The organism is Stappia sp. BW2 (genome assembly GCF_008107695.1).
GTDB lineage: Bacteria > Pseudomonadota > Alphaproteobacteria > Rhizobiales > Stappiaceae > Roseibium.
Genome location: NZ_VIRG01000066.1, coordinates 571,088 through 1,032,460, shown reverse-complemented (window position 1 = coordinate 1,032,460; position 461,373 = coordinate 571,088). Strand labels below are relative to the sequence as shown.

Below are 461,373 nucleotides of genomic sequence, written 5' to 3'. Positions count from 1 at the left end.
AGGCGGTAGAACATGAAACGATCCTTCAGTTGGTCACCCCGGTGCCCCGGCATGGGTCGCACCGTTCATGATTGGGTCAAGACACCCCGTACTATCGGAGTTTCTGGAGCCCTGTAAACCGAGGCGAGGGGCTCTTATGCAAGGAGGTCCATGGTTGTGTAGCGGAAGAACTGCGATATTTCAGTCCGTTTTCCCGATAGGGGACGGCTTTTCAGAGTGCTAATTTCCAGGTCATTGGATCCTCAGGTTCGGGTCGAGCCGATGACGATGGTGGAGGCAAGGTTCCGATGAGCGCTGGATTGGACGAAACGCAGGTTCCCCAAGGGCAGGAAACGCCCAAGGCACCGGCCTGGAACGAGGCGCGTGATGATGATGAGGCGCTCACTTCCCGGACAGTCGAGATCTGTTTTCTGTTGATGCGCAATTTTTCGCTGCTGTCCTTCGCGTCGGCTATCGAGCCCTTGCGCATTGCCAACAAGGTGCTGAAACGGAAAGCTTTCACCTATCGCTGCTGCAGTCTTGATGGCGGCGATGCGGTTGCCAGCAACGGCAGCACCATACGGGCAGATTGTGCCATCGGCGATGTCGAGCGCCCGGATCTTCTTGCGGTCTGCAGCAGCGACGACGTGGAACGCATTTCCCTGTCACTGGCCCAGAAGGTTGCGATCCGGAAACTGGCGAACCGGTCCAGCCGGATCGCGGGTATCTGCACAGGAGCCTACGTGCTGGCCGACTTTGGCCTTCTGGACAACCGGAACTGCACGATCCATTGGGAATATGCCGACTTTTTCAAGGAGCGCTTCCCGCATACGAGGCTGGTGGACAGCCTCATTCAGACGGACGGCAAGTATATGACCTGCGCCGGAGGAACATCCGCGCTCGACCTCATGATCGGCTTTGTTGCCCAGGTTCACGGTGGCGCTGTTGCCGCCGACGTCGCCGAAATCGCCCTTCATCACGACTGGCGCAGCGGCAACGAGCGGCAGCACAAGCATATGCGCGATGATCTGGAATCGGTTTCGCAGCGGGTGCGCAGCTGCATCGCCTTGATGACGGAAAATGTCGTCGAACCTCTTTCCCTGCAGGAAATCGCGCAGATACTGGACGTCAGCCCTCGACAATTGCAGCGGGAATTCCAGAAATACCTGAAGTGCAGTCCGCAGGACTATTACGCCAAGGTTCGTCTGGATATCGCCCGGCAGCTGGTTTGCCGCACCTCCATGCGCATGATCGACATCGCAATGGCCTGCGGCTTTGCCAGCGCATCCCATTTTTCGAAACGCTACCGGTCCGCCCTCGGCACAAGTCCCGCCGCGGACCGTCAGCAGCATGGCCGGGTTTTCGATTTCTAGCGGAAGGGACCATCGGCACCGCCGTTGGATTTGATGGTTATCAAGGGGATGTCGTCGGCAGGGCGACTACTCGGCAGCCGGCTTCAGGTTCGCCATCAGGTGGTGGAATTTCTCGCCCTGAACGGAAACGTGCCGGCGAATGGCCTCAGCCGCCCTTGCGCCGTCGGCTGCCTCTATGGCGGCAACAACGTCTTCATGTTCGGCCATCGACTGGTTCATGCGGCCGCGCACGCGAAGCTGCACCCGGCGGAACGGCTGGAGCCGACGCTGCAGGCGCAGGCATTCCTGCTCCAGAAAACTGTTGCCTGACTGACGGTAGATGATGGCGTGAAACTGCTCGTTTTCCTGGTAATAGCCATCCGTATCCTGCGCTTCAACCGCGTGTTTGCAGCGCTCGTTCGTGGCGTGAAGATCGGCGAGCGCGGTTTCTGAAATGCGCGCCGCAGCCAGGCGGGCGCTGACGGCTTCCAGCTCTGCCATGACTTCGAACATCTCGATCAGTTCCACCGGGCCAGGCTGGCGAACGAAGACGCCGCGGCGGGGGATCTGAACGACAAGTCCCGACTGGGACAGCCTGTGAAGGGCTTCCCTGATCGGTGTTCTGGAAACGGAAAATCGGGTCGCAAGTTGAACTTCGTCCAGCCTGTCGCCATCGGCGAACGTGCCGTCGAAAATCAACCCTTCTAGCGCATCAGCGATGCGGTCCGATCGTTTTCTTTCCATGGATGGCATTTAGCATATGACATTTTTGCGCGCAATATTGTCATTCTTGTATACAAAACACCTTGACAAAAAAACATCACATAGGGGTAAGATCCATCTCCGGTTCCCTTCCGGAACCAACAGGGAGGAAATAATGAACATCAAATTTTCAGCGTCGGTCGCCGCCATGGCGCTTTTCGCCAGCGCGCTCACAGCCAATGCCGAGGAGCTTCGCTTGTCTCACCAGTGGTCGACCGGCGACGTTCGCCACAAGGTCGCCCAGATGGTGGCTGACGACGTGGCCGCGGCCGATGTGGATCTCGACATCAAGATTTTCCCGTCGCAGTCGCTTCTGAAGGCGCGCGAGCAATACAAGCCGCTGACCCGTGGCCTGTTGGACATGACCGTTTTGCCGCTCAGCTATGCGGGTGGCCTGCAGCCTGCCTATAACCTGACCCTGATGCCGGGTCTGGTGAAAAACCATGACCATGCCGCCCGGATGAACGACAGCCCCTTCATGGATGCCATTGAGGAAATCATGGCAGAGGATGACGTGATGGTGCTGGTGCACGGGTATCTGGCCGGTGGCTTTGCAGCCAAGGACAAATGCATCACCAAACCGGATGATATGCCGGGCCTTCAGACGCGCGCGGCTGGCAAGGCCTTTGAGCAGATGCTTGCCGGCGCCGGTGCCTCGATTGCATCCATGGCGTCCTCCGAAGTTTACAACGCCATGCAATCCGGTGTTCTGGACGCGGTCAACACCTCGTCCTCGTCCTTCGTCAGCTACCGCATCTACGAGCAGGTCTCCTGCTACACCCCGGCTGGCGAATATGCGCTCTGGTTCATGTACCAGCCTCTCCTGATGAACAAGTCCAAGTTCGACAGCCTGACGGAAGAGCAGCAGAAGGCCCTTCTGGCGGCATCGGAAAAGGCACAGGCCTTCTATCTGGAGGAAGCCAAGAAGGCAGACGCGGTTTCTGCTGAGGTCTTCCGCGAGAACGGCGTTGAGATTGCGGAAATGAGCGCCGCGGATTTCGATGCCTGGCGCGCCCTTGCCAAGGAAACATCTTACAAGGCTTTTGTAGAGGAGACCCCGAACGGTCAGCACCTTCTCGATCTGGCATTGTCAGTAGAATAAGCGTCTGAACTTGCGGGGTGGGCTGAAACCCACCCCGTTCGCTTTCCAAAGGACCTCATTTCAAGGAGTGACCCATGGCGGGCCACAGTACGGCTGCAGTTGCGCATGCCGGCAGCAATCCCTTCTTGCGCTTTGTCGCCGCGATTTCGACCGTGGCGGGCTGGTGTTCGGCTACGATGATCGTCGTCGCGGTCGTTGTCACCTGCCAGATGATTTTCGTGCGCCTGGTGCTCAATGCCTCCACCGTCTGGCAGACGGAAACGGTCATCTATCTGGTGATCGCCGCAACCCTTGTGGGCCTGCCTTACGTTCAGCGGCTCCGGGGCCACGTCAATGTCGATCTGTTTCCGTTGTGGCTGTCGCTGCGGGCCCGCTTCGTGCTGGCCTGCATCACGTTGTCGGTTTCGATGCTGGTCATGGCGATGATGCTCTTTTATGGCTTCGAATTCTGGCACCTTGCCTGGTCGAGAGGCTGGACCTCCGACACGGTCTGGGGCGTCCGGCTCTGGATCCCCTATCTGTCGATCCCCGTCGGCTTTGGACTGCTGTTGCTGCAACTTGCGGCGGACCTCTACGCGGTTCTCACCGGTGTCGATAAACCCTTCGGTCTGGAGGACAAATAATGGATCCTCTGCTGCTTGGTGTACTGGTGGCCGTCGCCACCATCCTTGTTCTCTTCTCAGGTATTTCCGTGGCCATCGGTCTATTGATCGTCTCCGCAGGGTTCCTGCTGGCGTTCGACGGTATGCGGTCGCTGGAACTGATGCCGGAAATCCTGTTCGGCAAACTTGATAACTTCGCGCTTCTGTCGATCCCCATGTTCATCATCATGGGCGCGTCCATCGCCTCGACGCGGGCAGGGGCGGATCTTTACGAGGCGCTGGAACGCTGGCTGACACGGGTCCCCGGCGGACTGGTGGTCTCCAACCTCGGTGCCTGCGCGCTGTTCGCCGCCATGTCCGGCTCTTCACCGGCCACCTGTGCGGCCATCGGCAAGATGGGCATTCCGGAAATGCGCAAGCGCGGTTATCCGGACGGTGTTGCCGCTGGCTCCATCGCCGCCGGTGGAACGCTCGGCATCCTGATCCCGCCGTCGGTCACCATGATCGTCTACGGCATTTCGACGGAAACCTCGATCGGGCGTCTGTTCCTGGCCGGCGTCATTCCCGGCCTGATGCTGATGGGACTTTTCATGGCCTGGTCGCTCTATTCGACCTGGCGCAGCGGCAATGCCAGCGTGCTCAGCGCCGGCAACTACAGCTGGGCGGAGAAGTTCGAAATCCTACCGCGCGTGCTGCCGTTCATGATCATCATTCTCGGCGTGCTCTATGCCATGTACGGCGGCATCGCGACGCCGTCGGAAACCGCAGCGGTCGGCGCGCTGCTGTGCCTGCTGATCGCGGTTATCGTCTACCGGCTCTGGAGCCCGAAGCTGCTCTGGACCGTGTTGCGAGACAGTACGCGGGAAAGCGTGATGATCCTCTTCATCATCGCCGCAGCCGGTGTCTTCTCCTACATGCTGTCGTCGCTGTTCATCACCCAGGCGATTGCGGAATGGATCGGCACCCTTGCGGTGAACCGCTGGATCCTGATGGCGGCGATCAACATGTTCCTGCTGATTGCCGGCTTCTTCCTGCCGCCCGTTGCCGTGATCCTGATGGCCGCACCAATCCTGCTGCCGATCATCACGACCGCCGGCTTCGATCCGATCTGGTTCGCGGTTGTCCTGACCATCAATATGGAGATCGGTCTGATCTCTCCTCCGGTCGGGTTGAACCTTTACGTGATCAACGGCATTGCCCCTGACATTTCCTTGAAGACGATCCTCACCGGCTCGCTGCCATTCGTGGCCTGCATGTTCCTGGCGATCGTCATTCTCTGTTTGTTTCCGGAACTGGCCACCTGGCTGCCGGATGTAGTGATGGGAGAAGCACGTTGATGTTCCTGGCCGACCTGCTGACGACTGTTTTCGAGCGTAGATACCTTTCGAAAGGGACAGACAAGGCGGATGACCGCCCGCTCGAAGCGCTCGTGACAGATCTGATCGGGGCAACGGGAGAGGTCTCCGGGCAAAAACTTGCCCGGCAGATCCTCGCCCGGTACGGCGGACTGAACGACGAGGACAAGCGCGCTTTCTTCTTGTATCTTGCCGAAGATCTTGCCGTTTCGGTTCCCGCTGTTCGTTTGGCGCTGGAGCATTACGAGACGGGACAATCGAAGGCGAGTTACCGCGAATTCATGGAGGCGGTCGAACCGCCCCGGCAGGAGCTGATCCGGCGGCTCAATCAGGTTCCCGACGCAACCCGGCTTCTGGTCGGCATGCGCGAGGATCTGCTGCGGCTGAGCAAGGGCGACGATTCTCTGCAGGCGCTCGATCTGGATTTCCGGCATCTGTTCGCCAGCTGGTTCAATCGCGGTTTCCTGGTGCTGCGGCCGATCAACTGGGAAAGCCCCGCCCAGCTGCTGGACAAGATCATTGCCTATGAAGCCGTTCATGCGATCGACAGCTGGAGTGATCTTCGTCGCAGGCTGGAGCCCGTCGACAGACGCTGCTTCGCGTTTCTGCATCCGGCGATGCCCGATGAACCGCTGATCTTTGTGGAAGTGGCTCTGACAAAAGGAGTACCGGGTTCGATCCAGGACCTCCTTGCCGAAAACCGGACCCAGATCGAGGCAGACAGGGCAGATACGGCGGTTTTTTATTCGATCTCCAACTGCCAGGCGGGCCTTGCCGGCATTTCCTTCGGCAACTCGCTCATCAAGCAGGTTGCCGCGGATCTGTCGCTGGAACTGCCCAAGCTCAAGACCTTTGTCACCTTGTCGCCGATCCCGGGGCTGGTGCGCTGGCTGGACAGTGAGGGCATTGACCACGCCACCGCCGATGGGGAAAGCCTGCGCAAGCATGCAGCCCGCTATCTGATGACCGCAAAACGCAAGGACGGTCTGCCGCTCGACCCTGTTGCCCGCTTCCATCTTGGCAATGGTGCGCTCGTTCATCAGGTGCACGCCGGGGCGGATCTGTCGGAAAAGGGGCTGAAGCAATCCGCCGGTGTGATGGTCAACTACCTCTACGATCTGGAGAAGGTCATGCAGAACCATGAAAGGTTCGCTTCCTCGCAGACAGTCGCCGCCTCATCTGAAATCAAATCCCTCAGCACCGCTGGAGACAAAGCCCTCGCATTAGAGCTTTCCGCACCCAACTGATGCGGTTAAGTACCTCTAACACTATAGAATCGATCAGCTTTTTGGCCTTGCGAGGTAAGATTGAATGCCTGCTGATCCAGGAGCCCCATAAATGACAAACCCACTTTACGACCAACTTTTCGGAAAGCACGCCGGCAAGAACACTCCCTTTCTGATCTTTCAGGACGGCTCCATCCTGACCCACGCGGCGTTTCTCGAAAGCGCGGCGCAAATTGCTCACGTTCTGACCGGCAACGGCATGGTGGCTGGTGATCGGCTGGCAGCCCAGGTTGAAAAATCCGCGACAGCGCTGGCACTTTATGCGGCCTGTGCGCAGGCGGGTATCGTGTTTTTGCCGCTGAACACGGCCTATACCGTCGATGAACTCAGCTACTTTATAGAAAACAGCGGTGCCAAAACCGTGGTCTGCGACGGCGGCAGCAAGACCTTGCTGGAACCTGTGACCTCCCAGCTCGGCGCCCGTCTCGAAACGCTCAATGCCGATGGGTCCGGTTCGTTGACCGATCAGGCCAAGGCAAAGCCGTCAGAGTTTGAAACGGTAAAACGCACACCCGACGATCTGGCGGCGTTCCTGTACACTTCCGGTACCACCGGACGCTCCAAGGGAGCGATGCTGACACAGGCCAACCTCCTGTCGAATGCCGAGGCTCTGGTAGATCTCTGGCGCTTCACCGACAAAGACGTGCTGTTGCATGCCCTGCCGATTTTCCACACGCATGGTCTCTTTGTTGCGACCAACGTTTCGTTGATGGCCGGTGGTGCAATCCTGTTCCTGCCGAAATTCGATCTTGATGCCATGATCGGCCTGATGCCGAAGGCAACGACGATGATGGGCGTGCCGACCTTCTATACCCGCCTGCTTCAGGACGACCGGTTTACGTCGGAGCTGACCAAGGGCATGCGGCTGTTCATTTCCGGAAGCGCACCGCTTCTTGCCGATACGCACCGTCAGTTTGAGGAGCGGACCGGTCACCGGATACTGGAACGCTATGGCATGACCGAAACCAACATGAACACCTCCAATCCCTATGAGGGCGAACGCCGCGCCGGGACAGTCGGTTTTCCGCTGCCGGGCGTTGAACTGAAGATCACAGATCCGGACTCGGGCAACACGCTGCCGGCCGGAACGGTCGGTCAGATAGAGGTGCGCGGGCCGAACGTTTTCAAGGGCTACTGGCAGATGCCGGACAAGACGGCGGCGGAATTGCGCCAGGACGGTTTCTTCATCACCGGCGATCTCGGGATGATCGACGCCGATGGCTACGTGCATATCGTCGGGCGCAACAAGGACCTGATCATTTCAGGTGGCTACAACATCTACCCGAAGGAGATCGAACTGATCCTGGATGACCAGCCGGGCGTGCGCGAAAGCGCCGTCATAGGCGTGCCGCATTCGGATTTCGGCGAAACGGTGCTGGGCCTTGTGGTGCCCGATGGCGATCAATCGCCGGACCTGGACGCTATCATGGCTGTCACTGGAACGTCGCTGGCCCGTTTCAAGCATCCGAGAAAGCTCGTTCTGATCGACAGCCTGCCCCGTAACACCATGGGCAAGGTCCAGAAAAACATCTTGCGTGAACAGTTCAAGGATACATTCGCCACCGCTTGAGACCACGCACATAACCCGGCACGCTCCAGAAGCTTGCCGGGCTTGTGCTTTGCGGGTGGGCTTTCCGGTTTGGTCTGCCGTTTAAACGCGTGCCGGCTCTGAAGAAGATCATTCGGGGCGATCATCATGGGCGAACCGCAGAACCAAGACCAAAAAGTCCGGCAAGCGCCTCGGTCATCAGGCTGACCCGCTATGCTCAGGTCCTGATCCTGTTGGGGCTCAGCATTGCCATGCCCCGTTTCTCATCACCTTTTTCGTCGATATCCACGACGCGATCCAGAGCTTGGAATGTCTGGACCGGAAGAAGACAACCCTTCTGAACCTCGATCTGCTCGATATGGTCTTCATCGCCAATCTGGCGACCTATGCGGTGACCAACGTCTTCAAGTCGAGTGGCCGATAGGGAAGGAACACGCGGTTTGCTGCGGATGCCCGGACAAGCGGCCCATCCTTCGAGGCGGACCTGATGATCCTCCTCAGGATGAGGTTCGGTGTTTATAGTTGTCTGTAGAAATCTGATCCATGCTCGCCTCCTCACAACCTCATCCTGAGGAAGCGCGAAGCGCTGCCTCGAAGGAGGGGCCGCAAATGAGGACGCCTTTGCAGTCGCAGCCAGGAGAGGGCCGTGGAAAGAAGGCCCAGGGCGGCTGAATCAGTTCCAGCCGCCGGCGTAGGTCTTGTAGAAGATGTGCAAGCCGACCTGGCCGCGTTTGGACATGGATTTCGCCCACCGCGGTTTGACATAGGTCGCGTGATAGTGCGTCGAGGCATCAACCATCTTGGAATAGCGCTTGCCGTCGGTCACTTGCCTGGCCAGCTTCTGCGCCGTTGCCCAGGCAACCGGACTGGAAATGCGGTCCTTGATGCCGTCGCAGGCAAAGGAGAACTGGCAGCGGTTGCGCTTGTGCTGGTTCTGGTAAACGACGCCGCAGATACTGTCTGGATAGGCCGGGTTCTTGACCCGGTTCAGCACGACCTGCGCCACGGCCACCTGGCCGTCTTCGCTTTCGCCGCGCGCTTCAAAGTAGATGGCCTCTGCCAGGCAGCGCTGCTCTTTCTTGCTTCCAACGGAAAGCGGCAGCGGCTTTTGGGCCCACCAATGCGGATTTTCGGGGTCTTCCGGTGGCGGCAGTTCCTGCTCATACATTGCAGCGCCGAACAGGGCATCGAAGGGTTCTTTTGTTTCCTTCACGCTGTCGGGGGCGTAGGCGGAAACGAGCGAGAAGCTGGCAGCCGCCGCATTGCGCGCCATCATCACCTTTTGCAGATCCAGCGGCCCGTCTTCCGGGAAACCATCCTGGCCATGGCCGGCCAGCATGCTGGTTTCTTGAGAGTTGAGCGGCTGTGCCTTCACGAAGGCAACGCGCGGCAGATCCTCATGTTTCTTTTCCGTCGAGATGAGGCTGGACATGGAATAAAGGTTGCCGGAGGCCCTTTCGACCATCTGGCGATCCGGCGCCATCGTGATCAAGCGGTCGCTTTTGGCGGAGCTGTTGGTCAGGATCTTGTCAGGAATTTCGGTCGGACGAGAGCTTAAGGTAACTTCGTCAAGACCGACAATCGGCCGCGCTTCAAAGTCATCGTCTGCGGATGTCAGCGTCAGGACCGGCGATGAGGTGTAGTCCGGCACCGGTGTTGTGCCGAGCGCCAGTTTCGGTGAAATCTTGGTGGTGAAATTCGCAGGCTCAAGATACATCATCCAGCGCGGCGATTCTGCCTTGCGCGTATTGACGAGCGCGAAGATGTCCTGATTTCCAACCGATCCGCCGATACCGAGCCAGATCAGGGGACAGGCTACAAGCACGTATTTGAGCCGGCGCATTCGCGCACGGACCGGGCCGAAATCCTGTGTCACTTTAGAAGAAAACCGCTTTACGTTGCGGGACTTAAGGCCAGACATACGCAGCCAACTCCAACTCGTTACACATCGTCCCGAAACGCCGGACGAACAGCGTGAACGCTGTGTAAACAACGACGCTGGAATTGAAGATGTCCGCTTAACCTTGAAAGAGCGTTAATAAGACTGGAATTCGTGGAAAATCGTGGAAGTTTTCGCACCGGAAGGGTGCGTTATGGTTAATATTACTAAGGAATTAACTTTCGTGACGGCCGGCAATAAAGGGCGGAAAGCCGTCAGCGCCCCCCGACGCGGAGCCCGGGCGCAGGCCGCTCGCTCAAAAGCTGATGACGGAACCGGAAGAGCGCTGCCGGGCGGCCACCAGTCGCGGTCGACGTTGCGCCGGTCGGTTCGACAAGGTCGGCATTTTCCACCAGACGCCGGAAATTCTGCTTGTGCAGATGCCGTCCCGAAATGGCCTCGACCGAAGTTTGAAGTTCGGTCAGGGTGAAGGTTTCAGGCATCAGTTCGAATATCACCGGCCGGTATTTCAGCTTGCCGCGCAGTCGGGAAATGGCCGTTGCCAGCACCCGGCGGTGGTCGAAGCGCATCGACGCGCCAAGGAAGGGCAGGTCGGACCGGCGCAGGGCCGCAGGCCGTCCATCGGTCCGCGCTTCCTCGACAAGGCCAGCTTCATAGAGAAGCTCGAACCGCTCCAGCGCCCGTTCTTCATCCCAGGAGGTTCCGCCCGTGCCAAAGGCAAGCCGCACCCGCTCCTGACGTCCGAGTGGTTTGGGCGGCTCGCCAGAGGGTGGCGGTTCATTGGCCCACAGGTCGAGCGCCGGCAGGATGTCCCGATCCAGGACATCAGGCCGTCCGGTGCGCCAGTCCTCCCAGGGAAAATAGTCGTACCAGGACCGCCATGCCGAATCATGCCGCGACAACATGCTCTCCGAATCCGGGGTCTGGCGGGTCAATGCCAGATATCCCACCGAAACCACGTGCGGGCCCTCGTCGCCGGTAACCCGGTGTCGGCCCCGGTCGCCGAAGGTATAGAGCTGTTCCACATACCCAAGCCTCAGTGCGGTCTGGTTTTCCACCCAGGACCGAAGGCCGATTTCGAAGGTACGGTGACGGATCGGGTCAAACGGTCCAAAGGGCAGGCTGTCGAGCGCTGCTTCTGAAGAGGCATTTGCTCCACTGTCTGCGCCCGTTACCTGGCCAGTCTGCTTTGCGTCGTTCACATGGACGATCTGCGGCAGGCCCCCTGCAACCGATACGATGACGGCATTCAATCCGATTTCAATATTGGCTTGCCGGTGGGGCATTGGGTCTCCGTGGTGGGCCGTCAGTCGATCGGCATGACAAAGGGGGTGCCTTCAAAGGCATTTGCACCGCGGCCGATGCCACGGATGGCGTCGATCATGCGGCCGTCGCGGCCGAGAAGTTTGTCGCCAATGGCAACGATCCGGGCGTTTGGCGTGGCCGAAGGCGAGCGTTGCCTCAGGATTTTCGCTAGATGCTCTTCGTCCGCGTCCGGATTGAGCGAACAGGCAGCCACATAGGCACCGGCCGTGGAGCGGCTGATCCCCGCCCAGCAATGGATGACCAGCGGCGCCTGCCGGTCCCAGGAATTCACGAACGACAGAAACGCCGCCACATGCCGTTCGCTGGCCGGCACCAGCCCCTGCACTGGGCTGACAATGTCGTTGAACGCAAGCGACAGATGTCGCTCCGGCAAGATGCCAGCCGGGGTCGGCACGTTCATTTCCGCGTTGATCAGCGTGATCACGGACTTGGCGCCCGTGTTGGCCACCGTTTCAGGTAATTTCGATAGGGAGCAGACGTGCAGCATGACAGGACCGGTTCTTAGTTTCTGCCACTAAACTAGGGTCATTCGCGGGCAAGGTCACCCGTTTGATTGCTTGCTTTTTGTATTGTTCCCAGCTTCGCGCAGGGCTTCGATCTCGTCGAAGCGCTGCATGAACATTTCCTGGGCAGTTTTCACCGGCAAAGGCTCGAGGCCATAGCGCAACTTGCCGTCGGCATCGAGTGGAAAACCGCGCGGTTTGCCGAAAATCTTCGCCGCTTCGTTTTCCTCGAAACCGGCCAGTTCCACAGCCTCGAAATAGGCACAGATGATGTCCGCGCGCTTGGCGAGCTTCTTCACGGTCATCGGTATGGCTGCAGGAAGGCCGAACCGAACGTGGATGGCCGCCTGCAGACGCGATTCAACTCCCTTGTAGGCTTCGCCGATCACGGATTTGAACGGAGAAATCATGTCGCCGATGACATATTCCGGTGCATCGTGAAGCAGAACGGCCAGTCGCCAGTGCGGTGGCAGGTCGGGTTTCAGCATCAAGGCGATGTCTTCGACGATCAGCGAATGTTCGGCGACCGAGAAGGCGTGATTGCCGTAGGTCTGGCCGTTCCAGCGGGCGACACGGGCAAGGCCATGGGCGATGTCGGAAATCTCGACGTCAAGCGGCGAGGGGTCCAGAAGATTGAGCCGTCTGCCGGACAACATGCGCTGCCAGGCGCGCGGGGGCTGGTCGGTACGGGCAGAGGCCATCGGTTCTCAAGGGGCTCGCGGTTTCAGTCCGCGGTGTTCGGTTCCGGCAAGGAAAAGGAAGCCCAGTCGGGCAGCTTGACCAGAATCTCCGTGTCACCGCATTTCAAAGGAGAGCCGTTGTCCTTGGCTTGGGCAACCTTGTCAAGGCGCAGAAGCGCAAGGCCCACAGCGCCGTCTTCGGTCACGGCACTGGAGCCGAGGACGCCTGCGGATTTGCCATCGGCCGTGATGTCGGTGCCTTTTTCCCCAAGCGCAGCGCTGCTTTCGATCTGAACGAACCGCTTGCGGGCAGTACCCCGGTGATGCACGCGCGAAACGACTTCCTGCCCGACGTAACACCCCTTGGAAAAGGAAACGCCGCCAAGCTGGTCGAGATCGGCGTCATGCGGGAAGATATCCGAATAGTCGAAGTCTTTCAGACCCTCAGGGACACCCATTGAAATGCGGTGACGGTCATAGGCGGCAAGGTCCGCAGCCGTGGCGTGGAGTTTCGGGGCAAGATCTGCGACAGGACCTGCAATGCGCTTGCCGAGTGCCGGCAGGCGCGGGTCGGTGACCTCAGCAAGAGCACCCTCCAAATCACTGTCCGGAACCTCGCCTGCGTTCGCAGTGTCATCCCACAGGGCGATCACGCCAAAGTCCTCCGGCAGCATCTCCAGGTCCACCTTCGCTCGCAACCGGTAGAAAGTCAGCCGTTTCAGAAAATCGGCAGCGGTTGCGGAAGGTACATCCAGCAGATAGCTGCCTTCCTGGCGGTAGATCAGGAAGTCGAACAGGATTTTGCCCTGGGGTGTCAGCAGGGCACAGGCGCTTGCACCGCCTTCCACCATGCTGTCGATGTCAGCCGTGACCAGATTTTGCAGAAAATGCTGTGCGTCTGCACCTCCAACACGGATCAGCGAGCGGTCGGACAGATGGGCGTAGGACAAGGTCGGCACGGCAGGCTCCATGAACGAGATGGCTGATTCAGACACATTGTCTGGCCAGTTTCACTTGAGTGGCACATAAGCGCTTTGCCAACCGTGGGCAAGGTTCTGAATCTGCTGGCCTCTGTCTGGCCCTTTGCCGCCGGGCCGCGTATAAGCCCGATAAACCGACCTGCCGATAGACCCGAATGAATGCGGAGGAGCCACATGAGCGCGACCTATGACCTGATCCTGAAGGGCGGAACCGTTGTCAATCAGGATGGCGCGGGACAGCGTGATGTTGCTGTTCGCGATGGCCGCATTGCGGGCATCGGCTCCTTCGACGCCTCACAGGCCGACGAAACGGTCGATTGCACGGGCCTGCATGTTCTTCCCGGCGTCATGGACACCCAGGTGCATTTCCGCGAGCCAGGTCTCGACCATAAGGAAGACCTGGAGTCCGGCTCTCGTGCTGCCGTCATGGGCGGTGTCACCGCGGTCTTCGAAATGCCGAACACCAATCCGCTGACAACTTCGGAAGCGGCCCTCGCCGACAAGGTGCGTCGCGGTCATCACCGCATGCACTGTGACTTTGCCTTCTGGGTTGGCGGAACGCGGGACAACGCCAAGGATATTCCCGAACTGGAACGTCTGCCGGCTGCTGCGGGTATAAAGGTGTTCATGGGGTCCTCCACCGGTGATCTTCTGGTGGAAGACGACAAGGGCGTGAAGGAAATCCTGTCCGTGACCCGCCGCCGGGCAGCCTTCCACTCCGAAGACGAGTTCCGCCTGCGGGAACGCCAGGGGGAGCGTGTTGAAGGTGACCCGAGTTCCCATCCGATCTGGCGCGACGAGATCGCAGCTCTCCAGTGCACCCAGCGGCTGGTGGGCATCGCGCGCGAAACCGGCGCGAAGATCCACATTCTGCATCTGTCGACGGCGGAAGAGGTCGATTTCCTCATCGACCACAAGGACGTTGCCTCGATTGAGGTCACCCCGCACCATCTGACGCTGACGGACGAAGCCTACCACCGGCTGGGCACGCTGGTTCAGATGAATCCGCCGGTGCGTGCCCCACGTCATTCTGAACGCCTGTGGTGGGCACTGGAGCAGGGCATTCTCGACATTTTCGGCTCAGATCATGCGCCGCATCTGCTGGAAGAAAAACAGAAGCCCTATCCGGCTTCGCCGTCTGGCATGACCGGTGTGCAGACGCTCGTACCGATCATGCTGGATCACATCAATGCAGGCCGTCTCAGCCTTGCACGTTTCGTCGACATGACCAGTGCGGGCCCGGCCCGTCTCTTCCAGACTGCGCGCAAGGGCCGGATCGCCGTCGGCTACGATGCCGACTTCACGGTGGTCGACATGAAGCGCAAGGAAACCATCCGCAACGAGTGGATTGCCTCCAAATGCGGCTGGACGCCCTATGACGGCAAGGAGGTGACCGGCTGGCCGGTTGGCACGGTCGTCCGTGGGCAGCGCGTCATGTGGGATGGTGAACTTGCGGCACCCTCGCGCGGTGAAGCCGTCCGCTTCCTTGACGCACTGAAAGCCTGAAAAAGCCGTTCCTGAAAATCTGTGGCGTGAGGGGCTGTTCTCCCTGTTCAGGCCCAGTTCACGTAGCGTCTGCTAACTTTACAAAATGTGATGTGAATAACAGCGGCGAGATAGCTAGTGTGCGACCTTGCGGCTGAAAGGTGGAAGGAAACCAATAAGTAACCGTGTTTCCTAACCCGATCTACACAGATATTGGGTACAGTTTTAATCGAGCTTTATGGGTTTTTGCGTTGGGGAGCTCAGGGATGTTGTCATTGAAAAAAATTAGCCGGAGCAGGCGCACACGTTCGCTGCTCAGCCTCACCGGTGCCGCAGTTATGTCAGTCGCCGTCATGTCGACGGCCTTTGCGCGCGACGGCGCTCCGGAAGCAGATGCCGCAAGCGAGCCGCCATTGCACATGCTCGTGTCGCTGGACGAACAGAAAATCAAGGTCTACCGCGGCCTGGATCTGATCGAGATTTCGTCGATTTCTTCCGGAAAGCGCGGACACAGCACACCTACTGGCGTGTTTTCCATTCTGGAAAAGAAGCGCAAGCACTTTTCCAATCTCTACAACGATGCGCCGATGCCGTTCATGCAGCGGCTGACATGGTCAGGCATTGCCCTGCATGTCGGCAGGCTGCCCGGCTATCCGGCTTCTCACGGCTGCATTCGTCTGCCCAAAGCCTTTGCGCGGTCGCTTTACAGCATGACCGAGCGCGGCATGCATGTTGTCGTGACCAGGGGAGAGGCAAATCCGCTCGGAGTACATCACGCGGTGCTGCCTCAGCCCTACGTGCCGGAAACCGAGGTCGCGAGCCTGACGGACGAGACCATCGCGTCTGATCCGGCTCTGCGTGGAGCCATTCAGGAAGCGCCTTTGCAGGCCAATCTGCCTGCGGTCCAGCCAGAAAACCCGTATTTCGACTTGCCGCTGCGGATGATCATCACGCCGCAGAAAGCACCGAGCCGTGTGCAGGTGCTGCAGCAACTGCTCAACCAGATGGGCTTCAATGCCGGTCCGGAAGACGGTGTCATGGGCCGCAAGACCCGGGCAGCCATCAGCCTGTATCAGGAAGGCGCCGACTTGCCGGTCACCGGTCATTTGACCGATGCGCTTGAAACCCGCATTCGTGCCGACGCCGGCTACGAAGAACCGCAGAACGCCACGTTGCGGATCCGCCGCAAGTTCCGCGATGTCTATTCCGCACAGGTCACGATCAAGGATATCGATCAGGAAATCGGAACACACGTTTTCACCGCGATGGATTTCAAACCGGGTGACACGTCCGTTGACTGGATCGCGGTTTCCGCGGAAGGGGAACGTGGCGGATCTTCAATGGAGGTTCTCGACCGGATCGAGATGTCCAAGAAGGTGGGACTTGAAGTTTCGAAGATGCTGACTCCGGGCTCGTCCCTGACGGTTACAGACCGCAACTTCACCCGCAACACCGGCCTTGGAACCGACTTTGTGGTGATCACCCGCTAGGTTCAGGTTTCCCAACGTGCTGGACAAGTGTCAGGCCCCCGCTCTTGCGGGGGCCTTTTTCATTCTGCCATTACCGATCAGCAAGCGCAGTATGCTTCAGATTGTGGCAGTAGAAGTTAAAACCTATAGTATTGAAGGCAAATTGATCAATTATGGCGTGTATCGACATTGTTAAAAGTGACAGGCTCACGGAAAATTTACAATAATGCTTCAGAAGTACCCTCAGTTAGTTTCCTCAGAGGTACGTCAGATGAAATACAACAGCATTCCACTGACCTGGAAAATTGCCATTCCGGCAGTGACTGTTTTCGCCTTCACCGTTCTGGTCGCAATTATCAGCCTGAATTCCCTTCACAAAGGAATGCTCGATGAGCGTCTCCTGAGTATCAAGAACATCGACCAGTCTGCGATCGCGATAGCGAAACGGTACAATGATATGGCCGTGGCTGGTACTCTGACCGAAGAGGAAGCCAGACAGCGTGCAGCGGTTGCCATCGGCGGAATGCAGTTCAGCGGTAACGGCTATATTTTCGTCTATGACAAGAAAGGAACGCTGCTGGTCCACCCGCGCTCCGAGATTGTCGGAGATAATCGCTGGGACAATGTCGACCCGGATGGCGTCTATATCACGAGAGAACTGATCAAGGCAGGCGACGCCGGCGGCGCCTATATTCAATATCAGACCAGGAAGAAGACCGGGGACGAGGTCTATCCCAAGCACGCATGGAGCGAGCTTTTCGCTCCCTGGGGCTGGTACGTCGGCAGCGGTGTCTATGTGGATGATCTTGAAGCTGCGTATTGGAGCGCCGCGATTGTAATGATCGCTGTGTCTGCCATCGGCGCGCTCGTCGCGGGTTTCGTCGCCTTTTTCACGATCCGCAGTATCAGCCGCCCGATCAAGGCCCTTACCGACAACATGAACAGTCTTGCGGAAGGCAACAGTTCCATTGAGGTCATGGGAACCGACCGCGGGGACGAAATCGGCCAGATGGCATCCGCCATGGAGGTCTTCGTGCGCAACGAGAACACGCGCAAGCAGCTTGAAGAGGAACAGCTGGCCAACCAGGAACAGGCTGCGCAGCGTGGTGAGGAAATCCAGCGCATGAGTGCCGAGTTCGATCGCCAGATCATGGAGATGATGAACATCATCGAAGGTTCGGTCAGCCGTCTGCAGAGCGCATCGGAGGAAATGACCAACGGCGCGGAACAGACGACGTCCCAGAGCGGCCTCGTTTCAAACGCCTCCTCTCAGGCCGCCCGCAACGTGGAAACGGTTGCCGCTGCTGCGGAAGAGCTTTCGGCATCGGTGAACGAAATCCGGCGTCAGGTACAATCCTCCAGCGAGATCGCCTCCCAGGCAGCTTCCGAAGCCCGTGCCACCAACGAGCGGATGAACGGTCTCTCCGAAGCAGCCGGGCGTATCGGCGAAGTGGTGACCCTGATTCAGGCAATTGCCGAACAGACGAACCTTCTGGCCCTGAACGCAACGATCGAGGCAGCCCGCGCAGGCGAAGCCGGCAAGGGCTTTGCTGTCGTTGCTGCCGAGGTCAAGGAACTTGCCACCCAGACGTCGAAGGCAACCGAGGAAATCTCCAGCCAGATCTCGGCAATTCAGGGCGAAACCCAGTCCGCTGCGAATGCAATCTCGTCCGTGACGCAGATCATCAACAGCATGAACGAAATCGCACAGTCGATTTCTTCGGCGGTTGAAGAACAAGGTGTGGCGACGCAGGAAATCGCTGAGAATGCGACGGAAGCATCTCGGAGCACGGTGGAAGTGACCAACAGCATCGAGAGCGTTTCCCTGGCGGCTGAAAGCACCCGTCACAATGCGGAAACAGTCGATGTCTCTGCACGCCAGCTCGAAGAAAACGCCAAGACCCTGAAGGGTCAGGTTGCAGCGTTCCTGGACGGCGTACGGACACAGTCCGCAGCCTGATCGGCTTTCGGCAACAATGCATCAAGGCCCCCGCACCAGCGGGGGCCTTTTTTGTGTGCTTTCAGGTGTCCGTCCCGACAAGGGTAGCTACACCAGAACCGGATTGGCCAGTGTCCGCCGACCGTTTTATTGTCCGGATGACGGCTCGAATCTCCCCAAACGTCACCAAACTGTCGTGTCCGTCACGTATCGGAAGGCAGTTTATTGGCGCAGGTGACTCGGGAGAAAGACATGGCGCAGAGCACGCTCACCGCATCGAAGAAACGTCTCAAGAATGCGGTTCACCGGTCTGAAGCAACTTCCAGGGACGGCTTTCTGGAGCGCCTGTTTACGTTCGCCTTCAAGGGGCTCGTCTACCCGCAGATCTGGGAAGATCCGGACGTCGACATGAAGGCAATGCGCCTGACGCCGGACTCCAGAATGATCGCCATTGCGTCGGGCGGCTGCAATGTCATGTCCTATCTGACGGCAAACCCGGCCGAAATCACTGCGGTTGATCTTAACCGCGCGCATGTTGCGCTGGGCCGCCTGAAACTGGCCGCCGCCAGGCATCTGCCGAATTACGAGGTCTTCTACAGGTTCTTTGGCGAAGCCGACGAAAAGGCCAATGTGGCTGCCTATCAGCGTTTCCTGAAGGACAAGCTCGATGCTGAAACCGTTGCCTACTGGGAAGGCCGGGACATTGCCAACTGGGGCCGCAAGCGGATCACGCTGTTCTCGCGCGATCTCTATCATCACGGCCTGTTGGGCTATTGCATCGGTGCCGGCCACCTGATCGCGAAGCTCTATGGCATCGACCCGAAGTACATGGTCAAGACCAAGTCCCTGGAGGAGCAGCGCAGCTTCTTCGATACCGCGCTGGCGCCGCTGTTCGACAAACGCCTGGTGCGCTGGGCAACGTCGAAGAAGATGTCTCTCTACGGTCTGGGCATCCCGCCTGCGCAATATGATGCGCTGGTGTCCGCCAGTGCAGAAGGCGATATGTCCGCGGTGCTGCGTCAGCGGCTTGAGAAACTCGCTTGCGACTTTTCCATGCAGGACAACTATTTTGCCTGGCAGGCCTTTGGCCGGGGCTATGCCCCCGGTGGCCAGGACAGCACCGGTCCCGCAGGGCCTCTGCCGCCCTATCTGAAGCGGGAACATTTCGAGGAAATCCGCCAGCGTGCGGGCCGTGTCCGGGTGCTCAACCGCAATTTCACCGAGCATCTCCAGTCGGTTCAGGAAAAGACGCTTGATGCCTATGTGTTGCTCGACGCCCAGGACTGGATGACCGACCATCAGCTCAATGCGCTCTGGACCGAAATCACCCGCACTGCCCGCCCGGGAGCCCGGGTCATCTTCCGCACGGCTGCCGAACCGACATTGCTGCCGGGCCGCGTCGCCGACCAGATCCTGGATCGCTGGACCTATGAGGAAGAGGAAAGCCTGGAACACGGCCGTCAGGACCGGTCTTCCATCTATGGCGGCTTCCATCTTTATGTGTTCAACGGCTAGACTGGCCATTCTCGGTACGGAAAACGAGCATCATGACCCAAGCTGTCGAAACGGCCCGGCTGATGGATGCCGTCTATCGTCATCAGCGCCATTTTTACGACCTGACCCGCAAGTTCTACCTGCTCGGGCGCGACAGGCTGATCCGTGATCTCCAGCCTCCACGTGGCGGCAATGTTCTGGAACTCGGCTGCGGCACGGGCCGGAACCTGATTGCGGCAGCCAAGGCCTATCCGGACGTCCGCTTCTTCGGTGTCGACATTTCCAGGAACATGCTGGAAACCGCGCAAAAGAACATCGACAAGGCAGGCCTGACGGAGCGGATCACGCTTGTGGAAGGTGATGCCGCCAATCCCGCTGTAACGGAAGGCCTAGGCGTGTCGGCATTCGACCGCGTGTTCTATTCCTACACGCTGTCCATGATCCCGATCTGGCGCGAAGCGCTGACCGCAGGTGCCGCCCGGCTGGCGCCGGACGGGCGTATTCACGTGGTCGATTTCGGTCAACAGGAGCGCATGCCGGGCTGGTTCAAACGCCTGCTCTTCGCCTGGCTGAAATCCTTCCACGTGTCTCCGCGCGCAGGGCTGGAAGACGAACTGAAAGACCTGGCTGCCCAAAATGGGGCGGTGCTGTCGTTCCACCGCCCATACGCCGGCTACACGGATTATGCGGTGATCGCCAAGCCGGTGTAAGCGCCGCGCCGAGGGGGGCTGTTCTGCGTCAGAGAAACGGGCGCTGACCTCAGGGACATCCCTGTTCGGCCCAGAGCCGCAAGGCATTCTTGAAGACACCGCCATAGGGGTGTTCCTTTGCCACGGCGCGGGACTTGTCAGCGACATAGGTCTTGGCCTGGTCGCACAGGTTGGCCTGTTCCCAGTGATGGCACGCAGCGCAGGTCTTGTCCTTCCAGACAGCCTCCGGCAGGCCTTCGATCGGCGGGAATTTCGGTGACCCTGTGATCAGCTCCGAAATGCTTCGGCTGGCGATGTCAGGCGTTCCCATAGCAAGCGGCGCATTGAACGCAATCACCGCAGGCGGGCCTTTCTGATCCTTGGTCGTTGCGGGCTGCTGCGTGGCCACAGGCGTGTCTTCGGGCGGTGGCTGAGTGGCAACCGGATCCTTGCTCTGCTCCTTGTTCAGGATCGTCTGCTGTTCCAGACGCGCCAGTTCGGCAAACGCCCCGTTTGGATAGGCGTCAAGATAGGTTTGATAGGCGCTTGCCGTGCCTGCACGACGCGCTGTTTCGATCATCTCGCGTTCGCTCGTCTGGGGGGCAGCCGGCTCGGAGGCCGCTTGCGGCGGAGCTTTAGCCGATGCGACGGGCTGTGCTTCCTTCTCCATCAGGACCGTCAGGAGCTTCCTGGCTTCTCCGGAATAGCGGCTGTCCGGGTGCGCGCGCAGGAACAAGAGCACCTGTAGCGGATCGTTGCTGAGTTTGACCGAGTCCCAGATCTGGCGAAGTTCGACTTCTTCCTGGGTAGGCGCCTTGGCTGGAAGGAACTGGAAATCAACGGTGAGTGACGACGTATCCCACGGTGTCTGCTGGTTGTTCGTATCCTTCAGAACGTCGATCCGAACTTCCCTGAAAAGGGTTTCGACGGACATTCCGGGTGTCTGCATGTGCCGGGCCAGGGCTTCGGTGAAGGGGCTGTTGCCGTCGACACCGTCAAGAGCAACATCGCCCGGGGCTGTCGAGTAGGCCAGGAAGGTGCCCCTGGGGGCCTTCATTTCCGCAAGGCCATTGTCGCGCAGGTCCGGAATCGTAACGAACGGATTGTTCCGACAGGCATCGAGAATGACGATATTGGTCCGATTGCGGGCCGAGAACATCTGCCGCAAGACGGCCTGTGCCGGAACCCCGACCAGGCTGAGGTCTGCAGCATCCTGAAGCTCTATGTCGACAGGAAGCAGAAAGTTCGTGCCGAAGGATTGCACACCGTGCCCGGCATAATAGAAAAGCCCGGTCGCGTCCTCGCCCGCGGTCCGCAAACGGCTGCCAAAGTTGGAGATTGCCGTGATCATCTCGTTCTGGCTGGAGTTGGTCACGAGCGTGACCTCAAAGCCCACCTCGCGCAGCGCGTCGGCCATCAGTTCCGCATCTCTTACCGGATTGTCCAGCGGTGTGACTGTCGAATAGGCGCCATTGCCGACCACCAGAGCCAGCCGCGATGCCGCATGCGCTCTGTTCGTGAGCATTCCGATGGTCAAGGTCAGCGCCATGAGGAATGCGATTGTAATGCGATGCATGGTGGTCCTATTCGACAACGACAAACTCTATCCGCCTGTTGCGTTGTTTTCCTTCCGCCGAGGTGTTCGGGGCAACAGGACGGCTTTCCCCGTAACCGACACTCTTGATCCTGCTTTCGGGAACCTTCTTGGAGACAAGATATTGCTTGACCGCTCCGGCCCTGCGTTCGGACAGAGCCTTGTTTGAGGTGTCGCTCCCATCGCTGTCGGTGTGGCCGCCAACTTCGATGACCAGACCCGGGCATCTCGTGATGATATCGACCAGGCTGTTCAAAAGAGGCTGGCTTCTCGGGTCAAGCTGTGAGCTTCCGCTCGGAAAGTAGATATTGTCGGTGCGGGACAGGATTTCAAAGCGGCCAATGCAGGCTTCGGCGTCCAGATTGCCTTCCGGTTCCAGGGCGGTGCTCGCCGCCGACTGGGCTGCTGCGACCTGCGGGGCCTCATCGGCCGAAACGCTCTGAACCGGTTTACCGGCTTTCCGTGCAAAGACGAAATCGAAGGAAACCGTTGCAGACGGCACGATCACCACGCCGGCGGCTTCCTCGAGTTTCTTGATGCCGCCGCCGAGGTTGAAGTCGGAAGCGGCAACAGAAATCGGCGCAGTGCTCGACACGGCAACCAGATCCTCGCTCAGATAGGTCACGGCAACATTGGACTGGTAGGTTTTGGAAATCCCGTGAAGATCCAGCTTGAAATCAAGCGGTATGATCTTGCGTTTCGCTGTTGGAAGGTCGGCAAGAGCCGATGCATCGATCTGCGTTGTGATCACCGCCTCGGGGAATTCGAACGTCTCGAAGAACAGGAACCGCATGCGCACGTTTCTGAGGTCGATCTTGGTATCGATCGAGTCCAGATAGATGCGAACCTTGGCGCTGCCGGTTTCATCTATGCCGCCTTCAATTTCGGCGAAGGAGCTTGATTCCACGATGGTCAGGTTCTTCACGGACTGGAACCTGAGGGACGAGGCATCCCGCTGCAGCGTCCAGCCACCTTTGAAGAAGGCTTCCGACGCGCTTGCTGGCGACTGAAAAAGGGCAATTGTCACCAGCCCCAGGAAAATCGCTTTCCAGGCAAACCGAACACCATTCATTTTCGTACCCTTTCAGCCCGGTCGGCGTTTATCGCCACTTTTCCGTAACCTAATGAAAGTGTTGCAAAGTCGACGGGGGATTGCAACGTACCCCTATCGGGATTCCACTTACAACGATTTTGCGGCGTGAAAAGTCCGTTTGCCACAAATCCTACCAGCGTGTCACCTGTAGGTGCGGTCCTCGATTGGCGTTTCCCGTATCTTTTCAAGAAGCATGTCGAGAAGGGCCTGCTCGGCACGGTTGAGTTTCGCTTTCGGGTTCCAGACCACGTGCACGTCGATCTCCGGCAGCGCGTCATAGGGCGGCAATTGCCACAACAGCCCCTCGCGGACGTCCCGCTTGGCGACATGGACGGGCAGGGGGCCGATTCCCAGTCCGGCGATGATCATGCGCCGCACTTCTTCGAGATTGGCCGAAGTGCCGACAACCCTGTCTTCCAGATCGGCTTCGGCACGCATCAAGGTGACCGCTCGCAGTGCATCTTCCAGCCGGTCGGTGACGAAACTGACCGAGGACTGGCCCGCAAGGTCGGTCTTTGTCAGGTTTGTCTTGCCGAACAGCGGATGGGGTGGACCACAGAAAAGGCCGAAGAACTCCCGGAAAAGGCGCCGATATTCAAGCTTCGGATTGCGCTCGCGCACCAGGCAGATTGCGAGCGAAGCCCTGCGCGAAGTGACGGCCTCCAGCGCGTCCTTGCTGGCGGATACCTTGATGGTGAGCGTTGCCGCCGGATGTCGTTCATGAAAGGCACGCAAGGTGTCGTCGTAAAGCGGAGAGACCACATGACTGGCCATGGCGATTTCGACATGGCCGCGGATCTCGTCGGTCACGTCGCGCATCAGGGTTCCAAGCCGCAGGATGGAGCCCTGGATCTCGATGGCTTCCTTGAGCAGCAGTTGACCGGCTTCCGTCAGTTCGAACTGGCCCGGCTTGCGGTTGATGAGCTTGCGCTCCAACCGGTCCTCCAGCCGCTTCAGCGCACTGGAAACGGTCGGCTGCTTGAGGCGCAGCCTGTCGGCAGCTTTAGTCACGCTTCCGGACTGGGCCAGTACGACGAAGGTTCGCAGCAGGTTCCAGTCCAGTTCGCGGGCTAGCCGTTCCGCATGGATTGGGCGCAATCGCTCGGTCATTGATCAGATCTATAGTTATAATTTCCACTATCTATTTGATCAATGAACACCCGTCTGCGACGCTGAAGTCAAGCAATTTTGGCAAGGCATTTGGCGGGGTTCGAGCGCATGAGCGTTGAGGCGCGGGAAAAACGGCAGCCATGGATACTCCTTTCGCCTGCGTTGACCGCCGTCGGATTGCTGCTCTTCATTCCGCTCGTTTTCATTGTGGTCTATTCCTTCTGGCTGCGCACAGCCACCGGCGCTGATCAGGCGGGCTTTTATCTGGACAACTGGAATGAGGCGCTGACTGACCCCTTCTATCGGGACATCCTGCTCGGCACGCTGAGGATTGCGGCGATCACGACAATTGCCTGCGCTGTCATGGGCTATCCAGCGGCCTATTTCATCGCCCGCTCGCGCGGCAACAAGGCATTGCTGCTGCTGTTGCTGATGCTGCCGTTCTGGATCAGCTACATCATCCGGACCATGTCCTGGATCAACATTCTGGGTGTGTCCGGCGCGGTCAACTGGGTGCTGCTCAATCTCGGCATCGTCTCCGAACCGGTTCAGATGCTCTATAACGAGCCAACGGTGATCCTCGGCCTCGTGCACTTCCTTCTGCCCTTCATGGTGCTGAACGTCTATGTGGCGCTGGAAGGGATCGATGTCTCGCTGGAAGACGCGGCCTGCTCGCTCGGCTCCACCCGCTGGCAGGCGTTCCGGGAGGTCACCTTGCCGCTGTCCTTGCCGGGGCTGGCCGCAGGCGGCCTGCTCTGTTTCGTGTTGAGCGCGGGCACCTATATCACCCCGCTGGTTTTGGGCGGTCCGACGGACGCCATGTTCGCCAATCTGGTCTTTGAAGCGATCATCACCCAGCTCAACTGGCCGCTCGGCTCGGCGCTGTCGCTCATGCTGCTCGCCGTCCTCGGCGCCCTGGTTTTGATCTACAACCACTATCTCGGCATGGGCCAACTGATGAAGGGGCTTGGCTGATGGGCTGGCAACTGATCCGGGCCTATACGCTGCTCGTCTATCTCTTCCTGTTTCTGCCGGTCGTGGTGGTGGTGCTTCTCAGCTTTAACGCCAGCCAGTTCGGCAGTTTCCCGATGACCGGTTTCTCGTTTCGCTGGTTCGTCGAACTGGCCGGAAACGACGCGATTTTGCGGGCGTTCCAGACTTCGATTGTTCTGGGTGCGCTGACGGCGCTGATCTCCACGACACTTGGCGTTCTGGCAAGCCTTGCCCTGGTGCGGTACGACGTGCCTGGCCGCAACATGATCTCCACCCTCCTGATCGCGCCCATTCTGGTGCCGGAGGTGGTGCTGGCGGTCGCCTTGCTGCTGTTCCTCAATTTCCTGTCGATCAATAAAAGCTTCTTCCTGCTCCTCATGGGGCACGTCATCTTCACGCTGCCCTTTGTCATCCTTGTGGTGCAGGCGCGTCTTGTCGGGATCCGCCGCGACTATGAGGAAGCCGCGCTCAGTCTTGGCGCCAGCCCTGTGCAGGCCTTCTTCCAGATCACGCTGCCCCTGCTGGCTCCGGCGGTGTTTGCCGGCATGCTGTTCGCCTTCACCATCAGCTTTGACGACATCACCGGCACCTTGTTCTGGAAGCCGGGCGGGGTCGAAACCGTGCCCACCCAGATCTTTGCCATGCTGCGCAATTCCATCTCTCCGGAGATCAATGCGCTCGGCACCGTGATGATTTTCCTCACCGTCGGCCTGCCGCTTCTCGGGCTGGCAATCGCCCGGCGGATGGCCATGCAGCGCGGCGGTTAGAACCGCGCGATCAAAGCAAGTAACCGACAAAAGAACCAGAGTGGAAACCAAGATGGACAATACCAAACGCTATGAGCGTCTGCGCGAACGCTATCTCAACGGCGATCTCGACCGCCGCAAGTTTCTCGGGCTGATCGGGGCAGCCGGTCTCGCCTACGGTGTGCAGACACCCTTTGCCCGCCATGCCATGGCCGCGACCGAGGAAGTCCGCTTCGACGGTTGGGGCGGGGTCGTTTCCGAAGCCTTCCGCAAATACGCCTTCGATCCCTATACGAAAAAGACGGGCATCAAGGTTGTCGACGGCACCTTCGGCGGGGGGGATGAATATCTGTCGCGTGTGAAGGCCAGCCAGGAAGGCGAATACAACATCGCGCATCTGTCCGGCGTCTTCGACTATGCGCGCTATGTCAATCTCGGGCTGAACTCGACCCTGAACGAGGACAACATCCCGAACCTGAAATACGTGATCCCGAAGCTGACCGACGTCTTCCGCAGTGTCACCGACGGCAAGCTGTCGTGCGTGCCGTATGACTATGGCACCACGGGCATTGCCTATAACCGGAAATACATCTCCGACGACGAAGCCAAGGAGAAGGGCGCGAAACTCCTGATCGATGCAGCCTACAAGGGCAAGATCGGCGCCTGGTCCGACTGGCGCACCCGCGTCTGGTACGGATCACTGCAGACCGGCCAGGATCCGAACGACGCAACGGATATGGATGCCGTCTGGCAGGCCGTGCGCACCAACCGCGATCTGCTGTTGAAATACTGGCAGTCCGGAGCGGAGTTGATGAGCCTTCTGGCGGAAGAGGAAATCTACGTCACCGAAGGCTGGTCCGGCCGGATCTATGCGCTTCAGGAGCAGGGGCACGACATTGGCTATATCGATCCGCCCAACGGTTTCGGCTGGCAGGAATGCCTGTTCGTGATCAAGGGCTCGCCGATGGAAGCCTGTGAAGAGCTGCTGAACTTCATGCTGGCGCCCGAAACCTCCATCGCGGTCGCCGAAGGCCAGAACTATCCGCCGGCGCTTGACCCGAAAAAGGTAGACCTCGGCAAGAAGATCCCGACCCTGCCGGCCTTCGATCCGACAGGAACGCTCGATGGTCTGACCTTCGCCAATCCGGAATACTGGAACAGCCACGAGCAGGCATGGTCCAAGATGTTCGGACGGATCCAGAAGGGTTACTGAGCCCGGTACGGCCCATCCCTGAACCGATACCTTCCGGCAGTCGCTGCCGGAAGGCCGTTCTCCCCCCAGCATCTGGAGAATTTGCGTGAGCGCGGTTTCCCTCAACAACATCGTCAAGACGTTCGGCAGCTTCACCGCCGTTCATCGGATGAGCATGGACATCCCGGACGGAAGCTTCGTCACGCTGCTCGGTCCCTCAGGATGCGGCAAGACGACGACCCTCAGGATGATTGCCGGTCTCATCGACCCCACCGAAGGCGACATCACCATCAAGGGCCAGCGCATCAACGATGTGCCGATCCACAGGCGGAACCTTGGTCTCGTCTTTCAGAATTATGCGCTGTTCCCGCACAAGACGATTGCAGAAAACGTGGCTTTCGGCCTGAAGTACCGCGATATTTCGAAAACGGATGCCGAAAAGAAAGTGCGCGACGCGCTGGAACTGGTGCAACTGCCCCACGTCAGCGACCGTTATCCCAAACAGCTTTCCGGCGGCCAGCAGCAGCGTATCGCCCTGGCGCGGGCCATCGTCATCGAACCCGATGTTCTGTTGCTGGACGAGCCGCTGTCCGCACTTGATGCCAACCTGCGCGAGGACATGCGCGTGGAGCTGAAGCGCATCCAGCACCGGATCGGTATTACCACCGTCTTCGTCACCCACGACCAGTCCGAAGCGCTTGCCATGTCCGACAGGATCGTCGTGATGTCCAACGGGCGGGTGGAGCAGATCGGCACGCCGCAGGACGTCTACAACACCCCCGCAAGCGAGTTCGTTTCGCGTTTCCTGGGCGTTTCCAACATTCTGCCTGCCACCTGCCAGGCGGTGAACGGGCAGGAGCTGTCTCTCGAACTGCCTCACTTCGGCAAGGTCAACGTGCCGAAGGAAAAAGCGCCCAACCTGTCGCAGCCTGGTCCTGCGCAGCTTGTAATTCGGGCGGAAAAACTTCTACTGACGGAAAAATCCGCTCCGGTGGATGATCGCATCGCGCTCGACGGCAAGGTCGAGGCGGTGGACTACCAGGGTCAGGCGGCGCGATATTTCGTGCGTGTCGGCGACCAGCAGCTTCAGGTGATCAACATGATCGATCAGCATCCTTTTCAGGAAGGTTCGGACGTTTCCGTCCGCTTCCGCCCGCGTGACTGCGCAGCCCTGCCGGGAGCTGCCACATGAGCCGTCCGCAAACCTCTCATCTGTTCTATCAGTCCCGCCAGCGCCGGCCCGTGCTGGATCAGGCGCGCGGCGTCTACATGTGGGATGTCGATGGCAAGCGCTATCTCGATGGCTCCTCCGGGGCGATGGTCTGCAACATTGGCCATTCCAACCCGCGCGTGCTTGAGGCAATGCGCAAGCAGATGGACAAGTCCACCTTCGGTTATCGCCTCCACTTCGAAACCGAACCTGCTGAGCTTCTGGCCGCCAGGACAGCCGAGCTGGCACCTGAGGGGCTGGAGAAGGTGTTCTTTGTTTCCGGTGGTTCGGAAGCGGTGGAAAGCGCCATGAAGCTCGCCCGCCAGAACGCGGTCGCGATTGGCGAGGCGCAGCGCTACAAGATCATCTCGCGCGAGCCGAGTTATCACGGCTGCACACTCGGGGCGCTGGCCCTGACGGGCTACGCGCCGCTCACCGCACCTTTCGATCCGATGATGCGGCCGATGCCGAAGATTCCGGCGCCGCGTGCCTATCTCGACGGACTGGACCCGGACGACGAGGCAACGGGGCAGCATTATGCCGACATGCTGGAGGCAAAGATCCTGTCCGAAGGCCCGGAGACGATCCTCGCCTTCATCGTCGAGCCGATTGGTGGCGCTTCCACCGGCGCGCTCGTACCGCCGAAAGGCTACATGCAGCGCATCCGCGAGATCTGCACGCGCTACGGGGTCCTGCTGATCCATGACGAGGTCATGACCGGAGGCGGGCGCACCGGCAAATTCTTCGCCGGCGAACACTGGAATGTCGAGCCGGATATTCTGGTCATCTCCAAGGGCTTTGCCGCAGGCTATTCACCCCTCGGGGCCATGATCGCGCACAGGGACATTGTCGCCAATGTGCTCGACAATGGCGGTTTCCTACATGGCTTCACCTATGCCGGTAATCCGCTTGCCTGTTCGGCCGGTCTTGCGGTGCTGGAGGAGATCGAGCGGGAAAACCTCTGCCAGAACGCAGCCACGACCGGAGCGCTCCTGAAGAGCGAACTGAAGAAGCTGATGGACCGCTATTCGATCATCGGCGACGTGCGCGGCGAAGGGCTGCTGCTGGCGTTCGAACTGGTCGAGGACAGGGCAAGCCTGAGGCCGCTTGCCAAGGAGTTGAACGCCTTCAACGAGCTGGTCGACATTGCCTATGAAAACGGCCTGATCATCTATTCCCGCAGAACGCGAGGTGGTTACAGCGGCGATCATTTCCTGATCGCGCCGCCCATGATCTCGACCCCGGATCATGTCGCCGAGATCATCGAAGGCCTCGACCTCTCTCTCCGCCAGTTCCTCGACAGGATTTCGCAGCAACAGGCCAGAGCCAGCTAAAATAAAGACATGACAGACAAGATCATCATCACCTGTGCCATCACGGGCTCCATTCACACACCCACAATGTCACCCCATCTGCCTGTGACACCTGCAGAAATCGCGGGCCAGGCCATCGGCGCTGCCGAGGCCGGCGCGGCCATTCTGCACCTGCATGCACGCAACCCCGAAACGGGTCAGCCGTCGGCCCGGGAAGCGGATTTCATGGCCTTCCTGCCGGAGGTCAAGGCAGGTTGCGGCGCGGTGCTCAACCTGTCGACCGGGGGCAGCGCCATCATGAGCCTGGAGGACAGGCTTGCCGGTCCTCTGAATGCCGAGCCGGAAATGTGCTCGCTCAACATGGGCACGATGAACTTCGCGCTCTATCCGCTGGCCGACCGCTACGACACGTGGGTGCACGACTGGGAGCAGCCGTTCCTGCGCGGCACGGACGATCTCGTCTTCAAGAACACGCCGCGCGACATCGAATTCGTGCTGACCCAGATGGGACAGCAGCGCGGTGCCCGCTTCGAGTTCGAGTGCTATGACGTCGGGCATCTCTACATGCTGCGCCACTTCGCAGACCGGGGGCTCGTCAAACCGCCGTTCTTCATCCAGTTCGTCTTCGGTGTTCTGGGCGGCATCGGGGCCGATCCGGAGAACCTGCAGCACATGAAACGGATGGCCGACAAGCTGTTCGGTGACGACTATCTGTTCTCCGTCTTGGCGGCCGGCCGCCAGCAGATCCCCTTTGCGACAATTGCCGCCAGCATGGGCGGTCATGTGCGCGTCGGTCTGGAAGACAATCTGTATATCGCCAGGGGGGCACTTGCCCGCTCCAACGCGGAGCAGGTCACCAAGATCCGCAAGATTGTCGAAGAGCTTGGACGCAAGGTTGCGACGCCTGAGGACGCCAGGCAGATGCTTGGTCTCAAGGGCGCCGGCGGGACGGCCTTTTGATCATGAGCGGCATTACGATCAGACGCGCGGAGCGGGATGATGCCGAAAGGCTTCACGCGGCATTGCTCCGGCTTTCCGCCGATATGGGCGATACCCATGTCGCCGGTCTCGACGACGTCATCCGCCACGGTTTCATGGAGGCGCCAGCCTTTTTTGCGCTGCTGGCGATCCGGAACTCTGACGGCCGAACGCTCGGTGTCCTGCAGGCCTCGCCGATCTTCTCGACGACGCGCGGCGGTTGCGGTCTCTATGTCTCCGATCTATGGGTCGATGGCGACACGCGTGGAGAAGGGCTGGGCCAGCGTCTGCTTGCCGCGAGCCTCGACCTTGCGCCTGAAAGCTGGTCCCCGGTTTTTCTGCGTCTCGCCGTTTATCACGACAATCCGGATGCTCGCCGTTTTTATGAACGGCTCGACTTTACGCCTCGGGAAGGGGAAACCGTCTTCGACCTGCGCGCACCTGCATTCGACAAATTGAGGCACCGCTCATGAAAGCCATTTTCGACGACCGCCAATGGGCGCACGACCCCAAGCATTTCATGGCGAACGGAACCCGGCTGGCCAATCCGGAACAGCCGAAACGCATCGAGGTCCTGACAGCAGGAGCCAAAGCGGCCGGCTGCCGTTTCGAGCAGCCGGAAGATCATGGTCTTGGTCCGATTGCCGCGCTCCACTCGGCGGAATACCTGGTGTTTCTTCAAACGATTCATGAGCGCTGGAGCCGGATCGAGGGAGCCTCTGACGAGGTTATCCCGAACATTCATCCGGACCGACGCACGGCAAGCTATCCGCGCTCGGCAGTCGGTCAGGCCGGTTTCCACCAGGCCGATACCAGTTGCCCCATCGCCGCGGGCACCTGGGAGGCGGCTTATTGGTCTGCCCAAAGCGCAATTCACGGCGCGGACTTGATGGCAGCCGGGGAGCAGGCCGCTTACGTGCTGTCGCGCCCGCCCGGCCACCATGCCTTTGGCGATCTGGCGGGCGGCTTCTGTTTTCTGAACAACTCCGGCATTGCCGCCGAAAGGCTTTTGAAGGCAGGCAAGCGGCCGGCGATCCTCGACATCGATGTCCACCACGGCAACGGCACGCAGGGCATCTTCTATGAGCGCGGTGACGTGCTCACCGTCTCGCTGCATGCCGATCCGGTACGGTTCTATCCGTTCTTCTGGGGGCACGGCCATGAGCGCGGCGAGGGCGCTGGACGAGGCTGTAACCTTAATCTGCCGCTCGTGCGCGGCACGGGCGATGAGGACTATCTGAAAACCCTGGAAACGGCATTCGATCATATCAGGGCATTCGGCACCGACGTTCTTGTTGTTGCCTTGGGGCTTGATGCCTACGAGAACGATCCTCTCAAGGGACTGGCTATCACGACGCCCGGGTTCGGACGGATCGGTGCCGCTATCGCGAAGCTCGGGCTGCCGGTGCTGCTCGTGCAGGAAGGCGGATACTTGTCGGAAGAACTGGGCCAAAACCTCACCAGTTTCCTGACAGGGTTTCAGGACGCATGATCGAAACATCGGATTTTCTGATCATCGGTGGGGGCATCGCCGGAACTGGCGCCGCTGCGCGGCTTGCTCCGGAAGCGAAAGTCACCGTGCTGGAAATGGAAGATGCGCTCGGCCGTCACGCGACCGGCCGCTCGGCTGCCATCTTCATCCGCAACTACGGCAATGCCACCTTGCGGGCATTGAATGCGGCTTCTGAACCGGTTCTGAAGAGCCCGGAAGGAATTTCCGACGACAGCCTGTTGTCGCCCCGCGGGGAAATGCTGATTGCGACCGAGGACGAACTGGACGCCTTCCAGGCATATCTGGATGGTACCGAAGGCATGGAGGTCCTGACGGCGGACGAAGCCGTTGCCCTGTTTCCGTTGCTCCGCAAGGAGTGCATTGCTGCCGCCGCCATCGAGCGGGACGCGCAGGATATCGACGTCGACCGGCTGTTGCAGGGCTTTGCGCGGCTTGCACGCAAGGCCGGGGCACGGTTCGTCATGGAAGCACCGGCACAGCGCATTCTCAGGAGCGGAGACAGGTGGCGTGTCGAAACGCCCAAGGGCGTGTTTGAGGCTCCGGTTCTCATCAATGCCGCCGGAGCCTGGGCGGATCAGATTGCGGGTCTCGCGGGCGCTCGGAAGATAGGGCTCGTGCCCATGCGCCGCTCGGCCGCAATCGTGCCACCTCCGGACGGTGTCGATATTACGAAATGGCCGCTCGTCGCCAGTGCGTCGGAGCAATGGTACGTCAAACCGGACGCAGGAAAGTTCATGGTGTCACCCGCCGATGAAGATCCCGTCGAACCGCATGATGCCTGGGCTGACGACATGGTTCTGGCCGAAGGCCTGCATCGCTTTGAACAGGCCGTGACCATGCCTGTCACCCGCGTGGAGCGGAACTGGGCGGGCTTGCGCAGCTTCGTTGCGGATCGCACACCTGTGGTTGGTTTCGCGCCTGACGCGGAAGGGTTTTTCTGGCTTGCCGGTCAGGGGGGCTACGGCGTACAAACGGCGCCAGCGCTGTCCCGGCTCGTTGCGGATCTTTGTCTCAGGCACCCGAGCGAGCTGCCCGAAAAGGTCGTGACCGCTCTCGATCCCGCCCGCTTGTTCTGAGCGGGCGTCTCTTTCAAGACTAGAAGGAATTCAATCATGTCCGACATCAAACGGCTGGAAGTTGGCCCGCGCATGAGCCAGGCCGTCATCCACGGCGATCTCGTTTATCTCGCCGGCCAGGTCGGCAATCCGGGCGACACTGTCACCAACCAGACCCAGACCATTCTGGACCGCATCGACGCTCTTCTGGCACAGGCCGGAAGCGACAAGAGCCGCATTCTTCAGGCCACCATCTGGCTGGACGACATGAAGGACTTTGCCGAGATGAACAAGATCTGGGACGCCTGGGTTGACCCGGCCAATCCGCCGGCCCGTGCAGCTGGTGAATCCAAGCTGGCAGCGCCGGAATACAAGGTCGAGATCATCGTCATCGCGGCGCTTGCCTAAATCACTTTCGAAATCGAACCCGCCCATCGGCGGGTTCGGTTGAAAGATGCAGGCGCAAACACAGCAGTGCCGCCCTGGCACGCCGCGCCGTTGCATCCGTTTTGGCGACCTGAGGGCACCTCAGGAACGGCCGCCTGCGCTTCCAGCACTCAACGCATTCATCTGCCGTGCCGTTTCCTCGTCTGCCGGAAAGAACGCCTCGATGGCGATCTCAGACAAGGTGACATCCACCGCCGTGCCGAACACCGTCGTGGTGCTCAGGAAGCTCAAGGGCCCATTTGGGCCTTGCAGATAAAGCGGAACGGCAATGCGTCCTTCGGGGAAGGGATTTGGTTTGCGGGATTCGTCTGCCTCATCTGGAACCATTGCGGCAAGCTCGTCCCGAAGGGCGGCCAGTTTCGGGTCAGCCGATTGATCGACCTCATGTGCCAGGCGTGCCAGAACATGGGTCTGCCATTCGCCGAGATTGAGGATACGTGGGGCCAGTCCATCAGGGTGCAGGCTGAGGCGCAGCACGTTTACCGGTGCTTCCAGAAGGTGTGGTGTGATGCCGTCCAACAGAGCAAAGACCGCCTGATTGGCGGCTTGCAGCTCCCAGTATCTGTTCACGGCAAGAGCCGGATGAGGCATATGCCCGTCGAGGATCCGGCGGACAACGGCGGTTGCCGCAGCCAGTTCGGGTTCATCCAGATCATGCTGCGGATACTGCGGAGCATGGCCGGCGGCAACCAGAATGGCGTTGCGCTCGCGCAAGGGAACATCCAGCTGTTCGGCCAGATGCATCACCATGTCCCGGCTTGGACGCGAGCGTCCGGATTCCAGAAAGCTCAAATGCCGCTGCGAGATGTCCGCTTCGCTTGCCAGCGCTAGCTGGCTCAACCGCCGGTGCTGACGCCATTGACGCAGCAGATCGCCCGCCGTCTCATTTGTCCGCTTCATGAGCATTACCCTGCCGTTTCGCTCGCGATAATTCAATTACCTCCAAAGTAATCGACTTCAGAACATCGGTTGGCAATCCTTTCTTCGTCGCCGCCCGCACCGTGCAGGCGTGCCGCGAGGAGTGGAGACCGAAAATGCCCAAATCGAATAAACCTGTTCCGCTACAGATTGTTCTGCGGTTTGACGCGCTCGTCTGCGCAGTGACGGGTATCCTGCTCGTCGGGGCTTCGGGATGGATTGCCGGGTTGACGGCACTTCCCGCCAGCCTTTTGTTCTGGGCAGGCGTGGCGCTGTTTCCCGTGGCGGTGCTCATGGCGGTCTTTGCGGTCGCGGAGCCGGTGCCCACTTGGGCGTCAAGCCTGGTTATCATCGGAAATCTTCTCTGGACCGTGGCCAGCCTGCTGTTGCCGCTGACGGGCCTGGTTTCGCCCAACATGCTCGGCTGGATGTTCCTGCTGGCACAGGCCGTCATCGTTCTCTGCTTCACCTGGCTGGAGTGGAAGGCAGCGCGGGAAGGCTGGAAGGTGGACCGCAAGGCGGCGAATGTCTCGACCTGATTTGGTGCTGCTTTCGTTGCACGACAGAAAAAGGCCGGTCCTGGTGAAGGGAGCGGCCTTTTGATCTCAAGTCTTTTGTCCGCAATTCGCGCTTGAAACGAATGGCACTTATTTCGGGAAGAGAAACGTGACTGCAGCTCGTGCGCCGAAGCCTTCCGGACCGTTGTCCGAACTGACCGCGTAGTAACGAACCCCCGCCTGAAGGCTGATGGGCTGTTTGTCTATCGTCACAAGTTTGGCGACCATGGCATTGACTGGCACCGACCATTCGTTCGACGTCCAGTTATAGGTGCTTTCCGAGTTCAGCGTGAAGGTCCAGGCGTCCTTGGTCGTGTAGGACAGGAACGGCTGCAGGAAGGTCGAGTTGACGTCGCTGCGGTTACCGTCGCCCGCAAAGGACCAGACATGGTTGGCAAGGCCGCCGTAGGTCCAGGGGCCTGACTGACGCAGGACAACGCCTGTCGGTCCCGCGCCCCATTTGCGGGAGCTCAACAGATCATCGGTGCCTGTTGGCAGCAACATCACCGGACCGAGACCCCAGATGATCCCGCCGGACGTCGGTTCCTTGGGTGAAAAGAAGAAGCTCTGCGTGGTATCGCTGAGACCAAACTGCGTGCCTGAATTCCCGGCGATATCGTCCTGCCAGACCACGGGAACGATCGTCCGCGAGATCAGGTTCCAGTGCTCGTTGAGCGTGATGGGCACCACCGGCTGAATATTCAAGGTGACCTTGTTGCCGTCCGACGGACCAAATCCATGATCGTAGTTCCATTGGAATGGAACGCTGATGAGCGATGCCACGGGATTGGAGAGCTTCTTGGCAAGGTCGGCATCTTGGGCGCCTGCCGGCGCCATCTGGCAGAAAAGCGCGAGAGCGCCCAGAACAAACAACTGCTTCATGGTATGTGCCTTCCATGTCCAGGGCCGCTAGCCGTCGTGACGGGTGCCCGATCATCAATGACACCCGGATATGTCTTTCAGGTGTGGCGGATGTATTTCAGGAAAAAGCAATCGGAAGTATATCACGCCTTTTGTGCTCTATTGTTGCGAAAGTTGCTGTTTGTAGGATTTCAGCGTCGGATCGGATGGATTGGCAACCAAAGCCTTTTGCAGACTCAGCTGCGCTCCCGCCATGTCGCCGATGGCCATCTTGATGCGCACTTGCATCACCCAGGCATTGATCATTTGCGGATCCAGCAGGGTGACCTCTTCGAAAGCCGCAATTGCCGCCGGAATGTTACGAAGGACAAGGGCCGTTCCGCCCAGCACGAGCTGGGTCTCCGGAAAATCCGCCTTGTTCGCGAGCGATTGCTGCCATTCGGCTGTGGCGCTGGAGGCTGCATCGGCCATTTTTTCGGGCATGTGGGCGATGGGCGCGCCGATCATGAGGCGTGCTGCCGCAATCCGCACGGATTTGACCGGGTCACTCAAGGCAGGAATGATCCGGGGAAGTCGCTGGGGTGGCGGTACCTGCTGTTGCAGCGCCAGCGCCCCGGCACGGACCATGGGCTCCGGATCTGCGAACAGGTCGGTGACAGCCTCGGCAATCTCCGGTGTCGCAACCGGCAGCAACAGGTCCAGCGCGCTCGCCCGCACGATGCCCGGATAGCTCGCCTGGTGAGCAACCGCCAGAAGGTCCGCGGCGTTGACGCCCGGGTCCTGCCGCGCGGCTGAAAAGATCTCCGCAAAATGCGGGCCGCGGTGGCGGCTGTCCGGAAAGCGCTTTTCAAGTTCCTTTGCTGCCCAGGCGGCGGACTTGTCGGTATGGCAATCGTTGCAGGCATTCGGCGTTCCGAGCTTTTCAGAAAGATCCGGCCTCGGAACACGGAAGGAATGATCCCTCCGGCCATCGATACCCATATAGACGCGCTCGATCATGTGGCACGATTTGCACGTAGCGCCCGGCGTGTCAGGCTGATGGAAATGATGTGAAGGATCGTCATAGAGCCTGGCCGTCAGGGACGGGAAGGCCTTGTTGCCCGCAGGGCTATGACACTGGGTACAAACGGCGTTGCCCTCCGCACGTAATTCTCCGCTGTGTGGCTCATGACAATTGCTGCAGCTTACCCCCTTGGCGTACATCTTCGACTGCAGGAACGAGCCGTAGACATAGACCTCGTCAAGGATCTGCCCATCCGCGTGATAAAGGCCTGCGCGCAGCGGTGACAGTCGATAGGCGTCATGGAACGGAGTACCCGGCACCGGATTGCCGTCGTCAAAGGCTTCGCGGCGTGAATGACAGCCTGCGCATTGCTGGATTTCCGCTTCCGGTTGGCCTTTTGCAAACACCGGCAGAAGACCGGACGGGCCGGTTCCCGGGAAGGGGCTTTCGGCATAGGTCTCCGGGTCTTTCGCCCAGGCCAGATGTGCAGCTCCCGGACCATGGCAGGCTTCACAACCGACCCCGATTTCCGCCTGCCGGCTGGAATAGGTTCTGGTGACGGGGTTATAGTTTTTTTCAAAACCGGTGGAGTGGCACTCGGCGCAGCGGGCGTTCCAGTTCTTGTAAGGACCGGTCCAGTGCAGACCGTCTGCCGGTGGAGGCGCATCGTCGCCGTAAAGGTGGTACCAGCGCTTCTTCTGCTGGTCCCACACCACGTCGAAGGACTGAACCCGCCCAGGTTCCGTTTCAACCAGATACTGCTGCAGCGGCGCAATCCCGTCGACGCCAATCACCTTGAAGGTTTGCGTCTTTCCCGGAACGTCGCTCGTCTCGATGAAATAGTCGCCGTCCCGGGTAAAGAAGCGACTGGTGCGCCCCTTGTGCGTGAACTCGGAATTGTCGAAGTCCGCGTCGACCGTATCCGGTCCGGGCTCCATCCAGGCCCTGGAATGGTGTGAGCTGCGCCAGGCGCTGGCTTCGGCTTCATGGCAGCCGGTACAGGCGGCTGTGCCGGCATAGTCCGGGACAGCGGGAGACAGGTTTTCGGCAGCAATGGCGCTCTGCAGCCAGAGCGTTGCAATGAGCGCGGCGAGCAATCGGGTGAACAGCATTCTGGGCGCTCAAACCTTTCCATCGTATCCGCCGGATAACGCGAGAGGTCTGCGTCTGCCGGCACCAAATCGTGTCTTTCCCGCAGATCTAGTCCGGAAAGATCTGCTTCCAGTCGTCTTTCATGCTGATGATGTGCCACCCTTCTTTCGAAGCGTCGTCAAGGCCCTTGCTCAGCATCCCGAAATGGGTATCGCGATCATAGGCATATTCCCGGACTGCATCGTCGTGATGGACGAACATGCCGAGGCGCTTGCCGGAACCGGCGGTCGTATATTGCAGCATCTGATAGTCGCCGTCGGAGTTGCCGAAGGCTGCCAGCGGGCGCTTGCCGATGTGGGTCAGGATACCCACGGGCTTGCCGGCCTTGTCGTCAACAAAGGCGATCTTGGGGGTTCGCATCAAGGTGGGAACGCCGTCGATGATCTTGTATTCCGTGACGATAGAGGAGCCGACCACCTGCTCGGTCGGAATCCCGTAGACCCTTTCGGTCCACGGACGCATGAATTCGATGCCGCCACCGGAAACGATGAAGGTCTTGAAGTCGTTGGCACGCAGATAGGCGAGAAGTTCCAGCATCGGCTGATAGACAAGGTCGGTATAGAGCTTGTCGAACCTCGGGTGTTTGGCGGTTGCGATCCAGTCGGTGACCGTCTTTTCGAACGCGTCGGTGCTCATGCCGGCATGGGTGGCAGCGATGATTTCCATCAACCCCTTTTCGCCAGCCTTGCCGAGGGCTTCCATGTCGTTTTCCAGAACGGCCTGGAACGGCTGGGTCGTCTTCCATTCCGGGTGGTCCGGCGCCATGGCCTTTACCCGGTCGAGTGCGAAGACAAGCTGGGTATACATGGGATGTTCGACCCACAAGGTGCCATCATTGTCAAAGGTGGCGATCCGGTTTTCCGGTATCACATAGTCCGCCCCGCCTTCCGCCGTGACGGCTTCGACGAACTCCACGATTGCCTGCTTGTTTGCGCCATCGTTCCAGGACGGTAACGGATCGGATTGGGCCAGGGCTCCTGCCGCCGAGACGCTGATTGCCACCAGGCAAAGCACCAACGTTTTGAAGAGTGATCTGGCGTTCATGGCTGAGACCTTCCGATATGGTGATTTCTGGTTGATGTCCGCCCCGTCACTGATCGGGGGCGGACACTGTCGGCGTGTTCAGATCAGTTTCCGGTCGGCAGACCAATTGAGAAGCCGTCCTTGGCAAGAGCCTCCTGAACGTACTTGAAGCGTTGATACTGGGTCAAAGTAATCGGCCCTGTGTAAACTTCACTCTGCAGCTTCCGCGGCGGGTACTTGATGTAGGATTCAACGAGTTTTTTCACTTCCTCATTGATCACCGGCAGGTACCACGTGCGTTCGGTGAAGTTGTTCATGAACATGTCGTAGCGTTCTTGCGGATCGGCAAGCAGATTGAAAATCTGCGGAACAGTTGCAACATAGCTTTCCGCGCCCTTCCATCCTAAGTTGCTGTCGACGGCAAGTCCACCGGTAGATGCGCCATCATCGCCGCGCAGGTTGAACACAGCCTTGTAGTTGCCGACACGGGCAGCGCCCGGCGACAGTTCGTTCTCCGTAAAATAGAACCAGGCTTTGCGGCCGGAATCTCCCGTGCCTTCCCAGACAGGTGTCATGTCGTAGCTGTCGAAGATGATCGGTTTGCCTTCGCGGTCTTCGGTCGGCAAGGTGATGCCCGCGACGGAAGCGAAAGTGGCCATCAGGTCTAGACCTCCGACGACAGCGGCACTCTTGGTGTCCGGCTTGACGTGACCGGGCCAGCGGACGATTGCCGGAACGCGGTTGCCCCCTTCACGCACGGTGCCCTTGGTCCCGCGGAAAGGCGTATAGCCGGCATCCGGATAGACGTCCTGCCAGGCGCCGTTGTCCGTCGTCCAGAAGACAATCGTGTTGTCCGCAAGGTCGAGCTCGTCGAGCTTCTTGACCAGATTGCCGATACGCGCGTCGAGTTCGACGACGGAATCGGCATATTTGGTCTTGGAGATCGACTTCCCTTTGAAATCGGGTGCAGGCATGTTTGGCTGGTGCACCTTCATGAAGTTGACGTTGATGAAGAACGGCGTATCCGGCTTCTTGGCAGCCTCCTCCAGGAATTCGAGCCCCGCTTTTTCGACATAGCCATCAAAGAAGGGGATGCCGACCACGCCCTTGTCCGGCGTGTCCACATACTGGCCGTTGATCTTGAAGTCTTCGGTCGGCTTTTCACCGGCTTTGCCGGACAGCGATCCCTTGGTGACCTTTGCGAACATCTCGCGCAAGTCTTCCGGCATATCCGGGAACCAGGTCGGATCGGCATAGGTGTAGGCGTTGAGGTGATAGAGGCCGACGTGTTTCATCACGTCGTAGCCCTGGGCATTGGGCAGGGCGTAATCATCTTCCCCCAGGTGCCACTTGCCAGTGAAATAGGTGTCATAGCCACCGGTCTTCAGAACCGATGCCAACGTCCACTCGGCAGCCGGAAGTCCGCCGCCCTGGCCCTGAAACGCCACGGTCGTCATGCCGGAGCGGTTGGGAATGCGGCCTGTCTGCATGGCGGCACGCCCTGGCGTACAGCTTGGCTGGGCGTAGAAATGAGTAAACATCATGCCGTCGTCGGCCAGTTGGTCGATGTTCGGCGTCGGCATGCCACGCGCTTCACCGCCCAGATACGGACCCGTGTCGCCGTAGCCGGTGTCGTCCGAAACAATGAAGAGGATGTTGGGTTTCTTCGCGTCCTGGGCGAAGGCCATGCCTGACAGCGCTGTGCAGGCCATGCCTGCGACCGCTAGTCCGGTCACTATTCTGGTCAACATACCTAATGGCTCCCTTTTGGTCCATTTGTTGAGGAGGCCTGAGAAGGCCCGACGTAACGTGTGCTTCCTGCGAGGAAGCTTGAAATTTCCCGTTCGAGCTCTTCGATTACGGCACGGTAGTCCGCCGCTTTGGCCTCATCGTTCCCCCAGCGTGCCAAAGCGCAACATGCGGTTGCGTAGTCCTCGCACAGTGAAAGGAAGGCTGGGTGAGCGCTGCAGAGGCGGCGAAGAGCAAGTTCGTCCACGTTGAAGCGACGCATGATGAGAGCTGCAGCCGGCATGACGACACTGGTCCGTTCTCGAGAGCTCCTGGAAAATTCCACCAGAATTACCCATCGGAAACAGGCCTGTTGCAAGGTATGAACAGGTACGAACAGGAGTCTGGCGAGGCCTGTTTACCGTCTCTGCCGGTTTTGGTGGTTGTTCCGGATGACAAAGTCCACGACATCGGACTATCGTTGTGTGGACATCGTTTTCCGGGAATTTTGGGGTGGAACAATGCTGCCTGGTGGGCAACACATAGTTGCAACGGATAAAGCAGACGAATACGACTGCCCTGCTCGTGTCCGGGAAGAGCTTTCCCGTGTCCTGCAAAGCGATCATTTTCACGCAACTCCCAAACGCCGGGCCATGCTGACGTTCCTCATCGAGGAAGCGTTGGCCGGACGCGCAGATACCCTGAAGGGCTACACCATCGGACTGGCGGTCTTCGGCCGGGACGAGAGCTTCGACCCACAGTCGGACCCGATTGTTCGTCTGGAGGCCCGGCGCCTGCGGCATGATCTGGACAGCTATTACATCGCCGAGGGCGCCCGAAACGCGCTTCGAATTTCCATTCCGAAAGGTCAATACGCTCCGAAGTTTCACGACAACCTGGCAGATGCTCCTGAAAGGGAGAGCCCGGTTGACGCAGGAGAGGACACCGTTCAGCGAAAGCAGCCGAAGGAAGAGGAAGCCCCTGCGCAACCGGCTGTCAGGACATCGAGATTGCCTTGGGCCGTTGCCGCAGCGGCAGTCCTGTTGCTTCTGGCGGCAGTTGCAGCTGCAGCCGTGATGCATTTCCTGCCGGTAGAGGAGGGGCGGCAAGAGGTCTCAAAGCCGTCCGTGATGGTGCTTCCCTTCAAGGTGACATCGACAGATCCGGAACAGCAGATACTGGCCGAGGGAATTGCGGAGCAGATCATGACCGCATTGAGCCGGTTTCCGGACTTTCGCATTTTCTGGCCACCATCCGGCGCCAACGCTGCTACCTCGATCGATCCGGTTGAAATCGGCCTGAAGGAGAATGTCTCCTTCCTGATTATGGGCGCGGTCGGATCGGAAGGCGGGGTGATACGGGTCAGCGCCAAACTGATTCACAGCCCCAGCAGGCGCGTGCTGTGGTCGGGGAGCTATGACCGCATGCGCAGCAGATCGACCCTGCTGGAAATCGAGGAAAGTATCGCGTCGGAAATCGCATCCGTCGCCGGACAACCCTATGGCATCATCAAGACCGAACTGGCAAGCAGTCTGCCGGCCGGGAACGAGCCGAGTAACGACAGTTTCGAATGTGTGCTGCGCGGATACGTCTATCGGAGGAACTTTTCCAGACAACTCCACACAAGGGTCCAGTCGTGCCTCGAGCGCGCGGTCAAACGGGATCCAGATTATGTCGAAGCCTGGGCGATGCTGGGCTGGATTTATCTGGATGCCGCCCGCTTCGGTCTGATTGCAGACGAAAACAAGGAACTTGCCTTCGACCATGCACTGGATGCTGCGTCACACGCCTTGAACCTTGATGGCAACAATATCCTGGCGCTCAAGGCGCTTTCCTCGATCAATCACTACATGGGCAATATCGAGGAAGGCGAAAGGCTGGCCAAGAAGGCACTCGCCCTCAATCCGGACGATCCCGACACCATGGCTCAACTCGGCTGGCGGCTGGCTGTGGTGGGAAAATTCGACGAAGGCATTTCCTACCTGGAAAAGGCGATAGAGCGCACGCGGAACGCCCCCGGCTGGTATTATCACCTGATTGCCGTCGACCACCTGCTGAACGAGCGCTATGCGGAAATGCTGACAGCTGCAAAGAAGGGCGTTCTTGATGGATCAGGGGTGAGCTGGTGTCTCGTCGCCGTTGCGCAATCCAAACTTGGCAATCAGGCAGCAGCCCGTGCGGCGTTGGAGAAGATGGCGGAGATGTCACCCGAATTGGGTCAGGATCCAGGTCGTTACCTGCGTTCGCACCAGGTCGGGGAGCAAATCGTCACCGCCCTTGTGGAAGGCTTGAAATCAGCCGGTTGGAAAAAGCCAGCCGGGGGGTGAGATCGGGAAGGCGTCCCAACAACAGAAGAACTTGCTTTGGGCAAGACTGCCTGGAGACGTTCCGAAACAGCGGTTCTTTTGCCTCAACCGTTCCGGAACGCCAGCTTTGAAAACCTGCAGGGCGTTAACAGCCCGGCGTCATCGAGGTGCCTTCAGACATTGCGCCGGAACACGCGTCAGGATCGCCGTCCGGGCCCTGGTCTACGGACGTCAGGTCGCCAATGGGGGGCGCAGAGCTGCCATCTTCGAGCCCGTCTCCGGACTGGTTGCTGGATTGGCAGCCGCCAAGAGCCAGGATCGAAATCAGAAAGGCAGCGGAGAAAAATCTTACAATCATCTTGGTCACTCGCATGCGCCGCAGATGGCGGGAGTTGGAAGGCGGGGCGCAAGATACGTGCTTATCGGGTAGGCAACGGCTTGCGCTCGCACTGATTGTCACGATTTTTTCAATGGCCGCAATAGTCTCATGGATTGACTATCCGATTTATCGGCCGATTGGAGTGCGGCGGGATTGATTTGCTTAATCGCCCGCCACGAAATAATGCAGCGTTCCGTCCGGACCGATGCCGACTCGGTAAAACGTCCAGGCGCCGAAATCCTGCATTTCGGCAAAATCGCCTGCAGTAACGATCCGGAACATCTCCACTTTCTGATCGGGTGTCAGATCGTGCAGCGGGTAGCGTGCAAAATAGGGCCAGATATACATTTCCTGGGGCGTTCCGGCATCGACATGCAGGAAGCCGGCATCCATGATGTCGGCGAGAATGGCCAGGATCTCGAAGCCTTCACCGTCACCGGAGCTTTCTTTGAGGAAGTCTATCGGGTCGTCGATTTGCCCGAACGAGACGGTGGGCGGAAGTTCGTTGCTTTCGAACACCATGCGCAGACGTTCCATGTTTCCCGAAAGCGCTGCTTCCTTCAACTGGGCCTGCATCCGCTGAACCGGCTTCGGCAGATACGATGTGCTGTAAAGCACCTGGGGCAGATCCGCGCTGTCGCTCGCAGGTGTTTCAGCAGCTTCGGTGCCGGCCGGTTCGACGCCCTCCGATTCACCGGCCTCCGGCGACGTCAGGTCGTCTGCCGGAATTGACGGAGCGTTTCCGGTTTCGGACGGCGCAACCGGAATTGTTTCAACCTGCACCGTCTTGGCGACACCCGGAGCTGCGAATGCTGTGCCTGCCAGAAGACCGGCGACAAGAGCCGCAGCCTGATAAATCCGACTCATGAAAGTTCCTCGTTTATCCGCACCTGTCCATCGCCCTTCATGTCATGGCGGTGAAAGCAGGCATCGCCCCGCGCCATTCCTTAAACAATTCATGCAAGGGTGAAAACACAGGACCTCGAATTTCCTCTTGTCTTGTCACGAGGCCACCGGGCCGCTATCGAGTGGTCCGTTCGCAATAAAAGTAAAATCAAAGGTCTAGAAAAGGACCGCCCGTGTCGTTTTTCGAATATGCGCTGATTGGTTTTTTTGTTGGCATTGTCACAACGGCACCTGTCGGTCCTGTCAATATCATGGCCATTCAACACGCCGTGCACAGCGGGTTTCGTCAGGGTGTCTTTGTGGGGCTGGGCGCGGTCGTCGCCGATACCATTTATGCCGCTGCGGCAATTTTCGGCATCTCGGCGGTTACAAATTTCATCAAGGGCCAGATAGACCTTATCGAGATTATCGGCGGAGCGTTGCTGATCATTTTCGGCATCAAGATCTGGAACACCCATCCGCATCTGAGCCGGAACGGCAAAGAAAAGGAACACGGATTTCTGGCCGACGCGACGGCGGCCTTCTTCATGGCCATTACCAATCCGGGAGCGGTGTTTGCCTTTGTCGCAATATTTGGCGGTCTGGGAGACTATCGCCCCGAGAACGGGGACCATTTCGGCGCATTGGTGATGGTGGCCGGTGTTGCGGCAGGCGCAACAACATGGTGGGTGGTGGTTTCGGCGTCCGTCTCACACTACAAGTCGCGTATCGACGACCTCTGGCTGGATCGCGCCAACCATATTGCCGGATTTCTGCTCGTCCTGTTCGGCGCTCTGATCTATCTCAAGCTGGCGCTGGAAGCGGCGGCGTTGATCTGACCGGCTGGCGCGGAGGCGGAAACAAAAGCCGCATTCATACAGCCAGCACCAACGGACGGGAATCAAAAAGGCCGGATAACCGGCCTTTTCACAACGTGTGACGTGATCGGGTTACTGAAGAACGCGGTTCACGGTGTAGTCGCCTTGCAGGATACGATCCGGCAGGCCTTCGGCCAATTTGGCCACGGCATCTTCACCATAGGCAGCAACCAGATCCGCAAGCGCTGTGAACATCGCCGCATGTGCTACTGCGTCCGCATCCACGCCATTGGCGATGGCTTCGGCCCAAGCGTCGGAAATGAAGCCGAGTGCAGCACGCCTGATGTCTTCGTCTTCAGCAAATTCGGCTTCCATTGCCGCGTCGGCGTAATCATCGTTTATCATTCGCTTCCTTACCGGTCCTTCCCGAACGCATGGGAAACAACCCTTGCGTGTTCCTGCCCCGAATCTTGAGTATTGATCCTAGCACGGCGAACCGCGCTGATAAGTAACCGTGAACGCAAACTTAACGGCCACCCACAAATTTGATTCAAAAGGTTAACCAACTCGTAACGATTTGAATATTTTTGCGTACATTACCGGCCGTAGCGGCTTGTGACGTCGCTGATGATGACCTCACCTTCGCTCAAGTACTGTGCCATTGCGAGACGGGCAGCCTCGGTGCACTCTCTGTAAGCGACTGAGAATCCACGATAACCCTGGTTAAAACGTTCAATGAACCTGCGGCGCCGATTCTCGTCCAGAGTTTCTGCGTCCAGGAAATCCTCCATGCGGTCACGCCAGCTCGGATTATCGCTTTCCTTGCACAACGGACGCAGGAAATGCAGCGCTCCGAATATTTCGGACAGACGCATGAGTTGCTGTTCGTAAGGAGGCGCGTCGACCGCAGTTTGTTGAGCCGATACAACCTGAGCCGGATACACGCTCCCCAAGACCAGAACAACGGCGGTTCGGAAAAAGAAAGCTTGCATACGGCGGTTCATCATGGGCCGATCATGCGGAACCCGGCTCGGCACCGCAAGCACTATGGCAAGTTGATCCCAAGATTAGACGCCCGGTCGTTGACCGAGGGGCGTTGCCATGTGCCGCCGGATGCGCTCAGGGGTGCCGGGTGTGGTCAGCAGACCATCAAGATCTTCTATCTTCACCCAGTCGAGCGCCGCTGCATCGTCCGCAGCAACGGCGTTGCCCGAGATATAGGGGCCGCAAAATACGGTCAGGATAAAATGGGTGGCAACGCGGCCATCTTCGTCACGCTGGATCGAATCGAAGGTCTCCACAGGCTCACCGAGTTTTGCGGTAACGCCGGTTTCCTCAAAGAGTTCGCGCGCGGCAGCTTCCTGGAGGGTTTCGCCGAGCTCGATCACGCCACCAGGCAGGCTCCAGTGATCCTTGAACGGGGGCCTGCCGCGCTTCACCAGCAGGGCGCGGCCGTCGCGGTGGCACAGGACACTGACACTGGCGCGTGGTGTTTCCGGATAATACCTGGACATGGAACCTCGGCGGGCGAAGAAAAGTCTGATTCTGTCCGGCCAGAATAAGCGGCCTTGAGCTATGCGAACAGGGCGTCGATTTCCGCCTGCGCACCTTCACCTTCGTGTTGGGTCGCTTCGGGCTCCACATGGCCGTGGATGACGGCGCCGGCAACGGCGATCAGAGGCTTGATTTCAATCGTCGCCTTGTCGGCGATTTCCGTTGCGATCGTTGCCGCATCCGGGGTGTCCCGCAGCTGGTCCTGGATGCTGATCACGAGCTTGTTGATGCCTGCGACCTGATTTTCCAGGTGCTCGCGCAAGTATGCCGGAGCGGCATGATAGGCTAGAATGGCCAGCTGTTTGTCCTTGAAAGTCGAGTTCTCGAAATGGCCCTCGTAGTCGAGCGGCTCCCATTCCAGAACATCTTCTGCGCAGTCCGGCATATCCGGAAGCATTTCCAGAAGCATCATCACTTCATTGAAATGATTGAGATAATCCGTCGCCAGGCCGGTTTGGGGATTAATGTTTGCCTCTTCCAGCCTTTCGGCTGCCAGCTCCCCGGCGCCCAAAACTGGATGCAAACATTCCATACCGGTCCCCCCTGTTATTGACTTGGAACCTACGGTACTTGTTTTTTATTTCCAATTGCCTAACTCGGCGGAACCCCGTTTGCCCCCGGTTGAGGCTGCCCCCATGGGAGAAAAACGATGTGCGGCCGCCTGGCTCTCACGACACCTCCGGATGCTGTGCGCAGCTTCTTTGATTACGTCGATCAGCCCAATTTTCCGCCGCGATACAACATCGCGCCAACCCAGCCGCTGGCCATCGTGCGTCAATCGCTCGATGGCACGCGCCGCTTTCACCTTGTCCGCTGGGGCCTGATGCCGCCATGGGTCAAGGACCCGGCAAGTTTCACGCTCCTGATCAATGCGCGGGCTGAAACCGCATCGCAAAAGCCGTCGTTCCGAAACGCCATGCGCCATCACAGATGCTTGGTGCCGGCCTCCGGTTTTTACGAGTGGCGGCGCACGCCGGAAGGCAAGCAGCCATTCTGGATTCGCCCGGCGGAAGGCGACATCATGGGCTTTGCCGGCCTTTGGGAAACGTGGTCGGATCCCGATGGCGGCGATATCGATACCGGCGCGATCCTCACCATCCAGTCCAACCGGATGATGTCGGCGATCCATCACCGGATGCCGGTGATCCTGAAACAGGAGCATTTCGGCACGTGGCTGGATGTCGCCAATGTTGACCGGCGAGAGGCGGAAAAACTGCTTCGTCCGGTCGAAGACGATTTTCTGGTGGCAACGCCGGTATCGAACCGGGTGAACAAGGTTGCCAACGACGACGCGGATGTGCAGCGCGAGATTGCGCCCGACGAAATGTCTGTGCCGCTGAAAAAGGTCGCCAGGCCGGCGGCGGAAAAACCCCAGGCCGACAAAAAGCAGCTCGATCTGTTCTGATCCGCACCGGGCCTTCAGAATTGCCGTGCAAAAGCGCGCTCTTGGCTGTAGGGCAGGGGCTCAGCCGCAAGGATAGACCATGAGCAACAACGACACGCCCGAATTCGAGCCAGACGAGATTTTCGACGACGCAACTCCCGAGAACGAAGCGTTGGCGGAAGCCTACAATCGTGGCCTTGACCTGCAGAAATCGGGTGATCTGGAAGGGGCCGCACAAGCCTACCGCGAAGCCTTGGCTCTCGATCCGGACGATCCGGGGGGCGTCAGCATTCGCCTGGCTGCCATTGGCGCAGAAGCCGCGCCGCCGAAAATGCCGGATGCCTATGTAGCGACCCTGTTTGATCAGCATGCCGATGTTTTCGACGACATTCTGGTCGATGAGCTTGGCTATTGCGTGCCGCTGCTGGTTCGCAGCCTTGTTCAGACACTTGAGATCGGTCCTTTCGACCGGTTGCTCGATCTTGGCTGCGGCACGGGTCTCACCGGGATGGCTCTTTCCGACTGCACCGCGCATCGGACCGGTGTCGACCTCTCCGAACGGATCGTCGAGCTTGCCTATGACCGCGACGTCTATGACGACCTTTATGTCGGCGAGGCCGTCGCGTTTCTTGAGGAGTTCGAGGAAGACGACGGCTCACGACCAAGCTGGGACCTGATCGCGGCAACCGACGTGTTTCCCTATCTCGGCGCCGTTGAGCCTTTTCTGGCGGGCGCCGTCGACCGCCTGACCCCGGGTGGCTATCTGGCCTTTTCAACCGAGACCTTGCCGGACGAAATGCTTCAGGGGCGCTCCTATATGGTTGGGCCGAAAAGCCGCTTTGCTCAGGGGGAAGGCTACATTCGCACGTCTCTGGATACCGCCGGTTTCGACATTCTCGCAATGGACCCGATCACCGTGCGTCTGGAAGATGGCTATCCCGTACCCGGACACCTGGTGATCGCACGGCTGCGCTGACGGTCAGCCGCTGAACGTTGCCCTTACTGGCGCAGCGTTCAGCGGCTCAGGATCGTTTCACCTGCCCTTCGGCGCAAGCGATTGAACGGCCGGGAGGTATGGTTCAGGTCAGTCGGTCGTCTGCATGCGCAGATAGGGTTCGCCATCGGACGTCCGTTTGACGGCGACACCGTCGCCGGTGATCACAACCACGACCCTGCTGCGAAAGGCAGAGAAGCTGTCGAAGGTCACCACGTCCACCGGTGTGTCGAACTTGATGGTCACCCGGTAGTGGCCTGTGGTGCCAATCCGGCTCAGCGACAGCACTTCTCCGTCGAAGGGCTGCTTCAAGTAGCTTCCCGAGACACGGCTGCCGACGGCAAACTGCATCTCGTTCGGCCGGGCGGCCGTCGCGGAGGCAGTGTTCCAGTCCTTGAAGCCGTATTGGGCAGACAGAAGTTCAAGCGCCTGGCCGTGAGAGATGTCCTGCCCTTTGGCAGCAAGCGCGGCACGCAGGCGCTTGGCCTGTGCCTTGAGATTGGCAACGCTGGGTAGCGTCATGGGATTACCTTTCCAAGAAAGGCAGGCGGTCAGGTGTTCGCCATGTGGCGGTGACCCGTCATGGGGCCCGCATTGCCATCAGCCTGCACTGTCTCGTGAAGGTCGGTCAAAGCTGCAAGAAGTCTTGCGCAAGGGCATTCACCATGGCCGGAGCCTGCGGGCGGCTGGTTCCCTCAAACCGGGGCAAGGCATACGCCCGGCAGCCAGGCCTGTCAACGCGGCAAAAAAAGAAGCCGCTGACGCGGCTTCAAGGGGTGGGGGGGTAATATAAAAGCACCCGACGGTTCTAGCCGCCTGAGTTGGACCGCGCCCCGGTGGGCGCAGAAGGGTGATTGCCCCGTATAGGGGGAAGGGCAATCGCGGAGGCGGGCGTGCCCGCCACCGCAGGTTTTCCGGGGGGAGGGGTGGTCCCGGAAACAGATCAGGCGTGGATCAGACGTTTCAGAAGTTCCACTTCCTGAGCAAGGGTTTTGTCCTTGGTCACCAACTCGTCAATCTTGCGAACGGCATGCAACACCGTGGTGTGGTCGCGGTTGCCGAAACGCCGACCGATTTCCGGCAGCGATCTTCCGGTCATCACCTTCGCGATATACATCGCGATCTGGCGTGGACGAACCAGTGTGCGGGCCCGGCAAGACGACAACAGGTCGGCCTTGGTAACGCTGAAATGCTTGCAAACCACCTGCTGGATCTCTTCCACCTTGATGGAGCGCGGTTCACCGATCCGCACGAGGTCGTGGAGGGTCTTTTCCGCCAGATCCATCGTTACCGGCTGTTTCGTCAGCTGGTTGTGGGCGAACAGGCGATTGAGAGCACCTTCCAGGTCCCGCGCCGACGCAATCACGTAACGGGCAATGTAATCGGCAACATCTTCGGGAACGGAAAAACCCGGATGCGTGCGGCGTGCTGCGTGGATCCGCTTCTTCAGGATATCCTGGCGCAGCGCATAGTCGGTGGCCTGAATGCCGACGATCTCGCCTTTCTGGATCCGGTAGCGCAGCGTCTCGCCAAGCGTATCGAGATCTTCCGGTGGCCGATCGGCCGCCATGATGATCTGGGTCGGCGATTCCATCAGCAGTTCCAGGGTCTTGCTGAATTCCTCTGCGGCCTGCTTGCCATGCAGGAACTGCAGATCGTCTACCAGCAGCAGGTCGATGGAGCGCATGGCCTGTCGCAGAACGGGAAACGCCGGTGTTCTCAGTGCCGGGACCAGGTGATACATGAAGAATTCGGCTGACAGATACGCAACCTGCCGTCCCGTCTTGCGGGCTTCGGCAGCTGCGGCCTGCAGCAGGTGGGTCTTGCCGATGCCGGTGGCGGAATGGATATAAAGCATATCCAGAGTGCCCTGGTGACCGGCAGCCATCTGGCGCACGGCAGCGCAGGCAAGGCTGTTCGAAGCGCCTTCCGCAAAGGTGTCGAACGTCAGCTTGGGATTGAGGGACGCACCGTTCAGGAACTCGCCGGCGGCATCCTCATTGCTGTCCGCAAGGCAGGGAATGACCGGCACGCTGTGAGAAGAGCCGAACTGAGGCGTGCTGTTGAAAGGACCGGGGCGTCCGCTGATCCGCCGGGCGGAGATCGCATTGGGCGCAAGTCCGGCTGTGAACTGGCGCGGACGCAGGGCGCCGCGAACGGTCAACTCGATACGGTTGATGTCGTCCTGCTCGCGTTTCCAGAGACCGACGAGTTGCTTCTCGTAATTGTTCTGAATCCAGTTTTTCAGGAAGCGGGTGGGGACGGAGAGGCGCACCGCGTCGCCCGTCGTTTCTTCGTGATTTACTCTGCCGAACCAGTTGGAAAATACATCGTCACCGAGCTCGTTTCTCAGTTCCTTTTTCACACGATCCCATTGATCCGAACCGGCTAAGTTCTGAACCTGCATCATTGTGGCCTCCAATGGAGGGACTGTCTGCATGGCATCGATCCCCCCCCGTGCACTGTCTATGGACAACGATTTTCTGCCTCGTTGCCCGTTTCTATCCTTAGGTCTCTTGCCCATTCTGGGTCTTCGGACCGGGTGGCTTATTAACGCCTATGAAACACCATTAACCTTTTGCTTACCATATTTACAAATAGCTTATTTTTATGAGGTCATAGACGTATCATATTGTGATTTTTGTAGATGACGGTCGCTGCGCATGTAAATTTTACATAGCGAATCTTGCTTTTCGTCATCGTCAGGATCTGCCGCAAGTCCCGACGTAGTTGTTCTCCTGTTGCTGTTGATGCTCTGCCTGAGAGCTTGAAGACAATTTTAGGAAAAATTTAACTTTTAAGGAAGTTTTCTGCGAGTTTTCAAACGCCCGGTGTAAAATTAAGAACATCAGCCAATAAAAAAGCCGGGTTTAATCGAAAGGTCATGTCAGTTTTACGGAGGGTGCGTACGCGCCGGTTCGCCTGTGGCATGACCGAATGGCCGCGTGACATTTTTTTGTCGGCTGATCAGAAACGACTCGTTGTGGAAGCTGGGGACAATGTGCTTGTGAAAAGGGTGCGCTGTGAGCGTTCGCGTAACGCGTCCTGGCCGGCTCCAGAGTCTGGAAAGATCAGACAGATCAAGACCCTGGCCGAAGCAATGTATACATTGACAGTGCCGCCGGTGCTCGTGGCTCCTCGCTCCCTTATCCCCAGTCCAGGCGAAATTTCGGCAACCTGCCAATTCTGACAATTGATCGATCAGGGCTGTTGCGGGAGGGCGGCCGCTTTCCGGCAACAGGCGTTTTGGATGGCCGTGACCCGGCACTGCTTAAGTAGAGGTCAGTAAAACATGGTGTCTGACCCACGTTGATACGGAAAAGCCGGCTCTCAACGAGCCGGCTCCACCGCGCGTGAGGTCAAGTCGTCGTCTTGAAAACAGTCGCAACAGTAGAAAACAGGTAGTTTCTATTCACGTGGACATCTATCGGCTTATTGGGACCGTTGTTGTGCCAGATGGGGGCGTTGTTGTTCAGGCCGGGGCCGCGCTCCACTGAAACGAGGCCAAAGCCGTCATTGTCCCAATAGCCGTTAGGGAAACCGGGTGCGGGCGGACCACCCCACCAGGTGTAGATGTTAGGAGCTTCTGGCTGGTTCCACAGTTCATCACAATATTCGAAGTAATAAAGCCCGATACACAGCGGGTGTTCAAAAGCTTGCGGCAGCATTGTCTGAGCAACTTTCGCCGCCTTGCTGCAGGTTTGATCGTCGGCATAGATCGTCCCGGGGTTATTCGGATCCCGATGACTGGTTGCCGGTATGCCCCATTCGGTCAGGAGAACGGGTTTCTTGGCCCGTTGCGGCAAGTTGCCATAATCCCTGAAAATGCTTTCGAAGGTCTGGGTCTGATAGGTATTGACCCCCCAGAAGTCGATGCTGGGGCAGTTCTCCATATAAGAAGACGCTTTCAGGGGAATGTTGGGGTCGTCATGGGTTGCCATGCCGACCAGTTTGCCTGGCGCTTCTTCCTTCACGATGGCGGCCATCGTTTCTACCTGGCCCCACCAGAACTCGGCCCATGCCGGATTGTTGTAGCAAACGTCTGCGCCGTCCTGTTCGTTCTGGATGGTGAATCCCATCACCGCCGGGTGATCTGCAACGGATTTGACGGTCTCACGCAATACGTTGGTCCAGTAATCGATCTCTGCCCGTGTGGCGTTGTCATATTGGGTCTTCCAGAACATCGTGGCGGGCAGGGGAATGCCGATCAGAACGGATCGGTGCATCTTTGCTTCGGCTGGCGCATACTTGTCCCACGCGAGATCCAGAAAATACTGATGCGTGAAATAGTGACCGCTGTCCCAGGGAGCCGGAAAGGTTCCGTTTCCCTCCAGTTGCCGCGACAGCATGCAGTAGACCCGAAGCGAGTTGTTGTGGAGCTGCCTGAAATTGGGAAAGTCGCGTAACAGGAGGGGCGACCAACTGGATATGAACGTGTTTCCTGCTTCAAATTCGTCCCAATACCAGTCTCCCAGGGCGGGCGCATAGGAATTGGAGCCATTGATCGGGGCAGGGGAATAGCAGACCCCTTTCAGTTTGATTTTCTCGGTCTTGGGCGGTTGCCCGTCTTCTGAGAGTTCGCAGTAAAGAGATGCGTTTCCATCGGTGTCGACGGAGCAGGTCCATTTGGTGGTCGTCATGGTGGGGTGCCTGAAATAAGGGTTTCGAATGACGCGCGGCGCTCAGGAAGATTATACTTTATCGTGTATATGTGAAGTATTGCAATCAAAGGGTGATGAATGAAGCTTTAAAGCCACTGCCTGCATTTGGGAGTGGTTTGCCAGGGGGGCTGGCAGGGGGCCGTTTGGGGGCATTACGGGCAGCTCATAAAAATGCCGGCGCTTGTGGCGCCGGCACGGGGTGTCTGTCGAGGTGAGCCGATCTCGGTTTAGAGAACGCGGCCCGGGTTCAGCAGGCCTTTGGGATCGAATGCGGTTTTGATCCGCTGCATGAGATCCAGTTCGATACCCTGCTTGACGTCCTTCAGGAGATCGCGCTTGAGACGGCCTATGCCGTGCTCCGCCGAGATGCTGCCGCCGAATTCGTTGACGATGCCATGTACGATGGCATTCATCTCATCCCACTTTGCCAGGTACTCTTCCTTGTCGGCCCCAACCGGCTGGCTGACATTGAAGTGGATGTTGCCATCACCGATATGGCCGAACGGAACAGGCCGGCATCTCGGTACGAAAGCGTCGACCGCAGCCATCGCCTTGTCCAGAAAATCGGGGATCGACGCAACGGGCACGGAAACGTCATGCTTGATCGAACCGCCTTCAGGCTTCTGCACTTCCGACATGCCGTGGCGGATATGCCAGAAATCCTGAACCTGGGTCAGGTTCTGCGCAAAGGCGGCGTCTTCCACAAGGCCGTTTTCGAATGCCTCACCCAGAATGCTCTCCATCAGGTCCCGGACAGGAAAGGCATCCGAACCGCTGGACAACTCCATCAGGACGTACCAGGCATGTTCGCCTTCAAGCGGGTCGCGAGCCCCTTCTAGATGACGAAGGCAGAACTCGACGCCAACGCGCGGCATGATTTCGAAGCCGGTCAGAACCGGCCCGGCCTGCGCCTTGGCAAGCGTGAACAGCTTGAGGGCGGCCTGAGGATGCGGCAGGCCGACAAAGGCGGCTTCCAGTTTCTTGGGCCTGGGGAAAAGTTTCAGTGCCGCGGCGGTAATGATGCCGAGCGTGCCTTCGCCACCGATAAATAATTGTTTCAAATCATAACCGGTATTGTCCTTGCGAAGGGTTCTGAGGCCGTTCCAGATCTCTCCCGTCGGCAGTACGACTTCGAGGCCGAGAACCAGATCGCGCGTGTTGCCATAGGCCAGGACGGCAGTGCCGCCAGCGTTCGTGGATATGTTGCCGCCGATCTGGCACGAGCCCTGTGCACCGAGCGCGAGCGGGAACAGCCGGTCCACCTTTTCCGCTTCGTTCTGCAGCGTCTCCAGCACCACGCCAGCCTCCGCTGTAATGGTGAAGCCAGCCGGGTCGACCGCACGGACCTTGTTCATCCGAGACAGGGAAAGAACGATTTCGTCGCCGGTTTCCTGCGGAATCTGGCCACCGACGAGGCCGGTATTGCCTCCCTGTGGAACGACCTTGAGATCGTTCTGATAGGCGTAGGTCATGACAGCGCTGACCTCCTCCGTGCTGCCCGGGCGCAGCACCATGGGAGTGACGCCCTGATACAGGTCGCGCCATTCTGTGAGATAGGGAGCCTGGTCGTCCGGATTGGTCAGAACGTTGGCTTCGCCGATCAGTTCGGCAAAGCGGTCGGCATGGGCAGTGCGCTCCATGAGCGAGGTCCTCGTGAAGTTTGACGGTAAAATTCGGGCGCCAACATAGTGTCTGAAAGCGTCTGCGTCGACGGTTCATTCCGTTACCGTGTCTCTTGAAGGAACAGACCCCTTGTGCCATAGGAAGCCAGCCCGCTGGGGCGGAAATGGAATTCTTTCGGAGACGACGATGGCGGAAACGCGCGGACTGATGAATGGCAAACGCGGCCTGATCATGGGTGTGGCAAACAACAAGTCAATTGCCTGGGGCATTGCCAAAGCACTGGCCGACGCGGGAGCAGAACTGGCACTGACCTACCAGGGCGATGCGTTGAAGAAGCGTGTTGAACCGCTGGCAGACCAGCTGGGCGCAATCGTTGTGGGCCATTGCGACGTCACCGATGGCGACTCCATCGATGCAGTCTTCAAGGCGCTGGAAGACAAATGGGGCAAGATCGATTTTCTCGTTCATGCAGTTGCCTTTTCCGACAAATCCGAATTGACCGGCCGTTTCGTCGATACGTCTTCCGACAACTTTGCCCGCACCATGGATATTTCCTGCTACTCGCTGACCGCTGTCACCCAGCGCGCAGAGAAGCTGATGTCCGATGGCGGCTCCATCCTGACACTGACCTATTACGGCGCCGAAAAGGTGATGCCGCATTACAATGTGATGGGCGTTGCCAAGGCTGCGCTGGAAACCAGCGTAAAGTATCTGGCGATGGATCTCGGTCCCCAGAACATTCGCGTGAACGCGATTTCTGCCGGTCCGATCAAGACGCTTGCCGCCTCCGGTATCGGCGACTTCCGCTATATTCTGAAGTGGAACGAATACAACTCACCCCTGCGCCGCACGGTCACGATCGAGGAAGTTGGCGACAGCGCCCTGTTCCTGCTCTCCGACCTTGGCCGTGGTGTGACCGGCGAGATCCAGCACGTCGACTGCGGCTACAACATCGTCGGCATGAAGGCGGTGGACGCCCCGGACATTTCCGTCGTCAAGGATTGATCGTTTCGGATGGCCGGTTTCAAACCGGCCATTTTTCTGTTGAGTAAGCCCTGTTCCTCTGAGCTGACCCCGTTTTCCGGAAACTGACATGACTTCTGTGCTGAGCGCCCTGAAATCCGGCCTGCTGCCCAAGCTGCACGATCCGGAGTTCCTGGTCTTCGTCCGCCATGGACAAACGGACTGGAATTTCGAAGGGCGCATGCAGGGGCAGAAGGATATTCCGCTCAATGAGACCGGACGCGCCCAGGCAAGTGGCAATGGCGAGAGGCTGAAGGCGTTTCTGGAGCGCGAGACAATCGATCCGGCCGGGCTGAATTTTGTTGCCTCACCCCTTTACCGCACACGGTCCACCATGGAGCTGCTGCGCCAGTCGATGGGGTTGCCGGTTGAGGCCTACCGCCTTGAGGACCAGCTCAAGGAAATCACTTTCGGCGACTGGGAAGGCTTCACGCTGGAAGAACTCGCGGATGAGGAACAGGATCTCATTCTGCAGCGCCGTGCCGACAAGTGGGGCTTCGTCCCGCCCGGCGGCGAGAGCTACAAGATGCTGACGGAGCGGATCGCCCGCTGGCTGGTGACCGTCGACCGGCCTTCTGTTGTCGTTTCCCATGGTGGCGTCTTCCGCGTTATGCGCGGTCTGCTGGAAGGTCTGGACACGGATGTGGTGCCCAAGCTGGATGTGCCGCAGGACAAGGTGTTTGTCTGGCGCAACGGCACGTTCGAGGCTGTCTGAAGCTCCAGGCATCGCAGGTGTTCAAGGGTATCTGGCGTCCATATTGAAGCAGGGCACAAAGCTGTTCGGTCTGCTTCAGTCTTTCGACATACATGTTGCCGCTCGCACGGATCACTTTGTTGTAGACAGGCCATGTAGTTTCTCTTGTGATCGTCGACACTGCAAAAGAGTGGCTGATGCCGCAGCGGAAACTTCTGCGCCGGACAGACCCAGCGCGGTGATCGGTCGGGACGACCGCAGCGTAAAAGAAAACAGCTAATGCAAGGGAGCCCGGAGAAAATCTAGGTGAGGTGCCGTGTCCGCCAATGAGTTTTACAGTGAGCTGCCAAGCTTTTCAGATTTCAGCACCGTCGGCGATCTGGCCGATTATCGCCCCGTGCCGGACGACTGGTACGCTCTTGCCACAGATATTGTCCGCTCCAGCGATGCGGTTGCGCAGGGCCGGTACAAGGAAGTCAACATGGTCGGAGCCGCGACGATTGCGGCAGTCCTGAACCGGATCGGCAGTGACCGTGTGCCATTTGTTTTCGGCGGAGACGGCGCGATGCTGCTCGTGCCGAAACACGATGTGAAGGCTGCCTGTGAGGCGCTTGCGGGCGTTGTCGTCTTGGCGCGCCAGGTCATGGAGCTGGAGTTGCGTGCGGCGGCTATCCCGGTCTCCCATCTGAGAGGGCTGGGCGGCGATGTCCGTGTGCGCAAATACCGCCTCAGCCCCGGCAATCACCTTGCCATGATCCTGGGAGACGGGCTGGCGATCGCCGATCACATCCTGAAAGATCAGGAGAAGTCACGGCAATTTGCGGTTTCGATCCCCGATGCCGCTTTGCCACCGCTTGACGGGCTGTCCTGCCGGTGGGAGCCGCTTCCTTCGCAACACGGCCATATCGTGTCTCTCATCGTCAAACCGGTCGGGCGCATTCCGATGCAGGAGATCCTTAAAGGACTTGCCGACAAACTCGGCTACGACCCTTCGACGGATGACAGCCGGACAAGACTTGCGGACAAGACGCGCCTGCGCTTTCGGTTTCCGCCAACCGGAACGGGCCATGAAGTGCGGCTCGGATCTCCGGGCAGGCACTTTCGCGGATGGGCGAAGGCGATGCTGGAATCGGTTGTCTTCATGATCAGCCATCATACCGGCTGGCGTATCGGGCCGTTCGACCCGAAGCGGTACTTTCCGGAGCTAGGCCTCAACACGGACCATCGCAAGGTCGGCGACAGCCTGCAACTCGTTCTGGATCTGACGCCCGAGCAGCTTGGAAATGTCGAAGACTATCTGAAAGCCGGTTATGAGGCCGGTGATCTTGTGTACGGACTTCACGTTTCCGCATCAGCGCTGATGACTTGCTTCGTGGAGGACATCAGCAACAGCCGGCATATTCACTTTGTTGACGGCGCGGACGGCGGATTTTCCTTTGCCGCAGCCGAATTCAAGAAACGGCAGGCGGAAATGACTGCGAAAGCGGCCGGTCAGGCCTGACCGCGCAGCGGGCCTTGCCCCTCGAGAGCGGGCTCCCAGGAAACGAAATCCTGTTTGAGGATCATCGTTGCGAGGTCGGTTTCCGGCATTGCCTGCGATATGAGGAAGCCCTGGATGACATCGCAGCCGTTGCGTTTCAGCCAGTCCCGCTCGCCCTCGGTTTCCACGCCCTCGGCAAGGACGCTGATGTCGAGGCTCTTGGCAAGGTTGATCAATGCGCAGGTGAACTTTTGCAGAGCCGGGTTGGTATCGACACCGGAAATGAAGCTGCGGTCGATCTTGACCCGGTCGACTTTGAGATCGCGCAGACTGGAAATGCTGGAATGGCCCGTTCCAAAATCGTCCAGCTCGATGAAGAAACCCAATTGGGACAGTCGCGCGATGTTCTGCTTGATCGGAGCCGCCGTGACTTCGTCGATCATCACCGCTTCCAGAATTTCAAGGCTGACGTGGGCCGGATTCAGGCCAAGGTTCATCACCTGTTCGTGGAGCACGTCCACGGCTTTGGTGCTTGTCAGGAGGCTGGCGGTGACGTTGAGCCCCAGATGCATGGTGGATCGCGTCTTGCCACTGAGGCTGGCGGCGAAGTTCAGCGCACGGCTACGCACCGCGTCCTCGATATGCTCCATATATCCCGCTTCCATGGCTGTCGGCAGGAAGGCGCCGGGGTAGCGGATCGTGTCGTTGTCTATCCAGCGGGCCAAGGCTTCAGCGCCAACGACTTCGCCCGTGTGTATATTCACCTGAGGCTGGAACCACGCGACAATGTTGCCTTCCTTCAGGGCGTTCTGCAGTTCTGCGGCAATCTGGTCGCTTTCCTCGAAGGCTGTGCGCATCGCTGGTGTGAACCGGCTGAACTTGCCTGGCCCCTTCTGCTTCGCGGCCCTTAGGGCGAGGGCCGCGTCAGTCAGAATATGATCGGAGATCTGATCGCCGGGACAGCTGATGAAAATGCCCGCATTGGCTTCGACCGCAGATCTGTTGTTGCCGATGACCCGGTCCCTTGAAATTTCCTGAAGCAGCGTGAAGGCGAGTTGCTCGAAACGGGCCACCCTTTTGAGCTGTGGGCGCAAAAGCAGAAATTCGGTCCCGCCTGTCCGGCACAGAAAGTCATCCGGCTCGGCGTGCTGGTTCAACTGCTCGGCCACCTGCCGAAGCAGAGAATCGCCGTTGTGGTCGCCAAACCGGTCGTTCACCTTCTTGAACTCTCGCAGATCAATCAGGATGGCGCCGGTTTGCAGGCCGGGTTCCGCCGGGGGCAGGTTTCGAATGGTGTTCAGCAGGGCTCGCCTGTTTGGCAGGCCGGTCAATGGGTCATGAAAGCCGAGGCTTTCAAACTCCTGCTGCGTCTTGTCGGCAAGTGCACGTGACAGGGCGATGGCTATGGCAAAGGCCGCGACGATCACCAGTCCACCGACAAGCCCGGCAAGGGTGACAGCGAAAAGTGTTTCCGACCGCTGCCGCTCCAGGTCTAACAGGAGATAGTCCACCGTGGACTGCCACAAGGCAAAAGCGGCATTCACCAGGGCCGGCTGCATTCTCACCACCGGCTGGGACAAAACATCCTCGCCTCGTTCGGCGACAATCGCCGATGTGAGCAGTTTCGACCCGACGGTCTGGAACGCTATGTTGGTTGCTCGGAAAACCCCGGCCTGCTTTTGCAGCAGTTCGGCTTGCTCGCCGGTCAGGTCGAAAAAATATTCCACCGTATCGTGTGCGGCACCGTCGGCGGCAATCTTGTACTGACCGCCCTGCACGGGGATCGCCATCTTGTCCCAGACATTGATCTCACCCCGGGAGTGGATCTTCTGGGCGTTTTTCGCCAGGATCGCGGACTGAATGACCACCGTCGGCAAGACGTCGGTGATGAACTGCGGAAGCTTCGCGGCTTCGAAGGAAGAGGTCGAACTCAGCCTGGTGATCTGGGAGATCTTCGAGGCAAGGGTTTGCCCCTGACGAAGGGCGAGGGGAACGTCGTTATCTTGCAGGAAAGTATCGAGCGGTTGCATGAGATCTGCGGACCGTTCGCTCTCCTCGAGCTCTTCCAGGTGCTCACGCAGGTTGACCGGCGTGCTGCTGATCTTGCCGGTGAGCGCCTTTTCCTTCAGCAGCGGTCCCAGTGCTTCAATCAGGTGAAGCCCGGCAAGGCTGGTGTCGATCGAATTTACCTTGTCGAACCTGTTATGAAACCAGAGCGAGGCAAACACCAGGCTGGGTGCCAGCAGGAACACGATCAGTCCAGTTAGCCAGCCCCTGATCCGCAACGGTATGCCTCGTGATTATCATTCATCCTCAACGTGTAATAGTGGTAGAGGTTTAAGGATTAGCAAATCCAGGGTCGAATTTTCACGAGCCATTTGCGAACTTTCCAGTGTCGTACAAGCAGAGCACGCAAAACCCTGGTCAATGATCGCAGCATCCAGTCGAAATCTACTTGTTTTCAATTTCAGCAGGACCGGTGAGCGTATGCGCCCACCTAAAAATGCCCTATTCCGGGCTGCGGGCTTGAGCTTGCAGGCGTGATGGCGTATCGCTCGGCGCCTGAAAGTTCATTTGCTAACCTCGGTCCCCGTTCATGTCGCACAACAGCTTTGGTCATCTTTTCCGGGTCACCACCTGGGGCGAAAGCCACGGTCCCGCAATCGGCTGCGTGGTCGACGGTTGCCCGCCGCTCATTCCGCTGACGGAAATCGATATTCAGGGCTTCATGGACAAGCGGAAGCCGGGCCAGTCCCGCTTCACGACGCAGCGGCGCGAGCCGGATGAGGTCAAGATCCTGTCCGGTGTCATGGTCGATGAGGATGGCATTCAGAAAACCACCGGTACGCCGATTTCGCTGTTCGTGGAAAACACCGACCAGCGCTCGAAGGACTATTCCGACATCAAGGATCGCTTCCGTCCCGGTCATGCCGATCTCACCTACAATGCCAAATACGGCATTCGTGACTATCGGGGCGGTGGCCGATCGTCGGCGCGTGAAACGGCCATGCGTGTAGCCGCCGGGGCTGTCGCCCGCAAGGTGCTGCAGGGCGTGAGCATTCGCGGTGCCCTGGTGCAGATCGGACCGCACAAGATCGACCGGAGCAACTGGAACTGGGCGGAAGTCGACAACAACGCCTTCTTCTGCCCCGATGCTGAGGCTGCTACCTTCTGGGCGGACTATCTGGACGGTATCCGCAAGGCTGGATCTTCCGTCGGTGCGGTCATCGAAGTGGTTGCCGAAGGCGTGCCGGCCGGCTGGGGTGCGCCGATCTATGGCAAGCTGGACACGGATCTTGCTGCGGCCATGATGTCGATCAACGCGGTCAAGGGCGTCGAGGTCGGCAATGGGTTCGATGCCGCAAGCCTGACCGGCGAGGACAATGCCGACGAGATCCGCCTGGACGATGTCGGCCGTCCCGTGTTCCTGAGCAACAATTCCGGCGGCATTCTAGGCGGGATTTCCAACGGTGATCCGCTGGTCGTCCGCTTCGCGGTCAAACCGACATCATCGATCCTGACCGAACGCAAGTCGATCACAAGCAAGGGCGAAGAGGTCGATGTCATGACCAAGGGTCGTCACGACCCTTGCGTGGGCATTCGTGCGGTGCCGGTGGGCGAGGCGATGATGGCTTGTGTCCTGGCTGACCATTTCCTGCGTCATCGCGGCCAGATCGGCTGACCAGCAGACACTGCGGGTTACAACTCGTTACAATTCCGGAAGGCAAGGGCCATGGACCTTGCCGGTCATCTCCCTAGTTTTATCTCCAGCATGACGTCTCATGCATTTCAGGGAGTGATGACATGAATGAAATGACGCCGGTGCGCCGTATGACGGCAAAAGACTTTCCCCAGGAACTGCTCGATCTCTATGATTTCTACGCGCATGGAAAGATCACCAAGCGCGAGTTCATGAACGGGGCCGCAAAATTCGCGGTCGGTGGTCTGACGGCTGCCATGCTGCTCGACCAGCTGTCGCCGAACTATGCGCTTGCCCAGCAGGTTGCGCCGGACGATGCCGGTATCGTCACCGAACGCATCACTTACCCGTCTCCGAACGGCCATGGCGAAGTCAAAGGCTATCTGGTGAAGCCCGCAGGCGCCACGGGAAAGCTTCCGGCGGTGCTGGTCATACACGAGAACCGGGGTCTCAACCCTTACATCGAGGATGTCGCTCGCCGTCTCGGCAAGGCCGGGTTCATGGCGCTGGCACCTGACGGCCTGACCTCCGTCGGCGGGTATCCCGGAACGGACGACAAGGGCCGCGAGTTGCAGCGAACGGTCGACGGCACCAAGCTGATGAACGACTTCTTCGCGGGGTTTGAGTATCTGCTCAACAGCGATGACAGCACCGGCAAGGTTGGTGCGGTCGGCTTCTGCTATGGCGGTGGTGTCGTCAACGCCATTGCGGTGGCCTATCCCGAGCTTGCTGCCGGAGTGCCCTTCTATGGCCGTCAGCCGGATGCCGCGGATGTCTCAAAGATCAAAGCGCCCCTGATGTTGCAATATGCCGAGCTGGACGAGCGCATCAATGCGGGCTGGCCGGCCTATGAGGACGCTCTGAAGGCCAACGGCAAAACCTATGTGGCCCATATGTATCCGGGCGTGAACCACGGCTTCCACAATGACACCACGCCGCGTTACGACGAAGCGGCGGCAAAGCTCGCAGAGCAGAGAACGATCGAATTCTTCAAGGAAAACCTGATGTAAGGCTGCAGCGAATTGCCTTTGTGCGGTCATCCCTGTTCCGGTCTTTCCGGACAGGGTGGCCGCGATCAGCCTCTTTACCCACAGCGCTCAGGCAGTTGCCGGGCTGCTGACTGTCAGGCCTGGCCGCGCATCAGGCGAACATGAAGGCCCTGATGCGGCTCAGGATTTCTTCCGGGTCAGCGGCGAGCGTGTGCAGGTTGATTGCGATCAGGTCCTGCCCGTGCTCGCGTCGGGTGCCTTTCCAGTTGCGCATCATGAATTTCTTCCAGACCGGAACGGTCTGTGCCTTCACGACGGCATCCTCCAGTGACCGGGTCAGAAGCACGTCCAGCCGGACCAGTTCGATGGAGCGGACAGACGTTCGCTTGATGTCGGCCGCCCGGATGGCTGCCCAGTCGATGAAGCCGATGCGCTCCACATACAGGCCGTCCTCGTTGGCGCCGAGCTGAGGTATGCCTTTCTCGATCATCGGATAATGCCAATAGGCGATGCCGAGAGGCGTGAGGGCGGCAAGGGCCAGCAGTGGAAGGCTGCCGACGGCTCCGATTACGGCGAACAGAATGCCGAGGACAAGGCTGCCGTAGACGATGCTTTCGCTCTGGCTGCGGTTGAAACCGACGGCGAAAGGCTCCGGGACCGGCTTTGCTTTGTCCTCTTGTTCGATTGCCTCTTTCTTCGCCGCCATGAAAGGCACCTTCCGAAGGATCCTCAGATATCGAGGATCTCTGTTTCGTCAATCTTGATGTCAAACCCTTCCAGACCAACGTAATGGCGCTCACGGGAGGCTAGCAGGCGAATGGAAGTGACGCCCAGGTCCTTCAGGATCTGTGCACCAAGCCCGACCTCACGCCATTGTTCCTGTCTGGCTTGTGCGGAGCTGTGTTCTTCGGTATCGGCGGCCTCAAAGTCGGATCTTGAACGCTTCGACTGACGGGCAACGCCGACCGAGCCTTCCCGCAGATAGACGATGATCCCCCGTCCGCGTTCCGCGAAATGTTTCATGATCGGGTCAAGTGGCCGGCCTTCTCCGAAGACATCGTCGAGCACGGATTCCAGCTGCAGGCGCACCGGCACGTTGCGGCCGTCCAGAATGTCGCCGTAGACGATGGCCAGGTGGTGCATCGGGTCGTACGGAGTGGAATAGGTGGTGGCATAGGCCGGACCGAACACCGTATCAACCGGCTGTTCGTTGACCCGCTCCACCAGCTTCTCGGTGCGCTGGCGCCAGGCGATCAGGTCGGAAACGGAAACCATCTTCAGGTCGTACTCCGCTGCGAACTCGGCCACCTGCTGGCCACGCTTCACGGTGCCGTCGTCATTGACCAGTTCGCTGATGACACCGACCTGTTCCAGGCCCGAGAGACGGCACAGGTCGACAGCAGCTTCCGTATGGCCGGAGCGGATCATGACGCCGCCTTCCTTGGCCACAAGCGGGAAGACGTGTCCGGGACGGACGAAATCGTCAGCGCCGACATTGGGGTTTGCGAGCGCGCGTACGGTGGAGCAGCGTTCCTCGGCTGAAATGCCGGTGGTCAGTCCCTGTCGGTAGTCGACGGAAATGGTGAAGGCCGTTGCCAGCGGAGCGTCGTTTTCGGAGACCATCGGATCGAGCCGCAGGCGGCGGGCGTGAGCAACCGTCATCGGGGCGCAGATGATGCCGGACGTGTGACGCACCATGAAGGCCATCTGTTCCGGCGTGACCTTGGCGGCAGCGACAATCAGATCGCCTTCGTTCTCGCGGTCATCATCGTCAGTCACGACCACCATTTCTCCACGTTCGAATGCGCGGATTGCTTCTGCGACACGGGCCTGGGACACGGGATGCTCCTTGGTTGTAGACAGTCCGAGAAAGTCGTTGGGGGTTACGGCACCATTGGTGGCAATTGCGATCTTGCGAGCCATGTCCCGCGAGACCCAGACATTGGGATCGTTGCAAAGGGCCGTAACGGAGGCAGGCGAAAGGTTGGCGCGGCGCGCAAAGGCGCTGCGGTTTTCCCCGGTCTGCAAGAGCCATAGATCCAATCTCATAATCTCGGATATACGCCCGAATATTTTCAGTCTCAAGGGAAGAGATGTAATTTTTCAGTGATACTGAAAGATCAGTCGCTTTTGATAAACTCCGCGACGCGGGAGACGAAGGCCGGAGTCATCCAGCTTTGTTCTAGCCCTGCCGCCTTCGCGAGCCCCGTCAGGTCTTCGCTGAGATAAGACGTAAAATACGGCTCGTGGAAAAGCTGAGGAAAGACCGACAGGAGACCGTCATATTCCGGCACATCTCCGGTCTGCAGGCTGTCGACAAAAAGAAACGAACCGCCGGGTTTCAGAACGCGGCCCACTTCCGACATGACCTGTCTGCGGATTTTCGGCGGCAGTTCGTGAAACAGGAAGACGCAGGACACGACGTCGAGTGAATTGTCCGCGAACGGTAATGTTTCGGCGAGACCGCAGACATACCCGGCGCGGCGTGACGGCAGGCGTTCCCGGGCAACATTGAGATAGGGTTCCGACAGATCGATGCCCGTGCCCTTGAGGCGCGGAAAAGCGGCCAGGGCGGGCCGCAAGAGACCGCCGGTGCCACAGGCGATGTCCAGGTAGGAAACGCGGCGCTGATCCTTGCGGCGCAAGATTTTTGCAAGCGGAACAAGGGCCCTGCGACGCATCGCGGCGGTGGCGCCTGAAAACAGCACATCCACCTGGAAATCGTAGAGCCGGGCACTTTCCTCCGACAGCCAGCCGTCGGTCTGAAAATGGAAGTTCTGCCGATAATAGCGGGGGAGGGCGGCTGCAAATCCCTCGGTGGAATTCACTTCCTGGTGCGCACCGCTCGCCCGTCGCCGAGCAACCTCCGGCACATCCTTGAAGAAGGCGCGACTGGTCGCAATCAGCTCGCCCGGTGTCATCGTGCCGTCGGACGGGAGTGGATAAAGCCCGTCCTCGACGGCTTTCAGATCGTCCGCGAACAGCTTGACGATGTCCGCCAGCATGCGCCTCTGGCTCGGCACCGGGCCTGTCGGCACCACCTCCGGTGTTTCCGGAAGCTCTTTCTGGAGGTCCCGGTTCATCCGCCGCATGGCTTCGGAATGCAGGGTGTAGAGCGCAACGCGGGAGCCTTGATAAAGCGCATAGCGCGTTCGGCGGGCAAGGCTCAGAAGCGGCGGCAGGCTGCGGGGTCCTCTGACAGGTCCGAATTCCTCATCCGCCGCACTCATGGCTCACTCCCCTATCAAGGTCTGTTCAACACCGCCACCGCTTCAATATGGGGCGAAAAGTGGAACTGGTCCACTGGTGTGACGCTTTGCAGCACATATCCGCCGTCGAGCAGGATTCGCAGATCCCGGGCAAGCGTCGCTGGATTGCATGAGACGGCAACAATCGTCTTGACCGTCGAAAGGGCCAGTTGTTCTGCCTGGGCCTGGCCGCCGGCACGCGGGGGATCGAAAACCGCGGCGTCGTAACGGTCCAGCTCCTCCTTCACCAGGGGTCTGCGAGAAAGGTCCCGCCGTTCGAATGTTATCTTCTTCAGGCCCTGAGGTTTGCGCAGGGCCTTGTCAAAGGCGGCCAGTGCCGCTGCATCGCCTTCCACCGCGTGCACATTGGCCTGCTGGCCGAGCCTGAGCGCGAATGTGCCGACACCGGAAAAGAGATCGGCGATGGCCTTGGCCTTGCCGACGCCTTCAAGAACCAGCTTGGACAACGCATGTTCCGCCGCCAGCGTTGCCTGGGCAAAGCCGCCGGGGGCGGCGACAATGCCGATGCCGCCCATGTCGAGCAGGGGCGGACGCAGCTCCAGGATGACTTCGCCATTGACCGAAAGCCGGGCAAGGTTCTGATCGACGACCTTTTGCGACAGGGCCGGGATCTTGCGTTCATATCCCTTGTCGGCCTTGTCGAGCGCGACATCCAGACCGGTGGTGGTCACCAGCACGGTCATCCGAAGCTCGCCTTTTTTCGGCAGAACTTCCGAGGCAAGCGACTTGAGGCCGGGGAGCGCTTCAACGATGACAGGGTCCAGCACGGGGCATTCGGAAATATCGACCAGCCGGTGGCTGGCCTTTTCATGGTAGCCTAGCAAAGTGTGGCGTCCGGCGCGGGTGGCCGTCAGAACAGCCCGGCGGCGTCCGCCCATTGTCGCTGCAATCGTGCTGGAGACGTCGGTCTCGATACCGCGATCACGCAAGGACTTTTCGACAAGCCCGCGTTTCCAGGCCAGATATGGCTCTTCTGCAAGATGCTGCACGGAGCAGCCGCCACATGCGTGGAAATGCCGACACACCGGTTCGACCCGGTCCGGCGACTTTGCAACGATCACCGGATCTTGCGCGCGTCCGTCCACCACTTTGGCCCGGACGGTTTCGCCCGGCAGGGCTTCGGCCACATAGACCGGCCCGGTCTCCGTCTCGGCAACACCGTCACCACGGTGGCCGAGCGTGGTGATTTCAAATTCTCTCTCGCTCATGGCCGAGCGATAGCGCCAAGAAGGGGAATGAGCAAGCCTTGATCATGAGACGGCCTCACCGCGCTATCCCTGAGGTCAGCGGTTTGCGCTTGGTTGGAATGTAGAAAAGGGAGAAGGGAAGGGGGAGAAGCGATGACCCTCAGCCGGCTTTCCGTCCGTAGAGCAGCCATTCCGCATTGCCATCCCCCCCCTTGACCGGCGAGGGAACGAGGTCGCCTGCCTGCCACTCTGGCATGCTGCTCAGCCACATCTGAAGGGATTTCGCGGTTTCTTCGGCAATTTCCGGATCAACCAGGCCACCTTTGCCGATATTGTCCTTGCCCGCCTCAAATTGCGGTTTCACCAGGAACACACCTTCCGCTCCGGGCGCGGCGAGTGCGAGCGCGGGCGGCAGGGCAAGTTTCAGCGAAATGAAGCTGACGTCGGAGACGAGCAGGCCTGGGGCGTCTCCTCCAAGATCCTGCAAGGTCAGGTCCCGCGCATTGAGACCGTCGCGTGCGATCACCTTTGGATTTGTCTTCAGGCTGTCGTGCAATTGGCCGTGGCCGACGTCGATGGCATGAACTTTTTCAGCGCCGCGTTCCAGAAGGACCTGGGTAAACCCGCCGGTGGAAGCGCCGATGTCGAGGCAAATCCTGCCGTTTGGATCGACACCGAACCGGTCAAGGCCTTCGATCAGCTTCAGCGCGGCCCGGCTGACGTAGCCTGAGGCCGGATCTTCAACGGTGATGCTGGCATCGGCGGAGGTTTTCTGCGCCGGTTTGGTGCAGGGAGCGCCGTCGACGCTGACTGTCCCACGCAGGATGGCGTCCCGTGCCCGCGCGCGGGACGGGAAGACACCCGTATCGACGAGATGCTGGTCGAGGCGTTGTTTGTACATATGAATTTCAGAAGCAGCCGGCGATTGCCGAGATCAGTCGGTCGGCGAAGACCCGCTCACCGGCATAGAGCCACAGAAACGCCGAAAGCGCGACGAGGCCCGTCGCGCCAGCGGTCAGTCCCATGAACAGCGGCATGCGCATCGTGTCCGGCTTGCTCCAGTTTTTGCCTCAGGAAGAGGCCGGCGCGTTGTCGATGAGCCTGCGCAGCTTCTTCATGGCGGTTTCTTCTGCCTCACCATAAGCAATCGTGCCGACGAACTTGTTGTCTGCACTCATGAGATAGATGGCAGCGGAATGGTCCATCGTATAGTCGCCATCGTCAAGAGGCACCTTTTTGGAATAGACCCGGTATGCCTTCAACATGGGATCGATCTGCTCTCGCGTGCCGGTGAGCGGAACAATGCGTTTGTCGAACGCCCACACGTAGTCGCGCATGACTTCTGGTGTGTCGCGCTCCGGATCCACGGTCACGAACGCATAGTTGAGCTTGTCGGCATCCGGTCCGAGTTCTTCCATCCAGCCCTGAAGCTCGGAAAGTGTCGTTGGGCAGACATCCGGGCAGAAGGTGAAGCCGAAAAACAGAACGGTCGGCTTCGTCGAAAAGGTCTTGTCGGTCACCGTTTCGCCGTTGCCGTTGATAAGCTCGAACGGGCCGCCGATGGCCGCAAGCGGCTCGATCAGGCCACCGGTGTTCTTGTTGCCAGCCGTCTGCTGATAGACCAGTACTCCGGAAACGATCGCAAGCACGGCAACAGCCGCCCAGGCCACGTACCGGAAGAGTTTCAAACCAGACATCGGTTTTGTCCTATCCTGATCAGAGCCCCCGGCACCTGTTGCAAGGCAGGAAGGGGCTCTGACACTTTGAAAATGGGTGTGGGCGTTTTATCGAGACCGAAGCAACGCCCACAGACGGGGCTCAGTTCTTGCCGTGATCCATCTTGCTGTGGTCCATGGCGCCATGCTCCGCACCGCCATCGGGAGTTTTGGCACCCATCTTGGAGACAGCCATTTCGACAGCAACATCGCCAGCTTTTTCAAAGGTCAGGACAACCGGAATTTTGGTGCCCTCTTCAAAGGGTTGATTGAGGCCCATGAACATGACGTGGTAGCCGCCCGGCTGAAGCGCAACCGTTTCACCGGCCGGGATTTCGACGCCATCTTCCATCTTGCGCATTTTCATCACGCCGTCGGTCACCGCCATCTCGTGAATTTCCACCTTTGCGGCAACGTCGGAACTCGCACCCACAAGGCGATCTGCCTCGGTGCCGTTGTTGATGATTTCGACAAAGCCGCCGCCAGCCTTTGCTTTCGGCGGCGTTGCGCGGGTCCATGGATGGTTGAGCGTCAGCTCGCCAGCCTTGTAGTCGTGCGCGAGAGCGGACAGGGAGACAAGCGAAAGGGCGGCGGCAGCCGCTACGGTTTTCCAGATTTTCATAATGCTATTCCTTGAGGTCTGAGATGTTGGATGTTTTTCAGACCGAGGAAGGCGGCGCCCTGATGGGGCTGGACCGCTGAGCAGGGGGCAGGACAGATGTCTGCCTTGTCGGCAGGTGCAGGTTTTCGGCGCTTGCGAGCGGTTGATCCACATGCGGCACAGCGCTTGCCAGGCAGGGCGCGATTGCGCAGCCATGGGCGCAGACCGGCCCACATTGACAGGTGAGCGGATTGTGTGGTCCCGGCAGGCTCTGGTCCTGGCCGGAAGGCTGGCAAAGGCTGGTAAGACCTGCAGCAACCGCCGCATCCGGCGACAATGCGCTTGCAAGAACCAGAAGCACAAGACGCATCGCAAAGGCAAAGGCCGCCAGCGCCACCAGGGGGTGACGCTCCTGCCGTAGCTGCTGCAGCTTTGTGACACGCGCTTTCATACAAGCGGCTATAAGCCGGTTGCACAATCATGTCGAGAGGCGAAACCGCGCAGGCAAAGGAGGCGATAGCCGGGCCACATGCAGCGGAAAGACATCAGGTCGTTGGCGGTGTCTTGTCCGCTGCGTCTTCGGTTGCAGTGGTTTCGGCGGAAGCGGCCGCATCCTCGTCGCTCGTATCGCTCTCGGCGGAGGTTTCGAAATTGTAGATGTCGTCTTCGTAAGCCGGGAATTCCTCGGGTGGGATGACAATTTCTTCGGGAGCGGCATCCAGGGCTTCGGCGGTGACAACCGAACCGACCTGCGCGGTGGAGGCGTATTCGAAGTCTGTCTTGTCTTCTCCGGTCGGTGCCACGCGGGTCATCACACGGGCAAGGATGAAGATCACCATCATGATATTGGCCGCGATAATCATGATGTACAGCCCGGACGGGCCGGTGTGGCTCATGATCATGGAGGCTGCCAGCGGTCCGATGATCGAGCCGATACCGAACGACAGCAGCATGCCGGAGGAGGTCGCGACGAAATCTTCGGTCGCCGCGTGGTCGAAGGCGTGCGCAACCGCGATTGCATAAAGCGGCTGCACGACCATGCCCACGGCGACCGCGCACAAAATGGCGACCATGAAGTCCTTCGGCGAGAAGAACACGATTGCCATCGAAACGGCTGCAGTTGCGACACCGAGACCGGCGATCACGAGACGACGATCGATGCGGTCGGAAAGCCGGCCCACTGGCCACTGTGCAATAAGACCGCCGCCGACGATGGCGGCCGCATAAAACGCGGCTTGCTTGGTGGAAAGGCCAATCTGCGACCCGTAAAGGGACGAGAGCGTAAGCAGAGCGCCTTGAGACGCGCCAATGAACAGCACGCCGACAAATGCTGCCGGGGAGTTCTTGTAGAGCTTTTTCGGCTCGAAACGCACCAGCGTGATCGGGGCGGGCTGGGTCGATGTGGTCAGAGATACCGGCATCACGGCAAGGGACACCATCACCGAGGCAATCGCGAAGGGAATGAAATCGGCGATGTTCATTGACGCAATGGAAATCTGCCCCAGCATCAGGGCGCCGAACAGGACGACGATGTAAAACGACATCACCGTGCCACGGTTCTCGTTCGAGGCGCTTTCGTTCAGCCAGCTTTCCACGATCATGTAAAAACCGGCAAGGCTGAAGCCGGAGATCATGCGGATGATCATCCAGGCATAGGGATCGATGAGCACCGGGTGCAGGATGGCGGCGGCGGACATCAACGAGACGAGCGCGGCAAAGGCCCGGATGTGCCCGGCGCGCATGATCACCAGCGGTGCGCCGAGACAGCCGATCACCATGCCGAAGAAATAGGCCGATGAGACCAGACCGATTTCGAAGTCCGTGAAGTAAAACCGTTCCGCGGCCAGTGGCAGCAGTGTCGTCTGTATACCGTGCCCGAATATGAGCAGGGCGACCGACAACAAGAGAGCGGATACGGAAAGAAGGGTCTGAGCCATGGCTGCATCCTGACGATGGACCGCCGCAGCCCGGTCAGGAGCGTTGCGACTGGTATCGTGCCCGAGAAATAAAACAAAAGCGCCGGTTTGAACCGACGCACCTGTTCCTTTCAACCAGCCTTTTCAGGTATGGCGCCCCGTGTCAATCGGGTTTGATTTGAGCTCCCCAGCCGACTTTGACGGCGGGTATCCCGACGTCCTTTGGCAAAGAACGAAACACAAGCCCTCAGGCGCGCTGCGGCGCACTGACAGAGGCTGTTCCGAGTGCTGTGAAGACGGTCTTCAAAATGCCGTCACAGGAGAGCCCTGAGCGTTCATACATCGCTTCCGGCTTGTCGTGATCGAGATAGGCATCCGGCAGAGCGAGTGCACGGACCTTCAATCCGTTGTCCAGAAGGCCTTCCTCGGCAAGCCGGGTCAGCACATGACTGCCGAAGCCGCCGGCTGATCCTTCCTCGATCATGACGAGAACCTCATGCTCGCGGGCAAGACGGCGGATCATGTCCATGTCCAGAGGTTTGGCGAAGCGGGCGTCTGCGACAGTGGTCGAAAGGCCGGCGGCATCCAGTTCGTCCGCAGCCTTGAGGCATTCGCTCATGCGGCCGCCGAAGTTCAGGAGGGCAACCTTGGTGCCTTCCCTGCGGATGACGCCCTTGCCGATTTCAAGCACGCTGCCGCGCTCCGGCATGTCCAGACCGACGCCTTCGCCGCGCGGGTAGCGGAACGAGATCGGGCCTTCGTCATAGGCAACGGCAGTCGCCACCATGTGGCGCAGTTCCACTTCGTCCGAAGCCGCCATGACGACAAAACCGGGAAGGCAGGTCAGGAACGCGGTGTCGAAGGCGCCCGCATGGGTGGGGCCATCGGCACCGACAAGACCGGCCCGGTCAATCGGAAAGCGTACGGGAAGGCCCTGGATCGCCACATCGTGAACAACCTGGTCATAGGCGCGCTGCAGAAAGGTGGAGTAGATCGCGCAAAACGGCTTGAAGCCTTCGGTGGCAAGACCCGCAGCAAAGGTAACCGCATGCTGCTCGGCAATGCCGACGTCGAATGTGCGTTTCGGATAGGCTTCGCCGAACAGATCAAGGCCGGTTCCGTCCGGCATCGCGGCCGTGATGGCGACCACGCGGTCGTCCGTTTCCGCTTCCTTGATCAGCGACGTTGCAAAAACGTTGGTGTAGCTGGGCGCATTGGCCTTTGGCTTGGCCTGCTTGCCGGTAACCACATCAAACTTGGCGACGCCGTGATACTTGTCCTTCGCTCCTTCCGCGGGAGCATAGCCCTTGCCCTTCTGGGTGACCGCATGGATCAGGATCGGGCCGTGGTGAGTGTCACGGACATTCTTCAAGATCGGCAGGAGATGTTCGAGATTATGACCGTCGACCGGGCCGACATAATAGAACCCGAGTTCCTCGAACAACGTTCCTCCGGTCCAGAAGCCCCGGGCATATTCCTCTGCCCGGGCAGCCTTCTCGAACACCGGCTTGGGCAGGTTCTTGACCAGGTTTTTGGCCGCATCGCGGAAGGTCTGGTAGGTCGGGCCCGAAACGAGCTTGGCCAGATAGGCGGACATGGCACCGACCGGCGGTGCGATGGACATGTCATTGTCGTTCAGGATGACGATGAGTCGCGAGCCGAGATGGCCGGCGTTGTTCATCGCTTCATAGGCCATGCCTGCGGACATGGCGCCATCACCGATCACCGCGATGACATTGTTGTCTGCGCCCTTCAGGTCCCTGCCGGTAGCCATGCCGAGACCGGCTGAAATCGACGTGGAAGAATGCGCGGCGCCAAACGGGTCAAAGGCGCTTTCGGCGCGTTTTGTGAAGCCCGACAGACCATTGCCCTGGCGAAGTGTCCGGATTCGGTCGCGGCGCTCCGTCAGGATCTTGTGCGGATAGCACTGGTGGCCGACATCCCAGATGAGCTTGTCTTCGGGCGTGTTGAAGACGTAGTGCAATGCGACCGTCAGCTCGACGACGCCAAGCCCCGCGCCCAGGTGACCGCCTGTCATCGACACGGCGTCGATTGTTTCCGCGCGCAATTCGTCGGCGAGCTGCTTGAGATCATTTTCATCAAGCTGGCGCAGATCGGCCGGGGACTTTACCTGGTCAAGAAGAGGGGTATCGGGCTTGGAAGACACTCTGGAGATAGCTCCACGATTTGAAACATGGCGGGCAGGCATACACCAACCGGATATAGGGCGCAAATCGGGCAGGGGGTATGCGCCATTTTGGCTCCATGAGTCCTGCGATGAAAACGCCGTGCATTTGCCTGAAATGACTTAAGGGGCCTTTTGGCAGAAAACGTGCAGGTTTTGGCGAAAATACGCGCAGTTGTCCCGTCGGGTGATGCGCTTAAAAAGAACGAGGCCGCCCGCCAGTGACACCATTGTCTGGCACACGGTTATTTGATTGACACGAGGGGAAGGAAATCAGCAGCTCGGCTTTCTTCCTGAAAGCCGCGTCACGAGCGGGCGAGCCGGCACACAGTTCAGAACCGGCTCCGGATGCAGGCAGAAGGGCTATTGGTTTCGCGTGGCCGGGTTATTGCGGGTCGAGCGCTTCGGTCCCGCTTGCTTCGCCGTTTTGACCCAACTGGATCTTCTCGACCTTGGCCTCCGCGGATTTCAGGAGCGTGTCGCAATGCTTGCGCAGCGCGTCGCCGCGCTCATACATGTCGATGCTCCGCTCAAGCGGCACGTTGCCTTGCTCGAGTTCCCGCACAATGGTTTCGAGCTGCTTCAGCGCTTCTTCAAAGGAAAGGCCGGCAATGTCGTTGGCAGCATCGGTCATCGGTGGGATCCCGTTTGTCTGAATATCGTCTGGTCTTGAGGGAAACTTGCGGTCTGAAGGCCGAAGGTCAAGGTTTCATTTTGGCCTTTTGCCGGTCATCCCCGTGCTTTTCACACTAACCGGTCATGAGGGTCATCACATGCGCGGCGACCGATCGCGCCAGCCCTTCAAGGTCGTACCCGCCTTCGAGAACGGAGATCAGATGGCCGTTGCTGTGGGTGTCGGCGACGTCCATCAACGCGCGCGTCGCCCAGGCGAAGTCTGCCTCGACAAGGTTGAGCCCGCCCAGCGGGTCGCGCATGTGCGCATCAAATCCTGCGGAAATGATCACCAGTTCCGGTGCGAAGAGATTGAGGCGCGGCAGAAGCAGTATCTCAAAGGCTTCCTTGAAACCGGTTCCATCTTCACCGGGCGCCAGCGGGGCGTTCACGATGTTGTTGGCGTCTCCGGTCTCCGACGCTGCACCGGATCCCGGATAAAGCGGCATCTGGTGGGTGGAGCAATACATAACCGTCGGATCGTCCCAGAAAATATCCTGGGTGCCGTTGCCGTGGTGAACGTCGAAATCGACGATGGCCACCCGTTCCAACCCGAATTTCGCCTGCGCATAGCGCGCGGCGACCGCCGCATTGTTGAAAAAGCAGAAACCCATGGCGCGGTCTTTTTCCGCGTGGTGACCGGGAGGGCGGGACGCGGAGAAGGCGTTGTTGACCCTTTTCGTCAGCACCTCATCGACCGCACGGCAAGCCCCGCCAACGCCGCGCAGCGCTGCTTCCCACGTGCCGGGCGACATGGTGGTGTCAGCGTCTACCCTGGCTGTTCCTTCTTCCGGAGCCAGCCGGTGGATCTGGTCAACGTAGCTCATGGGGTGAGCGCGGGCGATATCCTCAACAGTCCCCATGGGCGCGAGATCGCGTTCCACGGACTGGAATTTTTCGTGCTCCAAGATCCTGTCGATTGCCCGAATGCGGTCCGGTCGCTCCGGATGCCCCACAGGGGTCAGGTGATCGAGATAGGATGAGTGGTGCAAAAGCAGCGTGGACAAGGGGGCGTTTCCGGAAGGTGAATTGTTATCTTTTGTCGGCCCTGCATCAGAGCGGTTGTAGGTCAGGCTGTCAATTCCCGCATTGGACTAGAATGCGGACCTGTGAAGGGAGTTTGAGGCGGATTGCTCCTCCACAGCATTGCGACGGCTCGCACCTCGCCAACTGCGGCACATCAGGTGAGCGGCGGAAACCGGAAAGACGCACCTGGTCACACGCGATTGGAAAAAAGGAACAGGACCGCTGAGCAACAATGTCAGCCTCTAGCCATTGGCCGCATTGCCGCGGCGAGGTACGCCGGCCGGTTGATGGTCCTGAAGAAGCGCAATGGCCGTTCAACCACTACGTGCACATCGTCTCCAGATTGGCTGTCGTGGAACCAATCGCTTCGATTGGCCACGCTGTGGCCTCTGTTGTGGCAGGTCGGGTCAGGAAGGGGGGCAAAAAAACGGGCCGGCTATCTTGCCGGCCCTTACAGAGGTGCGAGCACCGCAGTGCTCGAGGGGAGGTCCGCTGCATCTCAATTCTGATTCTTAAACTAAGCGATTCCAGTAAGGGAATGCGAGCCTTTTACCGTAATCCATCTGCGGCATGGTGTTGATAAGTTTGCAGTAGAAGCTCTTGTTCCGGCAAATATTGTATGAATTGCTTAACCAGAATCGAGATTTGGCGGCGAAGTTTGCTTGTCATCGGGAACGGAAACTTACAGTGTTTGAGATTAAATTAAGGCGATCCCGATTCAGCTTGATTTTCAACGACTACCGCCGAGTTGCTGTTTTTTAAGGCCTTTTGCTTGAGTGCCGAAGAAGGCATCAAACAGCAGCCCAAGCACTTAGCCGGTTCAATCGTATTCAGGAGCAGCGCTGGTGTCAGTCGCGCGGGGCAGCTGCTCGGCGCAGCCGGTCGTTGATCGCCTCGCCCAGTCCAAAGCTGGGGATAAACTGCACCTTGATTGTGCTGACACCCTTTGCATCGAGAAATCGCATGGCGCGAAACAGATTGGCGGCGGCTTCGGCAAGGTCGCCAGTCGCGCTCAGGTTGAATTCCGCCAGGGCAAGTTCAGCGCCCGGCAGCCGGTTGGCACCGAAGGAAAGCAGGCCGTCGCTGGCCGTCACATCGCTTGCATTCAGCTGCATCGCCGCATCGGGCGCATAATGTGACGTCAGCATTCCCGGCGCTGCCGGGGCATCCGGCCGCATTTCCGGGCTGGCGCCTTCAAGAGGCTGCCCCAGCACATGTTCGATATCCTCGCGGGCAAGACCGCCTGGCCGCAGCAGGCGCGGCGTTCCATCAATCAGGCCAACGATGGTGGACTCTATGCCGACGGCACAAGCACCGGCGTCGATGACGAAGCTGAGTGAAGGGCCGAGATCGGCAACAACATCTTCTGCCCGCGTCGGGCTGATCTTGCCCGACCGGTTCGCGCTTGGCGCGGCAAGCGGCCTGCCTGTCTTTTCGGCCAGAAACCGCATGACCGGACCCACAGGAACGCGCAAGGCAACAGTCTGAAGTCCGGCGGTTGCCAGATCGCAAATCGGTGACGTGGAGCGTTTGGGGACGACCAGGGTCAAGGGGCCGGGCCAGAAGGCCTCGGCCAGTGCCAGCGCGCGCTCATCGAAAATGCCATGATCCAGAGCTGCATCCAGTGTCTGGACGTGAGAGATGAGCGGGTTGAACTGCGGTCGGCCCTTGGCCGCGAAAATCTTGGCGCAGGCTGTCCCGTTGGTGGCATCGGCCGCAAGGCCGTAGACGGTTTCGGTCGGCACCGCCACCAGCTCACCTGCCATCAGCGCAGCGCAAACGGCATCTGCTTCAGGCGCTGCCTGCCAGTCGGCTTCCTCAATGTCGAGCGTCCAAGTCCGCATGTGCCTCACTCGCTGGCGCATCAGGCTTTTGCGCGCAGCCTGGATACGCGAAGATTTTCCATTCGGCGACGGTGTCGCAATCCTGTCAGGCAGGAGCCGGGCTGAGCGGACACCTCGGTTCCGCAATAGACCAAAAAGACGATGACCTGCCGCTGCGATACGGGTTGACGTTAACGTCAACGGGTCTATTGTCCTTCCAAACCGCTGTCGATGTTGCCTTTTGCGGAGTAGCCTTGCCGCCGTCAAGCTCGGAACAGCGAAAACCGTCATCTGGCGGAACGAATCGAAAGCCAATTGGTTTTGGGAGGACCTGAATGTATCGCGCACCCGTCGATGAGATTGCCTTCACTCTGAAACATGTCTGCGGTCTGCCCGACCTGCAGAAGAGTGCCCGTCACGCCGAACTCGGCGACGATCTTGTCGATGCAATTCTGACTGAGGCTGGCCGGTTTGCCGCCGAGGAAATCGCCCCCCTGAACGCGGTGGCCGACAAACACGGCACACCGCTTGTCGACGGCAACGTGTCCACGCCTCCGGGGTGGCGCGAGGCCTATCATGCCTGGATCGAGGGCGGCTGGAACAGCCTGACCGCCAATCCGGAATCCGGCGGCCAGGGCCTGCCGGTTATGATGTCGGCGGCTGCGCTGGAAATGTGGAACTCCGGGTCAATGGCATTCGCCATCGGTCCGACCCTGACCATAGGTGCCATCGAGGCAATGGAAAAACACGCCTCGGAAGACCTGAAGGCCAAATACCTGGAGAAGCTGGTCTCCGGCGAGTGGATGGGCACCATGAACCTGACCGAGCCACAGGCCGGTTCGGATCTGAACGCGCTGAAGGCAAAGGCTGAACGCCGCGACGACGGCACCTACCGCATCTTCGGCCAGAAGATCTTCATCACCTATGGCGACCACGACCTCACCGACAACATCGTCCACATGGTGCTGGCGCGCCTGCCGGATGCGCCGGCCGGCACCAAGGGTATTTCGCTGTTTCTGGTGCCGAAGTTTCTGGTCAACGACGACGGCTCCCTGGGCGAGCGCAACGATGTGAAGGTGGCCGGTGTCGAGCACAAGATGGGTATTCACGGCTCGCCCACCTGCACCATGGTCTATGGCGATGAAGGCGGTGCCATCGGCTGGCTGGTTGGCGAGGAAAACCGCGGCCTGGCCTGCATGTTCACCATGATGAACAATGCACGCCTGGCAGTCGGCATTCAGGGGCTCGGCGTTGCGGAGCGCGCCTATCAGCACGCTTTGGCCTATGCGCTGGAGCGCAAGCAGGGCAGGGCACCTGGCGATACCGGTGAAGGCATGAGCCCGATTGCCCGCCATCCGGACATCAAACGCATGCTCCTGGGCATGAAGGCGCGCACGCAGGTCGCCCGGGCCATCTGTTATGCCTGCGCCCATGCCATCGACATGTCGAAGATTGCCGAGGACGAGGCCGGCAAGACCTTCTGGAGCGAACGCGCCAGCCTGCTGACGCCGATTGCCAAGGCCCTGCCCACGGACTTCGGCGTCGAGGTTGCCTCCCTCGGCATTCAAATTCATGGCGGCATGGGCTTCATCGAGGAAACCGGCGCGGCACAGCACCTGCGCGATGCCCGGATTGCCCCGATCTATGAAGGCACCAATGGCATTCAGTCCATCGATCTGGTCATGCGCAAGCTGCCGCTGTCCGGGGGGGAGCAGATCAAGGGCTTCATCGCGGAACTGCAGGCGGTGGCAGACGAGGTTTCGGCCTCCAACCGGCCGGAGTTCGGGGCGACCGCCGACCGGCTCTCGGCCAGCATTCGGGATCTTCAGGAAGCAACCGACTTCATGCTGAGCGCCCAGGCGGATGGCCGAAGCGGTGACGCCCTGGCTGGTGCAACGCCCTATCTGCGGCTTGCCGGCCTGACCCTGGGCGGCGCTTTGCTTGCCAGGGGCGCGCTTGCCTCAGCGGGCGAACCCGCACAGAGGCTGGCCGAGCGCACGCTGCTCGCCCGCAGTTTCTGCGAAACCCTGTTGGGTGAAACTGCCGGTCTGAAGTCGGATATTCTTCTGTCCGCCGAAGCCATCCAGGCGTTCGACGCTGAAGCCCTGGCGTCCTGAATCGCCTGACCGGAGTTGATGATGATCCGCAAGTCCCTTGAAGACGGCGTCCAGACCCTGCGTCTAGACAGGCCGGAAAAGAAAAATGCCCTGACCGGGCAGATGTACAGCGACCTCGCAGAAGCCTTGGAGGCCGGCAATACGGATGCAGCCATCCGCTGTCATCTGATCTGCGGCGTGCCGGAGGTTTTTACCGCTGGCAACGATATTGGCGACTTTCTGCAATATGCCGGCAAGACCGGGCTTGGCGAGACGCCGGTCGTTCGCTTCCTGAGAGCTCTGGTTCGCAACGAGAAGCCTCTGGTCGCTTCCATCGATGGCATCGCCATCGGTGTCGGCACCACTTTGCTGATGCATTGCGACATGGTTTTTGCCAGCCCGCGCGCCCTCATTCGCTCGCCCTTCGTCGATCTCGGCCTCGTTCCTGAGGCGGGGTCCAGCCTGCTCGGACCGCAGATCATGGGTCCGGCCCGGGCTTTCGAACTGCTGTGCCTCGGCAACGCCTTTTCGGCAGAAAAAGCCGAGAAGGCCGGGCTCGTGAATGAAGTGGTCGAAGGGGATGTCGACGCGGCGGCCCTGGCTTGTGCAAAGGAAATCGCCGCAAAGCCGCCTGAAGCCATGGCGCTTTCCAGAAAACTTCTGCGCGGGGATACGGCTCAGCTTTCCGAGCGGGTCGAAGAGGAAATCAGGATCTTTGCCAGCCGGCTGAGCGCCCCGGAAACCATCGCTGCCTTCCAGGCTTTCATGACGAAGAAGAAGGCCTGAGCCCTCTTGGGACGGGACGACGAAACTGGAGACCGCAAGGTCGTCGCCTGAGAGCGACATACGGAGGAAACATCATGTCCCTGAAGGGCAAGACACTTTTCATCACCGGCGCGTCACGCGGCATTGGCAAGGCGATTGCGCTGCGAGCCGCGCGGGACGGAGCCAACATCGCCGTGGCCGCCAAGACGGCGGAACCCCATCCGAAACTGGAAGGCACGATCTATACCGCCGCCGAGGAGATAGAAGCCGCCGGAGGCAAGGCGCTGCCGGTGCTGCTTGATGTACGCGACGACGAAGCGGTCAAGGAGGCCATCGACAAGACGGCAGCGCATTTCGGCGGGCTCGACATTGTGGTGAACAACGCCAGCGCCATCCAGCTGACGCCGGTGCAGCAGACCGACATGAAGCGGTTCGATCTGATGCATCAGATCAACACCCGTGGCACGCTGGCCTGTTCCAAACATGCCATCGACCATCTGAAACAATCCGACAATCCGCATATCCTGATGCTGTCTCCGCCACTGGACATGCAGGAAAAATGGTTCGCGCCGTTCACGCCTTATTCGATTGCGAAATACGGTATGAGCCTGGTGGTGTTGGGGCTGGCTGGCGAGCTCCGCTCAAAAGGCATTGCGGTCAACGCCCTGTGGCCGCGCACGACCATCGCAACAGCGGCGATCAGGAATATCATCGGCGGCGACAAGATGATGCAGCAGAGCCGGACGCCGGACATTCTGGCCGATGCGGCCTATGAGATCTTTACCACGCCGTCGAAGGAGTTCACCGGACAGTTCGTCATCGATGACACTTTCCTGGCCAGCCGCGGCGTGACCGATTTCGACAAATACCGGGTGGACCCAGGCCTGGCATTGGCCCCCGACTTTTTCGTGCCCGACGACAGTCAGGCTCCGTGCGATCTCGGTCCTGTCAAGAAGTAAGGTCGGAACCAGCGCACACAACGAAACGATTGAGGGCCGCCGGATCATGATCCGGCGGCCTTTTCATTCAGGCGCGCATGGGTTTCAGAGCGTTTGCCCACTTGGTGAGCTCGCTCAGCATCAGCGTGGTGCCTTCGTTGATCTTTTCGTTTGGCGTGAAGATGTCTTCGTCGTTGATGAATTCCGGGAAGAAGGGAACCGGAACCACCTGCGGCAGGGCCACGACGTTGACGTTGGCCAGCAGGTCGCGCAGCGTCTGGGACGCACGAAGGCCGCCGGAAATGCCACCGTAGCTGATGATGCCGGCCGGCTTGTAGTTCCACTCCTTGTAAAGCACCTGAATCGCGTTCACCAGCGATGCCGGCGCGAAGGAGTCATATTCCGGGGTCAGGAACACGAAGGCGTCGGCGTCGGCAATGATGCTGCTCCAGCGCTTGGTGTGCTCGTGGGTGTACTGCTGAGCGGCAGGATGCGCCGGCTCGTCTAGAAGCGGCAGGTTGATGTCGGCGAGGTCAACGTATTCCACCTCGAAGCCGCCATGCGCTTCAACGGCACTGGCCGCCCACTTCGCAATGGTAGGGCCGACTCGTCCGGGGCGCGTGGACCCGGAGATGACCTTCAATTTCAGCGACATGTTGAATTCCTTGAGAAATAAGATCTTGGGAGGAGTATCCAGGCGATACCTCAGTATACGTTGGATACTTGCATGAAATGATGTATGCCGCTGTCAGCCGCAAGACGGCACTTTTTGGAAACCGAGGTATCCTTGATGAAACCCCTGGCTAAATCCTTTGACGAACTGCCAGCTGAAGCACGGCCTTCTGAAGTAAAACCACGTGAGCAACTGCCGCACCACGAGGACCCGCGTTGCGCGCCGGTGCGCAGGTTGCTGCAGACGGTTTGCAGCAAATGGTGCAGCCTCGTGGTCGCTCATCTTGAGGCCGAGCCACGGCGGTTTTCCGATCTGAAGCGCTCGATTGGCGGCGTGACCCAGAAATCCCTGACCGCGACCTTGCGGGAACTTGAGAAGGACGGTCTGGTCCACCGTGTTGTGACGCCCACCATTCCACCGCGGGTCGACTATTCCCTGACGCCGCTCGGACGCACGCTTCTGGTGCCGTTGAAGGCGCTTACAAGCTGGGCGATCGAGAATGAAGCCGCTGTTTCCAGTGCGCGCGAAAGGTTCGAACGCGAGCATGGTTCCGATTGAGCCTCGGGGTTGAAATCTGCTCTTCTCAAATGCAATCTGATGCCGTCGATGAGGGCGGCACCCGGATCCGCGGAAAGCGAAAGCACCCTGACATCTGAAGATATTTGCCGGTTTTTCACCTGCGCCCGACACCAGCGGATCGCCCGGGCTTACACTTCAGGAGAAAAGCCATGTCCACAGGACCTGCATCTTCCCTCGATCATTACAGGAAAACCGCGCGCCGTCTGAAGAAGGCGTATTTCAACGGCGAGGCAGAGGCGGTCGCACGGACCGCCGCCCATGTCGATACAGCAAGGCCACTGCGCCATGCGGATTTTCTGCATGTCATTGCCCGCGAAGCCGGCCATGAAAGTTGGCCAAGGCTGAAATTCGCGATCGAAACCGCATCCTTCAGCCGGTCAGAACGGGCGGCGCGTCTGAAGCAGGCACTTTATTTCGGCCAGCATTGGGTTACGGAAAAACTGCTCGCAGATGACCCGACGCTAAAGGATGACAATTTCGGACTTCAGGTCGCGCTCTTCGATCTCGAGACTGTTCGGTCCATCCTGGCAACCGACGCCGGAGCCGCCACGCGCCAGGTCGGCGTGCGTACGCCGATCCTGCATCTGGCGTTTTCGAAGAACATTCACCGGCGGCCGGAACTCGCCCCGCAGATGCTTGCCATTGCCAGGCTGCTGGTGGCCAACGGGGCGGATGTGAATGATGGATATCCAGACCAGCCTGGCGACAAGCATCTGTTGTCCGCACTCTACGGCGCCTTGTGTCATGCGGATAATTACGAGCTTGGCCGCTGGCTGCTCGAACGGGGGGCTGATCCGAACGACGACGAAAGCCTCTATCACGCGACCGAGCTCGGGCATTCCCGCGCGCTTGAGCTGTTGTTGAAACATGGCGGAAGGCCTGACGGGACCAACGCCTTGCCGCGTGCGCTCGATTTCGGCGACGTGACGAAGGTCCGGCAGCTTCTGGACGCTGGGGCTGATCCGAACATTACTGAAGCAGACCACCCGAGCGGCCAGCCGATGGACTCCATTCCAGCGCTTCACCAGGCTGCACGGCGTGGGTGTTCAGAAAAGATCGTCGAACTGTTGCTTGCCCATGGCGCTGATCCGGATGCGGAATGGGAAGGGCACACCGCCCATGCCATGGCAGCGATTTACGGCAACTTGCCGGTTGCCGCTTTTCTGGCCAGGCGGAAACATGCGCGAGAGCTGACCCCCAACGAGAAGGTTCTGGGGGACTGCGCGAAGGGGAAGTCAGACCCGGGCAGGCTGGATATCGCGCGTTTGAGCAGGGAAGACAAAAGCCTGCTGACAAGGCTTGCCATTCTTCCCGGAAAACTGGACCACATGAAGGCGCTGATTGCCGCCGGTCTGGACCCGGACGAAACCGACGAAATGGGGCTGCCGCCGTTGCATGTTGCGGGCTGGAACGGCCTAGCGGACGAGATGGACTATTTCCTCTCGCTTGGGCCGGACCTTACCCGCAAGAACCACTTTGGCGGCGATGCCCTGGACACCGTCGTCCACGGTTCGGAATTTGCTCCAAAGCGACCGGAGGCAGATCACATTTCCTGCGCACGTCTGCTGCTCGAAGCCGGCTGCCCGATAGATCCGCGCTCCATCGCTGGCTGTGGCAACGAGGAAATGGCACAGTTTCTGGAAGATTGGCTTGCCGAGCCGGGAAGCAATCCCGGTTCTCGCGCGTTAGACCGATAAGGGGCGAGCCTTCTCAAGGTAGATTTCTGGCCAGCACCAAAATCTGCTGTTAGTAATTCCACGTAATCAAGTGATCGCATAAGGCCGGAGGGAGTTCATGGAAAGCGCAATCGACCAGGTGAGTGTGTATACGCCACTGATCATAAACGCGGCGAAAGCTGTCATCGTTCTGGTGATCGGCTGGTTTCTGGCAGGCTTCCTGTCGAGCATCGTCAAGAAACGCATCGTCGCCCACCCGCGCATTGACGATACCATCGGCAGCTTCGCAGCATCGATCGTGCGCTGGCTGGTCCTGCTCGTCACCTTTATCGCGGTGCTGCAGCTGTTCGGTATTCAGGCAACCAGCCTGGTGGCGGTTCTCGGTGCCGGTACCCTGGCCATTGGCCTGGCGTTGCAGGGCACGCTGAGCGACATTGCCGCCGGTGTCATGCTGATCATCTTCCGCCCCTACAAGATCGGCCAGTATGTTGATATCGGCGGAACCTCCGGCACGGTGAAGGATCTCAACATCTTCGTCACCGAGCTGGTGACGCCGGACAACGTGCAGATCATCATGCCGAACGGAAAGGCCTGGGGCACGGTCGTGACCAATTTCTCGGCCCATTCCACCCGCCGGCTCGATCTGACCTTCGGCATCGACTACGACGACGACATCGACAAGGCGATACAGATCATCCTCGATGTCGCCAATGCGGACGAGCGCGTTCACAAGGATCCCGAACCCTGGGTCCGGCTGACTAACCTTGGCGACAGCTCGGTCGATCTTGGTGTCAGGCTCTGGTGTGATGCCAGCGACTACTGGGAACTGAAATTCCATATGCTGAAATCGGTGAAGGAAGCCTTCGATGGCGGTGGCATTTCCATTCCTTATCCGCATTCGGTGGAAATTCAGAAAGCGGGTTAACGCGCAAGACATCGCCGCAGCGGTTCGGCACCACTGCGGCGATGTCGTGTAAAATCACACTTCAGGCCGTTTCACTGGCTTTCTTTTCCGGTGCCGTAGCTTCTGACGTGCGAGGTTCCTCGGGCGTCTCTTCGGCGAGAGGGGCTTCAGCCGAGGCAGTGCTGCTGTCTTCGGTCGCTTCTTCCGTCTCTTGCGTGCTCGCGCTTTCACCCTTTTCAGCAGGTGACGTTTCTTCCGCGGTGACGGTCTCCACTGCGTTCAGCTTTTCCGTGAGCGAGGGATCGTTCTGGGCTTCCTCTTCATCGAAGATGACGACCTCGGCTTCAGGCTCATTTGAGCCCGGATCCGGGTTGGCGGTTTCCTGTTCAGGGTCTTCATCGGACTGCGTACTGGTCCTGACCTCCGAGAAAATCGGGAAGACGGGATCTTCCATTTCCGCCTCGCCATCGTCCTTGTTCATCAACTGACGCCGTTTGGTCAGCATCGCGACGTGATTGCGCAGGTCTTCGTTTTCGGCCAGAAGCGCCTTGAAATCCTGCGCTCTGAGGCTGAGCAACTGACAATACCCCAGTGCAACGACATCGGCGCTGCGGCGGCCACCGGTCATCAGCGCGATTTCGCCGAACACATCACCACGCCCAAGGCGGATGGTGTGACTGGGTGCGCGTACTTCCACCGCACCTGAAGCAATGAAATAGGCGGCATCGCCGCGATCACCCTTGCGGATCAGCTTCTCGCCCGGCGTTGCGAATTGCGGGCGCATCATCCGCCGGATAGCCTTTTGCTGCTTGCGGGTGAGGTCTGCGAACAGCGGGTGTGCGCTGACGAGTTCGCGTGTCTTCAGGCCGAGATCGAGCTTCGGCCGTGTGTGACAGGCTTTTCGGGTCCGCTCGACATCGCGCAGGAGTTCGCGATGCAACTCGGTGCCGATCAGCATCTGCTCCTTGGCTTCGTCAAAGGCGGTTTCTTCCAGCCGGACGCCTGCCTTGCGCAGAAACTGCCCTTCGAGGGCGTCGGCATAGTCCGGATACTGCAGGCGCAGGGCATCGATGGCTGCAAGGGTTTCGTCCTGCCGGATCGCCAGGATGTCCTGCAGGATGTCGGCAACACGGTCGCCGAGCAGGGGACGGATCCGCTTGTCGTTGAAGTCGACCAGTTCGTCGGCAAGGATCCTGTAGACGAGCAGGAATTCGAACCGGTCGGCAAGGCGGATGGCCAGTGGCCGGGCAATCCGGAGCCGCCGCTGCAAAGCTTGCGCCAGGCGGAAACCAAGGCCGAATTTGAGCGGCTGCCGCGCAGCCTGATTATAGCCGGAGCGGCCTTCGGTTCGCGTCAGGTCTCCTGTGCGTCCCGTCATGGCGAGGAAGCGCGACACGGACCGGCCGGCGATGGTCTTGTCGTGGAAATGCTCCAGCACGAGCTGCTGTTCCCGGTCGGCCAGGGCGATCAGGCCGATGCGGACACGGTCCCAGTCCTTGAGTTCTTCCAGCTTGTTGGTTTCCGCCGCAGCTGCCGCCGCACGGGTTTCGTAATCCTTCAGAACATCGTCCGTGACGCGCGGTGCGATGTGATAGTTGCGGGCGGCGGTTTCCACTTCCTGCCGCACGTCTGACAGGGCAAGTGCGAGGAACTGGGTGCGCAAGGCCTCGTCGCGGGCGTTCAGCTTGTCGAGGCCGAGCAGCCGGATCAGCGGCTTCAGGCTGGTGCCATAGACAAGCAGTGTGAACAGAACGAAGCCCGTCGCCAACTTGGTGACGAAGACCGACACTTCGTCCGACAGCAACGCGTGCTCGGACACGCTGAGCGCCAGCGTCAGTGTGACGGCGCCGCGCATGCCGCCCCACAGGATCACCGTCTTGTAGCGGTCATTGACCGCTTGCCCCATTCGGAAAACGCTGAGGAGCGGCAATAACCCGAAGATGACGACCGCACGTGCGGCCAGCGCCGCGACGATGACGACAAACAGCAACAGGATGTCGATGGGTGTGAAGCCTTCGACGAAACGCGGGATCAGGATGGCGGACAGAAGGAAGATGAGCGACGCTGCCCAGAAGGAGATCTGCTCCCACACTGAGTGCAGAAATTGCCAGTTTGCGGGTTGAATACGGGCCGGGCCGTAAAGGTTGAACACCGTTCCGGCGCAAACCACCGCAACGACGGCGGAAACATCAACGAACTGATCGCTGAGCACATAGGTGCCATAGGGCAGGGCCAGGCTCAACGTCACCTGTGCCAGGGGAATATCGCGCATGATCGGCAGCAGCGAAACCGCGATCCGGCCAAGCAGCGCACCGACAATGATGCCACCGGCAAACGAGCGGCAAAAGGCGAGGGCGGCTTCTCCGACCGTCATCGTTTCGTGACCCGTCAGCATATGCAGCAGAATGACGAAGATCACGATGGCGGCCGCGTCGTTCAGCAGGCTTTCGCCTTCCACGATACGGCCGAGGCGCGCGGGCGCACCGATGTCCCGGAAGATGGCGACGACGGCCACTGGATCCGTGGTCGCGACGATCGAGCCGAGAAGAAGGCAGGCGATCAGTGTGATGTCCGTGAGCGAAAAAAGTGTCGCCAGCGGATAGAGGGCAAAACCGATAAAGGCCGTTGCAACAAAAACGGCGATGACCGCCATCAGCAGGATGGGAGCGATATCCTCGACGATCCGCCGGACGTCCAGTGTGAGCGCGGTTTGAAACAGCAGGATTGGCAGGAAAATATAGAGGATCATCTCCGAATCCAGCGGGGGATTTATGAAGACGTCCGCAATCGAATTAAAGACATTGGTTTTGGCCGTGTAGCGCAGATAGATGGCCAGAATGCCGATCATCGTGCCGACAGTTGCCAGCAAAACACTCGGCGCCAGCCCAAGCCGCCGGGCAAGGGGCTGCAGCAGGGAAATCGTCAGCAGGAGCAGCGCGAAAGCGCCTGTAATTAATGGAGTTTCCATGCCGATATGGTGCACCGCGATTGCGGCAATTTCAAACTAGTGTTTCAAATATTCTTGCAGCCCCCGGCAATAGCCACAGGATTGGGCGGAAATGACCATGACGCCAAACCCTATCGGCCAAAAACTTTGCGGAAGGGCCACGTCAGGAACCTCACCCAGTCGGCGACGACAAGCCAGAATATTGCCGGCACCACCATGACAAACGCAAACGGCAGGAAGAGCACGATCTTCGTGAGTTTGATCGGAAGAGACGTCGCCTGGGCAGCTGCACGGTTTTTCAGAACGTAGCGCCAGAGCCGGTTCCACCAGCGCCAGAGATACCAGCCCAGAAACAAGGTGACGGCGGACAGGAGAGCGAAGAGAAACAGGTTGAAGTTGGAGACCCAGGGTATCCAGCGGCTCTCGACTTCGTCCGTGTGCGCGGGATCTTCGTTGTTGCTGTGAATGCTCCGGACACCCGTCCGCAGGCTTCCATCCAGAAGCCAGCCGGCAAGCGTGTAGTCGTCCCCGGCCGACGAAGACACTTGCGGGCTGGCAGCCGCAGGTTTCGCTTTCGGGTCGAAACGTGTTGCCGTCACAAGCCGGAAGTTTCTCTCGTCTGCGGCGTTGATCACGGTTGTGCTGTTGGGTGGCGACAGAGCCTTCAAAAGGTCGGCCTGGGTCATTGCCGATTGGGCTGCTGCAAAGCGTTTTTCAAGCGCGGTCTTTGAAAACCAGCTTTTGCCCGGTTGAACCAGCGAAGAACTCTCGACGAGCATCAGGTTGACGCGCTGACTCTCGGCTGCTGCCTGGAAGATGTCGAGGTCGATTTCCCGAACGGACTTGCCATCGCGCACACTCAATTGCGGACGTCCGGTCTGCGGGTGCGGCGTAATGCGGCCACTGACGACCAGTGTCCTGTTTTTGTATTTCGCCAGGCTCGACGCCAGAATATCGGCATCGAGATTGGCAATAACGTCGCCCGGCGCCGCCGCCTTCGCCGCCCCGGCCTTGTCGAACCGGGCCATCTTGAGGTCCGCCTGTTTGACCGGCCGGGTGAGGAACTTCATGTTGCCGTCGAGTGCTCTGGCTGTAGCCGGATCGATCAGGACATCGGGCGAAAGCGCGACCGCAAGCCGTGTGCCGCCTGAATGGCGAACCGGCTTCAGGTCATATGCCTTGCCATTTGGCATCACCATCACCGGCCGGGTCTTGGGCGGCAGGCTGTCCAGTTGGTCCCGAAGCTTGAAGAAGTCAGCTTCCCGGACAGCTAGCTGAAGCGAGCCGGGGGCTTTGGTCTTGCCTGGAAGATCACCCGCCAGTGGCCGATGCGCCTGCCTTGCGGCATCATCCAAGGCATCGGGCAGATCGTGAAGGGAGGACAGATGCAGGCTTTTGCCTTCGGCGTTGACAAGTTGCCAGGCGTTTCCCGGGGCCGGCACCAGCGCAATGGATGCGGCACCGGAGATCTTGGGCAGCCGTTTTGCAATCGAGGCGCCTTCGTCGAGAAGATGCTTGGGCGTGTGGACATGTTTTCCTGCGGAACCGGCGGCGTCTCCGGCTTCCCGCGCAAGCCGCGACAACAATCCGGCTTCGGCGGTTGAGGCAAGACACAAGGTGATTGCCGCCAGCAGAAGCCCGCGAAGGGTAACTTTGAAATTGTAGAACACGTCTGAAATCCAGGTCAGATAGAAAAGGTTATTTCAAAAGCTCGAAAGGTCAGGCATTTCGCCGGTTCGCTTAACCTGCCTTGCGCTCCGATAGCCATATGCCACCGATAACCAGCGCCAGAGCGCTGCCGTGGTACCACTTGAACGGTTCTCCAAGGATGGAAACCGCAAGAATGGCCGCGAAGATCGGCACGAGATTAATGAAGATCCCCGCGCGGGCCGGTCCGATCAGTTCGACACCGCGCATGAAGAAGATCTGCGCGATGCAGGACGGAAAGAGCGCGATATAGAGGACCACCAGCCAGCCCTGGAGCGACGGCCACTGAACGGTGCCGGCAGCGATGTCATAGGCAAGACCGGGCAGGGATGTGAGTGCGGCAATGCCGGAGAGAACCGCAAAGAACGCAAGCGGCGAAACCCGCGGCCGGTCGCGCAGCGCAAGCGTATATCCGGAATAGAGCACACAGGCGATCAGCATCACGCCATCGCCCGGATTGACGGCAAGCGCCAGCAGCACGTCCAGGCTGCCCTGGGCGGCAATCAGCGTCACCCCGACAAGCGTCATCAGAATGCCGAGCACCTGTAGGGCCCGGATCCTGGTGCCGAAGGCAATCAGGGAACCGATCAGAACAAGGATCGGGACCGACCCCTGGATAATGCCCAGGTTGACGGCCGTGGTTTTTGTCGCGGCGATGTAGAACAGGGTGTTGAACCCGATGAACCCGAAGACGGCCATCAGCACCATGCGCAAGGAATAGGGCCGCATGAGAGGCCATTCCGCACATATGTGCCGCCATTGCAGCGGCACCAGGATGCCGGCAACGATTACCCAGCGCAGGAACACCACCACCATGGGGGACACTTCGCCCACCGCAAGGCGGCCGGCAACGGTGTTGCCGCCCCAGAACAGTGAAGTCAGGGTCAGCATCAGCAGGGCATTGCCGTAGGACAGGTCGCCTACACGTTTAACCAGCGAGAACATGGAAACCGTTGCGTGGAAGATGGAATGAAGGTCCATCGGTAACGGATTGGCGCGCGGAGGCAAAGAGCAATCTTTTTGTATACCGTCTTATACTGTTGGAGATAATGATCTGGATCTTTTCCAAAATGGAAAAAGTCATCCAATAGGTCCGGCAATTGACGATTGCGTGCTTAGACCCCAAAACACGGGCTAATATCAGATTTTCAAGTTCGTTTAGGGAGCTGACAGATGACAGGCCGCGTCGATGCCCATGGATTGCAAGTAGCCAGGGTTCTTTATGACTTCATCAATGAAAAAGCTCTTCCGGATACCGGTGTCGAGCAGGAGCATTTCTGGAAAAGCCTGTCGAGCCTGATTCACGATCTGGCACCCAAGAACCGAGAACTTCTGGCCAAGCGTGACAGTCTGCAGCAGAAGATCGACATCTGGCACAAGGCCAACCCGGGCACTCCGGACATGGACGGTTACAAGACTTTCCTGACGGAGGTCGGGTATTTGGTGCCGGAGGGACCGGACTTTTCCGTCGGGACCGCCAACATTGATCCGGAAATCGGTACCGTTGCCGGTCCGCAGCTTGTCGTTCCGGTGATGAACGCCCGCTACGCGCTCAACGCCGCCAATGCACGCTGGGGCTCTCTCTATGATGCGCTCTACGGCACCGATGCAATGGGCTCTCTGCCGGCCGGAAAGGGGTTTGATCCGGCGCGCGGCGCAGAGGTGATTGCCTATGCGCGCAAGGTTCTCGATGAAGCCGCCCCGCTGGCAGACGGAAGCTGGTCCGATGTAACCGGGTTCGCCGTGGAAGCCGAAGCCCTGGTCATTTCGACGAAGACCGGAAGCACAAGCCTTGCCGACGCCTCGCAGTTTGCCGGTTACTCCGGAGACAACGAGGCTCCCTACAAGGTGCTGCTCGTCAAGAACGGCCTGCATCTGGAAATCAACATCGATGCGCAACATCCGATCGGCAAGACCGATGACGCCCACATCGCCGATGTCATTCTGGAATCGGCCATGTCGACGATCATGGATTGCGAGGATTCCGTCGCTGCGGTGGACGCAGAAGACAAGGTCGTCATCTACACCAACTGGCTTGGCCTGATGAAGGGCGACCTGGAAGAAACATTCCAGAAGGGTGGAGAGACCGTCACCCGCCGGATGAATGCCGACCGCAATTACACGGCACCTGACGGGTCCGCGCTGTCACTGCACGGACGCTCGCTGCTGCTGGTGCGCAACGTCGGTCACCTGATGACCAACGATGCCGTGCTCGACAAGGACGGCAACGAGGTGCCGGAAGGTCTTCTCGACGGCATGATCACCTCGCTGATCGCGCTGCACGACATCGGTCCGAACGGCCGTGAACTGAACAGCCGCGCCGGCTCGGTCTATATCGTCAAGCCGAAGATGCACGGTCCGGAAGAAGTGGCCTTTGCCTGCGAGATCTTCAACCGGGTGGAAGATGCCCTCGGCCTTGCGCGCAACACGCTCAAGATGGGCATCATGGACGAGGAACGCCGCACCACGGTGAATCTGAAAGAGTGTATCCGCCAGGCAAAGGACAGGGTGTTCTTCATCAACACCGGCTTCCTCGACCGCACCGGCGACGAAATGCACACCTCCATGGAAGCTGGTCCGATGATCCGCAAGGGCGACATGAAGGCTTCCACCTGGATCAGTGCCTACGAGAACAACAACGTTGATGTGGGTCTTGCCTGCGGGCTGCCGGGGCATGCCCAGATCGGCAAGGGCATGTGGGCCATGCCCGACCTGATGAACGCCATGCTGGAGCAGAAGATCGGCCACCCCATGTCCGGGGCGAACACTGCCTGGGTTCCGTCCCCGACAGCTGCGACGCTCCATGCGCTGCACTACCACAAGGTGGCGGTAACTGAGCGCCAGAAGGAGCTGAAGAGCCGCAACGCGGCGAAGCTGGAAGACATTCTTTCCATTCCCGTTGCCGAGCGCCCCAACTGGGCACCTGAAGACATTCAGGCCGAGCTTGATAACAATGCCCAGGGCATTCTGGGGTACGTCGTGCGCTGGGTGGAACAGGGTGTCGGCTGCTCCAAGGTGCCGGACATCAACGATGTCGGCCTGATGGAAGACCGCGCAACCCTGCGTATTTCCTCTCAGCATATCGCCAACTGGCTGCACCATGGCGTTGTCGGCCGGGAGCAGGTTCTGGAAACCATGAAGCGCATGGCGGCAGTGGTCGATGGTCAGAATGAGGGCGATCCGCTCTACCGGCCGATGGCGGCGGATTTCGAAGGCTCGGTCGCCTTCCAGGCAGCCTGCGAACTGGTGTTCGAAGGCACCAGCCAGCCAAACGGTTACACCGAGCCGGTGCTGCATCGCCGCCGGATCGAGTTCAAGGCCAAGACAGCGGCCTGAGCTTGAGAAAAGAATGCTGATGTTTCGGCCGCAGGGGGCTCTCTCTGCGGCCGAACTGTTCCTTAGAGTGGCAAGGCCGGGCTTTCCTGTAGTCCCAGATGCAGTTCGTTGCCGGTGTAGGGGTGCGCCCGGGCAACATCCTCGTTGAGATCGTGACCAAGGCCCGGCTCGTCTGATGGGATGACGTAGCCGTCTTCCCAGCGGATCGGGGTCTTCAACAGGTCGGCATAGAAACCGTCGAAAGTGCGGATGGATTCCAGCACCAGAAAATTCGGGCTGCAAGCTGCAAGCTGAATATTGGCGAGCGCTACCAGCGGACCGCAGTAAAGATGCGGGGCGATCTGCGCTGATCGGCATTCCGCCATGGCGGCGATCTTCTTGGCTTCCAGCAGACCGCCGACGCGTCCGAGGTTCATCTGCAGGATGCTGGCCGCACCAAGTTCCAGCACCCGGGCAAATTCATATTTGGTGCAGAGCCGTTCACCGGTGGCAACCGGGATGGACGTGAACCGCGCCACTTCGGCCATGTCTTCCGGCTTCTCCGGTGGGATCGGTTCTTCGAACCAGAGCGGGTCATAGGCCTCGATCCGGCGCGCAAGGCGCTTGGCGCCCGACACGGTGAACTGTCCATGGGTGCCGAAAAGAAGGTCGGCCCTGGTGCCGACCGCATTGCGGATCTGCCGACAGAAGGCTTCAGAGCGTTCCAGATCGTCAAGGCTCGGCTGGTGACCGTCGTAGATGGTGTAGGCACCGGCCGGGTCGAACTTCACTGCCGTGAAGCCCTGTTCCACCGCCTTGACCGCCGCTTCCGCCGCCATGTCCGGGTCGTTGTAGACGTTGGGTTTCGACGGATCCGGATAGACGTCGCCATCGGAAGGATAAAGGTAGGTGTAGGAGCGAAGGCGCTCCTGCACCTTGCCGCCCAGAAGCTGATAGGCCGGCTTGCCGGCAGCCTTGCCGATGATGTCCCAGCAGGCCATTTCCAGTCCAGACAAGACACCCATGACGGTGACATCCGGACGCAGCGTGTAGCCGGCACCATAGGTCTTGTGCCAGAGCTTCTCGATATGGTGCGGATCTTCGCCTTCGAACTGGCGCTGGAACACGTCCTTCGCCATGTCGGCAACCAGATGCGGGCCGAAAGTCGCGTTGTAGATCTCGCCGTAGCCGGTGATCCCGCATGCCGTTACCAGCTTGACGAAGATGAAGTAGCGCCCGCCATGGCGCGGTGGGGCGTTTTCGACGACGAAGGTCTCGATTTGGTCGAGTTTCATATTGGTCCACTTAGCTCGCGTTGCTGATCGTGATGGACTTTACCTTGGTATAGGCGTCGAGCCCTTCCCAGCCTTTTTCACGGCCATAGCCCGACTTCTTGTTGCCGCCGAACGGCAGTTCATTTCCGCCAGCCCAATAATCGTTGACCGACACTTGCCCGCAATCCATGGCGCCCGAAACGCGCATGGCCCTGCCAATGTCCCTTGTATAGACACTTGCGATCAGGCCGAAGTCGGTGCCGTTGGCCAGCGCGATGGCGTCTTCTTCGCTTTCAAACATCTGAACCGACAGAACGGGGCCGAAGATTTCTTCCTGGACCGCGGGATCATCCGGCACGAGGTCGGCGATCACCGTTGGCTGGAAGAACCAGCCTTTGCCGGTGTCCGCGTCGGTGGTGACGTCACCGCCGGTCAGGATATTGGCGCCGCGCGCCTTTGCGGCATCCACATGGGCCTTGATACGGGACAGATGCAGTTCGGAATTGATGGCGCCCATGTCCGGGGCGGTCAGACCGTGACCGGGTCTGATCTTGGCCGCGCGATCGACAAGAATGGCAAGCACCTCGTCGCGGATCGACTTGTGCAGGATCAGCCGCGATCCAGCGGAACAGATCTGGCCGGAGTTCGAGAAGATCGCCCAATAGGCTCCATCGGCGACCTTCTCCGGATCGGCATCGGCAAAGGCGATCAGCGGAGACTTGCCTCCGAGTTCCAGTGTCAGCCGGGTCACATTCGGCGCGGCCATCTGGGCCACATTGATGCCGGTGGTGACCGAGCCGGTGAAGGTCAGCTGCTTGATGCGCGGGTCGCGCGCCATCTGTGCACCGATATCGCTGCCAAGCCCGGTGACAACATTCACCAGTCCTTCCGGCACTCCGGCTTCACACAGAAGTTCCGCCATCACAAGTGCGGTGAAGGGGGTGGTTTCGGCCGGCTTGGCGACAACGGAACAGCCCGCGGCAAGGGCAGGTGCGACACCGCGCGCGAAGGTCGAGGTGGGATAGTTCCAGGGAATGATATGCCCTGTAACTCCGACCGGTTCGCGCGCGGTGAAGGCGGTGTAGGCAGGGCCAAGGTTGACCGACCGTCCGTCCAGCTTGTCGGCGGCGCCTGCGTAATACTCGAAGAGGCGCGCGGAGGACTGCACGTCGCCCTGGGCCTCTGCCAGTGTCTTGCCGCTGTCGACCACTTCGATCACGGCCAGCCGATCGGCGTTGTCGCGGAACACCCGGGCGGCATTGTTCAAAATGCGGCAGCGCTCTGCCGGTGTAACCTGCCGCCAATGTGCGGCAGCTTTCTCGGCAGCATCGATTGCCCTGTCCATATCGTTGTCGGATCCGAGAGAAAACTCGGCGAAAGCTTCCGCCCGGCCCGGGTCGAAGCTTTCCATCTTGCGGTTCGAGGCAGGAGTGCGCTTGCCGGCTATGAAATGCCCATCGGGCAGAGCGTCGAGCCTGCCGTTGGCCAGATAGTCTTGGGCGATATCCTGAACGGTCATGAGTGGGCTCGCTTCTGGTCTTCCAGGATGAGATCGGCCCCCTTGAGGGCCAGCATCATGGTCGGGGCGTTGGTGTTGCCGGAGGTGATGTTCGGAAAGGCAGACGCATCGGCAACGCGCAAACCTTCAACCCCATGCACCTGCAGGCGGCTGTTGACGACGGCGGTCTCGCGGTTTTCCCCCATCCGGCAAGTCGAAACCGGGTGGAACACGGTGCTGGCGCGGCTTCGGAAGTCCGACAGAATGCCGTCACCGTCAAGGTCACCAAGGTTGGGAGCGACAGGCTGTTCGACAAGGGCGCTCAAGGCGCGGCTTGCCATCAGTCTCTGGCAAAGTTTTCCGCCGTTGATCACGGTTTGCCGGTCTTCCTCTGTTGCAAGAGAGTTGGGCTGGATCGAGGGCGCGGCACGGGCATCGGCGCTAATGATGTCGATACGGCCCCGGCTGGTGGGGCGAGCCGGCTGAGCACAGATGATGAAGCCGTTGAACGGATCGATGGTCAGCCGGGTCTTGTCCCCTTGGGGCCGCAGGCGATAGCTGATCGGATTGAAATAAAGCTGCTGGTCCGGCCGGCTCAGATCCGGCTGAGAACGCAGGAAGCCGCCGCACTGGTTGACGGAAAGAGCCAGGGGACCCTTGCGCGTTGCCGCATATCGCATGGCGGAAAGGGCCTTGCCGAGCAGAGGACGCAGGATCGCATTGAGCGTCGGTTCCTTGGCGCGGAAGGTGAAACTCGCTGCCAGATGATCCTGTAGATTGCCGCCGACATTGTAGTTTGCGTGGAGGACTGGAATGCCGAGCGCACTCAGCAGATTGCCCGGACCGATGCCGGAAACCTGAAGCAGTTGCGGTGAGCCGATGGCGCCAGCCGCCAGGATGACTTCCCGGCTGGCCAGCAGGGTCTCACCGCTCAGGAGTTCCACGCCTGTCGCGGTTTTGCCGTCGAACAGAATGCGGGCGACCTGGGCCTGCGTCCGAACAGTCAGGTTCTTGCGGACAAGGGCAGGGCGCAGATAGGCGCGCGCGGAAGAACACCGGCGGCCGTCCCGGGTGTTGATCTGGTATATGCCGCCGCCTTCCGGAGCATCGCCGTTGAAATCGTCGCTCCAAGGCAGCCCCACTTCGCGGATCGCGGCGAAGAAATGCCGGTTCACCTTGTGGACCTGATCGGACACGTTCTGGATATGGATCGGTCCATCGCCCTGTTTGACGCCGTCACAGTTCACCCGCGTTTCAAGGCGCTCGAAAGTCGACTTGACGTTCGCCCAGCCCCAGCCTTTTGCGCCGGAGGCCTCCCAGTCTTCGAAGTCTCCGGGCAGGCCGCGGCAATAGACCATTGCATTGATTGAACCCGATCCCCCCAGTAAACGTCCGCGTGGCCAATAGACACTGCGGCCTCCCAGGCCTTCGTCAGGGTCGGTCATGAAGCGCCAGGTGCGTTTGGGATCGGAATTCAGCTTGCCATAGCCGAGCGGCAGGGACACCCAGGGCGAGGCATCGGACCCACCAGCCTCCAGCAGAAGAACACGCGTTTGCGGATCGACGCTCAGGCGCTCCGCCAGAATGCACCCGGCCGAGCCTGCCCCCACGATGATGTAGTCGACCTTGTTCATGTTGCGCTGCCGGGTGCCTTGACTGCTGTTCAGCCAAAGTGTCGTTGAGGAATGAAAAATCCTGAAGCGAAAAAATATTTGGTATAGGTTCGAAAAAATTTGAAGGAAGACCTTGTTCGCACAGATGCGAATTCGTTTCGGTGCGAGAAAGCAGACGCCCCCGGTTTGAGGAAAGGACGGCAGAATGGCCTATAGCCTGCCACCGCTTACATGGCTGCGCGCATTCGAGGCGGCTGCCCGACTCGGGAACTTCACGCGGGCAGCGGAGGAATTGCTGATCACACCGGCTGCTGTCAGCTATCAGGTGCGCCAACTGGAAGAGTTGCTGGGCTATCCGCTGTTCGATCGCGTTCACCGCGAACTGGTTTTGACCCGTCCCGGGCAGACCTACCTGCCAACGGTCGAAAAGGCGTTTTCCGACCTGTCCATCGCGACTGTTTCCGTGTTTGGCGAACGTGACCGGCAGCCGGTCCGGTTCCGCTGTCTCAACAGCTTCGGTCAACTCTGGATGATCCCGCGTCTGCGCGCGTTTCAGGAGGCGCACCCCGGCGTCGACCTGCAGATGATCTCGGCCTCCTGGGCGGAAAAGCTCAGTCCGGAACTGTTCGACATCGATATCCGGTTTGGCGACGGTAGCTGGACCGACGGGGTGGTGTCGTTTCTGCTGAACGACCCGATCATTCCGGTCTGCCATCCGGACCTGGCGCTCGACACGGGCAAGCGCGAACTGGAGGCGCTGGCGGGCGCGCCGCGCCTCGACATCATGGGAGTGATCGATACCTGGGAGAGTTTTTTCCACAGCCATGGCCGTGTGGTGCCCAAGCGAAATGGCCTGCAGGTCGACCAGACCCTGTCGGTCCTGGAACTGGCCGCTCTCGGCCATGGCCACGCTCTGGTCCTGGAAACGCTCGCCCAGCCCTATCTGGATAGCGGCCGGTTGATCCGGTCTTCAGACAAGAAGATCAAGAGCCGGCACAGCTACTATCTCGTCACCAACGGTCCACGCCAGGCACTCAGCCCCCACGCCCAGATCTTCTGTGACTGGATGATACGGGAACTTGGCGGTGTGACAGGCTGAGAAAGTTGTTCAAGGATATGAATAGTTTGTGCCTGCTTGATCGCAACAAACTCCGGCTTATCCTGGACCTCTGGCCCGAAAGTGGTGTCCGGGGCGACTGCTTCACCGCATTTGTCATTCCCGCGAAAGCGGGAAACCAGTACTCCGTGAGGTAAGAATTTGGTTTATAAACAAATTCATGGGGTTACTGGATCCCCGCTTTTGCGGGGATGACAACTAAGAAGGGTGAAATGTCGAGACGGGATCCACGACAAATGCGTCCTTTGACATTGTGGCCTCAGACCCTCGGGAAGCGGGGAAATTTGCAAGATCACCCGCTCAAGCTGCAAGTCTAATCCAGTGAGAAGTTGAACTCGAACAGGCGGTCTATCGTGTCGAGGGGTTTCGGGTCCCGGTACCGATTGAGGTCGAGCAAGCCCGCCTGAAGTTCATTCTGCTCTCTCAAGGCGGTCTGGATCCGGTCGAACTCGGTCCAGAACGCCGGATCCGTTCTGCGGATACCGTAACGCGCCACGAGCTTGAGATAGTCGTCCTGAGACCGGATTGCCCGAATCATCTGCACGAAGTCGGGCAGCTGGGCCTGTTTCACCTTGAACATGAAATTCGGATAGCTGCTGAACTGCCCGGGAACGACTGTCACTCCGTCGTTCTCGGGTTCGCGGCGCAGGTCCTCGTTGAAGATGAAGGCAACATTGCTGTGGGCCATGTCGTGCACCAGGGTGAACACCTGTGTGTCACGCTCCGTTTCCACAAGAAGGACCGAGATATCGGCCAGGAACTTTGCATAGGGAGCAGGCTTCTGGACAAGCGGGCGCAACTGACCTGCCGGGGTGTCGTCGGCAGCGCAGGTGCTTCCGCTGCAGCGGTTGATGGGGTCGTGCGCGGCCCACAGGCCCGCTGGTCTGCGTAGCAGAGAGGTGAGGAACTCCGACTTGGCGTAGCTGGTGGTGAAATGGATGCCCGTTGGAGACGTGTTGTCCAGCGCACTTTCCTTCCAGAGATCGACAAGATTGACGAGCGGTCCCTGATACCAGCTATCGTGCATCGGTTTGCGAAGCTGAGGTGGCAGGAACGACAGGAACGTTCGCTCCCCCTCACGGCGCAGACTGTCCATGTAAAGACGCGTCGTCAGCTGGTGCTCCACATTGCCGAAGACATCGAACCCGGCGACGAGATTGTAATAGATCCGCTCGAACAGCGGGAAGTCGATGACCCAGGCTGTTTCCGGCACAGCTCCGACAAAACCGGTCACCACAGACGCTGAGGAGAAATTGCGGTAGACGGTCAGGCGGGCATCGACCTCGGTCCCGTCGCCGTCCCAGATGTCGCCATAGTCCGGGCCGCCATCAACCTTGTACTTGCTCTCGTAACGTCCCTTGCGAAACTCCTGATACTTGACCGGTCCGAGCGACAGGAATGCTTCCAGCCGCTTGGACAATTTGCCATCGAACTGCGCAACCGGCAGTTCCAGGATCGGGATCGCGTTTTCCAGAAAGCTCGGGTCCGTCACGGACAGGTCGGCTTCCGGGCTCAGGAAGGAGACCCAGAAGCGGTCCTCGATCACGTTGACCGCAACCTGCCCGTAGCAGACAGGGCCACGGATGAAAGACCGGACAAAATACAGCGCATCGTCCAGCAGGAACTGGTAGCGGCTGCGGGCAGGGATCGCCTGGAATGTCGACAGAGGGTTGCCGCCCGCGGCCGTTGAATAGGACGGCAGGCTCTCAATCTCCCAGTCGGTTTTCAGAAACAGGTCAGCGTAGCGGTTGAGGCGCTCGGGACCGATCTCATAGACCATGTGCTCCTTGTGAAGGATGGTGCCGTCAATCGGGACAAGCCTGTAGTGAAAGGGGCCACCCGGGTCGTCAAAAGGCCGGCGCGTGGGAATTTCATCAGGGGGGGAACCGGCCGGGGTTCTGGAGCGGATCACCCGAAAGAAGCGGGTTTTCTCATCGCCCTCCAGATGCAGATGGGCCAGGAACAGGTGCTCGTAGATATAGCGCGCGACAAGCTTCGATCGTTTGTCGCCGCGATTGAAGAAAGTTTCGACGGCATGCACCGACTGTTTGACGCTGTTGGGCAGACGCTTGTCCGCATCCGAGGCAGGCGCGCCATCCCTGGCCCAGGCCAGCAAGGTTGCGTACTCACCGTCGGCGAGCGGTGCCATGGCAAAGGGCATGCCGCCCTGCGGATGCTCTTCAAGATAGTCCTTCACCTTGCCGGGCATGGCGCAGCTATTGGACCGCAGCGTCGAAATGTCGATGTCGTCGGGAAGAGGTGCTCCGAGCTTGAAGGACGTTCTCCGCCCTGCCTGAAGCAACTGCTCCAGAACCGATGGGCCGTCCTTTGCACCCGCAACGTCGAAGAACCCCTTGGCGCGCCAGCCCGGCACGGTTTTCGCGTCGATTCCAAGGCGCGTCAACGGAGCATCCTCCAACCGGGAGGAATCATAGACTTTCTGCTTGCTCGCGCCCCGCAACCAGCCTGCGGCCGACGACAGTTTCAGCTGACAGGGCGCGTCGTAACAGCCGTGGCAGACCACGCAGCGCTTGTTGAGAACGTCAACGGGAGCACCGGCTTCCTGCGCCGTCGTCGCGCCGGCCCAGCAAATCATCAGCAGCTGAAAGGCGCGTTTCGGGAACCGGAAAAACGGCCTTTTCATGCGCCCGGCTGCAGTCCAGTCAGAGGGCTCACCCCTCATCGTCTTCCATCCGCTCACGGGTCACCCGGCTCGGATCATCAGGCCCCTTATAGTGGAACAGGTAGGCCCATCCCGCATAGGCTGTGATTGCAGTCATGATATAGACCCAGGTGGTGGTGCCGTAAGCAAATTCCACGCCGGTCCAGCCGGCGCAAAAAGCGACCAGCACAATTCTGCGCCACAGCGGATCGAACCAGGGGTGTTCTACTGGACCAAACACAGTTTTGCCTTCCTTATGCGTCATCGGAGCCTTCTGATCGGACATCCTGACGTTGCGGGATCTTCAAGAGCTTACAAAATCAGACAAAACCTGCCTGCTGCCGACTGATTACACCTTGAATCCGACTGCTGAACAAGGGAATGTGGGTTGCACTCCCCGCCACCGAAATTCATGTTGATAAGAGGGCCTGGCTTCCGACATGCTGACTTCGCTTGATCTCCTGACAGCTAATGACACGCCAGGTCAACACCCTCCTTCCTATTATGCTGCGACTGCCAACAGGCAAACAGCGCACCCGGCTCTGGACGGCTCTCAAACCTGTACGGCCTGTGTCATCGGTGGCGGATACACGGGGTTGTCAGCCGCATTGCATCTGGCCGAACGCGGTGTCGATGTCATCCTGCTGGAAGCCAACCGGATCGGATGGGGCGCCTCGGGCCGCAACGGTGGCCAGGTCGGGTCGGGTCAGCGCGAGGAACAGACTGTTCTGGAGCAACGCCACGGCAAGTCTCACGCCAGATTGCTGTGGGATCTTGCCGAGGACTCCAAGGCGCTCGTCAAGCACCTGATCGTGAAGCACCAGATCGCCTGCGATTACACGCCGGGGATACTGCATGCCGATCACCGCAAGAGTTTCATCGAGGATACTCGTGATTATGTCGAGCATCTCAGGCTCGTCTACGGCTATGAGGACATCCGCTTCGTCGGTCCGGACGAAATCGGCGAACAGGTTGGCAGTCCGCGCTATTACGGCGGTTCTCTGGATATGGGGGCAGGCCACCTTCATCCGCTCAATTTCGCACTGGGGCTCGGCCAGGCTGCCGCTGCCGCGGGGGCCAGGATTTTCGAAGAAACCAAGGTCACCGGTATCGAGGGTCAGGGCACGGAGCGGATCACCGTGCGGACCGGGCAGGGCGATGTTCGCGCTGACCATCTGATTCTGGCCTGCAACGGCTATCTTGGTCGTCTCGAGCGGCAGACCGCCGCGCATGTCATGCCGATCAACAATTTCATCGTGGCAACCGAACCCTTTTCGGAAGACGAGGCACGCAAGATCATCCGCAACAACGTCGCGGTGGCCGACAGCAAGTTCGTGATCAACTACTTCCGCATGTCCGCGGACCGCCGGCTGTTGTTCGGTGGCGGCGAGAACTACGGCTATCGCTTCCCTGAAGACATCAAGGCCTTCGTGCGTGAACCGATGCTGGAAATCTTCCCGCAGCTCAGCGATGTGGCCATCGATTACGGCTGGGGCGGCACGCTGGCGATCACGCCAAAGCGCATGCCCTATTTTGCGCGTCTGGCCCCCAACATGCTGACCGCCAGTGGCTATTCCGGCCACGGCGTTGCCATGGCTACCCTTGGAGGACAGATTCTGGCCGAAGCCGTGACGGGAACCGCAGGGCGGTTCGACGTCTTTGAAAAACTGGACATACCATCCTTCCCCGGCGGTGACCGGCTGCGCTTCCCGCTTCTGGTGCTGGCCATGACATGGTTCTCCCTGCGGGACAGGCTCGGATTTTGAGATGCCGTTAAACCGCACGGAAACCCGCCAGACCATTGGCAGTTACTGGGAAGCCAGCGTTCCGCAGGCCAGACTGGACCGGCAGCTTATCGGAAATGCGGTGTTCGACGTCGCGGTGATCGGCGCGGGTTTTGCCGGGCTGAGCGCTGCGCTGCGGCTCGCGCAGGCCGGTGTCTCCGTGTGTGTTCTGGAGGCGGAACACGTCGGCTACGGCGCTTCGGGCCGCAACGGCGGATTTTGCTGTCTTGGCGGAACCAAGCTGGACGAGCACAGCCTGATCAGGAAATTCGGTCTGGAGGAAGCGCGCCGCTTCGTTGCCTATCAGGTTGCCGGCGTCAACCTTGTTGCCCAGCGGCTGGATAGCTGGGGTGTCCACGCCGATCGCCATTCAAAGGGGGAGATCTATCTGGCCCACCGGCCGAAAGACTTCGCCGGATTTCAGGCAGAAGCCGCTTTCCTGAAGGAGAACTTCGGCATCAAGGCGCGGGTTCTCTCCAAGGCGGATCTGGATGCTGAAGGCTATGGCGGGCCGACCTTCCATGGCGGCATGCACCTTCCGTATGGCTTTGCGCTCAATCCGATGGCTTACGTTCAGACCCTGGCGGATCAGGTTCGCCGTGCCGGCGGCAGGATCTTCGCAAAAACACCGGTGACCGGGATCTCCCGGGACAGTGACCGCTGGCATCTTGAAACCCCGCACGGTCTGGTTCGGACCAAAAAGGTTCTCTTGGCGGGCAATGGCTACGCGCGTGAAGATGCCCCCAGGTGGCTGCACGGGCGCACGCTGCCGGTCATGTCGTCCATTCTGGTCACCCGGCCCTTGAGCGACGACGAACTGTCGGCGCAGGGCTGGACCTCCGATACGATGGCCGCGGACACCCGCAACCTGCTGCATTATTTCCGCCTTTTGCCGGACCGGCGGTTCCTGTTCGGCACGCGCGGCGGCATTTTCGAAAACGCCCAGTCCCTGGCGGCCATGTATGATCGTGCCAGGGTGGATTTCGACGATATGTTTCCGGCCTGGGCGGGCGTCGAAGCAGAACATAGCTGGTATGGCCACGTGTGCCTGGCGCGCAACCTCACCCCCTTTGTCGGCGAAGTGCCCGGCCTTGGCGGCATTTATGCCGCGATGGGGTGGCACGGCAGCGGTATCGCCATGGCTTCCATATCGGGAGACAAGGTCGCCGGGCTGATGCTGGGCAAGCTCCAGCCGGACGACCTGCCGGTTCCCTTGCGGCGGCCATTCGCCAAGTTTCCGCTGCCGTCCTTGCGCAAGCTCTATCTTCAGGGTGCCTACTGGTGGTACGGCTGGCAGGACAGGTGAAACGCGCACGGGGCGTGGCACATCAGGCTATCTGATCCCGCATGATGCGGTCACGGGAGAACAGAATGCCGGCAACATCCAAAACAGAACTACTTGCCGCAAGCGAGCGCGAGTTTTCAAAGCTACAAACGCTTCTCGATGACCTGCCCGCGATGCTGCGCCTTGAAAAGGATGCGGACGGCATTTCGCCGAAGGACATCGTCGGCCACAGGGCGCACTGGATCGACCTGTTTCTGGCCTGGTATCGGGATGGACAGGCTGGCAGGCCCGTCTGGTTTCCGGCAAAAGGGTACAAGTGGAACGAGACGACCAGATACAATGCCGATCTTCGGCAGAAGCAATCCGGTCTGTCGTGGCAGTCAGTGCGCTCGCTTCTGGACAGCAATCACGTTGAACTGCTTGCCCTGATCGAAAACCTGGACGAGGAAGAGCTTTACGGCGGGCCGATGAAAGGCTCCAACAACAAATGGACGACGGGCCGCTGGGCGGAAGCCGCCGGACCCAGCCATTACCGGTCGGCTTCAAAATACCTGCGCCAGCGTCGTGCCCGGTTTCAGGAAGACAGAGACCGGCGCAGCCCTCCTGCGGCGGATCAGGCTGGATCGGCCTGAGCCTTGCGCTTGACCACGGCTACATTGACCTCTCGCCGGATCTCGAAACCAAGCTTCCGGTAGAGTGCGATCGCTCCGTGATTGTCCGCATAGGCATGGAGGAACGGGGTGTCGCCCCGGCTCCTGATGACGTTTGCCACATGAAGAGACAACTCGGACGCCAGCCCCCTTCCGCGGAAGTCCGGATGTGTGCAGATTCCGCTGACTTCCGTATAGCCGTCGAGATTGATCCTGCTGCCAGCCATCGCCGCCAGGCGGCCGTCCTGTCTGATCCCGAAGAAGGTCCCCAGCTCCGGTGTTCGCGCGGTGAACGGCCCCGGTTTCGTCAGCGTTGCAAGCTCGACCATTTCCGGCACATCGGCTTCGCCAAGGCCCACGATAGGGGTTGAGGCAGATGGCCCGGCTGACGGCGAAACTTCCACCATGAGAACACCTGCCGCAGTAACCTCCGCTTCAAGGTTAGGGGGCAGGGCGATGTCGTCTGCCTGCAGAAGATAGACCCGGTCGTCACCCGCTTGGATCAGCTCCGCCAGGGCAGCCAATGCTTCAGGCGAGTTGTCCGCTGCTGCGGCAAAGGGAGAGATGGCCGGATCGAAACGACGGGCAAGGTTGCCACCCTGGCTGAATTGCGCCTGCCGGCTGGTCAGCGCTGACCACACAACCCGGTTCAGGCGGCTGTCCCGCCCCGTTTCATTGATAACTGCGTGCATCTTGATGCTCATTGTGCTGTGAAACCAGATCCCGTCGTTTCAGGACCGTCCGGGCGGTCTGGGGACGGTAACCACATGCGTAATCCGGCGACCGAGGCGCGGTGAATGATATTGTCTGCCGAGTGGAAACACATGGTGGTGATGAGTTCCGTCCAACCTTGCCAGACGTGCCTGATCATGATGCGCCCTCCGGGTGGGATTGCAGGCTGCTCCAGGCCTGCAAAGGCTTGTCCTTGCAGCGGCTGGAAAGCGGCCGCATGGCCAGGGCGTCCTCCAGAGCAGCAAGCTGATCAAGCAGAGGGCCTTCCAGGCCGTCGCAGGCATCGGCAACAGCCAGAGTGATGGCAGGCCAAAGCGTCTCTTGTAGGTGGGCAACCAGGGCTTCGCCCTTGTCGGTCAGCTCGATTGTCGTCACGCGCCGGTCCTTATGGGAGGCGGAAGCCTCAACCAGTCCGTCCGATTTCATCTTGTTGATCATTCGGGTCACGCCCGGCTGGCTCTGGCCGATCGCCTTGGCCAAATCACCGATACTCAATGGCCCTTGCCGATCAAGTGCGGCGAGTACGGGATTGTGCGGCGTCGGCAGGTCCGTGCCGGCAAGCTCGGCGGCAACGGTCTGTGTCTGTGCCTGCAGAATTTCTCCGATCCGCTTCAGCCGGCTGCCCAGTGTGGCGTAACCAAGGGCGCGCAGGACATCTTCGCTCATGGGTCCCTCCAATTGTATAACTGGATATATAACTAGTTATATATTTGCAAGGTCTGACCGTGAAGGAGAAAGAAAAAACGGGTGAAGTGATTGGGTCCGAACAAAATCGCCCCGCCAGTGATCACTGACGGGGCGAAAGGAAACGTCACCGCGTTGAGGAGGACGCGACCTAGTCGAATTCCGGACCGCGTGCGCGGTAGGGAGTGATTTCCTTCCAGGCCCGCATGAGCGTGTCCAGCTCGTCATCGCTATGCGGCGGCATCACGATCTGCAGTTTCACCAGAAGGTCGCCATGGCCACCGTTTTTGGTCGGCAGCCCCTTGCCCTTCAGCCGCATGGTCTTGCCGCTTGAGGCATTGGCCGGAATGGTCAGGTTGACTGCTCCGGACAGGGTCGGAGTGCGCACTTTCGCCCCCAGAACAGCCTCATAAAGCGTCAGCGGTAGATCGAGATGAAGGTCGGAGTCCTTCACGTCGAAAAGCTTGTGCGGCTTGAAGCGGATCTCGACCAAGGCATCGCCTGCGGGGCCACCGTTTTCACCCGGATGCCCCTGGCCCTTGAGCCGGATCTTTTCGCCCTCGACCACGCCCTTGGGCAGGGTGACGTTCACCGCCTTGCCGCTTGGGAGCGTGACCTGGGTCTTGCCGGAGTTGACGATGTCTTCCAGCGAAGCCCGCGCGACGAGTTCCGCATTGGCACCCTTCGTCTTGGGCGGTGCCTTGGCACGGGCTCCCGCGCCGAAACCGCCGCCGGGGCCGGCTCCCGCTCCGGCACGCCCACGGCCACCGCCGAAGCTGCCGAAAATGTCGTTCAAAATGTCGTCGAAACTGCCGCCGCCGGCCTGGGACGTCTTGTGGGTACGGGCGCCGCCGAAGTCTTCATAACCGGAAAAGCCCTCAAAACCGTGCGACTGATAGCGCTGCTTGCCTTCCGCGTCGATTTCGCCACGGTCGAACTTGGCACGCTTTTCCTTGTCGCCGACAATTTCGTAAGCCTGATTTGCTTCGGAAAAATGCTGCGCCGCCTTCGGATCATCCTTGTTCTGATCCGGATGGTACTTTTTGGCCAGCTTCCGAAAGGCCTTCTTGATTTCGCTCTCGCTGGCAGATTTTGCCACCCCGAGAACGCTGTAGGGATCACGCATTCGTCTCACCAGGTTCCTAAGATTTTCCGGCAGTCTGACCCGCGCACTGCTGTGTTCGGCAAGCCGAACGAAGCGTGCAAGTGAAGCAGGTCATGATTGACCGGACTTGTCCTCTATATCGGGATGGATAGGAAAAAATTCCAGACCCTGACCTTGGACTTGAGAACCTTCCGGTTTTAGCTGGTTTTCGTCAGGGTTCAAGCGTCGGCGACGTTAAGGCTGGTGACAGCGAATTTCTGCGTCACGTCCCGGCAGGCCGTTCCGCTGTAAAGCTTGATGCCGACAATGGTATTCGCGGTTGTCTTGAAGCCAAGGCAGCCGGTCTCGCTGAAGCTGGACGCGTTGATGCTCGACAAGGTGCCCGAATTTCCGCTGATCGAATTGAGCCACGTCAGCGAAAGGGAATCTATCGGCTTTCCGGCGGCAAGGTCCGGGCTGATGGTGTCGAGGTTCTCGGCGATGACCGACCGGTCGTCGTCGTTGATATCAGCGTAGGCGACATCCGACACGGACGGAATGGAGCCGGTCAGGAGAGTGGGAGAATCGATGTTGTTGCTGCCCACCGGTACGGATATCTGGCTGCATCCGCCAAGTGCGGTTGCAATTGCCAGGCAAAGTGCCGCAAAGGGTTGGATCTTTATGTGCTCGGCAGTATATGAACGCATACGATACATTTTTTAAGGCAGCCCCCCGGTCCGGCTTTTTGCGCCGCTCTCAAGGCTGTCGTTTCCTTCGACAGGTTACCGATGACAGACCTTAAAGATCCCCCTGAAGAGTTAACAAAAGGTGACTTTACAGAGGTAGCGAAACCATTTGAGCTTTTTGCAGAATGGCTTGAGGACGCAAAAGCTTCGGAGCCCAACGATCCCAACGCCCTGGCGCTGTCGACCGTCGATGAAGATGGCCTGCCAAATGTGCGTATGGTTCTCCTGAAGGATTTCGACGAACGCGGCTTCGTGTTCTACACAAATTTCGAAAGCGCCAAGGGGCAGGAGCTGCTCTCGGCCGGCAAGGCCGCCATGTGTTTTCACTGGAAGTCACTGCGTCGCCAGGTGCGCATCCGGGGTCTCGTCGAACAGGTCTCGAACGAGGAAGCGGACGAATATTACCGCTCCCGGGCCCGAGGCAGCCGGATCGGCGCCTGGGCATCCAGGCAGTCCCGGCCTCTGGAAAGCCGTTTCGCACTGGAAAAGGAAGTGGCGAAATACACCGCCAAGTTCGGTATCGGCGATATTCCGCGCCCGGACCATTGGTCTGGCATGCGCCTGATGCCAGTTTCCATCGAGTTCTGGCACGACAGGCCGTTCCGGCTGCATGACCGGGTGCAATTCACCCGCGCATCCGCCGATCAGCCCTGGAGCAAGGCGCGCCTTTATCCGTAAGGCGTCTGCAAAGGCAAGTCAGAGAACTGGGCAGAGCCGGACGGTTCGGCGGATCAAAGCAGGCGCTTCCAGCGGAAGAAGATGTAGGTCAACGCCACGGACGTCACCATCAGTCCCAGTGAGAAAAGAAACCCGAGTTGCCAATTCAATTCGGGCATGTTGGCAAAGTTCATGCCGTAGATCGACGCGATCAGCGTGGGCGGCAGGAAGATCACGCTGACGACGGTAAAGATCTTTGAAATCTGGTTCTGTTCCAGCGAGACGAGACCGACCGTCGCGTCCAGCAGGAAAGACAGCTTGTTGTCCAGCGCATCGCCATGTTCCTTGATGGAATGGATGTCTCTGCCGAACATCTTGCAGTCGGCTTCCTGCTCCTCGTTCAGGTTCAGCCGTTTGGCATGTGTGCTGAGATAAAGCAGCATCCGCGACAGGCTGGTGCAGACATCGTGCATCTTGGACACATGCAAGCCGATCTGCCCCAGTTGCTTGATGGCGATCTGATAGCTTGCGGTCTTGCGCATGTTGAGGCCGTCGCCGAAAACCTGCACCGCCAGCGTGTCATACCGGGCCGAGGCGCTTTCCATTTCGTCGGCGCAGCGGTCGACGATGATGTCGAGCATCGCGAACAGAACAGCCGTTCCCTTGTGGGCGATGCCGGAATCGGCCTGAACCCTGCGCGACAGAAGGGCGATGGATTTCGGTTCGCCATAACGGACCGTGACGAGCCGCTTGGCATTGATGACGAAGGTGACGGACGAAAGTGCCGGGTCGATCATCTGGGTGGCAATGGGGAGCTGCGCGGTCATCACCACGGCGCCCGGTTCCAGATAAAGCCTTTCGGATGTTTCGATGGAAGCGATCTCGTCCCGGGTCGGGATTTCCGCGCCCATCAGCTTTTCCGCTGCCTTTTGCTCTTCCTGTGTCGGGGCGATCAGGTCAATCCACACGGACGTTGACGGCAAGGGTGCACCAGAGGAAAGCTCGATACGCTCCAGCCCTTTCACCGTTGGGCAATAGGCAATGATCATTCAGGGAATCTCCGCCGGGGGACGCGGACCGCGCCCTTTTCGGCGGCAGTTTGCCCAACAGATGGAGAGACGGCAACCACCTGAAAGATGTGATTTTTCGGGTGCCCATGAGGCACAGCCGCTTCCTGACGGCGGACATTCAATCGTGGCCGATTGCATGTCCAAGCACTATCCTTGACCGGTCATGCCGGCCGTGACCAAGCGTCTTTCAACGCCGCGGCGGGCTGACTTCAAGGAAGCCAGCAGCGGTTCCGGGCGCAGGACGCATCGGGAGCGGCTGCTCAGTTTTTCTTCTTCGCTGCCGTGCCTGAATTCTTGCAAAGGGCAGCTGCATTGAGGGCTGCGATGCCGACGGGCTTGTAGAGGTTGACAAGCTTCGCGTCAGCGTTTTGCTTCGGGGCAGGGCGGCTTGCAGATTGCTCAGACATTTGTCTCGTCCGTTGTCTCTTCCAGTGCCCGCTCTCTGGGTTAAAGTTTACTTGGCTCGCGGGCGGAGTGCGTTTGTTATCCAATTGCGGCAAACGGAAGGCGTAAAACACGCCTTTCAGCCGATATCCGCAGCGGATGTTAAAAATCATGCGCTCATTGGCGGAAATCAGCCAGTCAAAAACAATAACAAGATGTAACGAATCCGGGATGGATTTGAAGTATTACGGTAATTATTTCTTTACGAATTAGGCGTGGCTGCGAACTCGGCAAGTATATGACTGGTGGTTCATATGAAATAGCTTTGGTGATTGCGCAGCGGAAAACCGCGCAGAGCCCTGTAGAAACCATGCAGTGACCGGGCAAAAATGAGCAGCACCGTCGCGGTGCAAAGGACCAGTCCGACGAGCATCAGTACCGAGGAAATCGCCGCTCCAAGCAGGATCATCAGACCGCCTGCGCTCAGGCCGATGACCAGAAGTGCAATCGTCGTGCGCAGATAATGATAGTGCGTCTGCTGCCAGTGGCCACCAGTCTCGGCATAGAGGAACGCAAACACGAGAGCGATGGGCGACAGCAGCAGCGTCAGCACCAGCAAGTGACACAGGCAGATATTGGCTGAGCCCGGCCGGAACAGGCCAAAAGGTGAAAACGCTTTTTGTTTTGCGTCACCGGTTGCGCTGTGCTCCGGTTCATTCGCCGTACGGCGGGACCGCAATCCGGTCATGCCTTGCCCCGATTTGAAACTGTCATTCCGGCGTGTCTTGCTTGCACGTTTATCGTTTACACAGAAGGAATGTATGATGTGTTCACCGTCGAAGTGAAGTTCATTTTTGACAATTTGGCTGTAAACGAAGAAACAATCAGGTGGAAAGCCTTCCGCGTCGATGCGGCAGGCCAGGTGAGATAGGGTCTGATGAAGCGCTACGCCGTTTACAAAACAGCTTCAGCACCGGCAAGCCGTACGGCTGGCTCCGTGGCGCTGGCGCTTGCGGCAATTGCTTTTCTGGCAAAACGGTTCGGTCTCATCGAGGCGGATGTCTTCGTTCTGTCGCTCATTGCGGCGGCAACGATTGCGCTCGGCGCCATTCTGCTTGCGCTGTTCAGCTTTCACCGGATCTGGACCTATGGCGGACCTGGTGTGCCGGCAGCGCTTACCGGGCTGTTCCTGGGGGCACTGGCGCTTGCGACGCCTGCACTGGTTGTCGGCATGCTGGTGATGCATGCAGGCGCGAGCGACCTGGCCACCAATCGTACCGATCCCCCCAGCCTGGAAACGACGGTCATTTCCGACAATCAGCCATTTCTCGACTGGTTGAACACCATGCTTGTGGAAGACGTCTTGCCGAGTATGGCAGCCTATTCGGGCGCCGGGTCGGAACTGAGCGAAGCGGGCTCTTCGGCGGAAGACCGCCTGTATCCCGACATCGTTCCCCGCCGGTACCGTATTTCCACAGCCCAGTTGCATGCGGCCGCTGCCAAGGCGCTTGAAGCGCTGAACTGGCAGGTGGTTGGCGAATTGCCGCCCGACCTCCTCGACGCTCCGACCTTTCTCCAGGCAGAGGGCACCTCGCAGATCCTGGGATTGAAACACGACATCGTCCTGCGCATTCGCCCGGATTCGGTTGGGGCGCTGCTTGATGTGCGTTCACGCTCACGCACACCGCTGAAGGACCTGACCGACAATGCGGATCGCATCCGTCTGGTCTTCAGCGAAATCGACCGGGTGCTGCTGGAGACCTATGGCGATCTGGCAAGACTGTCCGTCGATGAGACAGAGGTGGAAGAGGATCTGCCGGTCGAACCGGTTGAGGATCTGCGCGAGACAATTCCACTACCGAGCTTCAAACCGTATTACGAGGATGAGGACGCGCCGGTTGCCGAAGGTCTTGATGCGGTCGATCTTGAAGGCTGACCGTTCGCAGGCTCAACCGGCAAGACGGTAGCGGGCGGTGAGAGACACCTCCGGGCTGGCCTCGACGCGGCCACGGTCCGCAAGGTCTTCCAGATGTGCGAATACCGACAGACGAGCTGCGGGATGCAGCGCCGGATCGACGGCGGCATAAAGCACCGAAACGATTTCCGGGATCGATGTTTCACCTTTCTCCAGTTCCCGCAGGATAGAGGCCTCGCGATTGAGCCTGTGTCCTTTTAGCGCGCGGACATAGTTGATCGCGTTTTGGACCATGCCGCCATGCCCGGGCAGATAGATGTCTTCGGTGCGGTCCAGCAGTTTGTCGATGGAGGCCATGTAGTCCCGCATGCTGCCGTCTGGCGGGGCGACCACCGATGTCGACCAGCCCATGACATGGTCCGCAGACAGTAGAACCGGCTCGCCAGTGAGGGCAAAGCACAGGTGATTGGACGTGTGGCCGGGGGTGGCAACGGTTTCCAGCGAGATGCCGGCAGCCTCGAATATCTCGCCGTCTTCCAGCAATCGGTCTGGCGCGTAGTCCTTGTCACCGCTGGCGTCGAGCGGATTGACCTCGTTTTCCAGAAGCTCGCGTGCCGGCCGGTGCGGCCCGCATCCGATGATCTGCGCACCGGTCCTTTCTTTCAAAAGCCGCGCGCCCGGTGAATGATCCACATGCGTGTGCGTGACCAGGATCGCCTCGATGGGGGCGCCTTGTGCGGCTTTCAGAATGGTCTCCACCTGGCCTTCCAGGGCAGGTCCGGGATCGACGCAGATCAGCCGGCTGGTTCCCAGAAGGTAGCTGTTGGTGCCATGAAAGGTGAAAGGTCCCGGATTGTTTACTGTCAGCCGGCGCACGCCCGGCATCACTTCGACGGCGGTTCCATAGTGCGGATCGAACGCGCGATCATGCTTCATGTTGTCTCCGGTTCGTTTGTGCCTGCGGGCAAGTGTTTCGGCGGTATCCGGGTGGATCTGCACGTCATGTATCTGACGTTTGAATCGGCTAGGGAAGCGCTACTTTGCCAAGCCGGGCCCAAATGTGAAACAGTGCGTTTGGGGTTGGGAAGAACGAATTTGACGGAAAAAAATGACACATGACACCGAGTGCCGGGTCGAAGGCATGTTGAATCTCCCACGGGCTCAGGCGTTTTCGCTGTTTGTCGACCGGCTCGACCTGTGGTGGACCTCTCCGTTCAAGGATGCGGGCGAAGGCAAGGCACAGGCAGGGATCGATCCTCACGCCGGCGGGAGCTGCTATGAGATCGACGCCAATGGACAGCACAGGATCTGGGGAACGGTCCTGTCTCTCGAGCCGCCGCTTTACATCCGGCTTGCCTGGCAGGTCAGCCGCGATGGCGAGGAAGTCGCGGATCCCGCAACAGCAAGCCGTGTCATGGTCAACTTCCGTGACGCGGGAGACAGCACGCGCCTGGAAATCGTCCATAGCGAGTTTCTGAGGCATGGCGAAGCCGGGACGGATTATCTGGAACGCATGTGCCGGGCTGACGGCTGGCCGCGCATTCTGAATAATCTGAAGGCAGCCGCCAGACACCCCCTGCCGCAAACCCGCTGACCGGCAGGCCTCCTTTTCAGCCCTGCAAGCGGACATCGCTCGCCATCTTCAAGCGCCCTAGAGCGCTCTTGCCCGAAAGTCTCTCTTTGTCGCCGGGATGACATGCTTCCCATGTTAGGGGAGTGTTTCCATGCTGTCCCGATCTCCCTATTCCGGCCTTGCGCATTTACTGAGACGTCGAAATAGTGTGTGCACTCGGGAGACCAAATCGCTGAAAAGAATTCGCTCGACTGTCTATGACCCTACCGCCTTCGCCTATCGAAGAGCCCGCTGAAGATCGGCAGGCTGTATCGCCCCTGACCAGACTCCGCGAAGCTCGCTGGGTGCTGCTGTTCGCGCTTGCCGCGATCACCGGTGCGGTCATCCTGCACGAAGTGCCGCTGACGACGGGGCTGCTGGTCATGGCGGCAATGGTTGTCGTCGCCTGTTTCGTTCCCGGCAAGTCGTCGAGCCGCAGGGTCAAGCTGAATGCTCAGCGGGAAATCCGCAGGATGTGGCCGGGGACCGGCATGAAGGTCACCGTCGATGCGCTTCCGACACCCTGTTTCGTTGCCGACGGGCGCGGCATCACGCGTTATGTCAACAAGCGAGCCCTGTCGATCTATGAAGGCGTGAAGCCAGGAGATCCTCTGTCCTTCTCGCTCCGCGCGCCTTCGCTGCTGGAAGCCTTCGACCGTGTCTGCGCCACTGGTGAGGCGGAGAAGATAAGCTGGATCGAGAAGGTGCCGACCGAAACCTGGTACGAGGCCCATATCTCGCCGATCTACATGCCCGGCAGCGGTGGGCAGGAAAAAGTTTCCAAGCTACCGGACTTCATTCTTGTGGTGATCCAGGACCTGACCGAGAACCGCCGGTTGGAACGCATGCGCACCGACTTTGTGGCAAATGCCAGCCACGAACTGCGCACACCCCTGGCCTCGCTGACAGGCTTCATCGAAACCTTGCAGGGCCCAGCCCGCAACGACCCGGATGCGCGGGACAGGTTTCTGTCGATAATGCTGGACCAGGCTGGCCGGATGCGCAGGCTGATCGATGACATCCTGTCCCTCTCGCGGATTGAGCTGAAGGCCCATGTCCGTCCCGCGAACGACGTCGACCTGTCGGAGATCGTGCGGCATACGAGCGATGCGCTGTCGCCACTTGCGTCCGACATGGGGGTCGAGATCCGGCTTCAGCTTCCCGATACCCCTGTGAAGATCAAGGGCGACCGGGACGAGCTGATCCAGGTGACGGAAAACCTGATAGAGAACGCGTTGAAATACGGGCACGACGGCAAGTTCGTTGACGTTGGTCTCGCGAAATCGCCTGCGCCCCAGGAGGCTTCGTTCTGGCAACTGTCAGTGCGCGATTACGGCGAGGGCATTCCGCGGGAACATCTGCCCCGCCTGACGGAGCGGTTTTACCGGGTCGATGTAGAATCGAGCCGCGCGATGAAAGGCACCGGACTTGGGCTTGCGATCGTGAAGCACATCCTGACGCGCCACCGCGCCCGACTGGACGTGGAAAGCGAGCAGGGGCAGGGGGCGACCTTCACGGTCAGTTTGCCCGCCACCGAGGACGCGGCAGGTCTACCAGAGAAGATCTCTGCGTGAGACCGCACAGGCAAGTCTCGATTTCCTGAGGCGGGAAGCCTCCAGCAGATTGCCCGGCAAGATCGGAACAGCCTTTTGTAACTGGCCAGGCGACCCGCCGGCAGGAAGACCTGGCGTTCCGGATCACGCCCACTTTTTCTACGCCCGGAAGGAACATGTCTGCTTTCACCAGAGACGATGCCCGGAACGATGACGGACATCTCGCGACCAGGGGACTGATTCCCTTGTCCGCCGAAAAATGCAGGCAGGAAGCTGCAGAGACACTGGCACAACAGGCATTGCATCCATGGTCAGGCCAACACAGGCCGCACACACCCCTCCCAGCCGCCGCGTCAGGTGCCCAAGAGGCTGCCTGGTTGGCCTTGCGAGCGGTGCGGCTGGCTAAAAAGGTTCATTGGCAACTTTGCTGAGGTCGATAAGAGGTGCACCTTGTGCGCTCTGACGCCTCTTTTTATGACCGTTTGCGACACAAAACCGTCAATCAGAGGGTTTTATTGATAAATTTCAACGACTTAAATTGTCACAAAACTGAAAAAGAACTGTCATAGAACTCTCATCCGTGGAGCCTAGGTTCCCCGCATCGCTCGTGCAGATCCAAGCGCGGTGATCATCTAGAAACCTTGACATTCAAAGGGAGTGGTCAAGTGAAATTTACGACCCTCGTTAGCGCAACTGCTCTTGCCGTTGCTTCCACTGCATTCGCTGGTTCGGCTCAGGCTCGCGACCAGGTGCAGATTGCCGGTTCCTCCACGGTTCTTCCGTATGCTTCCATCGTTGCTGAAGCATTTGGCGAAAACACCGACTTCCCGACCCCGGTCGTTGAATCCGGCGGCTCCTCTGCTGGTCTGAAGAAGTTCTGCACCGGCGTTGGCGAGAACACCATCGACATTGCAAACGCTTCCCGCAAGATCCGCGAGAAGGAAATCAAGGCTTGTGCCGAAGCTGGCGTGAAGGACATCATCGAAGTCCGCATCGGCTACGACGGCATCGTTTTCGCTTCCCAGAAAAACGGCCCGGCATTCAACGAATTCACCCAGGTTCAGTGGTTCAACGCTCTGGCGCCGAAAGTCCTGAAGGACGGTCAGATCGTCGACAACCCGTACACCAAGTGGTCCGAAGTTGACGCATCTCTGCCGGACGCAGAAATCGCTGCTTTCATCCCGGGCACCAAGCACGGCACCCGTGAAGTGTTCGAAGAAAAAGTTCTGGCTGTCGGTTGTGAAGAATCCGGCGCTCTGAAGGCCATGATCGACAGCGGCATGTCCGAAGACGACGCTGAAGACGCCTGCATCGCAGTTCGCACCGACGGCAAGTCTGTGGACATCGACGGCGACTACACCGAGACCCTGGCCCGCATCGACTCCAACCCGAACGGCGTTGGCGTTTTCGGCCTGGCTTTCTACGAGAACAACACCGACAAGCTCAAAGTGGCGACGATGGACGGTATTGCTCCTTCCACCGAAACCATCGCATCGGGTGAGTATCCGGTTTCCCGTCCGCTGTTCTTCTACGTCAAGAAGGCGCACATCGGCGTGATCCCGGGCCTGAAAGAATACGCTCAGTTCTTCGTTTCTGACGAAATCGCTGGCCCGGATGGCCCGCTGGCCCAGTATGGCTTGGTTTCCGATCCGGAGCTTGCCGCTACGCAGGCTTCCGTTGAAGCCGAAGAAACGATGGGCAACTAAGCACATCTTTCCGAAAGGGCGGCTTCGGCCGCCCTTTCTTTCTTCTTTGCCGGTTGGGTCGCCCTATGTCACTTCCCTATATTCTTATTGCGCTGCTGGTTCTGGCTGCCGCCGGATACATAGTCGGCCGCGGAAAAGCGTTAAGTTCTGCCGGAGGGGATTCGCGAGAGCTTCATTCCCTGCCTGGCTACTACGGCTGGAATGTCGTCGTTTCCATACTTGTGCCGGCCCTCCTGCTGCTCATTGCCTGGCTGATCATCCAGCCGATCGTTCTGGACAGTCAGGTATCCTCCAAGATTTCCGAAGAGACCATTGCCGCAAGCTCGCTCGACCTTGTCATGAGCGACGTCGTTCGTGTTGCCGAGGGGCTCGACCTTGCCGTGTCTAAAGGCGCTATGTCGGCTGACACGGCGTCATCCATACGTATCGAGCTGACCGACGTGCGCAGCCGTCTCGGCGAGATCGGTGTCGCACTCGGTTCTGAGGTGACCGCCGAAACGCTGCGGGCGGCACAGACCTACCGCAGCATCTCCGGCACCGGCCTGCTGCTGCGGTCCATCGTCGTTCTGGCGGCCGGTCTGATCGGTTTCGCCGTCGCAGTCCTGCGTACCAACAAGGATTTCCGTGCCCGCAATGTGGTGGAAACGGTTGTCCGCTACATCCTCATCGCGGCCGCTTCCATTGCTATCCTGACGACCGTTGGCATCGTGCTGTCGCTGATCTTCAACACGGTGGAGTTCTTCCGGCTTTATCCGGCCGCGGATTTCTTCTTTGGCCTGACCTGGTCGCCGAGCTTCGGCGGCGGATCGGAGCTGGGTATCGTGCCGCTGATCTGGGCGACCATGTATATTTCTCTGATCGCACTCGCTGTTGCCGTGCCGATCGGCCTGTTCGCCGCAATTTATCTGTCGGAATATGCAACGCCGCACGTGCGTGCCGTTGCCAAGCCTTTGCTCGAGATCCTGGCCGGTATTCCGACCATCGTGTACGGTCTCTTCGCGCTGCTGACGGTCGGCCCGCTCCTGATGAACCTGTTCGGCTCCGGCGGTGCGCTCGGCGTTAGCTGGATGTCAGGCGCTTCCTCGGTATTCACCGCAGGCGCGGTCATGGGCATCATGCTGATCCCCTTCGTCAGCTCCCTCTCCGACGACATCATCAACGCCGTGCCCCAGGCCATGCGCGACGGCTCCCTCGGCCTTGGGGCCACCCATTCCGAAACGGTGAAGCAGGTCATTCTGCCGGCGGCCCTGCCGGGTATCGTCGGTGCCATCCTGCTGGCGGCTTCTCGCGCCATCGGCGAAACCATGATCGTGGTACTGGGGGCCGGGGCCGCTGCCCGCCTCAGCATGAACCCTCTCGAAGCGATGACCACCGTGACCGCGAAGATCGTCAGCCAGCTCACCGGCGACAACGACTTTGCCTCCCCGGAAGCGCTGGTCGCCTTCGCGCTCGGTATGACCCTGTTTGTCGTGACTCTGGGGCTCAACATCTTCGCGCTCTACATCGTGCGCAAATATCGGGAGCAGTACGACTAATGACCGACACGACCCTTACGCCTCCGTCGGGCAAGACCAGTGCTCCGGCCCCGAACAGGATCACCTCGATCCTCGAACTCGATCCGCTGACCAGGAAGCGCAACGCCGCCGAAGCCCGCTTCAAGCTCTATGGCATCATTGCCATCGGCATTGGCCTGTTCTTCCTTATCGCGCTCTTGTGGGCGATCCTCTCCAACGGTCTCGGCGCCTTCAGCCAGACCTTCATCAAGGTGGATGTGCCGCTCAACCAGGAGCAGATTGCCGCCGCGGAAAAGTCGGTGGTCAAGACGTCCAAATACCGGGCCATCATTGTCGACGCCTTCGCCAGGGAACTCGCCGGTGACAAGATCACCACCGATATGTCGGCCAAGGACATGGAGAAGCTGTTCTCCTCAGGTGCCGCAGCAACGGTCCGCGATTATGTGCTCGCCAATCCGGACAAGATCGGCTCGACCGTCACTTTCGATTTGATCGCCTCGTCCCGCGTTGACGGCTACCTGAAGGGCCGCGTCAAGCGGGAAGATCTTGCCGAAGACAAGAACCTGGACGCTGCGCACCTGGATCTGGCAGACCAGATGCAGTCTGCCGGCCTTCTGGAGAAGCGTTTCAACTGGGCCTTCATCACCGGAACCGATGCGTCCGACAGCCGCCCGGAACAGGCCGGCATCGGGGCCTCCATGATCGGCTCTCTGTTCATGATGCTGGTGGTGCTGTTTCTGTCACTGCCGATTGGTGTCGCCGCTTCCATCTATCTGGAAGAGTTCGCGCCGCAGAACAAGTTTACCGATCTCATCGAGGTGAATATCTCCAACCTGGCCGCGGTACCGTCCATCGTATTCGGTATCCTCGGCCTGGCGGTGTTCATCCAGTTCATGCATCTGCCTCAGTCCGCACCGCTCGTCGGTGGTCTGGTGCTGTCGCTGATGACGCTGCCGACGATCATCATCTCCACCCGCGCCTCGCTGAAGGCGGTTCCGCCGAGCATCCGCGACGCGGCACTCGGGATCGGGGCATCCAAGATGCAGTCGATCTTCCACCATGTGCTGCCGCTGGCCATGCCGGGCATTCTGACGGGTACGATCATCGGTCTGGCGCAGGCCCTTGGTGAAACCGCTCCGCTGCTTCTGATCGGGATGGTCGGCTTCATCGCCTCCAACTTCCCCGATGGTGTGGCAGCCGGTTTCTTCTCTCCGAACTCGGCCATGCCGGCCCAGATCTACGAATGGGCGAAACGCGCCGATCCGGCATTCTATGAGCGCGCATGGGGCGGGATCATTGTTCTGCTGGTGTTCCTCATGACCATGAACATTATCGCTATCATCCTGCGCCGCAGGTTTGAGCGCCGCTGGTAAGGATTGCTCCGATGAACGAGATGCCGAATTTTGAACAGGCGAAAACCATGACCGAAAGCAAAATTTCCGCGAAAAAGGTGCAGGTCTATTATGGCGATACGCACGCCATCAAAGACGTTGACATCGAAATCCAGCCGCGGTCCGTGACGGCCTTCATCGGCCCCTCCGGATGTGGTAAGTCGACCTTCCTGCGCACGCTCAACCGGATGAACGATACCATCGACATCTGCCGTGTCGAAGGCTCGATCAAGATCGACGGCGAGAATATCTACGACCCCAAGGTCGATCCGGTGCAACTGCGCGCGAAGGTCGGCATGGTGTTCCAGAAGCCGAACCCGTTTCCGAAGTCGATCTATGACAACATCGCCTACGGCCCTCGGATCCACGGACTGGCTCGCAGCAAGTCCGAGCTGGATGAAATCGTGGCCTCCAGCCTGCAGAAGGCCGGGCTTTGGGAAGAAGTCAAAAACCGTCTGGACGAGCCGGGTACCGGTATGTCGGGCGGTCAGCAGCAGCGTCTGTGCATCGCCCGTGCGATTGCCGTGAGCCCGGAAGTGATCCTGATGGATGAACCGTGCTCGGCGCTTGACCCCATCGCGACCGCGAAGGTGGAAGAGCTGATCGACGAGCTGCGCGAAAACTTCACCATCGTGATCGTGACCCACTCGATGCAGCAGGCTGCCCGTGTGTCTCAGCGTACCGCGTTTTTCCATCTGGGTATTTTGGTTGAGGAAGGTCTGACGCAGGACATCTTTACCAATCCGAAGGACAAGCGTACGCAGGACTATATTACGGGCCGCTTCGGCTAAGCATTTTTTAGGTTTCTGAAGGGGACACACGATGTCTGAACATACAGTCACGGCTTACGATGACGAACTGACGGCCATGGCCGGCAAGGTCGCCGAAATGGGCGGCATTGCCGAGAAGGCCTTTGCCGATGCGGTCTCTGCACTGGTGTCGCAGGACCTGGAGCTTGCCAAGGCGACGATCAAAGGCGATGTCCGTCTGGACAACCTTTACAACGAACTTGAAGTGAAGCTGATCGAGCTGATTGTTCGCCGTCAGCCGATGGGGCAGGACCTGCGCGAAATCACCGCTGCCACCCGCATTGCCAACGACCTGGAACGTGTCGGCGATCTTGCGAAGAACGTTGCCAAGCGGGTGATCGCCATCGACAGCGGCTTGCAGTCCAAGAAGCTTGCGATCGGCGTCGAGCACATGACCGAGTTGGCTCTGTCCCAGCTCAAGCAGGTGCTGGATGCCTATACCCGGAAGGATCCGGAAGCTGCCCGCAGGGTGCAGGAAGCCGATGCAGAGGTTGATGCGATCTACACATCCATCTTCCGCGAGCTTTTGACCTACATGATGGAAGATCCGCGCGTCATCACCCAATGCGTCCACCTGCTGTTCTGCGCCAAGAACATCGAGCGCATCGGCGACCACGCGACCAACATCGCCGAGAACGTCTACTACATGGTCACTGGCGAGCGTCTGCCGGAAGACCGGGCAAAGGTCGATGAAACGGGCGCAGTCTGAGCGCCGGCTTCTGTCGCATTTGCAAAGGATCTGAACGGCCGGCGCTCTGGCGCCGGTTGCTGTAATTGGAGCGAGATGTATGCCGAAGGTGCTCATCGTTGAAGACGAAGAACCGCTCAGCCTTCTTTTGAGATACAATTTGGAAGCAGAAGGATATTCGGTCGAGTCCTGTGTCCGGGGCGACGAGGCGGAAATCCGCCTGCGGGAAAGCCTGCCAGACCTGTTGCTGCTTGACTGGATGCTGCCGGGACTGTCCGGAATTGAACTGTGCCGCCGCCTGAGAGCGCGCGAGGACACCGAGCGTCTGCCGGTCATCATGCTGACGGCGCGCGGCGAGGAAGCAGAGCGCATCCGCGGCCTGTCGACCGGTGCCGACGACTATGTGGTCAAGCCTTTCTCCGTGCCGGAGCTGATGGCCCGCGTGCGCGCCATCCTGCGGCGGGCAAGCCCGGAAGTGGTATCTTCCATGCTGCGGTCCGGCGATATCGAACTGGATCGCGAAACACACCGTGTCCGCCGCAATGCCAAGGAAATTCATCTGGGGCCGACGGAGTTCCGTCTCCTGGAATTTCTGATGACGTCGCCTGGCCGGGTCTTCTCCCGCGAGCAGCTTCTCGACGGCGTCTGGGGCCATGATGTCTATGTGGACGAACGCACGGTCGACGTCCACGTCGGCCGATTGCGCAAGGCGCTGAACAAGGGCAAGGCAAAGGACCCTATCCGCACGGTGCGCGGTTCTGGCTACGCCTTCAACGACCAGTTCACCTCTGCAGCTGTCTGAGAGTAGAGCGCGGAATACGCGATGAAAGCCCGCCCACAAGCGGGCTTTTTTGCATTTCAGGGGCTATGTGACTGTGAGAGTTATCTGCGTCTTCGCTGCCAGGCATTCGATCAGGCTATGGTCAATAGCTGGAGGGTGTCGTCACCTTCTGTTCCCATGAAGGGGCATTTTCGGAGCGAAGCCACTCGGGTTCAGCCGATCGCACACGGCCTTCGTGAGACGCGGCACATAGGAAGCAGCACCTGGCCGTGGGAAAACTCAAACAAAAAAACCCGCCGAAACGGCGGGCTTTTTACGAGCTGGATTTGTCTGGAGGCTATCAGCCTGCCTGAGCCATCGTCTTGCGGTCGCGGCGGCGGTCGGCGACCGGCTGATAGGCGATCTTGCAGTGATGGGCGCAGTAGGGCACTCCGGCATCGGAATGGCGGCCGCAGAAGTAGAAGTCGTCGGTCGCCGGATCGCCGATCGGCCATTTGCAGGTCCGCTCTGTCAGCGTCAGGATGGTCGCACGCTTGGAGATCGGCACCAGGTCGGCAATCGGTTCGACGCGCGGCTTGGCTTCCGCCACAGGTGCAGGCGCCATGTCTGCTTTAAGTGCTGTTGCGCCGATGGACTGCGGCTGAGTGGGGGTTGGTTTCTTCGGCGCGGCGCCCGCTGCGGGGGCAGCCGTACGCGGCCGGCGCGGCTTGGCGCTTGAAGACGTGGACTTGGCGCGGCCGGACAAACCAAGGCGGTGCACCTTGCCGATGACAGCATTCCGTGTAACGCCACCCAGTTCGCCTGCAATCTGGCTTGCGCTCAAGCCGTCGCCCCAAAGCTTTTTGAGAAGCTCAACCCGTTCGTTTGTCCAACTCATCGCCGCACCCTTTAGTTTGACCGTCCTGCGGCCATTAACCCCGTGTTAAGCATGCGTGAGCACGCTTAATGATGGCATATCTAGTGCCTCTTGGTGATTTGCCTCACGAGATCTCGTGTTTGATTGTTCAGAGGTTACAATAACGTTAATTTGTCAGGCAACCGCCGAACCCAAACCAGTTGGGGATGAAACGACTTTTCCCCAATTATGGCGAGGTCATTGAGAATTTTATGAAATCCGCCTTCCCGGACGGGTGAAATGTCCTGTGCGCCATTTCCATTGACAGCGCAGGGTACGGGCAGTGTATAAGAAAGCCGCTACGTGCCGCCTCATCGGGGCGGCACGTTGCGTTTTGACCCTTCGGCAACTGTTTCAGATGTCGGCCTGGCGTCTGGGTGACGCTGGGACAGCAAGGGCGTTTAAAGGAGACAAACGAGGTTATGTCCGCGACTGCACTATTCGGAAATTATGCAAGATCGAAACTGGCTTTCGATCATGGGGAAGGTGTCTGGCTGGTAACGACTGACGGCCGACGATTCCTCGATTGCGGTTCCGGCATCGCGGTCAACGCACTCGGTCATGCTCATCCGCATCTGGTCAAGGCATTGCAGGATCAGGCCGCCAAGCTGTGGCATACGTCCAACCTGCACCAGATGCCCGACGGTGAGCGGCTGGCGCAGCGTTTGTGTGCGGAAACCTTTGCCGACAAGGTGCTCTTCGTGAATTCGGGCGCCGAGGCAATGGAAGCCGCCATCAAATGCGCGCGCCGCTATCATTATGACAATGGCGATCCCGAGCGGTTTCACATCATCACCTTCGAAGGCGCCTTCCACGGCCGGACCATCGCGACCATCGCAGCGGGCGGCCAGGCAAAGTATCTTGAAGGCTTCGGTCCGAAGGCTCCCGGTTTCGACCAGGTGCCGGCCGGAGATCTGGACGCTTTGAAAGCCGCTATCGGTCCGCAGACGGCGGCGATTGCTATCGAGCCGATACAGGGTGAGGGTGGTATCCGCGAGATTCCCGCCGACTTCCTGCGCGCGCTGCGCAAGATCTGCGACGATAACGGCATTCTGCTGATCTTCGACGAAATCCAGACTGGCGTCGGACGGACCGGCAAGCTGTTCGCTCATCAGTGGGCGGGTGTCGAGCCGGACCTGATGGCGATTGCCAAGGGGATCGGCGGCGGTTTCCCGATGGGCGCATGCCTGGCAACCGAGGAAGCGGCTGCAGCCCTTTCGCCAGGAACCCACGGCACCACCTTTGGCGGCAATCCGCTGGCCATGGCGGTGGGCAACGCCGTCCTGGACGTCGTCCTGGATGAAGGCTTTCTGGAAGGTGTTCGCCAGAAAGGCCTCAGCTTCAAGCAGAAGCTGGCCGGGCTGGTGGATGGACATCCGGACGTGCTGGCGGAAGTGCGTGGTACTGGCCTGATACTCGGCCTGAAATGCGTGGTGCCGGTGGCTGATTATGTGCTGGCGGCCCGTGAAGCGGGTCTCCTGGCAGTGCCTGCCGGCGACAATGTGGTGCGCATCATGCCGCCACTGACCATGAGCGAAGAGGAAATTTCCATTGCTGTCGAACGCCTGGAGCAGGCTGCCGTCGCCGTGGAAGCGAAATTGGCGGAAGGAGCGGCCTGATGACCGCAAATGGAACCTACCGGAACTTTCTGGATCTGACGGATTTCGAAGGCGACGAACTGCGCGCCATCCTGGACATCAGCCGGAAGATCAAGTCGAGCCGAAACGGCGTGCATCGCGGCCACGGGCCGCTGGCTGGCAAGGTGCTTGCCATGATCTTCGAACAGCCGTCGACCCGCACGCGCATTTCCTTCGATGTCGGCATGCGCGAGCTTGGCGGCGAGACGCTGATGCTGACCGGCACGGAAATGCAGCTCGGTCGCGGTGAGACCATTGCCGATACGGCACGGGTGCTGTCCCGTTTCGTCGACGCGATCATGATCCGTATCCTCGATCACAACGAACTGCGTGAACTCGCGGAAAATGCGACGGTGCCGGTGATCAATGGCCTGACAAAGATCTCGCATCCTTGCCAGATCATGGCCGACCTGTTGACCTTCGAAGAGCATCGCGGTTCGATCAAGGGCAAGAGTGTTGCCTGGACCGGAGACAGCAACAACGTGCTGGCTTCCTGGATTCACGCCGCACCGCGCTTTGATTTCGAATTGCGCATCGCGACGCCGGGCGAGTTGGCGCCGCCAATGGACCTGATCGAGACCGCCCGCGCCAAGGGTGGTTCCATTCAGGTCACAACGGACCCATATGAGGCAGTCAAGGGGACCGACTGTGTCGTGACCGACTGCTGGGTGTCCATGGGGGATGACGATGCGGAATCGCGTCACAATCTTCTCAGCGCCTATCAGGTCAACAAGCGCCTGATGGCTGAGGCAAACCAGGACGCCCTGTTCATGCATTGCCTGCCGGCTCACCGGGGTGAGGAAGTCACCTCGGACGTCATGGACGGTCCCAACTCCGTTGTGTTTGACGAAGCCGAAAACCGGCTCCATGCCCAAAAGGGCATTTTGGCCTGGTGCTTCGGCGCAGCATAAGGCAAGCCAAGTGGCACTTAATCTTGATGAACTGGGCATTACGCCTGCAGGGCTGGACGCTGTCCGGCCCTTTGCCGTGGAAGGGCTCGATGTGCGCGGCCGTGCGGTCGCGCTTGGTCCTGTCCTGGAAAAAATTCTGGACCGCCATGCCTATCCGGAGCCAGTCTCGCGCCTGCTGGCGGAAGCGATTGTCCTGACCAGCCTTTTGGGCACGTCGCTGAAATTCGACGGCCGTTTCACGCTGCAAACGCAGACGGACGGGCCGGTGTCCATGCTGGTGGTCGACTTCAGGTCTCCTGATGCGATCCGCGCCTGCGCCACCTTCGATACCGGCGACGTTGAGGCCCTGATGGCCGATGGCAAGGCGACGCAGGAAGCGCTGCTGGGACATGGACATCTGGCGATGACCATCGACCAGGGCCCGCACATGCAGCGCTACCAGGGTCTGGTGGAGCTGGGTGGTGTGTCGCTGGAGGAAGTGGCACGGCGCTACTTCGAGCGGTCAGAGCAGATCCCGACCGAAGTTCGTCTTGGGGTCGGTGAACTGTTCACCCGCCAGGAAGGCGAAGGCCATGCGAAAACCTGGACCGCCGGCGGTATCCTGATCCAGTTCCTGCCAGAGGCACCGGAACGGATGCGTCAGGCCGATATAGATCCGGGCGACGCCCCGGAAGGCACGCGTCCGCATGAAATTGACGAGGACGACGCCTGGGTGGAAGCCAAGGTGCTGGTCGAGACGGTCAAGGATGTCGAACTGACCGATCCGGAAGTCAGCGTGGAAATGCTGCTCTTCCGCCTCTTCCACGAACGCGGCGTCCGCCTCTTCGAACCGCAGCCGCTGGCCGACAAGTGCAGCTGCTCGCGCGAGAAGATCGAAAACGTGCTCGCTGGTTTCAGTCAGGAGGATGTCGACCACATGACGGTGGACGGCAAGATCATCGTCACCTGCGAATTCTGCAGCGCCCGCTACGAATTCGACGGCAAGCCGGGTCAGTAACCGGGACGAAGGCACATTGAAGAAAGCCCGGATCGGAAACGGTCCGGGCTTTTGTCTGTTTTTCTGCCAAAACGGCCTCCTCGTGAGGAAGCGCAAAGATCAACTGCGGCAAGCCGTCATGTGAGCAGGCACCGGATCTGCGCTGCGCTTGTCCGGTTTAACTGCCTGGGGTGGGGAGCGTCTCTTGGATGAGACAAAGCGAACTTGTAGCTAATGATGCTCATGTCCTTTGGACGCGTGGTCCCAGGATGACGATCAGCAACAAAATTTGAGCCGTCCCACCCACATCTTCCTCATCCTCAGGAAGCGCTTTAGCGCTGTCTCGGAGGATGGGCCGCTTGCGCAAAAGGTCACCACTCCTGCTTCCGGCAAGGGGGCATGCGGGTAGATAGCAAGGGCTGTGGTGGGCCTTAACGCACCAACCCGTCCGCAAATGCCCTGACAGCCTCTGCGGCCAGCGCGATGTTGCCGTCGAGTGTTGCCGGAGACTTGCCGCGCGGGCCGAAGTCATGGTTGCCGTCTTCCAGATAGGACAGGCTGACATGAGCGGGCAGGGTGACATCGTCAAGCTCAGCCCTGGAGCCGAAAGGATCCCTATCGCCCTGCATCACCAGAACCGGGCGCTTGGCGTCCTGCAGCGGCTGGAGCCGCCACTCTGCGTCGGCCTTGCCAGTGGGATGGAAGGGGTAGCCGAAACAGGCAACACCCTTGACGCGCCCGGGCAGCGAGCCGCCGCCTGCCAGCATCGCGGCAACCCTGCCGCCCATCGATTTGCCGCCGATCAGCAACGGGCCGTCGGTTTCGCTCATGACGGACTGCAGGGCAGTCTGAAACTCGGCAATCAGCTTGTCGGCCCGTGGTGGTGGCTTTTTCGGGCCGCCAGTCCGGCGTCCGGCCATATAGGCAAATTCGAAGCGTGCCGCTGCAATGCCCTCGCGGGCAAGAGCCGCCGACAGCTTGTTCATGAAGGCCGAGTCCATGGCCGCACCGGCACCATGGGCCAGCAGAAGGGTTGCCATTGGGGACGTTTCGGGGCGGGTCCAGAGAAAGTCGGTCATGATGATGTGATCTGTCGCAGCGGCAAGAAATGATATCAGGAGTATTGTTGTACCGCCCTATCGTGCCATCGGGACCGTGGCAAGCTGCATTAGTCAGGACGTTTCAAAAGACCCCATGTTTGACCAGATCGACATCAACCTGCTTCGCATGTCCTGTTTCGGCGGCATCTTTCTGATTATGGCTCTGCTGGAGGCCGGTCTGCCGCGGCGTCGCCTGAAAAGCAGCCGTTTGAAACGCTGGCCGACCAACTGGGCTATTGTCCTGCTTGATGCCCTGCTGGTGCGGCTAATCTTCCCCATGGGCGGCGTTGGCCTGGCACTGCTGGCACAGGAAAAGGGCTGGGGCCTTTTTGCGCTGCCCGGCTGGTCCGGCGTTCTGGCGGGTGTGATCACCTTTCTCGCGCTCGATCTGGCGGTGTGGTTTCAGCATCTGGTATCGCACAAGGTTCCGCTTTTCTGGCGCATTCACCGCACGCATCATGCCGATAGCGAGGTTGATGCAACGACGGCGCTGAGGTTCCACCCGATAGAAATTCTGCTGTCGTTCCTCTGGAAAGGGCTGGTCATCATCGCGCTCGGCGGCCCGGTCGAAGCGGTGTTGATCTTCGAGATCGTCCTCAACGCCTCGGCGGTTTTCAGCCATGCCAATGTCCGCTTGCCGCTTTGGCTGGACCGCCCGTTACGCTTTTTGATCGTCACCCCGGACATGCACCGCATCCATCATTCGGTGCTACCGCATGAGACAGATTCCAACTACGGCTTCTATCTCGCCATCTGGGACCGTCTGTTCGGGACCTATGTTGAAGATCCGGAGCAGGGACACGAGACCATGGAAATCGGGCTCGGTGCCGCGCTCACGCCGCGTGCGCATTCGTTTCCCTTCAGTCTGGCAATCCCGTTCCTGAAAAATCCGGACCGTTCGAAAAAGGCAGATCTGAAGAAGAGCGCTGGCAAAAGCTGACACGCTGCCAGCCTGCCGGAAACAATCAGAAAAAGCTCATCGGGAAATAGCGCAGGTAAAGCTCGCGGTAGATACCCTTCTGATGAAGCTGGCGCAGGGCGTAGGTGAGGGCAGCGGCCCGTTCCGGGTCGTCCTGGCGCGTTGCAATGGCCATGCCCTCATCAAAGTAGCCGGGCTCCAGCCACGGCCCGCCGGCAAAGGCACAGCAGCCGTCTGCGGCTTCGCTCGGCAGCCAGAAGGACAGGTTCAGACCATCGCCGAAAAGGGCGTCGGCCGAGCCACCTTTGACGGCCTCCCGGGTCGCCTCCACCGTCTCCAGACTGATAATCTCTGCCTCGGGAAAGAAGCGCTTAGCAAAGGCTTCGTATCGGGACCCGGCCTCGACGGCGATCCTCTTGCCGGTCAGGGCCTGTTCGTTGAAATCGGACGCGTTATAAGCCCGCACCACAAACCGTGCCGGCAGCTTCAGATAATCCTCGGTGAAGTTGAGGCCGCGCGTGGCGGGCAGGCTGCGCGACAGACCCGAGATGATCGCGTCGCCTTCTTCCTCGTCCAGCGCAGGCAGAAGAACCTCGAAGTCCTTGATGCGCAGAGCGCAGGAGCTGCCCAGTTCCTGGCAAAGCGCCCGGGCGAGATCCACATTGAAGCCGGTCAGCCGGCCATGCTGATCGCGGAAGACAAACGGCGGGTAGCCGTCGGTCGCCAGAAACTGGATCTTGTCCGGAATGGCATTCGGCCGGTCATGGACAGCTTTGGGATCCCAGAAATTGGGAACGCGGACCGAAGGTTCCTGGGCGGAGGCCGACAGGGTGCCAAGCGCCAGAGTGCAGAGCGCCAGAGTGGCGAGTGTCAGGGAGACGAGAGCCAGCAGCACGGCAGCGCGACGGCCAAAAGTCTGAAGAAGTGGTAGTGAACGTGGCACGCGGACGTCTCGTTCCATATCAAGTCATGGTCGGCATACGCGCCGGGAATCGCAACGACAGGATATCGCGAACCTGCACTGCTTGTCAGCCCGCTCTTTGGCGTGCGCGGAGTACTGTCAGATCTGCGGTTCCGGATCATAGGACCGCAGGACGACGATTGTGTCGAAGCCCTTGATTTCGTCTTCATAGAAATGGGCTTCGGTGAAGGTCGCATAGGCTTCCATGGAAGCGCATTGCACCGTCAGCACCAGATCGGCTGGGCCGGTGACGTGATAGATCTTCTGCACTTCCCGAAGCTTCCTCAACTTCTGCAGCAACTTTGCCATGCGCTCGGGCTGTCCGCGCGACAGCGCCAGCATCACAAGCAAGGTGACAGAGGCGCCGGTTGCCTCCGGCGACAAAACGGCTACCTCGCGCTCAATTGCCCCTACTTCCCGAAGGCGCTGAACCCTGCGCAGACAGGCAGCGGAAGACAGGCCGACTTTCTCCGACAGTTCCTTGCCGGTCTGTCGGGCATCGTGGCTGAGCAGACGCAAAAGCTGATGATCGAAATCGTCCAGATCCATGGAAAGGTCCCCTAAGGCATCGTTATGCGACATTTTATCGGAGATTTTTAAATCTTGCGAGTTTGTCGCTTAATGGCGAGACATTTGCGCACCGCTCGCGGCGGCTCTTTCTAAACTTGTTCCTGTCTCGTTGGAAAGGAGCAAACATATGTCCGATCACCATGTATCACTGCACCTGACGCGCGTCCGCAGGACGGGTCTGGGAACCGCCGTCTTTCATTTTTTGCTGAAGCGTCTGCGCCATCGGCGCGATATGGCTCATCTGGCAGATCTGCCTGACTATTTGCTGGAAGACGTCGGACTCAGCCGCTCGGTTGTCCGAAAACAGGCACAGGTACGGGAAACGCTCCGCTGATAGGGGTCGGGCGTTGCTGCAAATTTGGGAGATAGGATGAAGAGGTTTGGAGCGGGTGAGGGGAATCGAACCCCCGTCTTAAGCTTGGGAAGCTTCTGCTCTACCATTGAGCTACACCCGCCGAACCTGATGAGCTTTCTGCGCCGACTTGCCCAGCCTGTCAAGCGGGCTTCTTTGAGGGACATATGCTTTTCCAAAGCGCGGCGATCTTGCGCTGCAGCATTGAAATCGCCATGTTCTGGCCGGTGCAGTGCGACACGCACGAAAAGCCATCAAACCGGGGCACATCAATGCGAAATCAGGTCAGGGCGCTGGTCACCTCACGCAACTGGGAAGCCTGGATCATCGGCGTCATCGTTCTGAATGCGGTAACGCTCGGTCTGGAGACGAGCCACACCGTCACGGCGGAGATCGGCGGTTTCCTGAAGCTGGTCGATCAGGCAATTCTGGGCATATTCGTCATCGAGCTGATATTGCGCCTTTATGCCCATGGCCTGAAATTCTTCAAGGACCCGTGGAGCCTGTTCGATTTCAGCATCGTGGCGATCTCACTGATGCCGGCAACGGGCAACCTCTCTGTGCTCCGGTCGCTGCGGATCCTCAGGGCCTTGCGCCTCATTTCCGTCGTGCCATCCCTGCGCCGCGTTATCGGCGGACTGGTGGCCGCTCTGCCGGGCATGGGCTCGATCGTGGTGCTGATGGCGCTGGTTTTTTATGTCTTCGCCGTCATGGCCACCAAACTTTACGGGGAAGCCTTCCCCGAGTGGTTCGGCACCCTTGGCGCTTCGCTCTACACGCTGTTCCAGGTCATGACGCTGGAAAGCTGGTCCATGGGCATCGTGCGTCCTGTTATGGACGTCTACCCGTATTCCTGGCTGTTCTTCGTGCCCTTCATCCTGTGCACGGCCTTCACGGTGCTGAACCTGTTTATTGGTATCATCGTTTCCGCCATGCAGGAGGAGCACGAGGCCGAGGCCGACGCCAACCGGCAGGCCATCCATGTCGATACAGGTCTTATTCTGGAAGAGGTCAGGGCGCTCCGCAACGAGGTCAGGCAGCTTCAGACGCAGGTAGACGAGTCCCGGAAGTAAGACTGCGCGGCTGTCTGAAGCCGAGGCAACAGCGTATGGACCGAGAGCGATTTACGATCTGATGCGGCGTCCCATGGCTGGACCATGGGACCCATGCCGTTCTGTCTCCCAAGCCACTTTTTTCTGTGTGGCCAAGGTCTCGAGAGGGATTGTCGGATCAAGTCCGGCGATAACGACTGGAGAGGGTCTACACCCTAAAGCTCCGCCAGAACATCTTCCGGCCCCTCGACCGCCAGCGTCACACCGTCTTCGGTGTAATCCCGCGTCATCACCGTCAGACCGAGGGTCTCGATCCGCCGTTCCAGCTCGGAGCTGGAGGCAAAGTCGGCGCTAACCGTTTTTGACAGGATCTTCTGAAATGGCACCAGATCGGCATTGTTGATGGCATCCTGCGTGGCGCCGGAATAGGCGCGCGCAAGGCCGCCGCCACCAAGTTTGGTGCCCCCGAAATAGCGCACGATCAGAACGGCGCAGTTGATCAGTTCAGCCCCTTGCAGCACCCGAAGTGTCGGCATGCCGGAAGTGCCTGCCGGTTCGCCGTCGTCCTTGCCGCTTTCATCAATCCGGTCATCATCCAGCAGTCGACGGTGCGCCGTGACGATGTGGTTGGCTTTCTTGTGTTCCTTGCGCAGCTCTTCCAGCCGCTGGTCGAACATTTCCATCGGCACAAGATGCGCCAGGAAACGGGACTTCCGGTCTTCCAGAAAGCCTTCAAATTCACGTGTGACGGTTTTCAGGGCCATAGGAGGGTCAGGCGGGGGCCCGGAAGTGTTTGGACAGCTTGAGCGCCTGGCCCTGATAGTTGGAACCGATGCCTTCGCCGTAAAGCGTTGCAGGGCGCTCGGCCATGTGTTCATAGACCAGGCGGCCGATGGTCTGGCCGTGTTCCACGATGAAAGGCACGTCGTGCGAGCGGACTTCCAGCACCGCGCGCGAGCCTACACCGCCGGCACCCGCATGGCCAAAGCCCGGGTCGAAGAAACCTGCATAATGGACGCGGAATTCGCCGACGAGCGGATCGAACGGCACCATTTCGGCGGCATAGTCCGGCGGCACATGCACCGCTTCCTGGCTCACCAGAATGTAAAAGGCGTCCGGATCGAGGATCAGTTCCGCCCGTTGGCGGCGATAGATCGGCTCCCAGAAATCCAGGACATCCTGCGCGCCGACGACATCCACATCGATCAGTCCGGAGTGCTGCTTCGCGCGGTAGCCGATCAGGCTGTTCGGGCCGGTCCCCTCAAGATCAATGGAAAGCTGCACACCGTTGCCGATACGCTCGTTGCCACCGCTCATCAAGGTGTGGGCCTTGTGGACTGCTTCCAGTTCAGCATCGGGAATGAGCGACTGGCCGCGCCGGAAGCGGATCTGACTGAGGCGGGACCCGGACCGAACGAGGATCGGGAAGGTCAGCGGCGAGATCTCCGCATAGAGCGGACCGGTATAGCCGGCCGGGATGGTGTCGAAGGCCAACCCGTTGTCGGTGATGACACGGGTGAAGACATCCAGGCGCCCGGTGGAGCTTTTCGGGTTGGCGGTCGCGGAAATATCCGGTGCCAGAGCAAGGCTTTCCTGAAGGGGCACGATGTAGACACAGCCGGTCTCAAGAACCGCGCCTTCGCTCAGGTCAACGGTGTGCAGCTTCATCTGCTCAAGCCGTGCCGCCACCTGGATCTCCGGCCCCGGCAGGAAGCTGGCCCGCACCCGGTAGGCCTCTTTGCCCAGACGCAGGTCAAGGCTGGCAGGCTGGATCTGTCCGGTGACTGGCGGTGCGTCCGCTGAAATCTCTCCGGCGGCGAACATGGCCTGGATTACCCGTTCCGGCAGAATGCCGTTTGCTGTGAGAATTGCGCTTCCGTTCAAGGCCTGACCTGCTGTGACGTTCATGAAGATATTCCGCAGTTTGCTGGTCTATGGTCATTAAAGGATCGGGCCGCCCACGCCAACAGGCATTCTGGCAGAACCGGGCTTTTGGGCTCAAAGGACGCAATACACAATTGACCTGTGTCCGATTATCCCGTAGGACAAGCTCACTTCGTGGTGATTTGGGCCGGCCGGCTTGCAGCCACGTTAAACAAGTTGCTAAAAAGGCCGGAGGTGAGAACCCCGGTCTTTAGGCTGGGGTTTTTTGCGTTTGGAGCGAATGAAAGACATGACTGAGACCACCAAGACCGGAAACAAGAACTGGCGCCCTGCAACCAATCTGGTTCATGGCGGCACCATGCGGTCACCGTTTGGTGAGACCTCGGAGACCATCTATCTGACCCAGGGCTTCACCTACAGCGGTGCGGAAGCTGCGGAGGCCAGGTTCAATGGCGAGGATCCGGGCTATGTCTATTCCCGTTACGCCAATCCGACCGTTACCATGTTCGAAGACCGCATCAAGGGTCTGGAAGGGGCCGAGGCCGCCCGGGCAACCGCCAGCGGCATGGCAGCCGTCAACCTGGCGCTGATGGCCTCGGTCAGGGCCGGCGACCATGTGATTGCCGCCAAGGCGCTGTTCGGCTCCTGCCGCTATATCTGCGAAACCTTGCTGCCGCGCTTTGGTGTTGAAAGCACGCTGGTCGACGGAACGGACATCGAGCAGTGGAAGGCGGCCGTTCGGCCGAACACCAAGGCCCTGTTTCTGGAAAGCCCGACCAATCCGACGCTGGAAGTGATCGATATCGAAGCCGTGGCGCAGATCGCGAAGGAGGCCGGGGCTCGGCTGGTCGTCGACAACGTCTTTGCGACGCCGCTCTACCAATCGCCGCTACAGCTCGGCGCCGATGTGGTCGTCTATTCGGCCACCAAGCACATCGACGGCCAGGGTCGGTGTCTCGGCGGCGTGATCCTGTCGGACGAAGAGTGGATCAACGACGAGGTCATGCCCTTCGTCAAGCACACTGGCCCGCACATGAGCCCCTTCAGTGCATGGGTGCTGTTGAAAGGCCTCGAAACACTGCCGCTGCGCGTTGCGCGCCAGACGGAAACCGCCGGCAAGATCGCCGATTACCTGGCGGGTCAGTCCAAGGTGACGCGGTTGATTTACCCGGGCCGGGACGATCATCCGCAGGCTGATGTTGCCAAGCGCCAGATGCGCGGCGGGTCCACGATGCTGGCGATGGAAATCGAAGGTGGCAAGGAAGCCGCCTTCCGGTTCACCAATGCGCTGGAGATCATCAAGATTTCCAACAATCTGGGCGACGCCAAGAGCCTGATCACCCACCCGGCAACGACCACGCATCAGTCAATCGGCGAGGAAGCCCGCGAAGAACTCGGTATCACCGACGGTATTCTGCGGCTATCCATCGGCCTGGAAGATCCGCAGGACCTGCTGGAAGATGTGGAAAAGGCGCTTCAGGCGATCTAACGGCCTGTCTGCCGCAGGGCCCGGACGCCAATGAGCACCCGGGCCCCGGCGGACAGGAAGCAAACCGCTGCAAAGCCATAGGCGAGCACCGGAAACCAGTCAGGCATCAGGGCCATCAGCAGAAACAGCGCGATGGTTTCGGTGCCCTCGGCAAGGCCACCGATGTAATAGAGCGATTTGGCTCCTTGAGCGTCGGTGGTCAGCTTGTTCTTCTCCGCCATGATGGCAAAAGCCAGAAAGGCGGAGCCGTTGGCGTAGAAGCTGGCAAGAAGCGCCACGGCCGCAAGGGCATTACTGGCCGGATCCTGCAAGGCAAAGGCAAGGGGAATGGCGCTGTAGAAAAAGAAATCCAGCGTGATGTCGAGATAGCCGCCAAGATCCGTTTTGGCAGTGGCGCGGGCCAGCGCACCATCGAGACCGTCGGCAAAACGGTTGACCGCGATCAGGAAAAAACCGACCAGAGTGTACCCGGTCGCGATTGCAACGGCTGCCGCCATGCCGATCGCAAAACCGGCAAGGGTCACGCTGTTGGCCTTGAGCCCCGTGCCGGCAAGGTATTGTCCCAGCCGGTTCAACGGCGGGTCGATCAGCGGGCGCAGGCAGGCATCGAACATGAAAAGGTCACTGTGTTTGGACTGACAGATCGTGTTCTTGCAAAATCCAGCATCAAATCACAAGCAATTCCAGCCTCAGATGCCACAACCCTCTTTCACGCTTGCGTCATTCGCCCTATAAGCGCGTCCTGAATGAGCGGGTGCCCCCCGTGGACGTCGCTTCGGACCGGTCTATTTCAAGGTTCGCAGTTCAGAAATTAAGGAAAAGCCGTGTCTGGCAGTTACACCGCCATCACCCAAGGGATCGAAGTCTCCGTCGAGCCGTTTTACATGGACGATGAATCGCGTCCCGAAGCGAGCGAGTACATCTGGGCGTATATGGTGGAGATCCACAACGGTGGCAGCGAGCCGGTGCAACTGAAAACGCGGTACTGGCAGATCACCGACGCTCTGGGGCGCAAGGAAGAGGTCAGCGGAGAGGGCGTCGTCGGCGAACAGCCGGTGATAGAGCCCGGTGAGACCTACGAATATTCGTCGCACTGCCCGCTTTCGACCGACAGCGGCATTATGGCCGGGTCCTATTCGATGGAACGTCCGGACGGCTCCCTGTTCGATGTCGTCATTCCCGCGTTCTCACTCGACCTGCCGGACGCGATCCACAGCCTTAATTGAGGCCCGTGGGCCCGGTCAGATGCCGGCAAGGCCGCCGCTTCAACGGATAGCCCATTCAGCGGATAACGCACGCTCGTTTGTGCTCCGATTGCCTGATTGCTCATGTTTCGTCTCCGCAATGAGGGGCCGAAAACAACAAGGCTTCAATTCGGACGATCTGGCGAAGTTGAACGGCGATGTGCCGTTGCGGCCTGTTCCTTGATCCAGAGGGTTATTGTATCCAGTGCGCCCGGCGCGTAGGCACGGCGCCCCAGCACCATGAACAAGGCCTTCGCCCAGGAAGGCATTTGCCCCTCGAGCTGGTAGTTGAAGGCTTCCGCCCGCAGCAGCGCATGTGTTGCTTGCGGGACGATCACGAAGCGGTTGGCGGGGTTGCCAGCTTCGAGGGTCTTTCGATAAACGGCGGAATTGAAATCGGGATCGACATTGAGGTCTTCGCCGCCATGCACAGTCAGAACAGGGGCGGATATGTGTGTCAGGCTAGAACTGGAATCGGCCGCCGCATTCCGGTGAGCGAATGCGAAGCGGTCTTCCGGCATCGGAACCTTGTCCAGGCCGCTGTCGAGATAGCCCTGATAGGAAAAATCCCGGTCGAGAAATCTTTGCCCATCCCTCGCGTTCTCGGCGACGGCTTGATCGATCGTCTTGAGATCGGCGCCTGCACGTTCCAGCCTGCGCCGGGTATAATAGCCTGCCTGCCGTAACCAGTTGACCGCGCCGCCGACAATCACGAAGAAATCGGCCTGTGCAGGCTCTTTCGCCAGAATTGGCAACACCCAACCAGCCTGGGAAAAGCCGAGAAATCCGGCGGGAGACATTCGCAATTCAGGCTGTTCTTTTGCTGCAGCAAGGGCCGTTGCTGCGAGGCGAGCCCTGTCAGCCATCGAAAAGGACAGCCAGTTGCCTTCGCTTTCGCCAACCCCCGGTTTGTCCCAGGAATAGACGGCAAACCCGCTGTCCAGGAGGCTACTGACAAGAGGCAGGTAACCACCGCCTGAGTGCCTGTCGGCAGGGCCATCCCCATGAACGAGCAGAACCAGGGGCGGCGGATCAGGCCTCGTGTTTTCGGGGGGCGGCAGATGCAATGTGCCTGAAACGGAATATCCGTCGAAGGAAAAGACAATCGGCCGCGTCTCGTATTCAGAAAGCTCGAAATCCTTCAGGCCCTGGAAAACCAGGAAAACACCCGCCAGGACGGCAATGGATGCCGCCCCGACCCAGGCGAGGGCCTTCGATGCTTTCAAATACCTGCTCCGAGCGGATCAGATGGTCCGGTGACGGGCAATCGCGCCGCGTTCGATGGCAGCCACGGTCAGCTTGTCGAGTTTGAAGCGATCACGCAGAAGCTGCAGGATGCGCAATTCTTCCTTCTCGACGTGGAGATCGGCAGCCGCCACTTCAACCGCCAGGGCATAGGCCGTGTCGTAAAGCTTTGTCGGAAGCACGTCGCCGACCAGTTCCAGCACCAGATGCAGGCCGTTGTCTTCCTGCAGGATGTCACCGCAGCGCTGGGCGGCCGGGATGATCCGGTTGTCGTCGTAGCCACTGAAGACGGGCAGCATCTTAATCATGTCGCCGATGGTGGCCAGTTCGTTGTCGGTCATCTGATTGTCCGACGCCGAGACGATAACCATCACGTAAATGAGGGCTTCCTGTACGCTGATCGGCTCGTTCATAGACACTATTCTTTCTCCCGTAGCACCAAAAGACGGAAACATCTTCTTGATCGTGCGCCCGATGTAGCGGGTTGGGAGACAAGCTTCAAGTCACCGCTGCAAGACAATCTGATGGCCGCCGCAGCCTGCTTTTCCAGCCGGGATAACGTTGGAGACGGAAAGAGTGCTCAAAGGTCCCGGTTACCGTCAACTTAGCTGGGATCATGCGATTGCACACAGAGGCGTGTTGATCTAGTGTCGCGCCGCAGCAACCAGCCGAAAATACCAAAAACCGGCTTGTTGCGTTCCATCCATTCTCTTGAACAGAACGACTATAAAAATGACCGAACAATCCCTGCCTCCGCTTGACCTTTCGCAAGAGTTTGTCGAGGCGGCCACGAAATCGAAAGCGTGGCCGTTTGAAGAAGCGCGAAAACTGGTCAAACGGATCGAGAAAAAGGGATCGGACAAGCCGGTTCTGTTCGAGACGGGTTACGGCCCGTCAGGGCTGCCGCATATCGGCACCTTCGGCGAAGTTCTGCGGACCACCATGGTGCGTACCGCCTTCCGCCTGCTGACCGAAGACAAGATCCCGACCCGGCTGCTGTGCTTCTCCGACGATATGGACGGCATGCGCAAGATCCCGGAAAACGTGCCGGATCGTGCAGCGCTCGAACCTTATCTCCAGATGCCCCTGACGGCGGTGCCGAACCCGTTCGGCGGCGACTTTGACAGTTTTGCAGCCCATAACAACGCCATGCTGCGCCGGTTTCTGGACACCTTCGGCTTCGACTACGAGTTTGCCAGCGCGACGGAATACTACAAGGCGGGCAAGTTCGACGACGTGCTCATCCGCGCCACCGAAAAGTACCAGAAGATCATGGACGTGATGTTGCCGACCCTTGGGGCGGAACGTCAGGCAACCTATTCGCCGTTCCTGCCGATCTCGCCGACGTCGGGCCGTGTGCTCTATGTGCCGATGAAGGACGTCAATCCGAAGGACGGCACCATTACCTTTGCTGATGAGACTGGCGAAGACATCACTCTGCCGGTTACCGGTGGCAAGGTGAAGCTGCAGTGGAAGCCGGACTTCGGCATGCGCTGGGCCGCGCTTGATGTCGACTTCGAGATGTTCGGCAAGGATCACATGACCAATGCGCCGATATACGACAAGATCTGCAACATCCTGGGCGGCTCTGCTCCGGAACACTTCGTCTACGAGTTGTTCCTGGACGAGAAGGGCGAGAAGATCTCCAAGTCCAAGGGCAATGGTCTGACCATCGACGAATGGCTTACCTATGCCGCACCGGAAAGCCTTGCGCTCTACAATTTCCAGAAGCCGAAGACGGCCAAGAAGCTCTATTTCGACGTCATCCCGAAGGCGGTGGACGAATATTACACCTTCGTCCAGAAATACGAGCAGATGCCGGTGGAGCAGAAGCTGCAGAACCCGGCCTGGCACATCCATTCGGGCAATATCCCGAAGATCGACATGCCGGTGCCTTTCGCCATGCTGCTCAACCTCGTGTCCGCCTCCAATGCGGAAAACAAGGACGTGCTGTGGGCGTTCATCTCCCGCTATGCACCGGGCGTCACGGCATCGACCCATCCGGAACTGGATGCGCTTGTCGGCTATGCGATCCGCTACTTCGACGATTTCGTCAAACCGACCAAGTCGTTCAAGGTGCCGGACGATGTCGAGCGCACTGCGCTGGAAAAGCTGGACGAAACCCTGGCAGCCCTGCCGGCCGATGCGGATGGCGCTGCCATCCAGGATGCGGTTCTGGACGTCGCACGATCCATCGAGCGCTATCAGGACCCGTCGAAAAAAGGCCCGGACGGCGGTCCCGGCGTGTCCGTCGTCTGGTTCTCAGCGCTTTATCAGTTGCTGCTGGGTCAGGAAAAGGGGCCTCGTTTCGGATCCTTCGTCGCTCTTTACGGCATTGCCGAAACACGCGAGATGATCCGCAAGGCGCTGGCTGGCGAACTGACGGCCTGATTGAACAACAAAAGCAAAAGCGGTGCAGATGCGCCGCTTTTCGTCTTTATGGTCTATCTTCCGGCAGGCGCTGCGTGGATTAGTCCGAACCGGCTATGGTTCTGACACGCGCGGTACTGGCTTCCAGTCCCCCACCGATCAAATCCGCAACGCCCAGTTCCTTCAGCTTGAGAAGACCGGCAGCCGTCGTTCCTGCGTAGTCGATCATTTCCTGAACATGTTCTGCCGGAGACCTGGCGTCTTCGGCCATGATCTGCCCGGCCGACAGGGTCAATTGTTTTGCGGCGCGTTCGGCAATGTGCCTCTCCACCCCGTTGGCGCGGGCATACTCAACGATACAGTCGGCGAAAAAGGCGGCAAACCCGGGAACTGGTCCGGTTATGGCGGTGAAAACCTCGATCTGCTGTTCGTCAGCGACTTCATCACTCGGACCGCAGGCCGATAGCAGTGCCTGGACGCGCTTTCGGTCCGCTGGTGTGAGCGACGTAGCCGCACACCAGGGCGAGTAGGCCAGCCGCTTGCCAGCCGCCGGGCTCGACATGGCGCGAACGACCCTGTCCGAGCCTGTGATGGCCTTGAGCCGGTCGCGCGAAACGCCCGCCATAACTGAGAGGATCAGTTTATCGGGAGCTGAAATCCGAACCGTATCGACAAGCGCCGGCGGGACGGACAGTAGGATGACGTCACACGCATCGGCCAGAAGCTGGTTGGACGCGGTAAAGGTGATCTCCGGCCAGGCGTCGAACCCGCCTGCCGAACCGGACCGATTGGATATCCAGAGCTGGTCAGCTCCGATACAGCCACTTTCCAGCCACGCAGTTGCGATGGCGCTGCCAAGTTGGCCAGTTCCCCCAATGATGCCGACCTTGATGTCTGCGGTCATGAAAACTCCCAATCCGGTTTCTTCGCCTTGTGAGCCTAATACCAATCAGGATAAACGCGAAACAGGCTTGCTGGCCTAAGTAAACGACCCTTGCCGGTAAACCGGCTATCGTGACGCGAGCGCTTGATCGCCGTTTTGCGAAAGAACAGATCTTTCCAGTCGGGCTTTAGCGTATGGGTGGGTCTGCCTCCGGAAACTCATCGATGGTCAGTTGGTCTTCACCCGGTTGTTCCGGTTCGGACCTCAGGCTCCATTCGACAGTTTCCGGGGCGAGTTCCTCCAGACCCGGCAATGCGGACGGCACTTCGGTTTCGAGCCCGGTCGTCGGCAACTCGTTCAGCCATTCCGATTGCCACTTGCCGATCTTTCTGTCCCTGGCTTTTTCGGCAAGCTCAAAAAGTCCGGTTGGCGCATCCGGCGCCGGATCCGCCCAGCCGTAGCGAACAAGCCGTCTGCTGAGGTCCATGGACCCGCGGCTGCAAGTGGCCAGGATCTGTTGTGGACCGGTTTCCTCGATCTTCTCGCAGGTCACCTTCAACTGCCGCACCAGTCCTCTCAGGAAGGTGCGTGCCCTGGCGCCGCAGGGCCAGGTGCCTCCGAGCCGCGAAATGCAGGTTTCGTCCGGTTTCAGCGGAACAATATGGGCGAGCGTGATCGTCAGCCTCTTCGATTTGATGTGCCCGCCATCCAGAACCTGAACCCGCATGAACTCCAGCGGCCCGTCCGGTATCGGTTCAACCGGTGGGTTCTTCAGTTCCAGATAGCGTTTGGATGGCTCGATCCGCTTCAGGTTGCCGTTGACCTTCGGTGCCGAGACCCCTTCGGGGGAAACGTTGCGAATGTCATCCGGCCGCGGAGCGGTTGTGACGACAACCGGTTCGCTTTGTGTCCGGACAGCTTGCGAAGCGGTTTCGTTCGTCTTCACCGGGGCGCCGGTTTCCTGGCCAGTGGGGGCCGCACTGGTTGCCGCCACGCGTTCGTTCTGCGGCGAGGGCGGGTCGCTCAGCAACAGCCAGGCGAGCAGACCACCTGCGGTGGTCAGCACGATAGCAGGTGTTATGAGAGGCCGAAGCTTCATCAATGTGCGCTCGCAGGTTATTGGCTCGCCCAGATAATACGGGCAGTCCACTCGATTGCCGAGTGCCGAAAGCGCAGGGAGTGAGAATTGTCCCCGATTGTACGGACAGCCAGGTCCTCGCGGCCTGTCTCCTGCAACGTATAAAGCGACAGACGGCCGCTGGTGAGTCTCAGTGCCAAGCGATCACCTGTGCGAAGGGGTACATCCGGTGCGACCACAACGATATCGCCGCTCCGGTAAAGGGGCTGGAAGTCTTCGTTGCTGACCCGCAGGGCAAAAGAAGCCCCTGGCTGCGGAAAGGTGAACCGTTGCCAGGTCGCGCCGGAAGGGCGGCCTGCGCCGTCGAAGGCATCACGGTTTGACGCCGCTTCCAGTCCGGCAAGGGGCACCAGAGCAGGCGCATTGTCGTTTGGCACGTCCAGCGTTTCCACGCGTGCGGCAAAGGTGTTCAGGGCTTCACCGGTCGCCGCCAGCACCTTGGCAAGCGACTCGGTGGAGGGCCAACGCGGACGTCCATCGCCGGCAACGCGTTTCGACGGATTGAACGCGGTCGGATCCAGGCCGGCCCGCCGTGCCAGACCGGACGGCGAAAGCCCGTTCTGCGAGGCGAGGGCATCGATGGCCGCCCAGACTTTTTCGTGTGAGAGCACGGCTGCCGGTTTCTCCATGGTATGCGACAGGAATAAATACCTTTCGCTCATATGGGTTTTCCCTGCCAAAATTCAAAAGAAACGCGCGGGCCTGCCTGTGCGGCTTGTTCGGGGCGGTCCGTATGAGTAGTGTCCCGACCGGCTGAGCATGCGCCGGGCCTTTGCCTGCCATGCCGACGCTGGCACCAGGCAAGGCAGACAGATGACACTGATATTCAAGATCGCTCCAAAATCCCTCTGGCAGGAAGCAATCAGCCTCGGCGTTTTCAACGGCGCACCGGTGGATCTTCAGGACGGCTTCATTCATTTTTCCGCCGAAGATCAGGTTCGGGAAACCGCTGCAAAGCACTTTGCGGGCCAGCAGGAGCTGTTGATCGCCGCCTTCGATGCGGACAGTTTCGGCGACGATCTGAAATGGGAGACGTCGCGGGGTGGAGCCTTGTTCCCCCATCTCTACGCACCGCTGGATCCGATGGCCGCTGTCTGGGTGAAGGACTTGCCGCTTTCGCCGGACGGATCGCATACGTTTCCGGAGCTCGCGCGATGATGCCGCCTTTTCTGGAAAACGTTGCAATGAAGGGCCTTCAATGCCTGGACGCGGAAACCGCGCACCGTGCGACGATCCTTGCCCTGAAGTCCGGACTGATGCTGCCGCGCCGCAGGCGCGACGACCCGCGTCTTGCGGTAAGGCTATGGGATCTGACCTTTCCCAACCCGGTTGGCATGGCAGCTGGTTTCGACAAGAACGGTGAAGTGCCCGATGCCTTGCTGAAGCTTGGCTTCGGATACACCGAAGCGGGATCGGTCACCCCCAGGCCGCAGCCCGGAAATGAACGGCCGCGCGTGTTTCGTCTGCCGGCCGATGAGGGGGTGATCAACCGCTACGGTTTCAACAATGAGGGTCATGCGGCCCTGCGCAAGCGCCTGGAAGCCCGGCGGCAGCACAGTGGGATTGTCGGCATCAATGTTGGTGCCAACAAGGATGCGACTGACCGGATCGCCGATTACGTTGCCGGGATCAACGCCTTCGCCGATGTAGCGTCCTATTTCACAGTCAATATTTCTTCGCCGAATACCCCGGGACTGCGCGACCTGCAGGCCCGGTCTGCACTGGCCGATCTGCTGACCGCCGTGATGACGGCGCGCGACGCCTGCACCCGGAAGTTTGGGCGCAAGGTACCGGTCCTTTTGAAGATCGCGCCGGACGTGGCAGATGAAGACCTGCGGGACATTGTCGAGGAAGTTCTTGCCAAGACTGTCGACGGCCTGATCGTTTCGAACACGACCATCGGGCGCGAAGGCCTCAGCGGTAAGGGGCCAGTGCAGGAAACCGGCGGCCTGTCCGGCAAACCTCTGTTCCGCAAATCGACCATCATGCTGGCACGCGCCCGCAAACTGGCCGGGCCGGACCTGCCGATCATTGGTGTCGGCGGTATCGACAGCGCGGAAACCGCCTGGACGAAGATCACCTCGGGGGCCGATCTGTTGCAGCTCTATTCGTCTCTCGTCTTCAAGGGCGCAGGGCTGATCGACGAGATCCTGAGCGGCCTGTCTGCGAAACTGGATCAGCACGGGATCGCGTCGCTACGCGAGGCTCGCGATGCCAATGTGGACGCCTGGGCGTCGGAAACGGCTTAGTAAGAGCCGCCGTCAGGCGGCGCCGAAGGTTTCCGTCGCCCGCTTCGGGCAGGCCGCCAGCAACGTCAGACCGCGCGTGCCGAAAAACAGCAGGAACGCCAGCCAGAGGCCGTGGTTGCCGAGGACCGGAAACAGCAGGTAATAGGCGGCCAGATAGACGACCAGCGACAGCAGCATCATGTTCCGCATGGTTGACGACCAGGTGGCTCCAATAAAGACGCCATCCATCTGGAAAGCCAGCACCCCGAACAGGGGCATCACAATGGCCCAGCCCAAATAGGCCGCAGCCACCTGGCGGACATCTTCGGCTGTCGTCATGAAATCGATCACATGTTGTCCGAACAACCAGAACAGGGTCGACAGGATCGCGGCCAGCGCGAAGCTCCACAGGGCCGTCAGTTTCAAGGTAAGGTCGAAGGCGGGCCGGTATCTCGCGCCGACGGCCCTTCCGGCAAGCTGTTCCGCCGCGGTGGCAAGGCCATCCAGAAAGAACGCCGTTAGCATGATGAATTTTTCAAGCAGCGCGTTTGCCGCAAGAACGGTATCGCCCTGATCTGCCGAGCGCGCGGTGAAGAACGCGAAGGCGAACAGCAGGGTAAAGGAGCGGATCATGATGTCGCGGTTGACGGCCATCATGCGCACCAGCAGGCGGCGGTCGAAAATGACCTGAGGCGCCGGCCACGGCGCCTTGCCGGTGGTAAAGACGATCAGGCAGACACCCAGGATCGTTGCCGCGATTTCACTCAGGACCGTTGCCAGGGCAACGCCTTCCACGCTCCAGTCGAGGCCGATGACGAACCAGACACTGAGGCCGATGTTGAGCCCGTTCATGACAAGCTGGAGGACAAGTCCGGTTCCCGCGCGTCCGAGACCGATGAACCAGCCGAGTATGGCGTAATTGGCAAGCAGGAAGGGTGCACTGTAGACGCGGATATCGAAGTACCGGCTGGTGGCGGCCTGCACATCGGCGCTGCCTCCAAGGAACCAGAGGCCTGTTTCCCGCAAGGGGATCTGCAACAGGATGACGAGTAGGCCGCCGATGGCCGCGATCAGGAAGGCGCGCAGCAGTGTCGCCCTGACTTCTTCCTCGTTCTGCGCACCATAAGCCTGTGCCGTCAGCCCTGTTGTTCCGGACCGCAGGAAATTGAAAGTCGTGAACACCAGGTCGAAGATGATGCCGCCGATCGCGATGCCGCCAAGAAGGGCCGGATCTCCCAGTCGGCCGATCACCGCCATGTCGACAATGCCGAGCAGCGGTGTCGACAGATAGGCGAGCGTCATCGGAATGGCGATAGCCAGAACGGAGCGGTGTGTAACCGCAAAGGCCAGTCCTGGCCGCTCGCCGGTTTCTGAAAGGTGGGACATCGATGGCTCGCTTCAAAGGGAAGACCTTCTTGTCCGCCCGGTCTCCGCGCGTCAATTCTTTTCCGCACATACCGGGTATACATTGCCGCCTTTGACCGGGCTGCTGGGAAGGGTGCTGACACTAAGGATGGGCGCGGGCCGGAAGGGGCCAGTTAATGCTCCTTATGGGGGTGCCCGTGACGCTGCAGGCGCCTTATATTGCGCACAGATGACCCTGCCGATCGTACACCACCCGGCCTATTGCGCCGATCTTCCCGCCAATCACCGGTTCCCGATGGACAAGTTCCGTGCCGTCGCCGCGCTGATACGTGAGGAAGGTCTGCTCGGAGACAGTGCCTTTTTCAGGCCCCGTCCGGCCCCGTTCGAATGGGTCGCGCTGGCACACGATCCTGCTTATGTGGACCAGGTGTTCAATGCCCGTGTGCCGGACAAGATCGCGCGGGAAATCGGGTTTCCGATGCGCGAGGACATCGCCCTTCGTGCACGCTGCGCCACCGGCGGAACGGTGCTGACGGGATATCTTGCGCTGGAACATGGCATTGCCTGCAACACCGCCGGTGGCAGCCATCATGCACGGCGTGCGCATGGTGCCGGGTTCTGCGTTTTCAACGATGTCGCCGTTGCCATCAAGGTGCTGCAGGCGGACGGAGCGATCCGAAAGGCGCTGGTGATTGACCTGGATGTGCATCAGGGAGACGGTACAGCGGATGTTTTTCAAGGAGATCCGGATGTCTTCACGTTCTCGCTCCATTCGGAAAAGAACTACCCGGTTCGCAAGGTGCCCTCTCATCTCGACATAGGCCTTGCCGATGGAACGGGAGACGAAGTCTATCTTGCTGTTCTGGAGGAGGTGCTGCCGGATCTGCTGAGGCAGGGGCCCTGGGACATCGTTTTCTTCAACGCCGGTGTCGATCCCTTTTCCGGCGACCGGCTCGGCAGACTGGCCTTGTCACGCGACGGGCTCTGCCGTCGTGACCGCTATGTCATCGAGACGGTGCGAAAGGCCGGCGTCCCTCTGGCGGGCGTTCTGGGCGGGGGCTATTCAACGGACATCGACGAACTGGCGGACCGTCACGTCACGCTGCACCGGACGGCGAGGGCGGTGCTGTTGGAGGAAGCGTTGTCTGCGACGGATCAACAAGTGTCCCTTCGCTAGGGAAACTGGGTCAAACCACGATATCCGACACCTGCACGGAAACATTTGCGGAAACGCTTGCCACTGAAACAGCGTCCGTGCTGCCGGTGGCAACGGTCGAAGGGGCTTCCGGTTGTGCACCGAAGTCTGTGTCCCGCAGTGCCTTGAGCCCGTCATTCAGGTCGTCGCGGACATCTTTCAGCTCTTTCTTGGACTCGCGGTCATCACGCTTGAGCAGACGTTCGATCTGTGAGGCAAGCGACTTGATGTCTGCTGCAATCTTGGCAAGGGCTTCCTTGTCGCCCTGGAGCCTGGACTTGCGGCCTGCGGTATGGGCTCTGTCCGTTTCCTGCTGCCGTTCCGTGTAGCTGAGAATGGCTGCCTTGAGGTCTTCCTGCCAGCTCTCGGGCTCTTGGCCCTCAGGGGAGAAACCATCCTGTTCCTCATCATTCTGGCTTTGGCCTGCCTGGTTTTGATTTGTTTGACTGGAGTCTGAGGCCTGGTTTCCTGAAGCCTCAGACGCTGTCTCTGCTTCTGGTGCGAGCGCTGTCGCACGTGCCTGGGAAACGCCTGCAGTTGCAGCCGTATCCGTGACCGGTGCCTGTGTCTCGACAACTTGAAGTCCCGCGCCTGCGGTGGCCGCTGCGGTGCCGGTGACGTTCGACAGACCTGCGAGAGCGCCTGGCCCCGATACGCCGCCGCTCAGGCTTTGTCCTGCCGATTTCAGGCTCTGTGCAGCAGACTTGAACTCCTGAGAGATCTGTTTCAGCTCCTTGAGCAGCCGTTTGGCCTGCTCTGGCGTTGCGAACCGAAGCATTTCCTTGAGTTGTTCAATGCGCTCCTTGGCTTTGTTGATCTTCTGGCTGCGCAGCGCATCCTTGTTGGCTTCCACCGACCGGGAAAGACTGTCGTTGAGTTCAACAGAGTCCTTGTATGTCTCGAACAGGGACTTTGCCTTGTCCTCGTCCTCCGCCGAGCCGCTTGCACCGATAAACGTGGTGAGCGTCTGAACGGCGCCGAGTGAAGAAGCGCGATTGCCTGCCTGGGCGCCCGTACGCGCGTAGGATTGAAAGGAGGCGGCAAATTTGGACGTTGCAATGGCGGACATGAAAAGGCCCTTTCAGGCTTCGGTAGGCCACGCCAGTGTCGGTTAATAATGATTAAGAAAAGGTTAATTTTCTCGCAGAAGTTGCGTTCCGGGGGCGTCAGGAATGCAAGCTGCTCCTGATCCTAGCGGTTGCGGCCCATGGCCAGAATGCGCATGACCAGCCAGATGGGCACGACCACCATTGCACCGATGACCAGATATTTGCCCAGCCGTCCGAGGGCGTTGAAACCCATGTTCCACAGCCGTTCGACAAAATCGAACGACATGGTGATCAGGTCGAGCGGGTCGAGGTTCAGCGCAGACAGGATTATGCCGACAACGAAGGACAGGAACACAAGCCGCAAAAGCACCTGGGCTGGCGAGCCTCCCAGAAAACGGCTCAAGCCGGTGTCGGACATAGGTGTCTCCTGCATGACGTTGGTGTCTATCCTGGCAGGTAGTTAGGAACATTCGTTGCCGATTACAATGAGGTTGCTCGAACACTGCGAGAACTTGCGGTGTTGGCGAAGGCAGATCGTAAATTTTCTTATTAATTAAATAAACTTGGTGTCGTAATTCGTATAGTTCTGTACGCTTCCTGCCAAAGACACGGATGAGTGCTTGGCGTATTAAACTTTCAGGAATGCGAATCTAGATCGTTTGCGGCTACCCACATCCGCAGCGGTCTGCCTTCCTCTACCTGCGGTGAAAGACAGCCGCTGGGCCGGGATTAACCCCGGACCGGCAAAAAAGGCGAACATATCGCAGGATGGGCCAGCCGCCATCGACCCCACCTGTTCTTCATCCGATCGGATGAACAGCCGGTTGCGGTAAGGCGTTTTCATGGAACCCCTCCATGAAGCCGCCGGCATTCGGGATGATCTTGGGCACGGTGGCGACTAGCCCGCCGCCGCCGTGCCACAATTCTCGACGAATGACAGATCTCCGGCGTGAAAACCTTCAGCGAACGGATCTTACTTTACGGCGGCTGACTGCCGGGACGTGGAGCGGGCAGCCGTTGCCACGTTGGACCGTTTGACCGGTTGCTTATGCCCTGGAGCGGTCGTGCTCATCGCATGAGGTCTGGAGCGAGGCGCATCCCGAACCTTTTTGGGAGAGACGCCGAACCACGTCTTTACGGCCCGTGAGAAGGTGCTCAGCTCCGAAAAGCCCAGAAGATACGCAATCTCTTTCATCGGAAGATCTGTTCCGAGCAGATAGCGTTCGGCGGCGGAGCGCCGGACTTCCTCACTGAGTTGGCGGAAACTCGTGCCTTCCTTTTCAAGAAGCCGCTGGACCGCCCGCTGCGACATGCCGAGTTTGGAAGAGATGAGCGGCAGGGTGCTGGCACCGGACGACAGATTGCTCGCGAGTTCGTTGGCGATGCGCGACAGCGGGGATTCAAGTTCACCGAAGCTTTTCACTTCCGAGGTCGCGGATTTCAGAATGATATCATATAGATGGGCGTCATGGCGCCGCAGGGGGCGGGAGAGCAGGGCCTTCGGAAACGAAATTCTGTTCCGCGTCGCCCCGAATTTGATACGGCCCTGATATTTTTTCAGAAAACTGGAAGTGCAGAGGGGGCGGGCGGTCGCAAGCTCGATGAGGATCGGAGGCACATTCATATCGAGCGCATGTTCAATCTGCTGGGTTGCCCAGCCGACGCGTGCGAAGACGTTCTGCCGCCATTCGCCACGTCCCTCGAGAATGGGCCACTCAACGTAGCCACCGGTTTCGTCCTCATCGTATTTCAGGCGATAGGCGTTGGTTCTGATCGGCGTGAACCTGGCCCAGGCCAGGCAAGCGGCCCGCAGCGACGGAGCGCAGGCAAACAGATAGTCGTAGATGGAAAAACGACCGGTCTCGATGCTGTTGAAGAGGTCGAACATGGCGGCGTCATCGTTCATGACAGCGGCGATATGCTCAAATACGGCATGCCAGGCCGTTATTGGCACGACGCCTTGCGGATCGTCCAGGCTGGCAAGATCGAATTGATAAAGCTTGGCCATCTGAGGCCAGTCCAGATTGGCATCCGAACAGATGTCACGCAGAACGCGAAAGACATCGGAGCGCGCCCATTCGCCCTCAAGTGGCATACGTTCCTCCAACAAGCCAATGTCTTGTTCCCGCCGGAACTGTGCATGACAAGTTAGTCTGGATCAAGTTTTGTCGTAATTTGCCAACAATTTTGAGGCGAGCATTGGCTGAGTGCCGCTCCCCAAGGGGAGCGGCACAGGTTCCAGATCAGGCGGCGTCCTTGACCTTGGCTTCCGCTTTTGGCGGAAATTTGCCGTAGAAGGTCTCGTTTTCCTTGGCCATGTCCTTGAGCAGCTTGTTGGGCTTGAAGCGCGGGCCCCATTTGCGGGTGTACTTCTTGCACAAGTCGACAAAGGCGGGGGTGCCCATCATGTCGATGTAGCTCAGCGTGCCGCCGGTGTAAGGGGCAAAGCCGAAGCCGAGGATAGAGCCGACATCGGCTTCACGTACATCCGTCAGGCACTTTTCTTCAAAGATGCGGGCCGTTTCGAGTGCCTGCATCACCAGAAGCCGTTGCTTGAGCTCTTCGATGTTGAAGCTCTCGGCAGGCTTCGGCTGGCCGGTGACCTCCGGAATGCCCGGCCACAGGCTCTTGTCCTTGCCCTTGTAGTCGTAGAAGCCCTTGCCATTCTTGCGGCCGAAGCGCTCCTGCTTGACGACCATCTCCTCAAGGATGTTGTCGAGCGGGCCCTCGACGTATTTGACACCAAGGTCCTTGCGCGTTGCGGACACGATCTTCCACGCAAGATCCAGCGCCACTTCATCGCCAAGCGACAGCGGGCCAACCGGCATGCCGGCCATCTTGCCGGCATTTTCGATCATGGCCGCCGGAACACCATCCGCCAGCATCATAAGGCCTTCGCGGATATAGGTCATGACAACGCGTGAGGTGTAGAAGCCACGGCTGTCGTTGACGACAATCGGGGTCTTCTTGATGGCCTTGATGTAATCAAGCGCCATGGCGAGCGCGCGGTCGGAAGTGCGTTTGCCGAGGATCACTTCCACCAGCATCATCTTGTCGACGGGCGAGAAAAAGTGAATGCCGATGAAGTTCTTCGGCCGCTTGGACGCCTGCGCCAGAGAGGTGATCGGCAGCGTCGAGGTGTTGGAAGCGTAGATGGCACGGGACTTCATCACCGCCTCGGCCTTTTCCGTCACCGCTTTCTTGATGTCACGATCCTCGAATACCGCCTCGATCACCAGGTCGCAGTCGGCGAGCGCTTCGTAGTCGACCGTGGCGGTGATCTTCGACAGCAGCTTTTCCTTCTGCTCTTCGGTTGCCCGGCCACGCTTGATCGCCTTGCTGATCAGCTCGTCGGAATGGGCCTTGCCCTTGTCGGCGGCCTCCTGATCACGGTCGATCAGGACGACGTCGATGCCTGCCTGTGCGGTGACATAGGCAATGCCCGCGCCCATGAAACCGGCGCCCAGAATACCGATCTTGCGGATCTTGTTCGGCCGCTGGTCCACCGGGCGGCGGGCCAGCTTGTTCAGCTCCTGCATGGAGACGAACAGCGAGCGGATCATGTTGGCAGCTTCCGGCGTCTGCAACACCTTGGCGAAATAGCGGCTTTCCACCTGAAGCGCGAGGTCCATCGGCAACTGAAGACCTTCGACAACCGAGCGCAGCAGGTAGCGGGCGCCGGGGTAATTGTCATGGGTCTCGCGGCGATAGATCGCGTTGGCAGCCGGCCAGAACTGGAAGCCCGCCGGGGAATACACCTTGCTGTTTGGCAGCTTGTAGCCCTTCTTGTCCCACTCCTTGACCGGGTCGAGACCAGCCTTCAGCATCTTCTTGGCGGCGGCGACCAGTTTCCTGGTCGGGGCAACTTCGTCCACCAGTTTCATCTGCCTGGCCTGCGGGGCGCGCAAGGTGCGGCCCTGGAGCAGAAACTGCATGCCCTGCTGGGCATCGGTCATCCGCATCACGCGCTGGGTTCCGCCGGCGCCGGGGAAGAGACCGACCTTCACTTCCGGAAGACCCATTTTCAGGCCTTCGTCGACAACGCGGCCATGGCAGGCAAGTGCCAGCTCGGTGCCGCCGCCCATGCAGGTGCCGGCAACGGCGGCCACGAAGGGTTTGCCGCTTGTTTCCAGCTTGCGGTAGACCTGAGACAGCTTGCGCGATCCGTCGAAGAGCACCTTGGCAGCCGCTTCCGCATCGTTGCCACGCTTGATGTGGAAGTCCTTCAGGAGGCCTTCCAGCATGGTCAGATCAGCCCCACCGGAAAAGGTGGATTTGCCGGACGCAATGACTGCGCCCTTGATGGCCTCGTCCCCGGCTACCTGGTCGACAATCGCCTCCAGTTCATCCATGACCGACATATCGATGACATTCATCGATTTTTCCGCCATGTCCCAGGTGATCAGGGCGAAACCGTCCTCATCGGTTTCAACGGTGAAATTCTTGTAGCTCATTTGATTGTCCTCCTCCGGTCAGGCGCCAGTCGACTGCAGGTGGGCGCGCTGTTGCGCAGCCGTCTTCGTCCCGTCAACGACGACGTCGCCGGTGTGTTTGGTCTCTGCGGGTTCGAACAGCATCACCCAGCATTCGTCTTCGGCGAGCGGATTGTGCTCGACCCCCTTGGGCACGACATGCATGTCGCCAGCGTTCAGCACGACGTCATCCCGGTCGCGGTAGCGGATGGTGAGGCTGCCCTTGACGATGAAGAACAGTTCGTCCTCGTCCTGGTGGTCGTGCCAGACGAACTCGCCTTTCAGCTTCGCAAGCTTGACGCTCTGTTGGTTGACATCGGCCACCACACGCGGAGACCAGTAGTCGGTGATCTGGGCGAATTCTCTGTCGATGTTGCTGATCATGGTCAAACCCGCTCGATGATGGTCGCTGTGCCCATGCCTGCGCCAATGCAAAGTGTGACGAGGGCGGTGTTGAGGTCGCGGCGTTCCAGTTCATCGAGGACGGTGCCGAGGATCATGGCGCCGGTGGCACCAAGCGGATGGCCCATGGCAATCGCGCCGCCATTGACGTTGACCGTTGCCGGATCGAGGTCGAAGGCCTGCTGGTAACGCAACACGACGGATGCGAAGGCTTCGTTGATCTCGATGAGATCGATGTCCTTGATGTCCATCTTGGCGTTTTTCAGCAGCTTTTCTGTGACATCCACCGGACCTGTGAGCATCAATGCTGGTTCGGAACCGATGTTGGCGAAGGCCTTGATGCGCGCGCGCGGTTTCAGGCCGCAGGAACGACCTGCAGTGCTGGAGCCGATCAGCACGGCGGCTGCCCCGTCGACGATGCCGGAAGAGTTGCCGGCGTGGTGGACGTGCTTGATCCGTTCGATTTCCGGATGGGCCTGAATCCCGACCGCATCGAAACCGCCCATGTTGCCCATCATCTCGAAGGAGGGATTGAGCGAGGCGAGCGACTGCATGTCGGTTTCCGGCCGCATGTGCTCGTCCCGGTCCAGAATGGTGATGCCGTTGACGTCCTTCACCGGCACCACTGATTTGGAAAACCGGCCTTCGTCCCAGGACTTGCCGGCGCGCTTCTGACTTTCCACCGCATAGGCGTCGCAGTCATCGCGGGAAAAGCCGTATTTGGTGGCAATCAGGTCTGCCGAAACGCCCTGAGGCATGAAATAGGAGGGGATGGCGACCTGCGGTTCGATCGGCCAGGAGCCGCCGGAGGCGCCAAGACCGACACGGCTCATGCTCTCCACGCCGCCCGCGATCACCAGCTTGTGCTGGCCTGCCATAACCTGGGCCGACGCCATGTTGACCGCATCGAGACCGGACGCACAGAAGCGGTTGATCTGCATGCCCGGTACCGATTTGTCGTAACCGGCCGCAAACACCGCCGCACGGGCAATGTCGCCACCGGCTTCCCCGACCGGGTCGACACAGCCCAGGACGACATCGTCCACCCGGGTCGTATCGAGGCCGTTCCGGTCACGGATCGCTTCCAGCGCAGTGGCAGCCAGACGGACAGTCGGCACTTCGTGCAGCGAACCGTCCTTCTTGCCGCGTCCGCGCGGGGTGCGAACGTGGTCGTATATATAGGCTTCGGGCATCAGATCCTCCTCTGGAGCGGATTGGCCTCAGGTCTTGTCCGGCAAGGGATGACCGGGCATGAGGTCGTAAGGATGTTTCCAGCCGGGCAGCGCCTTGATCCGCCCCAGCCATTTGGTGACATTCGGATAAGCCTCGAGATCGATCCCGAGCTCACCTTCGTAAAAGAGATAGCTGCACAGCGAGAAGTCGGCGCTGGTCGGCTTCTTGCCGATGGCGAAATCGTTCTTCTCAAAATGCTTGTCCAGGATGGCGAGCGCGGATTTGCAACGTCCGTCGAGCCATTTGACGACATCCGTTTCCCCGGTCTTCATCAGAGTGCGCATGAACCGCAGCGGGCCAAGCATGCCGGAAATCTTCTGATTGTCGAAAATCGTCCAGCGCAGGATTTCCCGGCGTTCTTCTTCATTTTCAAAGCCGAACGCGCCAAATCTCTCGGACAGCACGTCCATGATCACGGCGGACTGCGTCAGAATGCTGTCCCCGTGCACAAGCACAGGCACTTCACCCATCTCGTTCAGCGTTTCCCGGAACTCCTCCGTGCGGGTGGCTCCGTTGAAGAAGTCCACCCATTCGGGTTTCCAGTCTGCGCTGCACAATTCCAGCATCAGGGCCACCTTGTAGGAGTGTCCCGACTGGGCCATGCAGTGAAGAACGTATTCAGCCATAACTTGAATTTCCCCTCGCAAATCAATCTGGAACACGACTATAGCGGCCGGTTTCGGTTTGCGGGCTCAAATTTATGCCATCGGCCAGCCGGTCTCCGGACGCCCTTAAAAGGCGTCTGCGGCAACCGACATCATGGTTTCGGAGCCGGACGAGATCCGGGCGAGGTGGGCGGCTGTTTCCGGCAGGCTGCGCTCCATGAAGTAACGGCCGAAGGTCAGCTTGGTTTCCAGCCAGTCGGACTTGTCGCCTGCACCTTCCGCGGTCTTTTCCTGGATTGCCTTGGCGATCTTTGCCCACATGTAGCCAAGGGCAACGAGCCCGAAGAGGTGCATGTAGTCGACCGAGCCGGCACCGGCATTGTCCGGGTTCTTCATGGCGTTGTTCATGAACCACATGGTCGCTGCCTGAAGATCGTCCATGCCCTTCTTCAAGGGACCGGTGAAGGCGGCAAGGGCTTCGTTGTCCTTGTTCTCCTTCAGGAAGGTATTGACCTCGTTGAAGAAGCTCATGACCGCGCGGCCGCCGTTAGCCGGCAGCTTGCGGCCGACAAGATCAAGCGCCTGAATGCCGTTGGCGCCTTCGTAGATCATGGCGATACGGGCATCGCGGACGAATTGTTCCATGCCCCATTCGCCGATGTACCCATGTCCGCCGTAAACCTGCTGCGCATTGACCGTGTTGGCAAAACCCGTGTCGGTCAGGACGCCTTTCAGCACCGGCGTCATCAGACCCATCATGTCGTCGGAAAACTGCCTGGACTTTTCGTCGTCGGAGCGGTGCGAGATATCGCCGTGAAGCGCGGTCCACATGATCAGCGCCCGGGCGGCTTCATTGAAAGACCGGATCTGCATCAAGGTGCGGCGGATGTCCGGATGCACGATGATCGGGTCGGCGGGCTTGTCTGGAGCCTTCGGTCCGGTGAGGGCTCGTCCCTGGATACGGTCCTTGGCGTAGGTAACTGCGTTCTGATAGGCGACTTCCGATTGGGAAAGCCCCTGAACGGCAACGCCGAGACGGGCTTCGTTCATCATGGTGAACATGGCGCGCAGGCCCTTGTTCTCTTCACCAACCAGCCAGCCGGTGGCATCGTCGTAGTTCATCACGCAGGTTGCGTTGCCGTGAATGCCCATCTTGTGCTCGATCGAGCCACAGGAAACGCCGTTGTTGTCTCCGACCGAGCCGTCGTCGCCAATCGCATTGCGCGGCACGACGAACAGCGAAATGCCCTTGGTGCCTTCCGGCGCGCCTTCGATACGGGCCAGCACCAGATGGATGATGTTTTCCGCCAAGTCGTGCTGACCGGCGGAGATGAAGATCTTGGTACCGGTAATCTTGTAGGACCCGTCTGCCTGCTGCACGGCCTTGGTGCGGATGAGGCCGAGATCCGTTCCGCAATGGGGCTCTGTCAGATTCATGGTACCGGTCCACGTGCCGGCAATCATGTTGGGAAGGTAGGCCTGTTTCTGCGCGTCGGTGCCATGGATGCTCAAGGCCGCCACGGCACCTGCGGTCAGACCCGGATACATGGAAAAGGCCATGTTTGCCGAAGAGGCGTATTCGTTGAAAATGGTGGTCAGCGTATGCGGCAAACCCTGGCCGCCATAGGCCGGATCAGCAGACAGTGTGCCCCAGCCGTTTTCGCAAAAGGCTTTGTAGGCTTTGAGAAACCCTTCTGGCGTCGTGACAGTGCCGTCTTCGTTGCGGGTGCAGCCTTCGCTGTCACCGGTCTGGTTCAACGGCTGAAGAACTTCCTCCGCAAACTTGCCGCCCTCACGCAGAATCGCTTCCACCAGATCGAGAGGAGCATCGGCAAAGCCTGGAAGGTTGGTATAACGATCGTAGCCGAACACGTCCTTCAACAGGAAAAGCGTGTCATCGACGGGAGCGGAATAGCTCGGCATGGATATCCTCCCAGAATTGCCGTTTTTGTTGACCTTACGTTTCCGTAAACGTCACCTTTGCGCTCTATATACGCGTCCTGTTTTTGTCCGGCAAGTGGTGTCCCAACGGAAGGGATGACAAAAAAATACGCCTAAAACATGCTGATGGGAATGATTTCCGTGTGTCCGGCATACGAATTCGTGTTGAGACGGCGGAATTTTGAATGAATTTTGCCGGTTTGAGGAGAGGGCGTTGATTCGCGCAAAGCGGGTAAAAGCCAAGTCTACAAACGAAAACCGCCGGAGTTGCCGCCGGCGGTTTCAAATCTCTGAAGTCGAAAGGGGAGAGGATCAGGCCTCTTCCGCTTCCTTGTGTTTCAGCATTCCGGAAACGATCTCGACGGTGCGCGACAGTTCCTCGATGGCCTGTTCGATGTCCTTGCGCTGATCTTCCAAGACGGCGATCTGTTCGTTGAACTTGGACAGGGCAACGCGCAACTGCGTCACCTGACCGTCGCGCAGGTCGTAAAGGTCAAGCATGTCGCGGATTTCGGACAGGGAAAAGCCGACGCGCTTGCCCATGAGAACCAGTTTCAGACGGGCGCGGTCGCGGCGGTTATACACCCGGTTCAGACCGTCACGCTTCGGGTTGAGCAACCCCTTGTCTTCATAAAAGCGCAGCGTACGCAGGGTGCAGTCAAATTCTTTTGCCAGGTCGCCGATTGTGAACTGGGTTTTCTTCGTGCTGTCGTCGGTTGCGGACACAACGTCCACAAGATCGTCTTCATTGAGGATCGAAAGAGCTTCGCTCATAGCAGTTTGTTCTCGTTTTTCAGCCGTTGTCCGGCTCATCGTTGATGTTATGCAATTTTCGAAACCCGCTCCAAAGACATGGTCTTCGGTGCGTTCGCAGGCGACGCGTTTGTGTGCACAGTGGCTCAGCCGGTTTCTTGCTTACTATTTAGCTTACGTTTGCGTTAACGTCCAGTCACGGAAGGTCTCAGGCGAAAATTTCGTTAATGCAGCGTTTGCCGATTCGCACAGTCCGGTTCTCTTGAAATGCGAATATTCACTCGAAAACGGTCTGTTTTTGCATTTAGCAAAGCCAATTAACGGCCTGTTTACCCTAAATCGACACAGTCTCTCAAAACGCTGCGCCTTTCTCGTCCTCGACGGAATTCTGGTGCAGCCTGTTCCATCAGCGGTCTGAATGACCGTCAGCCCAGGGTCAAGAGATGCCGGCTTGGAAGAAAAACGAGGCAGGACGCCGCGGCCGTGATGCGTATGAAGGCGACGACTTTTACGATTCACCGCGCCGCGAGCCGGCGCGAAACCGTATCGAACGGTTGACGCGCACTGCAACGGCGCTCGGCGGCCAGGACCGTTATACCTCCGAAGAACGCGACGAGGATCTCGATGCCGTGGCGGACGAACTGGACCGCCTGTTGGCCGACCAGTCGGAACCACGTCGGACCGATGCGCACCGGCCTGAAACGCGCCAGACCGCAGCACGCCGGCCTGAACCACGTCAGCCTGCGCCGCGCCCCAGAGCGCAGCACAGGGAGCCGGGTATCGATGAGGTCATGGGCGCGCTGGACCGCTTGGACGAACAGGTGCAGGGGCTGGCAAGACCGGACCCGAGGCACGACTACGGACAGACCCAACGTACCGATTTCGCGGACGAGCCGCTTCGGTCCGCGCCAAATCAGCGTCCGCGGCCAGGCAGCTATGCCATCGACAATTTGCCTGCCGAAGATCCCCGCTATGAACAAGACGATGCTTACGGAACGCACTATGCGCCGCAGCCTTCCCGTCACCGGGAGCGGGACGGGCGCGGCAGAAGTGACGCGTCCATGCACATCTACAAGGACCTTGGCCGCCGCATCGATGCTCTGAGAGCGCCGCAGGAACAGGCTTTCAATCAGGTTCGTGACGAACTCGGCTCGCTGCGCGAGGCGCTTGGTGGCCTGTCCCGTGGCACCAACGAAACCGTGGGCCGGCAGAACGCTGAACTGCGCCGCTTGTCCGACATGGTCGAGCGTTTGCGGGCCGACAAGAAGAACGATCTGCTTGCCCGCGATATCCGCAAGGAAGTTGCGGATCTGAAAGACATGGTCGGCCGCACCAATGTGGAAGGGGCTCTGCAGACCCTCGAGCATGGCTATGCCCACATTCTGCAACGCCTCGACGAATTGTCCCGTGCCTCGGTCGATCCGCGTGTTCTGAACGGCGTGACCGCTCGCCTCAACGAAATCGAGGACGCCTTTGCCGCGTTGCCGCGGTCCGAGCACATGATCGTGCTGGAAGACCGGGTTGTCAGCATTGCCGAGCGTATGGAAGAGCTCCTGCAGCGCAAGGGCCATGCCGAGATCGAACCCCTTCGGGCAGAATTGCGGGAAGTGCGCGGCTTCGTCGAGCAGATCGACATCAAGGGTCTTGTCGAAGGTATCGACGACCGGATGAAGTTTGTCTCAAGCCGGCTGGACGATCTGGAAGTGCTGGCGCGTGAGCAGCGCGGTCTGGACAGCCGGCTGTCCGCCATGGAACAGCGCATGCCGGAGCCGGAAACGATCTCCAGGCTGCAGGGCCGCCTTGAGGACATCGTCGGCATGATGGCCGATGACCGGGCGTCCCCGGTCGACACTCAGCATCTGGGTCAGGTCGACCGGCGTCTTGATGAGATCGTTGACCGCCTGGAGCGGATGGAGCAGGCAGGCCCACTGCCTTCGGCCGATACGGGAGCCTTTGCGGCCCTGGAGCAGCGCCTGGAAACGATTTCCGGAAAGATCGATGCAATCGAAAGGAAGTCGGCCCGGCCCGTGCCCGTGCTGGATGCCGCCGCCATGCGGGCTGGCGGCAATTCGCCGGACAACAAGTTCCTGGCCCAGCTTCAGGACCGGTTGAACGATCTGACCGAGCGTCTGGATCAGCCGAAAGACACCGTTACGACATCCGATCTCGACAAGCTGCGGGCGGAAATCGGGTCGATGCGCGCCAGCGTGTCCGCACCGGCGTCCACCGACGCTCTGGAACAGCGGATTGCCGATTTGGCGCAGGTCGTGTCCAAAGGAGCCGAAGTCACCGACGACGGCCGCTTCGAGCAGCTTGGTGCGAAGGTTGCCGCGCTTGCCGAGCAGATCGAAAGCACGTCCTCGCGCGCCTTCAGCATGGAACAGTTGTCGCCGGTTCTGGAGCGGATCGAGAAGGGCCTGGAGAAAACCCGTTCGGACGTCGTCGGGATTGCCCGCGAAGCTGCCCGGGAAGCCGTCGAAAATGCAGCGACGCCTCCCAACTGCCAGTACGATCAGGCCATTACGGAGCTTCAGTCCGACCTGAGGCGGTTGCTTGATGCCGCCGAAGGAAATGACGAGCGGACACGCAACACCTTCGACGGGGTCAAGTCGGTTCTCGGATCGTTGACCGAACGCCTGGACAATCTGGAACGTGCCGAAGATGTTGGCGACGCAACGGGCTCCAGCTTCTCGCCGGTCATGGTCGACGAGCCTGTGTCGCTCTTCTCCAAGGCAGCCAGAGCCAAGAAGCCGGAAGGCGATCAGCAGCCGGTTGAAGCACCGCGGTCCGACGACCGGACCCGGGACCGCAAGGCCGACTTCATTGCTGCCGCCCGGCGGGCTGCACAGGCAGCGTCTGCCGAAGCCGCGCAACTGGAAAAGCGCGAGCAGACGGCCGAGGAAATGGAAGTTGCCGACGACGAACGCGGCAAGGCCCGCGTCGGTTGGCTGCGCAACGTACTCAAGCGCGACAAGTCTGCCGCGAAGACGGACAAGGCTGAGCCGGTCGAAGATCTGGAACTGAAGTCCGAGGAAATTGCCGATCAGGCGTTCGAAGCCCAGGATGCGACCGTTCTTCCGGGTGACCGTCCGGCACCGGAACTGCAACAAGGCTCCAATGGACGCCGCCGCGCCATCCTTTATACCGCTGCCGCAGTTGTTCTGCTGCTTGGAACGCTGCAAGTGTTCCGTATGGCAACCGGTGGACCGGAAGAGGGTGATCAGGTTGCCGCCAATACGCCGGAAACCGTTGAAGCAACACCTGCGCAGGCCGTGGCTGATGCAACTCCGGCACAGGCAGACACCCAGCCGAAAGCTGACGCGACAAGCGAGGTTGCACTTGCAGAAAGTCGTGGCGCCGAAGCTGCCGCAAGCAATCCTCCCCCTGAGAACACAAGCAAAGCGGTCTCAGCGCAGGCACCGGCTGTTGCTGCCGCAGCGCAAGCGGCTCCGGCCCCCGCAGCGCCCGTCACCGAGAAAAGTACGGTTCAGGCAGCTTCTGCCTCTGGCACACTTTCTCCGGAAACAGAACTGGCCTTTGCCCCGCCTGCCGGCGTTGCCAGCACCTTCGGCGAACCAGGCGAAAGCACGGTCTCAGGCTTCGAACCGGCAAGCACGACCGGTGCACAGGCAAACCTTATTGCCAACCTGCCACCGGAAGGTGTCGGTCCGATGGCGCTGCGCAGCGCCGCGGCCAGCGGCAATGCGGCGGCAGAGTTCCTTGTGGGTGTGAAATACACCGAGGGCAACGGCGTCCCGGCGGATCTGGCCAAGGCGGCAGCCTGGTACCAGAAAGCAGCCGACAAGGGCCTTGCGCCCGCTCAGTACAGACTTGCCAGCCTTTACGAGAAAGGCCGCGGTGTCGAAAAGGACCTGCCGAAGGCGAAAGCCTGGTACCTCAAGGCTGCCGAGGCGGGCAATGCGAAAGCCATGCATAACCTTGCGGTTCTTTACGCGGAAGGTGGCGGGGAACAGCCCGACTATGCCGCTGCAGCGAAGTGGTTCGAGGAAGCCGCCAACTTCGGCGTCAAGGACAGCCTGTTCAACCTGGGCATCCTCTATGCCGGTGGCATCGGTGTCGATAAGGATCTGGTTGCCAGCTACAAATGGTTTGCCATCGCGGCCGATCAGGGCGATCCGGAAGCGGCCAAGCGCCGTGACGACGTCGCCAACATGATGGACCAGGAACAGCTCGCCAATGCCCGGCTTGCCGTCGAGAGCTTCAAACTGAAGACTCCGAACGCGGCAGCCAACAAGGTCACGATGGAGCCGAACTGGGTGGACAGCGCTGCGCTGCCGGCGGAAAAAGTGTCGATCCAGGCTCCCGACAACACAGCCATGGTCAAGGAAGCGCAGGACAAGCTGAATTATCTCGGTTTCGACACCGGAACGCCGGACGGCCAGATGGGACCGCGCACCCGCAGCGCGATCCGCGCCTTCCAGCGCAGCATCGGGATGCCGGAAACCGGCGAAGTTGACGGCCGTCTGCTGGACGAGCTGAAAAGTCAGGCGATCTAGGTGACGCCCTCATAAACGGGTAGCCAAATCAGAAAGACGCCCAGTCAGGCTTGTTGCCCGGCTGGGCGTTTTGGCGTTGGAGGGGCTGTTAAGATCTCATGGCGCTGGACGTGAGAAATGTGTTCGGCAATCGAAGGTGCCGTTGGCTCGGCCAGTTTTTGCTGGGGATAAGAGCCCGTCAAAAATGACGTCGGATTTTTGACAGAAGAAGCAGTGCGGGTCGCAGTGTTGAAAACCGGCCTTTTGCCGAGATATTTTCGCAACGCAACAGGAGAATTCCGCCTGTTATTGTCCTAAAGACGGCGATTGGAACAGAACCGGCCCGCAGGCTGGTTGACAGGCCGGACAGTACGGGTCTTTAACCATTTCATCGTAATCATTACGCAGTCATTTCTGCAATATTTCGGTTGATCCCGTGCAATTATATCTGCCCATAGCCGAGATTCCGGTGAATATCTTCGTGATATTCGGCATGGGTGGTGCCGTGGGGTTCCTGTCGGGGCTGTTCGGTATCGGCGGCGGGTTCTTGCTGACACCGCTGTTGATCTTTTCCGGCATCCCTCCGGCAGTGTCCGTCGCGACGGTCACCACCCAGGTGGTCGCCTCATCGTCGTCGGCTGTCGTCACCTATTGGCGCCGAAAGGCCATCGACCTGAAACTCGGCACGATCCTCCTTTGCGGAGGTGTGTTCGGCTCGCTTATCGGCGTCGTCCTGTTCCAGGTTCTGCAGTCCATCGGTCAGCTCGACGTCGTGATTTCGCTGTCCTATGTCACGTTTCTTGGTGCCATCGGCGGCCTGATGCTGTTCGAATCCATCCGTGCCATCCGGCGGCGCAAATCCGGTGTTGCGCCCAAAGCGCGCAGACCCGGCCAGCATAACTGGATCCACGGCCTGCCGCTGAAGGTGCGGTTCCGCCGCTCCAAGCTCTATGTCAGCGTCATTCCGGTTGTCGGGCTTGGCGCAATCATCGGCTTTCTCGGCACGATCCTGGGCATCGGCGGCGGCTTCATGATGGTGCCGGCGCTGATCTATCTGCTGCGTGTTCCGACCAACATCGTCATCGGCACCTCCCTGTTCCAGATCTTGTTCACGATGGCGGCCGCGACCGTGTTCCATTCCATGGGCACAAAGACGGTCGATATCGTTCTGGCCATGACGTTGATGATCGGTGGTGTTATCGGAGCCCAGTTCGGCGCGCGTATGGGCCAGAACCTGCGCGGCGACCAGCTGCGCATGCTGCTGGCCCTGCTGGTGCTGGCTGTGGGCTTGCGATTTGCGATCGACCTTCTGCTGACACCGGACGACTTCTATTCCATCGCGATCCGGAAGGGGGCAGGGGCATGAGCCGGCTGTTCCTGCTTCTGTCGATGGTCCTGTGTCTGACGACAGGCGCACAAGCGCAGGAGCGGCCCGCTCAGGAGCTGGTGACCTCCCTGTCGTCGGACCTGATTTCCATCCAGTCCAATTTCACGGGCACGGAAATCGTTATTTTCGGCCAGGCGAGCGACATCCAGCGCCAGCCGAACGATCCAAGCAGTTACGAACTCGCCATCGTTGTCGAAGGCCCGCCCCAGGACATAACCACACGACGCAAGGGCCGGTTTCTGGGGGTGTGGGTCAACCGCGAGGCCGAGCGCTTCCAGCACGTCCCGTCCTTTTACGCGGTCGCCAGCACCGTCAATATCGGCAGCATGGCGAACCGCACGGTGCTCGATGATCTTGGCATCGGTCTCAATCACATCAACCTGGCTGTGTCCGGCGTTTCCAATGTGGCACTGTCCGACCGGGATGATTTCCGCCGTGCCTTTATCCGTTTGCGGAAGCAAATGGGCCTGTATTCGGAGCAGGAAGCCTCGATCACTTTTCTGACCGAGACGATGTTCCGCACCAATATTCCGCTGCCGGCCAACATTCCGGTTGGCGACTACAAGGTGAAAAGCTTCCTGTTCCTGCACGGCCATGTGGTGGCCCAGACGGAGCAGACACTGGCCGTTGCGAAAAGCGGGTTTGAACAGGTTACTTTCGAAATGGCTCAGTCCTATCCGTTGTTTTACGGCGTTCTTGCAGTCTCGCTGGCCATTTTCACCGGCTGGCTCGCCGGCGTGATTTTCCGCAAGGACTAGTCAGCCCGTTGTGGGCCCCCGGCACCATTCAACTCGCACGGTTCTGATTGCTTGCCACCTGCGCAACACCTTTGTTTCGCAGCGTCAAATCGCTTTTCTACGCACTTTCCGCTGGCGCTCGCAGCAGCTGTGGCTATTCTCAAGTCTATCGAATTTTCAGACTGTTGGGGCAGGCGGACATGACAGATGAACCCTCATCCAGGCCACGGGTGGAAACAGTCGTGAAACAGGATCCGACGCTGGACGCGAAGGTGATCGATGTTGCCATCCGCCTCGGCGTTCTCGGGCTTTTCGCCTATTTTTCGCTTCAGCTGGTGGCACCGTTCTTTCTGTTTCTGGTGTGGGCCGTGGTGCTGACAGTTGCACTTTATCCGGTCTATGGCTGGCTGACAGCCAGGCTTGGCGGACGCAAGGTTCTGGCTGCTGTCCTGATCACGCTCTGCTGCCTGGCAATTGTCATCGGTCCCGTCGCCGTGCTGATCGTCAGTCTCGTCGACACGCTGCAGGGCTGGTACCACGGCGTTGCCAGCGGCGTGCTCAAGCTGCCGCCGTTGCCCGAGAAACTGGGCACCTTGCCGGTCGTCGGTGAGAAACTTTCCGAAATCTGGCACCTTACCGGCCAGGGTCTGGAACAGGTGTTGGCCAAGGTCGGTCCAACACTGGTGCCCGCTGGTGGCCGCATCCTCGGCGTCCTGGCATCGCTGAGCGGCAGCGTTCTGTTCTTTGTTGTCTCCATCATTCTGTCAGGCTGCCTGTTCGTGCCAGCTCCCTCTCTGGCAAAGGGTGCCAAGCTGTTTGCCGACCGCATCATCGCTCCGCGCGGATCAGAGTTCGTCGATCTGGCTGGGGCCACCATCCGCAACGTCTCGCGTGGGGTCATCGGTGTCGCCGTCGTCCAGGGGCTGCTGACGGGCATCGTGCTGATCGTGTTTTCCGTGCCGCTTGCCGGTGTTCTGACCTTCGTGGCGCTGATCCTGTGCATCGTTCAGATCGGTCCTGCTCTGGTAATCATTCCCACAATCATCTGGGCGTGGAGCTCCTGGGACCTGATGCCAGCGCTCCTGTTCACCGTGCTGATGGTTCCGGTGATGCTGATCGACAATGTCTTGCGACCGATCCTGATGTCCCGGGGCCTGAACGTGCCGATGCTGGTGATCCTGATCGGCGTTCTCGGCGGCACCATAGCCTATGGCCTGATAGGCCTGTTTCTCGGGCCCGTCATTCTGGCGGTGTTTTACGAACTGGTCATTGCATGGGTGAAGGCAGGCGAGAAGAGGCCGGCTGAAGCGACGAGCTTGCCCGATCGCTAGAGCGTCTGGAAATAGCCGCTTGCCGGATCTTCAGCGAGATGGTTGGAAATCGCCGCCCAGGTTCCATCGGCAACCAGTCCGTCGACATGCGCCTTGTGGATTGCTTCGTTTTCCCAGTTTTCGACAAGCGTAAAGTGGCAGGCATCATCCCGGTCTCTCAGAACCTCGACGCCGTGACATCCGGACACGCCTGGAAGTTCGGTCGCGACGGAGCGCATGATGGATTCAAAAGCCTCTTGCTTGTCTTTGAGTGCCTTGAAGTGAACGACAACTTTGATGGCCATGTGGAGTCCCTTCCGCGTTGGCTGTGTGGTGCGGGCATGGGATAAGCTGGCAAGAGAGATAACAACAGACCCGTTCCTGCTAAACGACTGCCCGATCCTGCGAACCTTTCTTCAGCCGTCGTTCTGGCGAGGGCTATGCAGCGTCTCTGTATATTGGCGCGGAGCCAGGCCGAAAGCGGATTTGAAATCGCGCGTGAAATGGGACGTGCTGGCGTAGCCGGCAGCCTCGGCGGCACGGGCGACGCTCGTGTTTGAAGTCAGGAGTTGCTGCCGGGCGCGATCTAGACGTACCTGCTTGCGATATTGAAGCGGCGACTGGCCGAACAGGGCAGTGAAACCATGTGCGAAATGCGAGGGGCTCAAGGCAACCTCGGAGGCGATTTCGGCAACTGTCAGATCCGGTTTTGCAGCATGGGCCTCGATATAGCGCAAGGCCTTGACCAACCTTTCATCCGTTGCACCCACCATGCTCCTCAGCACGCCAAATGCGTTGGACCGCAGGATCCGGTAACAGATCTCCTGCAGGCAGAGGGGCGCCAGGACGTGGCAGTCGGCAGGATCCTGAAAAGCGGTCAAGAGGCGCAGCAGCGAAGCGGCAAGTCCATCGTCAAGTGGCTCGCAGGCGATAAGCGCGCCATTGGCCGGGGAGGACACATCGGCATGGGTTTCGGAAAGGCGGACCAGCGTTTGAGCAATCAGCTCCGGTGGCAGTTGCAGTTTGATGGCGAGGTAAGGCTCTGCCGGAGAGCCCTCCACATAGGCGCTGTAAGCAGTATCACCATGAAACGCGATCACGTGGCCTGTGTCATTGATGATCTGCTTGTCGCACAGGGAAACGCGTTTCAACCCGGATACTGCAACAGCGACTGACAATCCCCTGTTCCGGCCACGATGATAGGGAAGGCATTCCGACAGTCTCAACACCCAGACGGAGGCAAGCGGGGACGGGGTGACACCATCCGTCTGCGCAAACTTCCAGACAGCATCGGCCAGTGCAAACATTGCTGGTGAAGCACTTTCGGGACTGTCGGATTGGCAAGGTTGGGCGGGAGTGGTCGTTAGCATCACTTTGGCTTAGTCAAATGATGCCGCCTGCACAAGCAGCAGGTAAAGTGTCAGTCCCCGACCAGCCGGCTGGCGGTGAAGGGGTAGAGGCGGTCGTTGCCGAGCATGAAGACCGAAAACTGGCGCCGCCGGAACAGCATGCCATAGGCCTCGTCGGTGACGTTGAGGCCACCTGTCAGCGCGCCAAAGGCGGGCAGGACAAGACGGGTGCCGTCGGTGACGAAACAGGCCCGCCGGATCGAACGTCCGAAGCGGCGTACGCGGGCGGCGGGATGCAGATGACCGCAGATTTCCCCGGTGGTCTCGGTTGAGCCGACCTTTTCGACCGGTTCGTGGCGGAAGGTCAGCGGTCCGATGGTGATTTCATCGACCGTGACACCGCACAGGCGGACCGGCGCAACCGGATCGTGGTTTCCGGTGACCCAGATCCATTCGCGGCCGAGCTGCAGTGTTGTCAGCATGGCCCGGTAGGGCGCAGGCAACCGGTCGGAGCCGTCAGGGTCGTGGAAACTGTCGCCGAGGCAAATGACGCAGGCCGGGTCGAAAGCATCGATCACGCCGGCAAGCTTTTCCAGCGTTGCTCCGGTGTCATAAGGCGGCAGCATCACGCCGCGCCGGGCGTAGCTGGAGCCTTTTTCAAGATGGAGATCCGCGACGATCAGGGTGGATTCGTCCGGCCACCACAGGATTCCGCTGTCATGCAGACCGACCAACTGGCCATTGATCTGAATGTCATGACATACCGGCGCAGCAGCATATTTGCGCAGATGGGATGTCAGGGCACTCATTCCATAGCCTCCAGTACGAGTTCTTCGGCGGCGTCGGCCAGCAGCGTATCCATGGCCTCCCCGTAGACCGGTTCTTTCCCTATTTCGAGAAGAATTGGCACGGCAAGGGGCGAAACATGTGGAAGGTCAGTATGCGTGATTCGTCCGCGGATACGGGCAAGAAGTTCCCCCAGACGAGAGATATCCAGAAGTCCTTCGGCAGCATCGTTCCAGGTTGCCTTCAGGAGTATGTGGTCTGGTTCATGGGCGCGCAGCACGTCATAGATCAGGTCGGAGGAAACGGTTACCTGCCGTCCCGACTTCTCCAGCCCCGGATGGCGGCGTTCGATCAGGCCGGCAATGACAGCACAATTGCGAAACGTCCGTTTCATGAGACTGGATTCAGCTAGCCAGGCATCAAGATCGTCTCCGAGAATGTCTTCCTCGAACAATTGATCCAGTGGGATCCTGCTGGAGGAAAACTGCAGGGACAGATCGCCAAGTCCCCAGACCGCAAGCGCATAGTCGTTGGCAACGAAGCCGAGCGGGTTTGCGCCCAGGCGTTCCAGCCGCTTGGTCAGCAGCATCCCGAGCGTCTGGTGCGCAAGGCGCCCTTCGAAGGGATAACAGACCATGTAATGCTTGTTCGCGCGTGGAAATGTCTCCACCAGCAAGCCATCCCTGGAGGGCAATACGGATTTTTCCTGCTGAATGGTCAGCCAGTCGCGCACCTGTTCCGGCAGTGCCTTCCAGGTTTCGGGCGTCGCCAGCATCGTGCGCACGCCTTCGGCGAGATAGGTGGAGAGCGGAAACTTGCCGCCCATATAGGACGGGATCATCGGATTGTCCGATGTCGTGCGCGAGACATAGGCTTCGCTTTCGCGGATGCCCTCAAAACGGACGACCTCGCCGCCGAAGAGGAATGTGTCACCCGGCGTCATCTGCTCCAGAAAATACTCCTCCATCTCGCCCAGCACCCGGCCGCCCCGACCAACGGGCGTCCTGCGCCCGGAAGCCTTGGAGCGGACCAGCCGCACCTTCAGCATCGGCGCTTCAACGATGGTGCCGACGTTCAGCCGATATTGCTGCGCGATCTTCGGGTGGGAGATGCGCCAGAGCCCGTCCTTGCCTTTTCGCAGCTTCGCATATTGATCGTAGCTCTTGAGCGCATAGCCGCCGGTCGCGACAAAATCGAGGACCCGCTCGAAGGTTTCCCAGTCGAGATGTCTATAGGTTTCCGAAGACCGTATCTCGTTGAAGATGTCCACCGCATCCAGCGGGTCGGCGCAGGCCAGACCAAGCAGATGCTGAGCGAGCACGTCCAGCGCGCCCTGGCGCAGCGGCGGCGTATCTTGGTCACCCCGCATGGAAGCGGCAAGAGCCGCCTGGCACTCCAGCACCTCGAAGCGATTGGAGGGGATGAGGATCGCCTTGGACGGTTCGTCCATGCGGTGATTGGCGCGGCCGATCCGCTGGGCAAGACGGCTCGCCCCCTTCGGCGCACCAATATTGACCACCAGATCGATGTCGCCCCAGTCGATGCCCATATCGAGCGAGGAGGTGGCGACCACCGCCTTCAGGGCTCCGGAGGCCATGGCGCTTTCGACCTTCCGCCGCTGGCCAACATCAAGAGAGCCGTGATGAAGCGCAATCGGCAGCGTATCGTCGTTGATGCGCCACAGTTCCTGAAACACCATTTCGGCCTGGCTGCGCGTGTTGACGAACAGCAGCGACACGTTGTGCGCCTTGATCAGCTTGTAGATGTCGGCAATGGCATAACGTGACGAGTGCCCGGACCAGGGCACGCGTTCTTCGCTGTCAAGGATCGAGATATCCGGCCTCGCGCCACCGGCAACCTCGACCACATGAGACAGAGCCCGTCCATCGGGGTCGGGTTGGTCGACAAGATAGGCGCGAAGGTCATCCGGCTCGGCGACGGTCGCTGAAAGGCCAATGGTTCTGAGGTTCGGTGCCAGCCTGCGCAGACGGGCGAGGCCTAGCGCGAGGAGATCGCCCCGTTTGGACGTCACCAGCGCATGCAACTCGTCCAGAATGACGGTGCGAAGAGAGGCGAACATGCGCGCCGAGGCCGGGTCCGACAGCAGCAGGGCGATCTGCTCCGGCGTGGTCAGCAGAATATCCGGCGGATTGAGCTTCTGCCGCTGGCGCTTGTGAGACGGTGTGTCACCGGTACGCGTCTCCAGCCGGACGGCAAGATCCATCTCTGAAACGGGGGCTTCCAGATTGCGGGCAATGTCGACGGCAAGCGCTTTCAACGGAGAAATGTAAAGCGTGTGGATGCCGTTGCCCGCGGACCCGGGTTTCCTTTTTCCGCGCGACTCAAGTTCGACCAGGCTGGGCAGGAACCCTGCCAACGTCTTGCCGGCGCCCGTTGGCGCGATCAGCAGCGTGGAATGACCTTGTTGAAGGTGATCGATCAGTTGAAGCTGATGCGGCCTCGGAGCCCATCCCCGCGAGGCAAACCAGCTTTGGAATCTATTCGGTAGCAACTGCGCGTCCATGGCTTGGTTTTAGGTCAGGGCTGGGCGAAAAGCGAGGGGATGTTCCTAGAATGTTCGTCTTGCCTTCAAGTCCGCTTTGGTCAATCGTGCGGGAAGATGCCTTAGGGGGAGGTTCTGTTGAAAACACTTGCATTTATTGGAATATTGTCGGCCGCTGTTCTGTCTGCAACTGCTGGTGCAAAGGCTTCGGAAAGCCTTAATTACCGTTGCAATCTCGGCAATCAGTTCGCCTTCATTGAAACGATCCCGGAAGAGGGGCGCGCAATTCTTGAGGACATTGACGGCAAGACCATTCTGGTACCGGACGGGCGGGGCGGTTACTTCAACGATGGCGAGGAGATTTCCTTTGACCGGGACAAGCCCGTCCCCGAACTCTGGCTCGGCGATGTGTCGCATCGCTGCGAGATAGCGACACCGGCTTCCAGCAACCAGACACATTCGAACGGCGCTGTTGGCGGGAACGACACGCAATTGAATCTCCAGGGACAATCTCTGGGTGGCAAGCTTCGCGATGGGCCTGGTCTGAATTTCCGGCAGACCGGCAGCCTTCCGGAAGGAACCTGGGTCACGATCCTGAAGAACACGGGTGTGCGAATGGATGGCTACGACTGGTTCGAAGTTGCGGCTGACAGCGGTTTGCGCGGTTACCAGTGGGGCGGGATCATGTGCTCCAACGGCTCGCAGATTGCCGGTGTTTATCAGGCCTGCGGTGCGCAGGCGTCTTCGCAACCGGCTGTGAAGGTGGCTCAGCAGCAAGGCGGCGGCTGGATGGCCTTCGCGCTGGCCCCCGGTGGAGCCTTTGGTCATGGCGCTGCCCCGACCCGGGCAGGTGCGGAGCAGTTCGCCATGCAATATTGTGGCAACAACCAATGCAGGATTGCGGACACGACGCAGGCAAGGTGCCATGCGCTCGCCGTGTCACCCTCCAGTCATGGTATTGGCGCGGGCGATAGCGAACAGGCCGCAATGAATTTCGCCATGGGCTGGTGCTCGAACAGCGGCGCAAGCGGCTGTCGCATCGAATACAGCTATTGCCAATGATCTGAAACAACACCATGCGGCCTTCGGGCCGCATGGCTGTGGCACAAACGCCAAACAGGCCCTATCTAGCGTCTGATGTCCGATCTTCTAACGCTCACGCCCGAAGGCCTGTTCTGCGCTGAAGCAGGTGTTCATATCGATCCGGTCCGCCCGGTTGAAAAGGCTGTCATTACACACGGCCATGCCGATCATGCCCGGTCGGGCCATGGGGCGGTGTTGGCGACCCGCCAGACACTCGACATCATGGCCATCCGCTACGGCGAGAATTTCTGCGGGGCGGCGCAGGCAATCGGTTTTGGCGAGACGCTGAAACTTCAGGGTGTCGAGATCTCGCTTCATCCGGCAGGACACGTGCTCGGCTCTGCCCAGGTGTTGTTGACATCTGCCGGTCAGCGAACCGTCGTCTCCGGCGACTACAAGCGCCAGGCGGATCCGACCTGTGCTCCGTTTGAAGTCGTCCCCTGCGATACCTTCGTGACTGAGGCGACCTTCGGTTTGCCGGTGTTTCGCCATCCCCCGGCGCGAGAGGAAATCGCCAAGCTGCTTTCCTCGCTGGAGTTGTTTCCGGAGCAGACCCATCTGGTCGGGGCCTATGCGCTCGGCAAGGCGCAGCGCGTGATCGCCGAATTGCGGGCGGCCGGTTATGAAAAGACGATCTACATGCACGGCGCGCTGGAAAAGCTGACGGCCTATTACCAGAGCCAGGGGATCGATCTTGGCGATGTCGAAGCCGTTGGCCAGCGCGGCAAGGAGCTTGCCGGTGAAATTGTCCTGTGTCCGCCCGGGCAGCTGTCAGACCGATGGTCCCGCCGCTTCGGCGATCCGGTTGCGGCGATGGCATCGGGCTGGATGCGCGTCAGGGCCCGGGCCCGGCAAAGAGGAGCCGAACTGCCGCTGATCCTGTCCGACCATGCCGACTGGGAAGACCTTTGCCGCACCATTCTGGAAACGGGTGCCGAGCAGATCTGGGTAACCCACGGCGCGGAAGAGGCACTTGTCCACTGGTGCGAATTGAATGGACGAAACGCCCGCCCGCTCAATATGATAGGCTATGACGACGGCGAGGATGCCGACGTTGCGCGGGCCACACATGGCTGATCAGGCCTGCACGGAATTACGGCATATTTTCCTTTTGGGGGAGAGGTAGTCATGGCGGACAACGGTGGATTTGCGGGAGCCGGAAACGGACAGACAAACGGGGCCGGGGCCAGCGCAAATGGCGATGCGGAAGAAGCGATTGCCCAGCTCTTTGACGACTACCAGGCCGGTTTCAACGACTATGACATCGACAGGATCTGCGATTGCTTCGCGCTGCCGACCGTCATCTGGCAGCATGAGAAGGGCCATGTCTTCAACGACGACGAAGAACTGATCGAGAATATCGAGGCACTTCTGCAAGCCCTGGAAAAGGAAGGCGTGTCCCATTCGGATTTCCACGTCGTCTCCAGCCACGTCAGCGGTTCGGCCGCACTGGTGACCCTCGACTGGAGCCAGGAAACGGCTGACGGCGAGGCCGTTTTGGAGTTCACCTGCCACTATCAGCTCATCCAGGACGGAGCGGATTGGGTTATTGCCTGCATCATCAATGAATAAAACGAAGGGCCGGAGGGCAGGTCGTCTTGTCCTGCCGGTCCTTTGCCTGCTGTCGGCCCTGTCTGTACGGGCTGGAGCCGAGACGCCGGCAGCCTATGGTGCGCTGACACCAGCACCGGAAAGCTTGAAAGCCTGCGAGCTTCCGGAGATTGCCCCGGGCAAGGTGTTGCTGGAGACGGATTGCCGCTATTCGGATCCGGTCGTGATTTCCACCGGCAATGTCATTCTGGATTGCCGTGGAGGCACCATATCGGGCATGCACCGGCGCGGCATCACCATCCGGCCCGGTCTGAACAACGTCACCATCCGCGATTGCCGCCTGGATGATACCGGCGGCATCCTGATCGAGGGACAGACACCGGCGGATGATGCGGCGGCACGGGATGAGGCGCGGGCAACATCGTCGCAAGGTGTTGTTCTCGATCATCTGACCATCACCAACTCTTATATGACCGGCGTTTTTGTCGATCACTACGTGGTCGGCGCGACCATCCGCGATTCCATCGTCGCCGATGGTCACCACGTCGGCATCTATCTGGAGCACGGATCGCAGAAGAACGTCGTTTCAGGCAATCTGATCCGCAACAACGGCCTCTTCACCAACAAGGGCATCCGGCGCATCGGCCCGACCCGTCGCGAAGGCCTGTCCGTGGATGGGTCGGCCTACAATCTCATTGAAAACAACGTTTTCGACAGCAATGCCTTCGGCGGCATCTTCCACTACAAGAACTGCTGGGAATTCCACACCACCAACCCCGAAAGCCGCCCGCGCCTGCAAGGATCGGACGGCAATGTCATCCGGGGCAACGTCTTTCGCAACATGGACATCGGCATCTGGGTCGCTTCGCGTCAGGCGCGGGATCTGGTGATGTGGGATTGCGGCGACAAGAGCCCCTACGACAATCCGGTTTCCCTGAACCTGATGATGGGTGAGCGCCCGTGGGGCAAGTCCGACAATTTCCTGGGCTATCGCTTCAATCCGGAGCTGATCGCTGGCTTGGTCGACAAGAATGCCCTTGCCCCCAGGTGGCCGTTTCCGATGGAACTGCACCTTTACGAGGATTTCGCAGAAGACAATACCTACGAGGGCAATTGCTTCGAGAACCTTGTCACCGGCATCCGGATCGAAGACGACGGCAACACCGTCAGGAAAAACCTGTTCCTGGGGGACTTCGAATATCTTTATCTTGGCAGCCCGTTCCGGGCACGGGTGTTGAACCGGCCGATTGAGGGAACCGTTATCGAAGGCAACACAAACGTCTCTCCCTCGGGGCGAAGCTTCCTGCAGAACAGCTTCCTCGCGGAGGGGGAGTACACGGATACCGTTCTCGATCAGCCAGACAAGGCGTCAGTCGGGCCGAAGCCGGAGGTCTGCCAAACGGGGCAGAGCTAGACCAGTCCAAAAGAAAAAAGCCGGTGACGCTGGTCACCGGCCTTTTGTCAGGGCTTGGTTTTCGAAGCCTTGCGCTCGGAGCGCGACGGCTTGTTTTTCTTCCCGGCTTTCTTCTTGACCCCTGCGGCGTTGGCTGCAGGACGGCTGCGCGGTTTGCGGCGTTCGCCGTCAGGTGCATCCGCGGAACGGCTCTTGCGCTTGGGAGCCTGGTCGCCGCTGTCGAGATCCCGGGCCAGTTCCTTGGTGTTCAGAGGCTCATAGGCAGGATGGTTCGGAACGAAATCGTCGTCGCCGGACCGACGGCGTGGTTTCCCGCGAGGGCCGTCAAATTTTCCCTTTGGGCCGTCGAACTTGCCGCGGCCTTCGCGCTTCGGGCGGCCCGCCTTCAGGCTGTCTTCTGCACCGAGGTTTTCATAGTCCGGTGCGTCCGCACCACGCGGGCGGCGTTTGGGCGGACCGGAGCGGTCACGGCGGAAGCCATCATCCTTCGGCGGAGCCGGTATCTTGCCGCCACGCGCGTCGAGCAGTTTGATGGTGGCATTTTCTTCACCCGTGCCCTCACGCTTGACCACGTCGGCAAAGCGCTGGCCATGGCTGCCGGCGATTTCGAAATAGAGCTCGTTCTGGAAGATCTTGATTGCGCCGACTTCCTTCTTGGTCACGTGACCGGCGCGGCAGATCATCGGAAGAATCCACCGCGGTTCAGCGCGCTGGCGGTGGCCAAGCGACAGGGAGAACCAGATGCCGTCTTCGAACTTGCCGGTGATTTCCGCAGTGCGGCCACCGCGTGAACCGGCATCCCGGCCCTTCAGAGACGAGTCATCCAGACCCGATACTTCTTCCGGAGCGGGCAGACGCGACTGACGCAGTTTGACAAAGGCTGCCGCCAACTGTTCCGGGCTGTGCAGCGCAAGCAGTTCGTTGGCAATTGCCAGTTCTTCTTCTTCCAGCTCCACCTTCAGTGCCGGATCGGCCAGAAGCCGTTCCTTGTCCTTGGCACGGATGTCATCCGCAGTCGGCGCACCTTTCCAGGTTGCCGTGATACCGGCGAAATGCAGCACGCGTTCTGCCTGGCGGCGACGCGGGAAGGGGACCATCAGCACGCAGGTGCCCTTGCGCCCGGCGCGGCCCGTACGGCCGGAGCGGTGCAACAGCGCCGCCTTGCCTGTCGGCAGGTCGGCATGGATCACCAGATCGAGGTTCGGCAGGTCGATACCGCGCGCGGCGACGTCTGTCGCGACGCAGACACGGGCGCGGCCATCCTTCATCGCGGCCAGCGCGCTGGAGCGCTGTTCCTGGCTGAGTTCGCCGGAAAGGGAGACGATGGAAAAACCGCGGTTTGCGAGACGGGATGTCAGCCGGCTGACGGCTTCACGGGTCGAGCAGAATACGATTGCCTTTTCCGCTTCGTGCTGGCGCAGCACGTTGATGATGGCGTTTTCGCGCTCGTTCGGCGCAACCGGATGCGCGACATAGTCGATGTCGCCATGCTGTTCGCGCGCATTGATGGTCGACAGGCGAACGGCGTCTTTCTGAAAGCGCTTGGCCAGTTCCGCGATCGGCTTGGGAACCGTTGCGGAGAACATCAGCGTACGTCGTTCCTGCGGCGCGGTATCCAGAATGAACTCCAGATCCTCGCGGAAGCCCATGTCCAGCATTTCGTCGGCTTCATCGAGCACGACGGCCTTGATCTCGGAAAGGTCCAGTGCGCCGCGTTCGATATGATCGCGCAGGCGACCCGGCGTACCGACAACGATGTGAACACCGCGCTCCAGTGTCCGCCGTTCCATGCGCGGGTCCATGCCGCCGACACAGGAGGCCGTCACGGCACCGGCTTCATTGTAGAGCCAGGTCAGTTCTTCCTTCACCTGAAGGGCAAGCTCACGGGTCGGGGCAATGGCCAGCGCCAAAGGCGCGCCTGCTCTGCCGAGGCTGTCCTGTCCGTCCAGCAGGGTAGGGGCGAGTGCGAGGCCGAAGGCAACGGTCTTGCCGGACCCGGTCTGCGCGGACACCAGAAGGTCGGCTTCCGGCGGAGCGTCGCTCAGAATGCTTTCCTGAACGGAGGTGAGGTTTTCATAGCCACGTTTCGCCAGCGCGGCCTTCAGCGCCGGGGCGAGAGAAGTCAAATCGGTCATAGAAATCTTTCAACTGCTCCGGATCTTCTGCATGCCAGTCAGCAGTCTACCGGATAGGGCCATCCAGTTATGGGCCCATGGATGGCCGCGGCTTATACAGGTATTTTCCGTTTCCGTCCATCCCGCATTTCGGGAGACCAGGCTAACCCTGACAAAACCGCCAAGGATTATCAGGGAACGCTCGCATAAATATTGGAAATAATACCATAGGTTTATAGTGCCTAATTTTTCACCTCAAGGTTACTTAAATTATTAACTTGCCCCTGCGTTTGATATTGCATCTTCAGGTTGGGGATGAGACATGTTGAAATCAATTCGAGTTCAGATCGCGCTGCTGGCGATCGTTCCATTGCTTGCTTTCGTCGTGCTTGGGGCAATGACGATAGAAGAGGCTTACCGGGATAGCCGGCATGCGTCTGAAATTCTGCCTATCGCCGACATGGCCAGGAAATCGGAATCCGTTCTGCACGAATTGCAGAAGGAGCGCGGCCGCACGGCAGTGCTGATTGCCTCAGGATATGCCCCCGAACCGCAAGGTCTTCTCCAGAAACAACGCGCCGCGACGGACGAGGCTGTTGAGCAGTTGGTTACGACTGTTGACGGCTTCGCCGTCGACAACACGAAGTTGCTTGCTGCCGCTCGGGAAGCTGCTGCCGGAATGGAACCGATTGCGGCGCTGCGCGCGAGCGTTGACAGCAAGTCCATAGCGACCCCGGAAGTTCTTGCCTTTTACTCCGGCAAGGTGAGGGATCTGATTACGCTCGTTCAGGCGGCCGCCCAGGCAACGGAAGACGGCGCCTATACCGAGCAGATGCACCCATTCGTTCAACTGACCGAAGCAGGCGAGGCTGGCGGGCTGGAGCGCGCCATTGGCGGGCAATTGTTCACCCTCGTTGCTCGCAACGGTGAGGTTCCAACAGACAGGTTTCAGGCCTACTTCGACAGATTGTCGGTTGAACAGGCGTTCTTGAGCAACTTCAAACAGATTGCCACACCGGAACAGCTGGCCGCTTACGAGCAACTGGTTTCCGGTCCGTCGGTCGATCAGGTCATCGAATGGCGCAAGGTGTTGCGCGGGCTGCCCGAAACCAAGGACGGACAGGGCATTGACGGGTCTGTCTGGTTCGGCAAGGCAACGGACCGGTTGCACCTCATCCGGGAAGCGTCGCTTGGCATGCTTGCAGCTGCCCAGGCCCGCGCTGGGCAGCTTTCCGATGAAGCTGCGTCGCGTCTGCGCAATGCCATCATCGCGAAGGTGGCCGTCGTCTTGATCACGATTGCGCTTTGTGTCTGGCAGATCGGCCGTGTGAACGGCATTCTTTCACGGCTGACCACCGAACTCGTTCGCATTTCAAGGGGCGACCTTGATTTCGAGCTGCCCTTCTCCGAGCGGAAGGACGTTGTCGGCGACCTCGCCAGGGCGGGACGCATCTTCCAGGAAAATGCAAGGGTCCGGCAGGCACTCGAAGAGGAAGCTGTAAAGGAGCGCGACCGAGAGCGCCTGCGCCAGAACCATGTCGAGGCCCTTATCGAAAAGTTCCGGTCGCTGATGGTGACCGTGACGGGCAACGTCGATAGCCGGACAGCGTCCATGGCGGATATCGCTGCGCGTGTCCGCAGCATTTCACAGGAAGCCTCGGCTGCGGCTTCAGAAGCGAAAAACGCTTCCACCTCCTCGTCGAACAACGTTCAGACGGTTGCAGCAGCAGCCGAGGAAATGGCGGCGGCGATCCAGGAAATCATGAGCCAGGCCGAGCGGGCGAGTGGTGTTATCGACGAGGCGACGAGCGTGGCACAGCGCACGGATACCAGCGTTTCCAGCCTTGCCCAAGCGGTTGAAAAAATCGACACGGTTGTCGAAATGATCCGTGCCATTGCCGAGCAGACCAACCTGCTTGCCCTGAACGCGACGATCGAAGCGGCGCGTGCAGGCGAGGCGGGACGGGGCTTTGCCGTTGTCGCGGCGGAGGTCAAGGAACTGTCGACCCAGACAGCAAAGGCAACGGAAGAAATTTCGAGTCAGATTTCCTCCGTCCAGGGACTTACCGACGAGGCTGTCGATTCCATTCGCCGGATTTCCGGGTCGATCGAACTGATCCAGGAAGTTACCGGCGCCATCACCGTGGCGGTCGGGGAGCAGAGCGTCGCCACACAGGAAATCTCGCAAAGCATCACCATGGCAGCGAGCGAAACCAGCAATGCCGTCCGGAGTGCAGAGACGGTCGACGAAGCGATCCAGACGACCGCCGGTGAAGCGGAGAGGGTTGATACAATCGCAGGCGAGGTCAAGCAGGTCGCGACCGAGATGGCCGACGGCATTGAAGGCTTCCTGGAAGAGATGACCCGTGACGTCGAAGAGCGTCGCCGGGCAAGCCGCAAGCAGGAAATGGGTCAGCACGTCACGCTTTTGACCCAGGATGGCAAATCGATCGAGACCCGCCTGATGAACAGTTCAGAAGGGGGCATCGGGGTGATGCATTTCGATGGCGCCCGAGCAGGCCAGTTGGTGACCTATGAGGACTTTTCCGGCAAAAAGTTCCCGATGGAAATCAAATGGGTGAGGGACGACATGGTCGGGCTTCAGTATCGAGCGGAAGCTGGCAGCATGGCTGACGCAGCCTGATCGGCTGCAAGCCACCTTGCGCGTCAGCCGTTATAAAACCGTTAGTCTGACCGGATGCCGGGAAGGTGACCGGCCAGACCTTCTAAAGAAAATCTGACAGGGCTTGCAGTCCGGACCCTTTCGCGGTTCGTATAGCGCTCATGCAGGCCTTTTCCCATTTGCTCGACCGGCTTTCCCTGGAACCCAGGCGCCTCGCCAAGGAAGCGCTTTTGATCCGGTATTTTCAGGACGTGGCAGATCCGGACCGGGGTTTCGCGCTGGCTGCGCTGACCGGTGGGTTGCGTTTCAAGAATGCCAAACCAGCCCTCCTGAGAGCTTTGATCGGTGAGCGGACAGACACGGAGCTGTTTGCGCTTTCCTATGATTTCGTCGGCGATCTGTCGGAAACCATTGCCCTGATGTGGCCGCAGGCAACATCCGGGGATGTTGCCGTGCAAGACGCAGCCCCAACTCTGTCTGAAGTGGTCAATCGCCTGGAAAACGCCGGCAAGAGCGAAGTACCCGGTTTGCTGACGGACTGGCTGGACACACTGGATGAAACCGGCAGGTGGGCTCTGTTGAAACTGGTGACGGGCGGTTTGCGCGTCGGGGTTTCTGCAAGACTGGCCAAAACGGCGGTTGCCAGGCTCGGCGGCCTGGATGTCGCCTCGGTGGAGGAAGTCTGGCACGGGCTGGAGCCTCCCTATGAGGCTTTGTTCGCGTGGGCAGAAGGCCGGTCCGGTCCGCCCGATACATCCGATCCCGCTCCATTTCGCCCCGTGATGCTGGCGCACCCTCTGGACGAAACCAAAGATACGGACCTGCTGGACGCACAGGATTTCGCCGTTGAGTGGAAGTGGGACGGAATACGCGTGCAGGCAGCCGCTGGCCAGAGCGACACCGGAGACCGCGTGCGTCGTCTGTTCAGCCGGACCGGCGAAGACATATCGAAGGCCTTTCCCGACATTCTGGAACTCCTGACATTCGATGCCTGCATCGATGGCGAACTGCTGGTGGTCTCGGAGGGCAAGGTCCGTCCCTTTGCGGATCTTCAGAAACGCCTTAACCGCAAGACCGCCGGTCCAAAGCTGATCCGTGAGTATCCGGCTGCGATCCGTGCCTACGATCTGCTGAGTGTCGGCGGCACCGATTTAAGGGAGTTGCCGTTTAAGGAACGGCGCAAGGCGCTTGAAGCATTTATCGCCGATCTGCCCGAGGGAAGCATCGATCTGTCTCCCATGGTGCATGCAACAGGTTGGGAGGAAATCACCGCGGCGCGTGCCGAACCCCATGCCCATCTGCCGGCCGCCGATGCCGAGGCCGTTGAAGGCCTGATGCTGAAACGATGGGATGCGCCCTATGTCACGGGTCGGCCAAAGGGACTTTGGTTCAAATGGAAGCGGGAGCCCTACCTGATCGATGCGGTGCTGATGTATGCACAGCGCGGCCATGGCAAGCGCTCCTCGTTTTATTCCGACTACACCTTCGGTGTCTGGCGCGACGGAGAGACCGGTGCCGAGCTGGTCCCGGTCGGCAAGGCCTATTTCGGATTTACCGACGAGGAGCTGCGTGAAATCGATCGCTACGTGCGAAACAACACTATCAACCGTTTTGGTCCGGTTCGGGAGGTGGTTCACGGCGCCGAAAAGGGGCTTGTTCTGGAAGTCGCCTTTGAAGGCCTCAACCGGTCCACACGGCACAAGTCAGGGGTCGCCATGCGTTTTCCCCGCATTTCCAGACTGCGCTGGGACAAGCCGGCTGCTGAAGCCGACAGACTGGAAACGCTGCAGGCAATGCTGCCGGGTGAGAAAACATAATCCCGGGTTTCGACAACTGGTTTTTGAAAACCCGCCCTTAAGTCGTGCTTTGGCCATGGAAATATGGCACGCATGGACGAAACAATGGCCGACGGTAGCCCTGCTTTCGAAAGGGCTGTTCCCACATGCGGGAAACGCACGGCCGCCAACCGGAGAGGCACTATGACGATCCGCAACACATTTCTGGCTCCCCTGTTCCGCGGACTGGCCGTGGCCGTTCTTCTGGTCCCGGCAGCCATCGCTCAGGAAAAGGTCGCGCCTGAAACGGCAGACGCAGTCACGAAGGGGCAGGCGAACCGCTTTTCACTGGTCAAAGTCGATGAAGATATCCTGAGAGTGGACCGTCAGAACGGCACTGTTTCCATTTGCAAGGAACAGAGCGATGCATGGCGCTGCAATCCGGTGCCGCTGGCCGAAGAGGCCTATCTTGCGGAGATCAACGAACTGGCCGGTGAGGTGGATCGTCTGACGGCCCGCCTGGAAGAACTGGAAGGCAAGGGCGGAAAGTCCGGCAAACAATTGCCGCCCGGTTCCGCGCTCGACCGTCCGGCACCCAAGCCAGGAGAAGGCGGTCGTAGCCCGTCGGCGACCGAGGAAGACGAGGAACTCGAAAAGGTTCTGACCTTCACCGAAAGCGCCATGCGCCGCTTTTTCGGCATGGTCCGCGATCTGCAGAAGGACTTCGAAGGCGACGGCAACTGAGCGCTTTCAGAAGGGCGGTGGAAAGATTGCGTGTCTCTGTTCGGGATACGCGATCTTCAAATGAGCTTTCTGCTGCCGAAAAAATCAGTCGATCAGCATTTTGCTGATGGCCTGATAGGCCTCGTCCGGTAGTTCGACAGAAACCCGCTTCGTCAGGTCCATCGTCAGCGCAACAACATCCAGCACGGCGACCAGACGGTTCGTCCGCGTTTCAAACAGATGATGGCGCATCGAGAATGTCTTGGGACTGACGCCGGTAAAGCCAGAAACGACCAGCATTGCATCGCCGGTCTTCAGAGGCGTTAGCCAGGTCAGTTTCATTTCGACAGCCACCCGGCCGTACCCGTTTTCCGTCAGATAGCTGTGAGTCATGGGCGTGCGTTGCCAGACGTGGGGTACGCCGTCCGTGCAGCAGGACAGGGCAAACCTGTCGTCTGCCTTGCTGTCCGGGCCGATATCGCGCGGGAGCACGGTTCCCCGGTAAACGATCTGCGCCCCCTTGGCCTGAAGGGCGGCAAGCGTCGCGCGCGCATTTGCAGGGGCGGCGGTGATTCCTCTCGGCCCTGCCTCTGCAATCATGGGTGACTGGAAGTCGCGAAAGCGCTGACGCAGAGGTTTGGCCGCGGTGGCGCTAGGCTCATATCCGTCGAGCGCGGTCGCGGTGAGTGTGCCCGTGGCCCCGTCGCGCATCTCGTGGATGACGGTCAGCATATGCGGTCCGTCAAAGGCGATGCTGGAATGAACGGTGATCAGGTCTCCCGTTCGCATTTCCTTGTGGTAGCGCACGTGGCGCACACGACGAGCCCCGACGATGGTTTCGCTTAATCCGCTTAGCAGACGGAACTGGCGGTCTGCTTCTTCGAAACGACTGAAGTAGAACTGGACATTTAAATGATCATTTTCGTCACATTCCCAGCGGTTCACAAATGAAAACAGCGTTGCCTGAATTGTCATATTTGGTTCGTATACTCAGCGATTTCGATTATATGATGTGTATTCGGTGCATCATTTGTTGCTGTATTTGATTTGATTATCAACAAAAAATGCAGACTGTGGAAAATTATCTTGAGCAACGTTGGGGAAGTAAGAAGAAACGCAATTTCAACTACGGGGAATTTTTTTAAACTTCAGGTTGATGATTGCGATTGGTTGTAGCCTTCCTTCTTTCTTACTGGAAGGGGTAGACTGTTTGCCATTCTGGTTGCATCGGGGTTGCGAGCGATTCCACAGGGTTGGTCAAAAGCATGGTTTGACTTGCGCGCAACCCATGTTGCAAACATACTTTAAGATGGCCACAACAACGGGGCTTCGCCGAAAAACCAAGAAGCGAGCGGTGACTGCATGTCAGTCAGCACCGCATGGCTCAGGCGGACCCTGCGGGCCAAACGGACCGTTGAGGGAGGATTAACAACGTGTCGGCGACATCGTATCGGTTCATTATCGCGGACGATCACCCCCTGTTCCGGGGTGCCCTCCGTCAAACGCTCGAAACGCAATATCCGGATGCAGTGATCGAGGAAGCCGGTGCGTTGGAGGACGTTACGGCCAACCTGGAACAGGATGGCGAGGTGGATCTCATTCTGCTGGATCTGTCCATGCCGGGCATGCGCGGCTTTTCCGGGCTTATGTATCTGAGAGCGCAATATTCCGGCGTTCCGGTGGTGGTGGTTTCGGCGAACGAAGATCCGCAAGCCATCCGGCGTGCGGTTGAATTCGGCGCATCCGGCTTCATTCCCAAGTCCCACGGCATCGATGTTATCCGGGAAGCGATTTCCGAAGTCATGTCGGGCAACATGTGGACCCCGCCGGACGTGGATCTTGCCGCCGACGATGGCAGCGGCGATCTGGTACAGCGCCTTGCAACCCTCACACCCCAGCAGGTGCGGGTCCTGATGATGTTGTCCGAAGGCCTTCTGAACAAGCAGATCGCCTACGAACTGTCAGTCTCGGAGGCAACCGTAAAGGCACATGTTTCCGCGATCCTGCAAAAACTCGGCGTGGAAAGCAGGACACAGGCTGTCATCGCGGCGTCCAAGATCGAAGCCGGACAATGGCAGCTTGGTGGAGAAACAACAGAGGCCGCTCAGGCACAATAAAGCGCAGATCCATTTACGTTTCGGCAGGCCGTTGCTGCGTTGAAGGCAGTTTCTTGGCCGGCTGACGTCTGGTCGTTTGTCGTGACCCGAAGCAATCCCTCCGGTTGCGGAATTGCGTGGCAAGTCGGCATTTTTCCAGTCAGAATTGCAAAAACATAGCTGAATCCTGACCTGCATTTTTACCGGAATTTCAGGGTATGGCTGTATCCGTCGTTGTCGCGGGGCGACGCCACGCACAGTGCGAGCAACGACCCGGGGACAAAATGCGGCTCAGCTTCAATTGGCGACTGATCTTCCAACTGATCGGAATGGCCTTTCTGTTGCCCGGTCGTCAGCTGAAAGCGGATTTCCATTCCGATCGCGGCCTGGGGAATGGCCAGCGGGAGGCCAATCCCATCCGGGCGCTCATGCTTGCGTTCGGACATCCGGTCGTTGACGAGCTTCTGGCCCGCAAGGTCCGCGCCGCACAAATTGCAAGTATCGCGCGCCTGACGCCCTTCATCGTACTGGCCAATGTCGTCAACGTGCTCGTCATTGTGCTGACGTTCCGAAGCTTCATGCCAATGAGCTTGATTGCTGTCTGGCTCGTGGCGATTGGCACGTTTTTGTGCCTTACCCTGTTCAAATGGCTGAAGGCCAGAAAATTACCGGTTCAACTTGCGTCGCGGCGGTCTCTGAACAAGGCCGTCATGCATGCGACGATCTTCAGCACCCTTTGGGCAGCCGTTCCGATTGCCGCCTTTGTTTATGGTGACCCGGATGGCATCTGGATCGCCTCCTGCCTGACGACCGGCATGCTTTGTGGTGGCGGGTTTGCGCTGGCAACGGTCCCTCAGGCGGCGTTCCGCTGGGTCGCCATCCTGTTCGTTGCCTCGCTCATGTCCTTCGCAATCGGACGCAGCGCGGAGCTGTGGCCGTTGTTCTTCCTGCTGAGCAGCTACACGCTTGTGGTGATCGGCAGTGTCGCGTCCGCGGCATGGCTGTTTGCTTCGCACTTCCTTGCCGAAGCAGAGCTGGAGCATCGCGGCGAACTGATTGCCCTGCTACTCAACGAGTTTGAGGAAAAGTCGAGCGACTGGCTTTGGAAGACAGACAGCCAAGGCGTTCTGCACTCGATTTCCGATCGGTTTCTGCATGCCAGCGGCCGTGACAGGGCGGAGCTGGAAACCTTGCGCATGGTTGATCTGGCGTATTCCCTGGACGAGAGCGATGCGCGGGCCGCGGTGGCAGCGCTGGAAAACGCCATGACGCGCCAGCAGGCCTTCCGTGAAATCGCCATCGGGGTGGATGTCAAAGGTGAGGAGCGGTGGTGGTCGCTTGCGGCACGTCCGGTCTACGACGACCATGGGTCCTTCACCGGTTATCACGGTGTGGCATCGGACATTACCGACGCCCACAGGGCGAGTTCTCTGGTCTCGCATCTCGCCGAGCACGATTCCCTGACGGGTATCGGCAACCGCAGCTGGTTCCTGAAGCAAGCCGAGGCGCAGCTGGAAGAGCAGAACCAGAATGGTCAGAACACCCTGACACTGTTCCTGATCGATCTCGATAATTTCAAGGTGGTGAACGACACCAGCGGCCATCCGGCCGGCGACGAGCTGCTGCGCCAGGTCGCAAGCCGCTTTACGGCCCTTGGCGAAGGCCACACGATGCTGGCGCGTTTCGGAGGCGACGAATTCGCCGCACTCGGCCGCTTCGTCAGCGATCAGGCGGCCTTGGCATTCGCCGAGGAACTTGTTGCCGCCACCCGCAAGCCTTTCCGCATCGGCCGTCGCGACTTCGCCATTGGTGCCACGGTTGGCTTCACGCGCCTGCACGACAGCAAGGACACGGTCGATGACCTGATGCGTAAGGCCGACATCGCACTCTACAAGGCAAAGGAAGGTGGCCGGGGTCGCTCGCTCGCCTTCGAACAGGACATGGAGCGCGAGGTCCGTGAGCGCCGTGAACTTGAAGCCGACCTGCGCGAGGCTTTTGAATATGGCAAGCTCAACGTCGATTTTCAGCCGATCGTGAATGCCCGGACCGGCGAGGTGGTGTCCAGCGAGGTTCTGGTTCGCTGGCTTCATCCCGTGCGTGGCGAGGTGCCGCCGGATGTGTTCATCCCGATTGCCGAACATGCCGGCCTGATACTGCCGCTTGGAAACTGGGTTCTGAAGAAGGCCTGTGCGGCCGCCGCACAATGTCCGGAGCTAGAGAGTGTCGCGGTTAACCTGTCGCCTGTTCAGTTCATGGATCCGAACATGGTGGAACAGATCCTCGGTGTGCTGCAGGAGACGGGGTTCCCACCGGAGCGGCTCGTCCTGGAAATCACGGAATCGGTGTTCCTGCGCGATTTTGGCACCGCGTCGATCAAGCTGCAGAAGCTGCGTGACCTCGGTATCCGGATCGCGCTGGATGACTTCGGCACCGGCTACTCCTCGCTTTCGTATCTGCGGCACTACAAGTTCGACAAGATCAAGATCGACAAGTCTTTTGTCGACGAGATCGGTGAACGCAGCGATGGCCTTGCCATCATCTCGGCAGTCATTGCACTTGCGCATAACCTCGGCCTCGAGGTGACGGCGGAAGGGGTGGAGCGCCAGTTTCAGGTGGAGGCTTTGCGCACACTCGGTTGCGATACCATGCAAGGTTATTTCTTCGGCAGGCCGGATCCCAATCCGATGCGGGTCGCCCAGATCCGCAAGGAGGACTGGCTGGACCGGTCCCCGAGCACCGCGCCGAAGGATCCCGGAGCACTTCGCTCCGTTTCCTGATGCGTTTGGGTCGGACAGTCTTTTCGACCGAACCCTGCAACCAGCCTATTCGGCGGCCTGGCCTGCCTGGCAGCGCGCCAGATGGGCACGCAGCGCTGCCGGCTTCAAGGGTTTGTTGAAGAAGGCGATGTCCTTTTCCTCCGCCTCGGTGCGCACAGGGCGGCTCCGGTCGGCAGTGATCAGGATCGCCGGTATCTGGCGCCCAAACTTCCACCGCAGTTTCAGGATCGCTTCGATACCGGTTCCATTGTCCAGGTGATAGTCCGCCAGAATGACATCGGGTGTCAGCCCGGCCTTGCTCAACTCATTGGCTGCTTCAACGTCATCTGCGGCCGCGATCACCTTGCAGTTCCAGTTCGTCAACAGATGACGCATCCCGCTCAGGATGTCCGGTTCGTTGTCGATGGCAACCACACACAAGCCGTCGAGTTGTCCAGCGATGGCAGGCGCTTGAGGGATGGCAACCAGATCCGGCATGTCTGCTGACCGCGGCAGTTCAACCGAAAAACACGAGCCCCTGTTGGCTTCCGAGCGCAGCATCACCGGGTGATTCAGAACGTGGCTGATCCGCTCCACAATGGACAGTCCGAGCCCAAGACCTTTTGCAACGCGCATGCCGTCGTCGAGCCGGTGGAACTCCTGGAAAATTGCCTTCTGTTTGCTTTTCGGGATACCCATGCCCGTGTCGTGAACTTCCACGATAACCCGGTTGCCATGCCGCCGGCAGCCGACCAGAACACGGCCCTGCTGCGTGTATTTCAGGGCATTCGATACAAGGTTTTGCAGCAGTCGACGCAGCAGCCGCCGGTCTGTCCGCACCGAAAGGGACGTCGGCACGATCCGCAGTTCCAACCCTTTTTCCTTGGCGACAGGCTGAAAATCGAGTTCGATCCCGCGCAAGAGTTCATCGAGGCGGAATACTGTCGGTTCCGGTTTCAGGGCCCCGGTGTCCAGACGGGAAATGTCCAGGACGGCGCCGAGAATATCCTCAACCGACTCCAGTGCCATTTCCACATTGCGGACCAATGCGCCGTCTTCGCCGTCCTTCACCTTGTCCACAAGCACCGAGGCATAGAGACGAGCGGCGTTGAGCGGCTGAAGGATGTCGTGACCGGCCGCGGCCAGGAATCGGGTCTTGCCGATATTGGCTTCTTCAGCGGCGCGGGTGGCTTCCACCAGGCGCTCGTTGACGTGGGTCAGTTCTTCCGTGCGTTCCCGAACCCGGCGTTCCAGGGTTTCATTGGCACGGGCGAGCGCTTCTTCCGCCAGAACCCGCTCGGTGATGTCGGTGTAGGTGGTCACAATGCCGCCATCGGGCATTGGGCTGATGCGGACTTCGAACACGGTTCCGTCCGACTCCAGTTTCTCCTGAAAGGTTTCCTGGATCAGAACAAGCTTTTCGATCCGGTCGGCGACAATCGCTTCCACTGGCCCAGGGCCATGCACACCCCGCTCGGCGTTGAACCGCAGGATCGCATCCAGTGTCGTGCCGACCTGACCGTATTCGGCCGGCAGTCCAAGCAGATCACGGAATTGCCGGTTCCAGCAGATCAGACGCAAGTCCCGGTCGAACACGCCAATGCCCTGGCGCACCTGATCGAGGGCCGTCTGCAGCAGGTCGCGGTTGTACTGAATGGCAATCGAAGCGTCATCGAGCAGCTTCACCGCGCCCTTTGTCGAGGGGTCGTGCCGCTTGAGCATCAAGGTCAGCACAAGGCGGGAGGAGGCCGCGCCGATGGCGCTTGCCAGAAGCTGCTCGGAGAAGCGCAGCAGGTTGGCATCCGCCAACCTTTTCGGATCAAGTTCGATGCCGCGCTCACTCGTGAAACGGCGGAAGGAACGGGCGGTACGCTCTTCACCGAGATAACGTGCGACGGTCGCCTGCAGGTCTCCTGCGGTCACCGACGTGCGCCAGTACCGCAGGCTGGGCGAGGGCGCGAATTCCGCCGGCACGAAGACATTGGCCTGAAGCGTTTCCGCAGGCAGCGGCTTTCTCAGGAAGGAGCCACCCACAAACAGAATGATGTTGACGATGAGGCTCCACAGCGTGCCGTGGATGAAGGGATCGATGTTGATCCCAAGCAGCGCCTGCGGGTTCAGTTGGGCAATACCGAACGGTCCGGTTTCCAGGAACCCGTCTGAAATCAGGCCGGATTTGGCAAAGGTTGGCAGGAGAAGGGTATAGGCCCAGAACACGAACCCGCCGCTGAGACCGGCGATGGCCCCCAAGGACGTGGCGCGGCGCCAGAACAGGGCGCCGACGAACGCTGGCGCGAACTGGGCGATTGCTGCAAACGACAGGAGGCCGATCGACACAAGGGCAGCGGTGTTGCCGGCCGCCTTGTAATAGGCGTAGGCCAGCAGAAGGATACCGAAGATGGCAAGGCGCCGGATCGTGAGCAACTTGTCGCTCATGTCCTGGCCGCCGGTGTTGACAATGTCGTCCTCGCTGTGCCGGCGCAGCAGCAGCGGCACGACAATGTCGTTGGAAATCATGATGGCCAGCGCAACCGTTGCGACGATGACCATGGCCGTTGCAGCGGACAGACCGCCGATAAAGGCAAAGAGCGCAAGCCAGGGGTGTCCGGCATCAATGGGCAGCGCCAGCACGAATGTGTCCGGATTGATGTCCTGTCCGAAGCGCAGCAGGCCGGCCGCCGCAATCGGCATCACGAACAGGTTGATCAACACCAGATAGAGCGGGAACATCCAGGTTGCACGGCGCAGCTCGGCGTCGGAGTTGTTTTCCGTCACCGTGACGTGGAACTGACGCGGCAGCATGAGAACCGCGAAGGCCGACAGGCACGACATCACGAGCCAGTTGCCGGTATTCAGCGGTTTTTCGAAAATCTGGGAGACTTCAGGTGCTTCCGAGATGGAGCGGATCAGGTCGACCGGGCCATCGAACAGCGAATAGGTCACCCAGAAACCGACTGCAAGAAAGGCAACGAGCTTGACCACCGCCTCGGCGGCGATGGCGAGCATCAACCCTTCCTGGTGCTCTGTCGCGTCTATGTGCCGGGTCCCGAACGCCCAGCTGAAAATGGCCATGCCGAGGGCGATCAGCAGCGTGACGTCGTCGAACACGGGCGTGAAGATGTCGCCTGGCGAGATCAACGGGCCGATCATGGTGGTGATCGACAGCGAGACGGCTTTCAGCTGCAGGGCGATGTAGGGAATGACGCCGATCACCGCGATCAGCGTGGCCAGCGCCGCGACCGACTGGCTCTTGCCGTAGCGCGCGCCGATAAAGTCGGCAATCGACGTGATGCTTTCGGTCTTGGAGATCTGGATGATCCGTTGCAGCAGCGGATAGCCGAGCGCGAAGACAAGCAAGGGGCCGATGTAGATCGTCAGGAATTCAAAGCCGGTCCGGCTGGCGTTGCCAACCGAGCCGTAGAAGGTCCAGGAGGTGCAATAGACCGACAGAGACAGGGCGTAGATGAACGGGCGGCCGCCGGTACGGGACGTATACCGGCGCGGCATACGGTCGCCGAAGCTGGCGATGGCGAACAAGCACAGGATGTAGGCCGTTGCGGCCAGTATCACGAGCCATCCATGCAGCATGATCTGCTAACCGTCCTCCCGAGCGGCGTAGGTTCCGGCCGCCTCTTGCCGGGACAGCTCGGACCTGTTTCACGGCAAAAAGCCAGGTTGCCTATTGCGATCCGACCACAGCCAGGCCGATCTGTCTATTCACCTTGCGACTGACACTCTTTCACAGCTTCGCCCGGATGTTTGAATTGATCACCATCAGTGAAGTCTTCTTCAAATCCTTTCATGAAAGATATATGCGCAAACACGATATGGTTGCGCGACCTGCCAAAGAAGGACTCCCAAAGTGACCAGCCTGATCGAGCGATTGAGCCCGCAAGCCAGAAATGCGCCGGAAAGCGGTATTGTCGAAGTGTTCAATGCCGGTCGGGAGCGGGAAGATCTGATCCCGCTGTGGGCAGGCGAGGGTGATCTGCCGACGCCCGGGTTCATTTGCGAAGCGGCAAAAGCCTCTCTCGACCGGGGCGAAACCTTCTACACCTATCAGCGCGGCATTCCGCCCTTGCGCGAAGCCTTGGCCGCCTATCACCAGGATCTTTACGGCAAGCCGTTCTCCGCGGAGCGATTCTATGTGACCGGATCGGGCATGCAATCCATCCAACTCGCCGTACAGGCCGTCGCCGGGCCGGGGAGCGAGGTGATCGTGCCGACGCCGGCCTGGCCGAACATTTCAGCAGCCATCGATATTCACGGGGCGCGTTCGGTCAGTGTGCCGATGCGCGAGGAGGAAGATGGCTGGAGACTGGCGATAGAAGATGTTGAAGCAGCCATTACGCCGCAGACGACCGCCCTTTTTCTGAATTCCCCCTGCAACCCGACAGGGTGGGTTGCCAATGAAGACGTATTGAAGGCCTTCCTGGAGCTTGCGCGCAGGCGTGACCTCTGGATCATCGCCGATGAGATCTACGCGCTGTTCTATTACGGAGAGGGGCCGCGCGCTCCGTCATTCTATGACATTGCCGAGGACGATGACCGAATCATCTTCGTCAACTCGATGTCCAAGAACTGGGCCATGACCGGATGGCGGGTCGGCTGGATTTCCGCTCCGCCGGAATTGGGCCAGGTGTTTGAAAATCTGATCCAGTATTCAACCTCCGGTGTTCCTGCTTTCTCGCAGTGGGGTGCCGTTGCCGCACTGACTGAGGGGCGCGGCTTCCTGCAAGAACAGGTTGAGCGGGCCCGCAGGGGACGAGAGTGTGTTCTCAATGGTCTGAAGGGGCTGAATCGCGTGAAGGTTTTGCCGCCCGACGGCGCATTTTACCTGTTCTTTTCGGTTGAGGGCGTCACGGATACGCGCAAGTTCGCGTTGGACCTCGTTCGCCAGACAGGCGTGGGTCTGGCACCTGGAACGGCGTTTGGAAAAGGCGGCGAACACTACCTGCGCTTATGCTATGCCCGGCGCGAAGATCACCTAACGGAAGCGGTGCGTCGAATTGGCACTTGGATACCAGAGATTTAGGTTGCAAACGGGTTGCTGGCCTACGGGAAAACCCCTAAACCTAGATAGTACATGGGGGTCATTTGGGTGCAGGGATAGTGCGGGACGGCATTTCAGACAAGGATGATGACAATGCAGCCGTAACGGAAGCGCGTCTTGCGAGTGTTTTCGATACCGCTGCCGACGGTATTATTGTCATCAACGACCGTGCTCAGGTGCTGGCCTTCAACAAGGCCTGCGAACGGTTGTTCGGCTATGAAGCGGCGGATCTTCTGGGACGGAATGTCAATCGGATCATGCCGGATGAATATGCCCACGCGCATGACCACTACGTGAACAACTATCTCACCACCGGTCATAAGAAAATCATCGGAATCGGCCGCGAGGTGCAGGCCTGCCATAAGGACGGCACGGTCTTTCCCATCGAATTATCCGTTGGGGAGGCGTGGACGCCGGCCGGGCGCCAGTTCATCGGCATTCTGCGCGACCTGCGCTCACGCAAACAGATGGAAGACCGGCTGGCCAAAACCCAGGCGCAGCTTCTTCACATGACTCGAATCAGCGCTCTGGACGAGATGGGAGCTGCAATCGCGCATGAGCTCAACCAGCCTCTGACAGCCATTCTGCTGTATCTGCAGTCCGTATCGCGAAAGACCCGGGCCGACAATTCCCTGGATCCCTTCATCATCGAGGTTATCGACAAGGCGGTGCGCGAAGCCGAGCGGGCTGGAGAAATCATCCAGCGCATGCGTCAACTGGTGGAAAAAAAGACGCCCAATCGCGAGGCCATCGAAGTCCGGGACTTTATCGCAAGTTGTCTGGAAATGGCCGAACTCGGCAGTGGTCAGGGCGGGTCGATCATGAAGGCGGAGATCGCGGAGGGGCTGCCGCCGCTGATGGCCGATCCGGTGCAGATCCGGCAGATCCTGATTAATCTTCTGCGCAACGCGCGCGAAGCGGTCAGCGATCAGGCCGACCGCATGGTAGTGCTCTCTGTGTGCTGCAATGGCGATCGACTGGAATTCCGTGTCACGGACAATGGTCCGGGGGTTCCTGAGGAACTGGTCAACAACCTGTTCCGGGCCTTTACAGGAGCCAAACACAAGGGGGTCGGCCTGGGTTTGGCAATATCCCGTTCGATAGCGCAAAATCATGGCGGTGATTTGCGGCTGGAGCAGGCAGCGAATGGACACGGGGCTTCCTTCTTGTTGTCGTTGCCAATAGACCCGCCCGAAGATGATGTTTCAGAAAAAGCCGAATCTCAGGATCCGGCAGAAGATAAGTTGAGGAAGTGATGGACATAAAAGCTGACGCGGAGGCCATTTACATCGTTGATGACGATCCGGCGGTGCGCGACGCGTTGTCGGTGCTTTTCAATATGGAAGGCTATGTGGTCGAAACTTTCTCGGACGGCGACACGTTCATTCAGTCCGCAAGCAAGGCCGTGCCGGCCTGTGTCATGCTGGATGTTCACATGCCGGGCCGGTCGGGCATCGAGATCCTCAAGGCACTGAACGCGGAAAACTACCCGGCGCCGATCTTCATCATCTCCGGGCAGGGCGATATTCCCATGGCAGTCGAAGCCATCCGCAATGGGGCCTTCGACTTTGTCGAGAAGCCGTTTTCCGCCGAGACCGTTCTGGAGCGGGTGAAGGAAAGCATCGCCATCACAAGGCAGCGGCAGGACGACGTTGTGCCGGCGTCTTTCCAGGGGGCAGACCTTCTGACGCGCCGGGAACTTGAGGTCCTCAAGGAAATCACGGACGGAGCTTCCAACAAGGAAGCTGGACGCACTCTTGGCATCAGTCCGAGAACGGTGGAGGTGCACCGGGCGCGGATTATGGAAAAGCTAGGCGCGCGTAATGCGGCCGATCTTGTCCGTATCGTTCTGGGTCACCCGTCAGCCGGATAAGGTCAGGCCGTTCGATTTGCCGGACGGCATTTCGGCATCATGTGAAGGCCGAATCGTATTTCTGCGTACAGCCGGTATGCATTTTATGGCGTATAAGTAGAGACAGACTGCATGTCCGCAGGCTTTGAGGATCTACTTTCGTGGTTGTTCACATTGTTGAAGATGATGAAGCAGTTGCCGATGCGTTGGCGATCGCGCTCGAGGATTTCGATCATCATTCAGTCACTTACAAGGACGCAGAGAGTTTTCTCGCCAGCGCCGCACCCAGTTCAGACGACTGGGTGATTGTCGATATCGGACTTCCGGACAGGTGCGGTACAGAGGTCGTCCGCGAGCTTATGGATCTACCGGCGCCTCCGGGCATCCTTGCCATTTCCGGCAAGTCGAAAGTGAATCTCCTGCAGCAAATTCGGGAGCTTCCGGACCTGACGGTTTTGCGAAAGCCGTTGTCGATTGACATGGTGACTGCGGCCATGGCTCCCAAGGCCATGGTTTGAGGATGCTGTTCGTCCGGAATCCCTTTTGAAATTTCCCGGATTTCAGGTCCGGAGCGCCAAGTTTCATGGCGCGTTTTGGGTGCGCACGCCTGTGCCGCTCGTGCTGACTCTTCAATAACTTAGACCTTCGTCGGCTGCGGCGTTACGGCTCATATGTAGTTTATCTTACGCAGTCGACCGAATTTCATTCCCTGCTATCCGCGTTCTAGAGTGCACCCCGCAAGCTACCAGGTGTCGGACGGGGCATCTGCAATCAGCGGTCGATCTTGCCAGAGGCGCGACAGGAACGCGCCGGGTAAAAGATCAATCGCCAACGTAGCAAATGAAGGCCGTGCTTCAGGCACGAAGGAGGGACATATGGCTTATTTCGACGCGGGTACCCCCGGCCAGGGAGCTGCACCTAGAATGACGGGCGCGCCGGTCTGCACACCCAGAAAAACATCATTTTCAGACTTCGGCGGCAAGTCCGTGCAGTACGACACCCATGCGGTGATCTACTACGAAGGTGATTCCGCCAAGCGGCTGTACGAGCTGGTGAAGGGCTCGGTGATGCTTTACAAGCTGCTGCCGGACGGGCGCCGCCAGGTTGTCGAAGTTCTTCGGCCCGGTGATATTTTTGGTCTCGCCGGCGGCGACGAATACGATTGCACCGCCGAAACACTCACCAATGCCGATATTCAGGAAATCGACCTGAGGCAGGTTGAGCGGTCCGATGCGCTTCAGCGCACGCTCACCAAATGCCTGACCAACCAGATGCACGTGCTTCACGAACATGCCGTTCTGCTCGGCCGCAAGTCTGCCGTCGAGCGGGTCGCGAGCTTCCTGATGCATCTTGTCCCGGAGCGGGGCGGCGTCGGTTGCGTCGGTCCGACCGACGAAAGTGACGACGGCTTCGATTTGCGGTTGCACATGACCCGGCAGGAAATTGCCGATTATCTCGGCCTGACCATCGAGACGGTCAGCCGCGTGGTGTCCGATCTGAAGCGCCGGGACGTTATCCGCGTTGACCGTGCAGACCGGATCCATCTCAACAAGGTCTGCGGCCTCTGTCAGATGACCGGCATGCACTGAACACCGCTTGATCGTCGATTTCAAAGGGCTGCGATTTTCGCAGCCTTTTTTGTGGCTGGTCGTCCCTTCCAGATTGGTGGCGTCTGGTCTGGCATCAGGAACCGACCAGCCCCAAGGTCCAGCCCCAAACTCGTCCAGCTTGGGGCTTCGTTGTTCAAACCGCGGCAGAATGGCGAGCTTTCCCGCTTGCCTGACTTGCCGCCAGATAGGCGTCGAACGCCGCGGCGGCGAGGCGCACATAGGGTCTCCCGGCCTCCGTCACTTCAACCCTGGCGGTTTCAGTGTCCGGATCCAGCCGGACCAAACCATCAGACACCAGATCCTGTAACGCGTCGAAAGCATCTGCAAGGTGGCTGGTAGGCAGGCCGTAGTCCCGGCAGGCGGGCGCAAGATCGCAAGCGTAGTTGGTCATCAGCTCTTCGATAATCCGTCCACGCAGGCGGTCGTCGGCGGAAAGTGCCAATCCTTTCGTGACCGGCAACTCGCCTGACATGATAGCCCGGCGCCAGTTGCCGACATCAGACACATTCTGAACGTAGCCAGCAGACAGCCGTCCGATGGAAGAGACGCCAAATCCGATCAGCTGTTCTCCCTGATCCGTGGTGTATCCCTGGAAATTGCGCTTCAGGGATCCGTCTGAAAGGGAAATAGCCATGCTGTCGTCCGGGCGGGCGAAATGGTCGAGGCCTATGGCGATATACCCGGCCTTCAACAATTCGGCGCGGGCAAGATCCGCAAGAGCCAGCCGCTCTGCGGCGTTCGGCAAGGTGCTTTCGTCGATCAGGCGCTGGTGTTTCCGCATCCAGGGCACATGGGCATAGCCGAACAGGGCAATGCGGCCAGGAGACAGCGAGAGCGTTTTATCCACCGTATCGAGAATCGTCTCCGGCGACTGGCCGGGCAGTCCATACATCAGGTCGAAGTTGAGCGCGGTCACCCCGGCCTCTGTCAGGAAGTCCACAGCCTGCTTGACGACTCTGTAGGGCTGTATGCGGCCGATGGCTTTCTGTACGTCAGGATTGAAATCCTGCACGCCAAGGCTGGCCCGGTTGACGCCGATGATGGCGAGCGTTTCGGCAAGCCGGTCCGTCACCAGCCTCGGATCGAGCTCGATGGCGTGTTCCAGATCCGGCGCAAGATCGAAATTGACACGCATCAGTCCGGTCAGATCGATCAGGCTATCGCGCGGCAGGAGGCTGGGAGTGCCGCCCCCCCAATGAATATGGCGGACAGGACCCGCCTGCTGCATGTGCTCGGCAACCAGGTTCACTTCCTGCCCGAGCATCGCGGCATAGGCCTTGAGCGGCGCGTCCTGGCGCGTTGCCTTGGTATGACAGCCGCAATAATGACAGAGCTCACGGCAATAGGGCACGTGCAGGTAAAGCGAGAGCGAATCCTGCGGCGATAGCGCCTTGAGCCAGTCCGCATAGACACCGGCCGTTACGCCGTCATGAAAATGCGGTGCTGTCGGATAACTGGTGTAGCGCGGTACGTTGCGCATGGCGTAAGAGAGCGGATCTTTCATCATGTGGCGATCTAACCGTCCGGTCCGGGATCGCGCCTTGATATCGCTCAAGTCCCTGGTAGGGATGACGATGAAACCGAAGGAATGATCCGGCGTGACCGACTTGCCACCCCTTGCCGAAGAAAAACGTTTCCCCGATTCTCCTGAGCGATATCGTCTGCACGGCTCTCCGGACAGCGCCAATTTCATCGTCAGGATGGTTCTGGAAGAACTCGGTCTTGTCTATGACTATGCGCCCGTCGACCGGTTGATCTCGCAGCAGAACTCCGATGCCTATCGGCGGCTCAATCCACAGGGCCTGATTCCGGTTCTGGAAGTGCCCGGGCAGGATGGCCCCATGTTCGAAACGGCGGCGATCGTCCTGCATCTGGCGGACACGCACGAAAATTTCGCGCCGGCTATTGCCTCTCCTGACCGCGGACGGTTCCTGAAGTGGCTGTTCTTCCTGTCAAACACGTTGCACTCGGACCTGCGGATTTCCTTCAAGCCCGAAAGATACGTTCCCGAAGCGCAGGTGGCGGCGAGCCTTCATGCCGGTCTGATCCGCCGGATCACCGGCAGTTTCGGGCATCTCGAAGCTGAACTCTCCGCGCAGGGCGGTCCCTTTCTGCTGGGAGGCGCGCTTTCCGTTCTGGACCACTATGTTGCTGCTTGCGCCAGATGGGCGCAGCTTTATCGCAATGAGGGCAAGTGGTCTCTGGAGGCAACGCCGCATTTGCGTGCCCTTCTTGAGAGGCTGGAAACGCGTCCGGCCGTATGCAAGGCCTGTGAACTGGAAGGAATTGAGGGTAAACCTTTCACAGAGCCCCGTCCTGCTCATTTGCCGGGGACAACCGCCTGAAAAGAATCGCCTCGTACATGTTGATCCATGCAATCAACCATGCGCTGGCCGATCAATCCATTTATAGCTCAAGGAGCCTTGCCAAGCTCAATGGGTCCTGATGCCTGACATATCGTTTCAATCTGCCGCAGGAAGACTGGCGGTCACGCTTCTCGTCGCGACTGCCGGGGGAGCGGTGTTCAACCTGCTCGGGCTGCCAGCAGGATGGTTGTCCGGTGCCATGGTCTTTGTCGCAATTGCGACCCTGGCGCGGGTGCCAACGCTTATGCCGGTCCCGCTGCGGGATGCGCTCTTCATCATGATCGGCATTTCCATGGGGGCAGGGGTCCATCCGGATATCGTTGAGCGGGTGGCAGAATGGCCGGTGTCCATGGCCATGCTCCTGGCGGTGATGGTGGCTGTCACGTTTGCCGGTTACGCGGTGCTGCACTACGGCGCGAAATGGTCCAAGGAAACGGCTTTCTTCGGGGCGATCCCGGGGGCTCTCTCCTATGTTATCGCCCTTGCCACGGACAGGGGGGCTGATCTTCCCCGCATTGCCTCCAGCCAGTCGCTGCGTCTGTTCGTTCTGGTGGCGGTTCTGCCGTTTGCCGTCGTCTCCTCTGCGGAACCGACGGGCATCGGCAGCAGCGCGGTCTATGTCTCCGGTCTCTGGGATTTTCTGATCGGCATACCGCTCTGCCTGGCTGCAAGCTGGCTTGCGGTCAAGGCCAGGGTGCCAGGCGGTGGACTGACGGGCGCGTTTTTTATGAGCGCAGGTCTCAATGCGTCGGGTCTGCTGGTGCTCGTTCTACCGACTTACATCGTGCTGCCGTGTTTCGTGATGATGGGCGCCCATATCGGTTGCCGGTTTGGCAATATGACGCTCCGCCAGTTCGTCAGCGTCCTCGGCGCATCCATCGCGGCCTTCGCAGCGGCGTTTATGACGTCGCTTGCCGGGGCCTGGATGGTTGCCGAAATGGTGGATATCCCGTTCGGCCAGGCCTTGCTTGCCTATGCGCCCGGCGGCCTGGAGGTGATGACACTGCTCGCCTTCATGCTGGATCTCGACCCGGCCTTCGTCGCCGCTCACCAGATCGCACGCTTCACCGGAATGGTGCTGCTGCTGCCTTTCATCACCGGGCTTGTGCTGGGGCGGCGAAGCAACTGAGGCTGAGCCGTGACGCGCTGCGTTCAACCATCAACTGCCGCGCTTCAGGTCGGGCGTCGATTTTACGAGCGGATGAAGTGGAGCGTATCGAAACTCTGCCGCCACTTGGAGACGCGTTCGGCCATTGCCTGCGGATCGTTCGAACGCAGGGCCTCGGTTATCAGCCTGGCCAGTTCCGGCATGTCGGCGCTCGTCATGCCCCATCGGACCAGTTCCGGAGTTCCGAATCTGAGCCCGTTCATGTCGCCATCAACGGGCGCAATCGGCAGGCCGATGCCGCATGCCAGAAATCCGGCCTGACGAAGCTTCTTCGAGGCCGCCTGGCCGCCGCCGAAGGCTGCTGCCTCCAGCGCAAACTGGTGGGACGCGGTTGTCCCCTTTGCCGTGGAGAACACAGGCATTCCCTCCGCGGCAAGGGCATCGGCCAGCGTATGCGCGCTTGCCGCCATCTCGGCTGCATATGCCTGGCCGTAGTCGCGCCAGTCCAGCAGAGTGATGGCGAGTGCCGCCGACTTCGCAACGTCGAAATTGGCGGTCAGCCCCGGAAACGCAATTCCGTCGAGCTTTCGGGCGAGATCCTGTTCATTGGTTACGATCAGTCCGCCGGCCGGACCGCCCAGGCTCTTGTAGGTGCTCATGGTCATCAGGTGCGCGCCTTCCGACAGCGGGTCTGAGAACACCCCGCCGGCAATCATGCCGCACTGGTGGGCGGCATCGAACAGCACAAAGGCACCGACTTCATCGGCTATGGCACGAATGTCCTTCACCGGGTGCGGGAACAGGTTGAGGCTCATCCCGATGGTGATCAACCTGGGTCGCACCTGCAGCGCCAGGGCGCGCAGGCCCTCCAGATCGATCGTATAGCCGTCGGCATCGACCGGTGCCTCGTGGATGTCCAGACCATATAGACCGGCGCACCCCGGTGCGTGATGGGTGACATGGCCACCAACGGAAGCCGGAGGGGCGATGATGGCATCGCCCGGTTTGGTCGTTGCCATGAACGCGTAAAGATTTGCCAACGCACCGGAGGCAACCCGGATTTCCGCATGGGCCGACTCGAAGATCTCGCAGGCAAGGTTCGCTGCAATTACCTCGATTTCCTCGATGGCTTCGAGGCCCATTTCATATTTGTCACCCGGATAGCCGAGGGAAGGCCGGGATCCCATGCCACTCGACAGCAAAGCTTCGGCGCGCGGGTTCATCACGTTGGTCGCCGGATTGAGGTTGAAACAGTCCTTCTCGTGAATGGACCTGTTGGTCTTGGCAAGCGCTTCGACGCGCGCGGCAAGCGCTTCGGATCCGAGAGACGCGGTTGCCTGAGTGATCTCGTCGATACGGGTGGCAGCCACAGCGGGCAGCCAGGGGCAATTGTCTTGTGCGCTCATGTCGGAACTCCGGTTCGATTTGAACAAAGTGTCCCTCTGCGCTTGCGTTCGTGCAAATCAGTTTTTAGAAATTCAAGGGCTAGAAAAATTGAGGCTTGAGATGTCTGTATCTCCACCTGTGCCCAGACTGCCGTCGCTGAATGCGCTGAGGGCCTTTGAAGCGTCGGCACGCCTCGGCGGGTTCGCGCAGGCAGCTGCCGAACTGCAGGTTACGCCGGGAGCTGTGGCGGCACAGATCAAGTCATTGGAACAGGAGATCGGCGCAGCCCTTTTCGTGCGCCACGCCAAGGGTGTGCGCCTGACAGCCACGGGTGAGCGGGCGCTGCCGGGTTTTGTCGCGGCTTTCGACCAGATGGGAACAGCCGTGCGCGATCTGAGGCGCGACGCTGCACCCGGCAAGATCCACATTGCCGCCTTGCCGGCACTCGCCCAGCTTTGGCTGGGACCCAGGCTGCCCACGCTACGCAAGAAACTGCCCGGGATCGACATCTCGGTGACGGCTCTGGAAACACCGCCGAACCTGAAACGGGTGCCCTTCGATCTCTGCCTGTTTTATTGCGACACTGTTCCTGAAAACGGGATCGCGTTTTCAGGCGACGCGTTGCTGCCTGTCTGTACCCCGGCACTTGCCAGGAAACTCAGTCAGCCGAGTGATCTGAAAGAGGCGATTTGTCTGACGGATACGGCCTGGGCGGACGATTGGCGGCTTTGGGCTGATCATGTGCTGTCGGGCGCCGGGTTTGCGCCACGCGGCCCTGTCTTCTCGCTGTATGCCCTGGCCGTGGAAGAAGCGCTCAACGGGGCAGGGGTCTTGATGGCCCATCGCGCGCTTGTTGCCGAACAGCTTGCAGCGGGCGCTCTGGTGGCACCCTTTTCAACGGTGGTTCCGCTGCACCGGCAGATTTGCCTGTGGAGCCTTCCATCAAGCCGTGCCAATGGCGCTGCCGGTCAGGTGCTGCAGGCCTTGCGTGAAATCGGATAAGCGTCCGAATGCAGGCTTTGCTTTCAACCGCGCCGGGTCTTTGCTTTGTTGCCACGCCAGAGGATGAACAGTCCCGATCCCACGATGACGGCACATCCGACCAGCATAGGTGCATCGATCCGCTCGTTGAACCAGACGGTCCCCAGCAGGACGCCGAACAGGAGACGCGAATAGCGGAACGGTGTGACGGTGGCGATTTCACCTGTGCGCATGGCCTTCATCAGCGCGCTGTAAGCGAAGACACCGCAAAAGACAGCAGTTCCAAGCGCCGCAGCTGAAGTCATTCCCGGCACCACGAAGGCTGAACGGTCCCAAAGACCGTAGACAAGCCCTGCGATGATGATTGTCAGAAACCCGTAGAACCCCAGAATATTGGTGCTGAGCGTTGCTGGCGCGGCACGGCTGGCCAGGTCACGGCCGGAAAAGCCGAGCATGCCGATGACGGCCAGTAGCGAAAGTGCGGAGAAGCTGTCGCTGGTCGGGCGCAGCACGATCAGCACACCCACAAGACCGATGAAGATCGCTGTCCATCTACGCCACCCGACCTTCTCGCCAAAGAACAGGGAAGCGCCCAACACGACGAATATCGGCGTGGCCTGAAGGATGGCCGTGGTCGAGGAGAGCGGCGTCAGCGCAAGGGCCAGGATATAGAACAGCCTGCCGACCAGCTCGAAGGCGAAACGCACCTGCATGACCCGCGAGAAAACGTCCCGGTTCAGAACCTTTTCTCCCCTGGCGGCCGCAAGGCCAAAAAAGCATAGGGTTCCGCCGACACCGAACAGCACGAGGATTTCCGAAACAGGCAATTGGGTGGCGGCCTGTTTCACAAAGGTATCTTCGAACGCAAAGGCGGCCATTGCGGCCACCATCCACAGACTGCCGATGATGTTGGGGTGAAGGCCTGCGCCTTTGTTGAAAGCTGCGGTCAAAGGGAGAGGTCCGGTATCGAAAAGGAAAGCCAAAGGGGCAGGTGAACGCTCTTTGCAGGCACCTGAACATCACCCTTCAGCGGAAGACGCAGGGCTAACACGTTTCCAGGTGCTTGGCTTTGGAAAACCCGGAGGGGCAGGGGAGTGGACACTGGCACCAGGGCCCCGAGGGCAGTCGGATTGCTGCGACAGGAAACTGAAATCGAACGGATGTCACATCCTTTTTACGGTCGCCCTGCATCGTAGGCGCGACAATTTATCCAATGCAATCTGACGTTTGGGGGCACTTCTGGGATCGTCAATTGCGGGCATGTTGATATGAATCAACGCAGCATTTTTAGAGTCGTGTGCATGGTCGTGCCATCGTTGGCACCTTGTAACGATTTCAAGACTGGGGCGCTAAAATGGCACACAACAAGGCCAAAATGATCTCGCTCGAGGAAGGCGGCTTCGCCATCTTCCTTGTGCTGCTTGCATTTGCCTGCATCATCGTGGCGGGCAAGACATTCGATCAGGTCATGGCATTCCACGCTGGCATAGGCGCATTGTTCGCCGCCGTCAGCGTGTTTCTGATTTTCAAGAATTACTTCGATGACGGCGGGGAAGCGATTCCGGCCGAAATCGACGGCAAACCAAACTACAACATCGGGCCGATCAAGTTCGGTGCGGTCGCGGCGATGTTCTGGGGCCTTGCCGGTTTCACGGTCGGTTTGATCATCGCTCTTCAGCTGGCCTGGCCGGCGCTGAACTTCGATCTGCCGTGGACAAACTTCGGGCGGCTGCGTCCGCTGCACACCTCCGCAGTGATCTTCGCCTTCGGCGGCAACGTGCTTCTGGCAACATCCATGTATGTGGTCCAGCGCACCAGCCGTGTCCGCATGCCTGGCAAGATCCTGCCATGGTTCGTGATCCTGGGCTACAACGCCTTCATCGTGATTGCGGGAACGGGCTATCTGCTTGGAGCGACGCAGAGCAAGGAATATGCAGAGCCGGAATGGTATGCCGATCTGTGGCTGACCATCGTCTGGGTCTTCTACCTGCTGCTGTTCCTGGGCACGCTCTGGAAGCGTAAGGAACCGCATATCTATGTGGCCAACTGGTTCTATCTGGCGTTCATCGTCACGATTGCCATGCTGCACATCACCAACAACCTGACCATTCCGGTCTCGATCTACTCGACCAAGTCCTACATCGTCTGGTCGGGTGTTCAGGACGCAATGGTGCAGTGGTGGTACGGCCATAACGCGGTGGGCTTCTTCCTGACCGCCGGCTTCCTGGCCATCATGTATTACTTCATCCCGAAGCGTGCAGAGCGGCCGGTCTACTCCTACCGTCTGTCCATCGTGCACTTCTGGGCGCTGATCTTCATCTACATCTGGGCAGGTCCGCACCATCTCCACTACACGGCTCTGCCGCAGTGGGCGTCAACGCTGGGTGCAACCTTCTCCATCATCCTGTGGATGCCGTCCTGGGGGGGCATGATCAACGGCCTGATGACGCTTTCGGGCGCCTGGGACAAGCTGCGGACCGATCCGGTCCTGCGTATGATGGTGGTTTCGGTCGCCTTCTACGGCATGTCCACCTTCGAAGGCCCGCTGATGAGCCTGCGTTCGGTCAACTCCCTGTCGCACTACACCGACTGGACCATTGGTCACGTGCACTCCGGTGCTCTGGGCTGGGTTGGCTACATCTCCTTCGGCGCGATCTACTGCCTGATCCCGTGGTTGTGGAACAAGCGTCAGCTTTACTCTCTGAAGCTGGTGAACCTGCACTTCTGGCTGTCGACGATCGGTATCGTTCTCTACATCACCGCGATGTGGGTGTCCGGTATCATGCAGGGCCTGATGTGGCGCGCCTACGATCAGCTCGGCTTCCTGGAATACTCCTTCGTGGAAACCGTCGAGGCGATGCATCCCTTCTACATCATTCGTGCTCTTGGTGGTGGGCTGTTCCTGCTCGGCGCTGTGATCATGGCCTACAATCTCTGGATGACCGTCCGTCACGGCGAGGCTGAAGAAGCCGATGCCACGCCGGCTGGCTCCCTGGCTCCGGCCGAATAAGGGAGGGACAGACAATGTCTGCATGGAAAAAACACGAAGTCTTCGAAAAGAACTCCTTCATCCTCTTGATCGGCATTCTGGTCATGGTCGCCATCGGCGGCCTGGTCGAGATCGCTCCGCTCTTCTATCTGAAAAGCACGATTGAGAAGACCGAAGGCATGCGGCCCTACACGCCGCTCGAACTTGCCGGACGCAACATCTACATCCGCGAGGGGTGCTATCTGTGCCATTCGCAGATGGTGCGTCCGATGCGCGACGAAATGGAACGCTACGGCCATTTCTCACTGGCGGCGGAGTCGATGTACGACCACCCCTTCCAGTGGGGGTCCAAGCGGACCGGCCCGGATCTGGCCCGCGTCGGGGGCAAATACTCCGACGACTGGCATGTGGAGCACCTGAAGGACCCGCGCGCGCTGGTTCCTGCCTCCATCATGCCCGGCTATCCGTTCCTGGCTGAAAACCGCCTGAACACCCGGGACATCGAGGCCCACCTGTCGGTCAACACCATCGTCGGCGTGCCTTACACCGAAGAACAGATCGCAAATGCCGCATCTGACATCATCGGTCAGGCGAAACCGGATACGGAAGCCGCCGACGGCTTCGAGGAACGCTGGCCGAACGCCACGATCCGCGATTTCGACGGCAACTCGAAGGAAGTCACCGAGATGGACGCGCTTGTCGCCTATCTGCAGGTTCTCGGGACCATGGTCGACTTCTCGATTTATGACGACAAGGCAAACGCGAGGTAAGAGCGATGAACGAGACATACTCCGCATTCGCAGGCTTCGCGCAAACCTGGGGCCTACTCTATTTCATGATCCTGTTTGGCGTCGTACTGGCCTACGCACTGTGGCCGAAGAACCGGAAAAAGTTCGACGACGCTTCTCAAATCCCGTTCCGGGAGGACTGATCAATGGCAGACACACATAACAAGGAAGTCGACCAGATCTCCGGGGTCGAAACCACCGGCCACGAGTGGGACGGTCTGAAAGAACTGAACAACCCACTGCCGAAATGGTGGCTGTATCTGTTCTATGCCTGCATCGTCTGGGCCGTGATCTACTGGGTTCTCTACCCGTCCTGGCCGCTGATCTCCAGCTATACCACCGGTATTCTGGGTGCCAACCAGCGGACCGAGGCGATCGCGTCCTATGACAAGGGCATTTCCGAACGGTCAGTCTTTGCCGACAAGATCGTGGCAGCCTCTCTTGAGGATATCGCGACGGATCAGGAACTGCTGCAATTTGCACGGGCCAACGGCCAGGCAGCTTTCGGCGACAACTGTGCACCGTGCCACGGTTCCGGCGGTACGGGCGCGGAAGGCTTTCCGAACCTGCAGGACGACACCTGGATCTGGGGTGGGACGCTGGACGACATCCACACCACCTTGGAATACGGTATCCGGTCCGGCAATGACGATGCACGCATCGGCGAAATGCCTGCCTTCGGGCGCGATGAGTTGCTGAGTCGTGAGGAGATCAATCAGGTCGCCAACTTCGTCGCATCCCGTGCCGGGCTTGAGACCGAACAAGGTGTCGACCTGGCAGCAGGACAGACTGTCTTTGAAGACAACTGTGCGGCTTGCCACGGTGAAGACCTGAAGGGCATTCAGGAGGTCGGTGCGCCGAGCCTGCTGTCCGCCAACTACCTCTATGGCAAGTCTCTGGACGCCATCAAGTCGCAGATCAACAACCCGCGCAACGGCGTGATGCCTGCCTGGGTGGACCGTCTCGACCCGGCGACCATCAAGTCTCTGACGGTCTATGTCCACTCCTTCGGGGGCGGGCAGTAAATCAGCGGATCTGGTGCGACAAATGCGCCAGATAACCTGAACAATTTGATCCGGCGCAAAGTGTGACGCTTTGCGCCGGTTTATTTTGAGCACTCGCTGCTAAGAGTGAGTGGCGAATGATTTTACAAAAGATCCTATTGGGGCAGGATCGCGTTGAAGAGGACGGACGGTATGTCTACGGACACCGAGACGCATGAGGGCGCGCAATCCGAAGAGTGGTTTGCATCGGCCAAAAAGATCTATCCAATGGCGACGCATGGCCTGTTTCGCAGGATCAAGTGGGCGCTGCTGTTCATCACGCTGGGCATTTATTATTTCCTGCCTTTCCTCCGCTATGACCGTGGGCCGGATGCGCCGAGCCAGGCGGTTCTGGTCGATATGGAAGGCCGGCGTGCCTATTTCTTTTTCATCGAAATCTGGCCCCAGGAAGTCTACTACCTCACCGGTCTTCTGATCCTGGCAGCCCTGACGCTGTTCCTCATGAACGCCGTCGCAGGACGTGTCTGGTGCGGCTATCTGTGCCCGCAGACGGTCTGGACAGACCTGTTCCTGTGGGTCGAGCGCAAGGTGGAAGGCGACCGGCGCGAGCGCATTGCGCTCGACAAGGACCCGTGGACTTTCGGCAAGGTCCGCAAGCGTGTGACCAAGCACTTCCTGTGGCTGATGATTGCCTGGTGGACGGGCGGCGCCTGGGTGCTCTATTTCAACGATGCTCCGACCCTCGTCTGGGAACTCCTGACCTTTCAGGCGCCGATGGTTGCCTACGTCTGGATCGCCATTCTGACCACGACAACCTATCTTCTGGCCGGTTTCATGAGGGAACAGGTCTGCATCTACATGTGCCCGTGGCCGCGTATCCAGGCTGCCATGACCGATGAGAAGGCCCTCAACGTCACCTATCGCTGGGACCGTGGAGAGCCGCGCGGATCTCTGAAGCACAACAAGAAGCTTACCGAGCAGGGCTTGCCCGCAGGCGACTGTGTCGACTGCTACCAGTGTTTCCAGGTCTGCCCGACCGGTGTCGATATCCGCAAGGGCATGCAGCTCGATTGTATCCAGTGCGGCCTGTGCATCGATGCCTGTGACAACGTCATGACCAAGATCGGCAAGCCGAAGGGGCTGATCGGATACGACACGGACGAAAACATCCAGCGCCGCCTGGACGGCAAGGATTCGATCTACGAGATCGTCCGCCCGCGCACGGTTCTTTATGTCGGCATCATCGCCGTGGTCTGTGGCATCATGTTGTATGCGATGCTCAACCGCGATTTCGCCGACATCAGCGTTCTGCACGACAGAAACCCGGTTTTCGTCGAACAATCCGACGGATCCGTGCGCAACGGCTATACCGTTCGCCTGTCCAACAAACGCCGCTACGAGCGTCACTTCATGCTGCACGTGGAAGGAATGCCGGCCAACACCAAGGTTGAAGCCGTTGGCACGGAAGACACTTTCGCAGGCCGTCCGATCATCTCCGTTGGCCCGGACACGACGCGTGAAGTTCGTATTCTCGTAACGTCTCCGCCCTGGGCAAAGATGCCGCACTCGACGCCGGTTACCTTCCGGATCACCGAAAGCGTGATGGGCGAAGTCGTGACGGCCGAGGACACGTTCAAGGCACCGAAAAAACCTTGAGGAGCAAGAAATGACAATGGTTCAATCGAACATGAAAGATCCCAAGGCGATTTCCGGAAAGACGGTCCTTGCCTGGCTTCTGGGCTTCTTCGGTGTGGTTTTCGCCGCCAATGCGGTCTTCATCTATCTCGCGCTCGGGTCTTTCCCGGGCGTGGTGGTGGAAAGCTCCTATGAGGCGGGCCAGGTCTACAACGAGGAAATCGCGGCTGCGAAAGCCCAGGCGGAACTGAACTGGCAGGTGTCGAGCGAATTTGTTCGCACCAGCGGTCAGGACGGCAAGCTGGTTGTCTCGGCCATGGACGCGCAAGGCACACCACTCTACGGGGTGGCGCTCAAGGCCCTTTTGCGCAATCCGGTTCATGGCGGTGCCGACGTGAAGGTCGACTTCACGGCCGATGGCGGGGGCCGCTACGTGGGCACGGTCGAAAATCTTGCTGACGGCAACTGGACACTCATTCTGGATATCGAGCAGGGTGGTCAACGGAAATTCCGGTCGGAAAACCGGATTTTCGTCAAGAACTGAGGCACATGCCGTGACGGTCCATCAGCGTGATTGGCAGGCATTCGTGACACCGGGCGATGACGGCGCGGTCCATATGGACCTTGCCGTCGACGGTATCACCTGCGCAGCCTGCATGGGAGAAATCGAACGGGGTCTGAAGCGGCTTCCGGGTATCCGGACCGCCCGTGTCAACCTGACCAGCCAGCGGCTTGCCGTTGACTGGTCGCAGGACCAGACCGGGGCTGATGAGATCGTCGCCGAACTGGCGCGGCTCGGCTACAAGGCCCACCCGTTCGATCCGGCCAGCCAGAAGGAACGTCAGGACAAGACCGGCAAACAATTGCTGCGCTGCCTGGCGGTCGCCGGGTTTGCCGGCATGAACATCATGCTCCTGTCTGTCTCCGTCTGGTCGGGCAATGCCACGGACATCACCCCGGAAACACGGGATTTCTTCCATTGGCTGTCGGCGTTGATCGCCATGCCGACGGTGGCCTATGCCGGGAGACCGTTCTTTCGCAGTGCCTTCAACGCTCTGGCTGCCGGCCGGTTGAACATGGACGTGCCGATCATGATCGGCGTGACGCTGGCCCTTGCGCTGTCTGTTGTCCAGACAATGCAGCACCAGCATCACGCCTATTTCGAATCCGCCGTCATGCTGCTGTTCTTCCTGCTGGTCGGGCGGTATCTCGATCACAACATGCGCGGGCGCACGCGTTCCTTTGCCGAGAATATTGCCGCGCTCAAGGCGGAAGTCGCCGCACGGATCCACCCCGACGGGGCTGTGCGCGAGGTCCCGCTCTCGAAAATTGCCGCAGGTGATCTTGTTCTGGTGTCCGGTGGCGAGCGGGTTCCGGTGGATGGCGTGGTCGAAACCGGTGTCTCGGAGATCGACCAGAGCCTTGTAACCGGCGAAAGCGTGCTGGCGCCTGTCGCTCCGGGGCAGCGCGTCTATGCAGGGACGCTGAACGGGGGAGGGGCGTTGCAGGTCCGGGTCCAGGCGGCCTCCGGTGCAACGCTGCTGGATGAAGTCAATCGCCTGCTGGAAGCCGCATCCCAGGCAAAATCGAAATACGTGCGCATCGCCGACCGCGCGGCTCGGTTGTATGCACCGCTGGTACATGGAGCGGCAGCTTTGACGTTTCTCGGATGGTTGCTCGCCGGGCTCGACTGGCAGCCGGCCCTGATCATTTCGATTTCGGTTCTGATCATCACCTGTCCCTGCGCACTCGGGCTGGCGGTTCCTGCCGTGCAGGTGGTCGCATCCGGTCAGCTTTTCCGCTGCGGCGTTCTGCTGAATTCCGGTGATGCCATCGAACGGCTGTCGGACATCGACACGATCCTGTTCGACAAGACCGGAACCCTGACGCTTACCGAGCCGGACCTGTGCGGCTCCATCGATCCAGATGACGAGACGCTTGCTCTGGCAGGGCGTCTTGCGCTTGCCAGCCGGCATCCCTTGTCGGCCGCTCTGGTCAAGGCAACAGGTGCGCTGCAGCCGCTTCCGAACGTCAGCGAAACCTCCGGTGCCGGTCTTGAAACGACGGTGTTCGGAAAACGTCTGCGTCTTGGCAGTCCGCTCTTCTGCGAGGCGTCGGGAGATCAGGTCGAGGCAGCCCTTGAAGCGAACCCGGGGGCGTCACTGCTTGCCATCCGCTTCGGCACGGAGCCAGTTCGCCTGTTGGCGTTCCGGCAAAGACTGCGGCCGGACGCAAGGGCGGTGATTGACCAGTTGAAGGGGCGCGGCTACGCGCTTGAAATCCTCTCCGGCGATACCAGACCCGCTGTTGCCGATTGCGCGGCGGCCCTGGGTGTCTCGCAGTGGCAGTCTGGCATGAAGCCTGCCCAGAAGATTGCCCGTCTTGAGGAGCTTCAGTCCGGTGGTCGAAAGGTTCTGATGGTCGGGGATGGCCTGAATGACGCCCCGGCGCTCGCCGGTGCACATGTCTCGCTGTCCCCGGTATCGGCCGTTCATCTCAGTCAGGCGGCAGCGGACGCTGTTTTCCTCGGTGACAATTTGCAGCCGGTGGCCGATGCGCTGAGGTTGTCGAAACGGGCAAGGGCGGCGATTGAGCAGAACCTGTGGATCTCGGTCGTCTACAACGTCATTGCCGTGCCCATTGCCGTGGCGGGGTTCGTCACGCCTTTGATGGCGGCCGCAGCAATGTCTGCGTCCTCTCTTGCGGTTACCGCGAATGCGCTCAAACTGCGCTGGGGGACTGGTGGCAGGAATGCGGAAACCGGAGCGCCCGGCATCGCGGAACAGCAGGCAGCGGAATGAGACCAACATGGACGTTCTGATCTATCTGATACCGATCGCACTGCTTCTTGGAGCTCTGGGACTGGGAGCGTTTCTCTGGTCTCTGAAAAGTGGTCAGTATGACGATCTGGAAGGCGCCAAGTGGCGCATCCTTGACGATGATGACCTGCCCGGCAAGTGATTGCCGGCAATCTTGACTTTGGCCCGCTGCGGGCCTAGCCCCATGCACTCCTTGAGATCGTTGGAGCAATGCATGGAAACGTTTCCCGAAGCGCACAAACCTGGCTACGCCGTTTATTCCAGAACGTCGCTTGCCATCTACGATGCACTTGTGCTGGGGCTGTCCAACCGCTGGATCTGGCGTTGCCCGAGTTCCCATCTGGTCGCGCTTTACAATCACCATGTTTCCGCCAATCACCTGGATATCGGCGTGGGGACGGGCTACTTCCTGGACAAGACGCGGTTTCCCGTTGCAGATCCCAAGGTAGCCTTGCTCGATCCCAACAGGGATTGCCTCGGCAAGGCCGCTGCAAGAATTGCCCGCCTGAACCCTGTAACCATTCAAGCTGACGCCCTGGTACCGTGGCCGGGCAATATCGGCACATTCAAGACGATCGGTCTGAACTACGTGCTTCATTGCCTGCCGGGAACCATGGCTGAAAAGGCCGTGATTTTCGATCACGCCATCCCGCATCTCGATGAGGGGGGAACCGTCTTCGGTTCCACCATCCTGCAAGGCGACGCACCACGGTCTGGTGCCGCTCGCAAGCTGATGCGTGTCTATAACCGAAAAGGGGTCTTTTCGAACGAAGCCGATACGCAGGAGAGCCTGCGGACGGAACTCGAAAAGCGATTTGATGACGTGACGGTGGAAAGGATCGGATGCGTGGCACTCTTCAGTGCCAGGGAGCCTCGTTCTGCCTGAAGCTTCTGATCACAGGCCGCAACGAGCTGGCTAGGAAAGAACGTTGGACAGGGCCATTCCGGTGGCAAGCAGGACGAGCCCTATGCCGGCCAGCAGAAGAAGATTGTCTCTCAGTTTTGCGTGCGATGCGAGGTCGGACTGCTCGTTCTCCATGGGGAGCGGGTCGTCTTCCCCGAACGTTTCAGGATCTCGGGACATGGTTCTTACAATCGTTTGCAACAGGCCGCTCATTCAGTTCTATTTCGTGCCTGCAAGATGACGGCGCACAATTGAAAGTCCCGTTAATTTCAGCCCGGCCAAAAGGTTAATTGATCGCAATCTTACCAATGCGTGAAATGCTTTAGTGTATTGCAATCAATTTCTCAGCCTTTGCGTAACTATTCAAAGTCGATCCCGCGCATGCGGATAATTGAGGTGTCGAAAGGCACAGAACTAACTCATTGTTCAGACTTTCATGGCAATGGTAAAGTCAAACAAGGAGGACTAGGTGAGCCTTGATCTTGCCTCTCTGACATTCTTGCTGGTCGAAGACAGTGCTTACATGCGGACCATCCTGCGCACCATGCTTCAGGGGTTCGGAGCGCGTCGCATTGTCGAGGCCGAAGATGGCGCGTCTGGCCTGGAGGCCATGGACCGGGCGAACCCGGATATCCTCATTCTGGATTGGGTCATGCCGATCCTGGACGGGGCGGATATGGTGCGCATGATCCGCAGCCCGAACAATCCCTTCGCCTATATTCCGATCATCATGGTAACGGCGCATACCGAGCGCAGCCGGATTGTCGAAGCCCGGCGTCTTGGCGTGCATGAGTTACTGTCAAAGCCGATCTCGGCAAAGGCTCTTTATCAGCGCGTTTCCAGCGTGATCCTGCACCCGCGCGATTTCATCAAGACGGCGACCTATTTTGGCCCGGCACCCCGTGAAATCCGCAACCGCCAGAAAATCTGGCAAGGCGGCCCCGGCCAGCCGCAGCAGCCGCCGCAAGATGGCGAGGGTGACGCAAAGCTCACCGCGATCGGCTAAGCGACGACAATTTCAGCACAAGATTGTGTGGAGGCGTCAGACGATGATTTCGTCAGGCGGCTGATTGTGCCGCGGCGCGCGTGTTCGTTGCCGGATAAGATGCAGCACCTTGCGAATTGGAGGCTTCTGCTGCCTCGGCAAACTGTGCAAGCACGTCTAGATCAACCGTGTAGTGGTCGAGCAGGAACTGCGAAAGAACATCGATTGGCAGGTGATGATAACCTTCGATGGCAGCCATCAAAGCTTCAAGTGTGTCCAGCCGTTCACGGAGTTTGATCATGATTACCCGATGCGCCGATTTTTTTCTCACACTGGAGTTTTATGGTTAATAAAGCGTAAAGTGAATCGTTGCAAGAACGCGCGCTCGCGGTATCACCTCCCTTAGTACCCGTCCACAATCTTTTGCCGGAAATCTTCGATTTTCTTGGTAAAAGTGACCAGTGCACGGCAAGTTGTCTGTGAAGTTTCAGGGAAAACTCAATGGCAAAAATCATTTATGTTCTGAACGGCCCGAATCTCAATCTTCTCGGCAAGCGGCAACCCGAGATCTATGGGGCTCAGACGCTGGACGACGTTCAGGCCATGTGCGAAGCGGCAGCGAAGCCGGCTGGTCTCCGGATCGTGTTCCGTCAGAGCAATGCAGAGCATGAGTTGATCGACTGGATCCACGAGGCGCGGGAAGCTGCGGCTGGCATCGTCATCAACCCGGCAGCCTATACTCACACGTCGATTGCAATTCTGGATGCGCTCAATGCCTGCAGTTGTCCGGTGATCGAGGTTCATATCTCGAACATCCACAAGCGGGAAAGCTTCCGGCATCATTCATATGTTTCCGCCCGGGCCGACGCGGTCATCGCCGGCTGCGGTGTAGAAGGCTACCTCTTGGCCCTTCAACGGATGGTGACACTGTGCGCCAACGGGTAAGCCGGGGCTGCTGACAGTGGACGAAGACTTTGGGCTTTGCTGAAGCTTGGCGCACACCGAAAATCATGGGTGCCGGGTTCTGGAAAAAGATGTTCGTCAATAATGTAGGGAAGCATGCCGCACAAAGGCAAATGATCGCGACCTGCTTCAGGAACCAGTTGCGCTGAAGAATTCCTTCACGATGGTCGTAGCGAGGATCTTGACGTCCAGGGCGACCGACTGGCGCTCGACATAGGCAAGATCGTAGGCCAGACGCATACGGGCCGCGTAGGGGTCTTTGGTCTCACCGCGAAAGCCATTGACCTGAGCCAGGCCGGTGATGCCCGGCAGAACCGTGTGACGGTCCATGTATCTGGGATGGAAATCTTCATAGGGCTTTCCAGCTGCCAGCATGCCAGGCACATGCGGCCGTGGGCCGACCAGAGACATCTCACCCCGCAACACGTTGATCAATTGCGGCAGCTCGTCGAAATTACTCTTCCGAAGCAAGGAGCCGATCTGCGTCACGCGCGGATCATTGGCAACCGTTTGCGAAATTCCGGTGCTGTCGCACTGATCTTCGTACATCGTGCGGAACTTGAGCACGGCAAATTTCTTGCCGTTCAATCCGTAGCGCCACTGGCGGAAAAACACCGGTCCGCGGCTCGTCAATTTTATTGCAACCGCGCATACAACAAATAGGGGAAAAAGCAGCAAAACGCCGGTTCCAGCCCCTATCAGGTCAATGCATTTCTTCAATACGGTGTGTAGAGCACCACGTGACCTTCGGCTCCGGTTCGGCATGGTGATCCGGTCGGTGGGAAGATAGCCCCAAGGCACCAGGCCGCCAAATTTGAGAGCGTCGCGGCGGTGACCATCTGCGTCGTAAGATACTGTTTCGTCTGCCAAGATATGCCAGCCTCAACCTGATTTACGAGACCACTTAAAGTGCTTCAGCATCCTAACTGGAGGCAGTTGCAATCGCTATTGTATCGTTAATATGTGGTTAATAAGATCAGGAAAATTGTTGTCCATTAAGGGTTTGGTTACCATAGTGACGCGACGTGAGCAACGTGCAAACGTCAAAAATGATATGAAATTAATTTAATTTTTAAAATTTCGAACGCCGGACTGTTGTCAGCCCGGCGTTCTTATCGATTAAAAAATGTCAGTGGTAAAAATACCCGCTTAATAGCTGCGTCCGACGCTGGTGTATTCGAAGCCGCGGGTTTCCATATAATCTGGTTTGTAGATGTTTCTGAGGTCTACCACCTTGGGTGACGCAACCAGAGATTTAACTCGATCTAGGTCAAGCGCCCGGAACTGATCCCACTCCGTGACGATTACAACCACGTCAGCATTTTCGATGGCGTGATAGGGGCCATCACAGAACATGACGCCCGACATAACCTTCTCGGCCTCTTCCATGCTGGCCGGGTCATAGGCCCGTATCTTGGCACCGGCTTCCTGCAGTTTCGCGACGATATCGATGCTCGGGGCTTCACGCATGTCGTCCGTGTTGGGCTTGAAGGCGAGGCCGAGCAGCGCAATGGTCTTGCCGCTGACATCACCGCCCATGAATTCGATGACCTTGTCGGCCATTTTCTTCTTGCGGGCTGCATTCACCTCAATAACGGAATCGACGATCTTCAGATCCGATTGGGCGCCGGCGGCGATCCTGGACAGCGCGAGTGTGTCCTTGGGAAAGCAGGACCCGCCGTAACCAGGACCAGCGTGAAGAAACTTGCCGCCAATGCGGTTATCGAGGCCGATGCCGCGCGACACTTCCTGAACGTTGGCACCAACCTTCTCGCACAGATCCGCAATTTCGTTGATGAAGGTGATCTTGACCGCCAGAAAGGCGTTCGCCGCGTATTTGGTGAGCTCGGACGTGCGGCGGCGGGTCACGATGATCGGCGTTTCATTGAGGTAAAGCGGGCGGTAAAGCTCCTGCATCACTTCAATAGCGCGATCGTCCTCCGTGCCGACAACGACTCGGTCCGGACGTTTGAAGTCGTTGATTGCAGCGCCTTCGCGCAGGAACTCCGGGTTGGAAACGACGGCGAAATCCGCATCTGGATTCGTCTTGCGAATAATCGCTTCCACTTCGTCACCCGTGCCGACCGGAACGGTCGATTTGGTAACGACAACGGTGAAGCCCTCTATAAGACGCGCGATTTCCTCTGACGCTGCATAAACGTACGACAGGTCGGCATGGCCGTCACCGCGCCGGGTAGGCGTTCCAACGGCAATGAAAACAGCATCCGCACCGCGGATCGCCTCTTCCGGATCCGTGGTGAAGAAAAGACGTTCTTCGGCAACGTTCTTGGCGACAAGATCTTGTAGGCCGGGTTCGTAGATCGGGATCTGTCCGTTGTTCAGTGCATCGATCTTGCTTGCATCCTTGTCGATGCAGGTCACGACATGACCGAAATCAGCAAAACAGGTTCCGGACACCAGACCGACATAGCCGGTCCCAATCATTGCAACACGCATATTAAAATATCCTGCTTCTGGGTGGTCTTCAGGCGTTAGTCAATCACCGTAAGCCCGCTAGGTGCTGCTCGAATTACATGGATGGGCAGCAAAAGACCAGATCGTTGAAATCGTGTGGTTTGAAATTTTGAAAATCAGCTCCGTAAACACTTTTAAACAAGACTCGACAAGGCGTCTGCAATTGCCCGATCGTGTCTCAAGCGCGCAGCTTAGTGGAATGAAGCAAAAAACGGGAGCATTTTCTGGCTCAAGGGGTCACGGGGCGCTCAACACAAGATCTCCCTGCGCGATGAGGGGGCAAAAATAGGTACCCCTTCGCCAGTCTACTTTGGTGTGATGCCACACCACGCGGCGGTAAACAGGGCAATCGTCTTGGTGACTCTTTTCAGCGACGGCAGATTGACGCATTCGTCTATGCCGTGAATGTTTTTCGTCAGCGGGCCATAAGTGAGAGCGGGAATGCCGCAATGGTTCATGTAGAGCGCGGCATCCAGATAACAGGCCATGATCGACCGGTCGAGAGCAGTGCCGGATGTGATCCTGTGAGCTTCTGCGAGCGTGTTTTCAGCGTCGCTGCCTTCGGGGAGCAGGTATCCTGCCTGGCAGGTTCCGGTCCATTCCAGCTTCGGGTTGGCTTTTTCAAGCCGGGGGTCCCTCGCACCAAGCGTCTTCAGCATGTCCTCCAGGCTGGCCATCCGGTCTTGTGGGGCATTGCCAGGATAAAATCCGATCCGGCCTTCAAAGGTGCATTCGAACGGGATTGACGACTGCCATTCGCCACCGTTGATGGTGCCGATGTTGAGGCTCGCCGGATTACGCAGACCGTCGAAGCCGGGATGCCCGGTCTTTTCCTCGTTCCAGCGGGCTTCCAGCGCCTTCAGTTCGTTGATGACGAGGAAAGCCGCTTCAATGGCACTGAGGCCGGACTCCGGCTCGCGGGGGTGGGCCGGGACGCCCTGAACAGCAATCCGGAACTTGATCACACCGGAGTTTGCATAGATGACGTCTTCATCCGTCGGCTCGGGAATGAGCACGGCGTCAGCTGTCGCACCGCGCAGGATCGCAGCTGCAGTGCCGTTGCCGGTCACCTCTTCATCGATGACGGACTGGACCTCGAGAGGCCCTTGCAAACTGAAGCCGGCGGCCTCGATGGCATCGGCGGCAAAAAGATTGGCCGCAAGGCCTGCCTTCATGTCACCGGCCCCGCGCCCGAAAAGCCAGTCGCCCTCGCGTACGGCCGCGAAGGGCGGGTGGGTCCAGCAGGCCGGGTTGGCGGTGGGAACGACATCGACATGGGCATTCAGGATCAGTGAACGTCCATTCGCAGCCGGCATCTTGCGGCCGTTGACATTGAACGTGTCCTTGTAATCGATGGTGGCAGGAGAATAGGCCGGATGGGACTGAAGCGAAGCCACGTCGACAGGATAGGTCTCGACTTCATAGTCACGGCTTCGAAGCGCGTCGGCGACGATACTCTGAACACCGGCCTCTTCGCCGCGCAGGGACTGGGCGCGAACAATCTCCTGCAGGAAGGCAATCTCGTTCTCGAAGGCCGTGTCGACAGCAGCTGTGATTGCGGAAACGGCTTCTTTTGAAAGTGGTTGTGACATGACGGTCCGGCTGAGTGAGTGAAGAGGCAGGCAATTTGCCTGCACCCTATCAACTGCGCGCCGCGCGTCAAATCTGCCGTGACCGACGTCGACCAGGTCTCCTATTCGAAGCACACCGGAAAAGCAGCGTGCCAAAGACTGGAAAAAGCAGGGGGGGGAGCGGGCGTGAAAAGCGCACCCGGCTTTATATCGTCAGATACCGCCGGACCTCGCTTTCCGACAGATCCGCCCCGGTGCCGGAAAGCACCACTTCACCCCGATCCATCACGGCATAATCATCCGCCAGATCACGCGCAAACTCGAAGTATTGTTCCACCAGCACAATGGCCATGGTGCCCTGATCGCGCAGCCAGGAAATGGCCCGGCCGATATCCTTGATGATGGAAGGCTGGATGCCTTCCGTCGGCTCGTCCAGGACCAGAAGCTTCGGGCGGGTGACAAGGGCCCGGGCAATGGCAAGCTGTTGCTGCTGCCCGCCGGACAGGTCACCGCCCCGGCGGGACAGCATGTCGTTCAGCACCGGGAAAAGCTCGAAGATCGTGTCGGGAATGAAACGGTCCTTGCGCGGGATCGGCGCGTAGCCGGTCTCAAGGTTTTCCTTCACCGACAGGAGGGGAAAAATCTCGCGTCCCTGCGGCACGATGGCAATGCCCTTCTTTGCGCGGGCGTGGGCGGCTAACGAGGAGATATCCTCGCCGTCCCACAGGATCTTGCCGGCGCTGATGCCGTGTTGCCCGGCAACCGCGCGCAAGGTGGAGGTCTTGCCGACGCCATTGCGTCCCATTAGGCAGGTTACCTTGCCTGTCTCGGCTTTTAGTGAAACCTTCTTCAGCGCCTGGGCGGCGCCATAGTGAAGATCGATGTTTTCAACTTGCAGCATGGGCTGCCTTCCCTTCGCTGATCTCAATACGGCTGGAGCACTTTGCTTCGTTAGCTTCCGTCATCGATGCGGCACCAACCGAAACGACAACGGACAAAGACTAGCCCTCATCGTCCGAGATAAACTTCCACGACACGTTCGTTGGCTGAGACATGGTCGAGGGAACCCTCAGCCAGGACGGAGCCTTCATGCAGAACAGTGACTTTGACGCCCAGGGAGCGCACAAACACCATGTCGTGTTCGACCACGACGACCGAGTGATCATTGGCGATATCCTTCAGGAGTTCAGCGGTTTCAGCGGTTTCTGCATCCGTCATGCCGGCGGCAGGTTCGTCTACGAGAAGGAGCTTCGGGTCCTGTGCCAGCAGCATGCCGATTTCCAGCCATTGCTTCTGGCCGTGGCTCAGGTTGGCTGCAAGCTCGTTCCTCTTGGAACCGAGCCGGATCAGGTCGAGCAGATGGTCGACCTGTTTCTTTTCAGCTCCGGAAATGACGTGGAACAGGGTCGCGAACGGCCCACGCGGCGCTTTCAGTGCCAGTTCCAGGTTGTCCCAGACGGTGTGGCTTTCAAAGACGGTGGGTTTTTGAAATTTACGGCCGATGCCAAGCTCGGCGATCGAGGCTTCATCTTCGCCCGTCAGGTCGACCGTTCCGTTGAAAAACACCTCGCCGCTGTCCGGCCGGGTCTTGCCGGTGATGACGTCCATCATCGTGGTCTTGCCCGCACCATTGGGGCCGATGATGGCCCGCATTTCGCCTGGGGCAATCGTCAACGACAATTCGTTCAGCGCCTTGAAGCCGTCGAAGGAGACCGACACGCCGTCGAGATAAAGAAGACTGGAAGATCGTGCCATTGCTTTACTCCGCAGGTTGGGGCTCGGCATCCGCCGGCAGGGTCGAAGAGGATGTCTTCGGGCTGACATTGGCCGGTGAGGCGGGCGACTGCGGTGCCTGGCTTGGTGGCTCGTCCGACCCTGCCTCGTAATCTTCGGAGATCTTGCGTTGCCGCAAGGCTGTCCAGCCCTGGGAAACGATGCCGACGATGCCTTTCGGCAGGAACAGGGTCACGACCACGAAGAGGCCACCAAGAGCAAACAGCCAGATATCGGGCAGGGCGGCGGTGAACCAGGTTTTGGCGAAGTTGACCAGCACGGCGCCGAGCACGGCGCCAACCAGTGTTCCGCGTCCGCCGACCGCGACCCAGATCACCACCTCGATGGAGTTCGCAGGCGCAAATTCACCCGGGTTGATAATCCCGACCTGCGGTACATAAAGTGCACCGGCAATACCGGCCATCATGGCGGACAGGGTCCAGACGAACAGCTTGTAGTGTTCCACACGATAGCCCAGGAAGCGCGTCCGGCTCTCCGCATCGCGCACGGCCACCAGCACCTTGCCAAGTTTCGATCGGGTGATCGCCCGGCAGATGAGGAAACACAGGACCAGTGCCAGGCCTGAGGCTGCAAACAGGCCGGCACGGGTCGTGTCGGCTTGAATATCGAAGCCGAGAATGTCCTTGAAATCGGTCAGGCCGTTGTTGCCGCCGAAGCCCATGTCATTGCGGAAGAAGGCAAGCAGCAGCGCATAGGTGAGGGCCTGAGTGATGATCGACAGGTAGACGCCGGTCACGCGGGAGCGGAAGGCGAACCAGCCGAAGACGAAGGCCAGCACGCCCGGCACCAGCAGCACCATAAGCGCTGCAAACCAGAACATGTCGAAGCCGTACCAGTACCAGGGCAATTCACCCCAGTTCAGGAACACCATAAAATCCGGCAGGATCGGGTCGCCATAGACGCCGCGGGTGCCGATCTGGCGCATCAGATACATGCCCATGGCATAGCCGCCGAGCGCGAAGAAGGCTGCGTGACCGAGCGAGAGAATGCCGCAATAGCCCCACACCAGATCCACTGCCAACGCCAGCAGGGCGTAGGTCAGATATTTGCCCATCAGCGTGACCGCATAGTTCGGCACGTGAAAGGTAGACCCCTCGGGCAGGAGCAGATTGCAGGCTGGCACCAGGATAATCACGGCTGCCATGATGGCGAGGAAGAGCCCCGCTCGGGCATCCATGGCGCGGAAGAGAAAGGAGGACATCATGCTTCAACTGCCCGGCCCTTGAGGGCGAACAGCCCCCTTGGACGCTTCTGGATAAAGAGAATGATAAAGACGAGCACGAAGATCTTGCCGAGCACGGCTCCTGCATAGGGTTCGAGGAACTTGTTGACCACGCCAAGCGTCATGGCGCCCACCAGCGTACCCCACAGGTTGCCGACACCGCCGAAGACCACGACCATGAAACTGTCGATGATGTAGCCTTGGCCGAGGTTCGGCGAGACATTGTCGATCTGCGACAGCGCGACACCGGCGATCCCGGCAATGCCGGACCCGAGCCCGAAGGTGAGGGCGTCGATCCACGGTGTCCGGATGCCCATGGAGGCCGCCATGCGCCGGTTTTGCGTCACGGCACGGGTATAGAGCCCGAACGGGGTTTTCTTCAGGACCAGCATCAATCCGGCGAAAACCAGCATCGCGAAGACGATGATCCACATGCGGTTATAGGTGATCGTCATCTGGCCGATCTCGAAGGCGCCGGACATCCAGTCCGGATTGCCGACTTCCCGGTTGGTCGGGCCGAAGATCGAGCGCACCGCCTGCTGCAACACCAGCGAGATGCCCCAGGTCGCAAGCAGCGTTTCCAGGGGGCGACCGTACAGCCAGCGGATGACGCCGCGCTCGATGGCAACGCCCACCAGTCCCGAGGTGAGGAAGGCAAGCGGCAGGGCGATGAAAAGAGAATATTCGAACAGGCCGGGCGCCGAGGAGCGAATGAACTCCTGAACCACGAAGGTGACGTAGGCCCCGATCATCACCATCTCGCCATGCGCCATGTTGATGACGCCCATGACACCGAAGGTGATGGCAAGGCCGATGGCGGCGAGCAGGAGAACCGAGCCAAGAGACAGGCCGTACCAGATGTTCTGCGCGGCATCCCAGGCCGCGATGGATTTCTCGATCTTGGTGATTTCCGTCGTCGCCGCTTCGCGCAAGGCGCCTTCGGACGAGGATTGCACGGCTATCAGACGCGACAGTGCATCACGATTGCCCATTGTACCCAGCGTCGAGACCGCCTGAAGTTTTGCTGCCTCGTCCATGTCTGAATTCAGGACCGCCGCAGCCCGGGCTTCTTCCATCTTCTTGCGCACGCCGTCGTCCGCTTCAGCGGCAATGGCGGCATCCAGCGCCTCGATACCGTCCGGGTCTTTCGCCTTGAAAATGGCTTCCGCTGCCGCCATCCGCACCGCCGGATCGGGCGCCATCAGGGTCAGGGACCCGAGAGCGGACCGGATCACCCGGCGCAGGCTGTTGTTGACCTTGATCTTCTTGATCTCGCGCTTGGAAGCTTCACCGGCTGTTTCCATGGTCAGCGGATCAATCAAGGTGTAGGCCTTACCGGCCTTCTTGATGATAAAGACCTCGCCATCGGCCTTGCGCGCGTAAAGGTCGCCGTCACTCAGCGCTTCGAGGGCCGGTGCGACCTGTGGATCGCCGGTCGCGACCAGCGCGCCGATCTGCTTTTCCGTCTCGGAATATTTGCCCTTGGCCAGTTCGTTGATCAGCGGACGGAGCGTCGCAGCATCACTTTGGGCCAAAGCCGGCGTGGCGAGCAGACTGGCAGCGAGGCTGAGGAGCAGTAGGAAGGATCTCATCAAGGACATCGTGTCCACCGGTGTTTTGAGCTTTCACCTGACGACCTCATCCTGAGGAGCCGCAGTGCGGCGTCTCGAAGGATGGGCCACTTGCTTCCGGGTTTGCCGCCCACCTTTCGAGATGGACCTTGTGGTCCTCCGCAGGAGGAGGGGAGAGCTGGGAGCTTGTCTCCAGGCAAACCTTTCCGGTTCGAAAACCGGGGGAAGAAGGGGACGGGTCTCGTAAGACCCGTCCGATTTCCGTGTCCTCCCTTAAGACCCGGAACCGCCGCACTTGCCGGTGACGGTGTTGAAATTGCCGCAGGAAAGCGGTGCGCGCCAATCGGAGATCAGGTCCTTGGAGCCTTCCAGATAGTCGGACCAGGCATCGCCAACGACGAGACCGGAGGTTTCCCAGACGGTTTCGAACTGGCCGTCGTCCTGGATTTCACCGATCAGCACCGGTTTGGTGATGTGGTGGTTCGGCATCATCGCGGAGTAGCCGCCGGTCAGGTTCGGAACGGAAACGCCGACGATTGCATCGATCACTGCGTCAGGATCGGTCGTGCCGGCCTTTTCGACAGCCTCGACCCACATGTTGAAGCCGATGAAATGAGCTTCCATGGGGTCGTTGGTCACGCGATTGTCGTCGCCGATGTAGGCGTGCCATGCGTCGATGAACTCTGCGTTGGCTTCGGTGTCGGCGGACTGGAAGTAGTTCCAGGCGGCAAGGTGGCCGACGAGCGGTGCCGTGTCGAGACCGGCCAGTTCTTCTTCACCCACGGAGAAGGCGACCACAGGAATGTCTTCTGCCTTGATGCCCGCGTTGCCCAGTTCCTTGTAGAAGGGAACGTTGGCATCGCCGTTGATGGTGGAAACAACGGCGGTTTTCTTGCCGGCCGAGCCGAAGGTCTTGATGTCGGACACGATCGTCTGCCAGTCGGAGTGACCGAACGGCGTGTAGTTGATCATGATGTCTTCGTCGGCAACACCCTTGGACTTCAGGTAGGCTTCCAGGATCTTGTTGGTTGTGCGCGGATAGACATAATCGGTGCCTGCCAGAACCCAGCGCTCGACGCCTTCTTCGTTCATCAGGTAATCGACAGCCGGAATGGCCTGCTGGTTCGGTGCAGCGCCCGTGTAGAAGACGTTGCGCTGGGATTCTTCGCCTTCGTACTGAACCGGATAGAATAGCAGCGAGTTGAGTTCTTCAAAGACCGGCAGAACGGACTTGCGCGAAACGGACGTCCAGCAACCGAAGACGGCATCGACGCCGTTCACTTCGATCAGCTCGCGCGCTTTTTCAGCAAACAGCGGCCAGTCGGAAGCCGGGTCGACGACAACAGCTTCGAGTTTCTTGCCCAGGAGGCCGCCCTTCTTGTTCTGCTCTTCGATGAGCATCAGCATGGCGTCCTTGAGGGTCGTTTCGGAGATGGCCATCGTTCCAGACAGCGAGTGCAGGATGCCGACCTTGATGGTGTCATCCTCCGCAAACGCGCCACCTGCAATGGTGGAAGCCATCAGGCCTGCGAGTGCGAGTTTGGCAAATGTCTTTTTCATGTGATTTTCCCCTTGGTCACGGCACCGGTTCCCGGCCGGTGCAAGGCGGGCCCCGGAAGGAGCGGCGCCGTCGGGGATGGATCGTGCGCCGGAAACGACGCACTGCAACATACGTCGTTTGACGTAACTCCCGACCCACAGGGACCTGATCGAGCCTGAGTCGCGTGTATTGGCACGCAGTTCGATTGAGATCTGATTCAGCGGTCCGAACAGGAAACGCCTCCGCCCTGAGCGGTCTTTCGGGACATCACCTCGCTCCGAAACAGCCTGTTCGTTGCAGTAGGCGTGTCAGGGCTGCATCCAGGAGAATTCGTCAGGCACCCGTGGTGAAAATACGTGCAGAGGGGCCTCATGCAGTGCCCTTGTTGAATGAATTCCGGTCAACTTCTTTGGTGTTTGCGCGAACTGGAATCCTTATGTGGTAGTTGCTGGTAAATTCTGATAGGAAATTTGAATGCCTGGTGCGTGCCGGGGTAAGTATATTGTCGAAAAATACATGCGCGTCAGATGAAAATCTTCAATTTAATATTTTTGGGTGACACGAAATGCTTTGGGTAAAGTCACGATTTCAGAAGGTTGTGCTGGGTTTGATTCTTGGAGGGATTCTGGGTTTCGGAACGTTCGGATCGGCTGCCGTCGCACAATCGGTTGATCCTCAATATTACTTTCGCCTCACCACCCAGTTTCGTGGTGACGACATGTGTCTCGATGTCTTCAACGGCGGCGCGAAGAACAACATGACCCACCTTGCCAGGTGTGCCGATCTCTCCGGTCAGTACTGGCGTTTCCAGCCTGCCGGGGACGGATACTACAAGCTGACAACGATGTTCCGGGGGGCAAACATGTGTCTGGACGTTTTCAACGGCGGGGCGCGAAACAATCAGGTGCATCTTACACAATGCGCCGACTACTCCGGCCAGTTTTGGAAAGTAACACGTCAGGGCGGTTGGAGCAGACTGACAACGCAGTTCCGGGGCGCATCCATGTGTCTGGATGTCTTCAATGGCGGTGCCAACAACAACATGCCGCACCTCACCAACTGTGCCAACCTCTCAGGCCAGTATTGGAAGCTGTCCAGAACCGGCAAGCGGATATAGTCGCAGACAAGGCAATTGTTCCCTGGGGCCGGAAATGTGCAGATTGTATTTCCGGCACAATTGTTGCTGTTCTGCAATTGTCGGTTGGAATGCGGTTGAGTTGGGCTTCAGCCTTGTTGCTTTGCGGGTATTGTGCTTGAAAAACGGTCGATTGCTTAATGAAGAGGCAGTGGCATGAGAGCCCGCCAGCGCATCTTGCCTGTTCGTCGTCAGTACAACAAATGGGTCAACAACCAGACGCTTGAGGACTACGCGCTGCGCTTCACCGCAAAGAGCGCGCGCCGTTTCTCCTCTCGGGCAATCTCTCAGACAGCCATCGGCGCGATCTCTTTCCTGGCGCTGGAAGCCATCGGCGGGGCGATCACCTTGTCCCATGGAACGGCCAATGCCTTCCTGGCCATTCTGGTTGGCAGCCTTGTTCTGTTGATCGTTGGCCTGCCGATCAGCCGCTATGCCATGCGCTACGGCGTGGATATCGATCTGCTGACCCGCGGTGCCGGGTTCGGCTACATAGGGTCGACCGTCACGTCGCTGATCTATGCCAGCTTCACCTTCATACTCTTTGCGATTGAAGCTTCCATCATGTCGAGCGCGCTGGAGTTTGCCTTCGGTGTGCCTTTGTGGCTGGGCTATGTCGTCAGCGCTGTTGCGGTCATTCCGCTGGTCACCCACGGCATTACCTGGATCAGCCGCTTTCAGCTCGCGACCCAGCCTTTCTGGATCATCCTGAACATCCTGCCGTTCGTCTTCATCGCCTTCACCGACTGGCAGGCCGTTGGCGAGTGGCTGACTTTTTCCGGCATTGACCCGGTCACGCAGGCCCCGCGCACCACAGTGGGCGGCTGGGACAGTATTAATCTGGTCAGCTTCGGTGCGGCGTCTGCCGTCATCCTGGCCTTGATGGCCCAGATCGGTGAGCAGGTGGATTTTCTCCGGTTTCTGCCGGCGCAGGATTTTGCCCGGCGCAGACACAGGCTTGCCCTGTTTCTGGCTGGGCCTGGTTGGGTCGTTCTCGGCGCTCCCAAGATGATTGCCGGATCGTTTCTGGCGGTGCTTGTGCTGTCCCACGGTGTTCCGGTTCAGCATGCCGACGAACCGTCGCGCATGTACGCCATTGCTTTTGGCTACGTGATCCCGAACGAAACCGTGGTCCTTCTGCTGATGGCAGCTTTCGTAATGGTGGCGCAGCTCAAGATCAACGTGATGAACGCCTATGCCGGGTCGCTCGCCTGGTCGAACTTCTTCTCGCGCCTCACCCATTCCCATCCGGGGCGGGTTGTCTGGCTGGTCTTCAATGTTGGCATCGCCCTGCTGCTGATGGAACTCGGCATCTACCGGCTGCTGGAGGAAACCCTCGGCGTTTTTTCCATCATTGCAATGGCCTGGCTGTCGGCCATTTCGGCGGATCTCTTCATCAACAAGCCGCTGGGGCTGTCGCCTCCGGGCATCGAGTTCAAGCGCGCGCATCTTTATGACATCAACCCCGTCGGCACCGGGGCCATGCTTCTGGCTGCGGGGTTTGCTCTTGCGGCGCACTTTGGCGAGTTCGGCGAGACTGCCGAGGCGATGGCCACCTTCCTCGCCATGGCCATCGCCTTCGTGGCTGCGCCCCTGATCGCCTATGCGACCAGGGGACGGTTCTATCTCGCGCGCAAACCGCGCCAGAGCTGGCAGTCGAAGGAACACATCGCCTGCTCGATCTGCGAAAACCCGTTCGAACCGGAAGACATGGCCTATTGCCCGGCTTATCAGTCTCCAATCTGTTCGCTGTGCTGTTCTCTCGACGCGCGCTGTCACGACAGCTGCAAACCGAAGGCGCGGTTGTCCTATCAGGTCGGCACCGTCGCGGGGCATGTTCTGCCGGAAAAGGCAATGGCGTTCCTGCGATCCCGGCTGGGGCGCTACGCGCTCATCTCCGTCCTGTCGAATGCGGCAATCGGTCTGGTGCTCTGGATCATCTACGCCCAGGCGGAGAACCGTCTGGGAGACCCGACCGGAATTATCGGGCAGACGGTTCTATTGATCTTCTTCGTCTTCGCCATCGTCGTCGGCATTGCCTGCTGGTTTCTGGTGTTGGCCCACGACACGCGCCGGGTCGCTGAGGAAGAATCCATGCGCCAGAACGCGCTGCTCCAAAAGGAAATCGATGCCCACAGTGTCACCGACGCAGCCCTGCAGAAGGCGAAGGAAGATGCCGAGGCGGCCAATCTTGCCAAGAGCCGTTATGTGGTTGGTCTCAGTCATGAACTCAGAACCCCGCTGAACGCGGTCATGGGCTATGCGCAGGTGCTGGAGCACGATGACAGCGTGCCGGAAGCCCGCAAGCCTGCCGTCAGCACGATCCGGCGCAGCGCCGAGCATCTGTCGGGGCTGATCGATGGTCTTCTGGATATCTCGCGCATCGAAGCCGGAAGGTTGCAGATCTATTCCAACGAGATCAACATTCACGAGTTTCTGGATCAGATTGTCGACATGTTCCGCATGCAGGCCTCGGCCAAGGGGCTCGGCTTCAGCTATGCCCGTGCGCCCAACCTGCCGGTCTTTGTGCGAACAGATGAAAAGCGCCTGCGGCAGATCCTGGTCAATCTTCTGTCCAACGCGATCAAGTTCACCACCAAAGGCACCGTTTCGCTTGCCGTCAGCTACCGTTCGCAAGTGGCCTGCTTTGTCGTGTCGGACAGTGGACCGGGTATCGCGCTTGATGAGCAAGTCAAGATTTTCGAACCTTTCGGCCGCAGCAAGGCCGCGGATGGTGCCAAGACGCCGGGACTGGGCCTCGGGCTGACCATCACCAAGCTTCTGACGGAAACCATGGGCGGGGCTATCGCACTGTCCAGCGAACCGGGCGAGGGCGCCTCCTTCGAAGTGCGCCTGATGCTGGCGGCTGTCGACAGACCCGTCGATACGATCCGCCTGGAAAGACAGGTGCGAGGCTATAAGGGCGAGCGGAAAACGGTTGCCGTGATCGACGACAATCCGGATCACCGGTCTCTTGTTTGCGATATCCTGAAACCCATCGGATTCGCCGTTGTCGAAGCGGAGACGGGCCGGGCCTGCCTTGAAACCGTAGAACCGCTTCGGCCGGATCTCTACCTGATCGATATCCTGATGCCGGGAATGAACGGTTGGGAGCTTGCTGAGGAGCTGCGGGACAGAGGCGCGACCGCGCCGATCATCATGCTGTCCGCCAACATCGGTGACAAGGCTCTGCGCCCGGACGGACCGGCGCATCATTCGGCCACGCTTGCCAAGCCGTTCGCCATCGGCCAGCTTTACGACCTGCTGCAAAAACACATGGGGATTGTGTGGACCGAACTGCCGGTCGAACGCACCCGGGAACCTGCCAGAAAGGATCCCCTGAAATCGCCAGGTGCCGATCACGTCGCCGATCTGCTCTCTCTTGCCGAGATCGGTTATGTGGAAGGCATTGAGGCCAAGCTGAACGAGTTGGCGCAAACGCCGGAAAATCTGCCCCTGATCGATGCATTGAATGTCCATCTCGCCCGGTTCGATTTCGATGCTTACAAAAACGTCTTGAGTGAATTGGAAACACATGACGGATGATCGTCGCGATACGGTTCTTGTGGTCGACGACAGCCCGGAAACGCTCGGCTTCGTCACCGAAGCTCTGAAAAAGACTGGGGTGGCCGTTCTGGTGGCGACCAGCGGCGAGACCGCGCTCAATATCTGCAACAAGGTGACGCCGGACACGATCCTGATGGATGCGGTCATGCCGGGTCTCGACGGTTTCGAAACTTGCCGTCAGATCAAGGAAAACCCGGCACTTCAGCATGTGCCGGTTATCTTCATGACCGGGCTGTCCGAGACGGAGCATGTGGTAAAGGCGCTGGAATCGGGCGGCGTCGATTTCCTTACCAAACCGATCGACGTCGATGAGCTCAAGGCGCGGATCAAGGTGCACCTGAAGAATGCCCGTTCGGTTCAAAGCGCCCATGTGGCGCTGGACGCTGCCGGCCGGCATCTGGTGGCGGTATCGCAGGAAGGGACGGTCCTGTGGTCGACACCGCAAATCCACAATCTGCTGGCAAAGACAGGTGCTGCCGAAACCAGTCTTTTTCGTTTGGGTCAGGCGCTGGGGGACTGGCTGGATGGGCAGCAGGCTACAGGAGAGCGGCGCAAGAGTTTCATGCTCGGCTTGTCTGAAAACCTTGCGGTGCAGCTTCACCCGCTTGGCCGCGTCGGTCCGGATGAGAACCTGTTCCGCGTGACTGCGGAAGATGAAGCCGGTCAGGTTCAGGCGCTTCAGGGCAGCTTTGAACTGACACAGCGCGAGGCGGAAGTTCTGATCTGGATCGCCAAGGGCAAGTCCAACAAGGATATAGGCGAAATTTTGGGCCTGTCGCCGCGCACCGTGAACAAGCATCTGGAGCAGATCTTCGTCAAACTTGGCGTCGAGAACCGGGCTTCCGCAGCTGTGCGCGCGGCCGAGGTAATCTACGCGCTTTAGGGCCTTGTAAGCGCGTGCGTTTGGCAGGCTCCTCCGCAATCGCACAAGTCCGACCTTCTTCAAACAATGAGAATGGCAGCTTTCTGCCGTTTGAAACCGTAATGCCGATTGGCTCGACAAGTGCCTAAGCTTGTCTTATGGATGCATTAAGCCGCTTGATAACATGAAGAACGCTACGGCAATGCAAGGAGAAACAGGCATGGTGGAGTCTCGGGAAGTGCGCCGGTCGTCGCTGTTGCCTGACCGCATTGCCGCGGACATCATGGCAAAGATACAAGACGGCGAACTGATGCCCGGCGATCTCTTGCCCACCGAACACGCCCTTGCCGGAACATTTGGTGTCAGCCGCAACGTGGTGCGTGAAGCCATCGCCCGGCTTCGCTCCGATGGTATCATTGAATCGCGCCAGGGCCGTGGAGCCGTGGTCAAGCCCGTTTCGGAACGCGAAACCTTCCGTGTCGACATCAGATCGCTCGAAAAATCGGGCAATCTGGCAGATCTCTTCGAATTGCGCGGGCTTCTGGAAATCGAGGCTGCGGGCCTTGCCGCCTTGCGCCGGAATGCGGAGGATCTTGCGGAGATGCGCGCGGCAGTCGCCGTGCTTGAGGGGCACAAGCAGTTCAACGAACAGCGGCTGGAAGCTGATGCGGTGTTTCACCGGGCAATCGGCAAGGCTGCCGGCAATTCCTATCTCTTTACGATCATCTGCTACATTTCCTCGCGCTTGAAGGAAACCACGCGAGCCACGTCGGAGAGCTACGCCAAGGGCGATCTGGTCGAGATCACCCAGAAAGAGCACAGCAGAGTGCTTGCGGCAATCGAAGCAGGCGACAGGACATCCGCCCGCGAAGCCATGGCAACGCACCTCCAAGGCGCGGCTTCCCGCCTCAATGTCCAGGTCAAGCTGGGGACAAGCGTTTAGGGCCTCGCCCCATGAAGAACGACGGAGTGGCATGAAGCGGGCAGGCGCGCGCGAAGCGGGTTTGCCTTCTTATGGCCAGAGAGCAAGCAGGAGACAGTTCCTGACGGGATGTGGGCCACACGCACAACGGCCCCGTAACGGAAGACCCCGACTCAAGGTTTTCGCAGGTTGCCGCGCAGAACGGGGCCACCACCCAAAGCCTCATTTCCTGCGCTTCCGTGCCTTGAGGAAGACCAATCCGCCTAAACCATTTCGTCTTCATTTATGGTTCCACACCCTAAACGTTTCGGAAAAATCCCCAACACCCTCCAGGGAACAGGTGGAAATCTTTGCCGCTCGCATAAGGGAGCGGCTGTCCGACATAAAAGCCCCGGTCGCCAAATCTTATTTAAGGGCGATTGTTTCTGAGGTCCTGGTCACTAAGGACGAGATAAAGATCTTTGTACTGAAGGAAATCGTTGTCTAATCAGCCGCCGAAGAAACCTGTGATGAAGATGACCCTCATCAAACGCTAGCGGTTCGTCGATATATGGGGAAACGCGGAGAGAGAGGGATGCGAACTTTTTTGACGATCTATTCAAAGAACTTGAGGATCGGGAAGTGGTTTTAAACGCCTTCTCGGATTTGGGTATGGATTATATTCGAGATTAGTTGGAACTATCCGCTTCGGCCATCGACTAGCTACCGTACGTCCAACTGGCAGCTATGAGTCCATTTCTGTCGTCCCATCTGTTCAATGATTGACCAGCTTGCGCAGCGACGTTTCACCAGTCAGAGTGTTTTAATGTTGACGCTTTTTTCCTGCATCGGCACCGCGTCTTTTGCGCCTCAAATGGTGCTGGAAGAAGCCGAACTTATGCACAATATCGTTGAAATCGATATATCCCGAGGCGCGCATCGGTCGCCAGAATATCTGTCCATAAATCCAAGCGGAAAGATTCCGGCGCTAAAGTTGGAGAACGGAACGGTGATGACAGAAGCGTCAGCAATCTGTCTTTTCCTGGCCGATCTGCACCAGCTTTCCGAAATTGCGCCCGGGCCCAGTGATCCTGACCGCCCCCTGTTTCTCAAAACACTGATCTATTTGGCGACATCGGTTCAGGATCAATATAAGCGCTACTACTATCCTGAGCGCTACTCCACAGATGCGAGCAACGCACAAAACATCCGAGACAGAGCAGTCGAATTGTTGGGTGAAGTCTGGGCGCCGCTTGAGGAGCATTTAGACGCAAATGGTCCGTACTGTTTGGGACCACGTCATAGCGTGGCGGATACCTATCTTGTGATGCTTGCATCTTGGTATCCGGACCAAGACGGTTTTAGGCATAGGTTTCCGAGTATCGCCCGATGCTTCGATTTAGTAGCTGAGAGGCCGATCATTAAAGCGGGGCTGGATCGACAGCATGTCATCAGTGTTGGCCGCAAAGATGCTGGAAGCTGACACACACTGAGTGGTGGCAAAGTCCGCAAACCCGCGATTGATGGTGCAATCACTTTGAAACCAGTTCGCCCGAGAACCGCCCGACAGTAAGGTCGACTCAACTTAGGTCAGGCCTGTAAGTACAAGCGCGTTGCTCTGATCCCGCAAGCGGGTTCGCTAACACGTCTGCTTTATGAAAAATGGCGGAGAGAGGGGGATTCGAACCCCCGGAACGCATGCGCGCTCAACGGTTTTCGAGACCGCCCCGTTCAACCACTCCGGCACCTCTCCGCGGCACTTGCGATAAACGGGTCTCAAGTGGCGCGGAACATAGACACACTCTGCGCGCCCTGCAAGCCCGGAAATGAGTTCTTTTTTCAGGTTGTGGATTGGGGGCGTTTTCGCCCGGTTTGTCTGGTTCCGAGGCATGATCTGACCAGCTATGGAAGCGGGTGCGCCCGTTGAAGAGCTGTGTGGAAGAGCTTTCTGGAAAGGGCTGGAGGGAGCATCGTGGAGATTCGGATTGACCTGATGCGAGCCTGCCCCGATAACGGCCGGTGAGGCGGATTAACGTTTTCCCGTTTGCGGCAATCGCGATGAACGCTGAGAGAACCCGCCGCGAATGCGCGGCGCATGGGATTCGAAAAACAAGCGGTTTTGCGGCAAAAAGGCCAGATTTCCGTTTGACAACGAATGCGGGCCGACTATATTGCGCGAGCTCGAAAAGGTTCGCTTTTTCGAGTTCTGTTTGTCGTTCAAGGCCTGCCGGGCTTTCAAAGCTTCACGCTCAACCCGACACAAAGACTTGTCAGCCAGGATTCAAGACCTGGAGGGACAGGCGCCTCGGTTCGACCTGAAAAGCAGCCGGTTCGATGGTGTAACAGCCCGTTCCGGTGTGTCAAAAACGAAAAGAAGGACGTGCGAGACATGTTCGCAGTGATCAAAACGGGTGGCAAGCAGTACACTGTTGCCGCCGATGACCTTCTGAAGGTCGAAAAGCTCGAAGCCGAAGCCGGCAGCACCATCACCTTTGAAGAGGTTCTGATGGTCGGTAATGGCACAGACACCACCGTTGGCGCTCCGCTTGTGGAAGGCGCTTCCGTGGTTGCTGAAGTGGTCGAACAGGGCCGTAACCGCAAGGTTATCATTTTCAAGAAGCGCCGGCGTCAGAATTCCCGCCGCCGCAACGGCCATCGTCAGGCGTTCACCCTCGTCAAGGTGACCGACATCCTGACCGGTGGTGCAAAGCCGGCCAAGAAGGCAGCGCCGAAGAAGGCAGCGCCGAAGGCTGAAGAAACCGCTGAAGCCGCACCGGCTGCAGCAGCAGAAGGCGGCGACGACCTGAAGAAGCTGGACGGCGCTGGTCCGGCTGCTGTGAAGAAACTGAACGAGGCTGGCATCACCACCTTCGCTCAGATCGCAGACATGTCCGCTGACGATGTCGCACGCGTTGAAGAAGAAACTGGCCTGAAGGGCAAGTTCGAACGCGGTAATTGGGTTGAGCAGGCGAAGGAACTGGCTGGCAACTAAGCCGCCGCTCCTAAACCTAACAAGTATTCGAAGAACGAGGAGTTCTAACGATGGCACATAAAAAGGCAGGCGGCTCGTCCCGCAACGGCCGCGACTCAGCTGGCCGCCGTCTCGGCATCAAGAAATTCGGCGGGGAAGCTGTGATTCCCGGCAACATCATCGCGCGTCAGCGCGGCACTACCTGGCACCCGGGCACCGGCGTTGGTATGGGCAAGGACCATACCATCTTCGCGACCGTGGAAGGCAAGGTAGAGTTCCAGGCGAAAGCCAACAAGCGAACCTACATTAACGTGCTCCCGGTAGCGGAAGCAGCGGAGTAAAGCCGACGTGAAGTTTCGAAACGCCGGCGTCCCGTAAGACCCCGGCAATTCGAGACAGGCCAACATCCGGCCAGTCGAAGATCCAAGGGGGAGATGGGGCGCCATCTCTCCCTTGATTTGTTTTGGCTGGAGGAAATGATGGTTGTTGAAAGTGACGGTTTATTAGACGAAAGCAGTCTTGCTGCGGCTCCATTGCCGCAGGAAGCGGTTCGTGTGCGGCTCGACAAACCGCGTATGGACGATTTGGCCGATATGGTATTTCTGGCCAACAACAAGAAAGTGGCGGCAAATCTTTCCACCATGCCGCATCCCTTCACATTGGACGATGCCCGGTCGCTGGTCGCCAAGTCCGCGATCAACCAGCCCCATTCCGCAACCTTTGCCATCCGCCTGAAGGTAACCGGTCGGCTGATCGGCATCACGCGGTATGCCAATGTCGAGTCCGGCGGCCCCGTGCATGTCGGCTATTGGCTGGGTGAGCCCTTCTGGGGGCAGGGGTTGGCAACCGAAGCGGTTCATGCGCTCGTCGACCACGCCTTCACCTATCACGACATTGGCGAATTGCAGGGATCCTGCCGGGTCACCAATCCGGCATCGCGCCGGGTGCTCGTCAAATCCGGATTTCAGTATCGCGACCAGGCCATGATCCGCTCTCTCGGGGCGGGTGGCTCGGTGCCCATCGAGCGCTATACGCTGGAGCGGGCCGTCTGGAAGTCATTGAAAAGATGGGGGCAGGGACGATGAGCATGTTGCCGGAACTGAAAACGAGACGCCTGATCCTGCGACCGGTCGAAATGTCCGATGCGGAAGCCATGGTCGCCCTGGCGGGCAAGGATTTCGAGGTCGCCCGCTGGATGACGTCGTTCACCTGGCCCTATGAGGACGGAACCGCGGAAGCCTATCTGAAGACCGTCGTCGGCAAGGATCCGTTTAAAACCGAAGCGCTGTTCGCCATCACCCTTGGCGGGGTGTTCATCGGCGTGGTCGCCATCGAGCCTCCGGGCGATCTGGACGATCTGCCGAACGTGCCGACACTTGGCTACTGGCTCGGCCGCGCCTTCCAGGGCCATGGCTATGCCAGCGAGGCGGTCGAGGCCGCGCTCGGCTGGGCGTTCGAAGCATATGAGACCGATGCCGTCGCCGCACGCGCCTTCGAGGACAACTTCCGCTCTCGCGGTCTGTTGCGGAAAATGGGTTTCAAGCCCTACGCCATGACGGAACGGTTCTCCAAGGCACTGGATCGCAGGGTTTCCAATGTCATCGTGCGCCTGGTACGGGCCGATTTCGACGCGCGCAAGGAAGCTGCGTGATGTTGCCCGTTCTGAAGACGGAGCGTCTGATCCTTCGAGCCCCGCGTCCGGAGGATCTGGACCGCTGCGCCGAGCTTCTGGGCGACTATGATGTCGCCAAGATGCTGTCGCGGGTCACCTATCCCTACGATCTGGAACAGGGCCGGGCCTATCTGGCACGTTCCGCAGAGCGCTGGTCGAACTGGCGGGAGGCGGAGGAACTCGGATTTCAGATCGATTGCCAGGGCGAGATGATCGGCGGTGTCAGCTTCAAAAAGTTGCGGGAGACCCCGGAGATCGGCTATTGGCTGGGGCGCTTCTATTGGGGCAAGGGATATATGAGTGAAGCAGCGCGGGCGGCGGTCGTCTGGCTGTTCGGCAATACCGATCACCAGTTGGTCGCCTGCGAAGCCATGACGGAAAATCCGGCTTCGCTTGGCATTGCCCGGAAATTGGGCTTCCGCGAAGTAGGGGAAGTGGGCTGTGCCAGTGTGTCACGAGGCTGTACGATGCCGGCCATCCGCACCGAGCTGACACGAACAGACTTTCTGAACGGCCAGTGATCCAACCGGGGTCCGGCCTGAAACAGGACGAAAAGAGAAAAAGAAAATGAAATTCCTAGATCAGGCCAAGGTCTATGTGCGCTCCGGCAACGGCGGTGCGGGCTGTGTGTCGTTCCGACGCGAGAAATATATCGAATACGGCGGTCCCGATGGTGGTGACGGCGGCAAGGGTGGCAACGTCATCATTGAATGCGTCGACGGCCTCAACACGCTGATCGACTATCGCTACAAGCAGCATTTCAAGGCCGAAACCGGCATTCACGGCATGGGCCGCAACCGCACCGGTGCCCATGGCGGCGATGTCGTGCTGAAAGTTCCCGTCGGCACCCAGGTCTTCGAGGAAGACAACGAGACGCTGATCGCCGACCTGACCGAGATCGGCCAGAAGGTGATGCTTCTGAAGGGCGGCAATGGCGGCTTCGGCAATGCCCATTTCAAATCGTCCGTCAACCAGGCTCCGCGCCGGGCCAACCCGGGCCTTGAGGGCGAAGAGAAATGGATCTGGCTGCGGCTCAAGCTCATCGCCGATGCGGGTCTCGTCGGTCTGCCCAATGCGGGCAAGTCCACTTTCCTGGCAACGGTTTCCGCTGCCAAGCCGAAGATCGCCGATTATCCCTTCACGACCATTCACCCCAATCTCGGCATCGTTCAGATCGACGGCCGCAGCTTCGCCATGGCCGACATTCCCGGCCTGATCGAGGGCGCTCATGAGGGAACGGGCCTTGGCGACAGATTCCTTGGCCATGTCGAGCGCACCCGGGTTCTGCTTCATCTGGTGGACGGCTCCGGCCAGGAAGATCCCGGCGAAGCTTACCGGGTGGTGCGCGGCGAGCTGGAAGCCTACGGCGCGGGTCTTATGGAGAAACCGGAAATCGTGGCGCTCAGCAAATGCGACGCGTTGAACGAGGATCTGATTGCCGAAAAGGCGGCCAGCCTTGAAGAGGCCTGCGGCCAGAAACCTCTGATCCTGTCCTCGGCCAGCGGTCTCAATGTCGACCGTGCGCTGCGCATGATCGTGCGCGCCATCGACAAGGACAAGGAAGACGAAGCCAACCAGGTGCCTGCACCCGAGCAAGAGGGCTGGCATCCCTGATGTCTCGCAGTCTGAAAGACTACAGCCGGATCGTCGTCAAGATCGGCTCCGCCCTTCTTGTCGAAAAGGGCGAACTCAAGCGCAACTGGCTGAATGCGCTGGTTGCCGATGTGGTTCGGCTGTCCGATGGCGGAGCGGAGGTGCTGCTCGTTTCCTCCGGCTCGATCGCGCTTGGCCGGGGCATTCTCGGCCTGCCGGGTGGGCCGCTGAAGCTTGAAGAAAGCCAGGCGGCGGCGGCTGCCGGTCAGATCGCGCTGGCGCAGGCCTATGCGGATGCCCTTGGCGCGCACGGCAAGAAGGCCGGTCAGATCCTGCTCACCCTCGGTGACACGGAAGAACGGCGGCGGTATCTCAACGCCCGCGCCACCATCGGTACCCTGTTGAAACTCGGGGCCGTGCCGATCATCAACGAAAATGATTCCGTGGCCACGTCCGAAATCCGCTATGGCGACAACGACCGCCTGGCGGCGCGTGTCGCCACCATGGCCAGCGCCGACTGCCTGGTCCTGCTGTCAGACATTGACGGGCTTTACACCGCACCGCCGCAGCAGGATCCCGATGCGGTGTTTCTGCCCGAAGTGCCGCGCATTACCCCGGAAATCGAGGCCATGGCCGGATCCGCCGGTTCGGAGCTTTCGCGCGGCGGCATGAAGACGAAGATCGATGCCGGCAAGATCGCAACCACTGCCGGAACGTCGATGGTGATTACCTCCGGCAAGGAACTCAATCCGCTTGAGCGGTTGGACCAGGGCGCTCGTGGGACATGGTTTCCCGCGCTCAGCTCTCCCTCCAGTGCGCGCAAGGCCTGGATCGGCGGTCATCTGGAGCCGCGCGGCGAAATCCGGCTGGATGCAGGTGCCGTCCGGGCTATGACCTCCGGCAAGAGCCTGTTGCCAGCTGGGGTCACCTCTGTATCGGGAAGTTTCTCGCGCGGTGACGCGGTGATATTGCTCAACCCGGAAGGCCGGATTATCGGCCGGGGTCTGATTGCCTATGATGCCGATGAAGCGCAACTGATTGCAGGCCGCAACAGCCGGGAAATCGAAGCCATCGTCGGTTATCCGGGCCGAGCGGAAATGATCCACCGGGACGATCTGGTTCTGGAACTGCCTGCGCTCGACGAAGTTTGAGCGATCCGGTGGATGTCTTTTGATCTGGAACGCGTTAAAACGCGTCAGGACTGGCGGTGGTGAACGCCGCGAAACGGGAGCAAGTGAGTATGCTGGAAGTAGTCGAGGCAAAGTCGATCGAGGACTTGATGACAGAGATCGGGCAGCGTGCCCGTGCTGCCAGCCGGATTCTTGCCGTTGCCCCAGCAGACCAGAAGAACGCGGCCTTGCGCGAAATGGCTGCGGCCGTTCGCGCCGCAGCACCGGATATTCTCGCAGGCAACCGGCTCGATATCGAGGCGATGAAGGCAGGCGGGCAGACGGCATCTTTCCTGGATCGCGGCACGCTTACGGATGAGCGGATCGAGGCGATTGCCAAGGCCCTTGAGGATATCGTTGCGCTGGAGGATCCCGTCGGCAGCGTGATCGCCGCCTGGGACCGGCCGAACGGCCTGAAGATTGAGCGCGTGCGCACGCCCCTTGGCGTCATCGGTGTGATTTACGAAAGCCGCCCGAATGTGACTGCGGATGCAGGGGCGCTGTGTCTGAAAGCCGGCAACGCGGTCGTGCTGCGCGGTGGCTCCGATACCATCAATTCCAACCGGGCGATCCATGCGGCCCTGCAGAAAGGTCTTGTTGCGGCCGGTCTGCCGGAAGAGGCGATCCAGATGGTGCCGGTGACTGACCGGGCTGCCGTTGGCGAAATGCTGCGCGGCCTTGGCGGCAATCTTGATGTCATCGTTCCGCGCGGCGGGCGCAGCCTGGTTGAGCGCGTGCAGAGTGAAGCGCGCGTTCCCGTATTCGCCCATCTGGAAGGCCTTGTGCATATCTTCATCGACAAGGCTGCAGATCTGGAGACCTCCGTTGAGGTGGTCGTCAACTCCAAGATGCGCCGGACCGGCGTCTGCGGCGCGCTTGAAACGCTTCTGGTGCATGAAGACGTGGCCCACAGCCATCTGCCGGTGATCGTGAAAGCGCTTCAGGAAAAGGGCTGCGAAATCCGCGGCGGTGCGATTGTGCGCGATATCTGCGAAAACATCGTGCCGGCAAGCGAGGACGACTGGTCGACAGAATATCTGGACAAGATCCTCGCGGTGAAGGTGGTTGCGGATCTCGATGCCGCCATGGACCACATCGCGCGCTATGGCTCCAATCACACAGATTGCATCGTGACCGAGGACCAGGCCGCCGCCGACCGTTTCCAGCGGGAAGTGGATTCGGCCATCGTGCTTCACAACGCTTCGACCCAGTTTGCCGATGGCGGCGAGTTCGGCATGGGGGCGGAGATCGGCATTGCGACCGGGCGTATGCATGCACGCGGGCCCGTGGGCGTCGAGCAGCTGACCAGCTTCAAGTACAAGGTGCATGGCACCGGCCAGATCCGTCCGTGACGGCCATCGTGAGGTCGTCTGTATGAGTGCCTTGAGTCTTGGCGCAGGACTGGATAGCGACTGGATGAAGCTGCCCCATGCCGAGCCGGGCAACCGCATCGGCATTTTCGGCGGCTCTTTCAATCCTCCCCATTCCGGTCACCGGCTTGTGGCGTCGACCGTGCTGAAGCGGCTGGGGCTTGATCAGATCTGGTGGCTGGTAACGCCCGGCAACCCGCTCAAGAGCCATTCTGAGCTGGCACCGCTGGAACGGCGGCTGCGCCTGACGGCTGACCTTGCCGACCATCCGCGCATGAAAGTGACAGCCTTCGAGCAGGTGCTGGGAACGCCCTACACCGCTAGAACGCTCGTCGCTCTGCACCAGATGCGGCCATCTGTCCGATTCGTTTGGGTCATGGGGGCTGACAATCTTGCCGGCTTCCATCGCTGGCAGGATTGGCGCTCGATTGTCGGCTCGGTGCCGATTGCCATTGTGGACCGCCCGGGAGCCTCGCTATCGGTCATGTCCTCCCCCATGGCAAAAGCCTATGAAAAATATAGGCTTCCCGAAGAAGACGCAGCGCTTTTGCCGGAAATGGCGGCGCCTGTCTGGACCTTTTTACACACGCCTTTGGACCGGACATCGTCCACCGATCTGCGTCTGGGGCAAAAGCGGTGACGGGCAGATTTGGCAAGATTTCCCGCTTGTCTTGAAAATGCCAATCGGGAAGCGATATTATAGCGATGGTCGCGATGAGCGCGGCCGAGGTACGGTCAACCGGTCCTGCATCCAAAACGGGTGACGTGCAAAGTCGAACGTTTCAGTTCGTGACGACGTTGGGCGCGGGACGGCATAAACGGCGAAAGGCATAACACCTGACCATGACCTTTGAAAGTGAGCGGGCAGACATGTCCTCTCCTCTGCAGGCTTCCGTAGGTAAAGAACTTGCGGCAGACCTCCTCGATACGGTCCTCACCAGTCTTGACGGCTCCAAAGCTGAGGACGTTGTTACTCTCGATATCGCAGGCAAAAGCTCGCTGGCCGATTACATGATAATCGTGTCTGGCCGCTCCCATCGTCATGTGGGCGCGATTGCCGAGCATTTGGTGAAAGATCTCAAAGCGGCCGGCGCCGGAACGGCAACGGTTGAGGGTCTGAGCATCTGCGATTGGGTGCTGATCGATGCGGGTGATGTGATTGTGCATATCTTCCGTCCGGAGGTTCGCGGTTTCTACAATCTGGAGAAGATGTGGGCACCGGAAGAGGATGCGGCACCGCATTACATCGGCTGAGCCGGCATTGAGGCCCTGAAACGGGCCTCCGTCTGCTGTCGGGCAGATTTTTCACCGGAACGATCTCCGGCAGGGACACATGCGCTTTACGCTCTTCTGCATTGGTAAAATGAAAGCCGGTGCGGACAAGGAAATTTTCGACCGGTATATCGACCGCGCCCGCAAGAGCGGCCGCGGCCTCGGCATTACCGAAGTTGCCCTCACTGAAATGCCTGAAAGCCGTGCACAGCGCGCCGACGACCGCAAGACGGAAGAGGCGCGGGGCATTCTTGCTGCGCTCAATGCAGGTGCGCGGCTTGTGGTGCTGGACGAGAACGGCAAGAATCTCACCAGCCCCGCCTTCAGCCAGAAACTGGAAGCCTGGAAGGACGAAGGCGTTCCCGATGTGGTGTTTGCCATTGGCGGGGCGGACGGTCACGGCCAGGAAGTTCTGGGCAGGGCGGACCTGAAACTGGCGCTCGGCGCCATGACCTGGCCGCATCAGATCGCCCGTATTCTTTTGGCGGAGCAGATTTACCGCGCCATGACGATCCAGTCCGGACACCCTTATCACCGCGTGTGAGACGCCCGAAAGCGCCCCTGAAAACGCCCCCCGAAAACTCTGGGAGAAACCCGGTGATACCCGCACTTGAAACCGAAAGACTGATCTTGCGGCCGATGACCATGTCGGATTGGCCGGCATATGAAGCGCTGATGGCTTCCGAGCACTCCCGATACATGGGCGGCCCGATGTCCCGGTCTGCCGCATGGGGCATGTTCTGCCACGACGTTGCGCAATGGCAGTTGATGGGACACGGCGCACTGATGATGGAAGCGCGTGGCTCGGGCGAGGTTCTCGGCCAGGTCGGCATCAATCACGGGCCTCTTTTTCCCGAGCACGAGCTGGGCTGGTTTGTCTATGAACATGCGCAAGGCATGGGCTACGCGTTTGAAGCGGCCAGGGTTTTTCGTGACTGGGCGCAGCAGGAGCGGCACTTGCCGTCCCTGGTCAGTTACATGGACGCGGACAACAGCCGTTCGGCACGTCTAGCCGAAAGACTGGGAGCTATTCTGGATGCGGATGCGCCGAGACCGGAGCCTGACGATGTTGTCTACAGACATTTTGGATGGTGAGGGCAGGGTCGCCGGGTTAAGCGCCAAAGCCGTTGCCGCTACGGCATTGTGACTAAAAATTAACAATTGAACTGGCGGAAAAAGGCGCGAATGCCTGTATCTCGCCGCATTCGCCACGTAACGGTCATCAATCAGACAGAAGAGGGAATGCGATCCAGGTGGGACTAAAAAGTTAACTGACCGGTCACTAGGGTAAACGGTTCGTTAACGCAGACTGTGTATCGCATTGTAAGACAACCCTTTGGGAGCTTGGGCAGGTTGATAGCGGAACGCATGACAGCGACGCGTTCAGAACTTGAGAGACGGATGATATTCCGCCCTCTCTTGAGTGGACTGACTGCGGTCTTGCTCGTGCTTCCTGTGCCTGCCGGATCGACCGAAACGGCCGACGAAACCACGCCCCAGGAACAGGCGGCTCCTTCTCCCGAGGTGAGCGCCGCTCTGGAACGCAAGAAGCAACGCGAACAGGAACTTGCTGCGCTCTCGCGCGATATCGAGGTCTCGACAGACCGTCAGGCCGCCATCGCCCGTGAGATCCGCGCACTTGATCGCGACAGGGAAACGCTGAATGCAAAGATCATCAGCACTTCCGATACGATCAAGGGTCTGGAAGGAAAGCTGACCGATACCGAGCGCCGGCTGCGTGCGCTTGGGGAGAATGAGGACGCGGTACGCCTGTCGCTGATTTCACGACGCGATGTGCTGTCGGAGGTACTGGCCGCACTACAGCGAATCGGCAGGCGCCCGCCACCGGCACTTGCGGTGCGCCCCAGCGACGCGCTTTCAGCGGTGCGCAGTGCGATTCTCTTGAACGCGGTCATGCCGGAGCTGAAGGTGGAAACCGAGGCCCTTGCGGCGGATCTTGAGGAATTGCACCGTCTGAAGACGGTGATTGCAGAGGAAAAAAACCGCCTGCGCGGCGATGCGATGCGATTGGCTGAGGAAAAGTCCCGGCTTGAGCTTCTTTTGAGCGCAAAAAGGCAGGAACATCAAAGAACGGTACAGGACCTTCAGCAAGAGAAGGAACGTGCGGCGGAACTTGCGGACAAGGCTGGGTCTCTCCAGGAATTGATCGCGACCCTGGAAGCGGAAATCGAAAGTGCGCGGGAGGCGGCGGAAAAGTCGCGCCAGGCAGCACTCAATGCCCGGAAAAACCCGTCGCGCACCTATGATCCCTTTGCGGATCCGGGGCGTTTGGCACCGGCCATTTCGTTCCTGGACGCCAAGGGCAAGCTGCCGCAACCGGTTGCCGGGACGCTTTTGAAGGACTATGGCCAGGAGGACGATTTCGGCGGTGTGACGGAGGGTCAGTCTATCGCCACGCGTCCTGGCTCAAATGTGACTTCACCCGCGGACGGATGGGTGGTCTATTCGGGACCGTTCCGTTCGTTCGGACAACTCTTGATCCTGAATACCGGCGACGGCTACCATGTGCTGCTTGCCGGAATGGACCGGATTGATGCGGAGTTGGGGCAATTTGTTTTGACCGGGGAACCGGTTGGTGTGATGGGCGCAACCCAGTGGGCTAGCGCTTCGACGTTCGGTTTGGGCTCGACCCAGCCGATCCTTTATGTTGAATTCCGGAAAGACGGTCGTGCGATCGATCCCACACCCTGGTGGGCACGCACTGAAGAAGAAAAGGCTCGCGGATGATACGGAAAGCTTCCTTGCTGCTGGTGGGTGCCCTCATGGGAGCAGCGGCAATCACGACACTGTCCCAGATGCCGATCAATGTCTCGGTTGCGGCCAATGCGGCGGCAACGGATACTTACCGGCAGCTCAATCTGTTTGGCGACGTGTTCGAGCGGGTACGCTCCGACTACGTGGAAGTCCCTGATGACGCTCAGCTTATCGAGAGCGCCATCAACGGCATGTTGACCTCACTCGACCCGCACTCCAGCTACATGTCCCCGAAAAGCTTCCGGGACATGCAGGTGCAGACCCGTGGCGAGTTTGGTGGTCTTGGTATTGAAGTCACCATGGAAGAAGGCCTTGTGAAGGTCGTGTCGCCGATCGACGATACGCCAGCCGCCAAGGCCGGTGTTCTTGCGGGCGACTACATTACCTACATCGATGGAGAGCAGGTCCAGGGCCTGACCCTCAATGAGGCGGTCGAAAAGATGCGCGGTCCGGTCAATACGGACATCGTCGTCACCGTGCGCCGCAAGGGCAGTGCAGAACCGTTCGACATCACCATCACCCGCGACATCATCCGCATCCGTTCGGTGCGCTGGCGGGAAGAGGATGACGTCGGATACGTTCGTGTCACCCAGTTCAACGAGCAGACCTTCGACGGGCTCAAGGAAGCTGTCGAGGAGATGACCGAGAATATCGGCGAGGACAAGCTCAAGGGCTTCGTCATCGACCTGCGCAACAACCCGGGCGGTCTGCTGGACCAGGCCATTGCAGTCTCCGACGCGTTCCTCGACCGCGGTGAGATTGTCTCCACCCGTGGCCGCGAAGCTGACGAAACCCAGCGCTACAACGCCCGGGCTGGCGATCTGACGAACGGCAAGCCGGTCATCGTGCTGGTCAACGGCGGCTCCGCTTCGGCTTCGGAAATCGTTGCAGGCGCGCTGCAGGATCATCGCCGGGCGACCATCCTCGGCACGCGGTCCTTCGGCAAGGGGTCGGTCCAGACGATCATCCCGCTTGGGGCCAACGGCGCCATCCGCCTGACGACTGCGCGTTACTACACGCCGTCGGGCACGTCGATCCAGGCAAAGGGCATCGTTCCGGATATCGAATCCCTGCAGGATCTGCCGGAGGATCTGGTTGGCCGGGTCGACACCAAGGGTGAAGCCGGTCTGCGCGGTCACCTGGAAGCGTCCGAAGGTGAAGAAGGCTCCGGAAGCCAGGCCTACGTGCCGCCGGATCCGAAGGACGACACGCAGCTGAACCTGGCCCTCGATCTTCTTCGCGGCAAACAGGCAAACAGCGCGTTTCCGCCGGTCTCCGACAGCGCAGCTGTCAAAAACTAAGACAACAAACGCGCGCCGGTCCGCCGGCGCGCGACTTTCCGTTCTCGTTCTGCGTACATCAAAAACAAACTTTCCGGTCGGGGGGCTTCCTGATCCGGGCAATAGGCTCAGGACGGTATGTCGAGCGAAGATCTCACAGCTCCATTAGGCATGGGCAAGCGGCGGCTGGTCAGGCTGCCGTTCGGTCTTATCGGGGTCGGTATTCTGAGCGTCATCATTACGTCGACGCTCGTCTGGATCACAGTTGTCGATGACCCGCTGGGCGGAGAGCCTGTCGCCGTTCTGCCGCTCGACGCGATCGTCGAGGGCGTGACCTCCCAGGACATTGAAGTGGTTGAGATCCGTCCGGGCATCGACGGAGATCTCGGGCCCAACCTGCGTCCGCAAAGCAGCAAGGATCTGCTTGGCCCGCGCTATGACATGGTCATGCGTCCCGACGGACTTGGTCCGAACGCTCCGGTGACCAGCCTGTCGATCAATCCGGACACCCGTGTCAGCGAACGCTCCGATTTAGGTTTTCTGCCGAAGGTCAGCGACGCGGGCGTGCGTCCGTTGGATGCCTATTCACGGCCTGTGGTGCGTGAATTCACCTCCATACCGAAAATTGCCGTCATCGTGACTGGTCTCGGACTGAGCGAAACCGGCACGCAAAACGCTCTCAACCGGTTGCCGGCCGATACGACATTTGCACTCGCGCCTTACGGCAGCGATCTAGATGACTGGATGCAGCAGGCCCGGACCAAGGGGCACGAACTGCTGCTGCAGCTGCCGCTGGAACCGTTCGATTTTCCGGACAACGACCCGGGGCCGCACACGCTGCTGGTCAGTCTGCGCCCCAACGACATGATGGATCGTCTTGGCTACCTGCTGACGCGGGCGACCAATTACGTTGGCGTTATTCCCGAAATGGGAGCCCGCTTCACGTCGACCAAGCCGTCGATGGAGTTCCTGCTGGAAAAACTGAAGGCCCGTGGCCTGATGTTTGCGGACAATGGCACCTCTTCCAGATCCATCGCAGATGAAGTTGCCAAGGAAAAACGCATCGCCTTCAGCGGGGTGGATGTGGTGCTGGACGAAGTTCCGCGCGAAGATGATATTAACGCCAAACTGCTGCAACTCGAAAGTGTCGCCCGGGCCCGCGGGGTCGCTGTGGCAGCCGCGTCGGCCTTGCCGGTCACCGTGCGCCAGCTGGAAAAGTGGGTCCAGGACCTGGAAGAACGCGGCCTTCAACTGGTTCCGGTCAGCGCGACCATCGACCGATAATCTCAGCAGATTGAACACCAAGAGGTTTTTGTGACGAAGCTGGCACTTGGACCGGGGTTTCCGGAACCTGACGACGGTCTTCCTTACCGGCCCTGCGTCGGAATTATGCTCATCAACACGGCGGGCAAAGTCTGGATCGGGAGCCGCGATGACGGCGGCAGTTCATCCAACTACGAATACTGCTGGCAGATGCCTCAAGGGGGCATCGACAAGGGCGAGGCGCCGGAACCAGCAGCCCGACGCGAGCTTTATGAGGAAACCTCGATCAAGTCCGTTACCCTGCTCGAAGAAGCTTCGGAATGGTTCGCCTACGACTATCCCCCGGAAGTCGTCCGCACGTCTCGCAAAGGCAAGTATCGCGGACAGGCGCAGCGCTGGATTGCCTACCGGTTCGACGGATTGGAAGACGAAATCAACATTCTGACCCCGCCGGATGGCCACACGGCAGAATTCTGCGACTGGCGCTGGGAAGATGCGGACCGTCTGCCTGGCCTGATCGTGCCGTTCAAACGCCCGGTCTATGAGCGTGTTGTTGCTGCGTTTTCCCATCTCACGTCTTGAGGCGAAGCCGTCTGAGCAGGCTTGAGCGATGGTTCGTTCTGGCAGATTGTCTTAGGCCCTTGTCCGGCGAGCAGCTTCAAAGCGTCAGCATTGGAGTTCCGTTTGTCGTTTTTCAAACAGACAGGCCGAAGCGGCGCGGCTAACATCCGGACCAAAACACGGGGTAGGTGAGGGGAATCGCAGTTGCGAACCGCCCGCCGACACCGCGAAGGTCAAAAAAAGGAGCGCGGACGCGAAATCCAGATGCGCTCCAGCACAACGGGAGATACGCCAATGTCGTTCGGCAAGGGGCTTTCACGCAAGCCATCCCAGCCAAAAGGGCGTCAGGTGGAAGATGCGGCTCTGGACGAAATCCGGAAACTGCTGGGCGACGAGCCACGCCGACGCGACCTGCTCATCGAACATCTCCACAAGATCCAGGACGCATTCGGCTGCCTGGAAGCCCGGCACCTGCGCGCGCTGGCGGAAGAGATGCGCCTGTCGCAGGCTGAAGTCTACGAAGTCGCGAGCTTCTATCATCATTTCGACATCGTGCGGGAAGGCGATGCGAGGCCTGCGCCGCTGACCGTTCGGGTTTGCGACAGCGTTGCCTGTGCGCTGAAAGGCGCGGATGCTCTGGCGGCGGCTCTTGAAACCGGGGTCGATCCGGCGAAGGTCCGCATTCAGAAAGTTCCCTGCATCGGCCGTTGTGCCGGGGCTCCGGCCGTTCAGGTCGGCAAGCGGGCAATCGACAACGCCAGCGAAGTGTCCGTACGCGCTGCGCTGTTCGAGGGAAATTCCAGTCCGTCGGTTCCTGATTACATCAAGCTGGACGCTTATCGCGACGCCGGTGGCTACAAGTTGCTGGAGCGCGTGCGCGCCGGTGAGCTGGATGCGGTGGAAATCGCGGACAAGGCCCTGGAAGCCGGGCTTCGCGGCCTTGGCGGCGCGGGTTTCCCAACCGGCACGAAATGGAAGATCGTCCACGATCTGCCAGCTCCGAAATATCTCACCATCAATGGTGATGAAGGCGAACCGGGCACATTCAAGGACCGCGTCCATCTGGAACGGGATCCGCACCGGATGCTGGAAGGCGCGCTGATTGCCGCCCATGCGATTTCCGCTGCGCGTATCTATCTTTACATGCGCGATGAATATCCTGCGGTTATCGAGATCCTGCGGACGGAAATCGAGGTTCTGCGCGAGGCTGGCATCATCACGACCATCGATATCGAGCTGCGCCGTGGGGCAGGAGCCTACATCTGCGGCGAAGAAAGCGCGATGATCGAATCGATCGAAGGCAAGCGCGGCCTGCCACGCCACCGCCCGCCTTTCATCGCACAGGTGGGCCTGTTCGGGCAGCCGACGCTCAACCACAATGTCGAGACCCTGTTCTGGATCCGGGACATCGTCGAAAAAGGCCCGCAGTGGTTTGCCGACCACGGACGCCGCGGCCACAAGGGCTATCGTTCCTTCTCGGTCTCCGGTCGCGTCAAGGAACCGGGCGTCAAGCTGGCTCCAGCGGGCATCACCATGAACGAGTTGTTGGAAGAGTTCTGCGGCGGCATGGAGGAAGGCCACGTCTTCAAGGCCTACCTGCCAGGTGGCGCCTCTGGGGGTATCCTGCCGGCCTCGCTTGCCGACGAGCCTCTCGATTTCGGCACGCTGGACAAATACGGCTGTTTCATCGGCAGCCATGCCATCGTCGTTTTCTCCGATCAGGATGACATGCGCGATGTGGCGCTGAACCTGATGCGCTTCTTCAAGCACGAGAGCTGCGGTCAGTGCACGCCGTGCCGGTCCGGAACGGAGAAAATGGAACATCTGCTGGCGGCAGGTGACTGGGACAAGACCAAGATCGCCGATCTTGATGTCGTCATGCGCTCGGCGTCGATCTGCGGCCTTGGCCAGGCGGCCAGCAATCCGGTCACCTCGGTGCTGAAATTTTTCCCGGAGGAGTTCGAGGCATGAGCCAGGTCACTTTCTCTCTCGACGGTCGGATGGTCACTGCGGAAGACGGCGAAACCATCTGGCAGGTTGCCAAGCGCGAAGGCGTTGCCATCCCGCATCTCTGCCACAAGGACGCGCCAGGCTATCGGTCTGACGGCAACTGCCGGGCCTGTATGGTCGATATCGAAGGCGAGCGCGTTCTTGCCGCCTCCTGCATCCGCACACCCGCTGACGGCATGGTGGTGAAAACCGCCAGTGAACGCGCCTCCAAGGCGCGTGAAATGGTGTTCGAACTTTTGGCTGCCGACCAGCCGTCGCGCGACAACCACCCCGACCCGGAAAGCGATTTCTGGAAATGGACCGACCGTGTCGGCGCGTCCACCAACCGTTTCGCACCCAGTGCCAAACCGGCTCAGGACATTTCCCATCCGGCCATCGCGGTCAATCTGGACGCCTGCATCGCCTGCAACCTGTGCGAACGGGCCTGCCGGGAAGTGCAGGTCAACGACGTCATCGGCATGGCCGACCGTGGATCGCATACCGTGCCGGTGTTCGATCTGGCCGACCCCATGGGGCTTTCCACATGCGTTGCCTGTGGCGAATGCGTGTCGGCCTGTCCGACCGGGGCGCTGATGGAAAAGAGCCTTCTGGACGCAACCGCCAGCAAGCGCGAGATCTTTGCCGAAGAAACCGTCGACAGCGTCTGTCCCTTCTGCGGTGTCGGCTGTCTGACGTCGGTCTCGGTGCAGGACGGCAGGATCGTCAGCGTCGAAGGCCGGGACGGCCCGGCCAACGAAAACCGGCTCTGCGTCAAGGGCCGCTTCGGCTTTGACTATGTTTCCAGCCCTGAGCGTCTGACCAAGCCGCTGATCCGCCGGGACGATGCGCCCAAGCGTGGTGACATCGCCATGTCGCGGGAAAATCATCTCGACTATTTCCGCGAGGCCACCTGGGAAGAAGCGCTCGAGCGGGCGGCTGGCGGCCTGAAAGCCGTCTATGACGCCAAGGGTGGCCGGGGCATCGCCGGCTTCGGTTCGGCCAAGGGCTCCAACGAAGAGGCCTATCTTTTCCAGAAGCTGATCCGTCAGGGCTTCCAGACCAACAACGTCGACCACTGCACGCGTCTCTGCCACGCTTCGTCCGTGGCAGCGCTGATGGAAGGGATTGGCTCGGGTGCGGTGACGGCGCCTTTCAATGCGGCCGGCGAAGCCGACTGCATGATCGTGATTGGCGCGCGACCGGAACAGAACCACCCCGTGGCAGCAACCTACATCAAACAGGCGGCCAAGAACGGCACCAAGCTGATCGTCATGGATCCGCGCGGCCAGGGTTTGATGCGGTTTGCCGACTACGGTTTGAAGTTCAAGCCGGGCACGGATGTGGCGATGTTGAACGCGATCCTCAACGTCATCATCACCGAAGGCCACTACGACAGCCAGTATATCGCCGCCCATGTGGATGGGTTCGAGGCGTTGAAGGAAAAGATCGCCGACTTCACACCGGAAGCGATGGAGCCCGTCTGCGGGATCGACGCACAAACCCTGCGGGACGTCGCAAGGCTCTATGCCACCAGCGCCAAGTCCATCATTTTCTGGGGCATGGGCGTTTCGCAGCATGTCCATGGCACGGATAACGTCCGCTGCCTCATCGCCATGGCGTTGACCACCGGCCAGATCGGCCGCCCGGGCACGGGCCTGCATCCGCTGCGTGGACAGAACAACGTGCAAGGCGCCTCCGACGCGGGCCTCATTCCGATGGTGTTCCCGGATTATCGGTCGGTCGAAAGCCCGGACATCCGAGCCGAATTCGAGGATGCATGGGGCCGTACGCTTGACCCGGTGCGCGGGTTGACCGTGGTCGAGATCATGGACGATATCCTGGAAGGTGGCATCGAAGCGATGTTCGTTCAGGGTGAAAATCCGGCCATGTCCGACCCGAACCAGACCCATGCGCGCAAGGCGCTGGCCAGTCTGAAGCATCTGGTGGTTCAGGACATCTTCCTGACGGAAACCGCCTGGCATGCGGACGTTATCCTGCCGGCCTCCGCCCATGCGGAGAAACTTGGCACCTACACCAACACAAACCGCCAGGTTCAGATCGGCCGCCCCTGCGTGCCGATGCCGGGTGAAGCGCGGGCCGACTGGCAGATCCTCATCGACCTCGCAAATCGTCTGGGCCTTAACTGGACTTATGACGGCGTGCCGGCGATCTACGAGGAAATGCGCTCGCACATGGCCTCGCTGAGCAACATTTCCTGGGAACGGCTGGAGCGCGATGGCACGGTTACCTATCCGGCGGACGCTCCGGACAAGCCAGGCAACGAAATCCTGTTCGGCCAGTCCTTCCCCACTGCCGATGGACGCGGCCGCATCGTGCCGACGGATCTCGTGCCGCCGGACGAGCTTCCAGACGACGATTTCCCGCTGGTGCTGACCACGGGCCGCATGCTGGAGCATTGGCACACCGGCGCCATGACACGGCGCGCGCAAGTGCTCAACGCCATCGAACCGGAGCCCGTTGTCTCCATGAACCCGCGCGACATCGAGCGCTCGGGGCTGGACATTGGACAGCAGGTGAGGGTGGAAACACGGCGCGGCGCGATCACGTTGACCTTGCGTGCCGACCGGGACGTGTCGACAGGCATGCTGTTCATCCCGTTCTGCTTCAACGAAGCCCCGGCCAACTTCCTGACCAATCCGCAGCTCGACCCCTTCGGCAAGATTCCGGAGTTCAAATTCTGCGCTGCCCGGATCGGGGCGGCCGGTCAGCGACACGCGGCGGAGTGACGCCGGTTCCAGCCGACGCACGAAGGAAGAAAAGATTTCTTCAGAGAAAAAAGGGCGGCCACTGGCCGCCCTTTTGATTTTTGCATCTATGTGATCAGAGCGATTAATTCGCGACAACCTTGACTGCCAGCAGATCCGGCAGGGTCTGCGGTGCCGCCAGAGAGCCGAGGATCTGAGCGATCGGAACCGGGTTCTGAGGGGTCAGTGTGATTTTCAGTTCCCCCGGATTGTTGAGGAACTTCGAGGCCGCTTCGCTGATCATCTGTGTAAACGCAGCGTTCTGAATGGGCGCTGTCATTTGCGCCGTTTCAGCCACCAACGCTTCCCGGAAGGCGTCTTCCGGAATGTTCTGCGCTTCAGCAATATGGGCGATGCCCTTTTTGGTGAGGCCAGCATCCTTGAAGGTGAACGACGCGTCGACGAATTGTGCGACGACAAGTGCCATCTGTCCCTGGTTTTCCGGATCCTCGAACACGGATTTCGGAACGTTGGCAAGACGGGCGGACAATTCCGCACGGCCAACGCCTTCGACATCCACCATCAGACGCTCCAGGCGCAGTTCCAGCGTTGCCTCGTCCCAGTAGAGGCGGGTTTCGTCGGACCAGACAACTGTTTCCAGACCGAGAGACTCCAGCAGGGCCTGGACGTCCGGGTCATCGACGGCCGCAACGGGCACTTTCAGCCCTTCGGTCTTGGTGTGGAAGCTGGTCGGGATCGGCGGCACCGTGGTGGACAGCGTCATCTCGGCCTTGCCGATTTCGGTCCGGCCAAGGTCCGGAACGGTGACGTCCAGCCCCTCAATCTCGTAGCCGAACGAGCGTGGCAGGAAAGCCCGGGCGACGTCGATGGGATGATCCTGGCCAAAGGCAGGATCGGCCATCAACGTGCTGATCATGGCGCGCATGGGCGTATATTCGGCAAACTCGATATCTCCGATTGCCGCCCAGTCGATCTTGACCGATGCACCCTCCGGCAGATCCGGGGCGTCGAGACCGACCATCATCATTTCGCCGATGCCGTCGGAATTGATCTCCGACATGGCCATTTCCTTGATGGAGACATCTATCGGCTTTTCCGGGCCAGGCGTCGGAACGCTCACTTTGATGCCATTGAGGCGGGCATCGGTAACTCCGAAGGACCTGTAGAACTGAAAGACGCCGGTTATCAGTTCCTCGGGTGCCGGGGTCTGCTTCGTGAACAGACCGTCGAGCAGAGAGAGGATGTTGTTGTCGCGCTTGACGACGGTCAGTTCATCCATCGAGGTTTTGTCGACGGATACTTCAACCGCAAGGCCGTCGCCGAGGTCCTGTTTGGATTTGTAGTCAATCGCGGATGCCGACCCGAGCATGACAACTTCATCGCCGGTTTCCGGAACATCAGGGTCAAACAGGTCAAAGAACGCGGCGGTGTCCATGTCCTTGTAAATCGTTTTGCCCTGGCTGGTGGTCTGGTCCAGCATCTTTCCCGAAGCCGGGTCCAGCGTTTGCAGGGACTGGGTCATGCTGTCGATTGAGTATTCGCCAATTCTGCCGTCTTCGGCATCGACCATACGGTATCCGGCGATCTGCACGGTACCCGATAGAACAAGCGTGTCCTTGTTATCTTCGGTTTCCCGAACCTCGATAGTCATCGCCGTATTGTCGAGCTTCAGTTCGTCGTAGGAGGTCAGAAGCGTTGCCTTGACGAACGGAAGCCAGCGGCTGACCTGATGCGCCTCGTCTTCCGCCGGAAGCCCGGGCATGGTGAAGCTGTAGTTGGTGGCGGACATACCGGTCAATCGGCCGTCGATCTTGACCTGGCCCTTGCCTTCCGCGCCTGCGGACAGAGCCATCTCGGAATCGTCCGAATAGACCCAGCTTGCAGCCGTGAAGTCACCATCCTCATGGCTGAGACCGGTAATGGTGACAGTGCCGCTGTTGAGAGAGAGCGAATAGTTGAGTTCGGTCAGCTCGGCAGGTTCGATGTCCGTTGCACCGTCACTATCCGTGACATCTTTTTTTTCGGCCGGGATATCCTCCAGTACACCGCTCATGGTGATAGTGCTGTCGGTCAGGGTCAGCGTGTCGCTGCCTTCGTCATAAGCGACGCTGCCGTTTTCGACCTCGACACCAAGTTTTTTCAACCCTTCGACATAAGCTTCATAGGCAATCTCTCCGGTGTCCTGCGCAAAGGCGGACCCGGAGACCAGCGCAAACGCGGTGCCGAGCATGAACAGCCTGACGCGCGCTCTGGCGGGTTTGGAGGAGAAAACGGAAGCTGACTGTAAATTCAATTTTGTGGCTCCAATAAAATGATCGGAATCGGGCAGTTCGAACAAGGTCGGTCCCGATGGGGTCGGACGTCCCAGTCCTCATCAAGACCTAGGCTATTCGATGACTATGTACCAATCACATGACAAGGTCGAATCGGGAAAAGTCGGATCAGATTTGTGTGTGAAGCCATTCGAAGCGCACGGTTTCGTCGGTTTCAACACGCACTGCAGCGGTTTTGCGGGTCTCAAAATCTTCCTGTGCAGAAAGTTGCCTGAACGCCCAGACTGCGGTGCCGCGAACAAGGGCATCGCTATCCTCCAGCAGCGCTTCCACCTTTTCTAGCAATGCCGTTTCGCCGGAATTGCCTGCGGCGATCAGCACATTGCGCAGAAACTTGCCACGGCCGATGCGTTTGATCGGAGATCCGGAAAAAAGCTTGCGGAAGGCCGCATCGTCCAGTGACAGGAGGTCCGTGAGTTTCGGATTGATCAGCTCTTGCCGGGCAATCAGCTTGGCCTCCCGGGCAGCTTCGGCAAACTTGTTCCAGGGGCAGGCGGCCAGGCAATCGTCGCAGCCATAGATCCGGTTGCCGATAGCCTTGCGGAAGGCATGGGGGACAGGGCCGGGGTGTTCGATGGTCAGATAGGAAATGCAGCGCCTGGCATCGAGCAGGTAGGGCGCGGGAAAGGCGTTTGTCGGGCAACTGTCGAGGCAGGCACGGCAGGAGCCGCAATGATCGCGCTCGCCGCCGCTCGGCGGCAGTTCAAGTGTGGTGAAGATCGCACCGAGAAAGAACCAGGACCCGAGTTCGCGGGACACCAGGTTGGTGTGTTTGCCCTGCCAGCCAAGCCCGGCAGCTTCCCCCAGCGGTTTTTCCATCACCGGAGCGGTGTCGACAAACACTTTCACGTCGCCGCCGGACCGGGAAACGAGGAAGCTGGCCAGCTCCTTCAAGCGCCCCTTGATGACATCGTGATAGTCGCGGTGCCGCGCATAGACGGAAATCCCGCCGGTGGTCCTGTCGGCAAGATGGGCGAGGGGATGTTCGTGTGGAGCGTCGCCGGGGCCGTAATTCATCGCCAGCATGATGACCGAGCGAACCTCCGGCCAAAGCGCCTGCGGCGATCTCCTGCGGTCCGCGGTTTCCGCCATCCAGCTCATGCTGCCTTCATATCCCTTGTCCAGGAACGCCCGCAGGCGCTCGCCGGCCTGTGGGATGCTGTCGGCAGCAGCAATCTTCACGCCGTCGAAACCGAGGGCATGGGCCTTTTCTTCAAACGCGGTCAGAAGCTTTTGGGTCTTCAGGTCCAAGGCCTTTGGCTGCTCTTTGGAACAACGGATCGTCAACCGGCGCCGGTCGAACGCGGACAGAATGTCTCAGAAATCGAGATCCGCATAGGTTTGTGCAGCGGGCATGCCCAAAACCTTCTCGCCAAGGAGCGGGCGCATCGACGGCCGCGATTTGACCCGCGCATACCAGCTCTTGATGTCTTCCTCATCGCCCCAGGGCACTTCGCCCAGATAGTCGGCGCAGGAAAGCGAGGCAGCCAGGGCAAAATCGGCGAAGGTCAACCTGTCGCCGGCAACCCAGCGGCGCGAGGCGACCAGATAGCCAAAATATTTGAGGTGATGGTGGATGTTCGCCCTGGCAACGCGCAGGGCTGACGAATCCGGTTCACCGCCGCCGGTGGATTTGGGCATGATCTGCTTGTAGATGCGTTCGCGCACCAGATGGCCGATGACTTCCTGATCGAATTTGCCGAGACTCCATTCGACCAGACGCCTCGTTTCAGCGCGGGCATCGGGATGATCCGGCATCAGCCGGCGGTCGGCAACCGCATAGCCACGAGTCTCATCCAGATATTCCATGATTGGCCCGGCGCCGCAGATTGCAGGGCCTTCGTTTTCCACGATCACCGGCACGGTGCCCGCCGCGTTCAGCACCAGGAGCGCCCGGGGACGTTCCCACGGGTTCACGTGCTGCTCCTCGAAGGCGGCGCCATATTCGCTCAAGATGAGCCGAATGAACCGTGAAGATGGTGAGAACGGATGATGGTAGAGCGTCAGCATGAAGGGGTTAAGAGCCTGAACTGTGGCAACACTACGTCGAAGCGGTTGCCAAATGATGCAACCGTCTAAACGGAGAGTTTGACCCGAATATGGTTATCAAGGGTTTGACGTCGCGACGTCGCTTCGTCAAATAAGCGGCGGCTCGGGCAACGTCCTGAGTCGTGACACATACTTGGTCAGGCTGCTTTTCATCAAGCCATTTGGAGACAAGATACACTATGGACGGTCAAACGATTGTTAACGCTCTGATTTTGGGGATCGTCGAAGGTTTGACCGAGTTCATTCCCGTCTCCTCTACCGGTCATATTCTGCTGCTCGGCCACTTTCTGGGCTTCAACAGCACGGGAAAAACCTTTGAGGTTCTGATCCAGCTCGGGGCCATACTGGCCATTCTGTCGGTCTATTTCGGTCGTCTGTGGACATTGTTCATAACCTTGCCGAGCGATCCGTCCAGCCGGCGTTTCGTCGCCGGTATCCTGATTGCCTTTCTGCCGGCCGCCGTTATCGGTGTGCTGCTGCATGGCTTCATCAAGGAAGTGCTGTTCGAAACGCCGTCGCTGATCTGCGCGACGCTGCTGCTCGGCGGCATCGTCCTTCTCTGGATCGACCGTCTGCCGCTGAAGCCCCGCTACACCAACGTGATGGATTACCCGCTGTCGCTCTGCCTGAAGATCGGCTTTTGCCAATGCCTTGCCATGGTTCCCGGCGTCTCGCGCTCCGGTGCGACCATTGCCGGCGCACTGCTGATGGGCACCGACAAGCGCTCGGCAGCCGAATTCTCTTTCTTTCTGGCAATGCCGACCATGGCCGGCGCCTTCGCCTACGACCTGTACAAGAACCGCAACGTCCTCTCCATGGATGACGCCATGCTGATCGTTATCGGCTTTGTCGCGTCTTTCATCGCGGGCGTCTTCGTGGTCAAGGGCCTGCTCGACTTCGTTTCCAGACACGGCTTCGCCCCCTTCGCGTGGTGGCGCATCTTCGTCGGCATCGCCGGGTTTGTCGGGCTTTATTTTCTGGGTTGAGGCTGCTTTTTCACAGTCCGGAATGACGGAGCGGGGAAGGGCCTTGTCTCAGGCCGAGCGGTCGAGCTGGCCCTTCGCCGAGTAGAGCCCGGCAAGCGCCTCCAGTTCGCTCGCGAGCTCCTGCCGAAGCTCCTCGGGGGCGAGCAGTTCCGCCCCCGGACCAAGCCAGCGCACCAGCGGCAGGATGCGTGTGCGCTCCGTGGATGGAATGCTGACCAGGATCCGGCCTTCTCCGGCCGGTGTGAAGATGGCGTGGCGGTAGTACCAGTCAGCGCTCAGTTTCTTCGCCTGTGCCGCCGTAATGAGGATTTTGGCAATCGTTTCTTCCTGCTCCCAGCGGCGCATTGCCTGGGACAGCCAGGCCCCGCCGAGCAGGCTCTTGATGGAGAAGGTCTTGTCGGGACGGAAGAACAGTCCACTGATTTCCAGAGCCCGCACCCGGTCTGCCCGGTAAACCTTCAGCGTGTCCGTATCGACGCACCGGCCGGCCAGGTACCACAGGTCGCGGTCGAACATGACACCATGGGGTTCGACATCGTGCGCCTTGACGGTGTTTCGTGCGGGATTGACGTGTTCGAAGCGAACCCGCTTGCTGTCCAGGATCCCGGCCATGAAGCCATCCAGAGCCTTTTGCCAGTCGCAGGTCGGTTCCGCCTTGGTGCCGGAATGAAAGATGTCGGGCGGGATCGGTTCAATGCCGACGATCCTGTCTGCCTCCTTCAGCAGCCCGTGAACCGTTTTCGGTAGGGACGCCACCAGCTTTTTTTCCGCCGCCGCCAGATCGTCTGCCAAAGGCACTGTTCGGCTGGAGCGCACCAGCGCCATCGCCGCCAGAAGGGCTGCGGTCTCATTGCGGGTCAACGCCACCGGTGGCTGAAGATAACCGCTGGCAAGCCGGTAGCCGCCTTCGGCGCCACGCTCCGCGTCCACCGGTACGCCGAGGGCGATCAGCCGGTCGATGTCGCGATAGATCGTGCGAAGCGAAACGTGAAACCGTTCGGCAAGCACGGTTGCCGGGACAAGTTTGCCACCGGTCAGCAGCAGCAGGATGCCGAGTGCGCGTTCAATCGGGTTCATGGGAATTCTGGCTCAGTGAGATCGGAACAAAAAAATCATAACCTGAGAACAGAACAGGATCAAACATGACTCACTGCTGTCAGGATTGGTTTGTCATTCTCGCCTTGTCCCCAGGAAGGAACGGGCGTTCCGCCCACAGGAGAAGTGAGATGAGCCTTGAGATTGAAACCATTTTCCGCAGCCGTGCAAATAGCCGCGGTGCTCTGTTTTCTGCCCTTCGTGTTTTGGCCGCAGAGTTCAGGACTTACCTTCGCCGCCGGGAAACTCACCGCGCTCTTTCTCGCCTGAGCGAGAGCGAGCTGAGAGACATCGGCCTGCAACGCACCGAACTCGGCTACAGCGAGTTGCATGACGATCGCTTCAAGTTAGGGCCTCGGCGTGGGTAAAGACTTCCGGCGGCTGGCAAGGTCTCCTGTCAGCCGCCAGTTCCGCGCATCAATGCCTTCATCTCCGGCTTGTTCCAGGCAAAGAACATCACCACAAGCGCGGTGAGCGCCGCGATGATCACGCCATAGAATGGCAGATCCAGATCAAGGCCGATCAATTCCCCACCCAGCAGCGAGATCACGCCCGCCACCAGCGTGAAGACGGCGATGGTCACGCCCATGACCCATCCCTGTTCCTCGTCTCCGACAGCTGCCGAATAAAGCCCGAGAAACGTCGGGTAGGCGATGCCGAAGGCAAAGTAGAAACAGAACACCGGCACATAGGTCAGGAGTGCGTTGGGCGACGCTATGAAAGCCGCTGCCGACAGCGCCCAGACCGTAAGGGTCATCCCGAGAAGGGCTTCCTTGCTGAACCGCTTTTGCGCCGGCACCACAAGAAAGGTGCTTGAAAAGGCGAGGGCTATGCCGATGGTCAGCATCACCATCGATCCGCCAAGCGTGCCGTAGCCGAAGCGGCTGGTCAGGTAGTTGTCGACGAAGATGTAGAACGACAGATTGGCGACATGGAAGAAGAAGAAAACCACAGTCAGCCGCATCACCGTCGGATATTTTCGGATACGCCATAGAAGTTCGAAAATGTCCAAAGGCCGAAACACGAATTTCTGCCTCTCCACCTCGGCGTCATGGGTATCCCGGAACGACAACACCACCAGCAGAACAGCAATGAGAACCAGCACGAAACAGGCGTAAAAGGGGAGCTTGATACTGGCGAGATCGCCGATCAGGACCGGATCGGACAGAAGTCCACCAAGCAGCGGCCCGCCAACCAGCCCGAAGCTGACACCTGTGATGATGTAGCCCATGTTGCGGTTGCGGTCCTCGTCATCCGTGCTGCCGTCGATCATCGCAGCCTGCGCGATCGGCTGGTTGCCGGCGGTCAGCCCGGTAATCGCGCGGCCCAGGATCAAGAGCACGAAACTGTTGAGATGAAGGGCCGCGATGGTGAGTGCATAACCGCCGAGCGCGCCGAAGAGGCAGATGAGGATCGCATTCTTGCGGCCGATGACGTCTGACAGTTTGGAAATGTAGGGTGCACCGAAAAACCAGCACAGGAAGAAGATACCGATGACAAGGCCATAATCGAAATGGCGCATCGCCTCGCTGGTGGAGTGTGGCAGCATTGATGTCGACGGTTCCATCACCAGGGAATTGATGATTGGAAACACCAGTCCCTGGCCGAGCAGGTCGACAAAGACAACAAAAAGCAACGTGACCTTGGCAAGAACTGACATCTTCGCCTCCCGTCGGCTTTCACGGTAGGCGAAGGATCTGGATGCGGCAATGAAAAGCTGTGATCTGCGGGAAAGGCTGGGCGAATGGCGTCGCCTGCGGAACGGGTTTTGTACCCGATGATCAGATCACTCGTCGTGTGGAGTGCGCATACCTGTCTCAAGCCGGGAAAGTTTCCTTCCCAAACAAAACGGGCCCCGAAGGGCCCGTCGAAGACGTCATTTGCAAAAAGGCGTTAGGCCGGGCGGTGCGCGTCGTACTGGCCGTGTTCGCGGTAGCGTTCCAGGTAGGTCGGCAGAACGGCGGCCACCGTTGCCGGCTTGATGCCGATGCCTTCCAGGGTGCGGCCATCGGATTTAGCCGCGTCGGACACCACATTGTCGGTTTTCAGCAGCTCGACCTGATCTGCCGTGAACGGCGCATAGGGGAAGAGCTGGAACAGCTTGCCCATGGCCGAAGAGACCGGGAAGGGAATCGGCAAGAGAACGCGGTTGCGCCGGGTGACGTCCAGAACGTCTTCCAGGCATGCCTTGAAGCTCTTCACTTCAGGTCCACCGAGTTCATAAGTGGTGCCGCCGGCAAGCTGGCCATCGACGGAGCGGGCAACCGCCTCGGCAACATCGCAAACGTAGACCGGCTGGAATTTCGTCTCTCCGCCGCCAAGCAGCGGCAGCACCGGCGAGAAGCGGGCCATGTCGGCAAACTTGTTGAAGAATTCGTCTTCCGGGCCGAACACGATGGACGGCCGCAGGATCACGCTGTCGGGCAGCGTTTCCAGAACACCGGCTTCGCCGATGGCCTTGGACCGGGCATAAGCGGACGAGCTGTGCGCGTCAGCGCCAATCGCCGACACATGCGTGATGCGATCGAGCCCGGCGGCCCGGGCGGCTTCCGCGATTGCGCGCGGACCGAAACCCTGAACCGCGTCGAAGGACTGTTTGCCTGTGGGGGCCAGAATGCCGACGGCGTTGACCACCGCATCGGCACCGATCACCGCCCGGTCTACAGACCAGCGATAACGCAGGTTTGCCTGAACAGGCATGATCTGGCCAACAGCGCCTAGCGGCTGCAGATGTGTTGCCAGATCAGGACGGCGGACGGCCGCGCGCACGCGGTAACCGCGCTGGGCGAGCGCCTGAACGATGTGACGACCAAGAAACCCCGATCCGCCGAAAACCGTGACGAGTTTGCCGTTAAGTGCTGTGGACATCCTGAAAATGCCTTCTGTCGCGTCCAAAAGGAGAGGCGGCCTGGAAAATGACCGGCTCAGTCTGGGAGTTTATTAGCCCTTTGCCGCGGGTCTGTGAAGGGCTGGTTGTGAATGAATGAAAAAAGTCACATAGAGTGATTGACAAGCCCCGGAACCACCCTTACAAGCCCCCCTCACAGCCCAGGTGGCGGAATTGGTAGACGCACTAGCTTCAGGTGCTAGCGCTCGCAAGGGCGTGGAGGTTCGAGTCCTCTCCTGGGCACCAAATACCGGTTTTGGACACACTACCAAGGTCCGAAACACTCTAAAAAAGCTCCGGTTTTCCGGAGCTTTTTTCGTTTCTGGAGCTGCCTGGCGTTTCTGCCTAGTGAGTTACTGATTTCGAGAAAACATTGATGATCAGCACTCCGGCCAGGATCAGTCCGAGGCCGATCAGGGCGGGAAGATCGAGCTTTTGGCCGAAGACCAGCCAGGCGACCAGGGTGATCAGCACGATGCCGGCTCCGGACCAGATTGCGTAGACGATTCCCGTCGGCAAAACGCGAATCGGGTGGGACAGCAGCCAGAAAGAGATCGCATAGCCGGCTATGGTGATGAGCGATGGCAGCAGCCGGGTGAAATTTTCGGTTTTTGCCAGTGCTGAGGTTGCGATCACCTCGGCAACGATGGCCGCAATGAGAAAAAGATAGGTGACGGCAAGATTGTTCGGCATCTCGGGATCTTTTCTGTGGGGCAAGCGGTTCCTGTGTCATCGGTTTATACGAAAAAGGCCCGCGTGAGCGGACCTTTCTGATGTTGGATGGGGGGCTGCCTGGCCGGTTTCTAGAACGTGTATCTGCTTTCCAGCAGCAGGCCGTAGCGGTGATAGTTCTGGTCGAGAACCACTTTCTCGCCAGTGACGACATATCTGCGGTCGAAATTCGAGTGGAGCCACCAGTAGCGGCCGCCGACCCCGAGCTGCCAGTTCTGGGTGAGATCGACATTCAGCATCGCGTCGGCTTCCAGGCCATAGGTCCAGTCGCTCTCCCAGGTCTCGATCTTGTTGTAGCTCCAGGGGACGCCTGCCACATCGACGGACCAACCGACACGTTGGCCCAAATCGCCTTCAGCAGTCATGCCCAGGCGGATCGCGTGCCAATCGCGGGACTGTTCGACGGTCAGGTTCCCGTATTGCGCGGAAACGTCGTCGGAGAGGTACTGGTAGCCGACAAACCCTTTCAGCCGCACCTGGTTGTTGGCAAATTGCGCGAAGCCCCAACCGCCGTCGATAACGACATACCCAAGAGACGTCTCATCGGTGTTGTCCATCTCATAGCCTGAGAAATGCACATCGCCGCCATTGCTTCGACCAAGGCCGACATACCCTCTGACGAAGGTATTGGCCGTGGTGTCTTCAAGCGTCCCGACCAGTTCAGCCGTGTTCGAGGTGACATTGTCCGTGCTGGAAATGTCGAACCCGCTGTTATCCAGGTCGGAGCGCGACTGGCTGTACCAGTAGCGCAGGCCAATGCTGCCCCGCAGCGTGGATGTCTGATAAAGCTCGCCGGGGCCCGAGGGGCCCGAGTAGAGATCGGCAGCGGAGGCAAGGGGCGCCGAAGAAAGCGCCAGGAAGGCCGCAATCGGAAGGGACTGAAAAGGTCTTTTCATGGCTGAAACACCGCTTGTAGGAAGACGCAGATATGCGCGCTATGGGTGTATCAGGTATTGCAATTTATGGTTAACAGTGCGTGAAGTCTCACTTTATTCGTTCAAAGAATGATGCTGGACTCGCCTTCGCGTTGCCAGCCTGCCGCGTCTTCGGGCATCTCGACGTCTAAGAGAACTGAAGTTGGGGAGCCTTCCCTTGACCTTCCAGCAACTGGAAGGATTATCTGATGGAGAAATGAGAGCTCCATCTGAGCGCGTATTCTGCGGGTGCCAAGGCTCCCATGAACCTGTCTTCGGTTGGACTCACCTGCAACGGGCAAAGCCTGCACGGCTGACGCTTTAAGGAAACGGAACATGAATATCGGTGAGGCTTCGGAACACAGCGGATTGCCGGTCAAGACGATCCGCTACTACGAGGATATCGGTCTTGTTCGACCGCTGCGCAGCGAAAACGGGTATCGTGATTTTGTCGACACGGATCTCCAGCGTCTGAAGTTCCTTCAAAGGGCGCGCAGTCTTGGGTTTTCCATCGAGGAATGCCGGGAACTCCTCTCTCTTTATCAGGATCGCAACCGGGCAAGCGCCGATGTGAAGGCGATCACGCACGCAAAGATCAGAGAAGTGGATCGCAAGATCGAGGAATTGCGATCTCTGAGAAAAGTGCTGTCGGAACTGGTGACGGCCTGCCATGGCGATGACCGGCCCGACTGCCCCATAATCGATGACTTGTCGGGCCAGCACGATCCCGGCCAAACGGACGAGAGCAATGGGCACACCTGATGCGTAAGGGCTTTCTGATCGTTTCAGCGGCACTGTCGGCCATCGTTCTGGCCATATTGTTTTGGGGTCTCTTGTCGGAGAAAGACCAGCCACCTGCTGTCAACGGAGCTGCGGTGGTCGAGGTTCAGGTCCTGTCGTAGGAAGGAAACGCGCTGGTGGCGAAGCACTTTTTCGCGAAAACTGTGCGGGTCGCCATGGCGAGGGCGCCGATGGGCGCGACGGCATAGGCCCGCCGCTTGTTCGCAAGATTTATGAACCTGGCCATCAGTCCGATGGCGCTTTCCTGCTGGCTGTGACACGCGGCGTGCGCGCCCATTACGGGTCATTTGGCGATGTGCCGCCCGTGGATGGCTTTCGCCAGGCGCATGTGCGAAATTCTTGTCTATGTTCGTGCACTGCAGCGAAAAAACGGGATCGACTTGAAAGCAAGGGGAAGTGGATGCGGATTGGGGGAGCAGCGTTTGTGCTTTGGGCCGGCTTGATGTCTGCGGGAGCTGCCTTTGGCCATGGCGGTGCAAGCGGCATCGTCAAGGAACGTATGGATGTGATGTCGGACATCAGCCGCAACATGAAATCCATGGGGACCATGCTGAAAGGCGGCTCCGCCTTCAATCCGGATCTGGTGATAGATGCAGGCGATGCCATCGCAGCACACGCGGGCGATAGGCTAACGGCCCTGTTTCCGGAAGGCAGTGATCACGCACCGACCGAGGCGAGCCCGGAAATCTGGAAGAACTGGTCAGCATTTTCTGCCTCCGCGGAGAACATGAAGGCGGCGGCGCTTGCCCTGAAGAGGGTGGCGGAAGCCGGTGAGGGCAAGAAGGAAATTGCGGGTGCTTTCGGCAAATTGGCAGCAACCTGCAAGAGCTGCCACGAAGTTTTTCGTATCAAGAAATAGCATTCTCTCCACGCATCGGCATGGTTCTGCGGTCAATCGGCTTGCCTCATCCCGCTGCATGTTTTACCTGACGGAAAACTTATTCAGGTAAGCGACCTGCCATGTGCCCGTTGTGGGCAGCCGGCAGACAACAGCATTTATTGCGTTCAACCTGTGTTCATGTGTCATCGCATAAATGCAGGTAGGACAATTGAAGACATAAGCGCGGTGTCCAGCCGGTTCAGCACGGCAGGAACGTCGGCAGAAACTGCGCCTGGGACAGGCCAGAGGAGACGAAACGTCATGACCATCCGCTATCACAAGGGCGATCTGCCCGATCTGAAAGCCTATGAAACGGCAAACGCGGTGGCGGTCGATTCCGAGACCCTCGGCCTTAACCCGCATCGCGACCGGCTGTGCGTTGTGCAGCTGTCTCCGGGCGACGGAACCGCTGATGTGGTCCAGATCGCACGGGGCCAGAGCGAGGCGCCGAACCTCGCCGCGCTCATGACGGATGCGTCGAAACCCAAGATATTCCACTTCGCCCGGTTTGATGTTGCGGTGCTTCAGCACTATCTGAACATTCGGGTGTCGCCGGTGTGGTGCACGAAAATCGCATCCAAACTGGTTCGGACCTATACGGATCGCCACGGATTGAAGGATATCACGCGAGAGCTTCTCGGGGTGGAGCTGTCCAAGCAGCAGCAGAGCTCGGATTGGGCGGCGGAGACCTTGAGCGATGCGCAACTGGCCTACGCGGCTTCGGACGTGCTTCATCTGCACGCCTTGAAGGAGCGGCTGGAAATGATGCTGGAGCGTGAGGAACGCAGTCATATTGCCCGGGCCTGTTTCGACTTCCTGCCGATGCGGGCGGAACTCGATCTGAAGGGCTGGGAAGAAAACGATATTTTCGCCCATTCGTAAGGGCCCTGGCGACAGGGCATCGGGCACACGGTTTCGGAGAATGGATTGAGCGCTGTTGGCGATCACATGCACGGGCATTCAGCCAGGCGGCCTTTGAGCCGCGCCCAAAGGGCTGCGCGTCGGCACAGCATCATGGTGCGCATCATGCGCTGGCTCTTTCCAGGCATTGGACTGTTGATCCTGGCCGCCATGGTGGGGCTGGTGGTCCTGTTCAATGTGCTCAGCGGGTTTGGTGCCACCAACGTGATGCTGACCAGCGAAGGGCTGGTGATGGACCAGCCGGAGCTCTCGGGGCACGACGGCGAGCGGTCTTACCGGGTAACAGCCAACCGTGCGATCCAGCGTCTCAGCGATCCACGTATCATCGATCTGGAAACCATTCTGGCCGACATTACGCTGAGCAAGGATCAGAGCGCGCAGATCGTGGCGCTGAAGGGTACATATAACAATGCCACGGAAAGGCTGCGGCTGTTCGAAGGCATTCAGCTCGAATGGAGCGAAGGCTACACGGTTGATTTGTCCGATGTGGAGATAGATCTCACCAACGGAGCCTTGAAGACTTCGAATGTCGTGTCCATCCGGTCGGATCAAGGCCGTATCGTGGCGGGCAAACTCGATTATGATAAGGCCAAGGGAATCGTCAGGTTTTCCGATGGCATCAAGATGACCCTCAATCCTGCTTCGCAAGGACAGTAAGAGATGACTTTTCTGAAACGCATGACGATTGCCGCCGCTGCCGCCCTTATTGCCGGTTCGGCCCATGCCCAGACCTTCTCCGATGCCTTCGCGGGCTTCGGGTCGAGTGAAGGTGAACCGATCGAGATCGAAGCAAGCGAGTTGCGGGTCGAAGACAACAACAACACCGCGACCTTCGTTGGCGATGTTCTGGTGACGCAGGGCGAAACCACGCTCAAGACTGAGCGGCTCAAGGTGTATTACGTTGGTTCCGGTGCCGAAAAGACCGAAGACAGCACCGCTCAGCAGCGGATTTCCAAGCTGGAAGCGGAAGGTGGCGTTTTCATCACTTCCAAGGACCAGACCGCGAAGGGCGATGAAGCCAGTTTCGACATGAACCAGGAAGTCATGGTCATGACCGGGCGGGAAGTCGTGCTCAAGCAGGGACCGAACGTTGTCGTCGGTAACAAACTCACCGTGAATCTGAAGACCGGCAAGGCCAACCTGAGCGCCGGTGGCGGCAAGGTGGCGGGGCAGGGCAGTGGCCGCGTCAAGGTGCGCATTCAGCCCAACAGTGTGAACAACGACCAAACCGGCAACTGAGTTTGACGGCTGGTCCGACTCGACAGCGTCGGTCGCAGACCTTATGTGAAGCTGCGGCAATGATCGGATGGACGGCAGGCCAGTGAAAAGAACGCCTTCGGAGAATAACGGATTGCAGGGAAGCATGCCGGATCCCGCCCATGATGGCGAAGACTTGTCGCAGGCGCTGGTCGTTGAAGGCATTGGCAAGACCTATGGCCGCCGACAGGTGGTGAAATACGTCAGCCTGACAGTGAAACCAGGTGAGGCTGTCGGCCTTTTGGGCCCGAACGGGGCCGGCAAGACCACCACCTTCTACATGATCACCGGTCTGATCCGTCCGGATCAGGGCCAGATTTCGCTGGAAGGCTTCAATATCACCCGGATGCCGATGTATCGCCGTGCCCGCCTCGGCATCGGCTATCTGCCGCAGGAAGCATCCATCTTTCGCGGCCTGACGGTGGAAGAAAACATCCGGGCCGTTCTGGAGGTGATTGAGCCGAACCGGCAGAAACGCCGTGAGGAACTTGATTCGCTGCTGGCCGAGTTCGGGCTTACCCACTTGCGAAAGTCACCCAGTATCGCGCTGTCCGGCGGTGAACGCCGCCGCGTCGAAATTGCCCGCGCGCTGGCAAGCCGGCCGTCCTTCATGCTTCTTGATGAACCCTTCGCGGGTATCGATCCGATTGCCGTCGGCGACATTCAGCAGCTCGTTCGGCATCTGACCAAGCGTGGCATTGGGGTTTTGATCACCGACCACAACGTTCGCGAGACCCTCGGACTGATCGACCGGGCCTATATCATTGCCTCAGGCGAGGTGCTGACGGAAGGGTTGCCGCAGGAAATTGTCACCAATCCGGACGTGCGCCGGCTTTATCTGGGTGAACAATTTACGCTTTGATGACATGCTGCCAGCTACGTTATACACTTGGACTGCAACGAATAAGCAAAAAGCAGACCAACTTGAAATAACGCTTGCCTGGGAACTCAATGGCCATTTCAACCAAGCTGGAGATGCGGCAAAGTCAGTCGCTGATCATGACGCCGCAGCTGATGCAGGCGATCAAGCTGTTGCAAATGTCCAATCTCGACCTGGTTGCCTATGTCGAAGCCGAGCTGGAGCGTAATCCGCTTCTGGAAAAGAGCGACATTGCCGAAGGGGGACCCGAGGGCGGCGCCGAAGCCTCGGTGGATGCGTTCGGCGAGGGCGCTGAAAGTCAGAACCAGCAGACTGAAGAGCCTGGCTCTGGCGACTGGATGCAGAGCGACCTGGAAACCGGGTCGGAAGCTATCGCGTCGCGAATGGATACCGATCTCGGCAACGTCTTTCCCGACGAGCCGGGCGTACCCGCTTCGCCCGATCCCGCGCTCCTGAAGGCTGGCGACAGCTACAAGAACACCGGCAGCAGCGGCGCATCTGATGATTACAATCTGGAAGCTTTCGTTGCCGACGAAGCCTCTCTTGTCACGACCCTGGAAGAGCAGATGCATCTTGCGATCGGCGAGGAGGCCGACAAGCTGATTGCGACACATCTGATCAACTCGCTTGATGAGAACGGTTATCTCTACCTGGACTTCGACGAAACGGCAGAGCAGCTGGGGGTCGAGACGGAGCGGCTGGAAAGCGTTCTCGCCGTCCTGCAGACTTTCGAACCCGCCGGCGTGTTCGCGCGGAACCTGGCCGAATGCCTGAAGCTGCAGCTCATCGACAAGAACCGCTTCGATCCCGCCATGGAAGCGTTGATCGACAACATTGAACTGCTGGCGAGACGCGACTTGCCCGGGCTGCGCAAGGTCTGTGGTGTCGATGACGAAGACCTGGTTGAAATGATCGCGGAAATCCGCGCCCTTGATCCCAAGCCAGGCAGCCTTTTCGGTTCGGCGCTGGTGCAGCCGGTGGTGCCGGATGTGTTCGTGCGTCCGGCCAATGACGGCACCTGGGCGATCGAGCTGAATTCCGACACCTTGCCGAAGGTGCTCGTCAATCAGACCTATTATGCCAAAGTCATCAAGACGACCCGCAACGAAACCGAGAAGGAATATCTCACCGACTCGTTGCAGACGGCCAACTGGCTGGCCAAGAGCCTTGATCAGCGCGCCCGCACGATCCTGAAGGTGTCGACGGAAATCGTGCGCCAGCAGGACGGGTTCCTGACCTACGGCATCGCCCATTTGCGACCGCTCAACCTGAAGACGGTCGCGGAAGCGATCGGCATGCACGAATCGACGGTCAGCCGCGTAACATCGAACAAGTTCATGGCGACCCCACGCGGCATTTACGAGCTGAAATACTTCTTCTCCTCGGCCATTTCCGCAACGGTAGGCGGCGATGCCCATTCGGCCGAGTCGGTCCGGCACCGGATCAAGCAGATGATCGATGCGGAAGATCCGAAAGCGATTCTATCCGACGATACGATTGTCAAAATTTTGAAGGAAGATGGTGTCGATATTGCCCGGAGAACGGTAGCCAAATACCGTGAAGCCATGAAGATCGGCTCGTCCGTTCAGCGTCGGCGGGAAAAAAACGTGCGGCTATAAGTCCTGATGTGATCTGCCTTTAGGGTCCAATAGTGCAACATTTAAAATGTTTCAGAGATTTCCACTGAAACAATACAAGGCAATTACGCAGCGCTTTTTCCCGTTTGTTTCTTTAATTCATAAACAATTGACTCTTTGAGCGAGCGCAATTATAGCACCGCCCTCGTGACGTAAACAGGGGATGGCGCTTCGGCGCTGACTGGTCCATTCTGTAAGCTTGAAACGTCTCGCGTTTCAACACCGGTGGCAACGCCGGTGACCTAACGGTCAATAGAAAAAGAAGAGGTCCCCATGGCTTTGCGGATTTCGGGTAAGAATGTCGATGTAGGCGATGCACTGCGTGTCCACATCACAGACCGAATCGATGATGCACTGGAAAAGTACTTTACAGGCGGATTCACAGGCCACGTTACACTCAGCAGGGAGGGCACAGGCTTCAAGTCTGAATGCAACCTGCATTTGGACACCGGTATTGTGCTTCAAGTGTCCGCGCAGGATCAGGACCCGCGCGCCAGTTTCGATATGGCTGCGGACAAGATCGAAAAGCGGCTTCGCCGCTATAAGCGCAAGCTGAAGGACCATCACGGCCACAACGGCCACGAGCGTGACGCTCTCGAAGCGGCATCTTATGTGCTTGCTTCGCCTGAGGAAGACGAGGAAGTGCCGGTGGATTTCAATCCGCTGGTGATTGCCGAGACTTCCGCAAAAGTTAAGACGATGACCGTCGGCATGGCGGTAATGGAGCTGGATTTGACCGAAGCGCCGGTCGTGCTGTTCAAAAATGCGGCAAACGGCGGAGTCAATGTTGTCTATCGTAGGCCAGACGGCAATATTGGCTGGATAGACCCAGCATTGGTAGCCACGCAGGCTGCCGAATAAGGATGCGGATGGGGTCGGCTTCCTCAGGGAAGCCGGCTTCTGAAACTTGTAGGCGGACTAATGGATCTTGGTGATCTTCTGGGTAAAGACGCGGTAATTGCCGGGCTCAAGGCCAAAAGCAAAAAACAGGCAATTCAGGAACTCGCCGGAAAGGCGTCTGAACAGACCGGGCTTTCCGAACGGGAAATATTCGACACGCTTCTTCAGCGCGAGAGACTGGGGTCTACAGGTGTCGGTCACGGCATCGCGATCCCGCACGGCAAGCTGACACGGCTCGACCGTTTGGTCGGATTGTTTGCGAAGCTGGACAAACCAGTGGATTTCGATGCTCTCGACGACGAGCCGGTCGATCTGGTGTTTCTGCTTCTGGCGCCGGAAGGTGCTGGTGCCGACCACCTCAAGGCGCTGGCCCGCATCGCGCGTCAACTCCGCGACAGCTCCGTCACCCAGGGCATTCGCGCGTCCCATGATGCGCAGGAGATCTATGGTTTCTTGACCCAGCCGCTGGCATCTTCCAACGCGGCTTGATCCGTTCAAAGTCTCAGATGCAAAAAGACCGGCCACGTGGCCGGTCTTTTGGTTTGTAGGCGCTCTCATGTTCAAATGGCTGGATCGCAGTGGTGCTGAGGGCCGGTGTGTCCTCGTCTCCTGATCCTTCCGGACAGAGGCCTGACGTTCTGAGATCTGGCATTGCACGCAGAAAGTTTTGCAGCAGCCCTGGAGTCAAAAGCAGTTCCCGGCTGCGCCTTGCTCGCGGCCGGGAAGCGCTATGTGGTGTATGGCGCCTCAGGCTTTCGCCGGATTGGCATCACCCTGGACGAGCCCTTGCTGCGGGGCGGAAACCGCGCCTTTGGTCAGGGCCGGAAGATGCAGGTCGGCCAGTTCCGCAGGCGGGTTTGTTTCTTCAGGAATGCGCCACAGGGTGGAGCGGATCGCGATCTTGCCGAGCGTTCTCGTGGACGTGACGACAGCGATCAGAATGGCCAGCAGCGGCCCGATAGCGACAGGAATGACCGGCCACACCAGATCGATGGGCTGTGTGGAAAGCCAGGCGAACCCAGCCAGCCCGAAAAGTGTCTGCGGCCAGAGCTTGCCCGCTGCCAGCAACACCGGCAGGCGTTGGACGCCGCGCGCCTGCGCACCCCAGCCGATGGTCTTGCCGAACAGGAGCCCGCCCATGAACAGCGAGTGCGCCACGGCCATGATCGGTGCCAGCATCGCCGAATAGACGATCTCCGCCAGAACGCTGAGGACGATACGCACTGGTCCGCCAAAGGCCCTGCGCAGATCCGGCCGCGCTAGCACATCGGCCACCGTTGCCAGTTTCGGCGCGAACACCATCGTCAGAACCGTGAAGAAGAGCAGGGCGCCGGTATCTGGCCGGTAGGGCATATAGTCGGTAACCATGCCGAGGACGGCCGCCGATGTCATGAAGCCCAGCCAGGCGGGCGAGCCGAGAAACATCAGGATGGCCAACACGAGCTGCATACGGCTCACAGGCTTGAGGCCGGGAAGCCCGATCAGCCGGCGGTATTGCAGGTTGCCCTGGCACCAGCGCAGGTCACGGCGGATAAACTCCAGCAGATGCGGCGGATTGGCTTCATAGCTGCCCGTTTCCAGCGGCAGCACACGCACCTCGTAGCCGGCGCGGCGCATCAGCACGGCTTCCACCTGGTCATGGGAAAGGATGGTGCCTGAAAGCGGGCCCTTGCCCGGCAGTTCCGGCAGGCGGCATCTTTCCTTAAACGGTTTGATCCGCAGAATAGCGTTGTGGCCCCAGTACGGTCCGCAATCGCCCTGCCACCAGGCGCTGCCGATGGTGTAGGAGCGCATGCCGAGCCGCATGCCGAACTGGAAGACTCGTGCAAAGGCGCTGTCCGTCGGCAGGCCGACCACCAGGCTCTGCAGAATGCCGAGTTGGGGATTGGCTTCCATACGCCGCACAAGGCCGACAATGGCCTCGGCGGACATGTAGCTGTCCGCATCAAGCACAAGCGCGAACTCGTGACGGTCCCCCCAGCGATCGCAGAAATCTTCGATATTGCCAGCCTTGAAACCGCGGTTGTCCGTACGCCGGCGGTAGACGACGTCCACCTGGCCTTCGAAGCGATCCTTCAACCGGGCTGTCATCTGCTGCTCCTGAAGGGCAACATCGTCCATGTTGGTGTCGCTCAGCACATAAAGGGTGAACCGGTCCGCTTCGCCCGCGCGTATCAGGTGAGTCACCATGGCGTTGAGGTTGGTTTCCAGGCTTTCAGTGTCTTCGTTGCGCACGCATGACAGCAGCGCTGTCGAGCTTCGCAGCGGTTGCGCGGGGTCACCATGGTCGATCGGGCAGACCGCATCGGCCGGATTTTTCGACAGCCGCATGATGAGAAGGCCGATCACCGCGTTCCAGAAGCCGATGATGGTCCAGGGCAGGGTGACGAGGAAACAGATCAGGATGAAAAGGTCGAGCGCCGTGTAGCCTCCTGGAGACAGCGTCAGCGTCATCAAGGTGGCAAGGCCGGCAAAGCTGAGCCCGAGAAGGACAGCGAAGGTGGCGCGCCGTGCGGTCATGGTTGAAAATGATCCAGTGAATTTTGGCATGTCACAGACCCGAAACATTATTTTGACTTCCAATTGGAGCGATCATCGCAATAGTGCGCATGTCAAAATGTCCTAACGTTGACGAAGGCAAGGGTTGATGACCACTGAGGATAGAGGATGACCGCTGACACACCGGTGACCACGCGCACAGGCAAACCACAGGCGCTGTGGTACATCGAACCCGGTCGATGCGGACTGGAGACTGTTTCCTTGGACAAGATGAAAACCGGCGAAGTGCTGATTGAAACGCTCTTTAGCGGGATAAGCCGGGGAACGGAAGGCCTTGTCTTTCGCGGCGATGTGCCGTCGAGCGAATGGCAGCGCATGCGGGCGCCGCATCAGGAAGGGGATTTTCCGTTTCCGGTCAAATACGGCTACGCAAACGTCGGCACGGTCCTCGCTGGGGATCCGGATCTCGATGGTCGGCTCGTATTCTCTCTCTTCCCTCATCAAAGCGTCTTTGCGCTCCCTTCCACGGCATGCGTACCGGTTCCCGAAGGCGTTTCCGCCGAAAGGGCCGTGTTAGCGGCCAATATGGAGACGGCACTTAATGCGTTATGGGACGGAAAACCATCACCTGGGGATCACATCTGCGTGGTCGGTGGTGGTGTCGTCGGTCTCCTGACCGCATACGTTGCCGGACGGTTGCCCGGATCAAAGGTAACCGTCGTAGATACAAACCCTGACCGGGCGAAAGTTGCCATCGCGCTTGGTTTGGAATTCGCACTGCCGGAAGATGCGCCGGTCAATCAGGATCTGGTCTTTCACACAAGTGCGACATCGGCAGGCCTGGCCACCGCGCTCGCCTGTGCCGGCGATGGCACATCGATCGTCGAAATGAGCTGGTATGGTGCCCATGCGGTCACGGCCCCGCTCGGAGCGGACTTTCACTGCCGCCGACTGAAGCTCGTCTCGAGCCAGGTTGGGACCATCCCTGTGGAGCGCCAGGCCCGCTGGACCTACCGCCGCAGGCTGGAAACGGCTCTTGCCCTGCTGGCCGATCCGGTGCTGGATTGTCTGGTCACGCACAAGGTGGCCTTTCCGGATTTGCCAGAGCAGCTACCCGGCTTGCTGGACAAGGCGTCGGATGTGCTTGCCGCCCTTGTTGTCTATGACGGAACCAGCCAGGCCGTCATTTGAACCCCCTTTCAATTTTCCTCGTAAATTCAGGATGAGAATATGTTTGCAGTTGAAGTCCGCGATCACGTCATGATTGCCCACTCCTTCAAGGGAGAGCTGTTCGGCCCGGCCCAGGCTTTGCATGGCGCCACCTTCGTCATCGATGCCGCATTCTTGGCGGACAACCTCGATTCCAACGGCGTGGTGATCGACATTGGCCGGGCACATGAAGCCTTGAAAGAAGTCTTGCAGCCGTTGAACTACAAGAACCTCGACGAGGTTCCGGAATTTGCCGGCATCAACACCACGACCGAATTCCTCACCAAACACATTCATGACCACCTGGCCAAAGCGGCAAGAGAGGACCGGCTGGGTCGTCCGGGATCAGAACTGAAGTCCATTCGCGTGACGATTTCCGAATCTCACGTCGCCCGCGCCTGGTACGAAGCCGGGATCTGACAGGTTATGCCTTCGCTTGTCTTTGCCTATCCAGGCGACCTGAACACACCGACGGGTGGCTATGGCTATGATCGCAGGATCATAGCCGGGTTGCGCACACTCGGCTGGGACGTCGATCTTGTGTCGCTCGGAGAAGGCTTTCCGTTTCCTGCCGACGAAACGCTGCGCCATGCCGAATACAAACTGTCCTCGGTTCCGGAAGGATCGCTTGTCGTCGTTGACGGACTGGCCCTCGGTGTGATGTCGGAAGCCATGGAGCGGCTGCACGAGCGGATCAAGCTGGTTGCCCTGGTGCACCACCCGCTATGCCTTGAAAACGGTCTGTCAAAGGAACAGTCGGAGGCACTTTTCCAGAGCGAGAACAGCGTGCTGGCGTTCGCCCGCCACATCATTGTCACCAGCCCTGCCACGGGAACGCAGGTTGAAGATCTGTTCGGCATCGCGCCGGATCGCATCACGGCTGTTCTGCCGGGAACCGACAAGCCTGAGCCATTTGAGCGCCAGGAGCAGGACACTATACAGCTTCTGGCAGTCGGCACCTTGCTGCCGCGCAAGGGCTATGACCTGTTGCTGTCTGCCCTGGCCAGCCTGAAGGCTCTGCCCTGGCACCTAGATATTGTCGGCGGGCTAGAAGCGGATCCTGCCTGTTACCAGGCGCTGCTGGCTCAGGTCCGCGAGCTTGATCTTTCCGGCAGGGTCACCTTCCACGGCGCCGTTCAAGCGCAGGAACTGGCTGGTTTCTTCCGGTCGGCTGACATTTTCGTTCTTGCGAGCCGGTATGAAGGCTATGGCATGGCCTATACGGAAGCGCTTGCCTATGGTTTGCCGGTGATCGGCAGCGGTGGCGGTGCTGTAAAGGAAACGCTGCCGGAAGGGGCCGCCATCTACTGCGGCGTCGAGGATGTCGATGCCTTGCGGCGCGCTCTTGAGGCCCTGATTTCAGATCAAGGCGCGCGTGACAGATTGAGCGCTGAAGCCAGAAAGGCTGCGGAACGCTTGCCGGACTGGACAGACGCAGCACGGCAATTTGCAAACCTCTTAGAGGATACCAGCCAATGACCGGTTTTTCTCCTGAATGGCTGGCCTTGCGCGAGCCGATCGATCTCGCGGCTCGTAACGAGGCTGTCGAAATCGCGTTTTTTGCCGCTCTCGGCAGTGACCGTTTACGTTTTCTGGACCTTGCAAGCGGAGCCGGCTCGACCGTATCGGCGCTTTCACGCAGCAAAGGCCGTTCCGTCGGCAGCTCGGTGGAATGGCTTCTGACCGACTACGATCCAGCACTTCTGGACGTTGCTGGCCAACGTTGGCAGGACAGCGTGACGATGCGGCAAATCGACCTTGCGAGGGATCTGGAACAGCTTCCGTTTGCCGAGGTCGATGCGGTGACCACATCCGCCTTTCTGGATCTGGTCTCGGAGCCGTTTCTCGTCCGTCTGGTCGATCAGGTTGTGCGCGCGAAAAAGCCGTTTCTGGCGAGTCTGACCTATGATGGGCGCGCCGTCTTCGCCCCGCAGCTTTCTTTCGATGCAGCGGTTCTGGACGCGCACAACACCCATCAGCTTTCCGACAAGGGGTTTGGCCCCGCACTCGGTCCGGCTGCCGCCGGGCGTGCCATCGAACTGTTTCAGGATCGCGGTTACAAGGTGGTCGAGGGCCGGTCTGATTGGCAGGCAGACCATGCGTCGGCAGATTTCCAGAGCGAGCTGCTCGCAGGCTGGCAAAATGTCGGCAGGCAAGTTGGGCTGAACGAAGCGGAGCTGGCGCAATGGTGGTCGCTGCGGCAGGAGCAGATCAGCTCCGGGGATCTCATTCTCACCGTGGGGCACATCGATTTCACAGCCTTTCCGTAGGGAAATGTCTGCCGGAATCCTAATAATGAGGCCCGCTTTCCCTAAGGTCCGTCAGTTTGGCCGCCTTTCGCTGCCAAGGCGCTGCACGTATTCTTACGATCTTGTTTTCGCCGACGAGGTGCTCCGCTGGCTAAGGTGAGCGAACGTAGCGGAAGAATCACTAAGCGGGTCGAATATTTGCTCGTTTCTTGAGCAGATGCACAATCCTTAACTTAATCAACATTAACGATTGGTCTTTTGTAATTTTTTACCATGCCCTTTAATTACAGTTTATCGTTTTTTGGTCTAGATGATGCCTCGACACTCAAGGACCGACTCAAACGTAACCGTGAGAAAGTGGTAAGGACAAAATGAAACAGACCATTCGGACCCTCTTGGCGAAACATGGCAATCTGCCGGTTTCTATCGACGATGTCGCGGACAGTGCAGATCTCTATGATGCCGGTCTGTCGTCTTTTGCGTCCGTCCAGGTGATGCTGGCGCTCGAGGAAGAATTCGACATCGAATTTCCGGAGCATCTGCTGAACCGCAAATCGTTCTCGTCCATTGACGAGATCGACGCAGCACTGACTGAAATTCTGAAAGAGCAGGCTGCCTGATCCATGACTGCCGCAGCCAAGATCACTGCCATTGGGTTGGCAGATCGAGCCAAACGTGCCGCCAGCGTCGCCGCGGAATATGCCGACAAGGTTGATGTGGAAGGCCGTTTTCCCGTGGAAGGCATGAATGCCTTGAAAGCGGAACGGCTCATGGGTGTCATGATCCGTCCAGAATTCGGCGGGGAAGGGGCAACGCTCACCGAGATTGCCGACATCTGCGCGATCCTCGGACAGTCATGTTCAGCAACAGCGATGACTTACGCAATGCACCAGATCCAGATTGCCAGTCTGGCGGATTACGCCGTTGGCAGTGCCTGGCATGAAGCTTTCCAGAAGCGGATCTGCTGCGAACAACTCCTGATCGCTTCGGCGACCAGTGAGGCCGGGATCGGTGGCAACTTGCGCAATTCGATCTGTGCAGCCGAAGTTGAAGGCGACACTGTTCGTCTCACCAAGGACGCGACTGTTATTTCCTATGGTGCCGATGCGGATGCCATCATGGTGACGTCCCGCCGGAACGCCGATGCAGCTCATTCCGATCAGATTGCGACCATTTTCCTGAAAGACCAGTACACGCTTGAGCTAACCAGCAAATGGGACACGCTCGGCATGCGGGGAACCTGTTCCGACGGTTATATTTTCAAGGCAGAAGCTCCGGCCGAGCAGACCTTGCCGCGCCCCTTCGCGGAGATCGCGGCGCAATCCATGCTGGCGGTCTCTCACCTGCTGTGGGGCGCGCTCTGGTACGGCATTGCCGCTGACGCAGTTGCGCGCGCACAGAGTTTCGTCAAGGCCGCCGCACGCAAGTCTCCGGGACAGGTGCCTCCGGGCGCGCTGCGCCTGGCCGAAACGTCCAGCCTGCTGCAACTGGTCAAGGCCAATGTCGTTGCCGGCCTGAGGCAGTTCGAAGGCTGCAAGGGCAACAGCGATGCGCTGAATGCCATGAGTTTCTCCGTTGCCATGAACAACGTGAAGATTGGCACATCGCAGACGATCCTGACGATCATCAACCAGTGCATGTTGATCTGCGGGATCGCCGGTTACAAGAACGGAACGCCATTCAGCCTCGGTCGCCACCTGCGCGACGCGCATTCGGCGCAGCTGATGATTTCCAACGACCGTATCCTGGGCAATACGTCCACGATGCTCTTGGTCAACAAACAAGACACCAGTCTTTTGGGGTAATGATGGACGCGCAAGTCTCTTTTCTAGATCAGCTCTTTTCAAAAGGCGTCCTGCATGACAGCGGCGTCGACGGCCTTTATGCCCGCAGCGGCGAATTTGAAGACGTTATTGCCCGTTTCGAAAAATTTGCACTTACTTATGGACAGGACGAAATTTCCGAAGCGATGGTTTTCCCGCCGGGAATGACCATGCAGGATTTCGAAACCAGCGGCTACATGAAGAACTTTCCGCAGCTGGCAGGAACCGTTCATGCCTTTTGCGGCAACGACCATGACCACATGGGCCTGTTGCAATGCATGGCCGCGGGTGAAGACTGGTCCAAGGACCAGAAGCCAACCCAGGTCGCACTGACCCCGGCTGCCTGCTATCCGCTTTATCCCATCCTGTCGCGCCGTGGCCCGTTGCCGGCGGAAGGCGCATACGTTGCCCTGCAGTCCTACTGCTTCCGCCACGAGCCTTCCAAGGATCCGGCCCGGATGCAGATGTTCCGCCAGCGCGAATACGTGCGTGTCGGTTCTGCCGACCAGACCATGGACTTCCGCGAGACCTGGAAACAGCGCGGCTCGGACATGATGGAACGGCTGCAACTGCCGCATAACGTTGATGTGGCCAATGACCCATTCTTCGGCCGTGCCGGCAAGATCATGGCGTCCGGTCAGCGTGAACAGGAACTGAAATTCGAAATGCTGGTGCCCATCACCTCGGAAGAAAAGCCGACGGCGTGCATGAGCTTCAACTACCACATGGACAATTTCGGCAAGGCCTGGAACATCCGCCAGGCTGATGGCACACCCGCCCACACAGCCTGTGTCGGCTTCGGTCTCGAGCGTCTGGCGCTTGCGCTGTTCCGCCATCACGGCTTCGACACGTCCAAATGGCCTGAAGGCGTCCGTGCCGCGCTCTGGGGATAAGGGAAGACCATGACGCAAGCCGTGTTTGACCGCTTCAATGCGGCAACCTACGTGCGCAGTCCGCTCCATTCCCAGGACCGGGACTGGCCCGAAACCAACTGCTATCTCGATGTCTGGATCGAGGTGTTGCCGTCGCTCGGCTTGCCGGCCGAGGCCTGTCTTTCCTATTCGGTGACCCAGGACTTTGAAGGTGACCAGTTCACCTTCTTCAAGGTGCCACTGGAAGATCTGGAAGCGCTCTATGGCCTCAAGGTCACCGAGCTTGCCATCTATGACCGGGTGGAATCCCATGTTCAGCAGCAGATAGAACGGGGCCGGTTCTCGCTGGTTGAGGTTGACAGCTTTTTCCTGCCCGATACGCACGGTGTCGGCTATCACGAAGCTCACGGCAAGACCACGATCGCGGTCAACTGGATGGATTTTGAAGCCAAGACAATGGAGTATTTCCACGGTCTGGGCCTGCACCGGCTGGAGGGCGACGATTTCGACGGAGTGTTTCAGCGCGGTGCACATGAAAAGGCGACACCGTTCCTGCCATATACGGAATTCGTGAAGGTTCCAGGCACGCTGCCGACGCCAGCTCACATCCTGAATGTTTCGGAAAGCCTGCTGCGCCACCACCTGAAGCGCCGACCGGAACACAACCCGATTGCCGCTTTTGCGGAAGTCTTCCCGGCGCAGGTCGAAAAGATCTGCGAACGCGAGTTCGGCTTCTTCCACCTTTATGCCTTCAACACGCTGCGCCAGCTCGGGGCGAATTTCGAGTTGTTTTCGTCCTACCTTGACTGGCTGGTGAGGGAGGGAAGGTCCGATCTCACCGAGGGTGTTGAGATGGCCAAGAGCATTTCGTCCACCTGCAAGATGGTGCAGTTCAAGCTGGCGCGCGCGGTCATGCGCAAGAAGTTTCAGGGACTCGACGAAGGCCTGCTGCCCGCGGTCAACGCCTGGGACAGTCTGATGCGGTTGCTCGACGCTCACTATGGCGACGAGGAAACACGCTTTTCTCCCGTCGTCAGCGCTGCCGGGGTTTGAATGATCGACCTGGGTGAAGGGGCCTGGTCGCTGTCACTGACGGAGCCGGGGGCTATCGAAACGCCGCATGCAACCGGCCATCAACGGGATCGTGTCCCCGCGAAGGTTCCCGGCACCGTTGCCGGTTCTCTCGCGGACGCTGGCCGCTACGATCCGGAAAACCCCGTTCCGCTTCATGGCAAGGATGTCTGGTACGAAGCCTGTTTCGACGCAGAGCCGGGGCAGTACCGCCTGTGCCTGGACGGGCTGGCAACCATTGCCGAGGTTTTCCTGAACGACGTCGAGGTTTTGTCCAGCCGGAACATGTTCCGCAAGTACAGCCTTCCGGTTGAACTGACCGGCCGCAACGTTCTGAAAATCTGCTTTCGTGCGCTTGAACCGCATCTCAACGCGAAGGGCCCGCGTGCCCGCTGGAAACCGCAGCTGGCAACCAGCCAGGGCCTGAGACTGGTGCGGACCACGCTGCTGGGCCATATGCCCGGCTGGTGCCCGGAAATCCACGCTGTCGGTCCATACCGCCCGATCCGGCTGGAACGTGAAGCAGCACCGCGCCTCGTTGAAAAGCACATTCAGGCAGATCTGGCACCGGATGGCAGCGCCACGCTGTCGGTTGCGGTCAGACTTGAAAACGTGGCGACCGAGCCTGCGCTGATCTGCGCTGGAGCAACGGCGAAGATGTCCCGTCAGGACGATGGCACCTATGCGGCAACACTCCGCCCTGAGGGCATAACCCCCTGGATGCCGCATACGCATGGCGACCCTGCACTCTACGACATGGCGGTTGAATGCGCGGATCACACTTTTGCGCTCGGCAAGACAGGCTTTCGCCGGATTGAGGCAGAACATGGCACTGACGGACGTGGTTTTGGCCTGAAGATCAACGGCGACCCCGTCTTCTGTCGGGGAGCCGTCTGGACCAATGCGGACCTGTTGAACCTTCCGTCCAGCCGCGAGGCCTATCGTCCACTGTTGGAAAAGACGCGGGACGCGGGCATGAACATGCTGCGCGTCGGCGGTACGATGCTTTACGAGAGCCGTGCCTTCTTTGAGCTCTGCGACGAACTTGGCCTGCTGGTCTGGCAGGACTTTCAGTTCGCCAATTATGATTATCCCGTAAAGGACAGTGTCTTCGTTGAGGAAGTTGACGCGGAACTGCGCGATCAACTGACGGAAAGCATGGGCTGCCCGTCGCTTGCCGTTTTGTGCGGTGGCAGCGAGATCTACCAGCAGGGCGCCATGATGGGGCTTCCCGAAGATCGCTGGAAGGGGCCGCTGTGCGAGGAGATCCTGCCGGCGATGGCCGCAGCGCTGCGTCCGGACGTTCCCTACGCGGCAAATTCGCCCTGCGGCGGGGTGCTGCCGTTTTCTCCCAAAGAAGGCATTGCGCATTATTACGGTGTCGGGGCCTATTTGAGGCCGCTGGAAGACGCCAGGCGAGCCGATGTCCGCTTTGCAGGGGAATGTCTCGCCTTTTCCAACGTTCCCGTTCAGCAGAGCCTGGAGGAAGGCTTGGCGGCGAAACCCGGTCATGATCCGCGCTGGAAGGCGCGGGTGCCGCGCGACCGCGGTGCCGGCTGGGATTTCGAGGACGTCCGCGACCACTATCTGAAGCTGCTTTACGGCGTCGAGCCTGCCAGCCTGCGCTATGGCGACCCGGACAGATATCTCGAACTCGGACGCGCGGTCACCGGCGAGGTCATGGGCGAAACATATGCCGAATGGCGGCGGCCTGCGTCCAACTGTCAGGGCGCTCTGGTCTGGACCTTGTCCGACCTGACAGTCGGAGCTGGATGGGGACTGATTGATGCGGTGGGACGGCCCAAGCCCGCCTGGTATGCGCTCAAGCGTGCCTTCCAGCCGGTTCTGGCGTGTGTGAGTGACGAGGGAACCAACGGTCTGGCCATCCATGTGATCAACGAACGGGGGCAGGAACAGCCCGTCAAGATCAGTATCGCCTGCCTGAGGGACGGCCAGGTGCCGGTGGTTTCAGGAGAGATGGATCTTGTTCTGGCGCCCCGCAGCGCGCAGACGCTCAATGCGGTCGATCTGATCGGAGCGTTCTTTGACGTTACCTACGCCTACCGCTTTGGCCCACCGTCGCACGATGTCACCGTGGTGCGTCTTTGCGATGCGCAAACCGGTGAACCGATCTCCGAAGCGCATCACTTCCCGCTTGGCCGGGGTCATAACCGTCATTTCGATGCACCCGAGGCAAACGTTCTCAAGGACGAGGCCGGTAACTGGTCGCTGATGATTGCCGCCAAGCGGTTTCTGCAATCGGTCGCAGTTGATGTCCCAGGGTTTGAACCGGAAGACAACTGGTTTCATCTGGCTCCGGGCGAAACGAGGCGGGTTCGGCTGAGACAGATAGAAGCCGACCTCCGCGATGACGGTGAGACAGTGCCAAAGGGGCACCTGCGTGCGTTGAATTTCGCAGGTCGGACCGCCTTTTGAGGCCACGCGGGATGCTATTGCCTATTTGCCCGTGTCGTCTGCCACTGCCGGTGTCTTTGCCCATAAGATGAAGAACCATGTTCCGATGGTCAGAGCGATCTGAACCGCGAAACGGAAAAGCGCCGCCCCGGCGAGGCCGCCTATCGTGCTGCCGAGGCTGACGACAGGGATCAGCAGGAGGCTGGTACCGATGAGCAGTGCCATGCGAACGCGTTGACGCCCGGTTGCCCGCAGGACGTCCGCCCCGACGCCAGACAGCCCCATAAGCAGCGGATAAAAGGCAAGGCACATCACGACAATCGGCGTTTCGGCGAAATCCTCGCCCAGAACAAGGGGGAGGAAACCTGCGACCAGCAACAGGAAGGCGGCAACGGGTAGAGCCAGGAAAACCGTGACCGGCAGCAGCTTGATGCCGAATGCGAGGCTGCTTGCTTGACCGTCCTGCGCCTGCCGGAAATGACGGGTGTAGGTTGCATAAAGAAACGCCCGGACCGGAGCGGATGCCGCGTCGATGATCCTGAACCCGGCCGCGTATTGGCCCCCAGCATCGGCCCCCAGATTGTGAACCACCACCGGCTTGTCCAGGTCTCTCATGCCACCGATGGACAGGAATTCAATGCAATAGAGCAGGCTGAGTTTCATGTCGTCCCGGATCAGCTTGAAGACCGGACGGCCGAGATCGCGCAACACGAGCCAGCACGAAACAAGCGCCGACAACAGCCCAGACACGAAAAACCACCAGGCCCATTCATGGAGCGTAAGAGTGCCGGGCAACACGGTGGCAATCAGAAGGAACACAAGCTTCAGCGAGGCAGCCAGGATGTTGATGACAATCTGTTTTCTGGCAAGGTCGAAGGCCATGTAGGATTGCGCGCACAAGATGATGAGTTTCGTGAACAGCAGATCCGTCAGCGAAATGATTGCGATGGTCGACAGCGGAACGGAACTGCCGATAAGAAAATACAGCACGGCAAGCGTTGCCGGCAGAACGAACGGAAAGGTCAGGCCCATCATGATGAGGGAATGGCCCAGATACTTGCCGAAGGACTGAGGCTCCACCGCGACACGCTGAAGGAGCAGATATTCGCTGCCCAGGCCCACCACGAAACCGGCCATGATGGAGACGCTGGTTATCGTTACGAAGAGACCATATCCCTCCGGACCGAGTGCTCGCGAAATGAACAGGAAAAAGGCAAGCTGAATGACAAGCTGCAGACCGAAATTGATCGTGTAGGAAATCGTGTTGGCAACCAGCGGCAAACGCGACAGGGCAAGCAGCCTTCCGTAGAGCGCTTTGAGCTTTTCAAGGGCCGAACTGGAGTTCTGGGACACGAAGAGGCCTCGAGGCGTTAGCCAATGGTCTGTGAACAGCGGGGGCCTGAGAAAAGGGCCCTTGGTCCGCGGAGAGCAGTAATTGTGTCACCATGACGGGACAGGTCATGTCTATGTGTCAAATCTGACCTTGTCGTTAATAGGGGCTTTCCGGGTTCAAACAAAACCAATTTTAACGTTCCTTTTATCCCGTCCAAGCCAAGGATGGGCATCGGGTTCAAACAAGAGCGGCAAAACATGTTGGCACATACGCAGGTTCTGACATTCCACGGCATTGGTGACCCTGCGGTACCTGTTACCCCGGCCGAGCGCAATTATTATGTGCCGGTGGAAACCTACAGGCGCACCATCAGCCGTCTTTCGGACCTTGAACAGCAATTTGGCGTCTCGATTGAAGTCACCTTTGACGACGGCAATCTGTCGGACTTTGAAACTGGTCTCCCCGCGTTGACTGAAGCTGGCCGCAAGGGCCGGTTTTTTGTACTCGCCGGACGGATTGATACAGACGGGTTTCTGAGTGCGGGCCAGATGCGCGAAATTGTGGCAGCAGGATCGGTCATCGGAAGCCATGGTCACGATCACGTCGACTGGCGCAACCTGGATGAAGCCGGATTTCAGCGGGAGCTGTATGACGCTCGCAAGAAAATCGAGGATACGATTGGTCTTCCCGTCACCGAAGCAGCCATTCCCTTTGGCGCCCTCGACAAGAATGTCCTCCATAGATTGAAAGATGCAGGGTACAGCCGCATTTACACCAGCACCCCGGGTTTGGCCTTTGGCGGCTCCTGGTTTTGTCCTCGCTGGTCGCCGACAGCAAGCTTTGATCCCGATACGGATATCACTCCGAGGCTGTCGATGAAGCAGAAACTCAGAAGTTCGCTGTATGCCCTGGCCCGCCGCGGCCGGTACCGGATCTAGGCGTGGAGTTAATTCGGCTTCTTGTAGAGTTCTGCCAGCGGCAGACTGAAGACGGCTCGCAGCTTTCCCATGTTGAGCGAAAGTTTTTGCCGCATCCGAAATGAGCGCGCCCTGTCGAAGAGCCGGAAGGCAAGTGCCAGCGATCCGGTGACCGCACATTTTGCCAGCGCCCCCAATGCAAAACAGACATGCCAGAAAGGGTCTGGATGTCTGGCGAGGCGCATCTGGCCATAGGACTGGCCCGCGCGGACCGCCCGGCTGAGAATGAAATGCATCGACAGACGGTCTTGCGGGACGTGTTCATGGGCAATCGCATCGTCGGTGGCAAAAATACGCGCGCCGCGTTCGGCTGCCTGGGCAAAGAAGATGGTGTCTTCGCCACCAGTGCGGCCATAGGCTTCATCGAACCGCAGCTTCAGGGCGCGCACAAAATCGACCCGCACCAGAGTATTGCCACCGCGTCCGGTATACAGCCTTTTGCCCCGGTGTCCCCAGTCCGTATAGAGCGGGTTTGCCCGGCGCAGCCAGTCGGGCGTATTGTCGGGATAGTGCGGCTTCACCGGACCGATCACCACATCCGCGTTGAATTCTTTCTGGCAGTCGAAGAGCTTCACCAGCCAGTCGGGTTCCACCCATTCGTCGTCATCGACAAAAATAAGCCAAGCGCCGTCTGCGGCATCCAGCAAAGCATTACGGGCCGTCGAGATATTGCCACTTGCAACGGCGAGACAGGTCACGTCCAGCGACTTGACCGGATGGCTGGTGACGAGTTTCGTTGCAGCGCCGGTTTTGGAATCGTCGGCTACCAGCACTTTCAGTTCCCTACCGGCGGGTAACGTCACCGCAGCCAGGGAACGGAGCGTATCGAGCAGGGTTTCACGGCCGATGCTGGCGATGGCGACGGAAACAGTTTGCATTCAGGCCGGGCTCCGAAGCAGGTTGGAAAAGCCAAAGGGATGTAACAACACCCATTCATGCACGAAAAGTTCCTGCCGTATTATTAAACAATGGCTTAGGAAAATGACGCAAGATGCGCCGGATGTGTGATAGACCGCCTGCAATCCTCCGATTAGCTGGAGCCAGCTTCTGACATGAACCAGCAAGGTTTCGATACCTCCACTGCTTCACCGATTGCCGGAACGTCTCCGTTGGCCGTGCCGATCGCGTTCGATGGTCTCGCCGGCTGTTTTCATCCAGCCAGCGGAAGCACTGCGATCCTGATCCTCAGCCCATGGGGATATGAAGAGCTGTGCTCGCGCAAGAGCTACAGGATACTTGGCGAAAAACTGGCCGCAGCGGGATATCCCTGTCTGCGCTTTGATTATCCGGCGACAGCAAACTCGCACGGCGACAGCGCGGATCTTGACGACAAGTCCGCCTGGCGGAATTCCGTGACACTGGCGCTTGCCGAACTCAGACGGTTGGCGCAACCGGATCGAGTTGTCGTGATCGGGCAGGGGATCGGCGCTGGTCTCGCTGCAACTCTGGCCGAAAGCGGAGAGTTTGCCGGCCAGATCCTTCTGGCACCAGTCGCTCAGGGCCGCGCTTATCTGCGCGAACTGGCAGCCTGGACCGCAATGACGCAGCCAACATTCCTGATCAGTGCATCGGATGGCCCCAAGGGTGGGCTGATGGCTGGCGGGTTCGTTCTGTCGGCAGCAACAGCAGACGAAATCAAATCGATCAATCTCTTCAAGACAGAACTGCCCTCCGGATTGAAAACCTTGCTGGTGGAACGCAAGGACCATCCGGGCGATCTGAAACTGGCAGACCATTTTGCCGAGACAGGTCTGACAGTCGAGAGGCTGCCGTTTGAGGGCTATGCGGACTATGTGTCCGACCCGACGTTGTCCGTACCGCCACTTCAAACGCTTGAGCGGATCGTCGCCTGGGTGAAAAGCAATTTTCCCGCGGAACAATTGCAGAAGTCGCTTGCTGCTGAAGCGACTGCCGTGTCGAAGCCGTTGCCGGACGTGGTGGAGGAAGCACTGCGCTTCGGACCGGATGACATGTTTTTCGGTGTGCTGGTAACCCCTCTTGGCAAAGAGGTGAAAACCGCAGTCGTAATCCTGAATTCCGGCTACGATCATTCCATCGGCTGGGCACGGATGTCGGTCGGCTTTGCCCGGTCTCTCGCGGAAAACGGCTGTGCGGTCCTGCGCATGGATCTGGCAGGCATCGGCGAGAGTGGCTATTGGCCGAACCAGCCAAGCCAGGTTCTTTACTCAGACAAGCAGCGTGATGATGTCAGGGCCGCAGTCGATTTCGTGAAGAACCGTACCGGAGCGGATAATATCGTCCTGTTCGGCCGTTGCAGCGGTGCCTATCTCGCCCTTCTGGCAGCCTCTGACGACGAACGTGTCGACGCCGCCTTCCTGGTCAATCCGCGCAAGCTGGTGTGGGACCCGGACGAGGATGTGGACAAGGCCATCCGCGAACCGATCCAGACACTCTCCAGTTACGGGCGCAAGGCGGTCGACCTGAACACCTTCAAACGTGTCGTGTCCGGAGATATCAATCTCGTATCGGCCATGAAAAAGGTGTTGCGGGCTTCGAAGCTCAAGGCCGACCGGAAATTGGCACCGGTTCTTGGAAACCTTTCGCGGCATCACCGACTGTTCAAGGTGCTGTCCAGCCGTCTGAAGCATCTCAGGCAGCGGGGTGTTCCGATCTGTCTTGTCTATAGCGACAATGACAGAGGTCTCCTGGAACTGCACAACTGGTTCGGTCCGGACCGGCGTGGTGTGAAACCCTATCCGAATATCAGGATCGAAGATCTACCGGATGCCGATCACAACCTGACACCGGTTGACGCCCGGCAACGGATGTTCGCCATATTGAAAGCGTTCATCGCGGACCTGCCCGGGTCGAAATTGCCTAGGTGACACTCCAGCCTGCCTAAGTGACACTCCAGCCTGCCTGGGTCACGCGTATTTGCGGCGTGAGGGCGGCGGGGTATCTGTCATTGTGCGCACCAGACCGGCGGGGCGGCCTTCTGCAATCGTAAGCAGATCACGAGACAGGATCGGCATGGAGATCTGATCTTCTTCCCGCTCGGCAACGGTAACAAGGAAGTGCGTTGAAAGACCGGCAAGCGGATCGTCTTCGGCTAGCTGCGGCAGGGCGACGCCGTCGATGATCACGAGGTCATAGTCGCGGGCGATGTCAGCGAAATCGAAGGCTTCGCGGATGTTCATCCGGTGGTGCTTGTACTTCGGCAATCCCGAAACCAGCGAGAGGAAGGCGATATCGAGTTCGTCATAGTTGACGACCCTCTCGCGCAGTGTCGCACCGAGATCATCCATGTCGTCCAGGCTCAGATCATGGCTGAGCATCCGTTGTTTCGGTTCACCGTCGGCGAGGAGCACGCGTAATCCGCGCTGGGCCGCTGCCAGGGCAAGGGCGAGCGCCGCAATGGTCTGGCCATGGCCTAGGGCCGGCGAGGTGAGAAACACAATGCGTGTTCCATTTTGGTCGGGTGCGTCCTGAATTGACGAGACGATCTCGTCAACACCTTGTCCGAACGCCCAGCCGGGTCCGTTTTCGCCCGAATAATACCGGTCGACCGCATCTTGCACGGCAGAAATGGCGTCGGAGCTGAGCGGACGCACGCTGCCGTTTTCGTCGGTTTCTGTCAGCCAGGGCAACTGGCTGATCACCTTCAGCTCAGGATCCGGGTTGGACGACAGCCTGGACGGCGTGCGCTTGCTTCTCGTCCGGGAGACGGGCAGCTCCGATGAGGGGCGAGCGTCGTAAGAGGCATCGACCTGCGTGACGACTGGCGCCATCGGTTGCACAGGGCCGGCCACGGCCATTGCGGGCTCGGGCGTCTGCATGAAGTCAGGCAGCAGATGTTTTTTGGCAATGCGGATCGCTTCGCCGGCAACCGCGATTATCGTGCCGACGAGCAGACCCAGAATGCCGGCCAGAATGACCATGAGCTTGCGTTTCGGGTAGACCGGGCTTTCCGGCGGGATCGCCGGAGAAATGATGCGGACGTTGGGAAGGACCACCTGGTCGAGCTGCGAGATTTCCTTGGCCCGGCTCAGTGCGATCTCGTAAAGCTGCCGGGTGGCCTGAGCTTCCGTTTCCAGTTCACGTAACTGGATCGACGCCGCTTGATCGACGTCGGAGAGGTTTCGCGTGGAATCCAGTTGCTGCTCGAGCCTGGAAACCCGTTCCTGATTGACCTGAACATCGATACGCGTCGAATCTGCAATCCGTTTGATTTCGTCACGAATGAGATTGCGCAGCCGAGTAAGCTGGGATCTGGCCTGCACCACTGACGGATGCGACGGCAGCAGATCGGCCATCAACTGGGCTTCCGTGCGTGCAGCGGTCGCATATTGCTGCCGCAGTGAGGAGATCGTTGGCGAATTGACGACGTCACCGATGGATCCCGCATCGACACCGCTTTTCAGCACCCGCTGGATCTCATCGTATTTTGCGGTCGCTTCGGCGAGTGCCGCGCGGGCGTCGATCAGCCTGGCGTTCAGCCCGGTCAGTTCCTGACCCGTCAGCAGAGAGCCTTCGTCGGAGTTCTGAAGCTTGTTGGCTGCACGGAACTTCTGGGTTGCTTCTTCAGCCTGCCGCAAACGATCTCGCAAATCCACCAGCCGGTCATCGATCTGGGTAGCTGCTTCTTCCGAGGCCTGATCGATCTGCCGTTTCTGGTCGGACAGGTAGCTTTCGGCAATTGAATTCGCCAGAACGGCAGCTTGAACCGGAGAAGGCGATTCCGCTGAAATATTGATGACAAAGGTTTGGCCAACCCTTTTGACGATCGTTGCATCGGCAAGGGCGCCGACCGCTGCGGTTTCCTGCGCTTCAAGCGTCTCGGCGTCTTTCTTGGTCTTGCCGAAGATCAGGCTTTTGAACTGGCTCAGGAGGCTCGGCGATCCTTCGCCGAAATAAGGGTCTTCGGCCAGGTTGTTCTCACGGGCGACGGGACGCAGCACCGTGTCGGAATGAATGACCGAAATCTGGCTGTCGATCACTTCCGAGCCTGGTCCGGATCGGGAGGGGCGGTTCGGATCGTCAAACGGCTGCCGCACTGTCGGGTCGAACATAACTTGCGAAGACGCCCTGAAGATCGGGGTGATGGTCAACGAGAAGGCTGCCGTCAGGGCGGCGAAGACAAAAGCTATGGCGGCGATCAGAAAGATACGGCGGCGCAGGACCTGAAAAATGGACAGGACGTCCAGGGCAATGGCATCGCGGCCTTGAACCGACGCTCTATCGTAAGCCTGATTTTCTACCTGTCTGGGGTCCACCAAAAGTCACCTTTTCTCCTTGCGCGCACGCACCTTACAGCTTGTAAGCACTTATGGTTAGTGAACTGCTAATTTACCACGAAACTACGATGCCCGGACAACGCGAGCAGGGCTGCTGTTCGCTCGATCAGGAGCGGGTGGTCTACTGCTTGTTCCAGGTCCGCATCACCGCATGGGGGAGCAGGGCAGCAAGCAGAAAGATCAGCCAGTTCAGGGAGAACGACCGGAACCAGCTGCTTTCCAGCATGTTGTGACAGATGACGAAGAGCATGAGGGAATAGCAGAGAAAGGCGATCCTGGTGTCCAGTGCAACGACCCGGGCCGCGGAGAAAAGAGCTGCCAGGACAATAAGAAACAACAGCGAGATACCGGCAATGCCGAGTTCCAGCATGACGTCTAGATAACCGTTATGCGCCTGGATCAGCAAAATGACGAAACCCGGGGCCTCGCGAAAGGCAATTGAATCGGACCCCGTTGCCCAGAACGAGGCATAGCCCTGGCCCAGCAAGGGGGCTCTCGAAATCACGTCCAGGACGAAGGCCCAGATGAAGGTTCGGCCCGTGTAAGTCTCGTCGTTGAACAGGAACAGCGACAGATCCGAAAAGCCGAACCTTGTGAGAAGAGATAGATACGACAGCAGAACGGCCCCGGTCACGGCTCCGAAAATCAGCAGCACCGTGGCGTTGATGCGGAAGAGAAAGGCCATGCCGACCGCAACATAGGCAATGGCCGGCATGAGAACCGCCAACCCGAGGGACGTTTTCGACTGGCTGAGGACGAGCAGGCCGAAGGCGAGGGCGGAGATGATCAACATGCCGAACCGCCTCAGCAGTCCGCGCGACATCAGAAAGCCGTAGAGGTTGAACATCAGCGCCAGCGCCATCACGGCACCGAGATTGTTCTTCTGGGTATAGATGCCCGCGTGCCCGATCGGCGTCGGCGGCAGCACGACGACAGCAACCGCGTTGAGCAGAACGACCGTATTCATCAGCAGCCTGAGCCGTCTGAGCAAGGTGCGGGCGTCATCCGTAAAAGAGACGGAAATCACCAGGCTCAACACAACGATGATCTGCAGGACCACACGGCGAAATGCAATGCCGGGCGCGTGAGACCACATCACGCTTGTGACGGCGAGCAGCAGGTAAAGAAACAGAAGCCAGATGAGCGGGCTTCTAAGCACCGTGAACGCGTTGAGCAGCCGCCGCCCCGCGGACACGACCAGCAGCCCAAACAGGCCGATCCAGAAGAGCTGGTTCAGTGCGTTGGATTTCGAAGCACTGATGTTTGCCGCGGTATCCAACCCGCCGGAGGACACCAGGACGAAAGGGCTGATCAGCATCGGATAGGCGAGCAGCAGAACGGGAATCCAGTTGAAAATCCTGTCCAGCAATGTCTGCCTGTGCAACACGGCCTGTGGCCCGGACTGTTCAACGGGGTGAACTGTCAAATCCCAGTCTCCAGATCAATTGCGACTGCGGAACCTGCGCTCCGGTCCAAACGGACCTCAGCCTTCAAGTCAGTCACTAGGCATGATTCGCTGTCACTGGCTCAATCTACCAGCCGCCTTTTCGCACAGTCGACTTAAAATCCGGCCCAACCCACACTCGTTTGGCAGGCGAGACTCACAACGCCTCGGCGTTCAACCCCAAAGCGTCGACCATTCCCGGCTCAACGGTTCTCTTGACGTTGTCAGTCATCAGGCCGAAGCCTTCATAATAGTCCCAGAGGGCCCAGCCGTAGCCGTGTTCTTCCACGACGGTGCGCACATCCCTGATCCAGGCGAGCCGGCTGCCGTCGTCCCGAAGTCCTTTCGGCGGACGAATGGCGCTGAACTCGCCAAGCACGATCTGGTCGGGGGCGATGCCGTATTTGTCCGCCCATTGCGAGATTGTGTCGAACCGGCTTTCGATGAAGGCCCGGTCGGGTTTCTGGCGTTTGTAGTAGTCCCGGACGACGTCCATCGCCTTGTCGAAGGCATAATCGGGAACGTCGACATCAGCCGCCTTCAGGGCCGCGATATGCTGCCGGGTTCTCTCTGCTGCAATCTCCACGTTGCCCGCTGTCCACGGATAGCTGAGACCGGCGATATAGCGCAACGGGTCCAGCACCCAGGGCAGAGACTGGTGGGTGAAAAGGAAGGGCTCGTAGAAATGGAAGTCGATGATGATCTTGTCGTCGTAACCATCCATGCTCATGTATTCGAGGCCTTCCAGAGAACGCCAGCAACCCGGTGTCAGCACAATCGGCAGATCTGGGGCAACACTGCGCACCCTGTCGTAGAGCTGTTTCTGAGACACCGACCAATCTTGCCCGTCCTCACGGAAGCAAACGCCCTGCGGCTCGTTCATCAGTTCCAGCGCAACCTTGTCCGTCGGCAGATCGCGGATCCGTTTGGCCACATCTTCCAGCAGATCGGCGTAGGCCTGAAAGCGCGGGCCGGGAGCGTCCTTCAAAATGTCGACAGGGGCCCACTCCGTCAGGTAAGTGGCCGGGTGCAGATCGACCATCACGGTAAAGCCGCTATCCAGCAGGCGAACGGTGATGGACTTCATATCGTCCAGCAAAATGCGGCGTTCGCTGTCTGTCGCAGCCAGAAACACGCCTGCATCAATCGGAAAACGAATGAAGTCGAACCCAAGGGCTTTCAGCCGGTCCAGTTCGGCGTCGGAGACTTTTGAAAGCTCGCCCTGAAACGGTGGCCAGAGGTATTTTCCCGGGCGAGCCGGGTCGCGGAAGGCGAAACTTTGCAGGCGGGAGAGGTTGATGCCACGCTTGAATTTGGGGATCGAGACGGTGATTTCCGGCGCTGGCTGGACGCCGGCGGCAACGGCATTCTGGCGTTCGTCCAGATACAGAAAGCCGGCGGCAAAAGTGAGGACGGCCACGCCAAAAGCAATCGCGGTTAGCCTGGGCCAGAGGCGCTTTGGCTTTCTAGCTGTCACATACCGCTCCGTTGCTGATCGGGGTTTAAACTGGCTTCAAGATCCTGACGGTAACTTTCCAGGATCATTGCAGGGTTGAACCGGTCGTGCAAGATTTGCTCGCTCGCCACAATCTGGTTGCGATAGTGATCAGATTTTTCGGCCAGCTTGGTGAAACCTGCAGCAATGCCGGCAACATCGCCGGGCTTCACGCCGATGCCGACATCAATGTCGTCCAGATAGCCGTCGATGCCCGTGTCCTTGCCGTAGAGGATTGGCAGTCCGGCAAAAAGTGCTTCCAGGTAGACCATTCCGAAGGTCTCGTTGTAGCTGACCAATGCCATGGCAAGATACGTTGGCAGCACCTCGAACAGGGCCTTGCTGTCCATGGGGCCGAGGATCCGCACGCTGCCACCGAGCCCGAGGTCGGCGATTTCCTTTTTCGCAGCCGCCACCGCCTCCGGGCTGCCGGGCCCGATCAGATCCAGCCCGATGCCGGGATGGGCCTTGCTGAAGGTGGCAAAGCCTTGCAGCAGGTCGGACATGCCTTTCCGCCGCCGCATGTCCAGATCGAACACACTGACGAACCTGGGGATCGGGTCCTTGACCGGCACCTTGCTCGTGGAGTTGCCGACGATGTTGGGAAGCAGTCTCTCCTTCCCCGGTTGCTCGGGAACATACCGGTGATAGGTGTCCCGGAACCAGGCGGAGATATGATAGATCTTGTCTGCACGTGCCGCAATGCGGCGCATCAGGTTGCGGTAGGTCGGCTTGAACAGCAAAACCTTGCGCTCGGATTCGCCGCGAACGGAAACGAACAGCCGCGTATCCGGTCCGAAACGCTCCACCAACCACAGGGCCGCAATGCCTTCAAACGACAGTTTGTGCGCATGGATGAGCGCGGGAGCACCATGCTCGCGCTGCATCGTCTTCAAAACGAGCCTTGCGACACGGCGCATCGCCCAGGCAAGACCGATACCCATCGGCAGGCCGAAATAGCGGCATGAATAGAGCCGCACACCTTTGACGTTCCCGCAATCCAGGAAGCTCGCCTGCCAGGGCAGACTGGTCCTGTCCATGGTCACAACGATATGGCTGCCAAAGTCCACGCCCGTAACCAGACGCTGGATCGCCGTGGTTCTGCGGTGAAATTGCTGCGGATTTGGATAATCGGCACTCAGATGCAGGATGAGCGGCGCTGCGGTATCCGCTTCAGAGAATTCAGTCCGTGTGTCCATAGTTTCCCCTGCGGCGAACTTCGGCGGCAGAACGATTACACCGCGCACATCGGATTGTGAATTCAACAAGGCGAAAGGCGGCCCGTCCGCCTGTTTGATCCTCAATTCCGGGGCAAACTTCCATCATCACGTTTCAATAAAGAGTGAATGACACTGCCCCTGGTGCTCGAGAACGCCATTCGCCACGTTTACGTAACGAACAATCGATAAAAATAACTAACTTTAAACGTCGGTTCGGCACATTGCCGGCACGCAGGCCTTCAGGCGATGTCCCGATCCTTATGAGGTGCGGAGCGCGTCTTGCCAGCCAATTGCTGAAGGAAACTGCAACGGAGGACGATGAATGCCGGACCGGAGTGAAGAAGACAGGGATGCCAGAGCGCTTGGCGCGCAAAGCTTCGGCTTGAAGAACAGGCTAGTCCGAATTCTCTGGGGGATCGTCTGGTTTCTTCTGGCGTCCTGGACGCAGCCCTTTCACGGTTGGCGACGGTGGCTGCTGCGCCAGTTCGGGGCAACCGTCGGGCAGGGGGTCTATGTCGCTCCATCCGCACGGATCTGGCATCCGCGCAATCTGATTCTGGAAGACTTCGCCGCCATCGCCGATGGTGCGGATATCTACAACATGGGCCCGGTCACCATTGGCCGGTACGGTGTGGTTTCCAAGCGTGCGCACATCTGCGCCGGGACCCATGACATCAACGACGACAAGTTCCTGCTGATCGCAAAGCCTATCGTTCTGGAAGCCTATAGCTGGGTTGCCGCGGAAGCCTTTGTTGGCCCCGGTGTCCGCGTCGGCGAGGGGGCGGTTCTGGGAGCGCGTGCGGTGACGGTGAAGGATCTGGCTCCCTGGACAGTTTACGCCGGCAACCCCGCCAAACCGCTCAAGGAGCGGCAGCGGTTTGAACGCAACGACGTGCCGAAACGGGGATGGCGCGAGCCTTTGGAAACTTCTGATTGATTTTTTCAGTTGAAACAAGTTTACCTTGCGTTCCAATTAAAATAAGTAAGCACGCACTTTCTAACGGCTATGTTTACAACTGCTTAGAGACAAATCGGGTATGTCTCGAATGCGCTCGCCGCTGACTTGAACGGAACGGGCACATTGGTGAGACAGGGATCGGGATGCTGGCGAAAGATTTCGAAAGTGAATTGCTGGGGAGCCGGATCGAAGCAACCGCGATTGGTCCGTTTGCCATCGGGCGTCTTTGCTCCCGAGATGCGATCCAACTTGTCGAGTCGGCCGTGCAAAAGCGCCGGAAGCTCGATATTGCCATCTGCAACGCCCATACGCTGCTGCATGCTCTGGACGACCCGCAGTACGCCGCAACGCTTCAGAAAATGACACTCCTGAACGACGGTATCGGTATCAGTCTTGCAAGCAAGCTTCTCAATGAAAAACCGTTCCCTGAAAATCTGAACGGTACGGACCTCATCCCGCGTATTCTGGCCAACATCGGTATGCCGTTGCGGATCTATCTGCTTGGCGCAAAGGAAGAGCAGGTCCGACGCGCCAAGGAGCATATCGAGGCGGCCTATCCGAAACATCATGTGGTCGGGTACCGCGACGGATATTTCTCACAGGAAGACATTGACGGCCTGTGCGAGGGCATCAATGCCGCAAATGCGGATCTGCTGCTGGTCGCCATGGGCAATCCACGGCAGGAGAATTTCATCGTGGAGAACCGGTCTGCTTTGTCCGTACCGGTCGCGATCGGGGTCGGGGCGCTTTTCGATTTCATGTCGGGTGCCGTTGTCCGTGCTCCGAAGATCGTCCAGGCCGTCGGTCTGGAATGGCTGTTCCGCCTGATTCAGGAGCCGCGCCGCCTGTTCCGCAGGTACGTGATCGGTATTCCGCGCTTTCTGTTTGCGCTGATGAAAATCAGATTCTCCCGATCCGGCAACTCGCGCTAGTCTCCGCGTGCAAGGATCTGCCTGCACCGGTCAACGACCGCTGCAACAGACGGCGCCGTTTCCATATCGGGAAGCGTCGGCCGTGCGATCATGATGACGGGAAGCTTCAGGAACCGCGCTGCCTCGATCTTGGCAAAGGACCGGCTGCCACCACTGTTTTTCGTCACCACATGAGTGATGTTCCTGTCCCGAAACAGCGAGATTTCTTGCGCGGCGGAAGCCGGCGGACGGGAGAGGAGCAACTCCCAGGACGTTGGTAACGGATTCGGCGGAGGCTCGATCATCCGGGCGAGACCGAAAACATCGGTGCGATGGGTAAAGCGCTCAATCTCCTTGCGGCCAATGGCCAGGAAGGCACGTGCACCGGCAGGCAAGGCTTTGGCCGCTTGGTCCATGGTCAGGACATGTGTCCAGCGGTCGTTTTCATCAGGCTGCCAGGCGGGCCGTTCCAGACGCAGCAAGGGTATGTTGAGCGTCTTGGCAGCTTCGGCGGCGTTGCGGCTCATCTGGACAGCAAAGGGGTGAGTCGCATCGACAATTGCCGAAATGTTCTCTTGCTGCAGAAAGGCAAGCAATCCTTCGACGCCGCCAAAGCCACCAACCCGGGTGGGCACACCAAGATCGGGCAGGTCGCGGACTGCCCCGGCAAAAGAAGCTGTCAGGCGGTTTTCCGGAAAGGCATCCGCCAGACTTTTGCCAAGCTGCCGGGCTTCACTTGTCCCGGCAAGCAGCAGGATATGTTTGGCCTCAGCCGTCAAAGCCGGTTTCTCCCAGCACCTGGCCCTGACGGTCGGTGATCAACACTTCCACATCCACCGGGGCATCGCGCAGGATCTGGCGAACGGCGGTTTTCGTCCGGTGGGCAAGCGGGCCGCTGAGATCGATGCCGGCGGCCAACGACGCATCCAGCACCTCCTTGGCCGTATTGGCCGAAGCTGCCTGCTCGATCAGGGCCTCGGAAGCTTTTTCCTGACGCAGAAGGTCCTGCAGGAACGCAAAGTCGACAGAACTGCGGGCGGAATGAAGATCGAGTGCCCCCTGTGCCAGCTTGGTGAATTTCGCGAAACCGCCGGCAAGGGTCAGCCGGTCGACCGGATGGCTGCGCAGGTATTTCAGCAATCCACCGGCAAAATCGCCCATGTCGAGAAAGGCGGTCTCGTCCAGATCGTAACGGGCCTTCACCGCGTCTTCGGAACTGGCGCCAGTCGCGCCAACCACATGGGTAAGACCAACAGCGCGGGCCACATCGATCCCGCGGTGAATGGAGGCGATCCAGGCCGCACAGGAAAAGGGCCGGACGATGCCGGTCGTGCCCAGGACGGACAATCCCCCCAGGATACCGAGCCGGGGGTTCATCGTCTTGAGCGCCAGTTGTTGTCCGCCTTCGATGGAGACGGTTATCTCGACATCGCCAGCACCACCGTGCTGTTGGGCAACCGCTTCGATTGCTGCTCGCATCATCTGGCGTGGAACCGGATTGATGGCAGGTTCTCCTGGCGGGATCGGCAGGCCCGGTCTTGTGACAGTGCCGACACCGTCTCCTGCTTTGAAAAGCACACCAGTGCCCTCAGGCATCAGGCTGACCGTCGTGCTGACCAGAGCGCCATGGGTCACGTCGGGATCATCCCCCGCGTCCTTGATGATGGCGGCGGACGCAGATTTTCCGGAAAGCGTGTGCCGGGTGAGGGCAAAGGCAGCCGTTTCCCCCTTGGGCAGGGTGATCTCGACCGGATCCGGGAAATCGCCGGTCAAAAGGGCCTGGTACGCTGCCTTGGCAGCTGCCGTCGCACAGGCTCCCGTCGTCCAGCCCCGCCGCAGCTCTTTTGGCTCTTCCTTCGACATGCTCTTTCTATAGACGATCAATTTCCGCTTTGTGCATATTAGTTTATGTGCGCGATGAAATGTCGTTTTCGCATCGTTTTTGATCGCCGAAGCGCTTGGCGTCGCCGGGCCACACGGGTAAACAGGAACCATGATTGGTAACGACGACAACAACAGATTGCCAGAGGGCGTGCCGGGAGGCCTTCCGGTGTTCGAGCCCGGCTGGGTTTGGCTTGCAGGTGCGGGGCCGGGCGATCCCGGCCTTTTGACGCTGCACGCGCTCAATGGCCTGCGTCAGGCCGATGTCGTGGTCTTTGATGCCCTTGTCGATCAGAGCATTCTTGCCTGGGTCAAACCCGGTGCGGTGACGGACTATGCCGGCAAACGCGGCGGCAAGCCAAGCCCGAAGCAACGCGACATCACGCTGAAGCTGATCGATTACGCCCGTCAGGGCAAACGCGTGCTGCGCCTGAAGGGGGGCGATCCTTTCGTCTTCGGCAGGGGCGGCGAGGAAGCACTCGGTCTGGTCGAAGCCAGCGTGCCGTTCCGGATCATCCCGGGCATTACCGCCGGTATCGGCGGTCTTGCCTATGCGGGCATTCCCGCAACACACCGCGATTGCAATCAGGCGGTTACCTTCCTGACTGGCCATGACCAGACGGGCCTCACGCCCGATGCGATCAACTGGGACGGGATCGCCAAGGGCTCTCCGGTTATCGTCATGTATATGGCGATGAAGCATCTGGACGCGATAGCCGGCAAACTGATTGCCGGTGGACGATCTGTGGATGAACCTGTGGGTATCGTGTGCAATGCGTCTCTTGCGGGCCAGGATGTTCTGGAAACCACGCTTGGCCGCTGCGCTGAAGAAGCGAGGGCCGCAGGCATCGAACCTCCGGCAGTTGTGTGTGTCGGAGAAGTCGTCCGGTTGCGCAAGGGCCTCGACTGGCTCGGTGCGCTGTCCGGCAAGGTGCTGGACAGTGATCCGCTAGGTATTCGCGTTTCGCACCGTACTGCCGATGCGGGCTGACACTGCCGAGGTCAATGCCAGAGGCGTGTTGATCGCGGCCCCGTCATCCGGGGCCGGCAAGACCACACTGACACTGGCACTGCTGCACGCGCTGAAGTCTGCCGAGCGCTCCGTGGTTTCAGCCAAATCGGGCCCGGACTATATCGATCCGAAATTCCATGAAGCAGCCAGCGGGACGCCTTGCATCAACCTGGATGCCTGGGCGATGGACCGGGCAACGCTGCGGTCGCTCGCAAGCCGTCAGGCGGCGGGGCACGACGTTCTGGTGGTTGAAGGGGCCATGGGCCTGTTCGATGGTGCTGCCAGCGGCAAGGGCTCGGCGGCCGATCTTGCCGCCACCCTGCAATTGCCGGTGATCCTTGTGGTCGATTGCGGCAAACAGGCCCAGTCTGTCGCAGCGCTGGTTCATGGTTTTCAAAGCTTCCGGCCGGATATTCACCTCGCCGGGGTCATCCTCAATCGGGTCGGCAGTCCACGTCACGAAGCCATGCTGCGCGCAGCTCTGGCCCCACTTGAGATCGACGTTCTGGGGGCCTTGCCGAGATCGGAGGACCTTGTCCTGCCGGAACGCCACCTGGGTCTTGTCCAGGCAGGCGAACATCCGGATCTGGAGGCCTTTCTGGAAAGGGCTGGTACCCTTTACGCCCGGCAGATCGATCTGAACCGCCTGAACGATTTGGCTGCACCTGTTGCGGCCACAGAAGCTGCCGCAGAAAACCTGCCTGTGCCGCTTGGTCAGCGCATCTCCATTGCCCGGGACGTCGCCTTTGCCTTTTCCTATCCGCATATGCTGGAGTTCTGGCAACGAGAGGGGGCGGAGCTCCACTTTTTCTCGCCGTTGGCCGATGAGGCGCCGGCTCCGGATGCCGACGCAGTTTTTCTGCCCGGCGGCTACCCGGAGCTTCATGCCGGAAAGCTTGCCGCAGCCGATACGTTCAGAGCGGGTATCTTGAACGCTGCCAGCACAGGTTCGCTGATCTATGGCGAGTGCGGCGGTTACATGACCCTTGGCACAGGCTTGGTTGACGCCGAAGGTTCCCGTCATGAAATGCTGGGTCTGTTACCGCTGGAAACCTCGTTCCAGACCCGCAAGCGTCATCTCGGCTACCGGAAAGTCACACCGCTGGGTGGCCTGCCGTGGCAAGGGCCGCTAACCGCCCATGAATTCCACTACGCCTCGATCGTGTCGGAAGGCGAGGCGAAACGGCTGTTTTCTGCAGAAGATGCCGAGGGAACGGAACTGGAGCACATGGGACTGCGCGCCGGATCGGTCATGGGTTCCTTTGCCCATGTTATCGCTCTCAGCTAAACCACTTCAAGCACGACCAGCTCGCAAGAGACGTCTTCCTTGGTGTGATAGGGACTGTGGATGATCGCCAGCGTCCTTGTCTTGCCGTCCTTTTCCAGCTTCTCGACCTTGGCCTTGAAGCCGTCGGCTTCCCAGGCGCTATCGCGCACTGTCAGGACGATGGGAGCACCCGGCTTGGCGATGCGCAGCAGTTCGTCGATCCCTTTCGGACCCACATGGCCATTCGTGAAGACGCCTGCGCTGACGATGCCGTCATAAACGTTGTCATCAATGCTGGAGAGCGGGCCCATCATGTCGGCCTGGGACAGATAGCGGTAGATCCGCCGGCTGCGCGAATGCTCCAGCATCGCCGGTGTCAGATCGATGCCGTCAATCGTCAGGGCTGAATTGCGACTTTTCAGCTCGCTCCCGACAAGACCAGTGCCGCAGCCGGCGTCCAGCACGAGGGCTGTTTCCGACACGCGCTCAACCAGGGCTTCGGCTGCAATCCTGGGACCGACATAGCCGATGGCCTGAAGCAGATCGTCGTCGTAGGTGTCTGCCCAATCCGCATAAAAGTCGCGTATGGCGTCGGGTTCGCCGGTCAGAGAAATCGCCTGTTTCAGAAGTGGATTTTCGTCGTGCATGGCGCGCTCCTGTGTGAATTGAGTCCTCACCCTAGGCGAGGGCAGGAACGCGATGCAAATGACCGCTCACGGTCAGGCAAACCATCGCTCGAGAAACCTGCAAAGCATTCCGAGACCTCCCGATTACCGAGAGCGACAGGCCGTGGAAGGTCGCTAAGCTCTATATTTTCGCCGTTTCGTCAGGCCTTTGCCTTCTTTTTCGGGCGCAAAACATGCACGTGGTCGGCATCGTAAAGGGCGCTGTCGCGGAAATCCGCAGCAGGTTTCAGGGCATGGCCGACGAAGACCAGCGCCGTGCGGGTGATCTTGGCGGCGCGCACTTCCGCAGCAATCGTCGACAGCGTGCCGTGGATGAAGGCCTCATCCGGCCAGCCGACACGATAGGCGACAATCACCGGGCAATCGGCGCCGTAATGCGGGGTCAGCTGGCGCTCGACTTCCCGCAGATTCCGGATCGACAGGTGGATCGCCAGGGTTGCGCCGCTTTTGCCGAGCGTGTCCAGGTCCTCGTTGTTCGGCATGGCCGAGGATTTCATCGCCGTGCGAGTGACGATGATGGTCTGGGCAACTTCCGGGATTGTCAGTTCGGTCTTGAGTGCGGCGGCCGCCGCTGCAAAGGCCGGCACGCCGGGCGTGACGTCATAATCAATCCCGAGCGCGTCCAGCCGGCGCATCTGTTCCGCGGTTGCGCCATAAATGGAGGGGTCGCCGGAATGAACCCGGGCGACGTCCTGGCCCTTTTCATGAGCGGCTTTGATCTCGTCGATGATGTCGTCAAGCGTCATCGGGGCTGTGTCGAGAACCCGAGCGTCTTCGGGGGCTGCGGCGACGATCTGTTCCGGCACCAGCGAACCTGCATAAAGGCAGACCGGACAGGACTGGATCAGCTTCAGGCCGCGCACGGTGATGAGATCCGGATCGCCCGGTCCGGCGCCAATGAAATGAACGGTCATGATTTGTCATCCGTTTCGAGAATGTCGGAAATGTCGCGCGTTACGTCTTCCACCCGGGGCGTAGCCGGTGGCGGGGGCGCAGTCTCGGCCGCTTCAGCCGGTTTCAGCGCGTCGATCCGTTTGGCATAGCCGCGCGGCGTATAGACAAACGGCTTGCCGTCGCCGCGCATGACCGTGCGTGTGTTGGTTGACCCGACCAGGACGGTGGTCAGCATATCGACATCGTCGACGCTGAGCGCATGCAGGCTGGTGACACGGATGGTTTCTTCTGGACGGCCGAGATTGACGCCGAGAATAACCGGTGTCGCTGCCGAGCGGTGTTCCAGCAGGATTTCCTTTGCGGCCGCAAGCTGTGTGCGGCGGCGCTTGGAAACCGGGTTATAGAAGGCAATCACGAAATCACCCTCGGCGGCTGCCTTCAGGCGCTTTTCGATCACCTCCCACGGGGTGAGGAGGTCGGACAGCGAGATTGCGCAGAAGTCATGGCCAAGCGGCGCGCCAATACGGGCCGAGCAGGCCTGAAGGGCCGATATGCCCGGCGCGTTGGTAACGCTGACGCGCTTGGCGGCAGCGGACACGCCGCCATATTCCTCGTTCCGGTGCAACAGCTCATAGACCAGCGAGCCCATGGCGTAGATGCCGGCATCGCCGGAGGAAATCAGAGCGACGTTCTTGCCCTTGCCGGCTTCTTCCAGGGCAAAGCGCACCCGGTCCTCTTCCGCGCCAAGCGGGAAATTGTGGTGGGTCTTGCCGGTGATGTGCTGGTCCACAATGTCGAGATAAAGCGAATAGCCGACAACGTCAGTGGCCTCGGCAAGAAGTTTGGTGGCCTCCGGTGTGCGCCAGTCGTCCTTGCCCGGGCCGATGCCGATAACCGACAGGTGCCCGCGAGAGCGGCCAACCGCGTCGGTGTTGATCCACTTCGGTGACCGTGCAATGGCGCAGGTCGCGTTTTCGGTTTTCTGCTTTTCGACCTTCAACGTTCCGAACGCGCCGGACGCGGCAAGGGCTGCCCCTTCCGAAACGCCGTAACAGCCGACTTCCTTGTAGACGATAGGAGACGGGTTTTTCAGCCGGGGTGTCTCGCGCTGAAGGTCTTCGGAGGAAAAGACGCGCAATGGCACATCCAGATGCTCAGCCAGTGCGTTGACTGCGGCTTCATCGGCTTTGAGGTCGATGGTCGCGATGCAGGCAACCGCGCCCTTGGCAATGTTGGCTGCCGCGAGTTCGGTCTCCACCAGTTCGATCAGCTCGGCAGAATAGCAACCGCGCGCACAGCCGACACCGACCGCATAGCGCTGCGGATGATACACCAGCCGTGTCGGACCTCCCTCTTCAGGGTGTTCGGTTGCCGACAGCGTGATTGCGGCATCGTCGGCCTGCGGCAGCTTTGCCTCTCTCAGCCATTCGGCGCGGCCTTCAAGACGCACCGGCGCACCGGAGAGCAATTCGGCCATCACCGGCTTGGCATCTTCCGGGTTGGCAAGGCGCCAGCCGCGGGGCGGTACATCCAGCGCCACGCCAAGTTTGGTGTCGCCTGCCGTCGTGATGGCAGCAGTTCCGCCAAGCGCTGTCGCCAGCAGTTTGGCCAGTTCGTTGGCGCCGCGATGACCGCCGAGCAGCGGCACAACACTCTTGCCGTCTTCTGACACAGAGAGCACCGGCGGTTCGCTTGTCTTGTCGGACAGGATCGGCGCAAGCGCCCGGATCAGAATGCCGCTGGCACAGAAGCCGACAATCGGATGCCCGGCCTGAAACAGCAGGCGAATATGGTCGATGGTTTCGTTGAACTGTGTGTCCGCCGTCGGCACACGCCCGGCAAGCCCGTGGATGCGAGCGGTTGAAAACCGTCTGGCGATGACTTCAGCAGCGGCAAGACCGGCCTGGTTCAGGACGAGTAGGATGGGGGAAGCGTCCACGCTTCGTCTCCCTTGTAGATGAGGATCATGGAAAAATAGGGGGCAGCATCGGTCTCAAGATCGATCAGCCGATGCACTTTCTGTTCCGGCAGGCTGGCACGTTCCACGTAACCGGCCTTTTCCAGCAGGCCCATGTCCGAAAGAAGGGCCTTCAGCCGCGTCAGGTGCCGACCAACCTTCATGATGGCAACTGCCTGGGCTTCTTCGATCTTGGTGCGGATTTCCGCATCCGGAAGCGGACCGGGAATAACGGTGAGCACATCGTTGCGTGCCGTGAGCGGCCGCCTGAGCTGAGCCGCACAGGCGGTCAGCGAGGTAACCCCAGGCACGATCTCGATGGTAAAGCGATCGGAAAGCCGCTCGAACAGATACATGAAGGAGCCATAAAAGAAGGGATCTCCCTCGCACAGGGTTACGACATCCTCACCACTTGCCAGAACGGCGGCGATTTCGTCGGCAGCCTTGTCGTAGATCTCCTGAGCCGGAAACCGGTCAACCCGCATTGGCACGACAATCGGGATCTCCCGCACACCGTCGGGGATCGCACCAGCAGCAATCGATCGGGCAAAGCTTTCGCCGGAATCCGGCGCTGGGTAGGCAATCACCTGGGCACTGGCGATTAACCGGTGAGCCTTGAGGGTCATCAACTCCGGGTCGCCCGGGCCAAGACCGATGCCATAGAGAGTGCCGCTCATGATTTGGTCAGGCTCCACTGTGTCACGGGCATCAATGGGCGCCAACCGGTCAAGCCGCCAATGGCGCTTGCCCGATGAACGGAAACTTTCTTCAAGGTGCCTCCATGAGACTGATAGGCGGAAAGAAGTATGGCTTCGCTCTCCAGGGTCACCGCATTGGCGACCAGCCGTCCGCCTCGGCCGAGTGCGGCAAGGCAAGCCTCGACCACGCCGGGCGACGTCAAGCCACCGCCGATGAAGATAGCATCCGGCTGCGGCAGATGTTCAAGGCCTTCCGGAGCGCTGGCATCCAGCAGTTTCAGCTGCGGAACGCCAAGGGCCATGGCATTTTCAGCCGCCATCTGCCGCCGCTCAAGATGGGGTTCCAGGCCGATGGCCCGGGTTCGGTCCGCTGCGCGCAACCATTCGATCGCAATGGAACCACAGCCCGCACCAATGTCCCAAAGAAGAGCGCCGGGATGCGGTTTCAATTCCGCCAGCGTGATGGCGCGGATGTCCTGCTTGGTCATCTTGCCGTCATGACGAAAGGCGTCATCCGCCAGGCCTGGTGTCCGGGCGCGAAACCGCAGCCCCGGGTCGGCAATGACTTCCAGCGCCAGCGTGTGAAAATCGGCAACCTCGGCAGACCAGTTTTCAGCGGTGCCTTCGGCGCGCCGCTCCCTGGTGCCGCCCAGATGCTCCAGAACAGTCATCCGGCTGCGTCCATACCCTTCGTCAGCCAGAAGATCCGCCACCTGACGGGGCGAATCCGCATTGCTGGTAAGGCACAGCATCCGCGCTCCCGGATAAAGTGAGGCCCTCAGCAGATCGACAGGGCGGCCGTGAACCGACAGGCAGTCGGTGTCCTGCAGCGCCCACCCCATGCGCGCCGCTGCCAGCTGAAAGGCCGACGGTGACGGCAGCACGATCAGCTCGCGTGCATCAAAATGTTTGAGCAAGGACGAGCCAATGCCGAACCACATGGGATCGCCTGTCGCCAACACGGCGACACGCGTATTCCTGAGTTCAGCCAGATCATTGAAGACGCTTGCAAAGGGGCTCGGCCAGGTTCGCTTCTCGGCGGTGATCCCACCCGTCAGTTCCAGATGGCGGGCGCCGCCATAAACGATATCAGCGCCTGCCAGCGCTTCTTTGCCGCCGGGGGCCAGGACACCATCTTCGCCGAGGCCGACCAGCGTCAGCCAGGGGTGGTTGTCGGTGCCGGAGGTCATTTGTCCTCCAGACGATACGGTTTGATCACCGGTTTTACCGAAAGATCTTGCGGTTTGCCGTCACTGCTTTGCGACACTTGCCGGGCGCCGCGCGAGCGATGATGGACCGGCTGATCGCCACTGCCTTCAGCTGGTGCCTTCGCTGAGCCACTCGGCTGGGACAGGAACCCGCGCGAGCGCAGAGGCTTTTTGCCACCCACGGATTTCAATCCGGGTGACTTCTGATCGTCTTTCGGGACATCCGCCGCCATCTTACGCTTCCTCCGGCAGACCGGCGGCAAGCGCGTTGACCGCGGCCGCAGCCATGGCCGATCCGCCCCTGCGGCCCCGCACGGCCAGGAAAGGCAGCTTGAAGGGATTGGAGATCAGGGCTTCTTTGGATTCGGCCGCACCTACGAAGCCGACGGGAAAGCCCAGAACCAGCGCCGGTTTTGGCCCGCCGGCGGCAATCATTTCAAGCAGGTGGAAGAGGGCTGTCGGCGCATTGCCAACGGCAACAACGGCGCCTTCCAGCCTGTCCCGCCACAGCTCCACCGCAGCGGCAGAACGCGTCGTGCCTAGGTTGTTGGCAAGTGCCGGAACCGTGGGGTCGTTCAAGGTGCAAACCACGTCACAGCCAGCGGGAAGACGGGAGCGAATGAGACCATGCACCACCATTTCCACATCGCAGAACACAGGCACGGACCGCGCGAAGGCGTCTTGCGCAGCCGACAGAAAATCTTCCGACCAGGCCAGATCCTGCGGCAGGTCCGTCATGCCGCAGGCGTGGATCAGCCGCACCGCCACCGGTTTCAGCCCGTCGGGAAGATGAGACAGCTCTGCTTCCGACCGTACGATGGAAAAGGACTGGCGATAGATCGCCGTCGGGTCCTTTTCGTAGTCGTAGGACGGCATGGTTTCGGTGCTCACGGCAGCCTCAGTCTCCGCGGTTCAACGACCGGGGGCCGTGCGGATGGTCTGCGTGCGGGTAGGGGTGGTGGTGATGGTCGTGATCATGCCCGTGCCCGTGCCCGTGTGAATGCTCATGCTCGTGCGAATGATCATGAGAGTGGCCATGGTGATGCGCGTGATCGTGACCATTGTCATGAGAATGATCGTGAAGATGGTGATCATGATCGTGGTGGTGATGGCCACCCGCCTGAACCTGCTTTTCGCAGGCGCCGGTGCAGATCTCATCGCACAACTGGCATTCCGCTTCCGCGCCGAGGCCTTCCACGTGGTGGTGATGGCTTTCTTGCGCCAGTCCTACTTCCGCCTCGAAGCCGAGCACCTGTTCGCGGTACTTGCACATCTGGCAGTTCATCAGGTTGGCGCCCTGCAAGATCTCCTGAACCCGGTCGGCCATTGTGTCGATCACCTGCGGGTGGTCGTTCAGATAGCCGGCTTTCAGGAATTCGATCTCCGGATGGTTGGCGGCGACTTCGTCCGTGGTCGAATAGATCCGCTGCACCAGAACACCGGTGAACAGGAAATACGGGAACACGATAACGCGCTTGTAGCCGAGCTTCGCCGCATGTTCGAGGCCAGGCCCGACCAGCGGGAAAGTGACGCCGGAATAGCAGGTTTCCGCCCAGCCGAAACCGAAGCCTTCCCACAGCAAGCGGGTAATCTTGCATACGTTGGAGTTTGCGTCCGGATCGGAAGCGCCCCGTCCGACCACCATCAGCAGCGTTTCGTGCAACGGCACGTCGCTTTCGGCGGCGTCGATAGCCTCCTGCACGCGGGCGGCTGCGGCTTTCACCATGCGCGTGTCGACAGCCAGTTCGCGGCCATAGGAGATCGTCATCTCCGGATGCATGGCCTGATAGGTGTTCAGAACCGAGGGAATGTCGTTCTTGGCGTGACCCGCGGCAAACAGCATGCCCGGCACGGCCAGGACGCGGGTGCAGCCGGCCTCGCGCAGCTTGTTCAGGCCGTCATGAATCACAGGATTGGCGAATTCCAGATAGCCATATTCCACCGGCCAGTCGGGAAAGCGGGCCGTCAGGCCTTCCGCCAACTGGGCAAACTGCTTTACGGCACCCTTGTTGCGGCTGCCATGGCCACAGATCATCAGTCCAAGTTTTTCGCTCATTGAGCCGCTTCTCCGGCAGTCTCGTCGTCTTCCGAAAGGGCTTCTGGCGCGTCTTCGGCTTTTTTCTGCTTCTTGTCTTTGAGGGCGATGATGCCGGCGACGAGCGCGGCACCTGCAAGGGCTGCGACCCCGACCCAGTGGGAATGACCGGCGAGTTCACCGAGATGGCCCCCATGGGCAAAGGCGGAGGTTGGCAGCACGGCCGCAAGGCCTGCAAGGATGGTCCGACTGATCATGTCTCTCCCCAGTGGCTGATACCGGATCGGCAGCGTGGTAACAGGCGTCGGGAAGAATGAAAGCAAACACGCGCAAAAGCCGGCCGGGCCGGGTGATCTGCTGATGCCTTGGACAGCTCCGACCTTGGTCCCCTGTTTGGGTCAACCTCATCCGGAATGGCTTTCAGTCCCTCCACGGGACGCCGTCAGGTGGCGGCACCTTAGGGGAGTGACCATAGCGGATCAAGCATGAAAGCGACATCCTTTGGCACAAGGCAGCCACGGTACGGAACCGGCAAAAGCACAGCTTGCTTGGGGGGGCTTGGCAAGAACCGGTTTGTCTTTGTCATCCCTTTGGATTAGGGGGCAGCCGGTCTCCTTTCGGGGGGGCAAGCGCGGCGTCGTAAATGGCACGTGGATACATCCCCTCGGCAACCGTCGGCCACCTCGGCCAACCGGTACAAAAACGGGAGGTACCGCAGGACCCTCGTTGAGCGTAAAGGAGAATTCCACAAAGTGGCGGAGTCCTGTCCGTTCCATCGCAAACCCGACTTTGCGAGGCGCCATTCTGACGTTTGTCCGCCGAACTGCCTCAGCCGGTGCGCAGATAGTGCAGCCTTGTTTTCAGCACGTCGAGGCTGTCTAGTAGGGGCTTCAAGATCCAATGCGCAAGCGGGGCATCATGCAAACTCATCTTGTTTTCACGGTCATTGCCAAGGACCGTCCTGGCCTGGTCGAGCGGATGGCGGAGATCATCGCCGGCACGGGCGGCAACTGGATCGAAAGTTCCATGGCCCGTCTGGGTGGTGAATTCGCAGGTATCGTGCGAATCGCGATCGAGGGGCTGCGTGCCGACGAACTGGTGGAACAGCTGCAGGCTCTTTCCGCCGATGGGATCGACATCACCCTTCGCTCCGACCAGACGGGCGCCGAATTGCCGAAAGGGGCGTCCGCCCATCTGGATCTGGTGTCTCAGGACCACCCGGGCATCCTGCGCGATATTACGCGCGTCCTTTCAGAAAAGGGCGTCAGCATCGAGCATCTGGAAACCGAAGTCGTCACCGGCTCGATGCAGGGCGAAGCCCTGTTCAAGGCCTCCGCCGATCTGCGTCTGCCAAGCGGGCTGGACCCTGCAGCCTTAAGCGACGCGCTTCAGGAGATGGCAGGAGACCTGATGGCGGATATCAATCTGATTGACTGAAGTCTGTCAGTCCTGCCAGACGGATGCTTTGCCGGAAAGGCTTGGCACAAGAGGGGCTGCACACAATGCTCGACCAGCTGGACTTTACCGGCGAACTTTGGCTGTCCGCCGGTCCAGGTGGCTGGACTTTCGTCACATTACCGTCTGTCTGTGCCGATCAGATCCGGTTTTTCACAGGTAGCCGCAAGGGTAGCGCCTGGGGCATGATCAAGGTAAAGGCGCGGATCGGTAAGGCCGAATGGAGCACCACCATCTGGCCGGACAAAGCGTCCGGTTCGTTTTTGCTGCCGGTCAAGGCGGCGGTCCGCAAGAAAGAAAAAATTGCAGCGGGAGATACTGTCGACGTGAGCCTTTGGCTGCAGGTGCCGCCGGGGTTCTGAACGCGGGGAGGGCGGTTTGAACCGTCAGTCTTTCGTGAGTCTCAGCCGGCCAATGTCAAGTGGCAAGCGCCCAATCGGCCGCATCCGCGCGTGCCCCGATCAGGGCCAGACCGTTGGCAACAGACGTCAGCTCATTCCCGCCGGAAATTCGTTCCTGGCCGAAACGTTCGGCGAACTGGCGGCGCACTGCAGGCACGAAAGACGTACCGCCCGTCATGAACACCCGGTCGATATCGGCTTCGCTCAGGCCGGCCTTTTCCAGCGTGACATCCAGGGCCTGATCCATCTTCTTCAGGTCCGGCGCGATCCAGCCGTCGAAATCCGCGCGCTTCACGGTTGCCCGGAAGTCGGGCCCCAGCGGGGCAAACGTCAGCTCCGCCTCATCTTCGGACGACAGCAGTGCCTTGGTCTCCGAGACGGATTTGTAAAGCGGGTAGCCCTGGTCCTCTTCCACCAGGTCGATGAACAGTTCGATCTTCTCTGGCTCAAGGCAGTAGCGCAGCAGCTTCTTCATTTCCTTGAAATCGTCGGAGGTCTTGAAGATCGACAGCATGTGCCAGCGCGCAAAGTTGGAAAAGAGGTTGGGCGGGATCTCCAGGATCTTGCCCATGCTTTTGTATGCCGACCCTTTGCCGAGCTTCGGCAGAACCACGTTGTCGATGATGCGGTAATCGAACGTATCGCCGGCAATGCCGACCCCGCCACGGCCGAGCGGCGTGGCCTTCAGATGCCCGGCTTCGGTTTCAAACCGCATGATCGAATAGTCGGTCGTACCGCCGCCAAGGTCGGCAACCAGAATGGTTGTGTCCTGTTCCAGCGACTGCGCATAGGAAAAGGCGGCGCCCACCGGCTCCATCACGAAAAGGATGTCCTCAAACCCGACCTTCTGAAACGCCTTCCGGTACCGCTCCATCGCCAGCCCTTCATCCGGATTGTGCCCGGCAAACTCCACCGGCCGACCGACCACAAGCCGCGTCGCCGCCGGATCAAACGCAGCCCCAGCCCGCTCAAACGCCCGCTGCAGAAACGTCGCCATCAGATCTTCAAACTCAAACCGGACGCCGAACACGCCCGTACCCTTGAAAACCCGGCTCGCCGCAAACGTCTTCAGCGACTGGATAAACCGCACATCCCCAAAACTCTCCAGAAACTGCCGGATCGCCCAGGGCCCAACCTCCGCATTCAACGCCCTGGCAGGCCCCCGGTCGAGAAAACTGAGAACGGTTGGAAGCGAGGTGAAACTGTCATTGCCATCAACAAAACTGATCGGCGCCGTCGCCCCCACCCCCTGCGCCGAAACCGCGACCGTGTTGGAGGTGCCGAAGTCGAGGCCGATGGTTCGGGACATGGGGAATTCCTTTTGAAAACGATGGGCGGGTGGCACAACCAGTTCGTAGCCTGACTGACCTTCCTCCAGCCGTACTTGAAACAATGGTGCTTCAAGCAATCAGGCCGCGCGGAACTCTCTGATAATGGAATGGTCGTGCGGGATATGCGGGAACAGGACGAAATGCAAGCCAAAACGGGACGTTTAGCATGATTTCGATCGGGTGAAGGTGAGCGTTTCAATCATCAAGTGAATGGTTTCGTTTGGAAAAAAAATTGGTCAGGACTAAAACGGGAAACTAATGGCGGGCCTATTCGCAGGTCCTGAGGCGCCAGCTTTGATAATCGGAGAGCCAAAGGGTGGAAGGTTTGTGGGTGCGAAAAGATGACGGTGTGCATACAAGTCCGGCCACTGCCAACCTGGCTTCTTTTGGTGGAAGCATTAAACCGATTCACTGCCCGCTATTCATGTCCTTTAAAATGCCTTCTTCATCGTGACATTCTGGCACTATGTTGCTGCGCGGAAATTCTTTATGATAAAAGCAGCCAGCACATGGACTTGGAATGATCAAAGGTCTAACCCAGTCAGACGGTTGACGTTCTGATTGCGCGTCATCAGAGACCATTAACTGCAGATTGGCAACATGCACTCAGAATCATTGCGCCAGAGCCTGAAACGCCAATTCGCGATTACTTTCGCCCTGATCGTCCGCGAAATGACCACCCGCTACGGCAACAAGTTCGGCGGCTACATGTGGGCGGTGCTGGATCCTGTCTTGTACATAATGATTATGACAACGGTTTTCTCTGCAATCGCTAGGGTTCCGCCGCTGGGGCGAAGTTTTGCATTGTTTTTCGCAACAGGTTATCTGGCGTTTTATATGTATCGCTCTACGTCAGATCAGGTGAGTGCTGCAGTCGAAGCCAACAAGGCCTTGTTGAATTATCCCGTGGTGAGGCCATACGATACAATCATAGGTCGAGTCGTGTTGCAGGCCGCAACATTATTTGTTGTAAATATTGTATTGTTTGGAGGGCTGTATCTATCAGTTCCGTTTGAACGAATCGATCTTGCCCCTATTTTCTTAGCTTCTACAATCGCCATAACTTTGGGGGCCGGCGTGGGAGCTGCAAATATAGTTTGGTTTCATCTTAGTAGCACGTATCAGCAAATATGGGGCATTATCAACCGTCCCGCCTTTATTGTTTCCGGTGTATTTTTCTTACCAGATTCTATCCCTCACCCTTTTAGGGAATGGTTAATGTGGAACCCGTTAGTTCATGTAATTGGATTATTCCGAACTGGGTTCTATCCTACTTACCGGGCTTCATACGTAGATATGCCCTATGTTCTCGGGCTTTCAGTGTTTTCGATCGTTTTCGGCCTTTTTCTTGTTTGGCTTTACGACGCGCAATTGCGGGAACCAAAATGATCAGACTGGACCGGGTGACCAAGCGCTTCAAGTTCAAAGGGGAGATGCGCTACATTGCAAAAGATGTTTCTTTCACTGTTCCCAGGGGTAATAGTATTGGGCTGCTTGGCCGAAACGGGGCAGGTAAATCAACATTACTTAGACTCATAGCTGGGACAATAAAACCGACATCAGGTAGGATCATCCGATTGTCAAATGTATCCTTTCCTCTAGGGTTTCAAGGCAGCTTTAACGGAACTTTGACTGGCGAGCAAAATGTCAGGTTCGTGGCGCGTATCTACGGACACGATACGGAAGAATTAATTGATTATGTGCAGGATTTTGCCGAGCTAGGTAAATCCTACTACATGCCAGTAAAAAGTTACTCGTCTGGCATGAAAGCGCGCCTTGCTTTCGGTGTCAGTATGGGGATTGATTTCGATTATTATCTGGTCGACGAAATCACCGCAGTGGGAGATTCCAATTTTAAAAGGAAATGTAAACGGGTATTCGAAGAAAAACTTCAGAGCTCAGATATTATTATGGTCTCGCATTCGAATGGCTCACTCAAAGAATATTGTACGACTGGAATTGTGTTAGAAGATGGAAGCCTAACGTATTTCAACGATATTGACGATGCAATTAGGATGCATAACGACAACATGGCACGCCGATAGGCTAGTCCGGTCTGAAATGAAGGTTAGATTGAGTATGTCCGCGGTCGGAAAAGTTTCTGAAAAAGATGGAATAGACACGTCTAAAGGTGCGGTTTTCAATCTTCCTTCCAAAAAAAAGGGGGGGGGCGTTGCCAAATCAAGGATAAAGGAGGGGGGGCTCGTAACGAGGCTTAAGAAGTCCGGTCTCGATCCACAAAAACTTTTAGATCTTGCATTGCCCGGATCAACAGCAAAGTCTGTCACGAAGAGGCGGCATAGAATGATTGTGCTTGGCTTCCTGTTCTTCGTTGCTGTCCCGGCCACCGTCTTTTCCGTTTATATGTTCTTCTGGGCGAGCGATCAGTATCATAGCAAGACGGCGTTTTCAGTGCGCAGTTCTAATCCTGTTGCTGCTACGGAAATACTTGGTATGGTCATGGGAGGGGCAAGTGAATCAACATCATCAGATAGTTATATTCTTACAGACTATTTAAGAAGTCAAGCTGTGCTTAAGGACTTGCCTCAAACACTGGACCTTCAAGCCATATTTAATCGAGAACCTTCAGATTTTCTTTTCAGCATGGGCAAGGATCTACCGGTTGAAGACCGGTTGAATTACTGGAACGATATGGTTGACGTCAGCTTCGATGCGACCTCAGGGGTCATTCAGGTTGAAGTGCGCACGTTTCGACCGGAAGATTCTGTCGAAATTTCCAAAGCTATCCTCAAACTTAGTGAGGGGTTGGTCAACGAATTGTCGGAAGCTAATCGCCGCGAAACGGTCCGGTTTGCGGAAGAAAGCGTTGCCAAGGCCGAGGCGCGTTTGAAAGCAATTCGCAAGCAAATGTTGACTTATAGGAACGAGACGCAGGAAGTTAGTCCAGAGGAAAATGCCAAGCTTGCTACGGAAATGATTGCCGGATTGGATCAGCAAAGGGCGAGCCGGGAAGCAGAAAAAAAGACGCTGATGAGTTACTTGGACGAGGACTCCCCGCGCATCAGGCTGCTGAACCAGCAAATCGAGGCCCTGGAGGGTCAAATCTCAAGTGCGCGTAAGCGTCTTGGATCTGGTGTCTCCCCACAAGGTGATCCTGATAATGTAAGCAGAAAGGCACTTTCTTTTCGATTGGCTGACTATTCGGACTTGGCGTTGGAAGAAGAGTTCGCACAGCAACTTTATGTTACATCTCTAGCGAGTCTAGAAAAGGCTCGTCAGGAAGCGGACAGTAAGCATTTATATTTGGCGACCTTTATTGAGCCGACGCTCTCGGAAGATGCGCAATATCCAAGCCGGATATTATATTCGCTTGCCGCATTTTTACTGTTGGCCGGAATTTGGTCCGTAGTGGTTCTGATGTACTATAATGTGCGAGACCGTACATAATCCTAGCCACTGGTTTCTGCTAGTTCTCCATCGCAATGCAAAAATGAGTTAAATGAATATTGGTCTAGCGACATCTGGCCTATGGCGCCTTCGTGACGCGGTCGAGTTACTGACTGATGGCGAAGCTTGCAAGCTTGCATATTGGGGAGGTCAGCTTGATGCTATCGCGGGCTGGGGGCACAAGCCTACTGCAGCAAAGGCCCGACAAAAGGCTCGCAAGCTTAAAAAGCCTTATGTGGCCTTTGAGGATGGCTTTCTACGGTCCATTTTGCCTGGTGACTCGGAAATGCCACTTGGAATGGTAATGGATCGGACTGGTATCTATTATGATGCGTCCCGGCCGAGTGATGTCGAAACGTGCATCAACCGTCGTCAATCTATTGGTAGCGAAATGAGTGTTATTCGGGCGATGGAGCATCTGCGCGCGAGTCGATTATCTAAATACAACTATGCATTGATTGATAATCTCGGCAAAATTGACCTTTTGTCATCAGACAGAAAGGAGCGGGTGCTGGTAGTAGATCAGACAGCGGGGGACGCATCTATTATTGGTGCCGGCGCGACGGCTGAAAGCTTTGATGTTATGTTGGCGGCTGCTGTCTCGGAAAACCCGGGCTCTGAAATTCTGTTGCGAGTACATCCTGAAACGATGCTTGGTCAAAAATTAGGGCATTTCAGCCTAGACCGACTGGTAAGTCTTGCCAAAAAGAATAGCGAGCTGGAACGCTGTCATCTGGAAGGCCGGCTGAGGTTCATGTCAGAGCCCGTCAATCCTTGGGTGCTTTTGGAGGCATGTGCAAAGGTTTATTGCGTTTCAAGCCAGTTAGGTTTTGAGGGTGTTTTGGCTGGGTGTGAGGTCCATTGTTTTGGAACGCCATTCTATGGCGGTTGGGGCATAACTTGTGATCGATCGGCGACCCAGATGTCCCGGCGCAAAACGGCGACAGTCGAGGCAGTTTTCGCGGGTGCCTATATTGATTATAGCTTTTATATTGATCACGAAAGCAAATCGTTGATGAATATCCATGAAGCAATCGACGTTTTGTCACAAAGACGAAAGAGTTTTCAAACAGCACAGAAACTCATTTCTGACGTTTAAATTTTAGGCAAGTGTGACGAGTAGTTGGTGTTAAGAAAAATCCCAGTCTGCTCTTGTCCTTGCCACAGGGATATGGGAATAGAGCGGCAAAAGGAATGGCAACTAATTCAGGCGAAACGGCTTGTAGCTAGATGCCAACCAAGGTTCAAATTTGGCCGAAAAGGTGACAAAATGGTTGAAGTAAAAGTTATCGCCGAGATCGGCTGTAATCACAAAGGCGACATGGATATCGCCAAGGAACTGATTCAGGTTGCGAGCAAGATATGCGGTGCGGATGTAGCGAAATTTCAGAAACGGCACAATCGTGAGCTTCTGACGCCCGAAGAATATGACACCCCGCATCCGGTGCCGGAAAATTCTTATGGTCCGACGTATGGTGCGCACCGCGAATATCTTGAGTTTTCTGTCGGTCAGCACAAGGAGCTGCAGGAAGAGTGCCGACTTGCTGGCATCGACTATTCCACATCGGTCTGGGACCTGACTTCCGCGCAGGAAATCGCAGCGCTGAAACCGAACCTGATAAAATTGCCGTCTGCAACCAACCAGCACTTCGTCTTGCAGGAGTTTCTTTGCAAGAACTATGACGGTGAGATCCACGTTTCGACCGGAATGACCACGCGAGACGAAATCGAAAAGGTCATTGCCTTCTACGAGAAGCACGGCCGTGCCAAGGACCTCGTGGTTTATGCCTGCACCTCCGGATACCCTGTTGCCTTTGAAGACCTTTGCCTGATGGAAATCAACACGCTTCAGGAAAAATACGGCGACCGCGTCAAGTCCATCGGTTTCTCAGGTCACCATCTGGGGATTGCCGCTGACGTTGCGGCCATGGCTCTCGGGGCCGCCGGTTACGAGCGTTATGGCAAGGGTAAGTTCGAATATATCGAGCGACACTTCACCCTCGACCGGACCTGGAAAGGTACTGACCACGCAGCCAGCCTTGAGCCGGACGGGCTTCGCCGTATGTGCCGCGATCTGCACAATGTTGCCAAAGCACTCGAGTTCAAAAAATCCGATCTTCTTGATGTCGAGAAAGTGCAGCGCGACAAGCTGAAATGGCGTGAGGAAAAGCACGGGACCAACATCCGCCAGGTGTCTTAAGTCAAATGGACGTCATTGCTGTTATTCCGGCTCGGGGAGGCTCAGTCGGCCTCCCCGGCAAAAATATACGTCCTCTTCTAGGCGTACCCCTTGTTGCCCGCACTGTCCAAACAGCATTGCAGGCCAAGTCGATAAATGAAGTCTTCGTCACCAGCAATGACGAAGATGTTCTGCGGATCTCCGCAGAAGCAGGCGCGACTGTTATTCGCCGCCCAGAGGAGCTGAGCAATAATACTGCAAGCTCGGAATCGGCACTCCTGCACGCGCTCGAATGGATCCAGGCACAAGGGCGTGTCTTGCCGGACTATATTGTAATGCTGCAATGCACGTCAGCCTTTACCCGTCCCGAAGACATCGATCTTGTCTTGGAGAGCATTGTCGGCAAAGGCGCAAAGGCTGCGCTCTCCGTTGTGGAAGATCATGGGTTCATCTGGCAGGAAGGTGAGGACGGTTTCGCTGAGGGGATTACACACGACCACAGCAAACCGCGTCAGCGCCGTCAGGACATGAAACTGCGTTATCGGGAAAACGGTGCGATTTATGCGATGCGTGTACCGTCCTTTCTCGAAAAAAAGGAACGGTTCTGCGGACCGACTGTGATGGTACCGGTCAATGGTCCGACCGTGGAAATCGACAGCCAGGAAGACTGGGAAGTAGTCGAGGCCTTCCTGCGCGCGCTCAATCGTTTCGAAGAACCTGCAGCCCAGACACACAAGATCAAGGCGGTTATCACGGATTTCGACGGCGTTCATACGGATGATAGAGTAACCGTGGACCAATACGGCCGCGAGTCCGTTACCTGCAGCCGAAGGGATGGCCTTGGTCTCGAACTACTGCGCAAGAGAAACGTCAAGCTGATGGTCCTCTCCAAGGAGGCTAATCCGGTCGTCCTGGCAAGGGCGGAAAAACTAAAGATGCCGGTGATGAACCAGATTGATGACAAACTTCCTGTTCTGGACGCTTGGCGTCAGGAACAAGGGCTTGAGTGGACTGAAATTGTTTATATCGGCAATGACGTGAACGATATTGACTGCATGCGGATTTGTGGACTGTCTTTTGCTCCTGCGGATGCACATCCTGCCGCGCTGGATGTGGCCGACCGTGTCTTGAACGCTGATGGCGGAAAAGGGGCGGTTCGCGAAATGTGCGACTATCTGATAGCGGCCGGCTTTGTGGAGTAAAGCCAATGCGTGTGCTCGCTCTCGCAGGATACGATTCCTTCCTGAATACGGTTCGGCTCATAGCACCGCATTTCGAAAAGCAGGGGGCTTCGGTCGAATTCGCATTGGTCAGCGCACGTAAGAAGAAGCAGATCAGCGTTGAACAAATAACCGAGTTGGGGTTCAGCAAGCCAATTCCGGCCGTGACGATCAAGGATCTCTGTCAGAGCGGTGACATCCTGTCCTACGACATCGTTCTGGCGTGCCTTGAGGGTATGTCGACGCGTCACTTGTTCCACTATCTCGAGGACATCGGCAGTGCGCGGCCACTGGTGATTTGTGTCTATCCCGGCCTGGTCCTGCGTTATGCATTCGACGGCTTTTCCATGCGGACGCCGGCAGATCAGCTGTGGCTGAACTGCAAGAGGGATGTCGAGGCATATTCGGCAATGTGCGAAGCATTCGGACAGGACAGCTCCAACGCCAGGCTGTTCGGCAACGCCTCCCTCCTCGATAAGGTGGAAAGGTTGCCGGGAGCCGACGATGCCGGGCCCGTCGTCTTCTTCGAGCAGGCCGTCATTCCGCGCTATTACTATGAGCGCAAGTTTATGGTTAAACAGCTTTTCGGCTTGGCTAGGCGTTATTCGCAGAAAGAGTTTCTTATCAAGGCGCGCGCCACCGGCAGGAAGGCAACTCTACACCGGACATGGCACGCAATTGATCACCTGTTTCAGGAAGTTTCAAAGTCGGGTGATGAGATCCCGGGTAATATTCGCTTGACAGAGGAACGTGCACCCTCCCTGCTTGCAAGGGCTTCCCATTGTCTGACGATTTCTTCAACGGTTGCGGTGGAGGCGATCCATGCGGAAATTCCAACAACTCTGATCTCGGATTTTGGAGCCCATGACGATTATGGGTTGCAGTATTTTTATGGCTCCGGATTGCTCCGGAATTTTGAACAAGTGGACTTGCAGACCCCTCCGCGTGTCAGTCAAAAGTGGCGTGAAAAATTCGCCTGTGATCCTGCCTTGTCCATTGGTCAATTAGTTTTGGAGGCAATGGACCGGGCAGGCAAAAGGGGAATACCGACACGAAGCGCGGCTCGTGGTTGTGAAAATTCGGACGCGTTGCGATCGGAATTGCTCGCAATCGGAAAACGCTTTTATTTGTCCAGAGCTTTCAAGAGCAAGCGCAAGCTTTTAGCGTCACTGATTTCTACTCTGAAACTGAAAACTTCAGCCGGGAAATAAGCCTGTTTCCCAGCGTCCCGTGCATGATGCGTTATTGAAAGGCCAACTGGTGAACCTCGTGCTCAAAAAAATGTCCGAACTTTGTATTTCGATTGTCGACGCCTTGCACGGCGGTTATCTGTCGAAACTTGACCAAAGAGGGCAACATGTGCAGGAAGCCGCGACCGAGTTACTGGAACGGGCCAATAATGAACATGATGCGAGGCAAACACAGGTGCTTCAGGACTTTTTGCGAGATTTGAAAAAGTGAAAATTCTTCTACCATTCTACGATGATTCAACTCTCTTGTTTGCCGCTAAGATGAAAGAGCAACTTTCCCTAGCCGGGAGCAGCTGCTCAACCTACTATATGGCACACACACGGGATGCGGCCGACATTTCGGAGCGCCAGATGAAAATCAATCTCGAGAAAGGTCCGGATATTCTGGCGGACGAGCGTGTAATCTCAGCCGACAGTATCGCCGATTACGACGCCGTGGTTGTGTGCAAGGTGACCAAGGAACTTCGTGCTCTGGTCAACGAGAGAAGGTATATGGCGGGCAACAATAGGCCCTGTTTCATCGCCTTCCAGCCTGGGCTGGAATTTACACCCGAAAAGGGAATTCATAACAGAAGAAACTTCGACGTTCTTTTTCTCAACAACCAGCAAGATGTCGACTCCTATGGCACAAATATTGGCGGTTCGCGTCGAAAGCAGGTTGCCTGGGGGCATCCCTATTTCATGAAACCGACCAGTCTTCTAGACGATGCCGGTGGAGACGTCTATTTCTTCGCACAGGCGATCAGCCCTAAGAGCTACAATGGCCGGCTGCATATGGCAGAAGTGCTCAAGGCAATTGCGTTGGCCAATCCCGAGCGCAAGATGGTTGTCAAGTTGCGCCATCTTCCGACGGAGAACACCGTGCACGTCCACAAGGAAGAATACAATTATCCGGAGCTTTTCGGAGACCTGTGGGATGTTCCGGACAATATTGAGTTTTCTGCCTGCTCAATGAAGGAAGCTTTATCGAAGGCCTCCATTGCGATCACGTGCACGTCCACAGCGGCCATGGATGCGATCAGTGCGGGGGTGCCGACAATTGTCTATGTCGACTATGTGGAAAACTACAAGGATCGCTTGGCCAAGCAGATGCGTCGAATATTCTGCGAAAGTGGGCTGGTGTTGCCTTTGAAAAGCGTCCTGCATCTCGATTACCAGAAACCCCGAAAAACCTGGTTGGATGGACACTTCAGAGATGAGACCATTTTTAAAGATCTTATACAAGCTATTACTGAGTTTCAGAAGACGAATTGAATCTAACCAGATTGACCTCTACGAGCTTGGGGAATAAATGAACAATAAGTTTGCTTTATCAGTCAGGTTTATTTCTGGATATTACACAAATTTATTGCCAATAGTTAGGATGAAATGAGCTAGCAAGTCGGGTATAAAATTCTAGCTAAAACTCGATAAGATTCTCTCAGAACAAAAGCGGGTGCCATGGAACGTAAGCCTCAAATTAAACTAGTAATCTGGGATCTGGATGAAACATTCTGGTCTGGTACCTTAACAGAAGGCGGTGTCACGCCTCGAGATGAATGCATCGAAATAGTTAAAAACCTAGCGGCAAAAGGAATCATATCATCGATATGTTCTAAAAACGACCACAAGGAAGCGCTAGACAAATTAAAAGAATTTTTAGTTGATGATTATTTCGTTTTTCCCTCAATTGATTGGACACCTAAGGGGCCTCGAATTAACCGTCTTATTCATGAGGTGGGCCTGAGAAGCGAAAATGTATTGTTCATTGACGACCTCAAGCAAAACCTCGAAGAGGCTAAATACTATAGTTCTGATTTGAACGTCTTGGATGCGTCTGAATTATCGAAAATTGGGATATATTTCGACGTAGAAGGAAAGAACGATGGCGAATTTACAAGGCTTCAGCAGTACAAAATTAACGAGAAAAAAAGCACGGCGAAAAGAGAATATCACAACAACGAAGAATTTTTGCGAAACTCCGAAATAGTGTTAACTGTCGATAATGCGCCACTTAAGCATATCGATAGGGTGTTAGAGCTGGTCAATCGCACAAATCAGTTGAATTTTACGAAGCGTAGATTTGAACGTCAAGAAGCATACTCCTTGCTGAAAGATGAGGGAATAGAAACTGCAGTTATATCATGTAAGGATAAGTATGGAAATTCTGGTATTATTGGATTTTACGCCCTGGATCGCGTGAAAAGAGAACTGTTGGATTTTGTTTGGTCGTGTAGAATGATGAACTCAGGTATTGAGCAATTCATTTACCGTGAATACCTAGGTAGCCCTAAGATTGATGTCGTAGGCCCAGTTTCGTCTGACCTGACCTCCGTATTAGATGTCGACTGGCTAGAAATTGAAGAAAAAGAAATCGTTTTCAAAACGGTTAAAAAAGAAGTTACAATATTTTTTAAAGGTGGTTGTGACCTTGAGCGGATCACTAACGGTCTGAATCAAGATGAATTCAACGTAATTACTGAGATCAATGGTACCACGAACGGAGGAATACCTTTTCATCATGACCACTCATTCTTCTTGATTCAACAATCGAGTTTAACCAAAGAAAAAAAGGATGACATTGTCGGAAGTTGGCCCTTCCTGGACAAGAATGCATTTTCCTCGAAGATCTTTGAGGAGCAGCCTGATATTCTGATATGGAGTCTATTGATGGATTTTACGCAAGAGCTGTATGTCAATGTTCAGGATGGGCACATTGTACCTTTTGGTGGATACAATAACGTAATAAAAGATGAGACTATCAATTACTATAAAAAGAGATTTCCTTCTCAATCAAAGCACTTGGATGCTTTTAAAGCTAATATAAAAGAAAATTATCTTCATGCAGGCCAAATAACGAAAGATATTATGAGAGTAAATATAGATTTTATTATGGATAAAATGCCGGATACACATTTTGTTTTTGTTAATGCAGGCGAGGTTGCTTATCGGCCCTCAAAGGAGAGAGCTGCTGTATCACGTCACCGAGAAATGAATGAAGCCTTAATCGAGTTCGCAAGCAGACGAGAACGCTGTTCGATCTTAGACGTGAAACCATACATCAATTCACCCGAAGACTTAACAAACAGCATAAGACATTATCAGCCGCACGTGTACGCTCATATATCAGAGGAACTAAAGACACTGGTAGAGAAGATAGCTAAAAGGAAGAAAATATAATGGGTGTGGCACGCTTGTTAGAGAAGATAGATAATAAGACTAGTGTAGTTGCAGTAGTCGGTTTAGGATATGTTGGGATCCCGCTGCTGGCAACTATTTTGAGCGCGGGCTTCAAAAAATGTATCGGGGTTGATATTAATGAAAACCGCATACATGATTTACTTGATCGTAGGCCATTTCTTACTCCATGGAGATACGATTCACTCTGGTCACATATCGAAGCCGAAAGTCTGATCGTTACGGATAGCTTCTCCAGTATTCGTGAAGCAGATGTAGTCGTGATATGCGTACCGACACCGCTGGATCAAAGACACCAGCCTGACTTAGCTCCCCTTGCTGCGGCGATAAAGAGCGTGCTCGTTCATTCGAGGTCTGATCAGCTCGTTGTAATTGAATCAACTACCTACCCGGGTACAACAAAACAGTACTTGATTGAAGCGGCTCCGGAGTTTGGTAGGGTAGTTGGAGAAGATTATTTCGTTGCGTATTCTCCGGAGAGAGAAGATCCTGGAAATATAAACTTTACTACAAAAACAATCACAAAGGTTGTTGGTGCAGATGATAAATACTCTCGATCCGCTGCGGAGCTTTTCTACTCGAAGTTTATTGAAAGAGTATATCCAGTTTCAAGCTCTGCTGTTGCTGAGTGCACAAAAATATATGAAAATGCCTTTCGCGCAGTGAATATCGCATTCGTAAATGAAATGAAGGTACTTCTAAAGCATCTTGATATCGATATCTGGGAGGTAGTGGAAGCGGCTTCTTCCAAGCCTTTTGGTTTTATGCCTTTCTTGCCGGGACCTGGGATTGGGGGGCATTGTATACCAATTGATCCGCTTTATCTGAATTGGAAACTATCTTTGCTAGGGATGGAAGGTAGATTTATTTCGCTAGCTCACGACGTAAATAGTGGAATGCCTAGATACATTGCCTCTCACGCCCTAAAAATACTTCAGGAAAAAAATCCTATTCAGAAAGATTTTTCTATTCTTATTGTTGGAATTTCCTACAAGAAGAATGTATCCGATACACGAGAAAGTGCATCTCTGGATGTGATTAAAAATTTACAAAATTTAGGCGCAAACGTAACTGTATATGATCCCGTCGCAACGATTTCGAAAGAGGATTGTAATTTTAGTGTGACGGAAAACTTGGAAAAAAGTCTAGAAGCAAACGATGCAACTTTAATTTTGACCGACCATGACGTTATCGACTGGAATTTGATAGCAAACAAATCTGCTATCGTTTTTGACACTAGGAAAGTGATAAAAGGCGACGCAGAAAACGTGTATAGGTTGTGAAGCAGATGCATGTGTTTCTGATGCAGTCTCCCACGCAGATACGGTTCGCTAAACTCGCTAGGAAGGCTCGTGAAATCAAGTCTGAGGACTCGACTCTTTGGTTGGTCCTTGGCTCTGATGAGAATACGAATTCGCAAATTTTGGCAGAATCAAATTCAAGTAGTTGGCCCAACGTTAAAGTTTTTGACGATTTTCCTGGTGACCAAGCGAGGCGACTCAAGCCAAACGTTCCGGACCATTTGAGGGTTCAAGGAATCAGGAAACTTAAAGAAACGATTTCAAAAGAAATAGGGGCCATTAGGGGAAATATATCAAGCCTAACGGTCGGCGATATTCGAGAATTGCCTGCCTTAATGGTTATTGAGATGCTAGGTGAAGAACTCGTATATCTAATTGACGATGGAAGTGTTGCGCCGCAAGTGGCCAACAACCGTAACACATTCCAACATCTCAATTTGCAGTCCGACAGCGCGAACTTCCGTAAAAAGCATTTTTTTGAACTGTTGAAATCAGCAAATATTAGAATGAATTTGCTTGGACCTCAAAGAGTTTGCTATCAATCGATATATGAATTTAATGTGCCGTTGAATGATTATTATGAAAAAATAAAGCCGGATCTATTAGATATAAAATTTCAAGACTTAAATATAGCAGATGAAACCTGGATAATAGGAACAAATCATCTTCAAACAAAGATAACATCCCCAAAGTGTTACGAGGAGTTATTGGGGGTATACAAAGATAGAATTGACGGACTTATAAAATATTTTCCACATAGAAAAGAAACCGGGGGCCATCTAAATAACCTGAAATCCAAATGGGGTTTCGAACGTGTTGACTGGGAGGGGCCAATCGAAGATTTTATCTTTACAAACATGGTAAGACCTCAGCTTGTTGCCGGAACAGCCAGCACAGTTTTTGACTATCTGAACTGGTATTCAAAGGGCGAGCAGAAGACGGCAATTTTTAAGATGCCTGAGAGATACTTTACGGGGAAGCGCAGGACGCATATTGAGATTATTCAAAAGTACCATCTCAATATGATCCCTGACCCGATAGTAATCACATATTAACCGAGGTCAAAAGGCGTTGTAATGGGAAAGCTCCAAAGTTTTTGGAAGAGAAAAATAAGAAAAGGTTCAGTAGCGGAAAAGGGGCCTGAAGCACAGGAAGCAAGGGAAGAAAAGTTTTATGTTTCATTTTACTATGAAGCACTTGAGAAAGCATTCAATGAATTTCCAAGGCTGGGATATTCGCACGATAGATTGAATACTTATCTAAAGGAAAAAAAATATTCTGAAGCGCTTTCTCAAGACTTGAGGGATCTATTTAACTGCTATGTATCCATAAAATTTGATGTTTATGACATACTTTTTGATGATATACGTGATGTTACACTTAAAATAGCACAAAAAACGGTCATACCAAATAGTGTGCGGGGGTTATTGGCACGGCAAATAATCAGATCAGCAATCAGGATGCAGAGAGAAAAGGAAGCATCCCACGTTCTGGAGGTGTTGTGTTGTCATGATGAAGAGTGGCTTCACTCCGCCTTAATCGAACTATATATGCAGGAAAAGTGGAATGCTGGCCAGGAATTGGATGCTAAGAAAATTCTTATTAGCAACCTTAGCAATAATCAGAGGATAAGACTTTTATCAAGAGCATCTGCTGTGTCCTTAGATACAGATCAGGTTCGTAAAGCTATGTATTTCATGGGTAGTATCGACCAAATCGATGCAAAAAAGCCTAACGAAACTCAACTTCTTGCCTATAATTATGCAGTTTTGGGCGATCCAATTGCTAAGCATGTTGAGGCTTCAGCTTATCTTCGCAGTTTTTTCTCGCGCCAGAAAATATCAGCCCCAGTTATTCTAGACCCAAACAGGGTAATAAATATTTTCAATATTGGATTTGATGAAGAGAAGAGCAAAAGATCTGGTGATCAGGATTTGGTATCGATCATTATGCCTGTAAAAGATTGTCAAGATACCATCGAGATAGCACTTAATTCAGTAATAAACCAAGACTATGAAAACACTGAAATTATTGTGGTTGACGATGCCAGCGAGGACAATACTCTAGCAATAGTACATCGAGTTAAAGAAAAAAGCAATGCAAACATAAAAGTAATATCTGTTAGTGCGAGTAACGGTCCATATGTTTGCAGGAATATTGGCATTAAAGCATCAGAAGGTGTCTACCTATGTATTAACGATGGTGATGACATTTCGCACCCACAAAGACTGAGCCAACATGTTGGGTACATGAAAAACAGACCAGACAACCTCTATTCTTATTCAAAAACAATTAGGTTACGCAGGGACGGCAAGATAATGCTGCAGCCGTGGTTTCCTAACTTGTATGAACATCCCGCTGGTGCATGTTTCTTCTACGCTCGTAAACTGTTTGAGAAAACTGGTCTTTTTGAAGCTGTGAGATACGATGCGGACTTCGAATTCGCCCGTAGGATGGACGCAATAATAGGTCCTCTTAAAGACGCATATCTGAAAAAAGTTTTGTACATAGCAGACCTCCACCAAACAAGTTTGACAACAACAGGGGAGGGGAAGCTTGATAAGCTCCGTAGAAATGAAGATCGCCTAAAATACAAGAAAATATTACAGGCCGTCTACACTCAGCGAAAAACCGATGGAGAACTTGTTATCGATGGTTATTTGAAGCAAGTTCATGATACTTATGAGGGCCTGTCGCTGGCACCTGCAGTCGATCGCGTTTCACAAGTTATGAAAGTACCGGTAGAAAAATAACTATGTCGCCTTAGAGCCAGCTTTCGCAGGAGGGGATTCAATGAGTTTCGATGAACGTGTAGTAATCGATAATTTTATTCGAAGTGGTGTTGCAGGCTACCCGCGAAAAAATAAAAAAGCAGACGGTCTGGTAAAGATTAATATTGGGGGAGGGGATTTTTGTCGCGAGGGATGGTTCAACTTAGATTTCTCCAACGAGCATTATAGTTGGGACCCAGAAGCGTTTATTGAATACGACATTAGTAAAAAAGAACGGCTCCCTTTCGGTGATGAGACCGTAGATATCATCTATATTTCGCACGTAATTGAGCATCTGGAGAACCATCATGTGGTTTTTCTCTTTGCTGAGATTTTCAGATGCTTGAAAGAGTGCGGAGTATTCCGACTAGTAGTTCCCAATGCAGATCTATTTTACTACTCAGTATTGCGAGATGATCCTAGTCCGATTTTGTTTAGAAACAAGTTTTTTAAATCTCATGGAGTTTCTTTCAAAAGCGGGGTAACCAGTTTGGATCCAATACATTATCTAATACGTGAAATTGCTACACCAAGAAGCTTCGTGTGGTCACTGCCAGGGCAGCACCGTAGATATGGTGAAAATTCAGAAAATTTTTATTTCATCGATTCGAATGCCGCAAAAGAAAAATTCAAAAAACTTAGCAAATGCGATTTCTATAACTATCTTTGCGAAGAACTTTCGTTTGTCCCGAAGTATTCGGGAGATCATATTAATTGGTGGAATTACGACAAAATCGCGCAGTTTTTATCTCGTGAAGGATTTGTGAATTTTTTCGTCTCTTCGTTTTTAGGGTCTGTTACTCTTCAGATGCGTGAATGGCCTCATTTCGATAGCACACGTCCGATGATGTCATTGTATGTTGAGGCGATTAAGTGATGTTATTATCATGCAATTGAGTCTGAATATCCCCTGCGTTTTCTAGACGTTGACCTGCTCCCCTAATTGTCCGCATTTATAAGTTAGCTCTGTTCACGTTGTGGTCTTTGTTGGACTGGGTTGCAAATTCGTTTGGGGTGAGCCCGTCGAGGCTCGTATGCGGTCTGTTCAGATTGTAGTCAATCCTCCAGTCTTCAATGATGTCCCGGGCATGGCAATAGCTGCGGAACAGGTGCTCGTTGAGACACTCGTCTCTCAGGCGCCCGTTGAAGCTTTCGATAAAACCATTCTGCATCGGCTTGCCCGGCGCGATGTAGTGCCATTCGACACCGCGATCCTGTTGCCATTTGAGCATAGCGTTTGATGTGAGTTCCGTACCGTTGTCGCTGACCACCATTAAAGGATAGCGGCCCCGACGTTCCGCGATACCATCCAGTTCCCGCGCCACGCGCGCACCAGAGATCGAATTGTCGACCACGGTTGCCAGGCATTCCCGGCTGAAGTCATCAATGACACACAGAATACGGAACCGGCGGCCGTCGATCAGAGCGTCGGAGACGAAGTCGAGAGACCAGCGCTGATTGGCGGCCTGCGGCACAGCCATCGGTGCTCGCGTTCCCAGGGCTCGTTTCCGCCCGCCGCGTTTGCGCACCGTAAGACGTTCTTCCCGGTAGATCCGGTAGACCTTCTTCCAGTTGGCCACAATGCCTTCGCGCTTCAGCAGGATGTGCAGCCGGCGATAGCCAAAGCGCCTGCGTTCCAAGGCCAGTTCCTTTAGCCTCCGGCGCAGGTCAGCATCGTCGGATCTGGTCGACCGATACCGGTAAACACGCGCATCGATGCCGACCAGCCCGCAAGCACGGCGTTGCGAATAGCCCTTGGTCTCGATTACCCAGCTCACGGCACTCCTCCTTGAACCGGGCGTCAGAAGTTTTTTCCGAGCATCTCGCGAAGCGTCGACACATCCATCATCGACTCCGCGAGCAGCTTCTTCAGTTTTGCGTTCTCTTCTTCAAGTGCTTTGAGGCGCTTGGCCTCAGACACTTCCATGCCGCCATACTTCGAGCGCCACTTGTAGAACGTCGCATCGCTGACGCCGTATTTCCGGCAAAGCTCGGCGGCCGAAAGACCAGCCTGATGCTCTTTCAAAATGCCAATGATCTGTTCTTCGGAGAACCTGGATCGCTTCATCGTCTGTTTCCTTCAATTGGGAACAGACTAACCTCAAAACGAGGAACTTTCAGGGGAGCAGGTCACCAACATGCGGCTGAATTGCCGGGAGAAGGGGAATGAGTAGTAACCATCCTTTCCCTTGACCATCTCCGGAAAGAGACGTGTACGCTTCTCACCCCTGCAGTGATCGACGAACTTCATGAAGCCGAGATCAATAAGGGTTCGATGAACTGGAATCCGTCTTCGGGAGCCTTTGGTCTTCAGCCTTTTGTCGTCTTCCAGCTTGTTGATGTCGAGGATGGTAACCCCGTTTTCCGTCTTGATGTCGCTCACATAGAGCTGGATAAGCTCCCCGGATCGGGCTCCAGTAAACAGGGACAGCAAAGGCACCCAGTAAAGACCCAGATCGTTCGGGATATGCGTGCCTTTGGTCCGCCACGCCTTCGCGTTCTTGCAGCCGGTATAGAGGGGCGCCTGAAAGATCCGGTTCAGTTGTTCGACTGAGAAGGGGTCTCGCTCTTCGAATGCAGCTGCTTCTTTGCGGAGTTTAAGGCCCTGGAGTGGGTTCTTGTCCACCTCGTCGAAATTGTTTGCAGCCCAGTTCCAGAACGCTGAGACGAAGCCAATGACCTTGTTGCAGTTGGTGATGCTCATCGGCTGCAGACAAAGCTCGGAGGCTCTTGCAGCGGCCTCTGTGATAGGCAAGTCCTTGATTTGTGGGTGCTTGGTCCAATTCGGAGGAAGCTTCAACAGGACGTCTTTGAAAACCCTTCCATCAGCCTTCGCATACTCGTCCAGTGGACGGTCGCCAGCGATCAGCATAAACCGGTCCGCCCAGATACGATGATCGTCAGCGGTCTTCTCGCCCCAAGAGGCGAGGGACTTCTCCCGGATCCAGTTCGAGATTGCTACAGACAGCAGCGGGGCAGTGCTGGGCTTCGAGACCTGCTGAGTTTGCACCTTGGGCGTCTCGACGACATCGCCACGGTTTCTGGCTGCCTTCCCTTCATTGGCCTTGATGGTGACAGCTTGCAGCTTCCTGATGAGCTTCCGCCAACTGGGAGACGCTTGGGCGAGTCTCAGATTGATATTTGTCCAGCTGAGAACCTCTTCCGCCTCATCCCTGAAGAAGCCCTCTGTGTCTTCTCCACGCGCATAGGCGAACCGATTGATGCACCCTAGCTCTTCGATATCGTCGGCATGCTCCTCGAACGATTTGGACTCGAAACCCTCTTCACGAAGCGCCTCGTCCTCTTCCAGAAGGTGGGCGTAATAGATGTCGCCGATAAGGTCGATCTGCGCATCTGAGAGCTCTTCAAGGGCAGGCTGAGCGGCTTTGGTCAGCTCTAGACGGTGCTCATCAAACTGGCGATCAACCTTCACTGCTTCCTGCCTGACGCGGCGGAGGGCTTCTTGGTAGTCCTTCGTACCAAGAGAGTATGTTTCTTCTGACTTAGGGTAGGTCGTCTTGATATCCTGAGGGATAGCTGCGCGGTGATAGTACATTGCGCCGCGACGGTACAAGCGGGTGTGTCCAGCCATCTTTTCCATAGCTCCACTGTAACCGTCCAATGGAACAGGCGGATAGATAAGCCCTGTTGTTTCAACAGGTTATTGATTTCATTGAGGTCTTGATGGTGCTGCCGGAGAGATTTGAACTCAGGACTTGGCAGGTATATCGTGTTGATATCAAACAACTTTTTTCTTTGGTCTGATTGCCCTGTGTACCACCACAGGGGACCAGCCTTCAGCACTTAGTCTCGCACAGCATTTCTGAGGAGTGAAGGCGCATTTTTGGCGACCGGCGCATGGGGTAAAGTCAAGCGAGTTTAGCGATCCGGCATCCTGTCACCGCAAAACATTTTCAGGACTTCCCCGACGATCCGTCTCTTGCCAGTGTCAGGTGATGCTACGCTGTAGACCGTAAACCCTAAGCCGTCCGCCATGTTGTCGTCTGGAACAAGGACGATTTGGACACCTTCGTCCACACCATCGGCTTCAGTCGCGAGCTGCGCGGCCTCCAACGATGGAAAAATCTCGGCAATCCGTTCGTCTCCGTGGAGCCCTTCCATGAGAAATTTTTGCTGCCCGTCTTCAAGACGACGGAGAGAAAACCCTTTCGGAGGTCCGAACTCTGAGCGGCACAAGGCGTCACCGACGCATCCGGTGTACGGTACGCAGTACCAGGGCGGTCCTCCCACTGGGACTATTGCAAACGCTGATGATGCGGAGCTAAGCAGAACCAGAAATCCCATTAGGCGGATGAGAAATGGCATAGCAACAAGCCTTCCAATGTGGGTTTCAAAAAAATTAAGTCCAATGTCCGAAATAGCGAACTGTTCGAGGGCATCAAAGCCACCGTTGATCTGTCTCAACCAGACATCAGCGGTTGAAACAAAGGTTGTTGACTCTTGAGGGTGTTCTCAGAAATTGTAAGGCATTGATCAGCCTTGGTTTCTTTTATGTCGTCCGCGAACTTCGACCATCTTCAACCTCTCAGCCCCGAGCTTCACCGGCTCGGAGTCCTTGCTGAGCGGTTTTTCGCAGAGGATGCGAACACGTCCCTCATCAAGAGCAGGCAGTTCGCGGAGTACATGGTCAAGGAAGTTGCGGCTCTCAGCGGTCACTACGATCCCGCGTCGAAGGACGGCACCAACGAGATCTTGAGGCGCCTTGCTGCAAGCCAGGTGATCCCCCGGGAGGTCGCTGACGTCTTCCACGCGGTACGCCGAAAGGGCAATGAAGCCGTCCACGAGATCGGAGGCAGTGCAGGGGAGGCCCTTGCGGCACTGAAGTTCTGCCGCTCTCTTGGTGTCTGGTACAGGCGGACATATGGCAAGGACCCGTCCTTTAAAGCTGGGCCTTTCGTTCCTCCACGCAGCCCGAAGCATGTGGAGGCCGAAGCATCGGTTGAGCTTGAAGCCCTCAGGCAGAAGGTTCGGGAGGCCGAAGCCACGGCGGTGGCGGCGCAGGCATCGGCCGAGGAATTCCAAAAGGCCCGGGAGGCAGCGGAAGAGCTGGCTCGACAGGCGTCTGAGGAGAGCACCATCTGGGAGCAATCTGCCGTTCAGCTGGAAGAGGACACGGTCGCTCTCAAAGAACAGCTTGCAGCCCTCCAGAAGCAAGCTGAGGAAGCACCTGAACAGGACAAGGTCCTCATCCAGAAGTTGGCCTTCGAGGCCGCTGGCAAGCTCGATCTGGACGAGAAGGACACCCGTCGCATCATCGACGTACAGCTCGCCGACATGGGCTGGGAGGCGGACACTGCCACTCTGCGCTACTCCAAGGGGGCCAGACCTGAAGCCGGACGAAACCTTGCCATCGCGGAATGGCCCACCGAGACGGGACCGGTCGACTATGCGCTCTTCGTGGGGCTCACCTGTGTCGGTGTTGTCGAGGCGAAGCGGGAATCCGTCGATGTCCCCGGCGTGCTGACACAGACCGAACGCTACGCCAAAGGCATCTTGCTCGAACTGGAAAACCTCGTAGAAGGCGGTCCTTGGAAGCATGGACTCAGTGATGCGTTCCGCGTGCCGTTCATATTTGCGACCAACGGGCGTCCCTTCATTCGCCAGTTCAAGGTGAAGTCCGGGATCTGGTATCTGGACACCCGGCGCCAAAGCAATCAGCCGCATCCGCTGCGCCAGTGGTTCTCGCCCTCGGACCTCATCGACAAGCTGGAGACGGATGTCGATGCAGCGGCTCAGGGGTTGGCTGAGGAGAAGCTCGGCAAGGGCAAGCTCAGGCCCTATCAAGAAGACGCCATCGAGGCTGTCGAGAAGGCCATTGAAGACGGAGCGCGGGATGCCCTGGTGTCGATGGCGACGGGAACCGGCAAGACGCGAACGGCCATCGCGCTGATGTATCGTCTGCTCAAGCACAAGAGGTTCCGCCGCATCCTGTTCCTGGTCGACAGGAAGGCGCTTGGCAGGCAGACAACAGACGCCTTGGAGACCACCGAACTCGACGGTATGTTGAACTTCGCGCAGATATACAAGGTGGCCGGGCTCGACAAGAAGGTGCCCGAAAAGGACGATCAGGTGCAGGTGGCGACCGTTCAGTCCCTGATTGCCCGCATCCTGAACGAGCCTGACGTTGCCCAGCGCCCGACACCGGGAACGTTTGACTGCATCATCGTGGATGAGGCCCACAGGGGCTATACGCTCGATGCCGAGCTCCGCGAGAGTGATCTTGGCTTCCGAAACCTGGAGGACTACCAGTCCGCCTACAGGCAGGTGCTTGACTACTTCGATGCCGTGAAGATCGCCCTGACCGCGACACCTGCGCTGCACACGCGGGAAATCTTCGGGCACCCGGTGTTCCACTATGGGTACCGGCAGGCCGTCGTCGAGGGGTTCCTGAACGATCACCTGCCGCCGAAGCGGATCACCACGGCGCTGGCCGAGGCCGGCATCCACTACAGCGGGGGCGAGGAGGTTGAGATCATCGACAGCAAGACCGGCGTCGTCGATCTCTTCGAACTGCCGGACGATGTCGAACTGGACTACGACCTCGCGACCTTCAACAAGCGGGTCTACTCCGAAGCCTTCAATGAAACGGTCTGCCGCGCCATAGCCGCAGAGATACCGCCCGACAAGCCGGGCAAGACGCTGATCTTCGCGGCAAGGGACAGCCATGCGGACGATGTGGTCAGGCTGCTGGTGGAGGCTCTTCAGGACGAATACGGCAAGGACGCCGTGCCCTATGGCATGGTCCAGAAGATCACGGGATCGGTCGACAAGTACCAGGACCTGATCCTGAAGTTCAAGAACGACAGCTATCCCAAATACGTCGTCACCGTCGACCTCCTGACCACCGGTGTCGACATCCCCTCGATCTGCAATCTTGTCTTCATGCGCAGGGTCAGAAGCCGCATCCTCTACGACCAGATGATCGGTCGTGCGACCCGTCTCTGCCCGGAAATAGGCAAGGAGCATTTCCGGATCTTTGACGCGGTCGATCTCTATGCCGAGCTTCAGAAGATGTCCGACATGCGCCCCGTGGTGGTGAAGCCGGATGTCTCCCTCGGCCAGCTGGTTGCCGATCTCAGCAATGCCACCAACGACGAGGACAAGGACTGGGTCGCCGGACAGGTGATCGTGCGCATGCGCAGCCTCACAGGTCGCATGGATGAAGAGACTCGAGAAAGCTTCGATCACCACACAGGGCAATCCCCCGAAGAAGCCGTGCAGACACTGTCGACAAAGACAGGCGTCCAGCTTCAGGAATGGCTCAAGGACCACCCAAAGGCTGTCGACTTGATGCAACGCCGTCCCGTGGGTGGTGGTGGCGACAATATCGTGATCTCGCACCATGAGGATGAGCTGCTGCGGATAGAAGAGATCTTTGGCGAAGGGACAAAGCCGGAGGACTATATCGAAGGCTTCGAGCGCTACATCAAAGACAACATGAACAAGGTGCCGGCTCTGATCGCGGTCACGCAGCGGCCCCGGGACCTGACCCGGAAGGAACTCTCCGAGCTGGCTGCGGCTCTGGACGAAGAGAACTACTCGGAGTCCATGCTTCGCGCAGCTTACGGCAAGGCACGCAACGCCGACATTGCAGCTCATATCATCGGCTTTGTCCGGCAGGCTGCCTTGGGTGACCCTCTGGTGCCCTATGAGAAGCGGGTGGAAGAGGCCATCACCAGGATCGAAGGTTCCCGTGAGTGGAAACGCAAGCAGAAGGACTGGCTGCGCCGGATCGGCAGGGCGCTGAAGGACAAGCCGGTGGCGGACCCGTCATTGCTCGATCAGGGGTCCTTTGCCGACAAGGGGGGCTACGACAAGATCGCCGAGGAGTTTGATGGAGACCTCGAGTCCGTTCTGCAGGATCTCAACGCCGCGATCTGGGAAACACCCGCTGCCTGACACGCGGACAAGGAATCACGATAGAAGGCGCTGAGAACGCCCCAGGGAAGGAACGAGTCCGCTCATGAACGCCAATGCCATCGTCCAGAAACTCTGGCGCCTCTGTGCGGTTCTCCGCAAGGATGGGATCACATATCAGCAATATGTTACCGAGCTGACCTACCTGCTGTTCCTGAAGATGATGGCGGAACGCAAGCGGGAACAGGGAACGATCCCTGAAGGCTACCGCTGGGGGGGCTCTGGTGAAGGCCGAGCCGCTGCAGAGACTGAGGGTCTACCGGGAAGCCCTCACCAGGCTGGGCGACCCGGAAGGCGGCCATCCGCGCATGGTGCAATCGATCTTCGACAATGCCTCGACCTTCATTCGCGAACCGCAGAACCTATCAACGCTAGTGACCGCCATTGACGAGCTTCACTGGTTCTCCGAGGAGCGGGACCAGTTCGGTGATCTCTACGAGGGCCTCCTTCAGAAGAACGCTGAGGAAACCAAGCGTGGTGCCGGGCAGTATTTCACGCCGCGTGTCCTGATCGACGTTCTGGTGAAGCTGATGCAGCCGAAGCCGGGCGAGGTGATCCAGGACCCGGCAGCGGGAACGGGCGGTTTCCTGATCGCGGCTGACAAGGCGATGCGCAAGGAGACGGACGACTACTTCACTCTCGGCGAGCAGGAACAAGCCTTCCAGAAGCATCAGGCGTTCCACGGCATGGAGAACGTTCCGGGCACCTTGAGGCTGCTTTTGATGAACCTCTACCTGCATGACCTCGACAGCGACCATGTCGATCTGGGCGACACCCTGTCGGACAAGGGCAAGACCCTCGGCAAGGCGGACCTGATCCTGACTAATCCTCCCTTTGGCCCGGCTGGCGGGGCTCCGACACGGGACGACCTGACGGTGACAGCCTCGGTCTCCTCCTATCAGCTGCCCTTCGTGGAACACTGCATCCGATCCCTGAAGCCGGGCGGCCGGGCGGCCATCGTCGTGCCGGACAATGTCCTGTTCGAGGATGGGCGCGGCAAGGCTCTTCGCCAGATGCTGATGAACTGGTGCGACCTTCACACCATCCTACGCCTTCCCACCGGCATTTTCTATGCGCAGGGGGTGAAGACCAACGTCATCTTCCTGACGAGGGGGCGGACCGAGACGGGCAACACGGACGAGGTCTGGGTCTATGACCTTCGCGCCCAGATGCCCAAATTCGGCAAGACCAACCAGCTGACCGAAGACCACTTCAGGGACTTCGAGACGGCCTTCGGTACGGATGCCACCGGCAAGGAGCGGGGTGAAGATCAGGGAGTGGATGGCCGCTGGCGCTGCTTCACCCGCGAGGAGATCGAAACCCGGGGAGACAATCTGGACATCTCCTGGCTGCGGGAGGCCGAGGAAGAAGCGGAAGAGGGATTGACCGAGCCGGAAGACATCGCTGCGGCCATTCTGGGGCACCTTCAGGCGGCGATGACGGAGATCGAGGCACTGAGTGCGGAGCTGGAAGAGACGGCGCCTGCAGAGGCTCCGGAGGCGGTGGAATGAGTGAGTTGCCGAAGGGGTGGGTTGGTTCTTGTATTGGCGATATTGCCGACATCAAGCTTGGCAAGATGTTGGACAAGAACAAAAACAAAGGTGAACCGAAGCCTTACCTTAGAAACGTCAATGTCCGCTGGGAGAGTTTCAACCTTAGCGATATTCTCGAGATGCGCTTTACTGAACAGGAACTCGATACGTTTGATATTCGTGATGGCGACCTGATGGTTTGCGAGGGTGGTGAGCCCGGGCGTTGTGCTGTTTGGAGGAATGGGCACACCGCCTTGAAGTTTCAAAAGGCGCTGATGCGTGCGCGATTCCACTCAAAGGTGACATCCTCGCTTGCATGCAAGTATCTGAGGTTTCTGGCAGATAGTGGCAAGTTGCAACGCCATTTCACCGGGACAACAATCAAGCACTTACCGCAGACGGCATTCTCCAAAGTTGAGATCTCTCTGCCTCCCTTGGAGGAGCAGAAACGCATTGTCGCCAAGCTGGACGCCTTGAGCGCCAGATCCGCCCACGCCCGCAAGGACCTCGCCCACATCGACACCCTCGTCACCCGCTACAAACAGGCGCTGCTCGCCAAGGCATTTTCCGGGGAGCTGACGAAGGATTGGCGGCAAAGCAGAACAAACGAAACTGGCGCAATTGGAGATATTGAAACCGTCTTTCGTGAATTGCGTAGGTCCGCCTGGGAAACGATTCAGCGTGAAAAGGCGATCTCAAAAGGAAAAAAACTTAAGGGCACTGCGTGGAAAGCAAAATACACTGAACCTAGTCCAATTAGCCAACCTGATCAGGAACTACCAAAAGGGTGGAAGTTCCTTTCTATTGATCATCTTTCCGAGTTCGTGACCGATGGCGAGCATCAAACACCGCTGCGGACAGACGATGGCGTTCCCCTGTTGTCAGCTCGCAACGTTCAAAATGGACATCTTGACCTCAGTAAAATCGATTACGTTCCGGAGCAAGAGTACAACAGGATATCCAGAAGGCTCGTTGTCGAAGTAGGAGATGTACTGCTTTCGTGTTCAGGTAGTGTAGGTAGAACTTGCGTTATGCCAGCTGACTACATTTGCGCTTTTGTTCGAAGCGTGGCGATAATTAGACCCTTGAAAGAAAATGGCCATTGGATTTCGCTTTGCCTTCGTTCAGATGAGCTACAAGAACAAATAAGGCAACGTCAAAAGCAAACCGGCCAACCGAATATATTTCAGGGTGCAATAAGAGAACTTGTGATCCCGGTAGCTCCTTTCAAAGAACAAAAAGAAATCGTCCGCTGCATCGAGAGCGCCTTCCGCAAGATCGACCGGCTGGCCGCCGAAGCCAAGCGGGCTCTAGCGCTAACGGACAAGCTCGACGAAGCCATTCTCGCAAAGGCCTTCCGGGGCGAGCTTGTGCCGCAGAACCCCAATGATGAACCCGCCAGCATGCTTCTGGAGCGCATCAAGGCGGAGCGGGCAGTCGCACCGAAGGCGAAGAAAGGGCGGAGGTCTGGAAGTTGACCAGCAATGCCACGGACCATCTATGCCACTTGTTCAAGGAACGGTCTTCCTGGATCTGGAAACGCTTGGGACAGGCGAGATCCCGTCGGTTCATGTTCTCGGAAACAACGATCACTGAATTGCTTTTGCTCGAACTAGCAGAAAAAGCGCCAGGCATCGTTACGGTGGTTCCCTTCAAACCCGCGGAGGAACGCAAGAACGGCGCTGATTGGCAGTGGTGTTTTGCTAATCAGTCCATGAGTTTGTTCGCGGAGGCCCGTATTCAAGCCAAACGACTCTACCAGAACGGAAAGTATGGGAGCCTGCTCCACAAGTATGATTCTGGTTCGCCTCGCTTCCAAATGAACCGGCTTATCGACGAAGCATCAAAAGCCCGGGTGCCGCCCCTTTATGTTTTTTACAATCATCTCCAGCAGAGCGATGCTGAGCTGGTTTCCAACGGACGCGATCCCATTAATCTCTGGGGGTGCAGCTTTGCTACAGCGGACGACGTGAAAGACTGTATCTACCGGACCCCAAGAGGCTATTCAGGCACACAGTTTAGGCAGGTTGGTTTGATCTCTCGACCATGGCACGAACTGGTTTGCCCAGGGTCTGGTGAAAGCACTGATCAACCTGTGTCGCTTCCGGAGCGCATCGCTGCAATCATTCGGGGAGAACTTGTCCCAGCAGACGTCGAGGCACGGCCTTATTTGAAAGCGCGAGTGGCTGCACTACCAGACTTGGAACACGTGTTGGAGATAGTTGAAGAAGTTGGTCATCCAGCTGAAAGCGACGGTATCGAATACGACGAACCTGACCTGTTAGATGAAGAGACTGAGCCATTCAATTTAGAGGAGTACCAGCCCTTGGATGCTGCCCCAATCTACGTTGATACGCTCTCAAGAGAACAGCCTAGAGACACGTTGACCGGTTTTGTTGATTTGCCACGTGAGCAAAAAACTAAGCTGCGTGATGAGCTTGGAGACATCCCTGGCGTCGTGATCATCCAAGAGCCTAAGTCGGAACAGAGATGACAATCCCTGACTACCAATCCCTGATGCTTCCAGTCCTCCGCTACGCCGCTGAGAGCGAACAGCGGGTGCCGGATCTGGCGGACAGGATCGCCGGTGATCTCGGGCTGTCAGAGGACGAGCAGGAGGAGCTGCTCCCCAGCGGTCGTCAGCGGGTGCTACACAACAGGGTCCACTGGGCGAAGTTCTATATGAGCAAGGCCGGTCTGATCAATAGCCCCGCGCGTGGCCACTTCGTTGCCTCCGAGGCTGGCAGGCGTTTTCTCGCAAGCAGTCCGGAGCGTCTGGACACCCGGACACTGATGCAGATCCCTAAGTTTGTCGAGTTCTATGAGAGTAGCAAGTCAGGAAATGGCGGTGGCAGTCAGGACGTTGCAGACCAAGGAGAAGCGGAGGGCAGTGCCGCCACGCCGGAGGAGCAGATCGAACAGGCGTATTGGTCGCTCAATGCGGCCCTCAGGGCAGACCTTCTGGATCGCATCAGGGAGAACTCACCGGTCTTTTTTGAGAAGCTGATCGTCGACCTTCTGGTCGCCAGGGGCTACGGCGGCTCTCACAAGAATGCAGCCGAGCAGCTTGGACGGTCCGGCGATGGCGGTATTGACGGTGTTATCAATGAGGATCGGCTCGGGCTCGACAGGATCTATGTCCAGGCCAAGCGGTACGGCGAGGACAACTCCATCGGCCGCCCAGAGGTGTAGGGCTTTGTGGGCTCTCTGGTGGGGCTGGGAGCGACCAAAGGTGTGTTCGTGTGACCACCTCAGGCTTCTCAAGGGGAGCCGTTGAGTATGCTCGCAATCTGCCCCAGAGAGTCATCCTGATCGACGGCAATAGGCTCGCCGACTTGATGATCGAACACGGTGTTGGCACCCGCTCACAGCAGCCCCCCCAGATCCAGCGGCTGGACGAGGACTTCTTCACCGAAGACGGGTGAGGGGTCGGAATGTTTTTGGTGCAAATTCCTGAGGGGGCAATAGAAGAACAAACAAATGACCATCCCCCCTCCCACTACATGCAGTGACACAATATGAGTGAGCAAATACTAAAGGGAGCTACTTATGAACATTCAGCGATTGTTGGGGCAGGTGTATACGCAGTTGCCGCCCGTTGTTTCTAGCTTTGAGATGGATCGCGTAGTTCAACTTCGGTACGCAAACGCACGTGGCACAATGTTTTGGGTAGACAACGGTCTCGTGGGACGTTGGGCTACCGCCAAACACGCTGTCGAAAACATGCAGAATGGCGACCAAATTGCGTTCTTAGGAAAGAATGGAGAAGAACTCCGCGAAGTCTCGCATGTCTGGTTTTCAACTGAATACGACCTTGCATTATTTAGTATTGATGGCCTTGATCTAGGATTAGGCGAAACGCTCATAGCGAGAGGGGTAATATCCGCGCCAATAATATTTCTCGGGTTTCCTCATGGATTGCACAATAGAGCACTTCGTGAGCACCCTAATCCCCTGGTAAAGGGCGGGCTACTCGCTGGCTTCGTTGAAGATTCGAATGGCGTGAAAATCTTAGCTCTTGACGGAATGAATAACCCTGGTTTCTCCGGTGGGCCGGTCTTTGCTAATTTTGGGCGTTATTCGCAGCCAACATCAGTGGAAGGAAACAGAAAGACCTTCAGATCACCTGATGAATTACGACCAGGGATTATTGGTATGATTAACTCCTATCGCTACGAGCTAGAACAGCACGGAGCCGTATACAGCCGTTCGAGTGGAGTGGAGCAGCCCACCAACTATTTTGTGAAAATGAACTCGGGTATTGCTCATGGCACCCCTATAGATGCCATCATCAAACAGCTTGATCGTCTCTAGCCATAGGAGGTTCATGGTATCTCGTGACCTCACAAACTATAGCTTCTGAGACAATCTCTTGACGTGTCTCTTTTCATGTCTCATAAGCTCATTCTCGTTTCATCTAAGGAGTTTTGAGAATGGCTTTGGTGGGATATGCTCGTGGGTCCACCCTCGGACAGTCCTTGGACGTCCAGAAGGAGAAGCTTGAAGCAGCTGGTGTCGACAAGCTGTTCGAGGAGAAGAAGTCTGGTGTCGATGCAAACCGCCCAGCGCTGAAGCAATGCCTTGAGTACCTGCGTGAAGGGGACACCATGGTGATCTCCCGGATCGACCGTCTTGCCCGCAGCGCCGAGGACCTCCTCAGGATTGTGCGAGAGCTTGAAGGCAAAGGGGTGACCCTCAGGGTTCTGGATCAGTCCATCGACACAAGGGACGCTGCAGGGAAGGCCTTTCTGGGCATGCTGGCCGTCTTCGCAGAGTTCGAGACCAACATCCGCAAGGAGAGACAGATGGACGGTATCGCCAAGGCGAAGGCCAAGGGAACCAAGTTCGGTCGCAAGCCTGCTCTCACTCCTGACGTGGTCGCCTCCATCAGGACGATGCGTGAGGAGGAGGAGTTCACCATTCCTCAGATCATGTCCAGGACGGGGTTATCGAAGGCGACGGTCTATAGGGCGCTTGCCGCCCAGGAATGACCCTCAAGCTTCCTGAGGAGTCCACGGAGAGGCGTTTGGGCTGTGTAAGCCGGTGCCCTAGCGGAGAGGCTCCTGAATACCCACAGTGACTCTTAATTTGGATTTCTGCACCCGTGGCGGAGAAGTGGCCTTGGTGGAATGAAAGCCAAACGGCCGCAAAGTGGGGTGAGCAGGTTGCCGACGGAAGGACGAACAGCTGGGGATGACCCATACACGTCTAAAACGCCTGACAAATTGATTCGGTATAAGGCATTGAAAGTATTGAGTATTTAAAAACCCCCATATAAGCAGGAGCTCCTACCCCCCCCGCTTTGAGATATAGCTTTGAGGTAAGCTTTAAGTAGGGCTTCGAGCTTCATGGTCTGCGTGCCCTGACTGTTGGCTGTGCGCTTGCTTGGAGGGTAGGGGTGTTGATGATGATAGTCATCACCCCTTGTCTGAAAGAGTGCAAAAACGTGAGCAGCCCGGCGCTGGGCTAAATGATGCTCGACCGGGGGAAGGCTGTGTCTCATGCATGGCGGCATGGCTTGAAGCTGACCAGCGTTCAGGCACAATCAGAAAACCAGTTGCCAACGGTTGGTCTACACAAAGCTGGCAACTGTTGTTTTTTCACTGATTAGAATGTGGAAGTTCAGTGACTGATAAATGCATGGTCTGGTGATCGGTAAGCACCCCGAGAGGGAGCCTTCTTAGCAGAAAGGGTCGTCGGCAGTGGTGCAGCGTTGATTTGGCCTTACACGTCTTCAATTCGCTGGTCGAGATACCGAGGCAGCTTGGAGACTTCTCGGAATAGGGTCTCTTCCTCGTTGTCACCGTAGTAATCGCCCATACTGGTTGCGACGTGGCCTGTAATCCTGTTCTGATATTTCATCTCAATCCCGGCAGCATCTGCGACGGTCTTAAAGCGGTGACGCCAAGCGTGGTTTGGCTTGATGCGCATGTCATCTATGCCGACACTTTCTCGAACCCATTTTGCGAGATTGTCCCGCGTGACACCCCAAGGTTCGCGCCTTTTGGTCTTATTTGAATAGAAGAGTGATCCTTCAGGCTTGGCTTTCACCGCTTCCACAAAGCCCTGTGTAACCAAATGAGGGTGAAGGGGAACAGTGCGGACTTCTTTGTCTTTGACCGTTCCAGCGTCAGGGGTGATCCGGATACAGGGCAGACCGTTCTTCTCGTAGACGTCTTGCTTCCTGAGTTGCGCCAGTTCACCCATCCGCGCACCTGTATATGCGCCAAGCCATGGAAGCCACCTTCTAGCGAAGCGTGTGTGAGCAGTCATGTGCGTGGGGTCCGTTTCGGCTGCTAGTGCCGCTTTGAGGATCTTCTCCGCTTCCTCTTTGGTAAACCCCTTTGGGCGCAACCGCACGACCTTCTGCAAGGGAGCTTGCACACCGTCCACTGGGTTGGTTTCAATCAACAGATTGTCTACTCCGACCCTAAACACCGAATTGAGCGCCGCCCTGTTGGTTTTTTTGAAGGTGTTGAGTGAGACCTTGCCGCTGTCCAGGAGCTCCTCTCGCCAATTGACCACATCACGACGTGTCACATTTTCCGCATTGTCGTGGCCGAGAAAGGCGATGAACTGATCGATAACGGGTTCCCAGCGCAACACAGAAGACAGGGCGCCCCCTTTAGACTTGTGCCGCTTTTTCCAAAGATCGAACAAGTGGCCGATGGAGACATAGGCTTTAGGCTGATCCTCCTGTGAGACCGGAGATGTCCAGGCTGGGTATCTGGCTGCATTTGCGTCGGGGGAATAATCTCCCTCGGCATTGCGTCCGAGCTTGTCTGCGGATAGGTCGCCTGCGTCTTTGAAGGCCCTGAGAAGCCTGAAGCGGCTTTCTGGGTCAACCTCTAGGCCTTCCTGATCAAGGAATAAATCGAGGAACGGCCCGAACCGCTTTTCCAGGGCTTCGGCAGTGGCTTTGATTTTCGCCTCGTTGCCGATCAACAGTCGGCCGTATGGACCACCGCTGGACGCAACAGCATTGGCCGCCTTCACTTGCTGCCATTTCTCAGCGCTTCCGGGCTCGTCCTCCAAGCTCTCGGTGAACATGCGATAGAAACGCCCGGCAAGTGCGGTGATCTGCTTATTGTTGAGCTTGATAGGTCCGTTGCGGAGGCTTTCCCAGATCACTTGCAGGTCCATATCGGCGATCCGAAAGCGCTCCTTGGCTTCAGCCCAGTCTTTGGTTTGAAGAGAGACCTTTACGGCGTCTCCTACAGTGACCTTGGCCTTCTTGGGACCGACAGTCAGCAGGACGGTCCGCCCTTTAGCTTTCTCGCGCAAGTCACTCGGGACTCGGGTTCGCAGGTAGTAGACGCCGGTTTTTTTGTGCTTGATAGGACGGGGCATAGGTAAGACCATGTGTACCAGTCGGCTGGCGAATACCCAATCAATACCAAAGAGTTATGTGAAATCAAGGCGTTAAGATGGTGCTGCCGGAGAGATTTGAACTCTCGACCTCTCCCTTACCAAGGGAGTGCTCTACCCCTGAGCTACGGCAGCATCTGACGTGTCCTTGAGGACAGGCGCGGCGTCGAGCTTTTTGCTTGAAAAGCTTGAGTTGCGAGACGCAAGTGCTGGGGCCGATCAGCGATGCCGACCGGAATGAAGGGGCTTTTGCCATAAGAGCATCTAGGACGCAAGCAGTGTTTTGGGATTTTTTCCGCCAACTTGTGCCCCATTCGGACAAAGCATGGGCGATTGACAGGATAGCAGCGGAAAGCCTCGGCTTTTGCGCCGGTTTCGTCTGTGGATATTAAGCAATCTCAAGAGTTCTGGTGAGAAGCGAACTGATGCTCTCAGGCTTGATGAGGCGGCCGGTTTCGGGGCGAGGCGGCGGAGGCGACGGTTGGAGAAGTGGGGTGCTTGGCCGGGAGGCTGGTGCCGGGCACAGCAAGGTGTGCCGTCCCACACAGGCATATATGTGCGGGCCTTCGTGCGGCGCGCGGCCTGAGCTCGTTTGAAACCAGAACGGCGCCCAAACCCGGATGCCCTTGAAGGGGGAGAGACCTTGCCAGTTGATAAGTGAATGCATCCCGCGTGTTCTTGAGAGTGCGCAGGATGCCTAGGCAAACTGCGGGCAGGTTGCTAGACAGGTGGATGACGACATCATCACACAGGCGCGCCATGGCTGACAAAGACCAGCAGCACCAGTCCGTTGGAAGTGACGGCGACAAAACCGGTAAACAGCACGGTGAAAAAACCGCTGAGAAAGTGGCTGCCAAGTCCCGCGAAGACCGGCTGGCGGAAGCCCTGCGGGCCAATCTGCGGCGTCGAAAGTCTGCTGCCAAGAGCAGAGATGCCGACTGAGGCAGGCCAACTAAGCATTCCGACGTCCTGACTGGGCTGAGGCCCCGTAAATGAAGTTGAAGTGGTTTGCGCGTATTGGTCTACTTCGGGGCCTGGAAGCGCGAGAAATGCGGCGCATTTCAAAGCATGGGAAGCGCGCTGAGGAGAACCAATCCGGAGATGTCTCAAGACACGAAAATGGCGTCATTGCGTCTCGTCATCGTGCCTGACCGGGCAGGAAGCCGGCTTCGCACACCGTTCCGGACTCGGCTTTTCCATTTCTCAGCCCACTCCGTCTTCATTTATCGGGCCGCACCCTAATCTCGAAATTGCCCGCTCGCCGCCGGTTGCCTGCCTTGCATGGGCCATAAGTTGCGTGTAGACCGCACGCTTGATGTGAGTTTCTTGACGTATGCAAAGGGATGGCTGCGCGATGCGCGTGGCTCCGTTCGGGGAAAAACATGGACAGTATCAAGGTCGTTGGCGGTTCGGAACTGAATGGCGTCATTCCGATCTCCGGTGCCAAAAACGCGGCGCTGCCGCTGATGATCGCGTCGCTCCTGACGGATGAGACCCTGACGCTGTCCAATGTGCCGCGCCTGCGCGACGTTGCCCAGCTGACACAGATTCTGTCCAACCATGGCGTCGACTATTCGGTCAACGGCAAGCGCAGCGGCCAAGATGATCTGGCCGGGCAGACGCTGAACCTGACCGCCCGTGAAATTGTCGACACCACCGCCCCCTATGAGCTTGTCTCCAAGATGCGTGCCAGCTTCTGGGTTATCGGTCCGCTGGTTGCCCGTTGCCACGAAGCGCGCGTGTCGCTGCCCGGCGGCTGTGCGATCGGCACACGGCCGGTGGATTTCTTCATCGATGGGCTGGCAGCGCTCGGCGCCGAGATCGAGATCGACGGCGGCTACGTTATCGTCAAGGCCCCAGGCGGGCTGAAGGGCGCGCGCGTCGAGTTTCCCAAGGTTTCCGTCGGCGCAACCCACACCGTCATGATGGCGGCCACACTGGCCAGCGGCGAGACGGAGATCGTCAATGCCGCGCGGGAGCCGGAAGTGGTCGATCTTGCCAAGTGCCTGAAGGCCATGGGCGCGAAGATCGAGGGCGAAGGCACGTCGACCATCCGCATCCAGGGTGTGCCGCGCCTTCATGGCGCGCATCATGCCGTTGTTCCGGATCGGATCGAAACCGGCACCTACGCCATGGCGGTTGCCATGACCGGCGGCGACGTTCTTCTGCAAGGTGCTCGTTCGGACCTTCTGGAAGCGGCGCTTGAGACGCTTCGTCAGACCGGTGCGGACATCACGCAGACCGCCGATGGCCTCAAGGTTTATCGGAACGGCAACGGCATCCAGCCGGTGGATATCACCACCGAACCGTTCCCGGGTTTCCCGACCGACCTTCAGGCCCAGTTCATGGCGTTGATGACGAAGGCAGGCGGCACAAGCCGGATTACCGAAACCATTTTTGAAAACCGCTTCATGCACGTTCAGGAACTGGCCCGCCTCGGCGCACAGATCCATGTGGATGGCCGCACGGCAACCATCGACGGTGTCTCTGCGCTTCGTGGTGCGCCGGTCATGGCAACGGATCTGCGGGCGTCTGTGTCGCTCGTCATTGCCGGTCTGGCTGCGGAAGGCGAAACGACGGTTAGCCGTGTTTACCACCTCGACCGCGGGTTTGAGCGCCTGGAAGACAAGCTGACCCGCTGCGGCGCGAAGATCGAGCGCATCTCGGCCTGATTGAGGGCTTTGATGTCCTTTGTGGAGGCCCGGGCAGGTTCATTTCTGCCCGGTGGAAGACTGTTGAAGGGCCTGAGGGCTTGCATCCATGCGCCTCTTCATTTGTCTGCGCAGACACGGCCGTCGTCGTCAGATCAAACCCGTGCTTGACAGGCGCGGCGAGACGGCGGGGAACACGCCGTCCCATGGATATCCTGGTTTCCTGAAAGCTACTTCGCCGTATGCCGCTTGATCACTCTTCCCCGAGACGTGAAAGAGGGGCCTGGACCACCGCTGCCGCTGGTCATGATGGCCTCGGCAATGGGGCTGAGGGCAGGGGTGTCGGAGGACCATACGAGCAGGAAATTTGCCCCCACACCACCAGTCGTATCGTTGATTGGAATCAGCACGGTTTTCGACTGGAGCGGGGCGAGGTCCACGGGCGTCTCAAGCAGCTTGCGCAGCAAGGTACCGTCTTCGTTGTGATAATCGACCTGTTGCAGAGTGATCGTGGCTTCAGGGTCGACATTGTGGACGGCAAGCGTCGCCGCCAGAAGGTCGGACCGGTTTGGATGAGAAAAGATCCGCGAGTAGGCCGGCACGTAGATGGTTTCACCAAGCACTTTCTCGGTAAAATCCTGAGCCTGAACCTGTGTCGGCGTCTGAAAAAGAAGCAGGCCAACTGCCAGCAGGCTGAGGCAGATCAATCGTTTCAACATTGCGTGCTCATGCGCTCGTGTGATGTTAGGGTGTCACTTTCCTGAATGCGTACCCTGATTGCAAGACGGTAGGGTGGTAGCAGGTTGTCATTGAGTGGCGCTGGATTGGCCTGCGGGAAGAGGTTGGAGCGACTGCATGACTGCACAGACAATCCGTTTCCTGATCCAGCTGGGCTTTGCCTTTGCGGCCATGTTCGCGGTTGTCTTCGTTCCGGCGCCCTATGGGCCGTCGCTCGGCTTCTTCCTGCTCGTCTTTGGGCTCTGGTTTGGCCGGCGGATCTTCAAGCGAATTGCAACGCTGGACGAGATCAAGGCAGATTTGCGCCAGCGGGTGGATGAGGGCCCTTGACGCTCCCATGGTGCCGTAACGCAGGTTTCGCGGCATTGGACATTGCCAAAACCATCATTCCCCATTAGGCAACAGCCTTGGGATCGGGCAGAAAATCGCTTATATGCGTCCTGCCAGACAACGCATGACCGGATCAGAACAAGAGCAAATGGATCAGCTGAAACTTGCCGCCCTTGACCAGGAAGACCTTCAGGTTCTTTCCGCCCATCTGCAGGACGCGGTGATCACCGTGGCGGATATCCGCTATCTGCCGAAGGAGCAGAAGGCCGTTTTCGTGATGAACCGCTTCGTGTGGGACAAGGAAGCCGACAAGCGGTCGAAGGAACACGAGCGCCGGCGCACGGCGCTGGCCTTTGCTCGGGTAAAGGCCATGAAGGCGCAGAATATCAACCAGAAGGCCAAAGGCGCCGTTCTGGAGCTGCTCGCTGTAACCTTCGAACCGGGCGAGGAACCCGCCGGCACGATTCAGCTCGCCTTTGCAGGCGGTGGTAGTCTCATGCTTGAGGTCGAGTGTATCGAGGCTCAGGTGTCGGACCTCGGAGCTGCCTGGTCCACGCCGAACCTGCCGCAGCACGACCTCAGCTGACGCCCCGCACGGAATGACAGACGGTGCCCGGCACCGCAGACGATGGAGAATTGCGTGGTTCTACGCCTTAACATCAACGACGCCCGTTTCGAAGACCAGTTCAAGGCACTTCTTTCCGGAAAACGGGAAGTTTCCGAGGATGTCGACCAGATCGTTCGCGATATCCTGGAGCGGGTGCGCACGGAAGGCGACAAGGCAGTCCTCGACTATACGGCAAGGTTCGACAGGCTGCAGGCTGAGAGCATGGCCGAACTGAGTGTCTCTACCGCTGAAATTGATGCCGCGCTTGAGGAAGTGCCGCAGGAGACGCTGGACGCTCTGCAGCTCGCGCACGACCGCATTCATGCCCACCATGCCCGCCAGATGCCGAAGGACGACCGCTACACGGATGCCATCGGCGTGGAACTTGGATCGCTCTGGACCGCTGTTGAAGCCGTTGGCATTTATGTGCCCGGCGGCACTGCCAGCTATCCGAGTTCCGTTTTGATGAACGCGGTGCCGGCCAAGGTTGCGGGTGTGGAACGCATTGTCATGGTGGTGCCGAGTCCGGACGGGGTCTTGAATCCGCTGGTGCTGGCTGCCGCCAGAATTGCCGGTGTCACCGAAATTTATCGTATCGGTGGGGCACAGGCCGTTGCTGCCCTTGCGTATGGAACGCAGACAATCGCCCCCGTCGCCAAGATCGTCGGCCCGGGCAATGCCTTTGTGGCGGCGGCCAAGCGCCGTGTCTTCGGCACGGTCGGCATCGACATGATCGCCGGTCCGTCAGAAGTGCTGATTCTGGCCGACAGCGGCAACAATGCCGATTGGCTTGCCGCCGACCTGCTGGCACAGGCGGAGCATGACGGAGCTGCCCAGTCCATTCTGATCACCGACAGCGAAGACCTTGCAGGCGAAGTGGAAGCTGCGGTCGAGGCCCAGCTGAAAACCCTGCCGCGCGAGGATGTCGCCCGGGCCAGCTGGCAGGATTACGGCGCTATCATTCTGGTGGATGATCTGGAAGCGGCAATGCCGCTTGCCAACCGGATTGCTCCGGAGCACCTTGAATTGGCCGTCGCCGATCCCGAAGCGCTGCTGAAGAAGGTGCGCAATGCCGGCGCCGTATTCCTCGGGCATTATACGCCGGAGGCCATCGGCGATTATGTCGGCGGGTCCAATCACGTGTTGCCGACGGCGCGGTCCGCCCGGTTTTCTTCCGGATTGGGCGTGCTGGAATTTGTCAAACGCACCTCGATCCTGAAATGCAATGCGGATAACCTGCGTCAGCTTGGACCGGCAGCAATCGCTCTTGGTGAATCAGAGGGGTTGTCGGCGCATGCGCGCTCTGTTTCCATCAGGCTGAACTTTTAGCTCCCGACTTGAACAAGAGGCTTCGATCAGATGAGCGACCCGCAACCGGATCCCGAACCGCAGAAAACCGGCGGCAAGCTGGTCGACGTGGTTTTGGACGAAGCCTCCATCGCCCGCTCGACGCCGGAAGTGGAACACGACCGCGCCATCGCGATTTACGACCTGATTGAGGAAAACACGTTCCAGCCAGTCGGATATCCGGTGGCAAATTACGTGCTCAACCTGTCGGTGATCGAAAAGAAGCTGGTTTTCCGGATCAGGACCGATGACGACAAGGAAGTCGTCACCCACGTTCTGTCGCTGTCTCCGCTGCGCAAGATCGTCAAGGACTACGACCTGATCTGCAACAGCTATTACGAGGCGATCCGCTACGCAACACCAAGCCAGATCGAGGCGATCGACATGGGCCGGCGGGGTGTCCACAACGAAGGCTCAGCTATTTTGAGGGAGCGACTGGAAGGGAAGATCATAGTCGACATGCAGACGGCGCGCCGGCTGTTTACCCTTGTCTACGCCTTGCACTGGAAGGGCTGAAGGGTATGTCCGGGCCGGGCCTGCGTCCGACTGCGGTCCTGTTTGCCTGCGGAATGAATTCCGTGCGCTCGCCCATGGCCGAAGCGTTGACGGCCAAACTTTTCCCGGGTCAGGTCTATGTCCGCTCCGCCGGTGTGCGATCCGGCAAGGTCGACCCCTTCGTGGACGCCGTGATGGCCGAAATCGGTATCGACATGAGCCGGCACACACCCAAGACGTTCGAGGACCTGGACGAGTCCGGATTCGATCTTGTCGTGACGCTGGCGCCGGAGGCCCACCACAAGGCGCTCGACATGACACGGACGGAATCGGTGGAAGTCGAATACTGGCCGACCCTCGACCCGACGCTTGCCACAGGCAGCCGCGAACGGATCCTCGATGAATACCGCGCTGTGCGCGACCAGTTGATGATGCGTATCAAGAAGCGCCTCGACTGGACCCCGCCGCCAAGCGGCTGATACCGGAGGGTCGGAATGAAGTTTGAAATCACGGCTCCGGTGGTAACGGATCGTCTGGTGCTGCGGCCTCTGGAGGCTGGCGATGCGCAAGCCCTTCACGCCTATCAGTCTCTGCCGGAAACCGCCCGCTACCACTTCTGGGAGCCGCGCAGCCTGGACGAAATCCGGACGAAGCTTGCCGACTGGGTGGAAATGAACCACCTCGAAGGGGAGGGCACGCTCGCCTTTGCTATCGAACGAAGGGAGGAGCCTGGGCTGATTGGCGATGCATCGCTGCGCGTTACCAGCGTCGAGGCGCTTCAGGGCACCATCGGCTTCTCGCTCCACCCGGCCTGCAAGGGTAGGGGTTTTGCAACGGAGGCTGCCGGCGCGCTCTTGAGGATGGGTTTTGAGGACCTGCACCTTCACCGCATTTTTGCCTGCTGCGACGCCCGCAACACGGGCTCCTGGAAAGTGATGGGGCGCCTTGGCATGCGCCGCGAGGCTCATTTCCGAGAACATGCGCGCTTCAAGGGCGGCTGGGATGAGGAATTCTACTACGCCATCCTGGAGGATGAATGGCGAAACAATGTCTGCGAAGACGGGCTAGGCGCTCGTGGCCGGCTGCAGGAGACGGGTTCCGCGCGATGAGCTTGGAAAATCGGCAGTTTCTTTGCGTGGCGGCGGAAAGAAAGGTTCACTTTCGTTCCCTAATCCGTTAGGTTCCCCGGCACCCGCGGGCAGGGCCCGCTTTATTCAGGATATCAAATGGCCAAAGAAGAAGCTCTGGAGTTTCCGGGCGTCGTAACAGAACTGTTGCCGAATGCGACGTTCCGCGTAAAACTGGAAAATGATCACGAAATTATTGCCCACACGGCAGGGCGTATGCGCAAGAACCGGATTCGCGTTTTGGCGGGTGACAAGGTACTTGTCGAAATGACCCCGTATGACCTCACCAAGGGGCGGATCACCTACCGCTTCAAGTAAGCGGGTATTCCAAGGTGACCCCGGCTGCAAGGCTCGCTCTTAGATGACCAATGCCCCTCAGTTGATCCTGGCCTCCGCCTCGCCGCGCCGCCTTGCGCTGCTGCAGCAGATCGGACTGGAGCCGGACCACCTTTTGCCGGCCGATATCGACGAAACGCCGAAAAAGCATGAGACGCCGCGCAGCCTTGCGCTGCGCCTGGCGCGGGCAAAGGCTGAAGCCGTTCGTCAGATGGCCGATGCGTCCGAAGCCATGCAGGACAGTGTGGTGCTGGCTGCCGACACCGTGGTTGCGGTCGGCCGGCGGGCGCTGCCCAAGGCGGAACTGACCGATCAGGCGCTGATGTGCCTGTCTCTTTTGTCCGGCCGTGGCCACCGGGTGTTCACCGGGGTGGCCGTTGCGGAGGCAAACGGCAAGGTTCGTTCCAAGCTTGTCGAAACACGCGTGCGCTTCAAGCGTCTGACGCGCAAGGACATGGACGACTACATTTCCTCGGGCGAATGGCGGGGCAAGGCTGGCGGATATGCCATTCAGGGCCTTGCCGGCAGTTTTGTCGTCAAGCTGGTCGGTTCCTACCCGGCGGTTGTGGGGCTGCCCCTGGTGGAAACCGCAAACTTGCTGAGCTCGGCCGGTTACCCTGTCCATCAGGGCTGGGCGACCGCGGCGGCCTGAGGCTGCCGGCACTGCGTTTGGCAAGCAGACGCCCCATCGCCAACTGCTTTTAAGCAGGTGATTACAGGTCGAAATCCGGAGAGTGAAATGGCCGAAAGCCAGAAACCCGAACGGCGCATGCGCCCTTGTCCGATCTGCTCGAAATTGTCGACGCCGGACGATTATCCGTTCTGCTCGGATCGCTGCGCCAAGATCGATATGAACCGCTGGTTTTCCGAAGGCTACACCATTCCGGTGGTGGAGACCGACGATATCGACGAGAGCAATTTTCCAGACGAAGACCGCTCGTGATGCCCTTGCGGACACTATGAGTCCGCAAGGCTGTTTTCCGGCAAAATAGACGCCAGCTTAAACGTGTCGTCATGCCTGTATTGCAGACAGACCCGGCTGCGCCTTTCCCCTCTTCTGACGCCTTTCCGCTTGGACCCAAGATAGGCACGCCGTTGGCGTTTCGAGAATCTGTATCCGATTGTCCTTTCTGGCTGCTGCTTCTGAAGGGTGATGGATAGAGATGGCGGGATTGTGCGATTTTTAGGCAATGCTGCAAAAATATTTATCCAGCAAAATTTTTTTCAGTTTCACGCCGTCAGGCACTTGCAGCTGTCATAAATCTGCACCAAGATCTTTTTATACCGGCGATCCTGACGTCCTCAATTCCGGTGGTTTCCGGGCGGGGTCTTACCCTTTGTTGGACGTGTGTGGGTCTTTAAGAACACCGGGAAGCCGGCGTCAGGCGTCTCGTTCCTGATACGGCATAACCAACCTATCCAAGGGCGAGGGTCCGATGACAAAACGTATTCTGAGCGCCGCAGTGCTGTCCGTGACCACGGCACTGTCGACGGCAGCCTATGCCGATTATTCGCTGACGATCTTGCACACCAACGACTTTCACAGCCGCATCGAGCCGATCAACAAATACGACTCGACCTGCAGCGCGGAAGACAATGCGGAAGGCAAGTGTTTTGGAGGTACAGCGCGCCTCGACACGATCATCAAGGATCGCCGCGCGGCCAGCAACAACTCGATCCTCGTCGATGGCGGTGACCAGTTCCAGGGCACGCTGTTTTATACCTATTACAAAGGCAAGGCTGCGGCCGAGTTCATGAACAAACTCGGCTACGACGGAATGACCGTCGGCAACCATGAATTTGATGACGGACCTGAAGTCCTGCGCGGTTTCATGGATGCCGTCGAATTTCCGGTTCTGATGTCGAACGCGGATATCTCGAAGGAGCCGCAACTCGCCGATGTTCTCAAGCCTTCGATCGTGATTGAGCGCGGCGGCGAAAAAATCGGCCTGATCGGCCTGACGCCGGAAGACACCGACGAACTGTCCAGCCCTGGCTCGAATGTTTCCTTCTCCGACCCGGTTGAAGCAGTCACCCGCGAGGCAGAAAAGCTCGCTGCTGAAGGCGTCAACAAGATCATCGTCCTCAGCCACTCCGGCTATAAGGTCGACAAGGAGGTTGCTGCCAAGGCTCCTGGGATCGACGTGATCGTCGGCGGTCATACCAACACCTATCTGTCCAACACGTCCGACAAGGCCGAAGGCCCGTATCCGACCATGATCGACGGTCCGGACGGAACGCCGACCGCTGTCGTGCAGGCCTATGCCTATGGCAAGTTCCTCGGTGAGCTGAATGTGACCTTCGACGACAACGGCGTCATCACGGAAGCTTCCGGTGAGCCGATCATCATCGACAACGCCATCGTCGAAAACCCGGAACTGGTTTCGCGGATCAAGGAACTGGCCGAACCGCTTGATGAAATCCGTCAGGAAGTCGTTGCCCAGGCCGACGCGCCCATCGGGGCTGACCGCGAAGTCTGCCGGGCCCAGGTCTGTGAAATGGGAGTTCTTGTTGCCGAAGCGATGCTTGATCGCGTGAAGGGGCAGGGCGTCCAGATCGCAATCCAGAACGGCGGTGGTCTGCGGGCCTCCATTGATGCCGGTGAAATCACCAAAGGCGAAGTCCTGACGGTTCTGCCGTTCCAGAACACGTTGTCCACTTTCGAACTCAAGGGCTCCGATGTGATCGCGGCACTTGAAAACGGCGTCAGCCAGGTGGAAGAGGGGGCAGGCCGTTTCCCGCAGGTGGCCGGTCTGAAGTACACCTTCGACAAGACCAAGCCCGCCGGTGAGCGGATCTCCGATGTCATGGTCCTGGAAGGTGACAGCTATGTGCCGCTGGATCCGGAAAAGGTCTATGGCGTTGTATCCAACAACTACATGCGCGGTGGTGGCGACGGCTACAAGATCTTCGCGACCAACGGCATGAGCGCCTATGACTTCGGCCCGGACCTTGCCGACGTGGTGTCGGACTATCTCGCCAGCAAGAACGGGTATTCCGCTTACACGGACGACCGGATCACCGCAAAATAAGCTGTTCCAGATCCTGACATGTCCTCAGAAGCGCGCCGCTTGCGGCGCGCTTCTTTCGTTTCCGGTTCCACGATGCTGACCCAGTTCGAAGGTCGCTCGCAAAGTGGGGACGTCAAACTGCCGAAGGCAGCAGTGATTTTGCCCCGGTGTCCAGATACGGCATCTGCCGATATGTCCGCTGTGCCTTGAATTTCCGGGATGCTGGTAGCGGCGCAAAACTATTGTTTTTCAGTTGGTTATTTCATTTCAGAGTTTTCAACAGGTGAGGTGAGGCCTTCTGGCAAAAAACTTTGCCGGGGTGCTGGACAAGGTTTCAGGGAGCCTCTATAAGGACCGGGCTTTCAGCGAACGGGGCTCGCCCCGGACCACTTGCAAGGCACGCCCAGATAGCTCAGTTGGTAGAGCAGCGGATTGAAAATCCGCGTGTCGCTGGTTCGATTCCGGCTCTGGGCACCACTCTCCCCCAATATTTTTTAAATATACCAAGATGTTGCTTGGCGTCAGCTTTACCTAAGCCGTCAAGCGAGCACTGTTTCACCGGTGATTGCCCGCAGCACTTCCTGTGCCACGATCCGGGCAACAGGCGTCAGAACCTGTCCTTTCCGGGTCAGGAAGGAATAGGTCTCAACCGATAGGGGGAGCTCGCTTTCCAAAGCGGTAATCGTGCCCGGGCTTCCGTCTGCGCTTTCGGCAAAGCTGGCTGCGACGGACTGGGCAACGGCAGCGATCGAATTGGTGCGCTGTACGGTGGCAATCGTAAACAGGAAGGAAGAGGTTGTCAGCACCTTGGTGGGCAGACCCAGCCCCTTGTCGCGCAGGGCCTGTTCGGCCGTGGTGCGGATTGGGGCGCCAACCGGTGGCAGCACCCAGTCGAAACCAAGCAGGGCGTCAGCGGGTATGGGCGCCGGAACGCGCGTCAGCGGATGATCCGTTCGGGCGACCAGGCAGGCAGGCTCGCGCAGGAGAGGGCGTTCCTCAAACAGATCGGGATCCTCGTCCACCGGCACGCGGCTGAGGGAAAAGTCGAGACGCCCATCTTCCAGCATCGGCGCCAGATCAAGACTGGGGCCGACTTCCACCGATATGGAAATATCCGGGTAGCTGAGGCGGACATGACGTATCGCGGGCAGGATGTATTCGATTGCCGGGCCGGTCACCGAACCGATGCTGACGTGTCCGCTCTGGCCGGACTTGTGCTGTTCGATATCGCGCCCCGCATCGGCGAATTCCTGCAGAATGCGCACGCAGCGTTCGGCCAGTTTGTAGCCGATGTCGGTCAACTCGATTCCACGGCCCGACCGCACGTAGACCTCGGCCTCCGCAACCCGCTCGACTTCGGAAATGAGACGTGAAGCAGCCGGTTGAGACATGCCCAGGGCATTGGCCGCGTCTGTGAGGCGTGAGTGTTTTGCAAGCTCTGCGAGCAATCGCAGATGGGAGATTTTCATTCCCCGCCGCAGCAAGTCCAGGCTCATGGCCAATTTCCATCAGTTCATATCAATCTGGGTATGTAATGATAATGAATAATAATTTGACCGTCATGTCACTTTTCCATTTTGTACTCCTCGGCATCAACCCGTGAATGCCTGTGACTGAATGGGGCCGGCTGGGATCCGGTCCGGGAGGACGATATGAAATTTGTTTCAAAGGCGCTCGTCGCGGTAGCGGCAGCAGCAACCCTTATGTCCGGCGTCGCGCTGAGCGGCGCGGCAATGGCCCAGGACAAGGGCTCCATCGGCATCGCCATGCCGACGAAATCTTCGGCGCGCTGGATCTCCGACGGCAATTCCATGGTCGAGCAGTTCACCGCGGCCGGCTATGACGCAGATCTGCAGTATGCCGAAGACGACATTCCGAACCAGCTCAACCAGATCGAGAACATGATCACCAAGGGTGTGGACGTTCTGGTTATTGCCGCCATCGACGGCACCACGCTTTCCAACGCTCTCGAAAATGCGGCAGCTTCCGGCATCAAGGTTATTGCCTATGACCGCCTGATCCGCGACAGCGGCGACGTCGACTATTACGCCACCTTCGACAACTTCAAGGTGGGCGTGCAGCAGGCAACGTCCCTGGTCAACGGCCTCAAGGAGCGCTTCGGCGACGGCCCGTACAATGTCGAACTTTTCGGCGGATCTCCGGACGATAACAACGCCTACTTCTTCTACGATGGCGCAATGTCCGTTCTGCAGCCGCTGATCGACGATGGCACCATCGTCATCCAGTCCGGCCAGATGGGCATGGACACGGTCGGTACGCTTCGCTGGGATGGTGCTGTCGCACAGTCCCGCATGGATAACCTCCTGTCTGCTCACTACACCGACAAGCAGCTGCACGGCGCTCTGAGCCCCTATGATGGCCTGTCCATCGGCATCCTGTCCTCGCTGAAAGGCGTTGGCTACGGCTCGGGCGATCTGAAGATGCCGATCGTCACCGGTCAGGACGCCGAAGTCCCGTCCGTGAAGTCGATCCTGGCCGGCGAGCAATACTCGACCGTTTTCAAGGACACTCGCGAACTGGCCCGTGTCACGGTCGGCATGGTTGACGCTCTTCTGGGTGGCGGCGAGCCGGAAATCAACGACACCACCACCTACGACAACGGTGTGAAGGTTGTTCCGTCCTACCTCCTGGAGCCGGTGTCCGTCGACGCCAGCAACTGGGAAGAAGTGCTGATCGGCAGCGGTTACTACACCGAAGATCAGGTCAAGTAACGACCGAAACGGCCTGGAGCATCCCGCGTTCTGGCGAATGTAAGGAAGATGCTCCGGCCCCTCAACAAGGGTCAGCCTCAGGAGGTTCAATCCAAACCGATTGAGCCTCCGCTGATCCGGCAGCACTTACCGCCCATCGACATGAAGTTTCCGTTCTTCCCGCAGTGCTGGAAGCATGGAACGCACCCGGACCCTGATTGTCCGGCGCGACGGGCGGCTCTTTCCTCGGAATTCGGAGAACGGGGTCGATGGCACTCCTTTCCATGCAGAACATCAGCAAGACCTTTCCCGGCGTGAAGGCGCTGGACCGGGTCAATCTGGATGTCCAGAAAGGCGAAATTCACGCTGTCGTCGGCGAGAATGGCGCAGGCAAATCCACGCTCATGAAGGTTCTGTCCGGCGTCTATCCGCACGGACAATATGACGGCGAGATCGTTTTCGAAGGCGAACCAGCCCGGTTCTCCGGCATCTCGGACAGTGAAAAGCAGGGCATCATCATCATTCACCAGGAACTTGCCCTGGTGCCGCAGCTATCGATCGCGGAAAACATCTTTCTGGGCAACGAATGTGCCCGCAAGGGCGTGATCGACTGGCGGAAAACCAATCAGCGCACCGAAGAACTGCTCGCCAAGGTCGGTCTTTCGGAGCCGCCGACGAGCAAGGTCGATTCCATCGGTGTCGGCAAGCAGCAGCTTGTCGAAATCGCCAAGGCGCTGTCCAAGGACGTCAAGCTGCTGATCCTGGACGAGCCGACCGCGGCGCTTCAGGAAAATGACAGCCGGAAGCTGTTGGACCTGATGCTGGAGCTCAAGTCGCAAGGCGTCACCAGCATCATCATTTCGCACAAACTCAACGAAGTCCGCTACGTCGCAGACAGTGTCACCGTGATCCGGGACGGCATGACCGTGTCGAACCTCGACGCCAAGGCAGGCCTGAGCGAGGACGATATCGTCCGCGACATGGTCGGCCGGGACATGACCCACCGGTTCCCGGAACACAGCCGCACACCCGGCGATGTTCTGATGGAGGTTGCCGACTGGTCCGTCTGGCATCCCGAACATTCCGAACGGCAGGTGATCAAGAATGCCTCGTTCAACGTCCGTGCTGGAGAAGTCGTCGGCATTGCCGGGTTGATGGGCTCCGGCCGGACCGAACTGGCCATGTCCATCTTTGGCCGCTCCTACGGCCGCAACATCACTGGTTCGGTCAAGCTCAAGGGGCAGCCGATTGATGTCAGTACGGTGGATCGCGCGATTTCGGCGGGCATTTCCTACGTCACCGAAGACCGCAAGGCTCTGGGGCTGGTGCTGGACGAGACGATCCGGTTCAACACGACGCTCGCCAACCTGGACGGCGTTTCCTCCGGTCCTATCCTCAAGCGCAACGAGGAAACCCGCGTTGCCGAGCGATACCGGGAAGCTCTGGCGATCCGCACCCCGTCGGTGTTCCAGAAAACGGTCAACCTCTCCGGCGGCAATCAGCAGAAGGTGGTGCTGGCCAAATGGCTGTTCACCGCACCTGAAGTGCTGATCCTGGACGAACCGACCCGCGGTATCGACGTCGGCGCCAAATACGAAATCTACACCATCATCAACGACCTCGCCGCGCAGGGCAAAGGCGTGGTCATGATCTCGTCCGAGATGCCGGAACTGCTCGGCATGTGCGACCGGATCTACGTCATGAACGAAGGGGCTCTCGTTGGCGAACTTGCCGCCGGCGATGCGAGCCAGGAGCGCATCATGTCGCTCATTGTCAACGAATGAGAGAAAAACCCATGGAACTGGCTGATAGCGACACCAATGCAACGCCGGTCGTGAAGACCAAGGGCATCGGCGAGTACATCTCCTCGCATATGCGGCAATACGGTCTGTTGTTCGCGCTTATCGCGGTCATGGCCTTCTTCGAGGTCGTCACCGATGGCACGCTGCTGCGTGCGGTGAACATCACCAACCTGCTGCTGCAGAACTCCTACATCATCATCATGGCGCTCGGCATGTTGATCGTCATCGTTTCGGGCAACATCGACCTGTCGGTTGGCTCGGTGATGGGCTTCATCGGCGCGCTTGCCGCCGTCATGATCGTCAACTACGACCAGTCGCCCTATCTCACGATGATCGTCTGCCTTGCCATCGGCGGAGTGATCGGCGCTGCCCAGGGATACTGGGTCGCCTACTGGAAGATACCGTCCTTCATCGTGACGCTGGCCGGCATGCTTGTTTTCCGCGGCCTGTCGCTCTGGCTGCTGGAAGGCCAGTCGGTTGGTCCGTTCCCGAAGGAATTCCAGATCATCGCAACCGGTTTCGTGCCGGATCTGTTCCCGGCCGGAATAGGGGAAGCGCTGGCGGATCTCTTCGGGGCTCGCAAGGTCAACGTTCTGGCGCTTGCCACCGGCATCGCCGCTGCGGCCCTGGTGGTGTGGATCGGGCTGCGCCAGCGGGCCCAGAACAAGGCCTATGGCATCGAGGATGAACCCACCAGCTTCTTCGTTGCCCGCAACGTGATCATCGCCTCCGCACTGATTTTCGTGATGTTCAAGCTGTCCCTGTTCCGGGGCCTGCCGAACGTGCTGATCACCATGGGCATCCTGACGATCATCTATGCCTTCATCACCGAAACCACCACGGTCGGCCGGCGGATCTACGCGCTCGGCGGTAACCAGAAGGCTGCCAAGCTCTCCGGTATCAAGACCGAACGGCTGACCTTCCTGGCCTTCACCAACATGGGTGTGCTGGCTGCGGCAGCGGGGCTGGTCTTTGCCGCGCGCCTGAACACCGCAACACCCAAGGCGGGCTTTGCACTGGAACTGGATGTGATCGCGGCCGTCTTCATCGGCGGTGCGTCCATGTCCGGCGGGGTCGGCACAATCATTGGCGCGGTCGTCGGCGCTTTCCTCATGGGCGTGCTCAACAACGGCATGTCGATCATGGGGATCGGTATCGACTACCAGCAGATGATCAAGGGTCTCGTGCTGCTCGCAGCCGTCATTTTCGATGTCTACAACAAGAACAAGCAGGGGTAACTCTATGCTGATTTCCCAGATCCTGGATGATGCCGGCAATCGGGCCGTGGTCGTCCGCAACGGCAGCGAAGCCTCTGTCCTGAAGGGTGTTGCTTCCACTTACGAACTCGTTCAGGAGGCCATTGGAAAGGGCCAGAGCCTGACCGAATGCATCCGTGGTCATGAACTTGGCGCGGCTGTCGATCTGGAGCAGCTCGCTTCAAAAGGCCGGCTGCTGCTGCCGATCGATCACCCGGACGCCGCCCATATGCATCTGACCGGCACGGGCCTGACCCATCTTGGATCCGCCGCGACCCGCGACGCGATGCATGCCAAGGCCAAGACCGACAATGCCAACGTCACGGACAGCATGAAGATGTTCCAGCTCGGTCTGGAAGGCGGCCGTCCGGAGGCCGGGCAGGTCGGTGTTCAGCCGGAATGGTTCTACAAGGGCAACGGGTCTTGCGCCGTGGCGCCGGGCGGCGAACTTGTCAGCCCTGGCTTCTGCGAAGATGGCGGCGAAGAACCGGAAGTTGCCGGCATCTATGTCGTTGCGGAGGACGGAACGCCGTTTCGTGTTGGCTTTGCGCTCGCCAACGAATTTTCCGACCACGTCATGGAACGCCAGAACTATCTCTACCTGGCGCATTCCAAGCTGCGTCCGGCCTCCTTCGGGCCGGAACTTCTGGTAGGTCCGTTGCCGGAGAAGGTCGAGGGCACCAGCCGGATCTACCGCGACGGTGCCGTGCTGTGGGAAAAGCCATTCCTGTCGGGTGAGGCCAACATGTCTCACACGCTGGCGAACCTCGAACACCATCATTTCAAATATGACGTTTTCCGCCAGCCGGGCGATCTGCACGTGCACATGTTCGGCACGGCAACGCTTTCCTTTGCCGATGGCATTTCCTGCCGGGAAGGGGATGAGGTGGAGATTTCCGCGCCGGGCTTCGGTGTTCCCCTCAAAAACCGGCTGGCTTTCAAGGCTGCGGACGCCGGGGCAGCTCAAGTGAAGGTTCTGTAGATCATGGCATTCAAACCGGCAAAATGGCCGCGCAAGCTGCGGTCGGCCGAATGGTTCGGCGGCACCAGTCGCGACCACATCTATCACCGCAGCTGGATGAAGAACCAGGGACTGCCGGACGACCTCTTCGACGGTCGCCCGGTCATCGGCATCTGCAATACCTGGTCGCAGCTCACACCCTGCAACGCGCATTTGCGCGATCTTGCGGAGCGGGTCAAACACGGGATCTACGAGGCCGGAGGTTTCCCGGTCGAGTTCCCCGTGTTCTCGACGGGCGAGAGCACGCTGCGTCCAACGGCGATGATGTTCCGCAACCTTGCCAGTATGGATGTGGAAGAAGCGATCCGGGGCACACCGCTCGATGGCGTCGTCCTGCTCGTCGGCTGCGACAAGACCACGCCCTCACTGCTGATGGGCGCGGCATCCGTCGATATTCCGGCGATTGTCGTCACCGGCGGTCCAATGCTGAACGGCTGGTTCCAGGGTGAGCGCGTCGGGTCCGGCACGCATCTGTGGAAATTCTCCGAGGCCGTGAAGGCTGGCGAGATGACTCAGGAAGAATTTCTGGAGGCCGAAGCCGCCATGAGCCGATCTCCGGGAAGCTGCAACACCATGGGCACGGCGTCCACCATGGCCTCCATGGCTGAAGCGCTCGGCATGGCCCTGTCCGGCAATGCGGCGATCCCGGCCGTCGACAGCCGCCGCCGGGTGATGGCGCATCTGTCCGGACGGCGGATCGTGCAGATGGTGAAGGACGACCTGAAGCCGTCCGACATCCTGACCCGGGAAGCCTTCGAGAACGCAATGCGCACCAACGGTGCCATCGGCGGGTCCACCAATGCCGTCATCCATCTGCTGGCCATTGCCGGCCGCGTCGGCATCGATCTCTCCCTTGATGACTGGGACAAGGCAGGCCGCGACATCCCGACCATCGTCAACCTGATGCCGTCCGGCAAATACCTGATGGAAGAGTTCTTCTACGCGGGTGGTCTGCCGGTGGTGATCAAGCGCCTCGGCGAGGCGGGCATGCTCAACAAGGACGCCATCACCGTTTCCGGCGAGACCATGTGGGACCAGGTCAAGGACGTGAAGAACTGGAACGAGGATGTCATCCTGCCGGCGGACAAGGCGCTGACCAGCCAGGGAGGCATCGCGGTGCTGAAGGGCAACCTGGCCCCCAATGGCGCCGTTCTGAAACCGTCCGCCGCGTCGCCGCATCTGATGCAGCACAAGGGCAGGGCCGTGGTCTTCGAAGACATCGATGACTACAAGGCAAAGATCAACGACGACGCGCTCGATATCGACGAGACCTGCGTCATGGTGCTGAAGAACTGTGGTCCTAAGGGTTACCCCGGCATGTCGGAAGTCGGCAACATGGGGCTGCCGCCGAAAGTGCTGAAGAAAGGGATCACCGACATGGTCCGCATTTCGGATGCGCGCATGTCCGGAACGGCCTACGGCACGGTTGTCTTGCACACGTCTCCGGAAGCCGCCGCCGGCGGCCCGCTGGCGGTCGTCAAAGACGGTGACATGATCGAACTGGATGTTCCGAACCGGAAAATTCATCTGGATATTTCCGAGGAGGATCTGGCCGCACGGCTTGCGGACTGGAAGCCGTCGCACCATGTTCCGGAAAGTGGCTACGCGCGGTTGTTCCATGACCGTGTCCAGGGTGCCGACACAGGCGCCGATTTCGATTTCCTGAAAGGCTGCCGCGGCTCCGCCGTGCCGAAGGATTCACATTGATGGCAGAAAAACTGGCGCTGGTGGGCATCGGCAAAATTGCCCGCGATCAGCATATTCCTGCAATTACCGGCAATGCCGACTGGCAACTGGAAGCGGCGGTCAGCCGACACGCCGCTGTTGACGGCATCGATCATTTCGAGACGATCGATGCGCTGTTGGAAAACCGGCCGGACATCACCACGGTGTCGCTGGCCATTCCGCCGCAGCCGAGGTTCGAGTACGCGGCCAAGGCCCTGAAGGCCGGCAAGCATGTGATGCTTGAAAAGCCCCCGGGCCAAAGCCTGGCCGAATGCTACGCGCTGGAAGCCCTGGCAAAGGAAAACGGGGTGACGCTGTTCGCGACCTGGCATTCGCGCTACGCCGATAGCGTGCCGGCGTTGAAGGCCTTTCTGGCCGAACGCACGTTGAAACGGCTCAAGATCACCTGGAAGGAAGACGTCCGCCGCTGGCATCCCGGCCAGGAATGGATCTGGGAACCGGGGGGCATGGGTGTGTTCGATCCGGGCATCAATGCGCTGTCGATCCTGACGGAAATTCTGCCTTACCCGGTTCACATCACCGCTGCGACACTGGAGTTTCCGCAGAACCGGGAAACACCGATTGCCGCCGCGCTGACCTTTGTCGACCCGGCAGGTGCGCAGATGTCCGCCGATTTCGATTGGCGTCAGGAAGGCCCCCAGACGTGGGACATCGACGTGGAAACCGACCGGGGCACTGCAAAGCTGTCACTCGGTGGCGAGAGGCTGGAAATTGATGGTGAGCCCGTTATACAGGGAGCGAACCATGAATATGCCAACCTTTACATCCGCATGGCGGATCTGGTGAAGTCTGGCGCGAGCGACGTCGATCTCTCGCCAATGATTCATGTTTGCGACGCCTTTTCTCTCGGGCGGCGCGTCATCACTGATCCGTTCGAATTTTAATCACTCTTCAAAACCAGAAGGTTGGACATGACATTTATGCCTCACGGTAAGCAGCTTGTTGCAGGGCAATGGGTTGCCAGCGATGCGACATTCACCTCCGAACCGGCGCATGGCGCGGCTCATTCTTTCTCCATGGGAACCATCGAGCAGGTCGACGCGGCTTGCCGGGCAGCGGAAGAAGCTTTCTGGAGCTACGGGTACTCCAGCAGCGAGAACCGGGCGAAGTTTCTGAACGCCATTGCCGACGAGATCGAGGCACGGGCGGACGCCATTACCCAAATCGGGACCTCCGAAACCGGACTGCCGGAAGCGCGCCTTCAGGGCGAACGCGGCCGCACAACCGGCCAGCTTCGACTGTTTGCCTCGCATATTCTGAAAGGCGAGTATCTCGACAAGCGTCACGATGAAGCTCTGCCGGATCGCCAGCCTCTGCCGCGCCCGGACCTGAAGCTGGTGCAGCGCCCAATTGGGCCCGTCGCGGTCTTCGGTGCATCCAACTTCCCGCTGGCGTTCTCGACGGCCGGTGGCGACACGGCATCTGCACTGGCAGCGGGCTGTCCCGTGGTCGTACGCGGCCATCCGGCGCACCCGGGCACGGGCGAAATCGTCGCCGAGGCCATTGCGGCGGCCATCAAGTCCTGCGGCCTGCATCCGGGCGTCTTCTCCTTCATCCAGGGCAATGGCCATGAGGTTGGCCAGGCGCTGGTTCAGCACCCGCTGATCAGCGCTGTCGGCTTCACCGGTTCGCTGCGCGGCGGCCGTGCCCTGTTCGACCTGTGCGCACAGCGCGCCGTGCCGATCCCCTTCTTCGGTGAGCTTGGTTCGGTCAACCCGATGTTCCTGCTTCCCAAGGCCGTGTCCGCACGCGGCGCGGAACTGGCCAAGGGCTGGGCCGGGTCACTGACGATGGGCGCCGGTCAGTTCTGCACCAACCCGGGCGTTCTTCTGGTGCTCGAAGGTCCGGACGCTGATGCCTTTGTGAAAGCGGCCACCGAAGCCCTCAATGGCATGGGCAAGCAGACGATGCTGACAGACGGCATCGCAGACGCCTTTCGGTCGGGTTCCAAACGGGTCGCCGCGTCCAGTGGCGTTCGTGAGCTGATCGGCACCTCCTGCGAAACCCGTGAAGCCGCGCCTTACGTCTTTGAGACCACCGGCGACAACTGGCTGGCCAACGAGGAACTGGGTGAGGAAGTCTTCGGCCCGCTCGGCATCGTGGTGCGCGTCAAGGACGAAGCGCAGCTTCTGGAAATCGCCAAGGGCCTGGAAGGCCAGCTCACCTGCACATTGCAGATGGACTCAGGTGACATGGACCTCGCCCGCAAGCTGATGCCCGTGCTGGAACGCAAGGCTGGCCGCGTACTGGCCAACGGCTTCCCGACCGGTGTGGAAGTTGCCGACAGCATGGTTCACGGTGGACCTTACCCAGCGTCGACCAACTTCGGTGCCACCTCCGTCGGCACCCTGGCCATCCGCCGCTTCCTGCGTCCGGTTTGCTACCAGAACCTGCCGGACGACCTGCTGCCGACGAACTGAGCCGGCAAGTGACCAGATAAAGACCTCATCCTGAGGAGCGCACCTGTGCGCGTCTCGAAGGATGGGCCGCTTGCTCAGAGCAATGTGCCCATCCTTCGAGACAGGCCTGCGGCCTTCCTCAGGATGAGGTTTTTGTTTATAATATTGGGAAGTCGGACTGTCGGCTGACAACCTCAGATATTCAGTTCGATCTTCCGGCCGGCCAGAATGACGGCGACCATGGCGTCATGGGCGGCTTTCGCGTCCCCCGCCTTGATGGCCGTGACTATGGCCCTGTGGCGTTCGACGAACTCGTAGGTTTCCTGGTCGTTGCGCTCGTTTGCTTCGGCGATGAACAGGGAATAGAGCGCAGCCTGAACGAGATCTCCGAGGGATTGCAGAAAGCGGTTGCCGGAGACCTTCAGGATCATCTTGTGAAACTCCAGATCGGCTACGGCAACGGCCGCCCTGTCCTTGCCGGTGGCAAGGTTGTCGCAGAGCTTAGACAAGGTCACGCATTCCGCATCCGTCGCGCGCTTGGCGGCGCTGCCAGCGGCGGCCGGTTCGAAAATCAGGCGGATCTCGAACAGGTCTTCCAGGAACGGACGCTGGTTGTTGAGGGCAGCATGCCAGCGCAGGACGTCCGGATCGAACATGTTCCATTCGGATGCCGGCCGGACGTGGGTTCCGACCTTGGCTTTCGACTGGATCAGACCCTTGGCGATCAGCGTCTTTTTCGCTTCCCGCACCACCGTGCGCGACACGTCGAACATTTCCGAAATGTCCGGATCCAGGGGGATCATCGTTTCCGGTGGATACTCACCTGCTACGATGGCTCTGCCCAGTTGCTCGACAACCTGATCGGTGTGGTTTCCGATCTGGCTTCCCAACCCGCCGGTGGCGACGAAGGTCATGATTGCGCGGCGAACTCTGTCGCTGGTTTTCTGCGCAGTGTCGTTGCCCAAGTGAGTCCCTTCTGAAGCAAGATGAAGCCGAAGAGCAAACCGCCGATCACGATCTTTGTCCACCAGCTCGAAAGCGTTCCGTCGAACACGATAAAGGTTTGTATCAAGCCCATTATCAAAATGCCAAAAAATGTGCCCGCGACAAATCCAGTGCCTCCGGTGAGCAAGGTTCCGCCGATCACCACCGCGGCGATAGCGTCAAGCTCCACGCCGACCGTCGCCAGCGAATAACCGGCAGACGTATAGAGCGAGAAGATGATTCCCGCGAGGCCGGCAAGGCCGCCGGACGTGGCATAGATGCCGATGGTAGTCCGGGCGAGGGGCACGCCCATCAGCCGCGCCGTCGACAGCCCGCCGCCAAGGGCATAGACATTCTGGCCGAAGCGGGTGCGGTGGGCGACGATAATGCCGGCGAGGAACGTCAGCAGCATGATGATGCCGGTGAGCCGGAACCGTCCGCCACCAGGCGCTTTCCAGTAAAGCGACTGCAGCGTGTCGTAGAATTCATGGGTGATTGGCACGCTGTCTGTCGAGAGCACATAGGCCGCACCGCGCGCCAGGAACATGCCCGCCAGTGTGACGATGAAGGGCGGCATCTCCAGATAGTGGATCATGGCCCCCATCGCCGCACCGAAGGAAATGGTGATCGCCAGGACCAGGACAAAGGCGAACAGCGGATGGATCGAGGTGTCCCTCAGGATCACGGCCAGAAAGACGCCGGTAAAGGCGATTACCGAGCCAATTGATAGATCGATGCCGCCGGAGAGAATGACAAAGGTCATGCCAACGGCGGCAATTCCCAGAAAGGCATTGTCTGTCAAAAGGTTGGCCACAACCCGTGTCGACAGCATGGCCGGGTATTGCGAGGCGCACAGCGTATAGGCCAGCACGAAGGTGGCGATGGTGATGAGAAGCGGAAGATGGGTGGAGCGGATCATTGCGGGCTTTCTTTCGCTTCCTTGATGGGCTCGGACGGCTGGGGCTCCGCAGAAGCCCGCAAGATGTAAAGCGCGTGTTTTACGGTCGGAGACTGGATGACCAGGATCGCGATGATGATCAGCGCCTTGATGATCAGGTTGAACTCAGGCGGCATGCCGGACAGCAGGATGACCGAATTGACCGACTGGATGATCAACGCTCCCAGCAGCGACGCGACGATGGAAAAGCGTCCGCCAAGCAGGGAGTTGCCGCCGATCACCACGGCCAGGATGGCATCAAGCTCCAGCCAGAGACCGGCATTGTTGGCGTCCGCCCCCTTGATGTCGGCTGCGACGATGACACCCGCAAGCGCGGCGCAGACACCTGAAATCAGATAGACCGAGATGATCAGCACGCGGCTGTTGATGCCCGCAAGACGAGAAGAACTCTCGTTGATGCCGATTGCCTCGATCAGCATGCCGAGCGCCGTCTTGCGAACCGCCGCCGTGACAGCCAGCCCGAGCGCGATCCAGATCAGGATTGGCGTTGGAATGCCGAGTATGGTTCCGGCTCCCAGGTGGATAAGGCCCGGATCCAGGAAGGTCAGGATGGTTCCTTCCGTCACCAACTGGGCAATGCCGCGTCCGGCCACCATCAGCACCAGCGTCGCGACGATCGGCTGAATGCGCAGGACGGCAACCAGCACGCCGTTCCACATACCGCAGAGCGCCCCGACGGCAAGTGCTCCGGTAAGCGCGACCTGCCAGCCGTGCCCATCGACGGCGAGGGAGGCGGCAACCGCACCGGCAATTGCCATAACGGCGCCCACCGACAGATCAATGCCCCTGGTCGCGATGACCAGCGTCATGCCGATGCACAGGAGGGCTGTCGGTGCGCCCCGATTGAGGACGTCGATCAGGTTGCCGAAAAGACGGCCGTTCTGAAATTCGATCCGGAAGAAATCCGGAAAGACCATGAAGTTCAGCAGCAGCACGGCAGCCAGAATGATCAGCTGCGGCGTGATCCGCCGGAAAGTGTTGTGAACATGAGCGGTCATCACACGGCCTCCGCCATGGGCTCGTCGGCGATGGCTGCGACGATGTTGGAGGTGGTGATCTCGTCACCGGCAAGTTCGCAAACCTGGCGCCGGTCTCGCAGCACGATCACCCGGGTGGAATAGGCAACGAGCTCTTCCAGTTCGGAGGAGGCCACAAGAAGTGCCATGCCGTCCTCGCGGAGTTTTTCGATGAGCGCGATGATTTCCGCATGTGCACCCACATCGATGCCGCGCGTCGGCTCGTCCAGGATCAGGAGCGCCGGATTGGTCGCCAGCCATCTGGCAAGCAGCGCCTTTTGCTGATTGCCGCCGGAGAGCAGGCGGATCGGCATATCCAGGCTGGCAAGGCGAATGTCGAGCGCCTTCACATAGGCTTCCGCCAGTTCATTGACCTTGGCTTTCGGCAGGGGCCGGAACCAGCCCTGGCGTGCCTGGAGGGCCAGAATGATATTCTCCCGTACGGAGAGATCGCCGACAATACCGTCACTCTTGCGGTCCTCCGGGCAGAGCGCAAAACGGTGCGCAACAGCCTCGCGCGGGTTCCGGATGCTGATCTTCTTGCCTTCCAGACGCGCGTCGCCCTGGTCTGCCTGAACAGCGCCGAAGATGAGTTCGGCGGTTTCCGTGCGCCCGGAGCCCAACAGCCCGGCAAGACCGACAACCTCGCCCTTGCGAATGGTCAGATCAAACGGCGTGATCATGCCGCGTTTGCCGAAGTTGGTAAGCTCTATCAATTTATCGCCGGTGACCGAAGGCGCGCGATCGTGGATGCGGTCTTCCAGCTGCCGGCCCAGCATCAGCGTCACGATGTCGGTCTGGCTCGCGTCCGCAAGGCGCCTTGTGCCGACAACACGGCCGTTTCTCAAGACGGTCGCACGGTCGGATATCTCGAACACCTGATCCAGAAAATGCGTGATGAACACAATGGCAAGGCCGCGTGCCTTCAGTTTTTCGATGACCGAGAAAACAAGCTCGACCTCGTCCCGGTCGAGACTGGCGGTCGGTTCGTCCAGTATCAGAACCTTGCCGGAAAGCTCCACGGCGCGCGCAATCGCGACCACCTGCTGCACGGCAACGGAATAGGCCGACAGTGGTTCGGCCGGATTGACGGAGAGGCCGAATTCGGCAAGCAGATCCCGCGCCATCTTCATCATCTTGCGCTGGGAAATGAAGCCGTGCCACATCGGCTGGCGGCCGAGAAAAAGGTTCTCTGCAACAGTCAGGTTCGGCAGAAGGTTCACTTCCTGATAAACGGTGCCGATCCCCAGTTTCTGGCTGTCCTGGGTGCTGTTGGGCGAGATTTCCTGGTTGTTCAGGACGATGGTGCCGGCGTCGCGCCGGTAGGCTCCGGTCAGGCACTTGATAAGGGTGGATTTCCCGGCGCCGTTTTCGCCGAGCAGTGCATGTACTTCACCCGGATAAAGGGTCAGGTCCACCGCATCCAGCGCTATGGCCCCCGGAAAGAATTTGGATATGCCCCGGCATTCGAGCACAGGGTCGGTTACGCTCGCCATGTATCGGCTTCCCCCGAAAGTCAGTCTACCTGGAACCTTGAGATGCCGGGCAGCGAGCCGCCCGGCACCGGGATCGTTCTTAGTATCCCAGGTCTTTCTTCATCTCGTAGATGGCCATGTTATCATCTTTGAGCGTGTAGAGTTTTGACTCGGTCTGGATCCACTTCGGCGGCGTGGTGCCGTCGGCGAGGTAGGCTTCAAGCGCGTCGAGTGCCGGGCCGGCCATGTTCGGGGTCAGCTCGATGGTGGCATTGGCTTCGCCGTTCGCCATCGCCAGATGGATGTCCGGAACACTGTCGATCGAAACGATCTTGATGTCTTCGCCCGGCTTCAGGCCAGCTTCCTTGATTGCCTGGATCGCACCGACGGCCATATCGTCGTTATGGGCGTAGAGGGCGCAGATATTGTCGCCGCCCACGGCTTTCAGGAAGCTTTCCATCACGACCTTGCCCTGGCTGCGGGTGAAGTCGCCGGTCTGGCTGCGAACGATGTTCAGGTTGTCATGGCCGGAAATCGCCTGTTCGAAGCCCTTCTTGCGGTCGATGGCCGGGCTGGAACCGGTCGTTCCCTGCAGTTCGACGATGTCGCATTTCTCGCCGGCGGTTTCGTCAACCAGCCACTGGCCGGCGACGCTGCCTTCGTGAACGAGGTCGGACGTAACCGCGGTCATATAGAGGTCTTCCGGTGCATCGACAGTCCGGTCAAGCAGCACGACCGGGATCTCTGCGTCCTTCGCTTCTTCCAGAACGTCGTCCCAACCGGTTGCAACCACCGGGGCGAGCAGGATCGCATCGACGCCCTGCGCGATGAAGGACCGGATCGCCTTGATCTGGTTTTCCTGTTTCTGCTGAGCGTCGGCAAATTTCAGATCGATACCGCGCTTTTCAGCTTCCTGTTTGGTGACTGTGGTTTCAGCGGCGCGCCAACCGGATTCAGATCCGATCTGCGAAAAACCGATGGTCAGATCGGCAGCCATGGCGGTCATCGGGACAAACGACAGTGCCCCGGCAATTAGCATTGCCTTGAGTTTCATAGGGTCTCCTCCACAAGGTGTGTTATCCTCACGAATGGCATTAAGTATTACTTTATTACTTTTGTAAAGCGAGGAACGTTGTGCGGTGCGAATGGGACGTCTAAGTATCTGAAATAAATTCATTAAAATGGACATTGAGTGCCTTCGAGCCGGGGCGTTTTCGGGCTTGGTTCTGCAATCCATGGTGTGGCAGGGCTGGTTGTACAAGCCGTGTCAGAGGCAGGGAAACGGTGTGGAGACCCTGGCCAATCCATGGCAAGACGAGGTCGGATTGAAGCTTGCGTGCTGTCATCCTGGGGCGGCGATGTTCTTTCCAATGGCAGCCCTTTCTGAAGAACGGCAAAAGCCCGGGTGCAAGGCCCGGGCTTCAGGGAATGCGAACACGGGCACGGTTAGCCGTCCAGCTTCACCCAGGCAGCATTTCTCGACGAGGAGCGGACACAGGCGTCGACAAAACGCACGCCCGCAAGCCCGTCCGTGATGCCCGGCACCAGCGAGGCCGCATCCTTGCCGGCCTGATGAGCGCGGATCGCCTCGGCGGCATCCTTGTAGAGGTTGGCAAAGCCTTCCAGATAACCTTCCGGGTGGCCCGGCGGCACGCGCGTGGCGGAGGCGATGCTGTCGAGCATGCCCGCACCGCCACGTGTCAGAAGCTGCTTCGGCTTACCGAACGCAGTGTAGTGAAGATAGTTGGGGTCTTCCTGATGCCACTCGAGCCCGCCCTTGTCGCCATAGATGCGGATCTTGAGGTTGTTTTCGTTGCCGGGCGCCACCTGCGAACACCACAACATGCCGCGCGCGCCGCTGGCGTAGCGCAGCATCACATGGCCGTTGTCATCCACCTGCCGGCCGGGCACGAAGGACTGCAGGTCGGCTGCAAGGCTTTCCGCAGGCTCGCCGGTGATGAAACAGGCAAGGTTATAGGCATGCGTGCCGATGTCGCCCGTCGAGCCGCCAAGCCCCGTGCGCGCCGGGTCGGTGCGCCATTCAGCCTGCTTGTTGTGCTGTTCTTCCGTCAGCCAGTCCTGGGGGTATTCCACCTGAACGACACGGATCGTGCCGAGATCGCCATTTGCCACCATCTCGCGGGCCTGGCGGACCATCGGATAGCCGGTATAATTGTGGGTCAGGAAGAACAGCGCATCGGAGCTTTCCGCTGCCTTCACGAATTTTTTGGCATCCGCCAAGATCGAGGTCAGCGGCTTGTCACAGATGACATGGATTCCGCGTTTCAGGAATTCCTTCGCCGCCGGATAGTGCATGTGGTTTGGCGTGACGATGGCGACGGCCTCGATACCGTCCTTCAACCTGGCTTCCCGCTTGGCCATGTCCGCGAAGGAACCGTAAATGCGGTCTTCCTTGAGCCCAAGCGCATGGCCCGATTCAAGTGCCTTCTCCGGGGTGGAAGACAGGGCGCCTGCCACAAGCTCGTAAGCGCCGTCGATGCGCGCGGCAATCCGGTGAACGGCGCCGATAAAGGCATCCTTGCCGCCGCCGACCATACCGAGCCTGATCGGACGTGTTCGCGCGCTGTCTTTTCCTTCGATGGCCATGTCGCTCCTCCTGAAACTGTTTCTGCTCTATCGTGCCGAGCACTGTAATCGATTACACGCTTTGTTTACATATTGGAATCCTCGTCCTGAGGAAGCGCTGTCTCGAAGGAGGGGCCACGTGTCTGGAGGTGGCAGTCCGTCCTTCGAGACGGACCTGGCGGTGCTCCTCAGGATGAGGTTGTGCCGGTTGCGGACTTTGGTGTTCAACTCTCATGAGGGACTATTGCCGGGGAAGAGGGTTACCCGATCCCCAACATCTTCCGGTTGGCTGCCTCGTCGCTGCCGCCATCGGCAAAATCGTCGAAAGCCTTTTCGGTCACGCGAATGATGTGAGCCTTCACGAAGTCCGCGCCTTCGCGGGCACCGTCTTCAGGGTGTTTCAGGCAGCATTCCCACTCGACCACGGCCCAGCCGTCAAAATCATTCGCTGCCATCTTGGAAAAGACGGCGCCGAAGTCAACCTGACCATCGCCCAGGGAGCGGAAACGGCCGGCGCGGTCGACCCAGGACTGATAGCCACCATAAACGCCCTGGCGTCCGGTCGGATTGAACTCGGCATCCTTGACGTGGAACATGCCGATCCGGTCCTTGTAGATGTCGATGTTGTCCAGATAGTCGAGGCACTGCAGCACATAGTGAGACGGGTCGTAGAGCATCTTGCAGCGATCATGGGCATCGACACGCTCCAGAAACATTTCGAAGCTGATGCCGTCGTGCAGGTCTTCGCCCGGGTGGATCTCATAGCAGACATCAACCCCCATTTCCTCGGCATAGTCGAGGATCGGACGCCAGCGTCTGGCAAGTTCGTCAAAGGCGGTTTCAACCAGTCCGGCGGGCCTCTGCGGCCACGGATAGACGTAGGGCCAGGCAAGCGCGCCGGAAAAGGTCGCATGGGCCGAAATGCCGAGATTGCGGCTTGCAGCAAGCGCAAGTTTCACCTGATCGACGGCCCAGGCCTGCCGGGCGGCCGGATTGCCATGGACATGCGGTGCGGCAAAACCGTCGAAGGCTGTGTCATAGGCCGGATGCACGGCCACGAGCTGGCCCTGAAGGTGGGTGGAAAGCTCTGTGATCTCGACGCCGTTCTCGCGCGCCGTTCCAATGAATTCGTCGCAATAGGTCTTGGAGCTGGCAGCCTTTTCAAGATCGATCAGCCGGCTGTCCCAACTGGGGACCTGAACGCCGAGGTAGCCGCAGTCCGCAGCCCATTTCGTGATCGACGCCCAGGAGTTGAACGGCGCTTCGTCCCCGGCAAACTGGGCGAGAAACAACGCCGGACCCTTTATGGTTTTCATGACATTCTCCAGAAATCGGGGAAGGTGAGGGGAGGTAGGGCGGGATGGGCCGGGGTCCCCATCGCGAAAGACCCCGACCCGCTACTGCCCGATGCCTTAGAACGGCGAATCCGGGAAGTAGTAATTTTCAGCATTCTCCGGCGTGATCAGCGTCGCGCCCAGAATGTAGCGGCCGGCAACCGGGCCGTTGGACTTGAAGGCCGCAACCGTCTGGTCCATGGCGGTAGCAATCATCGCCGGCGGATAGAGAACGTCGACCGGGATCAGCGTTTCGCCGTCCATGATGGCCTTGATTGTTTCCTTCATGCCGGCACCGCCAACGACGAACATGCCGTCGCCGTCACGGCCGGCCTGTTTCAGGGCAGCCACCACACCAATAGCGATATCGTCGTCCTGGGCCCAGACTGCGTCGATGTCCGGGAAGCGGGACAGGAAGTCCTGCATCACTTCAAAGCCATCGTCGCGGTTCCAGTTGGCGTGCTTGTGGTCGAGCACGTTGATGCCGGAGCCTTCGATCTCGGCCATGAACGCGTCGAAGCGCTCATTGTCGATGACCGTCGGAATGCCGCGCAGGATGACGATGTTGTCGCCTTCCTTCAGACGGGTCTTCATGTACTGCGCGGAAACTCGGCCCAGTTCCGGGTTGTTGCCGGCCACATAAAGGTCTTCGATGCCCGGCTGGCTGAGACCGCGGTCAACGACCGTGATCCATGCGCCGGATTTCTTGACGTTCAGCACCGGGTCGGTCAGCGGTTCGGATTCGAACGGCAGAACCACCAGGGCGTCGATCTGGTGAACGGAGACGAGATCTTCCAGGGCACTTGCCTGAGCTTCCGGATCCGGCGAGTTCACCAGGATCAGATCGACATCCGGATAAAGCGCCTCAAGACGCTTTTCCGCCTGTTCCGCATGCCAGTTCATGCCGGCTGCCCAGGCATGGGTCGGGGTCGGATAGCTGACACCGATCTTGATCTTTTCCTGCGCAACCGCAGCGCCCGCAAAGGCCAGCGCACCGGTTACCGCTATCACTCCCAAAGCTTTCTTCATGAGCATTGCTTCCTCCTTCAATGCTGCCATCTGGACACACCTCTCCCGTCCGGTGCGATCCGGTCATTAATTTGGGGGACGGGTCCCGGTTCGGTTGAAATCAGCTCAGGGGCTTACTTGCTCTTGCCGAGCTTCCAGTCACTGCGCTGAAGAAACACTGCGACGATGATGATCAGGCCCTGCATGGTTCCATTCAGGTAGTTTGAGATCACATCCGTGAAGTTCAGAATATTGCCGATGGTGGTGAGGATCAGTGCACCCAGAATTGTGCCGCCGACCCGGCCGTACCCGCCTTTCAGAACCGTGCCGCCGATGATCACCGCGGCGATCGCCTCAAGCTCCCACAAGACGCCGGTTGAGGCAGACGCCGAGCCGAGGCGGGGAACGTAGATGATGGTGGCAAAGGAGACGCACAGGCCCTGGATGACATAGGTAAGCGTTTTCACCCGGTCCACATTGATCGCCGAGTAGCGGGCAACGGCTTCATTCGAGCCGATGGCCGTGCAGTAGCGGCCGAATGCGGTGCGGTTCAACAGCAGCCAGCCGCAGATGGCAACGGCGATGAAAACCCAGACGGGGAAGGGCAGACCCAGGAACGTGTCGTAATAGACCGGCCGGTAGGTGCCCCGAATGTCGAAGTTGAGCGACAGGGTGCCGCCATCTGCAAAATAGGTCACCAGGGAGCGGTAGATGCCCATGGTGCCGAGCGTCACGATGAAGGCTTCTATCTTGCCCTTGGTCGTCAGCGTGCCGTTCACCCAGCCGGCACCGATGCCCAGCACAATGGCCAGACCGCAGCCGAGCAGGACCGTTGGAACCCCGCTGCCCATGGTCTCGATCGCATTGTTCATGATGATGATCATGACACCGGAAATTGCGGCTGCCATGGACCCGACGGACAGGTCGATACCACCCGCTGTGATGACGAATGTCGCCCCGACCGCGATGATGCCGATGAAGGCGGAACGCGTCAGCAGATTGGTCAGGTTGCCTTCGCTGATGAAGGCAGGGTTTAGCAGAAAGCCGATGATGCACAGGATCAAAAGCGCAACTGCAGGGCCGATTGTCTTGAAGTCTATGGAAGACCGTTTGGCCGACTTGGCCGCTGTATCGTCTGACGCGGTCATCATGGTCAATGGAGTTCCTCCCGTTTCAGCCCGGCGGCATAGCGCATGATTTCGTTTTCGTTGATGTGATCGCCGGTCAGAACGCCGGTGATATGGCCTTCGCGCATCACCACCACTCGGTGGCAGATGCCTATGATTTCCGGCATCTCCGAAGAGATGACGACGACAGAAACGCCTTCGGCGGCAAGGGCGGCGATGAAGTGGTAGATCTGCTGTTTGGTGCCGACATCGATGCCCCGTGTCGGTTCATCGATGATGACGATCTTCGGATCGCATTCCATGATCTTGGCGAGGAGCAGTTTCTGCTGGTTGCCGCCCGACAATTTGCCGACAGTGATTTCCTTGTCGCGCGCCCGAACGTCGAAGCGGCGGATGGCACGATTGAGCGCGTCTTCTTCCGCCTTGCTGTCGAGCCCGAAATTGCGAACGAATTTCGGCAGGGCGAACAGGGTGAGGTTGGGACGCATCTTCTTGTCGAGAAGCAGTCCCTTTTCCTTCCTGTCCTTGGTGAGATAGGCGAGACCGAGGTCCCGCGCCTCCGCGACGGTCATGGGGCCGGTGTCGCGTCCAAAAAGTCTGATCGTTCCCGCCTCAATCGGGGCAAGGCCGCAGATGGCTTCGAAAACAGCTGTTCTCCCGGAGCCGATCAGGCCGGAAAAACCCAGTATTTCGCCCTTGCGGAGGCTGAAACTGACATTGTTCACGGAAGGGGCGCACAGGTTCTGGACCTCCAGCACAAGCTCCGCATCGACGTCCGCCTCATCCATGGGCGGGTAAAGGTCTGAAAGTTCCCGGCCGACCATCATCTGCGCCATCATGTCCGGTGTCAGGTCGCTGGAGGCGCGCGTGTCGATCCACTGGCCGTCGCGCAGGATGGTCACCCGGTCGGCAATCTCCTTGACCTCATTCAGCTTGTGCGACACGAACACGATGCCGACACCGCTTTCTTTCAGCTTTTCCACCTGACGAAAGAAAACCTGCGTTTCCTCCTCGGTCAGGACGGCGGTCGGCTCGTCCATGATCAGGATGCGGGCGTTCCGGCTGACAGCCTTGACGATCTCGACCATCTGTTTCTGGGCAATTGTGAGGTCGGAAATCCGGTCGGTCGGGGAAATGTGGAGGCCGATCTCGTCCAGATACTTGCGGACGGTTGCCTGCATGGCCGCCTTGTCCAGAAAGCCGTTGGATTTGAGCTCGCGGCCGAGGAACACGTTTTCCTCCACCGTCATCTGTTCGGCGAGGTTGAGCTCCTGGTGGATAAGCACGACGCCCAGCTTCTCCGCGCCGCCATTCGGGGGCAGGTCGGTCTGTTTGCCGTCGAGACGGATCTGGCCAGAGGTCGGATCATGGAAGCCGGAGAGGATTTTCATCAGCGTCGACTTGCCGGCGCCGTTTTCGCCGATGAGCGCGTGAACCTCGCCAGGGCGGACGTCCATGCTGACACTGAACAGCACGGGAACCGGCCCGAAGGATTTACTGATGTTCACGGCCTCGATGACCGCTGCCGGAGCAGTGGTGTCCACGCTCATTCTTTTTCCTCCCAAGGCGCAAAAGCAATCTCCCTCTTTGGCGCCATAGGTGTCATGTAAACGTTTTCATAGGTCGTGTAAACCTTTACATTGACTGCTGTAAACCTTTTCATAGTGTGCGTTGCGTTCTATACAGCGTAGATGGCGTTGCGATTCATGGACTTATCCGAAGGCCGCACCGCAGCATGTCTGGAAACGGGAAATGAGCGAACCGGGCGAGCGGCCGGCGACCATTGAAGATGTTGCAAAACTGGCGGGCGTTTCCATCGCGACCGTCAGCAGGGCCTTGCGCTCACCGGAGAAGGTTGCGGAGAGCACGCGCAAGAAAGTTACGGCTGCGATTGCCCGAACCGGCTACACCGCCAACGCCATGGCGCAGAACCTGCGCATGCAGCGCTCCCAGATGGTGCTGGTGCTGGCATCCTCCATTGCAGACCCCAATTTCGCGGGCATTCTGACCGGGCTCGAAAAAGCAGCAAACGACCGTGGCTATGGTGTGCTCATTGGCAACACGGAAGGCACAACCGGTCTGGAGCAGAATTATCTGCGGTTCCTGTCAACCGGTATGGCCGATGGACTGGTGCTTCTGACGGGGCACATTCCGGTTGCCGGGCAGCCGCAGACGCCGCTCACCAATCTGCCTCCGATCGTCGCGACCGAGCGTCCGGTTTCGAACCCCGAAATCAGCTATGTCGGCGTGGATGACGTCGCAGCCTCCAAGGTCGCGACCGAATATCTGATCTCGCTCGGACACCGGCGGATCACCTACATCTCTGGTGGGCCAGCCGACATTCGCAGCGATCTTCGCCACGACGGCTACTTGCAGGGCTTGCGGGAATCGCCCGAGGCGCTGCGCGATTGGCGGGTGGAGGGCGACGGCTCCAGCGAGAGCGGGCGCGCAGCCGTTGAGCGGCTGTTCATCAAGGACGACCTGCCGACAGCCTTTTTCTGTTTCAACGACAACACGGCCATCGGCGTGATCTCTGCGCTGCAGCTGCGCGGCTATCGTGTGCCGGAAGACTTCTCCGTGCTCGGCTTTGACGACATCCCCTTCGCCAACAATTTCACGCCCGGCCTGACGACAATCCGCCAGCCCCGGCAGCATATAGGCGAAAAGGCCATGACGATCCTTCTGGACCGCCTGGCGAACAGGTCACTGGAAACACAGACCCATCTGCTCCACGGCGATCTGATCGTGCGCGAAAGCTGCGGCGGGATATCCCGCAAGAGGGACGGGTAGGGCATCTCCGTCCACCGAATTGGTCATTCCGGGCAGCGTGAATCGCAGTGGCATCGCGTGATCCGGAAACATCTCGGAAGCTGGCAGGTCGCTCAACCGCCTTGCCAGGTTTTTATCGCCTCGACCGGGTAAACCAGCATCAGCACGTTCAGCGTCAGATTGTCCTTGATCACCCAAAGTGCCAGCAACTCAAAGCCTATCCCGACCAGGACCGTGACCCAGACGGGCATGCGCCAGGCAAAAAAGAAACCGGCGAGCATCCAGAGAATATCGAAGACGGAATTCAGAACACTGTCACCGGTGTAACCGGCCGCAATGGTAGCTTCGCGATACCGGTCGATGATCCAGGGGCTGTTCTCGATGATTTCCCAGGAAGCCTCGATGAAGATCGCGCCGAGTGCGCGCTCTCCGACGGAACTGCGCCTGAAGATCAGCCACAGGAACAGATAGAACAGGAAGCCGTGGATGATATGTGAGGGCGTGTACCAGTCGGAAATATGTTGCGAGGAACCGGCGACATCGCTGGCCGGTGTCCACAAAAGAACATAGCCGCAGTCACAGATCGGGATTCGTCCCATAGCCAGAAGAATGGCCGCTGTTGCGGCGATCATCGCCAAACCGACGATCAGACATTTGCTTCGGCTCATGGGGTCTCCTCGGACTGTCGGGGCAGATTGGCGATTCTCTACTGGAAATCTGCAAGATTTCTCTCTATGACCTTCCGCCAACGAAACATCAATCCGTCCGGCTTTTTGTGGAAGGTTGCGCCCCGGTTTTCCGGCGCGTTCGCGCGGCCCCGCCGGATTTGGGATCAGGAGATTTTCATGACTGGCCTCAACGGCACGGCGCCCTATCAGTCCCGGCGTACCTTTGCGATCATTTCACACCCGGATGCCGGTAAGACGACCCTGACCGAAAAGCTGCTGCTGTCGGGTGGTGCGATCCGGGCGGCGGGCCAGGTGCGTGCTCGCGGCGAACGACGCCGTGCACGGTCCGACTGGATGAAGATCGAGCAGGAACGCGGCATTTCCGTTTCGTCCTCCGTCATGACCTTTGAGCGCAAGGGCATCATCTACAATCTGCTCGACACGCCGGGCCACGAAGACTTCTCCGAGGATACCTATCGCACGCTGACCGCCGTCGACGCGGCCATCATGGTCATCGATGCCGCCAAGGGTATCGAAACCCAGACCCGCAAGCTCTTCGAAGTCTGCCGTCTGCGCGATATCCCGATCATCACCTTCGTCAACAAGATCGACCGCGAAGGCCGTCATGCGCTGGAAATTCTGGACGAAGTGCAGGAAGCACTTGCGCTCGACGTCTCCCCCCAGACCTGGCCGGTCGGCATGGGCTCGGACTTCTTCGGCGTTTACGACTGGCAGAAGAAGAAGTTTCACACTTCCGGCGGCGAGCGCGGTGGTGCCTTCACCCAGACCAAGGATGTTTCCGGTCTCGACGACGAGGTCCTCACCGGCACGGTATTCGACCGGATCATGGAGGAGCTGACCGAAAACGTTGAGCTCGGTGCGGAAGGCTACGCCGAGTTCGACAAGGAAAGCTTCCTGGAAGGGCATTTGACGCCGGTTTTCTTTGGCTCGGCTCTGCGCGACTACGGCATCGAGGAAGTGCTCGACTTCATCGCCGAGTTCGCTCCGCCGCCCCATTCCCAGCCCGCCACCGGCGGACGCACCATCATGCCGCAGGAAGACAAGGTCACCGGCTTTGTGTTCAAGGTGCAGGCCAACATGGATCCGAAGCACCGCGACCGCATTGCCTTCGTGCGCCTGTGCTCCGGCACCTTCAAGCGCGGCATGAAGCTGAAGCACGTGCGCGCCGACAAGCAGATTGCCGTTTCCGCGCCGATCTTCTTCTTTGCCGAGGAACGCGAAATTGCCGATCTTGCCTATCCGGGCGATGTCATCGGTGTGCCCAACCATGGCCAGTTGCGCGTCGGTGACACTCTCACCGAGGGCGAGAGCATCCACGTCACCGGCCTGCCGGCCTTCGCACCGGAAATCCTGCGCCGCGTACGCCTGTCCGACACCATGCGCGTGAAACAGATGCGCCAAGGGCTGCAGGATCTGGCGGAGGAAGGTCTGGTGCAGATCTTCAAGCCGGATCTCGGCTCCAACTGGATCGTCGGTGTTGTGGGCGCACTGCAGCTTGATGTCGTGGTGGACCGGTTGAAGGCGGAATACAGTACGGAAATCGGCTTTGAAGCCGTGCCCTATACCACCGCCCGCTGGATCGAAACCGACAGTCAGACCTTGCAGAAGATGCTGGAAGGTCACCGCATGTCGATTGCCAACGATCGGGATGACAAGCCGGTGTTCCTGTTCAAGAATGCCTGGGAGATTGGTCATGTCACTGAAAAATTCCCAGACGTGAAATTCCGGGAAACGCGAGAGATCGTCTACGAGGCTTAGTCCGCTAAAGCTGACCCGGTCTTTTGTCTTTTCCTTGCACCTTTCTGGCCTCTCCAGGCCGGAAGGGCTTCACGAGGACAGGTGAGGGCAGACGAACCGTGTGGATCGGATCCGTAGTGGACGTTTGGGATGATGCCGGTGTGTTTGTTCACACAAGAAACGAAATTGGATTACGCAAGGCTTCCTTGCATAATTACGTATATCGAAAAGATCTTTTCACATATATACATTGTAAATTGTAGGGACGGGCACGTTGGCAATTTCCCGCTTGTCCATTAGACCGCTAGTATCTGATTTTGAATAACATTTCTTCAGTTGATCGAGCGTGAAGGCTTGTCTAGGATATTCAAGGCTCCCGGAATACTGGCAAATTCAACGGTAATGCAGCTAAGAGAGCGAGCAAGCAATTGCGATACAAGCCTCCAGTCGGGCATGGTTCGCCGCCGCTTCAGAAAGCCAAGGGTGAAGCGCAAGCGGTAGAAATCCGCCGTCTGTCCAAGCCTTTCTGGATAACCGTGATCATTAGTGCGGTAAGCCTGATGGCTTTTGTGTCGTTTCTTTCCTGGAGGCTTGATCGCTACTCCATCCGGTCCTCGGAAAACATTTTTACGGCCATGCTTGATGACCGCTCCGATAGCTTGGCGGAGATCACGCTCGAGTATGGTTATTGGAATGATGCGGTCGATAATCTTGTCGATTCATTGGACCTTACCTGGGTTCGTGAAACCTTCGTCGACTACATGCAGGATGAGTTGAATATCGAAGGCATTCATCTGTTCGACGGCAAGAACCAGCCCAGGATTCATGTCATTGAAGGCAAGATTGCCGACGCGGATCTGCATACCCGTTACGGGCCTTCGCTTAGCGTGCTGGTTGCCGATGCCCGCAACACCGCGAAGAACGAGGCGCCGGTTCCCGCGACGGGTCTGGTTGGTACCCTTGAAAAGCTTTACCTCGCCAGCGCGGTTCTACTGACCTCCTACAAGGAGGACAGCGACACAAGCACCGATCACGTGCTGGTTTTCGCGCGTCCGGTCAATGCCCCGATCCTGACCGAAGTGGCTGAGAAATATCATTTGCCGGGCTTGATGCTGTCGAGCTTGCCACCGGCTTTCTGGCAGGCAGGCTTCGACATCGAAACCGTCGACAGGCGGCATCTCGGCTTTTTCGTGTGGAGCCCCGAACTCGCCGGGTTCCGGATATTGCCTCTGCTCGTCATCGGGGTGCTGGTCGTCTATATCGGCATGTTCTTTTCCGCACGCACGTTCTTCCGCCGGGCAACGGAAACGGTCCATGCTCTCGCTGCGGCCAAGCATCAGGCGGAAAAGGTCAAGGACCTGCTGGCCAGCCAGGTCAGAAGCGACCCTCTGACGGGGCTGGGCAACAGGCGGCTGCTCGATGAGAACCTCGCGTTGCTACAGGACGTCAAGCCATTGGCGGACGGTCACGCACTGCTCTATGTCGATCTGGACCGGTTCAAGGACATAAACGATACCTACGGACACGAAACCGGGGATCTCGTGCTGCTCTATGTCGCCGAAGCTTTGTCGGGTCTTGTCAACGTGGACGATACGGTCGTCCGACTGGGAGGGGACGAGTTCGTCATTGTGTTCGGCAGAGCGCGGCGGGAGCGTGTGCTGTCGACAGGCCGGGCGATCGTGGAACAGCTCAGTCGGCCGGTGAACCTCGATGGGGCCACCTATACGTTCGGGGCAAGTGTCGGCATCGCCTTTTCCGAAAATCCGTCCGACCTGCTGCGCAAGGCCGATGTCGCGCTGTATTCGGCGAAACGGCGGGGCAGGGCGCAGGTGGCGGTCTATTCCGCCGACCTTCTGGATTTCCGGAACGTCCCCATGCAATCGGCGGCGCAGCCAAGCTGACAAAAAAAGACCGGCCCTAGGGCCGGTCTCTCAGGTCAGGATGCCTTTGCGGAAGGCAACTCTATGTCGATGCCAAGGGTTGTGACGTCGCCGGTTCTGTCCATCTCGAGACGTACCGAATCCGGGTCAATGTTCACACGCTTCGCAACGACGGCCAGAATGTCTTCCCGCAGACTTGAAATCAGCACCGCGTCGGAACCGTCGTCGGCCCGTTCGTGCGCCAGCAGAATTTGCAGCCGGTTCTTCGCAACCGAGGCGCTTTCACCTCTTTTGCCAAAGAGGCTCAGGATGTTCATGCGGCCCTCCCTTTGAAGAATTTGCCGAACAGGCCCTTCTTCTCTTCCGGGATCGTGACAGGGATGTTTTCGCCGAGAAGGCGGCGGACAGCCTCGGTATAAGCCTTGGCAGCCGGGGAGTTCTCATCCGACAACGTGATCGGCAGGCCGACGTTGGAGGCTTTCAGAACATCCTTGCTTTCCGGAACGACACCGATGAGCGGAACGGACAGGATGTCGACGACATCGTCGGTCGCCAGCATGTCGCCGGTCTTGGCGCGCTCGGTGTCGTAGCGGGTGATCATCAGGTGCTTCGGCATGCGGCCGCCGTCTTCGGCGATCTTCGTCTTTGCATCGAGAAGGCCGATGATCCGGTCACAGTCGCGCACGGACGACACTTCCGGGTTGGAGACGATGATGGCCTCGTCGGCGTGGCGCATGGCCAGCGTTGCGCCGCGCTCGATGCCTGCCGGGCTGTCGCAGATCACCCAGTCGAAATACATCCGCAGCTCGCTGATGACGCTGGCAACGCCCTCTTCGGTCAATGCATCCTTGTCCCGGGTCTGGGAGGCCGGCAACAGGTAGAGGTTGTTCAGCTTCTTGTCGCGCACCAGCGCCTGTTTGATCGAAGCTTCGCCCCGCACCACGTTGACGAGGTCGAACACGACCCGCCGTTCGGCACCCATGATCAGGTCGAGGTTGCGCAGCCCGACATCGAAGTCGATGGCGCAGACCTGGTAACCTTCTTTGGCAAGCGCCGAGGCAATAGCTGCGGTGGTGGTGGTTTTGCCCACACCGCCCTTGCCTGACGTGACCACAACGACAGTAGCGTTGCTCATGGTGTTCGTCCTGTGTTTGTTGTCAGCCCGGCCGCCCTGGGGGGGCCGGTTCTGTGGTTAGTTCAGCTCTTCAAAGACGAGGGTTTCGTTTTCAAAACGTATCTGCGCCGGTGCGTTGCGCAGGGCGGTATCGAAATCGTCCGCGACCTTGTAGAGCCCGTTGATGGAAACCAGCTCCGCATCCAGCTTGGAACAGAAGATGCGGGCACTGTCTTTCCCTGCGACACCGGCCAATGCACGCCCGCGCAGCGCGCCATAGACGTGTATCGAGCCGCCGGCGATAATCTCGGCACCGGAGCTGACCGAGCCAATCACCGTCACGTCGCCTTCCGGATGCAGAATGCTCTGACCCGAGCGCACCGGTTCCGTGATCACGATGGAGGACCCGCTCGCAATGCTTGCCGGCGAGACTTCCCATGCGGCTGGTTCCAGTGCGCTGTCGTCATCGGCCTGGCTTTCCTTGGCCTTCGCGTCACTGGTCGCCTTCTTGGCTTTGCCGGATGCGCCCTTCGCGGCATCGTCCGCCTCGCTGGCATCCGTCTGTTTTTCCGCAGAACCGTTGTTGGTCTCAGCAGGAGCGTTGGCGGGTGTCGGAACATCCACGTCAGAGGCCAGACGGCCACCGGAAAAGCTCGGCGGCATGCCCGCTTTCAGCCGTGTGCCGGCAACACCGTCAATTCCCATGACGCGGATAGAACGTTCGCCAAGCTGAGCAAGAAGCTGTTCCAGCTCCTCGATCGGTATCTTGGTGCCACGGACGTCAAGAATGATCGGCCGGTCAATAAAAAATCCCGGCGAGCGTTCGATGATACGGTCGATTTCTCGGAACCAGTCCGCAAAGGGCGGCTCCGGGCTCAGAACGATGGCAATGAAGGATTTTCCCTTGAACTTCATCAAAGAGTCCGGCAGCACAATTGGTCATGTTGATTTGGTTCGATAAACCTATCATTAACCGAACCGGACAATCGGGCAGGCAGCCGTTTTCCACCGATATCAATTTTCATCTGATATTTCAGACAATTGGCTCTTCCACCAAGGCTCTCACCAAGGTGCCAGGGGTACCTCCTGCCAAAAATGCCAAGGGAGCCGCCAAGAATCGCTGGATCGTACTTCGGCTGACAGCTTTGCCGGCGCATTGGTTAACTCAAATCCCGTAAAAAACTGGCTTTTTGCCATATTGCAGTGCAATATAGGCCATTGGGTGTTTGGGGCGCAGAGCGTCTTGGGGAAAAGAATGAGTAACTTCAGTGATATGATGACCTATCTAGGCCTCGATACAAATGAGGCTGCGGTAGTACTAAATGTATCTGAAGATGAAATCCTTCGCTGGTGCAGTACGAGCGAGGCTCCTCCTATCCACATCTGGCAAGGCCTTGTGCGCATGCTCGATGAAATCCGGATATCCGCAGAGGAAGCCGCGAAATCAGCCGATCTCGATCATCTGGATGCAACGGATCTCAACCGCGTCAATCTGATGGTGCCCGGCGGCACGACGTCGGACCTTGCCGGCCCGAAACGCGCCGCAACGGCGCTGGCTGTTGCTACGCTGGCGCGGGTCTTCGTCTGATCTGCGCCACATCAGGTCTTCGCTCTGTCTGTTTTCAGGCAGGCGCCTGAAATTCCATGCCGACATTGCCGGCCAGGGCGTGTCCGTTGAGGAATTCGCTCCAGGAGGTGCCGCAGCATTTGCCTTGTGGAAACTCTGCTTCATTTCGTCCGAAATCCATTCGAAACGAAGCTGCCTTTCTTGAACTTTTGTTCGTTTCAGGGATGATCAAGGAAAGAGACTGCACCAACCGCTGATTTGCCGCCTCCGCTCGGCTGACGAAGACACGTGTCACGCCCGGAACCTCGCCCCGTATTTATAAGGTATCGGCGGGCGGCCTCCATACCATTAAGGCCCGGCCTATGACTGAATCGCTCAAGGGACTTGTCGCCGCGCTTCTCGCATTTGCCCTGTTTTCCACGCATGACGCCATCATCAAGGAACTCGGCGCAAGCTATCCGGTCTTTCAGATCATCTTCTTCACGATGCTGTTCGCCTTCGTGCCGATGTCCATGATGATGCTGGCGGACAAGGCGGTCGACAATTTCCGCCCAAGGCATCCCTTGCTGGTTCTGTCGCGGGCAGGCCTTGCCATCATCGCCATGTCTTGTGGGTTCTACGCCTTCACGGCGCTGCCGCTGGCAGAGGTCTACGCCTTGCTCTTTGCCATGCCGTTGCTGATCACCGCTTTGTCTGTGCCGCTGCTCGGCGAAACCGTGCGGGCACAGCGCTGGGCTGCAGTGATTGTCGGTCTGGTTGGCGTTTTAATCGTTTTACGTCCCGGGGTGACCGAACTGACCCTCGGCCATGCCGCGGCTTTGACAGCCGCCTTTGCTAATTCGCTCTCCACAATTCTGGTGCGCAAACTTGGCGGCAAGGAACGTCCGGCGGTGTTGATCCTCTATCCGATGATCCTGTCCATGATGGCCATGTCCATGACGTTGCCGGCGTTTTATGTGCCGGTGAAGCTTGTCGACCTCGGCCTGATGGCGGCTATCGGTTTTCTGTCGGTCTGCGCCCAGTTCCTGACGATTACCGCCTACAAGGCCGCGCCGGCCGCCGTGGTGGCACCGCTGCAATACAGCCAGATCCTCTGGGCAAGCCTGTTCGGTGTGCTGTTCTTTTCCGAAACGCCGGACTTCTACGTCGGCCTCGGCTCTGCGGTCATCATCGCCTCGGGCATTTTTGTTGTCTGGCGCGAGAGCCGCGAGAATGTCTCCATGCAGACCCCGGTCCTGAAAACAGCCAACCCGCGGTTCGATACAGGCCCACAGCCGAAGTAGGGGCAAGGAGTGACTGGCTCCCAACTGGCGATTATCCGGACTTCCCACAACACGACAGCCTCATCCTGAGGAAGCGCGTGAGCGCTGTCTCAAAGGATGGGCCACTTGCTCCTGAGTATGCCGCCCATCCTTCGAGACGCGCAGAAATGTGCTCCTCAGGATGAAGTCGTGGGTGAGGCGGGGCGCAGGAACCCTGGCACCTAGCGGATGAGTGAAGTACTGGCACCGGGGCCAAACATTCCTCAATCAAGCCGTTTCTTGAAGCGGAAGGCGGCGACGATCATGCCGAGAACGAAGAACCCGCACATCCACAGCACATCGCGGTGCAGCTCCATTAGCCCGGCATCCCGCAGCACGAAGCCACGGATCATGCGCATGAAATGCGTCGCCGGAAATGCCTCGGCAATATACTGCGCGATCACCGGCATGCCCTCGTAGGGAAACATGAAGCCGGACAGCAGGATGGACGGCAGCAGGACGAAGACGGTCATCTGCGTGGCCTGCAACTGGCTCTGGGCAATGGTCGACAGCACGAGGCCCAGAGACAGGCTGGCGCCGATGAAGAGCAGAGTGCCGACGAAGAGATCGGCGATCCTGGCGCCGAAGGGCACGTTGAACAACAGGTGGCCAAGCCCCAGGATGATCACGGTCTGCACCAGGCCGATGAAGATATAGGGAATGATCTTGCCGATCATCAGCTCGATCGGCCGCACCGGCGTGTTGATCAACATCTCCATGTTGCCGCGCTCGCGTTCGCGCACGATGGCGGCTGAGGTGAACATGATCATGGTCATGGTCAGGATGATGCCGACAAGGCCGGGCACGATGTTGATGGCGGTACGCTGTTCCGGGTTGAAGAACAGGGCAACCTCGAAGGTGGGCGTCGACCGGTTCGGTGCCTGCCGGTTCAACTCGGCCAGAGGCATGTTGCGCAGGGACTTGATGGCCCCTGCGATCATGGTGTCGGAGCCGTCGACGATCCATTGGGCGACGGGCCGGCTGGTTTCCTCATCCGTGGACGGCGGGGTGCCGAGGTTGGCGGCAGGCGAGCGGGCGACCCTTTGGGAGAGATCGGCCGGCAGAATGAAGGCAGCGCGCACGCGCGCGGCCTTGATGGCCGTTTCCGCTTCTTCGATGCTTGTCAGCCGTTCGGTCACCCTGACCACACGCGTGGCTTCCACCATCTGGATCAGAATGCGGCTCAGCCCGGTCTGGCTGTGATCGACAACAGCAACCGGAATATCGCGAATGTTGGTGTTGATCGCGTAGCCGAACAGGATGAGCTGGATCAAAGGGATCATGATGACCATGCCGAATGTCATCCGGTCACGGCGCAACTGGCTGAGTTCCTTGAGGAAGATGGCGGATATGCGGGAGAGTGATCTCATCATTGGCGGCCTTCTCCCGTCGCGGTCACGAAGACATCTTCCAGGGTCGGGCGCACCTTTTCGATCAGGCTCGCGCCGTTGGTTTCGTCCTTGTTCTTCAGAAACGCTTCCGGATCGGCTATATCCTCGCGCACCAGCACCCTTAGGCGGGCACCGAGCTGGGCGGCGGTAATGATGCCCTTCGTTCCCAGCAATCGACGGCGGATCTCGCGCAGGTTGGGGCCTTCGATTTCCACGACATTGGCCCCCATTGCGGCCATCAGGTCCTTGGGCGTTCCGTCAGCACGCTTCTGGCCTGCTTCCATGATCGCAATCTTGTGGCAGCGTTCCGCTTCATCCATGAAATGGGTGGTCACGACTATGGAGGTGCCACCGTCGACCAGGTCGAACAACTGCTCCCAGAAGTGGCGGCGCGATTCCGGGTCCACGGCGGAGGTCGGTTCGTCCAGAAACAGAAGCTGCGGCTCGTGAAGAACAGCGGTGGCCAGGGCAAGGCGCTGGCGCTGGCCGCCGGACATCTTGCCTGCAAAGCGGTTGCCGAGGTCAGTCAGTTCGTAGCGCTCCATAACCTCGGCGATCCGCTGTTTCTTTCGCTTCGACGGCAGGCCGTAGATCGTCGCCATGAAGGTCAGGTTCTCCAGAACCGTCAGGTCACCGTAGAGCGAAAAGGCCTGGGTCATGTAGCCGATCTTGTACTTCAGGGTCTCCGCATCCTTGGGGACGGAGAGCCCAAGCACTTCAACGGTTCCTTCCGTTGGCGTCAGAAGCCCGGTGAGCATCCGCATGGCTGTGGTCTTGCCGCTGCCGTTGGGGCCGAGAAAGCCGTAGATCATGCCGCGTTCAATGGTCAGGTCCAGTCCGTCAACCGCCCGGAACCCCTTGAAGCTCTTCACCAGGCCCTTGGCCCGGATGACGATGTCGCTACCACTTGAGCTCACGGCAGGACGACCTGGGCCGGTACACCGTTTGGCAGATCTTTGGCGCTGTCGGGCAATTGCACCTCGGCGACATACATCAGCCTGGCCCGTTCGGACTGGTTGAGGGCGTAGTAGGGCGTGAAGGAAGCTTCGGAGCTGATCCAGCGCACCGTGCCTTCAACCGGTTTGTCGAGGCCGTCTATCCGCACCTCCAGCTTGTCACCCTGTTTGACCTTGATCCGGTGCGGCTCGGGCACATAAACGCGGGCATAGGGCGCATCGCCGGCCAGCATCACCACAACCGGGCTGCCGGCGGTCACCCTTTCTCCAAGGTTCCAGGGAAGGTTATCGAGAGTGCCGTCTCGCGAGGCGGTGATGGTGAGGTCCGACAGGATCTTTTCCTGCGTCGCAAGACTGGCCTGCGCGGCTTCAAGCTCGGCCTTGGCTATATCGAGGTCTTCCGGTCGTGTCCCCGCCACAAGCTCCTTCAATTGTTCTTGTGCACTTTTCAAGCTCGCGTCGGCTGCATCGCGCGCAGCCTTGGCGCTGTCGAGCTGTGCCTGGCTGGTGGTTCCGCGTCCAGTCAGGTCGTCGTAGCGTCCGAACGAGGCCTGCGCGTCCTCCAGTTCCGCCTTCGCACCGGCAACAGCGGCGCGGGCCTTGGCGATTTCCTCTTCGCGAGCTCCGTTTTCAAGCTTTACGAGATTGGCTTTGGCTTTCTGCACCTCCGCCTTTGCCTGTGCCACGATTGCCTGCTGTTCTGCCGGGTCCAACTGAGCCAGCACGGTTCCCTTCTTGACGAATGTTCCTTGGGCAACGGGCAGCTCGACCAGAACCTCGTTGGCGGTCGCCGTCAGGGCGACCCGGTCGCGCTCCAGATTTCCAAGGGCAACATTCTCCTCTTCGCCGTAACAGCCGGCAACAAACAGGCACAGGCTGGCTGCGAGAAAGGCGTGAGCACGAGCTGTCAACATGAATTCCTCTCAGTGGATCAACGGCATGCAGCAAGAGGGGCATTGCCTTAGGCTATGCGGCCACGCCCTTACGTCACCATAAACTGCTTCAAACGCGTGTGCCACGGCTGGCTGAGAGAGGCGAGGGGCTCATCGTCGCGTCAGGGTCCCGGATGAACTGCCGGTTCGCATGGCAGAGAAATGCGGTCTGGTTGTCTTCCACTGAAACCGAAAAAGGCTGCGATTTGACACGCAGCCTCTCAGGTAATGGCAATGATCCGCCGGGGTCAGCTCGCCCGCTTGAACACGTTGTACCAGCGCTTCTTGGGGACGGAGATTGCCCGTTCCAGAATTTCCGCTGCATAAAGCGAAGCGTTTTCCCGCGCCTTGCGGACACCGGACACAACGGTTGTGTCTAGGCCGGAGAGACCACCGCCGAATTCGAAAAGGTCACGGAACGCGGCACGCTCCACAATCGGGGTCATCAGCACGTCGATGTTCTGGGCCGAAAGGAAATCCTGCACCGCTTTCATCGCGCGGGTCGTCACGGCGGCGTTGGTCCGGGTCAGAACCACACAATGCTTGATGTCGTGACGGACGATTTTTTCAAGCTTCTTGATCAGCGTCAGGATCTTGGCGCCACCGCGTGCGTCCATGGAAGATCCCTGGATCGGTACCACCACCAGATCGGACACCGACAGCGCATTGGCGACGATCAGGTTTTCCGTTCCCTCAAGATCCACGATGACGTAGTCGGAGGTCTCGGCGGCAAGCGTGATCTGCTCGGTAATGGAGGCCGGTGAGATTTCGCTGATAACGTTGATGCCCGGGCTCTTGCGTGGCAGCTCGTACCACTTCGAGATCCATTTCTGCGGGTCTGCATCGAAGATGGTGACGCGTTTTCCCCGTGCCGCGACTTCTGTCGCCAGCAGCAGGGCCGCCGTGGTTTTTCCGGCGCCGCCCTTTGCGTTTGCGAAGGAAATGACTGGCATCTGGGTTCTCCTGACCTTGCCGAGCGTTGTCTGGAGCAACTTGCGTCTGCGAGTGCGTGCACAAAGCAGCTCCAACACCTTTAAGCGATCTGTCAGCGGGTTTCAGTGTGTTCCGGTTTCAATCCGCTCGTGTCGCCGATGACCTTTTTCAGGCTTATCTGTCTGGCAGTCTTGGATTTTTATGGTTACCAAATCCTTAAATTCGCATTTTGCAGCTGACTTATTCAACGCGCGTTAGGATTTGTGGATAAAGACGCGTGAAATGCATTGGCACAATTTGCAGGGATCCCGGGACAGCCCTCGTTGCGTCAGTACCGGGAGCTGTCGAAGCGGTCTTGATCATTCGGCATCGTCCTGGCCGTCCGCGATTTGGGACGGCATGAAAGCCCGCTCGTTTTTGAACGGCCACCGATTGCATGCGCCCTGGGTGCCGCGTAGGTTGTCGATGCGGAAAGGGGGCCCTGAATCGGTTGCCTGCCGCTGGTTGACCGGTCTCATGGTGTTCCAGGCACTTGCCTGCGGTGAATTGCACGCCAGATGCTTTGGGACCAGACTTGTATTTTCGATCCGCGCCTCGAAGGACGCCATATGCTGCATCGATTTTTCAACTCCCGCCCGGCCTGCTTGATCCGGAAACTTCTGCTTTGCGGGATGTTGGCGTATGTGTGGACGGCAGGTTTCGCCCAGGCCGAGGCTCTGAAGCCTTACAAGGACAGGCTGTTCCGATACAAGAAGGTCAGCGAAACGCTCTACGATGGCGACTTCATCGTCGTCGAATACTCCAAGCAGCGGGACCTGCGTGACCGCGACGAGGTCGATGAGCGCAGGGTTTACGGAAATTACGTTTCTTACAAACCCAAGCGTGGCCGGGGCAGCGGAGAACTGAAAGCCAATGGCCGGGTTGTCGAGTTCATGGGCACCGGCAAATGGAAGGGCGGCGCCAAAGCCATCGTGATCTACATTCACGGGCAGGGCGGAAACCGCTTTCAGGGCATGAACGACGTCTCCTTCGGCGGCAATTTCAACCGCGTGCAGAACCTGATGGTCAGAAACGGCGGTGCCTATCTGACGGTCGACATAAAGAATTTCGACAAGCGCGGCACGGCGGATGTGGCAGCCTTGATCCAGTATCAAAAGCAATTGTCGCCCCAGGCCAAGGTCGTGGTTGCCTGCGGCTCCATGGGGGGCATCATCTGCTGGAACCTGGTGAAGAACGCCAATTACGCCAGCATGCTCTCCGGCATCCTGTTGCTCGGCTCGCCAAAAGACCCCAATTTCCTGTCTTCAGGGGCGCTCGGACGCAATGTGCCGATCTACATGGGGCAGGGGACGCTGGATCAGGTCTACAACTGGGAAGACCAGGCGAACTTCTTCAAGCAGATCAAGACCAAGGCACCGAATTACCCGATCAAATTCACCCTGTTCGACACCGGCACCCACGGCACCCCCATCCGCATGACGGACTGGCGCCTGATACTCAACTGGATGCTGGGGTAGGCGAGGGCTCAGTGCTGTTCAGGACAGATAGTGGTTCGGGAGAAACGATCTGCCGAGTGCCAGATGATACTTGAAGTGCTTTTCTGATTGCCCTGACGTAACTTTTGGCTTCAAATTCCCCTTGAGGCACGAACGCCCGTCACCTGGAAGGAGGCTGAAAACCGCCGTCGGCGTGTCAGCCGCGATCCTTGAGATGGAGCTGTGTATCAGGGGGAATTATCATGTCGGAGTATTTTGATCTCGGCCACTATTCGCGTGCGGTGACGGCCGTACCGGCTGCGCAAGTCTGGTTTGACCGCGGTCTGATCTGGCTTTTTGCCTATAATCACGAAGAGGCGATTGTCTGTTTCGAGAAGGCGGTGGCGGCCGACCCGGCATGTGCGTTGGCTCACTGGGGCATCGCTTACGGTATCGGTCCGAATTACAACAAGGCCTGGGAAATCTTTACGCCGGAGGAAAAGGGGCCCGCGTTGGCACGTGCTCACGCCGCGCTTGCCACTGCAGGGGCGCTGAAGGAGGCCAAACCGGTGGAGCGAGCGCTGATCGAGGCTCTGGCGTCGCGATATCCCACAGATCCGGAAATCGAAGACTATCAGCCCTTCAACGATGGCTTCGCCGAAGCGATGAAACCCGTCTACGAAGCCAACAGGGATGATCTGGATGTCGCGTGCTTCTATGCAGAGGCCTTGATGAACCGCACCCCCTGGCAATTGTGGGACTTTCACACGGGCGTGCCGAACCCGGAAGCTTCAACGACCGAGGCGGTCGCCGTTCTGGAACAAGCTTTTGACCGGACACCGGCTGCGTGGGACCATCCGGGGCTCCTGCACATGTACATTCACCTGATGGAAATGTCGCCACACCCTGAAAGGGCGTTGCGCCATGGCGACCGGTTGAAGGATCTGGTGCCGGATGCGGGCCATCTGGTGCATATGGGAACGCATATCGATGTTCTTTGCGGCGACTACCAGAATGTGCTGTATCGCAACCTCGCCGCAGCCAAGGTTGACGACAAGTTCAAGGCTTATGCAGGCCCGGCAAATTTCTATGCGCTGTACCGGATCCACAATCTGCATTTCGCGTTTTACGGCGCAATGTTTCTTGGCAGGAAAGCCGCCGCGGTGGAGGCCGTCGAGCGGCTGCGCGACGAGGTGCCCGACGAAGTCGTTCGGTCATACCCGGATGTCTTCGAAACGTTCGTTGCCGCCGCACCGCATGTCTTCATCCGGTTCGGAATGTGGTCGGAGATCCTTGAGCTTGAGCAGCCCGCGGACAAGGAACTTTATGTCACGACCAACGCGCTGATCTATTACGCAAAGGCCATCGCTCTGGCCAATCTCGGCCGTCATGAGGAGGCCCTGGCTGCCATGGCCGATTTCACGGCGGCCTACGCGGAAGTGCCGGACACTCGCATGCTCTTCAACAACACCGCACGGGACGTGCTTGCGGTTGCCGAGGAAATGATGAAGGGCGAAGTTGCCTTCAAGGCTGGACGGAAGCAAGAAGGCCTTGCTCATCTGCGCAACGCCGTCGATCTGGACGACGGTCTTCAATACGAGGAGCCATGGTCCTGGCCACAGCCGACCCGCCATGCGTTGGGTGCACTCCTGATGGAAGCCGGCGAGTATGAGGAAGCTGAAGCAGTCTACCGTGCAGACCTTGGCCTGGACGGTAAATTGCCGCGTCCAAGCCAGCATCCGCGAAATGTGTGGGCGTTGCACGGATTGCATGAATGTCTTGTCCGGCGTTCGGAGAAGGTCGAGCTGCCGCATGTGAAGCTGCTGCTTGATCAGGCGATCGCACGTGCCGACATCCCCATTCGCGCAAGTTGCCTCTGCCGCGCCAAGGCGGCGTGAGCTGGGCCAAACGCTGATCCACTGCTTTCCGGTCATGGGAGAAAAGCGTCAGCTTGAGGGCTTACAGGGGCGCTACCACAGACGGCTTCACCTTCAGCAGCCCCTCGGCCAGATGATCGAACACGACGCGGATCCTGCGGCTGGTGTGGAGCTCGCGATGGGTTACCAGCCAGATCGGGAAGGAAATCGGTTCGATATCGGCAAAGGCGGGAACGATCTCGGGAAAACGCGCTGCGATTTCGTCTGCCATGATGGCGAGACCGAGGCCCTGACGGACAAATTCCCAGGCGACAACCCCGTTGGGAGACCCAAGGCGGATATTGGCTTCGGTCACCTTCAACCCGAAGGCGCGCAGGTAGCCGACAAGTTCTTCGTTGTTGTCGAAGCCGATGAAATCGAGATCAGAGGCGTCTTCTCTCGTCAACGGGCGGCCGAATTGCTCGACAAGCGATCTGGCTCCAAAGATGCGGGCCGGGGCGGACCGCAGCTTGCGGGCATAAAGGTCGGGATGGTCAGGTTCCACATGACGGATGGCGATATCGGCCTCGCGTCGGCGCAGGTCACTCAGGCTGTTGGTGCACAGCACCTTCACTTCCACGCCCGGTGCTTTCTCGCGCAATTCACGTAAAATGCCGGGCAGAACATGAGCTGCCATGAGATCGGTTGTCGAAACGGTGACCAGCCCTTCCACCTGCTGCGACTTGCCGGATGCTGCAAGAGAAACCCTGCTGGCGGCATCGCCCATGGCGCGCACATGATCGGCCAGCTCGATGCCCGCTTCTGTCAGGATGAGGCTCTTGGAAACCCGCTGAAACAGCGTCACGCCAAGCGTCTCTTCAAGCGCGGCCACTTGCCGGCTGAGTGTTGGCTGGGTGAGCCCGAGAGCACGGGCCGCTGCCGACAGGGAGCCTTCCTCCGCCGTCACGAGAAAGGCGCGGGCCTGGTTCCAGTCGAATGTGATGGTCTGCCAGTTCATGCAAATACGTATATCAACTAGCCAGATTTCGGCAATTCTCATTCATTTCTGAAGGGCGTACATTTCTTTTCGAAAGGAGACGCCAATGAACCCGTCATCTTTGATGATCCAATTGGCAAATATGGTTCTTTCGGTTTTGGAGTTTCTGGCTTCACCCACTGGCGGCCGCGATATCGGCCGTGACATTCTTCATGACCTCGGCCTGCGCGGCGGCCGAAAGAAGAAGAAATAGCGGGTTTCAGAAGCTTCGGACAGCCGGTGTTTCGAAGCTTCTTCGAGGCAGGTGAACATGTGTGCCGGCTGTCATCTTCGCAGTCGGTTCCGAAGTCCGTCGGCCGTTTGCATCTCCGCTAATCTGTTAGAAATGGAACATCGACCATGGCGACAACATGGACCAAGGACGTGCCGTCTTCCGCCGGCTTCTGGAGCAAGATTGCGACTAAATATGCCGCGTCTCCCATCCGCAATCAGGACGCCTATGAAAAGACGCTGGAGCGGACCAGGGCGCATCTGGGGCCACAGGATGGCGTGTTGGAACTTGGCTGCGGCACCGGGACAACCGCACTCCTTCTGGCTGGAAGTGTAAGGTCCTATCTCGCCACGGATTTTGCCAGCGGCATGATCGAGATCGCGGAGGCAAAACTGAAAGATGGGCCGGATGCGAAGGATGCTCCACAAGGTCTGAGGTTTGCAGTTGCTGATGTCTTCAGTGACAGGGTCGAGCCGGGCGAAACAGGCTACGATGCCATCCTTGCCTTCAATTTCCTGCATCTGGTGGAAAATGCCGAAGATACCCTGTCGCGCATCCACCAGCTCCTGAAACCGGGCGGTCTCTACATCTCCAAAACCGCTTGCCTGAAAAGACGGGCCTGGCTGTTCGCTCCTCTCATCAAGTTGATGCAACTTGTCGGCAAGGCGCCGTTTGTCCGTATCCTTTCCTTCGAAACGCTGGAAGACAGTATCCGGTCTGCCGGTTTCGAAATCATCGAGACAGGAACCTATCCCGCTCCGTTCAGCCGGTTCGTCGTCGCACGGAAACTCTGAAGCGGGAGAACGCTCGAAAAGAGTCTCAGGTATTGGGTTTAATCGATTGAATTGGCGGGCAGCGGCAACTTGCGGAGCGGGAGTGCCAGTGCTAGGTGTGATTTACCTCGTCACGAAATCTCCCTTGAAAGCTGAAAATGCTCGTCCGCGACCGCGCCTTTTTCGCGTCCATGTTCCTCACGGTCCTGGCCGATCAGATTTTGCTCTTTCTTGTGCCGCTGGTTATTTTCCAGATCACCGGTGATGTTGGCTGGTCCGGCCTGGCCTTCTTTTTCGAAACCTTGCCGCGCTACCTGACCTTTCCTGTCGCGGGCATATTGAGCGACCGGTTTTCGCCCATCCTGCTCCTGCGCATCAGCCGCATTCTGCGGGCTGTGGCCTGCGTCGCCGGCATTGCCGGTCAGCTTGCGTTCGGTGGCGTCTGGTGGCTGATCGGGCTTTCCGCCGTGGTCGGCGTTTTCACGACACAAGGCATGCTTGCGCTGGAAATGGTGCTGGTGCGCGCCTTTTCCGATCAACGGTTCGAGAAAGTGGCAAGTTATGGCCAGCTCGCCTCGCAAATGGGCGTCGTGCTGGGGCCGCTCGTGGCGGCCTACCTGATGGCGTTCTGGCCCTGGCAGGCGGTGGTCGTGCTGGCAACGGTCCTGTTCGTGCTGGCCGACCTTGCCTTCCACTTCTGGCCGGGACAGGCGCGCATGGAAGCGGCCCCCACCACACGCGTGTCCCGTCATCCGGTGGCGGACCTCAGACATGCGCTCATGCTGGTCTGGACACTGCCCGGTCTGACGCGCGCAATCCTGCAGGCGGCCGGGGTCAATCTGATCATCGGGGCCACGCTGGCAACGGCAGCTGCCATGATGACCGGGTTTTTCAGTCAGAGCGAGCAGGTCTACGCCTGGCTCCAGGTCGGTGGAGCGCTTGCGACGCTCGCCGTGCTGACCTTGACGGCTCACGTTGCGCTCGGCCTGAAGACGCTTGGTGTCACGGCCTACGGCTTGATTTGCGCCGGGGCCGTGCTGACGGGCCTCGGGGCCCATCCGCTGATCTATGCGGCTGGTTTCCTGCTGATTGCCGGGTTCGACAAGATGTTCAACATCTATGTGCGCACCCTTCGCAAGGAGATCATACCGCCGGAGGAATTCGGCAAGACAACCGGCGTAATCATCTGCCTCAACAATCTGTCACAGCCGCTGGCAGGTCTGATCGTTGCCCTGTTCGCAGCCGGAGATGACGCGAGAGCCGTTCTGCTTGGCCTTGCCGCCGCCATGGCGTTACTGGGGGTGATGACGTTTCGGCGCGCCGCTACGCAGTCGTGAGACTTTTTGAGGCGCGGGCTGGCGACAGATCAACTGATGGCCGGCTGCTCCCGTAGAGCCGTCAATCCTTCGGCTGACCGCCTGACGATCTCCGCGATTTCCGCGAGCTGGCCCGCCAAAGGGCTTCTTCGCCGCCAGACCATGCCGATGGTCCGGGTCGGTTCGGGGGCTTCAAACCGTGAAATGGCCACCGATGCGGAGCGGGTTTCCACGGGAACGGCCATTTCCGGGATCAAGGTCACACCCATGCCCGCGCTCACCATCTGAACAAGCGTCGAAAGTGAACTTGCGTCGAGTACTTCGCGCGGCGGGCCGGATTGCAGATTGCAGAAGGAGAGGGCCTGATCACGGAAGCAATGGCCTTCCTCCAGCAACAGAAGGCGCATTTCGCGCAGGCTGTCGGCGTTCGGCAGCGGCGCATTTGCCTCGCGCGCCGAACGCACGAGGACGAAGCGCTCGCTGAAAAGGGCGGTCTCGGCGAGGGTGGCTTCGGAAACCGGCAAAGCCACGATTGCCGTGTCGAGGCGGCCATCGTCCAATTCGTCGATCAGCTTTGGCGTGACGGTCTCGCGCACATGAATGTCCAGCTCCGGATAGCTTTTGGTCAAGGCGCCGACGACGCTCGGCAGGAGATAGGGCGCGATCGTCGGAATGACGCCGATCCGAAGCCGCCCCACAAGCCTGTCGCGCGATGCCCTGGCAAGGTCGCCCAATTCCTCGGCCGACCGCAGGATGTCGCGGGCACGGTCGGCGGCGATCTCTCCAAAATGCGTCAGCCGGATTTGACGGCCCCCGCGTTCGAACAAGGTGGCGCCGAGCACTTCCTCCATTTCCTTGATCTGCATGGACAGCGCGGGCTGCGAAATGGCGCAGGCTTCGGCTGCCTTGCCGAAGTGACCGTGACGGGCAAGCGCCTCGAAATAGCGCAGCTGTTTGAGGGTAATATTGATCATAAGATGAACTTATTGAACTTATCAGAAAATTCAACTTCCTCTGATAGATTGGCTTTGCTAGCGTCAGGGGGCTCAACAGGATCTGGCGGCAAGCAAACACCCCCCTTGCACCGCCGGACTTCTGCCGAGCGCGAAAATTTTGGGAGATTTGAGGAAACCGATCTGTCCCGGGCTCGTTAGAGTCTGCGGACATCACGGGCGTCTCACGCCGCCCGAATAATCGAACGTTTCAGATGACAGTGGAGAGAGTTATGGACGCTAAGGTGGAAAAGACAGGCGGTTGTCCTGTAATGCACGGCGGCAATACGTCGATGGACAAGCCGGTGACGAAATGGTGGCCGAATGCGTTGAACCTCGACATCCTGCACCAGCGCGGTGCACGCACCAACCCGATGGACCCCGATTTCGACTATCGTGAAGCGGTCAAGGGTCTGGATCACGAAGCAGTCAAGGCCGATGTCCGCGCACTCCTGACCGACAGCCAGGACTGGTGGCCGGCTGACTGGGGTCACTACGGCGGACTGATGATCCGTCTGGCATGGCATTCCGCCGGCTCCTACCGCATGCAGGACGGCCGCGGTGGCGCGGGCTCCGGCAACATCCGCTTTGCCCCGCTGAACTCCTGGCCGGACAATGCCAGCCTCGACAAGGCGCGCCGTCTGTTGTGGCCGGTGAAGAAGAAATACGGCAACGCGCTGTCCTGGGCCGACCTGATCGTTCTGGCCGGCAGCATGGCTTACGAATCCATGGGTTTGAAAATCTTCGGCTTCGGTTTCGGCCGTGAAGATATCTGGGGCCCGGAAACCGATGTCTACTGGGGGTCTGAGAAGGAATGGCTCGCGCCGGTCGAGAACCGTTTCGAGAACGCCGACGATGCGACCTCCCTGGAGAACCCGCTTGCGGCGATCCACATGGGGCTGATCTACGTCAACCCGGAAGGCGTCAACGGGCAGCCGGATCCGGTCAGGACCGCAGCCCATGTGCGTGAGACCTTCAAGCGCATGGCGATGAACGACGAGGAAACCGCAGCATTGACCTGTGGCGGTCACACCGTCGGCAAGGCCCATGGTAACCACACTGCTGAAGGTATCGGCGTTGAGCCGGAAGCTGCTGACGTCGAGTCTCAGGGTTTAGGCTGGTCAAATCCGGATCAGAACGGCAAGGCCGCCAACGCCTTCACCTCCGGAATCGAAGGTGCATGGACGCAATTCCCGATCCAGTTCGACATGGGCTACTTCGACTACCTGTTCAACTACGACTGGGAACTGCGCAAGTCCCCGGCGGGTGCATGGCAGTGGGAACCGGTCAACATGCCGGAAGACAAGAAGCCGGTTGATGCCTCCAACCCGTCGGTTCGCCGCAATCCGATGATGACCGATGCGGACATGGGCATGAAGATGGACCCTGTCTACAACGAGATCTGCCGGAAGTTCATGGCTGATGAAGCCTATTTCCGCGATTGCTTTGCCCGCGCCTGGTTCAAGCTGACCCACCGCGACATGGGCCCGAAGGTCAACTATCTCGGCCCGGATGTTCCGGCTGAAGACCTGATCTGGCAGGACCCGATCCCGGCAGGCTCCACCTCCTACGATGTGGACGCCGTGAAAGCCAAGATTGCCGACAGTGGTCTGTCCGCTGCAGAGATGATCGCAACCGCATGGGACAGCGCCCGGACCTTCCGTGGGTCCGACAAGCGCGGCGGCGCCAACGGCGCGCGTATCCGTCTTGCCCCGCAGAAGGACTGGGAAGGCAATGAGCCGGACCGTCTGGAAAAGGTTCTGGCCAAGCTCGAGCCGATTGCAAAAGAGACCGGTGCATCCATCGCCGATGTTATCGTTCTGGCCGGGAACGTCGGTCTGGAACAGGCCATCAAGGCAGGTGGCTTCAACGTCTCTGTTCCTTTCGCTCCGGGCCGCGGCGATGCGACCGACGAGCAGACGGATGGGGAGTCCTTTGACGTTCTTGAGCCGCTCGCAGACGGCTTCCGCAACTGGCAGAAGAAAAAATATGCTGTCAGCCCGGAAGAGATGATGCTCGACCGTGCGCAGCTGCTGGGTCTGACCGCGTCTGAAATGACTGTCCTGGTGGGCGGCCTGCGCGTGCTGGGAACGAACCATGGCGGCACCAAGCATGGTGTCTTCACCGATCGTGAAGGCGCTCTGACCACGGACTTCTTCGTGAACTTGACCGACATGGACAACAGCTGGCATCCGGCTGCCGACGGCACCTACGAAGTGCGTGACCGGCAGTTGGGCACGTTGAAGTGGACCGCAACCAGCGCGGACCTCGTCTTCGGCTCCAATTCCATTCTGCGGGCTTATGCGGAAGTCTACGCCCAGGACGACAACAGCGAGAAGTTCGTGAAGGACTTTGTTGCAGCCTGGACCAAGGTGATGAACGCAGACCGGTTCGATCTGCGCTAACAAAGGCCAAGGCACTTCAGAACATTTGGCGGCGCCCCGGATTTTCCGGGGCGCCGTTTTCTTTTCGGTCCTTCGTCCAGGGCTCTTTTTTGCGTCGCAGCAGAAGAATTGCATCAGCAGTAACCCCTACAACCTTGAAAAGGTCATTGTTCCGTCACAAGGTTTATGTTGCACTGCGAAGCAGTTTCAGGTTGCGCTTGAAACAGCGAAGTGTGGTGACCGGCCTGTTTTCTTCAATGCTGCCGGTTCTGAGTTTCGGGAATAGTGCGCACATGTTTGATTTGACGGGTCACAAGGCCCTGGTTGTCGGCGTCGCCAACGAACAGTCCATCGCGTATGGCTGCGCAAAGGCGTTCCGTGCGCAGGGTGCCGATCTGGCGATCACTTATCTGAATGAGCGCGCCGAAGCCTACGTGAGGCCACTTGCCGAACAGCTGAATGCCGAAATCATCGCACCCCTGGACGTGAGCGACGCGGAGCAGATGGAGGCGCTGTTTGCCCAGATCGAAGCCCGGTGGGGCCGTCTCGATACATTGCTCCATTCCATTGCCTTTTCCAGAAAGGAAGACCTGCATGGCCGCGTGATCGACTGTTCGTCGGATGGTTTTTCACTGGCCATGGATGTGTCGGTCCACTCTTTCCTGCGGCTTATCAGGAGCGCCGAGCCTCTGATGCCTCATGGTGGAACCTGCATGACGGTTTCCTTCATGGGCGCACAGAGGGTGGTTGAAAATTATGGCGTCATGGGGCCGGTCAAGGCCGCGCTGGAAGCGGCAACCCGCTATGCGGCAGCCGAACTCGGTCCGAAGGGGATCTCGGTTCATGCGCTGTCGCCCGGTCCTCTCAAGACCCGGGCTGCATCCGGCATTGCCGAATTCGACGCGCTGCTGAACGACGCGGCAGAACGCGCGCCCACACATCATCTGGCCACGATCGACGATGTCGGGGCCTACGCCGCCTTTCTTGCCAGCCGGGAGGCTTTCAACGTCACCGGTACCGTGCATCCGATTGACGGTGGCTACAGCATTCTTTGATAGGAGGTCCTGATGAAGGACATTTTTGACGCGCTCGAAAAAGGCCAGAACGAATTTCTGGAGTCGCTGCACGATGCGACCGCATGGGGGCCTTCGGAGCGGTTTACGGCCCTGCAGGCGCAGGCGACGGAGCTGTCTAACCTGGCAGAACTGATGGGCAGGGGGCTGAGCAAGCACCTGACCAGGATTTCCGACGACCACAAGAGCCGTTGGCAGGAGAGCGTCTCCGAGTTCGGAAAGGCCATGAAGGCCTTGGGGGGCGCGCAGGAAACCGGCTCTCTTTTCAAGGCATGGGAGGAATACTGGCAGGACGCCGCCCAGCGCACGGTTCTCACCATGGATACGCTGCGCCAGCGCGGCGATAACTTCATGGATCACGAAGAAGCCGGATGTCCGCCTGTTCTGATTTATGATTATGAGTTGGTGCTGGACGGGGCCGATCTGCCTCGCCCCAGCTGCTACATGCTGCTGAAAATCATCCCGCCTGCAGATCTGCCCTGCCGGGATCCCAAGCCCTGGAAACGGCCCTACATCATCATCGATCCGCGCGCGGGGCATGGCGCGGGCATCGGCGGCTTCAAGCCGGACAGCCAGGTGGGTGTCGCCCTGCATGACGGGCACCCGGTTTACTTCGTGGCCTTCAAACGCATGCCGGAAAAGGGCCAGACGCTGGCAGACGTGACCCATGCCGAAGCGGCCTTCGTCCGCAAGGTGATGGAACTGCACCCGGAAGCGCCAAATCCGGTGGTCACCGGCAATTGCCAGGGCGGCTGGGCAACCATGCTGCTGGCCGCAACGAACCCGGATCTGACCGGGCCGGTCATCCTCAACGGCGCACCTGTGTCAACATGGTCCGGCCGCGTTGGCGAAAACCCGATGCGCTATAACGCCGGAGTTCTGGGTGGCACATGGAACGCCATGTTTTATTCCGACCTCGGCCACGGCATCTTCGATGGTGCCGACATCGTGCAGAATTTCGAGCTGCTCAATCCGGCCCGGAACTACTTTGGCAAGTATTACGATCTTTACGCCAAGGTCGACACCGAGCCGAAGCGCTTCCTGGAGTTCGAACGCTGGTGGGGCGGGTATTTCCTGCTCAACGAAGCGGAGATGAAATGGATTGTCGAGCAACTCTTCGTCGGCAACCGTCTTTCCAAGAACGAGGCGCAGCTTGAGCCCGGCCGCAACGTCGACATCAAGCACATTCGGGCGCCGATCATCGTGTTCGCCAGTTACGGCGATAACATCACCCCGCCGCAGCAGGCGCTCAACTGGATCATCGACACCTACACCGACGAGCGGGAAATCGCCATTCGCGGGCAGCGGATCATCTACATGATCCATGAACAGGTAGGGCATCTCGGTATTTTCGTGTCCTCGAAGATCGCCAAGAAGGAGCACACGGAAGTCACCTCGACGCTGAAGACAATCGAGGCGCTGGCGCCGGGGCTCTATGAAATGACCATCGATGACTATGAAGGCCCGCTTCTTGAACGGGAATTCACCGTCAGCTTCCACGAGCGCAAGATGGAAGACCTGACGAAGATCGATGACGGTCGGGACGATGAAATTCCCTTCGCTGCCGTCTCCCGTGCCTCGGAACAGCAAGCTGAATTCTACGATGTCTGCGTGCGTCCCTTCGTCCAGGCTTTCGTGACAGAGCAGAGTGCGGACCTGCGCCGCAAGAGCCACCCGCTCAGAATGCAGCGCGCGCTCTTCTCCAGCCTCAATCCGGCTCTCGGCTGGTTGCCGGGCATTGCCGAGAGGGCCAGAAACGAAAGGTCACCGGCATCTGCGGGCAATCCGTTTGTGGAGTTGGAAAAGGTCAATGCTGCCCTGATCGAGCAATCCATGGATCTCTATCGCGATCTGCGCGACACCGCCTATGAAAACCTGTTCTATTCGATATGGGGAACACCCTACATGCGCTGGTTCGGCCGCAGCAAGCAACCGGGCCGGACATTGAAGCGCAAGGACGAACTGCGCAGCCTGCCGCCGGTTCAGGCGGCCCTGATGCATATCGAGGAAGGTGGTTTCTGCGAAGCGGTCATCCGGATGCTGATCCTGCTCGCCGACAGCCGGGGCAATGTCCGCCGCGACCGTCTGGAAAGGTCTGCCCGTGTTCTGACGCAGGATGAACCGTTCAAGTCGCTGACAGCGGACGAACGCAGTTTCATTCTTCAGGAACAGACGATGATCGTCGAATTCGCACCGGAACTGGCCATCGAAACCTTGCCCAAGTTGCTAAAAACCCCGGAAGAACGAGCACTCGCCGCAAAGGTTGTGCGCTTCGTCCCCGGCGCGATAGACGAAATGACACCGCATACGCTGGAAATCCTGCAACAGTTCCACGAGGTGCTGGGTTTGCCGCAGGTTTCGGAAGATATCTTGGAAGATCCGCTGGCGGTGCCGGATGTGCCGGTCGAGTCCGGCAAGGAAGACGCAAGGGCTGCCCTGAAAGAGGCGGAGAGCAAGACCCCGTCGCAAGCCTCACCGGTGCAGGCCTCACCAGCACGGGCAGCCTCCGCTGAGGTGATCCCCAGCAAATCCTCTCCTCGCAAGCCTGCAACACGCAAGGCGCCTGCGCGCAAGACAGCCGCTTCACGCAAACCCCGCAGCACTGCGAAGAAACCGCAAGAACCTGCTGAATGAGAAGAGGGGGCGTCCGGGCCTCTCGGACGCCCCCACAGAGCCCCCCTGGAATTGTTTTTGGAGTTTGGCTCTGATCTGAAACGATGCTTCGCTTGGCAGGCGAAGGCGGTCCGTCACGGTTGTCCGCCGAATTCCAACCGCCGATTTCGTCCGGTGAGCATAGCAAGATCGGGCCTGCTCACAAGCGTCGGAGCGCTGCCTGCGCCTCAGATTTCGACAGGAAATTTTCGAACGCTGTTTTCATTGGATTTTTGCTACGCTTAGGCGCGGGAGCGAAGCCTGAACTTCCTATTCGCTTCCCGAATGCCTACTTCTGGTCTGAAACACATTGTCTCGTAGTCCGGATGTCCGGCTGATGCCGGCGCTTTCCTGTCCGGTGTGTTCGGCGCCTCCGGCAAGAGACGTCTTTGCTGCGACGAGACAATGAACAGACAACTGGCGGAGCCGCATGTTCGACTGGGCCTATAAGAAGCGCTTGAAGGACGACCTGGAACTTTGGGTCGAAAGGGGCTGGGTGAGTTCTGCCGGCGCAATGGCCATATTGAAGGAGCAGGACCAGGACGACGGCCGGTCGCGCCTGCCCATGGCCCTGGCCGGAATAGGCATGGTCTGCGTGGCCCTGGCGTTGCTTGCATTCATTGCGGCAAACTGGGGCGCGATCCCCAAGTCAGTGAAGCTTGTCGGCATTGCACTGCTTGTCGTGGCAAGCAACGGTCTGGCTGCCTTTGCCGCTTCAAGAGGGCGCAAGGGCATTGCTGATCTTGCAACAGGTTTTGCGACATTGGTCTTCCTCGGAGGCATGGCGCTGATCGGACAGATCTTTCACCTGCCCACCGACTGGCCCGGTGGCGCCTTCCTTGTCTGCCTCGGTGCGTTGGCCGCTGCCTGGCTGACAGGTTCGAAGACATCGCTGATCGTCGCGGCAGGTGCTGCCATCACCTGGCAGGTCACGCGCTCCGATTTCGGAGCGGCGCCGCTCATGGAAGATCTGATCGGACTTCTCCTTCTGGCAGCGGTGTTCGCCCATCCGGTCGTGCATCCAGCGCGGATTTCGCGCTGGGCAGCAATTTCGTTGCTCTGGGTGACCTATGGCCGCTGGTTCGGTGAAACGGCGGATCTGCTGAATTCCGGCGACGACATCGTCGTCGCCATGTTCCTGGCTGGAACAGGCGGAATGGCGGCGGCGATGATGTTTATCGATCCCGTTGCCGATCTCTTCGTGAAGTGGTCCAGCGACCGGCCGATGCGCCGTCATGGGCATTGGCTGATGGCAAGATCGCTTCAGGATGTCGGCATTCTTGTTCTGTCCGTGCTGATCGTTCTGGCTCTGGTCCTCGTTCCCGAGGTTTCGGACGACCCAGACTTGAAAGCCCTTGCGACCCTGCCGGCTCTGGTGCCGCTGGCTGTTGCCATGGTTCTGCTGGTGACCGGTTTGCTGCTCTCCTACAAGACTGCCAAATCGGGCGCGCTATTCGGAACAACCGGTCTCGCACTGGTGGCTGTGCTGATGCCGCTCCTGACGGCAAATATCCTCCTGCTGGCGGCGTTCGTTCTGGCGGCGCTAATCGGCCTTTGCGCGCTGGGCACCTGGTACAACAACAGGTTCTGGATGCTTTGCGCCTATCTGGGCCTGACTGCGGTCGCACTCTGGCTTCTCCAGGTCACCATCGGCAGTCTTTTGGGGCAGTCGCTGTTCTTCCTTGTCGCAGGTCTCGTGCTGCTCGGGATGGCGCTCTGGCTGGCGCGCCTGATGCGGCGGAGCGGTCGAGCGCCGGTTCAGGAAAACGTCACGGAGGAGATGCAGGGATGAGCTCGTCAGCCGCAACATCTTCCTCACAATCGCAGTCCCGCAAACAATGGCTGCGCTGGGCGCTTCTCGCGCTGATCCAGCTAGGCCTCCTATCGATCCCGTTGTTCGACAGGCTAAGCGTTCAACACAGCGGAACCGCTGTACCGCTTGCCGTGGTGCCGGTCGATCCGAGAGATCTCTTGCGGGGCGACTATGTGGTGATCAATCTGGCGATCGGCACCATCTCCAAGACGGTGCCAGGGGCTGACAAGTTCCGGTCGGGAGATCGTGTCTTTGTCGGTCTGAAATCCGAAGGGGCAGGTGCAGCCGTACCGGTCCTGATTGCGCGGGAAAGAGCAGAGGCTGGCGATCTGGCCATTGCCGGCACCGTTCGCTCAGTGCTCGAGGACGAGATACGGGTTGACTACGGCATCGACGCCTTTTTCCTGCCGGAGGGCGAAGGGCTTGAAATCGAGCGCATGGACCGGTCACGCATCCTGCTGGAAGTTGCTGTTACCGAAGACGGCCGCTCACTGCCGGTGAACCTTCTGGTGGATGGAAAGGCCTTCCGGTCCGATGCGATCTTTTGACGTCTGGCCATTCTGGCGGTATGAGCGCGTCAGCTGAAACCCGTCTGAAAGACCTCCATGTCCGATCCCGCGCTCGATACCCTTCTCTTGCCTCTTGAAACCGGGGCCATAGAGCTTGCCGAAAAGAGCCGCGTCCTGTTCCTGCGCGCCAGGGCTGGGCGTTCGCTGGCAGCGCTTGCGGACGCGGATCTGGTTTGCGAACAGAGCTTTGCACCAGACCGGAACGCGCTGCAAAAGGCTGGGCTGAAGGCCGAAGCGGAAACGCAAGAGGACGGCTTTGACGCTGTTTTCGTTCTGCCCGGTCGTCAGCGGCAGGAAGCAAGAGCACAGCTTGCCCGTGCGGTTTCCAAGACACGTCCCGGCGGCCTCGTTATTGCCTGCGCGCCCAACACCGAAGGCGCGAAGACGCTGGAAAGCGATCTTCAGGATCTTCTGGGCAGCGCTGAAAAAATGACCAAGAACAAGTGCCGCGTCGCTTGGTGTGAAGTGTCCGATGGCAGCCAGAACAGTGCACTTCTCGCCGAATGGCAGGCGCTCGATGCGCCGCGGCCCGTGCTGGACGGTGCTTTCGTCAGCCGGCCGGGCATTTTCGCCTGGGACCGGATCGACCCGGCTTCCAGACTTCTGGCCGAGCAACTGCCGGCAACGCTCAAGGGCAGGGGTGCGGATCTTGGAGCGGGCTTCGGGTATCTGACCCGTGCCGTCTTCGAGAAAGCCCCCAAGGTCACGTCGATGGATCTGTACGAAGCGGAAAAGCGTGCGCTGGATCTTGCCGAAAAGAACCTGGCTGCCTTCAAGGGCCTCAGAACGATGAACGGCATCTGGTCGGATGTGACCCAGGGCATCGAAGGGCCTTACGACTTCATCGTTTCCAATCCGCCGTTCCACCAGGCCGGCAAGGCTGATCGTGCTGATGTCGGTCAGGGCTTCATCCGAGCCGCTGCCCGCGGACTTCGGCCGGGCGGTGAATTCTTCATGGTGGCCAATCGGCATCTTCCCTACGAGCATACGCTGGGCGAAGTCTTCGCTGACGTGAAACAGCTCGCCGACGAGGGCGGTTACAAGGTAATCCGTGCCGTCAAGGGCAAGGGAGCACGATAAGATGCGTCTTGTGAAACTGCTCGCCAATCTCGGCTATGGCAGCCGGAAGGAAATGCAGGTCGCCATCCGCAACGGTTGGGTCACCGACCGTGAGGGCAACAGGCTGAAGGCCGATGCCAAGACCGCTCTCGAGGACATTCTCTTCGACGATGAGCCGCTCGACCCCGCCCATGGTGTAGTCATCCTGATGAACAAGCCGCTTGGCTACACCTGTTCCATCAAGGATCAGGGGCGGCTGGTTTACGATCTGTTGCCGGGCCGGTTCCGCATGCGCAAGCCTGTGCTGTCCACCATTGGCCGGCTCGACAAGGAAACATCCGGCGCGCTGCTGTTTACCGATGACGGAACGTTCCTGCACCGCGTCATCTCGCCCAAGTCTGAAGTTCCCAAGGTTTACGAGGTGACGCTCGACCGTCCGATGAAGGGCGACGAAGCGGCGCTGTTCGCCTCCGGCGACATGATGCTGGAAAGCGAGGACAAGCCGCTGAAGCCGGCGGACCTTCAGGTGGTTGACGAGACCCATGCCCGGCTCACCCTGCATGAAGGCCGGTATCATCAGGTTCGCCGCATGTTCGCCGCGACGGGCAACCATGTCACCGATCTGACCCGCAGCCACATCGGCGGTCTTGGTCTGGACGGTGTTGAAGAGGGGCAGTGGAAAGTGCTGTCCGAAGAGGAAAAGACGCGCATCTTCGAAGGCGAATGAGGTCACGGATGCGCGTTTTCGCGGACTGCGTAAGGATTTCTTGAGTCCGGATTGTCACTCTTAAAATATTTAAAATCAGATACTTACAGATAATCTGATTGCTGGCGGCTGAAAATTCTCAAAAAAAGATTTTTCCTGCTGCATCCAAAATTCGATCTGCCGTGTTCCCGGAATGTGAGGCCAATTCGATGCCTCCTGCCTTTGAGAGACGGAGATCTGAAATGCCCCTTCTTGCACGTACGCTTCTGAGCGCATCCGCCCTTGTTCTGGCCGCTGGCGCTGCTCATGCGACCCCTGCGATCGGTCTTGCCGGTGAAAAGACCCTGGTGGTCATCGACAGCAATTCCGGAAAAATCACTGACACGATGGAAGTCTCCGGTGTCGACAGCCTGCTCGGCATCGATCTGCGGCCTGCCACGGGACAGCTGATTGGCGTCAGTGCCGCACACGAAATCGTCGAGATTGATCCCAAGACCGGCGCGGCAACGGTCATTTCCAAAATGGACAAGATGCTGCCGCTGAAGGACGGGCAGCCGGTCGTCGTCGATTTCAATCCCAAGGCCAACAAACTGCGTTTCATGACCGGGCTGACCAACCACCGCGTCGACATCGAAAGCGGCAAGGTGACCGTCGACGGCAGCCTGGCCTTTGAGGAAAAGGACATGCATGCCGGCGAAGCGCCGAACATCGTTGCTGCGGCCTACATCAATTCCTACGGCCAGCCGGAAACGACGGCGATGTATGACATCGACGCAACCATCGGCGCGGTTATCCGGCAGACATCGCCGAACGACGGCACGCTTGCAGCTGTCGGCAAGCTGGGAGTTGATCCTGCTGAAACCTACGCTTTCGATGTCGCCACAGATGCGGAAGGCAACAACAAGGCCTGGCTCGCAACTGGCACGTGGTTGCACACCGTTTCGCTGGAAACGGGCAAGGTCACAGGAAGCTGGGAACTGGTTGGTCTGGAATGGCCGCTGCGCGACATCACCTTCATGACGGCGATGTAATTCCTGCCTGAAAACAAGCTAACGGAGCATCTTCAACCCGAACAATAAAGCAAGATGCTCTCGGCCTTGAAGACCCACCCCACCTGGGTCGCAAGGCCATTTGCCGGAGCAGCCTGGACCACCCACCCCGGGCTGCTCCGGTCCTTTTACGGCAAATGGTCCGGCAACGCTGTTGATGCGTAGCAGTCAGGAGACCGATGAGATTGAACAAGTGAGATCAACGTGCTGGACATGCCGGAAAGCGCAAGCGAAGTGAACCATGCGGCCCTTCTGTCCGCCTGTGCACGCAAGGACCGCACGGCCCTGCGGCAGATCCTGGAACTGGAAGGCCCCAAGATGTTGGGCATTGCCAAGCGCATGCTGCGCCGGCAGGACCTTGCCGAAGACGCGCTTCAGGATGCATTGGTTCTGATCTGGCGCAAGGCTTCCCAGTTTGATCCTGCGAAGGGATCCGGTCGTGCCTGGATCTATGCGGTTCTGCGAAACAGGACCTTGAACATGCTCCGGGACGGAGCCCGGGAAACAGCAACCGATGACGACAGGCTGGAACGCCAGATCGATGGCAGCGACCTGAACGACGCCTGGGAAATGCTGGGCCATGACAGCGAGTTGCGCCGGTGTCTCGGGCGGCTGGAAACCGAAAAGCGCAGTGCGGTGCTGATGTCCTATATCTGGGGCTACACCCACGGCGAGATTGCCGGGCGGCTGTCGGCTCCTCTGGGAACCGTAAAGGCGTGGGTACGCCGTGGTCTGTCATCCCTGCGGGAGTGCATGTCATGAAAACAGCCCGCCGAGACCTTGCCGAACTTGCAGACGAATTCGTCATTGGCCTGTGCGATCCGGAAGAACAGCGCGAAGTGGAAGAGCGTCTGATGAAGGAGCCGGAATTGGCCGTTCTCGTGGAACTTGCCCGTCAGCGGTTCGCCGCCTTGGACGCAGCGACGCCCCGTGAAGCCGTGCCCGACAGCCTTTGGCACCGCGTTGAAAAGCGTCTTGATGCCGTGGAGGAGAGCCTTGTCGCACCCGAGGCGAAAGAGAGCCATGCCGAGGCACCGGTGGATCTCAGGGCCGAGAGAGAAAAACGCAGCAGATCCCTCGTGTGGACCGCGGCAGCCAGCCTCGCGGCAAGTCTGGTTTTGGCCATTGCGCTCGTCTGGAACCTGATGACGACAATCGAACCACAAGTGATCGCCGTTCTCGTCAACGACGCCGGTCAGCCGGTTGCGATGATCGAGGGGGCCGAGAACAATGCGACCGAGGTCACGCTGCTGGGCGAGACCGATGTTCCGGCAGGCACGATCCTGCAACTCTGGACCAAGCCGGACCCGGATGGACCACCCGTTTCTCTCGGCATCTTCGACGAACCGAAACAAACGGTCCTGCAAGCTGCAGGTTTGCCGGTTCCGAAGCCTGACCAGCTTTATGAGATCACCTTCGAACAGCCCGGTGGGTCTCCAACCGGCTTGCCCACAGGTCCGATCCTCGGCAAGGGCCTTGCTAGAGAGCCAAGGTGATCTTCGGCCCGTAAGGGGCAGGGGGTGGCATGTGCTGGGGCATAGGCTTTATCGACGAGTGCCCGGTCCCTGACGTGACCTTACAAAAACACCCGGCAAATGGGTTTTGCCGGGTGTCGATTGTTTGCGAAAATTGCAAAGTCAGGATTTGGAAGCCTTTGCCGCAAGGGCGATGGCGATGTAGCTCCAGCCGTTGAGCATCACCGAAATGCCTGCCAGCAGTCCAAGCGCCCAGGCCGCGGAACTCGGCAGCTCCAGCCAGATCATGACGCCCGCAGCAAGAGACACCAGCCCGGCGATCAGCACCCAGACCCAGCCTTCATGCGGCTTCAGTTTGAACGCCAGCAGAATCTGGCTGATACCCTGTGCCACGAAGATCGCCGCGATGACCACTGTCAGCGCGAGCGTTCCCGCCAGCGGGTTCACATAAATCACGATGCCTCCGACGACAGCGATGATGCCGGTGATCAGGTTCCAGAGGAAACTGGCCGTGCCATGCGTCTTGAAGGCATGGTAGATCTGAACCAGGCCGCCGATGAAAAGCACAGCTGCAATCAGAATCGTGACGGCAACCGAGGTTGCCAAAGGCGCGGCGATCAGGATCACGCCACCTATGACCAGCGCAATGCCAAGCGCCAGAAACCAGCCCCAGTTGTCCTGGATCTTTCTTTTCATATTCTCTACAGCCTGAACCGTATCTGTCATTTTGACCTCCTCACGCTCTGGTTGCCTTTGCCGACCGTAACCCCTTTGCAAATAAACGCAATATCCTGATCGCAAATTGCCCGCGAGGGGGGCATCGGGACTGTGACTTGACTTTTAATGTGTATATGCACACATAGCGCGAATGGAAGAGGATGACTTCTCACTCTGCGTCTTGGACAACGCCCGCAAGGCTGCGCGCGCTGTCAGCCGGCATTATGACAAGCTGGCACGGCAGGTCGATATGACACCCGGCCAGTTTTCCGTGCTTGTGTCGATCCACAAATACGAAGGCGCGACGACGGCGGAACTGGCGGAGCAACTGTCCATGGAGCGGACAACGCTGGTTCGCAACGTGGCACTTGTTGAGCGCAAGGGACTGGTGGCATCGCAACTCGTCCCTGACGGCCGCAGCAAACAATACCGGCTGACGCCAAAAGGCGTAGACCTGTTGAACAGGATTCTGCCGCTGTGGCGGCGGGCGCAGGCCGACGTGAAGGATCATCTGGGGAGTGATGAGTTTCTGCGCGCCATCAACACCCTGAAACGGCTGTCAGAGCTTTAGCCGGACGGCACGGGCTTCCAATTCGGGCGGACTGGCACACCGCCTCTACACATCTTAACTGCCGGGGCGGGGGCGCTGGCAAAACAATATGAGGTAAGACATGCGGCGTGTGGTCGTAACGGGACTGGGGATCGTTTCCCCGCTGGGCACCGGGGTGGACGCTTTCTGGAACCGGGTGACGAAAGGGGAAAACGGCATCCGCAGGATCACCCACTTCGATGCAGGCGATCTGGCCTGCCAGATCGCGGGCGAGGTTCCCTCCAAGGCAGAAGACGAACACGGCTTTGATGTCGACGCGGTGATGGATCCGCGCGAACAGCGTCGCTCGGACCGGTTCATCCACTTCGCCATGGGGGCGGTTCAGGAAGCGCTTGCCCATGCCGGTTGGGAGCCGAAGTCTGACAAGGACAAGGAACGCACCGGGACGATCATCGCGACCGGGGTCGGCGGGTTTCCGGCCATGACTGCCGGAACGCGGCTGGTGGACGAAAAAGGCCCGCGCCGCGCCTCACCCTTTCTGGTGCCATCATTCCTGGCGAACCTTGCCGCAGGGCAGGTCTCTATCCGTCACGGCCTCAAAGGTCCGATTGGTGCGCCGGTGACGGCCTGTGCCGCCTCCTTGCAGGCCCTTGGCGATGCCGCCCGCATGATCCGTTCGGGAGAAGCCGACGTGATGGTGGCCGGCGGGTCCGAAGCCTGTATCGACAGGGTGTCTTATGCCGGTTTCTGTGCCGCAAAGGCCATGTCGTCCAAACGCAACGACGATCCCGCCCATGCGTCCAGGCCGTTTGACCAGGACCGCGACGGTTTCATCATGGGGGAGGGCGCCGGCGCGCTGATCCTGGAAGAGTACGACCATGCGAAGGCTCGTGGTGCGACGATCCTGGCCGAGCTGGCCGGTTACGGCACCAGCGCCGACGCCTATCATGTCACCGCGTCTTCGCCGGACGGTGAGGGGGGGCTTCGGGCCATGCGGCAGGCCTTGTCGACGGCCAATCTCTCGGCCGGTGAAATCGGCTACGTCAATGCACACTCCACGTCGACGCCTGTCGGCGATGCCGCCGAGATCGCAGCCCTGACAACCCTGTTCGAAAACCGTGGCAAGGACCTGGCGGTGTCGTCGTCCAAGTCGATGTTCGGGCACTTGCTGGGAGCCGCTGGTGCCGTAGAAGCGATTGCCTGCGTGAAGGCGCTGATGAGCGGCCTGCTGCCGCCGTCCCGTAATCTGGAAGCTGCCGACGAGGCCATGAGCCGGTTCGAAATGATCCCCGGCAAGGCCATTGCTCGCGACGTCAACCACATCCTCACCAACGGGTTTGGCTTCGGCGGTGTGAATGCAAGCGCGGTGTTCTCCAGAGTGTAGGCTTGGTCAAAGGGCATTTTGATACGGAAACCGGACTTGTCGCCTGAGCGGCAAGGCAGGACTTTCGAACATCGGCATGCCCCTGGTCGAATGCGACCGCTCATTTTTTGAGCTTTGAAAACTCACAAATCCCATATATGAGAAAATTCTCGTTTATGGGATTTGTGGTGATGAGCCTTGATAAAGAACTGGCCAGGCGGCTGACCGAGCTGCGCCGGTCCAGAAACTGGCCGCTGGAAGAGCTGGCGGAACGCACCGGCATCAGCCGGGCGACACTGTCGCGGATCGAGCGCGGCGATACCAGCCCGACAGCAAGTGTGCTTGGCAAGCTTGCCGCCGCGTTCGGGCTTTCCATGGCCGAACTCTTCGGCCCGGCTTCCTCAACAGTCGAACGCCTTGTAACCCGGGACGCCCAGGCCATCTGGACGGACCCGGAGACAGGTTACACCCGGCGCACGCTGACACCCGCCGCCAGTGGTTACCGCGGGGCAATGATCGAAGGCTACATTCCTCCCGGTGCCACTGTTGCCTATGCCGCGCCACCGGTGCCTGATCTGGAGCACCAACTTGTGCTTCTGGAGGGCAGTCTGCGGCTTGTCATTGGTCTCGACACTTATGATCTGGACCCCGGCGACGCACTCCGCTTTCGCCTCAATTCTCCCAACAGCTATCATGCGTCCGGCAAGGTGCCGGCACGCTATTTCCTGACGGTGATCACGCCATGACGCTTTCCGAAAACGCCGCCGCTTCCCCGCAGACTGAGCCTTTCGTACCCGAACCCCCGGTCTTTCTGATGTCTGCGGGCGAAGTTCGCAGGTCCCTTTCTGCTCTGGGGCAACTCCTGAAAGCCTGTGTCGAAGATGGTGCGGGCATCGGCTTTATGCTGCCGATGTCACTGGAAAAGGCCGAAGCGTTCTGGACCAGTAAGCTGCCTGCCATCGAGAGCGGCGAGGCCTTTCTGCTCGTTGCCCGTCAGGGCCCGGAGGTTGCCGGAGTCGTGATGCTGGTGAAGGAAGGGGCAGACAATCAGCCCCATCGGGCGGATGTCGCCAAACTGATGGTTCATCCGGACCACCGCCGCAAGGGTCTTGCCAGAAAGCTGATGGCTGCCGTCGATGGGCTCGCCTTGTCGGTGAACCGCTGGATGCTGGTGCTGGATACGGTTACCGGAGACAGGGCGGAAAAGCTTTATCCCACCTGCGGATACCAAAAGGCAGGCGTCATTCCCGATTATGCCTACAACAGCCATGGCCATCTGGACGCAACGACTGTCTTCTATAAGGATTTGCGGTAAGGCGGCGTTTCCGTCTGTGGCGCAAATGCCCGCCGGATGACAGCCTTTGAAAAACAGCAGAGACCCGGGCTCGGTGAGCCCGGGTCTCCTTTTAGGTACTCTCAAGCTGACCGCAGTGACGGCGGATCAGCCGAGGACCTATGTGACAGTCCTGCTTACTCGCTGAACTCCACCGAATTGGGTTTGACACCCATGTTCTCAAGAACGTCCTGAACAGCTTCCATCATGGGCGGTGGTCCGCACAGGTAGAAGTGACGGTCAAGATCCGGCACCAGGTCTTTGATCATGCTGGCATCAACCATGCCATGGTGACTGCCTGCGGTATCTTCATCCGACAGGATGTGCTCGACCTTCAGGCCTTCCATCGCCTCCAGTTCCTGACGATAGATGATGTCGTCCGAGGTCTTGTTGGCGAAGATAAGCTGGTTGCCGTCCAGCTTGCCCTTCTTTTCCAGATCCCGGAAAATCGCAAGGAACGGTGTGATGCCGGCGCCGCCGGCAATGAACACGCCGGGCTCGTCGTACCGGAATGTCTCGAACGGCTGAGCGATCAGTACGGTGTCGCCTTCCTTCAAATTGTGAAGGCGCTCTGTGACGCCGTCACGATCGGGGTAGCCCTTGATGGTGAACTCAAGCGTGCGCTCTTCCGGCAGCGAGGTCATGGTGAAGGGCCGTGTCTCTTCCCGCCAACCGTCTTCATCGACGGCAATCTCTGTGGCGTCACCGGCCTTGAAGTCGAATCCGTCTGGCTCGACAAGACGGAAGCGTTTCACGTCGTGCGTGACCTGTTCGATTTTGAGAATGGTCGCCTTGTGCATTTGTGCGTCTCCTTCTTGTTCATGGAGGAAACGCGACAAGGGGGCGGTGGGTTCCGTCCGGAACAGACTGCCTCATCATCCGCGCCGGCCGTTCGAGGGCGCATGCGGCAGACGGCCGATCGCTCGCTTTCATCACTCTGAAGCGGCGGTTCGTTGCCGCTTCAGCCCAGGCGAGAACTTGAATCAATTTCTGAAGATGAGCGGCTAACCTGTCTGGCTAGCTTGCCTCGTTCAGCATTTCCAGCTCCAGCCACTGCTCTTCCGCAGAGCCTTTTTCCTCTGTGAGATCAGTGATTTGCTGGGAGATCTTGGCAAACTTGTCAGGGTTCTTCACATAAAGCTGCGGGTCGTTCATTTCCGCCTGAAGCTTTTCAAGACGCGCTTCAAGTTTCTCGATCGTGTCCGGCAGGGTTTTCAAGAGGTGCTGCTGGGTGAAGCTCAGTTTCGATTTCGCCTGAGGCTTCTGCGAGGAAACCTCTGTACCGGAAGGTTTTTCCTTCTTTGCCGGTGCGGCCTTGTCGACTTTGCGGGCCGTCACACCTTCGCCCCGCTGGGCCAGCATGTCGGTATAGCCACCGGCGTATTCCCGCCACAGGCCTTCGCCTTCCGAAACGATCACGGACGTCGCCACCCGGTCAAGGAAGTCGCGGTCGTGCGAGACGATCAGAGCAGTGCCGGGATAGTCGGCCAGAAGTTCCTGCAGTAGGTCGAGCGTTTCCAGGTCGAGGTCGTTGGTCGGTTCGTCGAGCACCATCAGGTTCGACTTGTTGGCCAATGCCCGGGCGAGCATGGCGCGAGCGCGCTCACCGCCCGACAGCACACCCACCGGCGTGCGCGCCTGTTCCGGCGAAAACAGGAAGTCCTTCATGTAGGACATGACATGTTTGGTCTCGTCGCCAATCACCACGGTATCGCCGCGACCGCCGGTCAACACGGAAGACAGCGTGTCGTTGAGATTGAGGTTTTCGCGCTTCTGGTCGAGCGTGACCATTTCCAGGTTGGTGCCGAGACGCGTCGTGCCCGTGTCCGGGGCCAGCTCGCCTGTCAGCATCTTCAACAGGGTGGTTTTGCCCGCGCCGTTCGGGCCGACAAAGCCTACCCGGTCGCCGCGCTGGATGCGGGTGGAGAAGTCCTTGACGATGTCGCGTTCGCCATAGGTCTTGGAGATGTTCTTGGCTTCGATCACCAGTTTGCCCGAGACTTCGGCATCCGCTGCCGCGAGCTTGGCAGTGCCCTGGGGGCCGCGATGCTCGCGCTTCTGCTTGCGCAGGTCCGCCAGCTCGCGCACCCGGCGCATGTTGCGCTTGCGCCGGGCCGTGACGCCGTAGGTCATCCAGTGTTCTTCGCGCTTGATCTTTTGCGCCAGCTTCTGCTGGTCAACCTCTTCCTGCTCGAACACCTCGTCGCGCCAGGCCTCGAAGTGGGCGAACCCCTTGTCGAGCCGACGTGCGACGCCGCGGTCGATCCAGACAGTGGTGCGCGACAGGTTCTCCAGGAAGCGACGGTCGTGGGAAATCAGCACCAGAGCGGACTTGAGGCTCTTCAGCTCCTGTTCCAGCCATTCAATGGCGGGAAGGTCCAGGTGGTTGGTCGGTTCGTCGAGCAGCAGGATATCCGGCTCCGGCGCAAGTGTCCGGGCGAGGGCGGCCCTGCGGGCTTCGCCGCCCGAAAGGGACTTCGGATCTTCAGAGCCTGTAAGGCCGAGGACTTCCAGAAGATAGGCGCCGCGATAGGGATCGTCGCCCTCTGTCAGCCCCTCGTTGACGTAGTCCAGCGTGGACGCATAGGCGGACAGGTCCGGGTCCTGCGGCAGATAGCGCACGGTGCGCCCGGGCTGGAAGAAACGTTCGCCCTTGTCCATCTCCACCATGCCGGCGGCGATCTTTAAAAGGGTCGACTTGCCCGAGCCGTTGCGGCCGACCAGGCACATGCGTTCCCCTTCGGAAACGGAAAGCTCTGCGCCGGTCAGCAGAGGTGTGCCGCCAAAGGTCAGATGAACGTCGCGGAGTGTCAGCAGCGGTGGAGCCATGAGGGTTTTGTTTTCCCGGTCGGAATGTCGGATCGGCGCCCGGTTTACTGGCCACGCGTTTGCCGCGCAAGCGGCCCGGAAAGAACGTCCTGTATTTTTGATCGGCATCAGAGAGATTTCACTGCGAAAATGGGGTATTCTTGCTGGCACGTGGACAGGGGCGACCAACAGGCGCAAGACGTGCGCCGACAGGAGAGAGCATCATGTCTGACCTGAAACCGGCGAACCGTGAACGCAGCATCAGTGTGCGCAAGTGGTTCCTGACCTGTGTCACAGCCGCCGCAATCTGTGTGGCAGGGGCATTCGGCAGCCTGAGCGGTGCAACGCGTGCACAGGCCGACGGCATTTATTTCAATGGCGTTGGCATCGGCTTTGGTTTCGGAAATCGCGGGTATCGCGGCGGTGCTTTCTATGCACCCTATGGTCGCTACGGCCCGCCCTATCGCCCTTACGGCGCCCCTTATTATTACCACCCCTATGACATGAGAGCCTATCCTTACCGGTCACGGGTTTATGTAAACCCGCCGCGCTACCGCGGACAGCCGCAGCGTGTCCCCTATACCAAGACCGGTCTGGCTCCGTTTACCCCCGACTGGACCGCCTACTGCGCGCGGAAATTCAAGTCCTTCAACCCCAATACGGGCATGTATCTGGCGCATAGCGGAAAATACCGATTTTGCCGATAGGCACGAAATAATATTGCGCATGATGAGGTTGATATATTTGATTGCGCAGTAAAAACGGGAAAAAATATTCCGCCCAAGTTCGAAAATCTGCAAAAACATCGCCTTTTTGTCGCTGTGATTGGAATGTGCCGCTGGGGTACGCTTGATTGCGCGCAAAGAGCGTGGAATCGTGTTCCCTATCGTTCCATTTGTTTCAACTATAACCCAAGAGGGGAGAGCGATATGTTCAAGTCCATGCGCGTAACAGCGCTTGCGGCTGCCTTGATGGCTGCTACATCATTCACTGCGGTTGCAGAGGTGGTTTACCACCGCGGCAACACTGCCGATCCGGAAACCCTGGACCAGCACAAGACCTCCACAACCTACGAAGCCCATATCCTGCGCGATCTCTACGAAGGTCTGGTCGCCTATGGCGCCGACGGCAAGATCATTCCGGGCGTAGCGTCCGAGTGGGAGGTTTCCGACGACGGCAAGACCTACACCTTCACCCTGCGCGACGATGCCAAGTGGTCCAATGGCGATCCGGTCGTTGCCGGTGATTTCGTCTATTCGCTTCAGCGCATCATGAACCCGGAAACGGGCGCGAAATATGCCAACGTCCTGTATCCGATCCTGAATGCTGAAAAGGTCAACAAGGGCGAAGCCAAGCCGGAAGACCTTGGCGTGAAGGCGCTTGACGATCACACGCTCGAGATTTCTCTGGAGTCTCCGACACCGTATTTCATTGATCTTCTGGGCCACCAGACCGGCCTTCCGGTCCATCCGGCCTCTGTCGAGAAATTCGGCTCCGATTTCGTGAAGGCCGAAAACATCGTCACCAACGGCCCCTTCACTCTGGCCGAGTTCGTCCCGAACGCCCATGTGAAAGCGGTCAAGAACCCTTATTTCCATGACGCTGATCAGGTCAAGATCGACACCGTCTTCTTCTATCCGACGGAAGACCGTGGCGCGGCCCTGCGTCGGTTCCAGGCCGGTGAACTGGATACCAACAACGATGCACCGACCGAGCAGGTTGCCTTCATGCGTGAGAACCTGGGCGACCAGTTCCACGTGGCTCCATATCTCGGCACCTACTACTATGCCCTCAATCACGAAGACGAAGTCCTGAAGAACCCGGACGTTCGCCAGGCTCTGTCCATGGCGATCGACCGTGAGTTCCTGGCCGATGAAATCTGGGGCTCCACGATGGTTGCCGGCTATTCCTTCGTGCCGCCGGGGATCGGCAACTATGGTGAGCCGGCCTATGCGGACTACAAGGACATGTCCCAGATCGACCGCGAGGAAAAAGCGATCGAGCTGCTGACGAAAGCCGGTTACGGTCCGGATAACCCGGTCGAACTGACGATCAACTACAACACGTCGGAAAACCACAAGAACACGGCCGTCGCCGTCGCCGACATGTGGAAGCCTCTTGGCGTCAACGTGAAGCTGATCAACACCGATACCAAGACGCATTACGCCATGCTGCGTGACCGTCAGGACTTTGACGTCGCCCGTGCCGGCTGGATCGGCGACTACTCCGACCCGCAGAACTTCCTGTTCATGGTCGAGAGCGACAACGACGGCTTCAACTATGCCCGCTACAACAACCCAGAGTACGACGCACTCATGGATGAAGCGGCCGTCACGGTGGATCTGGAGAAGCGCGCGGACATCCTGAAGCAGGCCGAAGAGATCTTCATGCGGGATCTGCCGTTCATCCCGATGATGTACTACGGGTCCATGAACCTGGTCTCCGACAAGGTGGCAGGATTTGAGGATAACCTCCTCAACATCCACCCGTCTCGCTGGATGAGCATCTCCGAGTAACCTGGCAACATCGAGACCGGCAGGGATTCCCTGCCGGTTCTTGCAAGGCGGCATCAATCAATCAAGATTGACCGAAAGACCGCCGTTTAACGACAGAGGCAAGGCCCATGCTCCGCTATGTCCTCGGACGATTGCTCGGCGCAATCCCGACGCTATTTCTGATTGTCACGATTTCGTTTTTCCTGATCCGCATTGCACCGGGGGGACCGTTCGATCTGGAACGCCCGCTGGAAGCAAAGGTGATGGAGAACCTCAACAAGATCTACCATCTCAACGAGCCCCTGTGGAACCAGTACCTGTTGTACCTGCAGAGCGTGGCCCGTCTGGACTTTGGTCCAAGCTTCTATTTCCGTGATTTCACGATCAACGAGTTGTTCGCGGAAAGTCTTCCCATCTCCATCCAGTTGGGCTTGTCCGCGCTGTGCCTGGCGCTGATCGTTGGTGGCATTCTTGGCGTGTCGGCGGCGCTTCGCCAGAACAAGCCGGCGGACTATTCGATCATGGCGGCGGCAACGCTGGGTGTGACGATCCCCAACTTCGTCGTGGCGCCCATACTGACGCTGCTTCTCGGCGTCTGGCTTGGCTGGTTGCCGGTCGGCGGATGGAACGGCGGAGCTTTCGTCAACCGCGTCCTGCCGGTGGTCACCCTGGCCTTGCCGCAGATCGCCGTTGTGGCGCGTCTCACGCGCGGTTCGATGATCGAAGCTCTTCGGTCCAACCATGTCCGAACGGCTCGTGCCTATGGGCTGACCTCCTACATGATCGTCGTGGTGCACGCGCTCAGAGGGGCGATCCTGCCGGTGGTTTCCTATCTTGGCCCGGCCGCCGCGGCGCTGCTCACCGGGTCGGTCGTGATCGAAACCATCTTCGGTATCCCGGGCATTGGCCGCTACTTCGTGCAAGGCGCTCTAAACCGCGATTACACGCTCGTCATGGGCACGGTTGTTGTCGTTGCCTGCTTTGTCATCCTGTTCAACCTCCTCGTGGATCTGCTCTATGCACTGCTTGATCCGCGTGTGCGCTACGATTGAGGAGGAGACGACTGTGACCCTCACTGCCACATCATCCACCGGAGCGCCTGCAAAGGGGCGTTCCCTTTGGGACGACGCACGCGATCGGTTGCTCGCCAACCGCGCGGCCGTCGCCTCCATCATCGTGCTCGTGACGATCGCCCTGATCTCTGTCTTCGGTCCGATCCTGTCTGCCCACCACTACGACACCGTCTATCGTGACTACGTGAAGGTGCCGGCCAGCCTGGAGGCCTATCCGAAGGCCGAGCAGGTCGAACCTGGTTTCATGTCGTCCGCCAGACGGGCGCGGCTGACGGTGGAGACCTTCGAGCGCGAAGGCGACACGGTTGTCGCGAAGGTGACGTCCAAACGGGATATCGATCCCCGGTCGGTTCTCTATTTCGACCGCAGCGACCTGTTCAAGAACACGGAGCTTTCGGACATGTCGGCCGACAACAAGTCGGCAACCGTCAAGGCCGACATCAACTTCATGCATTTCTACTTCGGCACAGACGCCAATGGCCGCGATATGATGACACGGACCTTCATAGCAGGGCGCGTGTCTTTGACCATCGGCCTTCTGGCAACGGTCGTCGCGATCTCCATCGGCGTTCTTTACGGAGCAACTTCCGGATATCTTGGCGGACGCATCGACCAGATGATGATGCGTGTTGTCGACATCCTCTATTCGCTGCCCTTTATCTTCTTCGTGATCATGCTGGTCGTGTTCTTCGGCCGGAACTTCATCTTGATGTTCATCGCCGTCGGCGCGGTGGAATGGCTCGACATGGCCCGTATCGTGCGCGGTCAGACCCTGACCATCAAGCGGCAGGAATACGTGCAGGCGGCAGAAGCGCTTGGTGTCGCCGACGGTGGTATCGTACGCCGACACATCATTCCGAACACGCTCGGTCCCGTCGTGGTCTACATGACACTCCTGGTGCCGAAGGTCATCCTGCTGGAAAGCTTCCTCTCCTTCCTGGGACTCGGTATTCAGGAGCCGATGACCAGTTGGGGCGTGCTGATTTCCGAAGGGGCCCGTAACCTGCAAGGGGCACCCTGGATGCTGGTTTTCCCGTCCATCTTCCTCACATCGACCCTGTTCGCGCTGAACTTCATCGGCGACGGCTTGCGCGATGCCCTGGACCCGAAGGACCGGTAAGGAGAAGACCATGACCAGTGAAACCAAGAAAACGGTCCTCTCCATCAAGGATCTGAAAGTCGACTTCGAAACCGCGACCGGCACCATCAACGCAGTGCAGGGGGTCGATATTCATGTCCAGGCGGGAGAAACCGTCGCCATCGTGGGGGAGAGTGGCTCCGGCAAGAGCCAGACCATGATGGCTGCCATGGGCCTTTTGGCATCCAACGGGCATACGCGCGGCGAGGTAATCTACGAAGGCCGGAATATTCTCGGCTTGCCGGCGGGCAAGCTCAACAAGATCCGCGGCGCCAAGATCACCATGATCTTTCAGGAGCCGATGACCTCGCTGGACCCGCTTTACACCATCGGCCGGCAACTGGCCGAACCTATGGTGGTGCATGGCGGATTGTCCTGGAAGGCGGCCAAGGCAAAGGCTCTCGACCTGTTGAAGCTCGTCAACATTCCCGAGCCGGAACGCAAGATCAATGCCTACCCATACGAGATGTCGGGTGGCCAGCGTCAGCGCGTGATGATCGCCATGTCGCTTGCCAACGATCCCGACGTCCTGATTGCCGACGAACCGACAACCGCGCTCGACGTCACCACACAGGCGCAGATCCTGGACCTTCTGGCGGATCTGCAAAAACGGCTCGGCATGGCGGTTATCTTCATCACCCACGATCTGGGCATCGTCCGGCGCATTGCTGACCGGGTGTACGTCATGAAGACCGGTGAGGTGGTGGAAAGCGGAGAAACCGGGCAGATCTTCAATCAGCCCGCACATGCCTACACCAGAATGCTGCTGGATGCGGAGCCGACCGGGCACAAGCTGCCGGTGCCGGACAGCACGCCCGTCCTTCTGGAAGCGCAGAAGGTCTCGGTTGAATTTGAACTCGATTCCGGATTCCTGAAGCCCAGCCATGTTCTGCGGGCCGTCGACAACATCAGTTTCTCGCTGCGCAAGGGGCAGACACTGGGCATCGTCGGCGAAAGCGGCTCGGGCAAGTCCACCCTGGGCCGTGCCGTGCTGAACCTGCTGCCGGCAGGTGGCCGGGTGGTTTTCCACGGACAGCAGATCACCGGCAAGAGCCGCGCGGAGATGCGTGCCCTGCGCAAGGACATGCAGCTGATTTTCCAGGATCCATTCGGTTCGCTGTCGCCGCGCATGACCGTCGGGCAGATCATTTCCGAAGGTCTGATGGTGCATGAGCCAGCGCTCAACGGCCGCCAGCGCGACGAGCGCGCCTGCCAGGCACTTGAGGAAGTTTCTCTCGACCCGGCGATGCGCAATCGGTATCCGCACGAGTTTTCGGGTGGACAGCGTCAGCGCATTGCAATCGCCCGCACCATGGTTCTGAAGCCTGAACTCGTCGTTCTGGACGAGCCGACCTCGGCTCTCGACCGGACAATCCAGAAGCAGGTGGTGGAACTTCTGCGCGATTTGCAGAAAGCCCACGGCTTGACCTATCTGTTCATCAGCCATGACCTTGCGGTGGTGCGGGCGCTTTCCGACACGGTGATGGTCATGCAGCGGGGCAAGGTGGTTGAGGCGGGAACGGTTGATGCGATCTTCGAAGCGCCAAAGTCCGACTATACGAAAGAGCTGATAGGCGCCGCGCTGTTGCCGCAGCAGCAGATGATGGAAACCGCCTGACCGGCGGTTTTCCGAACATCAAGAAGCACAATGAGCCAAGTGAACGTTCAATCGCAAGCGATTGAACGTTCACAGACATAGGAATGTGCCGCTTTCTTCTCAGAGCCCCTGAAGGCCGGGTGCCTGGACGGGCAGAGCTTTGACCTGGTCATGCAATTGCGAGATATCCGCACCGTAAATGTGGGGGGCCAGGTAGACGGCACTCGACAGGATATGGCATCTCAGCGCCTTCACCGTCGCGTCGACATCATGCGCGCCCAATGCTTCGACGATGGTCTTGTGCTTGGTCACATTACGGTCCGCCCACGATTCTTCGGACCGCGTTACTGAGAACATGACCCGCTGCAGGATCATGAAGGTCCTGATCAGCATTGGCTCCAGGACCGGCATGCGGGCGATTCTGAAAAGTTTCAGGTGCAAGGTGCGGTCGATCTCGGCACAGCCGAACACGTCCCGCTTGGCGTGGCAGGCCTCGAACTGATCATCAAGCTCCAGAAGCTCGCTTAGCTGCTCCGTGGTGACATATTTGACCGCTTCCACGATACCGGTCGTTTCAATATCGATGCGAATCTTCAGCATCAGGCGGGCTTCAAGCGGGCTTGGGTCGGTGACGAAAGTGCCCTGATAGCCGCGGCGCACGACAAGACCGCATTCCTGGAGAAGCATGAGGGCTTCACGGATTGTGCTCTGCGAGCAACCATAGTCCTGGGCCAGGGATTGTTCGGTTATCGGGCTCTCGGAGGTCATTTCGCCGGTAAGGATCTGTCGCTTCAGATCCTGGTAGACCGCATCGGACTTGCGTGCCCGTTTGCCTCTGTTCTCTCCGCGAACTGCCGAACGCCGGTCCACGGTAAGTAATACATTCACGTTGTTGCCCCCGTCGGCATCGCGTCTGAATGACAACACAAAGAAGGACTGCAGCCGGTCTCCTCACCAGCGGCAATCTTGTGTTTCTCTTTCCAGCCGGTCATCCGCTTGTGCGAAGGAACGGTCAATGGGACGTGCCAGTTACGCGCAATCGCCTGAATACAAGTACCTGTTTGCATCTTTTCCCACCTGTGAAAGCGGGCTCTGGGTGTGCAATTCAGGTGCTGTTCCGGACCTGATGTTCAGACGGTTGCCAAAATAACAATAAATGCATTGTTTCTCCGCAGCCCTCCAAATGCAATCGATAAGTCTTTACGCTTGGTAACAAATTTGCGAGGAGGCGGCGCAAAGACAGATCGAATGCGGGAGGCGTCGATCAGGCAGAGGCTTTCTCCAGAGCCGAAATCCAGTTCTTCCAGGCGATCTTTTCCAGAACCTGCGTATTGAACCCGCGAGCGTCGAGCTCTTCCATCAACCGTGCCAGGCCAGTGACGTCGCCGATGTCGCGGGGCAGGACGCAGCCGTCAAAGTCCGAGCCAAGGGCGACGCTGTCCTCCCCCAGGCGGTCGACAAGATAGGCTGCATGGTCGGCAATAACAGAAAGCGGCGTATCGCGTGAATGTCCGCCGTCCTTTCGAAGGAACGCAACGTGGAAGTTGATGCCGACGAGACCACCGCTTTCCTTGATGGCGTCAAGTTGCTTGTCTGTCAGGTTGCGGCTGCTTTCACAGATCGCATGGACGTTGGAGTGGCTGGCCACGATTGGCCGGTCGGTGATGCGTGCAAGGTCCCAGAAGCCTTTTTCGTTGAGGTGCGACACGTCGAGCAGGACGCCGAGCTGATTGCAGGCGCGCACGAGGTCTCGGCCCGCACCGGTCAATCCCGGACCGATGTCAGGAGAGGCCGGATACGCCATCGGAACGCCGTATCCGAAGTCGTTCTCACGGCTCCAAACAAGGCCGAGCGAACGCAAACCCAGGCCATAGAGCTCTTCCAGTGCATATAGGTTGGTATCGATGGCTTCGGCGCCTTCGATATGAAGGCTGATGGCGATCTGGCCGGCTTCGACTGCGGTACGGTTCTCGTCCGGCGTCCGGCAAATGACGACATTGCCCTCCGACTGCGCTTCGATCTGTTCTGCGCGTTCCAGCATCCGTCTGGTGAAATCATATGCGCTCTTTTGGGGAACTGGCTGATAGTTGGCAGGATCTTTGGGATTGAAGGGCCGGGTAAAGTCCTGTTCCGGGTTGGAAGGCACGAACATGGCGAAAAGCCCACCGGCAAATCCGGCTTCCTGCGCGCGCACCATGTCGATATGGCCAGTCGTTGATCTGTCGAAAAAGCTGCGCTCTGTGCCTTTCATGGCATCGATTTCGAGTTTCAGAAGCGTGTCGTTGTGACCATCGAACACGGGAAAGGGCGACTTTGAAACGTTTGTCTGCACGGAAGGACCTTGGGTGAGGGGTGAGCCGAAGACTGTCGGCAGGGAATTAATCTAAGGATTCATCTGAAGAATGTAAGGCAGTTCGGAGAATGTGACTTGCAACTGTTGAAAACCTGTCTCAAGAAGGAGCCAGAATTTCTGGAGGTCTCATGAAGCGTTCCAATTTGCCGTTAGACGTTGACTGCGCGCCAGTAACCGGCGTGATCAACCGGCGCGGCTTTCTTGCTGCCGGATTGCTGTTGACGGCAACCGGCCTTGCCGGGTGCCAATCCGCAGGGCTTGTCGGTCTGCCGGACCAGGCCGATCTGCCGGACGAGCAATTCGACTATGCGGCTGCCTATGCAGCGTTGCCTGATGGTGATTTCACCTGGCCGGCGATCAATTACAAGAATTTCGACCAGAAATACTGGCGGCAGATCGTGGAGTACAAGACCCGCGAACGGCCGGGAACGATCATTGTCGATCCCTATAACAACTTCCTTTACTGGACGCTCGGCAACGGCAAGGCGCTGCGCTACGGCATCGGTGTTGGCAAGGCTGGGTTTGCCTGGTCGGGCGAAGCGAAAATCCGCGTCAAGCGTCCGCACCCGATCTGGCGCCCTCCACGCGAAATGATCGCACGCAAGCCGTCGCTGGAGCGCTATTGGGAAAAGGGCTACCCGCCCGGGCTGAAGAACCCGCTCGGCGCGCGCGCCATGGATCTGTGGCAGGGCTCTACGGATACGCTCTACCGTATTCACGGAACCAACAAGCCGAACTCCATCGGCAAAAGCGTGTCTTCAGGCTGTATCCGCATGTGGCAGCAGGACGTGATCGATCTGTTCAGCCGGGTGCCGCTTCAGACGAAAGTGATTGTCCTTAGCAAGGATCCGAACGCGGACGCCTAAGCGCTTCGTGTGTTGAAAAGAAAAAGGCGGTGCCACTCGGTTGCCGCCTTTTTTGTTGCCGGGCGTCAGGCAGCCTTGGCCAGTGCCACGTCGTGAAAGACGGCGGTGAAATGACAGACGGCAGCGGCCAGCACGAAAGCGTGCCAGATCGCGTTCTGGAACGGCAGACGCTTCCAGGCATAAAACGCCGTTCCGATCGTATAGAGAAGCCCGCCTGCCAGGATCATGTAGAATCCGAAGGCCGACGCTTTTTCAATCAGCGGATTGATTGCAAAAACGACGACCCAGCCGAGCGCGAGGTAAATGGGAACGGTGAGGCGGTCCAGTCCGGTCAGATGCGCCAGCTTGACGATGGCTCCCGCAAGTGCGCCGGTCCATACCACCGCCAGCAGCACGCCGCCCGTCCAGCCACCGATGATCATCGCCGCCAGAGGCGTATAGGTGCCCGCGATCATGAGGAAGATGGCCGTATGGTCGAGCCGCCTCAAGATCCCGGTCTTGTTGTCTCTCGCCAGCATATTGTAGAGCGCGGAGCAGATCAGCATTGCCATCAGACAGGCGGCATAGATCATGACCGTGACTTGCCGCGCCGGATCACCCGTATTCCAGAGTGTGGCCGCCAGGATGACGGTTGCCGTCAGCCCCAGGCAGATGCCGATCACATGAACGGCGCCGTCGGCGATGAATTCGGCAAAGGTCTGTGGTCTGAGCGTCGGCATCAAGCTTACCTCTGAGGATTGGAACGAAGCTTTCTTGACCAACACCGTCTCAAATGAAGGTGCAGATAATTTGACAAAGCAAATGTCCCGCAAGCGAGAGCATGGTGCAAAACACTTTTGAAAGCTTGAGGTAAATTACCCGCATTTCACCGGACTTGCTCAAAATTCTCAGACTTGCTTTAAAATTGAGCAGCTCTGGTATCAAATACCTCCTTCCTGTCTGTCCGCTATTTCGGAACGCTGCGATGATGAACCATCTCTTTGACGCCCTGACCGCTTACATTCCAGACCGGTCCAAGGTCTTTCTCGAAACGGTCGATGGCGGGCAGGTGACCTATGCGGACATGCTGGCACGGTCGGCGCAATATGCCGGCGCGCTGCAGAAACTCGGGGTCAAGCCGGGTGACCGTGTTGCCGTTCAGGTGGAAAAGACACCGGAGGCCCTGATGCTTTATCTGGGAACCATCCGGGCCGGCGGCGTGTTCCTGCCACTGAACACGGCCTATACGCCCGCCGAGATCAGCTATTTTGTCGGCGATGCGGAGCCGGCTGTCTTCGTTTGTGACCCGTCAAGAGCAGATGTGCTGGCCGGAACGGCGCAAAAGGCGGGAGCTAAATTGCAGACGCTCGACCAGAACGGGGAGGGTAGCCTCAGTGACCTGGCGGACGGGATGCCGAAAGACTACGAAACCCGTCCGCGCGAAGACGATGATCTGGCCGCCATTCTCTACACGTCCGGTACCACCGGGCGCTCCAAGGGCGCGATGCTCACGCACGCAAATCTGGCGTCGAATTCGCAGACCATGGTGAAATACTGGCGGTTCACGGAAGACGACGTGCTGTTGCACGCCCTGCCGATTTTCCACACGCACGGGCTTTTCGTCGCCACCAACTGCTTGATGATGGCAGGTGGGTCGATGCTGTTTCTGCCGAAGTTCGACCTGGATCAGGTTCTTGCGGCCCTGCCAAGGGCAACGTCCATGATGGGCGTTCCGACATTCTACACGCGCCTGCTTGCATCCGACCGGTTCACCCGGGAGGTGGCCGCCCACATGCGGCTTTTCATTTCCGGGTCGGCTCCGCTGTCGGCGGAAGTGCACAGGGAGTTTCAAGAGCGAACAGGACACGCGATCCTGGAACGCTACGGCATGACCGAAACCAACATGAACACATCCAATCCTTATGACGGCGACCGTCGGCCGGGGACAGTCGGGTTTCCATTGCCCGGTGTCGGCCTGCGAGTGGTGGACGCCAGAACCGGCCGGACGCTGCCTGACGGGGAGGTTGGCATCATCGAAATCAAGGGGCCCAACGTTTTCTTGGGGTATTGGCGAATGCCGGAGAAGACAGCACAGGAATTTCGGGCGGACGGCTATTTCATCACGGGCGACATGGGGCGCATCGACGAAGACGGCTATGTCTCCATCGTTGGCCGGTCCAAGGATCTGATCATCAGCGGCGGTTTCAATGTTTATCCGGCGGAGGTCGAGGCGCTGCTGGACGAACTGCCGGGTGTTGCCGAAAGCGCGGTGATCGGCGTGCCGCATCCAGATTTTGGTGAAGCGGTTGTCGCGGTCCTGGCGCCGAAGACAGGCGCAGACCTGGCGCAGGAGGCCGTTCAGGCCGCATTGAACGACCGTCTGGCAAAGTTCAAGCAGCCCAAGAAGGTCCACATTCTGGAAGCCTTGCCACGCAACACCATGGGCAAAATCCAGAAAAACGTGCTTCGGGAACAGTTCAGCGGCGATTTCGGCTGAGGCCGGCGCCAAATAGGGTAAGGGCGTGGCTTTCTGGGTACAGAACCCGGTTTCGCTCCGGTTTGGTTCAGTCTTCCAGATCTGCTACGGGGCCGTTGCCGCCGAAGGCAAGTGTCGACAAGGCTCTGTCTGTCTGCTGGCTCCAGGCGGTTAGCACCGACGAGAGACGGGCTGCCGGACTGTCCGGCGGGTCGGAGGCGCGCCGAACACACCACCAGTCCTGAGAAATGCCGCCTTCGGCAATCGGACGGGAAACCAGCGTTCCATCAGCCAGCTCCGGCTCGATGGCCCACTTGCTGAAGATTGCGACACCAAATTTTGCGCGCACCAGATCGATCACGGCTTCCGGTGTCGGCATCTGGGTCAATCGCCGAAAGGGCTGGGATGGTGTGCCGAGAAGGGTGGTCCAGTCATTCCCGGGTTCGGCCGTCAGCGGATAAACGAAGAAACGTTCATCCCCCATGTTCTCGCTGTTGACGACCGGCTCGGCCGCCAGCGGATGGTTTCGGGCGAGTACCGCGACAATCGGATCGGTGCCAAGCTTGACCGCACGCAGCGACGCAAGCGCCGGTTCCCGGCCAAAGACCAGAGAAACGTCCACGGAGCCATCAATGAGCGAGGTCAGCGGGTGCGCCGTTGCACGCGACGACAGGTCGACCGTCAGGTTCGGGTCGGCCTGATCCAGATACTTCAGGAACGCGGGAAACCAGTGGTAGCGGCTGTAGGTGGCCTGGCCGAGACGCACAAGGGTTTTGGCATCCCGCGCCGATGCCTGGAGGTCCTGTTCCAGGCGGAACAGCTCTCCCAGAAAGGTCTCGCCCAGATGGCGCAGACGTTCGCCTTCGGACGTCAGTTCGATCCGGTGTTCCGCCCGCCGCGCCAGAACCACACCCAGCCGCCTTTCAGCCTCGCGCAATCTGTGCGATGCGGCCGACTGCGTAACGCCGAGACGTGCCGCGGACGCGGTCATGCTGCCGGTTTCGCCAAGTGCGGACAGAAGGGTCAGGTGATGGAGGGCAAGTCGCGGGATCATGAAGGCATGAAAGCATTTCATGAACTCAATGAAAACTAGGAATTTTGTTTATTTATCGATGCGCGTTATCGACAGATATGAGCAACACTATTTCTTCAAGGATCAGCCTTGGTTCCACAGGCGCCACGCTTGTCATAGCAGCGTCCGCGGTCTGCTTCGGCCTTGTCCCCATCTTCGTGCGGGGGCTTCAGGACACGGGCGCCGGCCCGGCCACGATCGCGCTCTATCGCTATGGCTTTTCCGTCCTGTTCCTGATCCCCTTTTTGCCATTCGAGAAACGCAAACGCGGCGGGGCTCTTTTGGTGATGGGGGCCGGGCTCGTGCTGGGGCTCAGCCTGATCGGTCATTTTGAGGCGATCCGTGTCGCGCCTGTTGCTGCCGCCGGTGTGGTCTATATGTCCTATCCGGTTTTTGCGGCGCTTTTTGCCTGGGTTTTGCTGAAACAGGCGCTCACCTGGCGCTCGTTTGCCTCCGCCGGTTTTGTGGTTCTGGCCGCCGGTTTGTTGCTCGATCCCTCGTTGCTGTCGCCCGAAGCGATGAAGGCCCTGCTATGGGCCATTCCAGCCCCAGTCGCATTCGGCTTTCTGATCGTCGTCCTCAGCGGACTGGCTGGGGAGCTCAATGCACTGGAGCGTACGGCTTGCGGGCTGTTGGGCTCTGTCGTGGGATTGTTGCCGCTTGCGCTCCAGGAGGGGCACGGGTCCGTTCTGCCGTCGACTGCCGGTCAATGGGGCCTTGTCGTCGCCATGGGGCTTGGGACGGCCCTCATTCCGCAGATCCTTTACACTGTGGCGTGCCAGAAGGTCGGCCCGGTGCGCACCGCGGCCGCGGGGAGTTTCGAACTGCCGGCCATGTTTCTGGTCGGTTGGCAGGTCTTTGGTGAAACGATAGGGGGGCGGGAAGTGCTTTCGGCTGCGCTCGTGCTGTCGGCGATCCTGATCGCGCCGTCAATCGGCTTGGCGGACAGACCAAACCGTGGTGTCGCGCCAGCACCTTAAAAAATTATGAGAATATATATCTTGATATCAAGATAATGAGCGACTATCTCCGGATCAACCTGACGGATAGATGCCTTTTGGCCCAGATCCAACACTGGAGATAATGTTTATGACTGCCCGTACGCCCGCTCATCCGATTGAAAGCCTGTTCATCGACCGCTGGTCACCGCGCGCCTTCGACCGTTCGACGATTGAGGAAGCGGATCTGAAAACCATTCTTGAAGCTGCGCGCTGGTCACCCTCCGCTTTCAATGTCCAGCCGTGGCGTTTTGTCTATGCCCGCAGAGGCGATGCCAACTGGCAGGCTCTGGTCGATCTGCTCAACCCGTTCAACCGTGACTGGGCGCAACACGCCTCCGCACTGGTTTATCTGTTTTCCGATACGGAAGTGGACGGCAAGGACGGCAAACCGAACCGGGCAAACGGCACGCATGCATTCGACGCCGGGGCCGCCTGGGCACATGCCGCTCTGCAGGCGACCGCGCTTGGCTACCATGCCCACGGAATGGCCGGTATTCTGAAAGACGAGATCCATCAGAAACTCGGTGTCCCAGAGCGCTTTCAGCCGCAGATCGCCATCGCAATCGGCCGCCGGGGAGAGGTTTCCGAGCTTCCTGAGAGCCTGCGCGAACGTGAAGCGCCGAGCAGCCGCAAGCCGCTTGAGGAAATCGCGTTTGCTGGCACCTGGGCCTGACAAGCACCATTGCTGAAGGCAAATTCGTCTCGAAAGGCAGCGGAATGGTTCTGCTGCCTTTCCCTGCGTCAATCTGCAAGGCGTCTTCCGATCCTGGCCGGTATAGGGTGGCCATGTCGCACCTTGTGGGGAGACCGAACGCATGACCAGAAGAGACAAACTGCCGGAAGATAGTCTCCTGAATGCCTATCACGCGGCCGATGATTTTCTCGACACCTATTCAATCCCCATCCGCGGGCAGGAAGACCTGCTTACTGCTGATATGCGCGTGCTTGCCGAGCGCATTCTGACCGCGGAAATCGGTTGGGTCACGGCTCTGATGTCGCTCCGCGACAACCTGGTGGGCATCATTGGCATGAAGACCACTCATGACCTGGCAAACGAGCAGACGGCCGAGGCTGCGACCTGCAAGGGCGTTGGCGACCGGATCGGTTTCTTCAAGATCTATTCGGTCTTGGAAAATGAGATCATCCTGGGTGAAAACGACTGGCACCAGGACTTTCGGTTGTCCCTTTACCGGAAAAGGGAAAATGGAGCCCGGATCTATGCCTCAACCTGCTGCAAGCGGCACAATCTTGCCGGTCATGCCTATCTTGCGTTGATCCTGCCGTTTCACAAGATGATCGTCAAAACCATGCTGGCCAGAGGTACGGCCACACCCTAGAGCGCAAGGTGACCTGTCTTGCGCCAGACGCGGGCACCCTGTGTCGTGGTGATTTCCTGCCGCGTTCCAGCAGGCAAGCGTATCCATGTGCCTTGATCGTGGCGGCCGGTCTGATCCTCGAAGCTGCCTTCGATCACAAAATACTCCGCTCCACCGGGAAAGGTCTGTGGGCTCAGCCGGGCGCCCTTTTCCCAGTGGAGCATCACCACTTCCTCGTCCGGTCGAACAAACAGTGGCAAAATGCTCTCTCCGGGCCTGCCGGCCTGCCAGCCACCGGGATCAAGCGTGTTCACCCGCACATAGGCATCGTCGTCGGGCTGCATCTGACGCAGCTTTACCAGAATCACAGCTCCCGGCTCGCTTGAGGGGACGTGGCTGGAGCCCGGAGGGTTGCGGACATACATGCCTTTTGGGAAATCCCCGCTTTCGTCCGAAAACACTCCGTCGAGGACCAGAAATTCTTCCCCCATGTCATGCTTATGGGCGGAAAAGGCGGACCCGGGGGCGTATCTGACGAGGCTTGTGGCTCGTGCGACTTCCGCACCATCGCGCTCAAGCATTCGCCGCTCGACACCGGCCATGGGGGAGGGCACCCAGTCGAGTGTGGCGCTGTCGACGATTGCAGGCTGCGTCAGGTCTGCGTGAATTTTCATCCGGTCCATCCCATTATGTTCTTTGTTATGCTCACATGGGGCAGGATATGCGCAATTGGAAGGGTCGGGTATGAACTCGTCGTGAATCCCTGAGACCTTCCACAGGGTGCAGAAAAGTCGACTGTCCGGATAGCTGAAGCCTGCGTGTTGTTCAAAGGTCAGGATGGGCTGGGGTCTGAGCCGCCATTTTCCTTCTTGTCGGGCCACAAAAGACGTTCGTACTCACCGGTTTCACGCAGTTTTTTCAAACCACGATTGAACCGGGTACAGAGATCCTCGCCGTTTTCGATTTTTTTCGAGACAATCACGCGATAGTCCCAGAGTACGGTTACATCTTCCAGCGCCTTGAAACGCTTTGCCTCCTGACCGGGAAACGCAACGGCCAGGGCATCCGCAGCAACCTTTTCATTGCCCATGACAACATCGACGCGCCCTACGTCAAGCATCTTGAAAAGGTCTTCCAACGTGCTTTGGCGGAAGACCGTAATCTGCCCGGACGACACCAGTTTCTGCAGGTCTTCTCCAAAAGCGGCACCATCCAGGGAACCGAGGCTTAACCCGGCAAGGTCCTGCAGGCTGTGCGCCTCAACGGGCCGGGCGGTTGCGTAGAAGAATTGCTCCCGTTCGACCAGAACGGCGTCGCAGAAATGGAAGAACGGTTCCCGGTCCTTGGTCTTGCCCCAACCGGCGGAAGCCTGCCAGCTCCCAGATTGCGTTTGCAGCAAGGCCCGCTTCCATGGAAAGAAGCCGTACTGCACCTCAACGCCCTCCAGTTCGAAGGCTCTTGTGACCACCTGGGCATAGGTGCCATATCCTTCGGCATCCTCGGAAAAATAGGGGTGCCATTCGCCAACGGCGATCGTCACGGTGTCAGTTGTTGCAGAACTTGCGGTAAGGGAAAGCATCAGCAAAACGGCGCCGGAAAGCGGCGCTTTGATCTGTTTGAAAATCTGCCGGCACCAAGAACCAGCCAATCGCTTGACTGTCACAGCGATTTCCCTGAAAAAGCTCCCGTTCCCTCCACCTTACCACAGAAACCCGTGTGGCGTCGGGTTCGGCTGAAATTAAGTCTATGTGGTTCCAGGTCTGACGTTTGTGTCTCCAGTCCAGCCTGTCGTCCGGGGTGGTCTCGTTTCGGTGGAATTCTGGGAAAACCCGGCTTTCCTGGCTGGCCGGCTTTGCAAGCGGCACGGAATCGTGCTGACTACCGCACTGCATGAAATTCAGGAAACGGAGAAGCCGCAGCGCTGCCGAGGCTGCAAGAAAAGTGGTCGCATGACGGTACAAATCGATATCGGTGAAATGACAGGTGGCGCGCGCGCCGGCCTGGATCTGGAAGAACTGCTGGCAACGCGCCTTCTGGTGCAGGGCAATTCCGGCTCGGGAAAATCGCATCTGCTGCGCCGGCTTCTCGAGCAGTCCGCCAAGTGGGTTCAACAGGCCATTATCGATCCTGAAGGCGATTTCGTGTCGCTGGCAGAAAAGTACGGCCATGTCGTTGTCGATGCCGTTGGCACCGAAAAGGACCTCCAGATGATCGCCGCAAGGGTGCGCCAGCACCGTGTGTCGGTGGTGCTCAATCTTGAAGGTCTGGATGCGGACCGGCAGATGAAGGCCGCGGCAACCTTTCTTGACGGTCTCTTCGATGCTGACCGCGATCTCTGGTATCCGATGCTGGTCATCGTCGATGAAGCCCAGCTTTTCGCACCGGCCGCTGCCGGCGAGGTGACCGAAGAAGCCCGGCGCCGGTCACTGGGCGCCATGACCAACCTGATGTGTCGTGGCCGCAAACGTGGACTTGCCGGTGTCATTGCCACCCAGCGCCTGGCCAAGCTGGCCAAGAACGTAGCCGCAGAAGCGTCCAACTTCCTGATGGGGCGTACCTTTCTGGATATCGACATGGCCCGCGCGGCCGATCTTCTGGGCATGGAACGGCGCCAGGCGGAAAGCTTCAGAAACCTCGACAGGGGCCATTTCATCGCCCTCGGTCCCGCCATGTCGCGCCGTCCGGTTCCGGTCAAGATCGGTCCGGTGGAAACGATGGGCCGCGGCGGCAGCCCCAAGCTGATGCCGTTGCCCGAGCAGCCCAAGGAAGACGCCAAGGACCTGATCTTCACGCCGGGCGCCGACGAGGTGCAGCCGGTGCGCCATCGCTTCGTTGAGCCTGTGGTTTCCACGGGCGATGTACTCGACCAGTTGAGCAGTGCGGAGCGTGCCAGCGCCGAGGACGTGCCGCAGGCCGAAAGTCTGCTCGACTTTGGCGAGCGCGAACAGAAAATCGCCGAAATTATCGCAGGTATCCTGGAAGACGAGGACGCTGCGTTCCAGCCCATCGCAACGCTCTATCAGGACTTTCAGGTCCGTTGCCGCATTTCAAAACTGGCGGGTGGTGCGCCGGACCTGCAGACTTTCCGTGAAAAGCTTTCCGTTGCCCGTGCCGGTGTCGAAAAAGGCGAAATGGACGACGGAGCCTGGGCCCAGGCGGAGTTGATTGCCTCGGAGTTGCCGGAAGACATGCGCGGCGTCTATCTGCTCTTGGCGAAGGCGGCGATAGGAAAAGCGCCATGCCCCGGCAACATCGAAATCGCCACCGCCTATGGCACACGCTCCCCAGGCAGGGCGCGCTGGCTGTTGAGCCACATGGAAGAGCGCGGATTTCTCGTGTGTGCCACCGATTTGCGCGGCAACCGCATCGTGACGCTGACCGACCTCGGTTGGCAGACGGCCCCAGGCGATGAAGCCGCGGCCTGACGTTATCGTTTCAGCGTCCTGACTGGCGCCCTCGCGAACTTTCGCGCATGCTTCCTCAGAAGACTGCTAGGGAGGCTGGAATGACGCTGGAAGAAACCATCGACATCTATTGCGCGGCCTGGTCTGAAAGGGACCCGTCCCGCCGGCAAGACCTGCTAGGCAGATCCGTGACAGACGGCATCAGATACACGGATCCCGGAACGGATGTGGTGGGCATTGCAGCGCTTGTCGATCACATTTCGGGCGTTCTGTCCAAGAGTGCAGGTGCGAAGATCGTACGCACCAGCGGCATCGACACGCATCACGGAGCCGCACGGTTTGCCTGGCAGATGGTCAAGGCGGATGGAACGACGCTTCCTGAGGGCCTCGATGTCGTCTGGATCAACGAAGAAACCGGAAAACTCAAGACAGTCCTCGGGTTCTTTGGCGCGTTGCGGCAGGAGTAAGCACGTCGATCTGGCTGGTTGATTTTCCGGGCAGCAAGGCTTCGAATCCGATCAGATTGCAGGGCGCATCCGCATCGTGGAGGCATTGCGCGACGGATCGACGGGCTTTGATGCCAGAAGGTAGTCGAGCTGTGAAAGCTCAAGCGAAATGCCGTCTATGGTGCGCGTCAGCACGCTTTCCAGGTAACTGCCACCAGGAGATCTGTCGCGGATCGCGATAGCCCGCTCCCGGGCCTTGCGAAGGTACAGCATCATGGTGCGGACCTCACCAGGAGTGACGGACGTAAGCTGGTCCGCGTCCGGCGCCGACGCAGAAGCGGAGGAAACAGCGCAGGAGTGCGCAACAGCAGTGTCGGCGAGCCGCATCGATCTTCTCCAATGTTCCTATTTTGTTCTTTTTACGCCAGCTTGCAATTTCGTTCAAGCGCGGAATCGAAAAACAGCCATTTCCACGTCCATCGGATTTGACTGGATTGGACGTACTCGGCGTTGCGATAGCTTGAAAACGAACCACATTTCCTGGGCTTTCACGCCTTGCCGAAAATCAATTCGGCTCAAACCATTTCATCTTCATGTAAGAGGCCATACCTCTCGGGAGAGGCGCGTAAAACAAAATTACGTCACCAGGTTTTTCCCGATTTCGCGCCAGAAAATCGGCAGTGGCCGCAAAAGAATCGACATGCCGCTTGATCCGTGAGATCAGAATGGTTACATATGCAACTAAATTCATCTCCGAACCGGGAGGACGTCATGGATCAGAGAACCGACAGCAGCCAAAATCTTGCTGGAAACGGCAGAAACGCGGCGGGTCTGGAATATATGCCGGGCTTCGGCAATGATTTTGAAACCGAGGCTCTGCCCGGCGCTCTGCCCCAGGGCATGAACAGCCCGCAGAAATGTGCATACGGGCTTTACGGCGAGCAGCTTTCAGGCACAGCCTTTACCGCCCCGAGCCACCAGAACGAACGCACCTGGTGTTACCGTATCCGCCCTTCGGTCAAGCATACCAGCCGGTTCAGGAAGATCGATCTGCCTTACTGGAAGTCTGCGCCGAATGTTTGCGACGACGTCGTTTCGCTCGGGCAATACCGCTGGGATCCGGTGCCGCATTCCGGTGAAGGCCTCAACTGGCTGACCGGCATGCGCACCATGACGACTGCCGGCGACGTCAACACCCAGGTTGGTATGGCCAGCCACATCTACCTGATCACCAAGTCGATGGAGGATGAATATTTCTACTCCGCCGACAGCGAGCTTCTGGTGGTGCCGCAGGAGGGCGTCCTGCGCTTCTGCACGGAGCTGGGCGTCATCGAACTGGAGCCGAAGGAGATCGCCATCCTTCCGCGTGGGCTTGTCTACCGGGTCGAACTGGTGGACGGTCCGGCGCGCGGTTTCGTCTGCGAGAACTACGGCCAGAAATTCGAACTGCCGGGCAGGGGGCCGATCGGGGCCAATTGCATGGCGAACCGTCGCGATTTCAAGACGCCTGTAGCGCACTACGAGGACCGCGAGGTCCCGTCCACGGTGACCGTGAAATGGTGCGGACAGTTCCATGAGACCAGTATCGATCACTCGCCGCTCGACATTGTCGCCTGGCACGGGAACTACGCTCCCTGCAAGTATGATCTCAGGAACTATTGCCCGATCGGGTCAATCCTGTTCGACCATCCAGACCCGTCGATCTTTACGGTCCTGACCGCGGCATCCGGTGTGCCGGGCACCGCCAACATCGACTTCGTGCTCTTCCGCGAACGCTGGATGGTGATGGAAAACACCTTCCGCCCGCCCTGGTACCACAAGAACATCATGTCGGAGCTGATGGGCAACATCTATGGGCAATACGATGCAAAGCCGCAGGGCTTCGTTCCCGGTGGCATGAGCCTGCATAACATGATGTTGCCGCATGGGCCGGACAACAATGCGTTCGAAGGCGCGTCCAATGCCGATCTGAAGCCGGAAAAGCTCGACAATACAATGTCCTTCATGTTCGAAACCCGCTTTCCCCAGCATCTGACCGAGTTCGCCGCCAAGGAAGCGCCGCTGCAGGACGATTACATTGACTGCTGGGACTCGCTGGGCAAAAAATTCGATGGCACGCCTGAAGGAACCTGGAACAAGTAGGCAAGCCATTCGGCATTTGACCGGCCGCAAACGCCGGGTCAACCCTTGCCGGTATGGTGACCTGAACCTTAGGTGACGGTTGCGTACACCACCCGTGTTCCGGCACGCCTGCCGGAGCCCGCACAAGAACAACGGTTAGAAGCCGCAAGAGGCTTTCCGGGAGAAACCATTGCCGGGCACGACGTGTCTGGTGAGTAACAGGAGCAGATAACCCGATGAAACTGGCAACGCTCAAGGATGGCAGCCGCGACGGCAAGCTGGTGGTGGTCAACGACCGCCTGACCTTCTGCACCGACGCAAGCCACATCGCGCCGACATTGCAGGCCGCGCTTGACGATTGGGAGCATGTGGAGCCGAAGCTGAAGCTGTTGGCTGAAAGCCTGTCCCACGAAGCCGTACCGACGCTCCGCTTTCACGAGCACGAGGCCCTGTCGCCGCTTCCGCGTGCCTATCAGTGGGCCGACGGCTCGGCCTACGTCAACCACGTCGAACTGGTGCGCAAGGCCCGCGGGGCGAAGATGCCGGAAAGCTTCTGGACAGATCCGCTGATGTATCAGGGCGGCTCGGATGCGTTCCTGGCGCCACGCGACCCGATTTCCATGCGCGAAGAAGCCTGGGGCATCGATATGGAAGGCGAGATCGCCGTCGTCACCGACGATGTGCCGATGGGGGTGAGCGCCGAAGCTGCGCGCGATCACATTCTTCTGGTGCTGCTGGTCAATGATGTTTCCCTGCGCGGTCTGATCCCGGCTGAACTTGGCAAGGGCTTCGGCTTCTTCCAGTCCAAGCCGTCTTCGGCCTTTTCGCCGGTGGCTGTTACGCCGGACGCGCTTGGCGATGCCTGGAAGGGTGGCAAGCTGCATCTGCCGCTTCATGTCGACCTCAATGGTCAGCCGTTTGGCCGCGCGAACGCTGGCATCGACATGACCTTCGATTTCGGTCAGCTGATTGCCCATGCCGCCAAGACCCGGCCGCTCAGTGCCGGTACGATCATCGGATCCGGCACGGTCTCGAACAAGCTGGACGGCGGTCCGGGCAAGCCGGTTGCAGATGGTGGGGTTGGTTATTCCTGCCTTGCCGAAATCCGCATGATCGAAACGATCAACACGGGCGAGGCCAAGACATCCTTCCTGAAGTTCGGCGATACGGTCCGCATCGAGATGCTCGACTCGGACGGCCATTCGATCTTCGGCGCCATCGAGCAGACGGTGGAGAAGTACGAAGGGCCGTAATCGCGCTCCGCGAGCCTGCGCTCCCATCGACGGTTACCCCCTGACTCCTCTCTCCAAAGGGAGGGGCAGGGGGGAAACTCCGTCTCGCACAAAGACAAAAGCGCAGCGTCAGGTTGAGCCTTTTCGCCGCCAGGATATTTCAGGGAGAGGGTCATGCCTCACGTTGCGCCATTGGAACGCAAGGATCTGCCTCAGTTCGAGGAAAAATTCGCGCGCTACGATGCAATTCGCGGCTTTTTGCCGAACTCGATCCTGACCATGGCGCGCCGGCCGAATATCGCCAGGGCATTCATGGATCTGAACCAGGCGGTTCTTTACGAAGGCACGGTGCCCGAAAACCTGAAGATGATGGTGGCGCTGATGACCTCCATGGCGACTGGCTGCCGCTACTGCCAGGGGCACATGGCCAATCTGAGCCACGTCTACGATGTGCCGGATGAAAAGATCGCTGCTGTCTGGGAGTGCGAGACATCACCGCTTTTCACGGAGGCCGAGAAGGCGGCACTGGTGCTGGCCCGCGAGGCCGCCGGTGTTCCCAACGGTGCAACGGAAGAGCATTTCGCAGCACTCAAGACCCATTTCAACGACGCCGAGATTGTCGAGATCGTCGCCTCGATTGCACTCTTCGGCTACCTCAACCGGTGGAACGACACCATGGCCACCACAATGGAATCCCATCCGGCCGCTGTCGCCAAAAAGGCGATGCCCGTATGGGATGAAGGCAAACACGGAGCTTCTAAATGAGCAAGCAATTCGCATCCGCTGGAGACATGACGGAAAAGAAGATCTCCTTCACCGAAATCGGCAAGGATCTTTGGGCTTTTACCGCTGAGGGCGACCCGAACACCGGCGTCATCATCGGCGACGACAGTGTCATGATCGTCGAGGCGCAGGCGACCCCTGAACTCGCCAACAAGGTGATCGAGAAGGTGCGGTCCGTCACCGACAAGCCGATCAGCCATCTTGTGTTGACCCACTACCACGCCGTGCGCGTGCTGGGGGCTGCCGCTTACAAGGCACCGACCGTGATCATGAGCCAGAAGGCCCGGTCCATGGTCGTGGAACGCGGCGCGCAAGACCGGGAATCCGAATTCATGCGCTTCCCGCGTCTGTTCATGGGCTATGACAACGTCAACGACATCCCGCCGCTGACCTGGCCGACAACCACTTTCAACGACCGCATGACCGTTTACCTGGGCAAGCGCCGGGTGGACCTCAGCTTCGTTGGACGTGCCCACACCGCTGGCGACATCGTCATTCACGTGCCGGACGAGAACGTCATGTTCACGGGCGACATCGTGGAATATCACTCGGCCTGTTATTGCGGTGACGGTCATTTCAACGACTGGCCGACAACACTTGAGCGCATCCGCGCGTTTGATCTTGATGCCATTGCGCCGGGCCGGGGCGATGCGCTGGTTGGCAAGAAGATGGTCAATGCTGCGCTGGATGCCACTGCTGACTTTGTCCGTTCGACCTATGAGCCGGTCGCCCGCGTGGCAAAGCGCGGCGGCTCGTTGAAGGAAGCGTGGGACGCCTGCCGCGCCGCCTGTGATCCGAAGTTCAAGGACTACGCGATCTACGAGCATTGCCTGCCGTTCAACGTCGCTCGCGCATACGACGAGGCCCTGGACATCGACACGCCGCGCACCTGGACCGCGGAACGCGACGCCCAGATGTGGGCAGACCTGCAGGGCTGAGCCATGAGTGCTGTCCTGGATCACCTGCGCCTGATGGCTCGTAACAACGCATATGCCAATGAGCGGTTATATGAAGCTTGCTGCCGGCTGTCTCAGGCGGAGTTCGAGGCGGAAAGAACCGGGTTCTTTCCGTCGATCCGGGAAACGCTGAATCACAACTGGGAAGTGGACCGCTACTACCTTGATGCCTTGAAAGAGGAGGGGCAGGGCCTGTCAGTGTTCGACACGCAGCATCTGCCCTCCGCAGCCGGCCTGCAAGCCGCACAGCAAAGCGTGGATCGGGATCTGATCGATTTCTGCGACCGAATTACGGAAGCGGATCTTGAACGCGACATCGCACAGGACCGGGGTAATGACGGAATCATGCAGGAAAAGATTGCAAGCACGCTGCTGCATCTCTTCCAGCACCAGATCCATCACCGGGGTCAGGCCCATGCCATGTTGGCAGGAACAAGCGTCGCGCCACCGCAGCTGGACGAATTCTTTCTGAAGTTTGACCGGCATCCGTCGGCGCAACGTTTCCAGGAGAGCAACTAGCGCTCGGGCGCGAAGATCAATTGGGCGAGCCAGGTCAGGGCGCCGGCAAGGACGATGAACTCGCACAGCACAATGCTGATCCCGGCCATGCTCCAGTTATCGGCGAGCACGGTTGCAGGAGCGGCGATGAGAAGTGAAACGGCGACCACAGACATCAGCCCGGCAAGGATCCGGAGTATCCAGAGACGGCCGGATGTTGAGATAGTCTGACGTGTCACGCTCGGCATATCACACCTCCGTTTGGGGGACTTGATAACTAGAACGCGTAATTCGGAAAAGGGTTCCGCGAAACGTGCAAAGGCTTGCCGGCTCGGGAGATCGGGAGGCCTCGGCAATTGGGAGAAACGCCTGTGACCAAATTGTTTGAAGCGCCGCTTTATCCGTACAAGAGGTCCCAAGATCAGGACGCGGCGGCACCGGTTCGTCACCCGGTGGTGATCATCGGCGCCGGGCCGGTGGGCCTCGCCATCGCCATCGATCTTGCTCAGGCCGATGTGCCTGTCGTCATTCTGGATGATAATGACAAGGTCAGCGTGGGCTCACGGGCCATTTGCTTTTCCAAGCGATCCCTGGAAATTTTCGACCGTCTGGGCTGCGGCGACGAGATGGTCGACAAAGGGGTTGTCTGGAACGTCGGCAAGGTGTTTTTCGGTGACCGGCAGGTCTATGATTTCAACCTGTTGCCGGAAGAGGGACACAAGCGCCCGGCCTTCATCAACCTCCAGCAATATTATTGCGAGCTCAACCTGGTCGAGCGCATCCGCGCGCTGCAGGTGGAAGGCAAGCCGGTGGAAATTCGCGGTGGCAGTCGGGTCGCAAACCTCAATCAGAGGGACGACCACACGCTGGTGACCGTGGAAACGGCCGATGGTGCCTACAATCTGGAAGCGGACTGGCTGATTGCTTGTGATGGTGCCGGCTCGCCCTCGCGCCGGATGCTCGATCTCGATTTCGTCGGACGGGTGTTCGAAGACAACTTTCTGATCGCCGACGTTATCATGAAGGCAGACTTTCCGACCGAACGCTGGTTCTGGTTCGATCCGCCCTTCAACAAGGACCAGTCCGCGCTTCTGCACAAGCAGCCAGACGGTGTCTGGCGCATCGATCTGCAGCTTGGCTGGGACATCGATAAGGAAGAAGAAAAGAAACCGGAAAACGTCATTCCCCGGCTCAAGCAGATGCTCGGGCAGGATGTTGAATTCGATCTGGAATGGGTGTCGATCTATACCTTTCAGTGCCGGCGCATGGAAAAGTTCCGCCACGGTCGGGTCATCTTCGCCGGTGACAGCGCCCACCAGGTATCGCCCTTTGGTGCGCGCGGCGCCAATTCCGGCTTCCAGGATGCGGACAACCTCGGCTGGAAACTGAAGCTCGTCATGGACGGAAAGGCACCCGAAAGCCTTCTGGACAGTTATGCCTTTGAACGGGAAATGGCGGCCGACGAGAACATTCTGCAAAGCTCGCGTTCTACCGATTTCATTACGCCGAAATCCGAAACCAGCCGCATCTTTCGAGATGCCGTGCTGGACCTGTCTGAACACCACGCCTTTGCCCGGCCGCTGGTCAATTCCGGCCGGTTGTCTGTCCCTTGCGTTTATGACGGCTCGAACCTCAACAGCCCGGACGTGGACGGCCTGCCTGCGCGCACACGGCCGGGAAGCCCGGCGTCGGATGCGCCCCTGGCAGACGGTTGGCTGCTGGATTGGCTCGGCAGCGGCTTCCATCTGCTGGGCATTGGCACCGACGTACCGGAGACCCTTCAGATTGATGGCATCGACATCGCCGGTGTCAGCATTGCACCGGCAACTGCCGGTCAGGAACTGAAAGCCAGATATCTCGGCGATGCCTCGTCGGCTGTTTATCTGATCCGGCCGGACCAGCATGTCGCAGCACGCTGGATGGAATATGACCGTGCTGCAATCGAAAATGCACTCGCAATTGCACTTGGAAAAGGTGGAGAAGCCTGATGGCGGAGATTGTCACCACACCGAACCTTGAAAACCCGGACGGATTTTATGCCGATCTGCTGACCTCCCATGAAGGCCTCACCAAGGCCGAAAGCGATGCGTTCAATGCGCGGCTGATCCTTCTGATGGCAAATCAGATCGGAGACCGTGAGGTGCTTGCAAGGCTGCTTGAGGCGGCCAGACGATAGGCTGGGACCAGCGCCGTGACGGTGCTGGTATCCGGAATATTGAGGGTTTTGACATGTGGTGTGAAAGAGTCGGCTTTCACATCATTGTCAGAATTACACACTCTCGTCATCGGATTAGAGGCAACCGGATTTAATTTGGGCAAAAATTTTTCTCAAGTAAACGCGTAGTATCGCCTTGTCGCAAAAGACTAAAAACCGCCCGATTTATTTTGCGCTGGCGAGCGAAAGGCAGACCTGAAATTATTCACCAATTGTTTATCCGCTCGCACCTTCAATCTCGGAAAGTGCGGGGGAAACAATGTCCAGGTTACTTACACCTTTAAAGAATGTGCGCCTTTCGGCGAAAGTAGGTGGCGGCTTCGCGGCCATGATCCTCGTGGCAGCTGCGGTGGGGGCCGTTGGCACGGTCGCGATTCTCGGCCTCAGGACCCAGTCGGACGTCAGCGCGAAGGCAACGACCGCCATGGCCAACCTTCAACAGGTCGCTCAGGCACAGGAAGCCTATCTCTCTGATCGGACGGCAGATCTGGCCGATGCGGCGAGGCAGCAGATCGATCAGTTGGAAACGTCGCTTGTGACGTTCGACGGTGTTTCGGGCGCCGGAGAAGGCGAACCGGTGACGGCAGAAGCCATTGCGCTGGTCGGTCAGTTGAGCGGCGAGTTTGATGGCGTGGTCGAAGCTGTCGAGAACCGGCAGGTGCAAGTCGACAAGCTGTTGCGGTCGGCCGTCAATCTGGCAACCATTGCTGCGCAGATCAACGACAAGATGAGCAAGATCCAGCGCGATGCCGGCGGCGCCGCCAAGACGGCATCCGGGACCCGTAACCGGGCCGACAAGGTCGGTCGCATGCTGTCGGACATGGAAGACCTCGTAACCGGTCTGGAAGCCAGGATTGCCGAGGCGAGCGCAGGCGCTGATCTTCCGCCTGAAACAGTGGCTGCCGTTCTGGATGGCACGCACACTCTGGCCAAGAGGGCAGCAAAGGCCGGCAAATTGAAGGTGGACGGCGTCGATAAGGCTAGGGTCGAGGCACTCGCAGCGATGGCGGCGGCTCTCGGTGAAAAACTGCCGAAGCCGGAAGGGGAAGGGGCACTACCGGCCCCTGTGCCGGCCACGGTTGCTGCAGATCTTGCTGCCGGCCTGGAACACCTTCACAAACAGGCCTCGGCCTTGCGCAAGGTCGTCTACACGGCAGCCGATGAAGCCAAGTCGATTGCCGGCAAGGCAAACTCCCAGCTGCGCATCGTCGACCTCGTCAATGTGAATGTGAACAAGTACCAGAACGCGTCTCTGGAGATCCGCTCTGCGACCATGGAGTATTTTGCTGGTTTCGATACGATTGGCGCTGATGAAGTGCTCAACCGGATTGAAACGCTGCGCTACATCGCCAACCTGTTGAAGGCGGACAGTGCTGCTTTTCCGGAAATCGCCGACGCGATTGCTGCCATCGAAGCAGAGGTTGGCACCTATGAGGCCGAATTTGCCGCCATGGTCGCCGCCAAGGATGCGTTCGACGCCAAGCGGGAACAGCTGGTTGCGATCTCAGGTCAGGTCCGCAGTGTCATTACCGCCCTGACCGAGGCCCAGTCCGCGGCCGCCTATTCACGGGCGGATACAGCGCTTGGGTTGATTGCGATTGCACTCCTCGGGGCGGTTGCCGCAGGAGGCCTGCTCGCCTTTGTGCTTTCGCTGGTGATCACGCGTCCGACGCGGGCGCTCACGGAAGCGATGGGCCGTCTGGCCGACGGGGACATCGACACAGTCATTCCGTCAACCGGTCAGCGTGACGAGATCGGCGACATGAGCCGCACGGTTCAGGTGTTCCAGGAAAACGCCCGGGAACGTCTGCGCCTGGAAGGTGAAGCCAACGCCCATCGCCAGGCCGAGAACGCGCGTCAGCGGGAAGTTGACGATCTGATCCAGAGCTTCCGGGGAGAAATTCAGGGTCTCCTGAGTGCCCTCGACGAAACGGCAGCCGGAATGTCCAATACGGCATCGGCACTCGGCGGCATCGCTGAAAGCAGTGCGGAACAGGCCGGCGACACCTCCCGTGTCAGCGAAGACGCCAGCATGAGCGTTGAAAACGTGGCAGGCGCGGCTGAGGAACTGTCCGCATCGATCGCTGAAATCGGCGAGCAGGTGCGCCGGTCGTCCGACATCGTCACCTCTGCAACGAACGCGGTTCACGACACCAACGGCAAGGTGCAGGGACTGGCCGAAGCTGCCTCGAAGATCGGCGAAGTGGTCAGCCTGATCCAGGCGATTGCCGAACAGACCAACCTTCTGGCCCTCAATGCCACCATCGAGGCTGCGCGGGCAGGGGATGCAGGCAAGGGGTTTGCCGTGGTTGCTGCCGAAGTGAAGGAGCTGGCGACGCAGACGTCCAGAGCCACGGAAGAAATATCCTCTCAGATCCAGACCATCCAGAACTCAACCAGTGAGGCGGTCGCCGCTATCGGCGCAATTTCCGACACGATGGAAGAGGTCAACGGCTACACGCAAGGGATCACGGCTGCCGTTACCCAGCAGGGCTCGGCCACCAACGAGATTTCAGGCAACGTCCAGCGTGCCGCCCAGAGCACGCAGGCGGTTCAGACCAACATGTCCAGCCTGTCCAGGGCGGTTGACGACACCAAGGAAGCGTCGGGCGATGTCCTGGCAGCTTCCGGCGATCTGAGCAACCGCAGCCGGGCTCTGAAAGAAGGTATCGAAACCTTCCTGAACCGCGTGGCGGCAGCCTGACGCCAGAGGTACGTCAAAAAGTGATGCAGCATGCCGTGGGACGTCGAATGCCCACGACATGCGCCCGACAGGCAAGAAAGCCAGGACAGGAATTGGACGTCTCATCGGCATGATCTGCGGTGGGGCGTCTTTTTTGTGCTGGAGGCAAGGGCGCAGGTCGCATTCGCTGCTTTTGAGACACGGCGCAGGACCTCCCGATGCTCGCGGATTCTCCATCGATACGATATGTCTGAGAATAACAACTCGACATAAGAATGATATTGCAAATCATTCGCAAAAACTTGACAGTTGCAAATGATTTGCAATATCACTTGCAGAAGTGATGTTCACACAGGGATTTGGTGATGCTGAAAAAACTCGTTCTGACGGTCTCTCTCGCGGCGATCGTCGCTGGACCGGCATCGGCCGCCTTGGCAAAGGACAAGATGAAGGTGGTGACCACCTTTACCGTTCTTGCCGATATGGCGCAGAATGTTGCCGGTGAGGCCGCCGACGTTGTGTCCATCACCAAACCGGGTGCGGAAATTCACGGCTATGAGCCGACCCCGCAGGACATCGTTCGGGCGTCCGATGCGGACCTGATCCTCTGGAACGGCATGAACCTCGAGCGCTGGTTTGAACAGTTTCTGTCGAACCTCGGTGACATTCCCTCTGTAACGCTGACGGACGGGATTGAACCGATCTCGATTGCGGCAGGCTCCTACGAGGGCAGGCCAAATCCGCATGCCTGGATGGGTTTGGACAATGCGCTGATTTATATCGACAATATTTCCAAGGCGTTCGCCAAGTATGATCCCGACAACGCGGCGACCTATGCCGCCAACGCGGAGGCCTACAAGAACAAGCTGCGCGAAACAATCGAGCCGCTGCGCCAGGCCGTCGCCGACATACCGGAAGACAAGCGCTGGCTGGTGACCTGTGAAGGTGCGTTCAGCTACCTCGCTCATGACTTCGGCATGAAGGAACTCTATCTCTGGCCGATCAATGCCGATCAGGTCGGCACGCCGCAACAGGTTCGCTCTGTGATTGACGGGGTGCGCGAGCACGACATTCCGGTCGTCTTTTGCGAAAGCACGGTCAACACCTCGCCTGCCAAGCAGGTGGCGCGGGAAACCGGCGCAAAATACGGTGGCGATCTTTACGTCGATTCCCTGAGCGAGGCGGACGGCAAGGTGCCGACGTATCTCGATCTGCTGAAGGTCACATCGGGCACGGTCGTCGACGGACTGAAATCCGCCGCCAAGTAACAGACCGTATCAAGGCACGCCGCGTGGCATGGACACGATGCCACGCTTGATTGTGTCGCAGGAACCGATGAAAGTACTGGAAAGACTAAATGCTGAACGTCATCAAGGACCCGGTTATGGACATGCCCCACGTCAGGGATGATGACGGTATAGCAGCCAAGGACGTGACCGTTACCTATCGCAATGGGCACACGGCACTCTGGAATGCCAGTTTTTCAATCCCTCGAGGCACCGTCACGGCTCTTGTCGGCGTGAACGGGGCGGGCAAGTCGACCCTGTTCAAGGCTATCATGGGGTTCGTTCCGGCAGCCAAGGGGCGCATTCGCATTCTGGATATGCCTGTCCGGGTAGCGCTGAAGAAAAACCTCGTCGCCTATGTGCCCCAATCGGAAGAAGTCGACTGGTCTTTCCCGGTCCTTGTCGAGGACGTTGTGATGATGGGCCGTTACGGCCACATGGGCTTCTTGCGCCGGCCGAAACCGGCGGATCAAGCGGCTGTCGATCAGGCGCTGACGCGCGTGAACATGCAGGATTTTCGGCATAGGCAGATCGGGGAGCTTTCCGGCGGTCAGCGCAAGCGTGTCTTTCTTGCCCGCGCGCTTGCCCAGGACGGCCAGGTGATCCTTCTGGATGAGCCCTTCACCGGCGTTGACGTGAAAACCGAGGAACAGATCATCGCCTTGCTGCGGGAAATGCAGGCTGAGGGCAGGGTGATGCTGGTCTCGACGCACAACCTCGGCTCCGTGCCGGAGTTCTGCGACAGGACGGTGCTGGTCAAGGGAACGGTGCTGGACTACGGACCGACAGCCACAACCTTCACCCGTGCGAACCTGGAAAAAGCCTTTGGCGGCGTATTGCGCCATTTCACCATTTCCGACCAGACACTGCACACCGACGGCGATGAGCGCGCGGTGACCATTCTGACCGACGACGAGCGTCCGTTCGTTCAATATGGCGACAAGGTGCAGACCCGGGAGGGACGCGACTGATGGAGCCTTTCAGTTTCGCCTATCTGCTCGAGCCCTTTCAATACAGCTACATGACCAACGCCATGTGGGTGTCGGCGCTTGTCGGCGGCGTTTGCGCCTTCCTGTCGTCCTACCTGATGCTGAAGGGCTGGTCACTGATCGGGGATGCCCTGTCTCATTCCGTCGTGCCGGGGGTGGCCGGGGCCTATATTCTGGGACTGCCGTTTTCGCTCGGCGCGTTTCTCGCCGGCGGGCTTGCTGCCAGTGCCATGCTGTTCCTGTCAGAACGCTCAGGCCTGAAGGTTGACGTGATCATCGGCCTCATCTTCACGTCCTTTTTCGGCCTTGGTCTCTTCATCGTTTCCCTCAGCCCGACGTCGGTCTCGGTCCAGACGATCACAATGGGCAATATTCTGGCGATCACGCCGGAAGACACCTTGCAACTGGCCATCATCGGCTTCGTGTCGCTGGCAATCCTGACGCTCAAGTGGAAGGATCTGATGGTCACCTTCTTCGATGAGAGCCATGCACGCACAATCGGCCTGAGGCCCGGTCTCCTGAAGGCGATCTTCTTCGTGCTTCTGTCCGCGTCCGTTGTCGCAGCCATGCAGACGGTTGGCGCCTTTCTGGTCATCGCGATGGTGGTCACGCCGGGAGCGACGGCCTATCTCCTGTGCGACCGCTTTCCACGCCTCATCCTCACGTCCATCGCTATCGGCACCCTGACGAGTTTTGCAGGAGCCTATTTCAGCTACTTTCTGGACGGAGCGACCGGCGGCATCATCGTAACCCTGCAGACACTGGTGTTCCTGATTACCTTCGTGCTGGCGCCAAAACATGGCCTTCTGGCCGCCCGCCGCAGATCGGCAGAGGCCCTGCGCCGCGGATACCCCTTGGAAGCGGCGCAAACAGAATCCGGAGATCAGGCGTAATGGACCTCGATACTCTTTTGCTGCCCTTCAAATTTCCCTTCATGCAGAACGCATTCTTCATCTGCATGATTGTGTCGATCCCGACGGCTCTGCTGTCCTGTTTCCTGGTGATCAAGGGCTGGGCCCTGATGGGGGATGCCGTCAGCCATTCGGTGCTGCCTGGCATTGTGCTCGCCTACATCTTCGGCATCCCGTTGATCATCGGCGCTTTTGCCGCCGGCATGGTCTGCGCTCTCCTGACGGGCTATCTCTCCGGCAACAGCCGCGTGAAGCAGGATACGGTGATGGGCGTCGTGTTTTCCGGCATGTTCGGCGTTGGCATCGTGCTCTTTGTGTCGGTGCGCACAAACGCCCATCTGGACCATATCCTGTTCGGCAATATGCTCGGCGTGGAGACCCATGAGCTGGTAACCGCCGGCATCATCGCCCTCATCGTCGGTGGTGCGCTGGTGCTCAAATGGAAAGATCTGCTGCTGCACAGTTTCGATCCCGCTCAGGCGCAGGCGTCCGGCTTGCCGGTCCGGCTGCTGCACTATGGGCTTCTTGCGGCACTGTCCCTGACGATTGTCGCCACCCTGTCGGCGGCGGGTCTCATACTGGCGGTCGCACTGCTGATCGCACCGGGGGCAATTGCGTTCCTGCTGGTCCGCACCTTCAAGACGATGCTCTACGTTGCGGTGCTGGTCTGCATGGCTTCGATGGTGACTGGCACCTATGCCAGCTTCTTCCTCGACAGCGCGCCGGCGCCCACGATCGTGCTCATTCTGACGGCGGCATTCCTGGTCGCTTTCACCCGCCGCCAGGTGCTGACCCGTCAGGCATCCCTCCGCCGCGCGGAGGATGCGGCGTAACAGCCGCTCTCCTGCGTCCTGAACCGGCCAATGCTCAAGGCCTTCGGCACTGGTTCCTGACAGTTTCTACACTATTTGGGTAGGCAACCCGGTATTGAAGCGCTTCAACGGCATTTCAATGCCGGGCTTCATGTTGTGGCTGGGTAAGTGAAGATAAGGCAGCCCTTGAATGCCAATCCGCGCTTCCCAGCTTACAAATTGGTACACGTTATCGATTGTTGGACAACGGGATTTGCCGTAGAAAACCAGTTTCCGCATACAACCGTTCTCGGCAGTGCCGGCAAGTTCTGATCGGAGTTCCACTTGTCAATTTGGAAACAGCTCGTCCTCACACTTCTGGTCGCAATCGTGGCGGCAGGGCTCTGGGTTCGCTTTTATCCGGGCGCGGGCGCGCAACTCAGCGCCTGGGGCATCGATTGGCTGGATTTTGCCGTGGCCGATGGGACACCGGGCCAGGGCGACAAACCGCGCCGGCGCTGGGGAGGGCCGAAGGGAGCGGTCGTGGCAACGCCGGTGGTCGAGATCACCATCAATGACCGCTTGTCCGCCATCGGCACCAGCACGGCCCTGCAATCCGTCGCCGTAACACCTTTTACCAGCGGCCGCATGACCGACGTTCTGGTCAAGTCCGGTGCCACGGTGAAAGCGGGCGATGTCATAGCCAAACTCGATCAGGACGCCGAACAGATCGCTGTCGAACGGGCGGCAAATGCCCTCAAGGATGCAGAGGCACGGCTGCAGCGCATGCAGGTGCTGCGGAAAACCAACACGGCAACAGCCGTGCAGGTGACCGATGCGGAGCTTTCGGTTGAAAACGCGCGGCTGCAACTGCGCGAAGCCGAACTGGCGCTGTCCCGACGCTCCGTTGAAACGCCCATTGGCGGCGTTGTCGGGATTCTGCCCATCACCGCAGGCAACTATGTTTCCTCGCAAACCGTCATCGCAACCATCGATGACCGCAGCGAAGTTCTCGTCGATTTCTGGGTGCCGGAACGCTATGCCTCGGCCATCACCGTGGGCTCTCCAATCACCGCCACGTCCGTTGCCCGCCCGGGGGAGACTTTCGAAGGTGTCATAAGCGCCGTCGACAACCGTATCGATATCGACAGCCGGACCCTTCAGGTTCGGGCGCGGTTTCCCAACAAGGCCGACAAGCTGAGAGCCGGCATGTCGTTCCAGGTCTCGATGAAGTTTCCGGGCGACAAATACCCGGCTGTCGATCCGCTGGCCGTGCAATGGGGGGCGGATGGCGCCTTCGTGTGGGCTGTGCGTGACGGCAAGGGCGCGCGCGTTCCGATCAGTATCATCCAGCGCAACACCGACAGCGTCCTGGTTGATGCGGACCTGACCGTGAACGACGAAGTGGTGACCGAAGGCATCCACCTGGTGCGCAACGGTGCCGACCTGACGGTTGCCGACCGCAAACAGGCACCGGCTGCCGATGCGCCCGCAACGCCTGTTTCCAGCGGAAGCGGTTCCTGAAGTTTGACCTGAGGGTCTTGGAGAGACTGCCATGCAGATGGACCGTTTGAAGGAACTGGGTATCACCGGCCTGTTCGTGCGGCGTCCGGTTCTCGCCTTTGTGATCAACATGCTGATCGTGGTTGCAGGCATCGCGGCAATGTTCGGGATCGAGGTGCGCGAGCTGCCGGATGTCGACCGTCCGGTCATCACCGTCAGCACGAATTATCCGGCCGCCGCCGCCGAAACCATCGACCGCGAAGTGACCGGTGTTATCGAAGGCGCCGTGGCGCGCGTGTCCGGCGTCAAGGCGATTTCCTCCACCTCTTCCTTCGGCCGCAGCCGGGTGACAGTGGAATTTTCTGACGATGTCGATCTCGACGTGGCCGCCTCAGACATGCGCGATGCACTTGGCCGCATCACCAACGACCTGCCGGAAGACGCTGACCCGTCCCGCATCATCAAGGCAGACGCCAACGCCCAGCCGGTCTTGCGTCTGGGTGTGGTCTCCGACCGCACGTCCGTCGAGGACATGACGGTGCTGGTGGAAGACGAGATTTCCGATGCGCTGGCCGCCGTTCCAGGTGTCGCGGATGTTCAGGTCTATGGCGACCGCGACAAGATCTTCCGCATCGATATCGACCAGGCCAAGATGGCCAGCCTCAATCTGACCATTGCCGATGTGGCCAAGGCCCTGTCGTCCATGGCTTTCGACACACCCGCCGGCTCGCTCACCAGTCAGACCCAGGATCTGATCGTGCGCGCGACGGCCTCCATCGATACGCCGGAAGAATTCGAAAGCGTCATCATCAACCGCCGCGCCCGGCTGCGCGACTTCGTGACGGTGACCCTCGGTCCTGATCTGGGTCAGACCCAGCTCCGCGCGAACGGCAAGTCCGGCATTGGCCTTGGCATCATTCGTTCGGCCCAGTCGAACACTCTGGAGATTTCGGAAGGCGTGCGCGCCGCAGTCGAGCGCATCCAGGAAAACCTGCCTGAAGGCATGACCATCGAAGTCACCAGCGATGACGCCACCTTCATCAACGGGGCCATTCATGAAGTCGAGATCGCCCTGGCTATCTCGGTCAGCATCGTTCTGCTGATCATCTTCATTTTCCTGTGGGATTGGCGGGCGACCATCATTCCGGGCGTTTCCCTGCCAGTGGCGCTGATCGGCACACTGGCGGCGATCTACCTCGCAGGCTTTTCCATCAACATCCTGACGCTGCTGGCTCTCGTGCTGGCAACCGGCCTTGTGGTCGACGATGCCATCGTGGTGCTGGAAAATATCGTCCGCAGGCGTAACGAGGGCATGGGCCCACGTGCGGCAGCGGTTCTGGGGGCCGAAGAAGTCTTCTTCGCGGTGCTGGCAACCACGGCAACGCTGATTGCGGTCTTCGTACCGCTGTCCTTCCTGCCGGGGCAGACAGGCGGCCTGTTCCGCGAATTCGGCTTCGTGCTTGCCATTGCCGTGTTCCTGTCGTCCATCGTAGCGCTGTCGCTATGTCCCATGCTCGCCTCGCGCATTCTCAAGAGCAAACCCGCCGGGCAGAGCGGCGATCACGGCGGTGCCGTGGGTGGTCTCGGGCGGCTGTTGAGCGGGCTCTACCGGCGCTGCCTGAGTGCGTGTCTCAACGCACCCATTGTGGTCGTGGCCGTTTCGCTGTTGTTTGCCGCAACCGCAGGGGTGCTGTTTCCCACCATCAAGACGGAGCTGACGCCGACCGAGGACCGCTCGATAGCTTTCATGCGCATCTCAGCGCCTCAGGGCGTAAGTCTGGATTACCTGTCGCAGCAGATGCGCGAAATCGAAAATCTGCTTGAGCCGTACCGGGAAAACGGCGAGATCGTCAGCACATTCTCCATTGCGGGCACCGGCGGTTCCAAGAACAGCGGTTTCATCGTCATGCGTCTGGCGCCCTGGGGCGAACGGGAGCGCTCGCAGCAGCAGATCCTGTCGGAAGTCAGTGCGCTTGTGCGCAATGTTCCCGGGGTGCGGGCCTTCGCCTTCCAGCCCAACAGCCTTGGAATTCGCGGGGCCGGCTCCGGGCTTCAGTTTGCCGTTTCCGGCAGCAACGACTATGCGACGCTGGGCGCAACGGCCGACAAAATCGTCTCGGCGATGGAACAGGACCCACGGTTCCGCCAGGTGCGCCGGTCTACTGAAGCAACCCAGCCGCAGCTTTCCGTTTCCATCAACCGGGAGCGCGCCTCCGACCTCGGTATCGATATCAACGGGTTGGGCACGGCCATGCAGGCCATGCTGGACGGCCGCAAGATCGGTCAGGTCTTCATCAACGACCAGGCCTATGACGTGAAATTCGTCTCCACCACCAATCCGATCAACGATCCAACGGACATGGAGAACATCTTCATCAAGACGGGGGACGGCCGCTTCGTTCCCGTCTCGACCATCGCCAGCCTGGTGGAAAAGGCCGTGCCGCCGTCTCTCGCGCGCGAGCAGCAGTTACGCTCCGTTGCCATCACGGCGGGTCTTGCGGACGATTTCGCCCTCGGCAACGCCTATGAGGAAGCGCTGAAGATTGCCGAACCGCTGCTGCCGCCCGGTGCCCGCATCGTGCCGCTGGCGGAAACGGCAACGCTGGGGGAACAGTCGTCCTCCATGGCCCGCACCTTCGGCTTTGCAATTGTCATCATTCTGCTGGTGCTGGCTGCCCAGTTCGAGAGCTTCATCAGCGCGCTCATCATCATGGCGACGGTGCCGCTCGGTCTCGCCTGCGCGGTCTTTGCCATGCTGCTCACCGGAACGACACTCAACGTCTATTCCCAGATCGGCCTGGTGCTGCTTGTCGGTATCATGGCAAAGAACGGTATCCTGATCGTGGAGTTCGCCAATCAGTTGCGGGATCGAGGGCAGGGGCTGCGCGAGGCAATCGAAAACGCCTCCAACATCCGTCTGCGGCCGGTCATGATGACCATGATCTGCACCATCGTCGGCGGTGTTCCGCTGATCATGGCAAGCGGAGCCGGTGCTGAAGCGCGCATTGCGCTGGGGTTTGTCATCGTCGGCGGGCTCGGCCTTGCGACCGTCTCGACCCTGTTCCTGACGCCAGTGGCCTATCTCCTGCTCGGCCGTTTCATCACCCCGGCCGTTCAGGAGGAAGAACGCCTCCACAAGGAGTTGGACGAGGCAAGGGCAATGGGCCAGCAGCCGGGCGAGTGATGCCTGTCGAACCCTGTCTCGCCTGCACGCCCTCAACAAAGCTGCCCGAGACAATGCACTGAGCAGATCCAGGGAGATACTGGAACGAAGAGGGGCTGCAGGCCCGCCGCGACATTTGCAGGCGGGTCTTTCCGTTAGAGGGTAGACTGGTCGTGGAAGCCGCGCATGCGACTGACCAAACCCGTGCGCGCGCCAGCGCCGCACGTCGTGCGAATCCTCGCAACTTTCGCAGGATCACACGTTCGCGCAGGCGGTGTTTTTCCGCCATCGGTATCAGAATTTTCAGGGAAGAAACTGGCTGGGGTGGCAGGATTCGAACCTGCGCATGGCGGTACCAAAAACCGCTGCCTTACCGCTTGGCTACACCCCAAGGCCGTGGAGACGCTGTATATCGAGCCTCGACCCTTTGCGCAAGTCTCCTCAAGAGCAAACTTCGATGGGTAAGGAGTGGTTTTCCCCAGGTGCGTTGCAGGGCTTTCGACAACACGATTTGAGGCCGTTTTTTAACAGCTTCCACCTTTCAGGACGACAAGCCATGTCTGCTTCCGCCCGCTGCAAAACGGTTCATTTCGCACTTAGTACGCTGACGTTGTTCACAGTTTCAAAAAAGTGACATTCGGCAATTCAAATCGCTTGCGGGATCAGACCAGCTTTGCTACATGACGCTCCACACAGCGAGGGCTTGCCCCGCTGTTCCCGATGAGCCTGGCTTTCCAAGCTCATATTCTGTGTCGGAGTGTAGCGCAGCCTGGTAGCGCACCTCGTTCGGGACGAGGGGGTCGGAGGTTCGAATCCTCTCACTCCGACCATTTCTCTTCTTCCAAGTCTGAAGATTTATCAACCTGCTTGCGCCGCCGATTTCGGCGAAACGACCTCGATCACCGGCGGGGTGATCGCCTCGCGCTCCGGCGACCTGACCCTTGAAACCGAGCGTCCGGAAACGGCGGATATCGACCTTCATCGCAAGGGCCGGCAGGTTTCCGGTTCGGTCGGCGTCAGCATCGGTTCCAATCCGGAAGGCAAGTCCAAACCGGGCATCACGGTGGAAGGGGCCTATTCCAACTCCGAAACCGAGGGTGTTTGAGCTGATGCAGAACCAAAATGGTGGTCCCATACAATGGTAAATACGCCTGCGAGGTTCCCAGATCAGCATCAAGGTGGCATCCATGGGACTGGGAGTGCTTTCAAAAACCTGATGCAGATGATTGGAAGACCATAACGATGTCGTTAAGTATCGAGGAAGTCGACAAAATTTTCTCTGAACTAAATCAGTTTCGAGTACCGGATGACCATCGTGGCAATGCCCAAAAAAATGAATTCTGGAAGATAGAAGAAGCTGAACTTGCAGATGCTGAAAAACGCATGGGGATCGTGATACCGCATGAACTCAGACGTTTTTATGCCAAAGTCGGGAGTGGCCATCTGGTACGAAGTCGCAAAGGGGTCCTACAGACCGATTATCTGAATATATTTGTGGACTTGCGACGCCTGAGTGAACTCTGGCTCCGTGAAGACGTGAGCTTTCAATACGATGCTGAGCTTATCGCCGACGGAGAACTCCCTTTCTTTGATATGGGGAGTTACAGCTATTTTGTCCTTAGACCACATTCAGCTAACCCTAACGCGGTCTATGCCCCATATGACAAAAAACCCGTTTCAAACTCATTCAACGAGTTTGTTTTGCAACTTTACCAGGACACAACATTCTATCTTGACCATGTGGGCGACTACGAAGTCTGAAGGGATTGAATCAGTAAAACAGACTGCTGACCTGAGCCCGAGCTAGAAATGCCCCTATGAGCACGGGGAGACCTGTCAAACCAATACGGATGTGACGGCGGGCGGCAACGTGTCGGTCGCAACCGGCCGGGACCTTGCCCTGAAGGACGCGCGCCAAACCGTCGGATATTAGAGATGAGCCTTGTCGAAGAAAAACTGATTGATCGTGCTCTCGAACTGGACCTCATCGACGATTTAATTGCGATGATGACAGGAGAAAGCCAGTACGCAGACGAAGAGGCGTTTAAGAAAATGGATATGAACTCCTCACGGCTCAGAGGGATGGCATTAAGTCACCTGCAGTTCATGAAAAAATTCGGCTATTGCGACGAGGAAAAATCAGTAAAGGAGGATGGATATATTCTTTCGAGTTATCCTGAGTATTTCAAAGCTTGGAAATTGGCGGGTTGTCCAGGTATTTCGATATACAAATTGGAGAAGTTGTTAGAAGATAGGTCTAAATAATAACGATGCTATATCAAAGTTGATCCAAGGTGCTGTAAAATTTCTGTAGAATCTAGATAATATTTGAATTAATCAAGTTGTTTAAATAAGTTTAATTTATATCTGGTGCGCACCAGAAGCAGGGCTGGAACCTGTTCGACTGGATTATTATGCCAGCACACGCGCAGACTATGTGCTCTATCTGTTTGGGGCTATTCACGGTGGAGCAACGAAAAGCCCTCAACAAAACCATAACGATATGTTCATTAACAGGTTTGGAGCAGACGGTTTCGGCAAACTTGCAGGTGAAAAAGTGGTTGGCAACATAACGATCTATCTACCATGAACATGCTTCTAGAAGTCGAAAAGAAAAGCCCTATACAGGTTTCGACCTTCTCCAAAGTTGAAAAGGCTTTGCGAAAACTGAGGAGCTACGGCCCACAGTCATATGCAAGCTTAACGAGGCAAGATGGCTCTTATCTGCAGGTTGCTGGTGGCGGAGTAACCTGTGTGTTGGAAATGAGAGACCCGCAAGCTTCCAAGCATTGGCGCGCTCACTTTGGACAAGCCAAAGTATCTTTTGAGGGCGAACAAACTCTAATGTTTGGTGGAGGAAATTTGAAAATATGGCCTGACGAAGTCCTTTTCACAGATGACGTAGTTGCGGTGTTTAAAGCCTTCTTTGATGGAGAGGCTCTCCCGAAAGAAATAAAATGGCGCGACATTTCTCAAGTCGTAGGTCTGGTTCGAATCTAACCGGGCCTGCTGGCGTGTCTGGCTCCCATCTTTGCAGCTTTTAACAACCGCATCATAGCACTTAAGGAGCCGGTGCAAGCGGCAGTCCAGCTCATCGGGTCCGGTAAATCTCGGTGCACCATTCAGCTCGCAATGCACCTGACCTGCTCCCCCGAAAACTCCGCCTTTTGAAACAACCTCCTTCCGAGCTCTCCTGTTACCCGGCCGGGCCGCGTCGAGCTTGCCTGTTCCGGTCATATCCCCGTTGCTTGATGTAGTCGCGCAGCAGGCCCACCCGGTTGGGGCGGAAGCTTTCGGTGCCGGGCGCCAGGGAGGCGATCCGGCTGACGTGGAAGTGGCGGTAGTCTTGCCGGAGGCGGCAATGGGCGAGCAGCAGCAGCGAGGTTTCGCTGTAGGACAGGCCCATCGGCCAGATTTCCCGGGTGGTCGTCCGCTCCTGCAGGTCGCGATAGGTGATGATCAGGCTGAACTCTTCCCAGCAGGCCTCGCGCAACAGGTCGAGATCCACCGTCACCGGGGGGCGCTTGTCCGGCTGACGCCAGCTGCGCATCACCGTGTGCATGGCCTGGCGGGCCTGCCGGTCGGGCAGGGTGGCGATGATGCGGGCCATGGCGTTGCGGCCGGCCTTTTTCAGTGTCTCGTCACCGATCTGGTCCAGCCCGCTTTGCGCCAGCATCAATGCCTCGATTTCCAGCCGGGAGAAACTCTGCGGCGGCAGCACGGGATCTTCGGTCAAGGTGTAGCCGACGCCTGCGGCCCCGTCGATCAGCGCGCCGCCCGCACGCAAGGTGGCGATGTCGCGGTAGAGCTGGCGCAGGGAAACGCCGGTCTCTTCGGAAAGGCGTGCGGCGGTGACCGGTTGGGGTAAGCGCCTGAGGGTATCCATCAGGCGCATCAGCCTGTCCATACGGGCCATTTTTGCTCCTGCCGTAAATTGTCAGCAGGGGGAAGCTATACCTTTGGCATCGCAAAGAAAAGGAGCTTTCCCATGATGACGCTTTACCATTCTCCCAACAGCCGCTCTTCAGCAATCGTGACGCTGATCGAAGAGCTGGGCGCCGACGTTGAGGTGAAGGAAGTGACGGTTCGCCGGCTGGATGGCACAGGCGAGCCGGATCCATCCAACCCGCATCCCGAAAAGAAGGTGCCCTACTTGGTGGATGGAGCCGAGGCGATCCGCGAGCGCGGCGCAATCATGCTTTATCTCACCGACAAGTTTCCCGAAGCCGGGCTGGGGCCGATCGAGGGGCAGCCGAAGCGCGGCGAGTATCTGTCCTGGCTGTTCTACTATCAGGGCGTGATGGAGCCGGTCATCATTCTGAAATTTGCGGGGCTTACGCATCCCGCGCTGGAGGCAAGCCTGCGTGATTATGACACGATGGTCGCTCGGCTTGTCGAAACGCTGGAAAAACAGCCGTATCTGCTGGGCGAAAACTATTCCGCCGTCGACCTCTTGTGCAGCGGTCCGTTCCTGTGGCTGCCGGATCTGATGCCGGACAACGAAGCGATCCGCGACTGGGTGAAGCGGTGCAGCGAACGCCCAGCCACCGTGCGGACATTTGAACGTGAGCGCAACGCGGCCTGAGCGACTGTGAACCTGAGTTGACTATTCGGCCTGACGGCTGTCCCGTCAGGCCGCATCTGTTTTACAAAGCGCAGAGGGGCTATAGGGCGTTGTTACTGCTCGCGGGGTGCTTGCTGCGCCGGCAGCGTATCAGCGTCTCTTGCCGAAGGTCGGTTTGCTGCCGATGATGTCCTGTCGGTTACGGCGCACGGAGGCGCGCTCGTCGGGATGCGGTTCGCCCATGTGGCGGCGCTGGAAAAAGTTGTCCGGGCTGTCGCGCCGATTGTCGAGTTCGTTTCTCAAAGCCTCTTCGGAGCTTTGCAGGACTTGTGCGCGCTGGGCCGCAACGGGCCGTTTCTCACCGATGAACTGCACGCCGCACCGCAGGCCTTCTTCCCATCGCCGTTCGCAAGTGACTTCATAATCTTCCAGGTCGATGTGCAGATCGAATTCCTTGGGCAGCATGTAGGCTTGCTCGAACTCCAGCAAGGCACCGCCGTCGGAGATATTGCGCACCACACAGGGAATCGAGCGAAGCCCGTTCTGAAAGACCATCTTGCCTTTCTTGAAGACGCGCGCCCGCCGCTCGCGCGGCAGGTGATCGCTTGCACTCTCATTCGCCGGATGGGGGGCGAAGGGTTTGGCGGCGTCCGACATGGATCTCTCGCATTCTCATTGATTCCAAGGGTACATTAGACCCCATTTGCGGCAAGTTTAGGCTCAAAGCCATTGCTAATCGGTGAATCCACGTATTTCGGGGCCCTGTCCGCACCGGGATTCGGGTCTTGTGAGGGGAAACAAAAGCTCCCATGCGGCGGTCAGAGAAAACGCAGCATTTTCTATTCAGCCTAAAACGTGGAACACCATTCCTTGAATTGATACACTCTCCTTTTCTATTTACGGGACAGCCACGCGAGCGAACAGCGCGGGGGGCAATTTTTCCCGGCGCAAATTGAGGCATTTATGACTGAAGACCAGATATTTTTCTTGAACCGGCTGGCACTGAGTGCCGGAGAGGAAATCCTCAAGATCTACGCAGAACCGTTCGAGGTCGAGAACAAGGTTGACGGATCTCCGGTGACCAAGGCCGACGCTGCGGCCGAGGAAATCATTCTCGCGGGTCTTGCTGAAAAGTTTCCCGATATTCCGGTTGTGGCCGAAGAAGCCGTTGAAGCCGGCAATCTGCCGGCGGCGGGCGCGCGCTATTTCCTCGTCGATCCGCTCGATGGCACAAAGGAATTTCTGAAAAAGAACGGTGAGTTCACCGTCAACATCGCTCTCATCGAAAACGGCAGACCGGTCTTCGGTGTGGTCTCCGCTCCGGCCCTTGACGAAATTTACTGGGGCGGGGACATCCAGGAGGGCGGTGGCCGTGCCACCAAGGCTTTCAAAGGCACCATCCGGGACGGCGGGATCACCGACATCACACCCATATCCGTTCGTACGCCGCCGGTGGATGGCATCAGCGTGCTCGCCAGCCGGTCTCATCTTTCGGAAGAAACCTCTGCCCTGATCGCACGGCTGACCGTCGCGGAGCAGCTTAATGTCGGCTCGTCGCTGAAGTTGTGCTGGGTTGCCGCCGGCCGGGCCGACTTCTATCCCCGGATGGCGCCGACCATGCAATGGGACATTGCCGCAGGCGATGCCATCGTGCGCGCCGCAGGCGGGGCCGTTGTTCTGGCGGAGACCGGCGAAGACTTTGTCTACCGCGTACCGGAAAACGCCGGCAAGGACGATTTGAGAAATCCATATTTTCTGGCGACGGGCTGCAGAAGCCTCTTGCGCGACGTGGCCCCGGCCGCCTGACGACTGGCAAATTGCGCGGGCAAGAAGCCCGTGTCCGATTTTTGATACGGTCGGTTCGCCGGCCAAACGGAAAAGCGAACATGAACATGCAATCTCACGGGCTCACACCCGAGCGCCTCAGCAATCTGAAGCGCCTTGAAGCGGAAAGCATCCACATCATCCGCGAGGTCGCGGCGGAATTCTCCAATCCGGTGATGCTCTATTCCATCGGCAAGGATTCCGGCGTCATGCTGCATCTGGCGATGAAGGCTTTCTATCCGTCCAAACCGCCGTTTCCGCTGCTGCACGTGGATACGACCTGGAAGTTCCGCGACATGATCGCCTTCCGCGATGAAACCGCGAAGCGCCTCGGCATGGATCTCTTGGTCTATACCAACCCGGAAGGGCTGGAAAAGAACATTAGTCCGTTCGAGCACGGCTCGTCGGTTCATACGCACATCATGAAGACCGAAGCGCTGAAACAGGCGCTGAACAAATACGGCTTCGATGCGGCTTTCGGCGGTGCGCGCCGGGACGAGGAAAAGTCCCGTGCCAAGGAGCGCGTCTTCTCCTTCCGCAATGCCAATCACGGCTGGGATCCGAAGAACCAGCGGCCCGAGCTCTGGAGCCTTTACAACGCCCGTGTGGCAAAGGGTGAAAGCATCCGCGCGTTTCCGCTGTCCAATTGGACCGAGCTGGATATCTGGCAGTATATCCTGACAGAAAACATCCCGATGGTGCCGCTCTATTTTGCCGCCAAACGACCGGTGGTAAACCGCGACGGCATGCTGATCATGGTCGATGACGACCGCATGAAACTGCAGCCTGGCGAAGTGATCGAGGAAAAGTTGGTCCGCTTCCGCACGCTCGGCTGTTACCCGCTGACCGGCGCTATTGAATCGGACGCCGACACGTTGCCTGCCATTGTTCGCGAAATGCTGATTGCCCGCACATCCGAGCGCCAGGGCCGCCTCATCGACAAGGATGAAAGCGCGTCAATGGAGAAGAAAAAGCGGGAAGGATATTTCTAAGATGACAATCGAAAACATTGAGGAAGCTGCAGAGACAGCCGTCACAGACTATATCCTGGCCCAGGAAAGCAAGGACCAGCTTCGTTTCCTGACCTGCGGTTCCGTCGACGACGGCAAGTCGACGCTGATTGGTCGTCTGCTCTATGACACCAAGCTGATCTTCGAAGACCAGCTTGCCGCGCTG

Annotated in this window: 413 protein-coding genes, 7 tRNA genes, 1 pseudogene and 1 riboswitch (2 of these 422 only partly in view); of the genes and pseudogenes, 249 read left to right on the top strand and 172 right to left on the bottom strand. The window is 58.9% G+C overall.

What is annotated here, in order from left to right:
• On the bottom strand, window positions 1–14 hold the beginning of the coding sequence (locus FMN63_RS16205) for a HupE/UreJ family protein (protein ID WP_148585100.1). Its footprint begins 580 nt before the window's first position; the window shows 14 of its 594 coding nt (coding positions 1–14); it begins with the start codon at window positions 12–14; its stop codon lies beyond the left edge, outside the window.
• Between the two features lie 273 nt (window positions 15–287).
• Here FMN63_RS16205 and FMN63_RS16200 point away from each other — a divergent pair, with 273 nt between their 5' ends.
• Complete coding sequence (locus FMN63_RS16200) at window positions 288–1,352, top strand: GlxA family transcriptional regulator (RefSeq protein WP_209001141.1); 1,065 nt, start codon at window positions 288–290, stop codon at window positions 1,350–1,352.
• A 66-nt stretch (window positions 1,353–1,418) separates the two neighbouring features.
• Here the strand turns inward: FMN63_RS16200 and FMN63_RS16195 are convergent, their stop codons facing one another.
• On the bottom strand, window positions 1,419–2,075 hold the full coding sequence (locus FMN63_RS16195) for a GntR family transcriptional regulator (protein WP_148585098.1): 657 nt from the start codon (window positions 2,073–2,075) through the stop codon (window positions 1,419–1,421).
• A gap of 133 nt (window positions 2,076–2,208) precedes the next feature.
• On the opposite strand from FMN63_RS16195, the gene dctP reads away from it, so the two are divergent.
• From dctP to FMN63_RS16170, 5 genes are all read left to right on the top strand, one after another.
• Window positions 2,209–3,195, top strand: a complete 987-nt coding sequence (dctP, locus tag FMN63_RS16190) for a TRAP transporter substrate-binding protein DctP (RefSeq protein WP_148585096.1) — start codon at window positions 2,209–2,211, stop codon at window positions 3,193–3,195.
• Between the two features lie 74 nt (window positions 3,196–3,269).
• Entirely contained in the window at window positions 3,270–3,818 is a 549-nt protein-coding gene (locus tag FMN63_RS16185; protein ID WP_148585095.1) for a TRAP transporter small permease, read from the top strand.
• Window positions 3,818–5,134, top strand: a complete 1,317-nt coding sequence (locus FMN63_RS16180) for a TRAP transporter large permease (RefSeq protein WP_148585093.1) — start codon at window positions 3,818–3,820, stop codon at window positions 5,132–5,134. The genes FMN63_RS16185 and FMN63_RS16180 overlap by 1 nt, the downstream gene beginning before the upstream one ends.
• Complete coding sequence (locus FMN63_RS16175; RefSeq protein WP_148585091.1) at window positions 5,134–6,399, top strand: malonyl-CoA decarboxylase; 1,266 nt, start codon at window positions 5,134–5,136, stop codon at window positions 6,397–6,399. Before FMN63_RS16180 ends, FMN63_RS16175 begins: the two co-directional genes overlap by 1 nt.
• A 91-nt stretch (window positions 6,400–6,490) precedes the next feature.
• Window positions 6,491–8,008, top strand: a complete 1,518-nt coding sequence (locus tag FMN63_RS16170) for a malonate--CoA ligase (protein ID WP_148585089.1) — start codon at window positions 6,491–6,493, stop codon at window positions 8,006–8,008.
• 652 nt (window positions 8,009–8,660) lie between these two features.
• Here FMN63_RS16170 and FMN63_RS16165 read toward each other — a convergent pair.
• From FMN63_RS16165 to ygfZ, 5 genes are all read right to left on the bottom strand, one after another.
• A complete protein-coding gene (locus FMN63_RS16165) occupies window positions 8,661–9,908 on the bottom strand; it encodes a cell wall hydrolase (protein WP_148585087.1) in 1,248 nt (415 codons plus the stop codon).
• A gap of 233 nt (window positions 9,909–10,141) precedes the next feature.
• The gene (locus FMN63_RS16160; protein ID WP_148585085.1) at window positions 10,142–11,173 is read right to left on the bottom strand and encodes an NUDIX hydrolase; all 1,032 of its coding nucleotides are present in this window, start codon (window positions 11,171–11,173) and stop codon (window positions 10,142–10,144) included.
• A 20-nt stretch (window positions 11,174–11,193) separates the two neighbouring features.
• The gene (locus FMN63_RS16155) at window positions 11,194–11,700 is read right to left on the bottom strand and encodes a tyrosine phosphatase family protein (RefSeq protein ID WP_148585083.1); all 507 of its coding nucleotides are present in this window, start codon (window positions 11,698–11,700) and stop codon (window positions 11,194–11,196) included.
• 54 nt (window positions 11,701–11,754) lie between these two features.
• Window positions 11,755–12,417 carry a YfbR-like 5'-deoxynucleotidase gene (locus tag FMN63_RS16150; protein ID WP_148585081.1) on the bottom strand — a complete coding sequence of 221 codons (663 nt, stop codon included), beginning with the start codon at window positions 12,415–12,417 and terminating at the stop codon, window positions 11,755–11,757.
• 23 nt (window positions 12,418–12,440) lie between these two features.
• Window positions 12,441–13,391 (bottom strand): CAF17-like 4Fe-4S cluster assembly/insertion protein YgfZ, encoded by a 951-nt coding sequence (gene ygfZ / locus FMN63_RS16145; RefSeq protein WP_209001140.1) that lies wholly within the window; start codon window positions 13,389–13,391, stop codon window positions 12,441–12,443.
• Window positions 13,392–13,550: 159 nt separating this feature from the next.
• Here ygfZ and FMN63_RS16140 point away from each other — a divergent pair, with 159 nt between their 5' ends.
• From FMN63_RS16140 to FMN63_RS16120, 5 genes are all read left to right on the top strand, one after another.
• Window positions 13,551–14,882 (top strand): dihydroorotase, encoded by a 1,332-nt coding sequence (locus FMN63_RS16140; protein WP_148585079.1) that lies wholly within the window; start codon window positions 13,551–13,553, stop codon window positions 14,880–14,882.
• A gap of 317 nt (window positions 14,883–15,199) precedes the next feature.
• Window positions 15,200–16,351, top strand: coding sequence for a L,D-transpeptidase family protein (locus FMN63_RS16135; RefSeq protein WP_209001139.1), 1,152 nt, complete (start codon window positions 15,200–15,202; stop codon window positions 16,349–16,351).
• Between the two features lie 250 nt (window positions 16,352–16,601).
• Window positions 16,602–18,290, top strand: coding sequence for a methyl-accepting chemotaxis protein (locus FMN63_RS16130; protein ID WP_148585076.1), 1,689 nt, complete (start codon window positions 16,602–16,604; stop codon window positions 18,288–18,290).
• Between the two features lie 231 nt (window positions 18,291–18,521).
• Window positions 18,522–19,784 carry a BtaA family protein gene (locus tag FMN63_RS16125; protein ID WP_148585074.1) on the top strand — a complete coding sequence of 421 codons (1,263 nt, stop codon included), beginning with the start codon at window positions 18,522–18,524 and terminating at the stop codon, window positions 19,782–19,784.
• A 32-nt stretch (window positions 19,785–19,816) separates the two neighbouring features.
• Entirely contained in the window at window positions 19,817–20,473 is a 657-nt protein-coding gene (locus FMN63_RS16120) for a class I SAM-dependent methyltransferase (RefSeq protein WP_148585072.1), read from the top strand.
• 49 nt (window positions 20,474–20,522) lie between these two features.
• On the opposite strand, the gene FMN63_RS16115 is transcribed toward FMN63_RS16120, so the two are convergent.
• The 3 genes from FMN63_RS16115 to FMN63_RS16105 all read right to left on the bottom strand — a co-directional run bounded on the left by FMN63_RS16115 (window position 20,523) and on the right by FMN63_RS16105 (window position 24,249).
• Window positions 20,523–22,028 carry a caspase family protein gene (locus FMN63_RS16115; RefSeq protein ID WP_148585070.1) on the bottom strand — a complete coding sequence of 502 codons (1,506 nt, stop codon included), beginning with the start codon at window positions 22,026–22,028 and terminating at the stop codon, window positions 20,523–20,525.
• 7 nt (window positions 22,029–22,035) lie between these two features.
• Window positions 22,036–23,118: an OmpA family protein gene (locus FMN63_RS29865; RefSeq protein ID WP_148585068.1), complete on the bottom strand. Its 1,083-nt coding sequence runs from the start codon at window positions 23,116–23,118 to the stop codon at window positions 22,036–22,038.
• 162 nt (window positions 23,119–23,280) lie between these two features.
• Window positions 23,281–24,249: a LysR family transcriptional regulator gene (locus FMN63_RS16105; RefSeq protein WP_148585066.1), complete on the bottom strand. Its 969-nt coding sequence runs from the start codon at window positions 24,247–24,249 to the stop codon at window positions 23,281–23,283.
• 108 nt (window positions 24,250–24,357) lie between these two features.
• Between FMN63_RS16105 and FMN63_RS16100 the strand changes: the two genes are divergently transcribed.
• From FMN63_RS16100 to FMN63_RS16055, 10 genes are all read left to right on the top strand, one after another.
• Complete coding sequence (locus FMN63_RS16100) at window positions 24,358–25,224, top strand: ABC transporter permease (protein WP_148585064.1); 867 nt, start codon at window positions 24,358–24,360, stop codon at window positions 25,222–25,224.
• Window positions 25,224–26,009 carry an ABC transporter permease gene (locus FMN63_RS16095; RefSeq protein ID WP_148585062.1) on the top strand — a complete coding sequence of 262 codons (786 nt, stop codon included), beginning with the start codon at window positions 25,224–25,226 and terminating at the stop codon, window positions 26,007–26,009. The genes FMN63_RS16100 and FMN63_RS16095 overlap by 1 nt, the downstream gene beginning before the upstream one ends.
• 52 nt (window positions 26,010–26,061) lie before the next feature.
• Window positions 26,062–27,201, top strand: a complete 1,140-nt coding sequence (locus FMN63_RS16090) for an extracellular solute-binding protein (protein WP_148585060.1) — start codon at window positions 26,062–26,064, stop codon at window positions 27,199–27,201.
• Between the two features lie 85 nt (window positions 27,202–27,286).
• Complete coding sequence (locus FMN63_RS16085; protein WP_148585058.1) at window positions 27,287–28,372, top strand: ABC transporter ATP-binding protein; 1,086 nt, start codon at window positions 27,287–27,289, stop codon at window positions 28,370–28,372.
• Window positions 28,369–29,724, top strand: coding sequence for an aminotransferase family protein (locus tag FMN63_RS16080; protein WP_148585056.1), 1,356 nt, complete (start codon window positions 28,369–28,371; stop codon window positions 29,722–29,724). The genes FMN63_RS16085 and FMN63_RS16080 overlap by 4 nt, the downstream gene beginning before the upstream one ends.
• 9 nt (window positions 29,725–29,733) lie before the next feature.
• A complete protein-coding gene (gene kce, locus FMN63_RS16075; protein ID WP_148585054.1) occupies window positions 29,734–30,663 on the top strand; it encodes a 3,5-dioxohexanoate:acetyl-CoA acetone transferase in 930 nt (309 codons plus the stop codon).
• Between the two features lie 2 nt (window positions 30,664–30,665).
• Window positions 30,666–31,154, top strand: a complete 489-nt coding sequence (locus FMN63_RS16070) for a GNAT family N-acetyltransferase (RefSeq protein ID WP_148585053.1) — start codon at window positions 30,666–30,668, stop codon at window positions 31,152–31,154.
• On the top strand, window positions 31,151–32,173 hold the full coding sequence (locus FMN63_RS16065) for a histone deacetylase family protein (RefSeq protein ID WP_148585052.1): 1,023 nt from the start codon (window positions 31,151–31,153) through the stop codon (window positions 32,171–32,173). Before FMN63_RS16070 ends, FMN63_RS16065 begins: the two co-directional genes overlap by 4 nt.
• Complete coding sequence (locus FMN63_RS16060) at window positions 32,170–33,270, top strand: NAD(P)/FAD-dependent oxidoreductase (protein ID WP_148585051.1); 1,101 nt, start codon at window positions 32,170–32,172, stop codon at window positions 33,268–33,270. The genes FMN63_RS16065 and FMN63_RS16060 overlap by 4 nt, the downstream gene beginning before the upstream one ends.
• A gap of 36 nt (window positions 33,271–33,306) precedes the next feature.
• The gene (locus FMN63_RS16055) at window positions 33,307–33,657 is read left to right on the top strand and encodes a RidA family protein (RefSeq protein ID WP_148585050.1); all 351 of its coding nucleotides are present in this window, start codon (window positions 33,307–33,309) and stop codon (window positions 33,655–33,657) included.
• 120 nt (window positions 33,658–33,777) lie between these two features.
• On the opposite strand, the gene FMN63_RS16050 is transcribed toward FMN63_RS16055, so the two are convergent.
• Entirely contained in the window at window positions 33,778–34,596 is an 819-nt protein-coding gene (locus FMN63_RS16050) for a helix-turn-helix domain-containing protein (protein WP_148585048.1), read from the bottom strand.
• A gap of 134 nt (window positions 34,597–34,730) precedes the next feature.
• Between FMN63_RS16050 and FMN63_RS16045 the strand changes: the two genes are divergently transcribed.
• Complete coding sequence (locus FMN63_RS16045; protein WP_148585046.1) at window positions 34,731–35,153, top strand: hypothetical protein; 423 nt, start codon at window positions 34,731–34,733, stop codon at window positions 35,151–35,153.
• 108 nt (window positions 35,154–35,261) lie between these two features.
• Here the strand turns inward: FMN63_RS16045 and FMN63_RS16040 are convergent, their stop codons facing one another.
• The 4 genes from FMN63_RS16040 to FMN63_RS16025 all read right to left on the bottom strand — a co-directional run bounded on the left by FMN63_RS16040 (window position 35,262) and on the right by FMN63_RS16025 (window position 40,922).
• Window positions 35,262–36,008 (bottom strand): transporter, encoded by a 747-nt coding sequence (locus FMN63_RS16040; RefSeq protein WP_286192688.1) that lies wholly within the window; start codon window positions 36,006–36,008, stop codon window positions 35,262–35,264.
• A 183-nt stretch (window positions 36,009–36,191) separates the two neighbouring features.
• On the bottom strand, window positions 36,192–38,147 hold the full coding sequence (locus FMN63_RS16035; RefSeq protein ID WP_148585043.1) for a multiheme c-type cytochrome: 1,956 nt from the start codon (window positions 38,145–38,147) through the stop codon (window positions 36,192–36,194).
• Window positions 38,148–38,235: 88 nt separating this feature from the next.
• Entirely contained in the window at window positions 38,236–39,231 is a 996-nt protein-coding gene (locus tag FMN63_RS16030) for an HAD family hydrolase (protein ID WP_162530055.1), read from the bottom strand.
• A gap of 83 nt (window positions 39,232–39,314) precedes the next feature.
• Entirely contained in the window at window positions 39,315–40,922 is a 1,608-nt protein-coding gene (locus FMN63_RS16025; protein ID WP_148585610.1) for an arylsulfatase, read from the bottom strand.
• Window positions 40,923–41,390: 468 nt separating this feature from the next.
• On the opposite strand from FMN63_RS16025, the gene FMN63_RS16020 reads away from it, so the two are divergent.
• Window positions 41,391–43,265, top strand: a complete 1,875-nt coding sequence (locus FMN63_RS16020) for a hypothetical protein (protein ID WP_148585041.1) — start codon at window positions 41,391–41,393, stop codon at window positions 43,263–43,265.
• A 124-nt stretch (window positions 43,266–43,389) separates the two neighbouring features.
• Here the strand turns inward: FMN63_RS16020 and FMN63_RS16015 are convergent, their stop codons facing one another.
• On the bottom strand, window positions 43,390–43,602 hold the full coding sequence (locus FMN63_RS16015) for a hypothetical protein (RefSeq protein WP_148585040.1): 213 nt from the start codon (window positions 43,600–43,602) through the stop codon (window positions 43,390–43,392).
• A 183-nt stretch (window positions 43,603–43,785) separates the two neighbouring features.
• Window positions 43,786–44,490 carry a hypothetical protein gene (locus tag FMN63_RS16010; RefSeq protein WP_148585038.1) on the bottom strand — a complete coding sequence of 235 codons (705 nt, stop codon included), beginning with the start codon at window positions 44,488–44,490 and terminating at the stop codon, window positions 43,786–43,788.
• A gap of 212 nt (window positions 44,491–44,702) precedes the next feature.
• On the opposite strand from FMN63_RS16010, the gene FMN63_RS16005 reads away from it, so the two are divergent.
• A complete protein-coding gene (locus tag FMN63_RS16005; protein WP_148585036.1) occupies window positions 44,703–45,347 on the top strand; it encodes a LysE family translocator in 645 nt (214 codons plus the stop codon).
• A 111-nt stretch (window positions 45,348–45,458) separates the two neighbouring features.
• Here FMN63_RS16005 and FMN63_RS16000 read toward each other — a convergent pair whose 3' ends face one another.
• From FMN63_RS16000 to FMN63_RS15985, 4 genes are all read right to left on the bottom strand, one after another.
• Window positions 45,459–45,731: a hypothetical protein gene (locus FMN63_RS16000; protein ID WP_006933467.1), complete on the bottom strand. Its 273-nt coding sequence runs from the start codon at window positions 45,729–45,731 to the stop codon at window positions 45,459–45,461.
• 191 nt (window positions 45,732–45,922) lie between these two features.
• Window positions 45,923–46,333: a TIGR02301 family protein gene (locus FMN63_RS15995; RefSeq protein WP_209001137.1), complete on the bottom strand. Its 411-nt coding sequence runs from the start codon at window positions 46,331–46,333 to the stop codon at window positions 45,923–45,925.
• Between the two features lie 60 nt (window positions 46,334–46,393).
• Window positions 46,394–46,840, bottom strand: coding sequence for an NUDIX hydrolase (locus FMN63_RS15990; protein ID WP_148585032.1), 447 nt, complete (start codon window positions 46,838–46,840; stop codon window positions 46,394–46,396).
• Between the two features lie 59 nt (window positions 46,841–46,899).
• Complete coding sequence (locus FMN63_RS15985) at window positions 46,900–47,412, bottom strand: hypothetical protein (protein WP_148585030.1); 513 nt, start codon at window positions 47,410–47,412, stop codon at window positions 46,900–46,902.
• Between the two features lie 117 nt (window positions 47,413–47,529).
• Here FMN63_RS15985 and FMN63_RS15980 point away from each other — a divergent pair, with 117 nt between their 5' ends.
• Window positions 47,530–48,285: an SOS response-associated peptidase gene (locus tag FMN63_RS15980; protein ID WP_148585029.1), complete on the top strand. Its 756-nt coding sequence runs from the start codon at window positions 47,530–47,532 to the stop codon at window positions 48,283–48,285.
• Window positions 48,286–48,364: 79 nt separating this feature from the next.
• Entirely contained in the window at window positions 48,365–49,240 is an 876-nt protein-coding gene (locus FMN63_RS15975) for a methyltransferase (protein WP_148585028.1), read from the top strand.
• A gap of 108 nt (window positions 49,241–49,348) precedes the next feature.
• Here the strand turns inward: FMN63_RS15975 and FMN63_RS15970 are convergent, their stop codons facing one another.
• The 4 genes from FMN63_RS15970 to FMN63_RS15955 all read right to left on the bottom strand — a co-directional run bounded on the left by FMN63_RS15970 (window position 49,349) and on the right by FMN63_RS15955 (window position 55,559).
• Window positions 49,349–49,780: a glyoxalase superfamily protein gene (locus tag FMN63_RS15970; protein ID WP_148585027.1), complete on the bottom strand. Its 432-nt coding sequence runs from the start codon at window positions 49,778–49,780 to the stop codon at window positions 49,349–49,351.
• A 421-nt stretch (window positions 49,781–50,201) separates the two neighbouring features.
• Window positions 50,202–51,665 (bottom strand): chromosomal replication initiator protein DnaA, encoded by a 1,464-nt coding sequence (gene dnaA, locus FMN63_RS15965; protein ID WP_148585609.1) that lies wholly within the window; start codon window positions 51,663–51,665, stop codon window positions 50,202–50,204.
• A 952-nt stretch (window positions 51,666–52,617) separates the two neighbouring features.
• Complete coding sequence (locus FMN63_RS15960; protein ID WP_148585026.1) at window positions 52,618–53,898, bottom strand: glycoside hydrolase family protein; 1,281 nt, start codon at window positions 53,896–53,898, stop codon at window positions 52,618–52,620.
• 248 nt (window positions 53,899–54,146) lie between these two features.
• Window positions 54,147–55,559, bottom strand: a complete 1,413-nt coding sequence (locus tag FMN63_RS15955) for an FAD-binding oxidoreductase (protein WP_148585025.1) — start codon at window positions 55,557–55,559, stop codon at window positions 54,147–54,149.
• Between the two features lie 169 nt (window positions 55,560–55,728).
• On the opposite strand from FMN63_RS15955, the gene fabI (FMN63_RS15950) reads away from it, so the two are divergent.
• The 3 genes from fabI (FMN63_RS15950) to FMN63_RS15940 all read left to right on the top strand — a co-directional run bounded on the left by fabI (FMN63_RS15950) (window position 55,729) and on the right by FMN63_RS15940 (window position 58,760).
• Window positions 55,729–56,547 (top strand): enoyl-ACP reductase FabI, encoded by an 819-nt coding sequence (gene fabI, locus FMN63_RS15950; protein ID WP_148585023.1) that lies wholly within the window; start codon window positions 55,729–55,731, stop codon window positions 56,545–56,547.
• A gap of 88 nt (window positions 56,548–56,635) precedes the next feature.
• On the top strand, window positions 56,636–57,280 hold the full coding sequence (locus tag FMN63_RS15945) for a histidine phosphatase family protein (protein WP_148585021.1): 645 nt from the start codon (window positions 56,636–56,638) through the stop codon (window positions 57,278–57,280).
• A gap of 295 nt (window positions 57,281–57,575) precedes the next feature.
• A complete protein-coding gene (locus FMN63_RS15940) occupies window positions 57,576–58,760 on the top strand; it encodes a DUF3095 domain-containing protein (RefSeq protein ID WP_162855039.1) in 1,185 nt (394 codons plus the stop codon).
• Here the strand turns inward: FMN63_RS15940 and FMN63_RS15935 are convergent.
• Complete coding sequence (locus FMN63_RS15935; RefSeq protein WP_209001136.1) at window positions 58,751–60,991, bottom strand: putative bifunctional diguanylate cyclase/phosphodiesterase; 2,241 nt, start codon at window positions 60,989–60,991, stop codon at window positions 58,751–58,753. The genes FMN63_RS15940 and FMN63_RS15935 overlap by 10 nt on opposite strands.
• Before the next feature lie 344 nt (window positions 60,992–61,335).
• Between FMN63_RS15935 and aroC the strand changes: the two genes are divergently transcribed.
• Window positions 61,336–62,421, top strand: a complete 1,086-nt coding sequence (aroC, locus tag FMN63_RS15930) for a chorismate synthase (protein ID WP_148585017.1) — start codon at window positions 61,336–61,338, stop codon at window positions 62,419–62,421.
• A gap of 140 nt (window positions 62,422–62,561) precedes the next feature.
• On the top strand, window positions 62,562–63,449 hold the full coding sequence (yghX, locus tag FMN63_RS15925) for a YghX family hydrolase (RefSeq protein ID WP_148585607.1): 888 nt from the start codon (window positions 62,562–62,564) through the stop codon (window positions 63,447–63,449).
• A gap of 130 nt (window positions 63,450–63,579) precedes the next feature.
• Here the strand turns inward: yghX and FMN63_RS15920 are convergent, their stop codons facing one another.
• The 14 genes from FMN63_RS15920 to FMN63_RS15860 all read right to left on the bottom strand — a co-directional run bounded on the left by FMN63_RS15920 (window position 63,580) and on the right by FMN63_RS15860 (window position 77,843).
• Window positions 63,580–64,134 (bottom strand): hypothetical protein, encoded by a 555-nt coding sequence (locus tag FMN63_RS15920; RefSeq protein WP_148585015.1) that lies wholly within the window; start codon window positions 64,132–64,134, stop codon window positions 63,580–63,582.
• A 23-nt stretch (window positions 64,135–64,157) separates the two neighbouring features.
• Window positions 64,158–65,477 (bottom strand): 3,4-dihydroxy-2-butanone-4-phosphate synthase, encoded by a 1,320-nt coding sequence (gene ribB / locus FMN63_RS15915; RefSeq protein WP_148585013.1) that lies wholly within the window; start codon window positions 65,475–65,477, stop codon window positions 64,158–64,160.
• Between the two features lie 71 nt (window positions 65,478–65,548).
• On the bottom strand, window positions 65,549–66,658 hold the full coding sequence (locus FMN63_RS15910) for a class I SAM-dependent methyltransferase (protein WP_148585012.1): 1,110 nt from the start codon (window positions 66,656–66,658) through the stop codon (window positions 65,549–65,551).
• Between the two features lie 14 nt (window positions 66,659–66,672).
• A complete protein-coding gene (locus tag FMN63_RS15905) occupies window positions 66,673–67,905 on the bottom strand; it encodes a class I SAM-dependent RNA methyltransferase (RefSeq protein WP_148585010.1) in 1,233 nt (410 codons plus the stop codon).
• Between the two features lie 139 nt (window positions 67,906–68,044).
• Window positions 68,045–68,785: a TlyA family RNA methyltransferase gene (locus FMN63_RS15900; RefSeq protein ID WP_148585008.1), complete on the bottom strand. Its 741-nt coding sequence runs from the start codon at window positions 68,783–68,785 to the stop codon at window positions 68,045–68,047.
• A 7-nt stretch (window positions 68,786–68,792) separates the two neighbouring features.
• Entirely contained in the window at window positions 68,793–68,921 is a 129-nt protein-coding gene (locus FMN63_RS29860) for a hypothetical protein (protein ID WP_286192660.1), read from the bottom strand.
• Window positions 68,922–68,954: 33 nt separating this feature from the next.
• Complete coding sequence (locus FMN63_RS15895) at window positions 68,955–69,581, bottom strand: SCO family protein (protein ID WP_148585006.1); 627 nt, start codon at window positions 69,579–69,581, stop codon at window positions 68,955–68,957.
• Between the two features lie 121 nt (window positions 69,582–69,702).
• Entirely contained in the window at window positions 69,703–70,221 is a 519-nt protein-coding gene (locus FMN63_RS15890; protein WP_148585004.1) for a copper chaperone PCu(A)C, read from the bottom strand.
• A gap of 37 nt (window positions 70,222–70,258) precedes the next feature.
• The gene (locus FMN63_RS15885; protein ID WP_148585002.1) at window positions 70,259–70,651 is read right to left on the bottom strand and encodes a hypothetical protein; all 393 of its coding nucleotides are present in this window, start codon (window positions 70,649–70,651) and stop codon (window positions 70,259–70,261) included.
• Between the two features lie 94 nt (window positions 70,652–70,745).
• The gene (locus FMN63_RS15880) at window positions 70,746–72,137 is read right to left on the bottom strand and encodes an MFS transporter (RefSeq protein WP_209001135.1); all 1,392 of its coding nucleotides are present in this window, start codon (window positions 72,135–72,137) and stop codon (window positions 70,746–70,748) included.
• Window positions 72,138–72,363: 226 nt separating this feature from the next.
• A complete protein-coding gene (gene dxs / locus FMN63_RS15875) occupies window positions 72,364–74,325 on the bottom strand; it encodes a 1-deoxy-D-xylulose-5-phosphate synthase (protein ID WP_148584999.1) in 1,962 nt (653 codons plus the stop codon).
• Window positions 74,326–74,686: 361 nt separating this feature from the next.
• Window positions 74,687–74,935: an exodeoxyribonuclease VII small subunit gene (locus tag FMN63_RS15870; RefSeq protein ID WP_006933521.1), complete on the bottom strand. Its 249-nt coding sequence runs from the start codon at window positions 74,933–74,935 to the stop codon at window positions 74,687–74,689.
• Between the two features lie 115 nt (window positions 74,936–75,050).
• The gene (locus FMN63_RS15865) at window positions 75,051–75,980 is read right to left on the bottom strand and encodes a histone deacetylase family protein (RefSeq protein WP_205514046.1); all 930 of its coding nucleotides are present in this window, start codon (window positions 75,978–75,980) and stop codon (window positions 75,051–75,053) included.
• An 867-nt stretch (window positions 75,981–76,847) separates the two neighbouring features.
• Window positions 76,848–77,843, bottom strand: a complete 996-nt coding sequence (locus tag FMN63_RS15860) for an L-threonylcarbamoyladenylate synthase (protein WP_148584998.1) — start codon at window positions 77,841–77,843, stop codon at window positions 76,848–76,850.
• 314 nt (window positions 77,844–78,157) lie between these two features.
• Between FMN63_RS15860 and FMN63_RS15855 the strand changes: the two genes are divergently transcribed.
• The 3 genes from FMN63_RS15855 to FMN63_RS15845 all read left to right on the top strand — a co-directional run bounded on the left by FMN63_RS15855 (window position 78,158) and on the right by FMN63_RS15845 (window position 81,642).
• Window positions 78,158–79,939 (top strand): acyl-CoA dehydrogenase, encoded by a 1,782-nt coding sequence (locus tag FMN63_RS15855; RefSeq protein WP_148584996.1) that lies wholly within the window; start codon window positions 78,158–78,160, stop codon window positions 79,937–79,939.
• A 21-nt stretch (window positions 79,940–79,960) separates the two neighbouring features.
• Window positions 79,961–80,704 (top strand): crotonase/enoyl-CoA hydratase family protein, encoded by a 744-nt coding sequence (locus FMN63_RS15850; protein ID WP_162855038.1) that lies wholly within the window; start codon window positions 79,961–79,963, stop codon window positions 80,702–80,704.
• A 74-nt stretch (window positions 80,705–80,778) separates the two neighbouring features.
• A complete protein-coding gene (locus FMN63_RS15845) occupies window positions 80,779–81,642 on the top strand; it encodes an SDR family oxidoreductase (RefSeq protein WP_148584992.1) in 864 nt (287 codons plus the stop codon).
• 67 nt (window positions 81,643–81,709) lie between these two features.
• Here FMN63_RS15845 and FMN63_RS15840 read toward each other — a convergent pair whose 3' ends face one another.
• The gene (locus FMN63_RS15840) at window positions 81,710–82,276 is read right to left on the bottom strand and encodes an NADPH-dependent FMN reductase (protein WP_148584991.1); all 567 of its coding nucleotides are present in this window, start codon (window positions 82,274–82,276) and stop codon (window positions 81,710–81,712) included.
• Window positions 82,277–82,411: 135 nt separating this feature from the next.
• On the opposite strand from FMN63_RS15840, the gene FMN63_RS15835 reads away from it, so the two are divergent.
• The 3 genes from FMN63_RS15835 (at window position 82,412) to FMN63_RS15825 (ending at window position 85,474) form a co-directional block, all read left to right on the top strand.
• Window positions 82,412–82,852 (top strand): winged helix-turn-helix transcriptional regulator, encoded by a 441-nt coding sequence (locus tag FMN63_RS15835; protein ID WP_148584989.1) that lies wholly within the window; start codon window positions 82,412–82,414, stop codon window positions 82,850–82,852.
• A gap of 170 nt (window positions 82,853–83,022) precedes the next feature.
• Window positions 83,023–84,570: an ankyrin repeat domain-containing protein gene (locus FMN63_RS15830; RefSeq protein WP_148584987.1), complete on the top strand. Its 1,548-nt coding sequence runs from the start codon at window positions 83,023–83,025 to the stop codon at window positions 84,568–84,570.
• A gap of 97 nt (window positions 84,571–84,667) precedes the next feature.
• A complete protein-coding gene (locus FMN63_RS15825; protein ID WP_148584986.1) occupies window positions 84,668–85,474 on the top strand; it encodes a mechanosensitive ion channel family protein in 807 nt (268 codons plus the stop codon).
• Window positions 85,475–85,535: 61 nt separating this feature from the next.
• Here the strand turns inward: FMN63_RS15825 and FMN63_RS15820 are convergent, their stop codons facing one another.
• The 3 genes from FMN63_RS15820 to FMN63_RS15810 all read right to left on the bottom strand — a co-directional run bounded on the left by FMN63_RS15820 (window position 85,536) and on the right by FMN63_RS15810 (window position 91,088).
• Window positions 85,536–88,421: a cation:proton antiporter domain-containing protein gene (locus tag FMN63_RS15820; RefSeq protein ID WP_148584984.1), complete on the bottom strand. Its 2,886-nt coding sequence runs from the start codon at window positions 88,419–88,421 to the stop codon at window positions 85,536–85,538.
• Window positions 88,422–88,531: 110 nt separating this feature from the next.
• On the bottom strand, window positions 88,532–90,070 hold the full coding sequence (locus FMN63_RS15815) for a hypothetical protein (RefSeq protein ID WP_148584982.1): 1,539 nt from the start codon (window positions 90,068–90,070) through the stop codon (window positions 88,532–88,534).
• A 70-nt stretch (window positions 90,071–90,140) separates the two neighbouring features.
• Window positions 90,141–91,088 carry a DMT family transporter gene (locus FMN63_RS15810; protein WP_286192658.1) on the bottom strand — a complete coding sequence of 316 codons (948 nt, stop codon included), beginning with the start codon at window positions 91,086–91,088 and terminating at the stop codon, window positions 90,141–90,143.
• A gap of 192 nt (window positions 91,089–91,280) precedes the next feature.
• Between FMN63_RS15810 and FMN63_RS15805 the strand changes: the two genes are divergently transcribed.
• A complete protein-coding gene (locus FMN63_RS15805; RefSeq protein ID WP_148584980.1) occupies window positions 91,281–93,443 on the top strand; it encodes a malate synthase G in 2,163 nt (720 codons plus the stop codon).
• A 62-nt stretch (window positions 93,444–93,505) separates the two neighbouring features.
• Here the strand turns inward: FMN63_RS15805 and FMN63_RS15800 are convergent, their stop codons facing one another.
• From FMN63_RS15800 to FMN63_RS15790, 3 genes are read right to left on the bottom strand one after another with little or no spacing between them, the layout of a single operon-like run.
• Entirely contained in the window at window positions 93,506–94,717 is a 1,212-nt protein-coding gene (locus FMN63_RS15800) for a mandelate racemase/muconate lactonizing enzyme family protein (protein WP_148584978.1), read from the bottom strand.
• Window positions 94,718–94,727: 10 nt separating this feature from the next.
• Window positions 94,728–96,215, bottom strand: coding sequence for an aldehyde dehydrogenase family protein (locus FMN63_RS15795; RefSeq protein WP_148584976.1), 1,488 nt, complete (start codon window positions 96,213–96,215; stop codon window positions 94,728–94,730).
• Window positions 96,212–97,828, bottom strand: a complete 1,617-nt coding sequence (locus FMN63_RS15790) for a GMC family oxidoreductase (RefSeq protein WP_148584974.1) — start codon at window positions 97,826–97,828, stop codon at window positions 96,212–96,214. Before FMN63_RS15790 ends, FMN63_RS15795 begins: the two co-directional genes overlap by 4 nt.
• A gap of 184 nt (window positions 97,829–98,012) precedes the next feature.
• On the opposite strand from FMN63_RS15790, the gene FMN63_RS15785 reads away from it, so the two are divergent.
• Entirely contained in the window at window positions 98,013–98,906 is an 894-nt protein-coding gene (locus tag FMN63_RS15785; RefSeq protein ID WP_148584973.1) for a LysR substrate-binding domain-containing protein, read from the top strand.
• Window positions 98,907–99,237: 331 nt separating this feature from the next.
• Here the strand turns inward: FMN63_RS15785 and FMN63_RS15780 are convergent, their stop codons facing one another.
• Window positions 99,238–101,568: a fatty acid cis/trans isomerase gene (locus FMN63_RS15780; RefSeq protein WP_209001134.1), complete on the bottom strand. Its 2,331-nt coding sequence runs from the start codon at window positions 101,566–101,568 to the stop codon at window positions 99,238–99,240.
• 28 nt (window positions 101,569–101,596) lie between these two features.
• Window positions 101,597–101,851 carry a hypothetical protein gene (locus FMN63_RS15775; protein WP_148584969.1) on the bottom strand — a complete coding sequence of 85 codons (255 nt, stop codon included), beginning with the start codon at window positions 101,849–101,851 and terminating at the stop codon, window positions 101,597–101,599.
• 175 nt (window positions 101,852–102,026) lie between these two features.
• On the opposite strand from FMN63_RS15775, the gene FMN63_RS15770 reads away from it, so the two are divergent.
• From FMN63_RS15770 to FMN63_RS15760, 3 genes are all read left to right on the top strand, one after another.
• Window positions 102,027–103,352 carry an NAD(P)/FAD-dependent oxidoreductase gene (locus FMN63_RS15770; protein WP_148584967.1) on the top strand — a complete coding sequence of 442 codons (1,326 nt, stop codon included), beginning with the start codon at window positions 102,027–102,029 and terminating at the stop codon, window positions 103,350–103,352.
• A 1-nt stretch (window position 103,353) separates the two neighbouring features.
• Complete coding sequence (locus tag FMN63_RS15765) at window positions 103,354–104,676, top strand: NAD(P)/FAD-dependent oxidoreductase (RefSeq protein ID WP_148584965.1); 1,323 nt, start codon at window positions 103,354–103,356, stop codon at window positions 104,674–104,676.
• A 65-nt stretch (window positions 104,677–104,741) separates the two neighbouring features.
• Window positions 104,742–105,287, top strand: coding sequence for a ClbS/DfsB family four-helix bundle protein (locus FMN63_RS15760; protein WP_148584963.1), 546 nt, complete (start codon window positions 104,742–104,744; stop codon window positions 105,285–105,287).
• Here FMN63_RS15760 and FMN63_RS15755 read toward each other — a convergent pair.
• The 4 genes from FMN63_RS15755 to FMN63_RS15740 form a co-directional block, all read right to left on the bottom strand.
• Window positions 105,269–105,997 (bottom strand): GNAT family N-acetyltransferase, encoded by a 729-nt coding sequence (locus FMN63_RS15755; RefSeq protein WP_148584961.1) that lies wholly within the window; start codon window positions 105,995–105,997, stop codon window positions 105,269–105,271. The two genes, FMN63_RS15760 and FMN63_RS15755, sit on opposite strands and share 19 nt — an antisense overlap.
• A 175-nt stretch (window positions 105,998–106,172) precedes the next feature.
• Window positions 106,173–106,703: a MarR family winged helix-turn-helix transcriptional regulator gene (locus FMN63_RS15750; RefSeq protein ID WP_148584959.1), complete on the bottom strand. Its 531-nt coding sequence runs from the start codon at window positions 106,701–106,703 to the stop codon at window positions 106,173–106,175.
• Between the two features lie 169 nt (window positions 106,704–106,872).
• Window positions 106,873–107,847, bottom strand: a complete 975-nt coding sequence (locus tag FMN63_RS15745) for a DnaJ C-terminal domain-containing protein (protein WP_148584957.1) — start codon at window positions 107,845–107,847, stop codon at window positions 106,873–106,875.
• A gap of 197 nt (window positions 107,848–108,044) precedes the next feature.
• Entirely contained in the window at window positions 108,045–108,512 is a 468-nt protein-coding gene (locus tag FMN63_RS15740) for an RT0821/Lpp0805 family surface protein (protein ID WP_209001133.1), read from the bottom strand.
• An 81-nt stretch (window positions 108,513–108,593) separates the two neighbouring features.
• On the opposite strand from FMN63_RS15740, the gene pdxH reads away from it, so the two are divergent.
• Complete coding sequence (gene pdxH, locus FMN63_RS15735; protein WP_148584955.1) at window positions 108,594–109,229, top strand: pyridoxamine 5'-phosphate oxidase; 636 nt, start codon at window positions 108,594–108,596, stop codon at window positions 109,227–109,229.
• 53 nt (window positions 109,230–109,282) lie between these two features.
• On the opposite strand, the gene FMN63_RS15730 is transcribed toward pdxH, so the two are convergent.
• The 3 genes from FMN63_RS15730 to FMN63_RS15725 all read right to left on the bottom strand — a co-directional run bounded on the left by FMN63_RS15730 (window position 109,283) and on the right by FMN63_RS15725 (window position 111,410).
• Window positions 109,283–110,257, bottom strand: coding sequence for a magnesium transporter CorA family protein (locus FMN63_RS15730; RefSeq protein ID WP_148584954.1), 975 nt, complete (start codon window positions 110,255–110,257; stop codon window positions 109,283–109,285).
• 281 nt (window positions 110,258–110,538) lie between these two features.
• A complete protein-coding gene (locus FMN63_RS29650) occupies window positions 110,539–110,835 on the bottom strand; it encodes a hypothetical protein (RefSeq protein ID WP_205514131.1) in 297 nt (98 codons plus the stop codon).
• A 137-nt stretch (window positions 110,836–110,972) separates the two neighbouring features.
• Window positions 110,973–111,410 carry a hypothetical protein gene (locus FMN63_RS15725; protein WP_148584952.1) on the bottom strand — a complete coding sequence of 146 codons (438 nt, stop codon included), beginning with the start codon at window positions 111,408–111,410 and terminating at the stop codon, window positions 110,973–110,975.
• Window positions 111,411–111,599: 189 nt separating this feature from the next.
• Between FMN63_RS15725 and FMN63_RS15720 the strand changes: the two genes are divergently transcribed.
• Complete coding sequence (locus FMN63_RS15720) at window positions 111,600–112,598, top strand: DUF1499 domain-containing protein (RefSeq protein WP_148584950.1); 999 nt, start codon at window positions 111,600–111,602, stop codon at window positions 112,596–112,598.
• Between the two features lie 12 nt (window positions 112,599–112,610).
• On the opposite strand, the gene FMN63_RS15715 is transcribed toward FMN63_RS15720, so the two are convergent.
• Entirely contained in the window at window positions 112,611–113,513 is a 903-nt protein-coding gene (locus tag FMN63_RS15715; RefSeq protein WP_148584949.1) for an MBL fold metallo-hydrolase, read from the bottom strand.
• Window positions 113,514–113,685: 172 nt separating this feature from the next.
• Here FMN63_RS15715 and FMN63_RS15710 point away from each other — a divergent pair, with 172 nt between their 5' ends.
• The 8 genes from FMN63_RS15710 (at window position 113,686) to phoB (ending at window position 122,652) form a co-directional block, all read left to right on the top strand.
• On the top strand, window positions 113,686–114,171 hold the full coding sequence (locus FMN63_RS15710; protein WP_148584947.1) for an SRPBCC family protein: 486 nt from the start codon (window positions 113,686–113,688) through the stop codon (window positions 114,169–114,171).
• A gap of 236 nt (window positions 114,172–114,407) precedes the next feature.
• Window positions 114,408–115,763: an ATP-binding protein gene (locus tag FMN63_RS15705; RefSeq protein WP_148584945.1), complete on the top strand. Its 1,356-nt coding sequence runs from the start codon at window positions 114,408–114,410 to the stop codon at window positions 115,761–115,763.
• A gap of 644 nt (window positions 115,764–116,407) precedes the next feature.
• Complete coding sequence (locus FMN63_RS15700) at window positions 116,408–117,448, top strand: substrate-binding domain-containing protein (RefSeq protein ID WP_148584943.1); 1,041 nt, start codon at window positions 116,408–116,410, stop codon at window positions 117,446–117,448.
• 65 nt (window positions 117,449–117,513) lie between these two features.
• Window positions 117,514–118,983 carry a phosphate ABC transporter permease subunit PstC gene (gene pstC / locus FMN63_RS15695; protein WP_148584941.1) on the top strand — a complete coding sequence of 490 codons (1,470 nt, stop codon included), beginning with the start codon at window positions 117,514–117,516 and terminating at the stop codon, window positions 118,981–118,983.
• Window positions 118,983–120,335 carry a phosphate ABC transporter permease PstA gene (gene pstA, locus FMN63_RS15690; protein WP_148584939.1) on the top strand — a complete coding sequence of 451 codons (1,353 nt, stop codon included), beginning with the start codon at window positions 118,983–118,985 and terminating at the stop codon, window positions 120,333–120,335. Before pstC ends, pstA begins: the two co-directional genes overlap by 1 nt.
• Window positions 120,336–120,346: 11 nt before the next feature.
• On the top strand, window positions 120,347–121,144 hold the full coding sequence (pstB, locus tag FMN63_RS15685) for a phosphate ABC transporter ATP-binding protein PstB (protein ID WP_148584937.1): 798 nt from the start codon (window positions 120,347–120,349) through the stop codon (window positions 121,142–121,144).
• 31 nt (window positions 121,145–121,175) lie between these two features.
• On the top strand, window positions 121,176–121,871 hold the full coding sequence (phoU, locus tag FMN63_RS15680) for a phosphate signaling complex protein PhoU (RefSeq protein ID WP_148584936.1): 696 nt from the start codon (window positions 121,176–121,178) through the stop codon (window positions 121,869–121,871).
• 79 nt (window positions 121,872–121,950) lie between these two features.
• Entirely contained in the window at window positions 121,951–122,652 is a 702-nt protein-coding gene (gene phoB, locus FMN63_RS15675; RefSeq protein WP_148584935.1) for a phosphate regulon transcriptional regulator PhoB, read from the top strand.
• A gap of 319 nt (window positions 122,653–122,971) precedes the next feature.
• Here phoB and FMN63_RS15670 read toward each other — a convergent pair whose 3' ends face one another.
• Complete coding sequence (locus FMN63_RS15670; RefSeq protein ID WP_148584934.1) at window positions 122,972–123,508, bottom strand: GcrA family cell cycle regulator; 537 nt, start codon at window positions 123,506–123,508, stop codon at window positions 122,972–122,974.
• Between the two features lie 440 nt (window positions 123,509–123,948).
• Between FMN63_RS15670 and FMN63_RS15665 the strand changes: the two genes are divergently transcribed.
• From FMN63_RS15665 to FMN63_RS15655, 3 genes are read left to right on the top strand one after another with little or no spacing between them, the layout of a single operon-like run.
• On the top strand, window positions 123,949–125,145 hold the full coding sequence (locus FMN63_RS15665; protein ID WP_148584933.1) for an aspartate aminotransferase family protein: 1,197 nt from the start codon (window positions 123,949–123,951) through the stop codon (window positions 125,143–125,145).
• Window positions 125,145–126,074 carry an ornithine carbamoyltransferase gene (argF, locus tag FMN63_RS15660; protein WP_148584931.1) on the top strand — a complete coding sequence of 310 codons (930 nt, stop codon included), beginning with the start codon at window positions 125,145–125,147 and terminating at the stop codon, window positions 126,072–126,074. The genes FMN63_RS15665 and argF overlap by 1 nt, the downstream gene beginning before the upstream one ends.
• Before the next feature lie 10 nt (window positions 126,075–126,084).
• Window positions 126,085–127,071 carry an Hsp33 family molecular chaperone gene (locus FMN63_RS15655; protein WP_148584929.1) on the top strand — a complete coding sequence of 329 codons (987 nt, stop codon included), beginning with the start codon at window positions 126,085–126,087 and terminating at the stop codon, window positions 127,069–127,071.
• 410 nt (window positions 127,072–127,481) lie between these two features.
• Here FMN63_RS15655 and FMN63_RS15650 read toward each other — a convergent pair whose 3' ends face one another.
• A complete protein-coding gene (locus FMN63_RS15650; protein WP_148584927.1) occupies window positions 127,482–128,129 on the bottom strand; it encodes an alpha/beta family hydrolase in 648 nt (215 codons plus the stop codon).
• Window positions 128,130–128,244: 115 nt separating this feature from the next.
• Between FMN63_RS15650 and FMN63_RS15645 the strand changes: the two genes are divergently transcribed.
• Window positions 128,245–129,090 (top strand): sterol desaturase family protein, encoded by an 846-nt coding sequence (locus FMN63_RS15645; protein WP_148584925.1) that lies wholly within the window; start codon window positions 128,245–128,247, stop codon window positions 129,088–129,090.
• A gap of 25 nt (window positions 129,091–129,115) precedes the next feature.
• Here FMN63_RS15645 and FMN63_RS15640 read toward each other — a convergent pair whose 3' ends face one another.
• Window positions 129,116–130,012, bottom strand: a complete 897-nt coding sequence (locus tag FMN63_RS15640) for a transporter substrate-binding domain-containing protein (protein WP_209001131.1) — start codon at window positions 130,010–130,012, stop codon at window positions 129,116–129,118.
• A gap of 117 nt (window positions 130,013–130,129) precedes the next feature.
• Window positions 130,130–130,579 carry an Lrp/AsnC family transcriptional regulator gene (locus tag FMN63_RS15635; protein WP_162530054.1) on the bottom strand — a complete coding sequence of 150 codons (450 nt, stop codon included), beginning with the start codon at window positions 130,577–130,579 and terminating at the stop codon, window positions 130,130–130,132.
• A gap of 148 nt (window positions 130,580–130,727) precedes the next feature.
• Between FMN63_RS15635 and FMN63_RS15630 the strand changes: the two genes are divergently transcribed.
• Window positions 130,728–130,934: a YjiS-like domain-containing protein gene (locus FMN63_RS15630; RefSeq protein WP_148584922.1), complete on the top strand. Its 207-nt coding sequence runs from the start codon at window positions 130,728–130,730 to the stop codon at window positions 130,932–130,934.
• 47 nt (window positions 130,935–130,981) lie between these two features.
• On the opposite strand, the gene FMN63_RS15625 is transcribed toward FMN63_RS15630, so the two are convergent.
• A tRNA-Gly gene (locus tag FMN63_RS15625) sits at window positions 130,982–131,055 on the bottom strand.
• 169 nt (window positions 131,056–131,224) lie between these two features.
• Here FMN63_RS15625 and FMN63_RS15620 point away from each other — a divergent pair.
• Window positions 131,225–132,025 carry an ion transporter gene (locus FMN63_RS15620; RefSeq protein WP_353619227.1) on the top strand — a complete coding sequence of 267 codons (801 nt, stop codon included), beginning with the start codon at window positions 131,225–131,227 and terminating at the stop codon, window positions 132,023–132,025.
• A 194-nt stretch (window positions 132,026–132,219) separates the two neighbouring features.
• Here the strand turns inward: FMN63_RS15620 and FMN63_RS15615 are convergent, their stop codons facing one another.
• The gene (locus tag FMN63_RS15615; RefSeq protein ID WP_148584918.1) at window positions 132,220–132,768 is read right to left on the bottom strand and encodes an IMPACT family protein; all 549 of its coding nucleotides are present in this window, start codon (window positions 132,766–132,768) and stop codon (window positions 132,220–132,222) included.
• A 7-nt stretch (window positions 132,769–132,775) separates the two neighbouring features.
• Window positions 132,776–133,912: a 2'-deoxycytidine 5'-triphosphate deaminase gene (locus FMN63_RS15610; protein ID WP_148584916.1), complete on the bottom strand. Its 1,137-nt coding sequence runs from the start codon at window positions 133,910–133,912 to the stop codon at window positions 132,776–132,778.
• Window positions 133,913–134,052: 140 nt separating this feature from the next.
• Window positions 134,053–134,132, top strand: a riboswitch (SAM riboswitch).
• Between the two features lie 36 nt (window positions 134,133–134,168).
• Between FMN63_RS15610 and FMN63_RS15605 the strand changes: the two genes are divergently transcribed.
• Window positions 134,169–135,377: an O-succinylhomoserine sulfhydrylase gene (locus FMN63_RS15605; protein ID WP_205514044.1), complete on the top strand. Its 1,209-nt coding sequence runs from the start codon at window positions 134,169–134,171 to the stop codon at window positions 135,375–135,377.
• Here FMN63_RS15605 and FMN63_RS15600 read toward each other — a convergent pair.
• Complete coding sequence (locus tag FMN63_RS15600; protein ID WP_148584913.1) at window positions 135,374–135,991, bottom strand: CDP-alcohol phosphatidyltransferase family protein; 618 nt, start codon at window positions 135,989–135,991, stop codon at window positions 135,374–135,376. The two genes, FMN63_RS15605 and FMN63_RS15600, sit on opposite strands and share 4 nt — an antisense overlap.
• 210 nt (window positions 135,992–136,201) lie before the next feature.
• Here FMN63_RS15600 and apaG point away from each other — a divergent pair, with 210 nt between their 5' ends.
• Window positions 136,202–136,603: a Co2+/Mg2+ efflux facilitator ApaG/CorD gene (gene apaG, locus FMN63_RS15595; RefSeq protein ID WP_148584911.1), complete on the top strand. Its 402-nt coding sequence runs from the start codon at window positions 136,202–136,204 to the stop codon at window positions 136,601–136,603.
• A gap of 143 nt (window positions 136,604–136,746) precedes the next feature.
• On the opposite strand, the gene FMN63_RS15590 is transcribed toward apaG, so the two are convergent.
• Together FMN63_RS15590 and FMN63_RS15585 are read right to left on the bottom strand one after the other, a co-directional pair.
• A complete protein-coding gene (locus tag FMN63_RS15590; RefSeq protein ID WP_148584909.1) occupies window positions 136,747–137,847 on the bottom strand; it encodes an alpha/beta hydrolase family protein in 1,101 nt (366 codons plus the stop codon).
• An 18-nt stretch (window positions 137,848–137,865) separates the two neighbouring features.
• A complete protein-coding gene (locus FMN63_RS15585) occupies window positions 137,866–138,279 on the bottom strand; it encodes a tellurite resistance TerB family protein (RefSeq protein WP_148585602.1) in 414 nt (137 codons plus the stop codon).
• Window positions 138,280–138,598: 319 nt separating this feature from the next.
• Here FMN63_RS15585 and FMN63_RS15580 point away from each other — a divergent pair, with 319 nt between their 5' ends.
• Window positions 138,599–140,257, top strand: coding sequence for a lysine--tRNA ligase (locus tag FMN63_RS15580; protein ID WP_148584907.1), 1,659 nt, complete (start codon window positions 138,599–138,601; stop codon window positions 140,255–140,257).
• Between the two features lie 79 nt (window positions 140,258–140,336).
• On the opposite strand, the gene FMN63_RS15575 is transcribed toward FMN63_RS15580, so the two are convergent.
• The 3 genes from FMN63_RS15575 to FMN63_RS15565 all read right to left on the bottom strand — a co-directional run bounded on the left by FMN63_RS15575 (window position 140,337) and on the right by FMN63_RS15565 (window position 142,919).
• On the bottom strand, window positions 140,337–141,140 hold the full coding sequence (locus FMN63_RS15575; RefSeq protein ID WP_148584905.1) for a pyrroline-5-carboxylate reductase family protein: 804 nt from the start codon (window positions 141,138–141,140) through the stop codon (window positions 140,337–140,339).
• A gap of 166 nt (window positions 141,141–141,306) precedes the next feature.
• Window positions 141,307–142,218 (bottom strand): thermonuclease family protein, encoded by a 912-nt coding sequence (locus FMN63_RS15570; RefSeq protein ID WP_148584904.1) that lies wholly within the window; start codon window positions 142,216–142,218, stop codon window positions 141,307–141,309.
• A 17-nt stretch (window positions 142,219–142,235) separates the two neighbouring features.
• A complete protein-coding gene (locus FMN63_RS15565) occupies window positions 142,236–142,919 on the bottom strand; it encodes a S24 family peptidase (protein WP_148584902.1) in 684 nt (227 codons plus the stop codon).
• Window positions 142,920–143,070: 151 nt separating this feature from the next.
• Here FMN63_RS15565 and FMN63_RS15560 point away from each other — a divergent pair, with 151 nt between their 5' ends.
• Together FMN63_RS15560 and FMN63_RS15555 are read left to right on the top strand one after the other, a co-directional pair.
• Window positions 143,071–143,415 (top strand): DUF952 domain-containing protein, encoded by a 345-nt coding sequence (locus FMN63_RS15560; RefSeq protein WP_162855036.1) that lies wholly within the window; start codon window positions 143,071–143,073, stop codon window positions 143,413–143,415.
• Window positions 143,412–144,506, top strand: coding sequence for a quinone-dependent dihydroorotate dehydrogenase (locus FMN63_RS15555; protein WP_148584899.1), 1,095 nt, complete (start codon window positions 143,412–143,414; stop codon window positions 144,504–144,506). The genes FMN63_RS15560 and FMN63_RS15555 overlap by 4 nt, the downstream gene beginning before the upstream one ends.
• 12 nt (window positions 144,507–144,518) lie before the next feature.
• On the opposite strand, the gene FMN63_RS15550 is transcribed toward FMN63_RS15555, so the two are convergent.
• Complete coding sequence (locus FMN63_RS15550) at window positions 144,519–145,871, bottom strand: MATE family efflux transporter (protein WP_148584897.1); 1,353 nt, start codon at window positions 145,869–145,871, stop codon at window positions 144,519–144,521.
• Between the two features lie 208 nt (window positions 145,872–146,079).
• On the opposite strand from FMN63_RS15550, the gene FMN63_RS15545 reads away from it, so the two are divergent.
• A complete protein-coding gene (locus tag FMN63_RS15545) occupies window positions 146,080–147,027 on the top strand; it encodes a histone deacetylase family protein (protein ID WP_148584895.1) in 948 nt (315 codons plus the stop codon).
• A 10-nt stretch (window positions 147,028–147,037) separates the two neighbouring features.
• Here FMN63_RS15545 and FMN63_RS15540 read toward each other — a convergent pair whose 3' ends face one another.
• From FMN63_RS15540 to FMN63_RS15500, 9 genes are all read right to left on the bottom strand, one after another.
• Window positions 147,038–148,114 (bottom strand): DUF883 domain-containing protein, encoded by a 1,077-nt coding sequence (locus FMN63_RS15540; RefSeq protein ID WP_148584893.1) that lies wholly within the window; start codon window positions 148,112–148,114, stop codon window positions 147,038–147,040.
• A 122-nt stretch (window positions 148,115–148,236) separates the two neighbouring features.
• On the bottom strand, window positions 148,237–148,512 hold the full coding sequence (locus FMN63_RS15535; protein ID WP_148584891.1) for a DUF6460 domain-containing protein: 276 nt from the start codon (window positions 148,510–148,512) through the stop codon (window positions 148,237–148,239).
• A 555-nt stretch (window positions 148,513–149,067) separates the two neighbouring features.
• Window positions 149,068–150,189, bottom strand: a complete 1,122-nt coding sequence (locus tag FMN63_RS15530; protein WP_148584890.1) for an AraC family transcriptional regulator — start codon at window positions 150,187–150,189, stop codon at window positions 149,068–149,070.
• A 148-nt stretch (window positions 150,190–150,337) separates the two neighbouring features.
• Window positions 150,338–152,548 carry a 3-hydroxyacyl-CoA dehydrogenase NAD-binding domain-containing protein gene (locus tag FMN63_RS15525; protein WP_148584888.1) on the bottom strand — a complete coding sequence of 737 codons (2,211 nt, stop codon included), beginning with the start codon at window positions 152,546–152,548 and terminating at the stop codon, window positions 150,338–150,340.
• An 18-nt stretch (window positions 152,549–152,566) separates the two neighbouring features.
• The gene (locus FMN63_RS15520) at window positions 152,567–152,950 is read right to left on the bottom strand and encodes a cupin domain-containing protein (protein ID WP_148584886.1); all 384 of its coding nucleotides are present in this window, start codon (window positions 152,948–152,950) and stop codon (window positions 152,567–152,569) included.
• Between the two features lie 2 nt (window positions 152,951–152,952).
• Window positions 152,953–154,161 carry an acetyl-CoA C-acetyltransferase gene (locus tag FMN63_RS15515; RefSeq protein ID WP_148584884.1) on the bottom strand — a complete coding sequence of 403 codons (1,209 nt, stop codon included), beginning with the start codon at window positions 154,159–154,161 and terminating at the stop codon, window positions 152,953–152,955.
• 27 nt (window positions 154,162–154,188) lie between these two features.
• Window positions 154,189–154,827 (bottom strand): glutathione S-transferase family protein, encoded by a 639-nt coding sequence (locus tag FMN63_RS15510; protein WP_148584882.1) that lies wholly within the window; start codon window positions 154,825–154,827, stop codon window positions 154,189–154,191.
• A gap of 105 nt (window positions 154,828–154,932) precedes the next feature.
• On the bottom strand, window positions 154,933–156,729 hold the full coding sequence (locus FMN63_RS15505) for an acyl-CoA dehydrogenase C-terminal domain-containing protein (RefSeq protein ID WP_148584880.1): 1,797 nt from the start codon (window positions 156,727–156,729) through the stop codon (window positions 154,933–154,935).
• A gap of 330 nt (window positions 156,730–157,059) precedes the next feature.
• Window positions 157,060–157,521 (bottom strand): MerR family transcriptional regulator, encoded by a 462-nt coding sequence (locus FMN63_RS15500; RefSeq protein ID WP_148584879.1) that lies wholly within the window; start codon window positions 157,519–157,521, stop codon window positions 157,060–157,062.
• A gap of 422 nt (window positions 157,522–157,943) precedes the next feature.
• On the opposite strand from FMN63_RS15500, the gene FMN63_RS15495 reads away from it, so the two are divergent.
• The 4 genes from FMN63_RS15495 to FMN63_RS15480 all read left to right on the top strand — a co-directional run bounded on the left by FMN63_RS15495 (window position 157,944) and on the right by FMN63_RS15480 (window position 165,451).
• On the top strand, window positions 157,944–162,017 hold the full coding sequence (locus FMN63_RS15495; RefSeq protein ID WP_148584877.1) for a peptidoglycan-binding protein: 4,074 nt from the start codon (window positions 157,944–157,946) through the stop codon (window positions 162,015–162,017).
• Window positions 162,018–162,432: 415 nt separating this feature from the next.
• On the top strand, window positions 162,433–163,362 hold the full coding sequence (locus FMN63_RS15490; RefSeq protein ID WP_148584875.1) for a sulfite exporter TauE/SafE family protein: 930 nt from the start codon (window positions 162,433–162,435) through the stop codon (window positions 163,360–163,362).
• Window positions 163,359–164,141 (top strand): TIGR02186 family protein, encoded by a 783-nt coding sequence (locus tag FMN63_RS15485; protein ID WP_148584873.1) that lies wholly within the window; start codon window positions 163,359–163,361, stop codon window positions 164,139–164,141. Before FMN63_RS15490 ends, FMN63_RS15485 begins: the two co-directional genes overlap by 4 nt.
• A 221-nt stretch (window positions 164,142–164,362) precedes the next feature.
• A complete protein-coding gene (locus FMN63_RS15480; protein WP_286192654.1) occupies window positions 164,363–165,451 on the top strand; it encodes an AI-2E family transporter in 1,089 nt (362 codons plus the stop codon).
• On the opposite strand, the gene FMN63_RS15475 is transcribed toward FMN63_RS15480, so the two are convergent.
• The 4 genes from FMN63_RS15475 to FMN63_RS15460 all read right to left on the bottom strand — a co-directional run bounded on the left by FMN63_RS15475 (window position 165,448) and on the right by FMN63_RS15460 (window position 170,089).
• Window positions 165,448–165,735, bottom strand: a complete 288-nt coding sequence (locus FMN63_RS15475) for a putative quinol monooxygenase (protein WP_148584870.1) — start codon at window positions 165,733–165,735, stop codon at window positions 165,448–165,450. The two genes, FMN63_RS15480 and FMN63_RS15475, sit on opposite strands and share 4 nt — an antisense overlap.
• Before the next feature lie 111 nt (window positions 165,736–165,846).
• A complete protein-coding gene (locus FMN63_RS15470) occupies window positions 165,847–166,737 on the bottom strand; it encodes an AraC family transcriptional regulator (RefSeq protein WP_162530053.1) in 891 nt (296 codons plus the stop codon).
• 113 nt (window positions 166,738–166,850) lie between these two features.
• Window positions 166,851–167,588: a ligase-associated DNA damage response endonuclease PdeM gene (gene pdeM, locus FMN63_RS15465; RefSeq protein ID WP_148584866.1), complete on the bottom strand. Its 738-nt coding sequence runs from the start codon at window positions 167,586–167,588 to the stop codon at window positions 166,851–166,853.
• Window positions 167,585–170,089, bottom strand: coding sequence for a ligase-associated DNA damage response DEXH box helicase (locus FMN63_RS15460; protein WP_148584864.1), 2,505 nt, complete (start codon window positions 170,087–170,089; stop codon window positions 167,585–167,587). Before FMN63_RS15460 ends, pdeM begins: the two co-directional genes overlap by 4 nt.
• Before the next feature lie 117 nt (window positions 170,090–170,206).
• On the opposite strand from FMN63_RS15460, the gene FMN63_RS15455 reads away from it, so the two are divergent.
• The 4 genes from FMN63_RS15455 to FMN63_RS15440 all read left to right on the top strand — a co-directional run bounded on the left by FMN63_RS15455 (window position 170,207) and on the right by FMN63_RS15440 (window position 174,116).
• The gene (locus FMN63_RS15455) at window positions 170,207–171,130 is read left to right on the top strand and encodes a DUF4189 domain-containing protein (protein WP_148584863.1); all 924 of its coding nucleotides are present in this window, start codon (window positions 170,207–170,209) and stop codon (window positions 171,128–171,130) included.
• Between the two features lie 75 nt (window positions 171,131–171,205).
• A complete protein-coding gene (locus FMN63_RS15450) occupies window positions 171,206–172,228 on the top strand; it encodes a ligase-associated DNA damage response exonuclease (RefSeq protein WP_148584861.1) in 1,023 nt (340 codons plus the stop codon).
• A 51-nt stretch (window positions 172,229–172,279) separates the two neighbouring features.
• Entirely contained in the window at window positions 172,280–172,723 is a 444-nt protein-coding gene (locus tag FMN63_RS15445; protein WP_148584859.1) for a DUF6841 family protein, read from the top strand.
• A complete protein-coding gene (locus tag FMN63_RS15440; protein ID WP_148584857.1) occupies window positions 172,716–174,116 on the top strand; it encodes a right-handed parallel beta-helix repeat-containing protein in 1,401 nt (466 codons plus the stop codon). Before FMN63_RS15445 ends, FMN63_RS15440 begins: the two co-directional genes overlap by 8 nt.
• Before the next feature lie 47 nt (window positions 174,117–174,163).
• Here FMN63_RS15440 and FMN63_RS15435 read toward each other — a convergent pair whose 3' ends face one another.
• Window positions 174,164–176,251, bottom strand: a complete 2,088-nt coding sequence (locus FMN63_RS15435; RefSeq protein WP_148584855.1) for a DEAD/DEAH box helicase — start codon at window positions 176,249–176,251, stop codon at window positions 174,164–174,166.
• Window positions 176,252–176,552: 301 nt separating this feature from the next.
• Between FMN63_RS15435 and FMN63_RS15430 the strand changes: the two genes are divergently transcribed.
• From FMN63_RS15430 to FMN63_RS15420, 3 genes are all read left to right on the top strand, one after another.
• Complete coding sequence (locus tag FMN63_RS15430) at window positions 176,553–178,874, top strand: methyl-accepting chemotaxis protein (RefSeq protein ID WP_148584853.1); 2,322 nt, start codon at window positions 176,553–176,555, stop codon at window positions 178,872–178,874.
• A 140-nt stretch (window positions 178,875–179,014) separates the two neighbouring features.
• Complete coding sequence (locus FMN63_RS15425) at window positions 179,015–180,670, top strand: cisplatin damage response ATP-dependent DNA ligase (RefSeq protein WP_148584851.1); 1,656 nt, start codon at window positions 179,015–179,017, stop codon at window positions 180,668–180,670.
• A gap of 162 nt (window positions 180,671–180,832) precedes the next feature.
• Complete coding sequence (locus FMN63_RS15420) at window positions 180,833–181,372, top strand: hypothetical protein (RefSeq protein ID WP_209001130.1); 540 nt, start codon at window positions 180,833–180,835, stop codon at window positions 181,370–181,372.
• An 84-nt stretch (window positions 181,373–181,456) separates the two neighbouring features.
• Here FMN63_RS15420 and FMN63_RS15415 read toward each other — a convergent pair whose 3' ends face one another.
• Window positions 181,457–182,326, bottom strand: a complete 870-nt coding sequence (locus tag FMN63_RS15415) for an acyl-CoA thioesterase (RefSeq protein WP_148584848.1) — start codon at window positions 182,324–182,326, stop codon at window positions 181,457–181,459.
• Window positions 182,327–182,784: 458 nt separating this feature from the next.
• Here FMN63_RS15415 and FMN63_RS15410 point away from each other — a divergent pair, with 458 nt between their 5' ends.
• Both FMN63_RS15410 and FMN63_RS15405 read left to right on the top strand, forming a co-directional pair.
• Window positions 182,785–183,468, top strand: coding sequence for a response regulator transcription factor (locus tag FMN63_RS15410; RefSeq protein WP_148584846.1), 684 nt, complete (start codon window positions 182,785–182,787; stop codon window positions 183,466–183,468).
• A gap of 263 nt (window positions 183,469–183,731) precedes the next feature.
• Window positions 183,732–186,224: a putative bifunctional diguanylate cyclase/phosphodiesterase gene (locus FMN63_RS15405; protein ID WP_148584844.1), complete on the top strand. Its 2,493-nt coding sequence runs from the start codon at window positions 183,732–183,734 to the stop codon at window positions 186,222–186,224.
• 45 nt (window positions 186,225–186,269) lie between these two features.
• Here the strand turns inward: FMN63_RS15405 and FMN63_RS15400 are convergent, their stop codons facing one another.
• The gene (locus tag FMN63_RS15400; RefSeq protein ID WP_148584842.1) at window positions 186,270–189,791 is read right to left on the bottom strand and encodes a PAS domain-containing hybrid sensor histidine kinase/response regulator; all 3,522 of its coding nucleotides are present in this window, start codon (window positions 189,789–189,791) and stop codon (window positions 186,270–186,272) included.
• 274 nt (window positions 189,792–190,065) lie between these two features.
• On the opposite strand from FMN63_RS15400, the gene FMN63_RS15395 reads away from it, so the two are divergent.
• The 5 genes from FMN63_RS15395 (at window position 190,066) to FMN63_RS15375 (ending at window position 194,697) form a co-directional block, all read left to right on the top strand.
• Window positions 190,066–191,238 (top strand): pyridoxal phosphate-dependent aminotransferase, encoded by a 1,173-nt coding sequence (locus FMN63_RS15395; RefSeq protein WP_148584840.1) that lies wholly within the window; start codon window positions 190,066–190,068, stop codon window positions 191,236–191,238.
• Between the two features lie 62 nt (window positions 191,239–191,300).
• Window positions 191,301–192,512: a two-component system sensor histidine kinase NtrB gene (locus FMN63_RS15390; protein ID WP_286192653.1), complete on the top strand. Its 1,212-nt coding sequence runs from the start codon at window positions 191,301–191,303 to the stop codon at window positions 192,510–192,512.
• Window positions 192,512–193,129 (top strand): response regulator transcription factor, encoded by a 618-nt coding sequence (locus FMN63_RS15385; protein WP_148584839.1) that lies wholly within the window; start codon window positions 192,512–192,514, stop codon window positions 193,127–193,129. The genes FMN63_RS15390 and FMN63_RS15385 overlap by 1 nt, the downstream gene beginning before the upstream one ends.
• A gap of 140 nt (window positions 193,130–193,269) precedes the next feature.
• Window positions 193,270–193,626, top strand: coding sequence for a response regulator (locus tag FMN63_RS15380; RefSeq protein ID WP_148584837.1), 357 nt, complete (start codon window positions 193,270–193,272; stop codon window positions 193,624–193,626).
• A gap of 357 nt (window positions 193,627–193,983) precedes the next feature.
• Window positions 193,984–194,697 (top strand): Crp/Fnr family transcriptional regulator, encoded by a 714-nt coding sequence (locus FMN63_RS15375; RefSeq protein WP_286192652.1) that lies wholly within the window; start codon window positions 193,984–193,986, stop codon window positions 194,695–194,697.
• Window positions 194,698–194,851: 154 nt separating this feature from the next.
• On the opposite strand, the gene hemN is transcribed toward FMN63_RS15375, so the two are convergent.
• Complete coding sequence (gene hemN, locus FMN63_RS15370; protein WP_148584835.1) at window positions 194,852–196,225, bottom strand: oxygen-independent coproporphyrinogen III oxidase; 1,374 nt, start codon at window positions 196,223–196,225, stop codon at window positions 194,852–194,854.
• Window positions 196,226–196,316: 91 nt separating this feature from the next.
• Here hemN and FMN63_RS15365 point away from each other — a divergent pair, with 91 nt between their 5' ends.
• Complete coding sequence (locus FMN63_RS15365) at window positions 196,317–197,063, top strand: glutathione S-transferase family protein (protein ID WP_209001129.1); 747 nt, start codon at window positions 196,317–196,319, stop codon at window positions 197,061–197,063.
• Between the two features lie 100 nt (window positions 197,064–197,163).
• On the top strand, window positions 197,164–198,213 hold the full coding sequence (locus tag FMN63_RS15360; protein WP_148584833.1) for an AbrB family transcriptional regulator: 1,050 nt from the start codon (window positions 197,164–197,166) through the stop codon (window positions 198,211–198,213).
• Window positions 198,214–198,275: 62 nt separating this feature from the next.
• Here the strand turns inward: FMN63_RS15360 and glyA are convergent, their stop codons facing one another.
• A complete protein-coding gene (gene glyA / locus FMN63_RS15355; protein ID WP_148584831.1) occupies window positions 198,276–199,598 on the bottom strand; it encodes a serine hydroxymethyltransferase in 1,323 nt (440 codons plus the stop codon).
• A 100-nt stretch (window positions 199,599–199,698) separates the two neighbouring features.
• Here glyA and FMN63_RS15350 point away from each other — a divergent pair, with 100 nt between their 5' ends.
• Window positions 199,699–200,580: a LysR family transcriptional regulator gene (locus FMN63_RS15350; protein ID WP_148584830.1), complete on the top strand. Its 882-nt coding sequence runs from the start codon at window positions 199,699–199,701 to the stop codon at window positions 200,578–200,580.
• Between the two features lie 23 nt (window positions 200,581–200,603).
• Here the strand turns inward: FMN63_RS15350 and FMN63_RS15345 are convergent, their stop codons facing one another.
• On the bottom strand, window positions 200,604–201,509 hold the full coding sequence (locus tag FMN63_RS15345) for a DMT family transporter (protein ID WP_148584828.1): 906 nt from the start codon (window positions 201,507–201,509) through the stop codon (window positions 200,604–200,606).
• 404 nt (window positions 201,510–201,913) lie between these two features.
• Here FMN63_RS15345 and ccoN point away from each other — a divergent pair, with 404 nt between their 5' ends.
• From ccoN to FMN63_RS15300, 9 genes are all read left to right on the top strand, one after another.
• On the top strand, window positions 201,914–203,569 hold the full coding sequence (ccoN, locus tag FMN63_RS15340; protein WP_148584826.1) for a cytochrome-c oxidase, cbb3-type subunit I: 1,656 nt from the start codon (window positions 201,914–201,916) through the stop codon (window positions 203,567–203,569).
• Window positions 203,570–203,583: 14 nt separating this feature from the next.
• The gene (ccoO, locus tag FMN63_RS15335) at window positions 203,584–204,318 is read left to right on the top strand and encodes a cytochrome-c oxidase, cbb3-type subunit II (RefSeq protein ID WP_148584824.1); all 735 of its coding nucleotides are present in this window, start codon (window positions 203,584–203,586) and stop codon (window positions 204,316–204,318) included.
• A 5-nt stretch (window positions 204,319–204,323) separates the two neighbouring features.
• Window positions 204,324–204,479 carry a cbb3-type cytochrome c oxidase subunit 3 gene (locus tag FMN63_RS15330; RefSeq protein ID WP_148584822.1) on the top strand — a complete coding sequence of 52 codons (156 nt, stop codon included), beginning with the start codon at window positions 204,324–204,326 and terminating at the stop codon, window positions 204,477–204,479.
• A 3-nt stretch (window positions 204,480–204,482) separates the two neighbouring features.
• Window positions 204,483–205,361 (top strand): cytochrome-c oxidase, cbb3-type subunit III, encoded by an 879-nt coding sequence (ccoP, locus tag FMN63_RS15325; protein WP_148584820.1) that lies wholly within the window; start codon window positions 204,483–204,485, stop codon window positions 205,359–205,361.
• 171 nt (window positions 205,362–205,532) lie between these two features.
• Complete coding sequence (ccoG, locus tag FMN63_RS15320; protein WP_209001128.1) at window positions 205,533–206,996, top strand: cytochrome c oxidase accessory protein CcoG; 1,464 nt, start codon at window positions 205,533–205,535, stop codon at window positions 206,994–206,996.
• A gap of 10 nt (window positions 206,997–207,006) precedes the next feature.
• Window positions 207,007–207,519, top strand: coding sequence for a FixH family protein (locus FMN63_RS15315; protein ID WP_148584818.1), 513 nt, complete (start codon window positions 207,007–207,009; stop codon window positions 207,517–207,519).
• Window positions 207,520–207,529: 10 nt separating this feature from the next.
• Window positions 207,530–209,776 (top strand): heavy metal translocating P-type ATPase, encoded by a 2,247-nt coding sequence (locus FMN63_RS15310; RefSeq protein WP_148584816.1) that lies wholly within the window; start codon window positions 207,530–207,532, stop codon window positions 209,774–209,776.
• A 7-nt stretch (window positions 209,777–209,783) separates the two neighbouring features.
• Window positions 209,784–209,936 (top strand): cbb3-type cytochrome oxidase assembly protein CcoS, encoded by a 153-nt coding sequence (ccoS, locus tag FMN63_RS15305; RefSeq protein WP_006933680.1) that lies wholly within the window; start codon window positions 209,784–209,786, stop codon window positions 209,934–209,936.
• Between the two features lie 72 nt (window positions 209,937–210,008).
• Window positions 210,009–210,680, top strand: coding sequence for a methyltransferase domain-containing protein (locus FMN63_RS15300; protein WP_148584814.1), 672 nt, complete (start codon window positions 210,009–210,011; stop codon window positions 210,678–210,680).
• Window positions 210,681–210,710: 30 nt separating this feature from the next.
• Here FMN63_RS15300 and FMN63_RS15295 read toward each other — a convergent pair whose 3' ends face one another.
• A complete protein-coding gene (locus FMN63_RS15295; protein ID WP_148584812.1) occupies window positions 210,711–210,911 on the bottom strand; it encodes a hypothetical protein in 201 nt (66 codons plus the stop codon).
• Window positions 210,912–211,167: 256 nt separating this feature from the next.
• Here FMN63_RS15295 and FMN63_RS15290 point away from each other — a divergent pair, with 256 nt between their 5' ends.
• Window positions 211,168–211,704, top strand: a complete 537-nt coding sequence (locus tag FMN63_RS15290) for a response regulator (RefSeq protein WP_148584810.1) — start codon at window positions 211,168–211,170, stop codon at window positions 211,702–211,704.
• A 52-nt stretch (window positions 211,705–211,756) separates the two neighbouring features.
• Here FMN63_RS15290 and FMN63_RS15285 read toward each other — a convergent pair whose 3' ends face one another.
• The gene (locus FMN63_RS15285) at window positions 211,757–211,984 is read right to left on the bottom strand and encodes a hypothetical protein (RefSeq protein ID WP_148584808.1); all 228 of its coding nucleotides are present in this window, start codon (window positions 211,982–211,984) and stop codon (window positions 211,757–211,759) included.
• 200 nt (window positions 211,985–212,184) lie between these two features.
• Here FMN63_RS15285 and aroQ point away from each other — a divergent pair, with 200 nt between their 5' ends.
• Window positions 212,185–212,628, top strand: coding sequence for a type II 3-dehydroquinate dehydratase (gene aroQ / locus FMN63_RS15280; RefSeq protein ID WP_148584806.1), 444 nt, complete (start codon window positions 212,185–212,187; stop codon window positions 212,626–212,628).
• 147 nt (window positions 212,629–212,775) lie between these two features.
• Here aroQ and FMN63_RS15275 read toward each other — a convergent pair whose 3' ends face one another.
• From FMN63_RS15275 to urtA, 8 genes are all read right to left on the bottom strand, one after another.
• On the bottom strand, window positions 212,776–213,411 hold the full coding sequence (locus FMN63_RS15275) for a sugar transferase (protein ID WP_209001194.1): 636 nt from the start codon (window positions 213,409–213,411) through the stop codon (window positions 212,776–212,778).
• Between the two features lie 384 nt (window positions 213,412–213,795).
• Window positions 213,796–215,103, bottom strand: a complete 1,308-nt coding sequence (locus FMN63_RS15270; protein WP_148584803.1) for a UDP-glucose dehydrogenase family protein — start codon at window positions 215,101–215,103, stop codon at window positions 213,796–213,798.
• A gap of 323 nt (window positions 215,104–215,426) precedes the next feature.
• The gene (locus FMN63_RS15265; protein WP_148584802.1) at window positions 215,427–216,713 is read right to left on the bottom strand and encodes an ArgE/DapE family deacylase; all 1,287 of its coding nucleotides are present in this window, start codon (window positions 216,711–216,713) and stop codon (window positions 215,427–215,429) included.
• A 184-nt stretch (window positions 216,714–216,897) separates the two neighbouring features.
• On the bottom strand, window positions 216,898–217,593 hold the full coding sequence (urtE, locus tag FMN63_RS15260) for an urea ABC transporter ATP-binding subunit UrtE (protein ID WP_148584800.1): 696 nt from the start codon (window positions 217,591–217,593) through the stop codon (window positions 216,898–216,900).
• Window positions 217,594–217,700: 107 nt separating this feature from the next.
• Complete coding sequence (urtD, locus tag FMN63_RS15255; protein ID WP_148584798.1) at window positions 217,701–218,447, bottom strand: urea ABC transporter ATP-binding protein UrtD; 747 nt, start codon at window positions 218,445–218,447, stop codon at window positions 217,701–217,703.
• 4 nt (window positions 218,448–218,451) lie between these two features.
• A complete protein-coding gene (gene urtC / locus FMN63_RS15250) occupies window positions 218,452–219,690 on the bottom strand; it encodes an urea ABC transporter permease subunit UrtC (protein ID WP_148584797.1) in 1,239 nt (412 codons plus the stop codon).
• A complete protein-coding gene (gene urtB / locus FMN63_RS15245; protein WP_148584795.1) occupies window positions 219,687–221,309 on the bottom strand; it encodes an urea ABC transporter permease subunit UrtB in 1,623 nt (540 codons plus the stop codon). The genes urtC and urtB overlap by 4 nt, the downstream gene beginning before the upstream one ends.
• A 243-nt stretch (window positions 221,310–221,552) precedes the next feature.
• Window positions 221,553–222,839: an urea ABC transporter substrate-binding protein gene (gene urtA / locus FMN63_RS15240; RefSeq protein WP_148584793.1), complete on the bottom strand. Its 1,287-nt coding sequence runs from the start codon at window positions 222,837–222,839 to the stop codon at window positions 221,553–221,555.
• 587 nt (window positions 222,840–223,426) lie between these two features.
• Between urtA and FMN63_RS15235 the strand changes: the two genes are divergently transcribed.
• The 5 genes from FMN63_RS15235 (at window position 223,427) to FMN63_RS15215 (ending at window position 230,767) form a co-directional block, all read left to right on the top strand.
• The gene (locus FMN63_RS15235; RefSeq protein WP_162530052.1) at window positions 223,427–223,936 is read left to right on the top strand and encodes an RICIN domain-containing protein; all 510 of its coding nucleotides are present in this window, start codon (window positions 223,427–223,429) and stop codon (window positions 223,934–223,936) included.
• A 174-nt stretch (window positions 223,937–224,110) separates the two neighbouring features.
• The gene (locus FMN63_RS15230; protein WP_148584790.1) at window positions 224,111–227,500 is read left to right on the top strand and encodes a hybrid sensor histidine kinase/response regulator; all 3,390 of its coding nucleotides are present in this window, start codon (window positions 224,111–224,113) and stop codon (window positions 227,498–227,500) included.
• Complete coding sequence (locus FMN63_RS15225; RefSeq protein WP_148584788.1) at window positions 227,490–228,404, top strand: response regulator transcription factor; 915 nt, start codon at window positions 227,490–227,492, stop codon at window positions 228,402–228,404. The genes FMN63_RS15230 and FMN63_RS15225 overlap by 11 nt, the downstream gene beginning before the upstream one ends.
• A 199-nt stretch (window positions 228,405–228,603) precedes the next feature.
• The gene (locus FMN63_RS15220) at window positions 228,604–229,326 is read left to right on the top strand and encodes a FadR/GntR family transcriptional regulator (RefSeq protein WP_162530051.1); all 723 of its coding nucleotides are present in this window, start codon (window positions 228,604–228,606) and stop codon (window positions 229,324–229,326) included.
• Window positions 229,327–230,110: 784 nt separating this feature from the next.
• Window positions 230,111–230,767 carry a glutathione S-transferase family protein gene (locus FMN63_RS15215; RefSeq protein ID WP_162530050.1) on the top strand — a complete coding sequence of 219 codons (657 nt, stop codon included), beginning with the start codon at window positions 230,111–230,113 and terminating at the stop codon, window positions 230,765–230,767.
• Window positions 230,768–230,947: 180 nt separating this feature from the next.
• Here FMN63_RS15215 and FMN63_RS15210 read toward each other — a convergent pair.
• Window positions 230,948–231,037: transfer RNA gene (locus tag FMN63_RS15210), tRNA-Ser, on the bottom strand.
• 636 nt (window positions 231,038–231,673) lie between these two features.
• Here FMN63_RS15210 and FMN63_RS15205 point away from each other — a divergent pair.
• The 18 genes from FMN63_RS15205 (at window position 231,674) to fdhF (ending at window position 249,946) form a co-directional block, all read left to right on the top strand.
• Window positions 231,674–232,276, top strand: a complete 603-nt coding sequence (locus FMN63_RS15205; protein WP_148584783.1) for a 50S ribosomal protein L21 — start codon at window positions 231,674–231,676, stop codon at window positions 232,274–232,276.
• 50 nt (window positions 232,277–232,326) lie between these two features.
• The gene (rpmA, locus tag FMN63_RS15200; RefSeq protein ID WP_006933726.1) at window positions 232,327–232,596 is read left to right on the top strand and encodes a 50S ribosomal protein L27; all 270 of its coding nucleotides are present in this window, start codon (window positions 232,327–232,329) and stop codon (window positions 232,594–232,596) included.
• A 138-nt stretch (window positions 232,597–232,734) separates the two neighbouring features.
• Window positions 232,735–233,340, top strand: coding sequence for a GNAT family N-acetyltransferase (locus FMN63_RS15195; RefSeq protein WP_162855035.1), 606 nt, complete (start codon window positions 232,735–232,737; stop codon window positions 233,338–233,340).
• The gene (locus FMN63_RS15190) at window positions 233,337–233,906 is read left to right on the top strand and encodes a GNAT family N-acetyltransferase (RefSeq protein WP_148584781.1); all 570 of its coding nucleotides are present in this window, start codon (window positions 233,337–233,339) and stop codon (window positions 233,904–233,906) included. Before FMN63_RS15195 ends, FMN63_RS15190 begins: the two co-directional genes overlap by 4 nt.
• The gene (locus FMN63_RS15185; protein WP_148584780.1) at window positions 233,906–234,448 is read left to right on the top strand and encodes a GNAT family N-acetyltransferase; all 543 of its coding nucleotides are present in this window, start codon (window positions 233,906–233,908) and stop codon (window positions 234,446–234,448) included. Before FMN63_RS15190 ends, FMN63_RS15185 begins: the two co-directional genes overlap by 1 nt.
• A 46-nt stretch (window positions 234,449–234,494) precedes the next feature.
• Window positions 234,495–235,541, top strand: a complete 1,047-nt coding sequence (gene obgE, locus FMN63_RS15180; protein WP_148584779.1) for a GTPase ObgE — start codon at window positions 234,495–234,497, stop codon at window positions 235,539–235,541.
• On the top strand, window positions 235,541–236,671 hold the full coding sequence (gene proB / locus FMN63_RS15175; RefSeq protein ID WP_148584778.1) for a glutamate 5-kinase: 1,131 nt from the start codon (window positions 235,541–235,543) through the stop codon (window positions 236,669–236,671). The genes obgE and proB overlap by 1 nt, the downstream gene beginning before the upstream one ends.
• A 59-nt stretch (window positions 236,672–236,730) precedes the next feature.
• On the top strand, window positions 236,731–238,041 hold the full coding sequence (locus tag FMN63_RS15170; protein ID WP_286192651.1) for a glutamate-5-semialdehyde dehydrogenase: 1,311 nt from the start codon (window positions 236,731–236,733) through the stop codon (window positions 238,039–238,041).
• A 22-nt stretch (window positions 238,042–238,063) separates the two neighbouring features.
• Window positions 238,064–238,699, top strand: coding sequence for a nicotinate-nucleotide adenylyltransferase (locus tag FMN63_RS15165; RefSeq protein WP_286192650.1), 636 nt, complete (start codon window positions 238,064–238,066; stop codon window positions 238,697–238,699).
• 230 nt (window positions 238,700–238,929) lie between these two features.
• Window positions 238,930–239,313: a ribosome silencing factor gene (rsfS, locus tag FMN63_RS15160; protein ID WP_148585596.1), complete on the top strand. Its 384-nt coding sequence runs from the start codon at window positions 238,930–238,932 to the stop codon at window positions 239,311–239,313.
• 79 nt (window positions 239,314–239,392) lie between these two features.
• Window positions 239,393–239,875: a 23S rRNA (pseudouridine(1915)-N(3))-methyltransferase RlmH gene (rlmH, locus tag FMN63_RS15155; RefSeq protein WP_148584776.1), complete on the top strand. Its 483-nt coding sequence runs from the start codon at window positions 239,393–239,395 to the stop codon at window positions 239,873–239,875.
• A gap of 53 nt (window positions 239,876–239,928) precedes the next feature.
• Window positions 239,929–240,426, top strand: a complete 498-nt coding sequence (locus FMN63_RS15150; RefSeq protein ID WP_148584775.1) for a GNAT family N-acetyltransferase — start codon at window positions 239,929–239,931, stop codon at window positions 240,424–240,426.
• Window positions 240,427–240,732: 306 nt separating this feature from the next.
• Window positions 240,733–242,079, top strand: a complete 1,347-nt coding sequence (locus tag FMN63_RS15145; RefSeq protein ID WP_209001126.1) for a murein hydrolase activator EnvC family protein — start codon at window positions 240,733–240,735, stop codon at window positions 242,077–242,079.
• Window positions 242,076–243,407 (top strand): S41 family peptidase, encoded by a 1,332-nt coding sequence (locus FMN63_RS15140; protein ID WP_148584773.1) that lies wholly within the window; start codon window positions 242,076–242,078, stop codon window positions 243,405–243,407. Before FMN63_RS15145 ends, FMN63_RS15140 begins: the two co-directional genes overlap by 4 nt.
• A gap of 117 nt (window positions 243,408–243,524) precedes the next feature.
• Window positions 243,525–244,670: a divergent polysaccharide deacetylase family protein gene (locus FMN63_RS15135; RefSeq protein WP_209001125.1), complete on the top strand. Its 1,146-nt coding sequence runs from the start codon at window positions 243,525–243,527 to the stop codon at window positions 244,668–244,670.
• Between the two features lie 30 nt (window positions 244,671–244,700).
• On the top strand, window positions 244,701–245,231 hold the full coding sequence (locus FMN63_RS15130; RefSeq protein WP_148584772.1) for an RNA pyrophosphohydrolase: 531 nt from the start codon (window positions 244,701–244,703) through the stop codon (window positions 245,229–245,231).
• 273 nt (window positions 245,232–245,504) lie between these two features.
• Window positions 245,505–247,181 carry an NAD(P)H-dependent oxidoreductase subunit E gene (locus tag FMN63_RS15125; protein ID WP_148585594.1) on the top strand — a complete coding sequence of 559 codons (1,677 nt, stop codon included), beginning with the start codon at window positions 245,505–245,507 and terminating at the stop codon, window positions 247,179–247,181.
• On the top strand, window positions 247,178–249,946 hold the full coding sequence (gene fdhF / locus FMN63_RS15120) for a formate dehydrogenase subunit alpha (protein WP_148584771.1): 2,769 nt from the start codon (window positions 247,178–247,180) through the stop codon (window positions 249,944–249,946). Before FMN63_RS15125 ends, fdhF begins: the two co-directional genes overlap by 4 nt.
• A gap of 103 nt (window positions 249,947–250,049) precedes the next feature.
• Here fdhF and FMN63_RS15115 read toward each other — a convergent pair whose 3' ends face one another.
• The 3 genes from FMN63_RS15115 to FMN63_RS15105 form a co-directional block, all read right to left on the bottom strand.
• Entirely contained in the window at window positions 250,050–252,218 is a 2,169-nt protein-coding gene (locus FMN63_RS15115) for an aq_1923 C-terminal domain (protein WP_148584770.1), read from the bottom strand.
• 148 nt (window positions 252,219–252,366) lie between these two features.
• Window positions 252,367–253,509: a tRNA epoxyqueuosine(34) reductase QueG gene (gene queG / locus FMN63_RS15110; protein ID WP_148584769.1), complete on the bottom strand. Its 1,143-nt coding sequence runs from the start codon at window positions 253,507–253,509 to the stop codon at window positions 252,367–252,369.
• Between the two features lie 66 nt (window positions 253,510–253,575).
• Window positions 253,576–254,268, bottom strand: coding sequence for a glutathione S-transferase family protein (locus FMN63_RS15105; protein ID WP_148584768.1), 693 nt, complete (start codon window positions 254,266–254,268; stop codon window positions 253,576–253,578).
• 218 nt (window positions 254,269–254,486) lie between these two features.
• Here FMN63_RS15105 and FMN63_RS15100 point away from each other — a divergent pair, with 218 nt between their 5' ends.
• Entirely contained in the window at window positions 254,487–255,293 is an 807-nt protein-coding gene (locus FMN63_RS15100; protein WP_148584767.1) for an undecaprenyl-diphosphate phosphatase, read from the top strand.
• A 48-nt stretch (window positions 255,294–255,341) separates the two neighbouring features.
• On the opposite strand, the gene FMN63_RS15095 is transcribed toward FMN63_RS15100, so the two are convergent.
• Complete coding sequence (locus FMN63_RS15095; protein ID WP_148584766.1) at window positions 255,342–256,370, bottom strand: helix-turn-helix transcriptional regulator; 1,029 nt, start codon at window positions 256,368–256,370, stop codon at window positions 255,342–255,344.
• A gap of 149 nt (window positions 256,371–256,519) precedes the next feature.
• Between FMN63_RS15095 and FMN63_RS15090 the strand changes: the two genes are divergently transcribed.
• On the top strand, window positions 256,520–256,756 hold the full coding sequence (locus FMN63_RS15090; protein WP_148584765.1) for a DUF1127 domain-containing protein: 237 nt from the start codon (window positions 256,520–256,522) through the stop codon (window positions 256,754–256,756).
• A gap of 29 nt (window positions 256,757–256,785) precedes the next feature.
• Here FMN63_RS15090 and FMN63_RS15085 read toward each other — a convergent pair whose 3' ends face one another.
• Together FMN63_RS15085 and FMN63_RS15080 are read right to left on the bottom strand one after the other, a co-directional pair.
• Window positions 256,786–258,048, bottom strand: a complete 1,263-nt coding sequence (locus tag FMN63_RS15085) for an MFS transporter (RefSeq protein ID WP_148584764.1) — start codon at window positions 258,046–258,048, stop codon at window positions 256,786–256,788.
• A gap of 233 nt (window positions 258,049–258,281) precedes the next feature.
• A complete protein-coding gene (locus FMN63_RS15080; protein ID WP_148584763.1) occupies window positions 258,282–259,256 on the bottom strand; it encodes a complex I NDUFA9 subunit family protein in 975 nt (324 codons plus the stop codon).
• A 178-nt stretch (window positions 259,257–259,434) separates the two neighbouring features.
• Between FMN63_RS15080 and FMN63_RS15075 the strand changes: the two genes are divergently transcribed.
• A tRNA-Leu gene (locus FMN63_RS15075) sits at window positions 259,435–259,521 on the top strand.
• A 99-nt stretch (window positions 259,522–259,620) separates the two neighbouring features.
• Here FMN63_RS15075 and FMN63_RS15070 read toward each other — a convergent pair.
• Together FMN63_RS15070 and FMN63_RS15065 are read right to left on the bottom strand one after the other, a co-directional pair.
• Entirely contained in the window at window positions 259,621–259,968 is a 348-nt protein-coding gene (locus tag FMN63_RS15070; RefSeq protein ID WP_148584762.1) for an SMR family transporter, read from the bottom strand.
• 110 nt (window positions 259,969–260,078) lie between these two features.
• Window positions 260,079–260,903, bottom strand: coding sequence for a hypothetical protein (locus FMN63_RS15065; protein ID WP_148584761.1), 825 nt, complete (start codon window positions 260,901–260,903; stop codon window positions 260,079–260,081).
• Between the two features lie 354 nt (window positions 260,904–261,257).
• On the opposite strand from FMN63_RS15065, the gene cueR reads away from it, so the two are divergent.
• Both cueR and FMN63_RS29400 read left to right on the top strand, forming a co-directional pair.
• Window positions 261,258–261,683, top strand: a complete 426-nt coding sequence (cueR, locus tag FMN63_RS15060; protein WP_148584760.1) for a Cu(I)-responsive transcriptional regulator — start codon at window positions 261,258–261,260, stop codon at window positions 261,681–261,683.
• A complete protein-coding gene (locus FMN63_RS29400; RefSeq protein ID WP_153297100.1) occupies window positions 261,683–261,823 on the top strand; it encodes a hypothetical protein in 141 nt (46 codons plus the stop codon). The genes cueR and FMN63_RS29400 overlap by 1 nt, the downstream gene beginning before the upstream one ends.
• On the opposite strand, the gene FMN63_RS15055 is transcribed toward FMN63_RS29400, so the two are convergent.
• On the bottom strand, window positions 261,808–261,999 hold the full coding sequence (locus FMN63_RS15055; protein ID WP_148584759.1) for a hypothetical protein: 192 nt from the start codon (window positions 261,997–261,999) through the stop codon (window positions 261,808–261,810). The genes FMN63_RS29400 and FMN63_RS15055 overlap by 16 nt on opposite strands.
• A 165-nt stretch (window positions 262,000–262,164) precedes the next feature.
• Between FMN63_RS15055 and FMN63_RS15050 the strand changes: the two genes are divergently transcribed.
• The 8 genes from FMN63_RS15050 to ptsN all read left to right on the top strand — a co-directional run bounded on the left by FMN63_RS15050 (window position 262,165) and on the right by ptsN (window position 268,686).
• Window positions 262,165–262,581, top strand: coding sequence for a c-type cytochrome (locus FMN63_RS15050; protein WP_162530049.1), 417 nt, complete (start codon window positions 262,165–262,167; stop codon window positions 262,579–262,581).
• Between the two features lie 282 nt (window positions 262,582–262,863).
• On the top strand, window positions 262,864–263,484 hold the full coding sequence (locus FMN63_RS15045) for a ribonuclease D (RefSeq protein ID WP_148584757.1): 621 nt from the start codon (window positions 262,864–262,866) through the stop codon (window positions 263,482–263,484).
• A 45-nt stretch (window positions 263,485–263,529) separates the two neighbouring features.
• The gene (lptC, locus tag FMN63_RS15040) at window positions 263,530–264,180 is read left to right on the top strand and encodes an LPS export ABC transporter periplasmic protein LptC (protein WP_209001124.1); all 651 of its coding nucleotides are present in this window, start codon (window positions 263,530–263,532) and stop codon (window positions 264,178–264,180) included.
• 3 nt (window positions 264,181–264,183) lie between these two features.
• The gene (locus tag FMN63_RS15035; protein WP_148584756.1) at window positions 264,184–264,762 is read left to right on the top strand and encodes an LptA/OstA family protein; all 579 of its coding nucleotides are present in this window, start codon (window positions 264,184–264,186) and stop codon (window positions 264,760–264,762) included.
• A 124-nt stretch (window positions 264,763–264,886) separates the two neighbouring features.
• Window positions 264,887–265,642 carry an LPS export ABC transporter ATP-binding protein gene (lptB, locus tag FMN63_RS15030; protein ID WP_205514041.1) on the top strand — a complete coding sequence of 252 codons (756 nt, stop codon included), beginning with the start codon at window positions 264,887–264,889 and terminating at the stop codon, window positions 265,640–265,642.
• Between the two features lie 89 nt (window positions 265,643–265,731).
• The gene (gene rpoN, locus FMN63_RS15025; RefSeq protein WP_148584754.1) at window positions 265,732–267,279 is read left to right on the top strand and encodes an RNA polymerase factor sigma-54; all 1,548 of its coding nucleotides are present in this window, start codon (window positions 265,732–265,734) and stop codon (window positions 267,277–267,279) included.
• Between the two features lie 291 nt (window positions 267,280–267,570).
• Window positions 267,571–268,158 carry a ribosome hibernation-promoting factor, HPF/YfiA family gene (hpf, locus tag FMN63_RS15020; protein ID WP_148584753.1) on the top strand — a complete coding sequence of 196 codons (588 nt, stop codon included), beginning with the start codon at window positions 267,571–267,573 and terminating at the stop codon, window positions 268,156–268,158.
• A 60-nt stretch (window positions 268,159–268,218) separates the two neighbouring features.
• Entirely contained in the window at window positions 268,219–268,686 is a 468-nt protein-coding gene (ptsN, locus tag FMN63_RS15015; protein ID WP_148584752.1) for a PTS IIA-like nitrogen regulatory protein PtsN, read from the top strand.
• A 258-nt stretch (window positions 268,687–268,944) separates the two neighbouring features.
• On the opposite strand, the gene mdoH is transcribed toward ptsN, so the two are convergent.
• A complete protein-coding gene (gene mdoH, locus FMN63_RS15010) occupies window positions 268,945–270,717 on the bottom strand; it encodes a glucans biosynthesis glucosyltransferase MdoH (RefSeq protein ID WP_209001123.1) in 1,773 nt (590 codons plus the stop codon).
• Between the two features lie 147 nt (window positions 270,718–270,864).
• Between mdoH and FMN63_RS15005 the strand changes: the two genes are divergently transcribed.
• The 9 genes from FMN63_RS15005 to FMN63_RS14965 all read left to right on the top strand — a co-directional run bounded on the left by FMN63_RS15005 (window position 270,865) and on the right by FMN63_RS14965 (window position 280,356).
• Complete coding sequence (locus tag FMN63_RS15005; RefSeq protein ID WP_148584750.1) at window positions 270,865–271,887, top strand: zinc-dependent alcohol dehydrogenase; 1,023 nt, start codon at window positions 270,865–270,867, stop codon at window positions 271,885–271,887.
• A 39-nt stretch (window positions 271,888–271,926) separates the two neighbouring features.
• The gene (locus tag FMN63_RS15000) at window positions 271,927–272,325 is read left to right on the top strand and encodes a 6-pyruvoyl trahydropterin synthase family protein (protein ID WP_148584749.1); all 399 of its coding nucleotides are present in this window, start codon (window positions 271,927–271,929) and stop codon (window positions 272,323–272,325) included.
• A gap of 6 nt (window positions 272,326–272,331) precedes the next feature.
• Window positions 272,332–273,384 carry a glycosyltransferase family 4 protein gene (locus FMN63_RS14995; RefSeq protein ID WP_148584748.1) on the top strand — a complete coding sequence of 351 codons (1,053 nt, stop codon included), beginning with the start codon at window positions 272,332–272,334 and terminating at the stop codon, window positions 273,382–273,384.
• Window positions 273,381–274,175: a class I SAM-dependent methyltransferase gene (locus FMN63_RS14990; RefSeq protein ID WP_148584747.1), complete on the top strand. Its 795-nt coding sequence runs from the start codon at window positions 273,381–273,383 to the stop codon at window positions 274,173–274,175. The genes FMN63_RS14995 and FMN63_RS14990 overlap by 4 nt, the downstream gene beginning before the upstream one ends.
• A gap of 350 nt (window positions 274,176–274,525) precedes the next feature.
• Window positions 274,526–274,774, top strand: coding sequence for an acyl carrier protein (locus tag FMN63_RS14985; protein WP_148584746.1), 249 nt, complete (start codon window positions 274,526–274,528; stop codon window positions 274,772–274,774).
• A gap of 3 nt (window positions 274,775–274,777) precedes the next feature.
• The gene (locus FMN63_RS14980; RefSeq protein ID WP_148584745.1) at window positions 274,778–275,959 is read left to right on the top strand and encodes an acyl-CoA dehydrogenase family protein; all 1,182 of its coding nucleotides are present in this window, start codon (window positions 274,778–274,780) and stop codon (window positions 275,957–275,959) included.
• 2 nt (window positions 275,960–275,961) lie between these two features.
• Window positions 275,962–276,870 carry an amino acid--[acyl-carrier-protein] ligase gene (locus FMN63_RS14975; RefSeq protein WP_148584744.1) on the top strand — a complete coding sequence of 303 codons (909 nt, stop codon included), beginning with the start codon at window positions 275,962–275,964 and terminating at the stop codon, window positions 276,868–276,870.
• A gap of 9 nt (window positions 276,871–276,879) precedes the next feature.
• The gene (locus FMN63_RS14970) at window positions 276,880–277,902 is read left to right on the top strand and encodes a DUF1839 family protein (protein ID WP_148584743.1); all 1,023 of its coding nucleotides are present in this window, start codon (window positions 276,880–276,882) and stop codon (window positions 277,900–277,902) included.
• Window positions 277,903–280,356, top strand: a complete 2,454-nt coding sequence (locus FMN63_RS14965; protein ID WP_148584742.1) for a glycoside hydrolase family 2 protein — start codon at window positions 277,903–277,905, stop codon at window positions 280,354–280,356.
• 21 nt (window positions 280,357–280,377) lie between these two features.
• Here FMN63_RS14965 and FMN63_RS14960 read toward each other — a convergent pair whose 3' ends face one another.
• Window positions 280,378–281,688 carry a lipopolysaccharide biosynthesis protein gene (locus FMN63_RS14960; RefSeq protein WP_148584741.1) on the bottom strand — a complete coding sequence of 437 codons (1,311 nt, stop codon included), beginning with the start codon at window positions 281,686–281,688 and terminating at the stop codon, window positions 280,378–280,380.
• Window positions 281,689–281,925: 237 nt separating this feature from the next.
• On the opposite strand from FMN63_RS14960, the gene FMN63_RS14955 reads away from it, so the two are divergent.
• Window positions 281,926–282,606, top strand: a complete 681-nt coding sequence (locus FMN63_RS14955) for a polysaccharide deacetylase family protein (protein ID WP_162530048.1) — start codon at window positions 281,926–281,928, stop codon at window positions 282,604–282,606.
• Between the two features lie 8 nt (window positions 282,607–282,614).
• Here the strand turns inward: FMN63_RS14955 and FMN63_RS14950 are convergent, their stop codons facing one another.
• Window positions 282,615–283,523 carry a glycosyltransferase family 2 protein gene (locus FMN63_RS14950; protein ID WP_148584739.1) on the bottom strand — a complete coding sequence of 303 codons (909 nt, stop codon included), beginning with the start codon at window positions 283,521–283,523 and terminating at the stop codon, window positions 282,615–282,617.
• Window positions 283,524–283,697: 174 nt separating this feature from the next.
• On the opposite strand from FMN63_RS14950, the gene FMN63_RS14945 reads away from it, so the two are divergent.
• Complete coding sequence (locus FMN63_RS14945; RefSeq protein WP_148584738.1) at window positions 283,698–285,491, top strand: alpha/beta hydrolase; 1,794 nt, start codon at window positions 283,698–283,700, stop codon at window positions 285,489–285,491.
• 39 nt (window positions 285,492–285,530) lie between these two features.
• Here the strand turns inward: FMN63_RS14945 and FMN63_RS14940 are convergent, their stop codons facing one another.
• From FMN63_RS14940 to FMN63_RS14925, 4 genes are all read right to left on the bottom strand, one after another.
• Window positions 285,531–287,879: a GumC family protein gene (locus FMN63_RS14940; protein WP_162530047.1), complete on the bottom strand. Its 2,349-nt coding sequence runs from the start codon at window positions 287,877–287,879 to the stop codon at window positions 285,531–285,533.
• A gap of 142 nt (window positions 287,880–288,021) precedes the next feature.
• The gene (locus FMN63_RS14935; RefSeq protein ID WP_148584736.1) at window positions 288,022–289,326 is read right to left on the bottom strand and encodes an O-antigen ligase family protein; all 1,305 of its coding nucleotides are present in this window, start codon (window positions 289,324–289,326) and stop codon (window positions 288,022–288,024) included.
• Between the two features lie 175 nt (window positions 289,327–289,501).
• The gene (locus FMN63_RS14930) at window positions 289,502–290,821 is read right to left on the bottom strand and encodes a glycoside hydrolase family 5 protein (protein ID WP_148584735.1); all 1,320 of its coding nucleotides are present in this window, start codon (window positions 290,819–290,821) and stop codon (window positions 289,502–289,504) included.
• The gene (locus FMN63_RS14925; protein ID WP_148584734.1) at window positions 290,818–292,038 is read right to left on the bottom strand and encodes a glycosyltransferase; all 1,221 of its coding nucleotides are present in this window, start codon (window positions 292,036–292,038) and stop codon (window positions 290,818–290,820) included. Before FMN63_RS14925 ends, FMN63_RS14930 begins: the two co-directional genes overlap by 4 nt.
• Before the next feature lie 343 nt (window positions 292,039–292,381).
• Between FMN63_RS14925 and FMN63_RS14920 the strand changes: the two genes are divergently transcribed.
• The gene (locus FMN63_RS14920) at window positions 292,382–292,996 is read left to right on the top strand and encodes an LbetaH domain-containing protein (protein WP_148584733.1); all 615 of its coding nucleotides are present in this window, start codon (window positions 292,382–292,384) and stop codon (window positions 292,994–292,996) included.
• Between the two features lie 164 nt (window positions 292,997–293,160).
• The gene (locus tag FMN63_RS14915) at window positions 293,161–293,949 is read left to right on the top strand and encodes a WecB/TagA/CpsF family glycosyltransferase (protein WP_148584732.1); all 789 of its coding nucleotides are present in this window, start codon (window positions 293,161–293,163) and stop codon (window positions 293,947–293,949) included.
• Here the strand turns inward: FMN63_RS14915 and FMN63_RS14910 are convergent.
• Both FMN63_RS14910 and FMN63_RS14905 read right to left on the bottom strand, forming a co-directional pair.
• Entirely contained in the window at window positions 293,946–294,707 is a 762-nt protein-coding gene (locus FMN63_RS14910; RefSeq protein ID WP_148584731.1) for a cobalt-precorrin-6A reductase, read from the bottom strand. The genes FMN63_RS14915 and FMN63_RS14910 overlap by 4 nt on opposite strands.
• Complete coding sequence (locus tag FMN63_RS14905) at window positions 294,697–295,791, bottom strand: cobalt-precorrin-5B (C(1))-methyltransferase (protein WP_148584730.1); 1,095 nt, start codon at window positions 295,789–295,791, stop codon at window positions 294,697–294,699. Before FMN63_RS14905 ends, FMN63_RS14910 begins: the two co-directional genes overlap by 11 nt.
• A gap of 130 nt (window positions 295,792–295,921) precedes the next feature.
• Between FMN63_RS14905 and cobA the strand changes: the two genes are divergently transcribed.
• Window positions 295,922–296,800 carry a uroporphyrinogen-III C-methyltransferase gene (cobA, locus tag FMN63_RS14900; protein WP_148584729.1) on the top strand — a complete coding sequence of 293 codons (879 nt, stop codon included), beginning with the start codon at window positions 295,922–295,924 and terminating at the stop codon, window positions 296,798–296,800.
• Window positions 296,790–298,109, top strand: a complete 1,320-nt coding sequence (locus tag FMN63_RS14895; RefSeq protein WP_148584728.1) for a cobyrinic acid a,c-diamide synthase CobB — start codon at window positions 296,790–296,792, stop codon at window positions 298,107–298,109. The genes cobA and FMN63_RS14895 overlap by 11 nt, the downstream gene beginning before the upstream one ends.
• On the opposite strand, the gene FMN63_RS14890 is transcribed toward FMN63_RS14895, so the two are convergent.
• From FMN63_RS14890 to FMN63_RS14850, 9 genes are all read right to left on the bottom strand, one after another.
• Window positions 298,106–298,735, bottom strand: a complete 630-nt coding sequence (locus FMN63_RS14890; RefSeq protein ID WP_148584727.1) for a class I SAM-dependent DNA methyltransferase — start codon at window positions 298,733–298,735, stop codon at window positions 298,106–298,108. The two genes, FMN63_RS14895 and FMN63_RS14890, sit on opposite strands and share 4 nt — an antisense overlap.
• 179 nt (window positions 298,736–298,914) lie before the next feature.
• The gene (gene cobM / locus FMN63_RS14885) at window positions 298,915–299,688 is read right to left on the bottom strand and encodes a precorrin-4 C(11)-methyltransferase (RefSeq protein WP_148584726.1); all 774 of its coding nucleotides are present in this window, start codon (window positions 299,686–299,688) and stop codon (window positions 298,915–298,917) included.
• The gene (cobJ, locus tag FMN63_RS14880) at window positions 299,685–301,607 is read right to left on the bottom strand and encodes a precorrin-3B C(17)-methyltransferase (RefSeq protein ID WP_148584725.1); all 1,923 of its coding nucleotides are present in this window, start codon (window positions 301,605–301,607) and stop codon (window positions 299,685–299,687) included. The genes cobM and cobJ overlap by 4 nt, the downstream gene beginning before the upstream one ends.
• Window positions 301,577–302,302: a precorrin-2 C(20)-methyltransferase gene (gene cobI / locus FMN63_RS14875; RefSeq protein ID WP_205514037.1), complete on the bottom strand. Its 726-nt coding sequence runs from the start codon at window positions 302,300–302,302 to the stop codon at window positions 301,577–301,579. The genes cobJ and cobI overlap by 31 nt, the downstream gene beginning before the upstream one ends.
• Complete coding sequence (cbiE, locus tag FMN63_RS14870) at window positions 302,299–303,513, bottom strand: precorrin-6y C5,15-methyltransferase (decarboxylating) subunit CbiE (RefSeq protein WP_148584723.1); 1,215 nt, start codon at window positions 303,511–303,513, stop codon at window positions 302,299–302,301. The genes cobI and cbiE overlap by 4 nt, the downstream gene beginning before the upstream one ends.
• Window positions 303,510–303,764, bottom strand: a complete 255-nt coding sequence (locus FMN63_RS14865; protein WP_148584722.1) for a hypothetical protein — start codon at window positions 303,762–303,764, stop codon at window positions 303,510–303,512. Before FMN63_RS14865 ends, cbiE begins: the two co-directional genes overlap by 4 nt.
• Before the next feature lies 1 nt (window position 303,765).
• Entirely contained in the window at window positions 303,766–304,407 is a 642-nt protein-coding gene (locus tag FMN63_RS14860) for a precorrin-8X methylmutase (RefSeq protein ID WP_148585592.1), read from the bottom strand.
• A gap of 22 nt (window positions 304,408–304,429) precedes the next feature.
• Window positions 304,430–305,587: a sirohydrochlorin chelatase gene (locus FMN63_RS14855; protein WP_148584721.1), complete on the bottom strand. Its 1,158-nt coding sequence runs from the start codon at window positions 305,585–305,587 to the stop codon at window positions 304,430–304,432.
• The gene (locus FMN63_RS14850) at window positions 305,584–305,823 is read right to left on the bottom strand and encodes a DUF6732 family protein (protein ID WP_148584720.1); all 240 of its coding nucleotides are present in this window, start codon (window positions 305,821–305,823) and stop codon (window positions 305,584–305,586) included. The genes FMN63_RS14855 and FMN63_RS14850 overlap by 4 nt, the downstream gene beginning before the upstream one ends.
• A gap of 661 nt (window positions 305,824–306,484) precedes the next feature.
• On the opposite strand from FMN63_RS14850, the gene FMN63_RS14845 reads away from it, so the two are divergent.
• The gene (locus FMN63_RS14845; protein ID WP_162855034.1) at window positions 306,485–307,003 is read left to right on the top strand and encodes a glycine cleavage system transcriptional repressor; all 519 of its coding nucleotides are present in this window, start codon (window positions 306,485–306,487) and stop codon (window positions 307,001–307,003) included.
• 65 nt (window positions 307,004–307,068) lie between these two features.
• Window positions 307,069–307,383 carry a DUF1905 domain-containing protein gene (locus tag FMN63_RS14840; RefSeq protein WP_148584718.1) on the top strand — a complete coding sequence of 105 codons (315 nt, stop codon included), beginning with the start codon at window positions 307,069–307,071 and terminating at the stop codon, window positions 307,381–307,383.
• A 55-nt stretch (window positions 307,384–307,438) separates the two neighbouring features.
• On the opposite strand, the gene FMN63_RS14835 is transcribed toward FMN63_RS14840, so the two are convergent.
• Window positions 307,439–308,731, bottom strand: a complete 1,293-nt coding sequence (locus FMN63_RS14835; protein WP_148584717.1) for an Hsp70 family protein — start codon at window positions 308,729–308,731, stop codon at window positions 307,439–307,441.
• A gap of 622 nt (window positions 308,732–309,353) precedes the next feature.
• Between FMN63_RS14835 and FMN63_RS14830 the strand changes: the two genes are divergently transcribed.
• The 14 genes from FMN63_RS14830 (at window position 309,354) to FMN63_RS14765 (ending at window position 324,936) form a co-directional block, all read left to right on the top strand.
• Complete coding sequence (locus FMN63_RS14830; RefSeq protein ID WP_148584716.1) at window positions 309,354–310,142, top strand: ABC transporter permease; 789 nt, start codon at window positions 309,354–309,356, stop codon at window positions 310,140–310,142.
• Entirely contained in the window at window positions 310,139–310,798 is a 660-nt protein-coding gene (locus tag FMN63_RS14825) for an ABC transporter ATP-binding protein (protein ID WP_148584715.1), read from the top strand. The genes FMN63_RS14830 and FMN63_RS14825 overlap by 4 nt, the downstream gene beginning before the upstream one ends.
• 34 nt (window positions 310,799–310,832) lie before the next feature.
• Window positions 310,833–312,161, top strand: a complete 1,329-nt coding sequence (locus FMN63_RS14820) for a KpsE/RkpR family capsule polysaccharide export protein (protein ID WP_162530046.1) — start codon at window positions 310,833–310,835, stop codon at window positions 312,159–312,161.
• A 52-nt stretch (window positions 312,162–312,213) separates the two neighbouring features.
• Window positions 312,214–313,260: a capsular polysaccharide export protein, LipB/KpsS family gene (locus FMN63_RS14815; RefSeq protein ID WP_148584713.1), complete on the top strand. Its 1,047-nt coding sequence runs from the start codon at window positions 312,214–312,216 to the stop codon at window positions 313,258–313,260.
• 171 nt (window positions 313,261–313,431) lie between these two features.
• Window positions 313,432–314,361, top strand: a complete 930-nt coding sequence (locus FMN63_RS14810) for an N-acetylneuraminate synthase family protein (protein ID WP_148584712.1) — start codon at window positions 313,432–313,434, stop codon at window positions 314,359–314,361.
• Between the two features lie 5 nt (window positions 314,362–314,366).
• Window positions 314,367–315,542, top strand: a complete 1,176-nt coding sequence (locus FMN63_RS14805; RefSeq protein WP_148584711.1) for an acylneuraminate cytidylyltransferase — start codon at window positions 314,367–314,369, stop codon at window positions 315,540–315,542.
• Between the two features lie 5 nt (window positions 315,543–315,547).
• Window positions 315,548–316,771, top strand: coding sequence for a DUF6716 putative glycosyltransferase (locus FMN63_RS14800; RefSeq protein WP_148584710.1), 1,224 nt, complete (start codon window positions 315,548–315,550; stop codon window positions 316,769–316,771).
• A 34-nt stretch (window positions 316,772–316,805) separates the two neighbouring features.
• Window positions 316,806–317,021: a hypothetical protein gene (locus tag FMN63_RS14795; protein ID WP_148584709.1), complete on the top strand. Its 216-nt coding sequence runs from the start codon at window positions 316,806–316,808 to the stop codon at window positions 317,019–317,021.
• Window positions 317,018–318,064: a DUF6716 putative glycosyltransferase gene (locus FMN63_RS14790; protein WP_353619223.1), complete on the top strand. Its 1,047-nt coding sequence runs from the start codon at window positions 317,018–317,020 to the stop codon at window positions 318,062–318,064. The genes FMN63_RS14795 and FMN63_RS14790 overlap by 4 nt, the downstream gene beginning before the upstream one ends.
• 186 nt (window positions 318,065–318,250) lie before the next feature.
• A complete protein-coding gene (locus tag FMN63_RS14785; protein WP_148584707.1) occupies window positions 318,251–319,969 on the top strand; it encodes an HAD-IIIC family phosphatase in 1,719 nt (572 codons plus the stop codon).
• Window positions 319,969–321,270 carry a nucleotide sugar dehydrogenase gene (locus FMN63_RS14780; RefSeq protein ID WP_148584706.1) on the top strand — a complete coding sequence of 434 codons (1,302 nt, stop codon included), beginning with the start codon at window positions 319,969–319,971 and terminating at the stop codon, window positions 321,268–321,270. Before FMN63_RS14785 ends, FMN63_RS14780 begins: the two co-directional genes overlap by 1 nt.
• 101 nt (window positions 321,271–321,371) lie before the next feature.
• Entirely contained in the window at window positions 321,372–322,343 is a 972-nt protein-coding gene (locus FMN63_RS14775) for a hypothetical protein (RefSeq protein WP_148584705.1), read from the top strand.
• A 21-nt stretch (window positions 322,344–322,364) separates the two neighbouring features.
• The gene (locus FMN63_RS14770) at window positions 322,365–324,041 is read left to right on the top strand and encodes a glycosyltransferase family 2 protein (RefSeq protein ID WP_148584704.1); all 1,677 of its coding nucleotides are present in this window, start codon (window positions 322,365–322,367) and stop codon (window positions 324,039–324,041) included.
• Between the two features lie 40 nt (window positions 324,042–324,081).
• Window positions 324,082–324,936, top strand: a complete 855-nt coding sequence (locus FMN63_RS14765) for a class I SAM-dependent methyltransferase (RefSeq protein WP_148584703.1) — start codon at window positions 324,082–324,084, stop codon at window positions 324,934–324,936.
• A gap of 76 nt (window positions 324,937–325,012) precedes the next feature.
• Here FMN63_RS14765 and FMN63_RS14760 read toward each other — a convergent pair.
• The 3 genes from FMN63_RS14760 to FMN63_RS14750 form a co-directional block, all read right to left on the bottom strand.
• Window positions 325,013–326,127 (bottom strand): IS3 family transposase gene (locus FMN63_RS14760; RefSeq protein WP_148584702.1). Its coding sequence is split into 2 segments (ribosomal slippage): window positions 325,013–325,872 and window positions 325,872–326,127, totalling 1,116 coding nucleotides; the frame shifts between segments, so codons are not numbered across the junction.
• 33 nt (window positions 326,128–326,160) lie between these two features.
• Window positions 326,161–327,651 carry a site-specific integrase gene (locus tag FMN63_RS14755; RefSeq protein ID WP_205514034.1) on the bottom strand — a complete coding sequence of 497 codons (1,491 nt, stop codon included), beginning with the start codon at window positions 327,649–327,651 and terminating at the stop codon, window positions 326,161–326,163.
• Window positions 327,652–327,938: 287 nt separating this feature from the next.
• Window positions 327,939–328,484 (bottom strand): hypothetical protein, encoded by a 546-nt coding sequence (locus FMN63_RS14750; protein WP_148584701.1) that lies wholly within the window; start codon window positions 328,482–328,484, stop codon window positions 327,939–327,941.
• Between the two features lie 87 nt (window positions 328,485–328,571).
• Here FMN63_RS14750 and hsdR point away from each other — a divergent pair, with 87 nt between their 5' ends.
• The 8 genes and pseudogenes from hsdR (at window position 328,572) to FMN63_RS14715 (ending at window position 338,520) form a co-directional block, all read left to right on the top strand.
• A complete protein-coding gene (gene hsdR / locus FMN63_RS14745) occupies window positions 328,572–331,979 on the top strand; it encodes a type I restriction-modification system endonuclease (RefSeq protein ID WP_148584700.1) in 3,408 nt (1,135 codons plus the stop codon).
• A 64-nt stretch (window positions 331,980–332,043) separates the two neighbouring features.
• Window positions 332,044–333,508, top strand: a pseudogene (locus FMN63_RS14740) (class I SAM-dependent DNA methyltransferase).
• Window positions 333,505–335,007: a restriction endonuclease subunit S gene (locus FMN63_RS14735; RefSeq protein WP_148584699.1), complete on the top strand. Its 1,503-nt coding sequence runs from the start codon at window positions 333,505–333,507 to the stop codon at window positions 335,005–335,007. The pseudogene FMN63_RS14740 and the gene FMN63_RS14735 overlap by 4 nt, the downstream one beginning before the upstream one ends.
• Window positions 335,004–336,023, top strand: a complete 1,020-nt coding sequence (locus FMN63_RS14730) for a DUF6615 family protein (protein WP_148584698.1) — start codon at window positions 335,004–335,006, stop codon at window positions 336,021–336,023. The genes FMN63_RS14735 and FMN63_RS14730 overlap by 4 nt, the downstream gene beginning before the upstream one ends.
• Window positions 336,020–336,721: a restriction endonuclease gene (locus FMN63_RS14725; protein WP_286192644.1), complete on the top strand. Its 702-nt coding sequence runs from the start codon at window positions 336,020–336,022 to the stop codon at window positions 336,719–336,721. The genes FMN63_RS14730 and FMN63_RS14725 overlap by 4 nt, the downstream gene beginning before the upstream one ends.
• 50 nt (window positions 336,722–336,771) lie before the next feature.
• Window positions 336,772–336,954 (top strand): restriction endonuclease, encoded by a 183-nt coding sequence (locus FMN63_RS29855; RefSeq protein WP_286192643.1) that lies wholly within the window; start codon window positions 336,772–336,774, stop codon window positions 336,952–336,954.
• A gap of 124 nt (window positions 336,955–337,078) precedes the next feature.
• Complete coding sequence (locus FMN63_RS14720; protein ID WP_148584697.1) at window positions 337,079–337,843, top strand: S1 family peptidase; 765 nt, start codon at window positions 337,079–337,081, stop codon at window positions 337,841–337,843.
• A 119-nt stretch (window positions 337,844–337,962) separates the two neighbouring features.
• Window positions 337,963–338,520, top strand: a complete 558-nt coding sequence (locus FMN63_RS14715; RefSeq protein ID WP_148584696.1) for a recombinase family protein — start codon at window positions 337,963–337,965, stop codon at window positions 338,518–338,520.
• Window positions 338,521–339,253: 733 nt separating this feature from the next.
• On the opposite strand, the gene FMN63_RS14710 is transcribed toward FMN63_RS14715, so the two are convergent.
• From FMN63_RS14710 to FMN63_RS29505, 3 genes are all read right to left on the bottom strand, one after another.
• Entirely contained in the window at window positions 339,254–340,879 is a 1,626-nt protein-coding gene (locus FMN63_RS14710; RefSeq protein WP_353619222.1) for a DUF6538 domain-containing protein, read from the bottom strand.
• A gap of 78 nt (window positions 340,880–340,957) precedes the next feature.
• Window positions 340,958–341,032, bottom strand: a tRNA-Thr gene (locus FMN63_RS14705).
• A 609-nt stretch (window positions 341,033–341,641) separates the two neighbouring features.
• On the bottom strand, window positions 341,642–341,857 hold the full coding sequence (locus FMN63_RS29505) for a hypothetical protein (protein ID WP_162530030.1): 216 nt from the start codon (window positions 341,855–341,857) through the stop codon (window positions 341,642–341,644).
• A gap of 422 nt (window positions 341,858–342,279) precedes the next feature.
• Here FMN63_RS29505 and murA point away from each other — a divergent pair, with 422 nt between their 5' ends.
• Window positions 342,280–343,569 carry a UDP-N-acetylglucosamine 1-carboxyvinyltransferase gene (gene murA, locus FMN63_RS14695; protein WP_148584693.1) on the top strand — a complete coding sequence of 430 codons (1,290 nt, stop codon included), beginning with the start codon at window positions 342,280–342,282 and terminating at the stop codon, window positions 343,567–343,569.
• A 209-nt stretch (window positions 343,570–343,778) separates the two neighbouring features.
• Here the strand turns inward: murA and FMN63_RS14690 are convergent, their stop codons facing one another.
• A complete protein-coding gene (locus tag FMN63_RS14690) occupies window positions 343,779–344,267 on the bottom strand; it encodes a DUF3124 domain-containing protein (RefSeq protein ID WP_148584692.1) in 489 nt (162 codons plus the stop codon).
• A 136-nt stretch (window positions 344,268–344,403) separates the two neighbouring features.
• Here FMN63_RS14690 and FMN63_RS14685 point away from each other — a divergent pair, with 136 nt between their 5' ends.
• The 11 genes from FMN63_RS14685 (at window position 344,404) to FMN63_RS14635 (ending at window position 352,016) form a co-directional block, all read left to right on the top strand.
• On the top strand, window positions 344,404–344,616 hold the full coding sequence (locus tag FMN63_RS14685) for a hypothetical protein (RefSeq protein ID WP_148584691.1): 213 nt from the start codon (window positions 344,404–344,406) through the stop codon (window positions 344,614–344,616).
• 148 nt (window positions 344,617–344,764) lie between these two features.
• A complete protein-coding gene (locus tag FMN63_RS14680; RefSeq protein WP_148584690.1) occupies window positions 344,765–345,202 on the top strand; it encodes a DUF2948 family protein in 438 nt (145 codons plus the stop codon).
• 42 nt (window positions 345,203–345,244) lie between these two features.
• Window positions 345,245–346,552, top strand: a complete 1,308-nt coding sequence (gene hisD, locus FMN63_RS14675; protein WP_148584689.1) for a histidinol dehydrogenase — start codon at window positions 345,245–345,247, stop codon at window positions 346,550–346,552.
• A 30-nt stretch (window positions 346,553–346,582) separates the two neighbouring features.
• Window positions 346,583–347,086 (top strand): UPF0262 family protein, encoded by a 504-nt coding sequence (locus FMN63_RS14670; protein ID WP_148584688.1) that lies wholly within the window; start codon window positions 346,583–346,585, stop codon window positions 347,084–347,086.
• 5 nt (window positions 347,087–347,091) lie between these two features.
• On the top strand, window positions 347,092–347,544 hold the full coding sequence (locus FMN63_RS14665) for an arsenate reductase ArsC (RefSeq protein ID WP_148584687.1): 453 nt from the start codon (window positions 347,092–347,094) through the stop codon (window positions 347,542–347,544).
• A gap of 15 nt (window positions 347,545–347,559) precedes the next feature.
• Window positions 347,560–348,174, top strand: a complete 615-nt coding sequence (locus FMN63_RS14660; protein WP_148584686.1) for a GNAT family N-acetyltransferase — start codon at window positions 347,560–347,562, stop codon at window positions 348,172–348,174.
• A 117-nt stretch (window positions 348,175–348,291) separates the two neighbouring features.
• On the top strand, window positions 348,292–348,510 hold the full coding sequence (infA, locus tag FMN63_RS14655) for a translation initiation factor IF-1 (RefSeq protein ID WP_006939340.1): 219 nt from the start codon (window positions 348,292–348,294) through the stop codon (window positions 348,508–348,510).
• Between the two features lie 43 nt (window positions 348,511–348,553).
• A complete protein-coding gene (locus FMN63_RS14650; RefSeq protein WP_006939342.1) occupies window positions 348,554–349,180 on the top strand; it encodes a Maf-like protein in 627 nt (208 codons plus the stop codon).
• An 87-nt stretch (window positions 349,181–349,267) separates the two neighbouring features.
• Window positions 349,268–349,471, top strand: coding sequence for a DNA gyrase inhibitor YacG (gene yacG / locus FMN63_RS14645; RefSeq protein WP_148584685.1), 204 nt, complete (start codon window positions 349,268–349,270; stop codon window positions 349,469–349,471).
• A gap of 493 nt (window positions 349,472–349,964) precedes the next feature.
• Window positions 349,965–351,560: a bifunctional metallophosphatase/5'-nucleotidase gene (locus FMN63_RS14640; RefSeq protein ID WP_148584684.1), complete on the top strand. Its 1,596-nt coding sequence runs from the start codon at window positions 349,965–349,967 to the stop codon at window positions 351,558–351,560.
• 380 nt (window positions 351,561–351,940) lie between these two features.
• Window positions 351,941–352,016, top strand: a tRNA-Phe gene (locus FMN63_RS14635).
• A gap of 62 nt (window positions 352,017–352,078) precedes the next feature.
• Here the strand turns inward: FMN63_RS14635 and FMN63_RS14630 are convergent.
• Complete coding sequence (locus FMN63_RS14630; protein ID WP_148584683.1) at window positions 352,079–353,035, bottom strand: LysR family transcriptional regulator; 957 nt, start codon at window positions 353,033–353,035, stop codon at window positions 352,079–352,081.
• A gap of 156 nt (window positions 353,036–353,191) precedes the next feature.
• On the opposite strand from FMN63_RS14630, the gene chvE reads away from it, so the two are divergent.
• The 7 genes from chvE (at window position 353,192) to FMN63_RS14595 (ending at window position 362,495) form a co-directional block, all read left to right on the top strand.
• Entirely contained in the window at window positions 353,192–354,271 is a 1,080-nt protein-coding gene (chvE, locus tag FMN63_RS14625) for a multiple monosaccharide ABC transporter substrate-binding protein (protein ID WP_148584682.1), read from the top strand.
• Between the two features lie 248 nt (window positions 354,272–354,519).
• A complete protein-coding gene (gene mmsA, locus FMN63_RS14620; RefSeq protein WP_148584681.1) occupies window positions 354,520–356,034 on the top strand; it encodes a multiple monosaccharide ABC transporter ATP-binding protein in 1,515 nt (504 codons plus the stop codon).
• An 11-nt stretch (window positions 356,035–356,045) separates the two neighbouring features.
• Window positions 356,046–357,290 (top strand): multiple monosaccharide ABC transporter permease, encoded by a 1,245-nt coding sequence (gene mmsB, locus FMN63_RS14615; protein ID WP_148584680.1) that lies wholly within the window; start codon window positions 356,046–356,048, stop codon window positions 357,288–357,290.
• A gap of 4 nt (window positions 357,291–357,294) precedes the next feature.
• Window positions 357,295–358,290: an AraD1 family protein gene (gene araD1, locus FMN63_RS14610; protein WP_148584679.1), complete on the top strand. Its 996-nt coding sequence runs from the start codon at window positions 357,295–357,297 to the stop codon at window positions 358,288–358,290.
• Window positions 358,291–358,293: 3 nt separating this feature from the next.
• On the top strand, window positions 358,294–360,036 hold the full coding sequence (gene araD, locus FMN63_RS14605; RefSeq protein ID WP_205514030.1) for an L-arabinonate dehydratase: 1,743 nt from the start codon (window positions 358,294–358,296) through the stop codon (window positions 360,034–360,036).
• Entirely contained in the window at window positions 360,036–360,959 is a 924-nt protein-coding gene (locus FMN63_RS14600) for a Gfo/Idh/MocA family protein (RefSeq protein WP_148584677.1), read from the top strand. Before araD ends, FMN63_RS14600 begins: the two co-directional genes overlap by 1 nt.
• 27 nt (window positions 360,960–360,986) lie before the next feature.
• Complete coding sequence (locus tag FMN63_RS14595) at window positions 360,987–362,495, top strand: aldehyde dehydrogenase (NADP(+)) (protein WP_148584676.1); 1,509 nt, start codon at window positions 360,987–360,989, stop codon at window positions 362,493–362,495.
• A 173-nt stretch (window positions 362,496–362,668) separates the two neighbouring features.
• Here the strand turns inward: FMN63_RS14595 and FMN63_RS14590 are convergent, their stop codons facing one another.
• The 10 genes from FMN63_RS14590 to FMN63_RS14545 form a co-directional block, all read right to left on the bottom strand.
• A complete protein-coding gene (locus FMN63_RS14590) occupies window positions 362,669–363,439 on the bottom strand; it encodes a FadR/GntR family transcriptional regulator (RefSeq protein ID WP_209001122.1) in 771 nt (256 codons plus the stop codon).
• Window positions 363,385–364,374, bottom strand: a complete 990-nt coding sequence (gene yjfF, locus FMN63_RS14585; protein WP_148585590.1) for a galactofuranose ABC transporter, permease protein YjfF — start codon at window positions 364,372–364,374, stop codon at window positions 363,385–363,387. Before yjfF ends, FMN63_RS14590 begins: the two co-directional genes overlap by 55 nt.
• Window positions 364,374–365,414, bottom strand: coding sequence for an ABC transporter permease (locus tag FMN63_RS14580; protein ID WP_148584675.1), 1,041 nt, complete (start codon window positions 365,412–365,414; stop codon window positions 364,374–364,376). Before FMN63_RS14580 ends, yjfF begins: the two co-directional genes overlap by 1 nt.
• The gene (locus tag FMN63_RS14575) at window positions 365,414–366,928 is read right to left on the bottom strand and encodes a sugar ABC transporter ATP-binding protein (protein WP_148584674.1); all 1,515 of its coding nucleotides are present in this window, start codon (window positions 366,926–366,928) and stop codon (window positions 365,414–365,416) included. The genes FMN63_RS14580 and FMN63_RS14575 overlap by 1 nt, the downstream gene beginning before the upstream one ends.
• Window positions 366,929–367,007: 79 nt before the next feature.
• Window positions 367,008–367,961: a galactofuranose ABC transporter, galactofuranose-binding protein YtfQ gene (gene ytfQ / locus FMN63_RS14570; protein ID WP_148584673.1), complete on the bottom strand. Its 954-nt coding sequence runs from the start codon at window positions 367,959–367,961 to the stop codon at window positions 367,008–367,010.
• A gap of 392 nt (window positions 367,962–368,353) precedes the next feature.
• On the bottom strand, window positions 368,354–369,514 hold the full coding sequence (locus tag FMN63_RS14565) for a Gfo/Idh/MocA family protein (protein WP_148584672.1): 1,161 nt from the start codon (window positions 369,512–369,514) through the stop codon (window positions 368,354–368,356).
• A gap of 239 nt (window positions 369,515–369,753) precedes the next feature.
• The gene (locus FMN63_RS14560; protein WP_148584671.1) at window positions 369,754–370,809 is read right to left on the bottom strand and encodes a sugar phosphate isomerase/epimerase family protein; all 1,056 of its coding nucleotides are present in this window, start codon (window positions 370,807–370,809) and stop codon (window positions 369,754–369,756) included.
• A 96-nt stretch (window positions 370,810–370,905) separates the two neighbouring features.
• Window positions 370,906–371,862 (bottom strand): substrate-binding domain-containing protein, encoded by a 957-nt coding sequence (locus FMN63_RS14555; protein ID WP_040441259.1) that lies wholly within the window; start codon window positions 371,860–371,862, stop codon window positions 370,906–370,908.
• Between the two features lie 107 nt (window positions 371,863–371,969).
• Entirely contained in the window at window positions 371,970–372,986 is a 1,017-nt protein-coding gene (locus FMN63_RS14550) for an ABC transporter permease (protein WP_205514025.1), read from the bottom strand.
• Window positions 372,987–372,988: 2 nt separating this feature from the next.
• Complete coding sequence (locus FMN63_RS14545) at window positions 372,989–374,512, bottom strand: sugar ABC transporter ATP-binding protein (protein WP_148584670.1); 1,524 nt, start codon at window positions 374,510–374,512, stop codon at window positions 372,989–372,991.
• A gap of 202 nt (window positions 374,513–374,714) precedes the next feature.
• Here FMN63_RS14545 and FMN63_RS14540 point away from each other — a divergent pair, with 202 nt between their 5' ends.
• Window positions 374,715–375,752, top strand: coding sequence for a LacI family DNA-binding transcriptional regulator (locus FMN63_RS14540; protein WP_148584669.1), 1,038 nt, complete (start codon window positions 374,715–374,717; stop codon window positions 375,750–375,752).
• A 92-nt stretch (window positions 375,753–375,844) separates the two neighbouring features.
• Here FMN63_RS14540 and FMN63_RS14535 read toward each other — a convergent pair whose 3' ends face one another.
• On the bottom strand, window positions 375,845–376,399 hold the full coding sequence (locus tag FMN63_RS14535) for a DUF2585 domain-containing protein (RefSeq protein ID WP_148584668.1): 555 nt from the start codon (window positions 376,397–376,399) through the stop codon (window positions 375,845–375,847).
• 177 nt (window positions 376,400–376,576) lie between these two features.
• Between FMN63_RS14535 and FMN63_RS14530 the strand changes: the two genes are divergently transcribed.
• Both FMN63_RS14530 and FMN63_RS14525 read left to right on the top strand, forming a co-directional pair.
• Entirely contained in the window at window positions 376,577–378,178 is a 1,602-nt protein-coding gene (locus FMN63_RS14530; RefSeq protein WP_148584667.1) for a peptide chain release factor 3, read from the top strand.
• Between the two features lie 539 nt (window positions 378,179–378,717).
• A complete protein-coding gene (locus FMN63_RS14525; RefSeq protein WP_148584666.1) occupies window positions 378,718–380,058 on the top strand; it encodes a diguanylate cyclase domain-containing protein in 1,341 nt (446 codons plus the stop codon).
• 35 nt (window positions 380,059–380,093) lie between these two features.
• Here the strand turns inward: FMN63_RS14525 and minE are convergent, their stop codons facing one another.
• The 3 genes from minE to minC are packed head-to-tail and all read right to left on the bottom strand — an operon-like array spanning window position 380,094 to window position 382,066.
• Window positions 380,094–380,354 (bottom strand): cell division topological specificity factor MinE, encoded by a 261-nt coding sequence (gene minE, locus FMN63_RS14520; protein WP_148584665.1) that lies wholly within the window; start codon window positions 380,352–380,354, stop codon window positions 380,094–380,096.
• A complete protein-coding gene (gene minD / locus FMN63_RS14515) occupies window positions 380,351–381,172 on the bottom strand; it encodes a septum site-determining protein MinD (RefSeq protein ID WP_006939389.1) in 822 nt (273 codons plus the stop codon). The genes minE and minD overlap by 4 nt, the downstream gene beginning before the upstream one ends.
• Window positions 381,173–381,229: 57 nt before the next feature.
• Window positions 381,230–382,066, bottom strand: coding sequence for a septum site-determining protein MinC (minC, locus tag FMN63_RS14510; protein WP_148584664.1), 837 nt, complete (start codon window positions 382,064–382,066; stop codon window positions 381,230–381,232).
• A 340-nt stretch (window positions 382,067–382,406) separates the two neighbouring features.
• Here minC and FMN63_RS14505 point away from each other — a divergent pair, with 340 nt between their 5' ends.
• Window positions 382,407–382,739 carry a hypothetical protein gene (locus tag FMN63_RS14505; protein ID WP_148584663.1) on the top strand — a complete coding sequence of 111 codons (333 nt, stop codon included), beginning with the start codon at window positions 382,407–382,409 and terminating at the stop codon, window positions 382,737–382,739.
• Window positions 382,740–382,773: 34 nt separating this feature from the next.
• On the opposite strand, the gene FMN63_RS14500 is transcribed toward FMN63_RS14505, so the two are convergent.
• The gene (locus FMN63_RS14500) at window positions 382,774–383,013 is read right to left on the bottom strand and encodes a hypothetical protein (RefSeq protein ID WP_148584662.1); all 240 of its coding nucleotides are present in this window, start codon (window positions 383,011–383,013) and stop codon (window positions 382,774–382,776) included.
• Window positions 383,014–383,080: 67 nt separating this feature from the next.
• Here FMN63_RS14500 and FMN63_RS14495 point away from each other — a divergent pair, with 67 nt between their 5' ends.
• Window positions 383,081–384,001, top strand: coding sequence for a DMT family transporter (locus tag FMN63_RS14495; RefSeq protein WP_148584661.1), 921 nt, complete (start codon window positions 383,081–383,083; stop codon window positions 383,999–384,001).
• A gap of 242 nt (window positions 384,002–384,243) precedes the next feature.
• Here FMN63_RS14495 and FMN63_RS14490 read toward each other — a convergent pair whose 3' ends face one another.
• The 4 genes from FMN63_RS14490 to FMN63_RS14475 all read right to left on the bottom strand — a co-directional run bounded on the left by FMN63_RS14490 (window position 384,244) and on the right by FMN63_RS14475 (window position 388,251).
• Entirely contained in the window at window positions 384,244–385,392 is a 1,149-nt protein-coding gene (locus FMN63_RS14490) for an ABC transporter permease (RefSeq protein ID WP_148584660.1), read from the bottom strand.
• A complete protein-coding gene (locus tag FMN63_RS14485) occupies window positions 385,389–386,327 on the bottom strand; it encodes an ABC transporter ATP-binding protein (protein WP_148584659.1) in 939 nt (312 codons plus the stop codon). Before FMN63_RS14485 ends, FMN63_RS14490 begins: the two co-directional genes overlap by 4 nt.
• Window positions 386,324–387,280: an HlyD family secretion protein gene (locus FMN63_RS14480; RefSeq protein ID WP_148584658.1), complete on the bottom strand. Its 957-nt coding sequence runs from the start codon at window positions 387,278–387,280 to the stop codon at window positions 386,324–386,326. The genes FMN63_RS14485 and FMN63_RS14480 overlap by 4 nt, the downstream gene beginning before the upstream one ends.
• Window positions 387,281–387,546: 266 nt before the next feature.
• Complete coding sequence (locus tag FMN63_RS14475) at window positions 387,547–388,251, bottom strand: AAA family ATPase (protein ID WP_353619221.1); 705 nt, start codon at window positions 388,249–388,251, stop codon at window positions 387,547–387,549.
• A 588-nt stretch (window positions 388,252–388,839) separates the two neighbouring features.
• Between FMN63_RS14475 and FMN63_RS14470 the strand changes: the two genes are divergently transcribed.
• Both FMN63_RS14470 and FMN63_RS14465 read left to right on the top strand, forming a co-directional pair.
• The gene (locus FMN63_RS14470) at window positions 388,840–389,748 is read left to right on the top strand and encodes an alpha/beta hydrolase (protein WP_148584656.1); all 909 of its coding nucleotides are present in this window, start codon (window positions 388,840–388,842) and stop codon (window positions 389,746–389,748) included.
• Between the two features lie 221 nt (window positions 389,749–389,969).
• Complete coding sequence (locus tag FMN63_RS14465) at window positions 389,970–391,604, top strand: tetratricopeptide repeat protein (protein ID WP_148584655.1); 1,635 nt, start codon at window positions 389,970–389,972, stop codon at window positions 391,602–391,604.
• Between the two features lie 61 nt (window positions 391,605–391,665).
• On the opposite strand, the gene FMN63_RS14460 is transcribed toward FMN63_RS14465, so the two are convergent.
• Complete coding sequence (locus FMN63_RS14460) at window positions 391,666–392,580, bottom strand: LysR family transcriptional regulator (protein ID WP_148584654.1); 915 nt, start codon at window positions 392,578–392,580, stop codon at window positions 391,666–391,668.
• Window positions 392,581–392,665: 85 nt separating this feature from the next.
• On the opposite strand from FMN63_RS14460, the gene FMN63_RS29395 reads away from it, so the two are divergent.
• The 3 genes from FMN63_RS29395 (at window position 392,666) to FMN63_RS14450 (ending at window position 394,940) form a co-directional block, all read left to right on the top strand.
• On the top strand, window positions 392,666–392,812 hold the full coding sequence (locus FMN63_RS29395; protein WP_153297099.1) for a hypothetical protein: 147 nt from the start codon (window positions 392,666–392,668) through the stop codon (window positions 392,810–392,812).
• Between the two features lie 146 nt (window positions 392,813–392,958).
• Window positions 392,959–393,624 carry a class I SAM-dependent methyltransferase gene (locus FMN63_RS14455; RefSeq protein WP_148584653.1) on the top strand — a complete coding sequence of 222 codons (666 nt, stop codon included), beginning with the start codon at window positions 392,959–392,961 and terminating at the stop codon, window positions 393,622–393,624.
• Window positions 393,625–393,761: 137 nt separating this feature from the next.
• Window positions 393,762–394,940, top strand: a complete 1,179-nt coding sequence (locus FMN63_RS14450) for an MFS transporter (RefSeq protein ID WP_209001121.1) — start codon at window positions 393,762–393,764, stop codon at window positions 394,938–394,940.
• 29 nt (window positions 394,941–394,969) lie between these two features.
• On the opposite strand, the gene FMN63_RS14445 is transcribed toward FMN63_RS14450, so the two are convergent.
• Window positions 394,970–395,893, bottom strand: coding sequence for a hydrogen peroxide-inducible genes activator (locus FMN63_RS14445; RefSeq protein ID WP_148584651.1), 924 nt, complete (start codon window positions 395,891–395,893; stop codon window positions 394,970–394,972).
• A 251-nt stretch (window positions 395,894–396,144) separates the two neighbouring features.
• Between FMN63_RS14445 and katG the strand changes: the two genes are divergently transcribed.
• From katG to FMN63_RS14395, 10 genes are all read left to right on the top strand, one after another.
• Window positions 396,145–398,316, top strand: coding sequence for a catalase/peroxidase HPI (gene katG / locus FMN63_RS14440; protein WP_148584650.1), 2,172 nt, complete (start codon window positions 396,145–396,147; stop codon window positions 398,314–398,316).
• Between the two features lie 272 nt (window positions 398,317–398,588).
• Window positions 398,589–399,350: an enoyl-ACP reductase FabI gene (fabI, locus tag FMN63_RS14435; RefSeq protein WP_148584649.1), complete on the top strand. Its 762-nt coding sequence runs from the start codon at window positions 398,589–398,591 to the stop codon at window positions 399,348–399,350.
• Between the two features lie 12 nt (window positions 399,351–399,362).
• Window positions 399,363–402,002, top strand: coding sequence for a DUF3141 domain-containing protein (locus FMN63_RS14430; protein WP_148584648.1), 2,640 nt, complete (start codon window positions 399,363–399,365; stop codon window positions 402,000–402,002).
• A gap of 448 nt (window positions 402,003–402,450) precedes the next feature.
• Window positions 402,451–403,812 carry a DUF2157 domain-containing protein gene (locus FMN63_RS14425; RefSeq protein WP_209001120.1) on the top strand — a complete coding sequence of 454 codons (1,362 nt, stop codon included), beginning with the start codon at window positions 402,451–402,453 and terminating at the stop codon, window positions 403,810–403,812.
• Window positions 403,809–404,381 (top strand): GDYXXLXY domain-containing protein, encoded by a 573-nt coding sequence (locus tag FMN63_RS14420; RefSeq protein ID WP_209001119.1) that lies wholly within the window; start codon window positions 403,809–403,811, stop codon window positions 404,379–404,381. The genes FMN63_RS14425 and FMN63_RS14420 overlap by 4 nt, the downstream gene beginning before the upstream one ends.
• A gap of 57 nt (window positions 404,382–404,438) precedes the next feature.
• A complete protein-coding gene (locus FMN63_RS14415; protein ID WP_148584647.1) occupies window positions 404,439–405,482 on the top strand; it encodes a class I SAM-dependent methyltransferase in 1,044 nt (347 codons plus the stop codon).
• Between the two features lies 1 nt (window position 405,483).
• Window positions 405,484–406,188, top strand: a complete 705-nt coding sequence (locus FMN63_RS14410; protein ID WP_148584646.1) for a pseudouridine synthase — start codon at window positions 405,484–405,486, stop codon at window positions 406,186–406,188.
• Window positions 406,189–406,409: 221 nt separating this feature from the next.
• Window positions 406,410–407,198 carry a DUF4394 domain-containing protein gene (locus FMN63_RS14405; RefSeq protein ID WP_148584645.1) on the top strand — a complete coding sequence of 263 codons (789 nt, stop codon included), beginning with the start codon at window positions 406,410–406,412 and terminating at the stop codon, window positions 407,196–407,198.
• Window positions 407,199–407,429: 231 nt separating this feature from the next.
• Window positions 407,430–407,978, top strand: a complete 549-nt coding sequence (locus FMN63_RS14400; RefSeq protein WP_148585586.1) for a sigma-70 family RNA polymerase sigma factor — start codon at window positions 407,430–407,432, stop codon at window positions 407,976–407,978.
• Window positions 407,975–408,712 carry an anti-sigma factor gene (locus tag FMN63_RS14395; protein ID WP_148584644.1) on the top strand — a complete coding sequence of 246 codons (738 nt, stop codon included), beginning with the start codon at window positions 407,975–407,977 and terminating at the stop codon, window positions 408,710–408,712. Before FMN63_RS14400 ends, FMN63_RS14395 begins: the two co-directional genes overlap by 4 nt.
• Before the next feature lie 141 nt (window positions 408,713–408,853).
• Here the strand turns inward: FMN63_RS14395 and FMN63_RS14390 are convergent, their stop codons facing one another.
• On the bottom strand, window positions 408,854–409,417 hold the full coding sequence (locus FMN63_RS14390; RefSeq protein WP_162855033.1) for an HdeD family acid-resistance protein: 564 nt from the start codon (window positions 409,415–409,417) through the stop codon (window positions 408,854–408,856).
• Between the two features lie 142 nt (window positions 409,418–409,559).
• Between FMN63_RS14390 and FMN63_RS14385 the strand changes: the two genes are divergently transcribed.
• The 4 genes from FMN63_RS14385 to FMN63_RS14370 all read left to right on the top strand — a co-directional run bounded on the left by FMN63_RS14385 (window position 409,560) and on the right by FMN63_RS14370 (window position 412,636).
• Complete coding sequence (locus tag FMN63_RS14385; protein ID WP_148584643.1) at window positions 409,560–409,979, top strand: MarR family winged helix-turn-helix transcriptional regulator; 420 nt, start codon at window positions 409,560–409,562, stop codon at window positions 409,977–409,979.
• 100 nt (window positions 409,980–410,079) lie between these two features.
• Window positions 410,080–411,342 carry a beta-ketoacyl-ACP synthase II gene (gene fabF / locus FMN63_RS14380; protein WP_148584642.1) on the top strand — a complete coding sequence of 421 codons (1,263 nt, stop codon included), beginning with the start codon at window positions 410,080–410,082 and terminating at the stop codon, window positions 411,340–411,342.
• Between the two features lie 170 nt (window positions 411,343–411,512).
• Window positions 411,513–412,067 (top strand): helix-turn-helix domain-containing protein, encoded by a 555-nt coding sequence (locus tag FMN63_RS14375; RefSeq protein WP_209001118.1) that lies wholly within the window; start codon window positions 411,513–411,515, stop codon window positions 412,065–412,067.
• Complete coding sequence (locus FMN63_RS14370; RefSeq protein WP_148584640.1) at window positions 412,064–412,636, top strand: GNAT family N-acetyltransferase; 573 nt, start codon at window positions 412,064–412,066, stop codon at window positions 412,634–412,636. The genes FMN63_RS14375 and FMN63_RS14370 overlap by 4 nt, the downstream gene beginning before the upstream one ends.
• 155 nt (window positions 412,637–412,791) lie before the next feature.
• Here the strand turns inward: FMN63_RS14370 and FMN63_RS14365 are convergent, their stop codons facing one another.
• Both FMN63_RS14365 and FMN63_RS14360 read right to left on the bottom strand, forming a co-directional pair.
• On the bottom strand, window positions 412,792–413,454 hold the full coding sequence (locus FMN63_RS14365) for an FAD-binding oxidoreductase (RefSeq protein ID WP_148584639.1): 663 nt from the start codon (window positions 413,452–413,454) through the stop codon (window positions 412,792–412,794).
• A gap of 217 nt (window positions 413,455–413,671) precedes the next feature.
• Window positions 413,672–415,483, bottom strand: coding sequence for an ATP-binding cassette domain-containing protein (locus FMN63_RS14360; protein WP_148584638.1), 1,812 nt, complete (start codon window positions 415,481–415,483; stop codon window positions 413,672–413,674).
• A 203-nt stretch (window positions 415,484–415,686) separates the two neighbouring features.
• Between FMN63_RS14360 and FMN63_RS14355 the strand changes: the two genes are divergently transcribed.
• The 5 genes from FMN63_RS14355 (at window position 415,687) to FMN63_RS14335 (ending at window position 421,786) form a co-directional block, all read left to right on the top strand.
• On the top strand, window positions 415,687–416,169 hold the full coding sequence (locus FMN63_RS14355; RefSeq protein ID WP_148584637.1) for a BA14K family protein: 483 nt from the start codon (window positions 415,687–415,689) through the stop codon (window positions 416,167–416,169).
• A 222-nt stretch (window positions 416,170–416,391) separates the two neighbouring features.
• Window positions 416,392–417,978 carry a peptide ABC transporter substrate-binding protein gene (locus tag FMN63_RS14350; RefSeq protein WP_148584636.1) on the top strand — a complete coding sequence of 529 codons (1,587 nt, stop codon included), beginning with the start codon at window positions 416,392–416,394 and terminating at the stop codon, window positions 417,976–417,978.
• Window positions 417,979–418,085: 107 nt separating this feature from the next.
• Window positions 418,086–419,009, top strand: coding sequence for an oligopeptide ABC transporter permease OppB (oppB, locus tag FMN63_RS14345; RefSeq protein WP_148584635.1), 924 nt, complete (start codon window positions 418,086–418,088; stop codon window positions 419,007–419,009).
• Entirely contained in the window at window positions 418,975–420,150 is a 1,176-nt protein-coding gene (locus FMN63_RS14340) for an ABC transporter permease subunit (RefSeq protein ID WP_162855032.1), read from the top strand. The genes oppB and FMN63_RS14340 overlap by 35 nt, the downstream gene beginning before the upstream one ends.
• Window positions 420,151–420,160: 10 nt before the next feature.
• Entirely contained in the window at window positions 420,161–421,786 is a 1,626-nt protein-coding gene (locus FMN63_RS14335; protein WP_148584633.1) for an ABC transporter ATP-binding protein, read from the top strand.
• Window positions 421,787–421,885: 99 nt separating this feature from the next.
• Here the strand turns inward: FMN63_RS14335 and FMN63_RS14330 are convergent, their stop codons facing one another.
• Together FMN63_RS14330 and FMN63_RS14325 are read right to left on the bottom strand one after the other, a co-directional pair.
• Complete coding sequence (locus FMN63_RS14330; RefSeq protein ID WP_148584632.1) at window positions 421,886–422,653, bottom strand: GntR family transcriptional regulator; 768 nt, start codon at window positions 422,651–422,653, stop codon at window positions 421,886–421,888.
• A 376-nt stretch (window positions 422,654–423,029) separates the two neighbouring features.
• On the bottom strand, window positions 423,030–424,097 hold the full coding sequence (locus FMN63_RS14325; protein WP_162855031.1) for a dipeptidase: 1,068 nt from the start codon (window positions 424,095–424,097) through the stop codon (window positions 423,030–423,032).
• Between the two features lie 149 nt (window positions 424,098–424,246).
• Between FMN63_RS14325 and FMN63_RS14320 the strand changes: the two genes are divergently transcribed.
• Window positions 424,247–424,984, top strand: a complete 738-nt coding sequence (locus FMN63_RS14320) for a L,D-transpeptidase (protein WP_148584631.1) — start codon at window positions 424,247–424,249, stop codon at window positions 424,982–424,984.
• Window positions 424,985–425,049: 65 nt separating this feature from the next.
• On the opposite strand, the gene trhA is transcribed toward FMN63_RS14320, so the two are convergent.
• Complete coding sequence (trhA, locus tag FMN63_RS14315; protein WP_148584630.1) at window positions 425,050–425,703, bottom strand: PAQR family membrane homeostasis protein TrhA; 654 nt, start codon at window positions 425,701–425,703, stop codon at window positions 425,050–425,052.
• 245 nt (window positions 425,704–425,948) lie between these two features.
• On the opposite strand from trhA, the gene FMN63_RS14310 reads away from it, so the two are divergent.
• Complete coding sequence (locus tag FMN63_RS14310) at window positions 425,949–427,460, top strand: malonate--CoA ligase (RefSeq protein WP_148584629.1); 1,512 nt, start codon at window positions 425,949–425,951, stop codon at window positions 427,458–427,460.
• 67 nt (window positions 427,461–427,527) lie between these two features.
• Here FMN63_RS14310 and FMN63_RS14305 read toward each other — a convergent pair whose 3' ends face one another.
• Window positions 427,528–428,514, bottom strand: a complete 987-nt coding sequence (locus FMN63_RS14305; RefSeq protein ID WP_148584628.1) for a LysR family transcriptional regulator — start codon at window positions 428,512–428,514, stop codon at window positions 427,528–427,530.
• 56 nt (window positions 428,515–428,570) lie between these two features.
• Here FMN63_RS14305 and FMN63_RS14300 point away from each other — a divergent pair, with 56 nt between their 5' ends.
• The 3 genes from FMN63_RS14300 (at window position 428,571) to FMN63_RS14290 (ending at window position 430,849) form a co-directional block, all read left to right on the top strand.
• Complete coding sequence (locus FMN63_RS14300) at window positions 428,571–429,491, top strand: DMT family transporter (protein WP_148584627.1); 921 nt, start codon at window positions 428,571–428,573, stop codon at window positions 429,489–429,491.
• A gap of 109 nt (window positions 429,492–429,600) precedes the next feature.
• Window positions 429,601–430,185, top strand: a complete 585-nt coding sequence (locus FMN63_RS14295) for a nitroreductase family protein (protein ID WP_209001117.1) — start codon at window positions 429,601–429,603, stop codon at window positions 430,183–430,185.
• 142 nt (window positions 430,186–430,327) lie between these two features.
• On the top strand, window positions 430,328–430,849 hold the full coding sequence (locus FMN63_RS14290) for a DUF2867 domain-containing protein (protein ID WP_148584625.1): 522 nt from the start codon (window positions 430,328–430,330) through the stop codon (window positions 430,847–430,849).
• Here the strand turns inward: FMN63_RS14290 and FMN63_RS14285 are convergent.
• Window positions 430,846–431,502 carry a cupin domain-containing protein gene (locus FMN63_RS14285; RefSeq protein WP_148584624.1) on the bottom strand — a complete coding sequence of 219 codons (657 nt, stop codon included), beginning with the start codon at window positions 431,500–431,502 and terminating at the stop codon, window positions 430,846–430,848. The two genes, FMN63_RS14290 and FMN63_RS14285, sit on opposite strands and share 4 nt — an antisense overlap.
• A 158-nt stretch (window positions 431,503–431,660) precedes the next feature.
• Window positions 431,661–432,407 carry a substrate-binding periplasmic protein gene (locus tag FMN63_RS14280; RefSeq protein WP_148584623.1) on the bottom strand — a complete coding sequence of 249 codons (747 nt, stop codon included), beginning with the start codon at window positions 432,405–432,407 and terminating at the stop codon, window positions 431,661–431,663.
• Between the two features lie 370 nt (window positions 432,408–432,777).
• Between FMN63_RS14280 and FMN63_RS14275 the strand changes: the two genes are divergently transcribed.
• Complete coding sequence (locus FMN63_RS14275) at window positions 432,778–434,253, top strand: helicase HerA domain-containing protein (RefSeq protein ID WP_148584622.1); 1,476 nt, start codon at window positions 432,778–432,780, stop codon at window positions 434,251–434,253.
• 80 nt (window positions 434,254–434,333) lie between these two features.
• Window positions 434,334–434,699: a nuclear transport factor 2 family protein gene (locus tag FMN63_RS14270; protein ID WP_148584621.1), complete on the top strand. Its 366-nt coding sequence runs from the start codon at window positions 434,334–434,336 to the stop codon at window positions 434,697–434,699.
• Between the two features lie 51 nt (window positions 434,700–434,750).
• Here the strand turns inward: FMN63_RS14270 and FMN63_RS14265 are convergent, their stop codons facing one another.
• Window positions 434,751–435,065 carry a hypothetical protein gene (locus tag FMN63_RS14265; protein WP_148584620.1) on the bottom strand — a complete coding sequence of 105 codons (315 nt, stop codon included), beginning with the start codon at window positions 435,063–435,065 and terminating at the stop codon, window positions 434,751–434,753.
• A gap of 384 nt (window positions 435,066–435,449) precedes the next feature.
• Between FMN63_RS14265 and hmgA the strand changes: the two genes are divergently transcribed.
• The 5 genes from hmgA to FMN63_RS14240 all read left to right on the top strand — a co-directional run bounded on the left by hmgA (window position 435,450) and on the right by FMN63_RS14240 (window position 440,289).
• Complete coding sequence (gene hmgA, locus FMN63_RS14260) at window positions 435,450–436,820, top strand: homogentisate 1,2-dioxygenase (RefSeq protein WP_148584619.1); 1,371 nt, start codon at window positions 435,450–435,452, stop codon at window positions 436,818–436,820.
• Window positions 436,821–437,035: 215 nt separating this feature from the next.
• Complete coding sequence (locus FMN63_RS14255) at window positions 437,036–438,052, top strand: fumarylacetoacetate hydrolase family protein (RefSeq protein ID WP_148584618.1); 1,017 nt, start codon at window positions 437,036–437,038, stop codon at window positions 438,050–438,052.
• Window positions 438,053–438,205: 153 nt separating this feature from the next.
• The gene (locus tag FMN63_RS14250; RefSeq protein WP_148584617.1) at window positions 438,206–438,796 is read left to right on the top strand and encodes a carboxymuconolactone decarboxylase family protein; all 591 of its coding nucleotides are present in this window, start codon (window positions 438,206–438,208) and stop codon (window positions 438,794–438,796) included.
• Window positions 438,793–439,752: an MBL fold metallo-hydrolase gene (locus FMN63_RS14245; protein ID WP_148584616.1), complete on the top strand. Its 960-nt coding sequence runs from the start codon at window positions 438,793–438,795 to the stop codon at window positions 439,750–439,752. Before FMN63_RS14250 ends, FMN63_RS14245 begins: the two co-directional genes overlap by 4 nt.
• A gap of 3 nt (window positions 439,753–439,755) precedes the next feature.
• Window positions 439,756–440,289, top strand: coding sequence for a DinB family protein (locus FMN63_RS14240; protein WP_148584615.1), 534 nt, complete (start codon window positions 439,756–439,758; stop codon window positions 440,287–440,289).
• On the opposite strand, the gene FMN63_RS14235 is transcribed toward FMN63_RS14240, so the two are convergent.
• Window positions 440,286–440,516: a hypothetical protein gene (locus FMN63_RS14235; RefSeq protein WP_148584614.1), complete on the bottom strand. Its 231-nt coding sequence runs from the start codon at window positions 440,514–440,516 to the stop codon at window positions 440,286–440,288. The genes FMN63_RS14240 and FMN63_RS14235 overlap by 4 nt on opposite strands.
• Before the next feature lie 123 nt (window positions 440,517–440,639).
• Here FMN63_RS14235 and FMN63_RS14230 point away from each other — a divergent pair, with 123 nt between their 5' ends.
• From FMN63_RS14230 to FMN63_RS14190, 9 genes are all read left to right on the top strand, one after another.
• Window positions 440,640–442,256, top strand: a complete 1,617-nt coding sequence (locus FMN63_RS14230) for an FAD-dependent oxidoreductase (protein WP_148584613.1) — start codon at window positions 440,640–440,642, stop codon at window positions 442,254–442,256.
• Window positions 442,256–442,444, top strand: a complete 189-nt coding sequence (locus tag FMN63_RS14225) for a DUF2783 domain-containing protein (protein ID WP_148584612.1) — start codon at window positions 442,256–442,258, stop codon at window positions 442,442–442,444. Before FMN63_RS14230 ends, FMN63_RS14225 begins: the two co-directional genes overlap by 1 nt.
• Before the next feature lie 298 nt (window positions 442,445–442,742).
• On the top strand, window positions 442,743–445,187 hold the full coding sequence (locus FMN63_RS14220; RefSeq protein ID WP_148584611.1) for a methyl-accepting chemotaxis protein: 2,445 nt from the start codon (window positions 442,743–442,745) through the stop codon (window positions 445,185–445,187).
• A 344-nt stretch (window positions 445,188–445,531) separates the two neighbouring features.
• Window positions 445,532–446,434, top strand: coding sequence for a metal ABC transporter substrate-binding protein (locus tag FMN63_RS14215; protein WP_148584610.1), 903 nt, complete (start codon window positions 445,532–445,534; stop codon window positions 446,432–446,434).
• An 89-nt stretch (window positions 446,435–446,523) separates the two neighbouring features.
• Window positions 446,524–447,423 carry a manganese/iron ABC transporter ATP-binding protein gene (locus FMN63_RS14210; RefSeq protein WP_286192640.1) on the top strand — a complete coding sequence of 300 codons (900 nt, stop codon included), beginning with the start codon at window positions 446,524–446,526 and terminating at the stop codon, window positions 447,421–447,423.
• Entirely contained in the window at window positions 447,423–448,334 is a 912-nt protein-coding gene (locus FMN63_RS14205; RefSeq protein WP_148584609.1) for a metal ABC transporter permease, read from the top strand. Before FMN63_RS14210 ends, FMN63_RS14205 begins: the two co-directional genes overlap by 1 nt.
• On the top strand, window positions 448,334–449,185 hold the full coding sequence (locus FMN63_RS14200) for a metal ABC transporter permease (RefSeq protein WP_148584608.1): 852 nt from the start codon (window positions 448,334–448,336) through the stop codon (window positions 449,183–449,185). Before FMN63_RS14205 ends, FMN63_RS14200 begins: the two co-directional genes overlap by 1 nt.
• 303 nt (window positions 449,186–449,488) lie before the next feature.
• Window positions 449,489–450,667 (top strand): efflux RND transporter periplasmic adaptor subunit, encoded by a 1,179-nt coding sequence (locus FMN63_RS14195; protein WP_148584607.1) that lies wholly within the window; start codon window positions 449,489–449,491, stop codon window positions 450,665–450,667.
• A 31-nt stretch (window positions 450,668–450,698) separates the two neighbouring features.
• A complete protein-coding gene (locus FMN63_RS14190; protein WP_148584606.1) occupies window positions 450,699–453,830 on the top strand; it encodes an efflux RND transporter permease subunit in 3,132 nt (1,043 codons plus the stop codon).
• Window positions 453,831–454,125: 295 nt separating this feature from the next.
• Here the strand turns inward: FMN63_RS14190 and FMN63_RS14185 are convergent.
• A tRNA-Gln gene (locus FMN63_RS14185) sits at window positions 454,126–454,200 on the bottom strand.
• Window positions 454,201–454,562: 362 nt separating this feature from the next.
• On the opposite strand from FMN63_RS14185, the gene FMN63_RS14180 reads away from it, so the two are divergent.
• The 5 genes from FMN63_RS14180 to FMN63_RS14160 all read left to right on the top strand — a co-directional run bounded on the left by FMN63_RS14180 (window position 454,563) and on the right by FMN63_RS14160 (window position 456,809).
• Window positions 454,563–454,639: transfer RNA gene (locus FMN63_RS14180), tRNA-Pro, on the top strand.
• Between the two features lie 80 nt (window positions 454,640–454,719).
• Window positions 454,720–454,914, top strand: coding sequence for a hypothetical protein (locus tag FMN63_RS14175; protein WP_148584605.1), 195 nt, complete (start codon window positions 454,720–454,722; stop codon window positions 454,912–454,914).
• A 137-nt stretch (window positions 454,915–455,051) separates the two neighbouring features.
• Window positions 455,052–455,570, top strand: coding sequence for an SMI1/KNR4 family protein (locus tag FMN63_RS14170; protein WP_162530043.1), 519 nt, complete (start codon window positions 455,052–455,054; stop codon window positions 455,568–455,570).
• Window positions 455,571–455,744: 174 nt separating this feature from the next.
• On the top strand, window positions 455,745–456,074 hold the full coding sequence (locus FMN63_RS14165) for a hypothetical protein (protein ID WP_148584603.1): 330 nt from the start codon (window positions 455,745–455,747) through the stop codon (window positions 456,072–456,074).
• Between the two features lie 321 nt (window positions 456,075–456,395).
• A complete protein-coding gene (locus FMN63_RS14160) occupies window positions 456,396–456,809 on the top strand; it encodes a hypothetical protein (RefSeq protein ID WP_148584602.1) in 414 nt (137 codons plus the stop codon).
• A gap of 196 nt (window positions 456,810–457,005) precedes the next feature.
• On the opposite strand, the gene FMN63_RS14155 is transcribed toward FMN63_RS14160, so the two are convergent.
• Window positions 457,006–457,725, bottom strand: a complete 720-nt coding sequence (locus FMN63_RS14155; protein ID WP_148584601.1) for a helix-turn-helix transcriptional regulator — start codon at window positions 457,723–457,725, stop codon at window positions 457,006–457,008.
• Between the two features lie 72 nt (window positions 457,726–457,797).
• Between FMN63_RS14155 and FMN63_RS14150 the strand changes: the two genes are divergently transcribed.
• Window positions 457,798–458,394 carry a glutathione S-transferase family protein gene (locus FMN63_RS14150; RefSeq protein ID WP_148584600.1) on the top strand — a complete coding sequence of 199 codons (597 nt, stop codon included), beginning with the start codon at window positions 457,798–457,800 and terminating at the stop codon, window positions 458,392–458,394.
• 129 nt (window positions 458,395–458,523) lie between these two features.
• Here the strand turns inward: FMN63_RS14150 and FMN63_RS14145 are convergent, their stop codons facing one another.
• Window positions 458,524–459,030 (bottom strand): PilZ domain-containing protein, encoded by a 507-nt coding sequence (locus FMN63_RS14145; RefSeq protein ID WP_148584599.1) that lies wholly within the window; start codon window positions 459,028–459,030, stop codon window positions 458,524–458,526.
• Window positions 459,031–459,336: 306 nt separating this feature from the next.
• Here FMN63_RS14145 and cysQ point away from each other — a divergent pair, with 306 nt between their 5' ends.
• From cysQ to cysN, 3 genes are all read left to right on the top strand, one after another.
• Window positions 459,337–460,179 carry a 3'(2'),5'-bisphosphate nucleotidase CysQ gene (gene cysQ / locus FMN63_RS14140; RefSeq protein ID WP_148584598.1) on the top strand — a complete coding sequence of 281 codons (843 nt, stop codon included), beginning with the start codon at window positions 459,337–459,339 and terminating at the stop codon, window positions 460,177–460,179.
• An 80-nt stretch (window positions 460,180–460,259) separates the two neighbouring features.
• Window positions 460,260–461,189 carry a sulfate adenylyltransferase subunit CysD gene (gene cysD / locus FMN63_RS14135; RefSeq protein WP_148584597.1) on the top strand — a complete coding sequence of 310 codons (930 nt, stop codon included), beginning with the start codon at window positions 460,260–460,262 and terminating at the stop codon, window positions 461,187–461,189.
• Between the two features lies 1 nt (window position 461,190).
• Window positions 461,191–461,373 carry the start of a sulfate adenylyltransferase subunit CysN gene (gene cysN / locus FMN63_RS14130; protein WP_162530042.1) on the top strand. It continues 1,752 nt past the right edge of the window, so the window shows 183 of its 1,935 coding nt (coding positions 1–183); it begins with the start codon at window positions 461,191–461,193; its stop codon lies beyond the right edge, outside the window.

Bases quoted from the DNA above. Each gene is read 5' to 3' on its own strand.
- FMN63_RS16200 (WP_209001141.1), top strand. From the start codon at position 288: ATGAGCGCTGGATTGGACGAAACGCAGGTTCCCCAAGGGCAGGAAACG.
- FMN63_RS16195 (WP_148585098.1), bottom strand. From the start codon at position 2,075: ATGGAAAGAAAACGATCGGACCGCATCGCTGATGCGCTAGAAGGGTTG.
- dctP (WP_148585096.1), top strand. From the start codon at position 2,209: ATGAACATCAAATTTTCAGCGTCGGTCGCCGCCATGGCGCTTTTCGCC.
- FMN63_RS16185 (WP_148585095.1), top strand. From the start codon at position 3,270: ATGGCGGGCCACAGTACGGCTGCAGTTGCGCATGCCGGCAGCAATCCC.
- FMN63_RS16180 (WP_148585093.1), top strand. From the start codon at position 3,818: ATGGATCCTCTGCTGCTTGGTGTACTGGTGGCCGTCGCCACCATCCTT.
- FMN63_RS16175 (WP_148585091.1), top strand. From the start codon at position 5,134: ATGTTCCTGGCCGACCTGCTGACGACTGTTTTCGAGCGTAGATACCTT.
- FMN63_RS16170 (WP_148585089.1), top strand. From the start codon at position 6,491: ATGACAAACCCACTTTACGACCAACTTTTCGGAAAGCACGCCGGCAAG.
- FMN63_RS16165 (WP_148585087.1), bottom strand. From the start codon at position 9,908: ATGTCTGGCCTTAAGTCCCGCAACGTAAAGCGGTTTTCTTCTAAAGTG.
- FMN63_RS16160 (WP_148585085.1), bottom strand. From the start codon at position 11,173: ATGCCCCACCGGCAAGCCAATATTGAAATCGGATTGAATGCCGTCATC.
- FMN63_RS16155 (WP_148585083.1), bottom strand. From the start codon at position 11,700: ATGCTGCACGTCTGCTCCCTATCGAAATTACCTGAAACGGTGGCCAAC.
- FMN63_RS16150 (WP_148585081.1), bottom strand. From the start codon at position 12,417: ATGGCCTCTGCCCGTACCGACCAGCCCCCGCGCGCCTGGCAGCGCATG.
- FMN63_RS16140 (WP_148585079.1), top strand. From the start codon at position 13,551: ATGAGCGCGACCTATGACCTGATCCTGAAGGGCGGAACCGTTGTCAAT.
- FMN63_RS16135 (WP_209001139.1), top strand. From the start codon at position 15,200: ATGTCAGTCGCCGTCATGTCGACGGCCTTTGCGCGCGACGGCGCTCCG.
- FMN63_RS16130 (WP_148585076.1), top strand. From the start codon at position 16,602: ATGAAATACAACAGCATTCCACTGACCTGGAAAATTGCCATTCCGGCA.
- FMN63_RS16125 (WP_148585074.1), top strand. From the start codon at position 18,522: ATGGCGCAGAGCACGCTCACCGCATCGAAGAAACGTCTCAAGAATGCG.
- FMN63_RS16120 (WP_148585072.1), top strand. From the start codon at position 19,817: ATGACCCAAGCTGTCGAAACGGCCCGGCTGATGGATGCCGTCTATCGT.
- FMN63_RS16115 (WP_148585070.1), bottom strand. From the start codon at position 22,028: ATGCATCGCATTACAATCGCATTCCTCATGGCGCTGACCTTGACCATC.
- FMN63_RS29865 (WP_148585068.1), bottom strand. From the start codon at position 23,118: ATGAATGGTGTTCGGTTTGCCTGGAAAGCGATTTTCCTGGGGCTGGTG.
- FMN63_RS16105 (WP_148585066.1), bottom strand. From the start codon at position 24,249: ATGACCGAGCGATTGCGCCCAATCCATGCGGAACGGCTAGCCCGCGAA.
- FMN63_RS16100 (WP_148585064.1), top strand. From the start codon at position 24,358: ATGAGCGTTGAGGCGCGGGAAAAACGGCAGCCATGGATACTCCTTTCG.
- FMN63_RS16095 (WP_148585062.1), top strand. From the start codon at position 25,224: ATGGGCTGGCAACTGATCCGGGCCTATACGCTGCTCGTCTATCTCTTC.
- FMN63_RS16090 (WP_148585060.1), top strand. From the start codon at position 26,062: ATGGACAATACCAAACGCTATGAGCGTCTGCGCGAACGCTATCTCAAC.
- FMN63_RS16080 (WP_148585056.1), top strand. From the start codon at position 28,369: ATGAGCCGTCCGCAAACCTCTCATCTGTTCTATCAGTCCCGCCAGCGC.
- kce (WP_148585054.1), top strand. From the start codon at position 29,734: ATGACAGACAAGATCATCATCACCTGTGCCATCACGGGCTCCATTCAC.
- FMN63_RS16070 (WP_148585053.1), top strand. From the start codon at position 30,666: ATGAGCGGCATTACGATCAGACGCGCGGAGCGGGATGATGCCGAAAGG.
- FMN63_RS16065 (WP_148585052.1), top strand. From the start codon at position 31,151: ATGAAAGCCATTTTCGACGACCGCCAATGGGCGCACGACCCCAAGCAT.
- FMN63_RS16060 (WP_148585051.1), top strand. From the start codon at position 32,170: ATGATCGAAACATCGGATTTTCTGATCATCGGTGGGGGCATCGCCGGA.
- FMN63_RS16055 (WP_148585050.1), top strand. From the start codon at position 33,307: ATGTCCGACATCAAACGGCTGGAAGTTGGCCCGCGCATGAGCCAGGCC.
- FMN63_RS16050 (WP_148585048.1), bottom strand. From the start codon at position 34,596: ATGAAGCGGACAAATGAGACGGCGGGCGATCTGCTGCGTCAATGGCGT.
- FMN63_RS16045 (WP_148585046.1), top strand. From the start codon at position 34,731: ATGCCCAAATCGAATAAACCTGTTCCGCTACAGATTGTTCTGCGGTTT.
- FMN63_RS16040 (WP_286192688.1), bottom strand. From the start codon at position 36,008: ATGGCGCCGGCAGGCGCCCAAGATGCCGACCTTGCCAAGAAGCTCTCC.
- FMN63_RS16035 (WP_148585043.1), bottom strand. From the start codon at position 38,147: ATGCTGTTCACCCGATTGCTCGCCGCGCTCATTGCAACGCTCTGGCTG.
- FMN63_RS16030 (WP_162530055.1), bottom strand. From the start codon at position 39,231: ATGAACGCCAGATCACTCTTCAAAACGTTGGTGCTTTGCCTGGTGGCA.
- FMN63_RS16025 (WP_148585610.1), bottom strand. From the start codon at position 40,922: ATGGCCTGCACAGCGCTGTCAGGCATGGCCTTCGCCCAGGACGCGAAG.
- FMN63_RS16020 (WP_148585041.1), top strand. From the start codon at position 41,391: ATGACAAAGTCCACGACATCGGACTATCGTTGTGTGGACATCGTTTTC.
- FMN63_RS16015 (WP_148585040.1), bottom strand. From the start codon at position 43,602: ATGATTGTAAGATTTTTCTCCGCTGCCTTTCTGATTTCGATCCTGGCT.
- FMN63_RS16010 (WP_148585038.1), bottom strand. From the start codon at position 44,490: ATGAGTCGGATTTATCAGGCTGCGGCTCTTGTCGCCGGTCTTCTGGCA.
- FMN63_RS16000 (WP_006933467.1), bottom strand. From the start codon at position 45,731: ATGATAAACGATGATTACGCCGACGCGGCAATGGAAGCCGAATTTGCT.
- FMN63_RS15995 (WP_209001137.1), bottom strand. From the start codon at position 46,333: ATGATGAACCGCCGTATGCAAGCTTTCTTTTTCCGAACCGCCGTTGTT.
- FMN63_RS15990 (WP_148585032.1), bottom strand. From the start codon at position 46,840: ATGTCCAGGTATTATCCGGAAACACCACGCGCCAGTGTCAGTGTCCTG.
- FMN63_RS15985 (WP_148585030.1), bottom strand. From the start codon at position 47,412: ATGGAATGTTTGCATCCAGTTTTGGGCGCCGGGGAGCTGGCAGCCGAA.
- FMN63_RS15980 (WP_148585029.1), top strand. From the start codon at position 47,530: ATGTGCGGCCGCCTGGCTCTCACGACACCTCCGGATGCTGTGCGCAGC.
- FMN63_RS15975 (WP_148585028.1), top strand. From the start codon at position 48,365: ATGAGCAACAACGACACGCCCGAATTCGAGCCAGACGAGATTTTCGAC.
- FMN63_RS15970 (WP_148585027.1), bottom strand. From the start codon at position 49,780: ATGACGCTACCCAGCGTTGCCAATCTCAAGGCACAGGCCAAGCGCCTG.
- dnaA (WP_148585609.1), bottom strand. From the start codon at position 51,665: ATGCAGGTTCAGAACTTAGCCGGTTCGGATCAATGGGATCGTGTGAAA.
- FMN63_RS15960 (WP_148585026.1), bottom strand. From the start codon at position 53,898: ATGACGACCACCAAATGGACCTGCTCCGTCGACACCGATGGAAACGCA.
- FMN63_RS15955 (WP_148585025.1), bottom strand. From the start codon at position 55,559: ATGGAGCGCACTGCCCATGCCGACCGCTTTGCCGAACTGATCGGCGAA.
- fabI (WP_148585023.1), top strand. From the start codon at position 55,729: ATGGCGGAAACGCGCGGACTGATGAATGGCAAACGCGGCCTGATCATG.
- FMN63_RS15945 (WP_148585021.1), top strand. From the start codon at position 56,636: ATGACTTCTGTGCTGAGCGCCCTGAAATCCGGCCTGCTGCCCAAGCTG.
- aroC (WP_148585017.1), top strand. From the start codon at position 61,336: ATGTCGCACAACAGCTTTGGTCATCTTTTCCGGGTCACCACCTGGGGC.
- FMN63_RS15920 (WP_148585015.1), bottom strand. From the start codon at position 64,134: ATGGCGGCGAAGAAAGAGGCAATCGAACAAGAGGACAAAGCAAAGCCG.
- ribB (WP_148585013.1), bottom strand. From the start codon at position 65,477: ATGAGATTGGATCTATGGCTCTTGCAGACCGGGGAAAACCGCAGCGCC.
- FMN63_RS15910 (WP_148585012.1), bottom strand. From the start codon at position 66,658: ATGAGTGCGGCGGATGAGGAATTCGGACCTGTCAGAGGACCCCGCAGC.
- FMN63_RS15905 (WP_148585010.1), bottom strand. From the start codon at position 67,905: ATGAGCGAGAGAGAATTTGAAATCACCACGCTCGGCCACCGTGGTGAC.
- FMN63_RS15900 (WP_148585008.1), bottom strand. From the start codon at position 68,785: ATGTACAAACAACGCCTCGACCAGCATCTCGTCGATACGGGTGTCTTC.
- FMN63_RS29860 (WP_286192660.1), bottom strand. From the start codon at position 68,921: ATGCCGCTGTTCATGGGACTGACCGCTGGCGCGACGGGCCTCGTCGCG.
- FMN63_RS15895 (WP_148585006.1), bottom strand. From the start codon at position 69,581: ATGTCTGGTTTGAAACTCTTCCGGTACGTGGCCTGGGCGGCTGTTGCC.
- FMN63_RS15890 (WP_148585004.1), bottom strand. From the start codon at position 70,221: ATGAAAATCTGGAAAACCGTAGCGGCTGCCGCCGCCCTTTCGCTTGTC.
- FMN63_RS15885 (WP_148585002.1), bottom strand. From the start codon at position 70,651: ATGAAAGCGCGTGTCACAAAGCTGCAGCAGCTACGGCAGGAGCGTCAC.
- FMN63_RS15880 (WP_209001135.1), bottom strand. From the start codon at position 72,137: ATGGCTCAGACCCTTCTTTCCGTATCCGCTCTCTTGTTGTCGGTCGCC.
- dxs (WP_148584999.1), bottom strand. From the start codon at position 74,325: ATGCCTGCCCGCCATGTTTCAAATCGTGGAGCTATCTCCAGAGTGTCT.
- FMN63_RS15870 (WP_006933521.1), bottom strand. From the start codon at position 74,935: ATGACCGATGCTGCCAACGACATTGCCGGCCTTTCCTTTGAAGAAGCG.
- FMN63_RS15860 (WP_148584998.1), bottom strand. From the start codon at position 77,843: ATGCGGACTTGGACGCTCGACATTGAGGAAGCCGACTGGCAGGCAGCG.
- FMN63_RS15855 (WP_148584996.1), top strand. From the start codon at position 78,158: ATGTATCGCGCACCCGTCGATGAGATTGCCTTCACTCTGAAACATGTC.
- FMN63_RS15850 (WP_162855038.1), top strand. From the start codon at position 79,961: ATGATCCGCAAGTCCCTTGAAGACGGCGTCCAGACCCTGCGTCTAGAC.
- FMN63_RS15845 (WP_148584992.1), top strand. From the start codon at position 80,779: ATGTCCCTGAAGGGCAAGACACTTTTCATCACCGGCGCGTCACGCGGC.
- FMN63_RS15840 (WP_148584991.1), bottom strand. From the start codon at position 82,276: ATGTCGCTGAAATTGAAGGTCATCTCCGGGTCCACGCGCCCCGGACGA.
- FMN63_RS15835 (WP_148584989.1), top strand. From the start codon at position 82,412: ATGAAACCCCTGGCTAAATCCTTTGACGAACTGCCAGCTGAAGCACGG.
- FMN63_RS15830 (WP_148584987.1), top strand. From the start codon at position 83,023: ATGTCCACAGGACCTGCATCTTCCCTCGATCATTACAGGAAAACCGCG.
- FMN63_RS15825 (WP_148584986.1), top strand. From the start codon at position 84,668: ATGGAAAGCGCAATCGACCAGGTGAGTGTGTATACGCCACTGATCATA.
- FMN63_RS15820 (WP_148584984.1), bottom strand. From the start codon at position 88,421: ATGGAAACTCCATTAATTACAGGCGCTTTCGCGCTGCTCCTGCTGACG.
- FMN63_RS15810 (WP_286192658.1), bottom strand. From the start codon at position 91,088: ATGGACCTTCATTCCATCTTCCACGCAACGGTTTCCATGTTCTCGCTG.
- FMN63_RS15805 (WP_148584980.1), top strand. From the start codon at position 91,281: ATGACAGGCCGCGTCGATGCCCATGGATTGCAAGTAGCCAGGGTTCTT.
- FMN63_RS15800 (WP_148584978.1), bottom strand. From the start codon at position 94,717: ATGAAACTCGACCAAATCGAGACCTTCGTCGTCGAAAACGCCCCACCG.
- FMN63_RS15795 (WP_148584976.1), bottom strand. From the start codon at position 96,215: ATGACCGTTCAGGATATCGCCCAAGACTATCTGGCCAACGGCAGGCTC.
- FMN63_RS15790 (WP_148584974.1), bottom strand. From the start codon at position 97,828: ATGAACAAGGTCGACTACATCATCGTGGGGGCAGGCTCGGCCGGGTGC.
- FMN63_RS15785 (WP_148584973.1), top strand. From the start codon at position 98,013: ATGGCCTATAGCCTGCCACCGCTTACATGGCTGCGCGCATTCGAGGCG.
- FMN63_RS15780 (WP_209001134.1), bottom strand. From the start codon at position 101,568: ATGAAAAGGCCGTTTTTCCGGTTCCCGAAACGCGCCTTTCAGCTGCTG.
- FMN63_RS15775 (WP_148584969.1), bottom strand. From the start codon at position 101,851: ATGACGCATAAGGAAGGCAAAACTGTGTTTGGTCCAGTAGAACACCCC.
- FMN63_RS15770 (WP_148584967.1), top strand. From the start codon at position 102,027: ATGCTGACTTCGCTTGATCTCCTGACAGCTAATGACACGCCAGGTCAA.
- FMN63_RS15765 (WP_148584965.1), top strand. From the start codon at position 103,354: ATGCCGTTAAACCGCACGGAAACCCGCCAGACCATTGGCAGTTACTGG.
- FMN63_RS15760 (WP_148584963.1), top strand. From the start codon at position 104,742: ATGCCGGCAACATCCAAAACAGAACTACTTGCCGCAAGCGAGCGCGAG.
- FMN63_RS15755 (WP_148584961.1), bottom strand. From the start codon at position 105,997: ATGCACGCAGTTATCAATGAAACGGGGCGGGACAGCCGCCTGAACCGG.
- FMN63_RS15750 (WP_148584959.1), bottom strand. From the start codon at position 106,703: ATGAGCGAAGATGTCCTGCGCGCCCTTGGTTACGCCACACTGGGCAGC.
- FMN63_RS15745 (WP_148584957.1), bottom strand. From the start codon at position 107,847: ATGCGTGATCCCTACAGCGTTCTCGGGGTGGCAAAATCTGCCAGCGAG.
- FMN63_RS15740 (WP_209001133.1), bottom strand. From the start codon at position 108,512: ATGCGTTCATATACTGCCGAGCACATAAAGATCCAACCCTTTGCGGCA.
- pdxH (WP_148584955.1), top strand. From the start codon at position 108,594: ATGACAGACCTTAAAGATCCCCCTGAAGAGTTAACAAAAGGTGACTTT.
- FMN63_RS15730 (WP_148584954.1), bottom strand. From the start codon at position 110,257: ATGATCATTGCCTATTGCCCAACGGTGAAAGGGCTGGAGCGTATCGAG.
- FMN63_RS29650 (WP_205514131.1), bottom strand. From the start codon at position 110,835: ATGATTTTTAACATCCGCTGCGGATATCGGCTGAAAGGCGTGTTTTAC.
- FMN63_RS15725 (WP_148584952.1), bottom strand. From the start codon at position 111,410: ATGACCGGATTGCGGTCCCGCCGTACGGCGAATGAACCGGAGCACAGC.
- FMN63_RS15720 (WP_148584950.1), top strand. From the start codon at position 111,600: ATGAAGCGCTACGCCGTTTACAAAACAGCTTCAGCACCGGCAAGCCGT.
- FMN63_RS15715 (WP_148584949.1), bottom strand. From the start codon at position 113,513: ATGAAGCATGATCGCGCGTTCGATCCGCACTATGGAACCGCCGTCGAA.
- FMN63_RS15710 (WP_148584947.1), top strand. From the start codon at position 113,686: ATGACACATGACACCGAGTGCCGGGTCGAAGGCATGTTGAATCTCCCA.
- FMN63_RS15705 (WP_148584945.1), top strand. From the start codon at position 114,408: ATGACCCTACCGCCTTCGCCTATCGAAGAGCCCGCTGAAGATCGGCAG.
- pstC (WP_148584941.1), top strand. From the start codon at position 117,514: ATGTCACTTCCCTATATTCTTATTGCGCTGCTGGTTCTGGCTGCCGCC.
- pstA (WP_148584939.1), top strand. From the start codon at position 118,983: ATGACCGACACGACCCTTACGCCTCCGTCGGGCAAGACCAGTGCTCCG.
- pstB (WP_148584937.1), top strand. From the start codon at position 120,347: ATGAACGAGATGCCGAATTTTGAACAGGCGAAAACCATGACCGAAAGC.
- phoU (WP_148584936.1), top strand. From the start codon at position 121,176: ATGTCTGAACATACAGTCACGGCTTACGATGACGAACTGACGGCCATG.
- phoB (WP_148584935.1), top strand. From the start codon at position 121,951: ATGCCGAAGGTGCTCATCGTTGAAGACGAAGAACCGCTCAGCCTTCTT.
- FMN63_RS15670 (WP_148584934.1), bottom strand. From the start codon at position 123,508: ATGAGTTGGACAAACGAACGGGTTGAGCTTCTCAAAAAGCTTTGGGGC.
- FMN63_RS15665 (WP_148584933.1), top strand. From the start codon at position 123,949: ATGTCCGCGACTGCACTATTCGGAAATTATGCAAGATCGAAACTGGCT.
- argF (WP_148584931.1), top strand. From the start codon at position 125,145: ATGACCGCAAATGGAACCTACCGGAACTTTCTGGATCTGACGGATTTC.
- FMN63_RS15650 (WP_148584927.1), bottom strand. From the start codon at position 128,129: ATGACCGACTTTCTCTGGACCCGCCCCGAAACGTCCCCAATGGCAACC.
- FMN63_RS15645 (WP_148584925.1), top strand. From the start codon at position 128,245: ATGTTTGACCAGATCGACATCAACCTGCTTCGCATGTCCTGTTTCGGC.
- FMN63_RS15635 (WP_162530054.1), bottom strand. From the start codon at position 130,579: ATGGATCTGGACGATTTCGATCATCAGCTTTTGCGTCTGCTCAGCCAC.
- FMN63_RS15630 (WP_148584922.1), top strand. From the start codon at position 130,728: ATGTCCGATCACCATGTATCACTGCACCTGACGCGCGTCCGCAGGACG.
- FMN63_RS15620 (WP_353619227.1), top strand. From the start codon at position 131,225: ATGCGAAATCAGGTCAGGGCGCTGGTCACCTCACGCAACTGGGAAGCC.
- FMN63_RS15615 (WP_148584918.1), bottom strand. From the start codon at position 132,768: ATGGCCCTGAAAACCGTCACACGTGAATTTGAAGGCTTTCTGGAAGAC.
- FMN63_RS15610 (WP_148584916.1), bottom strand. From the start codon at position 133,912: ATGAACGTCACAGCAGGTCAGGCCTTGAACGGAAGCGCAATTCTCACA.
- FMN63_RS15605 (WP_205514044.1), top strand. From the start codon at position 134,169: ATGAAAGACATGACTGAGACCACCAAGACCGGAAACAAGAACTGGCGC.
- FMN63_RS15600 (WP_148584913.1), bottom strand. From the start codon at position 135,991: ATGTTCGATGCCTGCCTGCGCCCGCTGATCGACCCGCCGTTGAACCGG.
- FMN63_RS15585 (WP_148585602.1), bottom strand. From the start codon at position 138,279: ATGAACGAGCCGATCAGCGTACAGGAAGCCCTCATTTACGTGATGGTT.
- FMN63_RS15580 (WP_148584907.1), top strand. From the start codon at position 138,599: ATGACCGAACAATCCCTGCCTCCGCTTGACCTTTCGCAAGAGTTTGTC.
- FMN63_RS15575 (WP_148584905.1), bottom strand. From the start codon at position 141,140: ATGACCGCAGACATCAAGGTCGGCATCATTGGGGGAACTGGCCAACTT.
- FMN63_RS15570 (WP_148584904.1), bottom strand. From the start codon at position 142,218: ATGAAGCTTCGGCCTCTCATAACACCTGCTATCGTGCTGACCACCGCA.
- FMN63_RS15565 (WP_148584902.1), bottom strand. From the start codon at position 142,919: ATGAGCGAAAGGTATTTATTCCTGTCGCATACCATGGAGAAACCGGCA.
- FMN63_RS15560 (WP_162855036.1), top strand. From the start codon at position 143,071: ATGACACTGATATTCAAGATCGCTCCAAAATCCCTCTGGCAGGAAGCA.
- FMN63_RS15555 (WP_148584899.1), top strand. From the start codon at position 143,412: ATGATGCCGCCTTTTCTGGAAAACGTTGCAATGAAGGGCCTTCAATGC.
- FMN63_RS15550 (WP_148584897.1), bottom strand. From the start codon at position 145,871: ATGTCCCACCTTTCAGAAACCGGCGAGCGGCCAGGACTGGCCTTTGCG.
- FMN63_RS15545 (WP_148584895.1), top strand. From the start codon at position 146,080: ATGACCCTGCCGATCGTACACCACCCGGCCTATTGCGCCGATCTTCCC.
- FMN63_RS15540 (WP_148584893.1), bottom strand. From the start codon at position 148,114: ATGTCCGCCATTGCAACGTCCAAATTTGCCGCCTCCTTTCAATCCTAC.
- FMN63_RS15535 (WP_148584891.1), bottom strand. From the start codon at position 148,512: ATGTCCGACACCGGCTTGAGCCGTTTTCTGGGAGGCTCGCCAGCCCAG.
- FMN63_RS15530 (WP_148584890.1), bottom strand. From the start codon at position 150,189: ATGCCACTTGAGGGCGAATGGGCGCGCTCCGATGTCTTTCGCGTTCTG.
- FMN63_RS15525 (WP_148584888.1), bottom strand. From the start codon at position 152,548: ATGAGCTACAAGAATTTCACCGTTGAAACCGATGAGGACGGTTTCGCC.
- FMN63_RS15520 (WP_148584886.1), bottom strand. From the start codon at position 152,950: ATGATCAGCAACATCGACAGAGAATTCGCCCAGATCACCGACTACTGG.
- FMN63_RS15515 (WP_148584884.1), bottom strand. From the start codon at position 154,161: ATGCCCGAAGCCTATATATACGACCACGTTCGCACCCCGCGCGGACGC.
- FMN63_RS15510 (WP_148584882.1), bottom strand. From the start codon at position 154,827: ATGGCTGAATACGTTCTTCACTGCATGGCCCAGTCGGGACACTCCTAC.
- FMN63_RS15505 (WP_148584880.1), bottom strand. From the start codon at position 156,729: ATGCCGAGCTATTCCGCTCCCGTCGATGACACGCTTTTCCTGTTGAAG.
- FMN63_RS15500 (WP_148584879.1), bottom strand. From the start codon at position 157,521: ATGAGCGAAGCTCTTTCGATCCTCAATGAAGACGATCTTGTGGACGTT.
- FMN63_RS15495 (WP_148584877.1), top strand. From the start codon at position 157,944: ATGCCGGCTTGGAAGAAAAACGAGGCAGGACGCCGCGGCCGTGATGCG.
- FMN63_RS15485 (WP_148584873.1), top strand. From the start codon at position 163,359: ATGAGCCGGCTGTTCCTGCTTCTGTCGATGGTCCTGTGTCTGACGACA.
- FMN63_RS15475 (WP_148584870.1), bottom strand. From the start codon at position 165,735: ATGGCCATCAAAGTTGTCGTTCACTTCAAGGCACTCAAAGACAAGCAA.
- FMN63_RS15470 (WP_162530053.1), bottom strand. From the start codon at position 166,737: ATGTTTGCACTGGCCGATGCTGTCTGGAAGTTTGCGCAGACGGATGGT.
- pdeM (WP_148584866.1), bottom strand. From the start codon at position 167,588: ATGAGTGCCCTGACATCCCATCTGCGCAAATATGCTGCTGCGCCGGTA.
- FMN63_RS15460 (WP_148584864.1), bottom strand. From the start codon at position 170,089: ATGGACGCGCAGTTGCTACCGAATAGATTCCAAAGCTGGTTTGCCTCG.
- FMN63_RS15450 (WP_148584861.1), top strand. From the start codon at position 171,206: ATGTCCGATCTTCTAACGCTCACGCCCGAAGGCCTGTTCTGCGCTGAA.
- FMN63_RS15445 (WP_148584859.1), top strand. From the start codon at position 172,280: ATGGCGGACAACGGTGGATTTGCGGGAGCCGGAAACGGACAGACAAAC.
- FMN63_RS15440 (WP_148584857.1), top strand. From the start codon at position 172,716: ATGAATAAAACGAAGGGCCGGAGGGCAGGTCGTCTTGTCCTGCCGGTC.
- FMN63_RS15435 (WP_148584855.1), bottom strand. From the start codon at position 176,251: ATGACCGATTTGACTTCTCTCGCCCCGGCGCTGAAGGCCGCGCTGGCG.
- FMN63_RS15430 (WP_148584853.1), top strand. From the start codon at position 176,553: ATGTTGAAATCAATTCGAGTTCAGATCGCGCTGCTGGCGATCGTTCCA.
- FMN63_RS15425 (WP_148584851.1), top strand. From the start codon at position 179,015: ATGCAGGCCTTTTCCCATTTGCTCGACCGGCTTTCCCTGGAACCCAGG.
- FMN63_RS15420 (WP_209001130.1), top strand. From the start codon at position 180,833: ATGACGATCCGCAACACATTTCTGGCTCCCCTGTTCCGCGGACTGGCC.
- FMN63_RS15415 (WP_148584848.1), bottom strand. From the start codon at position 182,326: ATGACAATTCAGGCAACGCTGTTTTCATTTGTGAACCGCTGGGAATGT.
- FMN63_RS15405 (WP_148584844.1), top strand. From the start codon at position 183,732: ATGCGGCTCAGCTTCAATTGGCGACTGATCTTCCAACTGATCGGAATG.
- FMN63_RS15400 (WP_148584842.1), bottom strand. From the start codon at position 189,791: ATGCTGCATGGATGGCTCGTGATACTGGCCGCAACGGCCTACATCCTG.
- FMN63_RS15385 (WP_148584839.1), top strand. From the start codon at position 192,512: ATGGACATAAAAGCTGACGCGGAGGCCATTTACATCGTTGATGACGAT.
- FMN63_RS15375 (WP_286192652.1), top strand. From the start codon at position 193,984: ATGGCTTATTTCGACGCGGGTACCCCCGGCCAGGGAGCTGCACCTAGA.
- hemN (WP_148584835.1), bottom strand. From the start codon at position 196,225: ATGATGAAAGATCCGCTCTCTTACGCCATGCGCAACGTACCGCGCTAC.
- FMN63_RS15360 (WP_148584833.1), top strand. From the start codon at position 197,164: ATGCCTGACATATCGTTTCAATCTGCCGCAGGAAGACTGGCGGTCACG.
- glyA (WP_148584831.1), bottom strand. From the start codon at position 199,598: ATGAGCGCACAAGACAATTGCCCCTGGCTGCCCGCTGTGGCTGCCACC.
- FMN63_RS15350 (WP_148584830.1), top strand. From the start codon at position 199,699: ATGTCTGTATCTCCACCTGTGCCCAGACTGCCGTCGCTGAATGCGCTG.
- ccoN (WP_148584826.1), top strand. From the start codon at position 201,914: ATGGCACACAACAAGGCCAAAATGATCTCGCTCGAGGAAGGCGGCTTC.
- ccoO (WP_148584824.1), top strand. From the start codon at position 203,584: ATGTCTGCATGGAAAAAACACGAAGTCTTCGAAAAGAACTCCTTCATC.
- FMN63_RS15330 (WP_148584822.1), top strand. From the start codon at position 204,324: ATGAACGAGACATACTCCGCATTCGCAGGCTTCGCGCAAACCTGGGGC.
- ccoP (WP_148584820.1), top strand. From the start codon at position 204,483: ATGGCAGACACACATAACAAGGAAGTCGACCAGATCTCCGGGGTCGAA.
- ccoG (WP_209001128.1), top strand. From the start codon at position 205,533: ATGTCTACGGACACCGAGACGCATGAGGGCGCGCAATCCGAAGAGTGG.
- FMN63_RS15315 (WP_148584818.1), top strand. From the start codon at position 207,007: ATGACAATGGTTCAATCGAACATGAAAGATCCCAAGGCGATTTCCGGA.
- ccoS (WP_006933680.1), top strand. From the start codon at position 209,784: ATGGACGTTCTGATCTATCTGATACCGATCGCACTGCTTCTTGGAGCT.
- FMN63_RS15300 (WP_148584814.1), top strand. From the start codon at position 210,009: ATGGAAACGTTTCCCGAAGCGCACAAACCTGGCTACGCCGTTTATTCC.
- FMN63_RS15295 (WP_148584812.1), bottom strand. From the start codon at position 210,911: ATGAGCGGCCTGTTGCAAACGATTGTAAGAACCATGTCCCGAGATCCT.
- FMN63_RS15285 (WP_148584808.1), bottom strand. From the start codon at position 211,984: ATGATCAAACTCCGTGAACGGCTGGACACACTTGAAGCTTTGATGGCT.
- aroQ (WP_148584806.1), top strand. From the start codon at position 212,185: ATGGCAAAAATCATTTATGTTCTGAACGGCCCGAATCTCAATCTTCTC.
- FMN63_RS15275 (WP_209001194.1), bottom strand. From the start codon at position 213,411: ATGCCGAACCGGAGCCGAAGGTCACGTGGTGCTCTACACACCGTATTG.
- FMN63_RS15270 (WP_148584803.1), bottom strand. From the start codon at position 215,103: ATGCGTGTTGCAATGATTGGGACCGGCTATGTCGGTCTGGTGTCCGGA.
- FMN63_RS15265 (WP_148584802.1), bottom strand. From the start codon at position 216,713: ATGTCACAACCACTTTCAAAAGAAGCCGTTTCCGCAATCACAGCTGCT.
- urtE (WP_148584800.1), bottom strand. From the start codon at position 217,593: ATGCTGCAAGTTGAAAACATCGATCTTCACTATGGCGCCGCCCAGGCG.
- urtD (WP_148584798.1), bottom strand. From the start codon at position 218,447: ATGGCACGATCTTCCAGTCTTCTTTATCTCGACGGCGTGTCGGTCTCC.
- urtC (WP_148584797.1), bottom strand. From the start codon at position 219,690: ATGATGTCCTCCTTTCTCTTCCGCGCCATGGATGCCCGAGCGGGGCTC.
- urtB (WP_148584795.1), bottom strand. From the start codon at position 221,309: ATGTCCTTGATGAGATCCTTCCTACTGCTCCTCAGCCTCGCTGCCAGT.
- urtA (WP_148584793.1), bottom strand. From the start codon at position 222,839: ATGAAAAAGACATTTGCCAAACTCGCACTCGCAGGCCTGATGGCTTCC.
- FMN63_RS15230 (WP_148584790.1), top strand. From the start codon at position 224,111: ATGAGAGCCCGCCAGCGCATCTTGCCTGTTCGTCGTCAGTACAACAAA.
- FMN63_RS15225 (WP_148584788.1), top strand. From the start codon at position 227,490: ATGACGGATGATCGTCGCGATACGGTTCTTGTGGTCGACGACAGCCCG.
- FMN63_RS15220 (WP_162530051.1), top strand. From the start codon at position 228,604: ATGGTGGAGTCTCGGGAAGTGCGCCGGTCGTCGCTGTTGCCTGACCGC.
- FMN63_RS15215 (WP_162530050.1), top strand. From the start codon at position 230,111: ATGTTGACGCTTTTTTCCTGCATCGGCACCGCGTCTTTTGCGCCTCAA.
- FMN63_RS15205 (WP_148584783.1), top strand. From the start codon at position 231,674: ATGTTCGCAGTGATCAAAACGGGTGGCAAGCAGTACACTGTTGCCGCC.
- rpmA (WP_006933726.1), top strand. From the start codon at position 232,327: ATGGCACATAAAAAGGCAGGCGGCTCGTCCCGCAACGGCCGCGACTCA.
- FMN63_RS15195 (WP_162855035.1), top strand. From the start codon at position 232,735: ATGGTTGTTGAAAGTGACGGTTTATTAGACGAAAGCAGTCTTGCTGCG.
- FMN63_RS15190 (WP_148584781.1), top strand. From the start codon at position 233,337: ATGAGCATGTTGCCGGAACTGAAAACGAGACGCCTGATCCTGCGACCG.
- FMN63_RS15185 (WP_148584780.1), top strand. From the start codon at position 233,906: ATGTTGCCCGTTCTGAAGACGGAGCGTCTGATCCTTCGAGCCCCGCGT.
- obgE (WP_148584779.1), top strand. From the start codon at position 234,495: ATGAAATTCCTAGATCAGGCCAAGGTCTATGTGCGCTCCGGCAACGGC.
- proB (WP_148584778.1), top strand. From the start codon at position 235,541: ATGTCTCGCAGTCTGAAAGACTACAGCCGGATCGTCGTCAAGATCGGC.
- FMN63_RS15165 (WP_286192650.1), top strand. From the start codon at position 238,064: ATGAGTGCCTTGAGTCTTGGCGCAGGACTGGATAGCGACTGGATGAAG.
- rsfS (WP_148585596.1), top strand. From the start codon at position 238,930: ATGTCCTCTCCTCTGCAGGCTTCCGTAGGTAAAGAACTTGCGGCAGAC.
- rlmH (WP_148584776.1), top strand. From the start codon at position 239,393: ATGCGCTTTACGCTCTTCTGCATTGGTAAAATGAAAGCCGGTGCGGAC.
- FMN63_RS15145 (WP_209001126.1), top strand. From the start codon at position 240,733: ATGATATTCCGCCCTCTCTTGAGTGGACTGACTGCGGTCTTGCTCGTG.
- FMN63_RS15140 (WP_148584773.1), top strand. From the start codon at position 242,076: ATGATACGGAAAGCTTCCTTGCTGCTGGTGGGTGCCCTCATGGGAGCA.
- FMN63_RS15135 (WP_209001125.1), top strand. From the start codon at position 243,525: ATGTCGAGCGAAGATCTCACAGCTCCATTAGGCATGGGCAAGCGGCGG.
- FMN63_RS15125 (WP_148585594.1), top strand. From the start codon at position 245,505: ATGTCGTTCGGCAAGGGGCTTTCACGCAAGCCATCCCAGCCAAAAGGG.
- fdhF (WP_148584771.1), top strand. From the start codon at position 247,178: ATGAGCCAGGTCACTTTCTCTCTCGACGGTCGGATGGTCACTGCGGAA.
- FMN63_RS15105 (WP_148584768.1), bottom strand. From the start codon at position 254,268: ATGCTGACGCTCTACCATCATCCGTTCTCACCATCTTCACGGTTCATT.
- FMN63_RS15100 (WP_148584767.1), top strand. From the start codon at position 254,487: ATGGACGGTCAAACGATTGTTAACGCTCTGATTTTGGGGATCGTCGAA.
- FMN63_RS15095 (WP_148584766.1), bottom strand. From the start codon at position 256,370: ATGAACCCGATTGAACGCGCACTCGGCATCCTGCTGCTGCTGACCGGT.
- FMN63_RS15090 (WP_148584765.1), top strand. From the start codon at position 256,520: ATGAGCCTTGAGATTGAAACCATTTTCCGCAGCCGTGCAAATAGCCGC.
- FMN63_RS15085 (WP_148584764.1), bottom strand. From the start codon at position 258,048: ATGTCAGTTCTTGCCAAGGTCACGTTGCTTTTTGTTGTCTTTGTCGAC.
- FMN63_RS15080 (WP_148584763.1), bottom strand. From the start codon at position 259,256: ATGTCCACAGCACTTAACGGCAAACTCGTCACGGTTTTCGGCGGATCG.
- FMN63_RS15070 (WP_148584762.1), bottom strand. From the start codon at position 259,968: ATGCCGAACAATCTTGCCGTCACCTATCTTTTTCTCATTGCGGCCATC.
- FMN63_RS15065 (WP_148584761.1), bottom strand. From the start codon at position 260,903: ATGAAAAGACCTTTTCAGTCCCTTCCGATTGCGGCCTTCCTGGCGCTT.
- cueR (WP_148584760.1), top strand. From the start codon at position 261,258: ATGAATATCGGTGAGGCTTCGGAACACAGCGGATTGCCGGTCAAGACG.
- FMN63_RS29400 (WP_153297100.1), top strand. From the start codon at position 261,683: ATGCGTAAGGGCTTTCTGATCGTTTCAGCGGCACTGTCGGCCATCGTT.
- FMN63_RS15055 (WP_148584759.1), bottom strand. From the start codon at position 261,999: ATGGGCGCGCACGCCGCGTGTCACAGCCAGCAGGAAAGCGCCATCGGA.
- FMN63_RS15050 (WP_162530049.1), top strand. From the start codon at position 262,165: ATGTCTGCGGGAGCTGCCTTTGGCCATGGCGGTGCAAGCGGCATCGTC.
- FMN63_RS15045 (WP_148584757.1), top strand. From the start codon at position 262,864: ATGACCATCCGCTATCACAAGGGCGATCTGCCCGATCTGAAAGCCTAT.
- FMN63_RS15035 (WP_148584756.1), top strand. From the start codon at position 264,184: ATGACTTTTCTGAAACGCATGACGATTGCCGCCGCTGCCGCCCTTATT.
- lptB (WP_205514041.1), top strand. From the start codon at position 264,887: ATGCCGGATCCCGCCCATGATGGCGAAGACTTGTCGCAGGCGCTGGTC.
- rpoN (WP_148584754.1), top strand. From the start codon at position 265,732: ATGGCCATTTCAACCAAGCTGGAGATGCGGCAAAGTCAGTCGCTGATC.
- hpf (WP_148584753.1), top strand. From the start codon at position 267,571: ATGGCTTTGCGGATTTCGGGTAAGAATGTCGATGTAGGCGATGCACTG.
- ptsN (WP_148584752.1), top strand. From the start codon at position 268,219: ATGGATCTTGGTGATCTTCTGGGTAAAGACGCGGTAATTGCCGGGCTC.
- mdoH (WP_209001123.1), bottom strand. From the start codon at position 270,717: ATGACCGCACGGCGCGCCACCTTCGCTGTCCTTCTCGGGCTCAGCTTT.
- FMN63_RS15005 (WP_148584750.1), top strand. From the start codon at position 270,865: ATGACCGCTGACACACCGGTGACCACGCGCACAGGCAAACCACAGGCG.
- FMN63_RS15000 (WP_148584749.1), top strand. From the start codon at position 271,927: ATGTTTGCAGTTGAAGTCCGCGATCACGTCATGATTGCCCACTCCTTC.
- FMN63_RS14995 (WP_148584748.1), top strand. From the start codon at position 272,332: ATGCCTTCGCTTGTCTTTGCCTATCCAGGCGACCTGAACACACCGACG.
- FMN63_RS14990 (WP_148584747.1), top strand. From the start codon at position 273,381: ATGACCGGTTTTTCTCCTGAATGGCTGGCCTTGCGCGAGCCGATCGAT.
- FMN63_RS14985 (WP_148584746.1), top strand. From the start codon at position 274,526: ATGAAACAGACCATTCGGACCCTCTTGGCGAAACATGGCAATCTGCCG.
- FMN63_RS14980 (WP_148584745.1), top strand. From the start codon at position 274,778: ATGACTGCCGCAGCCAAGATCACTGCCATTGGGTTGGCAGATCGAGCC.
- FMN63_RS14975 (WP_148584744.1), top strand. From the start codon at position 275,962: ATGGACGCGCAAGTCTCTTTTCTAGATCAGCTCTTTTCAAAAGGCGTC.
- FMN63_RS14970 (WP_148584743.1), top strand. From the start codon at position 276,880: ATGACGCAAGCCGTGTTTGACCGCTTCAATGCGGCAACCTACGTGCGC.
- FMN63_RS14965 (WP_148584742.1), top strand. From the start codon at position 277,903: ATGATCGACCTGGGTGAAGGGGCCTGGTCGCTGTCACTGACGGAGCCG.
- FMN63_RS14955 (WP_162530048.1), top strand. From the start codon at position 281,926: ATGTTGGCACATACGCAGGTTCTGACATTCCACGGCATTGGTGACCCT.
- FMN63_RS14950 (WP_148584739.1), bottom strand. From the start codon at position 283,523: ATGCAAACTGTTTCCGTCGCCATCGCCAGCATCGGCCGTGAAACCCTG.
- FMN63_RS14945 (WP_148584738.1), top strand. From the start codon at position 283,698: ATGAACCAGCAAGGTTTCGATACCTCCACTGCTTCACCGATTGCCGGA.
- FMN63_RS14925 (WP_148584734.1), bottom strand. From the start codon at position 292,038: ATGGACACACGGACTGAATTCTCTGAAGCGGATACCGCAGCGCCGCTC.
- FMN63_RS14920 (WP_148584733.1), top strand. From the start codon at position 292,382: ATGCCGGACCGGAGTGAAGAAGACAGGGATGCCAGAGCGCTTGGCGCG.
- FMN63_RS14915 (WP_148584732.1), top strand. From the start codon at position 293,161: ATGCTGGCGAAAGATTTCGAAAGTGAATTGCTGGGGAGCCGGATCGAA.
- FMN63_RS14905 (WP_148584730.1), bottom strand. From the start codon at position 295,791: ATGTCGAAGGAAGAGCCAAAAGAGCTGCGGCGGGGCTGGACGACGGGA.
- cobA (WP_148584729.1), top strand. From the start codon at position 295,922: ATGATTGGTAACGACGACAACAACAGATTGCCAGAGGGCGTGCCGGGA.
- FMN63_RS14895 (WP_148584728.1), top strand. From the start codon at position 296,790: ATGCGGGCTGACACTGCCGAGGTCAATGCCAGAGGCGTGTTGATCGCG.
- FMN63_RS14890 (WP_148584727.1), bottom strand. From the start codon at position 298,735: ATGCACGACGAAAATCCACTTCTGAAACAGGCGATTTCTCTGACCGGC.
- cobM (WP_148584726.1), bottom strand. From the start codon at position 299,688: ATGACCGTTCATTTCATTGGCGCCGGACCGGGCGATCCGGATCTCATC.
- cobI (WP_205514037.1), bottom strand. From the start codon at position 302,302: ATGAGCGGCACTCTCTATGGCATCGGTCTTGGCCCGGGCGACCCGGAG.
- cbiE (WP_148584723.1), bottom strand. From the start codon at position 303,513: ATGACCTCCGGCACCGACAACCACCCCTGGCTGACGCTGGTCGGCCTC.
- FMN63_RS14865 (WP_148584722.1), bottom strand. From the start codon at position 303,764: ATGGCGGCGGATGTCCCGAAAGACGATCAGAAGTCACCCGGATTGAAA.
- FMN63_RS14860 (WP_148585592.1), bottom strand. From the start codon at position 304,407: ATGCCGTCCTACGACTACGAAAAGGACCCGACGGCGATCTATCGCCAG.
- FMN63_RS14855 (WP_148584721.1), bottom strand. From the start codon at position 305,587: ATGAGCGAAAAACTTGGACTGATGATCTGTGGCCATGGCAGCCGCAAC.
- FMN63_RS14850 (WP_148584720.1), bottom strand. From the start codon at position 305,823: ATGATCAGTCGGACCATCCTTGCAGGCCTTGCGGCCGTGCTGCCAACC.
- FMN63_RS14845 (WP_162855034.1), top strand. From the start codon at position 306,485: ATGCAAACTCATCTTGTTTTCACGGTCATTGCCAAGGACCGTCCTGGC.
- FMN63_RS14840 (WP_148584718.1), top strand. From the start codon at position 307,069: ATGCTCGACCAGCTGGACTTTACCGGCGAACTTTGGCTGTCCGCCGGT.
- FMN63_RS14835 (WP_148584717.1), bottom strand. From the start codon at position 308,731: ATGTCCCGAACCATCGGCCTCGACTTCGGCACCTCCAACACGGTCGCG.
- FMN63_RS14830 (WP_148584716.1), top strand. From the start codon at position 309,354: ATGCACTCAGAATCATTGCGCCAGAGCCTGAAACGCCAATTCGCGATT.
- FMN63_RS14825 (WP_148584715.1), top strand. From the start codon at position 310,139: ATGATCAGACTGGACCGGGTGACCAAGCGCTTCAAGTTCAAAGGGGAG.
- FMN63_RS14820 (WP_162530046.1), top strand. From the start codon at position 310,833: ATGTCCGCGGTCGGAAAAGTTTCTGAAAAAGATGGAATAGACACGTCT.
- FMN63_RS14815 (WP_148584713.1), top strand. From the start codon at position 312,214: ATGAATATTGGTCTAGCGACATCTGGCCTATGGCGCCTTCGTGACGCG.
- FMN63_RS14810 (WP_148584712.1), top strand. From the start codon at position 313,432: ATGGTTGAAGTAAAAGTTATCGCCGAGATCGGCTGTAATCACAAAGGC.
- FMN63_RS14805 (WP_148584711.1), top strand. From the start codon at position 314,367: ATGGACGTCATTGCTGTTATTCCGGCTCGGGGAGGCTCAGTCGGCCTC.
- FMN63_RS14800 (WP_148584710.1), top strand. From the start codon at position 315,548: ATGCGTGTGCTCGCTCTCGCAGGATACGATTCCTTCCTGAATACGGTT.
- FMN63_RS14785 (WP_148584707.1), top strand. From the start codon at position 318,251: ATGGAACGTAAGCCTCAAATTAAACTAGTAATCTGGGATCTGGATGAA.
- FMN63_RS14780 (WP_148584706.1), top strand. From the start codon at position 319,969: ATGGGTGTGGCACGCTTGTTAGAGAAGATAGATAATAAGACTAGTGTA.
- FMN63_RS14770 (WP_148584704.1), top strand. From the start codon at position 322,365: ATGGGAAAGCTCCAAAGTTTTTGGAAGAGAAAAATAAGAAAAGGTTCA.
- FMN63_RS14765 (WP_148584703.1), top strand. From the start codon at position 324,082: ATGAGTTTCGATGAACGTGTAGTAATCGATAATTTTATTCGAAGTGGT.
- FMN63_RS14755 (WP_205514034.1), bottom strand. From the start codon at position 327,651: ATGGCTGGACACACCCGCTTGTACCGTCGCGGCGCAATGTACTATCAC.
- hsdR (WP_148584700.1), top strand. From the start codon at position 328,572: ATGTCGTCCGCGAACTTCGACCATCTTCAACCTCTCAGCCCCGAGCTT.
- FMN63_RS14735 (WP_148584699.1), top strand. From the start codon at position 333,505: ATGAGTGAGTTGCCGAAGGGGTGGGTTGGTTCTTGTATTGGCGATATT.
- FMN63_RS14725 (WP_286192644.1), top strand. From the start codon at position 336,020: ATGACAATCCCTGACTACCAATCCCTGATGCTTCCAGTCCTCCGCTAC.
- FMN63_RS14720 (WP_148584697.1), top strand. From the start codon at position 337,079: ATGAACATTCAGCGATTGTTGGGGCAGGTGTATACGCAGTTGCCGCCC.
- FMN63_RS14715 (WP_148584696.1), top strand. From the start codon at position 337,963: ATGGCTTTGGTGGGATATGCTCGTGGGTCCACCCTCGGACAGTCCTTG.
- FMN63_RS14710 (WP_353619222.1), bottom strand. From the start codon at position 340,879: ATGCCCCGTCCTATCAAGCACAAAAAAACCGGCGTCTACTACCTGCGA.
- FMN63_RS29505 (WP_162530030.1), bottom strand. From the start codon at position 341,857: ATGCTTAGTTGGCCTGCCTCAGTCGGCATCTCTGCTCTTGGCAGCAGA.
- murA (WP_148584693.1), top strand. From the start codon at position 342,280: ATGGACAGTATCAAGGTCGTTGGCGGTTCGGAACTGAATGGCGTCATT.
- FMN63_RS14690 (WP_148584692.1), bottom strand. From the start codon at position 344,267: ATGTTGAAACGATTGATCTGCCTCAGCCTGCTGGCAGTTGGCCTGCTT.
- FMN63_RS14685 (WP_148584691.1), top strand. From the start codon at position 344,404: ATGACTGCACAGACAATCCGTTTCCTGATCCAGCTGGGCTTTGCCTTT.
- FMN63_RS14680 (WP_148584690.1), top strand. From the start codon at position 344,765: ATGGATCAGCTGAAACTTGCCGCCCTTGACCAGGAAGACCTTCAGGTT.
- hisD (WP_148584689.1), top strand. From the start codon at position 345,245: ATGGAGAATTGCGTGGTTCTACGCCTTAACATCAACGACGCCCGTTTC.
- FMN63_RS14670 (WP_148584688.1), top strand. From the start codon at position 346,583: ATGAGCGACCCGCAACCGGATCCCGAACCGCAGAAAACCGGCGGCAAG.
- FMN63_RS14665 (WP_148584687.1), top strand. From the start codon at position 347,092: ATGTCCGGGCCGGGCCTGCGTCCGACTGCGGTCCTGTTTGCCTGCGGA.
- FMN63_RS14660 (WP_148584686.1), top strand. From the start codon at position 347,560: ATGAAGTTTGAAATCACGGCTCCGGTGGTAACGGATCGTCTGGTGCTG.
- infA (WP_006939340.1), top strand. From the start codon at position 348,292: ATGGCCAAAGAAGAAGCTCTGGAGTTTCCGGGCGTCGTAACAGAACTG.
- FMN63_RS14650 (WP_006939342.1), top strand. From the start codon at position 348,554: ATGACCAATGCCCCTCAGTTGATCCTGGCCTCCGCCTCGCCGCGCCGC.
- yacG (WP_148584685.1), top strand. From the start codon at position 349,268: ATGGCCGAAAGCCAGAAACCCGAACGGCGCATGCGCCCTTGTCCGATC.
- FMN63_RS14640 (WP_148584684.1), top strand. From the start codon at position 349,965: ATGACAAAACGTATTCTGAGCGCCGCAGTGCTGTCCGTGACCACGGCA.
- FMN63_RS14630 (WP_148584683.1), bottom strand. From the start codon at position 353,035: ATGAGCCTGGACTTGCTGCGGCGGGGAATGAAAATCTCCCATCTGCGA.
- chvE (WP_148584682.1), top strand. From the start codon at position 353,192: ATGAAATTTGTTTCAAAGGCGCTCGTCGCGGTAGCGGCAGCAGCAACC.
- mmsA (WP_148584681.1), top strand. From the start codon at position 354,520: ATGGCACTCCTTTCCATGCAGAACATCAGCAAGACCTTTCCCGGCGTG.
- mmsB (WP_148584680.1), top strand. From the start codon at position 356,046: ATGGAACTGGCTGATAGCGACACCAATGCAACGCCGGTCGTGAAGACC.
- araD1 (WP_148584679.1), top strand. From the start codon at position 357,295: ATGCTGATTTCCCAGATCCTGGATGATGCCGGCAATCGGGCCGTGGTC.
- araD (WP_205514030.1), top strand. From the start codon at position 358,294: ATGGCATTCAAACCGGCAAAATGGCCGCGCAAGCTGCGGTCGGCCGAA.
- FMN63_RS14600 (WP_148584677.1), top strand. From the start codon at position 360,036: ATGGCAGAAAAACTGGCGCTGGTGGGCATCGGCAAAATTGCCCGCGAT.
- FMN63_RS14595 (WP_148584676.1), top strand. From the start codon at position 360,987: ATGACATTTATGCCTCACGGTAAGCAGCTTGTTGCAGGGCAATGGGTT.
- FMN63_RS14580 (WP_148584675.1), bottom strand. From the start codon at position 365,414: ATGACCGCTCATGTTCACAACACTTTCCGGCGGATCACGCCGCAGCTG.
- FMN63_RS14575 (WP_148584674.1), bottom strand. From the start codon at position 366,928: ATGGCGAGCGTAACCGACCCTGTGCTCGAATGCCGGGGCATATCCAAA.
- ytfQ (WP_148584673.1), bottom strand. From the start codon at position 367,961: ATGAAACTCAAGGCAATGCTAATTGCCGGGGCACTGTCGTTTGTCCCG.
- FMN63_RS14565 (WP_148584672.1), bottom strand. From the start codon at position 369,514: ATGGCCATCGAAGGAAAAGACAGCGCGCGAACACGTCCGATCAGGCTC.
- FMN63_RS14560 (WP_148584671.1), bottom strand. From the start codon at position 370,809: ATGAAAACCATAAAGGGTCCGGCGTTGTTTCTCGCCCAGTTTGCCGGG.
- FMN63_RS14555 (WP_040441259.1), bottom strand. From the start codon at position 371,862: ATGCTCATGAAGAAAGCTTTGGGAGTGATAGCGGTAACCGGTGCGCTG.
- FMN63_RS14550 (WP_205514025.1), bottom strand. From the start codon at position 372,986: ATGATGACCGCGTCAGACGATACAGCGGCCAAGTCGGCCAAACGGTCT.
- FMN63_RS14545 (WP_148584670.1), bottom strand. From the start codon at position 374,512: ATGAGCGTGGACACCACTGCTCCGGCAGCGGTCATCGAGGCCGTGAAC.
- FMN63_RS14540 (WP_148584669.1), top strand. From the start codon at position 374,715: ATGAGCGAACCGGGCGAGCGGCCGGCGACCATTGAAGATGTTGCAAAA.
- FMN63_RS14535 (WP_148584668.1), bottom strand. From the start codon at position 376,399: ATGAGCCGAAGCAAATGTCTGATCGTCGGTTTGGCGATGATCGCCGCA.
- FMN63_RS14530 (WP_148584667.1), top strand. From the start codon at position 376,577: ATGACTGGCCTCAACGGCACGGCGCCCTATCAGTCCCGGCGTACCTTT.
- FMN63_RS14525 (WP_148584666.1), top strand. From the start codon at position 378,718: ATGGCTTTTGTGTCGTTTCTTTCCTGGAGGCTTGATCGCTACTCCATC.
- minE (WP_148584665.1), bottom strand. From the start codon at position 380,354: ATGAACATCCTGAGCCTCTTTGGCAAAAGAGGTGAAAGCGCCTCGGTT.
- minD (WP_006939389.1), bottom strand. From the start codon at position 381,172: ATGAGCAACGCTACTGTCGTTGTGGTCACGTCAGGCAAGGGCGGTGTG.
- minC (WP_148584664.1), bottom strand. From the start codon at position 382,066: ATGAAGTTCAAGGGAAAATCCTTCATTGCCATCGTTCTGAGCCCGGAG.
- FMN63_RS14505 (WP_148584663.1), top strand. From the start codon at position 382,407: ATGAGTAACTTCAGTGATATGATGACCTATCTAGGCCTCGATACAAAT.
- FMN63_RS14495 (WP_148584661.1), top strand. From the start codon at position 383,081: ATGACTGAATCGCTCAAGGGACTTGTCGCCGCGCTTCTCGCATTTGCC.
- FMN63_RS14490 (WP_148584660.1), bottom strand. From the start codon at position 385,392: ATGATGAGATCACTCTCCCGCATATCCGCCATCTTCCTCAAGGAACTC.
- FMN63_RS14480 (WP_148584658.1), bottom strand. From the start codon at position 387,280: ATGTTGACAGCTCGTGCTCACGCCTTTCTCGCAGCCAGCCTGTGCCTG.
- FMN63_RS14475 (WP_353619221.1), bottom strand. From the start codon at position 388,251: ATGCCAGTCATTTCCTTCGCAAACGCAAAGGGCGGCGCCGGAAAAACC.
- FMN63_RS14470 (WP_148584656.1), top strand. From the start codon at position 388,840: ATGCTGCATCGATTTTTCAACTCCCGCCCGGCCTGCTTGATCCGGAAA.
- FMN63_RS14465 (WP_148584655.1), top strand. From the start codon at position 389,970: ATGTCGGAGTATTTTGATCTCGGCCACTATTCGCGTGCGGTGACGGCC.
- FMN63_RS14460 (WP_148584654.1), bottom strand. From the start codon at position 392,580: ATGAACTGGCAGACCATCACATTCGACTGGAACCAGGCCCGCGCCTTT.
- FMN63_RS29395 (WP_153297099.1), top strand. From the start codon at position 392,666: ATGAACCCGTCATCTTTGATGATCCAATTGGCAAATATGGTTCTTTCG.
- FMN63_RS14455 (WP_148584653.1), top strand. From the start codon at position 392,959: ATGGCGACAACATGGACCAAGGACGTGCCGTCTTCCGCCGGCTTCTGG.
- FMN63_RS14450 (WP_209001121.1), top strand. From the start codon at position 393,762: ATGCTCGTCCGCGACCGCGCCTTTTTCGCGTCCATGTTCCTCACGGTC.
- FMN63_RS14445 (WP_148584651.1), bottom strand. From the start codon at position 395,893: ATGATCAATATTACCCTCAAACAGCTGCGCTATTTCGAGGCGCTTGCC.
- katG (WP_148584650.1), top strand. From the start codon at position 396,145: ATGGACGCTAAGGTGGAAAAGACAGGCGGTTGTCCTGTAATGCACGGC.
- fabI (WP_148584649.1), top strand. From the start codon at position 398,589: ATGTTTGATTTGACGGGTCACAAGGCCCTGGTTGTCGGCGTCGCCAAC.
- FMN63_RS14430 (WP_148584648.1), top strand. From the start codon at position 399,363: ATGAAGGACATTTTTGACGCGCTCGAAAAAGGCCAGAACGAATTTCTG.
- FMN63_RS14425 (WP_209001120.1), top strand. From the start codon at position 402,451: ATGTTCGACTGGGCCTATAAGAAGCGCTTGAAGGACGACCTGGAACTT.
- FMN63_RS14420 (WP_209001119.1), top strand. From the start codon at position 403,809: ATGAGCTCGTCAGCCGCAACATCTTCCTCACAATCGCAGTCCCGCAAA.
- FMN63_RS14415 (WP_148584647.1), top strand. From the start codon at position 404,439: ATGTCCGATCCCGCGCTCGATACCCTTCTCTTGCCTCTTGAAACCGGG.
- FMN63_RS14410 (WP_148584646.1), top strand. From the start codon at position 405,484: ATGCGTCTTGTGAAACTGCTCGCCAATCTCGGCTATGGCAGCCGGAAG.
- FMN63_RS14405 (WP_148584645.1), top strand. From the start codon at position 406,410: ATGCCCCTTCTTGCACGTACGCTTCTGAGCGCATCCGCCCTTGTTCTG.
- FMN63_RS14400 (WP_148585586.1), top strand. From the start codon at position 407,430: ATGCCGGAAAGCGCAAGCGAAGTGAACCATGCGGCCCTTCTGTCCGCC.
- FMN63_RS14395 (WP_148584644.1), top strand. From the start codon at position 407,975: ATGAAAACAGCCCGCCGAGACCTTGCCGAACTTGCAGACGAATTCGTC.
- FMN63_RS14390 (WP_162855033.1), bottom strand. From the start codon at position 409,417: ATGACAGATACGGTTCAGGCTGTAGAGAATATGAAAAGAAAGATCCAG.
- FMN63_RS14385 (WP_148584643.1), top strand. From the start codon at position 409,560: ATGGAAGAGGATGACTTCTCACTCTGCGTCTTGGACAACGCCCGCAAG.
- fabF (WP_148584642.1), top strand. From the start codon at position 410,080: ATGCGGCGTGTGGTCGTAACGGGACTGGGGATCGTTTCCCCGCTGGGC.
- FMN63_RS14375 (WP_209001118.1), top strand. From the start codon at position 411,513: ATGAGCCTTGATAAAGAACTGGCCAGGCGGCTGACCGAGCTGCGCCGG.
- FMN63_RS14370 (WP_148584640.1), top strand. From the start codon at position 412,064: ATGACGCTTTCCGAAAACGCCGCCGCTTCCCCGCAGACTGAGCCTTTC.
- FMN63_RS14365 (WP_148584639.1), bottom strand. From the start codon at position 413,454: ATGCACAAGGCGACCATTCTCAAAATCGAACAGGTCACGCACGACGTG.
- FMN63_RS14360 (WP_148584638.1), bottom strand. From the start codon at position 415,483: ATGGCTCCACCGCTGCTGACACTCCGCGACGTTCATCTGACCTTTGGC.
- FMN63_RS14355 (WP_148584637.1), top strand. From the start codon at position 415,687: ATGTCTGACCTGAAACCGGCGAACCGTGAACGCAGCATCAGTGTGCGC.
- FMN63_RS14350 (WP_148584636.1), top strand. From the start codon at position 416,392: ATGTTCAAGTCCATGCGCGTAACAGCGCTTGCGGCTGCCTTGATGGCT.
- oppB (WP_148584635.1), top strand. From the start codon at position 418,086: ATGCTCCGCTATGTCCTCGGACGATTGCTCGGCGCAATCCCGACGCTA.
- FMN63_RS14340 (WP_162855032.1), top strand. From the start codon at position 418,975: ATGCACTGCTTGATCCGCGTGTGCGCTACGATTGAGGAGGAGACGACT.
- FMN63_RS14335 (WP_148584633.1), top strand. From the start codon at position 420,161: ATGACCAGTGAAACCAAGAAAACGGTCCTCTCCATCAAGGATCTGAAA.
- FMN63_RS14320 (WP_148584631.1), top strand. From the start codon at position 424,247: ATGAAGCGTTCCAATTTGCCGTTAGACGTTGACTGCGCGCCAGTAACC.
- trhA (WP_148584630.1), bottom strand. From the start codon at position 425,703: ATGCCGACGCTCAGACCACAGACCTTTGCCGAATTCATCGCCGACGGC.
- FMN63_RS14310 (WP_148584629.1), top strand. From the start codon at position 425,949: ATGATGAACCATCTCTTTGACGCCCTGACCGCTTACATTCCAGACCGG.
- FMN63_RS14305 (WP_148584628.1), bottom strand. From the start codon at position 428,514: ATGAAATGCTTTCATGCCTTCATGATCCCGCGACTTGCCCTCCATCAC.
- FMN63_RS14300 (WP_148584627.1), top strand. From the start codon at position 428,571: ATGAGCAACACTATTTCTTCAAGGATCAGCCTTGGTTCCACAGGCGCC.
- FMN63_RS14295 (WP_209001117.1), top strand. From the start codon at position 429,601: ATGACTGCCCGTACGCCCGCTCATCCGATTGAAAGCCTGTTCATCGAC.
- FMN63_RS14290 (WP_148584625.1), top strand. From the start codon at position 430,328: ATGACCAGAAGAGACAAACTGCCGGAAGATAGTCTCCTGAATGCCTAT.
- FMN63_RS14285 (WP_148584624.1), bottom strand. From the start codon at position 431,502: ATGAAAATTCACGCAGACCTGACGCAGCCTGCAATCGTCGACAGCGCC.
- FMN63_RS14280 (WP_148584623.1), bottom strand. From the start codon at position 432,407: ATGCTTTCCCTTACCGCAAGTTCTGCAACAACTGACACCGTGACGATC.
- FMN63_RS14275 (WP_148584622.1), top strand. From the start codon at position 432,778: ATGACGGTACAAATCGATATCGGTGAAATGACAGGTGGCGCGCGCGCC.
- FMN63_RS14270 (WP_148584621.1), top strand. From the start codon at position 434,334: ATGACGCTGGAAGAAACCATCGACATCTATTGCGCGGCCTGGTCTGAA.
- FMN63_RS14265 (WP_148584620.1), bottom strand. From the start codon at position 435,065: ATGCGGCTCGCCGACACTGCTGTTGCGCACTCCTGCGCTGTTTCCTCC.
- hmgA (WP_148584619.1), top strand. From the start codon at position 435,450: ATGGATCAGAGAACCGACAGCAGCCAAAATCTTGCTGGAAACGGCAGA.
- FMN63_RS14255 (WP_148584618.1), top strand. From the start codon at position 437,036: ATGAAACTGGCAACGCTCAAGGATGGCAGCCGCGACGGCAAGCTGGTG.
- FMN63_RS14250 (WP_148584617.1), top strand. From the start codon at position 438,206: ATGCCTCACGTTGCGCCATTGGAACGCAAGGATCTGCCTCAGTTCGAG.
- FMN63_RS14245 (WP_148584616.1), top strand. From the start codon at position 438,793: ATGAGCAAGCAATTCGCATCCGCTGGAGACATGACGGAAAAGAAGATC.
- FMN63_RS14240 (WP_148584615.1), top strand. From the start codon at position 439,756: ATGAGTGCTGTCCTGGATCACCTGCGCCTGATGGCTCGTAACAACGCA.
- FMN63_RS14235 (WP_148584614.1), bottom strand. From the start codon at position 440,516: ATGCCGAGCGTGACACGTCAGACTATCTCAACATCCGGCCGTCTCTGG.
- FMN63_RS14225 (WP_148584612.1), top strand. From the start codon at position 442,256: ATGGCGGAGATTGTCACCACACCGAACCTTGAAAACCCGGACGGATTT.
- FMN63_RS14220 (WP_148584611.1), top strand. From the start codon at position 442,743: ATGTCCAGGTTACTTACACCTTTAAAGAATGTGCGCCTTTCGGCGAAA.
- FMN63_RS14215 (WP_148584610.1), top strand. From the start codon at position 445,532: ATGCTGAAAAAACTCGTTCTGACGGTCTCTCTCGCGGCGATCGTCGCT.
- FMN63_RS14210 (WP_286192640.1), top strand. From the start codon at position 446,524: ATGCTGAACGTCATCAAGGACCCGGTTATGGACATGCCCCACGTCAGG.
- FMN63_RS14205 (WP_148584609.1), top strand. From the start codon at position 447,423: ATGGAGCCTTTCAGTTTCGCCTATCTGCTCGAGCCCTTTCAATACAGC.
- FMN63_RS14200 (WP_148584608.1), top strand. From the start codon at position 448,334: ATGGACCTCGATACTCTTTTGCTGCCCTTCAAATTTCCCTTCATGCAG.
- FMN63_RS14190 (WP_148584606.1), top strand. From the start codon at position 450,699: ATGCAGATGGACCGTTTGAAGGAACTGGGTATCACCGGCCTGTTCGTG.
- FMN63_RS14170 (WP_162530043.1), top strand. From the start codon at position 455,052: ATGTCGTTAAGTATCGAGGAAGTCGACAAAATTTTCTCTGAACTAAAT.
- FMN63_RS14165 (WP_148584603.1), top strand. From the start codon at position 455,745: ATGAGCCTTGTCGAAGAAAAACTGATTGATCGTGCTCTCGAACTGGAC.
- FMN63_RS14160 (WP_148584602.1), top strand. From the start codon at position 456,396: ATGAACATGCTTCTAGAAGTCGAAAAGAAAAGCCCTATACAGGTTTCG.
- FMN63_RS14155 (WP_148584601.1), bottom strand. From the start codon at position 457,725: ATGGCCCGTATGGACAGGCTGATGCGCCTGATGGATACCCTCAGGCGC.
- FMN63_RS14150 (WP_148584600.1), top strand. From the start codon at position 457,798: ATGATGACGCTTTACCATTCTCCCAACAGCCGCTCTTCAGCAATCGTG.
- FMN63_RS14145 (WP_148584599.1), bottom strand. From the start codon at position 459,030: ATGTCGGACGCCGCCAAACCCTTCGCCCCCCATCCGGCGAATGAGAGT.
- cysQ (WP_148584598.1), top strand. From the start codon at position 459,337: ATGACTGAAGACCAGATATTTTTCTTGAACCGGCTGGCACTGAGTGCC.
- cysD (WP_148584597.1), top strand. From the start codon at position 460,260: ATGAACATGCAATCTCACGGGCTCACACCCGAGCGCCTCAGCAATCTG.